Consider the following 461,373-nt stretch of genomic DNA (forward strand, 5'->3'; position numbering starts at 1 on the left):
GCGCAGGGCGAAGAGGCGGTGCGCAATCCCGAGCGCGAAGCGCAATGGTTGCTGCAGGCGGTGGCCGAGCGTCCGGACGATGCCGAGCTGGTCGATACCGCGGCGTCGGCATTGAGTGCCTGCGCGGCAGACGAGCAGGCGATCACGCTGTTGTGGGATTTCGTGCAGCGGCATGCCGACCGCGAAACCAGCCCCACTTTCCGCCTGATGAATCTGTTGCTTGGCCGCGGCGATGACGCTGGCGTGCGCCGACTGGCGTTGCTGTATCGCCCGCAGGTACCGGTGGCGGCGCTGTGGTGCGAGGCCCAGCTTGCGCAACGGTTGGGCGATTGGCCGGCGCTGGAACAGGCTTGTACCGCGCTACTGGAGCTCTCGCCGGGCTCGCACGGCGCGCGCGGGTTGCTGGCGCGCATGTATCTCAACACCGGCCGCTTTGCCGAAGCGGCCGACGTCTACCGCCAACTGATCGCGCTGATGGACGAGCCGCGTTCGGCGCATTGGGACCATATGACCGCTGCCAGTGCCGCGCAGGACTGGGATGCGGTGCGGGTGTCGGCAGCCGCGATCGGTATGGAGCTGAGCAGCACCAGCGGGGTTGTCGAAGAAGACTGGGGCTGGGTGATCGTGCGGTGTGTGGACGACGGCGAAGTGGGCGAGTACTACGCGCGTCGCACCGGTCCGGTGACCGCGCGCATCATCGAAAACGCACCGGCCCACCGCCGTCAGCATGTCGGCGACTGGGTCGTGTTCGATGCGGAGCTGCTGTATCCGGCGCCGGAGGACGAGGCCGAGCGTGCGCGGTTCGTACCGACCTATGCGCAGGTGCATGTGCTGCAGACAGGTGGCTATGGCAGCAGCTGGCTGGTGGACGGCGTCCACCCTGGCGACGAGGTGATTGAGGCGCTGCGTGCAGATATGGAAACGCGCGGCTGGAAGGCGTGGCTGCATAGTCGCGACGACTATCGCGTGGTCGACCCGGAGCACCCGGATGCATTCGACCCGGAGGATGCGACGTCCGGACTGCCAGGCGTGTTGTTCACCGTGGCGCTTCCGGAAAACGTCGCGCCGCAGGAACTGCATCGCGTGCTGCGGTGCACGACCTCGCGCTGGTCGCATCCGATGTGCTGGCTGCGGTTGGCCGAAGCCTGCGAGCAGGACACGCGCCCGCATCTGGAGGCGGTGGAGCGCTACGGGCTTTAGAGCGGCTGACGCCGCAGGGATTAGGAATTCGGGATTGGCGTGCTGTTCTGTGCGCCGTCCGTGCAGTCTGCGCGGACGTGCGAGGTAGCGTTCCCTCCCGTGCTTGCAACGATCGTGGCGGGGCGGGGTATGTCTTTGCTTGAGCAAGACGTTGCCGCGTTGGCGGCAACGTCGCAGTCCGCGTGTGATCAGCTGCGGTTGCCGTAGCGCTCCAGCCAATGCGCGTATGACGGCGGCAGCACCCAGGACGGACGCGCTTCGCCCAGTGCCAGTGCCGCCTGGTACGGCCAATGCGGGTTGGCCAGGTGCGCGCGTCCGACCATCACCAGCTCCATCTGCCCATCGGCGACAACGCGGTTGGCTTCGATGGGGTCGTCGATGTTCCAGGACGAGGCGACCGGCAATTGCGCCTCGCGGCTGACGCGTTCGGCGATCGGTGCCAGCAACGCCGGGCCCCATGGAATCTGCGCATTCGGCGTGCTGAAGCCCATGCTGACGTTCAACAGATCCAGGCCGCTGCGCTTGAACTCGCGGGTCAAGTCGATCGCTTCGGACAAGGTTTGTTCGTCGCGGCCGTCGAACTCGATGACACCGAAGCGTGCGGTGAGCGGCAGATGTTCCGGCCACACCGCGCGCACGGCCTGCAGCGTTTCCAGTAGAAAGCGCGCGCGGCCTTCGGCGCTGCCACCGTAGCGATCCTCACGGTGGTTGGCGTGCACCGAGAAGAAACTCTGCGCCAGATAGCCGTGGGCGAAGTGCAGTTCCAGCCACTTGAAGCCTGCATCGCGTGCACGTTGCGCGGCGGCGACAAAATCGCCACGCACGCGGGCGATGTCGTCCAGCGTCATCGCCCGCGGCAGTTTGGACAGGCCGCCACCGAAGGCGACTGCGGACGGCGACAACGTGTCCCAGCCGCGCGCATCGCCGTCGGCGATATGGTCGTCGCCTTCCCACGGTGCGTTGGCGCTGGCCTTGCGGCCGGCATGACCGATCTGAATGCCGGGCACCGCACCTGCTGCGGTGATCGAGGCGGCAATGCGTGCCAGTCCATCGGCCTGCGCGTCGTTCCACAAGCCGAGACAGCCTGGGGTAATGCGACCTTCTGGCGACACGCCGGTCGCCTCGACGATGACCAGCCCGGCGCCACCGCGCGCCATGCTGGCGTAGTGGACCTGATGCCAATCGTTGGTAAAGCCGTCGATGGCGGTGTATTGGCACATCGGCGGGATCGCGATGCGATTGCGCAGCGCGACATCCTTGAGCTGGTAAGGCGAAAAAAGCGACGACATTGCGGGGAGGGAACCTTGGAAAAAGCGGTTGGCGATCAGACCACGCCGACGGCCGGATCAAAACACTGCCAGTAGCACACCGCGTTGCAGCGGCTTGGGGGGGCACCGCTGAGGCCGGTAGCGGTTGCTTGAGTGCCAGGGCGTGGTGGGTGCAGAAGCAAAGGCAGATGCGTGGCGCAATGGCGCCACGTGCGCGCTCCCGGCGCGTGCGCGCACACGCAAGACCTGCGCGACAACGCGCAGCGACCGTAGCCGCGCGCGACATGCCGCTTGCAAGAGACCGGTACTCGCCGTTGCTCAGTCACGTGTCTCAGCAACCAATCACACACATGCAGTCCGCGCCTGCGCACTCCCGACCAACACCAAGCACCCTAATGCCGATTCCCAATTCCCAATTCCCAATTCCAACGACGTGTCCCGGTGCACGTTCGGGGCTTGCGCTGCAATGTCAAACTGCCGCCAGTAGCGTCCTCTGACTGCTACAGGTTTGGTCGCTGGTTGCCGAATCTGAATTGCTTTACTCTGCTGCGCATCGGCGTGGGGGCGCCGCGTCAGTCATGGCGCCGGCCAGCCCGCATGCCCAGTATCTCCTTCTTAACTTTGGCGGGTGATCTCATGGTGGCATTGCAGCAACGCTCAATCGACGCGATCCGTGACCAGGAAGCGGCGTTGTTGGCCACATGGCTGGACGCAGGCCTCGGCAACGATGCGCGCATCTCCCGGCAGGATCTGCAGGCCCAGGGCGCGGACTTTCTACGGCTGTTGGTCGGCTCGTTGAAGGACGACGGTAGTCGTCTGGACAGTGCCGAGTGGAGCGAAGTGCGTCGCTTCCTGGAAAATCTGTCGCGCGACCGCGCTACCCGCGGCTTCGATTCGCAGGAAACCGCCAACTTCATCTTTTCGCTCAAGCGCGTGCTGTTCGAGCTGGTGCAGCGCGAATACGCCAGCACGCCGGAAGACCTCGCCCAGCAGCTGTGGGCGCTGTCCGAGCTGCTGGACCGCCTGGGGCTGTACACCGTCAAGGCATTCCAGAAGACCCGCGAAGACATCATCGTGCGGCAGCAGGAAGAAATGCTGGAGCTGTCCACGCCGGTGGTGAAGTTGTGGGACGGCGTGCTGGCATTGCCGATGATCGGCACGCTGGATTCGCAGCGCACCCAGGTGGTGATGGAATCGCTGCTGCAGCGCATCGTCGACACCGGCTCGGAGATCGCCATCATCGACATCACCGGCGTGCCTACCGTGGACACGCTGGTGGCGCAGCATTTGCTCAAGACCGTCACCGCGATCCGGCTGATGGGCGCCGATGCCATCATCAGCGGCGTGCGCCCGCAGATTGCGCAGACCATCGTGCATCTCGGCCTGGATCTGCAGGGCATCGTGACCAAGGCCAACCTGTCCGATGCGCTGGCGCTGGCGCTCAAGCGCACCGGTGTGATCGTGAGCAAGGCGAGCTGACATGGAGCGCATCCCGATCCTGCGGATGGGCGATTTGTTGCTGGTCACCATCCAGGTGGACATGCACGACCAGCTCGCGCTGCAGCTGCAGGAAGACTTGTCGGAAAAGATCAGCGTCACCTCCGCGCGTGGGGTGCTGATCGACATCTCCGCACTGGACATCGTCGACTCGTTCATCGGCCGCATGATCAGCACCATCTCCGGGCTGGCGACGCTGATGGGGGCTCGCACCGTGGTGGTGGGCATGCAACCGGCGGTGGCGATCACCCTTGTGGAACTGGGACTGACCTTGCCAGCGGTGCGTACTGCGCTCAACGTCGAACGCGGCATGCGTCTGTTGCAGCAACCCGATCACGACTCGTGATGGCGACCACGGGCTCGCAAACGGTACGTACCGAACAGGATGTGGTGCTGGCCCGGCAGACCGTGCGCAAGTTGGCGGTGCAGTGCGGCCTGCGGCTGGTGGACCAGACCAAGCTGATCACCGCGGCCAGCGAATTGGCGCGCAACACCGTGATCTACGGTCGCGGCGGCGACATGGACTGGGCGCTGCTGGAAAGCGGCATCCGCAAGGGCGTGCAGCTGACCTTCCGCGACGAAGGCCCGGGCATCCCCAATCTGGATCTTGCGCTGACTGACGGCTGGACCTCCGGCAGCGGGCTGGGGCTCGGCCTGTCGGGCAGCCGTCGCCTGGTGGATGATTTTGTGTTGGACACTGCCGCTGGCAAGGGCACGCGCGTCACCATCACCAAATGGAAGTGACCCTCGCCGGTGAGCTGACCCGCGCGTTTCGCGTCGACGAAACCAGCCAGGTCGGACAAGCGCGTCGCGAAGCAGCGGCGCTGGCGCAGACGCTGGCCTTCGATGAAGCCGCATGCGGGCGCGTCGCCCTGGTGGCTACCGAACTTGCCACCAATATGGTCAAGCATGGGCGTGGCGGCTGCCTGCAGTTGTCGCGCGCTGCGCCACGCGCGAAGGCATGGGCGTGGAAATCTGCGCCATCGACGATGGCCCCGGGTTTGCGCTCGAAGACGGTCTGCGCGATGGCTATTCCACTGTCGGCACACCCGGCACAGGTCTGGGTGCGATCCAGCGTCAGGCGCAGGTGCTGGACGCGTATTCGGATTCAAAAGGCGCCATCGTGATGGCGCGGTTGTTTGCGCAACAACGCGCCGAACTGGATCTGCCGTATGGCGCGGTGCGTGTGCCGCTGCACAACGAAACGGTCTGCGGCGATGCCTGGCAGTTGGCGATCCGCGAACAGCGGGCGACGGTCGTGCTGATCGACGGCCTGGGCCACGGGCCGGATGCCGCTGATGCTGCCGATGTCGGCACGCGCGTTGCGGCGGCGGCCAGTGGCGAGCCTGGCGAACTGATCGCGCAGCTGCATGCTGGCATGTCAGGAACGCGCGGCGGTGCGGCGGCAGTGATGCAGTTCGACAGCCGTACCGGCCAGGTGCGCTTTGCCGGTGTGGGCAATATCGTTGCATCGCTCTGTGATGGCGATGGAATGCGCGGCATGCCTTCGCATCCAGGCATCGTCGGGGTGCAGTTTCGCAAGGCGCAGCCGTTCGACTTCCCGAATGCGGCCGGCAAACTGCTGGTGATGCATAGCGATGGCCTGCAAACGCGCTGGAATTTGCGCGATCACCCGGCGCTATTGGCGCGCCACCCGCGTATTGTTGCTGCGGTGCTGTTGCGCGATTACGCGCGCGGCCGCGACGATGCATGCGTGTTCGTCATGCGGTTGGGAGGCATGCAATGACTTCATCCGATGATGCATCGGCGATCGACCCGATGGCCGAACTGCACGCGTTGCGGCAGCAGAACCAGGCCTTGCGCGAAGAGTTGGAAGAAACCAACCAGGGTGTGTTGGCGTTGTACGCCGAGCTCGACCAGCAGGCCGAACAGCTGCGCGGCGTGTCCGAGCTCAAGAGCCGGTTTTTGTCGTACATGAGCCACGAGTTCCGCACGCCGCTCAGTTCGATCCTGAGTATCACCCGGTTGCTGGAAGACGGTATGGATGGGCCGCTCAATGCCGAACAGGTCAAGCAGGTGCGTTTTGTCAGCACTTCGGCGCGCGAGCTCACCGACATGGTCGACGACCTGCTGGACCTGGCCAAGATCGAAGCTGGCCGCATCACCATCTCGCCAGGCTGGTTCTGTCTGATGGATCTGTTTTCGACATTGCGCGGGATGTTCGGTCCGCTCACTGGCGCCAGCGGTACCGACCTGATCTTCGAAGATCCGCCGGTGTTGCCGATGCTCTACACCGACGACAAGAAGCTGGCGCAGATCCTGCGCAACTTCATTTCCAATGCGCTCAAATTCACCCCGCAAGGCCAGGTGCGGGTGCTGGCGCAGTTGGAAGGTGACAGCCACGTGCGCTTCAGCGTGCAGGACACCGGTATTGGTATCGCGCCCGAGCTTCACGATGCTTTGTTCGAAGATTTTGTACAGGTGGACTCGCCGCTGCAGAAGCGCCTGACCGGCACCGGGCTGGGGTTGGCGATCTGCAAGCGGTTTGCCGAATTGCTTGGCGGACGGGTAGGCATCAACAGCGTGGTCGGGCAAGGCTCGGAATTTTTTGTGGTCCTGCCGGTGACGCTGGCAGCGGAGAAGGCACTTGAGCAGTAAGCAGCACATTCTGGTCGTCGATGACAACGCGGTGACGCGCTATTCGGTGCGGCGCGTGCTCGAACATCACCGTTTTGTGGTCGACGAAGCCGGCACCGGTACCGAAGGCCTGAGCAAGCTGGCGACGCAGACATTTGCCGGTGTGGTGCTGGACGTCAACCTGCCGGACATGAGCGGCTTCGACATCGTGCGCAGCTTGCGCGCCGAGCCGCGCACCGCGTTGTTGCCGGTGGTACACGTGTCTGCCGCATCGATCGCCACCGGCGACATGATCACCGGCCTGGATGCCGGCGCCGATGCGTACCTGATCCATCCGGTCGACCCCAATGTGCTGGTCGCCACCTTGCGTACCCTGTTGCGCGCGCGCAATGCCGAAGAAGCGTTGCGGGTCAGCGAGGCCCGCTTCCGCGAGATCTTCGAGCACATCAGCGCGCCGATCGCGGTGGTCGATGCCGCCCTGCACACGCACGAACTCAACGCGGCGTTTCAGCGCCTGATCGGCGACGCCACGCCGGGCGATGCGATCCATGCCGCCGGGCTGGATCAAACGGCCACCGTGCAGGCGCTGACCAGCGCATTGGCGCAGCGCGAGCGCTGGAGCGGCACGCTGTCGATCCTGCGCGATGGCAAGCTGTGCGAAACCGAATGGCGGGTGTCGCCGTACCGCGAGCCGGATCTGGGCCTGCTGATGGTGGAAGACGTCACCGAGCGGCGCGAGCGCGAGCGCGAGCAGCGCCAGGAGCTGGATACCGCCACCACCGAACTGGCGCACCAGATCGCCGAACGCCAGCGCACCGAAATCCAGCTGCTGCAGGCGCAAAAAATGGAAGCGCTGGGCAAGCTCACCGGCGGTATCGCGCACGACTTCAACAATCTGTTGACCAGCATCATTTCCGGCCTGGACATGATCCAGCTGGCGGTGGAATCCAACCGTATCGAACGTGTGCCGCGCCTGGCCGAAATTGCCACCGGCTCTGCGCATCGTGCTGCAGCGCTGACCCAGCGCATGCTCGCCTTTGCACGCAAGCAATCGCTGGATGCGCAGCCGTTCGACGTCAATCTGCGCGTGCGTTCGCTCGAAGACATGCTGCAACGCTCGATCGGCGAGAACATCGCCTTGGAGCTGGAGCTTGCCGATACCTCGCTGGTGGCCATTGCCGATGCCAACCAGCTCGAGAACGTGGTGCTCAACCTGGTGATCAACGCCCGCGACGCCTTGCGCGGGCAGGGCACGATCTGTGTGCAGACCGCGGCCTACACCGCGCACAACGACCCGGAACTGGACGATGGCGAGTACGTGGCGGTCAACGTCATCGACAATGGCAGCGGCATCGAACCGGCGGTTCTCAATCAGGTGTTCGAGCCGTTTTTCACCACCAAACCCATCGGCGAAGGGACCGGCCTTGGGTTGTCGATGACTTATGGCTTTGCGCGCCAATCCGGCGGTACTGCGCGTATCACCAGTGCGATCGGCAAGGGCACCACGGTGGCGTTGTTGTTGCCGCGCGGGTTGTCGGCGAGCGCGTTGCCGCCGGCACCGGCGCCGACAACGCCACGGGCGCGCAACGCGCGCATCCTGCTGGTGGACGACACCGACGTGGTGCGCATGATGGTGAGCGAAGTGCTCAGCGACGCCGGCTATGAAGTGATCGAAGCTGAAGATGCCATCGGCGCACTGGAGCAGTTACGTACCGATGTGCAGATCGATCTGCTGGTGTCCGATGTCGGCCTGCCGGGCATGAACGGGCGCGACATGGCCGACGTGGCGCGTACGTTGCGCCCGGGGTTGCCGATTCTGTTCATCACCGGCTACGCCGAAAACGCGATCACCCGGCAGGAGTTCCTGGCCGACGGCATGGCCTTGCTGCCCAAGCCCTTCAGCCTCAACGATCTGCTCAATACGGTGGGGCAGATGCTCGACAGCAGCGTGCTTGCGCGCGCGTAAAGCGCAGTGATTTGTTTGCATGTTGGTGTGGGTGGATGCGACGTCGGATACGACGACGCTGCGGCATGACGCTGCTGTTGCGGCACTAGATGCGATAAGTCGCATCCGCAGTAGCGCGTTCGATCAGGCCTGCGCCAGGCGCAGACACCGCAAGGAATAGTGCGCGCTGGTTTTTCGCGTGCACTGCATGGAGCTGATTGCGCGGCAGTGCGGTGTACGCGTGCCGGCAGTCAACGCGAATACGCGTACGGCCCGAACGTGGCGCCCAGAAAGCCGCCGGCCGTCTCGGTGCTGAGCAGGGTGGCGTCGCCCTGTTCGAGCAGCGTCTGCCACTGGCCGCTGCCCACCGCGTAATCCACATGCACACGCGCGCCGTCCAGCGCAAAGCGCAGCTGCACCGGTTGCGTTGCATCGGGCAGCGGCGCACGCGCCAGCACGGTGCCGATGCTTGGGTCCTGCAGGCCGGCGCGGCGATACAGCACCACCGACGCGCCAGCCTCATCGCGTACCAGCATGGCCGCCAGAAAGTGGCTTTCCTTGGCCACGAGTGCAAGACCGGCCTGTTCGCCGGCCGCCAGCGCGCTGCCATCGACACTGGCCGCCAGCGTGGCGTGGTGATGCTGCAGGCGATGGCCCAGATACGCGGGTTGGCCGCGGCCGATGTCGCCCAGCGCGACCTGCGACGGGGTGATGCGCAACCCCTGCGGGCCGGGCAGGTACCACGGTTGGGTGGGCGGGTGGATGGTCATCCATTGCATCGGCACGCGCGCTTCCTGGAAGCGCTCGCTCCATTGCATCGGGCCGCTGGTGGGCAGGGTCTGGGTGCCGCTCGGCAATGCGGGACGCGTGGCCACCGGCGGCACAGCGCTGCCATGCGGCACTACCTGCGGCCAGCCGTCGCGCCATTGCACCGGCAACAAGAAGGTTTCGCGGCCAAGTGCGTAGTGGTTGCCCTGATACGGACGTGTGCCCAGGAACACCGCCCACCAGCTGCCGTCCTTGAGCTCGACGAACTGCGCGTGCCCGGTGGAGGTGATCGGTGCGCTGCGGCTCGGGTCCAGGTCGCGCTGGGTCAGCACCGGATTGCCGCTCCAGGGCTCGTAGGGGCCGGTGATCTGGCGGCTACGGTAGATCATCTGCGCATGCTGCTCGCCGGTGCCGCCTTCGGCCGCGGTGAGGTAGTAATAGCCATCGCGGCGGAACAGATGCGGGCCCTCGATGTGCTCGGGATTGGTGGCCGGTTGAAAGCCCGAATCCACGATCGCCTGACGCGTGCCGACCAGCTTCATGCGGGTCAGATCCAGCTGCTGCAGCCAGATGGCGCGGTGTCCGTCGTAGCGCAACTTGCCGGCGGGGACATCGTTGTTGACCAGCCAGGCGCTGCCGTCGTCATCGAAAAACAGCGACGGGTCGATGCCCTTGGCGTCGAGCCAGATCGGATCGGACCACGGCCCGGCCGGATCGGTGGCGGTAATCAGGAAGTTGCCGCCATCGCAGTAAAAACAGGTGTTGGCGATGTAGAAAGTGCCGTCGTGGTGGCTGATGCTGGCGGCGAACAGGCCACGGGTCAGTTCGTCGCGGCCGTAGTCGATCTGGTCGGCGCGATCGATCGCGTTGCCGATCTGGTTCCAGTGCACCAGGTCGCTGCTCTTGAACACCGGCAGGCCGGGAAAATAGCCGAACGTGGAATTGACCAGATAAAAGTCGTCGCCGACCCGGATCGCGGACGGGTCCGGATAAAACCCGGCCACCACCGGATTGCGGTACTGCGCCTCGGTCGGCAACGGGCCGCCGTCATCGCCCTGGTAATCCACCTGGGTGATCAGTGCGCTGCCGGCGTAGGCCAGCTGACAACTCACGGTGGCCATCAGGCCCAGCATCCATCCGATTGGTTTCACGACAGTTCCCCCGATGCGCGCTACTGGCGTAGCGCCAGCCTTGCGGCAGCATGACAGCTCGCCGCCGGGCAGGGCATGCCGTTTTGCCATGCCGCACGCGTGTGGTGGCATGGCTGTGCGCAACGTGGCCAATGGGCGCGGATCGGCACGCCTGCCACTTCGCTGCAACATTGCTGACATATCGTGCGCGCGGCGCCATGCGGCGCCCCCTTCTGGCAGACCCATGCCGAACGGACTCATCTTCGCGTCTTTACCCAAGGATCAACCCGCATGTCGTTGTACTCGTCTGTTTCTCCGTCGCTGAGGTCCGTTGTTGCGCATCTGGATGCGCGTGCACCGCAACGTACGCCGCTGGCACGCGCCTGCGCCGGTCTGCTGCTCGCCTCGATGGCCGCTGCCGCATCGGCCCAGCAGGCGCCGGCCAGCCAGGGCGAGGGCAGCCCCACTGCGCTGGATGCGGTGACCGTCACCGCCGAGCACCGCGAGCAGAACCTGCAGGAGGTGCCGGTGTCGGTGGGCGTGGTGCAGGGCGCGGCGATGCGCGAGTACACCGCCGGCGGCGACGACACCTTGCTGGCGCTGTCCGGCCGCGTGCCGGGCTTCTACGCCGAGACCACCACCGGGCGCATCTTCCCGCGCTTCTATATCCGTGGCCTGGGCAATATCGACTTCTATCTGGGTGCCTCGCAGCCGGTGTCCATCATCCAGGACGACGTGGTGCTGGAGCACGTGGTGCTCAAGTCCAACCCGGTCTACGACGTGGACCAGGTCGAAGTGCTGCGCGGCCCGCAGGGCACCTTGTTCGGCCGCAACACCACCGCCGGCATCGTCAAGTTCGACACCGTCAAGCCCGGCGATACCTATACCGGCCGCGTCGACGCCAGCTACGGCAGCTACAACACGGTGTCGCTGGATGGCGGCTTCGGCGGGCCGATCAACGACGTGCTGTCGTTCCGCGTGTCGGCGTTGTACCAGCACCGCGACGACTGGGTGGACAACACCTTTGCCGGCAGCAGCGCCGATGGCACGCGCACCCCGCGCAAGGATGCGATGGGCGGCTACAACGACCGCAATGCGCGCCTGCAGGTGCTGTTGAAGCCCAACGATGCGTTCTCGCTGCTGGGCTCGGTGCACACCCGCGATTACGACGGCACCTCCACGCTGTTTTTGCGCAATGCGGTGACGCGCGGCAGCGACAAGGTCGACGTGCCGCGCGATCGCGTGGCCTACGACGAAGCCAACGACAACCCGCAGGCCTACAAGACCGATGGCGGCTCGATCAAGGCGATCTACGATTTCGGCGGCGTCTCGCTGACTTCGATCACCGCTTACGAAACCACCTCCGGCTACAGCCGTGGCGACACCGATGGCGGTGCGGCGGCCAATTATCCGGTCAATGGCGTGCCGAACGGGTTCGGCCAATCGATGGGGCAGATTCGCGATCTGGATCAGTATACCCAGGAGCTGCGCCTGGCCAGCGAGGGCGACGACGCGCTGCAGTGGCAGGTGGGCGCGTTCTATTTCGATGGCCGCGACACCACCGATTTTTATCAGCGTGCGTATTTCCTGCGCACTGCCGCGCGCAATCCCAACAACTGGGTACGGCTGCGCAACACCAATACCTCGTGGGCCGGCTTCGGTCAGCTCAGCTACAAGGCCACCGATGCGCTGACGCTGACTGCCGGCATCCGCCAGACCAAGGACACCAAGGAAACCCGTCTGCTCAAGACCGCCGACACCGCGGCCGGTGCGGTGACCTACCGCGGCCGTCGCGATGTGCGCATGTCCGACACCCAGCCCAGCTGGGACCTGAGCGCGATGTATGAACTCAACCCGGACCTGAGCGTGTATGCACGCGTGGCACGCGGCTTCCGCGGCCCCACCATCCAGGGCCGCAGCGCGGTGTTCAATTCGGATTTCACCACCGCCGATTCGGAAACCATTCTGTCGTGGGAAGCCGGCATCAAGAGCAGCCTGTTCCAGAACCGGCTACGCCTGAATGTCAGCGGTTTCACCTACACCGTCGATGACATCCAGCTCAACGGCAACGATTCGGACGGCAACGGCGTGCTGTTCAATGCCGACAAGGCCAAGGCCTACGGTCTGGAAGCAGACCTGGATTGGCGCCCGATCTCCAACCTGTCGCTGACCGCGGGCCTGAGCCTGTTGCATAGCGAAATCAACGACAAGCGCGTGTTTGCGCAGGCCTGCGCGCTCAATGGCGTGGTGGTGTGCACCGTCAACGACCCCACCATCCGCGTTGGTGCCAACACCTTCGCGCAGATCGACGGCAACCCGCTGCCCAACGCGCCCAAGTACAACCTCAACCTGGCCGCACGCTACGACATTCCGATGGGCAACGACGGCGCGTTTTTCGTGTCCACCGACTGGAACAAGCAGGGCGAGACCAGCTTTGTGCTGTACGACTCCACCGAGTTCCGTGCCGACGGCAACTTCGAAGGTGGCCTCAAGCTGGGCTACACCGGCGGCTACGGTGCATGGGAAGTGGCGGCATTCGCGCGCAACATCACCAACGAAAAGAACGTCAAGGGCGTAATCGAAAACTACATGGCGGCGGTGTACAACGAGCCGCGCATCGTGGGCGTGTCGGTCAACGTCAACTGGCAGTGATCGCCAGCTGATCGGTGGGCTGCGGCGTACGCGTCGCAGCCGCGCCTGTATCGACGAAGGCCAGCTGCGTGCATGCGCAGCTGGCTTTTTTTATCAGCGACCGTCCAGCACCGAACGCACCCAGCTGACGATCTGCGCACTGCTCACCGCGCCGGAATGACGGCCGATCTCATGGCCGCCGCGGATGACCAGCAGGGTGGGGATGCTGCGGATGCCAAAACGCGTGCCCAGCGCAGGATGCAGATCGGTATCCACCTTGGCCAGCCGCACCTGCGGCTCCAGCGTCGCGGCGGCTGCTGCAAATTGCGGTGCCATGCTCAGGCACGGCGCGCACCACGGCGCCCAGAAATCCACCACCAGCGGCAGTTCGCTGCGCACGGCGTGCTTGTCGAAATCCGCTGCCGACAAGGTCATCGGCGCCCTCAGAAACAGCGGCCGATGGCAACTGCCGCAGTTGGGCGCATCGTGCAGGCGTGCGCGCGCAACGCGGTTCATGGCGGCGCAGTTCGGGCAGGCGATCAGGAGCGGTGCGTCGGTCATGCGGTGGTCTCCGGTGGACAGGCAATGCAGTCGCGACGCCCGGACATCACCGACGGCACATGCGGCTGCATGTGGTCAGTGTAGCGACCACGGCAGAAGGCCTTGTGTCGGGAGGCCGGCCGCCGCGCATGATGCCTGCGGCGGCCAGGCGACAGCGCGCGGCAATCGCGCGCTGCTTCGCTCAGGCCGATTGCCCAAGCGCCACGATCGGGACAAAGCCGCCGTAGATCATGCGTTTGCCATCGAACGGCATCGGGTTGACGGCCGGGTCCATGCGCGGGTCGTCCATCATCTTGCGCATGCCCGCATCGCGGGTGGCCTTGTCCGGCCATTCGATCCACGAAAACACCACGATCTCGTCGTCTGTGGCCGCTACCGCGCGCTGGAAGTCGGTCCATTGGCCCTGCTGGACATCGTCGCCCCAGCACTCCATCACGCGCAGTGCGCCGTACTCCATGATGATCGTATCGCCCATGCGGGCGTACTCCTGAAACGTGTCCTTGTTGGCCTTGGGCACTGCAAGGACAAACCCATCGACATACGACATAACCGCCTCCGCTGACATGACGCACGGCGTGCGCCTGATGATGACGAACAGATGTTGGTGCGATCGAAGAACTTAGGGAGCCGTGTTCAGGCGCGTGGCACCAGGGCATCGAGCGGAGCATACGGTGCATTTCGGCGACTGGCACTGCTCGCGCTCGCATGACCCCCCATCGGCTGCGGTTGAGTCCGGCGATGCGTTACAGGGCGCGCCGATGACGTGCGATCCACGTTGGATGCGCACGCCAGGTGCGGTTGCGATGCTGCAACGCCCAGATGGGCTGGTGTCGCGGGTGCTCCTGCGCCGGGCATTGCGCGGGCGTCCAGCCGCACAGCGCAGCGTGGCCGCATGCGTTGTTGCAGGCCGCCAGTGCGTTGCCTGGCCGCCGGCGCGTGCTGCGATCATGCAGCCAGGTTGTGCCGCCGTAGTCTGGCTTCGAACACCACATCGCCGGCTTCGTTGCGCGCCTGCAGCGTACCGCCGTGCGCCTTGACGAACTGATCGGCGATGAACAATCCCAGCCCCAGTCCCTGACTGGCATGGAAGCTGGCCTTGAATGGTTCGAACAAGCGCGGCATCAGGCTGTCGGGGATGTGCCCGGTGTTGCGGACCGACAGCCGCAGCACGTCGCGCTCGCGGCCGTCCAGATGCACCTGCACCGGATGACTGCCGCCATGCAGCACCGCATTGCCTACCAGGTTGGACACCACCTGCGCCAGCCGATCGCCGTCGCCGTCGCCGTCCAGGTCGCCTTCGGTGCGCAGGTCGATGGTGGTGAGCGGGTTGGCCTGCGCCACCTCGCCGACCACGCTGTGCGCCACCTCGCCCAGATTGCAGGGGCCGAACTGCATCGACAGCCCGTCGGTGCGCAGGCGCGAGAAATCCAGCAATTGTTCGACCATGCGCGCCATGCGCCGCGCGCTGGTTTCCAGATGTCCGAGCGTGCGTGCGGCCGAGCCGTCGCCATCCAAGTCCAGGCTCAGTTTGTCCGCACACAACAGGATCACCGAGAGCGGCGTGCGCAGATCGTGGGTGAGCACCGCCATCATGGTTTCGTTGAGCGTGAGCGCGCGTTCCAGCGAGGCATTGCGCGCCTTGAGCAGCCGGCGCTGTTGGTACAACTCGATGAACGCATTGACCTTGCTCAGGATCACGTGGGGCTCGATGGGCTTGTGCAAAAAATCCACTGCACCGCTTTCGTAGCCCTGGAACGCGCGCATCGGATCGTTCGGCGAGGCGGTCAGGAAGATGATCGGTACATGCCGGGTCCGCTGCGAGCCGCGCATCAGTTCTGCGAGCGAAAACCCGTCCATTTCCGGCATCTGCACGTCGAGCAGGGCCAGCGCCACATCGTGTTCGAGCAGCAGCTCCAGCGCTTGCGCGCCGGAGGATGCGCACAGCACCTGGATGCCGTCGCGCTGCAGCAGCGCTTCCATCGCCACCAGATTTTGCGGCACATCGTCCACGATCAGGAGCTTGGCGGGTTCGTCGCCGTGCGCAGCAAGGCCGGTCGTGGTGAGATTCATGGGTGAAAGACTTCCAGTCGGTTGCAGATCGCCTGCAGGGTCAGCACCGCATCGGCACCGGCGTGGGCAAGGGCAGAGGCGGGCATCAGCGGAGACGCGGCATCATCGGGCAGCTGGATCCAGGCGGTGCCGCCTGCTGCGCGCACTGCGGCCACGCCGGCACTGCCATCGCTGCTGGCGCCGGTGAGCAGGATCGCCAACAGACGCTCGGCAAACACGTCCGCAGCCGATTCGAACAAGGGGTCGATCGCCGGGCGCGAGAACAGCACCGGCGCATCCATCGACAGGGCCAGGCTGTCGCGGGTTTCCACCAGTAGGTGATAGTCGGGCGGGGCGATGGTCACGGTGCCGGGGCGCAATGGCTGCTTGTCGTCCGCCTCACGCACCGGCAACGCGCAACGCGCGTCCATCAGCTCGGCCAAATGGCTGGTGCGGTCGCGCGGCAGATGCAGCACCGCCAGCACTGGCATCGGCAGATCGGCGGGCAGGTGGGACAACAGCGCCTGCAGCGCCATCACGCCACCGGCGGAGGCGCCGATCACGATGGCGTCGAACTGCCGGTACGCAGGAGTGCTGCTCATGCGGCCTTCCGATACAGGCGTTGTTCGCGTGCGCAGGTTTCAAAGGCCTGCGCATGTGCGCCGAATTGCAGCGATTCCTTGCTGCCCAGACCCAGAAACCCGCGGTGCACCAGCGCGTCGAAGAATAGGCCCACGGCACGGTCCTGCAGGCCGCGGTTGAAATAGATCAACACATTGCGGCACGACACTAGATGCACTTCGGAGAACACCGTATCGGTGGCCAGGCTGTGATCGGCGAATACGATATTGCGCTTCAAGCGGCGGTCGAACACCGTACCGTCGTAGGCGGTGGTGTAGTAGTCCGACAACGACCCACGGCCGCCGGCATCCAGATAGTTGCGGCTGAACTGTGCGATGCGATCGATGCCGTACGCGCCGGCTTCGGCCATGTTCAACGCTTCGGGATTGATGTCGGTGGCGTAGATGACGGCCTTTTCCAGCAGGCCTTCTTCGTGCAGCAGGATCGCCAGCGACCAGACCTCTTCGCCGGTACTGCAGCCGGCCACCCACAACTTGATCGACGGATAGGTGCGCAACACCGGCACCGCATGCTCGCGCAGTACGCGAAAATACGCCGGGTCGCGAAACATCTCCGACACCTGCACGGTGAAGAACTGCATCGCCTGCGCAAACGTTTCCGGTTCGTGCAGCAGCCGATGCTGCAGATCGGCCACGCGGGCGCACTCGAAACGCGCCATGGCATGGCGCATGCGCCGCCGTAACGACGACACCGCGTAATCGCGAAAATCGTAGTGATAGCGCTGGTACACCGCTTCCAGCAGCACCCGCAACTCCAGATCGAACAGTTCAACCGGCGTCATTGCCGCGAACACCAGACCCGGCACAGCGACACCAGCTTGTCCACGTCGATGGGCTTGGCGATATAGTCGTTGGCACCGGCTTCCAGGCAGCGTTCGCGGTCGTCGGCCATGGCCTTGGCGGTCAGCGCGATGATGGGCAGATCCTGCCACTGGCGATTGGCGCGGATCTCGCGCATCGCAGTGATGCCATCCATCTCCGGCATCATGATGTCCATCAGTACCAGGTCCACCTCGCGCTCGGCCAGGCGTTCCAGCGCTTCGCGGCCATTGCGTGCGATCTCTAGGGTCACGCCCAGCGGTTCGAGCACGCTGGACAGCGCAAAGATGTTGCGCACGTCGTCTTCGGCCAGCAGCACGGTGGCGCCGTCGAGCACCGCATCGCGGCGCCGTGCTTCGCGCAGCAGGCGTTGCTGGTCGCTGGGCAGCGAGGCTTCCACGCTGTGCAGGAACAAGGTCACTTCGTCGAGCAGCCGTTCGGGCGAGCGCACGCCCTTGATGATGATGCTCTTGGAATACCGGCGCAGGCGCTGTTCTTCATCGCGCGTCAGTGCACGCCCGGTGTAGACGATCACTGGCGGGAACGCCACCGCGTCGTTGCCGGCCATGCGTTCGAGCAGGTCGTAGCCGCTGCCGTCGGGCAAGGTGAGATCGGTGACCATGCAGTCGAAGGTGGAGCCGGCCAACTGCGCCATCGCCTCGGCAATGCTGCCCACCGCAACGATGTCCAATTGGTCGCGCGCCAACAGCAACTGCAGGTTTTCGCGCAAGGCGCTGTCGTCTTCGACGATGAGCAGGCGACGCACCGCACGCGCGTTGGTGTCTTCCAGTTGACGGATCGCACCGGCCAGCAACTCGCGCGTTGCCGGCTTGATCAGATAGCCCACCGCACCCAATTCCAACGCGATCTGGCTGCGTTCCAGTGCAGACACCACGTGCACCGGGATGTGACGGGTGGCAGGGTCGCGCTTGAGGCGTTCGAGCACGCTCAGGCCGGAGGCATCCGGCAAGCCGATGTCGAGCAGGATGCCGCTGGGGCGCAACTCGGCGGCCAGTCTCAGCGCTTCTTCGGCGCTGGGGGCGACTACGCAATCGAAATCCAACTCGTGCGCCAGGTCCACCAGGGCCTGCGCAAAGCGGGTGTCGTCTTCCACTGCCAGGATCAGCCGACCGGGACGGGTGCGTTGATCGCGGTCGTCCTGCGCGCGTTGCTGTGGCGCCGCGCTGGGCGCAGGAATCGGCAGCGGCACTGCAGCGGAGACAGCGGCGGGGTGCTCGCCAGGCCGCGGTGTCATCGTCATGCCGGTGTGGTGACGCGATAGCGCGGGCGCGTTGATTGCAGTTGACGTCGATGTCGCTTCGGCGGCGCGCATCGCTTCTGCTGGTGCACCGTCGGTCGGCAATTCCAGGGTGAAGCAACTGCCGCGCCCGGGTTCGCTGTCCACGCTGATGCTGCCGCCCATGCGTTGTGCCAGGTCGCGCGAGATCGACAGGCCCAGGCCAGTGCCGCCATAGCGACGCCGTGTGCTGCCATCGGCCTGACGGAACGCTTCGAAGATCACATCGGTCTGTTCGCGTGCGATGCCGATGCCGGTGTCGTCGACCTTGAATAGCACGCGTCCCGGCGCGCTCGCCTGGATCGACAGACTCACCGTGCCGCGTTCGGTGAACTTGATCGCGTTGGCCAGCAGGTTCTTGAGGATCTGCTGCAGACGCTGGTTGTCGACCACCAGCTGCGCCGGTGCGTCGGCCTCGGTGCCGATTTCCAGGGTCAGGCCCTTCTGTCGCGCCAGCGGTTCAAAGGTGTCGCGCAGTCGTTGCAGCACCGAGCTGGTGGCCACGGTGTCGTCGGTCAGTTCCACGTGACCGGCTTCGATCTTGGACAGATCCAGGATGTCGTTGATCAGCGCCAGCAGATCGTTGTTGGACGACAGAATCGCCTGCGCGTACTTCACTTGGTCGGCGCTGAGCGTGCCGTCCTTGTTGTCGGCAAGCAGCTTGGCCAGGATCAGCGCGCTATTGAGCGGAGTGCGCAGCTCGTGCGACATGTTGGCCAGAAATTCCGACTTGTAGCGCGAAGCGGTGGCCAGTTCGTTGCCATTGCGCACCAGCTGGCCTTGCGCGACCAACAGCGCCTGCTTCTGCGCTTCCAGCGCCTGGGTACGTTCTTCCAGCTGGACGTTGGTCTGTTCCAGTTCGGCCTGCTGCTGTTCCAGATCGCTTTGCGATTGCTGCAGGCTGCGGCTTTGTTCTTCCAGTTCTTCGTTGGCCACGCGCAGTTCTTCCTGCTGCGTCTGCAGTTCCTCGCTCTGCCGCTGGGTTTCTTCCAGCAGGGCCATCAACTGCGCGCGCAGCAGCGCGGTGCGCAGCGCCAGGCCGATGTTCTCGCCGCAACGCGCCAGCAATTCTTGCTCGCGCGATCCGGATGTCTGCGCGTCGGTGACCCGACCGAGTTCCAGCAGACCGATTACCCGGCCATCGGCAGTCACCGGGGCCAGCAGTAATTCCTGGCAGGCGCTCTGGCCCAGCCCGGAGGCAATCTGCAGATGCCCGGCATCCACGCCACGCACGCGGCGCACCGTGCCACGCTGCAACACCTCACCCCATTGGCCGGCATTGCTGGGCAGCGTCTTGGGCATGTCGACCGGCAGCGCCGCGCCGCCGGTGAGCCGCAGGCGCTCGCCTTCGATGCGGTACAGCGCACCGACCTGTGCGCCCAAGGTGTCGCACAGCGCGCGCAGCGCGGCATCGGCCAAGTCTTCCGGGCTTTGATCGCCGCGCAGGCTGGCTTCAACCGTGTTTTCGGCCTGTTGCAGCCACAACGCCAATTCGGCCTGACGACGTGCGCGGATCGCCTGCGTCACCACCAACGCCATCGCCAGAAACGAGACGCCGCCAATGCTGCGGTTGATCGATGAGAAGCTCGAATTGGTGCTGGGCGGCGCCAGATGAAAACCGATCGCCAGCAGCACGCACGACAGCACGCCGACTACCAGCGGCGCCTGCGGGCGGTTCTGAAAGACCGTCACGCCGACCGCCACGAAGTAGGTCAGCCACACCGCATACCCCAGCGGCGTGACCAACTCCACGCTCAACGTGCCAGCCATCAAGGCCCCCGCGATGACCCAGATCCAGCGGTCGCGTGTGGTCGAGATGTTCTGCATGAGGCGCGCGCACCGAACTGAGAGGGCGGTCATGGTAGCCGATAACTTTCACGCGCCAATCGCCGGGTTTTTGACGCTTTTCCAGCCGGGTTGGCTTGCACGCAACCTTCACGGCAACGTCACTATGGTCGCGCGCTTTTCCGGGGGAACATCGCGCGATGGAGACGGAAAGGACCATCGACAACGCAGGGCCGCTGTCGCACGACAGCCGGCAGTGCCAGCTGTTGGTGCAAAGCGTCTCCGATTACGCGATCTATATGCTCGACACCGGCGGCTATGTGCGCAGCTGGAATCCCGGCGGTGAGCGCATCAAGGGCTATACCGCTGCTGACGTGCTTGGTTCGCATTTTTCGCGTTTTTATCTGCCCGAAGATGCGCAGCGCGACGAGCCCATGCAGAACCTGGACATTGCCAAGCGGCAGGGGCGTCTTGCTGCTGAAGGGTGGCGCGTACGCAAGGACGGCAGCCGCTTCTGGGCCAGCGTGGTAATCGAACCGGTGCTGGAGTTTGGCGTGCTGGTCGGGTTTGCCAAGATCACCCGCGATGTCACCGACCGCCATGACGCGCAACGTCTATTGCAGCAGGCGCAGGACGCGCTGTTGCATTCGCAGAAAGTCGAGGCGCTGGGTCGGTTGACGCTTGGCATGGCGCACGACTTCAACAACCTGCTGACGGTAATGGTGACCAGCCTGGATCTGATCGCGCTGCGTGCCGGCGACGATGCGCGCACGCGCATGCTGGTGGAAGCGGCGCAGACCGCGGTGGATCGCGGCACCTTGCTGACACGCCAGCTGCTCGCCTTCGCGCGCGGGCAGCGCCTGGTTCCGGAGCGGCACGCCGCCAACGCGGTGGTGACGCGCACGCTCGAATTATTGCGCCGCGCCTGCCCGACCGCGGTAACGCTCTCGCTGGACTTCGCCGATGCGTTGCCCGATGTATGCGTGGACCCCGGCCAACTGGAAGCGGCGCTGCTCAATCTGGTGTTCAATAGTTGCGATGCGATGTCGGCCGGTGGCGCCATCACCGTGATCACCGCCGCGCAGCAGCGCGTTGCACCGTCGGCGCCGCAGGGCGCTACGCGTCGTTACGTCAGCATCGCAGTGCGCGACAATGGCCCCGGCATGTCGGCACAGGTGGCGCAGTGCGCCAGCGAGCCTTTTTTCACCACCAAGGATGTCGGCAAAGGCTCCGGCCTGGGATTGAGCCAGGTGTATGGCTTTGCGTCCCAATCCGGTGGCTTTGTCGATCTGGAGACCGCACCTGGGTGCGGCACCACCGTCACCCTGTTTCTCCCGGCCATCGAGGAGGCCGAGCATGACTGAACCCCTGCGCCTGCTGATGGTGGAAGACCAAGAAGAGTTGCGCGAGTTGATCGGCGAGGCATTGCGCGATGCAGGCATCACCGTCGACACCGCCGATGATGCCCATGACGCCTTGCGCATGCTGCGCGACAGCGGCCCTTACGATGTTGTGTTCAGCGATATCCGCATGCCCAACGGCATGTCGGGGATCGAATTGAGCGAGCAGGTGGCGCAGCTGTTGCCGCAGGCGCGCGTCATCCTGGCCTCGGGGTTTGCGAAAGCGCAGCTGCCGCCGCTGCCGGCTGGGGTCGATTTTCTGCCCAAGCCCTATCGCCTACGTCAGCTCATCGACATGTTGAAGGGCGTTGCGGCCAACGCCTGAGCGCTGGCCGCAGATTTGCATCCGCTGCGGCGTCAACGGCTCTGGTAGTAGACCTTGTCGATGGCGATCTCCACCGGCGCGCCCGGCGGTTCGGCCACCAGCATGAAAGGCTGTTTGACCGCTTGCAGATCCAGGTCGTAGAAGGCACTGAACGGAATGCTCACTTCGTGCCAGGCGCCATCGCGCACCAGGCCGTACTGGTTGCCGCCGGCCGCAAAATCCACCCAGCTGTCGCCGAAGCTGGTGTTGATGCCGATCTTGAATGTCGATGCGGTGGTGGTCTTTACCTGCAGCTTCAGCGCGCCGCCGGCGTAGGTAGCCAGATTGCGGTAATCGCTCTGGATTCCCAGTCCATACCAAGCCCCCGCGTTGGCGCGATACGCCATGACATTGGCCCCTTCGAACGGCGCTTGCGCGATCGGGGTGAGGTTGTTCCAGAGATACAGTTCGGCATCCTGGCCGAAGGTCAATCGCGCGCTGGTATCGGCCTGGTCGGTGAACACACCGAAGCGTCCGGCCGGCATGGCGTGTTGGCTGCCCACATACAATTGCGAACCGGGATTTTGATACAGACGGATGTAATCGATCTCCATCTTGCCCGGCAGCGGTGCGGTCACCGCGGCCGGTGAGGTCACCCCGGTGTAGGTGCCACCCACCGCCAGATTGAGCAGCAGATACTGCTGCTGATGGAACTCGTGCAGCGAGGCACCTTCGATATTGGAAATCGCAAATTCGAAGTACTGCTGCCCGTCGATCGAGATGCGGATGAACTGCGGGTCCCAGGTCATGCGGTACACATGGAAATCGGTGTGCAGATTCACCGGGCTGGTGTAGCTGGTGTCGTAGTCGGCCTGCGCGCCGTTGTAGTCCCAATGCACGGCCGCACCGATACGGCGATTGGCGGTGCCGTTGGCGATCGCCGCAGCCATGCCGGCTTCCATCAGATCGATTTCGCCGCGCCCGGGCCACACGCCGATGGTGCCCAGCATCCAGTACGCCGGCCACAGTCCATTGCCGACCACCGGCGTCTTGATGCGCGCTTCGAGCGTGCCGTAGGTGAAATGCATGCGGCCTTCGGTCTTGAGCCGTGCCGAGGTGAAGGGCATGCCGCCAAACGCTTCGCGGCGCGCTTCGATCACCAGCCGGCCGTTTTCGATACGCGCGTTGTCGGGGCGACTGGTGTAGTACTGCATCTCGCCATTGCCCCAGCCGCACAAGCTGATCTGACACCCGTTGCCGACGTCGTACGTCCACTTGGTGCCGTCGATCGATGGACCGTTGAAGTTGTCTTCCCACACCAGGGTCTGCGCTTGCGCGCAGGTTGCCAGTGCGATGCCCAGCAAAACAGCGAACTGCATGGTGACGCTGCGTACGACGCTCATGCGCCTCTCCGATGATGGACCGGGGTCCGTGGAGAAACGACGCTGCGCAGCGCCTGGTTCAGAGTCAAAGCAATTGTTCGGCGTGTTTCCGTTCCGTGGTGTTCATTCCGGAATAATCAATCATTGGTATGACGACGGTCGCAAACGTCGGCTGCCGCATGTTGCGCGGCAGCAGCCTGATGCGATCGCGCATGCTCGGGGTGTTTCACTGCCGCGCAGCGGCTGGCATGCGCGAGGCGGTCAGACCTCAAACGTGTCGAGGATGCATGGAAGCGCTTGCAGCATGGCGGTGCCATCTACGCCATACGCGCGCAGGCACTGCCATGCAGATGCGCCTGTCGATCACCAGCGTTGCACTTGCCGGCGTTCGTCACTGCCCCGCATGCACGGTCCACGCAACCAGGCGGCTTACCAGCGGCCGCACCACCAGCACGCAGCAAAACGCGGTGGGCATCGCAATGCGGTAGGCATCCAGCACGCGCCATCCGAATCCCGGCGTCAGCCCGGTATTGGCGCCGGTGATCACGACGCACATCAGCAACGCCATGATCGCGGCCATGTAAAACGCAAACACGAACGGTGTGGCGCGTACGCCGAGCTTCCAACGTGAGCGCGCCAGTGCGGAGGAGGGTGGGGATGACGACATAGGGGGGCCTCGCTTGCCGCGAACCAGCGGCATGGCACAACTCTAGGGCGAGCGTCGCAGCTCGGGTAGATCGCGTAACCTTGCGGCTTACGTAAGAGAATCTTACGAATCGCTCGGGAATAGTTGCTCCACTAATGAATATTCTTCAGTCGATTCGCAGTTTCGTCTGCACCGTGGATGCCGGCAGCATCGCCGGTGGAGCCAAATTGCTGGGCGTCAGCGCCGCCGCGGTCAGCCAGAACATCGCGCGGCTCGAACAGCACCTGGGCGTGCGCTTGCTGCACCGGACCACCCGCAGCCTGGCGTTGACCGAACGCGGTGCGCTGTATTTCGAACAGGTGCGGCAACTGGAGCGCGACCTGGAGCGTGCGCGGCAACTGGTGGCCGGCCCGCAGCAGGCGCTGGCGGGACGATTGCGCGTGGCCAGCACCGCCGCGTTCGCACGCCATGTGCTCGCACCGATGCTGCCTGCGCTGCGTCAGCAATATCCGCAGTTGGAGATCGAACTGCTGTGCACCGACCGAGTGGTGCAGCACGCGCAGGAGAGCGTGGATGTCAGTTTGCGTATCGAAGCGCAGCTGGAAGATGGCCTGGTGGCACGGCCCATTGCGGATGTGCCGTTCGTGGTATGCGCCGCGCCCGAGTATCTGGCCCGCTGCGGCACCCCCAAGCACCCGGACGAGCTCAAATATCACGACTGTCTGTTGCTGCGCTACCCAGTGGACGGGCGCTTTTTGCGTTGGAACTTCGTGCGCGACGGCGTGCGGTTTCAGCCGCAACTCGGCCAGGCGATGGTCAGCGACGATGTCGACGCGCTGGCCACCATGGCTGCCGCTGGCGGCGGCATCACCCGCCTGGCCGCCTTCGTGGTGCAGCCCTACCTGCAGCGCGGTCAACTGCAAGCGTTGTTTGTGCCCGATGGCAGCGACGCGACGCAGGCCGCCGTCGAGCCATTGCGTCTGTTTCTTTGCGTGGCCGACCGCCGCGACTTCACTCCGAAAGTGCGCGCTTTCATGGCGCACTTGCTGGAACGCTTGCCGACAGAGTGGCGCGTTGCTGAGCCGGATTCGCTACCGATATAGGCGTCTACATCGGTTTAGATCGGCCAATCAAGCGCAGCGACCGGCCACGCGAGTGTGATTGGCGCACGCACCCTGACGTGCGCACGTGACATGCTGATTTCCAGCAACGGCCTGGCCTGTGTGGTGGTCGCGCAATCGTTTTGTTGCGCGCTCTTGAAGCGATAACCCCGCGATAGCTGGCTTACTGCAGCTCGAGCATCACCACCGAGTGCGCAGGCAGTGCCACCGTCAACACCTTCGCTTGCAAACGGGCGCCGTTGAATGGCTTCGGTTCGACGACGCGCGGCTGCGCAAAAGTGTTGTGGGCAGTGATCGCCGGAGCGGTCAGAATCTTCCCGTCGACACGGCGTGCAGACAGCCCTTGCACGTCTACGCTGACACTTGCCGCGGCAGTGGCATCCAGGTTGGTCAGCGCGACATACACATGCCCATCCTTCGCCTTGACTGCCGAGCCATGCACCGCCGGCACCTGCGCGTCGCCGTGGCGGTACTCCGGTGTCTGCAGCTGCAGCGGCAGGTGCGTGGCATCTTGGTAAGGCTTGTACAGCGCAAACACGTGATAAGTCGGCGTCAGTACCATCTTGTCGCCATCGGTGAGGATCATCGCCTGCAACACGTTGACCATCTGCGCGATGTTGGCCATGCGCACGCGCTCGGCATGCGTGCTGAAGATATCGATGTTCAGCGACGCAACCAGCGCATCGCGCAGGCTGTTTTGTTGATGCAGAAATCCCGGATTCGCATCGGGCAGGCCTGCGTACCAGGTGCCCCATTCGTCGACCACCAGCGCGACTTTCTTGCCCGGGTCGTACTTGTCCATGATCGCGCTGTGCTTGGTGATCAGCTCGTCCATCACCAGCGTGCGCGACAGCGTATCGATCCAGGCGCGCTCGTCGAAGTCGGTCGATGAGGCACGCGGCGGCCAGCCGCCGGGCACGGTGTAGTAATGCAGGCTCAGGCCGTCCATCAGCGTGCCGGCCTCGCGCATCATCACCTCGGTCCAGTGGTAGTCGTCGTTATTGGGGCCAGGCGCGATCTTGAGCAGCGGCTGATTTGCCGGCGCCTTGACGAAGGTCTGGTAGCGCCGATAGACGTCGGCCGCGTATTCCACCCGCATATTGCCGCCGCATCCCCACAGCTCGTTGCCCACACCGAAGTAGGGCACCTTCCATGGCGCATCGCGGCCGTTGGCGCGGCGCTCGTCGGCCAGGCTGGAGCGTGTGGGCGCGGTCATGTATTCGGTCCACTGCGCAATCTCGTCAGGCGCCGCATTGCCCACGTTGCCGGCGATATAGGCCTGGGTGCCGAGCAGTTCGGTGAAGTCCATGAACTCGTGGGTGCCGAACCGGTTCGACTCTTCCACGCCGCCCCAATGCGTATTGACGCGGATCGGGCGTTTGGCCGGATTACCCACGCCATCGCGCCAATGGTATTCGTCGGCAAAGCAGCCGCCCGGCCAGCGGATGTTCGGCACCGCAATGGCCTTCAACGCGGCGAGCACGTCGTTGCGGTATCCGCGCGTATTGGCAATCGGGGAGTCTTCGCCCACCCACACGCCGCCGTAGATGCCCGTACCCAGATGCTCTGCAAACTGACCAAAGAGCTGCCGCGAGACCTGCGCGCCCGGTTGGTCCGCACGCAGCGTCCCGGTCACCTTGACCTCGGCCGCCGACACGCTGCAGACGGCGGTCGCCAGGGCGGCCGCAACGACGCTATGCGCCAGCCGTTTGCATGAAGTCTGCAACGTGAGGGAAATCCACTGCATCGGCTGGGCGCTCCTGTGTTGGTTGTTGGGTTGGTCACGCGCTGCCGTAGGAGCGGCGCTGGCTTAGCGTAGTGCGTGGCGCGGCCGGTTGTCGTGCTGCAGCGCGACCGCCGCAGGCGAGCACGGCCGCGGACACCGATCTGCGGCTGCGCGTGCCGCACGTGGAGATGTGCGCAAGGGCATGGCCGTCAGATGCGCGACACCGCTATGCTCGCCAGCTTCCATTAATGGCGGGGCGATTCATGCAGCGAGTGTTCGGGCAGTTGCCAGACGGTGTCGAGGTCCACGCGCTTACCCTGCGCAGCGATGCCGGGCTGGAGGCCGAGGTGCTGACGTATGGCGGCATTCTGCACGCGCTGCGGCTGACCACCGCGCACGGCGTGGTGCCGCTGCTGCTGGCCTTGCCGGACCTGCCTGCCTACGCGGCCGATGGCGACAGCCTCAATATCCTGGTGGGCCGCTTCGGCAACCGCATCGCCGGTGCGCGCTACACCCTGGATGGGGTGACGCACCTGCTTGCGGCCAACGAAGGGCGCAACCAGCTGCATGGCGGCCTGCGTGGGTTCGGTCGGCGCGTGTGGAGCGTGCTGGAGCAGACCTCGGATCAGGTGCTGCTGGGTTACGACTCGCCCGATGGCGAAGAAGGCTACCCCGGCAATCTGCAGGTGCGTGCGCGTCTGGCGCTGCACGAGCGCAGCCTGCAGCTGGACTTCGAAGCGCATTGCGATGCCGCCACGCCGTTGAACCTGACCCATCACCCGTACTTCAATCTGTCGGGCGACCCGCAGACGCGTGCGGCCGCGCAGGTGTTGCGGGTGCCTGCCGACCGCTATCTGCCGGTGGATGCCGAGTCGATCCCGACCGGCGAGGTCGCCTCGGTCGCGGGTACGCCCTTCGATTTCCGCACGCCTACCGCGCTGGCCGACCGCATCGACTCTGCGCATCCGCAGGTGGTGCTCGGCAAGGGCTACGACCAGTGCCTTGTGTTGGCAGACGGCGCAGACCGCGTGGCCGAGCTGTACTCGCCGCACAGTGGCGTGGCGCTACGCATCAGTAGCGACGCGCCGGCAGTGCAGCTCTACGAAGGGCAGCATCTGGACGCCCATCATCCCGGCCTGGGCCGCGGTGTCTGCCTGGAGCCGCAGGACTACCCGGACGCGCCCAACCACGCCAACTTCCCTTCCACGATCCTGCGCCCTGGCGAGACCTACCGCCGCCGCATCGTCTATCGCTTCGCCAACCCGGGCCGGGACCAGCCGTGGGATGTGGTCAGTGCGGCGCTCGATGCATGAGCGGCGGCGTCAGGGCAAGGGAAGGCGATAGGCCTGCGCGGCCGCTGCTGGAAACAGGCGTTGCTGCGTCTGGTCACCGCGTAAGCATGGAGTGCGCTCGTGAGTTGGGCGCAATCGACACGGCGACATCGACAGGCGCGCACTGCACACCGATCCACACAGCAGTCAAGTCATCCTGACTGTTGATAAACGCCGCAGTAGCAAGCCAGTTCCAGGCCTGCGTTCCGAAGCGCATCGCTCGCGTTTTCGCGCAGACGACTGATCATTGTTTCGTTGGCACCAACGTGCAGTGACCCACGTCGTAACACTTCCGGCGTGCGTCCCGCCCTGATGACGTGCGAGACCGTTGCACGCCCACCGCCATCAACGCGGCCCCAGCACCAGCTCGATCACGAACTTGCTGCCGAAGAACGACAGCACCAGCAGCGCCATCGCAGTCAGCGTCCAATGCACCGCCTTGCTGCCGCGCCAGCCATTGCGCCAGCGGCCGATCAACAGCGCGCCGAACACGATCCACGACAGGATGCTGAGCACGGTCTTGTGCAACAGCCTCTGCGCCAGGAAGTCCTGCACGAACAGCAGCCCGGTCAGCAGGGTCAGGCTCAGCAACACGAAGCCGACCGTGATCGTGCGGAACAACAAGGTTTCCAGCTCGGTCAACGGCGGTAGCGCTCGCAGCCAGGTGTGGAAGTCGCGCCGCCGCAGCGCACGCTCCTGCAGCCACAGCATGATCGCCAGCAGCGCGGCGATGCCCAGGGTGGCGTAGGCCAGCAAGGCCATCCAGGCGTGCAACTCCAGCCGCCAGCCCAGGTCCGCGCTCGGTTCGTGGCCGTAGGCGTGATAACTGGCCAGCAGGATCGCCGACAGCGGAAACACCACCACGCCCACCGCCGCCATCCGCCCGCGGCCGCCGAACACCGCCGTTAGCGCGGCCATGCCCAGGCCACACAGCGACAGCGCCGCAAAGAAATGCATGTCCGGCCCGCCGGCGGTGCGGAACGCCACCAGCACGTGATATCCGGCGTGCAGCGCAACGGCGGCAAGTGCCGGTGCCAGCCAGCGCGCAGGGGCCTGGTTGCCATCGCGCAGCACCGCCTGGGTGAGCAGCGCCGCGGCCAGCAGATACAAGGCGAACGCGATGAGAACGATTGTCATCGTGGAAGTTTCGCATATTGGCGGCGGGGAGTCGGGATTGGGGAATCGGGAATCGGGAATCGGGAAAGCAGGGTTGCGAGCTGCGGGGCTGGAGGTGGGCTGCCAAGTGGGGCCGGCGCGCGAGCGGGTAAGGGAGACTTGCCCGTCGGCGCTGCAGCTGTCGTTCCTGGTGGGGCTGCGCTGTCGCGCGGGTTGGCTCTGCACATTGCCTAGTGTTGGGGTGGCTTCTTCCTGGTCTGGCTTCGCCGGGCGGGCGGCGGGGCCGGCGGTTGGCCTGTGCCGCTATAATCGGTGCCCGTTTCCCCTTACGCGGTCCTTTGCGCATGTTCGAGTCCCTAACCCAACGTCTCTCCGGCACCATGGAGCGCCTGCGCGGACGCGGCCGCCTGACCGAGGAAAACATCCGCGAAGCAACCCGTGAAGTGCGCATCGCACTGCTCGAAGCCGACGTCGCATTGCCGGTGGTACAGGCGCTGATCGAGCGCATCAAGGTGCGTGCGGTCGGCCAGGAAGTGCTCAAGTCGCTGACCCCGGGTCAGGCGCTGATCAAGATCGTGCGCGACGAGCTCACCGCCGTCATGGGCGCTGCCGCTGCCGACCTCAACCTCAACGTGCCGGCGCCGGCCATCATCCTGATGGCGGGCCTGCAGGGTGCGGGCAAGACCACCACGGTCGGCAAGCTCGCCAAGCACTTGAAGGAAAAGCGCAAGAAAAAGGTCATGGTGGTCTCGGCCGACGTTTATCGCCCGGCCGCGATCGAGCAGCTCAAGACCCTGGCCGAACAGGTCGGCGTGCTGTTCTTCCCCTCCGATGCCTCGCAGAAGCCGGTCGACATCGTGCGCGCGGCCATCAGCGACGCGCGCAAGTCCTTCGCCGACGTGCTGCTGGTCGATACCGCCGGCCGTCTGGCGATCGATCAAGCGATGATGGACGAGATCAAGGCCTTGCACGCCGCGATCAACCCCACCGAAACCCTGTTTGTGGTCGATGCCATGACCGGCCAGGACGCCGCCAACACCGCCAAGGCGTTCGGCGAGGCGCTGCCGCTGACCGGCGTGGTGCTGACCAAGACCGACGGCGACGCCCGCGGCGGTGCCGCACTGAGCGTGCGCTACATCACCGGCAAGCCGATCAAGTTTGTCGGTACCGGCGAAAAGACCGACGGCCTGGACGTGTTCCATCCGGACCGTGTGGCCAGCCGCATCCTGGACATGGGCGACGTGCTGTCGCTGGTGGAACAGGTCGAGCAGAGCGTCGATCAGGAAAAGGCCGCCAAGCTCGCCGCCAAGGTCGCAAAGGGCAAGAAGTTCGACCTCAACGACATGAAAGAACAGCTCGAGCAGATGCAGAACATGGGCGGTATCCATGGGCTGATGGACAAGCTGCCGGGCATGGGCCAGATCCCGGACAACGTCAAGCAGCAGGTCACCGGCAAGGAAGTGCCGCGCATGATCGCGATCATCAATTCGATGACCAAGAAAGAGCGCCGTAACCCGGCCCTGCTCAACGGCTCGCGCCGCGCCCGTATCGCGCGTGGCTCGGGCATGCTGCCGGCCGACGTCAACAAGCTGATGAAGCAGTACCAGCAGATGGAAAAGATGATGGGCAAGCTGGCCGGCGGCGGCATGAAGGGCCTGATGCGCAACATGAAGGGCATGATGGGCGCCATGGGCGGCCGCGGAGGCATGCCGTTCCGTTGAGTGCGTTAGTGTGTTGATGCGTCCGCTTGGTCGCATCACCCGCTGAGTATTGAAATCACTTCGGTGTTAGGATTTCGCGCCCGCGGACGGGCGCGATTGCTCGCGGACGAGCAACCTAATCATCGGAGGATTCATGCAAGGATTTAAAGGAATTTTTTGCAAGTTTGCAGTCGGTCTTGGCGGTATTGGACTGTCGGTCGCATGTAGTGCGGCATCAATCTTTTCTTATTCCAGCAACGCTGGGGACTATATTGGTCAGGGGAAGTCTGCTGTTCTGACTGATGCCAATGCAAAATTCGGCATGCAAGGAACAAGGGATAGGCTTACATTTACTGCCAATGGTGCGTCTGGTGAATATTGGTATATAAGAATTGCCGCTCCGGTTGGCGGTGTTCTGGCTCCAGGGACTTATGCGAACGCGGAGCGGTCAGTGTTCAAGACCGGACGTTCGCCTGGTCTTGACGTATCCAGCACCGGGCGGGGCTGCAACAGAATCTGGGGGAAGGTGACGGTCAGGCAGATTTCGTTCGATGCCGCTGGCAATGTGGATAAGCTGGAGGCGACGTTCCTGCAGCGATGCGAGCAGAGTAAAGCGCCAGCACTCGCTGGCGTCATCAGCTATAACGCGCCGCCGCTATCACTGAAGTTGACGAGCGGTAGTGATGATTACGTAGGTGGTGGTGTGGGGAAGATGTATTACAACGACACCAGCATCTTCGTGCTGAATGGAAAGGACTCATACCTGCGGTATTTCGCATCAGGCTTGCGTGACGATTGGTCCGCAACTATCGCTGCACCGACTGGGAAGGCGCTAGTGCCTGGACGTTACTCTACCCGGCGTTTTGCGGATCGCACTAATGCAGGATTGGACTTTAGTGGCAACGGAAGAGGGTGTAACGAAAATCGTGGCACTCTCAACGTACGTGCTATCGAGAAAGATGCGCAGGCCAATGTAGTCAAGTTTTACGCTGATTTTGAACAATATTGTGATAATCGAACAACGCCTTTGCGTGGAACGATTCACTTCGGCATCTAGTTGATTGGCGGGCCTGCAAGTAGCGGGCCCGCCTTGCCGAAGTTCCGGTAATTTGCTGCGGATCATTTTATATAGTGATATTTCTTATATAGTGATGTTGCGCGCTGTTTGGTTGGCATTTAATTGTCTTGCGATTCTTCAGGCAATCCTATGAGAATTTGATTTTTGATCTGCATGGTGCCCAATGCCGATTGTTTAGTTCTTCGGTGCATACTGAGTCTTAGGTTGTGACATTTTAAGGTCTGGATGAATCGCTCTCGCTCAGGTCGCGCTGCCTCTTTCTGTAGCCGCTTCGGGCTGCGTCTGCCGATCCTGCTCAGCCCCATGGCCGGCGCCTGCCCGGTGCCGTTGTCGGTCGCTGTCGCCAACGCGGGTGGCATGGGCGCGATGGGGGCAGTGTTATCGCAGCCGCAGGATATCGTTGCGTGGATGGCCGCATTTGGTGAAGCGAGTGCCGGGCCTGCGCAGGTCAATCTGTGGATTCCCGATCCGGCGCCTGTGCGCGATGCAGAGGCAGAAGCGCGCCTGCGCGGGTTTCTTGCGCAGTGGGGCCCGCCGGTGGCCGAGACCGCAGGTGATGCCACCCCAGCTGACTTCGATGCGCAGTTCGAGGCCCTGCTCGACGCGCGCCCGGCGGTGGCCTCCTCGATCATGGGGGTGTTCCGGCCCGACCAGGTCGCGCGGCTGAAGGCGGCCGACATCGCCTGGTTCGCCTGCGCCACCACCCTGGAGGAAGCACGTGCGGCGCAGGCTGCCGGTGCCGACGCGGTGGTGGCGCAAGGTGCTGAAGCCGGCGGCCATCGCGGCGCGTTCGATGCCAGTCAGGCAGCGCAGCAGATGACCGGTTTGTTCGCGTTGCTGCCGCGGCTCGTCGATGGGCTGGAGATTCCGGTCATCGCTGCTGGAGGTATCGCCGATGCGCGCGGCATTGCCGCGGCGCTGACGCTGGGCGCCAGCGCGGTGCAGATTGGCACCGGCCTGCTGCGCACGCCCGAAGCCGCACTGCCCAGCGCCTGGGCCGATGCGCTTGCGGCCGCCGAGCCGGAACACACCCAGCCAACCCGCGCATTTTCCGGGCGCCTGGGGCGGGTCTTGCTCACGCCTTATGTGCGTGCGGCGGCCGCTGCGGATGCAGCGCCGCCGGCGCCGTATCCGGTGCAGCGCGGCTTGACTGCACCAATGCGCCAGGCGGCAGCGCGCGACAACCGTCTGGCGTCGATGCAGGCCTGGGCGGGCCAATCGGCGTGGATGGCGCCAGTGCAGCCGGCCGGTGAGCTGGTTACGCACTGGTGGACGCAGGCGCAGGCACTGCTATGTCGCTGATCTTCTGCAATGGCGCGCCGGCGAGCGCGCAACAGCTCGGTGCTGCGGCGCTGATCAACTACGGCCACTTCACCACGCTGCAGGTGCGCAACGGAGCAGCGCTGGGGTTGGATCTGCATCTGCAGCGCCTGCAAGAGGGCAGCCGCGCGCTGTTCGGGCAGGAACTGGAAGCGGACCAGCTGCGGGCGCAGTTACACGCTGCGCTGGTGGCATCGGCCATGGCGGATGCCAGTCTGCGCGTCACCGTGTTCGCGCCCGACTACGATTTCCGCAATCCGTTGCGCGAGGTCGCACTGGATGTGCTGGTCGCCATCTCGCCGCCGGCGGACATGCCCGAGACCGGGCTCCGCGTGCAGGTCACCGATTACGTGCGCGAACGGCCGGAACTCAAGCATGTCGGTACCTTTCCACTGTTGCACCTGCGCCGGCTGGCCATGCAGGCCGACCATGACGATGTCGTGCTGCAGGACCGCCAGGGCAGGGTGCTGGAGGGGGCGTTCTGGAATCTGGGGCTGTGGGAGCGCGGCGGGTTGGTCTGGCCGCAAGGGGCGTCGCTGTTGGGTACCCGGCAGCAGTTGCTGCAGTCCGGCCTGAAAACGCTGGGCGTCACGCAGGTCAGCCGCCCGGTGGAGCTGAGCGAGCTGGACCGCTTCGATGGCGCATTCGCCTGCAACGCGCGTGGGCAGCAGGCCATCGTGGCGCTGGGGCCGGCGCGTTGGGGGCCGCATGCCGCGCAGTTGCCGCTGCTGGAGCGGGCCCTGCAAACCCATGCCTGGCAAGCGATCTGAGCGATCTGGGGTGCCGGCGCCGGCTGACTTGGCTTCGCCGCCGGAGCCCGCTATAATCGCCGGCTTACCGCGCCACTCTGGCGACTGGGCAACTCAGGAAAACAACACCATGGTCAAGATTCGACTGACCCGCGGCGGCGCCAAGAAGCGTCCGTTCTACCACATCATCGTGACCGACGTGCGCAGCGCGCGCGACGGCCGCAACATCGAGCGTCTGGGTTACTACAACCCGGTTGCACAGGGCGCAGAACCGCGCATCGTGCTGGACGTTGCACGCGTCGACCATTGGGTCGGCCAGGGCGCGCAGCTGACCGACAAGGTGCGTAACCTGTATCGCGAAGCATCCAAGTCCCAGGCCGCTGCGGCCTGATCTTGAGGGCCGGGCGTCGCCGCCTGGCCCAGAGTCGACGCAGATGAAGCCGACCGAGCGCCGCATCCTGTTAGGCAGGGTTGTCGGCGCTTTTGGTGTCAAGGGCGAGCTCAAGCTCGAATCCTGGACCGAGCCGCGCAGTGCGATCTTTCGGTATCAGCCGTGGATCGTGCGCACGCCATCGGGACAGGAAACGGTTGTGAGCGGCGTACGCGGGCGCGATCAGGGCAAGAACCTGATTGCGGTGTTCCCGGACGTGACCGACCGCGATACGGTCGAGGCCATGCACGGGACCGAAATCTATGTCTCCCGCAGCGTCTTGCCGCCACCAAAGCCCGACGAGTACTACTGGGTGGATCTGGAAGAGTTGCAGGTGGAAACCGTCGAGGGCGTCAAGCTCGGGACGGTCTCGCATCTGTTTTCCACCGGGTCCAACGATGTGGTCGTCGTGCGCGGCGATCGCGAGCGGCTGATCCCGTTTGTGCTGCCGGAGTTCGTCAAATCGGTGGACTTCGAGGCCAATCTGATCGTGGTCGACTGGGATCCGGATTTCTGATCGAAGCGGTGCCTCGACTTCGCTCTTGCTCTACCCATTCCCCAATCCCGATTCCCGATTCTTAAGTGCGCATCGACGTCATCAGCCTGTTCCCGGAGTTCATCGCGCAATGCGCGGCGTTCGGTGTGGTCGGGCGGGCGCAGGAGCGTGGCTTGCTTGAGCTGCAGGGCTGGAATCCGCGCGACCATGCGCAGGGCAATTACCGCCGGGTGGACGACCGCCCGTTCGGTGGCGGGCCCGGCATGGTGATGTTGATCGAGCCGTTGCGGGCTTGTCTGGATGCGGTGCAAGCCGCAGATGCACGGCCGGCACCGGTGATCTACCTCAGCCCGCAAGGGCGGCCGCTCACCCAGCCGCTCGCACGCGAGCTGGCGCAGTTGCCGCGCATGATCTTGTTGTGCGGGCGCTACGAGGGTGTGGACGAGCGCTTCCTGGCGCAGGCAGTGGATCTGGAAATCTCCATCGGCGACTACGTGTTGTCCGGTGGCGAGTTGGGCGCTGCAGTCCTTGTGGATGTGGTGACGCGGTTGCAGGACGGTGTGTTGAACGACGCCGAATCTGCCGCGCAGGACAGTTTCGAAGGCCCGCAAGGCCTGCTGGATTGCCCGCACTACAGCCATCCATCGACCCATGCCTGGGGCGATGTGCCGGACGTGTTGCGCTCCGGTAACCACGGCGCCATCGCGCGCTGGCGCCGCCAGCAGTCGCTGGGCCGGACCTGGCTGCGACGCCCGGACCTGTTGGACGAGGCTGGGTTGGACAAGAACGATCGCCGTCTGTTGGACGAGTTTCGCCGCGAACTCGCCCCAAGCGACGATAAACCCGGTAACGAGAAATAAGGGCTCACCCCTAGCTCTTGCAAGATTGATTGGGGTACAATATGCGGCTTGCTGGTCAGCCTTGCGTCTGGCCCTCTTTACGAACCTCGAGCAATCGCCGTGCGGCGACTGCCGGTCCAATATCACCAGACACGCGGTGCCCATCATGAGCAAACTCAACAAGACCATCCTGGCTGACTTCGAAGCCGCCCAGATTCAGCGCAAGCTGCCGGAATTCAACCAGGGCGACACCGTTGTGGTGAACGTCAAGGTGAAGGAAGGCAACCGCGAGCGCGTGCAGGCCTATGAGGGCGTCGTGATCGGTACCAAGAATGCCGGCCTGAACTCCGCCTTCACCGTGCGCAAGATCTCGCACGGCTTCGGCGTCGAGCGCGTGTTCCAGACCCACAGCGCCATCATCGACTCGGTCGAAGTGAAGCGCCGCGGTAAGGTCCGCGCCGGCAAGCTGTACTACCTGCGTGGTCTGGAAGGCAAGGCTGCCCGCATCAAGGAAGATCTGGCCGCCGCTGCACAGGCCAAGGCCGCTCGCCAGGCTGCTGCCAAGGCCGCCGAGTAAGCCACACTGGCAGGTCGTTAAGATCTGCCTTTGCCAGACGGCCGCCTTCGGGCGGCCGTTTGCGTTTGTGGGATGGAAAATGTCGACCACGCTCAGGGCGTGCTTTTTTAGGGTGCGCTCAGTGGGCGATGCGCTGATGCTGATGCCTTCGCAGTGGCGGATTGCGCGCTTTGCAGATCGCTAGCCGTCATCGACTCAGATGGAAGGCACTCGCTGCATCCGGTCCCTGGAGTGGATGCACGTCAGCAAACAATCGCATGTCGATCCACTCTACGTGTCTGGGACCTAGGGTCTGCGCGATGGATGCAGCAACCTACGGACCTGCTCACTCACGGCGCTGTAAAACCGCTGCACTGTTTCAGGCACGGCCAAGTGCAGCGCAGATGCTGCTTGGTCGTCAGGATGTCAGGCGTTGCTGGATGCCGATGGATGACGACATCCGGCGGACAGCATGAAGCCGCTTGGATTTATCACGTGTCAGTCATCGGGTCTGCGCGACATCTGGAAGCCAATCAACGCATCTGCGCACCGGCATTGATCGCACGGCTTGGCTGCGCTTGGCCTGCACGTTCCGCTTGGCGTGCACGTTCAGTGCGATCGTGTCTGCGTCTGCTCGGCGGTGGGTGCGGTATCGGCGACCGGCGAAGCGGGATGTGCGGGTACTTCAGCCGGGGCGGCCAGTGCTGACGGATGCGTCGGTGTGGCCAGCATGCGCGCCTTGCGCCAGCCGCCCCAGCGGTAATACGCCAGCGACAGCAGCATCGAGCAGGTCGAGCTGATCGGAAAGCTCCACCACACCGCATCAGCCCCAAGATGCGGCAGCAACACGTTGGCCAACGGCACGCGCACGCCCCATAGCGAAAACGCCAGGATCAATAGCGGCGGGATCACCGCGCCGGTGGAGCGCACCACGCCCGACACCACAAAGCTGACACCGAACAGCAGGAACGACCAGATCGCGATGTGGTTGAGATGCCGCGCAATCTCCAACGTGGCGCTGCCTGCGGGCAGAAACAGGGCAAGGGTCCAGCGATCGAACCCGATCAACAGCACAATCAGCAGGCCGGTCATCAGAAAGTTGGCGGCGATGCCGGTGCGAGCGATGGCATCCACGCGCGACCACAGGCCGGCACCCACGTTCTGGGCGGCCATCGACGAACAGGCGGCGCCGACGGCCATTGCCGGCATTTGCACGTAATTCCATAGCTGCAGCCCGGCACCGAACGCGGCCGCAGTGTCGGTGCCGAAGCCGTTGACCAGCGACAGCATTGCGATCATCGCCAGCGAGATCATCACCATCTGCAGGCCCATCGGCACACCTTTGACGATGAGCGCGCGCAAGATGGCCGGGTCGATGCGGAACAGATGCAGATCGCGCCGTCCCAGCCACAACACGTGGCGTTTCTTGCGCAGATAGAGCAGCAGGCCGGCCAGTGCCACGACCTGCGCGATCAGCGTGGCCCAGGCCGCGCCGGCAATGCCCAGCGCAGGAAATGGACCGATGCCAAACAGCAGTAACGGGTTGAACACGATATCCAGCAGCACCGACAACAATAGAAACCGGAATGGCGTGCGCGCATCACCGGTACCGCGCAACGCCGCCGACAGGAAGGCGAACAGATACAGCGTTGGCATCGCCAGGAAGATCACCCGCAGATAGTCTTCGGCCAGCGTCTGCGAGGCGGCCGGCGTGCCCATGGCAGTGAGCAGGTGCGGCGCCAGATACCAGCCGAGCACGGCAATCACCGCCGACAGCCCGCCGAAGAAACTCGCGCTGGTGCCCATTACCTTGCGTGCCTGCGCGATGTCGCGCGCGCCCATGGCCTGTCCGATCAGGATGGTGGAGGCCATGCCGATGCCGAACACCGAACCGATCAGGAAGAACATGATGCTGTTGGCGTTGGCTGCTGCGGTCAGCGCTTCTTCGCCGAGATAGCGGCCGATCCAGATCGCATTGACCGAGCCGTTGAGCGACTGGGCGATGTTGCCGGCCATGATCGGCAGGGCGAACAACAGCAGGTTCTTACCGATCGGGCCTTCGGTCAGGACAGCGGATTTGGGCATCGCAGGCGTATCGTCGCGCAGAAGCTGCGCACACTAGCATTGCGCGGGTGAGATCCGATGCAGTGCCATTTGGTTTGCGCTGCAGATGTCGGGCTGGGACACGCTCCACGTTCGATACCAGCGGTGACCGCCTTTGCAAGATGTTGCGCTTGCTGTTCGGGATGCGCTGCAGAGCAGGGGCGTGTCCCTCATCCGGCGCTGCGCGCCACCTTCTCCCGCGGGCGGGAGAAGGGCCGGGGTTTGCGAGCATTTGATGGATCGGTGTTGCACACGGACAACAGGTCGCTTCCCCCGCCTGCGGGGGAAGGTGCCCGCAGGGCGGATGGGGGGCCGCGCCGACCATCGACCTGGTAAGCGATCACCATCGCAGGGTTGACGGTCCAGCTTGAGTTCCCGAATGGCTGCCCAAACATTGCTTACCTGATAGAACGAGACAGCAAGACGCATGAATCTGGAGCTGGAACAGGGCAAGACGGTCCGGCTGGATGTGTGGCTGTGGGCCGCGCGCTTTTTCAAGACGCGCAGCCTGGCCAAGACGGCGGTGGAGACCGGCAAGGTGGATGTGGCCGGTCAGCGACCCAAGCCATCGCGCACGCTGCGCAGCGGCGAGCAATTGCGTATCGACCGTGGTGGCGAAATCTTCGAGGTCACGGTCGCCGCACTCAGCGACGTGCGCGGCCCCGCGCCGGTTGCGCAGGCGCTGTATGTGGAGGGCGACGCCTCACGCGAGGCGCGTGCGCAATGGCGGCTGCAGCGCGCTGCCGAACGCACCGGTTACCGCGCACCGGAAGGAAAACCAGACAAGCGTGCCCGCCGGTTGATCAACGCGTTGGGCGATATCGACGCGTTGTAAAAAATCAGTGGGTGCGGGGACGCATGCGCTGCACGGGGGCGGTCATGGCAGACCATTGCTGTGGCTATTAGGGCGTGCGATTCAGCTGAAAACCTGCGCTCCTGTCGAAGGAGGCTCGCTGTTGTTCGGGGTGATGGCGATGCTGAGCAGCAACGTATCTGATCAACAGCATCACGGCAGTCGGAACGCATAGCACTACGTCTGCAGTGCCGCAAAACAAAACGCCCCGGATATCCGGGGCGTTTGCGTTACTGCTGCGGCTTGGAGCGGCTGACAAATCATAGCGAGCAGTCGTCAGGTCGCTGTGGACAGCGCACTCGGAACCACCGTGGATTAGTCCGTGCCGGTTCCAAGCACCGACTGGGCTTGCCTCGCGGCGAACACAGTCGGTGTGTTAGCTGCGCTTAGGCCAGATCGAACCGATCCAACTGCATGACCTTGGTCCAGGCGGCGACGAAGTCGTGCACGAACTTCTCCTGTGCATCGGCGCTGGCGTAGACCTCGGCCACCGCACGCAGGATGGAGTTGGAGCCGAACACCAGATCCACGCGTGTGCCGGTCCATTTGTGTTCGCCGCTGCTGCGGTCGCGGCCTTCGTACAGCTCCTTCGCGTCCGAGGTCGCTTTCCATTCGGTGCGCATATCGAGCAGGTTGGCGAAGAAGTCGTTGCTCAGTACGCCGGGGCGGGTGGTGAACACACCATTCTTCGCGTCGCCTGCGTTGGCACCGAGCACGCGCAGGCCGCCGACCAGCACGGTCAACTCCGGTGCGGTCAGGGTCAACAGCTGTGCCTTGTCGATCAGCAATGCTTCGGCAGGCACCGCGTAGCGGCGCTTGGCGAAGTTGCGGAAGCCATCGGCCACCGGCTCTAGGACGGCGAACGATTCGACATCGGTCTGTTCCTGCGAGGCATCGGTGCGGCCCGGCGCGAACGGCACGGTGACGCTGTGGCCTGCGGCGTGCGCTGCATGTTCCACCGCAGCGTTACCGGCAAGCACGATCAGGTCGGCCAGCGAAATCTTCTTGCCACCCGATTGAGCGGCATTGAAGTCGGCCTGGATGCGCTCCAGCGTGCCGAGCACCTTGGCCAGCTGTTCGGGTTGATTGGCCTGCCAGTCCTTTTGCGGTGCCAGGCGGATGCGTGCACCGTTGGCGCCGCCGCGCTTGTCCGAGCCGCGGAAGGTGGACGCCGAGGCCCAGGCGGTGGTGACCAGCTGCGCCACGCTCAGGCCGGAAGCGAGGATGGTCTGCTTCAGCGCAGCGGCATCCTGCGCATCGACCAGTGCATGATCGACCGCCGGCACCGGGTCCTGCCACAGCAGTTCTTCGGCCGGCACGTCCGGGCCCAGGTAGCGGGCACGCGGACCCATGTCGCGGTGGGTGAGCTTGAACCAGGCGCGCGCAAACGCATCGGCGAACTGGTCCGGGTGGGCGTGGAAGCGGCGCGAGATGGCTTCGTACGCCGGGTCAAAGCGCAGCGCCAGATCGGTGGTCAGCATGGTGGGGCGATGCTTCTTCGCCGCGTCGTGCGCATCGGGAATGATGGCGTCGGCAGTCTTGGCCACCCACTGGTGCGCACCGGCCGGGCTCTTGCTGAGTTCCCACTCGAACTTGAACAGATGATCGAAGAAGTCGTTGCTCCACTGCGCGGGCGTAGTGGTCCAGGTGACTTCCAGGCCGCTGGTGATGGTGTCGGCGCCCTTGCCGCTGCCGTAACGGTTGTGCCAGCCCAGGCCCTGACTTTCCAGCTCACCGGCTTCCGGCTCGGCACCGACGTTATCGGCCGGGCCGGCACCGTGGGTCTTGCCGAAGGTGTGGCCGCCGGCGATCAGCGCCACGGTCTCTTCGTCGTTCATCGCCATGCGCGCGAAGGTGTCGCGGATGTCGTGTGCGGCGGCAACCGGGTCGGGCTTGCCGTCCGGGCCTTCCGGGTTGACGTAGATCAGGCCCATCTGCACGGCGGCCAGCGGATTTTCCAGATCGCGGGTGTGCTTGACCTGGCTGTCGTCGTCCTTGACCAGCACGCCGTGCGCTTCGTCCACGCCCGGCGAGCCGTGCGCATAGCGGTCGTCGCCCCCCAGCCACTTGGTTTCGCGGCCCCAGTACAGGTCCTGATCCGGCTCCCAGGTGTCTTCGCGGCCAGCGGCAAAACCAAAGGTCTTGAAGCCCATCGATTCAAGCGCGACGTTGCCGGTGAGAATCATCAGGTCGGCCCAGGAAATGGCCTGGCCGTACTTCTGCTTGATCGGCCACAGCAGGCGGCGCGCCTTGTCCAGGCTCACGTTGTCCGGCCAGCTGTTGAGCGGTGCGAAGCGCTGCTGGCCGCGACCGCCGCCGCCGCGGCCATCGCCGATGCGGTAAGTGCCGGCGCTATGCCAGGCCATGCGCACGAACAGCGGGCCGTAATGGCCGAAGTCGGCCGGCCACCAGTCCTGCGAGTCGGTCATCAGCGCACGCAGTTCCTGCTTGAGCGCGGGCAGGTCGATGCGCTTGAACGCCTCGGCGTAACTAAAGGTCTGGCCCAGCGGGTTGGACTTGGTCGAATGCTGGCTGAGCAGATCCACGCGCAATTGCTGCGGCCACCAATCGCGATTGGTGGTTCCGGCGCCGACGACGGCGTGGTTGATCGGGCACTTTGCTTCGGTGGTCATGGCAATACCTATGTGCGTGAGCACTTGGGGAGCTGCGTGCCGATGCGCGACACGTGCTGGTGGAATCGAAGTGGAGCAGTGCGTGAGGCGTGGTCATCGATGACGAAAACAATGCGGCAGCCGCTCCACGACGGCTGCCGGCCCTGCCGATGCTAGCGGCTGTCTGGCGCCGCAAGTGCGATCTGGCTGACGGGAGACGCAACAGACAGGCGGATGCTTCAGGCGGACTCATCATGGCGGTGTTGGCACACGATAAAGAGCATCGATCATTTGGTGAATTCGAATTATTCAACCATATCGATAGCGTCGCACTATGGATAGCACGGCGGTGCCCACTCGGTGCAGCGCCCCGTGGTCAGCGTTTGCCGAACAGGCTGCCGCCCAACTTCATGACATCGCCCAGACCCAACTGGCCATCGCCGTCCTGATCCAGCACGCTGGTCAGCAAACTGCCGGCACTGCCAGTGCTGCGGACCTGCTGATGTTCCTGCGCCAGGGCAGGGCCGAGTTGAGTGCTGGTTGCCGCACCGCCACCAAGAAACCGTTTGGCCAGGTACGCCATCACGATGGGCGCGAGCAGCTGCAGCAGTTGTCCGGCCTTGCTGGGTTCAAGCCCGGTGGCCTGGCCCAGGCCGGCCGCCGCCTGCGGTGCCTTGTCGCCGAACAGATGGCTCACGATGCCGGCACCGTTGGCTTGCTGCCCGCCAGCCGAACCGCCCAGCAACGCACCGAACAGGCTGCCGATGTCCGGACTGGCGGCGTGATCGCGCTGCAGGGCGCCCAGCAAGGCATCGGTGCCGCCGGCTTGCTGGCTGTTGCGTCCCAGCGCGCCCATCAACAGCGGTAGCGCGGTCTGCACCGCCGATTGGGCCTGCTCGGGCGCAATGCCCAGGCGGCTGGCGAGTTGTTGCAACTGCGGGCCTTGCAATTGCGCGGCCAGCTGATCGGTCAGCGAGGCAGAGGTGGTCATGCGTCGGGTTCCCTGTTGGACAAAGCGTTGCGGCAGGGTGCGCCTGTCGCAGCGTCAGAGCAATCCACCCGCGCACTCGCGCGCGCGAAGCGTGATCCAAGGCGGCTGCGTAGCGCTCACCGCCAAGCGGCGAAGCGAACGCATCTGGTCACGAGAGCAATGGGGTATTTGCACACCGTGCGTTGAAGAAAAACCACCTAACTGCGCTCTAACCAATCCCTAATCCCGACTCCCTAATCCCGCTCTCAGACTAACCAATCCCTAATCCCGACTCCCTAATCCCGCCCTCACAGCAATGCCTTCAACCGATACAGCGCTTCCAGCGCCTGCTTGGGGGTGAGCTCGTCCGGGTCCAGCGCCTGCAGTGCTTCCTGCGCCGCGGAGGAGGGTGCGGTGAACAGCCCGAACTGTTGCGGGGCGTCCAGGGCAGCGGGCGCCATGTGTGCGCTATGACTTTCGCCGCCGCGTTGCTCCAGCTCGGCCAGGCGACGCCGCGCCTGCGTCACCGCCGCCTTGGGCAGGCCGGCCAGTGCGGCCACCTGCAGACCGAAGCTGCGATTGGCCGGGCCGTCTTTGACCGCATGCATGAACACCAGACGCTCGCCGTGTTCCACCGCATCCAGGTGCACGTTCGCTATGCCGCTGGCGCCGCCTGCATGCGATTCGTCGGCCAGCGCGGTGAGCTCGAAGTAATGCGTGGCAAACAGCGTGTAGCAACGATTGGTGTGCGCCAGATGGCGCGCCACCGCATCGGCCAAGGCAAGACCGTCGTAGGTGGACGTGCCCCGGCCGATCTCGTCCATCAACACCAGCGAATGCGGCGTGGCGTGATGCAGGATGTAGCTGGTTTCGGCCATTTCCACCATGAAGGTGGATTGCCCGCGCGCCAGGTCGTCGCCAGCGCCGATACGGGTGAGGATGCGATCGATCGGCCCGATCACCGCGCGGCTGGCCGGCACGAAGCTGCCGATATGCGCCAACAACACGATCAACGCGTTCTGTCGCATATAGGTCGATTTACCGCCCATGTTCGGGCCGGTGATGACCAGCATGCGGCGGTCGGTGTGCAGGTCCAGATCGTTGGGTTCGAACGGTTGGTCGCGCACTGCTTCCACCACCGGGTGGCGGCCGCGTTCGATGCGCAGGCATGGCGCGCTGTCCAGTTCGGGCTGCGCCCAGTCCAGCGCCTGCGCGCGCTCGGCGAAGGCGGCCAGCACATCCAGCTCGCTCAGTGCGTTGGCGCAGCGCTTGAGGCCTTCCAGCTCGCTGCCCAGCGCATCGAGCAACCCCTCGTACAGCAGCTTTTCGCGCGACAGCGAGCGCTCGCGTGCCGACAGCACCTTGTCTTCGAAGCTCTTGAGTTCTTCGGTGATGTAGCGCTCGGCATTGGTCAGGGTCTGACGGCGGCTGTAATGCAGCGGCGCCTTGTCGGCCTGTCCCTTGCTGATCTCGATGTAATACCCATGCACGCGGTTGTAGCCGACCTTGAGCGTGGCGATGCCGCTGCTGGCGCGTTCGCGTTGTTCCAGATCAATCAAAAATTGATCGGCATTGGTGGACAGCCGTCGCAACTCATCCAGATCGGCGTCGTAGCCGGTGGCGATGACGCCGCCATCGCTGAGCTTGAGCGGCGGTTGTTCGGCTACCGCGCCGATCAGCAAATGTGCGGTGGCGTCGTGCTCGCCCAGTTCGGCGAACAAGGTTTGCAGGCGCGGCGAATCCAGCGGCGCGAGGATGGTGCGTACCTTCGGCAGCAGGGCCAAGCCATCGCGCAGGGTGGAAAAATCGCGCGGGCGTGCCGAGCGCAATGCCACGCGCGTTAGGATGCGTTCCAGATCGCCAAGCGCGCGGAAGGCCTCGCGCACGTCGGCATCGGCGCCGGAATCGATCAGGCTGCCGACCGCGTGGTGACGTTGCATCAGCACATCGCGCAAGCGCAACGGACGATGCAGCCAGCGTCGCAGCAACCGGCCGCCCATCGGCGTGACCGTGCTATCGAGTACACCGAGCAAGGTATTGCGGGTATCGCCATCGACGCGCGTGTCCAGCTCCAGATGCCGGCGCGTGGCAGCGTTCATCGAGATCGCTTCGCTGGCCACTTCCATGGCGATGGAAGTCAGATGCGGCAGGCGCTGCTTCTGGGTTTCTTCCACATAGCCGAGCAGCGCGCCGGCGGCAGCGGTGGCGCACGGCTTGTCGTCGATGCCGAAGCCGGACAGGTCGTGCAGCTTGAAGAACGCCAGCAGTTGCCGGCGCCCGCTGTCTGCATCGAACAACCATGGCGGCCGGCGACGTACGCCGATGCGCCCGCGCAAAAATTCCGGCCAGTTGTCTTCGTCGGGCACCAGCAGTTCGGCCGGCTCCAGGCGCGCGATCTCCGCTTCCAGCGCGTCGACGCTGTCTACTTCATTGACCAAAAAACGTCCGCCGGCCAGATCGGCCCAGGCCAGGCCATAACCTTGCTTGCTGCGCGAGATCGCCATCAACAAGGTGTCGCGTCGCTCGTCCAGCAGCGCTTCGTCGGTGACCGTGCCCGGCGTGACGATGCGCACCACCTTGCGCTCGACCAGACCCTTGGCCAGCGCCGGGTCGCCGATCTGCTCGCAGATCGCCACCGACTCGCCCAAAGCCACCAGCCGCGCCAGATAGCCTTCGTAGGCATGCACCGGCACGCCGGCCATCGGAATCGGCGCGCCACCGGAGCTGCCGCGCTGGGTCAGCGTGATATCGAGCAGCCGCGCCGCCTTGCGCGCATCGTCGTAGAACAGCTCGTAGAAGTCGCCCATGCGGAAGAACAGCAGCAGATCGGGGTAGTCCGACTTGGCGGCGAAGAATTGCTTCATCAGCGGGGTGTGCTCGGGGGCCCCGCTGCTGGGCTTGGATTTGTCTTTGGTGTCAGTGCTTTGCAAGAAACGTCTTCCGAAATCTGGGCGCGGTGAGGGGCGGGCAGGCGATGGCGTGCAGGGCGTGCGGCAATGGCCTGCGGTGCGCCGCGTGCGGCGGCTGCGGTGGTCGGGTCGACCGGGGGAAGACAAGTTTAAGCCGAGCGGGCCGGAACCGCGATCCAGGGTGCAGCGCTGCACGCCTGGGCAGACGCACAAGCGGAGCGTTGCCGATGGGGTCAGAGCGGCGGGTTGGGTGCCCGGGCTCCGTGTGGGACATCCGCCGCAAATCGGGCCAGCGCCGCTTGCGATGATCGTGCGCGGCGTCGTGGCCACGCGTAGTCGATTCTTGTGCGGAGGTCGTCTGGTGAAGTGGCCATGCATCCGCTTCCAAGGTGTCATCTCAGTGAAAGTCCACGCTTCTTTATGGCTGCCGCGAAAGCTGGGGTAGATAATGGTTCCGCTTAAGTAACCATGTGGTGATTATGCTGGAATGAGATCTGTCTCGAGAAATTGATCTAAATCTCGAAGTTTCTGCAGGTACCTCCGATGATCTTCGGAAGATCTGCAGAGGACCACTTTGTGATGCATGTCTCGACGGATCTGCGTGCTCACCTGCAACTCTCGTGAAAAGTTGAATTTTCCCATCGGTAGCGATCTACGGCGCCCCCGGAAAAACTCGCGATCGATTGCAAATGCCTTCGAAAAATCGTTGAGGTATTACTAAAAATCTCCCGCTATAAGTGTTAAGTTCCATCTCGTTGTGGATGAGAACGCTTGCAGCCAGTCGGCTCTTCGCCAGCATCGCCGGTGGATGGGCTGCAAGGGGTAACTGCGTCCGATAGCTGCAGTCGCTATATCAAGCTGTGCGCAAGCGTGGCTGCGTGTTGTCGCTGGCTAGAAAATATGCATTGAAGACCTTTCATTTAATTGAAAGTCGAATTTCTATGGGCGGAATATGGGAGTGCGGTATGTTGAGTAAACTTCATCATGTAGGTTATCGCTGCCGGGATGCGGCAGAAACAGTGGGTTTCTATGCAGACACCCTGGGTTTGAAGTTTGCGGCGGCATTGATTGACCACGTTCCTTCCAGTGGTCTGAAGGCCACCAACAATAATGTCTTCTTTGAAATGGAAGACGGCAGCTATATCTGTTTCTTCGAGGTGCTTGGCAGTGCGCTGCCGCTGGTGCCGGTCGAGGAGGACTGGGCGCAGCATCTTGCCCTTGAAGTACGCGACAGCGAGCGGGCCGACGCACTCTGCGCCCGCTTGCGCGACAGCGGCGTCGAGGTGGAGGGGCCGGTGATCCACGACGTGGCCGGGGATGGACGGCATGCCGAATTGGCCAAGTCGTGGTACTTCCGCGACCCGAATGGGCATCGCCTGGAGTTGATCGTCAAGCCGGAGGTGGCGCAAACGGCCATCTGGGACGATCTGGAGAAGATGGCTTACGCCAATCTCGCCGCGTGGACGCAACTGAAAAGGGAGCATTTGCTTGGATGATGCTGGCCGGTTGAGTGCAGAGCCCGACCTGGCATCGCAGCAGCAAAAAGGCGCGAGGGCGGTCACGGCGAACTACTGGGACTACATCAAGGTCGAGCAGCTGCTGGCCCTGCAGGGAGGACTTGACGACGATGAGTCGGCGGTCAGCAACGACGAGGCCTTGTTCATCAGCGTGCACCAAGTCCACGAGCTGTGGTTCAAGCTGGTGCTGCGCGAATTGACCTTGACCCGTGACCTGCTCAATGCACCGGACGTGGCCGGGCATCAGGTTGTTGCCGGGGTGCGTTCGCTCCGTCGTGCAATCACGGTATTCGAGCAGGCGAATCAGCATTTTCGACTGATGGAAACGATGACGGCGCGCGACTTTCTGGAGTTTCGCGAGCGGTTGACGCCAGCCAGCGGGTTTCAATCGGCGCAACTGCGCGAGATCGAGATCCTGTTGGGTCTTGAAGATGCACAACGTATTTCCATCGGCGCGGGCTCCTATCGCGATGCGCTCAAACTGCCGGATGGCAGTCCCTCGACTGCTGCGCAACGTGTCGAAGCACGCGCCAAGGCCGGCCCATCCCTCAAGCAGTCTTTGTATGCATGGCTGGCTCGGCTACCGATCGATGGCGCCACGACGCCGACAGCGAAGGAGCACTTCGCGCGGCGCTACATTCAGGCGATGCGCGCCGACAGCGAGCGTCGTTGGCGTCTGGCCGCCGAGCGTGGCAGCAGCATAGAAGAGCTGCAGCGGCTGCGTGCGCGGCATGCGGCGGAAGACGATAGCGCCCAGGCGTTCCTGCTGGCCGACGAGCACGCGCAGCTCGACGCGCCCGCCCACGACGCACACCGTGCGGTACGTGCGGCCTTGGTGTTTGTCGAAAGTCATCGTGAGTTGCCGCAGCTTGCGTGGCCGCGCGAACTGCTGGAAAGCGTGGTCGAGCTGGAACAGGCGATGTTGATCTGGCGGCAACGGCATGCGCGCATGGTGGAGCGCTTCATCGGCCGTCGCGTTGGCACCGGCGGTTCCGCCGGTGTGGACTACCTGGATCAGACCGCGCTGCGCTACCGAATTTTTGCCGAACTGTGGACGGCGCGCTCGTTGTTGCTGCGCACCGCCAGCGTGCCTGTGCTCGACAACCCGGATGGGTATGGATTCGCGATGGAGGGCGGCCGATGATGCCGGGGTTTGTCGTCGCCACCCGTTTGCTGTTTGCGTACGACCTGTCGCCATGCCTGATCGATATGGGCGCAGGGTGTGCGCCATGACCGATACGTCGCAGGTGCTGGTGGTCGGCGGCAGCATCGCCGGCTTGATGAGCGCACTGGCGTTTGCCAGATACGGCTACCAGGTGACCGTGCTTGAACGCGACGGGGTCGTCGGTGGGTCGTCGCTGGCGGGCGATGCCCATCTGCCCACGCCGCGCTGGTGGCGCAAAGGCGTGCCGCAAGCCCGTCATACGCATGCGCTGGCCGCGCTGGGGCGGCAGGTGTTGCGCGAACGCGCGCCGGATATCTGGCAGGCGTTGCTGGATGCCGGCGCGGTCGAGATGCCGTTCGGCGCAACGCTTGCGCCAGGTGTCGCTGTGCCTCGCAACGATGATCCGGAGTTGTTCGGTCTGTCGACGCGCCGCTCGTTGATCGAGGACGTCGTTCGTGCGGTGGTGCTGGCAGAGCCGAACATCACGCTGCACGACGCGACCAGCGTTCACGGGCTGCTGGTTCGCGCCGACGACAGTCCACTGGTGGAAGGGGTGTGCAGCTCGCGCGGTGAGCTGCGCGCGGCGCTGACCATCGATGCGCTGGGTCGCGGCTCGGCCTTCGGCAAATGGTTGCGACAGGCCGGTGTGCAGACGCCCGATACCTTGGTGGACAACTGCGGGCTCGCATATTTCACGCGGTGGTATCGCTGCCGGCAGCGGCCGAACGTGCAACTCACTGCGGGTTTTTCGGTGGGTGGCTATGCCGCGTCCAGTGGCTGCATCGTGTGTCCCGCCGATAACGGCTATGTCTCCATCACGCTGATGGCACCGCATGGCGATAGCGCATGGCATGCCATGGTTGAGCCAGCGGTGTTCACTGCAGCTGCATGCGCACACGCCGGCATCGCGCCCTGGCTCGACGCTGGCGTCTGCGAGCCGGTATCGGATGTGCTGCGCTGGCCAGTGTGCGAAAACCGCTATCGGTCCGCGGTGGCGAGCGGCATGCCGACCGTGGCTGGGACCATCGCGGTCGGCGATGCGTTGTGCACCACCAATCCTACCTATACGCGCGGTATGTCCTTGGCGATGCGCTACGCATATGCCGTCGCCGATCTTGCGCATCGCGAAGGACTGGATGACCCGCTGCGGTTTGCCATCGATGCCGACGCGCTTGCAGAGCGTCTTGTGCGGCCCTGGTACGTCGATAGCGTGGCGCAAGACCACACACGCAGCGCGCTGTGGGCCGGCGAACCGCCAGCATTTCAGCACCCAGATGCGATCGGTTTGCCGCACATCGCTGCCGCTGCGCGCCATGATGCAGTGGTCTGGCACGCATTGGCGCGGCGCACGGGAATGCTTGAAGACCCGTCTGCAATTTTCAATCGGTACGACGTCGTAACGCGGGTGCGCAGTCTTGCCGCGACACCTCCCGTGCCATCGCCGGCCGCACCTTCGCGAGAGGCGCTGCTGCAGCTGATCGCTCAGCACCGCGTCGCGGCCGAGCCCACCCTTGTTTCCTGATCTGCCGTTGCCGAGAGGACGTGTCTGATGCAATCACCGTGGGAATCCGACGCACCGGCTGTGCGGATGAAGCAGCGTTTTTCGCTCGATCCAGGCGTCGCTTGTCTCAATCACGGCATGCTGGGGGCATGCCCCAACGCTGTACTGGAACGCCAGACGGCGTTTCGTGCGCAGATCGAGCGGTTGCCATCTATGTTCATCCTGCGCGATTTACCGCGTTTACTGGATGCCTCGCGCGAGGCGCTGGCTGGGGTCATCGGCGCCGATCCAGTCGACCTGGTATTGCTGCCCAATGTGACCACCGCATTGAGCGCGGTGCTGCGCTCGCGTTCTTTTACGCGCGACGACGAGATTCTGACCACCAACCATGCGTATTTGTCTGCACGCAATCTACTCGACTTTGTCTCCGGCAACACCGGGGCCACCGTGGTGGTTGCGCAGGTCGGCGTGCCGGTGTCGGACCCGCAGCGTGTCGTGCAGGCCGTGCTGGAACGAGTCACCCCGCGCACGCGGCTTGCCGTGTTGGATCACATCACCAGCCCGACCGGGATCGTATTTCCGATCGAAGCCCTGGTCGCGGCGCTGGCCGAACGTGGCATCGATACAGTGGTCGATGGTGCGCATGCACCAGGCATGTTGCCGTTGGATGTGCAGGCGATCGGAGCGGCGTATTACGCGGGCGATTGCCATAAATGGCTGTGCAGCCCGCGCGGCGCGGGATTTTTGCATGTGCGTCGCGATCGTCAGGCGGGCGTGCATCCGCCGGTGATCAGTCGCGGCTACGGCGACAACAGCAGCGCTCGCCCGCGGCTGCATCTGGAATTCGATTGGCTGGGTACCTCCGACCCGACGCCGTTGCTGTGCATTCCCGAAGCGATCGTTTTCCTGCAGAACGTGCTGCCTGGCGGCCTGCCTGCAGTGTTCGCACATCACCATGCGTTGGCGCTGCGCTGTGCGCACTACCTGACGGCGCGATTGCCGCTGAAACGCCTGGCCGCCGATGAACACCTGGGAAGCATGGTGGCGTTCGCGTTGCCGCCTCGCCTCTGCGCGGCGTATCCCGATGCGGCTGCGCTGCAGGACTGGCTGTACGACACCCATGCCATCGACGTGGCAGTGAACGCCTGGCCAGACAACGCGAGCTACGTGCTGCGCGTTTCCATGCAGGTCTATGCCGCGATGGAGGATGTGGTTCGACTGGGCGATGCGTTGCAAGGCGCCTTTGCTGCGCTGGACGAACGAGATGCGCTGATGCAGGCCGTCACTGCGGGAGTTGCGCGATGAATGCAATCGAGATCGATCGTCAACATGTGCTGATTACCGGCGGTGCAGGAGGTATCGGCGTCGAGCTGGTGCACGTTTTTGCGCAGGCCGGTTACAGGGTGAGCTTTACCTACCGCCCGGGGGAGGAGAGCCGGCAACGGGCGCAGGCGCTGCTCGATGAGGTCGGCGATGAGTACGTGCACGCACTGGAGCTGGATGTGGGCGACCAGCAGAGCCACGCGCAACTGATGCAGGCACTGTCTCTGCCGCTGGACATCGTGATCCACAACGCTGGCGTCGGCACCAAGACCGTTGAACGTGCGGCGGCCAGCTACAAGGAACAGGACGAGGTATTTTTCCGGGTCAATACGCTGGGGCCGCTGTGGCTCAGCGAGGATGTGATCCCGAGCATGCTGGCGCGCGGACACGGCAAGATTGTGTTCATGAGCTCGGTGGACGGCGGGATCACGCACTTTCCGCGCTTTCGCGCTGCCGATGGCATGAGCAAGGCGGCGGTGGCGTTTCTGGGGCGGCAACTTGCGGCCACCTACGCCTGCACAGGTATCGATGTCTTCACTGTCTGTCCTGGCGCCACCGACACGCCGATGTTTCAGGCCAGTACCTTGAATGCCTTGTCGGCCGACCAACGCCAGGCGCTTGAAGCATCGCTGCCCGGCGGGCGGTTGATCGCGCCGCGGGAGATTGCCGACCTGTGCTTTTACCTGTGCCGCGATGAGGCACGCATTCTACGCGGCGCGGTGATCGATGCTTCGCTTGGGCTGGGCGTGTGCCCGGCCGTCATGGGATAAGGGAGTCTTACGCATGCCTGTGCCGTCGAACAGTTTTTGGGAGCAATGGCTCACCGCGCATCGTGCCAAGCCCGATGCCTGCGTCACCTATTCGTTGTCGCCTTCGCCGCCATTGCAGCGCTATCTGGCGCAGCTGGATCCTGCGCAGTCGCTGGATTGGACCGGCGAGGACTATCAAGGCTTGCCACTGCTACGCGAACGGGTGCTGGCGCAGTATGGGTATGCCAGCACATGCGGGTTGCAGGATGTGCTGATCACCGCCGGCGCGCAGGAGGCGAACTACTTGGTGCTGACGCAGTTGCTCGCTGCCGGCGATGAGTTCGTCATCGATGCACCGGGGTGGCAGCAACCGCTGGTGCTGGCACAGCAAATCGGTGCGGTGCCCAAGTTGGTGACGCGTTCGGAGGCATCCAACTGGGCACTGGATATCGACCAGCTCGAAGCATTGGTCACGCCCAAGACCAAGCTCATCTTCCTGTGCAATCCCAACAATCCGACTGGACGCGTGGAGAACCTGGCGACGTTGCAGCGCATTGTGGCTGCGGCAGAACGCGTGGGTGCCTACATCCTTTCCGACGAGGTCTATCGCGGCCTGGAGTGGGACCGGCAAGAGACCCCACGCATCGCAACCCTTTACGACCGCGGAGTGAGTACCGGCAGCGTGTCAAAGCTGCTCGGCCTGCAGGGCTTGCGGACCGGCTGGATGGTGACGCGCGACCAAGCCTTGCTCAATGCGGCGATGGTGCTGCGCGAAAACACCAGCGAGATCATGAACGTGCTGGGGGAGCGCATTGCCGAGGTCGCGTTGCGACCGGAGCATTTCGATGCGACGGTCGAGCACTCGCGTGCAATGGGGCGCGCGCGGATCGATCTACTGGATCGCTTTGTCGCCGAGCAGCCGGCACTGACATGGCAGCGGCCGCAGGCAGGCCTGCTCGGTCTTGCACATCTCGACTTGCCGATCGACGCCGATGCCTTCAGTCGCCGGTTGCTTGCGCCGCCGTTTAAGACATTTGTGATGTCCGGTGGTGCGTATGCATGCCCGCAGCACCTGCGGTTGGGGGCGGGCGGTGTGTCGCCTGCGGAACTGGAACTGGGTCTGGCGCGGATGGCGCAGTTGCTGGCCGAATGGAGCTGATCGCTGCCTCGTCATCATTGATCGGAGGGCAATCGGGTGCAGTACAGAAGGCCGGCTGCTCACGCAGCCGGCCTTCGTATTGCGCCATCTCTTGCTAAAAACGCCGGCTTAGAACTCTTGCCAATCCGCGCCATTGCTCGACGCGCTGGCGACCACCGCCGGTCTGGCTGGACGCTTGATCGATGTCGCGGCAACGCGTGGCTTCGCTGCGGCAACGCCGGCCGGCTTCTTGGGATGCAGCACCGTCGGTGCAGCTGCGCGCACACCTGACGGGCGTTCGGCTTCGATCTTGAAGATCGACACCGCCTGCCTGAGCTGCACGGCCTGCTCTTCCATCGAGCGAGCGGCGGCGGTGGCTTCTTCCACCAGCGCGGCATTCTGCTGCGTGGTTTCGTCCATCTGGGTGACGGTGAGGTTGACCTGTTCGATACCGGCCGACTGCTCCTGCGAAGCGGCGGAAATTTCGCCCATGATGTCGGTGACGCGCTGCACGCTGGCCACGATCTCGGCCATGGTGGTGCCGGCGCTGTGCACCAGTGCCGAGCCTTCTGCCACACGCTCGACCGAATCGTCGATCAGGCTCTTGATCTCCTTGGCCGCAGCGGTGGAGCGCTGGGCGAGGGTGCGCACTTCGCTGGCGACCACCGCAAAACCGCGGCCTTGTTCGCCGGCGCGTGCCGCTTCGACCGCTGCGTTGAGTGCCAGGATATTGGTCTGGAAGGAGATGCCGTCGATGACGCTGATGATGTCGGCGATCTTCTTGGACGAGGCTTCGATGCCGGTCATGGTGCCCACGACCTTGCTGACGATGTCGCCGCCCTGCGAGGCGACGCTAGCAGCACCGATCGCCAGCTGATTGGCCTGGCGCGCATGTTCGGCGTTCTGGCGCACGGTGGAGGTGAGTTCTTCCATCGATGCGGCGGTTTCTTCGAGGTTGGCGGCCTGCTGCTCGGTACGTTGCGACAGATCCTGATTGCCCGCGGCAATTTCGCTGGCGGCCGAATTGATCGACACCGCTGAGTGCTGGATGCGCCCGACAATTTCGGCCAGCTGTGTGGCAGTGGCATTGGCGTCGTCGCGCATCTGTGCGAACACCCCCTTGAAGTCGCCGCTCATGCGTGCGGTCAGATCGCCTGCGGCGATGGATTGCAGCAGCGACGACAGCGATTGCAGATTGCCATCGGCGGTAGCCATCAGCTGGTTGAGGCTGTCGACCATGATGTGGAAGTCGTACTGGAAGCGGTCGGCATCGCCGCGCGCGCTGAAATCGCCGTTGGCCGCCGACTGCGCCAGCTGCTTGATCTCGGTATTCATCGCCGACAGGTTGGCCTTGACCTCGTTCATGGTCTGGGTGAGCACGGCTTTTTCGCCGGGCAGCGCGTCCATGCTCTCGCTCAGGTCGCCAATGGCATAGCGGCCCATGATGCGCGCGAGCGTGGTCTGCACGGCCAGATGCGAGGCAACCAGGGTATTGGTGTCCTGCGCCATGCGGCCGTAGTCGCCGGGAAATGCGTTGGCATCGATACGGAAGCTGATCTGCCCATCGTTGTGGCGCTTGGCCATGTCGCCCTGGGCGCTGAGCAAGGCTTGCAGCTGTGTCTGCATACCGCTCATGGCGCGCAGCAGGCGGCCGGTTTCGTCCTTTGCATCGGTCTGGACGTTGTTATCCAACTGACCGTTGGCGATAGCCTCGGCTGCCTTGGTCGCACGCGCGAGCGGCTGGGTCAGGCTGCGGGTGATCAGCCAGGCCAGCAGGCTGCTGATCGCCACAACAGCGATGCCGCCCAGGCTGATCAGCAGCTTGCCGCGTTTCATCGACGCAACCGCTTCGGTATAGGCCTGATGGCTCTGATCTTCCTGGCGGGTGACCAGCTCGCGGATCTTGTCCTGCCACGCCATGGTGGCCGGGCGTGCCTTCGCACTCAGCAGCGCCTGCGCCGGTGCATTGTCGTCTGCAGCCGCCAGTTTCATGACCTCGTCGTTGATCTTGGCCGAGATCGTGCGCCGCTCGTCCAGCACTGCGCGAATCTTGCGGCCTTCCTCCGAGCTGGGCAGCGTGTCGAGCTTGGCGCGCAGGTCGCTGTAGCGCTGGCGTTGCTCCTTGATGGTCGCCAGCGCTTCGGCGTCGAGCTCGCGGCTGGTTGCCATAGAGTAGGTGCCCAGCGCGATCATGATCGTGGAGTTCGCGTCCAGCATGCCGTTGCCGATCTGGATCTTGGCCATGCGATCCAGAACGATAAAGTCCAATTGCTGCTTGGCGTTTGCCATGGTGACCAGGCCGATCGCCACGAGCAGGCTCGACAGCAAGATCAGGATTCCAAATGCAGCGCCTAGGCGGCGGCCGACGTTATAGCGTTGCAAGTAAGCAGTCATGTAGGTGGTCCTGGTGTCCATAAAGAAGGCACCGACCCGCGGGCGCGTGAAGTACGCGTGATGGCTCGGCAACGGGTTAGCGACCAACCACCACAGAACTGAAATCCTGCGGCCGAGCTCGCGTTTAGCCGGTATTTGCCCCGCGCTGTCAGGGAAAAACCGACTGACAATGCGCTGGATTTCTGGTGTTCATCGCCCATGCCATTGCGCGGCCGGTGACTGATCAGGCGCACTGCACATTGCCGTTGACGTACAGGCGCTACGCTGCGGCACTCTCAATGCTCGCGGTACGCTTGGAATGGACACTCGTAACGAGGAATGGATGCGCGCAGTGACCGATGCGCTCAGCGACCTGCTGGCCGCGCGTGTTGCGCAGGCCACGCTGCTGGAAGCCATGCTGGTGTCGCATCCCGATCCGGCGGCCTTGCGGAAGGCCTGGGACGAACTGTCGTCTCAGCGGATTGCGATCGTTGCACAGAACAAGGCAGTCGCCTCGGTGGAACGGCCAATGGATGAGTACACGCTGGAACAATTCCAGGCCTGGGAAGAAAAGTTTCGTCGCTATTTTCCGCGCGATGTGGATAGGCAATAGATCCGCGGTCGAGCATTCTCGCCGCCGTAGAAAACGCAAAGCAACAGACGGAGAGCGGTGTATCTCCGTGACGCCTGCTTGCTTGCTCCGACGATGAAAGCTCGGCACAACCTGCAGGATGCTTGAAGTTCAAATGCCACGGCCGAGATGACGCGCGTCGTGGGCTTGAGCTTGGCAAAATGCCGCGGGAGGGGCTCGTGCAGCGTTTTATCCATTGCCGGGTCGCTCAAGGCGTCCCAATGCTGCAGCAGATCAATCCACAGCATCCTCGTTAGTGCGTACGGCTGACGACCAGGGCGTCCCGGCATCGAAGCAGCCCAAGCAATTGCTATGACGCAAGGTCTCTGTGGCCCGCGCACTTCAGTGCAGCCAAAATAGGGCGCCTGCGGTCAATCGTGATGACTAAAAATGGCTGATGTTGGCCCGCCCAGGCTGTCGTGCGGTCTTTGTTGGGTGTCATCAGTCAGTCATTAGTTGTCGCTGTTCACGCAGCTCGCTTCGCGTGCGGAAGATGAGTCGCCATGCAAGTGCCAACAGCGCAGCGTGGAAAGACAATCGGCCGTCAAACCACACTTCCGCGCAGCATGCGTCGCACGCGGTTCAAGGCCAGCCGCACAGCGGCCTGTGCGCGGTGCCTTGCATCACCGCCTGTTGCTTTGGGGGTAGGACTCTTTCGCCTTTGGAAAAGCTAAGATCGAAACTTGTGCAAAGTCGGAGGCGCCAATGATCGATCGTCGTACTTTTCTTGCCACGGGTGTGGTGGCTGCTGCCGCCAGCTTCAGTTCCCCGGCGGCGCGGATCACGCAGACGCCGCGCACAAACGGGCCGGCACCGTGGGGTGCGCTGCCTAGCAAGCGACAGCTACGGTGGCATCGGTGGGAGCAATACGCCTTCGTGCATTTTGCGATGAATACTTTCACTGACAAGGAATGGGGCTACGGCGACGAGGATCCGCGCAAATTCGATCCCAGCGATTTTTCAGCCGATCAGATTGTTGCTGCTGCCAAGGCTGGCAATCTGAAAGGGCTCATTTTTACGGCCAAGCACCACGATGGGTTCTGTCTCTGGCCGACGCGTTTGACCGAGCATTGCATCCGGAACTCGCCGTACAAGAACGGCAAAGGCGACATCGTTGGTGAGATGGCCGCGGCGTGTCGACGCGCTGGCCTGGCATTCGGCCTCTATCTCTCGCCCTGGGATCGCAACCACGCCGAGTATGGGCGGCCCGGCTATCTCGACTATTTCCGCAAGCAGATCGTCGAGCTATGCACGGGCTATGGCGACCTGTTCGAGTTCTGGTTCGATGGCGCCAATGGTGGCGACGGCTATTACGGTGGAGCGCGCGAAGCGCGCAAGATCGATGCGCCCGCTTACTACAACTGGCCACGCATGATCGAGCTGGTGCATCGGCACCAGCCGATGGCCTGCACCTTCGACCCGCTCGGCGCCGATATCCGGTGGGGCGGCAACGAGGACGGTGTCGCCGGCGATCCGTCCTGGCCCACCATGCCCAACGCGCCCTACACACAGGAAAACGGCAATTCCGGGGTGCGCGGAGGGGCGCTGTGGTGGCCGGCCGAAACCAACACCTCGATCCGCCCGGGCTGGTTCTACCATGCCGATGAAGACGGCAAGGTGCGCAGCCCTGAGAATCTGGTGCGCTATTTCGACACCTCGGTGGCGCGCGGCACCAACATGAACCTCAATCTCCCGCCCGACCGACGTGGCCGCATCGCCGACCACGACGTGGCGGTGCTGCAGAGTTTCGGCGACGCAATCCGCGCCAGCTTCGCCATCGATCTGGCCAAGGGCGCCAAGGCCAGCGCCAGTGCGTCGCGCGGTGCTGGGTTCGAGCCGGCGCGCGTGCTGGATCGGCAGCCGGACAGCTACTGGTCCACACCGGATGAGATGAACACGCCCACGCTAACGTTGGAGCTGTCTGCGGTACACAGCTTTGACCTGATCCGGTTGCGCGAGTACCTGCCGCTGGGCGTGCGCGTCACCCGCTTTGCGGTCGAAGCCGAGGTCGATGGGCAATGGCGGCGGCTGGCCGAAGCGCAATGTATCGGTGCACAGCGGATCGTGCGGCTGGAGCGCCCGGTTGCCGCGCGCCGGGTGCGCCTGGTCGTGCTTGAGGCGCCGGTGTGCCCGGCGATCAGCGAATTCGCGCTGTTCCGTGCCGTGGCGCCGGTGCCGGTGGCACGCCCCACGGCAAACGCGCCGGACGTGCTGTCCACCGCCGGTTGGCGCATCGTCGAGGCGAGCGCGCCAGGGGCGGACACGTTGCTGGACGACAATGCCAGCACGATCTGGATCACGCCCGCTCCCACGCCGGGCCATCCCGCGCAGGTGACCATGGACCTCGGCGCGCTGCATCAGGTGGCCGGTTTCAGCCTCACGCCCTCGCGCACGGTGATGAACGGTGCGGCGCCACCGAAGGGCTATCGCGCCGAAACCAGCGAAGATGGTCAACGCTGGCAGCCGGCCGGCGCCGGCGAGCTATCCAATATCGCCTACGCGCTCTCGACCCAGCGCCTGAATTTCCCCGAGGTCCGCCAGATCCGCTACCTGCGGCTGTCGTTCGCTGAAACGGCGGTGCCCGCAGAGCGGCTGGCGATCGCGGGTATCGGTGCGTTTTCGCGCTTGCGATAAACGCTTGCCTCCCTCGCGGCCAAGCGCTGCGAGGGAGTGCATCGCTGGAGCGAGGCAGTTTCACAGGCGTGAGAATGCGCGAGCGGCGGTGAAGCTGTGCCTCCCGGACGACGCGCGATGGTGCGTGGCGCATTACGCAGGCAACCTGGTGGGTATGGAACAGAAACAGCATGAGCGGATGCAGGCCGCGACCGAAGCGCCTGGCGACTATTGCTGCTTTCGATAAACGTACATGTTCAAGTAGCGTTATCTATGTCAGTTATTGCCACGAATCGTCAGTTGCTGCGATAAAGTTTGTTACTATCTTTGGGCAATTTACTTCAAGCGAAAAACATGGGATTCACAGGTGTTAAAAGGTGTTCGTTAATCTCAAAAGATAACCAAATCTTTGCATTGAAAAATAATGCAAGCTTGCGAAGCTGGTTTTATTTAAGCGATGCAGTAGCTGATGGTTGATGCAATTTTTCTCGCTGCCATGATGAAAATGGATGGGTTTTGTATGGCTGTGGAATAGCGGCGGATGATCCGGCGTTGATAGGGCGGCGCGTCAAGCAAGTTGCAGCAGTCAAGAAAATAAATTTTTCTCGTCTTGCTTTCGGCCAAGCTAGGCCACCTCTCTGCCCGGCCTCTCTCCGTAACGTCAGTGCCACCGTACGCCGGGAGACAGACGCAATGACGACTGGATCGCCCCGTTCTCGAATGACTAGGTGACTTGGCTGGTTTGGCGGCGTTACGCGCGAGCTGGCCAACGCCATGTGCGCTGACGTCCAGAACGCGAAACGTGACCTTGTGCGAACTCAGCGAGAGAAACCCGGCGGTCGTCTGCTCGATTGGTTGTCAGAGCGAAGAGGCGTGCAAGAACGCCCTGATACCGCTTTGCGGCGGGGTTGTCTCTCGGCAGGTATGTCTGTCGGCGGTATTGCTTCGAGACTGGCCGTGGGGCATGGGCTGCTGCCGGCATGGAGCGATGACCGGTGGTGTGCCTGGAGAGGATTGCAGGCGACTCAGGCAGAAAATTTCATGCGCGATGGTCAGGCGCGGTTGCTGGATGTCGGGCGAGCGAATTTCCGTGCGGTACGGAAATCCATTCGGGTTGCAGGAAAGCCATACACAAGCCGTGCAGCGCTGTACTGCCGTGCCCTATCGTTTCCGTGGCGAGCTAGCACTCCAGTGCCCGCTCCGATTCGAGGCGCGGGCCTGTGCAGCTGCGAACTGCACTTGATGGCCGGGGTTTAGAGCAGCTAATAACAGGACTGTGCTCACCGCCAGGCGGGCGCGGCCGGTGCTCGGTGCGGCATGTACCACGCGTACACTCCGGTTCCTCCGCGCCGTCCACGCCCACCTGACGACTGCTCGCGACGTTTTGGTAGCCGCGCTTAGCCCACCGACGGCCGTAAGGGCGATTTGGCAGCCTGCAGGCGCAGCGTAGCCGGGCGTAATCCGGGTGTGCTGGCCTGCAGCACGATATCGCCGCTGCTTCTGGTGGTCTGCAACAGCGCCGCGCACAGTCCATTGAAGGCCTTGCGCTGCGGCGCCTTGTCGTCTTCTTGACTGCTGGGGTCGCCGTTGCCGACGCCGATCAGACGCGCGGGGCCGCTCAGGGCGAAGTGCACCTGGTTGTCGGCGTTGGGTACCAAGCGGCCTTGCGCATCGACGATCTCCACTTTCACGACTGCCACATCTTCTGCATCGGCACGTAGTGCGTTGCGGTCGCAACTCAGGCGGATCGCGGCGGGCTTGCCAACGGTCTCATGGCGTTCGCTGAGCACCAATTTGCCCCCACGATAGCCGCGCGCTTCGATGACGCCGGGGGCGTATTTCACCCGCCATTCGACATGGCCGTAGGCCGGCACCTGCTGCAGGCCCTGGCTGACGCCATTGACCAGCAACTCCACCGCGTCGAGATTGCTATGGCACCAGACGGCGAGGTGGCCGTTGTCTTCGGGTTGCAGCAGACCGTCCCAGTTCCAGTGCGGGAACAGATGCAGCACTGGCTCGCGCGTCCACTGCGCGCGGTAGTACCAGTAGTTGTCCTTGGGGAAGCCGCAGCTATCGAGCACGCCGAACTGGGAGGCGACATTCGGCCAGCGGTTGTAGGGTGTGGGTTCGCCGCGGTAGTCGAAGCCAGTCCAGATGAAACCGCCGGCGATATAGGGGCGTTGGGCGACGTAGCTCCACCACGCTTCGGCGGTGCTGGCCCACCAGGGGTGGTCCAGATCGTAGGCGCGGGTATAGCCGCGTGCGTCGTCGCGTTGGTAATTGCCGCGCACCGACACGGTGCTGCCGGTTTCGCTGCCGTAGATGGGAATGTCGGGGTATTGCGCGTGGAAGCTGTCCATCTGGCTGGTGCGGTAATTGAAACCGACCACGTCCACCACCTGGCCAACGCCGTCGCCGAAGCCTTTATCCATCGCAAAGGTGGTGGGGCGGGTGGGATCGAGCTGACGTACGCGTTGTTGCATGCGCGCGACGATGCGCGCACCGCGCTCGGTGACCTGCTGCGGTTCTTCGTTGCCGAGCGACCACAGGATCACGCTGGGATGATTGCGCCCGCGCCGCACCATCGTCTCCAGTTCGCCCATCGCTTCGGGGTCGGTGGACATGCGGCGGGTTTCTTCGATCACGAACATGCCCAGGCGGTCGCACAGTGCGAGCAACTCGGGGGTGGCCGGATTGTGCGAGCTGCGATAGGCGTTGCAGCCCATCGATTTGAGCTGGCGCAGGCGCCACTCGTGCAGGGCGTCGGGGATAGCGGTGCCGACGCCGGCATGGTCCTGATGGTTGTTGGTGCCGTGCAGTTTGAGTGGCGCGCCGTTCAACAGAAAACCGCGCTGCGCGTCGAAGGCGATGCTGCGTACGCCGAAGGCGGTGACCACGGCGTCGGTGGCCTTGCCGTCGCTGTGCACGCTGGTGGTCAGGGTATAGAGCTGTGGGATGTCGATCGACCACAACGCCGCCTGACCCAGCGGGAGGGTGTGTTCGAGCTGTTGCACCTGGCCTGGCGCCACCGTGATGGAAGCACTCACCGTCTGCGCGACCACGCGTCCATCCGGCGCGGTGATGCGGGCCTGTACGCTGCATTGGCGCGGGGCGGTGCCGTCGTTGCGCACTTCGGCAGAGACCTGCGCAGTGGCGCTGTCGCCCTGCAGGGTGCTGCGCACGAACACGCCGTGCTGCGGCAGATGCAAGGGGTCGGTCTTCTGCAGCCACAGATGGCGATAGATGCCGGCGCCTTCGTAAAACCAGCCTTCGCCCAGCGTGGCATCCACGCGGACGGTAATCAGGTTGGGCTTGCCGTAGTCGAGCACTTCGCTCAGGTCGACCTCGAAGCCGCAATAGCCGCTGGCATTGCGCCCGACGATGTGACCATTGCAGAACACCACGCAATCGCGGAACACGCCGTCGAACACCAGGCAGATGCGCTTGCCCAGATCGCTGGCTGGAATCTGCAGCATCCGCCGATACCAGCCCACGCTGTTTTCGGGAAAGCTCGTTCCCAACGCCTTATAGCCGTGTGCGGCCGCCGGGTCTTCCTCGGTCATCGAAGCGGAAATCGGCTCCGGGCGAAAAGGCAGGGTCACGGCCCAGTCGTGCGGCAGATCTACCTGTTGCCAGCTGCTGTCGTCGAAGCTCAGTTGCGCAGCGGTGGCGGTGTCCTTGCCGGCTTTGGCGAAGGTGCGCTGGAAGGTGCCGAATTCGAAATCGCGCGACGGGTCGCTGGCATGGCCTAGATGAAAGCGCCAGCCGAAGTCGAACAGCAGCCGCTCGCGTGGCGCCAGTGTTGCGTCACCTAATGGGCCAGCCGGTGGTGTGTTTTTGGCAGTCGCCGATGCGGCGCCGGCACTACCTGGCGCCAGCGCGGCAGCCGCGCCGACAGGAAGTGCGGCGCTCACACTGCTTGCAAGCATGCCGCGCAGCAACTCGCGACGATTGATGCCGGTCATGGCTGTGTCCTCGTGCTGGCGCCTGCCGGGTTTGCCGGTGCAGGCGTATGCGCTGCGGGCGTGTACGAGGGCGGCGCGCCGGTGTATGGATGGTGCATGAAATCGATCGCTGGCAGCACGTCATTGCCATGCTTGAAATCGAAGAAGCTGGCGTTTTCCCACGACGAACCGGTGCCCCAGCGCGTCTTGCAGCTGCTACTGGTCCATGCCGGTTCCCAGTACACGACGCCGGCACCGCCGGTATCGATCACCAGCTGGGTCAGATCGATCATGTACTTGGATTGGCCTTGCGGCGTAGCCGGATAGCCGGCAATCAGCGAGTCTTCGCCGAGCAGGTTCTGCGAAGTGTCGCCGGACTCCAGGGTCCACGGGTAGGCGGTTTCCACCACCACCACGTCGGCATCAAAGCGGCCACGCAAGCGCTGGATGGTCTTGCCCAACTGCGCCATCGACTGGGTGGACCACTTGCGGTAGTAGCTGATGCCGATCAGGTCGAAGTCGGTGACGCCGGCCTTGGTGGCGGCGGCGAACCACGGCTCCACATTTTCCGGCTGGGCGATATGCAGCATCACCCGCGGTTTGATCGTGGAGCGCGCGCTCATGTCGCGCACTGCCTTGATGCCGGCGTTGAACAGCTTGGCGTTGCGCTGCCAGTCGATGGGGCGCTTCTTGTCCCAGGGCTGGCTGTCCATCAGGTCGGAATTGCTTTCGTTGCCCACCTGCACCAGCTCCGGCATCAACCCGGCGCGGTCGAGTGCGCTGAGCGTGTCGTAGGTGAAGCCGTAGAGCGTGCGGGCCAGTTCATCGGTATCGGTGATGCTGGCCCAGCCCTTGGGAATCAGCTGTTTTTCGCCGTCGGCCCAATCGTCGGAATAGTGCAGGTCCAGCAGCACTTGCATGCCTTGTGCACGTGCGCGCGCAATGGTCTTTTTGACGTCGGTCAGGTCGCTGTACTTGGTCCAGCGTGCATCGTTCCACAGCCGCACACGCACCAGGTTGGCGCCATGCGCATGGAACAGTTCGAACGGATCGGTGACCACACCGTTCTCGCGATATTGCACGCCGCATTCCTCCATCTCGTTGACGTAGGACAGGTCCGCGCCGAGATACAACGTGGCGGGAGGCTGGGCGGCGTGTGCGGAAACGGATAATGCCAACGCCAGCAGCGTCGGCGTCCAGAAGCGGCGGGTAGAGCGCATGTAATTCCTCGACAAATCAACCATGGAGCGGCCAACAGCATGCTGCATGTGGCCATCGTGCAGCGCAGGCGGTGTGCGGAATCGCAACCAGAGTCGCAGTGCGTTCCCGCGTATCGATGTCACTCGCCTGCTGCCCGGCGCAGCAGGCGCCGGATGTGTCTGTGGGGTGGCGATCGAACACGACGGTGCAGGCGCCAGGCGCATAGCGGTCTGCATGAAACCGGCAGCTACAACGCGTATCTGCCGGTTCCTGCGTGCCGTCCATGCAGTGCCGGCGACTGCGCGTCATGCGTTCGCCACCATGCTTGGAGCGGCTAAAAAACGTAGCGGGCAGTCGTCAGGTGGGTATGGACGGCGCGCTCAGAAGCGGAGTGTACGAGTGGTACATGCCGCATCGAGCACCGGCCGCGCCTGCCTGGCGGTGAGCACAGTAGGTTTGTTAGCTGCTCTTAGAACCGGTACGTCGCTTCCAGCTGGTAGCGACGGCCGAACAGCTGGTAGCCGCCATCGTCCTGATTGGCCAGACGGTTGGGCTTGTTGTCGGTGTAGGCGCGCAGCGGCTCGTTGGTGAGATTGCCGGCCTGGAAGCGGAAGCCCAGCTGCTTGCTGTACTGCCAGTTCAAGCTCAGATCCACGGTGCCTTCGCTCTGCAGGCGTGCCAGACGCGCGGCATTCCAGCCGTACACCACCGTGTAGGGGCTGTGGTACTTGTAGCCCACGCGCGCTTCGAAGGTGCCGTTGCTGTACCACAGGTCGAAGGTGCCGGTCTTGCGGGCCAGGCCGCTCAGCGGCAGCGGGTTGTTTTCCGGCGAGAATTCCTTGAGGTTGGAATCGACCAACGAATAGTTGGAATAGACGCCGAAGTTTTCCATGTGCGGAATAAAGAAGAACGGCGTCTGGAAGGTGAGTTCCACACCATTGATGTAGCCGCCGCCGCCATTGAACGGCGCGCTGACCAGGTAATCCAGGCCGTTGATCACTTCGCGGTCGGTGCGGTAGCCGATGCTGGAATCCACTTCCTTGCGATACACCGCCAACGCCGCCAGCGCTTCCTTGTGGAAGTACCACTCATACGACACGTCGACCTGGGTGGCCTTGAACGGGTCCAGCTGCGGGTTGCCGCCGCTGCCGGTCAGCTGGCCGACGGTCACGGTGGGGTCGTCCAGGCGACGGCCGGTGCGCAGCTCGTCCAGCGGCGGGCGTGCGATGACCTTGGCCACCGCAAAGCGCAGGATGCGTTGATCGTCGATCAGGAAGTTGAGCGTCGCGCTGGGCAGCACGTCGGTGTACTCCTTACTGTCGCTGCTGGCCTGCACGGTGCCGCCGACCGAATCGAAGCCGTCGCTGGTGGTCTTGGTGTTGACCAGGCGCACGCCGATATTGCCGGTGACATCGGTACCGAACAGCTGCGAGCTGAAGACCGCCTTGGCGAAGGCTTCGCGCACGTCTTCCTTGACGTTCCAGTGGTCGAGCATCTGCTCATCGAGCGCGGCCGGATCGAAGCCGCCAAACCCAATGCGCGCGATCTCGGCCATGTTGCCGCCGGTGAGCGTGGGCACATTCAAGTCCGGCATGGTGACCGGGTAGATCAAGCCCTGATACGCCGAAATCGGCTGGTCGTAGCCGGACTGGTTGCCGATGAAATTGCGGTTCTGCTTTTCGCGGCGTGCGGCGCGTGCGCCGAATTCCAACGAGGTGAACGGGCCTGCGTCCACCGCACGGCTGGCATTGAGCGCCAGCGCGGCGATCTTGTCGCGCAGCGCCTGCGGTTGGGTCTGCCCGGCGATGCCGTATTCGGGCGTGTCCGAGCTGGTGCTGATGGTGGGCCTGACGCTGCGGCGGAAATCGAACGACACCGTGTCCGGGTTGCTGCCGAAGCGCACTGCCTGCCAAACGTTGTCGCGCTTGGCCTGCGAGAACGACAGGTCGCTGCCCAAGGTCCACACATCGCCGTTCCACTTGGCATTCAAACCACCGGCGGTGAGTGTCTTGACCTCGTTGTAGTGGCTGACCACGTGGTCGACCTGCAGGTTGGAATTGGCCAAGGTGCCGGCCACCACATCGCCATCGACGATGGTGTAGGACGAGCCCGGCGTGGTGTACGGATTGGTCGCGCCGGAGAACGTGCTGAAGGCCAGGCTGTTGAACCAGTTCTGCAATTGGTCTTCGTCGATCTCGATGCGCGAATACAGGCCGTCGAACTTCAGCTCGAAATTGCCCGAGCGCCACTGCACGGTGCCCATCGCGCCGGTGCGGGTCTGCTCGATCAGCTTGAGCTGGTCGGCCGCGCCCCACGGGGTTGGATCCACGGTGCCATCGCCATCGACGTCGCGCGAGGTGGTGGCATCGGTATAGCCCCAGCTGCCGATCGACGAGCTGGCGTTCTTCTGCTTCTGATAGGTGGCGCCGAAGGCCACGGCCAGATTGTCGTTGAACTTGTGCACCCAGCTGGCGCCGAAGCGGCTGCCCCACGGGGTGTAGCCGTCCACGTCCTTGGCGTGGTCGTAGAACACCGGCCCGGCGGTGCCGACAAAGCCGGGGCCGGTGTAGTCCAGCGGGCTGATGGTGGAGATGTCCACGGTCGCCGCCAGGCCGCCGGCGACCAGGTCGGCCGACTGGGTCTTGTAGACCTTGACGGTGGAGACGATCTCGGTGGGAAACACTTCCCAGCGCACTGCGCGATTGGGTTCGGACGAGGCGATCTCGCGCCCGTTGACGGTGCCCATGGTCATGCGCGGGCCCAGGCCGCGTACGGTGGCCAGGCTCTCGTTGCCGCGGTCGCGGGTGCCGTTGACGCCGGGCAGGCGCACCAGCGCTTCGGCCACGGTGACGTTGGGCATCTGGCCCATGTTGTCCGCGGAGATCACTTCCATGACGTAATCGGACATCTGCTTGGCCTGCACGGCCTGATTCAGGCTGGCGCGCTGGCCGATCACGGTGATGTTGTCCAGCGTCACCGGTGCCTGCGCGTTGGCGGCGCTGCTGCTGGTGGCGTTGGCCGGCGGCGCGGCGGGCGCGGTGTCCTGTGCCTGCGCACTGAACGCGGTGGTCAGCACGAAAGCGATGGTGGTGCAGAGGACGTCGCGGACCGGCGTGCGGCGCAGGCGCCGGCTGGCCGAGTGACCGGTGTGGTGAACAGGCATCGGTTGATCCCTCCCAGGACTAAGTGACCGAATAAGGTGATGGCGGCTGGTGCGGCCCGCCGGCGCCGATGTAGGTCTGGCGCGATCGAGCGGACATGGCGTGGTGCGGTGGTGCGGTTGCGGTAAGTGCGTTGCTGCGGCGCTGTCACGATCGACAATCGACAATCGCGCTGGCGTCCCCCTGTCCTGCATGTGTCCGCTTCAGGGTAGAAGCGCGAGTCATTCCATTCCAATGAAGCATTTTGCGTGAGCTATCTCGGCTTGGAATGCTGCAGTGCAGCGCTGGCGTTTGCTTCGTCACAGTCTGGCGTGGGTGCGTGCCAGGCGATCAAACGTTGCCCAGGTGACAATTGCGTGGTGTGGTCTCGCTAGCGCGTGCTGACCGGCAACCGGGGCAGGGCGGGGAATGCGCGCTGCACGCAGTCGCTGCGCTCGCAGGTCAGGCAGCCCGGCCCGATCGGCACGGCATCGTCCACCGCGCCCAGATCCCAGCCGCGCGCATAGACCAGCTGGTCGGCATGACGCAGGTCGCAGCCCATCGCCAGCGCAAAGGTCTTGCGCGGGCGGCCGTAGCCGGGGGCGCCGCTGCTGACCTGGCGGGCCAGCCAGAAATAGCGGCGGCCATCGGGCATGCGCGCGATCTGGGTCAAGATGCGGTCGGGTTGGTTGAACGCCTCGTACACGATCCAAAGCGGGCAGGCGCCGCCCACGTGCGAAAAGTGGAAGTCGGTAGACGAGTGGCGTTTGGAGACATTGCCGGCGCGATCCACCCGCATGAAGAAGATCGGCAACCCGGCGGCACCGCGTCGTTGCAGGGTGCTCAAACGATGGCAGACCGCCTCGAAGCCCACCCCGAAGCGGTCCGCCAGCCACTCGATGTCGTAGCGCGAGCGCTGTGCGCTGCGCAGAAAATCGCTGTACGGCATCACCAGCGCGCCGGCGAAGTAATTCGACAGCCCGATCCGCGACAGCGCGATGCGCTCGGCATCTTCGAACCCGGCATCGGCGATGCGCGCGTCCAGCAACGGTGCGCATTCCAGCAAGGCCAGGTGCGCGGCCATCTGGAACGCCTGCTGGCCGGGCCGCAGATGGGCGGGCAGCCACAACACGCGCGCCTGCGCATCCACGCTGCGTTTGTCGCTGTGCAGATCGGGCGCCTCCTGCACCAGCAGGCCGTGACGATCGGCCAGGCGCTGGCGTAGCCGCAGCGGCAGGTTTTCCGGGGTCAGGCCGAGTTCGGCATACAACGCCTCGGCGCGCTCATCCAGTTCGGGCAGGTAGTTATGCGCACGGTTGAAGTAATCGCGCACCTGCTCGCCCGGCGACAGCGACGGCATCGCCGCATGCTCAATACCGATCTGCATTTGCAGCGCGGCATTGCGCTCCAGCAGATGCTGATGGGCGCGGTGCAGATCCAGCAGCGCCTGCGCCACCTGCGGCAGGTTGCCGGTGAGCGCGCGCAGCTCGGCCGGCGACAGGGTGTGGCCCAGGCTGCGCAGCGATTCGTCCAGCGGGTCGGCCAGGGCGGCCGGGTCGTCCAGATCCAGCAGGCCGTCCAGATCGCCGAGGGTGGCCTTGAGCCGCTGCTGGATCGCCAGCGTCAGCGGGCGCTGGTTGCGCTCGATCTGGTTGAGGTAGCTCGGCGATAACGCCAGCCGGCGCGCCAGCTCGGCCTGGGTCAGGCCGTGGCGCTGCCGCAGCCGCTGCAGGCGCAGGCCGAGCTGATGGCGGAGGACGGGCGGCGAGGACTGGGGCATTCGCAAGATTCGCAAAATTGTGCGGTCAGCTTAGCGCGATTAAGCAGATGTGGGCTGGGAATGGCAGGTTGGGCTGCGAACAATGCGAAGTACTGGGCCAGCCGGCCCGATGTCTTCTGCGAGCGAACCCTGTGATGAGCGAATCCGTCCCCCGCGTGTCCCTGTTGATCGATGGACAAATGCTGGTCTCCGCCAGCGACCAGTGGCAGGACGTGGTCAACCCGGCCGACCAGTCGGTGCTGGCCCAGGTGCCGTTCGCCACCACGGCCGAAGTCGACGCCGCAGTGGCCGCCGCCAGCCGCGCCTTCGTCAGCTGGCGCAAGACGCCCATCGGCACCCGCGCGCGCGTCTTCCTCAAGTATCAACAGCTGATCCGCGAGCACATGCCCGAGCTGGCCGCGCTGCTCAGCGCCGAGCAGGGCAAGACCCTGGCCGATGCCGAAGGCGATGTGTTCCGCGGGCTGGAAGTGGTGGAGCACGCCGCGGCGATCGGCAATCTGCAGTTGGGCGAACTGGCCAACAACGTCGCCAACGGCGTGGACACCTACAGCCTGCTGCAACCGCTGGGCGTGTGCGCCGGCATCACCCCGTTCAACTTCCCGGCAATGATTCCGTTGTGGATGTTCCCGATGGCGATTGCCACCGGCAACACCTTCGTGCTCAAGCCGTCCGAGCAGGACCCGATGGTCACCATGCGGCTGGTCGAACTTGCCCTGGAAGCGGGCATTCCCAAGGGCGTGCTCAACGTGGTGCATGGCGGCGAAGACGTGGTCAACGCACTGTGCGATCACCCGGACATCAAGGCGCTGTCGTTCGTCGGCTCCACCAAGGTGGGCACGCACGTCTATCGCCGCGCATCGCTGGCCGGCAAGCGCGTGCAATGCATGATGGGCGCCAAAAATCACGCCGTGGTGTTGCCGGACGCCAATCAGGAACAGACCCTCAATGCGATGGTCGGCGCCGCATTCGGTGCGGCCGGCCAGCGCTGCATGGCTGCCTCCACGCTGGTGTTGGTGGGTGAAGCGCGGCAGTGGATCCCCGCCCTGGTCGCCAAGGCCAAGACCTTGAAGCTGGGTGCGGGCAACGCCCAGGGCACCGACGTCGGTCCGCTGATTTCCTGTGCGGCGCGCGAGCGTGTGGAGAGCTTGATCGCCTCCGGCGTGGAGCAGGGCGCCACGCTGGAACTGGATGGTCGCAGCCCCACCGTGACCGGGTTCGAACAGGGCAACTTCGTCGGCCCGACGATCTTCTCCGGCGTCACGCCGGCCATGCGCATCTACGACGAAGAAATCTTCGGGCCGGTGCTGGTGATCCTGGGCGCAGACACGCTGGACGATGCGATCGCGCTGGTCAACGCCAATCCCAACGGCAACGGCACCGCGTTGTTCACCCAGTCCGGCGCCGCCGCGCGGCGTTTTCAGGAAGACATCGACGTGGGCCAGGTCGGCATCAACGTGCCGATTCCGGTGCCGGTGCCGCTGTTTTCGTTCACCGGCTCGCGCGCCTCCAAGCTCGGCGACCTGGGCCCATACGGCAAGCAGGTGGTGATGTTCTACACCCAGACCAAGACCGTTACCGCGCGCTGGTTCGACGACCAGACGCTGGGCCATGGCGTCAACACCACCATCTCTCTCAAGTGACCCCAACGCCATGAATGCAGCCATCCAGCTACACGCCAACGCGGCCGATCTAAACGACGAGCAGGAAGCGTTCCGCGCCGCCGCGCGCGACTTCGCCGACAAGGAACTCGCCCCGTATGCCGCGCAGTGGGACGCAGAAAGCCACTTCCCGCGCGAGGCGATTGCCAAGGCCGCCGAACTCGGTTTCTGCGGCCTATACACCGACGAAGGCGTGGGCGGCCTGGGCATGCGTCGGCTCGATGCGGCGGTGGTGTTCGAAGAATTGGCGACCGTCGATCCGTCCACCTCGGCCTTCATCAGCATCCACAACATGGCGACATGGTTGATTGCCAGCTACGGCAACGACGGCGTGCGTGCGCAATGGGGCGAGGCGATGACCAGCGGTGCCAAGCTGGGCTCGTATTGCCTGACCGAGCCGGGTGCCGGCTCGGATGCGGCATCGTTGAAAACCCGCGCCCAGCGCGATGGCGATAGCTACGTGCTCAACGGCAGCAAGGCCTTTATTTCAGGCGCCGGCGCCACCGATGTGCTGGTGGTGATGGCACGCACCGGCGACGATGGCGCACGCGGCATCAGCGCTTTTGCGGTGCCGGCCGACGCGCCGGGCATCAGCTACGGCCGCAAGGAAGAAAAGATGGGCTGGAACAGTCAGCCCACGCGTGGGGTGACCTTCACCGATGTGCGCATCCCGGCCGGCAATCTGCTCGGTAAGGAAGGCGAGGGCTTCAAGATGGCGATGAAGGCGCTGGATGGCGGCCGCATCAATATTGCCGCCTGCTCGCTGGGTGCCGCGCAGGGCGCACTGGATGCCGCACGTCGCTACATGGGCGAGCGCCGCCAGTTCGGCAAAAAATTGGCCGATTTCCAGGCGCTGCAATTCAAGCTGGCCGATATGGCGACCCAACTGGTGGCCGCGCGGCAGATGGTGCACACCGCCGCACGCAAGCTCGATGCCGGCAGCCACGACGCCACCGTGTGGTGCGCAATGGCCAAACGCTTTGCCACCGATGCCGGGTTTGCCATCTGCGACGACGCACTGCAGATCCACGGCGGTTACGGCTATATCCGCGAGTACCCGATCGAACGCCTGCTGCGCGACAGTCGCGTGCATCGCATCCTTGAAGGCACCAACGAGGTGATGCGCATGATCATTGCCCGGCATCTGCTCAACGGCGAGGAGGAACTGCGATGAGCGCGTGGGAAGGGCGTGTGCATACCGGCTTGCAGATCGAGCGCGATGGGCATGTCGCCATCGTCACCTTGAGCAACCCGCCGGCCAACACCTGGACCGTGCAGAGCCTGGCCGCCTTGCGCGACCTGGTGCATGCATTGGACGCCGACCGCAGCGTGTATGCGCTGGTGATCACCGGCGAAGGCGAAAAGTTCTTCAGCGCCGGCGCCGACCTCAAGCAGTTTGCCGACGGCGACAAGGCTGCTGTACGCGAGGCCGCGCGTCGCTTCGGCGAAGCGTTCGAGGCATTGAGCGCCTTCCGCGGCGTGTCGATTGCCGCGATCAACGGCTATGCCATGGGCGGCGGTCTGGAATGCGCGTTGGCCTGCGACCTGCGCATTGCCGAGCAGCAGGCGCATCTGGCGCTGCCGGAAGCCAGCGTCGGGTTGCTGCCGTGCGCGGGCGGCACGCAGAACCTGCCGCGTTTGGTCGGCGAAGGCTGGGCCAAACGCATGATCCTGCTGGGCGAGCGTATCGATGCCGCCACCGCACACCGTATCGGCCTGGTCGAAGAGGTGGTCGGCAAGGGCGAGTCGCGTGCGCTGGCAATTGCGTGGGCGCAGCGTGCCGGCAAGCAGAGTCCGGTGAGCGTGGCCGCCTGCAAGCGGCTGGTGCAAGCCACCCGCCATGGCACGCATGCCGCAGCCTTGGTTGCCGAGCGCGAAGCCTTCGTCGACCTGTTCGAGCAGGCCGACCAGGCCGAAGGGGTTGCCGCATTTTTGGAAAAGCGCGCGCCGCAGTGGAGCAACCGCTGATGACGGACGTCAGCGCAACCGACGAGGCGCAGGTGCTGTTCGAGCAGCGCGATTGTGCCGACGGGCATCGCATCGGCATTGCAACCTTGAATGCGCCCAAGACGCTCAATGGCCTGTCGCTGCAGATGACCCGGCTGCTGGACGCGCAGCTAAGTGCATGGGCCGACGATGCGCAGATTGCCTGCGTAGTGCTGCGTGGTGCCGGCGATAAAGCCTTGTGCGCTGGCGGCGATCTGCATGGGCTGTACCAGAGCATGCGCGCGCATCGCGATGCGGTACCCGACGCGGCCCAGCGCCGTGCACGGCCACAAGACAATCCGCATGCCGCCGCATTTTTCGAAGAAGAATATCGGCTGGATTACCTCATCCATATCTATGCCAAGCCGCTGCTGTGCTGGGGCCATGGCATCGTGATGGGGGGCGGAATCGGCCTGATGTCCGGCGCCAGCCATCGCGTGGTCACTGAGCGTTCGCGCCTGGCCATGCCCGAGATCAGCGTCGGCTTGTTTCCCGATGTAGGCGGTAGTTGGCTGCTGCGTCGCGTGCCGCACGGCGCTGGTGTGTTTCTCGCCTTGACCGGCGCACCGCTCAATGCCAGCGATGCCATCTACGCCGGTCTGGCCGATGTGCGGTTGGAGCACGCGCAATACAGCGCCGTGCTAGATGCCTTGAGCGCGCATGCGTGGACCGGCGATGCCGGCGATGATCGTGAGCAACTCGGTGCGTTTTTGCATGGAATTGCGCAGCCGCTGGAACCGGGTCCGCTGCAGCTGCATGCGGCCTTGATCGAGCAACTGGTGTCCGGCGACACGCTGGAGCAGGTGGTGGATGCGATCCAGGCCCTGCAAAGCGAGGACAGTTGGCTGCAAGCCGCGCGCACGACCCTGGCCGCTGGCGCGCCCGGCTCGGCACGGCTGGCATGGGAGCTACAACGTCATCCCGGCACTGCGACGCTGGCCGATACCTTCCGCACCGAATATGTGGTGGCGCTGCACGCCGCCGCCCACGGCGATTTTGCCGAAGGCATCCGTGCGTTGCTGATCGACAAGGATCGCCAGCCGCAGTGGCAGCCAGCATCGCTGAGCAACGCCAATACGCCATGGGCGGCTGATTTTTTCAATGCGCCATGGCCGGCCGCGCAGCATCCGTTGGCAGATCTTGGCGCGCACCCGGCATGACAGCCGCGTGCTCTGCAGGTCTGGCGCAACCATGCAACCACCGCGCAGATTTCGTGCGTAATGCTGCGTGCGTAACGCTGTTTGCGGCGCTGCGCGGCATTGCGCGCTGAGCGCCTCCCGACCCTTTTGATACCTGCTCCACTCTGGAGATCGACACGATGAGCAAGATCGCTTTTATCGGCCTGGGCAACATGGGCGGCCCGATGGCCGCCAACCTGATCAAGGCCGGGCACCAGCTACGCGTTTTCGATCTGGTGCAGGGCGCACTGGATGCGGCATCGGCCGCCGGCGCGCACGCAGCAACCTCGGCGCACGACACCCTGGTTGATGCCGAGATCGTCATCTCGATGCTGCCGGCCAGCCGGCATGTGGAAGGGCTGTATCTGGGCGATGGCGGCATCCTGACGCAGATTCCCGACGGCGCGCTGGTGATCGACTGCAGCACCATCGCGCCGGTGTCCGCACGCAAGGTGGCCGATGTCGCGCGCGCGCGCGGGCTGGCGATGCTGGACGCGCCGGTGTCCGGTGGCACCGCGGGTGCCGCCGCCGGCACGCTGACCTTTATCGTCGGTGGTGACGCCAATGTGCTGGAGCGCGCCCGTCCGGTGCTGGAGGCCATGGGCAAGAACATTTTCCACGTCGGCGACAACGGCGCCGGCCAGGTCGCCAAGTTATGCAACAACATGGCGCTGGGCGTGATCATGGCCGCCACCGGCGAAGCGCTGGCGCTTGGCGTCGCGCAGGGGTTGGACCCGGCAGTGCTGTCGCAAATGATGGCGGTCAGTACCGGACGTAGCTGGGCCACCGAAGTCTGCAATCCATGGCCCGGCGTGCTGCCCAACGCACCGGCTTCGCGCGGCTACAGCGGCGGCTTCGGCAACGATCTGATGCTCAAGGACCTGGGCTTGGTGGCCGAATCTGCGGTGCAGGCCGGCGTGTCGATCCCGCTGGGCGAACTGGCACGCAACCTGTACGCCATGAACAGCACGGCCGGCAACGGCGCGCTGGATTTTTCGAGTGTGGTCAAGCTGGTGGCCAAAGTTTGAGAGCCGCTAACAAAGCGTCTACGTCCACCGTCAAGGAAGCGTAGCCGGAGTGGCAGTTAGCATCCGTCTGGAGAGTTGATCGAACGGGGGGGGGGCATCGGTTGTAGAGCGGATGATCTGCGGCTTGGCTGCGAGGCCCTTGCCCGCCCACCATCACGGGACACGCCGCAGGTACGTCCGTGTGGGACCTTACGCGGCATCCATGCCGCGTAAGGTTCCGCGACGCTGGGCGGGCAAGGACCAGTCGGCAGGGTCGGTACGTATGATTGCAAGCAGGGCAAGCAGGGCATGCAGCGCGGCCGTCTGATGAGGTACGGTCTGGTCGGCTTCGTTCCATCTGAGCAACGTCACTACCAAGACGACATCACTCCACCCGCCAACGAAGGCAGTGGGGTCAGCACATTGCCGCCATTGCTGCGGCGTTCGAGAGCGTTTGTTAGCCGCTCCGAGTCGCTACTCGGCCTGGACAACAAGGCGCCGCTTCGCGCTCACGTGATGTGATGTCATCACGCCCAGGTGTAATAGTCTCCGCCATCGCACGCGCCTAAGGTGCGCGCATCGCACAAGGCCACTGCACCCCATGGGACACGATCACAACCACGCACCCAGCGAAATCCGCCACGAAACACCGTTGTGGTGGGCGCTTGGCCTCACCGCCACCTTTCTGGTGGCCGAAGTCATCGGCGCGTTCGTGTCCAACAGCCTGGCGTTGTTGTCGGATGCGGCGCACATGGCCACCGACACGCTCGGTCTGATGATCGCGCTGCTCGCGGTACGTTTGAGCCGACGCCCGGCGGACGCGCGCCGCACCTACGGCTATGTCCGTCTCGAAGCCTTGGGCGCCCTGGTCAATGGCGCGCTGCTATTCGGTGTCGGTGCTTACATCCTCTGGGAAGCCGCACAACGCTTCCGCGCACCGCAGGACATTTCTTCCAACGGCATGCTGCTGATTGCCGGTTTCGGCCTGGTGATCAACCTGATCGCGATGAAACTGCTGCATGCCGGCAGCGGCGAAAGTCTCAACGTCAAGGGCGCCTATCTGGAAGTCTGGAGCGACATGCTCGGCTCGGTGGCGGTGATCATCGGCGCCTTGCTGATTCGTTGGACCGGCTGGCAATGGATCGACCCGGTGCTGGCGGTGCTGATCGGTCTGTGGGTATTACCACGCACCTGGGTGCTGCTGCGCGAAGCGATCAACGTCCTGCTCGAAGGCGTCCCCAAAGGCATCGACCTGGCGCAGGTGCGTCAGGCCTTGACCAGCTACTCCGGCGTCGATGACTTGCACGACCTGCACGTTTGGGCCCTGGCCTCCAGCACGCCCGCACTCACCGCGCACGTGGTGGTCGGCGACACCATCGACCGCGATCGCCTGCGCGACGCCCTCGGCACCTTGCTGCACGACCGCTTCGATATCGCCCACGTCACCTTGCAAGTAGAGAGCGGCGATTGCGGTACCGAACCCTGCGGTACGCCGTCCATGCAGGTTGCTGCCGACGATGGACATGATCATGCACACGGGCATTGCGCGCACAAGCACTCGCATTAGAACCACTGACGAAGCGATCGCGCAGCTGCTAGGCAAAGAAAAACGCCACCTTGCGGTGGCGTTGTCGTTGTACCGCAGCGGTGCTTAGGCCACCGCTTCCCGCAACACCGGCGAATCCCAGCCCGGACGCGGGGCAAAGCGTTCGCCATAACGCGCGTGCAGTGCCTGCAAACGTTCGAGCAAGGCATCCGCACCGACGCTGCGGATGTGCTGGATCGGGCCACCGCGGAACGGGGCGAAGCCGGTACCGAAGATCACGCCGGCATCGAGCAGGTCCGCATCGGCCACCACGCCGTCGTGCAGGCAGGCCACCGCTTCATTGAGCAGCGGCAGGATCAGGCGGTCTTCCAGATCTGCGGGCACGGCATAGCCGCTGGCCACTTCGGGTTTGACCGCGCGGCCGTTTTCCCATTTGTACAGGCCCTGGCCGTCCTTCTTGCCGCGCTTGCCGGCGTCCACGGTGGCAAGCGCGGCAGGAATAGGCAGGTGCAGGAACGGCGCCAGCTCGGCGCCGACGCCAGCAGCGACGTCCAGCCCCACCGTGTCGATCAACTCGATCGGCCCCATCGGCATGCCGAACTTCACCGCAGTCTTGTCCAGCACCGGTCCCGGAATGCCCTCGGCATACGCGGTGGCCGCTTCGAGCAGATACGGGAACAGCACGCGATTGACCAGGAATCCGGGCGTGCCCGCCACCGGCACCGGGAACTTGTCCAGCGCCTTGCAGAACGCCGCCAGGCGCGCCACGTTGGCCGGATCCAGGCCATCGTGCTGCACGATTTCCACCAGTGGCATCATCGCCACCGGGTTGAAATAGTGCAGGCCGGCAAATTGCGCGGGGCGCTGGATGTGACCACGCAGCTCGGTCAGCGGAATCGACGAAGTATTGGTGGTCAGCACTGCATCGGGCTTGAGTTGCGGCTCGACGGACTGATACAGGTCGCGCTTGGCCTGCGGATTTTCGATGATCGCCTCGATCACCAGATCCGCCTGCGCCACGCCTGCGCCAGCCAAATCGCCACGCAGGCGCGCTGCCACCGCCGGCCGCTTGGCCTCATCCTTCACCCGCTTGGTAAACAGCTCGCCGCCACGCGTCAGTGCCGTATCGATAAAGCGCTGCTCGCGGTCCTGCAGGGTGACCTCAAAGCCCTTGTACGCTGCCCACGCGGCGATATCGCCGCCCATCACGCCGGCACCGATCACGTGCACATGGCGAATCGGCGGCAACGCGGCCGCTCCTGCATCCTTGCCGCCCAGCGCCTTCAAGCGTTCGGTCAGGAAGAAGATGCGGATCAGGTTGCGCGCAGTCGGCGTGCTGGCGAGCTTGACTACCGCCTTGCGCTCGGCCGCAAGCCGCGCCTGGATGCCGCTGCCGCCCGCGCGCTCCCACACGTTGATCAAGGCATACGGCGCCGGGTAATGCTCCTTACGCGCCTTGCGTGCGACCTGCTTGCGCATCTGCGGCGCGAGCAGCTTGCGTGCCAGCAACGTGTTGGTAGCCCAGGCGGTCGCGCGTTGCTTGAACGGGCGCGTGGAGCCGCTCAAGGCCAATGCGGCGGCAACATCGACCAGCACCGCAGGCGCGGCGACCTTGTCGATCAGCCCCATCGCCCGCGCCGCCTTGGCCGACATGGTGCGCCCGGTCAGCATCAGATCCATCGCCGCCGGTGCGCCGATCAGGCGCGGCAAGCGGGCGCTGCCGCCCCATCCGGGGAAGATGCCGAGCTTGGTTTCCGGCAGGCCGATGCGTGTGCTGGCGTCGTCCGATGCCACTCGGTACCGGCATGCCAGCGCGATTTCGGTGCCGCCGCCCATGCAGAAGCCGTGGATCGCCGCTACCGTAGGGCAGGGCAGTTCGGCCAGTTTCTGGAACACCTGTTGGCCGCGATGGATCGCATCGTTGACCGTGCCCTTGCGGTCGAAGTCCTGGAACTCCTTCAGGTCGGCGCCGGCAATGAAGCCGTTGGCCTTGGCCGAGCGCAGCACCACGCCCTTGGGCGGGTCCAGGGCCAGCCGCTCGACCAGCGCGCCCAGTTCGAGCAGCACCTCCTGCGAAAACGCGTTGACCGGTGCGCCTTGTCGATCAAGGCTGAGGACGACCACGCCGTCCTCGCGCAGGTCGGCCTGCCAATGGCTGAATCGGAGCCCGTCGAAACCTGGAAGCATGCGTCTGGCCGTCCGGCGATATAAGGAAAGGCCGTTATCATCCAGAGGTTGTTTCCATCACGTCAAATACCCATACCAGTCGACAGGACGGCATGCGCTTCGCGGGAGGCGTCGCCAGCGGCGCAGTGGAGCCGCTACCCTGCTACGTGACGATCGAACCGATCGGTATGAACTTTCCTCTTCAACGGCGGTCTCATTGCCCGACTTCGGTGGGCTGACAGGAGTGCGGCCCAACATGGCCGAAGTCGATACACCTCAGGAGCTGGACCTGGAACTGGTCCGGCGTGTGCAGCGCGGCGAGAGCGCGGCGTTCGACGTGCTGGTGCGCAAATACCAGCACCGGATCGTTGCGTTGATCGGGCGCTACATCGCCGACTGGAGCGAATGTCAGGACGTGGCCCAGGATACGTTTGTGCGCGCGTACCGCGCGATCAACAGTTTCCGCGGCGACTCCCAGTTCTATACATGGCTACACCGCATTGCCGTCAACACTGCCAAGAACCATCTGGTTGCGCACAACCGCCGCCCGCCCACCGACGACATCGAGATCAGCGATGCCGAGCAGTTCGATGGAGCGACCCGGTTGCGCGACAACGACACACCGGAGCGCGAATTGATGCGACAGGAGCTGGAACAAACGGTGATGCGTGCGGTCCAAGCACTGCCGGAAGAACTTCGGTCGGCCATCACCCTGCGCGAGGTGGAGGGGCTGAGTTACGAGGACATCGCGCGAAAGATGGATTGCCCGATCGGAACGGTGCGCTCGCGCATCTTCCGGGCGCGCGAGGCCATCGACATCGAGCTACGGCCTCTGCTGGAGACCGAAAGCGCTACCCGTGAGCGACACCGTGTATGAGCGATAACCCTGCCATGTCCACCACCGACAAATTCGAACGTCACTACCGGCAGCAGTTGTCTGCGCTGGTCGACGGAGAGTTGAACGCCGACGAGTCGCGCTTCTTGCTGCGCCGTCTGGCGCACGATGAGGAGCTGGCTGGCTGCCACGAGCGCTGGCAGCTGTGCGGCGATGTGCTGCGCGGTGCGGCCAGCGCGCCGGCGCCGCTGGATTTTGCCGCGCGTGTGCGCAGCGCCATTGCCGATGAGCCAGCGCCGCAGGCGCAGCCGGCACCGCGCTCGGCCGCACGCTGGCGTTGGGGTGGCGGTGCAGCGATTGCTGCGTCGGTTGCCGCAATCGCCTTGTTCATGGCGCGCGAGCGCTTGCCGGAGACGGCACCGCCAGCCTCCGCTGTGCCGGTGTATGCGACTGCGGCGCAGCTGCCGCCCGCCGCCTCGCCGCCGGTTGCCCCGCAAGCACCGGCAACGCCCGCCCCGGCCAACCCCGGCGATGGCGGCGCGCTCGTCGCGGCGGTGCCTGCCGCTGCGCTGGCGTCCACGCGCCGCGGTGCCGCTACCCGCAATCAGCAGGTGGCGCGCAGTGCAGCGGCGCGGCAGCAACAGGCGCCTGCCCGGATGGTGGCGTCAGCTACCCCGGCTCCTGCGGCAGCGGTGAGTCCGGCAGCAACTTCCAATCCATTTACCCATCCGGACACGACACTGCAGGCGCGCCCGTGGCCACGCGCGGCGTTGTCCGGCGCCGGCGATAGCCCGCTCAATGCCAGTTTCAGCCAGAGCCGCCAGGGTCCGGCGTTCTATCCGTTCGAGCCTGCGCCCCAGGCGAGCGGCAACCCTGCGCAGAGCCGGCCGCTGCCGGTGCAGGTCCCGCAGAACTGATCCGGCCGCCGATCTTCATCCAGTCGGCGCGCTTCCTCCCGTTAACTTGCCGGGCCCGTGTCATCTCGCGGGTTCCGGCCCCTGTCGCCCTGCCATCGGAGGCAACTCGATGAATCACCGCATGCGTACCCAGATGTTTGGCCTGATCGCCATGACGTTGCCGCTGGCAGCCTGTGCTCAGCAAACGGCGCCAGCGCCGGCCGCCAAGGCCAGTGCGCCGATTGCCGCCAACCGCAGCACCACCCCGGCGCCGCAGTTGGTCGCCGGCCTGCCGGACTTCACCAATCTGGTCGAACAGGTCGGCCCGGGCGTGGTCAATATCGAAACCACCATCACCCGCAAGGATGCGATGGCGCGTTCGGCGCGTGGCGGGCGCGGCGGGCAAGGTGGGATGCCCGGTCAGGGCGGCATGCCGGACGACGAGCAGATGCCGGAGTTCTTCAAGCGCTTCTTCGGCCCGGATTTTCAGATGCCGGGCGGCCCGCGGCAGGGGCCGGGCCAGGGTGGTGGCGATGACGATGGCGGCATTGCCGGCAAGTCGATGGGCTCGGGCTTCATCATTTCCGCCGACGGCTATGTGCTGACCAATCACCACGTGGTCGATGGCGCCAGCGAAGTCACCGTCAAGCTCACCGACCGCCGCGAGTTCAAGGCCAAGGTGGTGGGCAGCGACGAACAGTTCGACGTGGCGCTGCTGAAGATCGAGGCCAAGGGGCTGCCGACCGTGCGTCTGGGCGATTCCAATACGCTCAAGCCGGGCCAGTGGGTGGTGGCGATCGGTTCGCCGTTCGGGCTGGATCACTCGGTCACCGCCGGCATCGTCAGCGCCACCGGCCGCAGCAATCCGTACGCCGACCAACGCTATGTGCCCTTCATCCAGACCGACGTGGCGATCAACCAGGGCAACTCCGGTGGTCCGCTGCTCAACACCCGCGGCGAAGTGGTCGGCATCAATTCGCAGATCTTCTCCGCGTCGGGCGGCTACATGGGGATCAGTTTTGCGATCCCGATCGACCTGGCCTTCAGTGCGGCCGAGCAGATCAAGGCCACTGGTCGGGTCAGTCGCGGCATGCTGGGCGTAGCGGTGGGAGCGATTGATACGCTCAAGGCGCAAGGGCTGGGCCTGCCGGATAGCCGCGGCGCCCTGGTCAACGACATTCCCGCTGGCAGCCCGGCCGCAAAGGCCGGTGTCGAGGTGGGCGATGTGATCCGTGCGGTCAATGGCAAGCCGATCGAGGTGGCCAGCGATCTGCCGCCGATGATCGGCCTGATGCCGCCTGGCGCCAAGGTCAACCTGGACATACTGCGCGACGGCAAGCCGCGTCAGGTGTCAGTCGTGCTGGCGCCATTGCAGGATGGCAGCGAAGACACCGCGCCACGCGCCGCAGCGGCCGACGCCAAGTCCGAAGCACCAGCCAGTGTGGCGTTGCTCGGCCTGCAGGTAGCCGACCTGACCGCCGCCGAGCGCAGTCGGCTGGGCCTGGAAGCGGGCGAGGGCGTGCGGATTGCCGCGGTCACCGGCGCAGCAGCGCGCAGCACCCAGCCGCCGCTGTCACCGGGCCTGCTCATTGCCCGCGTCGGCCGGACCAAGGTCGGCAGCGTCGCCGAACTCAACCGCGCGCTGTCCAGCTACAAGAAGGGCGACGTGGTCATGCTGCTGGTCACCGACGGCAAGGCCACCAGCTATGTGGCGCTGAAGGCCGGCGGGTGATCGAGGCCGGGAATCGGGAATCGGGAATCGTAAGAGCGCGGCCTGCCTTGGCTTTCACGATTCCCTACTCCCGATTCCCAATTCCCCCGGCCCCAATGGGGCCGGCCGTGCGATAATGCTGCGTTACCCTGACGACGGCCCCGCCGGCGCCCACCTCAATGTCCTCTGATTCAATGCGGTACATCCGCAACTTCTCCATCATTGCCCACGTCGATCACGGGAAATCCACCCTGGCCGACCGGATCATCCAGCTATGCGGCGGCCTTCAGGCGCGCGAGATGGAGGCCCAGGTTCTCGACTCCAACCCGATCGAACGCGAACGCGGCATCACGATCAAGGCACAGTCGGTGTCCTTGCCGTATACGGCCAAGGACGGGCAGGTCTATCAGCTGAACTTCATCGACACCCCCGGGCATGTCGACTTCTCCTATGAAGTCAGCCGCTCGCTGGCCGCCTGCGAAGGCGCGCTGCTGGTGGTCGATGCCGCCCAGGGCGTGGAAGCGCAATCGGTAGCCAACTGCTACACCGCGGTGGAGCAGGGGCTGGAAGTGGTGCCGGTGCTCAACAAGATCGACCTGCCGACTGCCGACATCGCCCGTGCCAAGGCCGAGATCGAAGCGGTGATTGGTATCGATGCCGAAGACGCGGTGGCGGTCAGTGCCAAGACCGGTCTCAACATCGACCTGGTGCTGGAAGCGATCGTGCATCGCATCCCGCCGCCCAAGCCGCGCGATACCGACAAGCTGCAGGCGCTGATCATCGATTCCTGGTTCGACAATTACCTGGGCGTGGTGTCGCTGGTGCGCGTGATGCAGGGCCAGATCAAGCCGGGCAGCAAGATTCTGGTGATGTCGACCGGGCGCACGCACCTGGTCGACAAGGTCGGCGTGTTCACCCCCAAGCGCAAGGATCTGCCTTCGCTGGGTGCTGGCGAAGTGGGCTGGATCAATGCTTCGATCAAGGACGTGCATGGCGCGCCGGTCGGCGACACCTTGACCCTGGCTGCCGATCCCGCGCCGTATGCGTTGCCGGGTTTTCAGGAAATGCAGCCGCGCGTGTTCGCCGGCCTGTTTCCGGTGGATGCCGAGGACTATCCGGATCTGCGCGAAGCCTTGGACAAGTTGCGTCTGAACGATGCCGCGCTGCGTTTCGAGCCGGAAAGCTCCGAAGCGATGGGCTTTGGTTTCCGTTGCGGCTTCCTGGGCATGCTGCACATGGAAATCGTGCAGGAGCGTCTGGAGCGCGAGTACAACCTGGACCTGATCAGCACCGCGCCGACCGTGGTGTACGAAGTCCTCAAGACCGACGGCTCCATCATCAACATGGACAACCCGGCCAAGCTGCCGCAGTTGAACCTGGTGGAGGAGATTCGCGAGCCGATCATTCGCGCCAACGTGCTGACGCCCGAAGAGTACATCGGCAACATCATCAAGTTATGCGAAGAAAAGCGCGGCACCCAGATCAGCATCAATTATCTGGGCAGCCAGGTGCAGATCAGCTATGAGCTGCCGATGGCCGAAGTGGTGCTGGATTTCTTCGACAAGCTCAAGTCTGTGAGCCGCGGCTACGCCTCGCTGGATTATCACTTCGTGCGTTTCGATGCCGGCCCGTTCGTGCGAGTGGACGTGCTGATCAACGGCGACAAGGTCGATGCGTTGTCGCTGATCGTGCACCGCAGCCATGCCGATCGGCGCGGCCGCGAGCTGTGCGAAAAGATGAAGGAACTGATCCCGCGGCAGATGTTCGACGTCGCAATTCAGGCCGCCGTCGGCTCGCAGATCATCTCGCGTTCCACGGTCAAGGCGATGCGCAAGAACGTGTTGGCCAAGTGCTATGGTGGCGACGTTTCGCGCAAGAAAAAGCTGCTGGAAAAGCAGAAAGAAGGCAAGAAGCGCATGAAGCAGGTCGGCCGCGTGGAGATTCCGCAGGAGGCCTTCCTGGCCGTGCTGCAGATGGATAAGTAGCAGGGAATGGTAAATCGGGAATCGGGAATCGTAAGGGCGCACGTGCTCCCGCCGTTCCAATTCCCCATTCTCGATTCTCGATTCCCTTTCCGAAAGGAACATCAATGAAATGGTTTGAAATCATCCTGGTTGTGCTGACGCTGGGCACCGGCTTTATCTGGCTGCTGGACAAGCTGTTCCTGGCCAAGCGCCGTGCCGCTCGTGCCGGGCTGCTGGACAGCGAGCCGGCGATCATCGATTACTCGCGCGCGTTCTTCCCGGTGCTGGCGGTGGTGCTGATCCTGCGCAGCTTCGTGGCCGAGCCGTACAAGATTCCATCCAGTTCGATGATGCCCAACCTGCTGATCGGCGATTTCATCCTGGTCAACAAGTTCGCCTACGGTTTCCGTCTGCCGATCACCAACACCAAATTCATTCCGACCAGCGAGCCCAAGCGCGGCGACGTGGTGGTATTCAAGCCGCCGCATGCGCCGGATCAGAACTGGATCAAGCGCGTGGTCGGCCTGCCGGGCGACAAGATCGGCTTCCACGGTGACACGCTGTATATCAACGACAAGCCGATGCGCTATACCGTCAAGGGCGAGTACATCGGCAAGGGCAAGGGCGCCGAGATGACCGGCACGACCTTGCTGGTCGAGGACCTGCCGGGCCGCACGCATACCGTGCTGGAGTGGGTGGACCGCAACATGCCGGCCGGCCAGGGCGACTGGACGGTGCCGGCAGACAGCTATTTCGTGATGGGGGACAATCGCGACAATAGTGAAGACAGTCGGTTCTGGACCCAGACGCATTTCTTGCCGGAAGCCAATCTGCGCGGCAAGGCGTTTCTGATCTGGCTCAATTGCGAAGGGTGGTTCTGTAAGGGGAGTTTCGATCCGTCGCGGATCGGGACTGGAATCCAGTAAATGCACGCACGGCGTGCCGGGGATAGCACAATGAAGCGCAAGCAAAGCGGTATGACGTTGACGTCGTTCGTGGTGGTGCTGGCGGTGGTCGGATTTGGCCTGTACATCGGGATGAAGCTGTTTCCGATGTATCAGGAGTATTACTCCGTCCGCACCGCAATGAAGGGCCTGGCCAATGAGCCCGGCAGTGCCAACATGGATCCGTCAAAGCTGCAGGATCTGTTCTTTCGTCGGCTGTACATCAATTACTCGGAGAACGTCAAAAAAGAAGACGTCAAGTTCGAGCGTGTTGAAGGCGGCTGGCGGATGAAGGTCAACTACGAAGTGCGTCGCGAGCTGATCGGCAATCTGGATATTGTCGGCAAGTTCGATACCTCGCAGGACATGACGAAACGCGGTGTCGAATAGAACCTTCCAACGTGGCGATCCGATCGGTCATGCATTCGCCGATCCGGGTCTGCTCGCCCAGGCGCTGCGGCATCGCAGCGCCGGGACGCCGCATAACGAGCGGCTGGAGTTTCTCGGCGACGGCATCGTCAATCTGCTGATTGCCGAGGCGTTGTATCAGCGCTGGCCCAAGGCCGACGAAGGCGCGCTGACGCGCGCGCGCGCCGAGCTGGTGCGCGAAGGCGCACTGGCGGTGATTGGACGCACGCTCAATCTGGGCGAGCGGTTGACGCTGGGCCCGGGCGAACTCAAGTCCGGTGGTCATCGGCGCGATTCGATCCTGGCCGATGCGGTCGAGGCGATCGTTGCGGCCATCTATCTGGACTGCGGATTCGAGCGCTGTCGCGCGGTGGTGCTGCCGTGGTTCGAGTCATCGCTTGCGGCGTTACCGGTCGGCAAGGCCGAAAAAGATCCCAAGACGCGGCTGCAGGAATGGCTGCAGGCACGGCAGCTGCCGTTGCCCAATTACGCTCTGATCAGCGAGAGCGGCGACGAACATGCCAAGCAGTTCCACGTCGCCTGCATTCTGGAGCAGCCCATCGCCCGCGCCGAGGGCCAGGGCACGTCGCGCCGTCTTGCCGAGCAACAGGCGGCGGCTACCGTCATCGCACAACTGGATGTAAACACGTGAGCGAAACCACTCCCCACCGTAGCGGCAGCGTTGCCATCATCGGCCGGCCGAATGTCGGCAAATCCACTCTGACCAATGCCCTGGTGGGCGCCAAGGTCAGCATCGTGTCCAATCGGCCGCAAACCACGCGGCATCGGCTGCTGGGCATCGCTACCTTCCCGGAAGGGCAGCTGGCGCTGGTCGACACGCCCGGGCTGCACCGCGAGCAAAAGCGTGCGATGAACCGGGTGATGAATCGCGCCGCGCGCGGTTCGCTCGAAGGCGTGGACGCCGCGGTGCTGGTGATCGAGGCCGGCCGTTGGGACGAAGAAGACACCCTGGCGTTTCGCGTGCTCAGCGACGCGGGGGTGCCGGTGGTGCTGGTCGTCAACAAGGTCGACCGGCTCAAGGACAAGACTGCGTTGTTCCCGTTTCTGGCGCAGGTCAGCGAGGGCCGTACGTTTGCCGCCGTGCACCCGGTGTCCGCGCTCAAGCGCAAGGGGCTGGAAGCTTTGGTGAGCGATCTGCTCAAGCTGGTGCCCGAAGCCGAGGCGATGTATGGCGAAGACGAAATCACCGACCGCAGCCAGCGCTTTCTGGCAGGCGAGCTGGTGCGCGAGCAGCTGATGCGCCAATTGGGCGAAGAACTGCCGTATGCCACCACCGTGGAAATCGAGCGCTTTGCCGAAGACGGCGCGCTGCTGCGGATCGGTGCGGTGATCTGGGTCGAGCGCGAAGGCCAGAAGGCGATCGTGATCGGCAAGGGCGGCACCCGTCTGAAGGAAATCGGCGGCAAGGCGCGTCTGCAGATGGAGCGGCTGTTCGGTGCAAAAGTGTTCCTGGAAACCTGGGTACGCGTGCGCGAAGGCTGGTCGGATGACGAAGCGGCATTGAAGGCGTTCGGTTACGAATGAAAGCGGGGCCGGGGACCCGGGACCCGGGACCCGGAAAGCGGACGCTGTCCGCCAGTGCGCCGGCAATGCTACGGACATGGCGCAGGGCGATGTCTCGGCATGCTGCGCCCCGTGTTGAGCGAGCGGCGCTCGCTCCATCCGCGGCGGAGCTTTCAGCTTTGCGGAACAATGCCGGGATAAGCGTTGTGCAAATGGTGCGCGTGTCTGTGGACCGCGCATGCAGCTCGGGCAGCGCTGCTGCGCACCGTCGCCATTCCGGAGGCGCTGCCCTTGCTGTCTACGTGTCCCGGGTCCCGGGGCCCCAGTCACGGCAACTGCTTCCATGCTGATCGAGCACGAACACGGCTTTGTCCTGCATGTGCGCGCCTGGCGCGAGACCAGCTTGCTGGTGGAAGTGCTGACCGAGCAGCACGGGCGGGTGGGGTTGCTGGCGCGTGGCGTGCAAGGCCCGCGCAAGCAGGCGCTGCGTGCGGCGCTGCAGCCGCTGCAACTGATTCAGTTCACCGCCGTGCAGCGCGGAGAACTTGCGCAACTGCGCCAGGCCGAAGCGCTGGATACCGCGCCGCGATTGGTCGGCGAACGCATGCTCGCCGGCTTCTACATCAGCGAGCTGTTGCTGCGTCTGGCCCCACGCAATGATGCGGTGCCCGAGCTTTATGCGTGCTACGCGCAGGCCCGTGCGCATCTGGCCTCGGAGTTGTCGCTGGCGTGGGGGTTGCGCCAGTTCGAGCGCGATGTGCTGGAGGGGCTGGGGTTTGCCTTCGATCTGCAGCACGACAGCGACGGGCAGCCGATCGACCCGGCAGCGCGCTATCGACTCGATCCGCAGGAAGGTGCCATGCGGGTACTGAGCGAACGTCTGGCGCAGGATCGGCGTGAGACCGTCACTGGTGCGGCGTTGCTGGCGCTGGGGGAGGACACAATGCCGGCTACCGATGACATGCCCGGCTTGCGCCGCAGCATGCGTAGCGTGCTGTTGCATCATCTGAACGGACGCGGGCTGAAATCCTGGGAAATGCTGGAGGATCTGGCGCGGCGGCGTTGATCTGCACGACGCGGCCAAGTGCAGTGCCGCGTGTCATTTGACGAATCGCGTATCCGATCCTGTCGACACCCAGCCAGCGCCTGATCCCACCGGCGGCGCCGCCGACGACGACACCCTCAGCTCAGTGCAATAACGCCGCCACCGCCGCATGAAACTGGGTCTGCGCGGTGTGCGATTGCGGGTCGCCACGCAGCAGGCGGACCGCGCCGGCCAGCCGGGCGGCGCCGACGAAACCGCAACTGGCCTGCAAGCGATGCAGATGATTGCGCAGCGCCTGCTCATCGCTGATGTTCAGTGCCGAGGTAACCGCGTCGCGCGTGCCCGGCAGCTCTGCCAGGAACAGTTCGCGCAGTGCGTTGAGGTGATGCTGCTGGCCGTTGAGTGCGCTCAGCGCTGCCGCCTCGTCCCAATCGCTGGCGGCGATGTCGACCACACCGACCGGCGCCACGCTGTAGCGGCCACGCGCCAGACCGCGACGCACCGCCTGCAGCAGGCGTTCGGTGGTCAGCGGCTTGACCAGCATTTCCAGAAAGCCATCGGACTGCAGACCACGCTGCATCGCCATGTCGCCATCGGCGGTATGCGCCAGCGCAGGCACGTCCGGGTGCAGCAGACGTAACGCACGCAGCAGGCCGCTGCCGGTGCCATCGGGGAGATTGACGTCGATCAGCCACAGGTCGTGGCGACGTTCGCGCGCGCGGTCCAGCGCCGAAGACAACGAATCTGCGCAATCCACCTGGGCCGGAAGGCTTTCCAGGGCAGCCTGCAGAAAGCCGCGGCTGATCGGGTCGTCTTCCACCAACAAGAGTCGTGGATGGGGTTCCTGACGTGTCGCCATGTTCATTGCTGCCTCCTTGTCAGCGGTGCCGCGTCCTGAGCTGCCGCGCGCAGGCGAAGTTTGCCTGTGTTTGCAGGGCACGACAATTGCCACGCCACGCAAGGCGGCCTCGGTCGATCGCATCTGCGACAATACGCACCCTTTTTGCCCGCAGCTTGTCGCCACGTGGCCAGAACCCGAAACCGTTTCGACCGTACCCCCTTCCAGACCGCCATCACCGACCTGAGCCATGACGGCCGCGGAGTGGCGCGCCGCGACGGTGAGGGCGGCAAGGTCACCTTCATCAGTGGCGCCTTGCCCGGTGAACTGGTGCGTGCCGAGCCCACCGCGCGCAGCCGCCATTTCGATGAAGCCAAGACGGTCGACGTGCTGGAGGCCTCGCCGCAGCGGGTCACCCCGCGCTGCCCGCATTTCGGCGTGTGCGCCGGGTGCGTGTTGCAGCATCTGGAGGAGTCGCAGCAGATCGTGGCCAAGCAGCGCGTGCTGATGGACAACCTGGAGCGCATCGGCCACGTCAGCCCGCAGACGGTGCTGCCGGCGCTGGTCGGCGACACCTGGGGCTACCGGCGTAAAGGTCGCTTCTCGGTGCGGCGGGTGGAGAAGAAGGACAAGACCCTGGTCGGTTTTCGCGAACTCGACCCGCGCTTCGTGGCCGACCTGTCGGTCTGCTACACGGTGATCCCGGAGATCGGCGAAAAGATCCCGCTGCTGGCGGCTTTGATCGAAAACATGGATGGCAAGCGCGACATCCCGCAGATCGAGTTCATCGCCGGCGACGATGCGGTGGCGTTGACCATCCGCCACATGCAGCCGCTCAGCGAGCGCGATCGGCAAGCCTGGGTGGAATTTGCGCAGACCCACGGGTTTGCGATCTTCTTGCAGCCCGGCGGCGTGGACAGCGTGCATCCGTTATGGCCACAGGACGTGCCGCTGTCGTTCCGCCTGCCGCAATGGGACGTCGAGCTGGCGTTCCGGCCGCTGGACTTCATCCAGGTCAATGCCTCGCTCAACCAGAAGATGATTGCGCACGCGCTGACGCTGCTCGATGCCAAACCCGATGACCGCGTGCTGGATCTGTTTTGCGGGTTGGGCAATTTCACCCTGCCGCTGGCAAGAACGGTGCGTGAGGTGGTCGGCGTGGAAGGCGATGCCGGATTAGTGGCGCGCGCCAAGGAAAACGCGCAACGCAATGGCCTGGACAATGCGCAGTTTTATGCGGCCGATCTGACCCAGGATCAGCGCAATACGCCCTGGATGCGTCAGGGCTTCGACAAGCTGCTGCTGGACCCGCCGCGTTCTGGCGCATTGGAAGTGCTGCAGCAACTACCGCTGAAGAAATTCGAGCGCATCGTGTATGTCAGCTGCCACCCGGGTTCGCTGGCGCGCGACGCCGGCTACCTGGTCAACGAGCAGCGCTTTACGCTGGTGTCGGCCGGTGCGATGGATATGTTCCCGCACACCGCGCATGTGGAAAGCATTGCGGTGTTTGAACGGCGGTGAATGGTGAATAGGGAGTCGGGAATGGTGAAGGCGGTTCGCCGTATGCTGTTGCGATTCCCGATTCCCGATTCCCGATTCCCATGCCCCTAGAAATCGAACGCAAGTTTCTTGTCACCGGCGACGGCTGGCGTAGCGCTGCGCATGCGGTGATCCCGATGGCGCAGGGGTACATCAACGATCAGGCGTCGTTGCGCAGTGGTGCGCAGAACGCGTCGGTGCGCGTGCGCATCCAGGGCGAGAGTGCGTTTCTCAATCTGAAGTCGCGCGAAGTCGGGCATACCCGCCAGGAATTCGAGTACCCGGTCCCCCTCGCCGATGCGCGCGCGCTGCTGGCGTTGTGCGTGGGCGGCTTGATCGACAAGCGCCGGCATCTGGTCGAGTACCAGGAGCATGTGTGGGAAGTAGATGAATTCCTGGGCGATAACGCAGGGTTGGTGGTGGCCGAGATCGAGCTTGGCAGTGCTGACGAGGCGTTCGCCAAGCCGGAATGGATCGGTGCGGAAGTCACCGACGACGTGCGCTATTACAACCTGGCACTGGCTTCGCATCCGTTCTCGCAATGGGTGGAGAGCCGGGAGTCGGGATTGGGCATTCGAGATTCGTAAAAGCAAGGGTGATGCGTCGGCTCTGGGCGATGCCTTGCGCATCACCAATCACGATTCCCCAATCCCTGTCTCGGTATTGGGCTTATGCTTTGCGAATCCTAAATCCCCACCGACGAATCCCCGCTCATGCGCATCGACATCTGGTCCGACGTGGTCTGCCCCTGGTGCTGGATCGGCAAGCGCCGTTTTGAACAGGCGGTCGCTGCGCTTGGGGCGCAGCTGCCGGCATTGGACATCCATTACCACGCGTTTGAGCTCGACCCGGATGCCGGTGCCGAGCCGGTGCCACTGCGCGATGCGTTGGCGCGCAAGTTCGGCGGTGCCGCGCGCGTGGATCAAATGCTTGCGCAGACCCAGGACACCGCACGCGCGGAAGGCCTGCCATTCGACTTCGGGCGTGGCCAGGTACAGGTCAGCACGTTGCGGGCGCATCGCTTGCTGTGGCTGGCCACGCACGAGGGCGATATCGGTGCGGTGATGGAAGCCTTGTTCCATGCGCATTTTGCGCAAGGCCAGAACGTGGCTGCCACCGACACGCTGCTGCGTGCAGGTGAGGCCGGCGGGCTTGCAGCCTCGCGCGTGCAGGCGATGCTCGACTCCGACGAAGGCATTGTGGAGGTGCAGGCTCAGTTGGCACAGGCCAGCGCGCTAGGCATCCGTGCAGTGCCCAGCTTCGTGATCGACGGGCGTAGCCTGATCCAGGGTGCGCAGCCACCGGAGACGTTTGCGCAGGCGCTGCTGCAGTTGGCCGCCGAATCGGTGCCGATTGGCGGCGCCGATGCATGCGGACCCGATGGATGTGCGGTGTGACAGATCGCCTGCGTCATGCCCGTGCCGGCGACTGACCGGGCGATGCAGCCACGCCGCCCGCGAACGGTTGCGGTGATCGGCGCCGGCCTAGCCGGGCTCGCGTGTGCCAAAACGCTGCAGGCGGCCGGCGCGGTAGTGACGGTGTACGAGCAGGGCGATGCGATGGGTGGGCGCATGCGTGCTCGCATGGGCGCCGGCTGGCAGTGCGATGTGGGCGCGCAGTATTTCACCGCACGCGATCCGGATTTTGCCGCAGTGGTGAACAGTTGGGTCGCCGCCGGCGTCGCGGCCCGTTGGCCCGCGCGCATCGCAAGCTGGGATGGACTTGCACTGCGCGCTTCGCACACCGCGCTGACGCGTTTTGTCGGAGTGCCGGAGATGGCCGCTCCCGCGCGTGCGCTGGCGGCAGGGCTGGATGTTCGGTTGCAGGCGTCTGTCCGCAGCTTGCAACGCAGTGGCCAGGGCTGGGCGTTGGGCGTGCACGGCGTGCCCGCGCTGCATATGGTCGATACGGTGTTGCTCGCGCTGGCTGCGCCGGATGCGGCCGCGCTGTTGGCAGAGAACGCGCCTGCGCTTGCGACCATCGCGCGCGATGCAAGCATGCAGCCCGCCTGGGCGGTGGTGTTGCGGTTCGATGCGCGCATCGATCCTGGCTATGACGCGTTGTTCGTCAATGCAGGACCAGTGCGCTGGGTGGCGCGCGACGCCAGCAAACCGGCACGGCACGGCGCCGAGACCTGGCTGCTGCATGCCACCGCCGCCTGGAGCCAGCTGCACTTCGATGCCAGGCCCGAGGATGTCATCGCCACGCTACTGCCAGAATTGGCCGCGCTCGGTCTGCCGCCGCCGCAGGCCTGCGACGCCTATCGGTGGGAGGTAGCCAGCACCGATCCGCCGTTGCAGATCGGCTGTGTCTGGGATGCGCCGCTTGGCCTTGGCCTGTGCGGCGATTGGCTGGCGGGCGGCAAGGTCGAGGGCGCGTGGCAAAGCGGAACCGCCTTGGCGCAGCGGGTGTGTGCCGACGGTGTAACGTGCCATGCAGATGCATAAGCCGGTGGTGCAGTCGTGGTGTTTGAGCCTTAATGTCGCCCAATGGCAGAGCGGTTTTTGCGTTGCAGAACGCGCAGATGCACAGATGTCGTGCGCAGCGCTGCCGAATGCCTGCCCGAGCGCGTGACTGATGCAAGCGCGCCCTGTCTGCATGCGTGAGCTCAGCACCAATGCGTGACTCCGATACGACCACCAGCGCTTCGCAAACGCCCGCACACACGCTGCGCCTGATCCTGGGCGATCAGCTCAACCCGCAGCACAGCTGGCTTGCGACGCACGACCCCGGCGTGGTCTACGTGCTGATGGAGGTGCGCGAGGAAACCGATTACGTGCTGCATCACGCGCAGAAGATCCTGGCGATCTTTGCGGCAATGCGCGCGTTTGCCGCGCGCTTGCGGCAGCACGGGCACCGCGTGCGCTATGTCGCGATCGATGCCCCAAGTAATCGGCAGTCCATTCCGGCCAATCTTGAAGCCTTGATGGCGCATTACCGCGCCGAGCATCTGCAGTATCAGGCGCCGGACGAATGGCGGCTGGATGAGGCGCTGCGCCACTGGAGCGCGGGCTGCGCATTTGCCACATCCATGGTCGGTAGCGAGCATTTCCTGACCGAACGCGATGAGGTTGAGGCGTGTTTCCGCCCCGGAAGCCAGTGGCGCATGGAGGTCTTTTATCGACGGATGCGCACGCGCCATCGCATCCTGCTCGATGCCTCCGGCCAACCGGAAGGTGGGCGTTGGAACTTCGATCACGACAATCGCGCGCCGTGGCCCGGCGATCCGCCAGCGCCGCAGGAGTGGCGTGCCGCGCACGACCATGGCGCGTTGTGGCGCAGCATCGAAGCTGCCGGCGTGCGCAGTTTTGGCACGCCGAATGCGCAGGCGCTGCCATGGCCGCTGGACCGCGACGAAGCCTTGCAGCATCTGGATGCCTTCATCGCCACTGCGTTGCCGGATTTCGGCCGCTACGAAGATGCGATGAGCACGCGTAGCCCGCGGCTATTCCATTCGCTGCTGTCGTTCGCGCTCAACGTCAAGATGTTGCACCCGGCCGAAGTCATTGCGCGTGCCGAAACGGCATGGCGGCAAGGACACGCACCGCTGGCCTCGGTGGAAGGCTTTATCCGGCAGATTCTGGGCTGGCGCGAATACGTGCGCGGCGTGTACTGGTCGCAGATGCCCGGCTATGCGCAGTCCAATCAGCTCGATCAGCATGCGCCACTGCCGCAGTGGTTCTGGGACGGGAAGATCGGCATGCGGTGCCTGGCCGATGCCGTCGGCAATTCGCTGGCCAATGCGCATGCGCACCACATCCAGCGGCTGATGGTGATCGGCAATTTTGCGCTGCTGGCGGGGCTGGACCCGCAGGCGCTGCATCGCTGGTATCTGGGTGTCTACATCGATGCGTTCGAGTGGGTGGAGTTGCCCAACACGGTGGGCATGAGTCAGTTTGCCGACGGTGGCCTGCTCGGCAGCAAGCCGTATATCAGTGGTGCAGCCTATATCGATCGCATGAGCGATTACTGCAGCGGCTGCCGCTATCAGCGCAAGGCGCGCACCGGTGCGCGGGCCTGCCCGTACAACGCGCTGTACTGGGATTTCCTCGCGCGGCAGCGTCCGCTGCTGGGCACGAACGAACGCCTGGCGATGCCGTATCGGCAGCTCGATGGCATGGCGCCCGAGGTGCTGGAAGGCATCCAGATCCAGGCCGCACACTGGCGGGCAAATCTGGACCGTCTCTGAGGCGGCGAAGACCGAAGTCGTCTGCTGGACGGCCAGCGAGGTCGTGAACCGGCCGCATGCGTCCTACTGCAGACCGCCGCACGCCGCACGCCGGTGGCGAGCCGGGCAGCACAGCCGTGGTGTCTGCCCCGGGACGCAGGCTGTTGCGTTCGCGGTGCGAATGACGGCACCGGCGCTGCCAGCGCAGGGACCCGAGCTCAGAGGCGATCACGTGGCTTGCAGTATCGGTGCGCGGGCGCCGCAACGCCTGACCGCAAGGCGCTTCGGTCAGTGGACGTCAGCCGCCGCCTGAATGCGCGATCTGACGCTGCAACGCGCATCTGCGACAATGCCGCGCTGCGCCCTCGTGGCGCCTGGCCCGGGAGTCCCCCAACATGCTTCTGATCGGCGTTGCCGGTACCGAACTCAGCGCACAGGAACGCGACTGGCTGCAGCACGATGCCGTTGCCGGCGTGGTGCTGTTCAAGCGCAACTTCGCCTCGCGCACCCAGGTGGCCGAGCTGTCGGCATCCATCCGCGCTGCCGCGCCGCGCCCGGTGTTGCTGTGCGTGGATCAGGAAGGCGGGCGCGTGCAGCGGTTTCGCGACGGCTTCAGCGCGCTGGCGCCGTTGCAAAGCTTCGGTACGCAGTATCTGCAGGATCCGCAAGGCGCGCTCGCCGCCGCCCGTGCGCACGCGCAGCTGATGGCCACCGAAGTACGCGCCAGCGGCGTGGACCTGAGCTTTGCACCGGTGGTGGACCTGGGCCGCGGCAACCGCGCGATCGGCGATCGCGCCTTCAGCGACGACCCGCAGATCGTGGCCACCTTTACCCGCGCCTATGTGCAGGCGTTGCACGGCGCCGGCATGGCCGCCACGCTCAAGCATTTCCCCGGCCACGGCACGGTGCTCGAAGACACCCATGTGGATCACGCCAGCGACCCGCGTTCGCTGGAGCAATTGCAGGCCGACGATCTGCTGCCATTCGTGGCCGGCATCGAGACCGGTGCCGACGCAGTGATGATGGCGCACGTGGTTTACCCGCAGGTCGCGCCGGAACCGGCTGGTTATTCGCGGCGCTGGATCGAGCAGATCCTGCGCGGCCAGATGGGCTTCCGCGGCGTGGTGTTTTCCGACGACATCGGCATGGCCGCTTCGTTCAGCGCCGGCGGCGTGGCGGGCCGGGTGCATGCGCACCTGGATGCCGGCTGCGACGTGGTGCTGGTCTGCCATCCGGAACTGGTCGACGAATCGCTGCAGGCCGTGCAAGGCCGCAGCCTCAATACCGCAGCGCTGATCGGCTTGATCGGTCGCGGCGCGCTCGGCTGGGACGGCCTGCTTGCCGGCACCGATGCCTCTTTCAACACTCCTTCCGCCCCTTTCGGATCAATTGCCTGATGTCCACGCTCACCATTTCCCAGGCCCTGGCCCAAGCCGATCTGCTGGTCGACCGCCCGGCCATCGATGCCGCCGTCGGCACCATTGCCGATGCCATCGCGCGCGACTACGCCGGCGAAGTGCCGGTGTATCTCACCATCATGCACGGCGCGCTGCCGTTCTCCGGCCAGTTGGCGCTGGAGTTGGGCGCACGTGGGCAGGATCTGCAGTTCGATTACCTGCATGCCACCCGCTACCGTGGCGAAACCGTCGGCGGCGAGCTGGTCTGGAAGCACCGCCCGGCCACCGCGCTGTTCGGCCGCCGGGTGATCCTGGTCGACGACATTCTGGATGAGGGCTACACGCTGCAGGGCGTGCGCCAGTGGTGCCTGGAGCAGGGCGCCACCGACGTGCGCGTGGCGGTGTTGACCGTCAAGCGCCACGACCGCTGCGTGCCGGGCGTCACCGCCGATTACGTGGGCGTCGAAGTGGCCGACCGCTATGTGTTCGGCTTCGGCATGGACGTCAACGAACAGCTGCGCGGTATTCCTGCCATTTATGCGATGAAGCAGTAAGACGCACGGCGATCATCGATGCGACGGCGTAGCCGCCAGGCGGACGCGGCCGCTGCGCGCAATCGGTGTGCACGGTTTGTGTCTCCCGATGTTGCCTTGGCGCCCATTGCCGCCTGACGATCGCTCGCTACGCTTTACTGGTCGCTTCTGAATCACTGGCCCGCCACTGCGCGGGCACTCGTGCGCGCTTGCGCGCTTCCACGTCCGTTACGTTGCAGAGGTCGGTTGTGTCTTCCCATTCCATCGCATTGGCCGTTATCGGCGGCACTGGTGTCTACAAGCTCGCGCAGCTCGATGACGTGCAGACCCACGAGCTGGACACGCCCTACGGTGCGCCGTCGGGGCCGATCCGCGTCGGCATGCTGCTCGGTCATCGGGTGGCGTTCCTGGCCCGGCATGGCGAAGGCCATTCGCTGCCGCCGCACAAGGTCAATTACCGCGCAAATATCGCTGCGTTGCAGCAAATTGGCGCCTCGCGCGTGCTTGCGCTCAACACGGTCGGCGGCATCACCGAACAGTTCGGCCCGCGCGTGCTGGCATGCCCCGATCAGCTGATCGATTACACCTGGGGGCGCGTGTCCACCTTCTGCGAGGAGCCGGGTAGCGAGGTGCAGCACGTGGATTTCGGTCATCCGTATTCGCCGATGTTTCGCAGCAAGGTCATCGCTGCGGCCAAGGTGACCGGGGTCACGATGGTGGCCGGCGGGTGCTACGGCGCGACGCAAGGGCCGCGTTTGGAAACGATTGCAGAGATCGCCCGCATGCGTCGCGACGGCTGCGATCTGGTTGGCATGACCGGCATGCCCGAAGCCGGGCTTGCGCGCGAAAAAGGCCTGGAATATGCGTGTTTGGCGATCGTGGCGAACTGGGCGGCCGGTTGCGGCGACGCGCAGGAAATCACCATGGCCGAGGTGTTGGCCAACGTGGATGCCGCCTCGTCCGGGTTGCCCGAACTGATTGGCGAACTTGCACGCGGGTGATTGTCATTGGGGAATAAGCTTTGCATACTCGGCGCGTACGCACCGCCGTACACCACCCATTAATTATTGCAAAGGTCTCGCATCACCATGCCGAACGGTACCGTCAAGTGGTTCAACGACGCCAAGGGATTTGGCTTCATCTCACCGGAGGACGGCAGCGCCGATGTCTTCGCGCACTTCTCCGCGATCAATTCCAAGGGCTTCCGCAGCCTGCAGGAAGGCCAGCGCGTCAGTTATGACGTGACCCAGGGTCCCAAGGGTGCCCAGGCTTCGAACATCACGCCGGTCGAGTAATCTGACTCGATTGTGCGGTTGAAGAACCCCGCCACGGCGGGGTTTTTTTTGCACCGGTCCACGCGGGGCCGGTGTTCGCGAACCAGAGCAGGGACGATGCAACAAGCATTACGGATTGCGGTAGTGGGCTGTGGAACGGCAGGGCAGGCGCTGGCGGTCTTGCTGGGCGCCGATGGCCATCGACTGGACGTCTTCGAGCGCGCCGCCAAGCCGGGGCCGGTCGGTGCCGGCTTCCTGCTGCAGCCCAGCGGCCTGCAGGTGTTGTGGAAGATGGGCATGTTGTCGCAGGCCCTGATGCATGGCGCGCCGGTGCGCCGCTTGTATGGCGAAACGCCATGCGGGCGCGCGGTGATGGACATGCAATACCGCGATCTGGATGCCCGCCTGATGGGTCTGGGCATGCAGCGCGGTGCGTTGTTCTCGCTGTTGTGCGATGCCTGGCCCGAGTACGCGCAGCTGCAGACCGATACCCAGATCACCGCCATCGATCACGAGGGCAGGCGCGTGCAGGACCAGCGCGGGCAATGGCATGGTCCTTACGATCTGATCATCGCCGCCGATGGCTCGGCTTCCACGCTGCGCGCGCAGGTGCAGGGCACCCGGCTGGATCGGGTGTATCCGTGGGGCGCGCTGTGGTGTCTGTTGCCGCGCGAAGATTGGCCGTTTGTCGACGAACTGCGCCAGCGTTACATCGGTGCGCGCAAGATGATCGGGCTGTTGCCGGTGGGCACGCGGCCTGGCGACGACACCCCGCGCCTGAGTTTTTTCTGGAGCCTGCCATGCAGCGATTTCGCTGCCTGGGAGCAGCGCGGCATCGGCGCGTGGCGCGATGAGGTGGCGCAGATGTGGCCGGACGCACATCTGCGTCTGGACAGCGTGCAGGTGCACACCGCGCTGGCACGCGCCAGCTACCGCGATGCGGTGATGACGCGCTGGCACCGTGGCCGTTTTGTCCTGGCCGGCGACGCCGCTCATGCGATGAGCCCGCAGCTGGGCCAGGGCGTCAACATGGCATTGCTGGATGCATTGGCCATGCGCGATGCCTTGCGCGCGGGCGAGGATATCGATGACGCCTTGCAGCGCTATCAGCGCGAGCGCCAGGCGCATGTGGCGATCTATCACCGCTGGAGCCGCTGGCTCACGCCGCTGTTTCAATCCGAACGCGATGTGTGGGCACGCGGGCGCGACCTGTTGCTGCAGCCGATGGGGCGCGTACCGGGCGGTCGTGGCCACATGCTGCGCGTGCTCAGCGGCACCCAGCATGGCTGGTTCGGCAAGTTGGCGCTGGCGCCGGAGTTCGTGGACGCGTTGTCGCAACCATTACCGCAAGCGCTGCCGCGGCCGCAGAGCGTTGCCAACAGCGGCTGAGCGGACGCAGGTGCTCGCCGCGCGTGGCGGGTAGTTGGAAGAGGCAGGTATCGTTGGATGCTTCGGTGTCGAGCGTATCGGCCACACCGCTCGACGATGGTTCGGGGCGGTGTGTGTGGTGCCATCACGCGTCGTAGAAACGCTGACGTAGCGGGTGTACGCACGGTTGCCAGGAGCAGCTAAAAAGCCTGGCGAGCAGGCGTCGGGTGTAGACGGCGCACTCAGAACCGGAGTGCGCGAGGAATCCATACCGCACAGAGCGCCGGCTGCGCCAGCCTGGCAGTGCGCAGTCCTTTGGTGGCCGCTCACGCCGGCGCAGCGGCTAACGCACCGGCAACGCCACCGCATCGCCTTCCACACAGGCCACCAGACGCTCACCTTCGAGCAGTGTCGGCACCACGCCCGCGGTGAAATGCGAGAACGCCGGCAGGATGGTGACGCGGTCGCGCAACCAGAATGCCGGCCAACGCCGCGACAGGCCCGGCAGTGCCGCCAATGGATGCAGGTGCCCGCACAGCACATGGCCGGTGGGATGCGGCAACGGGTCATGCCGCAGCACGAACGGCCCGTCTTCGACCTGTTCGCCGGCCGCGTCGATCTGCAGATCGGCACCGGCCACGGCGCGGTCGTGGTTGCCGCGGATGGCAATCACGCGCAGGTCGCAGTGCTGCTCGCGCCACGCGCTCCAACGGCGATGCCAGGCTGCGCGCGGCGCAGGACCATGCAACAGGTCGCCGAGTATCCACAGTGCCTCGACCTGGCGCTGCGCAAGCAGTGCATCGAGGCGCTCAAGATCGTGCGCGGTGCCGCCTGCGGGCAGGCCGATACCGGCACGTCGGAACACATCGGCCTTGCCCAGATGCAGGTCGGCGATCAGCAGGGCGCGCTGCGCTGGTCGATACAACGCACGTTCGCCGAGCAGTTCCACCGTTTCGCCGGCCAACTGCAGCTGCACGCTATCGCCCATGCTTGCGCTCCAGTTGCTCGGCGGCGCGCAACACACGCGCCTTCCAGTCCTCGGTACTCAGTTGACCACGCATGCGTTCGGCCCACAGCGGGAACGACAACGGGGTGAGGCTGCGTGGCGTGCACAGGCGCAGGTCGCGGCGTGCGCAGTCCTCCAATGCATGCGCCAGGCGTGCCAGTTCGAGCTGGCCTTCGAACACTTCGCGCTCGGCCTGGGCCAGCAACAGATGCTCCGGATCGAAGCGCTGCAACACGTCGTAGAGCAGTCCGCTGGAGGCCTGCAGCTGGCGCAGGCTACGCGGCGCACGGCCGGGCAGGGACGGCGACAGCAACCCGGCCACGCGCGCGATTTCGCGGAACTGCCGGCGTGCCAGCTCGCCCAGGTTGAGACTGTCACGCAGATCGTCCAACAACCCGGCCGGCGACAGCAAGGCGCGTAGCACGTCGGCGTCGATCTCCACATCCTGCGCGGGCGAGAGCACAAAGCCGTAGTCGTTGGCGGCGAAGCTGAAGGTATTGCGCTGACGTCGGCCCCAGCGCGCGGCCAGCAGTGCGGCCAGCCCTTCGTTGACCTGCCGTCCGGCGAATGGATACACAAACACGTGCCGGCCATCGCGCGCCTTGATGCTTTCCACCAGCAGATGATCCGGGCCGGGCAGCGCCGAGAGCGATGCCTGCAAGTGCAGCAGCGGGGCCAGCGCCTGCATTTCAGGCGCATCGCCGGGCGCGGCGAACAGCGCTTCCACTTCGCGGCCCAATGCCGACGACAACGGCATGCGCCCGCCCATCCATTTGGGCACCACACCGCTGCCACCCTTGGCCACGCGCACGTAGGCGGTCATGTCTTCCAGACGCACCAGTTCCAGCAATCGTCCGGCAAATTGAAAGCGATCGCCGCGGCGCAGGCGGCCGACGAATTGTTCTTCCACCGCACCGAGTCGGCCGCCGCGCAGGAACTGCACGCGCACGCTGCCATCGCTGGTGATGGTGCCGATGGACAAACGATGGCGCAGCGCAACGCGGCGGTCGGTGACGCGATACACGCCGTCCTCGTCGCGCACCACTTTGTGGAAATCCGGGTAATGCGCCAATGCGCTGCCACCCTGCACGATGAAGTCGAGCACCGCGTTCCAGGTGGGTGTGTCCAGCGCAGCGAAGGCATCGGTGCCGCGCACTTCCTCGAACAACGCAGCGGCATCGAAGCCGCCGCCCAATGCGAGGGTGACGCAGTGCTGGGCCAGCACATCCAGCGACAAACGCGGTGGCGGCCGTGCTTCGATATGGCCGTGGTTGATGGCGCGACGTGCCGCGGCGTATTCGACCAGTTCCAAGGCGTGCGAGGGCACGCACACCACATGCCCGGATTCGCCAGGGCGGTGCCGCGCGCGGCCGGCGCGTTGCAGCAGGCGCGCGATGCCCTTGGGGCTGCCGACTTGCAGCACCTGATCCACCGCCGGGAAATCTACGCCCAGATCCAGGCTGGAGGTGGCGACCACGCAACGCAGGCTGCCGTCGCGTAGCCCCTGTTCGGCGGCGGCGCGCAGGCTGGGGTCCAGCGAGCCATGATGCAGCGCAAGCGTGGCGAGATCGTCCGGCCATACCGCGCTCAACGCTTGGTGCCACAACTCGGCCTGTGCACGCGTATTGGTGAAGACCAGGCTGGTGCGCTGCTGCATGACTTTTTGCAGCACGCGCGCCAACTGCGCCAGACCCAGATGGCCGGCCCACGGAAAGCGTTCGCCGCTGTCGGGTAACAGCGTCTCCAGCGTCATGGCGCGCGGTTTGACCCCCGACACCAGCGCCGCATCGGGGCGATGCGGCAGCAGCACATCGCGCGCCTGCGCCAGATTGCCCAGCGTGGCCGACAGGCCCCAGATGCGCAGCGCAGGCGCCCAGCCGCGCAGGCGTGCCAGACACAGCTGCAGCAGCACACCGCGCTTGTTGCCGAGCAGTTCGTGCCACTCGTCGACGATCACGCAGCGCAGCGCGGATAGCTGCGGTGCAGTGTCCGGATACGACAGCAACAAGGCCAGCGATTCGGGGGTGGTGACCAGCACATCGAGCTTGCCGCTGCGTGCCAGCCGCTTGTCGCGCGCGCTGGCATCGCCGGTGCGCAAACCCACCTGCCAATCCAGTCCCAGCGCGTCCACCGGTTCGCGCAGTGCGCGTGCGGTGTCGGCGGCCAGCGCACGCAAGGGCGTGATCCACAGCACCTGCAAGTTGCGTTGTTGCTGTCGGCGTGCGGCAGCGGCAGGCTTGGCCGATGTAAACGGCAGCGTGCGGCCACGCGCGGCCAGGGCATCCAGTAATGGGCCGCCGAATGCTGCCAGCGTCTTGCCGCTCCCGGTCGGCGTATGCAGCAACCCGGATTCGCCGGCGAGATAGCGCTTCCATACATCGCGTTGAAACGGCAACGGTGCCCAGCCGCGCTGTGCGAACCAGTCGCGCCACTGCTGCAATGGCGTGCCGCGTGCCTGCTGCGTCGCCGTCACCGCGCCAATGCCTGCAGAGTGCTCAGGTGATCGGCCTCGGCAAACGGCTTGTCGTGCCGCCAACGCAGGATGCGCGGAAACCGCACTGCAATGCCGGATTTGTGCCGCGCGCTGCGGTTGACCGCTTCAAAACCCAGCTCGAATACATGCTGCGGGCTGACCGCGCGCACCGGACCGAAACGCTCGGTAGTGTTGGCGCGAATCCAGCGGTCCAGTTGCAAAATCTCCTTGTCGTCCAGCCCCGAATACGCCTTGGCGATCGGCACCAGTTGCCCCTCGTGCCACAGCCCGAAGGTGTAGTCGGTATACAGCGTGCTGCGGCGGCCATGGCCGGCCTGCGCATACAGCAGCACCGCATCGATGGTGAGCGGGTCGATCTTCCATTTCCACCAATCGCCCCGTCGGCGGCCGGCCTGATACACCGAGTTGGCGCGCTTGAGCATCAGCCCTTCCACGCCGCGTTCGCGCGCTTGCACGCGCAGCTGTGCGGCGGCGTGCCAATCGCTTGCCTGCACCCGTGGCGAGGCGACGATGCGCGGATCGTCGAGCGCGGTGAGCACGCCCTCCAGCAGCGCACGACGCTCGTGCAGGGGGCGCTCGCGCAGATCCACGCCGTCCAGTTCGAGCAGGTCGTAGGCCACCACGCGCGCAGGCGCGGCCGCCAATGTTTTGGGGCCGGGCTTGAGCCGCTGAATGCGCGTTTGCAGGGCGGTGAACGGCATCGGTAACGGTTGCTCGGGTTGCCAGGCCAGCAGCTCGCCGTCGATGACGGTGCCGTCGGGCAGCTGCAGCGCGGCGTGTTCGATTTCCGGGAAACGGCCATCCAGGCGTTCTTCGCCGCGCGACCACAGCGCCGCTTCGCCGGCGCGTCGAATCAACTGCAGGCGGATGCCGTCCCATTTCCATTCAAGCAGCCAGTCGTCGATGGCGCCCAGTGTGTCGACCTCGGCTTCGAGCGGTGAGGCGAGAAAGAACGGGTAGGGCTGCTGACGATCGCCCGGCAGTTCTTCGCTGGTCAGCAGATCGGCAAGATAGGTCGGATGCGGTCGCCAACTGCCGAGCATGCGCTGGGCGATGCGTGCGATGTCCACGCCCGATAGTTCGGCCAGCGCTTGTTGCACCAGCCGCTGCGAAACGCCCACGCGCAATGCGCCGGTCAACAGTTTGTTGAACACCAGCCTCTCATCGAAGGCCAGGCTGCGCCAGGCCTGCACGATGCATGCCTTGCGCAGCGCAACGTCCTGATTGGCGACCGGCAGCAAGCGCTGTTCGATCCATTCTGCCAGCGGCAGATCGGCCGCTTCGGTGATCGGGTCGTCGAGCAACAACGCCAGCGTTTCGGCCAGATCGCCGACATGGTCGTAGCTGTCGGCGACCAACCAATCGGCAATGCCGGCGGTGTCGGTGATCCACTCGCGCAGCTCGCCGCTGCTGGCGATGCGCATGCGTGTGCCGGCGACCTTGCCGCCGGCCAGCAGATACAGCGCCCATGCCGCGTCCAGCGCTGGCGCTTCACGAAAATACGCCACCAGCGCAGCGCGCTTGTCGAGCGTGCCGGTGCTGCGGTCGAGGGTGCGGTACAACGCGGCAAAACGCTTCACGGCAGCGCCTGTGGCGTTGTGTCGGGACCTGCAGAGCACAGCTCCAGCGCACGGCGAGTACATGCGCCTGACATGCGCACACGGCGCTGCAGGCGGAGTAGGCCGATTGACGTAGTCGGCGCGCCGCGATGCACGCGACAGACCAATGCGTGTCGGCTAAACGCCAACGCACCACTCAAGCGCAGACGCGCATGCGCGCGTGCATCGCTGCAGGCGGGGAGCGGGTTCATTCCTCGGCTCCAAAATCGGTACGGAAGGCTTCCGCCGCAACGCCGCGCTCGCGCAGGTGCTGGATCAACGCATCGGTATTGCCATGGGTGGCGATCACCCGGCGCGCACCGGTGTCTTCGATAGTGCGCAGCAGATCCGGCCAGTCGGCATGATCGGACACCACAAAGCCGCGGTCGTAATTGCGCCGACGCCGATTGCCGCGAATGCGCATCCAGCCCGATGCGAATCCCTGTTGCGCATGCCGGAAGCGGCGGATCCAGGGGCTGCCCGCCGCCGAAGGCGGTGCCAGCACCAGTTGGCCGGCATAGTCGGCGCCGCGCGCATGCTCGCTCACCGGTTGGGTGTCCAGCATCGCGATGCCGGCCTGGCGATACACCTCCACTCCGGCCGCAATCGCGCCGTGCAACAGCGCAGGCTGGGTGTCCCAGGCGCGCAATTCGGCCAGCACACGCTGCGCCTTGCCTAATGCGTAGCAATACAAGATGGCGGCCTCGCCGCGTTCGGCGCATTCGCGCCGCCAGGCGACGATATCGGCCGCTACTTCGGATGTTTCCGGCCAGCGATACACCGGCAGCCCAAAGGTCGCTTCGGTGATGAAGGTGTCGCACGGCACCACTTCGAACGGCGTGCAGGTGGGGTCGTGCTGGCGCTTGTAATCGCCGGACGCCACCCAGACCTCGCCATCCACTTCGATACGCACCTGCGCCGAGCCCAGTACATGTCCGGCCGGATGCAGCGAGACGCGCGCGCGTCCCAACGTAAACGCTTCGCCATCGGCATGCGTGTGATAGACCTGCTCGCCCAGCCGCCATTGCAGGATCGGCAGACTGTCGCGCGTGCAGTGGTATTCGCCCATGCCGCCACGCGCGTGATCGCCGTGGCCGTGCGTGATCACCGCACGCGGCACCGGCCGCCAAGGGTCGATATGAAAGTCGCCCTGCGGGCAATACAGCCCCTCGGGGCCAAGCACCACCAGATCGCCGCGTGTGTTCGTGTCGTTGCCGTTGCGCATGCCCGCAACTCTGGCCAAGCCGGTGTGCAGATCCTGAGAATGGGAATGGAGCGTATCGGCGCGAGCATGCGGGCGCGGCGGTTGCGCCGAGTCGCCATGTAGCGCGCGTACGCTCCGGTGCTGAGCGCGCCGTCTGCACTCGCCTGACGATTGCTCGCCAGGTGTTGTTAGCCGCTCCAAGCTTTGGAGTGCGATGCCGATAGTCGGCCTGCGTCGGCGCGCAGCGGCAAAGCGATACGCGGTTTTGCGATGGACGCCGTTGTGCTCAGCGTCACTGCTGTTGCGAAAGCTGCACCGCCACTGCGCCAGTCTGATTCCACAGCGGCGATGCCGCATCCAGCGCGCTAATGGCGCGTTCGCCGCCCCGATCCACGCACCGCGCTGGCTTCCACCGCCAGGGTAAATCCGCGTTCTTCGCCGCCGTGCATCGCGCCCACATCGACCACATGGCGGCGGATCTCCTCACCTTTGCCGTTACGCACCACCACGACCACGGTGTATTCCCACGGATCGCCGTCGGCGGGATGACGGATGGTGCCGTCGACCTTCAACGGCACGATCGGCGCCGGCTGCGCGTGTTGCGCAGCCGCCGAGTCGAAGCGCAGATGATGCTTGCAGGCAGGGCAAATGATGGCGCTTTCCAGAATCGTCGCCTTGCAATGCGGGCAGCTGCGCGTGGCTCCGGGCGTGCCCGGGCGGGGTGCACTCATGTGGCGTCGCTGTCTCCGCTCACCACCGGCTTGGGCGTGGCGGTCGGTTTGCCGGTGTCCTCGCCCCAGCCGAAGTCGGCCTGGCCGCGCATGCGGGCGCCCGAAGCCACGGTGAGGCTGCCGGCCTTGACGTCGCCGACCAGCACGCCGGAGGTCTGCAGCTCCACCTGCGCCGCCGATTCGATATTGCCTTCCAGCTCGCCGGCGATGATGACCTTGTTGGCGCGCACGCCGCCATTGAGCTTGGCGCCGCGTTCGATGGTCAGATCGCCCTTGACGTTGACATCACCCTTGAAGCGGCCGGCCAGGCGTACGTGGCCGGCGCCTTCGATCTTGCCTTCGATGCTGATGTCGGCGGCGATCAGCGATTCCTTGGCCTCGCTCTGGCGTTGCGGCGGCGCGGCGGTGGGGACGACGCTGGGCGTGGCGGCTGCGGCCGGCACCGGCGGGGCAGGGCTGGCGTCGGCGTTGAACAGCCGCCCATCGGCGGCAGGAGCGTCCGGCGCTGCGGGAACGCCGTCTTTCTTGTTGGGACCTTGATCGCGCCACATCGACATCGGATTGCCTCGCTTCGGGGGTCAAGGCCGACTATCGCTGCGTCAATCGATCTTTTGTGTGACAGAGCGCGCAATCCGACATCGACGCCGTGCCTGCTCACGCCTCCGCATCAGTCCCGCGCGGCTGTGCGGCACCATGACGCTCGACCCGGTTGCGCCCGCGATGCTTGGCTGCGTACAGCGCTGCGTCGGCTTTCTGGATCAGACCTGCGCCGAGTTCGCCATCGACCGGAAAGCTGGCCACGCCGATCGAGGCGGTCACGCGCGGCAATGCGCGCTGGCCATCGCTGACCGCCAGCGCCGCGATATGGCCGCGGATCTGCTCGGCCACGCGCATGGCTTCCTCGCTATCGGCCTCGGGCAGGATCACGGTGAATTCTTCTCCGCCATAGCGGCAGGCCACGTCTTCGGCACGCAACCGGGTCAGCAACAGCTCGCCGACCGCTGCCAGCAGCAGATCGCCGCCGGCATGCCCCTGGCTATCGTTGAATTGCTTGAAGTGGTCCACGTCCAACATCAGCACCGACAACGGCAGGCCGCGCCGCGCGCAGCGTGCCAGTTCGTGACTCAGCGATTCTTCCAGATAGCGGCGGTTGTACAGCCCGGTCAGCGCGTCGCGGATCGATTGGCGGCGCAGCGACTCGCGCAGGCGCAGATTGCTCAACGCCAGCGACAACTGCTCGGCGGCCGCCTCGGCGATTTCCAGGCGCGGCATCGGCCCCGGACCGGGCGACGACAAGAACAGAAAGCCGAGCTGCGTGCCTTGCGCCGACATCGGCAGGCATGCGGTGGTGATCGGTGTCTGGGTGTCCGGCACGTCGATATGCGCGCACAGCGCATCGCGCGCGAGGTCCTCGATGATATGCGGCTGGCCGCGGCGTAATGCCCAGCATTCTTCCGGCAAGAGATGCGGCGCGCTCTGCACCAGCGGCTCGCCCCAGTGGCTGATCGCCTCGGCGCGATCCTGCGAGGCGCGCAGCAGGTACACGCTTCCGGCAATGCCCGGCAGCAGGCTGGCCAGGGTGCGGCTGGTCACCACCAATGCTTCTTCGGCACTGATGCAGCTTTGCAGCAGGCCGGTATAGCGGCTGAGCAGATTGAGATCGGCAGTACTGCGCTGCAACGCGCCGACACTGTCGCCCAGCTCGCGATTGGCATTTGCGGCACGGCGTTCGGCCTGCGCGCGATTGCGCAGTTCGCGCATCAGCAGCGCATAGACGCCGCCGACCACCAGCAGCCCGAACGGGATGCCGGCCAGGGCCAGCGTCAGCAACAAGGTGGCGCTTTGCCGGCTGCTTTCCGCGCGCTGTGCCAGCAGCTCCTGCTCGCGTTGCACCATCGTCAGCGCCTGCTCGCGGATGGCACTGGTGGTGCGGAACGCGCTTTGCCGGATGCTGGCGCGTGCCGGCTCCAGGCCGCCTTGCGCGTACACATCCAGCACCTGCTGGATCTGCCGCAGCCGCGTCTCCACCAGTTTTTGCAGCTGATCCAGATGCTGCTCCTGCGCAGGATTGTCGACAATCAGCCTGCGCAGATTCGACAGCAAAATCGGCAGGCGCTCCACGCTGGTCTGGTAATCCAGTAAGTAGGCCTCGTTGCCGGTGAGCAGGAAACCGCGCTGCGCCGATTCGGCATCCAGCAAGCGCGCCTGGATCTCGTCGACCCGCCCGATCACTTCATGCGTATGCGAGACCAACGCTGCATCGGCCAGCGAGCGGCGCGCGCCGACAAAGATGCCGATGCCGATGACGATAAAGATCAGCGCAGAGAAGGCCAGCGCCAGCTGATTGCGGCGCCGCGATGTAAAAGAAGTGGGCATGCCGAATGCTAGCCTGCCAAGCTCGACAACACGAGATCAATCTCGACGCAAGACGTGTGCATCGGCACGAAATCGTCTGCACATAGACGCAGCAGTGTGAGCGGTTCACAGCAGCTGACACAGGCTGCAGTCGGCTGGCTGGGGCTGCGCTGGCACTTGTGTGCATGAGGAAACGCTAATTCTTGCGGCAGGCTGCGCCCACCTGCCGGTGAGCGCAGCGTGGTTTTCGGTGTGCTTAGTGCTGCGGATGCTCGGCGTCGTGCTTGTCAGCGTTCTGCTCGGCCTTGTTGGCCATCTCGCGAGTCTTGTCGGCGGTGGCGTCGGCAGCGTTTGCGGTCGCGCGGCTAGCGTCTGCAGCCAGGTCGCGTGCGGCCACGCGCGCATCGGCCGTGGCAGCCTTGGCCTGTACCGCCGCGCGGTCGGCGGCCTGCTCGGTGGCAGCGGCAGCGTGTTTGGCAGCGGACGCGGCATCGCGACGCGCTTGCTCGGCATCAGGGCCCTGGCAGGCGGCGAGAGTGAGTGCAGCGATGGCACTCAGCGACAGCATGCGGATCGTCTTCATGGGTGGTCCTGTTCCTGTTCCGGTGTTGGAACGCGGAGCTTATGCAGGGGCCGATGCAGTCCGCGTCAATACGCGTTTGCGCATTCAGCTCACGGGCAGCATACGGACTGGAGTGGCCAATGGAGCCGCCGTGCCACCGTGCAAACCGGCGGTCGCGCCCGCCGTGCAGGCAAAGAAAAAGCCGCTGGAGACCAGCGGCTTTTTCCGAACTCGCTTGGAGCTAAGAAGTGATTACTTCTTGGCTTCTTCGGCGGTGTCCTTAGCAGCTTCGGCGGTGTTTTCAGCCGTCTTGGCAGCGTCAGCAGCCTGGTCGGCAGCAGCGTCGGTCGCGGCGCCGGAAGCAGCCTGGGCAGCGTCAGCAGCGGTGTCGGCCGAAGCAGCGGCGGTGTTGGCAGCAGCCTGAGCGGCGTCAGCCGACTGCGAGCCCGAGGCAGCAGCCTGGTCAGCAGCGGTCTGAGCGTCGGTTGCAGCTTCGTTAGCCGAAGCAGCAGCGTCCTGAGCCTGTTCCGGCTTCGAGCAAGCGGTCAGGGCCAGGCCCAGAGCCATTGCGATCAGCAGCTTGTTGATGGTCATTGTTTCAATCCTCGTCGATTAGATTAGGCAACGCGCTATTGCGCGCCCCAGACATGATGACGGCCCGAAGACGAGTGTCAAGCGCGCGCCCATTCAGCTTTGCAAAATCGCTGTTAATGGCAATTAAATCAATTCGATAGCAATGGCGGTCGCTTCGCCGCCGCCGATGCACAGCGTTGCGATTCCGCGCTTGCCGCCGCGCGTGCGCAACGCATTCACCAATGTCACTACCAGCCTTGCGCCAGACGCGCCGATCGGATGACCCAACGCGCAGGCACCGCCATGCACGTTGACCTTGGTATGCGCGATGCCCAGTTCCTTGATCGGTGTCATCGCCACGACGGCGAAGGCTTCGTTGATTTCGAACAGGTCTACCGCGTCCAGCGTCCAGCCGATCTTGTCGACCAGCGACTGGATCGCCGCCACCGGCGCGGTGGTGAACCATTCCGGGTCCTGCGAATGGGTGACGTGGCCGACAATGCGCGCCAGCGGCGTCACGCCACGGCGCTGCGCATCGTCGGCGCTCATCAGGATGGTGATTGCCGCGCCATCGGAAATGCTCGACGAACTGGCCGCTGTCACGGTGCCGTCTTTCTTGAAGGCCGGCTTCAGGGTCGGGATCTTGGCAACGTCGGATTTGCCCGGCTGCTCATCGCTGTCAACAACAATCTCGCCCTTGCGCGTGGCCACGGTCACCGGAACGATTTCATCGGCGAACGCGCCACTGCGCTGCGCGGCCTGCGCGCGCTCGACCGAGGCGATGGCGAAAGCATCCTGATCGGCGCGGCTGAAACCGAACTTTTCTGCGGTGGCTTCGCCGAACACGCCCATCGCCTGACCATCGTAGGGATTGGTCAAGCCATCCCATGCCATGTGATCCACCGCCTGGAAATTGCCATAGCGATTGCCGGTGCGCGAGTTCGGCAGCAGGTGCGGGGCATTGCTCATCGACTCCATGCCGCCAGCCACCACGATGCTGGCCGAACCGGCCTTGATCAGGTCGTGTCCGAACATGATCGCCTTCATGCCCGAGCCGCACACCTTGTTGATGGTGGTGGCGCCGGTGGATGTCGGGATGCCTGCAGCGATGGCCGCCTGACGCGCCGGGGCCTGGCCGAGGTTGGCCGGCAACACGCAGCCAACGATGACCTCGGACACGTCCGCCGGTGCGATTCCCGACTGCGCTAGCGCGCCTTCGATGGCGGCAGCGGCGAGCGTCGGCGCCGGCACCCCGTTGAATTGACCGAGAAACGAGCCGATGGCAGTGCGTTTGGCAGCAACGATGACGATGTCGGACATAAGGGGATACCGTTTAAAGTGAAACGATTATCTGCCTCATGGCCGATTCGCGCCAGCAAGCTGACGTGCGGCTGCAGACCCGAAGCGATGCCGTATATGATGAGACTAGGGCCCGGGATGGGGCCCAATCCATGGAATGGGTTCGGGGAGAACACTTGAATGAAGAAGAGAAACGTCGCCAGGACTGTCCTGGCCTCGGCGTTGGCTGTGGCGTTGACCGCGTGTGGTGGAGGCGGTGGTGGAGGCGGTATTCGTCCGACCACGCCGACTGCACCGCCACCGACCTCGCCACCACCGCCGCCGCCGCCCACCTCACCGCCGCCGCCGCCACCGCCGGTAACTGCACCGCAACCGGCAATCGACGCACATCTGGCGTTGACCAATGCACGTGCAGCGCAGGCGCTGGGGTTCACGGGCGCGGGCTATCGCATCGGCATCATCGATAGCGGTATCAATACCAATCATCCGGCCCTGCAGGGGCGGGTGAGCGACAGCTTCCTCTATGTCGACCCGCGCACCAGCAATGTCGCAGTGGGCGATGTGCTCGGGCATGGCACGGCTGTCGCCGAACTGGCGGCCGGGCGTGCGGTGGGGCAATGGCCGGGCGGCATTGCGCCCGGTGCAGGCCTGGTGTCTGCGCGGATCATCAGCGACCGCGCGCCGGTGGACGATGGCAGTGGCCAAGGCAATGAAGTCGACGGGCCGCTCGGTCTGGGCCCAGTGCATGCCGATCTGATCAGCGCCGGCGTGCGCATCATGAATAACTCATGGGGCGGCCTGTATTGGAACGACCCGACGGTCACCAATCAGATCGCGCAGGAATATCGATCCTTCATCATCGGCAACGATGGGTTGGTGGTATTTGCCTCGGGTAATGAGTCGCTGGCGCAACCGTCCGATACTGCGGCGCTTCCCAGTCAGTTGGGTCCGAACGGTACGCTTCCGGCCGCAGACCTGGAGCGTGGCTGGCTGGTGGTTGGCGCGCTGGATACCGCCAATCCCACGCAGCTGGCGTCGTACTCCAATGCATGCGGCGTGGCGATGCGTTATTGCCTGGTGGCACCGGGCACGGCGCTGTTTATCGATCCCGATGCAACCGCCAGCAACATCCGCTATTTCTATGGCAGCGGCACCTCCTTCGCCGCGCCGCTGGTCTCGGGTGCGGCGGCATTGGTATGGCAGGCGTTTCCGTATTTCAACAACGATCTGGTCCGACAGACGTTGTTGGGCACCGCCACCGATCTGGGCGCGGCTGGCGTCGATCCGACGTTCGGTTACGGCCTGCTCAACGTGGGCAAGGCGGTGCTGGGGCCGGCGCGGTTCGATTGGGGGACGGTGGATGTCGAGGTCACGACCTTGCGTTCGACCTGGGCCAACGACATTACTGGCAGCGGCGGATTAACCAAGCGCGGATCCGGCACGCTGATCCTCAGCAGTAGCAACAATACGTTTGCCGGCGATACCCAAGTGCTGGATGGCACGTTGCAAACGGCCAGTCTGCAGAGCGCGCGGGTTGACGTCCTCAATGGTGCAACGTTGATCGGAGCAGGACGCATTGCCGGCACGGTCTCCAATCGCGGAAGTACGCTGCAGGTCGGTGGCGCGGTTTTGGCAATCGGAGGTAACTACACTCAAGATGACTTCGGGCGCTTGGCATTAAACGTGGGCGACCGCTTGAACGTAAGCGGTACAGCGACGATCGACGGCGACCTGCAGTTGCTCGGGCGGCGGGATTATGTGGTCAACAACACTACCTATCCTGTGCTGCAAGCAACCAACGGTCTGCAGGGAACGTTTGCCAGTCTCAGTAGCGGGCCTGCAGTCACCTTTCTCAATGCCACGTTGAGCTACGACGCCAACAACGCGTACGTGTCGCTTCAGCGCATGGATGTCACGGCGGTCGCCGCATCGCTGGGCGCAATCGGCACGGCATCGATGGAGTCGGCAATTCGCGTCGAACAGGCGTTCCAAAAGGTGGACGCGCAGCAGCTGCAGGGCAACGGCGGCATCAGTGGCGACTTCATTCGTGCCGCGGCGGCGTTGCAGCAATCACCCGATGCCAAGACCGCAGCGGATTCGCTGCGCAGTCTGTCCGGACGTGCGCATGCGGCGTCTGCGGCGATGACCTTCGACACCATCGATCTGGGCCGGCGCGCGTTGGCCGCGCATTTCGATGGTCTGTCGCAACAGCCGCGCCTGCTGGGTACCTGGCAGCGTGCACTGGGCGGGCCGGGCGAGGGTGGGGTAACCACTGCAGGATTCGCTACCTCCGGCTGGATGATGGGCAACGATCTGCGCTTGGCGTCTGGTGCAGTCACCGGCTTTGCTTTCGGCGAAACGCGTTCCAACAGCCTGGGCGATCTGGATGGCGCACGCGGCCGCGATCGGCAGGTGCAGGCGCAGTTGTACTGGGGCACCACGTTGGGATCGGCGTACACGCTGGGCCAGCTGGGCTTCGGTAACGTCAACCGGCAGATCGAGCGCACTCTGCAATTGGGCGAAGACCGCAGTAGTGCCTTCAGCGATTACAGCGGCAGCTATCTCAGCGGCAACCTGGAAACCGGGTATCGCTGGGGCCATGCAGCTGCGTCGCTGACGCCGTACATGGGCCTGGATTACGTGCGTCTGCGGAGCGAAGGGTTCCGCGAAAGCGGTGGCGATGGTTTCGGTCTGCGTGCCGATGCAAGCACGTCCTCGCGTACGCAAGTGCTGGCCGGCATGCGTTCGGCCTATCGCTGGCGCGGCCTGCAGTTGGGCGGTTATGCCGAATGGCAGCAGGCGTTGAGCAGCCAGGGATTGATGCTGGATGCCAGCTTCATCGGTGTGGAGGCATGGGCACCGCTGCGCGGCATGCAGCCGGCGCGCTCGGGCGGCGTGTTCGGCATTGCGGCTTCGGCGCCGTTGGGCCAGCAGAGCCAGCTACGCTTCGGCTACGACCAGCGGGTGGGCGAGCGCGGCGACGACCGTGCGGTGAGCCTGAAGTACAGCGCCGATTTCTGATCGGTGTGCATGACGCCCGGGCGCAATGCCCGGGCGTCGTGTGTGCGGCCGCGGTTGCGTCATCGCACGTGTCGTCAAATGCGGCCCGCCTGCTGGCGTGCTTATTCGCCGCGCAATTTATGCAAAAAACGCGGTGCAGTGCGGCCCAGCGGCAGTTTGAGTTTGCTGATGGCCTCGATGCGCGTTTCGGCAATTTGATCGGCTGCCTGCTGCGGCGACACGTTCAACTGCGTGGACAGGTCGAAGACCTTTTCCAGATTGTGATAAATGCTGCGGATCAGGCGCATGGCGCGTTCGCGGTTGTAGCCGTCGATCTCCAGCGACACATTCATCACCCCGCCGGCATTCACCACGTAATCGGGCGCATACAGAATGCCGCGCTTGTGCAGCTCGTCGCCGATCGCAGCGCTGGCGAGCTGATTGTTGGCGGTGCCGCAGATGATCTTGGCCTTGAGCTGCGGCAGTGTGTTTTCGTTGATCGCACCTTCCAGCGCGCACGGTGCAAATACGTCGGCCGGCACCTGATGGATTTCTTCCGGGCGCACGGCTTCGGCGCCGTACTCGGCCACTGCACGATCCACCAGCGCCTGATTCAGATCGGCCACATAGAGCTTTGCGCCGCGTTCCTTCAGCAATTTCACCAGTTCCATGCCGATATGGCCCAGGCCCTGGATCGCGATGCTCGCCTTGCCCACCTCTTCGTGGCCGAGCTTGCGATTGAGCGAGGCCATCAGCGCCTGCAACGCACCGTAGGCGGTGAAGGGCGCCGGGTCGCCGGAGCCGCGATGCACCTGATGCACGCCGGTGACGTACTCACTCTCCAGGTAGATCTGTTCCATGTCGTTGACGTCGGTGCCGACATCTTCGGAGGTGATGTAGCGCCCGCCCAGGGTGTCGACAAAACGGCCGAATGCGCGAAACAGCACTTCGCTCTTGTCGGTTTTGGGGTCGCCGATGATCACCGCTTTGCCGCCGCCGACATTCAGCCCCGCCAACGCGTTCTTGTAGGTCATGGTGCGGCTGAGCCGCAGCGCATCCGTAAGCGCCGCTTCGCTATCGGGGTAGGGGCGCATGCGCACGCCGCCCAGGGCCGGCCCGAGCCGCGTGCTATGTAGGGCGATGATGGCTTTGAGGCCGGCGTCGCGGTTGTGGCAGAAGATCACCTGCTCGTGACCGGTGGTATCGAGGGTTTCGAAAAGCATCGAAGGCTCCGCGGGGCTGCGTGATGTGCCTCCCCTGACACCGGTCATGCACCCGTGCAATGGGGAAACAAAAAAACGACGTCTGCAGACCCTGTCCGATCACGTCGCGCTGCAACATTTTAAACCACGTCAGTGGGGCGCAGTGTATGAACCTGTTCACCAATCCCGATAGCATCGCTGCCGGAACCACAGCGTCGCCAGCCACTTGTTCCCGGCCGCGACCGGCAGGCCGGCATGCAGCGAATCAGGATCGGGTCGGCCATCGGCGTGCAGGTTGTCGAAACACACCACCGACCCTGCGCAGGGCGGCACGCAGACACCTGCAACCGGGAAATCGGTCTGTCCACCTGCCTCGACCGCATTGAGATACACACAGACCGTGCGCAGGCGATTACCGGCAGCGGGACGATCAGCGGCAATTCTGCTGGCCGGCAGGTAGTCGCGATGCGCGCGATAGTGCTCCCCTGGTGCGTAGCACAGCACCGACAATGGCTCGGCGTGCGTCAGCGGTAGCCGCGCACAAGCGGCCAGCCTCGCCTGCGCAGCGCGGGCGGCGAAGTCTTCAAGAATCGGGTCCAGCGTCGCACCGCGGCTGGTGCGGATCGGCGTGCGCTGGCTGCTTGCATCATTCGGATCGAACACCTGGGAGGCGCGCAGATGTGGGCGTGCCAGCAGGATCAATAGCCGGCACTCGTCGGCGGACAGCACGGCGGAGTGGCTTTCGATCGTTGGACGCTGGTGGAGCCGCGTCGGCGCGCCGCGAGGGGTGAAGTGCATGTGCGCGGGCGCGCTGTCATCGACCGGATCGGGAGGCGCGATCTGGACCTCGGGGAGGGCCGTGATTCCCAGCGGCTGCAGTTGCCGCAGCAGGTGCTCTGCTGCGTCGGGCTGGGCGGCAATGCCTTCGCCGCGCAGCAGGCGCTCGGCGAGCAGCACCGCGGCTGGCACATCGCCAGCCGATGCAGCCTGCTCCAGCAGGCGCACACAGTGTTGTTGCTGATGCGGGTGATCGATTCGACCGTATTGAATGGCTAGCGCGCGCAGCGCCGGCGGGTAGTGTGCGTCTGCTGCAGCGTGCAACCGCGCATGCGCTTGTGTTCCCAACTGCCCAGGGTCCTCGCCCATAGCCAGCGTCGCCAGCAGATACGACGCTGCAGCCACGCCGTTGTGCTCTGCGTGTTGCCAGTGCGCGATGGCCTGAGCGACATCCACCGGACCGCCGATGCCGTAGGCCAGCATGCGGCCGGCTTCGATCTGGGCGGTGGCATCGCCTGCGGCTGCGCCACGGATGTACCAGGCGAGAGCTTGCTCCGTCTCACCGGCGCGCACCAGCGCCTGCGCCAACGCATTGATGGCCGCGGGCTGTTGGCCTTGTGCGGCGAGGGTGAGTTGCGCGAGGGACGAGGCGTGCATGGCTGCATCCTAATCGGTGACCCGGCACAACGCGATCAGCTGTCTGCTGCGAGTGCCAGGTGGGTCAGATACAGGCGCAGGTCGAATTCGAGCTGGTGGTAGTCCGGGGTCATGTGGTTGCACAGCTGATAAAAGGCCTTGTTGTGATCGGCTTCTTTCAAGTGCGCCAGCTCGTGGGCCACGATCATCTGCAGGAAGGGCTCCGGTGCATCGCGAAACACCGAGGCAATCCGGATTTCGCGACTGGCCTTGAGCCGGCCGCCGTGCACGCGCGAGATGGCCGTGTGCGTGCCCAGCGCATGCTTCACCACCTGCAGGTGGTTGTCGTAAATCGCCTTGTGCAAGGTGGGCGAGGAGCGCATGTAGCGCTCCTTCATCGCCTTGACGTAATCGTACAGATGGCGATCGGTGCGAATGCTGTGCCGCTCCGGATAGCGCCGCGCCAGGACCGTGGCGAGCTTGTCCTGTGCGATCAGCTCGCGCACCTGATCCAGGACGGCGGGCGGGTAACCGGTGAGATAGCGAAGAGTGTCCATGGCGATCGACTGCTGCAAGAGCTGCATGATCGCCGATGCTGGCGAATCTGTCTTAGCCGTGAAGAGCAGGCGCGCTGCAGAGCGTTCGAATGGTTCCCGACGATTGCGGTCAATGACATCAGTTTCATGCAGGCAAGCGCGACCAGCTCGCCTGCTGCGTGGTCGCTATCGACTCGATCAGTGTTGAAAACAGCATCGATCGAAAGTTGCCTGGTGACGTCGACGAACCGTCAACGTGCAGTGTCTTCGCAGAGAACCTACGCGCCGTTAGCGCTGAACGCCGCCTGCGTGTGGCAGCGTGTGTCAGGTGTATTCACGAATGCGGCACATGTGGATGGGTAGCGTGCAGCGCATGTTTTGCGGCGCTGTGTCGCAAGCACACGATCGAACAACGGCAGCGTGCCGGATTAGGAGACAACTACATGATCAAGTGGGCCATTATCTTCGCCATCATCGGACTGATTGCCGGTGCGCTCGGATTCGGCGGGATGGCAGGCGCTGCGATGGGAATTGCCAAGTTCCTGTTCTGGGCCGGCATCATCATCGCCATCGTGCTGTTTGTGCTGGGCATGACGATCGCCAAGAAGGTGACCTGACGCGCAGTGTGCAGCTGGACAGTGTTGCGCTGTCAGCTGCACTGCTGCAAAAAAGAGCGGCCATTGGCCGCTCTTTTTTATCAGCGCGTTGTACAGCGCGATCGCTGAAGGCGATCTCTACCGTAAGCATCGAGCGGGCCTGAGTCAGACGCCGGTATCGTCAGCGGTCGTATGCAGGGCGATATTGAGCTGGTCGATGGTCACGATCCAGTCGGCATCGTCGAGACGTTCTTCACGCAGCAACTGCGCCTGTGCGGGCGTCCAGAACGGCGCTTCTTCCAGGCGTATATCGCCAGGCAAGGGCGAATGTTCGGCGATGAAGGTGCGAATGCTGGCCTCATCGGAGGCCAAGCCAAGTTGGGCGAACAATTCGGAGAACGGGTGGACAGGGTGTTCCATTGCAAATCCCTCGTGGGTGCGGATGACTGAATGTTAGAGCACCCAGTTTGAGGGCACTGTGCACGGCCGGCTTGGATTTGCCTGCGCCAATGACCATCTATCCAGCCTGACCAGATAAGGGTGAGACGATCATGGCGACCGGATGGGCGGGTGATGGGGCAGTGCAGGACCAGATCGATGCCACCATCGAAGACGCGATCAAGCGTGCGCGCAGTCAGCTGCACCAGGGGGCGAGCCTGACCCATTGCGAAGCTTGCGATGCGCCGATTCCCGAAGCGCGACGCAAGGCCGTGCCTGGCGTGCAGTTGTGCGTGAACTGTCAGGAGGCGCACGACCTGGAACAGGGCGCGCAAGGCGGATTCAACCGTCGCGGCAGCAAAGACAGCCAACTGCGTTGAGTGCGTTGGTGCGCTCGCGAATGGCGGGTGTCTTGTTGACCTCAAACATGCGTTGCCGAGAGCACATTGTTCCGGCAGCGCTGCTGACGTTCGGGAGCTTTGCGGTCGGCAAGAGCGGTGGTCGCATGCCCTCCACGTCACTGCGTGCTCAGTTCGTGTTGAAACCGCTGCTTTCGCGCCACCGGCGCGTGGTGCGCTGGAAAAACAGGCTGTTGGGGACCTGCAGCACGCTGCCCGCATGGTCGCCGGTTTCTTCCAATGTCGTGTAGATCACGTTGATATCGATCACGCGTCCCTTCAGGCCGGGCTTGTCGCCACCTTCGAGCAGCTCGATGTGATCGTGCAGGCGAAACGGACGTGTGGTGATGATCAGGAAGGTGCAGAAGATATTGGACAGCACGCTCCATGCGGCGAAAAACGCCACCGCGCCAACCGCAGCAAAGCCGGTGAATGCCGTCCATAGCGTTTCGCTAGAGACACCGGCAACGTGCAAGACCATCAGCAACGCGCTGGTCGAAATGATGAAACTGCCAACGCGACGAATACCGATCATCATCTCGGCGGGCACGTTGTAGCGCGTGCATACGCGCCGCAGCAATTGCCGCAACAACAGGCGTAGCAAGCCCGCCAAGGCAAGTATCAGCACGATCTTGATCGTTGGCACTGCGACTGCCAACCACTCAGGGTTCCAGTGAGGCAACAGGCTGCGGATCATGGCGGGCAAGGGGTCGGACGCGGACATCAGATCAGGCAAAAAGCGGGGTGGACCGCCATTGTAACGGCGCAACCTGCACGCGACAGGTGCAGGGGATGAACGTGCGCGCGCGTCTGAGTCATCCGGCTGTAGCAGGCGCTGTTGCTACACCTCGTGCTTGTCCTGTTTTTTGAGGGGAGTGAGGTGGATGCGGACTGGCGAAACCGACGGTATTCCTGCGACGCAGCGCTGCTCAAGGCCGCGGCGACGCCAGACGCGCCTAACCAAGTGCCTGGCATTACAGCGCCGTACAACGCTTGCCGAGCGGCTCTATAGATGCGCTGGTGATCGGACCTTGAGGCAGTCGCGTCCTGCCGATGGCGGAGGCGCGCTGGCTGGGAGCCAACTCGTCTTCGCTGTATCCGATCTTGGCCATTCAGTGCCGATACGCACGTCATGCGCGACCAAGACCGCCAAGCGCCGCCAGGTCTGCGCGATCGCGTGGACCGGTGCCCACTGATCCGGTCTACTGGCACCGATGCAGGAGGCCTGCACCAAGGGGGCATGCAGTAGGCAGACATCGATTCGGGCAGGTGTCACCCTGAGCTGCACTGTGTCCAGTCGCTGCACTTGGGGGCAGTGGGACGTGCATTAGGCCAGGGCCAGTCCGAGCAGGTGTGGCATGACGATCTCCAACGTAAACCAGGCGCTACGCCGCGGTAGCGTCGGCAGGCGGCGATGCGGCGCGGGAGTGCGCCATTGCAGACTTGGATGCGGCGGCCGGCCAAAAGCTTTAGAGCTGCGAACATGCGTACTGCGCTTACCGGCAGGCGGCCGTGGCCGGGAATCGGCAGGGACTACCCGTAAGCCCGGTTCTGAGTGCGTTATCCGCGCACCACCTGACGACTGCTCGCTACGCTTTATCGGCCGCTCTCGCAGTGGTGATCGGCTGCTGCGCTGAGGATTAGCGAGCACTGCAGCGATTGCAGTGGTGAGACGGCTGTTCGCCACGGATCCAGCCATGCGGCACCGCCAGCACACCAGCCAGGGCTCGCGCCGTTCTGCGGGCTTCCAAAAAAGTTTGCGCGGGTTTAAACCATTGCGCTGTTCGGTGCATCCAACTGGCTATGCTCGACACCTCCGTGCCCATCGATGCCCTGCCGTGTGCCACCCCCGCCGACCGCGACGATGCGGCGTTGGCGCGTGCGGCAGCGGCTGGCGAACGCGCTGCGTATGAGGCGATTTATCGCCGCCATTCGCCGCGGCTGTATTCGCTGGTCTGGCGCTTGTGTGGCGGCAATGCCGCGCGCGCCGATGACGTATTGCAGGACACCTTCATCGCCGCGTGGAAGGCATTGCCGCAGTTTCGCTTCCAGAGTGCGTTGGGCACCTGGTTGCATCGGCTTGCCGTCAATACCGCGTTGATGGAGCTGCGCGCACGTGCGGCGTTTGGCGATCAGGCCAGTGACGATACCGATGCGATGCTTGCGGCAGTTCCCGACGCAGCAGGTTGTCACTCGATCCGGATGGATCTGGAGCGCGCCCTGGAAACGTTGCCGCCGCGCGCCAGGGCGGTGCTGGTGCTGCACGATATCGAAGGCTGGAAACACCAGGAAATTGCCGATCAACTGCAGATGGCAGTCGGCAGTTCGAAGGCACAACTGCATCGCGCGCGCGGTCTGCTGCGCGCGCGGCTTGGAGAACACGCATGACCCCTGATCACCCTGATCACCCTGATCGCATCGAAGCCGAGTCCCGGGCCGAAGACGCTGCGCTGGTCGCGCGCTTGCAGGTGTTGCCGCAGCAGCGCTTGCCGCCTGCGCAGCTGTGGGAGCGCATCGCGCCGGCGCTGGTGCCGCATGCCACTGCGGTGGCACGTCGGCCGGGTCGTCGTCGCTGGGCGCTGCCGGTGCTTGGCGTTGCGTTGGCAGCGGTCGTGGCCTTGGTCGCTGTCGTGCCCGGCATCAGGCAGCACACACCGCCGCCGCGTGCTGTGCAGCCGGCGCTCGTGGCGCAGGCGCAGGCGATGGCCGGGCAATACCAGCAGGCCATCGCCCAGGTTCCGCTGCAGCAGGTGCCGGCCGATCTGCGGCCTGCGCTGGATGAGCTGGATCAAAGCGCGCGGGCCATCCACGCGGCCATCGCGCAGAGCCCGCAGTCCGCCTTTTTGTTGTCGCAACTGCAGCGCACCTACGCCAAACGGCTGCAATTGACCCGTCTTGCCTCCCAGGGCGAGGCATCCTTCCCAAGTTGAGGAGCATGCTCATGCGCTACGCACATCTTTCCCTGTTGCTGTTGGCTGCGGTTTGCGCTGCGCCTGCGGCGGCCCAAACGGCGGTCAATCAGAGTCATCCGTTGGCACGTGGGGGGCGCGTGGAGCTGGAAAACATCGCCGGTCAGATCCGTGTGCGTGGGTGGGACCGCGACGAGGTGGCGCTGACCGGCACCTTGGGCGAGGGCCAGCGGCTGGAGGTCGATGCGAGTTCGAATCGGCTGCAATTGGAAGTGATCTATCCGCATACCAGCCGCAGTAGCAAGGGGGCGCAGCTGGAGTTGCGCGTGCCGCGCGGCGCCATGCTGCAGGTGGCTGCGGTCAGCGCGTCGGTCGATGTGGACCAGGTCGATCTTGCGCAGCTGCGGCTCAAATCCGTCAGTGGCGACGTAGTGGCGCGCGGTCGTGCCAAGGAAGCGCAGCTGGAGACGGTTAGCGGGACGTTGCGCAGCACGGTGAGCAGCGGGCGGGTGACGCTGGGCACGGTCAGTGGGCAAATCGACGCGCAAGCCGGTGCCAGCGGCGTGGTGTCGGCCGAGTCCGTTTCCGGTGATGTCCGGATCGGCGCGGGACAGGTCTCGCAGTTGCGTTCGCAAAGCGTGTCTGGCTCGGCCTCGGTTACGGTGGCCGGGCTGGCGCCGGGCGGCAGCATCTCTGCAGAGAGTGTCAGCGGCACGATCACGCTGGGCGTGCCGCGCAACGTCTCGGCGGCGCTGAATGTGGAGGTCTTCAGTGGCGACATCCACTCGGTGGCCGGGCGGGTGGAGCGGCCTGAGTACGGCCCTGGCAAGAGCCTGCGCGCGACGCTGGGGGCCGGCAACGGCGATATCAAACTGGAGTCGCACTCGGGTTCGGTGCGTATCGACTACAGCAACTGACGCCGAAAACAGACGTGCCACCTTGCGGTGGCACGTCGGTAACACTTCAAGGCAACCCTTGGCGGCAATTGTCGCAAGCGCGCGCTGCGATGCGGGCGCAAGTGACAGCGTGCTCGCTGCTTACGCGATCTTGTCGCCGTCGTTGCGGGCGGGGCCGAAGTTGGTGGTGAGCACTTCGATCCGGCCGCCGGTCTTGCGGAACGCGGCGATGTCGGCAGCGATACGCTCACGACTGAGCGGCTGCGACTTGCCTTCGCTGCGAGCGATGCTGGGCTGGGATTTCTGCTTGGTCGCGGGACGTGCCATGTGGCCTCCTGTAGCGGGGAAGTGCAATGACACCGCGTGCGGCGAGGGTGGTGCGCGCGAAAGCGGTGTCGAGAAGTGCGATCGCGTTCGGTGCGCAATCGCGGCGGCACGACGGGCGTGCCTTGCAGGCGAGACGGCTGAGCGTCAGGCAGCAACCGCGCATTATAGGCGCTGAGCGCCGATTTGTGTTAACCGTCCGACGGGCGGGCGCCCTGTGCCGCCGCCCAAGCCAGGCCCTGCACCACGCCGAACGAGGGATCGCCATGCACCATGCGCGATTCCGGAAAGGCCGCCGCCACGGTGTCGCGGATATAGCCGGCGCGCGACATGCCGCCCGTCAGGAACAGGGTGGCCGGCGGTGCGGCCATGTCGGCCCGCACCTGCGCAAGCAAACCTTCCAGCTCGCGCAAATAGCTGGAAGCGGACGCCACCAGTGCGCTGGCCTGCACGTCTACGCCCAGCCCGCGTTCGATGAATTCCAGCGATGCCTGGTGCTTGTCGAGCTCGCTGAGCGCGATCTTGCAGGCTTCCACGCCGCGATACAGGCGCGCGGTATTGCCGGTGTCCTGCAATGCCTGCAGGCGCTTGTCGAACGGGGCAGGCACGTCCTGGTATTTGTGCAGGCGGAATTCGCGTTGACGGGTCATGTCCTGCACCATCGCCGCTTCCACATAGTGGTGCGCCGGCACGCGGGTGATGCCGCGGCCGAACAGCGGCATGTAGGCGGCGAGACTGAGCGCCAGATCGATATCGGTACCGCCGCGCGGAATGCCCCAGGCACGGTGCACCTGCGGCGGGGCACTGCCGCCGACGCTGGCATGCGCGATGTCGGTGGTGCCGCCGCCGATGTCCACCACCACCGTGTCGTGCCGGGTGTCGTGGCTGACGTGATAGTGCATCGCTGCGGCTGCGGGTTCTTCGAGAAACTCAACGCTGTCGAAACCGGCGGCGATGGCGGCGGTCTGCAAAATCTCCAGTGCCTGTGCATTGCCGGCTTCGCCGATCGAACTGCGAAATTGCACCGGGCGGCCGAGCACGGCGTTGCGGATGTTGAGATCGAACTGGCGCGAGGCGGTGAGACGGATATGTTCCAGCACGTGCGTGGCGATGCCGGTGATGGTCTGGCGCGCGCGCGGGTGCAGGTTGTAGCCCAGCATCGACTTGGGGCTTTGCACCAGATTGCCTTCGCCTTCGAGGAAGTAGGCATCCAGCGCGTCGTCGCCGTACACCGCGTTCTGCAGCAGCGCCGCCGAGCTGCGCGGCTCGCGCACCTGCTCTTCCATCCATTGCCGGCGCACGATGCGCAACGCCTCGCGGCGCAGGCTGTCCTGATTGGGGGTACGGCCGGCGGCAGTCGCATCGCGGCGGGCGGAGTCGATCAGGCGCTCCATCTCGTATTCCAGCGCGGGCGTGAGGCTGAAATTCTCCGGATCGCGCATGGTGTCGGGGAAATACACCGTGGTGCGGAACTGCAAGGCCTCACCGAAGCGCACCGGTTGCACCTGCCCGTCGACGATCGCCGCGGCGGCGGAGTTGCTAGTACCGAAGTCGATGCCGAGTTTCATGCAGAGTGCCTGAGAGCGGGCCGCGCACTTTACTACGGCTGCCGCGTCCACCGTCCAGACCGGCACGCAGGCATTGCGCCCAAGCCGATGTGCCGCGTGCCGGGCGGCACGCGGCATCTTGCATCAGGCCGCGATGTCGTCGACGTGGCCCTGGTTCAATTCATCGGTAGTGGCTTCGCGCACTTCAACCACTTCGACTGCGAAGTGCAGGGTCTGCCCGGCCAGCGGGTGATTGCCGTCCACGGTCACCTGCTCCGGGCCGACGTCGGTCACGGTCACCAGGACCGGGCCCTGTTGGGTGCGGGCTTCGAACTGCACGCCGGGCACGACGTCGACATCGGTGGGGAAGGCATCGCGCGGCACGTGCTGGATCAGCTGCTCATGACGTGGGCCATAGCCTTGTTCGGGCGCAACGTCGGCAGTGAGCGTGTCGCCGATGCGCTTGCCGTCCAGTGCCTGCTCCAGGCCGGGAACGATGTTGCCGGCACCGTGCAGATAGCTCAGCGGGGTGTCCGGGGTGGAGCGGTCCAGTACCAGGCCGCTGTCATCGGACAGCGTGTAGTGAATGGTCGCAACGCGACCTTGGCTGATTTCCATTGGAAACCTCCATGACGGGTGATCGAGGGGAGTGCATCGGCTGATTCACGATGCGAAGAGATGCTGCCTGCACACCGTAGGCAATCGCAGTGGATCATGCAACCGCAGCAAGCGCTGCGGTTTGGGCGAGGATCAGCTTGGTGCACTGCCTGGCACGACGCTGCTGCAAGCCAATGTGGTACCACGCAGGCTTGTGTGTGACGGTCGTGCGGTTCGGCTCGCTACACGGCCCGTGTAGCAAGAGCGGCTAGCAACACATAGCGAGCAGTGGTCAGGTGGGTGTGGACGGCGTGCTCAACACCGGAGTGCACGCGTTGTCCATGTCGCACCGCGCACCGGCCGCGCTCGTCTGGCGGTGAGTACAGTGGTTTTGTTAACTGCTGTTATGCGTTTGCTGCCGTTTCGCTGCGTCACGGTACAGCACGCATAGCGCTAAAACGCCGCACATCGAGCGCGCGGCGCAGCTGCATCAGCCAGCTGTGTGCGCATTCACTCCGGTTGCGCGCCACGCTCGATCTGTGCGCGGCGCGCGCGCCAGGTTTCCGGTGTCTGCGGTTTGATGAACAACGCGGTGAGCTCGGGATGCTGGCGCTTGGCTGCTGCTTCGATGCGCCCGACGCAGGCTTCGATCTGCGGCGTGGTGCGGCTGTCTTCGAACTCGGCGCTGAGCGCGGCAACCACCTGGTTCGGGCCCATCTGCATGGTCAGCACGCCGTTGGCGGCGCGCACATCCGGGTCGCTGGCGGCAATGCGGAGCAGCGACTCGGTGACATGCGCATGCGCGGGTTCGCCGATCAGCAAGCCCTTGGTTTCGCGCGCCAGCAGGAACGCGGTGAAAGCGAGCACACCGGCAATGCCGATCGATGCGATGCCGTCGAGCTCGGGCATGTCGAACAGCTGCGCGCCGGCCAGGCCAAGCAGTGCCATGAACAGGCCGATCAACGCCGCGCTGTCTTCCAGCAAGACAGTAAAGGTGCTGGGGTCCTTGCTCTGGCGAAACGCCTCGAAATAGCCCATGCGGCCCTTTTTGGCGCGGAATTCGCGCAGTGCCACCACCCAGGAGATGCCTTCGAACACGATCGAGACACCGAGCACGCAGTAGGCGACAAGATGGCTCTTGGCCGGCTCTGGATGACGCAGATGCACGATGCCTTCGTAGAGCGAGACGCCGGCGCCCATCGCAAACACCAACAGCGCGACGATGAAACTCCAGAAGTACAGCTCGCGCCCGTAACCGAAGGGGTGTGTCGGCGTGGGTGCTTGCGCGGCACGACGCAAGCCGTACAGCAACAGCACCTCGTTAACGGTGTCCACCAGCGAATGCACACCTTCGCTGAGCATGGCCGAGCTGCCGGAAATGCCTGCAGCAATGAATTTGGCCACTGCGATGGCCAGATTGCCGGCCAGCGCGACGTAAACCACCAGGTGCGAGCCCTTGGGTTTTGCAGGGCCGCCGGATCCGGCATCGCTGGGTCCGCCGCCGGCGTTGCCAGCGTGTGCGGCGCTCGATGTGGGGGACACTGGCGGGTTGGACACGTGCGACCTGCGGGGTATTCGATAAGCGCTGCACTATCGCGCCGTGGCCGTGCCGGGTGCGTGATCGCAGCGCCGGGGAGCTACAATCCACGCCCGTTTCGACCAAGGAATCGCATGTCTACCGTTCCCGCCTGCCCGCAATGCGGCCAGGACAACACCTATGCCGACGGCGCGTTGTCGATCTGCGCGGAGTGCGGTTTCGAATGGACTGCAGGCGAGGCCACCGCGAACGCGACGGTCGTGCGCGACAGCAACGGCAACGTGTTGCAGGCCGGCGACACGGTGACGGTGATCAAGGATCTCAAGGTCAAGGGCGCGTCGATTCCACTCAAGCAGGGCACGGTGATCCGCAATATCCGCCTGGTCGAAGACGATGCCGAACATATCGAAGGCAACTCGGAAAAGATCAAGGGGCTGGTGCTGAAGACCTGCTTCTTGCGCAAAGCGTGAGCGTCACTCGCGGGTAAGTCGCTCGCGCAGGAATGCGCCTGTGCGCGATGGCTCTAGTGGAACTTCATCGCGCTCCCGCGGTGCAGTGCATTGCCTGTCTTGCAGGTGCCATCAATCGTGCGGATAGACCGCGGCCACCATGCAGCTCTGGCGCATCCGCGCAAACTGCCCGCCGCGCGTGGTGCTCAGGTCGCCTTGCTGGCCCGTCCCGACGCCTGCGCCGGCAAGGCCGATTTCGTCGAGGACATCGACCTTGTCGCCGGGATTGCCGCAGATCGCATTCAAGCCCATGCCGGACACGAAGCGGATCGGCGGTGCGCCGCTGAGTTCGCGGCAGCTGTCCATCAACTCGACGCGATAATGGCGATGCGTGCCGGGATGGCGCGGCGACACTTCCACCACCAGGCCCTGCGCGTCTTCCGACCATGCGCGCAGCATGCTGGGATTGAAGCAGTAGCTGGACGAGCCGGCGAAGTTGCGACGACGTGCTTCGCGCACGCTGACGCCTTCCAGTGTGGGCACACCGTCGCGGTCGCGCTGCCGGGCAATGCCGGCGTAGTCGCGCGCGCTGAGCGTGGTGACCTGGCTGATGGCGCACCGTTGCTGCCCGGCGCTGACATACGCCTGTGCGCCATTGCAGACCCAACCGTGCGGCGCGAGCAGATTGGCATCTGCCTGCGCGGCGAGCTGTGTGCAGTCCTGCGCCAACTGCAGGCGGAACAGGCGTCCGTCGTGTTGTGCTACAGCGAGCGTGCGCGCATCGGCCTGATGCAATTCCGTCACCTGGCGTGCATCCAGGCAGTCCGCGCTTGGCGGCGCAGGACGCGTGGTTTGTGCCGATGCATCGGCCATGGTGCATGCCATCACGTTGATGCCGAACAGAACCGCAGCGAGCAGGCGCATCACGCACATCCTTGGCAATGAGGTAACCGCATCATGTGCCAGCAGCGCTGTGCTGACAATCGCGCATCCGCAGCGAAGGAGCACTCCCGTCGAAACAACACGCCGCGCGCTGGGGATGGCGACATGCAGTACGCAGCGAACGCCGCAGTGGCCGGCCTGTCCAGGCAGCGCGCTGATAGCGCGCTCATGGCGTTTCAGGCGGGTCCGAATCCAGCACTTGCAGCTTGGCGCCGGTGGTCTCGGGCAGGATGCGCTGGTCGGTGGCGACCAACACCACGCCAGGGGTCAGCAGCGGCAGCAGCCCGGCCAGAAATGCGGGCGGCACCTGCAGGCGCGCGACGGTGCTGGCATCCAGTGCCTGCCCTGCGGCGGCGGTACTGCCGGGAATGCCGATCCGCATCCAGTTGGGCATGCGCTGACCGGGCAGCCCGGGGAGGTCGCCCGGCAAAAAGCCCTGGCCGACGATGAAAGCCTGCGTGCCCAGCGGCGCCGCGCCAGGCTCTGCGTGCAAGGCGACCTGGGCGCGCCCGATTTCCACACCGTTGCGGTAGACCACCAGTTGCTGGTCGGCACTGCTGATCAGCATCGAGATCGGGCCGGCCGGCGCCAGGTCCGGCTGCCAGGCAAATGCCTGGCCGTTGGGTAGCGGCAGCAAGGCGCGTTCGGCGCCGGTGGTGGGATCGATCGGGCTGAGCGCGCGTGGATGCACCACATCGTCGGCGCTGATGCCGGCCTGCGCGACCACCACCACCATGCCCATGTTGGAATTGTCGAACAGCAATCGCGCAAATTCCGACGGCAGATGCACGCAACCGTGCGACTCCGGATAGCCGGGCAGGCCGCCGGCGTGCAAGGCGACGCCGTCCCAGGTCAGCCGCTGCTGATACGGCATGGGGGCCGCGTTGTAGATGTTGGAGCGGTGGTCCTTGTCCTTCTGCAGGATGGTGAACACACCGGTCGGCGTTTCGTGCCCGGGCTTGCCGGAGCTGATGGTGGACACGCCGATCAGGATGCCGTTGCGATATGCATAGGCGCGTTGTTCGGTCAGGCTGACAATCACCGCCATCGGCCCCCAGCCTTTGCTGACGCCACCCCAGATCCATTCGCCCGGCTTGAGTTGCGTGGGCAGGGTATCGGCAGGGCTGGATTGGCGCGCGCCCCAGAACGGCACGGCAAGCGCTTGCCCGCCGATCAGCAGCGTGCAGCACAGGGCAAACGAGAAAAAGCGGCGCATTGGAATTCCAGCAGCAAGGGCCGCCTGGATGCTATCCGGATGCAACGGGCGCGTCATGTAGCGACGCTGTGGTGTCGGCGCAACACGCGAAGGGTGGCCTTGCACGCAGGCCGATCAACCGGGCTGGTCTGCGGTCGCCGCGCTGCACGGCGTCGCGCGTTGTACGCGCGATGCATTCGCTGCCCGATCACCGCCGCTTCGTTGCAGCGGTGATCGGGCGAGCTGTGGTCGGAATCAGTCCGCCAGTGCGGGGTAATCCGTATAACCCTTGGCACCGCCACCGTACAGGGTGGCCTGGTCGACGGCTGCCAGCGGTGCTTTCTCGTGTAGGCGACGCACCAGATCCGGATTGGCAATGAAGGGGCGGCCGTAAGCTATCGCATCGGCGTAGCCGCTGCTGATGGCGTGTTCGGACATGCCACGGTCGTACCCGTTGTTGGCAATCCATGCACCATCGAACTTGGTACGCAATGCAGCGTAGTCGAAGGCGATGTTGTCGCGCGCGCCACCGGTGGCGCCTTCGATCACGTGCACGAAGGCCAGCCCGCCGATCAGGTTGAGCCGCTCGACCGCACGTTCGAACAACGGCTGCGGATCGGAGTCGTGTGCGCCGTACACCGGGGTCACCGGCGACAACCGCACCCCGGTACGCTCGGCACCGATCTCGTCGGCGATGGCCTGCACCACTTCGCTCAGCAGGCGTGTGCGGTTTTCGATGTCGCCGCCGTAGGCATCGGTGCGCTTGTTGGAGCCATCGCGCAGGAACTGATCGAGCAGATAGCCGTTGGCGGCATGCACTTCCACGCCATCGAAACCGGCATCGATCGCGTTGCGCGCAGCGAGACGGTAATCCTCGATCAGTGCGGGAATTTCATCCAGTTCCAGGGCGCGCGGCTCGGATACATCTTCAAATCCGCTCTTGGTGTAGGTCTTGCCTTCGGCGCGAATGGCGCTGGGCGCAACCGGCACTTCGCCCGGAGGCAGAACGCTGATGTGCGAGACGCGGCCGACATGCCATAGCTGCAGCACGATCTTGCCGCCACGGCGATGCACTTCGTCGGTGACTACGCGCCAGCCTTCGACCTGCGCCTGGGTGTAGATGCCGGGGGTGTCCAGATACCCCTGGCCGAGCGGACTGATCTGCGTGCCTTCTGCAACGATCAGGCCGGCGGTGGCGCGCTGGCCGTAATACTCGGCGGCGAGCGGCGAGGGCACCTGGCCGGCGCCGGCGCGGTTGCGCGTCAGCGGCGCCATGATCACGCGGTTGGCAAGATCCAATGCGCCCAGGCGCACCGGGGAGAACAACGGAGATTCAGTGGATTTGGACATCAGCAACCAGTTCGAGTTGGATCGCGCGCCAGGCGCGGCACCACGCCGATCGCGGTGCTCCACAGCGATGGTGGCGGACCCAAGCAGATTCGAGCGATGCCAGTAGGACACTGCGTCTCCAGTGCGCCAACGCGCGGCGAACTGTGATGTGCTGAGGGTTGGCGCTGAATCGCTTCGAGCAGAAGCCTTTCGCTGATTGCTGCATTGCACAATAATAAGCCGCCCCGTCATCCTGGAGTCGGGCATGTCCGATATCGATCTCTCAACGCCGCGCGTGCCACGGCGCGATTACGTGCTGATCCTGCTTGCGCTGGCGATGGGCGGTTTTGCGATCGGCATCAGCGAGTTTTCCACAATGGGCCTGATGACGCAGATCGCGCAGGGCCTGCAGATCAGCGAGCCGCAGGTGGGCCATGTCATCAGCGCCTATGCGCTGGGTGTGGTGGTCGGCGCGCCGTTGCTGGCGATCCTGGGCGCGCGCTGGCCGCGTCGCACCTTGTTGTTGCTGCTGATGGTGTTCTACGCGGTTGGCAACCTTGCCAGTGCGTTGGCGCCGAGCTACCACACGATGTTGTTGTGTCGCTTCATCGCCGGGCTGCCGCATGGCGCGTATTTCGGCGTTGCCTCTCTGGTTGCCGCCTCGATCAGCCCGCCCAATCAACGCGCCACTGCGGTGGGGCGCGTGCTGCTGGGCTTGAGCGTTGCCTTGCTGGTGGGCAACCCGCTGGCGACCTGGCTGGGGCAGATCGTGAGCTGGCGCTGGGCGTATGCGTCGGTGTCGGTGATTGCGCTGGGCACGGTCGCGGCGGTGGCTGCGTTGTTGCCGCCTGCGCCGGACGAGCCACGTCAGCAGCCATTGCGCGAGCTGCGTGCGTTCAACCAGCCGCAGGTGTGGTTGGCGTTGGCGATCGGCGCGGTGGGGTTTTCCGGAATGTTCTGCGTTTTCAGTTATCTGGCGCCGACCCTGACCGCGGTCACTGGCGTAGCGCCTGCGCGCATTCCGTTAGCGATGGCCGCATTCGGCGTCGGTGGCGTGCTCGGCAGCATCCTGGGCGGGTGGTTGTTCGACCGCATGCAATTCCGCGCGGTGCCGGTGCTGCTGGTGTGGTCGATCGTGGTGATGCTGACCTTCCCGCTGGCTGCGCATTCGGGCCTGTGGGTGTTCGTTTCCATTGTGGCGGTCGGCACGATGGGCTCTCTGGCGCCGGCGTTGCAGACCCGCCTGATGGACGTGGCAGCCGAAGCGCAGACGCTGGCCGCAGCGTCCAACCACGCCGCCTTCAATACCGCAAATGCCTTGGGCCCCTGGCTGGGCGGCATGGCGATCACCGCAGGCTGGGGCTGGACCTCTACCGGGTATGTGGGTGCAGCCACCGCACTCGGCGGGTTGCTGGTCTACGCGCTGGCGGTGTGGCAGGAGCAACGTCAGCGTAGTGTGGCGACCAACGACTGAGTGGCTGACCGTCGTAGCTGCGTGCGCTGATGGGCGTGCGCTGCGCCGCCGATCGCGGCGCTTTGTAGACCCTGGTGATCTACGTGCCATCTCTCCATCTGTGACGTGCACGGCGCGTGCTCGCTGACAGCACGATTGGTTGAGCAGCGACCCATTGCGCTCGCGTTCGCTGCAGATGCAAGTGGCGATTGCGTGCGAGCATTGCATCCACAAACAACTCACGGCCGCGCGTCGAGACTGCCCGCATTGCAACCGGACCGAACAGCGCCATGACCGACTTCACTCCACCGCCGTGGAAGCGTCCCAATCCCAAGCGAAAGGCCGCCTCCACACCGTTGACCGACGCACAGAAGGCCGCCGCGAAGCAGCGTGCAGAAGAGGCCGGGCGCCCCTATCCGAATCTGGTCGACAACATGTGGGCGAGTCGCCAGCCGAAGGGATCTTGATGCGTCGTTGCCAACGATGAATCGCAATTCATCGGCCGCACGATGGCGTGAGGACGATACCCGTATCGCTCACATGCCGATTATGGTCGCGCCGCCAGGATGCAGCCGTACACAAGGTCACGGCATCGCAATCAAGTCATCGATTGCGCTTCTCCCCGAAAGCCAGCGCATTGCATCCCTCGCGACGCTGGTGCATCCAACAAGGAGCGACACATGAGCATTCAGAGCAAGACCGAGCATAGCCTCAACGACCTCATCGCCATTTCCCGCGACGGCAAGGACTTCTACGACGAAGCCGCTGCCAAAGTGGGCGATGTAGAGCTGGCGACGTTGTTCCGCCGCATTGCCGGGGTCAAGTCCGACATCGTCAGCAGCCTGAGCAGCGTGGTCGCATCGGCCGGCGGCACGCCGGAAAAGCACGGCACCATGGTTGGCAGCATGCAGCAGTTCTACGGCAAGGTGCGCGCAACGTTGGGCGATACCAAGTACGGCTACGTGGCCGAGTTGGAAGAATCCGAAGATCGCCTGCTGAAGGCCTTCGATGAAACCATCGCCGATGCAGACACACCTGTCGCCGCACGCGATGCTGCACTGCGTTTGTTGCCGGAAGTGCGTGCATGTCACGACGTGATGCGCAACCGCAAGCATGCGATGAAGAACGCCGCATAAAGCGTTGCAAGACCGAAGTGCATCTGCACTGATGCAGCTCCGGAGTAAATCGATACAGGCGGGAAACGGGTAGCGCAAGCTGCCCGTTTCTTTTTGTGCGTGCGGCTTGCCGCCAGTCAGCTGGCGAGCAAATCACCACGGCGGCAGTCCCGTTCCACGCTGACGAAGTGTTCCACGTGAGCGCGGGATTGCGCGGCGTATTCGCACACGCATCAGGTCTGCTAGTATCCGCCGCCCTTCTTCAGCCAGGCCCGCGCAGGCGGTCGTGGAATTACCCATGAAGCAGCAGTTTCTATATCTGTCATCGGCCGAGGCGCAGTTGTCGCTGGGCCTGGGGGAAGAGAAGACCACCGAGCGGCTGTTTTTTGCGGTGATGGCCGATGCGGCCACTGCCGGGCTTGCGGCCGGCATCGCCGAGGGGTTGCTGCAGAGCGGGCAGGTGGATGGCAAACCGCTGGGGCGCGAGCGGCTGCATGTGACCTTGCACCATCTGGGCGATTACGCCGGTGGGCTGCCGCCTTCGTTGGTGAGCCGTGCCAGTCAAGCGGCCGAGCGGGTGGCGATGGAAGCCTTCGAGGTCGAGTTCGATCGCGTCGGCACCTTCGGCGGGCGACGCTCGCAACTGCCGTGCGTGCTGCGTGGCGAAGAGCGCGTGCGCGGGCTGTATGCGTTGCAAGGGGCGCTTGGCCGTCAGCTCGCGCATGTGGGCATCGCTGGCGATGCGCAGTACACGCCGCATATGACGCTGCTGTACTGCAACCAGACGTTGCCGCAACGGCGCTGCGATGCGCTTGCCTGGACGGTGCGCGACTTTGCGTTGGTGCGCAGCTTTCTTGGCCAGTCGCGTTACCAGATCGAAGGCCGCTGGCCGCTCCGTTGAGCCGCAGCGGTGTGTGCAGACGCGCACGCACGCGGTAGCCTGCGCGCATGGATGTCACCACACCCCTGCCGTTGCATGCCGACCATCTGGCCGCGTTGGAGCAGGCCTATGCCACGCCGCCGCGCGCTTACCATCACTTCGGCCATGTGCGCGCACTGCTGCAGCACTATGCCGAGGTAGCTGCCGGGCCGGGGTGGCAGCAGCCGGTAGAGGTCTGGCTGGCGGTACTGTTCCACGATGCGATCTATCAGCCCGGGCGTAGCGATAACGAAGCCGAATCTGCGCAGTGGGCCATGGACTGCATCCCACGCTGGTGGCCGCAGGCCGAGGTGGATCTGCAACGCGTGCAGGCGCTGATCCTGCTCACCGCGCGCCATGGGCAACTGCAACCCCAGGATGTGGACGAGGAGGCGGCGCTGTTTCTGGATTGCGACATGGCAATTCTGGCCGCGCCCGCCGCCATTTTCGATGCCTACGACCGTGCGATCGCCGAGGAATACCGCGGGCATGTCCCCGCGTTGCTGTTCCGGCTCAATCGCCGCCGCTTCCTGGCCGGGCTGCTCAAGCGGCCGCGCATCTTTCTCAGCGCGTATTTTCACGCACGCATCGATTCGGCAGCACGCGACAACCTGCGTCGCCGGCTGGGCCGCTGAGCCGGCGCTTCGCCGCGCGCCGCGTCATCCAGGAGCAGCGGATGCGCACGCTACAATGGCCGCATGCACGACAGCGCCAGTTCCGCCTCCGATCCACGTCCGCAAGCGCCGCAGGCACCTGCGCCCAACGAGTGTTGCGAGAGCGGCTGCCCGTTGTGCGTGCACGATCTGTATGCCGAGGAACTGACACGTTACCGCCAGGCCCTGGCCGCCTGGGAAGAACGTCAGGCGGCACAGGCGCGATGAGCGAAACGTCGCGCTTCGCGGCGACTGCCGGAACGATTATCTTTGGATCACTTTTCCCGATGGTGCGACATGCGACGACTTGAACGATGGAGTGCGCTCTGCGGCGCGGCGGTGTTGACGCTGTCGGGAGTGGCGGCCGCACAGGCTCCGGAACCGGTCAGCCACGGGCGTTTTGAACAGATCCCGGTGTTGATGCCCAAGGGCGAGCCGCAGCGTGTGGTGATCTGGCTGGCGGGCGCGGGCAATGCCGGCACGCGTCAGGCTCAGGCGCAAGCCCTGCGCGACGATGGCGCGATGGTGGCGGTGGTCGATACCGCGCATCTGTACGCGGTCCTGCGCAAGGCCGGCGGCACGTGCACGTTTTCGGTAGGCGATGTGGAAAACTTCTCGCGCTATCTGCAGGCCTTCTATCACATCCCCACGTATCGGCTGCCGTTGCTGGTGGGCGATGGCGAAGGTGCGGCGCTGGCGTACGCCATCGGTGCGCAGGCCAAGCCGCATGTGCTGGCTGGCGTGCTCACTGACGGCCTGTGCCCGGCCACGGTGTCCGATCAGGCGATCTGTCAGCCGGGTGTGCGTCCGGGCAGCAATAGCCTGGTTCCGGTGACGCTGCAGATTCCCTGGGTGCTGGCCGGCAGCCAGGACAAGCGCTGCCCTGCGGCAGCCGAAGACGCCTTTCTCAAACAGATCCCGCAGGCCCGCACCTTCAAGCGATCTGCGCAAGGCGACATCGTGCCTGGCTTGCGCGCCGCCGCCCGTTCGCTGGGCGAACAGAAGGGGGTCGCCCTGCCGCCGCCACCGGGCGGTCTGACCGACCTGCCGGTGGTCGAGTTGCCGGCCAAGCCGGACGGCGACAGCGACGACGATACCTTCGTGATCTTCGTGTCCGGCGATGGCGGTTGGGCCGGGCTGGACGAAGAAGTGGCCGACGCGCTTGCCGCGCAGGGCATCCCGGTGGTCGGGTTGGATTCGCTGCGCTACTTCTGGACCGAGCGCACGCCGCAAGGCTTCGCCACCGACCTGGACCGCATTGCGCGCGTCTATGCGCAGCGCTGGCAGCGTAAGCGCGTGGTGCTGATCGGCTTCTCGCAAGGCGCGGATGTGTTGCCGGCGGCGATCAATAAATTGCCGGCGGAGACCAAGCAGAACATCCGCATGACCGCGCTGTTGTCGGTGGGCAAGCTGGCCGACTACGAATTCCATGTCAGCAACTGGCTGGGCTCGGACGACGAAGGCCTGCCGATCGCGCCGGAAGTACAGCGTCTGCCGGCCGGCACCACGGTGTGCATCTACGGCCAGGACGACGAGGATGCGTTGTGCCCGAGCCTGCCTGCGCAGGCCGCCAAGCGCGTGGCGCTGCCGGGCGATCACCACTTCAAGGGCGACTACGCGACCCTGGCCAAGGTGATCATGGAGCAGATGCACGGCCTGTCCAAACCCTGAAAGTGCGGGGCGTCGCGATGATGCCCCTGCTGATCCGTCGCTGCGGCAAGCACGCAATCAAGAGCGGCTGACAGCACGCCTGCGCTCACCGCCAGGCGGGCGGGGCCGGTCTTCGGTATGACCGGTGCCAGCCGCACGCGCTGGTTCTGCGTGCGCCAACCCGACGGCGGCTCGCTACGTGCTGCCAGCCGCTCCAAGCCTTCCAACCACATCGTGCCGAAGAGGGCACAGGTGCGTCAGCGGCCTTACTCCTGCCGGCCGGGGTCCACCGAGATCAGCCGGGTCACGTCCAGCAGCGCGGCCGGCAGATGCATGCCGCCGGGTGCGACCAGATAGCGCGGGCGCCAGGTTGGGGCGAACTTCGACTTGAACCGACGCAGCCCGCTGAAGCCGTAAAAGCGCTCGCCATGGCGTGCGACCAGGCTGGCGAAGCGGTTCCAGCGGCCAGCCAGGCGGTGTTCGGCCAGCCCCGACAACGGCGCCATGCCCAGCGAGAACCGCGTATAGCCATTGGCCTGGCCCCACAGGAACAGCTCGATGAAAAGGAAATCCATCGTGCCCTTGGGCGCCTCGGCGCTATGCCGCATCAGGTCCACCGACAGCTCGCCGCCGGCCGGTGCCCACCACACATTGGCAAAGGCCACGATCTGCCCTTCTGCCTCGGCCACTGCCACCGGGAAACGGCGCAGATACTCCGCATCGAAGCTGCCGAGCGAGAAGCCTTTTTCTTCGCCGGATTTTTCTTCCAGCCACTGTTCGGACACCTCGGCCAGGCGCGGCAACACCGCGTCCACCTGCTCGGGTTGCAGCATGCGGAAGGTCAGGCCGCCACGCTTGCCGCGGTTCCAGGCCTGGCGCAGATCGGCGCGGTCGCGGCCTTCCAGGGTGAAGCCCTCCAGCGGCACGATCGCTTCTTCGCCGAGCTTGACCAGGGTCAGGCCCATGTCCAGATAGGTCTGCCAGTATTTTTCGCCGACCTGGTAGAACACCGGGCGCAGGCCCATGTGGTCGGCCTCCTCGCGGAAGCGCCAGATCAGCGCACGCGCCACCTCCGGCGGGCCGACCGGGTCGCCCATCGAAATCAGCGAGCCGCCGTAGCGCTGCATCATCACAAAGCCACGGCCCTGCGCATCGAACAGAAACGCCTTATCGCCGGTCAACGCCAGGCAGGCCTGGGTGTCGGTACTGATCTCCAGAATCGGGGCCAGCGTCTGCAGGGTTTGCGCATCGGCAGCCGGCATCGGTCGGCGCCCGCCACGCAGCAGCCGCGCCATGCCGAACACGATCACGCCCACGCATAGAATCAACGCCGCGCGCAGCGCACGCGGTGCGTTGGCCGAGGTGGCGAATTGCCACCACAGGTCGTTGCTGTATTCGACATGGCTGTAGACGAAGAACAGCAGCCAGAAGGTAGCCACCAGCACCAGGCCGAGGTTGCTCAGCCAGCGCCATGACCAGGCTTCGTCCAGCAGCGCCCCCTGGCGGTAGAACTCGCGCCGCGCGGCCCACAGCGCGACCGCTGCCAGGGCCGCCGACAACGACACCGAGATATGGCTGCCGCGCAGCAGCGACAGTGGCGGCAGCAGCACGCACACGCCCAGCGCCAGCATCCAGGCCGCATGACTGCGGCGCTGCAGGCCCTGGCCGATCAACAGCAGCAGCATGCCGCCCAGGCTGACCAGCAGATGCGAGGTTTCGATCAGTGGCAGCGGCGCGACCTGCTGCCGCGCGCGGGGTGTTGGCAGGGTGCCGTCGATGACCAACGCCGCGCCCACCGCAAACACTGCCAACGCCAGAATCTGCGGCAGCCACGGGCGCAGCGCCTTCCACACCGTGCGTGCGGTGCTGGCGCTGGCGCGGACCGGTGCCCCCAGCCCGGAGGCGGCCGCCATCGCTACTGAAATCAGCAACGGCACGATGTAATAGGTGACGCGATACGCCAGCGCCGCGGCCAGCACGGCGGCAGGCGTTACATGCGGCAGCAGCTTGAGCAGGCTCCACTCGAACACGCCCAGCCCGGCCGGTACGGTGGAGATCAGGCCGGCCACTACCGCTACCAGCCAGATGCCGATAAAACCGAAGTAGCCGGTGCCCGGGTCCGGCGGCAACAGCACGTAGAACGCCGCCGCGGCCAGGCCCAGCTCGACCAGGCTGAGGGCGGTGACGCCGAGCACGGTGGTGCGGTCGGGTAGCCAGAAGCGATGGCTGCGGATGCCGAATTCGCGGCCCTGTTTGCCGACCAATACCAGCATCGCCACATAGCCGACCAGTAAGGCGATGCCGGCAATGCGGATGCCTTCGGCGGTGATCGGCAGGGCGCGTGCGGCCGCTTCCGGTTCCAGCATCAGGGCAAGCCCGAGCAGCACCCAGGCACCGAAGATGAAGCCAAGCGTGCTCATCAGCACCACCTGGCCGATCTCGGCCAGGGTCAGCCCGACGCTGCCATAGCCGCGCAAGCGCACCGCGCCCCCGGTCAGAGCGGCAAAGCCCAGGGTCTGGCCGACCGCATGCGCCATGAAGGCGGTGATGCCCACCCGCGCCGGATGCAGCCGCTTGCCGGTGCGCTTGAGCCCGACCCAGTCGAAGCCCACCAGGCAGGCGTAGCTGCTTAACCCGAGCAGCAAGGTCAGTGCGATCTGCCCCGCACCCAACGCCCGGAACGCCTGGCGGATCTGGCGGTACCCATGGTCGGTGAACTGCGAGGACAGCGCGTGCAGCGCCATCGCCAGGATCGCCAGGCTGATGATGACCGGCAGGGCGCGACGCCAACCGCTGGCAGACGCTTCGGAAGACACGGGGGTATCCGTCATGAGGGCAACGGGATCTGCATAAGAGGGAAGAAGGACGCATGCACGATACGTGCCGCGTGCGCAAAGATCTGCATGTGCCAGGCGGGTTGAAGAAGCATGCAGCGTGATCGCGATGTGCCGAAACGGGGGTGAACGCAGGCTCGTAAGAGCCGACACCTGTCGGTCCGGGACGGCCGCGCGCATCATAGGGCAAAGACGCATATGCGTGCCGCAGGCGAACCCGATGGACGGCGTCACCGTTGCAAGGCAGACAGGCTGCTGATGCCCACGACCGACTTTCGCGCGCATGTTGCGCAGACCCTGCCGGGACGCGCGCCACGCTGGAGTGGGCATGCCGGTGGGGTGGCGGCAGTTGCCGGCATGGCGTTCATCGGCCTGGTGCTCGCGCTGCAATGGCTGCGTGGCGATCTGTGGTGGATCGATGCGCAACTCAGCGCCTATCTGCATGGCGCCTACGGTCTGCTGCTGCGCACCGCTTACTGCCTGTTGGCTGCGGCGATGGCATGGCTGGCCGCTGGTCTGTATGCGGCACTGGCACCGACGGCGCGCAGCCGTACGGTGCTGGGATTGTTCTGGCTGGCAGCGCTGGGCTTGTGCGCGGTCTCCATCGGCGACAGCTGGATGCCGGTGCTGGCGCCGAACGCGGCAAAGCTGGTGCATGTGCTGTCGGCCGATGCCACGTTTCTGTGCGTGATCGCAGCGGTGTTGCTGCAGTCGTGGTATTTCCGCCGTGATCGCGCGTGGCGTGCGCATGCTTTCAGCGCATGCGTGCTCGGTTGGGCAGCATTTGCGGCCTTGCTGTTCCACGTCACGGTTACCAGCGCACCGCTGGGGATCAGCCAGAAGATCGCCATCGTGCTGATCGTGGTCTGGATGGTGCGGGTGGGGCTGTGGCTAACGCGCACCGTACGGGGCGGGGCTGCACGCATCGCGCATTCGCGTGACAATGTCCGGGTCAATCAACCGTAGGAAGTCTGAAATGCTGCAGCGATTCGATGCGGGTCCGCGTATGTCCGAGATGACCGTCCATGGCGGCGTGTGCTACCTGGCCGGCCAGATTGCCGATGACACCAGCGAAGACATCACCGGGCAGACCCGCCAGGTGCTGGCCGAGATCGACAAACTGCTGTCGCTGGCGGCCAGCGACAAGACCAAGATCCTGCGCGCCGAAATCTACCTGGCCGACATCGCCGACTTCGACGGCATGAATGCCGCATGGGACGAATGGGTGCCGCACGGCTTCACGCCCGCACGCGCCACGGTCGAAGCCAAACTGGCGCGGCCGGAATGGAAGGTGGAGATCGTGATCACCGCAGCAGCGGGCTGATCGCACACTCCATGCGGTAACCAACACCGCCGCGCATCCGCCAGGGTGTGCGGCGGTGTCCAGCATCGGTTTGTCATCCCCGCGCACTGCGTTTTCGTAAACGCCGTAAGCGCCTGGCACCAATGACGCTGCATGGCATTGGGTCAGCCGCGGTGTGCAGGTGCAGGGCGTGCTTCCCCGTCGGCGGTTGAAGCGCGTTGACCGCTGACCTGGCTTGCGACGCGTTGCGCCCGTCGCGCGTTCGGTGTGCCTCGCGGGTTGCGCCTACGCTGCATTGCCAAACCGTGCGACGGCTCGCGTGATGCGTATACGCGATGCGTATCGAGGCGGAGCCCCTGCCTGCCAGTCATCGCCACGCAGGCGTTTGAACGCGCCGTGCGCTCAGCGTTTGACGAAGCGGTAGTGCGCCACACCCCATTCGCGGCCGTGGTCGTAGCCGAACAGTTCTGCGCAGGCCAGCCAGAACATGCGCCAACGCTGCCACCAGCGCTGCGCGTCGTCGCCGTAGGTCTGCTTCAACAGCGGCATGATCTGCGCGCGGTGGCGGTCCTGATTTTCCAACCAGGCATTGGCGGTTTTTTCGTAATGCTCGCCCGACAAGACCCAGCGCTGTTCGATCACCACGTCCTGCTGGAAATGCAGCAGCGTATCGGCCGCCGGCATCAGCCCGCCGGTGAAGAAATGCCGCCCCATCCAGTTGTCTTCGCCAGCCACCTCGAACGGATAGGCCAGATCGCGGTGACAGAAGATGTGCACGAACAACTTGCCGCCGGGCGCCAGCCAGCTGCCTACGCGTGCAAGCAGATCGCGGTAGTTGCGCATGTGCTCGAACATCTCCACCGACACCACGCGGTCGAAATTGCCCGGCGGCAGTGCCAGCGCATTGACGTCGGCGGTGATGACCTGCACGTTGCCCAGGCCGCGCACGCGGCACTGCTCCAGGATATGCGCGCGCTGCGGACGCGAGTTGGACACCGCAGTGATGGTGGCGTTGGGGTAGCGCTCGGCCATCCACAAGGTCAGCGAGCCCCAGCCGCAGCCCAGCTCCAGAATGCGTTGGCCGTCGGCCAGCTCGGCGCGTTCGCCATATAGCCCCAGCATGCGTTCTTCGGCCGCGTCCAGGTTCGGCGTGCTCGCGTCCCAATAGCAGCTGCTGTATTTCAGCCGCTTGCCCAGGCACAGGGTGAAGAACTGCGGCGGCAATTCGTAATGCTGGCGATTGGCGGCATCGGTTTCGATCGCGATCGCGCTGGCGCGCAGGCTGTCGATGAAGGCGCGCTGCCGCTCGCCGTTGGCATCGGCATCGCCGCCGCGCTCATCGCGCAGGCGCTGCGCGCACAGACGCCGGATGCCGTGACGCAACGCGGCGTCGGGCAGCACGCCGGATTCGGCCAGACGGGTGGCAAAAGCTTCTTCGGGCAGCGCGGAGGGCGGGGCGGTGACGGTGGACATGCAACTCTCCAGGCAACTCAGGACGAAGGGGGAAGCGGGAAAAACGCACTGGTGGTGCGCTGGTACTGCGCGTAATCCTCACCACGCGAGCGCAGGGCCTGCTGCTCGGTGTAGGGAATACCGGTGAAGCGATACAAAAACACGAACATCACCACCGGCCCGAGCGCGCACAGCGCCACCGGCCAGGGCCCGGCGCCGACCGCCAAAGCCAGATAGGCGAACCAGTGCACGAACTCGAAGAAATAATTGGGGTGGCGCGAATACCGCCACAGCCCGGTGCGACAGGTCTTGCCGCGATTGGCCGGGTCGGCCTTGTGTGCAGACAACTGCCGGTCGGCCAGTGCCTCGCCGCCGACCGCAATCAACCACACCACGATCGCCAAGGTGCTCCACACGTTCCATGCCGGGTTCGGGTTGCTGGCCGCAGCCAGGAACGGCACCGCAAACAGCACCACCACCACCGCCTGGGCCAGGAAGAAGCCGAGGAACTTGCGCTGGTCGCCGTTCCAATGCTCACGCAGCGCGCGATAACGGCCGTCTTCGTGCGGGTCGCCGAACACGCGCACGCCCAGATGCCAGGCCAGACGCGCGCCCCATAGACCGCCAAGCACTGCCACCAACACGCGTGGTAGCAGCGCACCGTCGGACATCCACGCGCAATACGGCGCAGCTACCGCCAGGCAGGCGGCCCACAACACGTCGACCGGGCCGGCATTGCCACTGCGGCGCTGCCATAGCCAGCCCAGCACCATTACCCCACTTGCGAATACGCCCACATGCAGCAGCGGCCACACAGTCATTGCAGTTCTCCGGTCTTATGGTGCGGCAATGGTCGCGCCAGACGCCGTGCATACAGCGACAACACGCCGCAGGCCACGCCCCAGCCGACGCCGACCGCGAGGACCGCATGCAGCAACGGTGGCGCCAGTTCCACCGCATGCCAGCTGCGTTGCGCCAGCCAGTACGAAAACGGCCCGAAGATGGCGCCCAGCAACACCGCCAACCAGGGGCGTTGCATCACGCTGCGCAGCGAATGATTGAGCGTGAGCGCAAAGCCCAGCCACAGCGCCAGAATCCACGGTGGAGCCAGCACGCTGCCAGGCCAGGGCGCGGCATAACGCACCCAGCTCCCAGCCGCCAACGTGGTGTCCAGCAGCAAGCCCAGTGCCAATGCCGCGATCAGTAACGGCACGTCGCCCACCGCGCGTCGCGAAGGCCACAGTTGATACAGCGCAAACAGCGCCAGTACCAGCAGCGTCGGCCACACGCGCGCATGCGCGGCGGCGGCCACTGCCACCACCCAGAGCACCTGCAAGCCGAGGTAGTTGCCGAGCTGCTTCATGTCTCACGCAAGACCGGGCACGAACTGCGGCGGGCGCGCACCGGGCTTGCTCAGCCACAGGTGCACGTCGCCGATCGAACGCTCCAGAAAGCCGGCTTCGCAATACGCCAGATAAAACTCCCACATGCGGATAAAGCGTTCGTCGTAGCCCAGTGCGCGCACCTGCGGCAGCTGCGCCATGAAGCGCTGCCGCCAGGCGCGCAGCGTCAACGCATAGCTCGGACCGATATCTTCAAGGTTGAACAGGCGCAGATCGCTGGCACGCGCCACCGCGCCGGTCATCGCCGCGACCGACGGAATGAAGCTGCCGGGAAAGATATGCCGCTTGATGAAATCCACCGAATGCAGCGCCTGCTTGTAACGGTGATCTTCGATGGTGATGGCCTGGATCAGCGCCTCGCCATCGTCGGCAAGCAGGCTGCCCACCTTGGCGAAGTAGGTGTCCAGATACTGGTGGCCAATCGCCTCGATCATCTCGATCGAGACCACGCGATCGAAGCGGCCCTGCAGGTCGCGGTAGTCGCTCAGCAACACGGTGACCCGGTCGCTCAAGCCGGCATCGGCGATACGCTGCGTCGCCAGATCGAACTGCTCGCGCGAGATGGTGGTGGTGGTGACCCGGCAACCGTGTTCGCGCGCCGCATGCAGTGCAAAACCGCCCCAGCCGGTGCCGATTTCGACCACATGGTGTTGCGGACCCAGGCGCAATTTCTGACAGATGCGTTCGAGCTTGCGCGTAGCCGCACGTTCCAGCGCCGCTTCGCCCTGCGCTTCTTCGCCATCGACGAAGATCGCCGACGAGTACATCAGGTTGTCATCCAGAAACAGCTTGAACAGCGGGTTGCCCAGGTCGTAATGCGCGGCGATGTTGCGTCGGCTGCCATTGCGGGTATTGCGAGCGAATGCATGCAGGCTGCGCATCGCCCAGCCACCCAGGCGCGCGGTGCCGGTTTCCATTGCATCCAGTCGGTCGCGATTGCGCAGCAGCAGGCGCATCAGCCCGACCAGATCGTCGCACTGCCACTGCCCATCCATATACGACTCGCCCGCGCCAACGCTGCCGTTGAGTGCGGCCTGTCGATAAAAATCCGGGTCGATGACGCGCAACTGCATCTGCAGCGCGTGCGCACCGCTGGCGTTGCCCAGCGTGGTCACCGCATCGCCTTCGTGCAGCTGCAGCTGCCCGTCGCGCAGTTCGCCCAAGGTGGCCAGCAGGCGCTTGCGCAGCAGGCGGTCCGTCCAGGAAGCTGCGCGTGGCGCAGCAGTATCGGGCAGGGACGTGGCGTTCATCGGGGATCTCGCACAGGCGGATGGGGGTGATCGTGGACAGGATTGCCGCGCAGCCACAAGCGCAAGGCCTGCCAGTGGATGGCGAGCACCACCTGCACGGTCATCAAGGGATAGGCGAGCAAGGTGCGCGCCAAGGTGCGCGCGGTCAGCGGCTGACGTTGCAGGACCAGCGTGGCATCGAAGCGGCGCGTGCCGCTGTTGTCGATTGCGCCGGCAGCGTCGTCGTCATTGGCGTCCAGCACATCCATGTGCACGCGCAGCTGCGCATCCGGCACGCTGAAGCGCCAATCGTAACGGTGCTGCATGCCCATGAACGGCGACACGTGGAAGCGTTTGTCGAACCGCCATGCATGCACATCGCGATGCGTGCGTGCATGCGCAACCGGTAGCACATAGGTGTGCCGTTGCTGCCAGGGTGTATTGGTGATTTCCGCCACGATCCAGCGCAAACCGTCGTACCGATCGAAACAGTAATAAAAGCTCACCGGATTGAACACATGGCCGAAGTAGCGCAGATGCGTCAGCAGCCGTATGGCGCCGTCCGGGCGCTCGCCGGTCTGCGCCTGCACGCAATCGCGCACTGCCTGATCCAGCGGAACACTGGGGTCGCCCAGATAATCGCTGCGACGGAACTGCGCCAGATTGGCGCGACCTACCGACCACAGCCAGCGATGGGCGAACACCTGATCCAGTTCGGACAGGTCCAGATACATCAAAAACAGGCGGTAACGGAAATCCAGCGGTTTGGGCGCGAAGCGGCGATGCCGTACCCATCCGGTGTAGATCGCGCTGCGCAAGCCGCCGGCCACGCTGCCGGTGCCGCTGTCCTCACCGGGAGGCAGCGGCACGGCGTCGGTGCTGGCTTCGCGCAGCAGCTGCATCACCAATTCACTCCCAGGCCGTGGGCCACGTTCACACCGCTGCGCAGGCCGTCTTCGTGGAAGCCGAAGCCCCATGCGGCACCGGCAAACCAGGTGTGGTGGCGGCCCTGGATCTCCGCCTTGCGCTCCTGCGCCGCCAGCGCGGCAGCGTTCTGCACCGGGTGGCGATAGCGCATGCGCCGCAGCACCTTGGCCGGGTCGATGTCATGGTCGCGATTGAGGCTGACGATGAAGGGCTGCGGCGCATCGATCGACTGCAGCGCGTTCATCCAGTAACTCACCGTGCAGGGCGCCTGCGGGTCGGCCGGCACATGTGCATTCCACGCTGCCCAGGCGCGCTTGTCGCGCGGCAACACGCGGGCATCGGTGTGCAGCACGGTGTCGTTGTCCTGGTAGGTGATGCCGCCCAGGATCTCTCGCTCGGCCGGGGTGGCATCGCTCAGCAATCCCAGTGCATCGTCGGCATGGCAGGCCAGCACGACTTCGTCGAAGTACTCTTCGCCGCGCAGCGAGGCGAGCATGACGCCATCGGGCGTGCGCCGGATCGCATGCACCGGCGTGGACAGGCGCTCCAGCACCTGCCAACGCCGACGCAATGCACGGATATAGCTGTTGGACCCGCCGCGCACCACCTGCCACTGCGGCCGGCCGCTGATCTGCAGCATGTGGTGGTTGGCCATGAAGCCGATCAGCTGGCCCATCGGAAATTCAAGAATGGTCTGCGACGGCGAGGACCACAGCGCCGACGCCATCGGCACCAGGTGCTGGTCGCGAAACGCTGCCGAGTAACCATGCCGTTGCAGATACGCGCCCAGCGTGCTGAAACGCTCGTCGCTGTGCAGCACGGCTGGCGCCTGCCGATAAAAACGCCGCAGGTCCGCCAGCATGCGCCAAAAGCGCGGGCTGAGCAGATTGCGCCGCTGGCAAAACAATCCATCCAGACTGCCGGCGTTGTATTCCAGCCCGCTGCCTGCATCGTGCACCGAAAAACTCATCGTGGTCGGCTGCGATGCCACGTCCAGCTCGGCAAACATGCGGGTCAGCAACGGATAGTGCTGCGGGTTGAACACGATGAAACCGCTGTCCACCGCATAGCGCTGGCCGTCCAGCTGGATGTCGTGCGTGTGGGTGTGGCCACCGAGATAATCGGCCGCCTCGAACAGGGAAACCTCATAGCGACGCGACAACAGCCACGCTGCGCCCAGGCCGGCGATTCCACTGCCGACCACGGCAATCCTGCCCTCGCTCATCGCGCCACCCGTTGCGCGCGGCGGGTGAGCATTGCCGGCATCGGCTTGAGATCCCACACCAGCCCCACCCACGACATCGCCTTGAGGCCGTACCAGGTGACGTCATACTCCCACCAGCGCATACCTTGCCGCGCCGAACCGGGGAAGAAATGGTGGTTGTTGTGCCAGCCTTCGCCGAAGGTGATCAGCGCCAGCAGCCAGTTGTTGCGGCTGTCGTCGCGCGTCTCGAACCGCCGGCTACCGAAGCGGTGCGCCAGCGAATTGATGGTGAAGGTGGCATGGAACAGCGCCACGGTGGACAGCACGAATCCCCATACCAGCAGCTGCGGGCCGTTGGTGTGCAACGCTGGCGCAGCGTCGGCCAGCCAGTCGCCAAGCAGATACAGGCCAAGCGCGAGCAGCACCGGCATCACGATGTCGAAGCGGTCGATAAAACGCAGCTCGCCGAAACGGCGCAGGTCCGGGATCACCTCCCAATCGGTGCGGAAGTTACGCGGGGTCAGGAACCAACCGGTGTGGCTCCACCAGAACCCGTGCTGGGCCGGCGAATGCGGGTCGCGGCCAGTGTCGGTGTGCCGGTGGTGGTTGCGGTGATGCGCCGCCCACCACAGCGGCCCGCGCTGCACGCAGGTCGCACCGATGGCGGCAAACACGAACTGCAACACGCGCGAGGTCTTGAACGCGCGATGAGAAAAATAGCGGTGATAGAAGCCGGTGAGCGCGAACATGCGCAGCGCGTACAGCGCCAGGGCGAGGGCGACCGCAAACCACGACGCGCCCACCCAGATCACCGACAGGCAGGCCACATGCAGCGCGATGAAGGGCAGGGCGCGCAACCAGTCGATACGATCGGCGCGCGCCTCATCCAATGGCTCATCGGTTTGCGAATCTACCCAGCGACGCAGGCTACCGATGCGCGATGCAACCCAGCCACGACGTGTGGGCGAGGGTTGAGGCGTTGCGGCGCGGGGGTCGAGTCCAGTGCTCGGCACGCGTGGTTCTCCGTAGGTTATCGACACCCTTTACGCAAGCTGCCGGCAAACAGATGCACCAGGTCGCTTGATCGTCGCATGCAAGGACAGGATTGGCGCGTTTGCGCAGCGCAATGACGCAACCGCGCACCCGGATGTGTGCGCTCAGTATCACTGACGCTGATGAGGTAGCTTGTGAAGTTGCCTGCGTGGGCGGCGCAGGCGAGCGTGCAGGAGGAGCAGCGCTACGCAGGCGTGCTCATCCCGCACGGATGGCACGCATTGGCAGTGAGGAGAGGTGGCCCTCTCAGGCACCTGCTGCGCCGCGTCTTGCGGCCGCGCAGCAGGTGCTCATGCGCCCGATCAGGGCGCCATTGCCAGCGTGCTGATGCCGCCCTTGGCAACCACGGTGCCGGTGGCCACGCCACCCGGTGCACCGCCCGGCGGTTCCAGCGTCACCGCCAGAATCGCCTCGTTGCTGAGCATGGGCATCAGCTGATCCGGGATCTGCGCGCGACGCGCACGCTGATCGTCGAAGATGCCCATCGAATGCGCCTTGCCGTCCGGCGTGATCAGCCACAGCTCGGGTACCTTGTCGGCCGTTGCGGTGCGATCCAGCGGCGTCACCGTGATGGTGTGCTTGTCGGCATCCATCAGCGCCACATAGCCCGGACGCCCGTCTTCGGTGGCCAGCGTGGAGGTCATTGCAATGCCGGTGGCCGGCGGTGTGGTGGCCGCAGGCGGAGTGACCGGGGTCTGTACCACCGGCGTATCGCCAACAGGCGGTACCGGTGCAGGCGGCGTGCGCAGGTTCAACAACGCGAGCACGCACACTGCAGCGGTCGCCAGGCCGCCAGCGCTGGCCCAACGCCACACGCGCACGTTGTTCCACAATGGCGCGGCCGGCTTGCCGGTGGTGGCTGCAGGCGCGGCCGATGTCACCGCACGGAGCGGCGTGTCGAAGCCAAGCGTCTGGCGCACCTGCGCCCACACCTGATCGGGCGGGGTCACGGCGGAGATTTCTTCCAGCAACGGGGCCAGAAGATCCTGCCACTGCAGCACCGCCTGGGCGAACTGGCCGTCGGTCGCAATGCGTTGTTCTGCCGCCAGACGTTCTTCTGCGCTCAGCAGGCCGAGCACGTACTCGCCGGCCAACACGTCGCGCGGCGGTTCCTGGTCGATGGGAAAGGGCGTGCTCATCGTTCCAGACATGCCTTGAGTTTGGCCAGGCCGCGACGGATCCAGCTTTTAATCGTGCCGATCGGTGTGTCGGTGCGCGCGGCGAGCTCTTCGTAGGTGATGCCTTCGAAGAACGCGGTGCGAATCAGTTCGCTGCGCGGCGGTTCGAGTTCGGCCAGGCAGTGGTCGATGCGACGACGCGTGCTGGCGCGCTCGGTGCGTTCCAGCGGAGACGCATCGCCATCGCGCAGTTCGCCGGCATCGTCCAGCGCCACGTTGCGGCGCTGCGGCGCGTTGGCACGCAGATGATCGATCGCCTTGTTGCGCGCGATCATCGCCAGCCAGGTCAGCCCGCGGGCACGGCTGGGATCGAACTGACCGGCCTTGTGCCAGATCAGGGTGAACACGTCCTGCAGCACCTCTTCGGCCTCGGCACGTTGCGGGATCATGCGCAGGCAGACCCCGAACAGCTTGGGCGAGGTCTGCCGGTACAGCGCTTCGAAGGCATGCCGGTCGCCGCCCGCAGTTGCGGTCAGCAGGCGTCCGGTTTCATCGTCGTCCTGGCCAGGAATGGCACTCATGCGATCGGGCGTTGGGTAAGGTGGGGGCGATGCTACCGGACTGTGCAGGCGCTGTCTGTCACTTGCGCAGCCACAGCAGCACGGCGGCGAGCAGCAACAGGATCTCGACACCGGCAAGCGCGACGGTTGGTGCGGAAACCGGCCACAAGCGCGACAGCGAGACGCTGCGGAACAGCACGATGGGGACGTAGAACGCCAGCGCGACCAGCAGCCCGGTGCGCGGTTGATTGATCCAGGCGAAGTAACCGAACAGGAACGCCATGCCCAACTGCAGGCCGCCATAGATGACCAGATACTCCGATTGCCCGGCCGGCGACAGCTGGGTGTAGCCGACTGCGTTTGCGGTCTTGGCCGGCGACAGCGTGCACCAGATCGCCAGGGCGACGTAGAGCACTGCGTTGAGCCAGAGATAAGCTTTTGCCATGGAGGTGCTCCTGTACGGGGAATGGGTGCCCGGGCCGTTGTACGCAACGGCGCGTGGTCGAACGTGAAGATGGCGCGGGCCTGGCTCACGACGCGTTGCAGCTCTTGGTCAGCGGCTGCTCGCGTGCCTGGCGCAGGTCGTCCGCGCTGGCAGCACGCGCAGCGGTGTCCGCAAACACGATGCGCACGCGCGGGTAGCGCCCTTGCGCATCGCGCAGATTGCCCACGCCGCGGAACTCGAGCAGGCGTTTGTTGGCGATGGAGTAACGCACCTCCAGCGATGGCACTGCTGCGCCATACCAGGCATCGAGCGAAATGCGGAAGCGACGTTGGCCGGCGCTGTCGTCGAGACGTTCGACCCGGAACGCCAACTGCCGTTGCAGGCTGGGCAGCACGAAGTCCACCCGTTGCGATGCGCTGGCCAGTGCCTCCCAGTGGGTGCGCAGATAGGCATCGAAACCGGCATCGATCACACGCTCGTCCTTGCCGGCCGGCAATGCCGTGCTGCGTTCGGGTTTACCGGGCTGTTGCTGGAACATCTCGCGCACGCCGCCGCGCGTGCGCACGCCTTCGCGGTAGCCATCGCGCCCATCGATCAGGCTGAAGTCTGGCGAGCTGCTGCCGCCATCGACCTGTTTGCGTGCGAACGGTTGCCCATTCGGGCAGCGGTACAGCACCAGCCGCCGGCCACCGTCGAGCAGCCAGTGCGATTCGCGGTAGCGCAGAGCGCCCTTGTCGGCATCGAAGACCTCGCCATCCACCCGCGTGACCGCCACCGCGTTGAGCGGCACGCTGCCCAGCACCAGCAGCAACAATGGCGGAATCGGCCGGCAGCGGAGTGCCAGCGCAGCAACGACAGCAGCAAGTGGGCGCATCGGCCGATTCCTCGATGGGAGTGCCTACTCATACGGGCGCCGCCGCAGCATGGATGCGCCGGCGGCGTCAGGACGTTCCTGACGAAATGTAGGACGCGGTCGCGCGGGCTGGTGGTTTGGGCGGTGCCGCGATGCCGGGCGTTGCGCGTGGAACCTGCCTGCGATCACGCCGCAAGACCGCGCCATTCTTGCGGCGTGCATTCGGGTGCCTGGTACACATAAGCACGCGTGTCATCGGTTGAGCGCTTGCGCGCGGCAGCTGCAGAGCCACCTGCGACAGTTGTGGCATCCAGCGCCGGCCGTGCTGGGCTGGCGGTGCAGCGGCTTTGGCTTGCGGTGCCTAGCCGATGACGTGCAGCTCGATGCAATCCACCGGGCACGCCGGCAGGCACAGCTCGCAGCCGGTGCACAACGGCGCGATCACCGTATGCATGTGTTTGGCCCCGCCAACGATCGCATCCACCGGACAGGCCTGGATGCATTTGGTGCAGCCGATGCAATCGGCCTCCACGATCCAGGCGACTTGTTGTGGTTTGTGCGCGCCGCGGCTGCGATCGAACGGGCGTGCCGGTACCTCCAACACCTGCGCCAGGGCCCGCGCGCCGGCATCGCCGCCGGGCGGGCAGTGGTCGACGTCGGCCAGCCCGTCGGCCATGGCCTGCGCATAGGGGCGGCAGCCGTCGTAGCCGCATTGACCGCATTGGGTCTGTGGCAGCAGGCGGTCGAGCCGTTCGACCAACGTGGGCGCGGGGTCGGGCATACGCGCTCAGTGCACCGGATTGCCGCGATACCAGCGCTGGTGCGCCAGTGCCAGCATCGGCGTGTCTTCGCGGCTGTCGCCGTAGGCATGCACGCATGCGTACTGCGACAGATCGTAGCGTGCGCGAATCTGCGCGGCCTTGTGCGGGCCGCAATCGCCGTCGGCATAGCGCCCGCTCAGGCGGCCGTCGCTGTGCTCTAGCCGATTGCAGATCAGCGACAGCCCGTGCTGGGTACACCACGGCTGCAGATACAGATCCACCGACGCCGACACCAGTACCACCTCGTGCCCTTGCGCCTGATGCCAGTCGATGCGCTGCATCATCTCGGCACGCAGGACGCCCGGCAGTGCGCTGCGCGCGTAGTCCACGCCGTGTGCGGTCATCTCATCCAACATGCGGCCGCTGAAGACAATGCGGGTCACACGTGCACGCAACGCCGCAGCGGACACCAGACCCAGCCGATAACCCAGCACCCACAGACCGACCTGCCACTTTGCCGACGCCAACTGCGCGGGCGTCGCGACCTTGCGCAGAAAGCGCGCATAGGTATCGCAGGTGGTGATGGTGTGGTCGAAGTCGAACAGGGCCAGGTGCATGGGGGGCTGGGATTGGGGAGTTGGGATGCGGGATGGGGTGAGGGCGCGGTGACTGGTTGTCCTCCTCTCCCGCATGCGGGGGAGGTACTGCTACATCGCTGATCTAACTCCTTCTCCCGCTTGCGGGAGAAGGTGCCCCGCAGGGGCGGATGAGGGTGCCGGGCGCAGCCACGCGTAGCTGGAAGGATGTGAGGGCTTCGCCTTCGTACCCTCACCCCAACCCCTCTCCCGAAAGGAGAGGGGCTTAGCGTCGGGAACTGCGGAGATGGCTTGGCGTTGCATTTTCAGAGACCAGCATCATGCGCGCTCGCTCACTGATCAGGCTCGGCTTTTACCAATCCCAAGCCAGACTCCCCACTCCCGCTTCACCTGACAGGCATGCCCGGCTGGGCGCCGCTATCGGCATCCAGCAGCGCCAGGGCGCCGCCGTCGAAGCCGGCCGACAGGATCATGCCTTCGCTGATGCCGAAACGCATCTTGCGCGGGGCCAGGTTGGCGATGAACACCACGCTGCGGCCGACCAGTGTTTCGGGTTCGCCGTAGCTGCCGCGAATGCCCGAAAAGATCTGCCGCTTGCCCAACTCGCCGGCATCCAGCTCGAAGCGCAGCAGCTTGTCGGAGCCTTCCACGAACTCGCACACCAGCACCTTGCCGATGCGCAGATCGAGCTTGGCGAAATCGTCGATGCCAATAAGACCTGTATTCGAGACGGAGGCAGGGGAATTGGCCGGCGTAGCCGCTTTTGCATCGGTTTTGGCCACTTTTGCAGCGCTGACGGTGGTCGCAGCCGGAGCCGCAGGTGCGGCCATGGTGTCTTTTGAAGCGTCGGTCATGGCGTCGATCTGTTTGGGGTCGATACGGGTGAACAGGGCGGTGTAGGGTTGGATCGTGTGCGCCGTGAGCGGGCGCTGCACATCGTCCCAACTGGTCATGGGCGCCGACAAAAACGCCTCGGCTTCGGCGCAGGTGCGCGGCAGGATCGGCTTGAGGCCGGCAACCAGGATGCGGAACAGGTTCAGGCCCTGGGTGCAGACCGATTGCAGCTGCGCATCGGCACCATCTTGCTTGGCGATCACCCACGGCTTGGTGTCGTCGATGTACTTGTTGGCCTCGTCGGCCAGTGCCATGGTCTGGCGGATCGCGCTGGCTGCATCGTTGCGCTCATACGCCTCGCGGATCGGCGCCAACGCGGCGACGAAGCGGTCGTACTGCGCCGGATCGGGCAGCGCGTCGGCCAGCTTGCCGTCGAAGCGCTTACCGATGAAGCCGGCACAGCGGCTGGCCAGGTTGACGAATTTGCCGACCAGATCGGCATTCACCCGTGCGATGAAATCGCCCAGGTTGAGGTCCAGATCGTCCACGCCGCCCGAGGATTTGGCGGCGAAGTAATAGCGCAGCGCCTCCGGCTCCAGGCCGACATCCAGGAAGGTCCGCGCCATCACGAAAGTGCCGCGCGACTTGGACATCTTGGCGCCGTCCACGGTCAGATAGCCGTTGACGTGCAGGCGCGTGGGCGAGCGATGGCCGGTGCCGTGCAGCACCGCCGGCCAGAACAGGCCGTGGAAATTGACGATGTCCTTGCCGATGAAGTGATGCAGCTCGGTCTGCGTGCCGGCGACCAGATGCGCGTCGAAGTCTTCGCCCATCTGTGCGCACAGCGTCTTGAAGCTGCACAGGTAGCCGATCGGCGCATCCAGCCACACGTAGAAATACTTGCCCGGCTGGCCGGGAATCTGGAAGCCGAAATACGGCGCATCGCGCGAGATGTCCCACGCGCGCAGGCCGCCTTCGGTATCCAGCCATTCCTTGAGCTTGGCCTTGACGCCCGGCAACGCCACATCGCCGGCCAGCCACTCACGCAGGAAGCCATCGAAATGGCCGACCTCGAAGAAGAAGTGCTCCGAATCGCGTAGCTCCGGCGTGGCCCCGGAAATTACCGATTTGGGCTCCTTCAGCTCGGTCGGCGCATAGGTCGCGCCGCACACTTCGCAGTTGTCGCCGTACTGATCGGCGCCGCCGCAGTTGGGGCAGATCCCCTTGATGTAGCGGTCCGGCAGGAACATGCCCTTGGCCGGGTCGTAGAACTGCGCCACCGAGCGCCGGCTGATATGGCCGGCTGCTTCCAGCTTGTTGTAGAAGGCTTCGGTGAGCTCGCGATTGACCGGCGAATTGGTCGAATCGTAATGATCGAAGGTCACCCCGAACGCGGCGAAATCGCGCTCATGGCTGGCCTGGATGTTGGCGATGAAGGCTTCCGGGGTGACGCCGGCCTTCTCGGCCGCGAGCATGATCGGCGTGCCGTGGGTGTCGTCGGCGCAGACGAACCAGGTCTTGTCGCCGCGCAACCGGCGCGCGCGCACCCAGATATCGGCCTGGATGTAACCGACCAGGTGGCCAAGATGCAGCGGACCGTTGGCATACGGGAGAGCGGTGGTGACAAGTGCGGTGCGGGTCATGGCAGGCGTGATGCGGGGGACACGCGATTATCGCACTAGTCGGGAAAGGGGCGGGAATGGGGAATTGGGAATGGGGAATCGGTTGAAGCAGGCCAGGTTTGTCGCGCTGTTGATGTGCGCAGGCTAGTCGCCGGCTGTGGGAGCGCAATGACGGTCACCTTTGCGTGTCAGGTCTTCTCGCCTGCCGGTACTCCGGGTCCGCAAAAAAAAGGCGCCCCGAAGGACGCCCGCTCTTGCGATTCCCGATTCCCGAATCCCTATTCCCGGCTACTCACGCACCCAGGTCTGCGTACGGCCCAGCGCTTCGATGCCGACGTAGCCGCGCATCTGCAGCTTCTTGCCGCCTTCGGTCAGGGTGATCTTGGCCTTGTAGGTCTTGCCCTTGGCCGGGTCCAGCACCGAGCCGCCACCCCACACGGCGGTGCCGTCGGCCTTGAGGCCCCACAGGATGGTCATGCCCTTGATCGGCTTGCCTTTCAGTGCACCGTCGCACTTGTCGCACATCGGATTGGGGCCATTGTTGGACTGCAGGATCTCGACCACCTTGCCGCTCAACGTGCCGTTGGCGGCCTGTTCGATCTGCACCACCGACTTGGGCTTGCCGGTCTCGTCGTCGATGGTCTTCCAGCGACCCACCGGCGAATCGGACGCCTGGGCCAGCAGCGATGCGGCCGCCAGCGGCAGGGCCACCATCAGGGTCTTGAAGGTCTTGCGCATGATTCCCCTCCCAGGGATTGCTGTGGCCGCCGTCGGCGGCCTGATGGCGAATGTATACCGTGGGGTATGGTGGCGGAAAGCCGCACTGCGGGATGCGTTCATGCCGCGCGGCTGCGGTGTCGTCGCCGAGCCGCTCCACTGAGAACGCCGGCTGCGCAGGCTGACTGCTTGCGGTCCGGCGCCGAGTCGGCAAATCCCGTCACGCGACGCGCGTGGTCCGACATCCGGGAGCACGGGCGAACGCAGTTCGTTCGATGCGACAGCCGACGTGACGACGCGCGCAGGGCGCGTCGTCACGTCGGCCGTCGCGGAATCATTCGGCTCGCTTGCAGTCGTTGGCTGTACTCGTCGCCGGTCCTGGCCGAGCAGCGATCATCGGCCAGTGACCGCGATTGCCGCTATTGCAGCGTCACCCGCTTGCGATTGTCGTCCGGCACCCGGTCGATCAGCTTGTTGTCGGGATCGAAGCCGGCTTCGATGGGCAGGGCGTCGACGGTCAGGGTGAAGCTGGGCGTGGCGCTGGTGACGTGCTGCCGCTGCAGCGCCAGTACCGGCGCCTGCGCGTTCTTGCCCGCGGGCAGACCGTAGATCCCGACTTCGATCCAGTCGTCCATCGGCACCGCATGCTCCTTGCCGCGGCCATCGGCCTGCAACTTGGCCGCCTGCGTCTGCACGGTCACATCGAAGCGTCCATCCGGGCGCTTGCGGGCCTGTGCGCTAACCACACGGTTGTCGTAGAAGGTGATCTTTTCGAACAAGTCGGTGATCATTCCCTGCTGGTCCGGGCGTGCCTCGGCACGAATCGCCTGCAGCAGCTCGGCCGAGGTGGTGTACGGCGGTTGCTGAAACGCCTTGGCCTGCAGGAAACGCTGCAACGCGCGATTGAGCGCCTGCTCGCCGAGTTCTTCGCGCAGGCGGTAGAACGCCAGCGACCCCTTGCGGTAGTGGATGTACTGCTGGTTCTCCACCCGGTACAACGGAAGTTCTTCGACGATCTCGCCGCCACGGCCCTCCAGATAGCGGTCCAGTTCGTACTTGAGGAAGCGGCGCATGTGCGCACGCCCGTACTCGCGCTCCATCACCATCAGCGCCGAGTACTGCGCCAGCGATTCGGACAGCATCGTGGCGCCCTGCACATTCGCACCGATCACCTGATGCGCCCACCACTGGTGCGCCACTTCATGCGCGGTGACGTAGAACACATAGTCGATGTCGTCCTTGTCGCGCAGGTCGGCGATGAAACCGACCGATTCGGAATAAGGAATGGTATTGGCGAACGACTGCGCAAACCCCGCATAGCCCGGAAACTCGATGATGCGCACCTGGTGATGCTGGTACGGGGTGAAATTGGCCTCGTCATAGGCCAGCGATTTCTGCACGCTCTCGATCATGCGTTGCACGTTGTACGGGTGCTTGGGGTCGTAATAGACCTCGATCGGAATCTTTTTGTAGTAGGCCTTGCTTACCTGCCAGCGCGCCGACAGGTAGGCATAGAAGTTCAGCATCGGGCGATCCATTACATAGCGGAAGCAGCGCCTGCCAGCCTGCTGGAACTCTTTCTGCAGATAGCCCGGCGCCAGCGCAATCTGGTCCGGTGCGGTGCAGATGGTGCTGGCGAAGCTGAGCCAGTCGGCATCGTTGCTGACGTAGGTGTTGGCGCGTGCGGCCTGGTCTTCCAGTTTAGGCATGCGCGTGGGCTCACCCAGACCACGCTTGCGGCGATCGTTGCGGTCGGTGATCTCGTTTTGGCTGTTGTAGCCGAACCAGGGCAATACCTGACTATTGAAGAAGCTGCCGTTGGCGACCAGATCGGTCTGTGCCTGCCCGGCGGTAATGCCATGCGAGTGCTGGTCCACGCGGAAGCGGAATACGCGCTCTTGGCCTGGTTGCAGCGGGCGCTGCAACCGGTAGATGCGGTAGCCGGCCGCACGATCGTGGGTGATCAGCGTCTGCCCGCCCAGATCCACGTTGACCAGGCTGCGGTCGCCAGTGCGTCCCTGCATGCCGATATGCACTTCGCTGATCGGCGCGCGATGGGAATTGCGCACGGTCCAGGTGGCATCGATCACCACCGATTGCGTTTCCGGATGCAGGTCGACATGGTTATCCACGGCAATGATGCGCGGCTGCGGCAGGTCCCTGTACTTGCTGTAATCACGCTCGTAGCGCGCTTGCAGGTCTAGCTGCTGCTCCGGCGACAGGAAACTGTTGTAGACGTTGGTGTTCCAGTACAGCCAGCCGCCGATCGCCGCAAAGCCAAGCAGGCTGACCGCCAATGCCACGCCGGTCGCGCCGCGCAAGCGCTGCAATGCCAGGCGCACCCGCTGACGCAGTCCGTGGCCGACGCCGCGTGGCCACAACGCCGAAGACAGAAGCAACAAGGCCAGCAGGAACACGCCCCAATAGCCTTGAAACCACAACTGCCCGGGCAGGAAATGGCCGAAGCCATTCATGTCCGAATACGGAGCGTTGGGCCAGCCTCCGAAGTTGTACAGATTCTGGGTGTAATCGAGCAGCGACAACGCCGATTGCCCGATCAGTACCAGCATCAGCAATGCGTAGCCGACGAACTTGTTGTTGCTCAGTACCTGCAGCACCAGGGCCATGCCGCCCATCAGCACATACAGCACCGAGCCAAGCGCCAGGGTCTTGAGATACAGCAGCGGCTCGATCGTGGTGTAGCCGCGGCCAAGTTGCAGCGCGATCGAGGTCAACGCGCCGGCGAGCTGGAAGCTGGCGATCACTGCCAGCAAGGCCACAAACTTGCCAAGCAGGGGAACCCAGTCCGGCACCGGCATGGCATCGGTGATGCCGTCGATGTGGTTGCTGCGTTCTTTCCACACCAGTTCGCCGGCATAGAACAGCACCACGATGATCAGCAGAAAGCTGTAGCTGTTCTGCAGTGCTTGCAGCATCAACGAGGTGACCGGCAGCACGGCGGTACCGTACATGCGCGCATTGAACAGGGCGGTCGGGATGAAGTTGGCCAGGCCCAGGATCAGCAGCACCACGAACGGCGCGCTGCGCAGCACGCCGAGCGTATCGAAACGGATCTGGCGCAGTAGTTGCTGAAAAGCGGTGCTAGCCGCGAAGGCAGGTGTCACGGTGAGGCGGGTGGTGGTGACGCGCACGCTGGCTGCCTGTGCGCTGGTGGATGCAGCAGGCGCCGCGCCGCGTCGACGACGCGTGCCGCTGCGTTCGGTACGGAACAGTGCGAAGGTCGCGGTGAACAACAGCCCGCTCATACCCAGCCATAGGGCGCGATTGGCGAGCAGGTAACCGGTTAGCGGAGGAAGCTGCAGGTTGCGTTGTTCGGCCGACCAATAGCGCAACGTCTGCGACAGTGCGCGGATGCCGAGTGGATCGGCCAGGGTGGCGATCCAGACGTTGTCCAGATCGGCCAGCAGCGCACGGCTCACGCCATACAACACAAAAAACACGATGACGCCGATGTAGACCCACAGGATGCTGCGTGTGGTCACCGCCAGCACCGACAGCAGCGCGGTGGTGAATAGCAGGTTGGGCAGTACCAGCACCAGCAGCGACCACAGGTATGGCAGCAGTGCGACTGGCCCCAGCCGCGCCTGGTCGATCCACGGCATGAACTGCGCCACGAACATGCCCAGCGCGATCACCAGATACATCACCGTGCCGGCGATCAGTGCCGCACCGATGCGGCCGACCAGGTAATCGCGGCGGCGCACCGGTGTGGAAAACACCAGCTCCGCAGTGCCCAGCTCGAAATCGCGCAACAACGCGTTGCTGACGAACAAGGCAGCCACCAGCAGACCGAGCAGACTGAAGATCGCCAGTACGCTGGCAATGACGGTCGGCGCGTTGCGCAGCACATTGCCGATGCCGCCACCAATTTGCACGGCATCGCTGGAGAGTGCGGCGAAGGCCAGCAATGCGTAGAGCGCGGCCAGCAACCACAAAAAGGGCGAGCGCAGTTGTTCGCGCAGCTCGAAGCGCAGGAACGCCAGGATCATCGCGGCGCTCCGTCAGGCAGCCAACGCTTGCTTGCGCAGGCGCTGGAAATAGACATCCTCAAGATCGGGTGCGACCTGTTCGAAACCCGGCTCCGGGCAGTCGGCGCTGAACACGTGGATCACCGGATGGCCGGCAATCAGGCGCGTGGACAGTACGGTAAAGCGGGCTTCGTAATCGGGCAGGCTGGGCTTGCTGACCTGTTTGCGCCAGACCTGCTGGTTGAGCATGTCGATCGCATCGGCTGGCTTCCCGGTCAGCAACACCTGCCCCTTGTTCATGATGGCCATCGTCGGGCACAGGTCGGTGACGTCTTCGACGATGTGGGTGGACAGGATCACCACCACGTTCTCACCGATTTCGGCCAGCAGGTTCAAAAAACGGTTGCGCTCTTCCGGGTCCAGCCCGGCGGTGGGTTCGTCGACGATCACCAGTTGCGGGTTGCCCAATAGCGCCTGCGCGATACCGAAGCGCTGGCGCATGCCGCCGGAGTAGGTGCCGAGCTTGCGCTTGCGCGCGTCCCACAGGTTGACCTGCTGCAGCAAACGTTCGACCACCTCCTTGCGCTGTGCACGGTTGGTCAGCCCTTTGAGCACCGCAAAGTGATCGAGCATGTCCAGCGCACTGACCTTCGGGTACACGCCGAAATCCTGCGGCAGATAGCCCAGCCGGCGGCGCAACGCGTCCTTGTCCCTGAGCACGTCGATGCTGCTGCCGTCGGCGCAGCCGAGGCTGACGCTGCCGGCATCGGGTTCCTGCAACGTGGCTAGCGTGCGCATCAAGGAAGACTTGCCGGCCCCGTTGGGGCCAAGCAATCCGAACATGCCGCGAGGAATATCCAGCGTGACGCCTTGCAACGCATGCACGCCGTTGGCGTAGGTCTTGGACAACGCACGAATCTGCAGCATGGACGTTCCTGTGTCCTGGGATGCTTAGATCTTCATTGCGTTGCTGCGGCGCCGCATCGGCCGGAAGTCATGTGGAGGATCGATTAGCGAAGCGCCGCTTAGTGGATGTCGAACCGGTGCCCGTCGAGCCGATGCCCGGCGTGGTGGTTCCTCAGCCGATCTCGTACAGCTCCAGCGGCAGATCGTCCGGATCGGCGAAGAAGGTGAACCGCCGGCCGGTGTATTCGTCGATGCGGATGTCTTCGGTGATGACGCCATGGGCGTTGAGATGCGCCACCGCGCTATCCAGGTCTTCTACGCGAAAGGCCAGGTGACGCAGCCCGCGTGCTTCCGGGCGGCTGGGGCGCAGCGGTGCGTTGGGGAACGAAAATAGCTCGATCTGGCTGCCGTCGGGCAGCGCCAGATCTAGCTTCCAGGAATCGCGTGCCTGGCGGTAATGCTCGTCGAGCACGCGCAAGCCCAGGATCTGGCAATAAAACTGCTTGGAACGCGCGTAGTCGCCCGCGATGATCGCCACATGGTGGATGCCGGCCAATTTCATGCTGCGCTCCGCTGCCATACCGACAGATCGTGTTGCTGGCTGCGATCAACCGCCGTCACCGCTTCGCGCAGATCCAGCGCGCGGCGGTGTGGCGCATGCGCAGGCAGCAAGCAGCGTGCGCGGGGCGGCAACGCTGCAGGCAGGCGCGGGTAACGTGTGTCAGACATGACGGTGCTCCGCAGGATCGGCACGCGAGCATACCCGCGTCTGCCTGAAGTGCTTGTACAGCGTCACAGCTCGCCACCGCATGGCTGTGCTCGCCTGCATGCGCATGGCAGGATGGTGCGCCGCCCATCAGACCGACGCATGCCAGACTCTTCTTCCAGCGCCGCACCGCAGTTCCAGCGCAGCATGCAGGTGCGCCATCTGGTGATGTTGTCGCTGGGCGGGGTAATCGGCACCGGGCTGTTCTTCAACACCGGCTACATCATCGCCAGCACCGGTGCGCTGGGCACGGTGACCGCGTATCTGATCGGTGCGCTGGTGGTGTATCTGGTGATGCAATGCCTGGGCGAACTGGCGGTGGCGATGCCGCAGACCGGGGCATTTCATGTGTATGCGGCGCGCTATCTGGGGCCGGCCACCGGGTATGTGGTGGCGTGGTTGTATTGGCTGACCTGGACGGTGGCGCTGGGGTCGAGCCTGACTGCCGCTGCGTTCTGCATGCAGTACTGGTTTCCGCATAGCCCGGCGTGGCCTTGGTGTCTGTTGTTCTGCGCGCTGATCTTCGGCTTGAACACGGTGTCGGCCCGTTGGTTTGCCGAGGGCGAATTCTGGTTTTCGTTGATCAAGGTGATCACGATTTTGGTCTTCATCGTGCTGGGTGGCGCGGCGGTGATCGGCCTGCTGCCGTTGGCCGATGGTGCGCCTGCGCCCGGCTTGCGCCATCTGCGCGCCGATGGCTGGTTTGCGCACGGCACGTTGCCGATTTTGATGACGATGGTGGCGGTGAACTTCGCGTTTTCCGGCACCGAATTGATCGGCGTGGCTGCGGGCGAAACCGCGCAGCCGGCACGCGCCATTCCGCTGGCGATCCGCACGACGCTGGTGCGGCTGGTGGTGCTGTTCGTGGGTACCGTGCTGGTGCTTGCTGCCTTGCTGCCCGCCCGCCAGGCGGCCGTCGAGACCAGCCCGTTCGTGCGCGCGTTCGAGTTGCTGGGCATTCCGTACGCGGCGGACATCTTGAATGCGGTGATCCTGACCGCGATCCTGTCGGCGGCCAATTCCGGTCTGTATGCGGCGGCGCGCATGCTGTGGTCGTTGGCCAACGAAGGCACGCTCCCGGCGCGCCTTGCGCGCCTGACTCGTCGCGGCATTCCGTTGCCGGCCTTGCTGCTGAGCATGCTGGGCGGTCTGCTGGCCCTGCTCACCGGCGTGTACGCGGCCGAGACGGTATTCGTTGCGATTTCCGCAGTGTCCGGCTTTGCGGTGGTGGTGGTGTGGCTAAGCATCTGCGCATCGCATTACCGCTTTCGTCAGCAGCTGGTCCGCGACGGGATTGCCGTGGAGACGCTGGCCTATCGCGCGCCGTGGTATCCGTGGACGCCGATTCTTGGATTCTCGCTGTGTCTGCTGGCCTGCATCGGGTTGGCATTCGATCCGCAACAGCGCATCGCGCTGTGGTGCGGCATTCCATTTGTGGCGCTGTGTTACGGCGCCTATGCACTGACCCAATGGCTCGCGGCCAGGAGACTGCACACATGACGATCCTTCCCCGCCAGCCGCGCGCAACTGCGCCGTTCAGTGCGGCGCTCCAGCACGATGGCTATGTGCTGCTTGATGGCGCGCTTGCCACCGAACTGGAACAACGCGGCTGCGATCTCAACGACGCGCTGTGGTCGGCGCGCGTGCTGATGGAGCAGCCTGAGCTGATCTATCAGGTGCATCGCGACTACTTCGCTGCCGGCGCGCAATGCGCGATCACTGCCAGTTACCAGGCCACGCCGCTAGGGTTCGCGGCGCGCGGGCTGGATCTGGCGCAATCGCAGGCCTTGATCGCCCGTAGCGTGGCCCTGGCCGCACAGGCGCGTGCCGATCATCTGCAGGCGCAGCCGGACGCTGCGCCGTTGTGGGTGGCAGGCTCAGTCGGGCCATATGGCGCGTATCTGGCCGATGGCTCCGAATACCGTGGCGACTACACGTTGCCGCTGGCGCAACTGATGGAGTTCCATCGCCCACGCATCGCCGCGTTGGCAGCGGCGGGTGTGGATGTACTGGCCTGCGAGACGCTGCCCTCGGCGAACGAGATCGTGGCGTTACGTCTGCTGCTGGAAGAATTTCCGCAGCTGCATGCGTGGTTCTCTTTCACCTTGCGCGATGCCGACCATTTGAGCGATGGCACGCCGCTGGCGCAGGTGATGCCGGCACTGGATGCCTGCGCACAGGTGATCGCGGTAGGGATCAACTGTATTGCGCTGGATCAGGTCACCGCCGCATTGCAGCGCCTATCGGCGCTGACCGCGTTGCCGCTGGTGGTGTATCCCAACTCGGGCGAGCACTACGACGCTGGCGACAAACGCTGGCATGCCGGCGATGCGCCCGCGTGCAGTCTGGCGGATCAGCACACGCAGTGGCTGGCCGCAGGCGCGCGGTTGATCGGTGGCTGCTGCCGCACCACGCCGCGCGATATCGCCGCATTGGCCGCGGCGCGGGCGGTGGGTTGAGGGCACCACCGTCGTCGGTGGCGCGCCTTGAGGACGCGCCTCACAATCGGCGAGCGTGGCCGCTGCGGCACCGGCACCGGCACCGGCACCGGCACCCGCACCGGCACCCGCAACCGCAACCGCAACCGCAACCGCAACCGCAACCGGCAACCGGCAACCGGCACCCGGCAACCAGCACTTCATGCCGGTGTTGCGCGACGCATGCCAAGCGCAGATCCGCACCCAGGCCTAACACCGGCCTGACCGCGACCGCCGATAACCCTTGCATCGGCCGCAAGCGTTGCCCTCAGCCTTTCTGCGCTGCGATCCAGCGCTGGATCTTGTCCTGCAGGATCTCCAGCGGCACCGAGCCATCCTTGAGCACTTCGGTGTGGAAGGCGCGGATGTCGAAGCGCGGCCCCAGCTCGCGCTGCGCCTGCTCGCGGAGCTGCGCGATCTTCATCTCGCCGACCTTGTAGGCCAGTGCTTGACCTGGGATGGCCATGTAGCGGTCGACTTCGGCTTCGGCGTCGATGCGGCTCATCGCCGAGTTGTCCAGCATGTAGTCGATGGCCTGGGTGCGGGTCCAGCCCTTGCTGTGCAGGCCGGTATCGGCGACCAGCCGGATCGAGCGCCACAGCGCATTCTGCAGATAGCCGTAGGTGTTGTACGGGTCCTGATACAGCCCCAATTCCCGGCCCAGCGATTCGGCATACAGGCCCCATCCTTCGATGTAGGCGGTCTCGCCCCCGAGCCGACGGAACTTGGGCAGGTCGGTCAGCTGCTGCTGCAGCCCGAGCTGGTAATGGTGGCCGGGAATCGCCTCGTGCAGGTACAGGCTCTCCGCTTCCCAGGTCTTGCGCGAGGGCAGGTCGGAGGTATTGACGTAGAAGATGCCCGGCGTGGCGCCAGTGCTGCCACCGACGCTGGGACGCATGTACGAGCCGCTGGCCGCCGCTTGCGCGCGCTGCGGTTCCACCGCGCGCACTTCCAGCGGCGGCATGTCCTGGCTGGCGAACAGGCGCGGCACCGCGCCTTGCACGCGTCCCTGCAGGCCACGGTAATAGCCCAGCAGCTCGGTATCGCTGCGGAAGCTGAAGCGCTTGTCGGTCTGCATGAACCTGTAGAACTTGGGCAGGTTGCCGCGGAACTTGACCTGCTTGGCCAGCGCGGCGATCTCGCCCTGCAGGCGCGCGACCTCGTCCAGCCCGATCTGATGGATCTGCTCCGGGCTCAGGTCGGAGGTGGTGCTCTGACGCACGTCGTAGGCGTACCACGCCGCGCCGTTGGGTAGCGCCGCCAAGCCATCGGTGTCGCGGCAGGCGGGCAGGTATTCGGTGGCGATAAAGCCGCGCAGCGCGCGATACGCCGGCAGGATGCGCACCTCGATCATCCGCTTGTACTCGGCGGTGAGGCGCTGCTTGTCGGCCTCGGGCATATCGGCCGGCAGGTTGCGGATCGGCCCCCAGAACAGGCTGTCTTCGGCGCTGCGCGCAATGATCGCATCCAGCTGCGGCAGCACTTTCTGCATCAGCACCTTGGGCTGCACCACGCCGGCCTGCATGCCGGCGCGCATGTTGGTGATGGCCTGGTCGAACAGGTCGGGAATGCCCAGCGCACGCCGCGACCAGTTGTCGTAATCCTTGACCGTCTTGAACGGCTGCGCGCCGGTGCCGGAACCGAGCACCACCGCAATGCTGGCGATGTTGTAGAACTGGTTGATCGGCAGCATCCAGCTGGGGAACTGCTCGGCGGCCAGCGCACTGCGCGCATCGCGCACGAAGATCTGGTAGCTGAGCAGGTCCTGACCGCTCAGGCCGTCCGGCCCCAGCGCTTCGGCCTTGCCCAGCCACAGCACGGTGAAATCATGCGATTGCTGGCGGAACGCCGGCGACAGGAAGTTGGGCAGCTGGTCGTTGTAGCGGCTCTCGCCCTGGAAGGTGGCCTGCAGCGGATTGAGCTTGAGCGAGGCGTCCCAGTACTGGTCGTAGAGCAGGTTGAGCTGCTGGGCCTTGGTCAGCACCACCGGCGCGGCGACTGCGCGTGGCCTGGCCTTGGCGGCCTTGCTGCCCTTGGCCGTCTTCGAGGCCTTGGCCGCCGGCTTGGTGGTCTTCTTGCCTTTGCTCGCCTTCGCGCGCGTTTGCGAGGTCTGTGCCTTGGCGGTCTTCTTCTTGGCCGCATCGGCGGGCGCTGCCACTGACAGGCTCAACACAGCGGCGAGGACCAGCGACAGCAGGCGGGAAAAGCTGAGGGGCATTACCGGCTCCGGAAACAAGCGAGCGGGGAGCTTGCCCGATCCGCACCGTTACGGCCAGCTATCCGGGGCATGCGGCGCACATGCAATTCAGATGCGGCACGGGCAGGTGCAGTGCACCGCTGGAATGGTGCGCTGCGATAACGCACCGCGCAGCGTGCTGCAACGGGCACTGCCGGCCACGGGCAGGCAGTGGGTGGGCGAGTTGCCGCCTTAAGAACGGCTCACAAATCGTAGCGAGCAGTCGTCAGGTGGGTGTGGACGGCACGCTCAGAGCCAGCATGTACGCGTGGTCCATGCCGCACCGAGCACCGGCCGCGCCCGCCTGGTGGTGAGCACAATCCTTTTGCCAGCTGCGCTTAGTCGGCAGCGGCTTCTTCGCGCAGCTGCTCGGCGCGATCGGCGCCCAGATACGCGCTGATGGCGCGACGAGCGACGTACAGCAGTGGAATCAGGGCGATCGCAAAGCCCATCTTGTAGATGTAGTTGAGCGTACTCACCGCCAGGAACTGGTCGATAGACCAATGCTGCGGGCCAAGCACGAAGGCGATGTAGATCACCACGAAGCTGTCCACCAACTGCGACACCGCGGTAGAGCCGGTGGCACGCAGCCACACGTGTTTTTCGCCGGTGACCTTGCGGATGCGATGGAACACCGACACGTCGATCAACTGGCCGAACAAAAACGCCACCAGCGAGCCGCCGATCGTCCACAAGCCCTGCCCGAACACCGCGGCGAATGCAGCCTGATAGTCCGGCACACCCTGGCTCTGCGCTGCGGTCACCCACCAGCCGGCCGGCGCCAGGGCAATCGCCGCGAACGCAAACACGAAGCCGTAGCCGATCAGCGCCACCGCCACCCACGAGATGAAACGCACCCCGCGGCTGCCGAAGAACTCGTTGATGGTGTCGGTCATGATGAACACCACCGGCCACAACAAGGTGCCGGCGGTGAAGCTGAGCGAGCCGGTCTGGCCGAACAGGTTCCAGTTCAGCGGCGCGATGCCGAGCGTGTCTTCCAGCGCGAAGATCTTGACGCCGATGAACTCGGCCAGCGCCGCGTTGACGCAGAAGAACGCCGCCAAGGCAATGAACAGGCGGACCGCACGATCGTCGAGGGTACGCGTGTGTGTCATGGCGTCAGCGATCCGCAGTACGGGTGAAGGGAACCGACTCTGGCGAAACCGCGCCGCCGGAGATGATGAAACTCATTGCCTGATCCACAGTCCAGTCGGTGGGCGTGAGCAGCTCGACTGGCACGATTTCCAGATAGCCGGAGGTGGGGTTGGGCGTGGTTGGCACGTACACCGCCGCCAGCTCGCGGCCGGTGCCTTGCTCCTTGATCACGCGCGTGACCAGGCCGACCGACTTCATATCGCGATGCGGGAAGTCGATCAGCACCACGCGCTGTGTGCTGCCGGGCTGGGTCTGCAGAATGTCGAGCAACTTGCGCGCGCTGTCGTAGACCACGCTGGCCAGCGGAATGCGCCGCATGATCGCCTCGAACCAGCGCAGCAGACGCTGGCCGATCACCCGCCGGCTCAGGATGCCGACGAACAGGATCGCCGCCACCGTGGCGACCAAGGCGATGGTGTTCTGCACCCACAGCGCCTTGATCCAGCCCAGGTAATCCGGAAACGAGGCGGCGATGCGCCCGGACAGCGGCACCACCCACGGGCTGCTGATGCCAGAGAGCAGCGAGAAGACGAACTTCACCACCACCCAGGTCAGCCAGACTGGCAGCAGGGTGAGCAACCCGGTCAGAAACACGCGTTGCAGGGAAGGGCGGGTGTGCGGAGTGGGGGATTCAGACATCTGCGTAGTGTAGGCATTCGGCCGCGTCCGGTGCAGGTGGGGCCGGGATTTGGGATTGGGCAGTGGGGATTGGTAAAAGATGCAGTGCTGCGTGGTGTAACGTTGCCATTGAGCAGTGAGATGTCGAGTGGCCACGGCTGCAGTAGGTCACTTCTTACTTCCGCCAGGAGAAGGGACGCGCGTCGCTGGATGCGCGTATGGCAGCCGCGACTGCCTGGGTGACCGGCGCTGGTGCCGCTTTGCTCAAGCGAAACAAGGGCTTTCGGCGGGTGGTCAGTGGTGCTGTCTTTGCCTAGCCCGTCGCGTTTGTCAGTCGAACGGCTGTTGATGTTTTTGCATCCTGAAATACCTCGCTCTCGTTGTGTCGATGTGCCTTCGCTCAGTTGTCGCCTGCGCGCGCTATCGCTACTAAGATGGCTCCCTCTCCAGGGAAGGTTGAACACGCATGCTTGTCAGGTTTCTCAAGTCGGCGTTGCTGGGTGTTTGCATCCTGCTGGCAGCACTGGTGGCGCTGTATGCGGTCTCCAAACGCTGGCCGATTCCTGAGGCGCAACGCCAGGCGCTGGCGCAGCTGCGTCAACCGCCGCCGCCGTTGCGCGGAACCAATATGTTCGTCGCACTCTGGTCGCTGTCGTACGCCATGCCCGAGGCGCAGCGGGAGCACTTGCTGGCCGAGGATGTGGAACGGTTCAACCGGTTGCCGGCAGGTAGCCCCTTTCAGAGCGCTGCGCCGCGCCTTCCAGGCTCGCCGCGCTGGCCATCGTCTGCGCCCGCGCTGTGCAGTGCCAGCGCCGGCGGCTGCCTGGAGCGCGTGCGCCAGCACCCGCAGGCCTATGCCGATGCGCTGGCCGCGCAGGCGCCGTTCTTGGCCAGGCTGCGTGCGCTGGCCGAGTACGCCGACTACCGCAGCCCGTTCCGCGCAGACATCAACGCACCGCTGCCGCAGCCACCACGGTTGCCGTTATCGATGACCGGCAACGCAGTGGATTTCGTGCAGGGACATACCTTGCAGGCGTTAGCGGGTGTCTGCGCCGATGCGCAGACTGCGCGAGTGTTGCTGCGCAGTGGCGACAATCTGGTGATGCCGTTGATCGGCGCGGCGATGTTGCGTGGCAATGCGCATCTGTTCGCCGACATGCTGGCCGAACTGCCTGCGCAGCACCCGTTGCCGGCGCAGTGCGCCACTGCCTTTGCGCCGCTGGCGGTGGAAGACATTACGCTGTGCAACGCCTTGCATGGCGAGTCGCGCATGGCGTTTTCGCTTCTGCAGGAAAAGGTGCTCAGGCAAGGTGAAAACCTGTCCTGGGAAGAGCGCATGTCGCTGCGCGCGTTTGATCAGGAACGCACCCAGGCGTTGCTCGCACCCACCTATACCTGGGCCTGCAGCGCACCGGTACGCACCTTGCTGGCGCAGGATCAGCCGGTGCCGCAGGCATGGATTCCTGCTCCTCAAACGGCATCGGTGGCTTGCGTCGCCAATGCGATGGGCTGCTTGCTGGCAAGTGCAGGGCAGCCGGACTACGCCAATTACCAGCACAAGATGCAGGACACCGCCGCTGCACTGCGCGCGCTGTCGGCGCTGCAGTGGCTGCGCGATCACCCAACTGACGCAAGGCCGCTCGCGCAGCGGCTTGCCGACCTGCCACCTGCGCTACGCGGGCAGGCACGTGCGCTGCAGCCTGGCCCTGACGGCAATAGCCTGCTGCTGCGGCAGTACGCACGGCCAGAAGGAAACGCGGCTGACGACCGCTGGCCGTTGGCGGGCAGTGCGCTTGCGGCAGAGCGCCGGGCGACGTCGATTCAGTAAGAAAAGCGCTTTTCGACGTGACTGGCATGGGCAGGCCGATTGCGGATGTGTACCGCGGTTGCATGTGCAAAACAGCTAGTTGCGGTATCGGTCGACCGTCGGAGCCGCGCGACAATCAGTCGCCACAAGTGACCGAACGCAGCGATTCTCTGTTGCGTGCACGGTGCACCGTGCACCGTGGAAAAAGTGCATGGTCATCAGACACGCCAGCGCTGAAAACCAACATGCCGCGTCCTTGCGGGACGCGGCATGTGATCGAGCAACGACTCGTTAAAGCAAAACGCCTGCACATCGAGTCAGCGCAGTGCAGCGCGCTGACCAAACACCGCGTTTAGAAGCGGAAGTTCAACCACCCCATCACGAAGGTCGAATCGCCGTAGCCGGCTTTTTCCAGCGCGGGACCGGCCATCAGGTGCTCGGCGCGGAAGGTCACCGACCAGTTCGGATCGATGTTCCAGGTGGCGTTGATACGCGGCATGGTGCCGATGCGACGCTCGCCGGTGCTCTGGGTGCGTGCGTAGGCGCGTGCCTGGTTGTTGTAGATCGCATCGCTGGTAGTCTGGCGCCACAGGGTTTCCCATTCCAAATTCACGGTGAGCTTGGAGGTGGGCGAGAACGTGAATGTCGGCGCGGCAGTGACCAGGTTCACCGGGCCGAAGAACGTGGCCCAGCTGAAGTAGATCGTGTTGCCATAGAGGAAATTGTTGTTGCGTAGCGTGCCGGTGCCGGACGTGCCGCCGCCGCCGGAGGCGATTTCGCTATGGAAGCCCAGGCGCGGCTTCCAGCCGCTGTCGCTCAGCGTCCACGCATTGGAGGTGCTGGCCATGTAGGCGCGCAGGTCGCGTCCGCCGAAACTGCCGCGCTGCACGGTCACGAACGAATCGGTGCGCAGCTTGCCCACGTTGCCCCACAACCGCAGGCCGTAATAGTTGCGATTTTCTTCGGCGGTCTGGCGGCCCCAGAGCTGATTGTCGTTGCGGAACTGGTAGAAGAACGGCTCCAGATACATCGGCTTGGCGGTTGGAAGCCGATAGCCACCCACCACGCCGCGGAAATGCCGCGAGCGGTCGATGCGGTCGTCGCCCAATCCTTCGGTGCCATCCAGGTTGAAGTTGAAATCGAACACATCCACGCGGGTCTTTTCGCCGATGGCCCAGGCGCGCACACCGTTGAAGGTCACGAAGATATCGGTGTTGTCGCGCAGCGCCATCAATGTGGTCGGGCCGTCGACGAACACCTGACGGCCAACACGCAGGCCGGTGTCGGCGCCGCCGATGTTGCCCTTCACGTCGAAGAACACCTGTTGCAGGATCGCGTTGTTTTCCTGGGTGCCGGTCTTGGCGCCTTCGTTGCGTCCATCCAGGCTGCCGTGCGCCAGTTCCGTATACAGACGGAAGTGCTCGCCCACATGCAGGTCCGCACCGAAGAACGCGCGGAACAGGTACTGCTGTTGCGAATGGCTGCCGGGAATCAGACCGGGATTGGTGATGGTATTGCTGCGCACGCGCAGCTCGTTGCTGAGCGAGACGTAGACATCGCCCGATGCATTGAGCGGGATGTACTTGAGCGGGTCGAACGGGCTCTTGCGCTTGGACGGATCCTTCAGATACGACCAGTCTTCGGCCCAGCGCACCTGCCACATGTTACCGCCCTGCTTGGCGCCCCAGCCCTGCGCTTCGAGCGGATAGCCCTTGGCGGTGGCGGGCGCGGCGGTGACCGGCGGCTTGGCGGGTTCCGGCTGGGTCTGTTCGGCATTGGCCGGCGCCGGTTGTGTCTGCGCAAAACCCAGTACCGGCAGCGCCAACCCGATTGCAAGGCACAGGCGCCGGGTGGCTCCAAAAGAAGTTTCAGCCATGGCCGGCTGCGCCAAGCGTGTCAATTGCATCGTGTTGCCCCATCGAAAAGTGAAAAACCCCTGAGCGAAACTTATCGGCACGGGGGACGTCGACTGTAGTAAAGCCGCGCCAGAAAGGCAGTAACCCAAAGGTTCTAAGCTCATGAACGCACTAGGGTTTGCGCAGGCGAGCGCTAGTGGAGCTGGGATTGGGGATTGGGCAGTGGGGATTCGCAACGGCGCCGATGCGGGATGCGGTGACTTCATTGCGATACCAACAATTGCTCAAGCGTGACCGGCCGACCAAGCCTCGGCCTTGGCCTTTGCGACTCCCCACTCCCCGCCCATGACTACCGGCACATTCGCTATAGCTAGGTTCTACATAGCATCACCTTCGACCTAGCGGAGATGACCGATGACCGAGCCGGATGTCCACCTACGCAAATTTCAGAAGGAGCTGAGCGCCGGCACCGTGTCGCTGGCTTTGCTGGCGGTGCTGGCCCAGGCCGACGAACCGCTGTACGGCTATCTGATTGCCAAGCGGCTCGAGCATCTGGAAGGCGTGCTGAGCGGCAAGCAGAGCGCCTTGTATCCGGTGTTGCGCAATCTGGAAGGGGCAGGACTGTTGCACAGCCATATCGAGCCGTCCGCATCGGGGCCGCCACGCCGCTACTACCGCATTACCGACAGCGGGCGTGACTGCCTGCGCCAATGGACCGCCGCCTGGCGCGCCACCCGTGATTCCGTTGATTCAGTGCTGCAGGGGACACACCCATGATGACGACCTTACCGACACGTCCGTTGCCGACCACCATTGCCGACTACCTGCTGCAGCTGCGGCAGGCGCTGGTTGGTGCCGACCCGGCGATGATCCAGGATGCGCTTTACGACGCCGAAGAATATCTGCGCGCCGAGCTTGCCGAACAAAGCGGCAAGAGCGAAGCCGACGTCATTGCAGGGGTTGCCGCCAGCTACGGTGCGCCCGATGAAGTGGCCGAGATCTATCGCGAAACCGAGGTCACGGTCAGCCGCGCGTTGCGCCCGCCACTGCCGCCCAAGCGTCCGTCATTGATCGGCAAGTTCTTTGGCGTGGCCGCCGACCCGCGCACCTATGGCGCACTGTTCTACATGTTGCTGTCGCTACTCACCGGCGTGTTCTATTTCACCTGGGTGGTCACCGGGGTCAGCCTGTCGCTGGGCCTGTTGATCCTGATCATCGGCGTTCCGCTGCTGGTGCTGTTCTTCGGCTCGGTGCGCGTGTTGTCGCTGGTGGAAGGACGCATGGTGGAAACCTTGCTCGGGGTGCGCATGCCACGTCGCCCGCAACATCCGGGCGTGCAAGGCGGCTGGCTACAGCGCATCGCTGCGATGTTTACCGACCTGCGTACCTGGAGCACGCTGCTGTACTTCGTGTTGATGCTGCCGCTGGGCAGTGTCTACTTCACGCTGTTTACTACTTTGCTAAGCGTGTCGTTGACGCTCACTGCTGCACCGCTGGCGCTGTTCTTCGATCAAGGAATGTCTATCACCTGGGACGGACAGGTGATCGTGATGCCGCTGATGGTGGTGCCGTTGTCTGTACTGGGGGTGCTGTTGCTGTTCGTCACCCTGCATGCGGCACGCGGGATAGGCACGTTGCACGGCATGCTGGCCAAGCATCTGCTGGTCAAAAGCGGTGATGCGGAGGCGTGATGATCGAGGGTGGCGTGCAACACGCGCGTGGCCTTAGCGCAGCGCACTTTGCATGACACGGTTTAAATTGCCTCTCGATTTTTCAGCATAAAAAAATCCCCGGACATGCCGGGGATTTTTGTTGTGCAGATCAGGCGCGCTTGCCGCGTTTGCGGATCGGCGTGACGGTGGCCGGGTCGCGGCTGCCGACCGGGTCTGCGTCATAGCGCGCAATGAACTCGCGCACCTGTGGGTAGACCACTTCGCGCCAACGACGGCCGCTGAAGATGCCGTAATGGCCGGCACCTTCCACCACCAGATGGCGGCGGTGCGCCGCATCGATACCGGTGCACAGATCGTGCACCGCTTCGGTCTGGCCGAGGCCGGCGATGTCGTCCAGTTCGCCCTCGATGCTCAACAAGGCGGTATTGCGGATCGCCGACGGCTTGACCAGCTGGCCGTCCACTTTCCACTTGCCCTGCGGCAGCAGGAAGTCCTGAAACACCACGCGAATCGTGTCCAGATAGTATTCGGCCGGCATGTCGAGCACGGCGTTGTACTCGTCGTAGAACTGCCGATGCGCCTGCGCATCCTGCAAATCGCCCTTGACCAGATCGGTGTAGAAATCCCAGTGCGACATCACGTGCCGATTGGGGTTCATCGACAGGAAACCGGCGTGCTGCAAAAAGCCTGGATACACCTGGCGGCCATGTCCCGGATACGGGAACGGCACGGTGTGGATCAGGTTGTTCTGGAACCACTCGATGCCGTTTTCCGTCGCCAGGTTATTGACCTGGGTGGGGCTGCGGCGTGCATCGATCGGACCGCCCATCATCACCAACGAGCGCGGCGTGGGCTCATCGTTGGTCGCCATCAACGACACCGCCGCCAACACCGGCACGGTGGGCTGACACACGCTCACCACATGCAGGCGCTCGGCGCCGATATGGCGGATGAAGTCCTGGATATAGGTGATGTAGTCCTCGAGCCGGAACGCACCGGCTTCCAGCGGCACCATGCGCGCGTCCACCCAATCGGTCACATAGACCTTGTGGTTGCGCAGCAGGGTCCGCACGGTGTCGCGCAGCAGCGTGGCGTGATGGCCGGACAAAGGCGCCACCACCAGCACGGCCGGTTGCTCCTTCATCTTGCCGATCAGCTCGACGTGGTCGCTGAAACGCTTGAAGCGCAGCAGGCGACAGAACGGCTTGCTCAGGACCTCACGTTCGATGATCGGCAGCGAGTGGCCGTCGACCTCGACATCGTCCAGCGCCCAGGCAGGCTTTTCGTATTCCTTGCCCAGCCGATGGAACAGCTCATTGCTGGCCGCCATGCGTTCGGCGCCGGGAAGCGAGGCCCACAGACTGTCGGGGTCGGAAAACATCTTGGCGTTCGCCTGGGCCTGATGCACCCAGGGGGCTAGCAGATTGCGGGTCAGCTCATGCAGTTGATAAAGCATTCCACCCATCCGTGCGGTTTTGCTGCCGCGCAGCATACCGGGTTTGGCGCATTTGCACCTTAATGGGGCTCCGGACGGTAGAGGCTGTCACAAAAGCTAGGGCAGGCGTAAGCAGCTTTAGCTGCCGCTGGTCGTGGTCTTTCGAGCGGCTTCGCACGGCTTCAAGGTCGCGTTCGCCGGCGGGGTAAGCCTCTGTCTCCCCGCCGGAGAGGGGGGTGAGGGTACGGGCGAAGCCACGTGTGCATCCAACTTTCTGTGGCTGCGTCCGTACCCTCATCCGCCCCTGCGGGGCACCTTCTCCCGGTGGGAGAAGGAGCAGCTCGCTGGGCTGGAAGATCGCGCTCGTCCGCAGGGTAACGGCGGGTCTGACAGGAGTAAGCCCTTCTCCTGCGGGAGATTGGTCAGGGTACGGAGCGACGCTACACACGATAACTGCCTCAAACAGCCAACGCTGCGTCAACCATGCTCCAGCGCCGACGCCTCGCTGACCAGGTGCGGCGACAACCAGCAATGCGAACCCAGCGCGGCGAAGCCGACGCTGGCAAAGCGTTTGCGATACCAGCGCGCCGGGCGTGGCTGAAAGCCGTCGTGGTCGCCTTCGAATGCATCTTCCTGCGCAAACGTCTCCAGAAACGCCACGCCTGCGCACATGTCGGCCAGCCCCGGCAGGCCCTGGTTGAATTCGCGCGTGGGCACGTAATGCAGCACGTCCGAGCAGATCAGCAGGTCCACCGGTGCGCAGGGACGTAGCCAGGCAAAATCGCCGAAGCGGGCAGGGTGGATCTGACGGCTGCGTCCGTAGCGCTGCAAGGCGTATGCGCTGCTGTCGAAGCCCAGGTAGCTGAGCTTGGGCCGCAGCGCCAGCAAGGGGGCGCGCCAGGCAGCTTCGCCGCAGCCGATATCCAGCACGCTGCGGATCGGCCGCTCCAGGTAGTACTCGGCCTGCGCGACGGCGAGTGCGACCTTGCGTCGCAGTCGGGCCGGGTCGGCCAGCCCGGCATCGCGGTACCAGCGGCGGAAATACTGGGCGTCGTACTGTTTTTCGTCTGACTGCTGCATGGGGCTCAGCTGCTTTCGCGTGCGCGGATAGGTGAAAATGCGGGTCATCCTACGCGAGCCAGCGGAGCCAGCGCATGACCCTGTATTTGTGGATCAAGACCTTCCATCTGTTGTTCGTGATCGCCTGGATGGCAGCGGTGTTCTACCTGCCGCGCATTCTGGTCAACATCGCCGAAGCCGGCAGCGAACCCTCCGTGCGTGCACGGCTGGTGCTGATGGGCCGCCGCCTCTACAGGTTCGGACACAGCATGCTCGGTCTGGCGCTGCTGCTGGGCGCGGTGCTGTGGCAAGGCTACCGGGTAATACCGGATTTCCCCACGATGGTGACCGGCGGCTGGCTGCACGCCAAGCTGTTCGCGGTGGCGTTGATCCTGGCGCACTACATCGTGGCCGGACGCTGGTTGAAGGGCGTGGATCAGGGCCGTGCGGTCCCGAGCGGTCGGGCGTTGCGCTTGTTCAACGAGGTGCCGGTGATTCTGCTGGTCGGCGTGATCTGGCTGGTGCTGGCCAAGCCTTTTTAAGCGGTGATGCGCGCAAGGCGGCGTGGAGCGGCTACCAAGACATGGCGAGCAGTGGTCCGGTAGGCGTGGACGGCGCGCCATGAGCAGGATTATCCGTGTGGTACAGCCCTATCGCGCAGCAGCGGTGCCTGCCTGCCTGGCTGGTAAGCGCAGTAGGGTTGCTAGCTGCTCTTGGCGTCGCCTCGGCGGCAGGCACATCGACCGATGCCGATGCGTTCGCTGGAAAAAACACTGCGGGCTGGCGGAGCACGGCCTGCAGTGCAGCCGTGCGCTGCACGCTCTGCAGCGATCGCGCAGCACATCCGGACCAGCAACACGATGCTCGTCATTGGCGATATCCCGCAGCGGAGTGCGATTGGCTTGCGTTCCATCTACGCAGCGAATGCGCCAGCATCGCGACGGATAGGCGCACGCAAAACGCAGGCCTGACTCAGGCGATCGAACTCAACTCGCTCAGACCCTTGCGTGCCTGATCGATCCAGCTGCGCTGCTCGCGCTGGTAATGTTTGGGCGAGGCCGCAGCGCGACGCACCACCTGGTCGAATACGGCCTTGGCTTCCTCCGGGCGCGCGGCGCGTTTTAGTAGCTGCGCATAGCGCACGCGTGCTTCTTCGCCTGGGTAGCCCTGCACCAGCGTCTCGTATTCGTGCAGCGCTTCTTCGATGGTGCCGCTGCTTTCCACCGCGCGTGCGTACAGCAGATGCCCGTCATGCGAGCGGAAGTTGGGGTTCGCGGCGATCAAGGCATCCAGGGTCTGGCGTGCCTGCGCGGCATTGCCAAGACCGAACTGCGCCTGCGCCAGCCCCAGCATCAGGTCCGGATCGTCGCGATACAGGCCGCGCAAGGCGCCTTCGTACACCTCGGCGGCCTGCGCATAGTTGCCCTGTTCGAGCAGCGTGCGTGCTAGCTGGCGGCGGTTTTCCGGGGTGTCGGAGACATCCAGTTTGCGTGCGGCATCGCGCTGGTCGCGCTGCGGGTCCAGCTTCCGGCGCACGCGCTGCAGACCACGCCGTGCGGTCGGGTCGTTACGCATGTCCGGGATGACCGCGACAAACGCGTAGATCAACACGGCCAGATACGAGAACGTCAGCAGGATCAAGATCCAGTACAGCGGCCGACCGCTGCGCACGACATGCACGCAGCAGGCGATTTGCAACACGATCGACAGAAGAATGAGTGGGCTCATGCCGGTAGGAGTCCTTGTCCTTCGTGCAAGTTCCTTGAGGCTCCGCCACGCGGAGCCGCAGGATTCAGTTTCCTTCGTAGGCGCCGTAGCTGCGCAGACGCTCGTAGCGTTGTTGCAGCAGTGCTTCGACCGGGATTTTCTCCAGCGCGTCCATCTCGTTGAGCAGCACGGCCTTCAGGCGCTTGCCCATCTGCTCGGGATTGCGGTGTGCGCCGCCGGTAGGCTCGCGGATCACCTTGTCGACCAGACCCAGGCCCTTGAGGCGCTTGGCGGTGAGGCCGAGCTGTTCGGCGGCGTCCTTGGCCTTGCCCGCATCCTTCCACAGGATCGAGGCGCAGCCTTCGGGCGAAATCACCGAGTAGGTGCCGTATTCCAGCATCAGGGTGCGGTCGCCGACACCGATGGCCAGCGCGCCACCGGAGCCGCCTTCGCCGATCACGGTGCAGATCACCGGGACTTTCAGCTCGGCCATTTCCAGCAGGTTGCGTGCAATCGCTTCGGACTGGCCGCGTTCTTCGGCACCAATGCCGGGGTAGGCGCCGGGGGTGTCGATGAAGGTCAGCAACGGCAGACGAAAGCGCTCGGCCAGCTTCATCAGGCGCAGCGCCTTGCGGTAACCCTCCGGACGCGGCATGCCGAAGTTACGCGCCACCTTGGTCTTGGTGTCGCGGCCCTTCTGGTGCCCGATGATGACCACCGGGCGGCCGTCGATGCGGCCCAGGCCACCGACAATGGCCTTGTCGTCGGCATAGGCGCGGTCGCCGGCCAGTTCCTGGAATTCGTCGCAGATGGTGTTGATGTAGTCCAGCGTGTAGGGGCGCTGCGGGTGGCGCGCCAGCTGCGAGATCTGCCACGACGACAGGTCGCGGAAGATCTGTGCGGTGCGCACGCGAGCCTTGTCGCGCAGCGCCCGTACCTCGGTCTCCACATTGACTGCAGGCCCGGTACTGGCGTTGCGCAGTTCCTGGATCTTGGCTTCCAGATCGGCGATGGGTTGCTCGAAGTCGAGGTAGTTAGGATTCATGCAATGGCGTCGTCAACGTAAGGCGGGGAGTGTAGCCGAATGCGTCCGATGGACCCGTACGGTGGGGTTGGGAGAGGAATCGGGAATGGGGAATCAGAGCAAGACATCGGGGGTTCGCTCTTGCGATTCCCCATTCCCCATTCCCCATTCCCCATTCTCACGCCCACGGTGGGCTGTACTTGATCTTCAACGTGCGCACCGCCGGATCGGCGCGCAGACTGTCCATCAGGTGCTGGTCGATGCGCACCGAGTTGCTGCCATTGAGGTCGAGCATGCCGGCGACGCCGCCGCCGGGGGCGCGCAGCAGCAGGTCCAGACGTAGCGGCGTCTTGCCGGGGCGGTGCTTGGCCAGCAGGGCATCGATGCGCTTGAAGGCCTGCTTTTCACGCAGATCCAGGCGCAGCGACAGCCGTTGCGCATGCTCGGCGCAGATCTGCTCGTAGTCCCAGCATTGGCGAATACGCAGGCTGTAGCCGCCGTTGAATTCGTCCTCGCGCAGGCCGCCCTTGACGATCAGGATGCGGTCGCGGGTGAGCAGGTGGCCGAACTCGGCCATCGCATCGGAGAACGCGCTGCATTCCACCCGCCCGCGGCCGTCTTCCAGCTGCACGAAGACCTGGCTGTCGCCCTTGCGGCGCACGCCGATCACCTGGCCGGCCAGAATGGCGCTGACTTCCGGGCGCCAGGCGCGTTTTTCGCCATCGCCGCCACCCCCGCCGCCGCGTTGCTGCGAGGCCAGGATCTTTTCCAGCGACCCAAGATCGCAGCCGACCAGCTCGCGGACTTCGTCGCGGTGCGGGTCGAACGGGTGCGCCAGCTGAGATAGAAACCCAGCGTTTCGCGCTCGCCGGTGAGCAATTGGCCCAGCGGCCATTCCTTGCTTTCGGGCAGGTCCAGACGCAGCGCCGGCGCACTCGTATCTGCGCCGCCGAACAGCGAATTCTGGCCGGAGGCGCGTTCGCGCGCCATCTGCTCGGTCGCCTTCATCACTTCCGGCAATTGCAGCATCAGCGAGGCGCGGTTGGTGCCCAGGCCATCCATCGCGCCTGCATTGATCATCGCTTCCAGCGTGCGGCGGTTGAGCTTTGCGGTGCCTACGCGCGTGCAGAAATCCAGCAACGTGGTGTACGCGCCGCCGCGTTGGCGCTCTTCGACAATCGCCTCGCATGCGCCGTGGCCAACGCCCTTGATCGCGCCCAGACCATATTGAATGGTGTCCGGGGTGGCGGCCTCGAACATGTAGGCCGATTCGTTGACGCGCGGCGGCTTGACGGTGAGGCCGAGGTTGCGCACCTCATCGAGAAAGCCGACCACCTTGTCGGTGTTGTCCATGTCCGAGGACAGCGTCGCGGCCATGAATTCGGCCGGGTAATGGCGTTTCAGCCACGCGGTCTGGTAGCTGACCAGTGCGTAGGCGGCGGCGTGCGACTTGTTGAAGCCGTAGCCGGCGAACTTCTCCATCAGGTCGAAGATTTCATCGGCCTTGGCCGCGCTCACGCCGCCCTTGGCCGCACCTTCGCGGAAGATCTCGCGGTGCTTGGCCATTTCGGCCGGCACCTTCTTGCCCATCGCACGACGCAGCAGGTCGGCGCCGCCCAGCGAATAATCGCCGACGATCTGCGCCATCTGCATCACCTGTTCCTGATACACCATGATGCCGTAGGTGTCTTTCAGGATCGCTTCGGTGCGCGGATCCGGGTAGATGATCTCCTGCTGGCCGTGCTTACGCGCGTTGAAGTCCGGGATCAGGTCCATCGGGCCGGGGCGGTACAGCGACACCAGCGCGATCAGGTCTTCGAAACGGTCCGGGCGCGCGTCCTTGAGCAGGCGGCGCATGCCCGAGGATTCGAACTGGAATACCGCACCGGTATTGCCCGAAGCGAACACGCCCTTGTAGGTGGGCACGTCGTCGAGCGGAATGGTGGTGATGTCGACCGGGTCGATGCCGGCGCGCGCGTGGCGCACGTTGATCGCCTTGACCGCCCAGTCGATGATGGTCAGCGTGCGCAGGCCGAGGAAGTCGAACTTCACCAGCCCCACCGCTTCGACGTCGTCCTTGTCGAACTGGGTGACCGGATTCTTGCCGCGGCCGTCTTCGTCGTGTTCGGCGAACAGCGGGCAGAACTCGCTCAGCGGTTCGGGCGCGATCACCACGCCGCCGGCGTGCTTGCCGGCGTTGCGGGTGAGGTCTTCGAGCTGGCGCGCCAGGTCCATCAGGTCGCGCACGTCGTCTTCGACCTGATAGCGCTGGATCAGATCCGGCGAGGCCATCTCCGAATCCTTGCCTTCGCCCATCGCATCCTTGAGCGTGATGCCCAGGATGTTGGGGATCAGCTTGGCGACGCTGTCGACCAACCCGTACGTAAAGCCGAGCACGCGCCCGGCGTCGCGCACCACCGCCTTGGCGGCCATGGTGCCGTAGGTGATGATCTGGCTGACCCGCTCGCGGCCGTACTTGCGCGCCACGTAGTCGATGACTTCGTCGCGGCGATCCATGCAGAAGTCGATGTCGAAGTCGGGCATCGACACGCGCTCTGGATTCAAGAAGCGCTCGAACAGCAGGTTGTACGGCAGCGGGTCCAGATCGGTGATCTGCAGTGCCCAGGCCACCAGCGAACCGGCACCGGAACCGCGGCCCGGGCCGATCGGGATGCCCTGATTTTTGCCCCACTGAATGAAGTCGGCAACGATCAGAAAGTAGCCGGGGAAGCCCATCTTGATGATGGTGTCCAGCTCGAATTCGAGCCGGTCGACATAGTCCTGGCGGGTCTTGCCGGGCGCGATCGGGCTTTTTTCCAGGCGCGCGGCCAGACCGTCGCGCGACTGGCTGCGGATCCAGCTGTCCAGCGTCTCGTCTTCGGGCACCGGGTAGGCGGGCAGGAAGTAGGTGCCCAGGCGCATCTCGATGTTGCAGCGCTGCGCCAGCGCATGGGTGTTGTCGATCGCATCGGGCACATCGGCGAACAGCGCGGCCATTTCATCGCCGGACTTCAGGTACTGCTGGTCGCTGTAGTCGCGCGGGCGCTTGGGGTCGTCCAGCACGCGGCCGGAGGAAATGCACACACGCGCTTCGTGCGCATTGAAGTCGCTGGCATACAGAAAGCGCACATCGTTGCTGGCCACCACCGGCAGCCCGCGCACGCCGGCGGCATGCAGGGCGAACTGGTTGAAGCGTTCTTCGCCCTCGCGCCCGGTGCGGGTCAGTTCCAGGTGCAGGCCATCGCCGAACACGCGTTGCCAGTCGGCGAGCTGTTGCTCGGCCAGATCGGCGCGGCCCTCGGAAAACAGGCGGCCGGCCATGCTGTCGCGGCCGGCCAGGGCGAACAGGTTGGCGTGCCCGGCCTGCAGCCATTCCGGGTGGATCGCCACGCCGCCTTCGGGGCGGTGGCCTTCCATCCAGGCGCGCGTCAGCAGCCGCGACAGGCTCAGGTAGCCCTCGCGATCGCGGCACAGCAGGGTCATGCGCCAGGGCGTCATGTCCGGGGTGGCGATCATCACGTCGGCGCCGGCAATCGGCTTGATGCCGACGCCTTCGGCGGCCTTGTAGAACTTGACCAGCGCGAACAGGTTATTAAGGTCGGTGACCGCCAGGGATGGCATGTCGAGCTCGACCGCGCGGCTCAGCAGGTTGGCCTGCTTGGCCTTTTTCGGGTCAGCCTGATCCGGTTTCTCGGGCACGCGGATAGTGGAATCCGCCAACGAGAACTCGGTGTGGACGTGCAGATGGACGAAACGGGAAGTGGACATGCGAGACCGGAATAATGCGCGGTCAGGGTACCGGCGAGGGCGGGGACGAACAAGGCTTGACAGGTGGGTGCGGGACCCAGGATCGGCCAGCAGGGACCCGGGAAAGCGCTGAATCGCCAGCTGCCGGGGCCTTGGGGAGGCATTTGGCTGATGAGGAATTCAGGTTATGTGCGGGTAGAACGATCCATGCCTGCAACCCCATCGACGGATTGCACAATGTGCAGATGTTCCGATCACAGGTCCCGAGGAAAAACCAACCAACGGTGCCAGAACGCCCGCCGCCTATGGCCGGACAACCAGCTCCACGACCTGCAGCTGTTGCGGGTCCCCGGTCCCCGGTCCCGGGTCCCGGCTTTCACGGCCTTCCAGCGCCAGCCGCACCGGCGCAAAGCTGCGGCGATGCTGCGGACACGGCCCATGGGTGCGCAGCGCGGTCAGATGCACCGGCGTGGCATAGCCCTTGTGCTGGTCGAAGCGGTATTCGGGATGCTGCGCGTGCAGTTCGTGCATCAGCCGATCGCGGGTGACCTTGGCCACGATCGAGGCGGCCATGATGGCGCGGTCCAGCGCATCGCCGCCGATCAGCGCCTCGGCCGGGCAGGGCAGTCCCTTGGGCACACGGTTGCCGTCGATGCGCGCAAACCCGGCCACGTGCGCCACGCCTTCCACCGCCCGCCGCATGCCCAGCATGGTGGCCTGGTAGATGTTGATGCGGTCGATTTCTTCGCTGTCGATCAACACCACCGACCACGCCAGCGCCCGGTCGACGATGCGCGCATACAACTGCTCGCGGCGCTCGGCGCTGAGCTGCTTGGAATCGTCCAGCCCGTTGATGCGCGGCTTGCTCGGGTCGAACACCACCGCCGCCACCGCTACCGGCCCGGCGAGCGGCCCCCGGCCGGCTTCGTCGACGCCGGCATAGAGCCGGGACTCGGGACCCGGGACCGGGGACCCGGGAAACAGCGACAGTTCGGTGCGGGAAGCTTTCATCCAGAGTCGCTCGCCCCGGTCCCCGGTCCCCGGTCCCCGGTCCCGACCAGCTCTGCCACCGCATCGGCTGCGCGTGCGGAGGCGTCGCGGCGGAGTTCGGCGTGCAGGGCCAGATAACGCGGTTGCAGGGCGGCGACCTTGTCGGGGTGCTTGAACCAATCCAGCAGCGCGACACACAACCGTTCCGGGGTGCAGTCGTCCTGCATCAGCTCGGGGGCGAGGTCGGCGTTGGCCAGGATGTTGGGCAGCGCGTAGCGGTTGACCTTGAGCAAGCCCAGCGTCTTGACGATGCGATAGGTCAGCGGCGCGACCTTGTAGCCGACCACCATCGGCCGCTTGACCAGCATCGCCTCCAGCGTGGCGGTGCCCGAGGCCAGCAGCACCACATCGGCGGCCAGCATCGCGGTGCGCGCCTGGCCGTCGAGCAGGTGCGAGCGCATCACCGGCAACGAACTGCGCGACAGCTGTTCGGCCAGCAACTGCTTGCAGCCCGGGTTGGCGGCGGGGACCAGCACATGCAGATTGGGCAGGTGCTCGGAGACCAGCCAGGCGGCCTGGAAGAAGGTGTCGCCCAGCTTGCTGATCTCGCCATGCCGGCTGCCCGGCAGCACCGCCAGCACGGTGCTGGAGGCGGAAATTCCCAATTGAGCGCGGGCCGCCTCGCGGTCGGCCTTGTAAGCGATGTCGTCGGCCATGGGGTGACCGACAAAGCGCGCATCCACGCCGTGCTTGGCGTAGATCGGCGGCTCCATCGGGAACAGGCACAGCACCAGGTCGGCGCTGGCGCCGATCTTCTCGGCACGTTTCTCGCGCCATGCCCACACCGACGGGCTGACGTAGTGCACGGTGCGAATGCCGCGCTGCTTGAGCCAGCGTTCGACCGGCAGATTGAAATCCGGCGCATCGATGCCGATGAACACGTCCGGCTTCCACGCCAGCACGCGTTCGCGGAAGGCGCGGCGCAGCTTGAGCAGGCGCGGCAGATGGCGCAGCACTTCAGTCAGCCCCATCACCGCCAGCTCGCTGGCATCGAACCAGGTCTGGCAACCGGCACCGCGCATCGCATCGCCACCGATGCCCACGAATTCCGCATCGGGATACCGCAGCCGCAACTGCGCAATCAGCCCGGCGCCCAGAATGTCGCCGGAGGCTTCGCCGGCGATCAGGGCAATGCGGGGCGCGCGCTTGCGCGCGCCGGGAATCGGGAGTGGGGAATGGGGAATCGGTCGTGCAGTCGGAACGCTGCCGACCGACGGGCCGTTGCGCTGGCCGTCCACGATTCCCGATTCCCGATTCCCGATTCCCGTCATCGCAGCAACGGCCTTTCTGCCGCTTCGATGAACTCGAGCATGCCGCGGACGTCTTCGCTGTCCTTGGCTTGTTCGGCCAGTTGCAACTTGGCGTCGGCCAGCGGCAGGCCGGCGACGTACAGCGTGCGGTAGGCGCGCTTGATGGCGGTGATGCGCTCGGCATCGAAGCCGCGGCGCTTGAGGCCTTCGCTGTTGATGCCGCGCGGGCGGCCCAGCGACTCGCTGCCGACCATGGTGAACGGCGGCACGTCGCCATTGGTCAGCGCGCCCATGCCCAGGAAGGCGTGCGCGCCGATGCGGCAGAATTGATGCGCGCCGGCAAAGCCGCTGATGATCACGTAATCGCCCACGGTGACATGGCCGGCCAGCGTGGTGTTGTTGGAGAACACGCAGTGGTTGCCGACATGGCAGTCGTGCGCCACATGCGTGTAGGCCAGCAGCCAGTTGTCGTTGCCGACCACGGTGATGCCGCCGCCGCCGCCGGTTCCGCGATTGATGGTGACGAATTCGCGGATCACGTTGCCGTCGCCGATCGTAAGTTCGGTGCGCTCGCCGGCGTACTTCTTGTCCTGCGGTTCGCCGCCGATCGCCGCATGCCCGATGAAGCGGTTGTTGCGGCCGATCCGGGTCGGGCCGTGGATCGAGCAATGCGGCCCCACCTCGGTCCCGGCACCGATGTGGACATCGGCGCCGATCAGGCAGAACGCGCCAACGCGCACATCGTCGGCCAGTTGCGCCGACGGGTCGATGACGGCGGTGGGATGAATCAAAGGTGTCGAATCACGCATCGTGTCTCACTCCGGGAGCGGGTCATTACCTGGCGCCGGCGCACATCACCTCGGCACTGGCCACAATTTCGCCGTTGACCTTGGCCTCGCCATAGAAGCATCCCACATTGCGGATCAGGCGCTTCATCTGCACCTCCATGATCAGCACATCGCCGGGGACCACCTGCTTGTTGAAGCGCGCATTGTCCACCTTGACCATGTAGAACAGCTGGGACAACGCATCGCGGCCCAGGCCGAGCTGGGTCATCACGCCACCGACCTGCGCCAGCGCTTCGATGATCAACACGCCCGGCATCACCGGACGGTTCGGGAAGTGGCCCTGGAAGAACGGCTCGTTGATGCTGACGTTCTTCTGCCCGACGATGCGCTTGGCTTCCAGGTCCAGTTCGATGACCCGGTCGACCAGCAGAAACGGGTAGCGGTGCGGGATCAGCGTCTGGATCTGATTGACGTCGATCGGCAGCTCGTAAACGGGGTAACTCATGCGTTCTCCTTGCCCACAGCCAGGATGCGCCTTGCCAGCGCATCGAGTTGTTTGAAGCGCGCGGCATTCTTGCGCCACGTGCGATTGTCGGTGAGAGGGGTGCCAGACGAATATTCGCCCGGCTCATGGATGGAATTGCGCACCACCGACTTGCCGGTGATCACGACCTTGTCGCAGATCTCCAGGTGGCCGACCACGCCGACATGCCCGCCGAGCAGGCAATAGCGGCCGATCTTGGCGCTGCCGGCAATGCCGGTGCAGCCGGCGATCGCGCTGTGCGCGCCGATCCGGCAGTTGTGGGCAATCTGCACCAGGTTATCCACGCGCACGTCTTCTTCCAGCACGGTGTCTTCCAGCGCGCCGCGGTCGATGCAGGTGTTGGCGCCAATCTCGCAGTCGTCGCCGATCACCACGCCGCCCAGCTGCGGCACCTTGATCCAGTGGCCGGCATCCATCGCCAGGCCGAACCCATCGGCGCCGATCACCGCGCCGGGATGAATCCGCACGCGCTTGCCCAGCCGCACCCGGGTCACCAAAGTGACGCGGGCGATCAGTTCGCTGCCATCGTCCACCACGCAGTCTTCGCCGATGATGCTGCCGGTGCCGATGATGCAGCCATCGCCCACGCGGCTGCGCGCACCGATGCTGACGAACGGGCCAACATGCGCGCCAGGCGACACCTGTGCGCTGGGGTCGATCACCGCCAAGGGATGAATGCCGGGCTCGCGCACCGGCGGCACATCGAACAACGCGGCGATCTTGGCGAATGCGGTGTACGGGTCCTTGGCAACCAGCACGGTGCTGTGCGCCGCCTCGGCGTCCTCGGCGCGCACCACCACCACGGCAGCCTGCGTGTCAGCCAACTGCGGCCGATAGCGCGGGTTGGACAGGAAGCTCAGCTGGCCTGCTCCGGCGTGCGCCAGCGTCGCCACCCCGGTGACCTCGGTCGCGCCGTCGCCCACGACGGTCAGACCAAATTGTTCGGCAATCGCACTGGCAGTCAGGGGCATCAGGTGAACCTCGCGTAAACAGTAAGTGGCTGTTTTTACGGAAAAAAAACATCGCCAAAAATTCGCTAAACAGTCAGGCGTATCTGTTGCCTGGCCGCAACCGAGCGGCTAACCCAGGAAGAAGCATATGAAAACTCTCCTCTCCATGTTCGCAGGCGTGGTCCTGTTGGGCGCAGTCAGCAGCGCCTCGGCCGATGATTTCGCGCAGGAGCGTGCCGACGCTCATAACTTCTGGGACCAGCAGGTCCAGTGTGTGGATACATCCGATTGGAGCGGGACGGCGACCTGTCTGAGCACGTTGTTCCAGAGCTACTTCTGAGCCTGTAACACCTCAGGCATGACAGACAAACAATGGCGGCCCGATCAGTCGGGCCGCCATTGTTTTGCGTGCGTCTTAGAACTGGCCGCCGAAGGTGAACTGCAGGCGCTCGATCTCGTCGTTGTCTTCCTTCTTCAGCGGGAACGCGTAGCTGATCGAGATGGGGCCGACCGGGGCGCGCCACAACAGCGCTACACCGGTGGAGGCGCGCAACTCGTTGGCCTTGAAGTTGTCCACGCCGTCGTACACGTTACCGAAGTCGAAGAACGCCGAGATGCGCGCCGACGGGCTGTCGAACAGCTTCGGGAAGTACATTTCCACCGAGCCGACGGTCTTGAACGACCCACCCAGCGGCTGGCCGCGGTTGAAGCCGTTGATCGGCTCCGAGCGCGGACCCAGGGTGTTGTCTTCGAAGCCGCGCACCGAGTTGGTACCGCCGGCGTAGAAGTTCTCGTAGAACGGCAGGCCGGTCGCAGTGATGGTGCGCGAAGTGCCATTGGGACCGGCCACTACGCGTGTGCTGTCGTTGCCATAGCTATCGCCGTAACCCAGCTCGAAGCGCGTGTTCAACACCAGCGCCGGGATGATCGGCCAATAGTTGGAGATCTGGTAGTTGAGCTTGTAGTACTCGACCGTGGAGCCGGGCAGGGTGGTTTCCAGACCGACGCGCTGGTACATGCCGCGGGTCGGCATGAAGAAGTCGTTGCGGGTGTCGCGCGCCCAGCCCAGCTCGCTGCGCCAGGCATGGAAGGTGCGCGTGCCGATCGCATCGATGTAATCGACGATCGCCTGCGGCGTGGTGCCCGGGAACGTGGTGATCTGGTTGCTGTCGATGCCGATCATTGCCGAGACGGTATCGTTCTCGGTGATCGGCACGCCGAACACCACCTGCGCCGAGCCGTTCTTGCTGTTGAACTGCGCGGTGTTGAAGTCCGAGTAATCCAGCGAGCGCCACGACAGGTTGTAGCCCAGCGACACGCCATCGTCGGTGAAGAACGGGTTGGTATAGGAGAACGCGTAACGCTGCTGGAAGGTGCTGCGCGAGGCTTCCACCGCCACCCGGTTACCGCCGCCCAGGAAGTTGTTCTGCGACAACTGCACCGAGGTGGTCACGCCGAAGCTTTGCGAGTAACCCAGGCCGAACACGAAGCTGCCGGAAGTGGTTTCCTTGACGTCGTAGATCACGTCCACCTGGTCGTTGCTGCCAGGCACCGCCGGGGTCTCCACGTTCACCGACTCGAAGTAGCCCAGGCGCTGCAGACGGATCTTGGAACGGTCGATCGCGGCCTGCGAGTACCAGGTGTTCTCGAACTGGCGCATTTCGCGGCGCAACACTTCGTCGGAGGTGCGGCTGTTGCCCTTGTACAGGATTCGGCGCACGGTCACGCGTGGGCCCGGCACCACCTGCAGGTTCACCGCAACGGTGCGGTCCTCGCGGTTCGGCGTCGGAAGCGGGTTGACCTTGGCGAACGCGTAACCGACGTTGCTCAGCGTGTTGGTGATCGCATCGGAGGTGTATTCCAGCAGCGCGCGCGAGAAGATGTCGCCGGCCTTGGGAATCACTAGCCGCTCGATATCGGCCTGCGGCAGCACCGTGTCGCCGGTGACCTTGATGTCGGAAATCTTGTACTGCTCGCCCTCGGTGACGCCGGCGCTGACGAACATGTCGCGCTTGTCGGGGCTGATGGCCACCTGGGTGGAGTCGATGCTGAAGTCGACATAGCCACGGTCCAGGTACCAGGAGTTGAGCTTCTCCAGGTCGCCGGACATCTTTTCCTTGGAGTACTGGTCGTCGCGGCGATACCACGAGGCCCAGTTGTGCTCCTTGGATTCCCAGTTTTCCAGGATGTCTTCGTTGGCGAACTTTTCGGTACCGATCAGGTTGACGTGACGGATCTTGGCCGCCTTGCCCTCCTTGATCGCGATGGCCACATCGACGCGATTACGGTCCAGCGGGCTGACGGTCGGAGTGATCTCGACGTTGTACTTGCCGCGGTTGTTGTACTGACGGGTCAGTTCCTGGGTCACGCGGTCCAGGCTCAGGCGATCGAAGGTGCCGCCTTCGGTCAGGCCGATATCGCCCAGGCCCTTGAGCAGCTCTTCGGACTTGATGTCCTTGTTGCCGGTCACGGTGAGCTTGTTGATCGCCGGGCGTTCCTTGACCGTGATCACCAGGATGTTGCCCTGGCGGTCCAGCTGCACGTCTTCGAAGAAGCCGGTGCGGTACAGCGCCCGGATCGAGTCGGCCACCTTGGTGTCGTCCACGGTGTCGCCGCGGTTCACCGGCAGATAGGTGAACACGGTGCCGGAAGCGATGCGCTGCAGGCCGTCGACGCGGATGTCGCTGGCAACGAACGGCTCTGCGGCCAGGGCAACGGCTGGCAGGCTGAGGCCGGCGGCAAGAGCGAGGGCAAGCAGGCGGCGAGTGGGAAGACGCGTCATGTCACATCCGGTTGGAGTCGATTTCGGGTGTTGCTGGATGCCGACGTATGACGACGACAACAGGCGGAAAGAGTGGAGCAATTTCATCGTGGAACCAGGCCGAGGATGTCGTTGTAGAACGCCAGTCCCATCAACCCGGCCAGGACCGCCAGGCCGACATATTGCCCGGCAATCATGGCCCGTTCGCTGATCGGGCTGCCCTTGACCAACTCAATAAGGTAATACAGCAGATGCCCACCGTCCAAGATCGGGATGGGCATCAGGTTGATGATCGCCAGGCTGAGCGACAGCAAGCCCAGAAAATACAGGAACCAGTCGAGCCCGCGTTCGGCCGAGGCGTTGGCGGCGCGGGCAATCGTGACCGGGCCGGAAATGTTCTTGACCGAGGCCTGGCCGGTCAGCATGCGCTTCATCATGCCCAGCGAATCGGCGGTCATCTTGCCGGTTTCGCGGATAGCTGCCGGCACCGCAGCGAAGATGCCGTACTGCTGGCGACTATCGTATTCCGGCGCCGGCGCGGCGGCGGGGCGGACCCCGATCATCCACTGGCCTTGCGGCGATTTGCGCGGTGCGATTTCCAGCGCCAGGCGGTCTTCGCCGCGCGCCACTTCGATCATGCCTGGCCCGCCGTTCGCACCCAGCGCCTGCACCTGCGAAATGATGTCCTGGGCCGAGCGGATCGGCTGGCCATCGATGGCCACGATGCGATCGCCCGGCTTGAGCAGGCCGTCGGCCACCGAACCTGGCACCACTTCGGCAATCACCGGCGGCTGCAACATGAACTGCCAGCCGATGCCGGCCAGCGATGCCACCCGGCGCTCGTCGAAACCGACCGGCAACTGCGAAAGACGCAAGGTGTGCTCACTGTTGCCGCCACCCTCGACGGCGGTGCGCAGCTGGATATCGCGCCGATCCATGGCCGCAGTGGTGAGCTGCATGCTGGCATCGCTCCAGCTGCTCACGCTGCGTCCGTCGATGCGCACGATGCGCTCGCCCGGTGTCAGCCCCGCTTCGGCGGCCAGACCATCGGCGCGGCCCACAGTGGCCGAATAATCCTGCTTGCCGACCACGAACATCGCCCACAGCATCGCCATGCACAGCAGCAGATTTGCGATGGGGCCGGCAGCAACAATCGCAATACGCTGCCACACCGTCTTGCGATTGAACGCCTGGTCCAGTTCGGCCGGGTGCACGTCGCCTTCGCGCTCGTCGAGCATCTTGACGTAGCCACCCAGCGGGATCGCGGCCACCACGAACTCGGTGCCGTGGCGGTCGCGGCGCATCCACAGCGGCTTGCCAAAGCCCACCGAAAACCGCAGCACCTTGACGCCGCAGCGGCGCGCGACCCAGAAGTGTCCGAATTCGTGGAACGTCACCAATAGACCCAGGCTGACGATCATCCACCAGACCGAACCGATGAAATCACCCATGGATGCAACTCGGCTGCGTGGATCGATCAAGCATGATGGGCGTAGTTGGCGAGGGCGCGTTCAGTGATTTGCCGGGCTTGCGCATCGGCAAAAAGCAGGGTGTCGAGGGAGTCGGCATTGTGCCGTGGGAGCGTTGTCAGCGTGTGTTCGACCAACGCAGGGATCGCTAGGAAACCTATTTGGCCCTGAAGAAACGCTGAAACGGCCACTTCGTTGGCCGCGTTCAGGATCGCCGGCGCGGTTCCGCCGGCGCGCAAAGCCTCCCAGGCCAGGTGCAGGCAAGGGAATGCATCGGTGTCGGGCGCCTCGAAATCCAGTCGGCCCTGTTGCAGCAGATCCAGTCCCGCCACGCCCGATTCCACCCGCTCCGGCCACGCCAGACCGACCGCCAGCGTGGTGCGCATGTCCGGCAGACCAAGCTGGGCCAGGGTGGAGCCGTCGACGAATTCCACCAGCGAATGCACCAGGCTTTGCGGGTGCACCAGCACATCGATCTGCTCGCCGGGCAGGCCAAACAGATGATGCGCCTCGATGACTTCCAGGCCCTTGTTCATCAGGGTGGCCGAGTCCACCGAAATCTTCGGGCCCATCGACCACTTCGGGTGCGCAACCGCCTGCGCGGGCGTCACTGCCGCCAGCGCGGTGCGATCCCAGCCACGGAACGGGCCACCGGACGCGGTCAGGACCACCCGACGCACGCCGCGGCTGGCGTCGCACGAGCGCAGGCATTGGAAAATGGCGCTGTGTTCGCTATCGATCGGAATGATTTCCGCGCCCGCCGCAGCAGCGGTGCGGGTCAGCAGCTCGCCGGCCAGCACCAGCGATTCCTTGTTGGCCAGCAGCAGGCGCTTGCCGGCGCGGGCGGCGGCCAGGGTCGACGGCAGGCCGGCGGCGCCCACGATGGCAGCCACCACGGTGTCGCAAGCATCGCTGCCGGCCAGCGCATCCAGCGCCGCGGTGCCGGCGTGCGCCTGGGTGGCGAGGCCTGCGGCACGCAAGCCGTCACGCAGGGCCGGGTACAGCGCCTCGTCGGCAATCACCGCATGCGCAGGCCGATGCGTGGCGCACAGCGCCAGCAAGGCGTCGACCTGGCGGCCCGCAGACAGCACGCTGGCGCGCAGCCGCTCGGGATGGCGGGCGATCACGTCCAGTGCCGACGTACCGATCGAGCCGGTCGCGCCGAAGATGGCGACCTGGCGGGGAGAAGAGCCAGCCATGCTTAGAATCCGAGAATTTCCTTGCCGAGTGCGAACACCGGCAGGGCGGCGAGCACGCCATCGATGCGATCCAGTACGCCGCCGTGGCCGGGAATCACCGTGCCCGAGTCCTTGGCGCCGGCGTGGCGCTTGAGCAGGCTCTCGAACAGATCGCCGAGCACCGACGCCAGCACCGCCACCGCCGCGACCAGGACCAACTGCGGCACATGCGCCAGGGTCAGCCCGGCCAGCCAGCCGAAGGCGCAGGCCACCGCGATGCCGGCAACCATCCCGCCGAGCAGGCCTTCGATGGTCTTGTTCGGACTGATGCGCGGTGCCAGCTTGTGCTTGCCGAACGCACGTCCGGCGAAATACGCACCCGAGTCGGCCGCCCAGACCATGGTCAGGGCGGTCAGCAGCCACAGGTTGCCCTTGTCCGGGTTGGCGTGCAGCAACACCAGCGCGGCCCAGGCGGGAAGCACCGCCAGGGTGCCGGCCGCCAGCTTGAGCGCGCGCGCCTGGCCGTTGCCATGATCGGCGCCGAAGGTGAAAAAGCGCAGCCACAGCAGCGCCAGCCCCCACCAGGCCACACCCACCAGGGCGGCGATCTGGAACAGCACCATCGAGCCGGCCGACGCCCACACCATCAGCACCATCAGCAGCAGATTGAGCATCAGCAGCACAGTGCGCGGCAGGCTGTCGTCGATGCCGGAGAGCTTGAGCCACTCCCACAGGCCGGTCAGAAACAGGACCGCCGCCAGCGCCGCCAGCCATTGGGTGGGCAGTAGCACGATCGCGCAGATGGCGAGCGGCGCCATGATCAGCGCAGCAATCACGCGGGTCTTGGTCATGCGGAGGAGATCTCCGTCGCCTTGTCGGCGATCTGGGCACTGGTCAGGCCAAAGCGGCGTTCGCGCCCGGCATAGTCGTCCAGCGCCTGCTGCAGCACGCCGGCATCGAACTCCGGCCACAGGGTTTCGGTGAACCAGAGCTCGGTGTAGGCCAGCTGCCAGAGCAGGAAATTGCTGATGCGGGTATCGCCACCGGTACGGATGAACAGATCCGGCGCCGGCAGGTCGGACAGTGCGACGCGGCTGGACAGCAGGGCCTCGTCGATCTGATGCGGTTGCAAGCGGCCGGCTGCCACCTCTTCGGCCAGCGCACGTGCCGCCAGCGCGATGTCCTGGCGGCCGCCATAACTGGCCGCGATGCTGAGCACCAGTCGCGCATTGCCCGCGGTGCTGCGTTCGGCAGCGGCCATGCGGTCGCGCAACGGTGCAGCGAAGCGATTGCGCTCGCCGATGAAACGCACCTGCACGCCACGCCGTTGCAGTTCTTCGACCTCGCGGTCAAGCGCATGCAGGAACAGCTTCATCAGCGAATCGACTTCCTCTTGCGGGCGGCCCCAGTTTTCGCTGGAGAACGCAAACAGGGTCAGCGCCGACACTCCCTTTTCCAGGCAGAAATCGATGGTGCGGTTGACCGCCCGCGCACCGGCGCGATGGCCGATCATGCGCGGACGTCGCCGACGCTGCGCCCAACGCCCGTTGCCATCCATGATGATGGCAATGTGGCGCGGGACTGCGTCGGTAGAAGGGACTGGATGCATGGCAGGCGATGCCACGATCAGACCGTCATCAATTCCTGTTCCTTGCCCTTGACGACCTCATCCACATCCTTGATGGCCTTGTCGGTCAACTTCTGGATGTCGTCTTCGGCGGCACGGGCTTCGTCTTCGGTGACCTTCTTGTCTTTCAGCAGATCCTTGACCTGCTGATTGGCATCGCGACGGATGTTGCGGATGGCGACCTTGCTGTCTTCGCCTTCGCCATGCACGGACTTGCTGAGCTCCTTGCGGCGCTCCTCGGTCAGCGGCGGCAGGTTGAGACGGATCACGGTGCCTACCACAGTCGGGGTCAGGCCCAGATCCGAGGCATACAGGGCTTTTTCCACATCCTTGATCATGCCCTTGTCGAACAGGCTGATCACCAGCGAGCGGCCTTCGGACACGCTGATGCTGGCAACCTGATTGAGGGGAGTGTCGGTGCCGTAGGCCTTGACCTTGATGCCGTCCAGCAGCGCCGGCGAAGCGCGGCCGGTACGCACGGTGGTCAGTGAATGGCGCAGAGCATCGATGCTCTTGGTCATGCGCGCCTGCGCGTCTTGTTTGATCTGGTTGAGCATCGCCGGAATCCGTGTGGAGCTGAATCCGGGGATTATAGCCGGGACTGGGGTTTCACGACTCGCCGGCCTACATGAGCCGGCGCAGCCGGTTCACCTGCCTGGCGCGTTCACGCCAGGCGCTGCGGTGGATCGGGCACGAGCGGAGCGCCCGATCCACGCTGTGAGGAATCACAAATCCCGATTCTCTAATCCGAAAAACTCAGCTACGGCCCTGCACCAAGGTGCCGATCTGCTCGCCGCGCAGGATGCGCAGCAGCACGCCGGGCTCGCTCATGCCGAAGATGCGCAGCGGCAGATCGCTGTCGCGTGCCAGCGCGAAGGCGGCGGTGTCCATCACTTCCAGGCCCTGCATGATGACTTCGTCGTAGGTCAGGCTGTCGTAGCGCACCGCATCGGTGTGCTTCTTCGGGTCCTTGTCGTACACGCCATCGACCTTGGTTGCCTTGAGCAGCAGGTCGGCACCGATTTCGATCGCACGCAGCGCCGCGCCCGAATCGGTGGTGAAGAACGGGTTGCCGGTGCCGGCGGCGAAAATCGCGATACGGCCCTTTTCCAGGTGACGCATGGCACGGCGACGGATGAAATCTTCGCAGACGTCGTTGATCTTGATCGCGCTCATCACGCGCACCTTGGCGCCGAACTTTTCCAGCGCGTCCTGCATGGCCAGCGCGTTGATCACGGTGGCGAGCATGCCCATGTGGTCGCCGGTGACGCGGTCCATGCCGCTGGCGGCCAGGCCGGCGCCGCGGAAGATGTTGCCGCCGCCGATCACCAGCGCGACCTGTGCGCCGGCCTGCTGCGCTTCGATCACTTCATGGGCGAGGCGGTTGATTACCTTGGGATCGATACCGTAATCCCCGTCCCCCATCAGCGCCTCCCCGGAAAGTTTGAGAAGAATGCGGCGATAGGAAAGTTCGGACATGGGGGAGACCTCGGGGGTGGGGGACGACAAACGCCGGCAATTCTAGCGGAAGCGTGCCACCGGGCGTGGTAAAAATTCCTTTGTCGTCATCGAGGTGACGTGCCGCTCAGTGCGCCCGCGGGTTCGGTGGCGTCGGAACATCGGTCGCATCGTAGGCGGTGACGCGGTTGCGGCCGCGATGCTTGGAGCGGTACAGCGTGCTGTCTGCGGCCTGCAACAGGTGTTCGATACTTTCGAACTGGCGCTCGATGCCGCCATGCGTGGCCAGGCCCGCAGAGAAGGTGATGTGCAGTGGGCCGCCCTGCAGTTGCGCCATCGGCGTGCGCGCGGTTTCGGCAAGGATGCGCTCGATCACCATCAACGCCGCATCGGCAGGCGTGTTGGGCAGGATCACCAGAAATTCTTCGCCGCCATAGCGTGCCACCAGGTCGCTGGTGCGCACCATGCGTTGCAGCGTCTGCGCAAAGTTGCGCAACACCTCGTCGCCGACCAGATGGCCGTGCGCATCGTTGACGCGCTTGAAATCGTCCAGATCGATGAAGGCGATCGACAGCGGCCAGGCCTGCCGCGATGCCAGTTCGAACTCATGCGCCAGCGCGGTGCCGAGCTGATGCCGATTGAACACGCCGGTCAGCGCATCGCGGCTGGCCTGCTCGGCCAGATGACGCATGCGGTTTTCCGATTCGTCGGCATGGCGGCGCGCTTCGGCCACATCCTGCAATTCGCGCAGGCTGCGCAGCAGGGCCAGCTCGCGCGCCTGCTCGAAGATCAGCTGGATGTGCTCGGGTTGCGGTACGCGGATGTCGAATAAGGCTTCGAGCTCGGGCAAGGATTCGGCGATGCGTTCGATCACTTTTTCGAAGCGTTCGGCATCCAGTTCCAGCACGTCCTGTGCCTGGCGCTGCGCATGCTCGGTGGCGGTAGCCGCGCTGGCGGAGAGCCAGATGTCGGCCAGACGTCCGGACAGCGCGACGCAGGCCATGAAGGGCTCCAGGCCTGACGGTTCTTCCTCGCTTTTCGCGATCGCGTTCTGCAGGTAGTGCGGTAACTGCCACTGGTGCGCAAGCCAGGCGCCGATTTCGGCGTGGGTGGCACCCAGGTGTTCGCGTTCGGCATCCAGCAGCGATGCATTGTCGGGCGCCTGTTCCAGCAGCGGCGCATACAGCTCGGGCGCGCCTTGCAGCAGTGCCAGCTTGCCGATGTCCTGCAGCAGGCCGGCCAGCATCAATTCTTCGGGTTTGCGTATGCCATAGGCCTGACCCAGGATGCGACTGGCCAGCGCGCATAGCCCGGCACGACGCCAGATGCGCTCATGCAACGGGTGCGCGATGAAGGTACTGCGCACGCCGTGCACCATCGAAAACCCCAGCGCCAGGCTCAGGGTCGCGTTGAGGCCGAGCATGGTCAGCGCCTGGCCGAGGTTGTCGACACGGCGGCGGCTGGCGTACAGCGGTGAGTTGGCTACGCGCAGCATGCGTGCGCTCAGGGCGATGTCCATGCCGATGACTTTCGCGGTGGTGGTCATGTCCACATCCGGGTCCTGCGCCAGCTCGATGATGCGCAGCGCGACGCCGGGTGGCGATGGCAGGTTACGGCAGTAGTGCAGGGCGGCCTGGAGATCTGGTTGCATGAGTCATCGCCAACAGTGAACGCAAGCATACAGCTGCGTTCGGTGAGTTTGAGCACGCCACGGCTCGCAGTCGCTGCGCTGGAACGCATGCGTGAGGGGTGCTGAGAGTCTGGTTGGCATCTAGGCTTAGCGGCACGGCCGATGACATCTATAGCGTCGAGGCCGGTTGCGGGCACCACGGATGTGTGTGCTTCAGTTTCGCGCGCTTCGATGTAGCGCGGATTGGCAGGCAAAAAAAAGCCGCGGCATGGCCGCGGCTTTTTTTCACGCTGTGGCGAAGATCAGGCCAGACCGGCCTGCTTCATCACTTCGGCGGCGTAGTCTTCCACCACCTTCTCGATGCCTTCGCCAACGGCCAGGCGCTGGAAGCCGATCACGTCGGCACCAGCGGCCTTGACGGCCTGCTCGACGGTCTGATCGGTGTTCAGCACATACGGCTGGCCGTACAGCGTAACTTCGTTGACGATCTTGCTGATCTTGCCGCTGATGATCTTTTCCAGGATCTCGGCCGGCTTGGACTTGTCCTTTTCGGACATCTTGGCCAGTTCGATTTCCTTTTCCTTGGCGACAAACTCGGCCGGGACGTCGGATGCCTTGACGTGCGGCGGGTTCATTGCGGCGATGTGCATGGCAATGCCGCGTGCCAGCTCGATGTCGCCACCCTTCAGCTCGACCAGCACGCCGATACGGCCGCCGTGCACGTAGGCCGCGACGTTGTTGGCGCTGTCGATACGGGCCAGGCGACGCACCTGCAGGTTCTCGCCAACCTTGGCGATGACCGCAGCGCGACGCTCTTCGATGGTCTCGCCACTGTCCAGCTTGACGCTCTTCAGCGCTTCGGCATCGGCGACGTCGGAGTTCAGTGCGGCGTTGGCCACGACCTCGGTGAAGGCCAGGAAGTTCTCATCCTTGGCGACGAAGTCGGTCTCGGAATTGACTTCGACCAGCACGGCCTTGCCGCCGGCCTGTGCAGTGGCGATGCGGCCTTCGGCAGCAACGCGGTCGGCCTTCTTGTCGGCCTTGGCCAGACCCGACTTGCGCAGCCACTCGGCAGCGGCATCGATGTCGCCAGCGTTTTCGACGAGTGCTTTCTTGCACTCCATCATGCCGGCGCCGGTGCGCTCGCGCAGTTCCTTGACCAGGGAAGCAGTGATTTCCATGGAATTACCTCGTATGGACGAATGCGTACGGCGGAAGTGTTCCGCCAGTGAGGAGACGGTGCAGCGTGCGGGCCGCCCCCGTAAAAATCTTTGGTGGCCTCAGCGACGGGTCGCGATGGACCCGTCGGGGCTGCGGCCGCCCAGCATGGAGCGGCCGCATTGCATGCCGATTACTCGGCAGCCGGTGCTGCAGGTGCTTCAGCTGCTGCCGGTGCCGCAGCAGCGGCCGGTGCGTCGGCCTTCTTCTCGGCGGACTTCTTGGCCGGGGCGCGACGGCCCTTGCCTTCGTCGCCGGCGTCAGCCGAGAACTCTTCTTCGCGCACCGACGCCGAGTTCGGCGCAGCAGCCTTGCCTTCCAGCACGGCATCGGCAGCGGCACGTGCGTACAGCTGCACGGCGCGGATGGCGTCGTCGTTACCCGGGATGGCGTAGTCGACCAGGGCCGGATCGTAGTTGGTGTCGACCACGGCGATCACCGGGATGCCGAGCTTCTTGGCTTCCTTGATGGCGATGTCTTCATGGCCGATGTCGATCACGAAGATCGCGTCGGGCAGACGGTTCATTTCCTTGATGCCACCCAGCGATGCATCCAGCTTTTCGCGCTCGCGACGCAGGCCCAGCACTTCGTGCTTGACCAGCTTTTCGAAGGTGCCATCGGTTTCAGCGGCTTCCAGTTCCTTCAGGCGGGCAACCGACTGCTTGACGGTGCGGAAGTTGGTCAGCGTGCCGCCCAACCACCGCTGGGTCATGAACGGCATGTTGCAACGCTCGGCTTCTTCCTTGATCGACTCGCGTGCGCTGCGCTTGGTGCCCAGGAACAGCACGGTGCCGCGCTTCTGCGCGATCGAGGAGAGGAAGTTCATCGCGTCGTTGAAGAGCGGGACGGTCTTCTCGAGGTTGATGATGTGGATCTTGCCGCGCGCGCCGAAGATGTACGGCGCCATCTTGGGGTTCCAGTAGCGGGTCTGGTGGCCGAAATGGACGCCGGCTTCCAGCATCTGACGCATGGTGACCTGAGGCATTGAAAAAACTCCTGGTAGCGGAATCGCCGTGCGCAGCTGTTGTTTGAAGTCAGCGCAGGGAGTGCGGGCGCTGCGAGAACACTCGCATCAAACGCACAAGATTCCGGGGTTGGGCTTCCCTGTTGCCTCCGCGACGAACCCTTGTGAGGGCACCCCGGCACGGATGGCGGCAGCAGGTGTGGATTCGTCGATGACGTCCGACGTGGACGGCGCAATGCGGCAAAGACGCAAAACAGCCGGCGGAGTATAGCCGGCCGGGCCGGTCGTATGCAATGTGCACTGCCGGCATCGCCCGGACTGGCGGGCGAGGGAACTCAGGGCTGCAGTGCGAGCGTGGTTTCGGTATCGCTGTTGACGCGGGCCACGAAGCGTCCCAGATCGGCGGACAGGGTTGCCGGCAGCGCCCATTGCCGGGTCTGGCCGGGCAGCACATAGCCGGCCAGATCGTTGCCGATGCTGTGCCGGGTACCGCCGGCATCGATAAAGGCCAGGTCGGCCAGACGGGCGTGGTGCACGCCGGCATTGTGGATGCGCAAGCTGCGGCCGCTGCCCTGGCCGGACAGCGTCGCCTGCAGCTGCGGGTGCAACTCGCCCGGCTCGCTGGGCATCGCAAACACCGGAGTGGAATACCGCAACAGCTCGGCTTCATCGCCCACGGCATGTTGGGTCACCACCAACCGATAGCTGTCTTCGGTCCGGGCCGGGCTAGGGCCGAGGCGGATGACCCGTAACAGCTGGCGGCCTTGCGCCGGGATTTCGAACTGGCTGGGGCTGACGGTGGCGCCGACGGCCGGTTCCAGTACTTCGCGCCCGCCGTCCTGGCTCCAGCGGTAAAGCTTGGCATCGGCGCGCCACGGTTGCGCCGCCTGGTTGTATAGCCAGACCGCCGCCTGGTCGCTATTGGCCGGGATGTGTGCGGTGGTCGGGGCGATGGCGATTTCGGCAGCGACAGCGCTGCCGCTAGCGGCCATGCATAGCAGGCCCAGGATCAGCCAACTGCAGCGCGGGCGGGCGGCGGCCATGCTCAGAACGCGATGGTGGTGATGCGCGTCGCACCGCTGGGCGCAGGCCCTGCAAGTGCGCTGGCGTCCTGGCCAGTGCTGGTGGTCGAGGGGGTGTTGACGTTGCGCGACGGCTGCGCAACCGCGACCGGCGTGCCACGCGAGCAGCTGGCGCGCGGCGGGGTCGTACGCAGCTCGCAACCGCTGAGCAGGCGCAGGCCGATGTGCAGGCTGGAGTTGTCCGGGCCGCGGTTAGTGGACGCAGTTGCGGCAGCGGCGCTGCAAGCGAGGGCGACCAGCGTGAAGCACTTCAGGAAGGTGACCGGCGTCATGAAGGCAATCGTTTGCATTGGAGTCGTTACAAATAGCGACGCCCCCGAAGCGAACTTAATTAACGGTCAGTAAGTGATCGAGACAGTCACCGTGTCGGTATAGGCCCCGGCGATGGGTAGCTGCGGCGCCGGCGCGCGGCCATAGACCGTCACCGTCTGCGCGACCCCGTTGCCGGTGCCGGCCAGGGTATCGACCCCGACCGTGGTGCCCCAGCGGTTGCTGCGCCCCGAGTCCTTGTAGAGCTCGTAGGTGATGAAGTTGGCGCTGCTGGCGTGGCGCATCCGTCGGGTGCCGCCGCTAGCGTTGACGCCGACGTCCAGGCCGATGTTCCAGGCGGTGCGGTTGGTGCAGGCCAGGCTGATGGTCGAACTGCGGTCGATCTGGGTGTCGATGCTGCCGGCGATGCTGCCGAAATCCAGATCGGTGGTGACATAGGTATTGCAGCGCGCCGGCACATCGGCCGAGGCAGTGAACGGGAACGCGTTGCTGGCGGTCTTGGCGCCGCTGCCGCCCGTATTGCAGTTGGCCGGCGACTGGATGCCGCCGATGATGCTTTCGTTGTAGGCGTAGCGCATCACCGTATCGGCGCCGCCGAAGCTGCTGGTGTGATTGCCCACCGACAGCGTCTGGCTGCCGGGAATGCGTCCGTAGAAGGTGACCGTGGTGGTCTGCGAGCCGCCGACCAGGATCGGTACCGAATAGGCGAAACTCAACACCAGCGGGGACGGCGTGCTCGATCCGGTGGCGCCCCAGACCTGCGTGCGTGCCGCGTCGCTGTAGATCTGATAACTCAACGCATCGCTGGTGGCGTTGAGCATGCGGCGCGGCGTGTACACGCCTGCGCTGGCACTGCCGGGCCCCAGGTCCAGGCACAGCGTCACCCGCGCCTGGCCCAGCACGCTGAGCGCGGTGGTGGCGCAGGACACGTTGAAGCTCGCGACCGCATCGGTGGCGCCATTGGCGGCCACGTTGCCGAAGGCCAAGGGCGTCCCCAACGTCACCGTGCAGGTGGTATCGGCATGCGCCGACTGGCTGGGCGTCAGCCACAGCAGTGCAAGGCTCAGTGCAAGCAAGACCCGCCAGAGCGCCTGCACGCTCATGGCGTCGGTTCCGCGATACAGCGCAACGGGCCGACCCGCGGAATGCGGCCAGCGTCGGCCGGATACGCGAACTGCGCGATGCAGCGGCCCTCCGGCAATTCCACCAGGATGCGGTTGTCGTTTTGCAGATTGTCCAGATAGGTTTCGCCGTCGTAGCCGACCACCACGCGTTCGGCATCGCCTTCGCGTTGCGCCACGCTGCCCACCGGCACCGGCGCGCCGTTTGCGTCGTGCAAGACAATCACCGCAGCCCGCACCCGGGTAATGCCGAAGCGCACCGCCACACCGGATTGCTGGCGCGGCGTCACCGTGGTGTCGACCCGATCCACGCGCAGGTCCGCCGGCAGGCTCAGCGTGTCGATCGATAGCTGATTGCGTTGCCATGATTGCAGCGGGGTCACCAACAAGGTGCCGCGTGCATCGGTGACCCCGATCAAGCGGTTCTCCAGCCGTACCGGAATGCCGGCCTGGCCGTCGGTGGACACCACCGCAAACGCGTCCTGGACGTCGCGCGCCGCAAAGCTGCGGCCGTCCATCCACACCAGGCTGCCGCTGGCGCTGGCATAGCCGAACTGGTCGCCGTCCTGGGTGGCGGCGCCGAAGTTGTAGCGGCCGACGCGGTTCAACCAGCCCAGCTCGGCCAGCCCGCCGCTGGCATCGTCGCCCGCGCGTGCCTGGACGCGCCAGCCGATGCCGCCCAGATCGCCGTCGCCGGGTAGCGGCTGGCTGACATCGGCCACAAACCCGGTGCGATTGCCGTTGCGCTGCATCGACGCGCTGGCCTGGCGTAACTCGCCGAAGGTGGTGGACAGCGACAGATACAGGCTGCGGTCGCTGCGGATATCCAGGTTCTGATTGCCCGATAGATTGGCGGCCCAATTGCGCCCGAAGCTGCGCGACCAGAACACGCTGGCATAACGCGAGGTGTCGCCTTGCGGGTAGCTCAGGCGCACATAGCTGGTGCCCAGCGAGCCGATCGGGTCGGCATTGACGCCGAATGCGGCGCGGTCGCTGACACGCGCCGGCAGGCTGCCCTGCAACGCGCCGAGGTCGCGGTAATCGCCGTGGGTGCGCTGGGTGCCTAGATTCACGTTGAAACGCCGGTTATTCCAGGCATAGCCCAGCACAGACTGGCCGCCACGCAGCGCATGCATGCTGCTGTGTGCGTAGGCCGCATTGAACACGCCGCCAGCGCCGAGCAACCACACCCCGCCAGCGCCGGCATTGACTACACCGCCGCCGGCTTCGGTGTGCGCCTCGATGGTGAAATCGTCGCGCAGGCCCTTGCGCAAGCTGGCGCTTGCGACCGGCTGCGAGGCATAGGAAAACGAACGCACGCCATAGTCGCTGCGCAGATGGCCGATGCCTGCCGACCACTCGGAAATGCCGCGCGCCAGCAGTTGCGGCGTGCCGTAAAACGCGAAGTCCAGTCGACGCACCCGGCCGAAGGCATCGGTCACCACGATCTGCGCCTGCCCGGTGCCGCTGATGCCCGGTTGCGCGGCCAGTTGAAACGGCCCGGCCGGTACCTGGCCGCTGTATTGACGCAGGCCATCGACATACAGCTCCACCGTGGAGGGCACCGTCGCTTCGCCCAGAAAGCTGGGCGTAGGGGTCAGCACGCGATAGGGCTGCAGCGCGTAATTGCGGCCGATCTGCACGCCGCCCAACCGCAGCGAACGGCTCCAATCGACGAACCCGCTATAGAAATCGCCCACCCGCAGGCTGGTGGCGCTGTCGGGGAAATCCATCTGCCAGGCGCTGTCCAGGCGCACCGCCTCGCTGCGCCAGCGTTGGTCCTGCGGGCGGTCGTAGGCCAGAAAAATGGCGGTGGTATCGACCATGCCTCGGCCCAGGCCGAAGCCGCGCAGTTCGGTGGCCAGCGACATGCTGCTGGAACCGGCATTGCGCGTGGCATAGAAATCGTAATTGAGCAGCATGCCCGGCGATGCGGTGGCGCTGGGCGGGGCGGCTTCTTCGGCCTTGAGTACGGTGGTGGACAGCGACAGCTGCGCCAGCGGTACCTGCAACGCGAGCCGCTGCAACGCGGCGTCGTAGCGCACTTCCACATCGGGTAGCCGATCCAGATCGACCAATTCGCCGGGCAGGCGATCGGCCAGGATGAAGCCGAGTTTGCGCAGCGTTTCCACCGAGCCACGCAAATGACCGTCGACCAGTTCGAACGGCGCCAGGCCGCGATCGGCCTGATTCAAGGTGACGTCCAGATACAGCGACTGCGGTTGTGTGGCGGCGCTTTGCGCAATCTGGTCGGGCAACGATGCGACATCGGCGAGATCGCCGGCCATGGCGTTCGCAAACCCGGTGGCGGTCGCAAGCAGGGTCATCGCCAGCCGGGCCGCATCACGGCGCCGTGGGCGCTGCCAACAAGGTGCGTTCGTCAGCCTCACCATTGATCCTTGCGACGATGGAGCCGCGGCCGAACTGCGCCGGCGGTGCGCCCAGCGACCAGCGCATGGTCTGGCCCGGTAACACGTAGCCGACCAAGCCGTTCAAGGTGGTCTTGGTTGCGCCATCGACCCGGTGCTGCAGATCGGCGACCTGCGCATGCCCGGAGCCGCTGTTGCTGATCTGGATCTGCGCATTGCCATCGGTGCCGGCGATCACCTGCGCGCTCAGGGTGGGCGTGGGCTCGGCCTTGCCGGGTGGCAGGACGAAGATCGGCACCGAGTAGCGCAGCACGAACTGCATGCCCTTGCGGTCGGCATCGGCGCTGGGCAGTTCGTCCACGATGATGCGGTAGCAGAGCTCCTGGCGACTGGGCGCAGGCCCGGCGCGGATCACGCGAATCAGTTGGCGTTCGCCTGCAGCCAGGGTGCGCATCGGTGGGCTGATCAGGATTTCCTGGGTCGGATCGAGCTGGTCCTGCCCATCGCGCTGGGTCCAGCGATAGGCGCGGGTCTGCACCTGCACCGGCGCGCCGCCACTGTTGCTCAGCCATAGGCCGTCGGCGGTCTGTTCTGCGCTCAGGGTCAGCGAAGTCGGTGCCAGCTGCAGGCTGGCCGCCTGCGCAGACGGCAACAGCCAGGCGCAGCTCAGCGACAGGCTCAGGGCGAGTCCAACCGGGACCAGCCACGCACGGAGGCGCGACGGCAGCTGTTGCGATGGCATGCGTGAGCTCAATAGACGATGGTCGCGGTGATCGTGTCCTGGTAGCTACCGGTCGCGGCGTTGTTGACCGACGGATTGGTCACACGACCGTAGACCGGGTAGACCTGGTTGATGCCGGTGGCGGTGCGGCTCAGGGTGTTGGTGCCGGTGGTGCTGCCCCACACCGTGCTGCGGCCCAGGTCCTGATAGAGCTGATAGGCGATGAAGTTGTTGGTGGTGACCAGTGGGTCGGCGTTCTTCATGCGGCGGGTGGTCACATCGTTGGAGGTGCCCGCGTTGCTGCCGGCGCTCAGCGCGATGTTGTAGGGGGTCAATGCGGTGCATTGGGCGGTCACGCTGCCGTTGGCATCGGCGTTGGCGGTCGAGGTGGAGAGCACCGAACCGAAGTCGACGTCCGTGGCGGAGGCGGCAGTGATGGTGCAGGCCTTGGTGACGGCGATCTTGACGTTGAAGGTGGTTGTATCTGCTGCAGTCGCCATGCCGATGGTCGAGAGCAGGCCGATGGAGAGCAGGACAGGGCGGACAGTGCGCATGGACATTTCCTTGACCGGTCAGGTCTTTGATGACGCGACAAGGTGTCGCCCTCCATGCAATGCATCAACTGTGCCAAACATAACTGCGAATTCATCTTGTATCTAGCTGTTTCGCTTGCATCTTTTGCGAAATTTGCGATGTCCTATTGATGACTCCGCTTACGGGATTCTTGACGCGAGAGGAACTGCGTCACACATGAATAGGCGCTCGCGACGGTTTGTTGTTGCCCGGTCCGCTTGTGCTGCCGACACTGTGTCCTGCAAAAAACGCTGTCGCGGGTCGTTCAGATTCAGCCCGGATCGGCGATAATCGGAGTCATGAGCGTCAATCTAAAAACCAAAGAAGAAATCGAACTGATGCGCATCGCCGGCCGACTGGCCGCCGAGGTGCTCGACATCGTTGGCCCGCACGTCAAGCCGGGCGTGACCACTGCCGAGCTCGACCGCATCTGCCACGACCACATCGTCAACGTGCAGGGCACCATTCCTGCAAACGTCGGCTATCGCGGCTTTCCCAAGAGCGTGTGCACCTCGGTCAATAACGTGATCTGTCACGGCATTCCGAGCGCGGCCAAGGTGTTGAAGGAAGGCGATATCGTCAATATCGATGTCACCGTAATCAAGGACGGCTGGCACGGCGACACCAGCCGCATGTATTACGTGGGCACGCCGTCGGTGATGGCCAAACGCCTCGTGGACACCACCTATGAAGCGATGTGGCGCGGCATCCGCGCGGTCAAGCCGGGCGCCACGCTGGGCGATGTGGGCCATGCGATCCAGAAGTTTGCCGAGGCCGAACGTTTCAGCGTGGTGCGCGACTACTGCGGCCATGGCATCGGCAAGGTCTATCACGACGAACCGCAGGTGATGCATTACGGCCGGCCGGGCGAAGGCCTGGTGCTCAAGCCGGGCATGACCTTCACCATCGAGCCGATGATCAACGAAGGCACCTATCACCATAAGACACTGCCCGATGGCTGGACCGTGGTCACCAAGGACCGCAAGTTGTCCGCGCAGTGGGAGCACATGGTCGCAGTGACCGAAGACGGCGTGGATGTGCTGACGCTGTCTGCCAATTCGCCCGCGCCGGTATGACGGCCACGCCGGCGGATCGACCCGACCCGGGCGTCGCCGGCGATGCGGAATGGGCCGCGCAGGCCCGTCCGCTGCTGGTGCACGCGGACATGCGGCTGTGCAAACGCTTCGATCAGGGCGAACCGATCGAACGGTTGGTTGCGCTACGCGCACGCGCGGTCGACCAATTGATGCGCAACGCCTGGACCCGCTGTATTCCAGCCGATAGCGGCCTGTCGCTGCATGCGGTCGGTGGGTATGGCCGCGGCGAGCTGTTTCCGCGTTCGGACGTGGACGTGCTGGTGTTGGGCGACACCGCCGTGCAGCAGCGCCACGAGCAGGCGCTGGCACGGTTGTTCGCATTGTTGTGGGATGTGGGCCTGCCGATCAGTCACGCAGTGCGCTCGCCTGCGCAATGCACTGCCGCTGCGATCGATCAGACCGTGCTCACCGCGTTGATCGAGTCGCGGCCGTTAGCGGCCGATGGCGACGCGCGCGCGGCACTGGCTGCGGCGATCGCGCCGCAATGGGTGTGGCCGCCGCGCGATTTCTTCCAGGCCAAGCGCGAAGAATTGCTGGCGCGGCATCAGCGGTTTGGTGATACCGCCGACAATCTCGAACCCGACATCAAGGACGGCCCGGGTGGCCTGCGCGATTTGCAGACCCTGGGCTGGATGGCGTTGCGCGCGTTCGGGGTCAAGGATCTGGAAGCGTTGGTCGGGCTGGGCCATGTCGGCTTCGACGAGGCCGCAGCGTTGCGGCGCGAGCGCGAAGAATTGGCGCGGCTGCGCTTCGGGCTGCACATCGTGGCCAACCGGCCGGAAGAACGCCTGCGTTTCGATTACCAAAAGACCCTGGCGCAGCGGCTGGGCTTTGCCGACGACCCGGAAAGCCTGGGCGTCGAAAAAATGATGCAGCGCTTTTACCGCAGCGCTGCGTTGATCCGCCGGATCAGCGACCGGCTGCTGCAGCGCTTCGAAGAACAGTTCGATGGCGAGGCGGTACCGGAGCCGTTGGACGACGGCTTCAGCCTGCGTCGTGGTTACCTGGCCGCCGATGCCGACAGCTGGCCGGATGGCGATGTGCTGCGGGTATTCGCGCTGTTTGCGCAGTGGGCCGCGCATCGCGATGTGCGCGGGTTGCATTCGTTGACCGCACGCGCGCTGGCCGAAGTGCTGCAGCAACTGCCGGCCTACGACGTGGCCGATGCCGCCACGCGCGACCGTTTCATGGCGCTGCTGCGCGGCCCGCGTGCGGTGGAAACGCTCAATCGCATGGCGCGGCTGGGTGTGCTGGGGCAGTGGATTCCGGCGTTTGCCAGTGTGTCCGGTCGCATGCAGTTCGACCTGTTTCACGTCTACACGGTGGACCAGCACACCTTGATGGTGCTGCGGAACATCGCGCTGTTCGCCGCAGGCCGCGCCGACGAGCGTTTTTCGATCACCCACGAAGTCTGGCCACGTCTGCGCAAGCCGGAATTGCTGCTGCTGGCCGGGTTGTTTCACGACATCGCCAAAGGCCGCGGTGGAGATCACTCCGAACTGGGCGCAGTCGATGCGCGCGCGTTCTGTCTTGCGCATCGGCTCAGCGAAGGCGATACCGAACTGGTGACCTGGCTGGTGGAGCAGCACCTGCGCATGTCGGTGACCGCGCAAAAGCAGGACATCTCCGACCCGGAGGTGATCCATCGCTTCGCCACCCTGGTCGGCACCCGCGAGCGTCTGGATTATCTGTATCTGTTGACCTGCGCCGACATCGCCGGCACCAGCCCCAAGCTGTGGAATGCATGGAAGGACCGGTTGCTGGCGGATCTGTATTTCGCCGCGCGTCGCGCGCTGCGCGAAGGCCTGGAACATCCGCCGCCGCGCGAGGAACGCTTGCGCGAAGCGCGCGACTCCGCACGCGCGCTGATGCAGGCGCAAGGCCATGACGATGCCACCATCGACCGCCAGTTCGCCGGCATGCCGGACGAAAACTTCCTGCGCTTCCGTCCCGAGCAGCTTGCCTGGCAGGCCGTCTCGCTGATCGAAGTGCAGATCGGCCAGACCCTGGTCAAAGCGCGTCGTGCGGTGCCGGACAACGATGCGTTGGAACTGTTCGTGTATTCGCCAGACCGTGATGGCCTGTTTTCGGCGATCGTGGCCACGCTGGATCGCAAGGGCTACGGCATCCATCGCGCGCGCGTGCTGGACGCGCCGCACGATGCGATCTTCGACGTGTTCGAAGTGCTGCCGCAGGAAGGCTATGCCGATGGCGATCCGCAGCGTCTTGCCGCCGCGCTACGCCAGGTGCTGGCCGGCGACCTGCAAAAAGTACGGCCATCGCGGCGTGCCGTGCCGCGCCAGTTGCGGCATTTCCGTTTTGCGCCGCGCGTGGAATTCAGCGAAAGCGCCGGCGGCCGCCGCACCCGCATCAGTCTGGTCGCCCCCGATCGCCCCGGCCTGCTCGCCGATGTGGCGTATGTCCTGCGCATGCAACACCTGCGCGTGCACGACGCGCGCATCGCCACCTTTGGCGAGCGTGCGGAAGATCAGTTCCAGATCACCGACGAGCACGATCGCCCGTTGTCCGAATCCGCCCGGCAGGCCCTGCGCGATGCGTTGTGCGCCTGTCTCGACCCCGCCTAGTACGTCTGGAGACCCCCATGGCCACCATCAAAAAAACCGCGCGTAAGCCCGGCGCGACCACCGCCAGCGCCGCACCCAAGCGCGCAGCCACCTCCACCGCCAAGGCCGGCAAGACGCCCGCAGCAGACACGACCAAGCCGGTCGCGAGCGTCGGCAAGAAGGGCGCCGTCAAGACGGCGGCGATCAAGACCGCGCCGGTCAAGAGCACCGCTGTAAACAAGGCTGCCGTAAAGAAAATCGCTGCAAAGAAGACGGCCGGCGCAGCGCGCGTGGCCAAGCAGGCGACCGGCGTGGTGTCGGCGCCAGCTGCAAAGAAAGCGGCCGCTGCGAAGAAACTGCCGATTGCCGTGCAGAGCGCGGCAACCCATGTGGGCAGCGATGAACTGAAGTTCGGCATCGAAAGCGCCTTCGAGCGCCGTGCCACCTTGACCATGGATGAGATCGACGGCTCCACCCGTGCGATCGTCACCCGCGTGATCGATGGCCTGGAGAGCGGCGAATTCCGCGTGGCCGAGCCGGACGGGCAGGGCGGCTGGACCGTCAACGAGTGGTTGAAGAAAGCTGTGCTGCTGTATTTCCGCGTCAACGAGATGGCGGTAATCGACGCCCAGCCGGCGCCGTTCTGGGACAAGGTGGAATCGCGCTTTGCCGGCTTCCATGAAGCCGACTTCCGCAAGGCCGGCGTGCGCGTGGTGCCCGGTGCGGTCGCGCGTCGCGGCACCTATTTCGGCAAGGACGTGGTGCTGATGCCGAGCTTCACCAATATCGGCGCCTATGTCGGCGAAGGCACCATGGTCGACACTTGGGCAACGGTGGGCTCGTGCGCGCAGATCGGCAAGCACTGCCATCTGTCCGGCGGTGCCGGCATCGGTGGCGTGCTCGAACCGCTGCAGGCCAGCCCGACCATCATCGAAGACCATTGCTTCATCGGCGCGCGGTCGGAAGTGGTCGAAGGCGTGGTCATCGGCCATCACAGCGTGATCGGCATGGGCGTGTTCATTTCGCAGAGCACGCGTATTTACAACCGCGCTACCGGCGAGATTTCCTACGGCTATGTGCCGCCGTACAGCGTGGTGGTGTCTGGTCAGCTGCCGTCCAAGGACGGCTCGCATTCGCTGTATTGCGCAGTGATCGTCAAGCAAGTGGATGCCAGGACACGCAGCAAGACCAGCGTTAACGAGCTGCTGCGCGGTCTGGCCGATTGAGTACGACACAGCCTGTGTTAGGCGCCATGCTGTCACGTTCGCCCAGTGGCTGGATCCGTTGGGGCATCCCGGCCCTATGGTTGGGATGGGGGGCTGTCTACGTTGCCGGCTCGCTGATGCGCGATGGCGTTCCGCAGCAGCTGGACATTCTGCGTTGGCTGGCGCCTGCCCTCATGGTGGTCCTGAGCTTGCGTCTGACGTGGGCGTCTACCCGATGGGCGCAGGTCTGCGATGCGGGCAATGCGCTGGAGATCGTCCAACAAGGACGGTCGCAGCGCGTGGATCTTGCCGAGCTGCGCTGCGTCGATGTCGCAGGGCTGATTCCGCCGCTGCGGATGGCACTGAAATTCCATGGACAACGCGCCGATGTGGTGTTTCTCCCGGCACGTGGCCTTGAACACCATCAATTGGCAAACACACTGTCGGCACGCGCAAGCGCGCGCCGCGCAGTCGAGAAGGGCACACCATGACCACGCTCTACGGATTGAAGAATTGCGACACCTGCAAGAAGGCGACCAAGTGGCTGGACCGCTTCGGCTTGGCCCATACGTTCGTCGATTACCGCGAGCACAAGCCGGAGCCGGAGACGCTGGTCGCCTGGGCCGAACAGGCGGGCGGCTTCGATGCCTTGATCAACAAGTCCTCGACCACCTGGCGGCAGCTGCCCGACAACAAAAAAACGCCTGGCTCGCAGGCCGAATGGAAGCTGCTGCTGCGCGAGTATCCGCAGCTGATCCGACGGCCCGTGGTCGTGACCGACGATGGCGCGTTGAGCCAGGGATTCTCCGATAACGGCTTCAAGAAGCGGTTCGGCATCGAGTGAACGTGCGGCCCTACCAGGGCGAGGACTGGCTCCAGCTGTGTGCCGTGCACGATGCGGCGCGGCAGCAAGAGCTGCGAGCGGCCGGCTTGCCCGAAGCATTCCTGCCCCTGCCGATCGCCGCCGAGCGTGAGTCACTGTTTGACTACACGCTGCGCGTGGCCGAGCTCAATGGACGCGTGATGGGTTTCGTTGCCTACGATGCGCAGGAACTCGCCTGGCTGTACGTGGCGCCGGGCGCGCGACGGCGCGGCGTTGGCGCAGCGCTTGTTGCAGCGGTCCCGCGGGATCGTCCGAACGGCCTGTCGTTGGAATTGCTGGAAGGAAATGACGCAGCACTGGCCTTCTACCAACGCTGCGGCTTCGTCGTCACCGGCAGCCACGGCGGCCGCATGCCGGGAAACGAGCGTTTTGCAGTGCGCGTGCAGACGATGCAATGGCATGGCCCGGATGCCGCCCCAGCGATGCATGCATCAACCGTGTGATCACATAAGGCCTGACGACATGAACGATGTGCTGGAGCTGACCTGCGATCTGATCGCACGCCCCTCGGTGACCCCTGACGATGCTGGCTGCCAAGCACTGCTTGCAGGGCGCTTGACTGCCGCGGGCTTCGCCTGCGAGCACCTGCGCTTGGGCGAGGTCGACAATCTGTGGGCAACCCATGGCAGCGGTGCGCCAGTGCTGGTGCTGCTCGGGCATACCGATGTGGTGCCGCCTGGCCCGCGCGAGGCGTGGACCAGCGATCCGTTCGATCCGCAGATCCGCGATGGCGTGCTGTACGGGCGTGGTGCCGCCGATATGAAAGGCAGCGTGGCTGCCTTCGTGATTGCCGCCGAGCAGTTTGTTGCGGCCCATGCGGAGCACCCCGGCACCTTGGCGGTGTTGTTGACCTCCGACGAGGAAGGCGATGCCATCGATGGCGTGCGGCGTGTGGCCGATCTGTTTCGCGAACGTGGGCAAGCGATCGATTGGTGCATCACCGGCGAGCCATCGTCCACCGAGCGACTGGGCGACCTGCTGCGGGTTGGACGCCGCGGCAGCTTGTCCGGCACGCTGACCGTCAATGGCGTGCAGGGCCATGTGGCGTATCCGCACAAGGCGCGCAATCCGATCCATCTGGCGGCGCCCGCGTTGGCCGAATTGGTCGCACGGCGCTGGGACGACGGTTTCGAAAGTTTCCCGCCCACCAGTCTGCAGATTTCCAACATCCATGCCGGCACCGGTGCCAACAACGTGATCCCCGGCGAACTCCAGGTCGCCTTCAATCTGCGTTACACCCCGCAGTGGGATGCGCCGCGACTGGAAGCAGAAATCACCGCAGTGCTGGATCGCCATGCGCTGGATTACAGCATGCGCTGGCACCGCAGCGGCGAGCCGTTCTACACCCCGGAGGGCCGACTGCGCAGCGTCGCGCGCGAAGTGTTGGGCCAGTTCGCTGGCGCGCCGCCGGAGGAGAGCACTGGCGGTGGCACTTCCGATGCGCGCTTCATCGCGCCGCTGGGCGCGCAATGCATCGAGGTCGGCCCGGTCAACGCGTCGATCCACCAAGTGGACGAGCATGTGCGCGTGGCCGATCTGGAGGCTTTGCCGTCGCTGTACCGCACGCTTGTCGAACGCTTGTTGATCGGTTGAGCAAGCGCTGCGCCGCCGTCGTTGCCGCTGAAACAGTTGCGCCAGCGAAAACGAACGGTTAGCGTCGGTTACATGGTCATCCGCCTCGCCAAGCTTAATAACGCCAACCGCAACACGCTGCGCGCGAATAATCGTGCGCGGCCGATGCGGGTCTGCGACTAGGCGAAGTACATCCAAACGCCCAGGAATCAGAAAACCCGCATCGGCCGATGCGGGTTTTTTTTTGGGCGTCACTTCCAAGCAGCATGCTCGTCCACCGGCCATCCATCCCCGCAGTTTCATCAGGAGTGTTTCCATGTGTTCCATCTTCGGCATTTTCGGCCTGCAACCCGGCGACGATCTGCAGGCCCTGCGCCGGCAGGCGCTGGAATGTTCGCAGCGGCAGCGGCATCGCGGTCCGGACTGGAGCGGCGTGTATGTCGACACCGGCGCGATCCTGGTGCACGAGCGGCTGGCCATCGTCGACCCGGCCGGCGGCTCGCAGCCCTTGCTCTCGGAAGATGGGCAGCTGGCCTTGGCGGTGAATGGCGAAATCTATAACCATCGCGAACTCAAGCAGGAGCTGCAGCAGCCGTACGCCTTCCAGACCGGCTCCGATTGCGAGGTGATCAACGCGTTGTATCGCGAAGATGCGCCGGCCTCGTATCTCAACCGCCTCAACGGCATCTTTGCGTTCGCACTGTGGGACAAGGCGGCCGGGCGCGTGATCATTGCGCGCGACCCGATCGGCGTGGTGCCGCTGTATTGGGGTCACGATCGTGAAGGCCGCCTGCGCGTGGCCTCCGAGCTGAAATCGCTGGTGGACGATTGCGCCGATGCCGCACAGTTTCCGCCGGGCCATTGGTACGACAGCGCCACCGGCGCATTGAGCCGCTACTACGAACGCGCCTGGCGCGAATACGGCGAAGTGGAAGGCGTGCAGGTGCAATTGCAGGAATTGCGCGAAGCCTTCGAGCGGGCGGTGCATCGTCAGTTGATGACCGACGTGCCGTACGGCGTGTTGCTCTCGGGCGGTCTGGATTCGTCGTTGGTCGCAGCCGTCGCCGCGCGTTATGCACGGCATCGCATCGAAGAAAACGACACCACCGAAGCGTGGTGGCCGCGGCTGCATTCGTTCGCGATCGGCCTGAAAGGCTCGCCCGATCTTGCCGCTGCAGAAGTGGCCGCCGCAGCACTGGGCACCGTGCACCACGGGTTCGAATACACCTTCGAAGAAGGCCTGGACGCGTTGCCGGAAGTGATCCGCCACATCGAGACCTACGACGTCACCACCATTCGCGCGTCCACGCCGATGTTTTTGCTGGCACGGCGCATCAAGGCCATGGGCGTCAAGATGGTGCTGTCGGGCGAAGGCAGCGACGAAATCTTTGGTGGCTATCTGTACTTCCACAAGGCACCGAACGCGCGCGAATTCCATGAGGAATTGGTACGCAAGCTGGATGCACTCAACAACTTCGATTGCCTGCGCGCCAACAAGTCGATGATGGCTTGGGGCGTGGAGCCGCGCGTGCCGTTCCTGGACCGCGAGTTCCTGGATGTGGCCATGCGCATGGATGCCAGCTTCAAGATGATCGACAAGACCAGCACCGGCGCCACGCGCATGGAAAAGGGCGTGCTGCGCGAAGCGTTCGCCGGCTACCTGCCCGAATCGATCCTGTGGCGGCAGAAAGAGCAGTTCAGCGATGGCGTGGGCTACGGCTGGATCGATGGGCTCAAGGCGCATGCCGCCGCGCATGTGAGCGACCGCGAGCTGGCTGCGGCCGACCGGCGTTTTCCGGTCAACCCGCCGCAGACCAAGGAAGCGTATTTCTATCGCAGCCTGTTCGAGCAGTTTTTCCCGAGCCAGGCGGCGGCAGAAACGGTGCCGGGCGGAAAGTCGATTGCGTGCTCGTCGCCGACCGCGATTGCCTGGGATGCGAGTTTTGCCGCAATGGCCGACCCGTCGGGCCGTGCGATCGCCGGCGTGCACGAACAGGCACTGGCCTCGTAACGCGCGTTGCAACTGCAGCGGCCGGCATGCGCCAACGCGCTGCCGGCCGCTCTGTAGTGCACGTGTTTATTGCTCGTGGCGCACGCAATAGCCATAGCGCTGCGGCTCAATATCCACACCGGCCACATCGGCCTGGTTGTTACGCCACAGGTTGGGCTTGAAGTCGGCCGCGGTGCAGTTGGCTGCACGGTCCACACCGATGGTGTAGGTGAACGGCGTATTGGAGAAGCGGTTGTTCTCGAACACGTTGTCCTGACTCATGCTGTTGTCCCAGCACAGGATTTCCGGCGTGCGATAGCGGATGGCGCAGGCCAGGAACACGCCGGCCACCTTGTTGCCATCGAACACGTTGTTGCTGAAGCGGTTGCGCCGCGCATCGGACAGATAGATGCCCTGGCTGCCGTTACGCTCGAAGCGGTTGTTGCGGATCTCGCTGTCTTCCAGATGTTCGGTGGTCAACCCGGCCGCCACGTTGTCGTGGATGTAGTTGTTGACCATGGTGACCTTGGCGGTGCGGTTGAACGACACACCGTCCCAGATCGCGCCAGACACATCGTTGTTTTCGATGGTGATCTCGCGCGTGTCGTATTCGCTCAACAGGCAGGCGCTACGGCACTTGTTGACCTGCAACCCCGCCAGGCGAATGCCTTGGCCGGAGCGCACCACCACTGCGCTGTTGCTCAGGTACGGGCGCTCGGGCATGAATTCCTTGTCGCCGGTGCTGGCAACGATCTGCATGTCTTCGATGCTGACATTGCGGATCACGCCGGTCGGCTGCTGATTTTCGTAGTCGCCCACCACCAGTGCCGGTTGCTGCACGCCATCGGCCATACGCAACACCGTGCTTGGGCCTTTGCCGCGCAAGGTCAGGTTGCCGCGGTGGATCGAGACCAGCCCACGCAGCGGAAATTCGCCTTTTTCCAGGCATAACACCGACGGCGTATCGCCTTGCGGCAGTTTATCGATGGCCTTTTGCAGATCCTGCCCCGGCTTCACCTTGGCGGTGCAGCTGGCGACAGGCGCGTCGGGTGGGCCGGGTTTAGCCGGTGGTGCGGCCGAGCAGGCGGCTGCAAACACCAGGGGCAACAGGGCGGAAACGGAGCGGGCAAGCTGAGGCATGCGGATTCCGGTCAGTGAGGGGAGGGGGGCGATCGGTGTGGAGAGATCTCCAGATCGCGACGGCCTCTAGTGTGTCCCACCGAACGTTAAGTTCCAGCCCATGACGGCCTGCGCGATTCGGCGCAGGTTCATTGCGTGGCAATCGTGCGCAGTGCAACTGTGCTTCAACGCGCAGTTGCGGTGGTGGCGAGTGCGTGTTGCATGGACGCAAGCGTGATCGTGATGGCGATGCTTGCCGGAGGGCGCGCCGGCGTTGCAAGCGTCCGTGCTGCAGATGTTTGAGCGACGAGTCGCCGTGCTCAGAAGGTATAGGCCAACTGCGCATAGATGCGTCGCGGCTCGCCCGGAAAGTGCCCGCCACGCGCGTTGAAGCCGCTCATCGCGTACACCTTGTCGAATAGATTCTTGACGTTGATCTGCAGCTTCCATGCGTCCCATTGCGTCTGCCAGCTGATGTCGTAGATGGCGTACGGCTTCACGCGCTGGCCGTCCAGGCTGACGCGCTCGCCCACATAGTCGGCGCCGAAGGCCACCGCCGAGCGCCAGGCCGGCAAGTCGTAGCGGGTCCACAGCCCGAGCGTGTTGCGCGGTGCATTGGCGAAGCGATCGCCCGATGCATTGGTGATGCCGTCGCTACCGGCATCGAGCACGCGCGCATCGTTGTAGGCGTAGGTCAGGTTGAGCACCCAGCGCTGGGTCAGATCGGCCAGCAGGTCAACCTCCAGCCCTTCGCTGCGCACCAGGCCCAGCGCAGATAGTTGGTTGACGCCATCGACGACGCTGCCGTTGGCCTGCACGATGTTGCTGCGCTCGATGCGATACAGCGCGGTATTGAGCGTCAGCCCGCCATCGTTGAGCGCGGTCTTCAGGCCAAGCTCCCATTGTTTGCTGCGCTCCGGGTCGAACGGGCCGCCGACGCTCGCATCCTGATTTGCCGCGTCCTGCGGCACAAACCCGCTGGCGTAACTCGCATAGGCATTGACGCCATCGCGCAGCACGAAGGTGCTGCCCACGCGCCAGCTGAGGTCGTTGCCGGTGATGCGCGAGCCATCCAGCAGGTTGTCGTCCTTGAAGCCATCCCAGCGCAGTCCGGCCATCGCATACCAGCGTGGCGTCAGCGTCAGTTCGTCTTGTAGATACGCGCCGTAGCGCAGGCTACGCGTGCTGGTGGCACGCCAGGGCAGCGTGTCCAGGCCGTAATCGTAAAAGCCGCTACGCCCGTAGACCGGGTTGAACAGGTCGATGCCCGGCACCTGCCCGCGCACGCGTCCGCTATCTGCGGTGTTTGCCGTTTGCGCGCGGAAATCGGCATCCAGGCGATAGTAATCGGCGCCCATCAGCAGCTTGTGTGCGATGGCGCCGGTGCTGGTGCGGAACACCGCATTGACGTTGCTGGAAATGGCATCGTTGTCGCGGTACTGGTTGCGCAACTGCCGCGTCATCCACTCGGCGGTGCCGTCGCGATCGCGGTCGATCAAGCCCATCGGCTCGTGATAGATCTGGTGCTCATCGTTTTTGAACCAGCGCAGCGCCATGTCCACATCCCACGCACTGGAGGGCGCAAACCGATACTGCGCGAACGCGACCTTGGCGCGCATGTCGAGAAAATCGGTGGGCTCGTTGTGGTTCCAGCGACGGTCGGTGAGGAAATTGCCGTCGTCATTGACCGGCACGCCGCGCAGACGATTGCCGCCAAGGTTCTGGGTGATATCGGTGTATTGCAGGGTGAGCTCGCCGGTGTCGCCGACATCGAAGGCCACCGAGGCATCGCCGATCTGGCTTTGGCTATCGGTGTTCCAGCGAAAGCCATCCTCGCCATCGGCATAGGCGCCGATGCGATAGCGGATGCGGCCGTCTTCGCGCGCCGGGCCGGTGGCTTCGAACGACGCTGCGCCGAACGATTGATTGCCCAGCTGCAGCTCCACCCGCCGCTGCGCCTGGTGCGCAGGCTTGCGGGTGACGTAGTTGATGACGCCGCCGGGTTCGCCGCCGCCATACAACGCACCGGCCGGACCCTTGAGCACTTCCACGCGTTCGATGTTGAATAGCTGCGGCACCGAGAAGCCTGCATACGGATCGCCACGTAGACCGTCGTAGAGCACGTTTTCCTGTCGGAACCCGCGCAAGGTGACGCCCGCGTAGCTGAAGAAACTGATGCCGCTGATGCTGCGATACAGATCGGTGATCTGGCGCGCGGCCTGGTCGTCGATCAACTCGCGCGGCAGCACCTGCACCGATTGCGGCACCAGCGCCAGCGGCGTGTCGGTACGCGTGGCGACCGCTGCATCGTCGGATTTGTACAGCGTCTGCGCACGGCCGACCACATTGATGCCATCGAGTTCGGTGACCGCAGGCGAGGTGCTGGTGTGCTGAGCGAAAGCGGATGGCGAGGGCAGGGCGAGCGCAGCGGTCAGCGCGGTGACAAGAAGCGTGGGGCGCATTGGTCGTTAATGATAATGGTTATCAAATGCATCTTATCATGCTGTGCTCGCTTGACGACACGCCCCGCCAGCCGTGCGGATGCCTAGACGCTTAAACGTGCAGATGTGCGAGGTGCAGCATCCAAAACGCCAAACGCCAAACGCCAAACGCCAAACGCCAAACGCCAAACGCCAAACGCAACTCATAAGCGTGGCTAACAAAAGGTAGCGAGCAGTCGTCAGGCGGGGGCGCGGAGTAACCGGAGCGTACGCGTGGTCCATACCGCATCGAACACCGGCCGCGCCCGCCTGGTGGCTGCACAGTCATTTTGTTAGTTGCTTTAAATGCAGACGTCAGAAGTGCAGCGCTCTCCTTCATCCGATGGGAGAAGGTGCCCGAAGGGCGGATGAGGGGACACACGAAGCCTCGTGGTGTTTGTCATGCACAAGCCGCTTGAAACAAGCCGAGGATGCGTCGCATCGCATGCTATCGGTCGCATGGCGTGCGCACGTATCCTCACCCCAACCCCTCTCTCGCAGGAGAGGGGCTACTGCGGCTCAACCATTTCTTCGCTTGCATCGAGACCGGTATCCGACAGATCGGACAACGCCAGCGCGCCTACTGCGGCTGCAAACGCAGCGTGTGCGTTGTGGTGGTCGGCAGGTCTCCCGCAGGAGAGGGGCTACTGCGGCTCAATCATTTCTTCGCTTGCATCGAGACCGTATCCGACAGATCGGACAACGCCAGTGCGCTTACTGCGGCTGCAAACGCAGCGTGTGGGTGGTGGTTGTCGGCAGGAATGGCGTGGGGCGGCCGTGGACCCAGTCGTCGTGGCCGGCGCCCCAGAACGGCGACAGTGGGTGGCCGCTCTGGCCGCCGGGCATGTGCACGATGCCGTCTTGCTCGTGGCCGGGCGACACCACCATGCGTTCGGAGGCGCCAAAGGCCGGGCCCTGGACGCGCGGCATGTCGCGATCGCCTGGGAGTTGGTCGGCCGGCATGCACAGCCAGCGCGCGGCCAACGCCGGCAGCGCGCGTGCGATCGGGTGGCAGATGGCGGCGGTGTTGCGCTCGCCCCAGGTGCGCTCATCGAGTGGCTGGCCTGGGTCGGCCTGTGCCACCAACTCCGCCTGCGCGCTGCGTGCAGCATCGCTCAGCAATTGGTCCCAGCTTGCAAAGGCAGGCGGCAGCAGGTTATCCGGGCGCTGCTGCAAGATCGGCCAGACGATGCCTTCCAGCTGTGCGCGACGCGGCGTCAGGAACTGCTCGCCCAATGCAGATTGGGCGGGCGCCAGCAGACCGGCTTCTACCGCATCGATGGTCTTGCTGCGGAAATCGCGCACGATGCGGTAGCTGGCCGACGTGGTGGATGCATGGCCGTCCCACTGCTGCGTCGCTTGTTCGATCTGCTGCAACGCCGGGTCCTTGCTGTGCTCGACCACGCTGCGCAACAGCTGCCACCAACGCGTCAGCAACAGCGCACGGTCGTCCAGCTGGATCGCCAGCAGATCGCGCTCGCTAAAGCGCTGCTTTGCGAACAAGTCGTCGCGGATCTGCTGCGCACGCGCGCCGAGGTCGTAGCCGGCATTGCCAAGCGTGGCCAGTTGTTGCGTATCGACCACGCGGCTATTGGCGGTCCATAGCCGATGCGAGGGCGGGTCGACCAATGCCGGCGCCGCATCGCTGCGCACCGGCCATGGCATGCAGGTGGCCGGTGGTGTGCCGGCCGGCGCAGGAGGTGTGGGCAAGGTCGGCTGCGCTGCAGAGGTCGCAAGCTCGGCAATGCCGGTCGGGCCGCATCCGGCGTTGCGTGCAGGACGTGCGCCGATCAGGCGCCAGGCGATGCGCCCGCTGCGGTCGGCCAGCAACAGGTTCTGTGCCGGAATGCCCGAGCGGTCGGCCACTTCAAATGCGCTCTGCAGGTCGCGTGCGCTGCTCATCTGTGCGAAGTCCAGACGGATCGCGCCGGGTAGCTGCGCGGCCCAGCGCAGCGCCAGCAGGCTGCCATCGGGGTTTTCATGCAGGATCGGTCCCCACGCCGCTTCGCGCACGTCCAGGCGCACCGGCGCAGCGCCCGCCACACGAATCGTTTCCACATGCGTGGTCAGCGCTTGCGGATGCTCGGGCGTGGCGGCGGGAATCCGCGCAAAGTCGGCGGTGTCGATATAGCTGTTGGTGAACGCCCAGGCCACATGGCCATTGCTGCCGACCACCACCGCAGGCAGGCCGGGCAGGGTGAAGCCGGTGACGTCCACCTTGCCGTCCGGCGCCGCGGCGTCGGGATAGCGCAGCCGCGCGCGGAACCAGATATTGGGCGCGCGCAGGCCCAGATGCATGTCGTCGGCGACGATGGCGCGGCCGTCGGCCGTGAGGCTGCCATCCACTGCAAAATTATTGCTGCCCGGGGTGGGTTGCTCGGCAGGCGGTGTAGCGGGCGGATGCGGCAAGCGACGCAGATCCAGCGCAGCCGCATCGGGTAACACGGCATCGCCGTGCGCCGCGCCGAACAGCGGCGCGTCCCAGCTGGACCCTTGATGATCGAGCAGCGCCGCCAGGGCGGGCGGCACCACGGCGCGGATGCGCGCGGCAGCCAGTTCGGTCTGATTGTCGCTGTCCTGCAGGTCGGCATACATCGCCAGGCCGGTGAGGATGGAGTCGTCCAACGTCCAGGCGCGCGGGGTCTGGCGCAGCAGCAGATATGGCCACGGCCGCACCGGCAGCGCGGCCAGACCTGCATTCACGCCGTCGGTGTAGGCCTGCAGAGCCGCGCGCTGGCTGCCGGCGGCGATGTCCAGGTTGGCATGCACGCGTGCGCGCAGCCGATGCACGCGGTTGCGCTTGTCCAGATCCACCGCCTTGGGGCCGAACAGTTCGGACAATTCACCGGCAGGCGCGCGGCGCATCAGGTCCATTTCGAAATAGCGCTCCTGCGCATGCACGTAGCCGAGTGCGCGCATCGCATCGGCCTGGCTGGCCGCGTCGATGGTGACCACGCCGTTGTGGTCGCGCTGCACGCCGACTGGGGCGGTCAGGCCGGTCAAGGGCGTCTCGCCGTCCAACTGCGCCAGGCTGCCGCGCAGCAGCAGATACAGCGTCAGGCCCGCGGCGAGCACCAGTACCACAGTTGCCAACATCAGCCGGGTCAGCCATTTGCGCATCGTCTATTCCTTGGAGCGTGGTTCGTGGGTAGCCGACAGACCTTGGCGGGCAGTAGGGCGGGAGCGGCCGCACAGGCGCATCAAATGCAGCGCCGGCCGATACCGCCCGTTTGCCGCTGCGCCGGGGTGATGTGGGGCGTCTCAGTGTGGCCGCAGATCATGACTGCGAGTGGTCTTGCCGCAAGCGCAACTGAAAGTGATTCCGATTAGATCATTGCCCGCCGGCTTAGTGCACCATGCGCGCATTGCGTTGCTGGAGCACACCATGAAAGGCCATCCCGAAGTCGTCGATTACCTCAAGCAGCTGCTACGCGGCGAACTGGCGGCACGCGACCAGTATTTTCTGCATTCGCGCCGCTACGAGGATCAGGGCCTGATGGCGCTGTACGAGCGCATCAATCATGAGATGCAGGAAGAGACCGAGCACGCCGACGCGTTGCTACGTCGCATCCTGTTCCTGGAAGGCGATCCGGATATGCGTCCGGCAGAGTTTGCGCCAGGCAAGACCGTGGTCGAGATGCTCGAGCGCGATTTGGTGGTGGAATACGAAGTACGCGCGGCGCTCGCTGCCGGCATGAGGCTGTGCGAAGAGCACGGCGATTACGTCAGCCGCGACATGCTGCTCAAGCAGCTGCAGGACACCGAAGAAGATCATGCCTGGTGGCTGGAGCAGCAGCTCGGCCTGATCAAGCGGATCGGCCTGGAGCTGTACCAGACCTCGAAGATCGACAAGGGCCACGTGGCCGGTTGATTGCGGGATCGCTGCTGACCGCTGTGCGGTGCAAGGCCGCGCGGCGGTGGCGGCCTCGGCGTATGGGCCAGCGCGATAGACGGCCCACGCATCGATTGCGCCCCGATCGGATGTGCTGATCTCATCGCTCTACCGCTGATCGAGCTGAGCTAGATCGCCGGCTTGGTGCCGGCGTTTTTCGTCAAGGCCGTCCAGGCGTCGAGAGTGGCGTTGCAGACTTTGTCTCGACGTTGCCTGCGGTCAGCCGCGGTGTAGCCGACACTGGCGGTGAGGCCGGGCGTCAGCTGCGTTGCAGGCGATACACCGCGGTGGAGAGCGCGGTGACGCCATCGGCACGGAAGCGCGGTTCCTGATCAAGGATGTCGCGCTGTTCCAACTGCTGCACCTGCCATTGCGCCTGAAACAGCGCCTGCACCTCGGCGGCATCCACCGCGAAGGGTGGGCCGGCCTTTTCGGCTTGCGGATAATCCAGCGTAATCAGTAGCCCGCGACACATTGCAGGCAAGCGCGCGTAGGTGGTTTCCAAGTACCGCCGGCGCAGATCCGCCGGCAAGGCCACCAGCGCGGCGCGGTCGTAGACCGCCGTGCAATCGGCTAATACGCTTGCGTCCAGCGCAAAGGCGTCGCCGCAGATGATCTCGATGGGGCCGGCGACGAAATGTTCGCCAGCGCTACTGATGTGGCGCTGCGGTTGCAGGTTGGCCTCATCGAAGAACTGCGTCACGGCCAGCGGCGAGAGCTCCACGCCCAGGACACGATGGCCTTGCGCAGCCAGCCAATGCAGATCCAGCGTCTTGCCGCAGAGCGGCACCAACACGCGTGCAGCGTGTGGCAACTGCAGTGCGGGCCAGTGCTTTTGCAGCAGCGGCATCACCTCATCCTGATGAAAGCCGGTCTGTCCGTCCTGCCAGCGCTGTAGCCAGAAGTTTGTGTCCATGGTCTCGTCGTGTTGGTGCAACGCAGTGCGGCATCGCGCTTACGAAAAAAATCGCGCCTGTGCGCGCAGCGCGGCAGGTTTGCTCAGTGTTGCGGGTGATGGAGTGCGTTTTGCTGCCAAGTGCATCGATCAAATCGCTGCCTGCGTGGTTGCATGCCACGAGGATGGCTCACCGAAACATGTCCGGTGCTTTAGAGCGGCTAACAAAACGTAGCGAGCAGTTGTCAGGTGGGTGTGGACGGCGCGCAGGGACCGGAGCGTACGCATGGTCCCTGCCGCACCGAGCACCGGCCGCGCCCGCCTGGCGGTGAGCGCAGTCATCTTGTTCGCTGCTCTTGGCAGAGACGCTACAGCAATTGCTTAAATCAGGTCGCGTGCCATGGACGGACGTGACTGCATGATTCAACTGGCTTGCAGACGCGCAATGAGTAGCAGTCCTTCTGCATCCGCAGAGGCCTGATCGTAATGAACCAGGCCACCAAAATCCGTATCGACCATGATGCCGTTGCCAAGATAGCTCCAGCTCTCGTGTCCCGGAAGATAATCGGCCATGTCCATGCAGGCAACGACTTTCCCGCGATATTGCGAGTCGATCTCGATGAGATCACCGGCGTTTGATTCTTGGCCATCCGCGTACAGCATTGAACCTCCCAGCCAATGCGCCGCAACGCGGTGCGTTGGTGATTCATTGCAATGGAAAATCCCGTCCTTCCACCTTCTGCCGCCGCCTCGGTAAACCGAGGTGGCGGAGATGCCAACCGCGCCGCCGCGCACCGATTGGATGGCAGACCGTTACTGCACTTCCAGTCCGTCGACCTTTTGCCGCGCCTCAGTGAAACGCGGCGGCGGCAATGCAACCGCGCCGCGGCGCATCACCGCGATAACAGGCCGTTACTGCACTTCCAGTCCATCCACCTTCTGCCACCCTCGCGGCAACAATGAGCCACGACTCGCACGTGTGCCCACATACGTGTCCAGATCCTTGAACGACAGGCTCATGGTGCGTGCGCCGCTGCGGACCAGCAGGGTGTTGCCCGGTGCCACCGCGACCACCGCCACCACGCGCTCGGTGCCGAGTTTGGCCTTGGGGATCTCGATGATCTTGTTGCCTTTGCCCTTGTCCAGCTCAGGCACGTCGGTGGCCGGCACCGCAAGCAGGTTGCCGGCGCTGGTGACGGCAACGATGCGGTCGGTCTGCGGGTTGCTCACCTGCGCGGGGCTCAGCACATGCGAGCCGGCGGTCAGGTTGAGCATCGCTTTGCCGGCCTTGTTGCGGCCAGTGAGGTTTTCGAAACGGGTCACGAAGCCATAGCCGTGCGAGGACGCCAGCACGAAGCGGGTGGCGTTGTCGGCACTGGCCATGACCTGGAACGACGCGCCCGAGGCCGGCGAAAAACGCCCGGTCAATGGTTCGCCGTTACCACGTGCAGAGGGCAGGGTGTGCACGGCAGTGGAGTAGGCGCGGCCGTCCGAATCCAGAAACGCCACCTGATGCGTGCTGCGGCTACGCACCGCGGTCAGCAGGCTGTCGCCATCGCGATACGACATGCCGGCCGGATCGACCTCGTGGCCCTTGGCTGCGCGCACCCAGCCCTTTTCCGACAGCACCACCGTCATCGGTTCGCTGGCGACCATCTCGGTTTCGTCGATCGCCTGCGCGGCGCCGCGCTGCACCAGCGGCGAGCGACGTGCGTCGCCGAACTTCTTGGCGTCGGCGGTGAGCTCGTCCTTGATCAGCTTCTTCAGCTTGGTCTTGCTTTCCAGGATGGCCATCAACTGCGCGCGTTCCTTGGCCAGCGCTTCCTGCTCGCCACGGATCTTCATTTCTTCCAGGCGCGCCAACTGACGCAGCTTGGTTTCCAGGATGTATTCGGCCTGTTCCTCGCTGAGCGCGAAACGGGCGATCAACACCGGCTTGGGTTCGTCTTCGCTGCGGACGATGCGGATCACTTCGTCCAGATTGAGGAAAGCGATCAACAAGCCTTCCAACAGGTGCAGGCGACGCTCGACCTTCTGCAGGCGATGGTTGAGGCGGCGGGTGACGGTGTCGCTGCGGAAGGTCAGCCACTCCGTCAGCAGCTGCCGCAGATTTTTGACCTTGGGGCGGCCATCCAGACCGATCACATTGAGATTGACGCGGTAGCTGCGTTCCAGATCGGTAGTGACGAACAGGTGGCCCATCAACTGCTCGGCATCCACGCGATTGGAGCGCGGCACCAGGACGACACGCACCGGGCTGGTGTGGTCGGATTCGTCGCGAATGTCTTCCAGCCACGGCAGCTTCTTGGCGCGCATCTGCTGGGCGATCTGTTCGATCACCTTAGACGGCGACACCTGATACGGCAGGGCATCGATGACGATGTTGGCGTGTTCTCGTTTATAGGTGGAACGTGCGCGCACGCTGCCATGGCCGGTCTCGTAGATGGCGCGCAGGTCGGCGGCCGGGGTAATGATTTCCGCGGTGGTCGGGTAGTCCGGGCCCAGTACGTGTTCGCACAGGTCGGCGACCGTGGCATCGGGGTCGTCGAGCAGGCGCAGTAGCGCGCTGACGATCTCGTTGAGGTTGTGCGGCGGTACGTCGGTGGCCATGCCGACGGCAATGCCGGTGGTGCCGTTGAGCAGCAGGTGCGGCAGGCGCGCCGGCAACCAGGTTGGCTCTTCCAGGGTGCCGTCGAAGTTGGCCGCCCAGTCGGTGGTGCCCTGGCTGATCTCGCCCAGCAGCACTTCAGCGATCGGGGTCAGCTTGGATTCGGTGTAGCGCATCGCCGCGAACGACTTGGGATCGTCGGTGGAGCCGAAGTTGCCCTGGCCTTCGATCAGCGGGTAGCGGTACGAGAATGGCTGCGCCATCAGCACCAGCGCTTCGTAGCACGCGCTGTCGCCGTGCGGATGGTACTTACCGATGACATCGCCCACGGTGCGCGCGGACTTCTTCGGCTTGGCGGCCGCGTTCAGGCCGAGCTCGCTCATCGCGAAGATGATGCGGCGCTGCACCGGCTTCAGGCCGTCGCCCAGGAACGGCAGGGCGCGGTCGAGCACCACGTACATCGAATAATCGAGATAGGCGCGTTCGGCGTACTCGCGCAGCGGCAGCTGTTCGAAGCCGTGGAAGGTGGGGCGGGTCAGATCGGTCATGTAAAGCCAGGTCCTGCGAAAGAAGAACCCGCACCAGAGCGCGGACTCGAAGAGCGCCGATTATCCGGATGCGGCGGGGGATGCCAAGCCGCGCGCGTGGCCGGCAGCCAGATAACGGGTGGGCGGGGCGCCGAAATGGCGGTGAAACACACTGACGAAGGCACTGGGGCTGCTGTAGCCGAGCTGGTCGGCGACCTGCGCCACGGCGCTGCCCTGGCTGAGCCGGCGCAGACCTTCGGCCAGCCGGGCCTGCTGGCGCCACTGCGCAAAACTCAACCCGGTCTCGTCGCGAAAATGTCGGCTCAGGCTGCGCGGCGACAGCCCGCCCCAATCGGCCCAGGCATCGAGCGGGCGCGGGTCGGCGGGGGTGGCGAGCAATTGCCGGGCAATCCGCAGCAGGCGGCGGTCGGCCGGCATCGGCAGGTGCAGGTGGTCGATCTGGACCTGGCATAGCTCGTCCAGCAGCACCGCGGCCAGCCGTTGCTGGGCGGTATCCAGCGGCTGATCCAGCGGCCAGCTGGCGGCGCGCATGATCGCTTCGCGCGCCAACCCGGTCAGCCGGATCACGCCGCCTTGCGCGGGCAGGGCGGCGCAGGCATCCGGCCGCACCACCACGCCCCAGCCGCGCATCGGACCGGCCAGTTCCACGGTGTGCTGCTGGCCGGGCGGCATCCAGCCGGCGCAGCCCGGAGGCAGCGACAGCGCGCCTTGCTCGGTGTGCACGGTCAGCACGCCTTGCTCGATAAACATCAGCTGCCCGCGCACATGCGTATGCCACGCGGTCTCCGGCGCCCACACCGCGCGCAGGTCGGCCAGGAAAGCGATCAGCACCGGCCCGTCGGCCCATTCGAAGCTGGCACGTACGCCAGGGGGAAGGGCGTCCACGGTCGTTGGCGGGTTTTCGATAGTCATTGGCCTGATTGTATTACCGGGCCAGGCAGAGTGGCGCGTAAGGTGACGATCCTTGCTGACGGTTTAATCCCGGTTGAGATATTTGCGTTGACAAATATATTTTTCGGAACAAAATGTGTCGCATGAATTTAACCCCCACCGCTCCGCCGTCGTTCGGGTTGCTGTTGCGCCAGGTGCGCGACGCACTGATGCGTCAGCTCGATGCCGAGATGAAGGGCGAGCTGCCCGACTTCGGTTTCAGTCACTACGTTGGTCTGAAGATCCTGGCAGTGCGTTCGCCCTGCACGGCCAACGAACTGGCGCAGGCGCTGGACCAGACGCCGAGCGCGGTGACCCGCCTGCTCGACAAGCTCGAGGCCTTGGGCGCAGTGCGGCGCGAGCCGCATGCCCAGGACCGGCGCGCGCTGCAGATCGTCATGACCGAGCAGGGCGTGGCGCTGTGGGAACGGCTGCGCTTGCGCGGTGAACGTGCGATCGAGCATGGCCTGCGCGACCTGGATGCCCCTGAGCGCGAGCAACTCACCTCCCTTCTTATCCGTGTCCGCGATGCACTCAACTCATGAACGCTGCTAGTTCCTTCATCCAGACGCTGCGCCCGCGCTCGATGCGCCTGGCGCGGCCGCTTGTTCTCACCGCGTTGACGCTGGCGCTGGCGGCCTGCGCCAGCAGCCGTGGCCTGGCGCCGCAGGGCACCGTGCTCGACGCCAGCCAGTTGCATGCCGAGCGCACCCTGGCGCAAGCCGGGCTGAGCCCGGCCGCATGGCCTGCTAGCGATTGGTGGCGCGCGCTGGGCGATGCGCAATTGAATGCGCTGATCGGCGAAGGCCTGCAGCACAGCCCCAGCCTTGACGCCGCCGACGCGCGCCTGCGCCAGGCACAGGCCCGTATCGGCACCGCGCAGGCCGATCGCGGCCCCAGCCTGTCGGTCTCCGGCGGCTATGCAGGCGTGCAGTTGCCGGAATCGGTGGCCGGCGAGGAACGCGGCGGACGCTTTGGCGGTAACGGTCAGCTGGTGGTGGATTTCCGCTACGGCGTGGACCTGTGGGGCGGCAAGCGCGCCGCCTGGGAAGCGGCGGTGGACACCGCGCACGCGGCCGAGGTGGATGCGCAGGCAGTGCGCCTGAACCTGTCGGCGGCGATCGCCGAAGCCTATGCGCAGCTCGACTACGCCTGGCGTCTGCACGATGTGGCCGACGAGGAACTGGCGCGCTCGCGCAAGACCGTGGAGCTCACCCAGCAGCGCCGCAGTGCCGGCATCGACAGCGATCTGCAGTTGCGTCAGGCGCAGGCCCGTGTGCCGGCCGCGCAGCAGCAGGTGCAGTCGGCGCAGCAGCAGATCGACGAGGCGCGCAACGCGCTGGCGGCGTTGCTTGGCCAGGGCCCGGACCGCGGGCTGGACATCGCACGCCCGGTGCTGGGCGCGACCATCGCCGCGCAGCTGCCGAGCAACCTGCCGGCCGATCTGCTCGGCCGTCGCCCGGACGTGGTGGCTGCGCGTTGGCGCGTGGAGGCGGCCGACAAGGACATCACTACGGCCAAGACGCGCTTCTATCCCAGCTTCAACATCATCGCCCTGGGCGGCGTAGTGAACCGCGATGTCGGCCAGTTGCTGGAAAGCGCGTCGGTGTTCGGCGTGGTTGCGCCGGCATTGAGCCTGCCGATTTTCGACGGCGGCAAGCTGCGCGCCAGTCTGGCCGGCAGCGACGCGCAGTACGACCTGGCGGTGGCCGACTACAACCAGAAAGTGATCGCGGCGCTGCGCGAAGTGGCCGACCAGGCCAACGCAGTACGTTCGCTGGAGCAACGCGCACGTGCGCAGGACGACGCCGTGCAGACCGCTGCTGCGGCATTCGATCTGGCGCAGCAGCGCTACCGCGCCGGTATCGGCGGCTATCTGGACGTGCTCAGCGTGCAGGAGCAATTGCTCGTCGCACGCCAGCGCATGGCCGGGCTGCAGTCGCAACAACTTTTGGCCTCGGTGAGGTTGCAGCGTGCGCTGGGCGGCGGATTCACGCCGGAGCCCGCACGCGACACCGCACACACCGCGCCCACTTCCGCACAACCGAATTCCTGAGACATCGACGATGAGCCAGACGACTCCAACTTCTTCCCAACCCGCGCCCGCCGCACCGAGCAAGCGCCGCGCGGCGCTGCGCATCGTGGCCATTGTGGTGATCCTGGCGATCATCGGCATCGTGACCTGGTACGTCCTGGTCGGCCGCTGGTACGAGGACACCGACGACGCCTACGTGCAGGGTAACCAGGTGCAGATCACCCCGATGGTGGGCGGCACGGTGGTCAGCATCGGTGCCGAAGACGGCATGCGTGTCGAACGCGGCCAGCTGCTGGTGCAACTGGACCCGGCCGATACCGCAGTGGCGCTGCAGCAGGCCGAAGCCAACCTGGCCAAGACCGTGCGCCAGGTGCGCGGTCTGTACCGCAGCGTGGAAGGTGCGCAGGCCGAATTGTCGGCACGCGAAGTCACCTTGCGCAGTGCCCGTGCTGACTTTGCGCGTCGCAAGAATCTGGCTGCCAGTGGCGCCATTTCCAATGAAGAACTGGCGCATGTCCGCGAAGAACTGGCTGCCGCCGAAGCGGCAGTGAGCGGCTCGCGCGAGAGCTTCGAGCGCAACCGTGCGCTGATCGACGACAGCGCGTTGTCCAATCAGCCGGATGTGCAGACGGCTGCAGCGCAGGTGCGTCAGGCCTATCTCAACCACGCGCGTACTGGTGTGGTGGCGCCGGTGTCCGGTTATGTCGCACGCCGTTCGGCGCAGGTTGGCCAGCGCGTGCAGCCAGGCAGCGTGCTGATGGCGGTGGTGCCGCTGGAGCAGGTGTGGGTGGAAGCCAACTTCAAGGAAACCCAGCTCAAGCACATGCGCCTGGGCCAGGAAGTGGAACTGCATTCGGATCTGTACGGCGGTGGCGTCGACTACACCGGTCGCATCGAGAGTCTGGGCCTGGGCACCGGCAGCGCGTTCTCGCTGTTGCCGGCGCAAAACGCCAGCGGCAACTGGATCAAGATCGTGCAGCGCGTGCCGGTGCGCATTGCGGTGGACAGCAAGCAACTGGCCGACAACCCGCTGCGCATTGGCTTGTCGATGAAGGTCGACGTCAATCTGCATGACCAGCAGGGCAGCGTGCTGCCGACCAAGCTGGCGACCGGCTCGGTGTTCTCCACCGATGTGTATGCGCAGCAGTTGCAGGCTGCCGACGCCGACATCCATCGCATCATCCAGGACAACCTGCCGTCGCAGGCTGCCAGCAAGGCGGGCTAAGCCACCATGTCTTCGCAAGCTCCCACCGCGTCCGGCGGCCCGGCGGCGCCGGCGCCCGCTGCCGGCTTTCGTCCGGCCAGCGTGGCGTTGTGCACCATGGGTCTGGCCATGGCCTCGTTCATGCAGGTGCTGGACACCACCATCGCCAACGTCTCGCTGCCGACCATCGCCGGTAATCTCGGCGCCAGTTCGCAGCAGGCCACCTGGGTCATCACCTCGTTCGCGGTGAGCACGGCGATCGCGTTGCCGCTGACCGGCTGGTTGAGCCGGCGCTTTGGCGAAACCAAGTTATTCGTGTGGTCGACGCTGGCGTTCACCGTGGCATCGCTGTTGTGCGGCCTTGCGCAGAGCATGGGCATGCTGGTGGTCGCACGCGCGCTGCAGGGGTTTGTCGCCGGGCCGATGTATCCCATCACCCAGAGCTTGCTGGTGTCGATCTACCCGCGCGAAAAACGTGGGCAGGCGCTGGCGTTGCTCGCAATGATCACCGTGGTCGCGCCGATTGCCGGCCCGATCCTGGGCGGCTGGATTACCGACAACTACAGCTGGGAATGGATCTTTCTGATCAACGTGCCGCTGGGCATCATCGCCAGCAGTATTGTGGGGTCACAGTTGCGGCATCGCCCCGAACAGCTCGAAAAACCGCGCATGGATTACATCGGCCTGATCCTGCTGGTGGTCGGCGTGGGCGCGCTGCAGCTGGTGCTGGACCTGGGCAATGACGAAGACTGGTTCTCGTCCGACAAGATCGTGGTGCTGGCCTGTGTCGCCGCCGTGGCGCTGGTGGTGTTCGTGATCTGGGAACTCACCGACAAGGACCCGATCGTCGATCTCAAACTGTTTCGGCACCGCAACTTCCGCGCCGGCACCTTGGCGATGGTGGTGGCGTATGCGGCGTTCTTCAGCGTGAGCCTGTTGATCCCGCAGTGGCTGCAACGCGACATGGGCTATACCGCGATCTGGGCGGGCCTGGCCACCGCGCCAATCGGCATCCTGCCGGTGTTGATGACGCCGTTCGTGGGCAAGTACGCATTGCGGTTCGATCTGCGCATGCTCGCCACCGTCGCCTTTATCTTTTTGTCGTTCACCAGCTTCTTGCGCTCCAACTTCAACCTGCAGGTGGACTTCAGCCACGTGGCCACCGTGCAATTGGTGATGGGTGTCGGCGTGGCGTTGTTCTTCATGCCGGTACTGCAGATTCTGCTATCGGATCTGGACGGGCGCGAGATCGCAGCCGGCTCCGGCCTGGCCACGTTCCTGCGGACGTTGGGCGGCAGTTTTGCTGCATCGCTGACCACGTATCTATGGGCGCGCCGCACGCAAGTGCACCACGCGCACATCACCGAACACATCTCGGTCTACACGCCCGGCATGCAGGAACAGGTCACTGCGATGGGCCAGGGCGACCTGCAACGCGGCGCGGCCTCGCTCAACAACATGATCAACCACCAGGCCTCGCAGATGGGCTTCAACGACATTTTCTATCTGCTCGGCTGGACCTTCCTGGCGATCATCTTCTTCCTGTGGCTGGCGAAGCCGCCGTTCGGCGCGGGCGCCGGTGGTGCCGCGGCGGCGGGTGGGCACTGAGCGCACGGCGTTCCCCGACTTTGTGTGGTCCCCAGTTTGGAGTCCAATTCCCTATCTCAAGTAGATTGGACGTGAAGAAATCTTTTTTGATGCGCAGATTGTCGGCTTTCTATGCGAGGCCGAAGCGGGCGTGGTAATCAAAGATCTGCGCCGACGATATGGCTCCAGCGAGGCCTCATGCTATCTGTTGCTCAGCAAGTTCGGCAGAGTGAGATTGCTCGATGGCAGGCGGCTCAAAGATCTTGAGCCGGAGAGCGCCAGGCTGAAGAAGTTGCTTGCCGAGCAGCTGTTCAAGAACGACCTGATCGAGGATGTGCCGCGAAAATGTTTGGTGTGTCTGTGCGCGAGTAGATCGGGAGTAGTGTCAGCGAGCGTCGTGCCTTGGCAGCAATTGCCATAAGCGCCATTGGTTGCGCTAATGTCAGAGAAAAAAATCGCAACATGGAGCTACGCGAGCGCGCTCTTGCGCCGGCCCATCGCCATCGCCATCGCAGCCATGCCGTGGGGATCATTTACCTCAAGCTGCGACAGTAAGGGCGTATCCTGGAATACAATCATGTGGAGCGGTTGTAACGCGAGCAGCAGCTGCAGGTCCGTTGCCGTAGGCGCACAAAGGTGCCACCGACGGTCAGGTGGTCAAATATCTGGGAATTTTGGATGACGTGGGACACGAAGCGGTCGCCATTGGGGTGGAGCGCGTGATCTCGGGACACAGCGTTGCGCGCTTGCTGGGTCGGTTGGCGCACAGTAGCGCCTTGCCGCATGTAATCTGCATTGACAACGGTAAGGAGCGTTGCGGCAAAGCAGCGGGGTCGCTTGGGCGCATGCCAGTTACCGGTAGCTACGGCTCATACAACCAGCCAAACCAAGCAGAACGCCTACGTCGAATCGTGCAATGGCCGACTACGTGACGAACGCCTCAACAAGCACTGGTTCCCAGCGTTTCTGTATTCGCACGCCGAGATCGAGCGCTGGCGACGCGAATGTAACGAGGACCGACCCAAAAAGGCTATAGTTGGTATGACATCTGCTGCTTATGTGCAATGTCTCGTAAACAACAATATCATCAATGGTTGTCTTTAGACGTCAAACCCCGGCAAGAGTCGCCTGTATTTTGACTTATGAATGCTCAAGAGTGCGTCCGATCAATCGGAAGACACGGATGCTCACTGGCTCTCGTGCCGAGGCGGAGGCGAAGATCCCGAGCGGGGCTGGGACGTCAGCCACGAGTGGCGGCTCAATAACACGTTCGATCGTGGTCGGCATCCATTGTGTGTTGATGGTTTGACCGTTGGGAACACGGAGGCTGCGCGGTTCCAAGTTAAAGCCCTGCCCGAGCTGTTTCATTACGGCCTCCTTGCGCGTCCAAGTACGATAGAAGGATTCAATGCAGGTGATGTTCTCGTGCTGGTGCGAGATGAGCGGGACAAGTGCTCGCACGTCGAAGTTGTCGCGAACCTGTTCGCAATCGATACCAATTTCAGACATTGAAACGGCGATAGTAGCCCACCCATACGAGTGCGACATGCTGAAGTGGATAGGCAAATCTTTAAGATATGGCTTTCCATGGTTGCCAAGTGAAAATTGCAAGGAATTGGCCTCTGCGCGGAGATAAGCTGCCAGAATAGCCCGCTTTGCAAGATGACTTTGCTTATAGCGATGTCGAAGCTGTTCGGTTAGGAAACGCGCGCATTTGTTGCGCTCGTACACGTCCTCAAGCTCTCCGCTGAGCAGTCCAGCATCAAGGTCAAAATGGAAGACGTCCATGTTGGTTGACATGGTAGGCAGATCAACGATTTCGGTGAGGTGTATCTGGATCATCGATGCAGTGTGGGCTAATTTGCTTGTATTGGTCAAAAATCAGAAAGGCGTCTAGTTGACTAGATTTTTCTGCTGTCGTGTTCGATCGTTCCTGTCACTCACTTGCGGTCGAACAAATCTGAGCGAGACGAGTTCAATTAGCTTCCGAATCTGCCTAGCCGTTCGAGGATTAGCTTAGATTTGACTCATCTAGCCAAAGGTTTCTATCAAGCTGTTGTCGTGGAGTCTGTTCATCAAATGCGGCTATAAGGCTTGTACGTCAACCATCGAGGCCGAGCGGGCTACATCTGGTAAGGCCAACATGCATGCAAGACGTTTAGCGCCCACAAGCCTTTCGACCATGCCCACCGAAGATTTATCTGCTTTGGGTGAAGGGTTGTAGCTTTTTGCAGGTGAAGCGTCCTCGATTCTTCGAGTCACTCAGAAGTAGAGGTGGTTGTTGATTGTGCCATTGCGAAGCGGATGGGCGGCAAGCCGCCGAGTGATCGATGTGGCCGTTGGTGGTTGTATCGATGACGCCAGTCCTCTGCCATGCGCCGAACCTCGTCGAGCGTGGTGAACACGAAGCGGTCCAGCACTTCGGTGCGGAAGGTGCGGTTGAAGTGTTCGATGTGGGCGTTCTGGGTAGGTTTGCCGGGCTGGATGTGGATCAGGGTGACGCCGTGCTGCTGTGCCCACTGCCTGAGCGCAGCGCTGATGAACTCGGGGCCGTTGTCCAGGCGCAGTCGCCTTGGAGCACCACGCAGCTCGACCAATTCGTCCAGTGCGCGGATGACCCGTGCCGAGGGCAGGCTGGTGTCGATTTCGATCTTCATCGATTCGCGATTGAAGTCATCGTTGATGTTGAAGGTGCGGAAGCGGCGTCCAGACCACAAGGCATCGGACATGAAGTCCGCCGACCAAGTGTGGTTTGCCGCTTGCGGGATCTCCAGCGGCGCGCGGATGCGGTCAGGTAATCGGCGCTTGCCGCGACGTGGAAGGTTGAGCTTCAGCGCGGTGTAGACCCGCCAGGCGCGGGTCTTGCCCCAGCCCTGCGGTCGCAATGCCCAATCCATCAGCAGGCCAAAACCGTGGCCGGGGTTGTCCTTCAAGTGTGCCTCGATTGCGGCAATGAGCGGGCCATCGTCGCGCTGGCGCGGACGGTAATGCCGTGCAGATCGGGACAGCTGCAGCACCCGATCAGCTCGACGGGCACTGAGGCCGTGAGTAGTTTGCATGGCCAGACTCAATTCAAGTCGACGAGCCTGGCTCAACCTTTTCGCGACAGCACGTCCTTGAGCGCGTGGTGATCCAATGCCAACTCGGCATACATGCGCTTCATCCGGGCCAACTCGGCTTCCACATCCTTTAGATGCCGCAACTGCGACACCTCCATGCCGGCGTACTTGGACTTCCAGACGTAATAGGTCGGCTCGCTGATCCCGTGCTTGCGGCAAGTCTCGCCAACCCTTGCACCGGCCTCGACTTCTTTGAGGATCCGAACCATCTGTTCTTCGGTGAACTTCGACTTCTTCATACAGAGCTCCTTGGGATGGAACTCTACTTCCAAGTGGATCGAGTTAACGAGGACGCTTCAATCTGAAAGAGCTTTCCGAATCCACGCTCGGGAAAGCGCTCGGCCAATTCGGACAACAGCGCAATGACTTCCTCGTCGCGATCGGGGCGACACCGATAACGCGTTGTCGAGCGAGCCACGCCAACGACTGAACAGGCCCGCCGCTCGGTCCAGCCATGCTGGTCGAGGAGCCAGGCAAGAAGCGGGCGCTTGTGCGCCGGGTCTACAGCTTTTTTGCGATCAGATCTTTCAACGCATGGTTCTCCATCGCCAACTCGGCATACATCCGCTTGAGCTTGACATGCTAAGCTTCAACATCACGCAGCCGCTGCACGTCGGAAGCTTCCATGCCGCCGTACTTGGACTTCCAGACGTAGTACGTCGCATCGGAAATGCCCAGCTCACGGCACACATCCTTGACCTGGCGGCCGCCCTCGACCTACCTCAGTATGGCGACGATCTGGCTTTCGGTGAACTTGCTTTTGCGCATCGTTGGTCTCCTAGAGGGCTAGTTTGCCCGGAGACCTTTAGCTATGGGCGGATCAATTTTACAGGAGGCTGACGATTTCTTGAACAACCCGGCTCTCTGCTCCGCGTGGCCGTCAGCCATTTGCTGCATTTGTCGGCAGCTCCGATACGCTAGTGATGCGTCACCGAAGATCCCGGCGTGTCATCGATGTCTACTTTAATTTTCACGGGTTGCGGCGACGCAAGCGCTCCATCGCTGGCGATGTCTTTTTCAACCACAGTGCGTGTGCGCGCCGCTGCGGTGATAGTGTTGCGATCGCTCTCCGGCACTGCATCGAGCAGCTGCAATGCGTGGCGCTGGGCGCAGCTCCAGTGCATCCTGCACGGCGCTTAGCGTGCGCACCTCGCTGCATGACGCGGCTGTCCTCGCTTCGATTGAGCGTGCCCGCGCATCCAGTCTGGCGTCGAGTTGGCCATCCATCGCCTTAGCGCGTGCATCGATCGCATCCGAGCGGCCGGTCATGATCTGCCACAGCATGTGACGCGCGATGCTGCCTTTGAAGGCTTCGGCTTCGTGTTCGACATAGCGCTCGAAGTTCCCATCAAAGGCCTGTTGGTCCCAGCGTCCCTTGCCAAGCGTGCCATCGACATAGTCGTTGGCACGCTTGCGCAGGCGCGTGATCTTGCGGGCGTTGAGCGAACTGCCGGTCAGCACCTCGATCACGCCGCCCAGCGCGTCGTAGCTCAGGTCGACCGCCGCGTGTGCCAGCTCGGCGACCTGCGGCATCAGCGCGCGGGTATGTTGTTCCATCTCGCGCAATCGCTCGCTGTCGGCAGCGCTGATCTGTTGCACCTGGTGATCGATGCTCAGCTCGCCAGCGTGGAAGAACACCTCGCGCCGCACGCCAGTGTCGCGGTAAAGCCAGATGCCGCCGCTGTCGGCGAGCACATTGAACGCCGTGCCGATGCCGCATTGGTGCGATGACACCTGGGCTCGATGCGTCTGCGACGCGCCGGTATGGGCCTGCTGTGGCCACGCGGGCGTGCTGAACGTGGCAATCAGCAGCAAGGCAAGTGGCAGCGAGCGGCGCATCGGGGATTGCCATGATGGTGACGAGGCATCCTCATGCGTTTGGATCGCGTGCGGCGCGTGTCGAAAGTCATTGCTATGGCGCTTGGGTGTTTGTTGGACGCGGCGGCGCGCTGTGATGTGTTGCTGGCAACACATCACAGGGGTCCACCACGCATGCGCTTGCTGCCCGGCGTGAGCTTGGCCGGTGCCTTGGCCGCGCGATGGCGGAATCGTTCGCCGGACCTGCCGCCGGAGACTGCCTGCTACAGCCACGGCTCAGCGGCCAGTAGTGCGCTAAAGCAAACGCCCAAACGCAAAAAACCCCGCCGAAGCGAGGTTTTTTACGATCTACCGTGAGTCGTGGTGCCCAGGAGAGGACTCGAACCTCCACGAAGTTGCCCCCGCTAGCACCTGAAGCTAGTGCGTCTACCAATTCCGCCACCTGGGCGACTCAGGGGGCGAATTGTGCAAGCTGCGCGGGCGGCTGTCAACGCACTTTCCTACATTTTTTGTGTGCGGCATGCAGCGCTCGGCAGCCGGACGCGGCGTGCGCATGGATCGCGCGCGCCGCGCCGCTGTTTAAGGCAGTTGCGTCGCCTGCAAGCGGACCTCCGCACTCTGCACCGGCTCATTCGCCGAGCGCGCCAGTTGCACGCGGTAGGTGCCGGCAGCGATCTTCCAATGACGTGCCTTGGCATCGAAATCGGCCAGCGTCTTCGGTTCTGCAATCACCTGCACGCTGCGCTTTTCGCCGGGCTTGAGGGTGAGCTTCTGCCAGCCGATCAGGCGCAGCGGTGTGGCATGGCCGTCGGGCAAGGTGACGTAGAGCTGCGGCACTGCGGCGCCTTCGTGCTGGCCGGTGTTCTCCACCTCGAAGCGTGCGGTGAGGGTGCTGCCTTGCGCGTCCACCTGCAGGCCGCCCATGCGGAATTGCGTGTACGACAGACCGTGCCCGAACGGATAACGCGGGGTGAGCTTGCGCGCGGCAAACCATTTGTAGCCGACGTTGGCGCCTTCGATGGCGTAATCGATGCTGTCTTCGCCCGGCTTGGCCGGCTTGAAGCCCAGACCCGGAATCGACGGGCGCGGCAGCTGCGATTCGTCCACCGGCCAGGTCACCGGCAAATGGCCGGACGGATTCACCGCGCCGGTGAGCAGGTTGGCGATCGCCTCACCACCGCCGATACCCGGATACCACGCCTGCAGCACCGCCGGTACGCGCTCTGCCCAGGGCATGCGCACGGGGCCGTTGGTTTCCAGCACCACGGTGGTCTTGGGGTTGGCCTTGGCCACTGCGTCGATCAACGCATCCTGGTTGTCGGGCAACTGCATGTCCGGCAGGTCCACCGATTCGGCCGCCCATTGGGTGGCGAACACGATGGCGACATCGGCCGCTTTTGCCGCACGTGCGGCCGCATTGCGGTCATTGCCGTCGACGTAATCGATCTGCACGTTCGGCAATGCCGCGCGCAGTGCCTGCAACGGCGAGGACGGATGGATGATCACCGGGCCCGGCCAGGTGGTCGGGGTGAGCCCGGGCACCGCGTTGCCGCCATTGATGGTGTAGTCCACGCGCGAGGAGCCGCCGCCGGACATCACGCCCTTGTCGGCGTAGCCGCCAATCACCGCGATGCGGCGCACGTCCCTGGAGAGCGGCAACAGGGCCTGCTCATTACGCAGCAACACGCTGCCTTCTTCGGCCACATGCTGCGCGGCCAGTTGCCCGGCCTTGCCATCGATGGGTTGGCGCTGGGTCGGGTGATCGAACGCGCCATGCGCAAACAGGCTGCGCAATACGCGCTTGACCATGTCGTCGAAGCGCGCGCGGGGCACCACGCCGGCGCCCACCGCCATGCGCAACGGTGCATCGAAGAACACCGCCGCATCGAACACTTCGCCGGCCGATTGCTGATCCAGTCCAGCCAGCGCGGCCTTGGAGCCGCTGTGCACGCCGCCCCAATCGGACATCACATAGCCGGGGTATTTCCATTCCTGTTTGAGCACTTGGTTGAGCAGGTAATCGTGCTCGCAGCCGTAAATGCCGTTGATCTTGTTGTACGAACACATCACCGACGCCGGGTCGCCGATCTTCAACGCAATCTCGAAGGCCAGCAGGTCCGACTCGTGCATCGCTTGCTCGCCAATCTCGGCGCTATGGAAGTTGCGCCGGGTTTCCATGTCGTTGAGCGCGAAGTGCTTCATCGTCGACAGCACGTGTTCGCTCTGCACGCCGCGGATCGATTCGCCGACCATGGTGCCGGCCAGCAGCGGGTCTTCGCCGGCGTATTCGAAGTTGCGCCCGTTGCGCGGATCGCGCTGCAGGTTGACGCTGCCGGCCAGCAGCACGTTGAAGCCCTGCTGCCAGGATTCGCGGCCCATGGTCTTGCCGCCGGCAAAAGCCAGCTGCGGGTTCCAGCTGGATGCCGTGGACGGGCCGGACGGCATCGCGGTGGCGAAGTCGCCCTTGCGGATGCCGCCTGGATTGGTCACGCCCACGCCGGCATCGGCCAGCTGCTGCGCGGGGATACCCAAGCGTTGAATGCCGGGCACATAGCCTGCCGACCCCAGCGCGCCTTCCGGCTTGGGAATCTTGTCGGTGCCCAGGCCGAAATAGCTGCGCAGCATCTGGAATTTTTCGTCTTCGGTCATCTGCGCCAGCAGCCGGTCCGCACGTTGGTCGGCGGTCAACGCGGTGTCCATCCATGGCTGCGCTGCCGCTGCGGATTGTGCGAGTGCCAACGGCGAAGACAGCGCGATGCCCAGGCCCATGATCACCGCCAAGACGAGCGGGCGAGGGCGGAGAGTGGTCGTTGTAAACGGTTTCATAGCGGGATGTGGCACGGGGTGTCCTTGTCGTACTGGGTCATTACGAAATTGGGGGCAGCGAGATGCCCGGATGGGAGCCGCGCACAGGCGCGGTTCGGTCGCTCGCCTGGAGAGGCGGCGCGGTTAGAAGTCGGTCTGCGCGGTACGCAGCACCGGATAGAGCTGGTAGCGCTCGTCCCAGGAAGAGTGACGCTTGGCGAAGAACTCCAGACGCGCTTGCGGGCTGTTGGCAAACTCCGGATCGCTGGCGATGCGCTGGTCGAACTGGGCCTTCAACGCGGCGTCGTTGGCCAGCATGTCCCGCGCCACGTCTTCGGCCACGTAGGCCTCCATGTATTCCTTGCGCTCGAAGGCCGTGTTGAAAAAGCCCCACTGCAGCAACGAGTCCGGTGCCTGCGGCTCCAGCATCGCCATCAACAGGCGTGCCTTGGGTTGCGCAATCGGCACGAACAACGCACCGGCCGGCACGTTGCGGGTTTCATCGCGCCATTGCCCACCGACCTCCAAGGTCTGGTGACCTTCGTTCGAGCGCGCAGCAAAGTTGGCGGTGTCGGCACGAAAGGTTTGCACCGGATGTTCTGCCGCACTGGCGACGATGCGGAAATCGATGCCATGCAGGCGTAATTTTTCAGCGACAAAGGCCGCTTGCGCTGCCGGCACCAGATAGCCGCCACGCGGTGCGTCGACCACCAGGTCGGGTTTGATCTGATCGCGCAGCGGTACCTTCCAGATCTGCGGTTTGCTCTCGTCGTAACGCGTCATCAACGCGCCGGAAATCGGCGACGGCGTGCGCGTATACGCATAGCCGCGAAACGCCACGGTGCGCGCGGCCGGGCCGGCGGCAAAGCGCAGCGGCTCGGGCATGCCGGCCAGCTGGCTGGCGCGCTGATCGGCCGCCAGCGCATCGGCGCGCCAGGCGTTGCCATGTTTTGCGGCCTGCTGCAGCACCGACACGATGGCATTGCGGGTGACCCGCACGCGCGTCGGGTAGTCCTTCCACGAATGGGTTTCCACCAACATGCCGAAGCGGTTGCGCAGCAGGAAATAGCCATGCGAAAACCGCGGCGGCGACACGTCGTCGGCGAAGCCGGAGCTGGGGTCGTCTTCGTGCACGAAAGAGGGGTAATACGGCAGCGGCAGCGAACCCTGCTTGGCCAGATCGCCCAGCACCGCATCGCGCCAACGCGTGCCGTCGCGCTGCAGCGTGGTGTCGCCGGCATGCACCGGCTCCACCTGCACCGAGACGTCGTGCTCGAACTTGGCGCCGTCGGTGACATGCAGGTCCACGTACATCAGCGGGTCCCACTGCTGCACCAGCCGCAGCATGGCCTGCATCTCCGGCGCGTCGGCCTTGACGTAGTCGCGGTTGAGATTGAGGTTCTGCGCGGTGGTGCGCCAGCCCATCTGCTCGGGGCCGCGCTGGTTGGGGCGGTTCCAGGCGCCGAAGCGCTCATGGCCATCCACGTTGAACACCGGCACGAATACCCACACCAACGTGTCGAGCACGCCCTTGCCAGCCTTGCCATCGAGCAGCTGGCGCAAGGCCAGAAAGCCCGCGTCCTTGCCATCGATTTCGCCAGCGTGGATACCGCCCTGGATCAATACCACCGGCAGCTTGCGCTGCGCAGCGCTGGCCGCATCCAGTGCGCCGCTGGTGGAGGCGATCAAGGCCTTCATTGGCCGACCTTCCGGCGTGGTTCCGAACTCGACGCAGCGCACCGCCTGCGGGTAACGCTGCGCAAACGCATCGCACAGCGCGATGACTTCGTCATAGCGGCCGGTCTGCACAAAGCCGCTGCGCTCGGCCTGGGTGGTCAACGGTTCGGCGGCCAGCGCGGCAGGGGCACAGGTCAACAACAACAGGCTCAGGGCCAGGCGGGTGAAGCGGGGCATCCAGCGGTCCAGTGTTCCAGGAAAACGTTTGCAATGTAGCCGAGCCGAGCTGGCAGGCCAATCTGCACTGCGGCATGGCCGCCGGCTTCAAGCGGGCGCGAGCGAATCGAAAACGCCGGTTTTTGCGGGTTATCGACGCGGTCTGCGCACGCATGCACTCGGCGTCGACTGCGCGCGGTGCGATGTCCTTAGCGCGCAGCGCCAGCAGCAGACCTGCGCGCGCATGGCGGCCGGCAGCTCGGCGCCGGTACGATAGGGCCTGTTTTCAGCTCGTCGGACCGCCTTTGACCACCTCGACCTTGCCGGGCCCCATGGCCGGCGCGCGCCTGCCGCGCCAGATTCCTTTCATCATTGGCAACGAAGCCTGCGAGCGTTTCAGCTTCTACGGGATGCGCAACATCCTGGTGCAGTTTCTGATCACCTCGCTGCTGCTGCAGGAGGTTGCCGGGCCAGGCCGCGAGACCGAAGCCAAGCACATCCTGCACAGCTTCATGATCGGGGTGTATTTCTTTCCGCTGCTGGGCGGCTGGTTGGCAGATCGGCTGTTCGGCAAATACAACACGATTCTGTGGTTCAGCCTGATCTATTGCGCGGGCCACGCGTGTCTGGCGATGTTCGAGGGCAGCCGTCAAGGCTTCTTCGTGGGGTTGAGCCTGATCGCGCTGGGCGCGGGCGGCATCAAGCCACTGGTGGCCTCGTTCATGGGCGACCAGTTCGACCAGTCCAACAAGCACATGGCCAAGGTGGTGTTCGATGCCTTTTACTGGATCATCAACTTCGGCTCGTTGTTCGCCTCGTTGCTGATCCCGCTCGCACTGAAGAATCTGGGCCCGTCGTGGGCGTTCGGCATTCCCGGCATCTTGATGTTCGTGGCCACGCTGGTGTTCTGGCTGGGCCGCAAGCGCTATGTGCTGGTGCCGTTGCCGCCGAAAGACCCGCACGGGTTCGGCGCGGTGCTGCGCACGGCATTGCTGGCACGCGCGCCAGGGCAAGGGCGGCCTGGTCTGGCGCTGGCAGTCATCGCCGTGGTCGCTGCACTGGCCTGCATGACGCTGATCGAGCCGCTGGGCATCGTCATCTGCCTGTGCATGGCGCTGGTGCTGCTGCTGGCCGGGATTGGCGGCGGTACCTGGTGGCAGCTGGAGCGCGCGCGCGGTACGCATCCGGATGCCGCGGTCGAAGGCGTGCGCGCCTTGCTGCGGGTGCTGGTGATCTTCGCGCTGGTGACGCCGTTCTTTTCGTTGTTCGATCAGAAGGCCTCGACCTGGGTGTTGCAGGGACGCGAGATGACCATGCCGGCGTGGTTCACCGCCTCGCAGATGCAGGCGCTCAATCCGCTGCTGGTGATGTTGCTGATCCCCTTCAACAATCTGGTGCTGTATCCACTGTTGCGCCGTGGTGGCTGGGAGCCGACGCCGTTGCGTCGCATGACCAGCGGTATCGCCTTCAGTGGCGTGGCGTGGATTGCGGTCGGCGCGATCCAGGTCGTCATGGACGGCGGCGAGCCGATGCACATCGCCTGGCAGATGCTGCCCTATGCCTTGCTTACCTTCGGCGAGGTGCTGGTGTCGGCCACTGGCATCGAGTTCGCTTATAGCCAGGCGCCGCCGTCGATGAAGGGCGTGGTGATGAGCTTCTGGTATCTGACCACCACGGTCGGCAATCTGTGGGTGCTGCTATCGAACGTGGCGGTGCGCAATGCGACGGTGACCTCGCATATCGCCGATACTGGGCTCAGCGAAGCGGCATTTTTGATGTTCTTCTTCGCGGCCTTCGCATTCCTGGCAGCACTGGCCTTTGGCTTGTACGCGCGCCGTTATCGCATGGTCGACAATTACCGTTCTGCCTGAGGTCCCCATGATTACCCTGATCCTGATCGCCATTACCGGCATCGTCTCGTGGCTGGCGTTCAACAACCGCAAGCTGGCCGACCGGCTCATCCTGTGGCCGCCGGCGCTGGACAAGAACCGGCAGTACGACCGCCTGGTGACCTACGGCTTCATCCACGCCGACCTGGGGCATCTGGTCTTCAACATGATCACGCTGTTCTTTTTCGGACGGGTGATCGAAAAGGTGATGACGCAGCTGACCGGCAGCGTGCTGACCTATCCGTTGTTCTATCTGGCCGCGCTGGTGGTGTCGATCCTGCCCAGCTATCTGAAGAACCAGAAGAACCCCAATTATCTGAGCCTGGGTGCCTCCGGTGCGGTGTCGGCGGTGCTGTTCGCCTTCATCCTGCTGCAGCCGTTGACCATCATCCTGGTGCTGTTCATTCCGGCACCGGCGATCATCTATGCGGTGTTCTACGTCGGCTACAGCCTATGGATGGACCGCCGCGGCGGCGATCGCATCAACCACAGCGCGCATCTGGCCGGCGCGGCATTCGGGGTGATGTTCATGCTGATCATGGAGCCGCGGGTGTGGCAGATCTTTCTGGAGCAGCTGTCCAATCCGCGCTTCGGCTGAGGGCGCTGGCGGGTCCGGCTGCTCGGGTACCGGGCTGGCCGGCGTTGCGGTAATGCGTCAGTGCAGCGGTTGCGTGCGGCAACCGGGCCAGGACCGACGCCATGGCGTCACAGGTCCTGGCAGGTGGAGCGACGCAGGCATCAGGCTGCGCTGCGTTCCCGGTCAGTACTGAGCGCCGAGCCCGACACCGCGCCGTAGGCCTGCTGCAGACGCTCGTAGACGGTATCGTTGAGTTGCGCGAAGTCGGGATTGTGGGTGTCGCCGTTGATGGCGAACTGGAACAAGCCTTCCAGCAGCGAGCTGTCGCTGTCTGTGCCGTTTCCTACCGAATCGTTTTGCATGCGTGACTCCTCGTTGGTAAGGCGAGGGCGCTGGCCAGGCCGGAGACCGGTTGCAGGCAGCGCCTTCGAGTCAGCTATCGGCGCTGCCTGCGCGAACTTAAGGATGTCGTTGCCGAGCCGGGCTAACGGTCACAGCTTGGATTCATTTTCACGCAGGCGCGGCGTCGCGCTGGTCACACTTGCCGCACATTCACTGCCGGGCGCATACCACGATGGAGGCAGCGACAGTGCGCGCCGAACACGACCCGACACAGCAGCGCTTCGTTATTGACACCGAGGGACATCGCGCCGAGCTGGTGTATCAGCTCGAGGGTGCGCGCATGACCATCACGCACACGCTGGTGCCGGATGCGATTGCAGGGCGCGGTATTGCCGCCGTGTTGGTCGAGTCTGCTTTGCAGCATGCGCGCGAGGCCGGCCTGAAGGTCGTGCCAGCGTGCAGCTACGCCGCCGCCTACGTGCGCCGGCATCAACAGTTTCAGGATCTGCTGGCCTGACGGACAGCAGTGGGTGGTTTGATCAGGGGAGCAGGTGGGAATGGTGCGGTTGCTTGGATTCAAAAGTGTGCGGGGTCTGCTGATGCTGGCCCTGTTGGCGGGCTGTACGCAGCGCGAACCGGCAGTAGTCGAGCCGACCGAGCCGGCAGCCGATGCGGCCGCAGCGACAACGCCGCCTCCGGAACCGCTGATGGTGCAGAGTGGCCCGCTGGAAGATGTGATCGAACACGCGCCGGCTTATATGGTCGGGATCAGCTATCCGCCTGGGCTGGATGCGTATCCGGAACTGGCCGCGTTGATTCGTACCTATGCGCAGGATGCCCGCAGCGAACTGATGGAAGCGGTAACCGGTCTGGGCAACGACAAGCCGGCAGCGCCTTACGAGTTGTCGTTGGCATTCGAAAAACTATTGCAGACCGCCGACCTGATCGTCGTCTCCGCCGATGGCAGCCGCTATACCGGTGGGGCGCATGGCGATCCGCTGGTGGCGCGCTTCGTCTGGCTGATCAAGGAGCGCAAGCAACTGACCGCGCAAGCGATGATTCCCGATCCGGCCGGCTGGGAAAAGATCGGTCGCGATGTCGCGGCGCAATTGCATGCCGCTGCCACCCAGCGCGTGGAAGCCGATCGTGTGCCGGTCGAAGAACAGGCCGAACAGGTCGCATCGGCCGACCGCATGATTGCCGAAGGAACCGCAGCGCAGGTGGACAACTTCGCGCAGTTCGTACCGGTGTTGAATGCGGCCGGACAGATCACCGCAGTGCGCTTCGTGTTTCCGCCTTATCAGGTCGGGCCGTATTCGGATGGCACGCAAACGGCCGAGGTCGCTGCATCCACGTTGATGCCGTGGGTCGCGCCGGAATATGTACATCTTTTCGCTCGCTGAGATGTCGCCCCCCAAGTGATGTGATTGAATGCTCAGGCCATTCAGTAATGTAACCAAACGGGTGATATGAGCAGTTTCGATCCAACCGCAAATCGCGTAGACCATACCTGCGCGCGCTATCCAGCCTTTCCGCGGGAGCCGGCTGTCCTGGTGAGGTTGATCAAGCATCTCTACAAGCGGCTGCACACCATCAGTTGTGTGCGACTCAGGCCGTACGGGATCAGTCCGCCGGAATACGAGATCCTGATGATGTTGTACGGCACGCCCGAGCAGGCCATTACGCCGACCGAGGCGGCAGAGGCGGCCAGCGAGAAGCCGGCCAACATCACCCGGCTCACCGATCAGTTGTGCGAAAAGGGCTTGATCGCACGGGGCAGCAGTCCCGACGACCGGCGCAAGATCGTGCTGTCCCTGCAACCGGCCGGGCTGGCGTTGATCGAAAGCCTGTTGCCGGAAGCATGCACGCTGTTGCACGAGCAGGCGGGCGACATCAGCGAGGCCGAACAGGCGCGTCTGGAAAAACTGCTCAAGAAATTACTCAATGGCGTGGACGCCGTAGAGTCCTGAGCGATACGCGATGGCTGCCACGCACGCCACCGCAAAAACGACAACGCCGCCCGGATCTCTCCGGGCGGCGTTGTCGTTACGCAGCTCCGATCACGGCTTGGACTGCGGCGCTTCCGGGGTGGCGCCATCGCCGCCCTGCGCGCTCAGACCGCGCTTTTCAAGCAAGGGCTCGATCTGCGGCGCATGCCCGGCAAAGTTCTGGAACAGCTCCATCGCATCCACGCTGCCACCGCGCGACAGCAGCGTCTCGCGGAACCGATCGCCATTGGCGCGGCTCAATCCACCATTCTGCTTGAACCATTGCTGGGTGTTGGCATCCAGCACTTCGGACCAGATGTAGGCGTAATAGCCCGCCGCATAGCCGCCCATGATGTGGCTGAAATATGGGGTCTTGTAGCGCGGCGGTACCGGTGCGTAGGCAATGCCGTCCTGCTGCAAGGCCTTGGCTTCGAAGGCCATGACGCCGGCCGCATCGGGCACCTGGTTGGCGCTGATCTGATGCCAGTTCTGATCCAGCATCGCCGCACCCAGATATTCGGTGGTGGCAAAGCCCTGGTTGAACTTGGACGCGGCAATCACCTTGTCCAGCAAGGCCTGCGGCATCGGGGTGCCGTTTTGATAATGCTTGGCGTAGTTCTTCAGGATGGACGGCTCGTCGGCCCACATCTCGTTGACCTGCGAGGGGAACTCCACAAAGTCGCGCGGCACGCTGGTGCCGGAGAAATACGGGTATTTGACGTCGGAGAACATGCCGTGCAGCGCATGCCCGAACTCATGGAACATGGTGGTCACTTCGTCCCAGGTCAGCAGCGTGGGCTGGCCGGCAGGCGGCTTGGGAATGTTGAGGTGATTGGCCACCACCGGCTTGAAACCGGTCAGGTCCGACTGCGACACGTACGAGTTCATCCATGCGCCACCGCGCTTGGATTCGCGTGCATACATGTCGGCGATGAAGATCGCCAGCTGCTTGCCGTCGGCATCGAATACGTCATAGACGGTGATGTCGTCGCGGTAGGTCGGCAGGTCGGTGCGCTGCTTGAAGGTCAGGCCGTATTCTTGGTTGGCTGCATAAAACACGCCGTTTTCCAGCACGTTCTTGAGCTCGAAGTACGGCTTGAGCTGCGACTCGTCGAAGTTGTACTTGGCCTGGCGCACCTTCTCGCTGTAGTAGGCCCAATCCCAGGCTTCGAGTTTGAAGGTCGGTTTGCGTGCGGCTTTTTGTTCCTTGTCGATCATCGCCTGCAGATCGGCAGCCTCGCGCTTGGCGTTGGCCACCGCGGCCGGTGCCAGCTTGCCCAGCATGGCGTTGACCGCTTCCGGGGTCTTGGCGGTCTGGTTTTCCAGCGAGTACGCGGCGTAGGTCGGGAAGCCGAGCAGCTTGGCCTTGTCGGCGCGCAGCTTCATGATGCGCGACACCAACGCGGTGTTGTCGTACTGACCACCATGGCTGCCGCGCGAGACCGACGCGTCATAGATTTTCTTGCGCAGGTCGCGATTCTTCAGCTGGGTCAGCGGCGGCTGGCCGGTGGTGTTGAGCAGCGCAATCACGTACTTGCCATCGAGCTTGCGTGCCTTGGCCGCTTCGGCAGCAGACGCGATCTGCTCCTCGGACAGACCATCGAGCTGCTTGACGTCATCGACCACGACTGCCGCCGCATTGACCTCGGCCAGCACGTTCTGGCTGAAGGTGGTGCCCAGGTTGGCCAGTTCGGCATTCATCGCCTTGAGCGTGGTCTTGTCGGCATCGGAAAGCTTGGCGCCATCGCGGACGAAGTCGCTGTAGTACTTCTCGACCAGACGCAGGCCTTGTGCATCCAGGCCCAGCTTGGCGCGTTGGTCGTACAAGCTCTGGATGCGCGCGAACAGCTTGCCGTTGAGCGAAATCGCATCGCGATGCGCAGCGAACTTGGCCGAGTAGTCGGCCTGCAGTTTCTTGCGTGCATCGTTGGTGTCGGCACCCACCAGATTGAAGAACACCGTGGTGGCACGATCGAGCGTGGCGCCGCTCTTTTCGAGTGCGACGATGGTGTTGTCGAAGCTTGGTTTGGCTTTCTGGGTGGCGATCTTGTCCACTTCCTTCAACTGCTCGGCCATGCCGGCGTCGAAGGCGGGTGCGAAGTCGCTGTCTTTGATCTTGTCGAACTGCGGGTAATGCAGTGGCAGCGTGCTATCGGCAAAGAAGGGGTTGGCTTGGGTGGCAGCCTGCGTGGTGGCGGGTGCGGCGATGCTGTAGGACGGCATGGCAAGTCCCAGGGAAGCGGCCAGGGCAAAAGCGAGACGGGTGGTCAAGAGGGTGGCTCCAAAGTGCGAGCCGCCGAGGCTAACCCAGCCCGCCGGGACAGGCGTGTGACAAAAGGCATGGCTGGCTGGCGAACGCGACCATGCGCCGGGTCACGCCAGGACCCAAGGCCGCCAAGACGCCGGGACTTGGCCAGGACAGCCGCCAGCGGCTCGGCGACACATCGGGACATGCTGCAAGGCCTGCTCCAGCGAATGCGCTGCCGGAGGTCCTGCATACAGACCTGCGAACAGCCAACGATACGCGGCTGGATCGTGGTGCGCGGATGTCACATGGGCGAGAGGTAGCGATGTGCGGAGAGGGTGTGGCGGGCCGAGAGGTCTGGGTTAGGCTAGCGCTTTCCCTATAGAGAGTTGTCGATGACCGCGCTATCCACCTTTGAGTTCACCGACCTGGACGGTCGCACGCAATCGATGCGCGACTACGCCGGCAGTGTGGTGCTGGTGGTGAATGTGGCTTCGAAATGCGGCTTTACCCCGCAGTACGCAGGGTTGCAGGCCTTATGGCAGCGCTACCGTGAGCGTGGCCTGGTAGTGATCGGTTTCCCGTGCGATCAGTTCGGTCACCAGGAGCCCGGCGATGCTGCACAGATCCGGCAGTTCTGCTCGCTCGACTATGCGGTGGATTTTCCGCTGGCGTCCAAAGTCGAGGTCAACGGCAGCAGCGCGCATCCGCTGTGGCAATGGCTCAAGCACGAACAGCGTGGCGTGCTTGGATCGGAGGCGATCAAATGGAACTTCACCAAGTTCCTGATCGGCCGCGATGGCACCGTGTTGGAGCGCTACGCACCGACCACCAAGCCGGAGGCCCTGGCGGCCGATATCGAGCGTGCGCTGGGCGCGTGACATCGCAGGCGCACGCCCGATCTTAGATGCGCCTGGATCGTAGGAGCGCACCCGGGCGCGACGAGGCGTTACCGAAAATGCGAGGCGTTACCCGGGATGAGGCTGTGCCGGGAACGCTTCATCGCGCCCAGGTGCGCTCCTACGACAGTGCAGTAGCGGCATGCCCGCGCGTTGCTTCACTTCTCGACGAAGGCGCGCTCGAACACATTACGCACCACCACCAAGCCGGAGGCCCTGGCGGCCGATATCGAGCGTGCGCTGGGCGCGTGACATCGCAGGCGCACTCCAACCTTTTAAACACCGCGGGCTCGTAGGAGCGCACCCTGGCGCGACGAGGCGTTACCGAAAATGCGAGGCGTTACCGAGGACGAGGCCGTACCGGGAACGCTTCGTCGCGCACAGGTGCGCTCCTACGACGGTGCAGTAGCGATATGCCCGCGCGTTGCTTCACTTCTCGACGAAGGCGTGCTCGAACACCTTACGCACCACCACCAAGCCGGAGGCTCTGGCCGCCCACATCGAGCGTGCGCTGGGCGCGTGACATCGCAGTCGCCCGCCCAATCTTAGATGCGGCTGGATCGTAGGAGCGCACCCGGGCGCGACGAGGCGTTACCGAAAATGCAAGGCGTTACCGGGGATGAGGCTGTACCGGGAACGCTTCGTCGCGCCCAGGTGCGCTCCTACGACGGTGCAGTAGCGATATGCCCGCGCGTTGCCTCACTTCTCGACGAAGGCGCGCTCGAACACGTAATGCCCCGGGGTGCCGATGCGTGGCGAGGTCTGGAAACCGCGTGCGTCCAGCAACGTGCGCAGGTCGGCCAGCATCTGCGGGCTGCCGCAGATCATGAAGCGGTCGTTGGCCGGGTCCAGGGTCGGCAGGCCCAGCGTCTGCTGCATGCGGCCATCGGCCATCAGCTCGGTCAGGCGGCCCTGATTGGCAAACGCTTCACGGGTGACTGCCGGGTAATACAGCAGTTTTTCGCGCAGCAGATCGCCGAGGAATTCGTGCTGCGGCAGCTCGCGCTCGAAGTAGTCGCGATAGGCCAGATCCTGCACGAAGCGCACGCCCTGGGTGAGGATCACCTTGTCGAAGCGCTCGTAGGTTTCCGGGTCCTTGATGATCGACAGCCACGGCGCCAGGCCGGTGCCGGTGCCCAGCAAATACAGATTGCGACCCGGATGCAGGTCGCTGATCAGCAGCGTGCCGGTGGGTTTCTTGCCGACCAGCACCTTGTCGCCCGGTTGGATGTGCTGCAGCCGCGAGGTCAGCGGGCCATCCGGCACCTTGATGCTGAAGAACTCCAGATGCTCTTCCCAGTTGGCGCTGGCGATCGAATACGCGCGCAGCAACGGCCGGGTTTCGGTTTCCAGCCCGATCATCACGAACTGGCCGTTTTCGAAGCGGAAACCAGCATCGCGGGTCGTGGTGAAGCTGAAGTAGGCATCGGTCCAATGACGGACCTCAAGCACCGTTTCGGCGCCGAAAGCGGAAGACATACCGGTTTAGTGTCGTGGGAGGAATACCCGGCAATTCTACCTCAAGCTGGCCAAATGAGATGAACTCTCATTTGGCGGGAATGGAGAATCGGGAATCGGGAATGGGATGCAGGGCCGCGAGATCTGGGGCCTCTGCAGGATCGGGAGGCTCAGTACCTGTCAGCCGCCGCGACGCCGCTTCTAACGATTCCCCATTCCCGATTCCCCATTCCCGGCCTCACCGATACCCCGCCGCCTGCAGCTCGAACAGCTCCGCATAGCGCCCGCCCTGCGCCATCAGTTCCGCATGGGTGCCGTTGGCTTCGATGCGCCCGTCGGCCAGCACCAGAATGCGGTCGGCCATGCGCACGCTGGAGAAGCGGTGCGAGATCAGCACCGCGGTGCGGTTGTCGGAGAGCTCCTTGAAGCGCTGGAACACCTCGAACTCGCTGCGCGCATCCAGCGCGGCGGTGGGTTCGTCCAGGATCATCAGCTGCGCATCGCGCATGTAGGCGCGTGCGATGGCGATTTTCTGCCATTGCCCGCCGGACAGATCCACGCTGTTCTTGAAGCGGCGGCCGATCAATTGATCGTAGCCATCGGGCAGGTTGTCGATGAGCTCGCCAGCCATTGCACGCTGCGCAGCGGCCTGGATGCGCGGCGCATCGTCCATCGCATCGACCTGGCCCACGCCGATGTTCTCGCCCACGCTCAGGTGGTAGCGCACAAAGTCCTGAAAGATCACGCCCAAGTTGGCGCGCAGATCGTCCAGATCGTAGTCGCGCAGGTCCTGCCCATCGAGCAGGATGCGGCCTTCGTCGGGGTCGTACAGCCGCGCCAGCAGCTTGACCAGGGTGGTCTTGCCGGCGCCGTTTTCGCCAACCAGGGCCAGCACTTCGCCGGCGCGCAGTTCGAAATCCAGATGCCGCACCGTCCACGTCTCGGCGTCCGGATAACGGAAGCCCACATCCTGGAACACAAAACCCTGGCGAATCGGCCGCGGCACCGGCAAGGCGTTGGGGCGCGAGCGGATTTCCGGCACGATGTTGAAGAACGAATACAGATCGTCCAGATACAAGGCCTGGCCGGCAACCTGCGAAAACCCGATCAACAGGCCTTCCAGCAACTGACGCAGACGCAGGAAACTGCCGGCCAGAAAGGTCAGGTCGCCGATGCTGAAATCACCGCGCACCGTGCGCCAGGCGATATAGCCGTAGGCCATGTAGTAGCCCAGCGTACCCAGCGCCGCCAGCAACGCACCCCACGACGCACGCTTGCGCGCCAGTGCGCGATTGGCCTGGAAGAACTTGTCGGCCAGGCGGCGATAACGCGCGATCAAGAAGCGGTGCAGGTTGAGGATTTTGACTTCTTTTGCAGTCTCCACGCTGGCGCCGACCTGGCGCAGGTAGTCGAGCTGGCGGCGCTCCGGCGTCCACTGGAAGTTGAGCGAATAGCCCAGCGCATTGAAGTGCGCCTCGCCGATGAAGGCCGGGATCAGCGCCACCGCCAGCAACACGATCAACCACGGCGCATACACCACCAGGCCCACCGCCAGGCTGATCACGGTGATCGCATCCTGCACCTGGCCGAACAACTGGCTCATCAGGTTCATGCGGTTCATGGTCTGACGCCGCGCGCGATCCAGCTTGTCCTGGCGGTCGGGGTCTTCGAAATCCTCCAGATCCAGTTGCGCGGCATGCTCCATCAGCCGCACGCTGGCAGCGTTGTTGAACAGCTCAGACAACAGCGCATCGGCGTAACCGACCATGCGCCCGAGCAGGTCCGAGCCGATCGCCAGCGCCAGTTCCAGCGCCAGCAATTCCAGCAAGCGGTTCAAGCGCCCGCTGCTCAGCGCCTGCGTAAAGGACTCGAATGCCGGCGGCTGGCCGACCAGGTGAATCGCCTCGTCGATGATCAACTTGCCGATGTAGAGCGTGGCCACCGGCATCAACGCGCGCAGCACACGCAGGCCAATGCTGCTGGCGCTCAACCAGCGGCTGGTCTGCCAGATCTGGCGCAGGAACGGGGGCAGATTACGCAGCGCATCCAGGCGCTCGCGCAGGGTAGGGCCGGTACGAGGGGCGGCAGGCGCAGTGGCGCTGGTACGGGAAGCTGACATCGCACTAGTGTGCCGCGCGCGGCGTCGGTGCGGAGTGTTGGGCCGCTCGCCGGGGAGGACGTGCACGCATCGCAGCGGCCCGGGATACCTGCCGCTCGACGCAATGCCTCGGCCATCCGCGACAACAGCACCACCGCCTGTGCGGTTCGAGTTGGGCGGCACAGGCCTGCAGGCGTTCGTCTAGCCTGGTGGCAATACCGGAGGCTTATCCAGGCGGCACGGCCGTTGGAGGTCCATTCGGTCTTCTGCACGTTCCCGTGTTCCGGGTGCGGCATGCGTGCGATGTCGCAGCGTTCCCTGCGCCCTCGCACGTCAGCCGCCATCGTTGCCGGCGAGCGTGGCGCACTCATCCCGCCGCGCCTGGGCGGCGCGCGGCGCAGGCCCCAGTCAATCGCTTCAATAGATGCCACATCCGGCCGCGGCCGCGGTTTGCTCTAAAATGTGCCGATTGCCCCCGCCAGCCGTAGAGCCAGCCGTGACCTCGATCAAGCAGGAAGACCTCATCCAGTCCGTCGCCGATGCGCTGCAGTACATCAGCTACTACCACCCGGTGGACTACATCAAGAACCTGTCCGCCGCCTACGAGCGCGAAGAATCGCCGGCCGCCAAGGACGCCATCGCGCAGATCCTGATCAACTCGCGCATGTGCGCCGAGGGCCACCGCCCGATCTGCCAGGACACCGGCATCGTCACCGTGTTCCTGGAAATCGGCATGAACGTGCGTTGGGACGACGCGACCATGGGCGTGGAAGACATGGTCAACGAAGGCGTGCGCCGCGCCTACAACCATCCGGACAACAAGTTGCGCGCCAGCGTGCTGGCCGATCCGGCCGGCAAGCGCGCCAATACCAAAGACAATACGCCGGCAGTGGTCAACACCAAGATCGTTCCGGGCGACCATCTGGACGTGATCGTCGCGGCCAAGGGCGGCGGCTCGGAGGCCAAGAGCAAGTTCGCCATGCTCAACCCGTCCGATTCCATCGTCGATTGGGTGCTCAAGACCGTGCCGACCATGGGCGCCGGCTGGTGCCCGCCGGGCATGCTCGGCATCGGCATCGGCGGCACTGCCGAAAAGGCGATGCTGCTGGCGAAAGAAGCGCTGATGGAGCCGATCGACATCGTCGACCTGCAGGCGCGTGGCGCCTCCAATCGTGCCGAAGAACTGCGTCTGGAGCTGTACGAAAAGGTCAATGCGCTCGGAATCGGCGCGCAGGGCCTGGGCGGCCTGACCACGGTGCTCGACATCAAGGTCAAGGACTATCCCACCCACGCCGCGAACTTGCCGGTGGCGTTGATTCCCAACTGCGCCGCCACCCGCCACGCGCATTTCACCCTGGACGGCAGCGGCCCGGTGATGCTGGACCCGCCGTCGCTGGAAGACTGGCCCAAGCTCACTTACAACCCGACCAACGCGCGCCGGGTGAATCTGGACACCATCACCCGCGAAGAAGTCGCCAGCTTCAAGCCGGGCGAAGTGGTTCTGCTCAACGGCAAGCTGCTGACCGGCCGCGACGCCGCGCACAAGCGCATGATCGACATGCTCAATCGCGGCGAAACGCTGCCGGTCGACTTCACCAACCGCTTTATCTATTACGTCGGCCCGGTCGACCCGGTGCGCGATGAAGTGGTCGGTCCGGCCGGCCCGACCACTGCCACCCGCATGGACAAGTTCACTCGCCAGATGCTGGAACAAACCGGCCTGCTCGGCATGGTCGGCAAGTCCGAGCGCGGCGATGCGGCCATCGATGCGATCCGCGACAACAAGGCCGTGTACCTGATGGCGGTCGGCGGCTCGGCGTATCTGGTGTCCAAGGCGATCAAGGCCGCGCGCGTGCTGGCGTTCGAAGACCTCGGCATGGAAGCGATCTACGAGTTCGAGGTCAAGGACATGCCGGTCACCGTGGCGGTGGATTCCACCGGCGAATCGGTGCACAAGACCGGCCCGCGGTTGTGGCAGTCGCGCATCGGCAAGATTCCGGTGGTGGTGGAATAACCGCATTAGAGCAGCTGACAAAACTACTGTGCAGCCGCCAGGCGGGCGCGGCCGGTGCTCGGAATCCTCATGTACCACTCGTACACTCAGGTTCTGAGCGCGCCGTCCACACCCACCTGACGACTGCTCGCTACGTTTTGTTAGCCACTCTTAGTACCGACTGCGCAGCCCGTCAGCAAGGCGGGCTGCCAGTTGGTGCAAGACGTACGCGGACACGCGGGTGTGTTTTCTCCGCACTGTCTGCATCCGGCTGACGACCGTGCACGCCAGTGCGGTCGTCAGGCTTGATGTGGAATGGCGAGGCGATGACACGTCTTGCTGTTTGCTGCAGATAACCGGGCAGATGGAGGCGGTTGTCGGCAGAGGGTCTGGTGCTGTCGGGAGGCGGAGCATCTGCGACCTCTCGACAGAGGAAGACCGGTGCTGCCCCACGCGAACCGGCTATGCTCGCTGCACTGGCCGGTACCCCAAGGAGAACAGGAATGCTCCGACTCGTCTGTATCGCGTTGTTGTTGTGCCTGAGCGTGAGTTCGGCGGCGCAGCAGCAAAAGGCACCCACGGTGTTGTTTCCCTCGCGCAACTACGCGCCGCCACCTGCCGCCCCGGTGCCGTTCGCAGAGCGCAAGTCGCTCAGGACAAACGACACCGCGACTCGGTTCAACGGACCCTCGGCTGCGGATCGCTGCATCGCACAGTGCAACAGCAGCGCCCGACAATGCCGCGCCGACCGACCCAGCGAGTCCAGTTGCAGCAGCAGGGCAGCACCGCGTGGAAAGCGCTGCGACGACGTACAGAATCCGGCGCAACGGGCCAACTGCATGGCGCAAGTCTTCGACTGCACCCAGCAGAGCGACGACAATCGCTGCGAACCGCGCAAGCTCGCCTGCCTGCGCGCCTGTACCAACTGACCCGAGAACCCGCATGGCCGCTACGCTTTATCACACCCCCAGTACCGCCGCCCTGGTCGTCCACTGGTTGCTGATCGAACTGGACGTTGCCCACGTGCTGCATCCGCTGGATTTCGAGCGCGGCGAGCAAAAGGCGCCGGACTATCTGGCGCTCAACCCGGCCGGCGTGGTGCCGACGCTGGTGCTGGACGGTCAGGTGTTGACCGAAGCGGCCGCGATCGCCATGCACCTGGCCGATCTCTACCCGCAGGCCGGGCTGGCGCCGCCGGTCGGCACGCCCGAGCGTGCGGCGTACTACAAGTGGATGTTTTTCTGCGCCAATACCTTGCAGCCGGCCTATCGCGCCTGGTTCTACCCGCACGAGCCGGCCGGCGCTGCGCACGCCGATGCGGCGCAGGCCCAGGCACGCAACAGACTGGAAGCGGCCTGGACCCAGGTCGATGCGCATCTGCAGGAACACGGGCCCTATCTGCTCGGCCAGACGGTGTCGGCCGCCGATTTCATGCTGACCATGTTGATGCGTTGGTCGCGCAACATGCCGCGTGCGACCGATACCTGGCCGGCACTGAAGGCGCATGCGCAGCGGATGAAGGCCCGGCCGGCGTTCCAGGAAACCTACCGGCGCGAAGGCCTGACCGACTGGACCTGACCACGGCGCGCACGCTAAAGCGAAGTGGTGCGTCGATAGCGCCGCTAGAGTCCGTTTGGTTATGCCCGCTGGGGTGTACGATCGCGCGACACACCAGAGAACAGGGGCTCTACCATGTTGCAGTCCGTATCCCGTCGCAAGCTGTTGCAATGCGCATGTTGCGCACCGGTGGCCGCGGCCGCCGCGTCGTTGCCATTTTCGTTGCGCGCCGCGCCCAGCAAGAAAACCGATTTGAATGCCGAGCAGGCGTTGCAGACCCTGCGTGACGGCAACGCTGCGTTTGTCCAGAACCGTCCCAAGAAGGTGATCTCCGACGGCAAGCGCCGCTTGGAACTGGCGCTGGGCCAAACCCCGTTCGTCATCCTGGTGTCGTGCTCGGATTCGCGCGTGCCGCCGGAGTTGCTGTTCGGTCGCGGCCTGGGCGAGATGTTCATCGTTCGCAACGCCGGCAACACCGTCGACACCACGGCGCTGGGTTCGATCGAATATGCGGTGAGCCAGCTCGGCGTGCCGTTGGTGGTGGTGATGGGCCACGAAAGCTGCGGCGCGGTTGCCGCCGCGGTGTCGGTGGTGGAGCAGGGCGCGTTCTTCCCCGGCGCGATCGGCGCCATGATCGAACCGATCGTCCCGGCCGTGCTGACCGCCAAGAAGAATGGCGGCGACGACCTGCTCGCAGCGTCGGTCAAGGCCAACGTCAAGCGCACGGTCGACCGCCTGCGCGGTGCTTCCGAACCCGCCTTGCTCGAACCGCTGAGCGCAGGCGCATGCCGCGTCGTGGGGGCTTACTACACCCTCAAGGACGGCAAGGTGGATTTCTTCGACGTCTGAGTCGGCGCATGAAAAGCGGCAGTAGCGATCTTCCACACGCCTGCCGACCGCCATCGTCATCGCCATAAAAAAAGCCGGCAGCAATGCCGGCTTTTTTGTGGCGATCTTCTGTGGACGCGGCGCCGATGCAGCACCAGCGCGGCAACGTTCGCAGGAGGCGACGGGTGCGTGTCTACACCCGTGCCGCCCGACATCGACGCGTCAGAACCACTCCAGCAACGACACGCCCAGGCCGATATAGGTGGCCTTGTGGTTGTAGTCGATCAAGCTTTCGCCGTAGCCGTCGAACACCTGCACATGGCCACGCAGCAGGTTGGTGATGGGGAAGCCGTAATCCAGCTGCACCGAGCCATGCGAGCGGTCGCCGCCACGCAGCGAATGCCGCGCGATCAACGCAAATTCATGCCCATCCTTGTTGTAGACCAGGGTGGCATCGCCGCGCCCCATGTAATCCTCGATGTCGGGATTATTGTCGTCGGCACGGTCTTCCTTGATGCGGAACCACGGGCGTAATGTCAGCGCCCAGTTTTCGCGATCCAGACCGATGTTGAGGATCACCCGGTTCCAGGAACGCGACAGCGGATCTTCGCGGCCGTTGGACATGTGGTTGAGGCTGATGCCGCTCATGCGGCCCTTCCAGCCGAACAGGCTGTAGTTGTTGCGAAACACCAGCATCGCTTCCGGCTCGTAATTGGTCTCGCGGAACGGGCGCGATGCATCGGAGTTGTAGGCCTGCCACCGCGAACTCTGGGTGTAGCCCATCCAGATGTCGCCGTTGTCGCCGAACAGGTCTTCGACCACCTTGGTCTTGAAGCTCAGCTGGAACTTCAGCTCGGCGCTGTCCAGCTGCTGCGGCGTGCTGACCGAGTTGGCCGGATTCGGCGATTGCGGGGTGCGGTTGGTGTCGCTGGTCCAGAACGCCGGCAGCAGATAGACCGGCTTATAGCCACGCAGCTGAAACGTGCCCAGTTTGGAGTCCTTGGCCAGTTCCCAGCGGCGATCCAGCAGCGAGCCGCGGCCGGCATTGGCGACCGCTTCTTCCTTCGGCTGCTCCTGGACGTCGGCGCGAAAGAAATCGCCCATACGGCTGCTCTTGGGGCTGTCTTCCGCCTTGGCGGCCTGCTTGGCCAATTGCGCTGCGGCATCTGCCTCCTGCACCGCCTGCGGGGTGTAGCCCAGCGCCTGGTCGTAACACGCCAGACGCGCCGCATCCGAGGTCACGGACGTGCAGGCCTGCGGCGATGCGGGTTGCGGAGCGATTTCCTGCCCATGCGCCAGCGGCGCGGCGGCCAGGGCGATCAGCATCAGGGGACGGGTGCGGTGCTTGGACATGGGCAGTCTGGCCGAGTGTAGGCGCCAGGCAGGCGCGTCAGGCGCGTAGCTTAACGGTCGCGTCTGCATACGCGATGTGTACACGGCGGCATAACATCTGCGGCGGGTCGACTAAACAGGTGTCGCGACGCTAGCCAGGTCGCTGCTGCTGCGCGTTCTGCACGCTTGGAGCGACGGTGGCCGCGACGGCTTGGGAGCTTTAACTGCTGCGTTAGAAGAACCAGGCGATCGCAAACACGCCCAGCATGCACAGGCCCAGCGCCAGCTTGGTGGCCGTGCCCAGCATGATCCCAACCCAGGTGCCAAAGCCCACCTTGGTGGCCTGGCCGGTCTTGCGGGTCTGGTAGTACTCGCCCAGCCACGCGCCGGCAAACGGGCCGACGAACAAGCCGATCGGCATGAAGAAAATACCGGCGATGGCGCCGATCACCGAGCCCCACATCGCCATCTTGCTGGCCCCCACGCGCTGCGCGCCGTACAGGGTGGCCAGGAAGTCGATGACAAAAGACAGCGCGGTGATCAACCCGAGGATCACCAGCGCGACCCAACCGACATGGGTGAACCCGTCGGCCCAGGCGGCCACCAGCAGCCCGGCAAAGACCAGTGGCAAGCCCGGCAGCGCGGGCAGGATGACGCCGGCAAGGCCCACCAGCACCAGCACGCCAGCCAGCACGTAATAAACGACAGTCGTGTCCATGATGGTTTAGAAATGTCCTATTTCAGGCTTTGCAAGAATACGCAAGGGATGCTTGAAAATTGGTTTTGTGCGGGTTAAGTTGCAGCCGCTGCTGTTTGCAAAGGTCACCGTGAATCGTGGCCTGATGCGGTAGATCGCCCGATCCGCTACATCCTTGTACCTCGCTTCCTCCTTGCAATCACAGCCGCCACCGCCAGTCCATCACAGTGTCGTAGGGAGTCAGTCGAGATGTCCAATATCGAACGCGAGAATGGTGTCGTGAAGTGGTTCAACGATGCCAAGGGCTTTGGATTCATCAGTCGCGAAAACGGCGAAGACGTCTTCGTCCATTTCCGCGCCATCCAGATCCAGGGCTTCAAGAGTCTCAAGGAAGGGCAGAAGGTCAGTTTTACCGTCGTGCAAGGTCAAAAAGGCCTGCAGGCCGATGCGGTGCAGCTGGTCTGAGCCACGACACCGGGGGGTAACACATCACGCGCCCAGCAAAAAGGCCCGTTACCGGGCCTTTTTGTTGTCTGCACGTTGGCGGCAGCCGCTGCTTAGCGCAGCACCACCTTGCCGTTGACCACCCGCACGTAGGCGTTTTCGCGCACGCCGGCCAGGTCGCGCTGGTTCACCACGACCACGCGGCCATCGTCCATGCGCACCTGCACGTCGAAGCTGTCGCTGGTGACGTTGTTCTGGATGGCGTTGCCCGCCAGTGCGCCGGCGGCGGCACCGGCCACGGCCGACACATTCTTGTTGCCCTTGCTGCCGCCGGTTTCCTTGGAGATCTGACGGCCGGCCACTGCGCCGACGATGCCGCCGAGCACTGCGCCAGTGCCAGTGGGGGCGGAGCGGGTGGGGCCGACTTCATCGATACGGGTCACGATGCCGCAATCCACGCAACGCGGCGCCGGCTGGGAATAGCCCTGGTCGTAGCCGCGGTCGCCGCGATAGCTGCCGTACTGGGGCTGGGACGTGGCGCAGCCGACCAGTGTCGCGGTTGCAGCCAGGCCAATAACAAGCAGTCGGGTCTTCATGAGATATCTCCGGAGGGTTCTGAAGGCGGTCAGGGCCGCGGCGACGTCATCCTGTGTTGGTCCAGGTGAACGGTCTGCCAACTGGATCACTCCAGGCTTAACGAAGCCCGAGCGCCGCCTTCATCCAACCTCATCGAAAGTCGCGGTGACACGCCTCGCAGGCCTCTGAAATCTGCTGTTTGATCGGCACGAACGCGGCGCAGCTGGACGGCGCGCTGCGCTGCGCCTGCTCCAGCGCGACACGCAGTGCCTGGGCATGTTCGCCGAAGCGGCGGTCTTCGCCGATCTGTGGAAATGCCGGTTCCAGTTCGTTGGCAAGCAAGCGCAGCGATTGCAGCCGCGCCAGTTGCTGCGCGGGTGTGCAGACGGCGCCCGGCGGCGGCTGCAACGCGCGCAATTGGTAGTCCAGCACGTGCATCAGGCTGTCGGGTACCGGGTCGCGCCGCGCCTGCAGCACGCGCGCCACCATCACGGTTGTGATCAGCCCGATCAACACACCCAGCACCAGCATGAAGGCGTAACGGGCTGCGCGGGATTGGTTGGGAGGTGTGGCGGACATGGCGAGCTGCTCCGGCAGGAAGGCGTGCGATGGGGCGGACGCGCGGGAGGTGGCGCGCGTAAAATAGGCCGATGAAAGCACAATGGCGTGAACGCTTTGCCGGTATCGACCGGCTGTATGGAGTCGGCACGGTGGAGCGGCTGTCCGCCTGCCGCGTGGCAGTGGTCGGCATGGGCGGGGTGGGCTCGTGGGTGGTGGAGGCGTTGGCACGGACCGGCGTCGGGCATCTGCGCCTGATCGATGCCGACGACCTGTGCGTGTCCAACACCAATCGGCAATTGCCGGCGCTGGCCGGGCAGTACGGGCGCAACAAGGCGCGGGCCATGGCCGAGCGCTGCGTCGCGATCAACCCGGAGATCGAGGTCGATGCGGTGGAGGCGTTTCTTACCACCGGCAATATCGAAACGCTGCTGGGCGATGGCCTGGATCTGGTGATCGATGCCTGCGACAGTTTCCGGGTCAAGGTGGAGACCATCGCCTGGTGCCGCCGTCGCAAGCTGCCGCTGCTGACCGTGGGCGCCGCCGGCGGGCGCACCGATCCCACCCTGGTGCGCGTGCGCGATGTCTCGCGCACCGAACACGATGCGATGCTGGCGCTGATCCGCAAGAAGCTGCGTAGCGATTTCAATTTCCCCAAGAATGCGCAGCGCTATTTCGGCGTGCCGGCGGTGTACTCGCTGGAAAACGTCAAATACCCGCAGGCCGACGGCAGCGTGTGCGGCATTCGCCCACAGCTCGATGCCGATGCCACGCTCAAGCTGGATTGCGGTGCCGGGCTGGGCGCGGCCACGCATATCACCGGCACGTTCGCGTTTGTGGCGGTGGGCAAGGCGCTGGAGATGTTGCTCAAGCCCAAGGCCGCTGCGTCCAAGCCGCTAGCCGAGGTTGCTGCCGCGTCGCCATAACTGCACGCGCGCGCTGCGGCGGCAGCTGGCCTGTCAGCCCGGCAAGCCGAACAGGGCGCGCGCGTTGGCCGTGGTTTGTGTGGCGATGTGGTCGGCGTCTTCGCCGCGCAGCTGCGCGATGCACGCCAACACCGTGCGCAGAGCGGCCGGCTCGTTGCGCTCACCACGGATGCTGGCATCGGGTTGATCGGGTGCGTCGGTTTCCAGCAGCAGGTGCTGCAATGGCATGGTTGCAGCCAGGCCGCGCAGGCGATTGGCGCGTGGGTAGGTGACCGGGCCGCCCAGGCCGATCATGAAATCCAGCTTCCACAACTGCTGCGCCTGCTCGGGGCTGCCGGCAAAGCTGTGCACCACGCCGCGCAGGCCGCCAATGGCCTTGATGCGCGCGATGACTTCTTCGGTGGCGCGGCGCGCGTGCACGATCAGCGGCAGGTCGAAGCGTTTGGCCAGGCGCAATTGCCCATCGAAGTAGTCGCGCTGGGCTTGCGCGTCCAGGCCCTCCAGATAGAAATCCAGCCCGCATTCGCCGATCGCGCAGGGGCGCTCGCGTTCGATCCACTCGGCCAGCAGTTCCAGGTGCTCGGGGCGGTGCTGATCGAGAAAGATCGGATGCAGGCCATAGGCCGGATGCAGGCCCGGAGCCTGCGTGCACACTGCGCGCAGGTTCGGCCAGCTGGCCGCGGTGATCGCCGGCACTACTTGTTGCACGACGCCGGCCGCGCGCGCGCGGGCAACCACCGCAGCGCGGTCGTGGTCGAATTCGCTGGCGTCCAGATGGCAATGGCTGTCGATCAACTCCATCAGTCGCGGCGCACCGGTGCCGGCAGCGGCGCCTTGCGGGTTTTCCAGTTCGCCAGCAGCAGCGTGCTCAGGCCGAACAGCAGTTCGTCCAACAACGGGACTGGGTCGGGCATCGCTACATCGACCAAAAACAACGCAGCAGCTAGCTTGAACAGCGTGGGGTAGCGCAGCTTGGCCGCCCAGTCCAGGGCACGTGCGGTCAGAGGATTTCGCATGCGGGAGCTCCGGCTGTTAGAAGTGCATGAAGTAACCGCTAGCTGAACTTAATCGCGGCGTTCATGAGCGAGGGCGTTTTCGTTCAGGGTTCACGTGCTGGAATCACGCCGTCAACAACGCGGCACGTCCGCAGGGAGCTGGTCATGAAGAGCAACACGACAACTATACTGGTCGCTGCCGGTGCCTTGCTGGTAGGAGGCGTGGCCACTGCCGCCTTCATGAATAACCGTCCGTCATCGGGCGACTTCGTCGCCAACGGCCAGCCGGCGCCGCGCGGTCTGGAATACGCCGACGTGGTCAAGGTCGCACCGATCACCCAGCGTGAGCCGCAGTACGCGCAGGTCGTCAACAGCGCCGCAATCCGCGAAACCACCACCAGTTCCTCGCCGCGCGAAGTATGCCGCGACGTGGTGGTGCAGGAACGTCTGCCCGAGCGCGATGGCAACGTCGGCGGCACCGTCGCAGGCGCCGTCATCGGTGGCCTGCTGGGCAACCAGGTGGGTGGCGGCAATGGCCGCAAGCTGGCGACCGTTGCCGGCGCTGTCGGTGGTGGCATGGTCGGCAATCGTGTGGACCGCAACCATGTCGGTGGCCGCGTGGTGGATCGCACCGAGCGCCAGTGCCACACCGAAAACGCCAATTCGAGCTCGTCGCGTGTGGTGGGCTACGACGTGACCTACCGCAATGCCGACGGCACCACTGGCACCATGCGTATGGACAGCAAGCCGGGCGAGCGCATTTCGCTGGGCGATGCCGACAACGTGGTGGCCTACGACGTGACCTACCGCTACGACGGTTTCGAAAAGACCGTGCGGATGAACGACAAGCCGGCGAGCGATCGTCTGGCCGTGGTCGATGGTCAGCTGGTGACTCAGACCGCCTCGACGGCGGGCGATCCCGGCGTCCGTCAGGACGCGGTGAGCAGCCGTCAGTAATCCGCAAGGATCGACATCACTGCAACGAGAGAGCCGGCATTGCCGGCTCTTTTCGTTTCAGCCCAGCGAGCTACCGCACGCACACCACGGTGCTGAGCCGGGAACTGGCAGATAATCGCCGCCTCTCCTGTGGTGGAAACCAGCATGCCGGTGCGTCCCGATGATCTGTTCGATGTACGAGCGCTGCTGACCGACGAGGAGCGGGCGGTGCAGGATGCCGTCGCGCGTTTTACCGATGCCCGGGTACTGCCGGCGATCGGCGATGCCTTCGATGCGGGGCGGTTCCCACGCGAATGGGTGCCGGAACTGGCGCAGTTGGGATTGCTCGGCGCCAGCCTGCCGGTCGGCGATGGCGGTGCGGGTCTGGGGGCGGTGTCCTACGGGTTGATTTGCCAGGAACTGGAGCGTGGCGACAGCGGTTTGCGTAGCTTCGTCAGCGTGCAGTCCTCGCTGTGCATGTATCCCATCCATGCCTATGGCAGCGACGCGCAACGCCAACGCTGGTTGCCGGAGATGGCCGCCGGCTGGGTGATCGGCTGCTTCGGCCTGAGCGAGGCGCAGGGCGGCTCGGACCCGGCGGCGATGACCACCCGTGCGGTGCGCGATGGCGACGGCTGGCGCTTGAACGGCGCCAAGATGTGGATCACCAACGGCAGCATCGCCAGCCTGGCCATCATCTGGGCGCACACCGACGATGGCGTGTGCGGCTTTCTGGTCGACACCGACAGCCCCGGGTTCAGTGCGCAGGACATCACCCACAAGATGAGCCTGCGCGCATCGGTCACTTCGGCGCTGTTCCTGGACAACGTGTTCGTGCCCGAGCAGATGCGCCTGCCGAACGCGGCCGGGTTGAAGGCGCCGTTGAGCTGCCTCAACCAGGCGCGTTACGGCATTGCCTGGGGCGCCATCGGTGCAGCGGTGGCCTGCCTGCGCGAGGCGCTGGCCTACGCGGGCGAGCGCATCCTGTTCGGCCGGCCGCTGGCGGCCACCCAGAGCGCGCAGATCAAGCTGGCCGACATGGCGCGACGGATCTCCACCGCACAGCTGCTGGCGCTGCAGCTTGGCCGTTTGAAGGAGGCCGGGACGTTGCGGCCGGAACAGATCTCGCTGGCAAAGTGGAATAATTGCCGCATGGCGCTGGACGTGGCACGCGAATGTCGCGACCTGCTGGGGGCGGCCGGCATCACCACCGAACATGTGGCGATCCGGCATGCGCTCAACCTGGAATCGGTGATTACTTACGAGGGCACCGAAACCGTGCATCAGCTGGTGGTGGGACGTGCGCTGACGGGACTCAACGCGTTTTAACGAGGAGTAGGTGTTGATCGGCAAGGATGTGATGCGGCGCCTACGCGGCGTCTTCTGGACGGTGTGCGGGATCTGCGCGATTGCCGCAATCGCGATCGCACCGGTGCAGGCGAACGAGGCGCCGAGCATGGCGCCGGCACCGGCATGGGTAGTCGCCGATGCGGTGCCCGACAGCGTGCCGGGCGCGAGCGGATTGCGCTATGAACTGGTCTCCGATCAGGTCGATCTGACCGGCCCTGCGGCGCGCGCGTATCGGCGGCTGAGTTACACGGTGCAGCGGGCCAAGAGTCTGGACGAGGCCGGGCAGATCTCCATCGACTACCAGCCGCAGTATCAGACGTTGCAGCTCAACAGCCTGGATGTCTGGCGCGCGGGCCAGCGCATCGACATGCGTAGCCGCGCGCATTACGCCAAGCTACGCCGCGAAAGCGGCCTGGAAGAAGGCTTGATCGATGGCGCGCTGACGCTGTCGATCACCTTGCCGGACCTGCGCGTCGGCGACCGGGTGGATTACGGGGTGACCATCACCGGCAGCAACCCGGTGTTCGGCAAGGGCTATTACGACATCTTCGATGCGCGCTACGGCGTGCCGCTGGGCGAACGCCGGATTCGTGTGCGTTATCCCGCCGACATGGCTTTGCAGTGGCGCATCAGCGCGCCAGGCTTCAGCCGCAATGTCAGCAGTGCCGATGGGGTCACGCTGTTGAACATCGGGGCAAGCAATATCGCCGCGGTGCAGGAGGAAAAAGGCGCTCCCGACGATGTGGACCCGTATGGCGTGATCGAAGTGTCCACTGCCGGCAACTGGGCGAATGTGGCCGCATGGGCCGCGCAGTTGTATCCGGATGCGTTCAAGGATGCGCAGGTGGCCGCCAGCATGAGGCAGAGCCTGCGGCTGCACAGCGACGATGCACAGGGCGCGTTGTTGCGCGCGGTGGCCTTCGTGCAGGGCGAGATCCGCTACGTGGGCCTGGACATGGGCGAAAACTCGCACGCGCCGCATGCGCCGGAAGTGACGTTGCGCAACCGCTACGGCGACTGCAAGGACAAGGCGACCTTGTTGATTGCGTTGTTGCAGCTAGCCGGCATCCGCGCCGAACCGGTGCTGGTCAGCAGCGACAAGGGCGCCGCACTGGACAAGCGCCTGCCCAGCCCCTACGCCTTCGACCATGTGGTGGTGCGCGCACATCTGCCGCAGGGCGATGTGTGGGTGGATGCCACGCGCGACCGCGAAGACGGCCCGCTTGCGCAGCGTCGGCCGCTGCCGTTCGTACGTGGATTGCCGGTCCTGGCCGGGCAGGACGCCCTGGTCGACGTGCCGGCACCGATGCCGACCTTGCCGCAGGTCGAGGTCATCGAAGACATCGTGATTTCGCTGCGCAAACCGCAGCGCGTCGCCACTTTCAGCGTGGACACCACGTATCGGCAGGGACGCGGTGAACGGGTGACGTCGAGCTTCGAAAACGATGGCGCGCAAGCGATGGGCGAGCGCTATCTGGAGTTCATGCAGCAGTACTACACCGCGCTGACACAGGTCGATGCGCCGACCATCGACGATAGCGATGCATTGAATGTGCGCACGCACGAAACCTATCGGCTGGAATGGCCGGTGGCAGAAGGCGATGAAGTGGGTTTTCCGCTGTTTCAGCTCGGCGACTGGATGGATAGCTTGCCCAAGGAGGCGCGCAAGAGCCCGTTGGTGCTACGCGGGCCGCAGCTGGCGCGGCAGACCGTGCGCGTGCAGAGCGACCCGGTGACGAAAGTGGATGCAGACACGCAGAGCGTGAGCAACCCCTGGTTCCGCTTCTCGCGCACGATTGCGATGCGCGATGGGCGCATTGAAATTGTCGGCGAATGGCAGCGCTTCGCCGACCGCATTCCCGCTAACGGGGTGGCGCGTGCGGCGGCCGATATGGAGCGTGCGCGCGACCTGCTGTACTTCAATCACGACCTCAAGCCGCAGCGGCGCAAGCAACCGACCGATTGGCGGGCGCTGAGCTATCCGCTGGTCGGGTTGCTGGCCTTGATCGTGCTGGTGCTGGGTTGCCTGGCCTGGTGGCGTGGCGGTGGGCTGGGCGGGCTGCTGTTCGACCCGCACGGCACGGCGCAGTGCATGCCGCAGCAGGTAGGGCTGCAGCGCAGTGCCTGGGCGGTGTTTGCCGTGACCACGCTGGTGTCGGCGTGGATGTGGCTGCATGCGCTGCCATGGTGGATGCAGCTGGCCGGTGCTCTGGCCGTGGGCGCGGTGCTGGTGCTGGGCTGCGTGCTGCTCAAACAATTGTTGCGCTGGATGGGCAGCGCGGCGCAGGTCGCGCGGCTGCTGCCGGCAATGGCGGGCAGCGTCTTGCCATGGCTGGTGTGCGTGCTCGCCGGGCTGGTGTCGCTCAAGGGCAAGCCGGCCCTGCTGCAGAGCGGTGCCAGCGATCCGGCCGGCATGGCGCAGTTGTCGATGTGCGTGCTGCTGTTGATGCTCGGCGGCCTGTGGTGGTCGGTGTGCTCGGTGCAGGCTGTTGCCGGTGCCACCGGGTGCGGACGCGCGCGCGCCTTGGGTGCCTGGGCGTTGACGCTGTCGCTGCTGGGTGTGGTGGTCGCTGTGCTGGGCGTGCCGGTGGCGATCGTGGCGACGGGGTGAGATGGGCCATCGCTGCTGCAGTCCGATTGGCGATTGCAGTGCCCGCACCGGTGGCGGCAGGCGGCTGCCGATGCGTGCAAAGGGCTTTGCAAAGGCGCACGGGGCTGTGACACTGCCAGCCCCCTCGTCGTTGTCGCGGAGCCAGCTTGATGTCGACCGTGCGTCCCCCGTTGACCGTGCATGGCATGTCCAGTTCCGGCAACTGCTACAAGGTGCGTCTGCTGCTGGAGCAGCTGGGTAGCCGTTATCACTGGGTCGAAGTAGACAGCGTGGCTGGGCAGACCCGCACGCCCGAGTACCTGGCCAAGAATCCCAACGGCAAGGTGCCGATGGTGGAACGCGACGACGGCCGCGTGCTGACCGAATCCAACGCGATCCTGTTCTGGCTGGCCGAAGGCACGCCGTACCTGCCCACCGATGCGTGGCAACGTGCGCAGGCGCTGAGCTGGATGTTCTTCGAGCAATACAGTCACGAACCGTATCTGGCGGTGGCACGTTTCATCAGCGTGTGGACCCCGCGCGATGCCGCGCGCCGCGCCGAATTGCCGCAGCTGCGCGCGCGCGGCGACCAGGCGCTGGCGGTGATGGAGCAGCATCTGCAGCAGCACGCCTGGTTTACCGGGAGCGACTACGGCATTGCCGACATCGCGCTGTTTGCGTATACGCATTGCGCCGAGGACGGCGGTTTCGATCTGGAGCGCTGGCCGGCGATCGGTGCCTGGCTGCAACGCGTGCGGGCGCTGTCGGGCTTCGTGCCGATGCCCGCACCTGCGGCGGTGGCGGCATGAGTCGGCAGGAGCGCTGAGCATGTGCGGATTGGCAGGAATGCTGCTGGCGTCGCCGCGTCTGCATGGCGAGCAGCTCGACGCGCTGGTGCGACCGATGGGTGCGGCCTTGCGTCATCGCGGCCCGGACGATGCAGGTACCTGGTGCGATGCGCAGGCCGGCGTGGCACTGGCGCACCAGCGGCTGAGCATTCTGGATCTGTCGCCGCTGGGCCATCAGCCGATGCGTTCGGCCGACGGCCGCTATGTGCTGGCCTACAACGGCGAGGTCTACAACTTTGCGCAACTGCGTGCCGCACTGGCTGCGCTCGGGCATCGCTTCCGCGGGCATTCCGATACCGAAGTGTTGCTGGCAGCGGTGGTGGAATGGGGGCTGGACGACACCTTGACCCGCTGCAATGGCATGTTCGCCATCGCACTGTGGGACGAGCGCGACAACTGCCTGTTCCTGGCGCGCGACCGCGTCGGCAAGAAGCCGCTGTACTACGGCTGGGCCGGTGACACGCTGGTGTTCGGTTCCGAACTCAAGGCGCTGTGGCAGCACCCGGATTTCGACAACGGGGTCGATCGCGACGCGCTGACCTTGCTGCTGCGCCTGGGCTACATCCCGGCGCCTGCCTGCATCCACGAGCGCACCTTCAAGCTGATGCCCGGCCGCGTGTTGCGGATGGATGCGCAGACCGTGGCGGCAGGTGCGGCCGCGCACCGCCCCGACCAGGCGCAACAGCCGTTCTGGAACGCGCGCGAAGCGATGCAGCGCGCTCTGGCAGCGCCATTTACCGGCACCGATACGCAGGCCGAAGAACAGCTCGATAGTGTGCTGCGCGATGCGGTGGCGCTACGCATGGTGGCCGACGTGCCGGTGGGCGTGTTCCTGTCCGGCGGCACCGACTCGTCCATCGTCACCGCGATGATGCAGGCGCAAAGCAGCCAGCCGGTGCACACCTTCAGCATCGGCTTTGAAGGCTCGCATCACGATGAAGCGCCGTTGGCGCGCGAAGTGGCCACGCATCTGCATACCGACCACACCGAGCTGTACGTCAGCGGTGCCGATGCACTGGCGGTGGTGCCGACCTTGCCGGACATGTTCGACGAACCCTTCGCCGATGCATCGCAGGTGCCGACCGCGCTGGTGGCACGCCTGGCACGCGGCGGCGTGACCGTGGCGCTGTCCGGCGATGGCGGCGATGAATTGTTCTTCGGCTATGGCCGCTACCAGCGCGCGTTGCGCAACTGGCGCATGCACGGCCTGGTGCCTGGCCCGTTGCGCCGCCTGATGGCGGTGGCGGCGCGCAGCAACGGCGAATCCTCGCGTACCGGCGGGCTGGCCGCGCTGGTGGCCGAGGCCGGCGCGCGTGGCATCGGCGACATCTACCGCAATCGCATTTCGCGCTGGCGCGACCCGGCGGCGGTGGTACTGGGCGCCACCGAGCCGGACAGTTTCTACAGCCTGGCCGACCCGCTGCACGGCTCCGGCACGCCGGCCGACGCGATGATGCTGGCCGATTTTGCCGCGTATCTGCCCGACGACCTGTTGTGCAAGGTCGACCGCACCACCATGGCGGTGGGGCTGGAAGCGCGTGCACCGCTGCTGGACTGGCGCGTGGCCGAATTCGCCTGGTCGCTGCCGCTCTCGCTCAAGTACCGCGACGGCGTCAGCAAATACCTGCTCAAGCGCGTGCTGTGCCGCTATTTGCCCGACCCGATGGTCTACCGCGGCAAGCGCGGCTTCGGCGCGCCGGTCAGTGCCTGGCTGCGTGGCGATTTGAACGGCTGGGCAGACGATCTGCTGGCGCACGGCACGCTGGAGCGCGAGGGCGTGTTTGCCGCCGACACCGTGGCCGGGCTATGGCGCGACTTCAACGGTGGCGAACGCAAATGGCATACGCACCTGTGGACGGTGCTGATGTTCCAGGCCTGGCAGGCGCACTGGCGCGAACAACGCGCGGCGATGACGCGCTGATCGTGACCGTGATCGTGGCGATCAACCGTCCCTAGGTGCGGGAGATGGCGTCGCTGCGCCCGCGTGGAGTGTGACGCTGGGCGCCGCGGCTCGAACATCCGGCCGGGTAGGAGCGGTGCGTCAGCGCCTTGCAGGCGAAATCCTCGTGATCCGCGTGCCGTCGATGCATGCGCCGCCGGTTGAGCCGCCGGTGCCGGGCGGCGTTTCACCAGCTCTGAGCATGGGGCTGGGTAGGGTGGGGCCCTGATTCCACGGAGCGTCCCCCATGAGCAAGATCACTATTGCCGTCCTGGTCGGCAGCCTACGCGCAGAGTCGTACAACCGTCAGCTGGCGCGCGCGCTGGAGCATCTGGCTGGCGACAAGGCCGTGTTCGAGTATGTGGAAATCGGCGATATCCCGCTGTACAACCAGGACCACGACGGCGACTACCCGGCCGAGGGCACGCGCCTGAAGCAGCAGATCCGCGCGGCCGATGCGGTGTTGTTCGTCACACCCGAGTACAACCGTTCGATTCCCGGCGTGCTCAAGAACGCCATCGACACCGGCTCGCGTCCTTACGGCGACAGCGCGTTTAGCGGCAAGCCGGCAGCGGTGGTCGGTATCTCGGTCGGCGCGATCGGTACTGCGACTGCACAGCAGCATCTGCGCAATGTGCTGGCCTATCTGAACATGCATGTGCTGGGCCAGCCGGAGGTCTTCCTGCAGTACAAGGACGGTCTGTTTGGCCCGGGCGATCAGATCGCCAACGCCGACAGCCGCAAGTTCCTGCAAAGCTTTGTCGATGCGTTTCTGGGCCTGGTCGCGCACCTCAAGCATTGAGTTGATCACAGCGTTGTCGCGGCGCGTGCGCGCTTGCCGGGCAGCCTGGTCAGGATGCTGAAAGCCAGGCAGGGCAAGGGTCGCGGCTGCTGCGACAGCGCTCGCGTACAAGGGTGATGCACTGGCTGTCCACCAGTTATCCACAGAGTTGTGCATGGTCGTCGGCGCCGTCGATGACTATGCTTCCTGCCCTCGTCTCCCCCGCGTCAGGTTTGTTCGTCCATGTCCGCTCGTCCTGGTTTCCGTTCCAAGCGCAATCGTGATCGTGACGACGACGATTACGATCGTCCCGAGCCGCGTCTGGACCAGTTGCGCGTGCCGCCGCATTCGGTCGAAGCCGAACAGGCTGTGCTTGGCGGGCTGATGCTGGCACCGGAAGCGTTTGATCGGGTCAACGACCAGCTCACCGACAACGATTTTTACCGGCGCGACCACCGGCTGATCTACCGCGCGATTCGCGAGTTGAACGAGAAAGACCGTCCGTTCGACGCGGTGACGCTGGGCGAGTGGTTCGAGTCGCAGGGCAAGCTGGAGCAGGTGGGCGATGGCGCGTATCTGATCGAGCTGGCCAGCACCACGCCGTCGGCTGCCAATATCGCCGCGTACGCGGAAATCGTGCGCGACAAGGCCGTGCTGCGGCAGCTCATCGAAGTGGGCACCACCATCGTCAACGATGGCTTTCAGCCGGAAGGGCGCGAGAGCGTGGAGCTGCTGGCATCGGCGGAAAAAGCGGTGTTCAAGATCGCGGAAGCAGGCGCGCGTGGACGCACCGATTTCGTGGCGATGCCGGGCGCATTGAAGGACGCGTTCGAAGAGCTGCGCAACCGGTTCGAAAACGGCGGCAACATCACCGGCCTGCCGACCGGCTACACCGACTTCGATGCGATGACCGCCGGCCTGCAGCCGACCGATCTGATCATCCTGGCCGCGCGTCCGGCCATGGGCAAGACCACGCTGGCGCTGAACATCGCCGAATACGCTGCGATCAAGTCCAAGAAGGGCGTGGCGGTATTTTCGATGGAAATGTCGGCCTCGCAGCTGGCGATGCGTCTGATCTCCTCCAACGGCCGCATCAATGCGCAGCGTCTGCGTACCGGTGCGCTGGAAGACGAGGATTGGGCGCGCGTGACCGGCGCGATCAAGATGCTGAAAGAAACCAAAATCTTCATCGATGACACGCCAGGCGTGTCACCGGAAGTGCTGCGTTCCAAGTGCCGCCGGCTCAAGCGCGAACACGACCTTGGCCTGATCGTCATCGACTACCTGCAGCTGATGTCGGTGCCGGGCAACAGTGAAAACCGCGCGACCGAAATTTCGGAAATCTCGCGTGGTCTCAAGGGCCTGGCCAAGGAACTCAACGTACCGGTGATTGCGCTGTCGCAGCTCAACCGCTCGCTGGAAACCCGTACCGACAAGCGCCCGGTGATGGCCGACTTGCGCGAATCCGGCGCAATCGAGCAGGACGCCGACATGATCGTCTTCATCTACCGCGACGATTACTACAACAAGGAAAATTCGCCGGACAAGGGCCTGGCCGAGATCATCATCGGCAAGCACCGTGGCGGACCGACCGGCTCGTGCAAGCTCAAGTTCTTCGGCGAATACACCCGTTTCGACAATCTGTCGCACGACTCGGTGGGCAGCTTCGAGTAAGGACCTTGCCAGCGCTGCCTGCGGTCGTGGGCGGTGGTTGAACGGCAATGGCGCGGCAACGCTTGCGCCTCCTTCCATAAGCGCGCGCGTGCGGCGATATCGATGTCGCTGCGGTAGCGCGTGAGCGATCCACTGCCGCGCAACGTGTGCTGCCGGCGGACGACCCGCATGTCGGAGTGGGCCGGGCATCGCGCCATCATTGCGTGCGCTGGCTTATGCTGCGCAGCCTCACCGCCGCTGCCGAGTTCGCATGTCATACGCCATCGTCTGGTTCCGTCGCGATCTGCGTCTGCAGGACAACCCGGCCCTGCGCGCTGCGCTGGATGCCGGGCATGACCCCATTCCGCTCTACATCGACGCACCGCACGAAGAAGGCGAGTGGGCGCCTGGCGCGGCTTCGCGCAGCTGGCGACATCGCTCGCTTGCGGCGCTGGACAACGTGCTGTGTGCACTGGGGAGCGGCCTGGTCATTCGTGCCGGTAACAGTGCGCAGGTGCTGGATGAGGTGATCGCGCAGAGCGGCGCAGTAGCGGTGTATTGGAACCGCAAATACGAGCCGGCCACCCAGCCGCGCGATGCGCAGATCAAGCGCAGCCTGCGTGAGCGCGGCATCGAGGTGCAAAGCTGCAATTCCGCGTTGCTGTTGGAGCCCTGGCAGTTGTCGACGCAACAGGGGGGGCCTTACAAGGTCTTTACCCCGTTCTGGCGCAACGCGCTGACCCAGTTGCAGCTGCCCACTGCCGTGCCGGCGCCGCGCAGTTTGCCGCCGTTGCCGGCGAAGTTGAAAACCGTTGCGCTGGAGTCGCTGCAGTTGCTGCCGCGCTTGAACTGGGACCAAGGATTCTGGGAGCACTGGCAGCCCGGCGAGGCCGGTGCACATGAAATGCTGGAGATCTTCATTGACGGTGCGCTCAACGGGTATCGCGAAAACCGCGACCGTCCCGATCGCGTCGGTACCTCGCAACTGTCGCCGCATCTGCATTTCGGCGAGATCGCCCCGTGGCGGATTGCCAGCACACTGGAAGCGCATCGCAATGCGCGCAATGGTGCCGAGATCGATGGCTACATCCGCCAGCTAGGTTGGCGCGATTTTGCCTATCACCTGCTGCATCACTTCCCGGACACCACCAATCAGAATCTCAACCCGCGCTTCGAAGGGTTTGACTGGGCCAAGGTCGATCCGGTCGCATTGCAGGCCTGGCAACGCGGTCGCACCGGCATTCCAATCGTCGATGCAGGCATGCGTCAGCTCTGGCACACCGGCTGGATGCACAACCGTGTGCGCATGATCGTGGCCAGTCTGCTGTGCAAGCATCTGCGCGTGCACTGGATCGAAGGCGCGCGCTGGTTCTGGGACACGCTGGTGGATGCGGACTTGGCCAACAACACCATGGGCTGGCAATGGGTGGCCGGCACCGGTGCCGATGCCGCGCCGTACTTCCGCGTGTTCAACCCGGTCACGCAGGCAGAAAAATTCGATCCGCAGGCCACCTACATCACGCGCTGGGTGCCCGAACTCGGCAAGCTCGCGGTGAAGGAACGCTTCGCCCCGTGGCTGCATCCGTTGTCGCTCGCGCGCTTCGCACCGGAGTATCCGCGTACACCCATCATCGGCCTTGCAGAAGGGCGCGATGCGGCGTTGGCCGCCTATGCAAAGACGCGAGGCTGACTGCGGCGCGTGTGCTGCGGCATGTGCGTGTGCGCCTGCAGTGCAGGCACGTCGCAACGCCTAACGCGCCCTCGATGCGGTCGCGTTGCATCGCAGGCAGCTGCCGTTTTCGTCTTGTTTTCGCGTGTGGCCACCGAAAACGTTTTCCTGAATGGACGGCTATCCGCACGTCATCCATGGCCATTTTCATCATGCGCCAGTCGCGTTGGCCTGTTTATCCTCGCCACCACGATTGAGTGCCGGATGTTCCGGCCACAGGAGAACACCATGTCCCCAGCAGCCACCAAGAGTCTCGCCGTTGCCCTGGTCAGCGCCATCGCGCTGTCCGCCTGCGCTACCGGCGGCTCGTATGTGCAGCGCGATCAATATGGCGACCAGACCCAACAGCAGAACCGCACCGGCCGCAATGCGCTGATCGGCACCGCGATCGGTGTGGCTGCGGGCCTGCTCACCGGCGACAGCGCCACCGAGCGTCGTCAGCACGCCATGGTCGGTGCTGGTATCGGTGCACTGAGCGGCGCGGCGGTTGGTCAGTACCAGGATCGGCAGGAACGCGCGCTGCGTGAGCGCACCGCCAATACCGGTATCGACGTGCAGCGCCAGGGCGACAACATCACCTTGAACCTGCCCGACGGCATCACCTTCGACTTCGGCAAGTCTGCGTTGAAGCCGCAGTTCTACAGCGCGCTCAATGGGGTTGCCTCCACGCTGCGCGAGTACAACCAGACCATGGTGGAAGTGGTGGGCCATACCGATAGCGTCGGCAGCGATGCGGTGAATCAGCGCCTGTCCGAAGAGCGTGCCGGCGCCGTGGCGCAGTATCTGACCGCACAGGGCGTGCAGCGCGAACGCATGGAAACCATGGGTGCCGGCAAGCGCTACCCGATCGCCGACAACAGCACCGACGCCGGTCGCGCGCAGAACCGTCGCGTGGAAATTCGCTTGATTCCGCTGCGTGCGGAAGGCGCTGCCAGCAACACCGGCATGCGTTGAGTACGTCGTACCTGTGAAGTGTGCGCTGGTGATTCCTCGCCAGCGCAGAAGTCCTGAAGCAGGCCGCGAGAGCGGCCTGCTTTTTTATGTCGAACGAAAAATTTCAAGCGAAAGCGCGGCGTGATGTTGCCAGTTCGACCTGCGCACATACCCGCATCCGCCCGTCGGGCAGCTTCTCCCGACGGGAGAAGGATCCATCTAAGCCCACTCGACTAACGCGCGCGACTCAAGCACGCAGTCACGCAGTCACGTGTTCCAGAATGCGCTTGCCTTCCGCACGTTCGGCTTTTACTTCGACTTCCACTTCCGCCTCGCTGTTGGCCTTTTGCGCAGCCAACCGTGCCGGGCACTGGGCCATCATGTAATCCGCGTCGAAGTTCATCCGCGTCACCAGAAAGTCCACGAACGCGCGCACTTTTGGCGACACCAGACGGCCGCCGGCAAACACTGCGTTGAAATCCACTTCCGGCCCGGTCCAGCCAGCGAGTACGCGGCGCACCAGGCCCGATTGCACGAACGGTTTGGCCATCACATCGCCGGTCAGCAGCAACCCTTCGCCGCATAACACCGCACCGTTGAGCGCCGCCGGGTCGTTGGCCACCATCAATGGATTGACCGGAAAATCGCGCACATCGCTGCCATCGCTAAGCGACCAGAAAAAGCGGTTGTTGTGCACGTTGCGGTTCTTGCGCAATGCCAGCGTGCGATGGAATTGCAGCTCGTCCGGATGCAGCGGCTCGCCATAGCGTTCGATATACGACGGGCTGGCAAACACCTGCGTGCGCAGGCTGCCGAGCTTGCGTGCGACCAGGTTCGAATCGGGCAGGGCACCGACGCGCAATGCCAGATCGGCTTCGCCGCCGATCAGGTCCAGCTTCTCGTTGCCCAGATGCATATCCAGCTGGATTTCCGGGTATTGCGCATGGAACTCGCCCAGCAATGGCGCGATCCAGGTAATGCCCAGCGAATACGGCACGGTAAACCGCAGCCAGCCGCGTGGGCCGGACTGCAATTGCCCCACTGCGCTTTCGGCTTCTTCCAGTTCGCGGGCGATGCGCTGGCAATGTTCGTGATACACCGAGCCGGCTTCGGTCAGGCCGATGCGCCGCGTGGTCCGGTGCAGCAGGCGCGCACCCAGGCGCGTTTCCAGTTCCTGCACCTTGCGGCTGACGGTGGTCTTGGGCAGGCCAAGCGCGTTGGCAGCAGCAATGAAGCTGCCTTGTTCGACCACCTTGACGAAGATCAGGGTGTCGTTGAGATCGTGTGTCATGGGACTGCCTTCCGGGGGTCAGGAGGGATTGGACCGCTTGCGGGACGATTATTCCCCTAAATCCGGACTAATCAAGTGCTACTTTCAGGCCTAGCTTATGCGGCATCCCCTCCATGCAGGAGCACGGCCATGTGGTTGTGCGATGTCTTCGGCTTGTCCTCTAACGCGCGCAGCGCCATCGAAAGCGCTTTCGATCCGGTGGTTTCCTCGGCAAGAAGCCCGCGTGCCAGCGTTTCACGTGGCTTTTCTGCTTCGCCCAAGCGGCAGGCTGGCGGTGCGCCCATGCAGCGGACTGGACTGCAGGCGCGCTGGGCACAGCGCGGAATTGTCCCGATGTCGGGAGTGAAAGTCCCATGACCGGGATGGTCCAATCCGAAACCGTCGTAATCGGCGGTGCGGGCAACGTTGGCGCCGGGATCGTCACCGCGTTGCTCGACGCCGGCATGCCGGTGCTGGTGATTGGACGCGATGCCGCCAAGCTCGACGCGCTACGCGCGCAGCATGGCAATGCCCCGCTGCTGGAGACCCTGCAAGGCTCGGTGGCCGATGATGCCTCGGCACAGGCGCTGGCCACCGAGCTGGCGCAGCGGCCGCGCCCCTTGGGCGCAGTGATCGCCAGCCTGGGCAGCCCGCGGAAGGCCGGGCGCTTGCTGGATCGGCCGGTGACGGCGCTGCGTCGGCGCCTGGAGCGCGACGTGCTGCCGCATCTGGCGGCGGCACGTCACCTGCTGCCGCTGCTGGCCGAAGCCGACGGCGGCGGCCGCTATCTGTTGCTGGGCAGCCCGTGCGCGCTGCGCGCCTGGGCTGCACACGGCGACAGTTCGGTGGCCGCCGCCGCCATCCGCATGCTCGCCCAGGTGCTGCATGAAGAAGCCAAACCGCTGGGCGTGCGCGTGCATCTGCTCTCGGTCGAACAACCGGTGTGCACGCCGGGCCGCGCCAAGGACGCGTGCCCGGAATGGATTCGCGCCGTGGATGTCGGCCGCGCCGCCGTCTCGCTCATCGCCGGGCCTGGCCAGCCCGGACAACCCATCGTGACCGTCAGTCGTCGTCTTTCTACCGCGCCGTCGGTAGACCGGCTGGCCGGTCTGCATTTGCCCATCCCCACTCGAGAGATCTCTCCATGACCCCGAACGCCACCCCGTTCCGTTTTCCAATGCGTACTGTTCTGACGGGCGCCGTGCTCGCGGTCGTGCTTGCCGCCTGCGGCGGCGGTGCCGCGCAGACCGGCGCGCCGCCGCCGCCCAGCGTCAGCGTCGCGCCGGTGCTGATGAAAGAGATCAGCCAGTGGGACGAATTCAGCGGCCGCATCGAGGCGGTGCAAAGCGTCGAATTGCGCCCGCGCGTGTCCGGTTACATCGACAAGGTGAATTACACCGAAGGCGCCGAAGTGAAGAAGGGCGATGTGCTCTTCAGCATCGACGACCGTAGCTACCGCGCCGATTTCGCCCGCGCCAACGCAGCGATGGTGCGGGCCCGCACCCAGGCCACGCTGGCGCGCAGCGAAGCGGCACGTGCGCGCAAACTCTCCGACCAGCAGGCCATTTCCACCGAAATCTGGGAGCAGCGTCGCGCCGCCGCCGATCAGGCCGATGCCGATCTGCTGGCCGCACAAGCGGCAGTGGACACCGCCAAGCTCAATCTGGACTGGAGCCGCGTGCGCGCGCCGATCGACGGCCGCGCCGGGCGTGCGATGGTCACCGCCGGCAACCTGGTCACCGCCGGCGACAGCGCCAGCGTGCTGACCACGCTGGTGTCGCTGGACAAGGTGTTCGTCTACTTCGATGCCGACGAAGGCACCTTCCTGCGCTACTCGCAGATGGCCCGCAACGGTGAGCGTCCGGACGAACGCGGCGGCGAGTTGCCGGTGCGCATCGGCCTGGTCGGCGAGCAGGGCTTCCCGCACGCCGGGCGCGTGGATTTCCTGGATAACCAGGTGACCCGCAGCACCGGCACCATCCGAGTGCGCGCCGTGCTCGACAACGCGCAGCGGCAGTTCACGCCGGGCCTGTATGCGCACGTGCAGTTGCTGGGCAGCGGCCAGTTCAAGGCCATGCTGGTCGACGAAAAAGCCGTGTTGACCGACCAGGACCGCAAGTACGTGTACGTGGTCGACAAGGACGGCAAGGCGCAGCGCCGCGACGTGGAGCTCGGTCGCAGTGCCGATGGGCTGCGCATCGTGCGCAAGGGTCTGGCCGCGAGCGACCGCGTCGTGGTCGATGGCGTGCAGAAGATCTTCATGCCCGGCATGCCGGTCGATGCCAAGGCCGTGGCCATGGCCGCCGCATCGGACAAACGCACCGCGTCGAACTGATTCATCGCTGCATCGCGCTTCGACCACCGGCCTGACACCCAGACCGGATCGGGGCCGCTGTGCCGCGCCGCCACCTGGCGGCAACCTCTTTCAGGACCACCCCAATGGACTTTTCCCGTTTTTTCATCGACCGGCCGATCTTTGCCGCGGTGCTGTCGATCATCATCTTCGCGGCTGGCCTGATCGCCATGCCGCTGCTGCCCATCAGCGAATACCCCGAAGTGGTACCGCCGAGCGTGCAGGTGCGTGCGGTGTATCCGGGCGCCAACCCCAAGGTCATTGCCGAGACCGTCGCCACGCCGCTTGAAGAAGCGATCAACGGCGTCGAAAACATGATGTACATGAAGTCGGTGGCTGGCTCGGACGGCGTGCTGGTGGTCACCGTGACCTTCAAGCCCGGCACCGATCCGGACCAGGCACAGGTGCAGGTGCAGAACCGCGTCAGCCAGGCGCAGGCGCGTCTGCCCGAAGACGTGCGCCGGCAGGGTGTGACCACCCAGAAGCAGTCGCCGACGCTGACCATGGTGGTGCATCTGACCTCGCCCAAGGGCAAGTACAACTCGCTGTACCTGAGCAACTACGCCACCTTGAAGGTCAAGGACGAGCTGTCGCGTCTGCCTGGCGTGGGCCAGATCCAGATCTTCGGTTCGGGCGACTACGCCATGCGTATCTGGCTGAATCCGGACAAGGTGGCCGCGCGCGGGCTCACCGCCAGCGACGTGGTCGCTGCGATCCGCGAGCAGAACGTGCAGGTCTCCGCCGGCCAGCTCGGCGCCGAGCCGATGCCGAACAAGAGCGACTTCCTGCTGTCGATCAATGCGCAGGGCCGCCTGACCACTGAAGAAGAGTTCGGCAACATCGTGATCCGCAGCGGCAACAGCGGCGAGATCGTGCGCTTGAGCGATGTGGCGCGTTTGGAGCTGGGCGCCGGCAACTACACCTTGCGCTCGCAGCTGGACAACCAGAACGCGGTGGGCATGGGCGTGTTCCAGTCGCCCGGTGCCAACGCGATCGAATTGTCCGATGCCGTGCGCGCCAAGATGGCCGAGCTGGAAAAGCAGTTCCCGCAGGACATGGCCTGGTCGGCAGCGTATGACCCCACCGTGTTCGTGCGCGACTCGATCAGCGCAGTGGTGCACACGCTGCTGGAAGCGGTGCTGCTGGTGGTGCTGGTGGTGATCCTGTTCCTGCAGACCTGGCGCGCTTCGATCATTCCGTTGCTGGCGGTGCCGGTGTCGGTGGTGGGTACGTTCGCGGCGCTGTATCTGCTGGGGTTCTCGATCAATACCTTGAGCCTGTTCGGCCTGGTGCTGGCGATCGGCATCGTGGTCGACGATGCGATCGTGGTGGTGGAAAACGTCGAGCGTAATATCGAAGAAGGTCTTACCCCGCTGGCAGCTGCGCATCAGGCGATGCGCGAAGTGTCCGGGCCCATCATCGCCATCGCGCTGGTGCTGTGCGCAGTGTTCGTGCCGATGGCGTTCCTGTCGGGCGTGACCGGCCAGTTCTACAAGCAGTTCGCGGTGACCATCGCCATTTCCACGGTGATTTCGGCGATCAACTCGCTGACCTTGTCGCCGGCGCTGGCAGCCATGCTACTCAAGGCGCACGACGCGCCGAAGGACGGCCCGTCGCGGTTGATCGATCGTTTGTTCGGTTGGCTGTTCCGCCCGTTCAACCGCTTCTTCAACAGCAGCTCGCATAAGTATCAGGGCGCGGTGTCGCGTGCGCTGGGCAAGCGTGGCGCGGTGTTCATGGTGTATCTGCTGCTGCTGGTCGGCACCGGTTTCATGTTCAAGATCGTGCCGGGCGGCTTCATTCCGACCCAGGACAAGCTGTACCTGATCGCCGGTACCAAGCTGCCGGAAGGCGCCTCGCTGGAGCGCACCAATGAGGTGATCCGTCAGATCACCCAGATCGCGCTGCAGACCGAAGGCGTGGACCACGCGATTGCGTTCCCGGGTTTGAATCCGCTGCAGTTCACCAACACGCCCAACACCGGCACGGTGTTTCTGACGCTCAAGCCGTTCAGTCAGCGCACCCGTACCGCCGCGCAGATCAATGCGGAGATCAACGCACGTATCAGCCAGATCCAGCAGGGCTTTGCGTTCGCCTTCATGCCGCCGCCGATTCTGGGCCTGGGCCAGGGCTCGGGTTACTCGCTGTATATCCAGGACCGTGCCGGTCTGGGCTATGGCCAGTTGCAGAGTGCGGTGAATGCGATGTCCGGTGCGATCGCACAAACGCCGGGCATGCAGTTCCCGATCGGTACCTACCAGGCCAACGTGCCGCAGCTCGATGCCAAGGTCGACCGCGACAAGGCCAAGGCGCAGGGCGTGCCGCTGACCAATCTGTTCGACACGCTGCAGACCTATCTGGGCTCGTCGTACATTAACGACTTCAATCGCTTCGGTCGCACCTATCAGGTGATCGCACAGGCCGATGGACAGTTCCGCGACAGCGTCGAAGACATCGCCAACCTGCGCACCCGCAATGCCAACGGCCAAATGGTGCCGATCGGCAGCATGGTCACGCTGGGCCAGACCTACGGCCCGGATCCGGTGATCCGCTACAACGGCTACCCGGCTGCCGATCTGATCGGTGAAGCGGACCCGCGCGTGCTGTCGTCCACCGAGGCGATGCACACGCTGGCCGGCATGGCACCGAAGGTATTGCCCAACGGCATGAACATCGAATGGACCGACCTGAGTTATCAGCAGTCCACGCAGGGCAACTCGGCGTTGATCGTGTTCCCGATGGCGGTGTTGCTGGCGTTCCTGGTGCTGGCCGCGTTGTACGAAAGCTGGACCCTGCCGCTGGCGGTGATCCTGATCGTGCCGATGACCTTGCTGTCTGCGTTGTTCGGTGTGTGGCTCACCGGCGGCGACAACAACGTGTTCGTGCAGGTGGGCCTGGTGGTGTTGATGGGCCTGGCGTGCAAGAACGCGATCCTGATCGTGGAATTCGCCCGCGAGCTGGAGATGCATGGCAAGGGCATTGTCGAGGCCGCGCTGGAAGCCTGCCGCCTGCGTCTGCGCCCGATCGTGATGACCTCCATCGCCTTCATCGCCGGCACCGTGCCGCTGGTGTTCGGCCATGGCGCCGGCGCCGAAGTGCGCTCGGTCACCGGTATCACCGTGTTCGCCGGCATGCTGGGCGTGACCTTGTTCGGCCTGTTCCTGACCCCCGTGTTCTACGTGGCGCTGCGCAAGTGGGTGACCCGTCGCGGGCCCGCTGCACCGGCCGCCGTTTCGCATGACACGGTCAAGGCGTAAGCCAATCACTTCCCCCAATTGAAGAGGATTCACCACATGAGCAACACCAAGATCGCACTGGTCACCGGCGCCACCCGCGGCATCGGCCTGGAAACCGTTCGTCAACTCGCACAAGCCGGCGTGCACACGCTGCTGGCCGGTCGCAAGCGCGACGACGCAGTGGCCGCTGCACTCAAGCTGCAGGCCGAAGGCCTGCCGGTGGAAGCGATTCAACTGGACGTCAACGACGACATCAGCATCGCTGCAGCAGTCGGCACGGTGAAGGAGCGTCACGGCCATCTGGACATCCTGGTCAACAACGCCGGCATCATGATCGACGACATCCAGCGCAAGCCGTCCGAGCAAAGCCTGGACACCTGGAAGCGCACCTTCGACACCAATCTGTTTGCAGTAGTCGGCGTGACCAAGGCGTTCCTGCCGCTGCTGCAGCGTTCGCTGGCCGGCCGTATCGTCAACGTGTCCAGCGTTCTCGGCTCGCTGACCCTGCATAGCGAGCCCAGCTCGCCGATCTACACTTTCAAGGTGCCTGCCTACAACGCCTCCAAGAGCGCCTTGAATAGCTGGACCGTGCATCTGGCCTACGAGCTGCGCGACACCTCGATCAAGGTCAACGCCATCCATCCGGGCTACGTCAAAACCGACATGAACGGTGGTGAGGGCGAGATCGACATCGAGCAGGGCGCACACAGCAGCGTGCAGATGGCATTGATCGATGCGCACGGCCCCACCGGCAGCTACACCCACTTGGGAGACACCTTGCCATGGTAAGGACATTGCTCGGCGCGGCGCTGGCCGCGCTGGTGCTCAGCGGTTGCGCGGTGGGGCCGGATTACCGGCCCGACCCGCCCGCCTCGGTCACGCTGCAGGGCGCGCAGGATGCGTCTTTCAGCGCTGAATCCCCGGTCGGCAACTGGTGGTCGCAGTTCGACGACCCGGTGCTGGAGCAACTGGTGCGCGATGCGTTGTTCGCCAATCACGATCTGCGCATCGCGGTGTCGCGGGTGAAGCAGGCACGTGCGGTGTTTGTGGAGCGTCGTCTCGATCAGGCCCCGCATATCACTGCGCAGAGCAGCTTCGATCGACGCGAGCAGCAGCAGGTGATCGCCGGCAATCAGCGCTTCCTCACCGAACAGACCACCCTGGGCCTGGATGCGGCCTGGGAGCTGGATCTGTTCGGCCGTCAGCGCCGCGCCTCGGAAGCGGCGCGCGCCGATCTCGACGCCGAGCAGGCCAACCTGCTGGACGTGCAGGTCACGGTCGCGGCCGAAGTGGCGCGCAATTACTTTGAATTGCGCGGTACCCAGAAGCAGCTCGATGTCTCCAAGCGCACCCTGACCAATCTGCGCGATACCCAGAAGCTGACGCAGACGCGTTGGGATCTGGGCGCCGGCAGCGAGCTGGATGTGCAGAGCAGCCTGGCGCGTTTGAAGGCCATCGAAGCGGATATTCCGTTGCTGGAAACCGCCGAGGCGCAATACCGGCACCGTCTTGCCGTGTTGCTCGGCCAGCAGCCGAATGCGCTGGATGCCACCCTGGTCGCACGCAGCATGCCGGCGTTTGCGCGCCCGTTGCCGCTGGGCGATACGGCCGGATTGCTGCGTCAACGCCCGGACGTGCGTAGCGCCGAGCGCCGTCTGGCCGCGGCCACCGCGCAGGTCGGCGTGGCCACCGCCGATCTGTTCCCGCGCATCAGCGTGAGCGGCTTTGTCGGCTTTCTGTCCGGCGATGCAGCCAGGTTGACCCAGGGCAACGCAAAGGCCTGGTCGATCACCCCGTCGATCAGCTGGGCTGCATTCGACTTCGGTACCGTGCGTGCACGCCTGCGTGCCAGCAAGGCCCAGGCCGACGGCGCATTGGCGCAGTACCAGCAAACGGTGTTGCTGGCGTTGGAAGACACTGAAAACGCCTTGATCGGCTACGGCCGTCAGCAGGCGCGTCTGGCCATCGTGGTGGACCAGGCCAATGCCGCGCGACGTGCCGAACAGCTCGCACAGATCCGGTACCGCGAGGGGTCGGAAGACTTCCTGACCTTGCTGGATGCACAGCGCACCCAGCTGGCGGCAGACGATGCGTTGGCGCAGGCCGAGGCGGCAGTCAATGTCGGCGTGGTCGGTGTGTACAAGGCGCTGGGCGGCTGGAAGCAGGGTGAAGCACCCGCCGCACCGGTGGCGGTGGTCGATCGTTGAACGATGGACGGGGCGGCCGTTGGGTCGCCCCGTCTAGCAGAAGGTCGTAATCGTCGTGTTCGATGTCGCGATCTAGCCAGCCGGCAGCGCGGTGCTCAGTCGGCAACCCGTACGCTGTCGCGGCCACTGTTTTTGGCCAGATACAGTGCCGCATCGGCACGCGAAAACCAGTCTTGCCAGTGCGTTTCGCCATCGTGGCGCGCAGCTCCCAGCGAGACCGTGATGCGTCCTCCCGGGCCACGCAACCCATTACGGATCACCTTGCGCAAGCGCTCGGTGGCCGCTTCCAGTTCCGCCGATGAGCCGGCGCGCAGCAACACCACGAATTCTTCGCCGCCAAACCGGAACACCTGATGCGGCTCGCGGACTTCGTAGCGCAAGATGGTCGCCAGATCCGATAGCGCGGCATCGCCTGCGGCATGCCCATACAGATCGTTGACCTCTTTGAAATGGTCCAGGTCCAGGATGATCAGACTGTTGAGCCGCTCCTGCGGTTGGCGCTGATCGATCTGATGGGTCAGTGCGCGTTCGAGCATGCGTCGGTTGGGCAAGCCGGTCAGTGCATCCAGCGACGCCAGCTCTTCCAGATGCACGCGATCGTCCTGCATGCGCAGCGAGAACGAATACCCCACCGCCAACGTCACCAGCGTCACCACCACGGTCGACACGCCCTGGCCGGGGCTGACGATCAAGCCGGGCAAGAACAACAATGCCACCATCAACGGTAGGCTCAGCAACACCGCGCGTTGCGGCCCGCACAGAAAATAATTGGTTGCCAGCACCGGAAACAGCCAGGGCAGGGCGCCGTCGCCCCCGGTCCAGCAGGCCACCAGGCAGCCGGCGACATTGATCGATGCCAACCAGACACCGCCAGCGCCCGTGCGTTCTGCCGCGCGCATCTGCCAGCCGCGCCAGATCGCCAACACACCCAGCGCTGCAGTGATGAGGCACGCAATCGCCTGGCCGGTCATGGCCAGGTACACCGCATAGAGGCAAAGCAACAGCGCGGTGATTGGCCCAAGCATCTTGACGATGCCGAGGCGGAAATCCCGCCGCAGGTGAAGGATCACAGGCAAGGTTCTGTCGGAGTCGGCATCATTATCGGCCGGGTTGCGCGAAAGTTGAGCATGCAATCACCGCTGTAGCGGGTAGGAAAATGAAGCGTTGCATGGCAAGGCTTGGTGCGTTGTTGACGGCCTTGTGGCAACCGTATCGGCTGTGAGTCGGAGCCTGTTATGCCTAAACGCGAAGAGCTAGCGACGCGCCTCGATGCGTTGCAGAACGGACTGCCGCAGCTGCCTGCAGATGAAGATGCGGATTTCGACTATCGGATTTCCAGGCGCGCACCGAAGCGGTACGGCGTAGCGCCGAGCCCGACGATGCGGCCTACGTGCGCGCCCGCGTCGACGGAATGCTGGCTGGAACAGGGATGATCCCCACCGACGCGGATGAGCGGGCCGGTCAGTGATGCAGCGCTACTGAAGAATCGGCCGACACGTATGGCAGGCACGGCGAGTGCTTGTGTCGGCATGGTGCGTCAGGCCGCAGCTTCGGCGACGCCGCCTTACCCAGCGAACCGCCTCTCATGATCTGTGGCTTGCCTCTCATGATCTGTGGCTTGCGGATATAAGTGTATATGCATAGTCGCGCTGGGGTGGCCTGGCGACGGACCGACGCCTGGCGACCGGCTGACGATCAGATATCGCGTATCCAATCATCGCGCCGGGATCGACGGGATCGACGGGATCGGCCTGTCGGCTGTCAGGACTCCTGCGCCAACTCTGTGCCGGCCGCTTCCGGCGCGCTGATGACCTGATTGCGCCCGGCTTGCTTGGCACGGTACAGCGCTTCGTCGGCGCGCCGCAGCAGTTGCGCCGCATTGCCCGCGTGCTCGGGAAAGCTCGCCGCGCCGAACGATGCGGTGATCTTCGGCAGCGACACGCCATCGGCCATCACCTGCAACCCCTCGATCCCGACGCGCAACTTTTCCGCCATCCTGCGCGCAGTGGCCAGATCCACCTCGGGCAGGATGATCGTCAATTCTTCGCCACCGTAGCGGCAGCAGATATCTTCGCCACGGGTCTGCGCCAGCAACAGTTCGCCGATTGCCGCCAGCACCCGGTCGCCGCCGCTGTGCCCATGCAGATCGTTGAACCGCTTGAAGTGGTCGACGTCCAGCATCAGCACCGACAACGGCTGCACCCGGCGCGTACAGCGCGCCAGTTCGTGATTGAGCGCTTCTTCCAGATAGCGGCGGTTGTACAGGCCGGTGAGCGGGTCACGGATCGATTGCTGACGCAGTGTTTCGCGCAGACGCAGGCTATGCAGTACCAGCGAGAGTTGTTCCGCCGCCGCTTCGGCCACGGTCAGTGAACTCAGACCGCCCGGTTGGTCGCTGCGCAGCGCCAGCATGCCCAGCTGTGTGCCTTGTGCCGACAATGGAATGCACACCGTGCTGGCGTGCGTCGGAAGATTGGCGCCGGTATGGCGACACAGCATGCCCTGGCTGGCATCTTCCACCACGTGCGTGCGATCGCGGCGCAGCGCCCAGCATGTCTCCGGCGCGATGCTTGCGCTGTCGTCGTCGGCCATCGCGCCCCAGGCCACTACCTGCTCGGCGCGATCGCGCGATGCGCGCAGCAAATACACCGCACCGGCCGCGCCGGGAATCAGCGGCGCAATCGTGCGTGCGGTAATTTCCAGCGCTTCTTCGGCATCGCGGCAGTTTTGCAGCAATCCCGAGTAGCGTGACAAGGCTTCCAGTCCCGCAGAGGTGCGCTCCAGCGTCGCAAACGACTCGACCAACTGCTCGCTGGTACGGCTGGCCTCGTCCTCGGCGCGCTCGCGGCGTTGCAGCTCGCGCGCCAGCAAGCGGTAAGCCAGCAGCATCACCAGCAGCCCGCTGACGATGCCGGTCACGGTCATCCGCAGCACCCACTGCGCACTGAGTGCATTGGTCTCTGTCCGCTTCACCAGCTGCTGACGTTCCAGCTCGGTCATGGTTTGCACCTGGCGCCGCAATGCCGAGGAGGTCTGGAACACGCCGCGCGCAATCGACCCGCGCGCGCCATCCAGGCCATGGGTGCGATAGCTGTGCAGCAGATTGTTGATCTGCACCAGTCGCGTGTCCACTAATCGGCTGAGCACACGTACATTGCGTCCCTGTACCGGGTTGTCCTGCACCAGCGCCTCCAGCCGCACGATGCGCTCGGGCAGGCGCCCGATCGCATCGGCATACACGCCTAAGAACGCCTCGTTGTCGGTCAGCACGTAGCCACGCACCGACGACTCCGCCGACAGCAGCCCAGCCTGGATTTCGTCGATGCCCGCAAGGACTTCCTGCGTATGCGTCACCCAGCCCGCATCGGCCAGCGAGCGCTGCGTGGTGAAGTAGCCGCCGATACCGATCAGGACGAAGATGGCGCCCCCGAGCAATAAAGCCCCAGCGGCATGGCGTTTTGCTTTCTTGGTCAACACCGTGTTCCCCAACACCGATTGTCTGGTTGAGGCCGATGCAAGCGCCGTGCCTCAATCTGACAGTCAGCCAATCAGTCAGCCAATCAGCCATCTGGCAGGCAGGCAGGCAGGCAGGACTCGGTGCCATGCCCTGGCAGCAGTGCGCTCATGCCGCACTGCAGAACCAAGCGCGCCTTGGGTATTTTTCTTCTAACCGGTCGGCTGATCTGTCGCGCCGCCCCAAGCCGTGGCATCGGCGAGTCTTGGGGCGCGGTTGGGTACATCGGAACAGCGGCACGGGCAGAGAAGCGCAAGCTCGCAGGCGCCGCGCTCGCGCCTACGTTCCCGATCAACGCAGCGCCGTGTTGGCTGAGCGAAGTGCCGGCAGGGTGTCCCATGTCATGGAGGCCATGCATGCCGAAGCGCAACGGCAGCTCGACTCCGCCTGAGCCGAACGCGTTGTTCGCCAGCGGTGCAGAGCCGACATGTAGCCAGGGGGAGGGCGTCAACCTGGCATTGCCATAGCCGGGCTTCAGAGCGCCATGCATTGCAGGCACTGAGTCGCGCTAGTTGGTCCAGCCAGTGCCGGAGCAGCAACCAGCACCGTCACGCTGGCATGCGGTTTGCTTCGAGTGCATCAGGAGCGCTGGCGAGCGCCGTCGGAGTAGATGCAATGGATGAGCCCAACAAGAGCGCACTGGTCCTGCTGCAGCAGGAAGCGACCGAGCTGCTCGCCCTGTTCGACCAACTCCGCGGCGACGTTGCGTTAGCCCACGCGTGTGACCGCCCTCTCGCAGGGTCGATCGCCCCTACATCCGAACCGACAGCCTGCGTCACTAATTGACGCGGCGGGCAGTGGCGCGCGCTGGCGCTGGCGGCATCGCTGCCGCAGCGCCCATGAAAAAGGCCGAGAACCCTCCTGCGGGGATTCCCGGCCTTAGTCGGTCTGAAGCGTCCTCGATTCTTCGAGTCACTCAGAAGTAGAGGTGGTTGTTGATTGTGCCATTGCGAAGCGGATGGGCGGCAAGCCGCCGAGTGGTCGATGTGGCCGTTGGTGGTTGTATCGATGACGCCAGTCCTCTGCCATGCGCCGAACCTCGTCGAGCGTGGTGAACACGAAGCGGTCCAGCACTTCGGTGCGGAAGGTGCGGTTGAAGCGTTCGATCTAGGCGTTCTGGGTAGGTTTGCCCGGCTGGATGTGAATCAGGGTGACGCCGTGCTGCTGTGCCCACTGCCTGAGCGCAGCGCTGATGAACTCCGGGCCGTTGTCCAGGCGCAGTCGCCTTGGAGCACCACGCAGCTCGACCAATTCGTCCAGTGCGCGGATGACCCGTGCCGAGGGCAGGCTGGTGTCGATTTCGATCTTTATCGATTCGCGATTGAAGTCATCGTTGATGTTGAAGGTGCGGAAGCGGCGCCCAGACCACAAGGCATCGGACATGAAGTCCGCCGACCAAGTGTGGTTTGCCGCTTGCGGGATCTCCAGCGGCGCGCGGATGCGGTCAGGTAATCGGCGCTTGCCGCGACGTGGAAGGTTGAGCTTCAGCGCGGTATAGACCCGCCAGGCGCGGGTCTTGCCCCAGCCCTGCGGTCGCAATGCCCAATCCATCAGCAGGCCAAAACCGTGGCCGGGGTTGTCCTTCAAGTGTGCCTCGATTGCGGCAATGAGCGGGCCATCGTCGCGCTGGCGCGGACGGTAATGCCGTGCAGATCGGGACAGCTGCAGCACCCGATCAGCTCGACGGGCACTGAGGCCGTGAGTAGTTTGCATGGCCAGACTCAATTCAAGTCGACGAGCCTGGCTCAACCTTTTCGCGACAGCACGTCCTTGAGCGCGTGGTGATCCAATGCCAACTCGGCATACATGCGCTTCATCCGGGCCAACTCGGCTTCCACATCCTTTAGATGCCGCAACTGCGACACCTCCATGCCGGCGTACTTGGACTTCCAGACGTAATAGGTCGGCTCGCTGATCCCGTGCTTGCGGCAAGTCTCGCCAACCCTTGCACCGGCCTCGACTTCTTTGAGGATCCGAACCATCTGTTCTTCGGTGAACTTCGACTTCTTCATACAGAGCTCCTTGGGATGGAACTCTACTTCCAAGTGGATCGAGTTAACGAGGACGCTTCAGGTCTTCTTAGGACCGTTGTGTGGTGGAGGTGGGTTCTACCGCCGATCCGCTGTAAGGTTTTGATCAGTAAGGGGCGCAGTCGCACGGGTACCACCAGGTGCCCTACAGATACCCCAACTTATGCAGCCTTGTCGCGCTGGGCGATTTGCTGGTTGACGCAGGCCTGCTGCAGGTCGAGCGCGAATCGCGTGATGAGGCGGTCGTGCTGCTCAAAGACGTATGGGGCCTGACGCAGCATCCGCGCCGCGACGGCCGCAACGTAATGCGTCTCGGCTACGGGCGAGCGATCGAACTCCGCGACCAGAGTGAGCAGGTGGCGACAATGGAGCTGACCGAGGATCTGATGGTCGCCCAGCACATGCTACGCGGTCGCTTTTTCGAGCTGCTGACGGTCCACCCGGAAATGCGCCCATCACTGCTTTACATCATCGCAATCGCCGATATCATCGGCGCCGAGGCGGTGCGCGGTAGCAGCGAGCTGTGGGCTGCGGCCCGCAAAGGCGACTGGGTGGAATTCGGCTCAATCATCCAGGAATTCAGATGGGACTACTTCAGCCTGTCCACGGACCGCGACAAGCGCAGTGAGCCGGCTGGTCATGAAACTGGTGATGGGAGCATTCGAGTGGAACACCAACGAGGCCATTCGCCAGCCCGACCAGCGTGAAGGCGATTACTTTAAGATCAACTGTCTACTCTGCGGTTTCACCGTGACCAAGGCGGTACCGGAGTCGGGGGCGTGAACCGCACAGCGATCGCCATTATCGTCGCGCTCGTTTGGTCGGGTGCCATGTTCGGGGCCGGCTAGGCCTGGCGCGGCGACCGGGTAAACGGCGCGGCAAGCGAGCAGAAGGCAGGAGCCGTCCTTGGCGCCCTGGCTGGGGAGCAGGCAACCCGGACCATCGAACACAAACAGACTGAAGTTCTGGCCGACATTGGAGCCAAGCATGAAGAAGACTGGCAGGCGGCCCAGGCCATCCCCAATACTGTTGTTGCTGACCTGCGTAGTGGTGCTATCCGCTTGCGCGACGGGTGGGCCAGCTGCGAAACATGCAGGAGGCTAATCATTGCGCTTCAGCTACAGGCCCCGGGAAATGTAGTTAGAGAACCCGGCCGGTGGTGCAACGTTTACGTCTGAGCAGGGGCTTGTTCGAGTTAGGGGCCATTGCAGCGTGAAATACACGGGGCGCCCCATTCCTGGGATGGCAGCAGCAATTTCGGACGCAGAGCTAGCATCGTTGTAGTACGACTCTCCAATGACGATGCCCTGCGGATATCTGATTCGAGCCAGTCCAGCATCAATCGCTCGCAGTTGCTGAGCCTCCGCCCCATAGAGGTGGAAATCCAGCACGTAGGGAGGATTCGCTCCATAGATTTCGGGCAGTACTGCGATGCGGTCTGCACTATTGGTCGGGATTGAAAAGCCGACAGTCTCTGACTGTCCGAAGACGTGACTGAAGTTCCACCAAAGCTTCGAGGCGTATTGCTTCCAGAGCGTTGATGAGCCCTGAGCTGGGACGCCTTCGTTGCCGAGGTCTACTAGGAACTTGACGTTGGCAGCACGCATGATTGGCATCAAGTTGAATATGAGGTTCCAGTTCTCTTGGAAGTACTCCTCATGCCAAGCAGTCCAAGTTGACCCTGTCCAGGTGTTAGGAGCGTTGTCGAGCAAGGGAAAAAACCCAACGATGATCTCGACGAAGCCGGCTTCCTTTGCTGCCTTCATTAGATTCAACAAGTTTTGACGCTGCTGCTCCGGAAGATTGCCGCCAGCTGATGGGATTATGGTGCCGGTATTCGCATTGCGTGCGTGAAATATTCCAATACGAAGGCGCTGCTGCCCATTGGCCGCCATCTCGGCCAGTTGTGCCTTAACCACGTCTTCTGCGACGTGATAATTCGCGACAACTCCATACGGCTCGCGGCTACAGCCTTCGATTCCGAACCAACCGTAATTCGAACCTCCTCGATATGGGGCGGCATCGGCTGCCGACGCAAGGCCAGCGATCAAAAGAGCAATGGCACATTTTCTAAACATGGTGTTCCTCCTTGAATGGAGGTGCGTTTTTAGCACGTGGAGTAGCGTTCCAGTGCGCCCCCATCATCAGACAGCCGCACTTTCGTGACCCATGGCCAAGACCAAGCCTCGGCGCCGTGGGGTGCTCACACCAGAGAAGCAGCGTTTTTTTGCTGAGTATCTGAAAGACCAGAACGCTAAGCAGGCCGCGATACGCGCCGGGTACAGCGAGAAGACCGCCAAGCAGCAAGGCTCGCTCCTACCGGCAGAACCTGCCGTGGCGGCAGCAGTACGCGCTGGGCAGAAGCGTGTGGTCACCAAAGCAGAAGTGACCGTCGACAGCCTGATGCTTGAGCAGGCGCGCCGCATGGCGCTGAAGGAGAACAGCCCAGCGCCGCGGTCACCGCCACGATGGGGAAGGGAAAGCTCGCCGGCCTTCTGGTGGAGAAGCGGCACCACACCGGGGCGATCGGCACCTACGACCTGAGCAAGATCACTGACGATGAACTCGACCGCCTTGAGCAGATCCTCGGTCCGCTTGCCGACGCTGGCGGAGATACGAGCGGAGAGGGCGCGGCGGGCGGCTGATCGTGAGCGGCATCGCATTGCCGAGGACGTCGAAGGCATCAGGGCGCGCTCGCAGTCGCTGGAAGGCGCCGCGCTTCTCGATGCGTCTGGTCACCGCCAGGAATTCGGGCGCTTCCAGTTCCGCCGCCAGCCGCGCGCCGATGTAGGGGAACACGTCGTTCGTGAACCATCCGACGACCTTAACGCGGTACCCATCCGCCCAGTTGCGCTTCTCCAGCCACTCGTTTGCGATCACCTCTAAGGTGTTGGCGCCAAGCACTGCGCGAGCAGCGGCTGCAGCTTTCTTGTGCTCGCCCGGGTCGATGCCCTGGGCCAGTAATTGGCGAGCCTCATCGCAGCGCTGGCGGGCGAGGGCCAGCGGCACGTCTGGGTAGACGCCGATAGCCAGCCGCTTCTCCTTACCCCCGAACCGATACTTCAAGCGCCACCAGCGCCCGCCCTTAGGCGAAAGCTCCAGATACAACCCGTCGCTGTCGTACATGCGTTGGGTCTTCGCGGCAGGTTTGGCGCGGCGTATCGCGAGATCTGTCAGTGGGGGCATCTTGTCGGCATGTGGGGGCAGGTGCCCCAAAATATGCCGCCAACGTCTCACAGGTTGATACGTTCACTAGCGCACCGTGGCGCACATAAAAAAGGCCGAGAACCCTTGTTTTACGGGGGTTCCCGGCCTTCTCCGGATCTTCAAGATCCGCTCATTGGTGGAGGTGGGCTCTACCGCCTATTAGCCGTAAGGCATTGAAGGGAAAGGCGTTGGCCTATCCCATTGGTGCAAGATGCCCCCACAGATACCCCCAGCTCAGGCGGTCTTGTCCCGCTGGGCGATTTGCTGGTTGATCCAGTCGGAAACCTCGGACTCGACCCAGACCGAGGATCTGCCGAGGTGAAGGGGCTGTGGGAAGGTCTTATCCCGGATGCGTGCTCTAATTCTGGATGTGACCGGCTATTAAGGGCTACCAAATTGCGAGGCGGAACCAGTTAGTTCCGCCTCGCGCCAAGAAAAGTTAAATGCCGGAGCCGATTACGAACTGCCAGTCATTAACTTTACCTAATGTCTCCGCAGTTGTAGGTACAGCCAGGAGTAGAGACTTGAACCCGTCGCGACGGTCGTAAACTAATACCTCCGCATGCGCATTGCTAGTGCGTACTGCATAGAGGTCAAGTCTTCCATCATGGTTGTAGTCGCCCATGCTGAAACTATAAGAGTTGTCGTTTCCTGTCACGCCTAGGCCGGTGCTAGCGTGAAGTTTGTATGTTGTGAATCCAGAGGTGCCACTAAGGATGTGCACTTCCGTAGTGTTCGATTGCCCCATCTTAGAAATAACATAGAGGTCCGGGCTAACGTCATCCTCCCACCCACCCATTGCGAAATCAAAAGAGTTATCGCTTCCTGTGGAGGCTAGGGCTGTCTCGAATTGGCCGTTAAAGCGAGTGTATTTTTCTTTGCCGTCAAGTATGTGAACTTCAGTCTTCCCCGCGCCCCCATTTTTTTTGATGACATAGATGTCGGGTATGTTGTCACGATCGCGATCAGCAAGCAGAAACTTGTAATCAGATCCTGTTCCCGTTTCGTGAAGTGGCGTAGGTATTTGGAGAAGGAAATTTTTCGGGTTTTTTCCGTCTATTACGTGGACTTCAGTTTTTCCTGACCCAGTGTTCGCTCTGCTAATAACGAAATAGTCTTCAGTGCCGTCTCCATTAAAGTCGGCAGTTCCAAATGTGTTCTTGCCGTCTGTTCCGCCTAAGTACATCGGCAGAGTTACTTCTGTTTTCTGTGAATAGTCGGCATCCCACCACAACTTGCTTACAGTCGTTGGGGCTGCTTTTTTGTCGAAGCCATAAATGAAGGGCGGTTCTAGTCTTTCGTAAAAGCATTCGCCGAACGCTATTGCGCTGAATCCAAGGCCAACTTGTCCGCTATTACTGTAGACGTTGTAGTTGTAGGCCACGCCATTGCCGTTGTAGCTTACCTTGCAATTCCGCTTCAAATTTGCTTCCGCAGCAGCCCTTGCCTGAACCGGTTGTTTTCCTGATCCTTCTCCACTCATGCCAGTGCTAAAACCCAATTTTGCGTGGCAGATCGGAGTGATAAGAAAAAGTGGCAGCAGCCAAGCCTTCCGTATGAGATCCATTTTATCCATGTCCTTGATGTGGCGTCGTCGCCGGGCGGCATGATAGCCGAACTTGCATGTTATGAGTCGTAGCACCCGCTAATAAAAAGGGGTGCGATCAATTCGATAGAGTGGCATCCGACTTTGTCCGGGCCTTCGATCTAGAGAGGTTGTATGAGTAAAGTTATCGAAAACATCACGTTCGGCACGCAGGCCAAGATTGTGTCGCCCCGCATCGAGATCCGATGGGGCCCGGTCACCAACGACGGGCCGGTCGAATTCCACCTCGAGCAAATGACGACAAAGCCGCATCCCGATGGCTGGACGCAGACACTGGAGCGTTTCTTCTTGCGTGTGCTAACAGTGCAGATCAGCGACTTGATCGGGCGCAGCTATGAAATCACCCCACCGGTCGCGACTGGGGTCGACCGGCGACTGGCAGTGCTGTGGAGGTGCCGGGCGAGACGGTCACCGAGCCTGGCGTGCATCTGCTTCTGGGCATCAAAGCGGCTACACGCGCTGCCTACGATGCAAACATCGCTGTACCAGATCCGGGAGCGGACCCAATCGCGCGCCACATCACGATCATCTGGAGCCCAATCACCGACAGCGGCACCGTCACGTTTCAAGTCGAAGACCGCGGCACGACTCTGGGTGTGTTAGCGGCGCCGATAGCTGACCTCGTCGCAATGGCATATACCATCCGCTATCCCGGATCTAACATGACCCTCGAGATGGACGGGTGGAAGCTGCACGCTTTGGTCAAGGCGTCAACCAACGCTGCAATTTACGCAGATTCGTTGGTGGCTAACTAATAACTTCAAGAAGCTGAAAATGCGGCACTGGGAGCATGAAGGCAACTACGCTCTCAGTGCCGCAACATTGGCGTTTGCTACTTGTTTTTCGAGGTGCCTACTTGAGGCTGCTGCCCTACGAGCTTAGTTACGATAGACCGTGCAGACACGTGTTTGACCAGCAGTCACGCATGCAATTCGCGTTACGCCACCGGCACCAACATTATTCATCTGTGCGCCGAGTGAACCCATGTAGCTTGCCATCCCTTCGAGGCTGTCGCCACCGGAACTTGTCCACTCGCCTTGGACTTGGTTAATGCTGTCCGGAATCAGCTGGCCGCCTGGAGTCCTCGCACTTCCGTTGAGGTATTCCCCGTTTGTCGCATCAAGAGAAATCTTGAAGTCGATGGAACTGCCGTCAGCCATTATCAGGCGAAAGGTAACACCTGCTTGCTGCTTAAGACCTAGCGGGGAAGCAGCGACGGCAAGGAGATCGGCCAGTGCAGTTGCCAGATTGGTTCCAACAACAGTGCTGTACACGCTATTGCTCGCGACGCCGGATGCCAGCATCGTCCGTAGATTGAAATCGCTCAGTACATCAATAGCAGTCTTAGTCTGTGCCGAAGGGACGTTCACGATTCCGACGGGAACATTGATGATTGGACGAAGCGTGTATCCGCCACTGACAAATACACGGTGAGCTCTATCTAACTCTGTGACAGCTTGGGGACTCGTTGCGACTCTAACTGGCGGCTGGGAAGCCGAACGTGTTGCCTTGGGTTTCTCACCGACTCTCCATGGATCAGTGCCCGCGTCTTGCTTTGGTACTTGCCAGGTTTGGACAGTGTTGTTGTATAAGTTGTACACGTTATGAGTGCCCTGTCCCTGGACGAGCGCTTGTTGCCGGATTTCGAGGTCAGTTGTGCACGTGTCACAGCGAAGGTTTGCGGCACTAACAGGCGCCGCATAAATGCCGCCTAAGACAAGAGCCAGCCCCAAGAATTGCTTAATCATTTGCACTTCTCCTTGTGATTGAGGCGGCAATATGGCCTATGCAAACCTTCTAGATTTGATGCTCGTCACATAAAGGGCTCCTTAGGAATTCACCTACAAGCCATTGCGGGTGAATCTGATTCAGCGCAGTCCATTGCTTGCCGATTTGGAAGTGAGCGTTTGTCACCAGCTTATGGTTTGCATTTCAAGCTCTGCAAAACCACTCTCGCAGTTGGTGTTAGATGCCTACGACCTTCCGCACGCCGGTGCGGTCCTGAAACTTGATGCTCCATGGAGTGATCAGATAGCCAGGACGGCGGTAGTAGATAGCCGGGACGTGGTCCTCGCGCGCGTCCTTTGCGATGCCGTTGACGAGCACATAGGGCGCGGTCGTCTTCGGTACCTCGCACCAATCCCGCCGCCCATCGGTCTTGAACGCGAGGCTGTAAGGGCCGAGAACCAGGTCCTGACCACATACAACGGTCCGTGACTGCAGAGAGGCAGCGCGGGCATGCGGCGAGATGCGCGCCACGAAAGCATCCAGCGTTTCGCCTGCAGCAGATGTCTCGCTGTATAGCTCGGTGGACTGGCCAAGCTTTACGGTCGGCATATCGGCTGCAAGGGCGGGAAGGGTGGCACCGAACAGCGCCAGTGCGGCAGTTGCCAGTACTGGATGCATTACGTTCTCCGGATCATGTGCACCGGCCTCTGCCAGCGGCGCGAGTTCATCTCGTCGCACCATCAATAGGCAGCGGAACAACTCCGGGGAAAACGTTCATTTGAGCTATGCCTGCACGCCTACCCAATTCGGATAAATCCGATACGGCACTGCGGCGCTGCCCTGTATGTGAAATCCCATATCGCTGCCAAGCTACTCATGCCTGTCGCGGAGCCAAGAAGGCTGCTCAACTAGATGAAGCCGTCCATGATCGCTGTCGCTTCGGCATGGAACGCATACAGCAGTTCGGCTTCGAACTGATCGAGCAGCTCCAGCGGCTCAGTGGCGCAGGCCAGCCGATGCTGTAGTTGTTCGAACAGGGTGGGCGTGCTGGTGTCCATGAGAGCCAGTCTAAGGGGCCTCATCTCAAGGGGTGAGACGGCCCGGCCGATACTGGCCACATGGACAGAGCCCAACTGCGAACCCATCTGGAACATCTCGACGCCGCGGTGCCCGCGCTGCTAAAAAGCAGCCCTGACCATTGCCAGTTTTGGCAGGCCTTCGCCGGCATAGCTGACGCGATCGAAGCGGGTGCCGTCACCGAAAGCGATGCCCAATTTGTTATCCGGCGACTCGATGAGATCCGGGCTTGGCACCGTCTCGAAGATGCCCGCTGCGAATAGGAGGATCACCCGTGCCATCACGATCTGCATACCGCGCAGCGCTCCGACGATCTCAGGATCTGGACGTCATTGCTCCCGAAGGCGTGATGCTGCCGGACCTGCCTCTCGTTATAAACTGGCACAACACCGTCGTCGGCGAGAACATCAACCGGGACGAATAGGATCTGTTGCGTGTCGGTCCAGGGGGTGCCGATGTCCTCCAAGGGTCCGGCGTAATCAGACGGGGGGCGCTGATGTGTGGCTGACGATCGCGGGAAGCCCAGTGATACCGCCGCCGGTAACTCTCCCGATCGCTCAGGTTCTCGATGTGGCGACCAAGTTCGCGCGCAGTTTGGCCCGTTAGTTCAGAGACTCCGCCTTGGTCCGTCCAGGCCCGTCCCACGCCGTCCCACGCCGTCCCAATTTGCGCATTTTGCCCTAAAGTTCAGGGCAGCCAGGCCGAAGCTGAAAGGAAGAAGGGAAACGTGAAGGCTCATTCGCGCATCTAAGTGTTTGACCAAAAACGTTAATTTGAGTCTATTGATGTTGTGAGACTGAGTCGTTGCTATTTTTTTCTAAGCGAGCTAGCAGATGAGAGTCTTTTTCAGCAACATGCGCCGCAAGCGTTTTGCTTTCCTAATCAGCAATAGACCACACACGTGGCTCGGCTTGATCTCGGAATGATCGGAGACTGTATGAATTGTTTGAGCGCACTACATCTTGGGAGTGAGAAGGACCTTCTCGCGATCAGCAAGTATGCGCAGGCTCAGGTCCGTGATCTGCAGCTGCTTCGCGACATTGATGAAACTTGCCTTGCACTTCAGGAAGATAGGTATGCCTTCAACAGGCTCCTGCTGCTGGTGAATTCGATGATCGAATCCGCTGGCAAGGCCAAGAGGGTGATTCCGGCAGAGACCATTAGCGTCATTGACTCGCTCGGTGATTCTCTTATGGCTCATGCAGTTTTGCTTAAGAAGGGCTTGTTTGGAGCGAAAGCTGACCGTCAGTTGCGTCCCGATGACGGAGTCCACGATGCTTTTTTTGAGGCCATTGCTTCATTGAGTGACCTACATGAAGCCGTTGAGGACTTCAGGCTAGTGGTGCTTCATCACAATGCGTTGCTTGACGAAAGCGACCCGGGTCCAGTGCTCGCCGATGCGGACAGCATCAGGGCATATCTTGCTGCCCTGTGACGCTTCGGATCACGGATGTTCAGTTAGGTAAGCAGACCTTTCGGAACGATTTTCGAGCCTTGCCTGAGGATGCTAAAACGGCGTTCAGTGAGCGCATCCCGACCTTGCTTACACATCCAAGTGCAAGCAAGCTCCGCTTACACGATCTCTCTGGCATTAAGCCGAAGATTTACAAGATTGACGTAACGTCGAGTGGCAAGATGTATCAGGCAACGTTCCACCTGGTCGGGTCAACCGCCGTCTTCTTGCGAGTGGCAATTCACAAAGAGATTGACCGTCGTCCAGGCTGAGCAGTGCTAGTAGATGTTGTTAAAGGCCGAGAACGCCTAGAGGGCCGGTACAGCCTTACTGATGGAAGTGAGTGCCCTCAGTTCTTCCAGATAGTCGGCCCATCTCTGCATCATGCGCACTCGCTCGGCGAGGTGGGTCGTGCGGTTGTAGGCCCGGCCGTTGGGATCCTTCACCGCACGCGCCAGCTGGTGCTCGATGATGTCCGGTCGAAAGCCCAGGATCTCGTCCAGGATGGTACGCGCCGTCGCGCTGAAGCCGTGCCCCGTCACTGCGCCGACCCCGTAGCCCATGCGATGCAATGCGGCGTTCACCGCGTTATCCGACATCGGCCGTAGCTTCGTCCTTGTGTTGGGAAATAGGTAGCGACCGTCTCCGGTGAGCCGCTGCAGATCGGCCATGACCGCCAGCGCCTGGCGCGGGAGCGGCACGACGTGGGGCTGCCGCATCTTCATCTTGTCAGCGGGGATGTTCCGCCGCGCGCCCTCGATGTCGAACTCCGCCCATTCGGCCTGCCGCAGCTCGCCGGGCCGCACGAACAGCAGCGGAGCCAATACGAGAGCGCAGCGCGTGACGTGGCTGCCCTTATAGCCGTCCATGGCGCGCAGGAGAGGCCTCAGCTCGTCCGGATCGGTCACTGCCGGCAGGTGGCGCTCAGGTGTCGGCTTCAACGCGCCGCGCAGGTCAGCTACTGGGTTGCGGCTGGCGCGCCCGGTTGCGATGGCGTACCGCATGACCTGGCCGCAGTTCTGCATGATCCGATGCGCCGACTCGAAGGCGCCGCGCTTCTCGATGCGTCTGGCTACTGCCAGGAATTCGGGCGCATCCAGTTCCGCCGCCGGCCGCGCGCCGATGTAGGGGAACACCTCGTTCGTGAACCATCCGACGAACTTAACGCGGTACCCATCCACCCAGTTGCGCTTCTCCAGCCACTCGTTGGCGATCACCTCGAAGGTGTTGGCGCCAAGCACTGCGCGAGCAGCGGCTGCAGCCTTCTTGTGCTCTCCCGGGTCGATGCCCTGGGCCAGAAGTTGATGAGCTTCATCGCGGCGCTGGCGGGCGAGGGCCAGAGGAACCTCGGGATAGATGCCGACGGCCAGCAGCTTCTCTTTGCCTGCGAAGCGGTACTTCCAGCGTCAGTAGCGCCCACCGTTCACGGCGACCATCAGATACAAGCCTCCGCCATCTGAAAGCTTCTGCGGTCGGTCGGCGGGCTTGGCACGGCGTATTGCGAGGTCGGTGAGGGGCATTGGGGGTATCTGGGACGGCCGGTGAGCGAGGTACCCCAAGATACCCCCAACGTCCCACAGATTGATACGTTCACTAGCGCACCATGGCGCACATAAAAAAAGCCGAGAACCCTTGTTTTACGGGGGTTCCCGGCCTTCTCCGGATCTTCAAGATCCGCTCATTGGTGGAGGTGGGCGGAATCGAACCGCCGTCCGGAAGCACTCCATCCCCGGCACTACATGCTTATCCCTCCGTTAGATCTCATCCCCAGGCAGCACGGCGGGCAAAGCGCACCTGGAAACCAGCCTGCTTGATTTAGCCGGTAGCTGACAGGCAGCCACCACCGGCGGTTCCGTGATAATGACCCTACATCTACGAGCACGGGCACAAGTAGTTTCGGGGGTTCGCCTTAGGCGGCTGTAGAACTACAACTAAAGCCAATTAAGCGGCGATAGCGAAGTCCGAACCGTAGTTGTCGTCGTTGGCAACTAAAAGTTTGCTGCTGGATTAACGAGGAAAGCTGCCCCCTCGGCATGCGCCAAGCGACTTCGCGACCCCCGTCGAAACCAGTGCACCCCCGGGGAAAGCATCAAACGCTGACGTGGTCAGTGTAGGGATCGGCGCGCCCTGTCACAAGTGGTGAGATGGACAGCGCTTACAGTGGCTTCAGTCCTACCGGACCGAACAGTCTGTAAACGAAGGAGCGAAGCGATGGCGACAGGTAAGCCCCCACGTCCACGTTCGACACGTGCAGCACCGCGCCCGGCCACTGCAATTGCCAAGCAGCCGGCACGGCCGCAACAGAAGCGCGCGCCTAGGTCAGGCGCACAAGCCGCCGCGGCAGCCCGCGTGCAGGGGAAGGCGCGCACCGTGATCTACATCCACGGCATCGGCAACAAGCCGCCGGCCGAAGTATTGCGTTGTCAGTGGGACAAGGCGTTGTTCGGGCGTCCGATGGGCGAGCGCACCCGGCTGGCGTACTGGGTCAATCGCGAGCGCTATCCGGTGGCAGAGCCCGGCAATTGCGATGGTCGCGATGTGGGGCCGGCGCTCAACCAGAGCGTGCAGCGTGCATTGAGTACGCTCGGCCTGGTGCCGGGCGGGCAGGATCTGCACGTGCTCGCCGATGCGTTGGCACAGAGTGATCAGGAGCGGGCCGACCTGCATCGTTTGCTCGACGAACTGGAGACGGCGAGCGCACCCGGCAGCGTGCAGGCAAAGGGCCCGATCGATGCGATCAACCGCGTGCTGCTGCGGCTAATCTCTGCGGCGTTGCTGCAGGACGTGCATGACCTGTTCTTCGTGCCCGAGCGTGCGGCAGCGATGCGCGACAGCCTGACCCAGCGGCTGCGTGCAGGCGGCGGGCCGTTCGTGGTGGTCGCGCATAGTCAGGGCTCGATGATCGCCTACGACGTGCTGCGGCAGCTTGAGGCGGCCGACTGCGAGGTGACGCTGTTCCTGACCGTGGGGTCGCCGCTCGGGTTACCGCAGGTGCGCAGCATGTTCAAGCGCTGGACCGGCACCCGCAAGCTGCCGTTCCCGGCGTGCGTGCAGCAGTGGATCAACGTCGCCGAGACGCGCGACCCGATCGCGCTGGACCCGGATCTCACCGATGACATCGCCAATGCGAAGGGGCGTTTCGAAAACATTGCCGGGGCGCGGATCAATCCCGACTGGCAGCACAACCCGCATTCGGGCTCGGGCTATCTGTCGATCCCGCAGGTACGCGCAGCGGTGCGTCAGGCGGTGGGTATGGGCTTCGATCAGCCGGTGTCCAATGCGGTGTTGATCAAGGACCTCAGCGAGCAGCTCGAAGCGCACGGCCCAGAGCATCGGCATGAAGTCCTGATCGAACTGGACCGGCGGCTCGCCGGCAACGATCCGGCCGGGGTGCGCGCGGTGCTAGTGCGCCATCTGCGCGAAGTCGCTGCGCGCAGCACCGGCCTGGAGGGCGACGCATTGGATGAGGCGATCGAACTGGAGGACGGGTTGCAGCGCTTCGTGTCCGCGCGCCTGACCCGCTTCGAAATCGAATCGCTGCAGAATCGCTACCGCGCGCTGGGATTTCGCAGGGTGTGGCGCGATGCCGGCAAGCGCGCGCTGATTCACATCTCAGGCAACGTGCTGCATGCCGATGCAGCACGCAATGCCTATCGTGCGCGCGGGCAGCAGATCGGATGGGCGGTGCTGGACACCGGTATCGCCGCCAGCCACCCGCATTTCTTCGTCAAAGGCCAGCGCGACAATGTGGTGGCGCAATGGGATTGCACCCGGCGCGGTGCGCCCAAGCGTTTGACGCGCGCCGATGGCGATGCGTTTGCCCGGCTCGATCGGCACGGCCACGGCACCCACATCGCCGGGATCATTGCCGGCCACTGCCAGGCGACGCTGCCGGATGCGCAGGGCAAGCCCGGCCCGCTGCTGGAATTTGCCGGCATGGCGCCGGACGCGCAGCTGTATGGCTTCAAGGTGCTGGACGACGCCGGCGATGGGCGCGATTCGTGGATGATCAAGGCCGTGCAGCAGGTGGCTGCCATCAACGAGCGCGCAGGCGAGCTGGTGATCCATGGGGTGAATCTGAGCCTGGGCGGCTATTTCGACCCGGAAAGCTATGGCTGCGGCTTTACGCCACTCTGCAACGAGTTGCGGCGGCTATGGCGGCAGGGTGTGCTGGTGGTGGTGGCTGCCGGCAACGAAGGGCTGGCCTGGTTGATGGGCAAGGATGGCGATGCCTATCCGGCCAACATGGATCTGTCGATCAGCGACCCGGGCAATCTGGAAGAGGCCATCGTGGTCGGCTCGGTGCACAAGAGCAGCCCGCACAATTACGGCGTGTCGTATTTTTCTTCGCGCGGCCCCACCGCCGACGGCCGCGGCAAGCCCGACGTGGTGGCGCCCGGCGAAAAAATCGTCTCGGCGTATTACGACTTCGACCCCAAAAATCCGGCCAGCCTGATGGTGGAAATGAGCGGCACCAGCATGGCCGCGCCGCACGTCTCTGGCGTGCTGGCCGGCTTTCTGTCGGCACGCCGCGAGTTCATCGGCTTCCCGGACCGGGTCAAGCAATTGATGCTCGACACCTGCACCGATCTGGAACGCGATCGCTACGTGCAGGGCAGGGGAGTGCCGAATTTGATGCGGATGCTTGGCGCGACCTGAGGAATCGGGAGTGGGGAATCGGGAATCGTCAAAGCTGAGATGCCGCGCACTGAGCCAGTTTGTGCTCTGGCAGAAGCTAAATTAAGCCCGAAGCAGGCAGCAGACCCGCTCTTGCGATTCCCCACTCCCGATTCCCGATTCACGCATCTCGGTTGTGCCGCCGCATCACGCGCTGCTTGTCGCGCTGCCAGTCGCGGTCCTTGGCGGCATCGCGCTTGTCGTGATTCTGCTTGCCCTTGGCGAGCGCGATTTCCAGCTTGACCTTGTTGCTGCTCCAGTACAGCGCGGTTGGCACCAGGGTGTAGCCCTCGCGCTCCACGCGGGTGAGCACCTTGTCGATTTCGCTCCGGTGCAGCAGCAACTTGCGGTCGCGACGTTCCACCGGCACGGTGTGGGTGGAGGCCTGGATCAGCGGGGTGATTTGCGCGCCGATCAGGTAAATCTCGCCGGAGCGTACATACGCGTAACCGTCGACGATGTTGGCGCGGCCGGCGCGGATCGCCTTGATTTCCCAGCCCTGCAGCGCCAGACCGGCTTCATAGCGCTCTTCCAGGTGGTATTCGTGGCGCGCACGCTTGTTCAGCGCGATGGTTTTCGTGGCCTTCGCGCCGTTTGCTTTATCCTTGGATGGTTGCTTGCTCATGACGCCATTGTCGCCGATTCGGCGTCGTCAAACGATCTTCCGTCTTTCACAAGTTAGCGAATGCCTACCATCCGTCGCAGCGCACTGGTCGAACACAGCACCTCCCGCATGTTCGATCTGGTCAATGATGTCGCCGCCTATCCGCGCCGCTTCGGCTGGTGCGACGCTGCCCATGTGCTGGAGCAGGACGATGCGCATATCGTGGCGCGCCTGGATCTGGGCCTGGGCTCGTTCCGCACCTGGTTCACCACCGAGAACATGCTCGAGCGGCCCGAACGCATCGTGATGCATCTGCGCGATGGCCCGTTCAAGCGCCTGGAAGGCTTGTGGGAGTTTCAATCGCTGGGCGACAACGCGTGCAAGGTGAGTCTGACCCTGGAAGTGGAAACCAGCTCGCGCTTGCTGGGGCCGGCACTGGCGCTGGGATTTCAGGGTCTGGCCGATCGTATGGTTAACGATTTCGTGCGGGTCGCCGATCGCGGCGACGTGTGACCGTGCAGGTTGAAGTCGTCCTGGCCTGGCCGGATCGCTACAGCGCGGTGTTGCTGGATCTGCCGGAGGGCGCAACGGTCGCCGAGGCAGCGGCGGCATCTGGCCTCATGCAACAGAACGCATCCGCAGCGATCGCCATCCATGGTGTCGTGGCGCGCCCGGATCAGGTGTTGCGCGCGGGCGACCGGGTCGAGCTGCTCAGGCCGCTGCTGCTGGACCCGAAAGAAGCGCGTCGCCGCCGGGCTGCGTCTGCTGCGAAGGCCGATCCCGCTAGCTAATGACCGGATCTGGCCGCATCAGCCGGGCAGAAGCCATTGAGCGAACTCTTCCGGCAAGGGCGCCATCGCAGTTTTTGCGTTGCGGTGTTCGACGTCGTGCTGTGCTGGCTGCAATCGGCTTCGATGCGGAAGTGAACGCGCAAAAACGGGCTTCGAGCGAATTTCGCTCTGCTCTGCTCTGCACGGCGCCAGACGGACGCGGCGCCTGCTTGAGGCCATACAGTATCGAACGCTGCCATCCGCGCACTGCGCCAAGCATGCGCGTTGCCGGCGTAGGCAAGTGCGCGGCAGTTGGCAGGCCGAGTGCAATGGTCCGAGCGGACAATCCAAGCGGATAAAGGGAAGAGCAAAAAGCCGGCATCGATGGCCGGCTTTCAGGCGTTGCGGGTGGTCAGACGATCGCGCGATCGCCGACCGAACGCATCAACGGCCGCGCTGCTTCTTCTTGTCGCGCGCCAGGTTGCGGCCGAACTGCTTGGGTGCCGACTTGGCCAGCTGCTCGTCCTGCGAGGGGAAGTAGTCGCCTTCCCAGCGCGCCACCTGATCGTTCTCGAAGAACACGGTGAAATTCTTGACATCGGTACGCGCCAGGCGATCGACGCGCTGGGTGGACGTGTAGTCCCAACGCTGCGCATGGAACGGGTCGGGAATCGACGGAGTACCCAGCAACGCGCTGACCTGCTGCTTGCTCTGGCCGACCTGCAGTTGCTCCACGGCATTCTGTTTGATCAGATTGCCCTGGTAGATCGGCTGCTTGTAAATGATGCCGCAGCCAGCGGTGGAAAGAGCAACGGCGGCGACCAGCAGGAGATTGCGCATCGGGGAATAAGTGCTGAGGAAATCACGCCGATGATACACTCCCGCCGGTCGCCGCGACCCGTTTGATGGCAGCTGGCGCTAAATCGCCAATGAACGGAGAACATATGGAAACCCACGACCTGCGCAAAGTTGGGCTCAAGGTGACCCATCCGCGCATGCGGATCCTGGAATTGCTCGAGCAGAAGAGCAGTCATCATCACCTCAGCGCAGAAGACATTTATCGGCAGCTGCTCGATCACGGCGACGAGATCGGGCTGGCAACGGTGTATCGCGTGCTGACCCAGTTCGAGGCCGCCGGTCTGGTGCTCAAGCACAATTTCGAAGGCGGCCAGGCCGTGTACGAGCTGGATCGCGGCGGCCACCACGACCATATGGTCGATGTGGACACCGGCCACGTCATCGAATTCGAAAGCGAAGAGATCGAGGCACTGCAGCGTCAGATTGCCGCCAAGCACGGCTATGAGCTGGAAGAGCATTCGCTGGTGCTGTACGTGCGTAAAAAGCGGCCGCGCTAAGCGCGCGTCATCGCGTACGGCAACGACAAGGCGGCTTCGGCCGCTTTGTGCGTTTTTAGGTGCAGTTCGTGATGATTCGCTGGCGTCTGTGTGCTCCCATCCGCCCTTCTGGCACATGCGGGTGAAGCGCGCTGGCGGAGCGCTTTCCTGGGCGGACTCGCTGCCAGTCCTGCAGAGCAAAGTCCGCGTCTGGGAGCCGGTGACAAAAGGGAGCGAGCAGTGATCAGGCGGGTGTGGGCGGCGCGCTCAGAACCGGAGTGGGCATGTGTCAATGCCACACCGAGCACCAAGCACCAAGCACCAAGCACCAACACCAAGCACTGGCAGCGCCTGCCTGGCGGTGAGCGCAGTCAAGGTTGCCAGCCGCTCCAAGCCGGAGGATGGGCGGACGTTGCGTCGGTTGATTGCTGCAATGCCCGGAACCGCCAGCAGAGGCTGCGATAACGCATTGACACCGCAGCCTCCGCAATAGACCTCGATCAGGCGCTCTGCAACAGCTTGCGGGCTGCCGCGCGCGCTTCCTTGCTCACTTCCACACCGCCGAGCATGCGGGCCAGCTCTTCCTGGCGCGCCTGCGGGCCGAGCAGCTCGACCGCGCTCTGGGTCATGCCGTCTACCGGCGCCTTGCTGACCCGGTAATGCGCGTGGCCCTTGGCCGCGACCTGCGGCAAGTGGGTGACGCACAGCACCTGGCGCTCTTCGCCCAAGGCGCGCAGCTTCTGGCCGACGATATCGGCCACCGCGCCGCCAATGCCGGAATCGACTTCGTCGAAGACCATGGTCGGCACACTGTCCAGGCCGAGTGCGGCCACTTCGATCGCCAACGAAATCCGCGACAGCTCACCACCCGAGGCCACCTTGCGCAGCGCGCGTGGCGGCTGGCCGGCATTGGCGGCGACCAGGAATTCCACCCGCTCGGCGCCGTTGGGATCCGGGCGCTGTGTCTCCTGCGGCTGCAGCTGAATCAGGAATTGCCCGCCGCCCATGCCCAATTCGCCGATCAGTGTGGTGGTGGCCGCGGACAAGGCTTCGGCGGCGGTCTTGCGACTGTCGCTGAGCACGCCGGCGGCGCTGCGCCAGGCGCCGGTGGCGGACTCGATGTGCTTGTCCAGCTGCTGCAGGCGCTCGTCGGCACCACGCAGGCTTTCCACTTCCAGACTCATGCGCTCGCGGTGGGCGGCCAGCTCGTCCGGGGCGACACGGTGTTTGCGCGCCAGGTCGTGCAGGCGGCCGAGACTGCGTTCCATCGCTTCGAACTGGGCCGGGTCGGCGTCCAGGTCGTCGCGCACGCGGTCGAGCAGGGCCAGTGCTTCTTCGATCTGGATCACGGCGCTGTCCAGCAGCGCGTCCACCTCGCCCAGGCGCGGCTCGTGCTCGGCGACGCGGGCCAGGTCGTGGCGGCTGTCCTGCAACAAGCCCAGTGCCGACGCGCCGTCATCGCCGTTGAGCTGCTGGGCCACGCTGTCGCAGGCGCCGATCAGCGCGGTGGCATGCGCCTGACGGCGGTGATTGACGTCCAGGGCCGCGATCGCGGCCGGGTCCAGGTCCTCGCGTTCCAGCTCGCCCAATTGATGTTCGAGAAAACCGATGCGGTCGGAGACATCGCCCTGCGCAGACAGCGCGTCGCGCTCGTCCAGCAGCGCCTGCCAGCGCTGGCTGGCCTGACGTACCTGCTCGCGCTGGGCGCTGTTGCGGGCGTAGGCGTCGAGCAGGGCGAGCTGGCTGTGGCGGGCCATCAGGGCCTGGTGCTCGTGCTGGCCGTGGATTTCCACCAGCCGTGACGCCAGTTCGGCCAATTGCGAAGAGGTCACCGGGCGGCCGTTGATCCAGGCACGCGAGCCGCCGTCGGCGCGAATGATGCGGCGCAGCTGGCATTGGGCCTCGTCGTCCAGCTCGTTGTCGGCCAGCCAGGTCAGGCCCGGGTGCGCGGCCGGCAGCTGAAACTCCGCCGACAGCTCGGCGCGGTCGGCGCCATGGCGCACGACGCCGCTGTCGGCGCGCAAGCCGGACAGGAAGCCCAGCGCGTCCACCATCAGCGACTTGCCGGCGCCGGTTTCGCCCGACACCACGGTCATACCCGGCCCGAACTCCAGTTCGGTGGCGCGGACAACGGCGAAATCCTTGATCGAGAGGTGTCTGAGCATGAGAGCCGAGTGTGAATGCGTTGGGGAAGCTTAGGGCAGGAAGGTGCGGTCGGGGAGTCGGACGCTTGCCATCCCCGGGGCCAGACATTATCTATGCCCAGTCTCACCGGATGATCCCATGCGCGCGTCCCAGTCCCCAATGCTCGACCCCCGCGCCCGCCAGTTGCTGCGCACCTTGATCGCACGCTACATCCGCGATGGCGAGCCGGTGGGCTCGAAAACCCTGGCCCAGCATGCCGGGCTGGATGTGAGCCCGGCGACCATCCGCAATATTCTGGCCGATCTGGAGGACGTGGGGCTGCTCAGCTCTCCGCACACCTCGGCCGGGCGCATTCCCACCGCGCATGGCTACCGGGTGTTCGTCGACAGCCTGGTGCAGATGCAGCCGCCCGGCGAAGAAGAGGTGCGGCGCCTGCGCGCGGAGCTGGCCAGCGGCAATGGCACCCAGTCGCTGCTGGGCAGCGCCTCGCAGATGCTGTCGGCGATGAGTCACTTCGTGGGGGTGGTCAGCGCCCCGCGCCGGGAGCAGTTCGCGTTCCGGCATATCGATTTCGTGCCCCTGGATGCGCGGCGGGTGCTGGCGATCCTGGTGTTTGCCGACAACGAAGTGCAGAACCGGGTGATCGAGCCGCGCCGCGCCTACGAGCCGGCCGAGCTGGAGCGGGTGGCCAACTACCTCAATGCGCAGTTCGCCGGGCGCGCGCTGTCGGACATCCGCGCCTCGCTGCTGCGCGAACTGCGCGTGGCCAAGAACGAAATGGAGCAGTTGCTGGCGCACAGCGTGGACCTGGCCAGCGAGGCGCTGGTGCCGGCCGAGGCGGATGACATGGTGATGGCCGGGCAGACCCGGCTGATGGGCGTGCAGGACCTGTCGGACCTGGACCGGCTGCGCGAGCTGTTCGAAGCCTTCGCCAGCAAGCGCGAGATCCTGCAGCTGCTCGAACGCACCATCCAGGCACCGGGCGTACGGATCTTCATCGGTGAGGAGACCGGCATGGTGTCGCTGGAAGACGTCTCGCTGGTCACCGCACCGTATGCCGCCAATGGCCAGGTGCTGGGCGTGCTGGGGGTGATCGGGCCCAAACGCATGGCCTACGACCGCCTGATTCCGCTGGTGCAGACCGCCGCCCAGGTGCTGGGCGCGGCCATGGAGCCGCCCGGCACGCGATAACCAGCGGCAATCGAAGTCATCGTTTTGCTTGAAACGCGGCCGAGCGCCCACATACGGGGTGACGTTGGGGCGGGCGTTCCGCTTGCCCGGGAACTGCATATGAACCAAGACCACCCCGAATTCGACTCCGAAGACCTGTCCCAGAATCCACCCGAGACCGATCCGCTCAAGGCCGAGATCGAGTCGCTGCGCAGCGAGATCGCGCTGGTCAAGGCCGACGCCCTGCGCGAGCGCGCCGACCTGGAAAACCAGCGCAAGCGCATCGCGCGCGACGTCGAGAACGCGCGCAAGTTCGCCAACGAGAAGCTGCTGGGCGAGCTGCTGCCGGTGTTCGACAGCCTGGACGCCGGGCTCACCGCCGCCGGTACCCAGCCCAGCCCGCTGCGCGATGGCCTGGACATGACCTACAAGCAATTGCTCAAGGTCGCTGCCGACAACGGCCTGACCCTGTTGGACCCGGTTGGCCAGCCGTTCAACCCCGACCAGCACCAGGCGATCAGCCAGGGCGAGGCCGAAGGCATTGCGCCGGGCCACATCGTGCAGGTGTTCCAGAAGGGCTACCTGCTCAACGATCGCCTGCTGCGCCCGGCCCTGGTGGTCGTGGCCAAGCACGACTGATTGCCAGCGCCCGGCTGAACTGCCGGGCGCGCCGTTAGAACACAGATGCGCACAGATGGCTTGAACACCTGCGCGCCACCCCCACATCTCAGCCAGACCCGGCGTCGCCGGACACAGCTACAGAATCATCAGGAGCGTATCCATGGGCAAGATCATTGGTATTGACCTCGGCACCACGAACTCGTGCGTGGCGATCATGGACGGCGGCAAGGCCCGCGTCATCGAAAATTCCGAGGGCGATCGCACCACGCCCTCGATCGTCGCCTACACCAAGGACGGCGAAGTGCTGGTCGGTGCCTCGGCCAAGCGCCAGGCGGTGACCAACCCGAAGAACACCTTCTACGCGGTGAAGCGCCTGATCGGCCGCAAGTTCACCGACGCCGAAGTGCAGAAGGACATCTCGCACGTGCCGTACGGCATCCTGGCGCACGACAACGGCGACGCCTGGGTGCAGACCAGCGATTCCAAGCGCATGGCGCCGCAGGAAATCTCCGCGCGCGTGCTGGAAAAGATGAAGAAGACCGCCGAAGACTTCCTCGGCGAGAAAGTCACCGAAGCGGTAATCACCGTGCCGGCGTACTTCAACGACAGCCAGCGTCAGGCCACCAAGGACGCCGGCCGCATCGCCGGTCTGGACGTCAAACGCATCATCAACGAGCCGACCGCCGCAGCCCTGGCCTATGGCCTGGACAAGAACGGCGGCGATCGCAAGATTGCGGTGTACGACCTGGGCGGCGGTACCTTCGACGTGTCGATCATCGAAATCGCCGAAGTCGATGGCGAAAAGCAGTTCGAAGTGCTGGCCACCAACGGCGACACCTTCCTGGGCGGCGAAGACTTCGACAACCGCGTCATCGAATACCTGGTGGACGAGTTCAACAAGGATCAGGGCATCGATCTGCGCAAGGACCCGTTGGCGCTGCAGCGCCTGAAAGATGCCGCAGAGCGCGCCAAGATCGAGCTGTCGACCAGCCAGCAAACCGAAGTGAATCTGCCGTACGTCACCGCCGATGCGTCGGGCCCGAAGCACCTCAACATCAAGTTGACCCGTGCCAAGCTCGAAGCGCTGGTGGAAGACTTGGTCAAGAAGTCGATCGAGCCGTGCCGCACCGCGTTGAACGACGCCGGCCTGCGCGCCAGCGACATCAATGAAGTGATCCTGGTCGGCGGTCAGACCCGCATGCCGAAGGTGCAGCAGGCGGTTGCCGATTTCTTCGGCAAGGAACCGCGCAAGGACGTCAACCCGGACGAAGCCGTGGCCGTGGGCGCTGCGATCCAGGGCGGCGTGCTGGCTGGCGACGTCAAGGACGTGCTGCTGCTGGACGTGACCCCGCTGTCGCTGGGTATCGAAACCATGGGCGGCGTGTTCACCAAGATCATCGAAAAGAACACCACCATCCCGACCAAGGCTTCGCAGACCTTCTCCACCGCCGAAGACAACCAGTCGGCCGTGACCGTGCACGTGTTGCAGGGTGAGCGCGAGCAGGCCCGCTTCAACAAGTCGCTGGCCAAGTTCGACCTGTCCGGCATCGAGCCGTCGCCGCGCGGCATGCCGCAGGTGGAGGTGTCTTTCGACATCGACGCCAACGGCATCCTGCACGTGTCGGCCAAGGACAAAAAGACCAACAAGGAACAGAAGGTCGAGATCAAGGCCGGTTCGGGCTTGTCGGACGAAGAGATCCAGCGCATGGTCGCCGACGCGGAAGCCAACCGCGAAGAAGACAAGAAGTTCCAGGAGCTGGTGCAGACCCGCAACCAGGCCGATGGTCTGATCCACGCCACCCGCACCGCGATCACCGAGCATGGCAGCAAGGTCGGTGGCGATGTGATCGGCAAGGTGGAAGCGGCGCTGTCGGATCTTGAGACCGCCATGAAGGGCGACGACAAGGCGCAGATCGACGCGCGCAGCAAGACGCTGGAAGAAGCCGGCCAGTCGCTGTACGCAGCGGCCGCCGCGGCAGAGCAGGGCGGCAACGCCGATGCGGCCAGCGGCAATGCGCAGGCCTCCAAGGCTGCCGATGACGTGGTGGACGCCGAGTTCACCGAGGTCAAGGACGACAAGAAGTAAGCCGTGATTTGGGAGTCGGGCGTGGGGAGGGGCAGGCGCTAAAGCGCATGCCCCTCCCGCCCGATATCCTCTACGCGTCGCGTCGCCAAGGCGGACCAGCAGCATGCTGTCCGCCTTCGCGTTTCAAACGAATCACGAATCACGAACCACGAATCCCCGCTTATGAGCAAACGCGATTACTACGAAGTGCTGGGCGTTGCCCGCGGTGCCAGCGACGAAGAGCTGAAGAAGGCCTATCGCCGTTGCGCCATGAAGCACCACCCGGATCGTAATCCGGGCGACGCCGCGTCCGAGGCGCTGTTCAAGGAGTGCAAGGAAGCCTATGAAGTGTTGTCGGACGGCAACAAGCGCCGCGCCTACGATGCGCATGGCCACGCGGCCTTCGAGCACGGCATGGGCGGTGGTGGCGGTGGCGGGCCTGGCGGCCCCGACATGGGAGATATCTTTGGCGATATCTTCGGCAATATTTTTGGCGGTGGCGCCGCCGGTCCGCGCGCTGCGCGACGTGGCGCCGACGTCGGTTACGTACTGGAACTGGATCTGGAAGAAGCCGTCGCCGGCATCGAGCGACGCATCGAGATTCCGACCCTGATCGAATGCGAACCCTGCCACGGCAGTGGCTCGGAAGACGGCAAGGTCGAGACCTGCGCCACCTGTCATGGGCGCGGCCAGGTGCGCATCCAGCGCGGCATCTTTGCCATGCAGCAGAGTTGCCCGCACTGCGATGGCCGCGGCACGCTGATCCAGAACCCGTGCAAGACCTGCCACGGCGCCGGTCGCGTGGAAGAAGACAAAGTGCTGTCGATCAAGGTGCCGGCCGGCGTGGATACCGGCGACCGCATCCGGCTGGCAGGCGAAGGCGAGGCCGGTCCGGCCGGCACACCGCCGGGCGATCTGTATGTGGAAGTGCGCGTGCGCGAGCATGCGATTTTCCAGCGCGACGGCGACGACCTGCATTGCGAGGTGCCGATCCGCATTTCGCAGGCGGCGCTCGGCGACACCGTACGCGTTGCGACCCTGGGCGGCGAAGCGGAAATCCGCATCCCGGCCGAGACGCAGACGGGCAAGTTGTTCCGCCTGCGCGGCAAGGGCGTGCGTTCGGTGCGCAGCCGCAGCGAAGGCGATCTGTATTGCCGCGTCGTGGTCGAAACGCCGGTCAACCTCACGGCCGATCAGCGTGAGTTGCTGCAGCAGTTCGAGGCAACCTTCACCGGTGAGGATGCGCGCAAGCATTCGCCCAAGTCGGCCACCTTCATCGATGGCGTCAAGGGCTTCTGGGATCGCATGACGTCGTAAGTGACGTCATTGGCAGTGGGGAAGCTGCCGAACAAAAGTACGCCTACGCCTGCAGGGAGCAGGCGTGGACGTTGAGCGAGGCGAATGAGGAAAAGACAGCTTTCCTTCGCACGATCGAAAGCGCTCCTGCAGCGATATCCTTTTCCTGTGGCGAGAAGCACTACACAAACGACATCCTTCTCGCTCGGAAGAACTGCCACAAGAGCGTTCGAAACAAACTGCCAGAACGAAACAAACTGCCAGAAGCTTGCTCGCAGGAAAGTACCAAACTCTCCCTCGCAAGAAAGTGCCAGAAGAACAACATCCTTCTCCTCTCGGGAGAAGGTGCCCGAAGGGCGGATGAGGGTGCGGCGTACCGATCGCCAACGCCACCTGCAATCAGTAACTTGGCCTTGCTCCGGTGCAGTCGTGCATCAACAGAGATACCCACCTGACAACACGTCGTGTTGCCCTCCGTGCAGGCCTGCGCTTCACTCACCTCACGCGCGCAGTGCCCAGCACTCTTGATCGAATCATTGCGCGATGCCGCAAACTGCATCTGAGCCACTGACACCATCCCGACGCTGAGCCGATACCCGCTCACTCAGCGCTGTCGCGCCTCGTTAGATCGCAACGTCTGCAAAACCTGCAGAGAATGCGCAGCGCCGAAGCGTTCGGCTCCGACGTCTGCGTCACCAAACGGCATGAATGTCAGCGCCATCCAGCTCGCATCCAGTCAACGCGCGTCGCACTGAACATGGCGCGACTCCAAACACGCTACGCGCTCACGCATTGCGGCAGATAATGGGGCTCTCCTCTCACGACGGCGCCTCCCATGAGCGATGCAACCGACAGTCATCTCGTCCACGGTCGCCGCCAGCGCCCGGATGGTCCTTCGCCGATCGATGTGATCTCGGTGCAGTCGCAGCTGGTCTACGGCCATGCCGGCAACAGCGCTGCCGTGCCGCCGCTGCGCGCGCTCGGATTACGTGTGGCCGAAGTGCCGACCACCTTGCTCAGTAACGCGCCGTTCTACGCGACCTTGCGCGGCCGTATCTTGCCGGCCGACTGGCTGGCCGATCTGTTGCTCGGCGCCACCGAACGCGGCCTGCCGCAGCGGGCGCGCATGCTGGTCTCCGGCTATTTCGGCAGCCTGGCCAACGGCGAAGCATTCGCCGATTGGCTGGAGCAGACACTGCCGCAGGCGCCGCAGCTGCGCTATTGCCTGGATCCGGTGATCGGCGATACGCATACCGGCCCCTACGTCGAGCCGGGCCTGGAGCGCGTGTTCGCCGAACGGCTGCTACCGCATGCCTGGCTGGTCACGCCCAATGCGTTCGAGCTGGGACGCTTGACCGGTATGCCCAGCCTGGAGCAGGACGACGCCATCGCTGCGGCACGCGTCCTGCTCGCACGCGGCCCGCAATGGGTGCTCGCGCATAGCGTGGCCGGCGCGACAGGCGAATTGGTGACCTTGGCGGTCAGCACTGATGCGGTGTATCGCTGGGCCAGCCCGCATCTGCCGGTCGATGTGGCTGGCACCGGCGATGTGTTGATGGCGCTGCTGATCGGCTTTCTGCTGCGCGATATGCCGTTTGAGCAGGCGGTGGGACACGCGCTCACCGGTGTGCACAGCGCGCTGGAGGCCACGCTGGCGGCAGGTTACGAAGAGTTCGATGTGCTGGCCGCCGCCCCGGCCGCGCTTTGCCGCTGAGCGCTTGGCATGAGTGCGCAGCCGGTGGTTGGCATCGTCGGCATTGCCGGCGCCTACGGGCGCTGGCTGGCGCAGTTTTTGCGCACCCGCATGCAGCTGGAGGTGATCGGCTTCGATCCTGCAGTCAGCGGCGACATCGACGAAGCCACCCTGGCGCAGCGTGCGGATGTGCTGATTTTTTCTGCACCGATTCGCCACACCGCCGCGTTGATCCAACGCTATGTGGAACTGGCCGGCGCGCGCGCTGCATCGCAGCTGTGGATGGATGTCACCTCGATCAAGCAGGCGCCGGTTGCTGCGATGCTGGCGTCGCAGGCAGACGTGGTCGGTCTGCATCCGATGACCGCGCCGCCAAAATCGCCAACCTTGAAGGGGCGGGTGATGGTGGTCTGCGAAGCGCGCCTGCAGCATTGGTCGGGTTGGGTGCAGACCTTGTACGCGGCACTCCAGGCAGAGTGCGTTTATGCCACGCCCGAGCACCACGACCGGGTGATGGCCTTGGTGCAGGCGATGGTGCACGCCACCCATCTGGCTCAGGCCGGCACCTTGCGCGACTACGCACCGCTATTAGGCGAATTGCAGGCATTGATGCCGTATCGCTCCGCGTCGTTCGAACTCGACACGGCAGTGATCGCGCGCATCCTCTCGCTCAATCCATCGATCTATGAAGACATCCAGTTCGGTAACCCGTACGTCGGCGAAATGCTCGACCGCCTGCTGTCGCAGCTGCAGCAGTTACGCGCGCTGGTGGCGCAAGGCGACGACGCGGCGCGCGCGCAGTTCCGCAGCCAGTTCCTGCACGCTAACGTGCAGGCCCTGCAACACACCGCATTGGCCGCGGGCAACTACACCTACGAGCGCGTTGGCTATTTGCTTGCCGATCTCACCGAACCGCTGACCTTGAGCGTGTATCTGCCCGAAGATCAGCCCGGTTCGCTACGCGCGCTGTTACATGTCTTCGAACGGCACGGGGTAAATCTGTCCTCGATCCATTCTTCGCGCACACCGGTGGGCGAGCTGCATTTCCGGATCGGGTTCGAACCCGATAGTGATCGTGCAGCATTGGCGCGTGCTGCAAACGAGATCGACCTTAGTGGAATCGGGCGGGTGCTGGAGCGGTCGGATCGCGTCGCAGGCTGACGCACCGGTTGACCTGCAAGCTGCGCCAACAAAACAGCGTGGTCTGCATGTTGCTCTGCAGAGCAGCAATGGCGCACCGTCGCGCTTTGTAATGTGAGCCGCCCGCGTGATGCACTCCAAGCCTGGCGTCGGAATGGGCTCAGGATTTCATCCACACGGGGTGTGGATGAAAGTTGCACAAGCATGTGGATAACCGGGCGCAGCCCTTGCAAGGCAAGGGCTGGTGCCTGGGTGATCAAAAAATGACCAGGTGCGGCTCAGGGCGTGGAAAGTCGCAGATCGCCGCCTTCGGTGACGAAGCGCTGGCCCTGTCGTTGCAGGTGACGGCCATCCGGGAGTTCATAACGCGGCGCAGGTTGCGTGCCCGGGCCAGTTGACTGCTCGTCGCGGAATTCGATGACGACGTATGGCTCGCCATCTGCGCCGATCGCGGGAAATTGCCGAAAAGACATATGCACCTCCGAAGGATTCCAAGGTTGCCTTGCGGGTCATCATGCCCGCACCGCCAGCGGTTGGCTGACATGCCGAGCATGCGCACGCATATGTTACTCAGGCGTCATCGTGCGATGAGGGGCCAGGGCGCAGGTCGAGTTCGCCATAAGGCGTCGTCCATCCGATTTTAGTGATCGCTCGCAATGCAGCGCTGTCGTTCTCAAGGTCACGGCCGCTCGATGCCCGAAAGCGACGCAGCATCACATTCGGCAGCGCAGCAGCACGCTGAAAGTCATGCACGTTTCTGCCGATGTCGGTCTGAATACCCGCAACAAGTAGTCAGCAACGGCCCCGGCACAGCTTGTGGCATCGCCAAGGATGCGGGGTGAAACCTCCTCGTCCTGCACGCGACGTACTCGCTGCGGCGCAGGATCCGACATGTGCAGGCGTGGACTAGCGCAGACGCAACGCGTCAACGACTTAACGACTTAACTGCAACGCATCCCGGTCAGCGGTGGCCGCTGCCAACTCTGCGCGCGCCGACGCAATCCGCGCTTGCGCATCGATCAAACGCACGCGTGCATCGTTGGCGGTTTCTTCGCGCTGGTTGACCAGGAAGAAATCACCCGATCCCAGCTCGAAGCGTCGCCGTTCGGCGACGGCCAGGCGGTCGGCGAGGCCGCGTTCTTCGTCGGCCATCTTGGCCAGCCGCTCGGCAGCGTTGAGCGAGATCACGATGGACTCCACCTCCACCGAGATCTGGTCGCGCAGAAAGCGGCTGCGCTGATCCAGCGCTTCGATCTCCGCGCGCGCCTCGGCAACACGGCCTTTGGCGGAACGATTCTCCAGTGGCACGCTGAAACGAAAGCCGATGATCGCATCGGTCGGCGAGCGGTTTGGCCCACCCACGCCGGGGTCGCCCAGGTCTTTGCTGACTTCGAAACTCACATCCAGCCGCGGCTTCATGTCGTTCTGCGCCAGCATTAGCCGCGCAGTGGCTTGATCGATACGGGTCAGCACGGCGCGGTAATCGGGCCGCTCCACCGGCGCAGTGATCTTGTTGGCACCGGCCAGTCCTTCCAGCGCCGAGGTGTCGGGCGGCAAACGTTCGGTGGAGACGATCAGCGGCATGCCGGCGTCGTCGCGCAGATACAGCGACAAGGCATTGGCGGCGTTGGCGAAGTCCTGCTCCGAGCGCACCACCAGCGCGCGCCGGCGCACCAGGTTCTGGTCGTTTTCGGTCAGCAGAATGGTGGGGCGCGCACCAAGCGTCACCTGCCGCGAAATCGCGTTGCGGCGCTGCTCGGCCAACGCCAGCAGGTCGTTGTATGCACGCAGCTTCAAACCGGCCGCCACCCAGTTTTGATAGGCGTCTACGGCGCGCCGCTGCACGCCGATCGCCACCATCTCCGCTTCATACTGCGCCACGTTGATGTCGGCGCTGGCAACGTTGCGACGGGTACGGCGCTCGTCGACCACGCGGTCGCGCAACAGCGCGTACAGCGCGCCGATCTTCACTTCGCCACCGCGGTCGGTATACGACTTGTCTTCGTAGACCGGGAACGACCCTCGCGAGGATCGGTAGCCGCCGTAGTAATAGCCGCCGTTGTTCTCGAACGGCCGCTTGACACCACTTTCGATGCTGCTGCCGTCGTAGTAGCCGGCCTCGCGCGAGCGGCCTTCGATATCGAACACGGTGTCGAACGCGCCGTCGGCCGAGATTCCCTTGCCTTCGGCCTGACGGACTTTCGCCAGCGCTTCGACGATCTGCGGCGCAGAGCGGGCCGAGGACTGCAGCACTTCGTCCAAGCTCAGTGGCGCGGCTTGGGCGAAGGCCGCACCGGGGCACAGTGCGATCAGCAGGACAACCAGACCGCGCATCATTTCTTGCCCGTCGCGTCGTCTTCGGACTTGTCGCCGGCCGGCTTGGCCTTGCCATCGCCCTGCGTGGTCGCGGCGGGGCGCCGGCCGAATTCCAGCGGGAAGTTGTTGAGCTGGCGCCACAGTTCGTAGCCCACCCGCACCGTCTCGCCCAGCACCCAGCCGCGCACCTTGCCGCCCTGGCGGGCGAATTCCTGTGCCGGCCACGCCGGTTTGCCCGGCGCAGGTTCGACCAGAATGCGGAACAGCCCATCCGGCGCGGCGTTGGGGTCGATCGCGCGCACGCGGCCATCGAACATGCCGTGCGCCACCGACGGCCAGCCGCTGAATTGGATCGCCGGCCAGCCTTCGAACTCCAGCCGCACCGGGCGGCCGGGACGAATCAACGGCACGTCGCGGCCATCGATGTACAGCTCCACGGCACGCTCCACGCGTTCCGGCGCGATCACTGCCAACACCGTGCCCGGCGAGACCATGGCGCTGCCGCTGGCGGCGTTGAGTTGCTGCACACGGCCATCGCGCGGCGCGCGCACCAGCTGCGCGGACTGACGGTTCAACTGGATGTCGATGCGGGTCAACTTGGCGCGCGATTCGGCCAACTTGGCGTCGGCTTCGGCCACCTTGATCTGGGTCAGCTCGTAATCGCGGCGGCCGGCCAGTCCTTCGGCAAGCAATTGCCGGCTGCGCTCCACGTCGATGCTGGCGACCGCGCGCGATTGCTGGATGGCGGTAATTTCCGCCGCGACCTGCGCGCGCTCGCTGGCCAGTCGGGTCAGCAGATCCGGGTCGAGGTCACCGACACGCGCGATCGGGTCGCCCTTGGACACGTGCTGGCCGTCGTGCACATACCAGCGCTCGACGCGGCCGGGCACGAAGGCGGTGACCTGCTGCTGGCGATCGCCTGGGTCGAGCGAGACCACCTGGCCCTTGCCGCTGGCAGTCTGCACCCACGGCGCGAACGCCAGGATGGCGCCTGCGATGGCGACGCTGAGCAACAGCATCCACGCCAGCACCTTGGCGATGCTCGGTGGCCGCATCGAGGCCAGGGTGGGGAAGTGCGCGATCCGATCAGGGGCGTGCTGCATTGGTTGCCTCCTGGGTGGATGCGATGAGTTCGGCGCGGGTGGCGTAGCGTTGCTGGCGCTCGGGTTCCAGACGGAACCAACCATCCAGGGCGATGTCTTCGGGCCTGCCGGTGCACAGCAGCACCGTGGTGCCGGCCTCCTTCAAGCGCCCCAGCACGCGGGTCAGGCGTTCTGCGGGCAGCAGATCGTAGAGCTGCGACAACATCAGCACGCGGGGGCGCACCAGCAAGGCGTTAGCCAGCTTCAAGGCCATCACGTCGCCGATCCACAGCGGGTAGCCGGACGCGGCAAGTCGCGTGTCCAGGCCCTGCGGCAGCGCGGCGATGCGCGCGCGCAGCCCCACCGTGTCGATGGCTTCCAGCATCGCTTCGGAGCTCACGTCGGCCGAGGCCATGGACAGATACTCGCGGATGGTGACTTCGACAATCGTCGGTCGGTCGAGCACGGTGACTTCCGAGCGCAACAGGTACATGTCGAAGGTGGCCAGGTCCGCGCCACCCACCATCACCAGGCCACGATCCGGCACCACGTGGCGCTTGAGCACCATCGCCAGCAGCCGCTCGGCGCCGCCATCGGCCAGCGTCACCAGCTGCTCGCCGGCTTCCAGGGCGAAATCGAAACGCGCACCTTCGATCATCACCCCATCCAGCCGCACCGCGCTGTTGCCGGGGATCTTGCCGGCCGCCACCACGGCGCGTTCCTGCGGAATGGCGTACAGCAGCGACAATTCTTCCGCGCTGGCAACCAGATCGTAGAAGGTGTCCAGATAGGCGCCGAGCTGCGCGATGCCATAGAACACCGCGCTCAGGATCAGCTCGGCGGCCACCAGTTGGCCAATCGACAACTCGCCGCGCAGGATCAGGCTGCCGCCCAGGGCCAACAACGCCGCGCTGGCGACCGCGTACACCAGCAGGAAGGCCACGGTCTGGGTGAAGCTGTAGCGGAAATGGCGCCGGTGCCGGTCGACGTAGGCGGCAGTCACGGCCTCGGAGCGATCCATCGCAAAGTTGAGATGGCGGCTGGATTTGTAGAAGCCGTTGGAGCCGCCGACGCTTTCCAGCCAGTGCGCGGCATTGTGCTTGGCGTGGCTGAGTTCGACCGCGGTGCGGATCGAGCCGCGCGACCAGATCATCCAGATCGCAAAGATGATCAACAGCAGCAAGGCGTTGAAGGCCAGGAAAAACGGGTGGTAGAAGCTGGTGAGGATCAAGCCGACCGCCGATTGCAGCACGATGGTGAAGGCGCCGATCGCCAGGCTGGGCACCGCTTTTTGCACCACCACCAGATCGAAGTAGCGATTGAACACATCGCCACGGTTCTGGTCGGCGAAGAAGGGGTTCTGCGCATGCACCGCGCGCACCGTGATCTCGGCCACCACGCGCGCGAACAGGCGGCGCTCGAACAGCGCCATCACCCACACCCGCATTGCGCTCAGGCACGCCACCAGCAGCAGGAGCCCCAGCAGCAGGCCCGACAACGTCCACAGCGGCGCAGGCAGCGCGGTATTGGCGACGCTGTTGATCAGCAGCTGCACCGAGATGGGCGTGGCCAGCGACAGCAGGCTGATCGCCACACCGTACACCAGGGCCAAACGCACATACGGCATGTCCGGCCCGACGATTTCCGCCAGCCAGCCCACCGCTTCCCGCCATCCGATCCGCTTTGCCGCCATTGAACTTCCATTGATGAGTTCAGTGAAGCATTGACGAGTTGCCGCTATAGGACAAGGCCGGAGCGCTTATCCGTTGTATAGGATTTTCCTATGCGGCTGCCGCGCGCAGCAGATCTGCGATCAAACCGAACGCTGGCGCGCGTCCTGCACCTTGCCGCCACAGCAGCCCGATCTCGCGGTAATAGCGGCCGCCCTTGATCGGGCGCACCACTACATCGTCGCCTTCGCGGATTTCCTGACGCACGTAAAGCTCCGGCAGCAGGGCCAGACCCATACCCATGCCGGCCATCTGTCGGATCGCATCCAGACTCGTTCCTTCGTAGTCGCGCAACACATGTGCGCCGACTTCCATCGCGATTGCGGCCACCTGTTCGGCCAATCGGTATTCCGGCATCAAGGTCAGCAGGTTGGCACCGCGTAGATCGGCAGGGGTGATGTAGCGTTTGCTGCGCAGCGGGTGATCGGCGGCCATGGTCACGTGCAGGGGTTCGCGGAACAGCCGCTCGCTGTGCAGGCTGTTCCCGGCCACCGGCAATTGCGCCAGGATCAGATCGTGCACGCCGTTGGCCAGGTCGCGGGCGAGCACGGTCGGCAGGCCCTCGCGCACGTGCACGCGCAGCGCCGGATGCTCGCGGTGCAGCCGTGCGACCAGGCTGGGCATCAGGTAGGCGCCCAGCGTGGGCGAGACACCGAGCCGGATGGTGCCGATCAGCGTGTCGGTCGAGGTCGTGCGTACTTCTTCCAGATCGGTCACGTCGAGCAGGATGCTGCGCGCGCGGTCGAGCAGGTCGCGCCCAAGAGGGGTCAGGATGGCCGGGACGCCGCGCTCGAACAACGGCGCACCGATGATGGTTTCCAGTGCGCGGATCTGTTGCGACAGCGAGGGCTGCGACACGCCCATCTGCTCGGCAGCACGGGTGAAGCTGCCGGTATCTGCCAGCGCGACGAAGTAACTGAGTTGGCGAAGAGTGGTCTTGGGGCGGGGCATGGTCGCATCGGTACGTCGGGTCGCTCGGAGTCGCACTGCCGGCGAGGCCGGTGAGCGAGCGTGTGGCCCGGAGTAGGCATCAACCGGGCGTCATTGATCGATGAATTGCAGCCGCGCCAGCTCGGCGTACAGGCCACCTTCGGCGATCAACTGCGCATGCGTGCCCTGCGCCACGATACGGCCGGCATCCATGACCACGATGCGGTCGGCCTTGAGCACGGTTGCCAGGCGGTGCGCGATGACCAGGGTGGTGCGGCCCTGCATCAGTCGGTCCAGTGCCTGCTGCACGGCGCGCTCGCTCTGTGCATCCAGTGCGCTGGTGGCTTCGTCCAGCAGCAGGATGGGCGCGTCCTTGAGCAAGGCACGTGCGATTGCCACACGTTGCTGCTGGCCGCCGGACAGACGCGTACCACGCTCGCCCAGCTCGCTGGCGTAGCCTTGGGGCAGGGCGCGGATAAACACATCGGCCTCTGCTGCGGCCGCTGCCGCTTCCACCTCGGCATCGCTGGCTTCCAGGCGGCCGTAGCGGATGTTGTCGGCGGCACTGGCGGCGAACAGGGTCGGTTGTTGCGGGACCAGTGCGATGTTCTCGCGCAGGCGCACTGGGTCGGTCTGGCGCAGGTCCACCTCGTCGATGCGCACGCTGCCGCTGGCGGGGTCGTGGAAGCGCAGCAGCATCGCCAGCACCGTGCTCTTGCCGGCGCCGGACGGGCCGACCAGGGCAACGGTTTCGCCGGGGCTGACATGCAAGTCGAATCCATCCAGCGCCGGTGCGTCGGGGCGCTGCGGATAATGAAACATCACCTGGTCGAAATGAATCGCCCCGCGCAGCGGCTGCGGCAAGCGCATGGGCGTGGCCGGCGCCACGATCGCCGACTGTTCGTCGAGCAGTTCGCCAACCCGGCCCATGCCGCCGGCGGCGCGCTGCAACTCGTTCCACACCTCGGCCAGCGCGCCGACCGAACCGCCGCCGATCAACGCGTACAGCACGAACTGGCCCAGCGTGCCGGGCGTCATGCGCCCGGACACCACGTCGTGCGCGCCCAACCACAGCACGCCAACAATGGCACCGAAGATCAGCATGATCGCAATGGCGGTGACGCCGGCCTGGGTGCGGATGCGCAGCCGCGCAGTATCGATCGCCGCAAACAACGCCTGGCTGAAACGCTGACTCTCGTAGCGCTCGCGCGCATGCGCCTGCACGGTGCGGACCGCGCCGAGCGTTTCGGCCGCCAGCGTATTGGCGTCGGCCACGCGGTCCTGGCTGGCGCGCGAAATCTTTTGCAGCCGGCGCGCGCCCAGCACGATTGGCAGCACCGCCAACGGAATGCCGATCAGCGTGAATCCGGCCAGGCGCGGGCTGGTGACGAACAACATCACCATGCTGCCGATCACCGTCACCGAGCTGCGCAACGCCACCGACATGGTGTTGGCGATCAGCCCGCGCAACAGCTCGCTGTCGGCCGACAGCCGCGACACCAGCTCGCCGCTGCGGCTGCGATCATGAAAACCGGCGTCCAGGCTGATCAGGTGCGCATACAGGCGGCCGCGCAGATCGGCGACGACTTTTTCGCCCAGCAACGCCACGAAGTAAAAACGCGCTGCGGTCGCCAGGGCCAGCACCACGGCCACCACAAACAACAATGCGAAGGCCTGGTTGATCTGCGTGCCGCCGGAGAAGCCGTGGTCGATCATGCGCTTGACCGCTGCCGGCAGGCTCAACGTGGCCGCGGAGGACACCGCGAGTGCGATCAGCCAGGCGGCGAACAGGCCGCGCTGGCGTTGCACGAACGGCCACAAGGTGCGCAGGCTGCCAAGCTTCCGCAATGGGTTGGGCCTGGCGGCGGCTGGCTGAGTCATGCGGCTTCCGGTGTTGAGAGATGGACACGATTGCGAGTGGCGTCGCACAGGCGGGTTTTCAAGCCAGCCAGCTGATCTGCAGGCAGCTGCACGCGTAACGCTGCGCCTTGGGCGTCGAAGTGTTCATCCAGTTTGTCGACATGGAACGCGACAAGCGCCGCGTGCACCAGCCCCAGATCGTCGAACTGGCATTGCAGGTCGAGCAGGGTCAGCGCAACCAGCGGCCGCCGCGTGGCCAGGCGCAGGCATTCGGCTGCCGTGCCGCCATAAGCGCGCACCAGCCCACCGGCACCGAGCTTGATCCCGCCATACCAGCGCGTCACCATCACCACCACGCGATCGAAGCCTTGGCCATCGATGGCTGCCAGAATCGGCCGCCCCGCCGTGCCGCTGGGCTCGCCATCGTCGCTGGAACGGTACTCCTGCCCGAACCGGTAGGCCCAGCAGTTGTGCGTGGCATCCGGCACCGACACGCGCTGCACGATCTCCAGCGCCTGCGCGGAAGATTCGAGTGCAGCAGCATGGGCCAGAAAGCGACTGTGCTTGATGTCCAGGCTGTGGTGCGCGTCAGCGGCGAGGGTATCGAGCATCGTCGCCATTCTATGCGAGGCGGCGATGTCGGTTGCTGCAGTCAGCGTGACTGCCGTTGCAAGCTGACAGACCGGGGCGACTGGGACGAGGTGGTGTCTTAGCGATGCACCGTTGCTGTGCGTCGGACGTTGGCGACCGACGTCGCGCCTGGCAGATGTTCGGGCGCACGCGTTTGCCCGGTATTAGCGTGAGCATGCGTTCGCTGAGTCGATGCGCGTTACTGCCGCGCGCGCTTGCAGAAAGCGACGCGCGTTGCGGCCGCGTGGGCCAAGGGGTGTCTTCGATTACACCAGCGTGGAGCGGCGCTTCTCGTCGATCCACTTGGACGCCTGCGCCGGGGTGTAGTGCTGCATCCACTCCAGCATCTGCTCCATATCGTCGCCGTACCAAAGGTCGGCGCGCTGATCCGGATGCAGGAAACGTTCTTCCACCATGCGATCGATCATGCCGATCAGCGGTGCATAGAAGCCCGCGCTATCCAGAAACGCGCACGGCTTGTTGCCGATGCCGAGCTGGCGCCAGGTGAGCATCTCGAAAATCTCTTCCATGGTGCCGAAGCCGCCGGGCAGGGCGACGAAGGCATCGGACAGCTCGAACATGCGCATCTTGCGCTCATGCATCGAGCCGACCACTTCCAGCGTGGTCAGCCCGCGATGCGCCACTTCCCAATCGGCCAGCTGCTGCGGAATCACGCCGGTGACTTCGCCGCCGGCGGCGAGCACCGCGTTGGCCACCGTGCCCATCAAGCCGACATTGCCGCCGCCATAGACCAGACGCAGGCCCTGTTTGGCGATGCGATCGCCCAGCGCCATGGCGCGCTCGACATAGACGGGCTTGTTGCCGGCATTGGAGCCGCAGTAGACGCAGATTGATTTCATCGGGGATTCGGGAGTCGGGAATCGAGAGTTGGGAATAGGGAATGGGTCAAAGCAAATATAGAAGCCAGAACGCATGACGCCGGACCTAGGTCCGGCGTCAGCATGAGGAGTGAGGTGATGGGACCGCTTTTACGATTCCCGATTCCCCACTCCCGATTCCCGGCTTAATTGGCCTTATGGATGGCGCGCTTGCTCACCGCCATCGCGGCGTCGTGGATCGCTTCGGACAGGGTCGGATGCGCGTGGCAGATACGTGCCAGGTCATCGGCCGAGCCGTTGAATTCCATCGTCAGCACACCTTCGTGCACCAGCTCGGAGACGCCCACGCCCACCAGGTGCATGCCCAGCACGCGGTCGGTTTCGGCATCGGCGATCACCTTGACGAAGCCAGCCGGCTCGCCCATGGTCACCGCACGGCCGATCGCCGCGAACGGGAAGCTACCGGCCTTGTAGGCTACGCCTTCGGCCTTGAGCTGCTGCTCGGTCTTGCCGACCCAGGCAATCTCCGGCTCGGTGTAGATCACCCACGGAATGGTGTCGAAGTTGACGTGACCCGGCAGGCCGGCGATCAGTTCAGCCACCGCGATGCCTTCTTCGAAGCCCTTGTGCGCCAGCATCGGCCCGCGCACGCAGTCGCCGATGGCCCACACGCCGTCGACGCCGGTATGGCAATGACCATCGACCTCGATCTGGCCGCGGTCGGTCATCTTGACGCCGGTGCCGTCGGCCAGCAGGTTCTTGGTCGCGGCCTTGCGGCCCACGGCCACCAGCAGCTTGTCCACGGTGAGGGTCTGCTCGCCTGCGGCGTCGGTGTAGCTGAGCACCACCTGCTTGGCATCGCCGCTGCCGGTGATCTCGGTCTTGCCGACCTTGGCACCCAGCTTGATGTCCAGGCCCTGCTTCTTGAATTCCTTCAGCGCGGTCTTGGCCACTTCGGCATCGGCCAGTGCCAGGAAGTCCGGCAGCGCTTCGAGGATGGTGACTTCGGCGCCCAGACGCTTCCACACGCTGCCCAGTTCCAGGCCGATCACGCCGGCACCGATCACTGCCATGCGCTTGGGCACAGAGGTGAAATCCAGGCCGCCGACGTTATCGACGATGGTGTCGCCGTCGAACTTGGCAAACGGCAGTTCGATCGATTCCGAACCGGCCGCGAGGATGACGTTGGTGCCCTTGAGCTCGATCTCGCCGCCTTCGTGCTGGGCGACCTTGACGATATTGCCCGGCAGCAACTGGCCGAAGCCGTAGTACGGGGTGATCTTGTTGGCCTTGAACAGCATCGCGATGCCGCCGGTGAACTGCTTCACGATCTTGTCTTTGCGACCGATCATGGTGGGCACGTCCATCTTGGCATCGTTGAAGCTGATGCCGTGGTCGCCGAACAGGTGACCCATGTTCCAGAACTGGCGCGAGGAATCCAGCAGCGCCTTGGACGGAATGCAGCCCACGCGCAGGCAGGTACCGCCCAGGGCGGGCTTGCCGTCCTTGCCGAGTGCCGCGTCGATGCAGGCGACCTTCATGCCCAGCTGGGCCGCGCGAATCGCCGCGTGATAGCCGGCCGGGCCGGCACCGATGACGACGACGTCGAATTGTTCGCTCATTTCATTTGCTCACGGGAATGGGGAATAGGGAATGGGGAATGGCAAAAGCGCATGCGCCTGCTGCGTCCCATCCAGGTCCAGGCGGGAATGGAGCGGTCGATGGGCGCTGGTCCCATTCCCGAATCTCCATTCCCGATTCCCGGCTCTTAAAGGCCGAACAGCATCCGGCCCGGGTTTTCCAGCTGATTCTTGATGTCGACCAGGAACTGCACCGAATCCTTGCCGTCGATGATGCGGTGGTCGTAAGACAGCGCCAGGTACATCATCGGCGCGATCACGACCTGGCCGTTCTCGGCGATCGGACGTTCCTTGATCGCGTGCATGCCCAGGATGGCGCTCTGCGGCGGGTTGATGATCGGGGTGGACAGCAGCGAGCCGAAGGTGCCGCCGTTGGTGATGGTGAACGTACCGCCTTGTAGATCGTCCAGGCCCAGCTTGCCGGCGCGCGCCTTGGCGGCGTAGTCGGCGATGCCCTGTTCGACTTCAGCGAACGACTGGCGCTCGACGTTACGCAGCACCGGCGTGACCAGGCCCTTTTCGGTGGAGACGGCGATCGAGATATCGCTGTAGCCGTGATAGATGATGTCGTCGCCGTCGATCGATGCGTTGACCAGCGGGAAGCGCTGCAGCGCGTTGGCGGCGGCCTTGACGAAGAAGCTCATGAAACCGAGCTTGATGCCGTGCGCCTTCTGGAATTCGTCCTGCAGTTCCTTGCGCGCGGCCGACACCTTGGCCAGGTTCACTTCGTTGAAGGTGGTCAGCATCGCGGTGGAGTTCTTGGACTCCATCAGACGCTTGGCGATGGTCTTGCGCACGCGGGTCATCGCCACGCGCTCTTCCGGACGGGCGCCAGAGGCCTTGCCCACGCCGCCGGCTTTGGCGAAGTTGACGATGTCTTCCTTGGTCACTGCGCCGCGGCGGCCGGTACCGTCGACCTGCGACGGATCCACGCCCTGGGTGATCGCGGAAAAACGCGCACCCGGGGGGAGCGAATCGGCAGCGGACTTCGACGCGCTCGGCGCAGCGGCAGCAGCCGGTGCCGGGGCGGCAGCGGGAGCTGCTGCAGCGGCGGCCGGTGCGTCGGCCTTCTTCTCTTCGGCCGGAGCCGCGGCAGCCACGGCGCCTTCTTCGATGATCGCCAGAAGCTGGTTACTGGTGACCGTGCTGCCGGCTTCGAACTTGATTTCCTTCAACACGCCATCGACAGGCGAAGGAACTTCCAACACGACCTTGTCGGTTTCCAGGTCGACCAGATTCTCGTCGCGCTTGACCGCTTCACCGGCCTTCTTGTGCCAGCTGGCGATGGTGGCGTCGGAAACGGATTCGGGCAGTACCGGAACTTTGACTTCGGTGGCCATTCGGGGAGCGTCCTAGGGTTTTCGTTCTTTGGGGAAGAGGAGTTATTCAGCGACTTGGTCGTTGAACGGATTGAGGAGCGCATCGGCAACCAGCGTTTGCTGTTCGACGATGTGGTCGGCCATGTGGCCGGCGGCAGGCGAGGGCGAACGGACACGGCCGGCGTAATGCAGGCTTTGACCGCCGGCCAGGCAGAAATTGAGGTGATGGCGGATCTGGTACCACGCACCCTGGTTCTGCGGCTCTTCCTGACACCACACCACGTCGGTGGCGTTGGCATAGGCCTTGAGTTCGGCGGCCAGCTGCGCACGCGGGAACGGATACAGCTGCTCCACACGCAGGATCGCGACATCGTCCTGGCCGCGCTTGGTCTGGTCTTCGAGCAGGTCGTAATAGACCTTGCCCGAGCACAGCACCACGCGCTTGACCTTGCCGGCATCGGCCTTGGCATCGGGAATCAGATGCTGGAACTCGCCATCAGCCAGTTCTTCCAGGCTCGACACCGCCAGCTTGTGACGCAGCAGCGACTTGGGTGTCATCACCACCAGCGGCTTGCGGGTGGTCATGCGCATCTGGCGACGGATCATGTGGAAGCACTGCGCCGGTGTGGTCGGTACACAGACCAGCATGTTCTCCAGCGCGCACAGCTGCAGGAAACGCTCCAGACGCGCGGAGCTGTGCTCCGGGCCCTGGCCTTCGTAACCATGCGGCAGGAACAGCGACAGGCCCGCGATGCGGCCCCACTTGGCTTCACCGGCAGCGATGAACTGGTCGATCACCACCTGCGCGCCGTTGGCGAAGTCGCCGAACTGCGCTTCCCACACGCACAGCGCGTTCGGGTCGGTGGTGGAATAGCCGTATTCGAAGCCCATCACCGCTTCTTCGCTGAGCAGCGAATCGATGATGGTGGCGTCTTCCGGGTTCTCGACCAGCTGACGCAGCGGCAGGTAGTAGTTGTCGTTCTTCTGGTCATGCAGGATCGCGTGACGGTGGAAGAACGTACCGCGACCGGCATCCTGGCCGACCAGACGCAGCTTGTGGCCTTCGGCCAGCAGCGTGGCGTACGCCAGGTTTTCGGCAAAGCCCCAGTCGCCCAACTGATTGCCGGCGGCCATCTTGACGCGGTCGTCGTAGATCTTGGCGACGCGGGCATGCAGCTCCACGCCTTCGGGAATGGTGGTGATCAACTTGGCCAGACGATCCAGCTGGTCGCGCTTGACGCGCGTATCCACCGGATCGGCAGCGGTGCCGACCAGATACTTGGACCAATCGATGGCGAATTCGTCCGGCTTGCGCGTGGCCAGTTCGGTGGTGTATTCGCCCGAATCCAGCTTGTTGCGGTAGCCGTCCACCAGCGCCTTGGCCTCGTCGGCGCTCAGCACACCATCGCTTTCCAGCTTGGTCGCATACAGCTCGCGGGTGGTCTTGTGCTTGCGGATGGTCTGGTACATCACCGGCTGGGTCGCTGCCGGTTCGTCGGCTTCGTTATGGCCCCAACGGCGATAGCAGACCAGGTCGATGACCACGTCTTTCTTGAACTGCTGACGGAATTCGTAGGCCAGCTTGGACACGAACATCACCGCGTCCGGGTCGTCGCCGTTCACGTGGAAGACCGGCGCGCCGATCATCTTGGCCACGTCCGTGCAGTACAGCGTGGAACGGGCATCGTCACGCGTACTGGTGGTGAAGCCGATCTGGTTGTTGATGACGATGTGCACCGTGCCGCCGACCGCGAAACCGCGCGCCTGCGACATCTGGAACAGCTCCATCACCACGCCCTGGCCGGCGAATGCGGCATCGCCATGGATCAGGATCGGCAGCACGGTCTTGCGTTCGGCATCGCCGAAGCGTTCCTGACGCGAACGCACGCTGCCGACCACGACCGGGTCGACGATTTCCAGGTGCGAGGGGTTGAACGCCAGCGCCAGATGCACCTGGTTGCTGTCGCCTACCGCGATATCGGCCGAGAAGCCCATGTGGTACTTGACGTCGCCGGTGTGTGCGCGGTCGTCGTGGGCGTGCTCGAACTTGCCTTCGAATTCGTCGAACAGCTTGCGCGGGTTCTTGCCCAACGTATTGACCAACACGTTGAGGCGGCCGCGGTGAGCCATGCCGATCACGATGTCCTTGACCTGGTCCTTGCCGGACTGGTGGATGATCGCGTCCATCATCGGAATCAGCGCATCGCCGCCTTCCAGCGAGAAGCGCTTCTGGCCGACGTACTTGGTGTGCAGGTAGCGCTCCAGGCCTTCGGCGGCGGTGAGCCGCTCCAGCGTGCGCTTACGGCTGGCCGCATCGCCTGCGATCTTGCCGCCGGCATCTTCCAGGCGCTTGTAGATCCACTGGCGCTGGTCGAATTCCTGGATGTGCATGAATTCTGCGCCGATGCTGCTGGCGTAGGTCGCCTTCAGGCGGGCCAGCAGATCTTTCAGCTTCATCCGCGGCTGACCACCGACACCGCCGGTGCTGAACTCGCTGTCCATGTCAGCCTGCGACAGGCTGTGGAAGGGCAGGTCCAGATCGGGCGGGTTGACCGGCGGGGTAAGCCCCAGCGGGTCGAGCTGCGCACCGAGGTGGCCGCGTGCACGGTAGGCGGTGATCAGACGGCCGACATTGCGCTCGCGCTCGTCGCTGGCGCCCGCGCCGGTACCGGCATTGGCGGCCTGTTTGGACGCGCTGAGAATGTGGGCAATGGCCGCCGAATGCGGTACATCACCGGCATCGCGACCTTGGAAGCCGTCGAAATAACTCTTCCACTTCGGATCGACACTGTCCGGGGCGACGAGGTACTGCTCGTACAGATCCTCGATATAGGCGGCGTTGCCGCCGGCGAGCTGCGATGACTGCGCGAACTGCTTTAGGAGATTATCCACGATGGTAAGTCGGGTCTGCTGTGGGGATGATTGTGCGGAAGCGGCAGGGCGAGTTGCCCTATCGGTCGGTCTCAAATCTCGAAAAATTATACCCCCTTGCGCTTGTGAGGGGGCGTCTGCGAGCTGACCGGCGGGGTAGACCAATTGGTCGGGCGCCTACGTGCGAGGGGCGCTGCGGTGTCAGATGCCAAGCGCGCGCGGTTCGTTCCAGAGCGCGCTGCGCTCCCATATCTGCGCGAATTCGCGCGATAGCTGGCGGCTGCGCGCCGCACCGGACAGCCAGGTTTCGCCTTCGTCGAAGCGGTGACCCGTTGGACGAAAGTAGTAGGCGTCGTCGCCGATCACATAGGCCGACGCATAGCTGGTATCGACCGGATCGCTGACCGCGCGGAACCGGAACACACTGGGCAGACGCTGGGCCAGGCGCAACATCGCACTGCTGCTGGCGGCGGCGCTGGCAGTGTCCTGCACCAGCACCTGCACGCGTTTGTCGTGGCGTGCGGTGGCGAAGCGGCGCAGTGCCTCGAGCACGGCAGCGTTGTCGAACAATTGCGGATCCAGCGCGCGGGTGTAGATCAGCACCTGCCGCCGTGCGCTGCACAGCAGGCTGGTGGTGGCAGCCAGGGCCGCGGCGAGGTCGTCCACTGCCATCGGGCCGTCGAGCCGGCGATGCAGGGGCGTACCGGGCGCAGCACCGGCATCGGTGGTGCGCTCGTGAGGAGAATGCGGGGGGAGTTCGGGTAAAAAGCCGAGCCGTGCGAACACGGCCTCGGCGTTTGCGGTGACGCGGGCGTGCAGACTGGGCCAGCCACGTTGAGTTGCGGCATCCACCGCTGCGGCGAGCAGCTGGTCCGACAGCCCGCGACGCCGCCAGTCCTGCAGCAGGCCGAGCCGGTCGATGCGGCGATCCGGCGTCACGCGCACCGAGCCGACCAGTTGGCCGTCATCGGTGCGCGCGGCCAAGTGCAGGCTGAGCGGGTCCAGCGCATCCCACTCGGCATCGTGGGCGTTGCCCGCGATGTCGGTCGTGCAGGCCTGCCGCAGCGCACGCAGGGCCGCGGCATCGGATGCCGGGTCCAGCGACACGATTTGCGGCCTGCCGTGCGGGCTCATGCGCGCTCCGGGGTCTCGTCGTCGTTACCGTCTTCGCCGATGTCCGAGGCGTCTGCGCTGCCATCTCCGTTCTGCGCGGTGTCGGCGATGTCGGCGATATGTGCCGGGCTGTCTGCGTCGTCCGCCACCGCTTCGACATCGGCATCGGTATCGATGGCGTCGTCTGCGTGCGCGCTGTCGGCGTCGTCCTGAGTGTCGTCGTTGTCTGCCGACACGGTGAGCACATGCGCCTGATCGTCGTCGATGTCTTCGTGCGCGTCGTCATGGGCGCGCTGGTAATGGCCCTGCGCCAGCAGCTCCAGCACCACCTCGCGGCCGCGTGCGCTCAGCTGCGCGTAAAGCCCGCCATCGATTTCTTCGGCCGCCGCCAGACGCGCCGCGTCCTTGGCCGACAACGCAAATTCCAGACCGCTGCAGAACAGCGTGGCGCCGCGCTTGGCACGCCGCCAGGCCAGCCGCGACCAGGGGTGGCGATACAGCACCACGCCTTCTTCCAGCGCCTGTTCGACCGCTTCGCGCGGGATCGGCTCGGGCGCCGGCACCACGTCGCCGGAGGCGCGATAGGTGGTCATGAAACGGCCGAACCAGTCGCCCAGGCGATCCGGGTCGTTCATGCGCAGCGCATTGAGCGCTTCGACCACGCGGTTCATTGCGGTGACGTCGATCTCGTACGGGTCGGCCGGCACCTTGAGGTCTTCGTCGTGATAGCGCACCGACTCGTCGGCATCGGCGATCAGGGTATCCAGGTAATCGCCGATCAATTCGGCCGAGGACGGTGCGCGGGTGCCGATCGAGAAGGTCAGGCAGGCGTCTTCGGCCACGCCGTGATGCGGCACCAGCGGCGGCAGATACAACATGTCGCCCGGACCCAGCACCCAGTCGTGGGTCGGCTTGAACTCGCGCAGCAACTTGATGTCGACGTCGTCACGGAACGCCAGCGGCGTGGGCTTGCGGCCTTGCGAGGTGCGTGCGTCGATCTGCCAGCGGCGGTGGCCCTGGCCCTGCAGCAGGAACACGTCGTAATGGTCGACATGCGCGCCGACCGAGCCGCCGGTGGCAGCGAAGCTGATCATGATGTCGTCGATGCGCCAGCGCGGCAGAAAGCGGAACTGCTCCAGCAGTGCGCGCACATCGGCGTCCCACTTGTCCACGTCCTGCACCAGCAGCGTCCAATCGTGATCGGGCAGGCCGGGGAAGTCGGTTTCCTGGAACGGGCCGGTACGCACGCTCCAGCCGTCGGTGGCGCGGTCGTGGCTGATCAGGCGTGCCAGCACGCCGTCTTCGCAGGCCAGGCCGGCCAGGTCTTCCGGCTGCAGCGGCGAGGCGAAATCTGCGAAGGCATTGCGGATCAGCAGCGGATGCTTGTGCCAGTAAGTGCGCAGAAAGCGCTCCACCGGCATGCCCAGCGGCTGGCCTGGACGGGCCTGGACTTCGATGACGGGAGGGTTTGCCTTGCGTGCAGCCATGGGGAGTCCTTGCAGGTGTCGATGGAATACTGGGGCGCTGGCAGGGCCGGCGCAGATGTCCCATTGTCCGATGCCTGCGCCGGATCTGCACCTGCGCGCGGGGCTGGCAACAGGCAATGCTTCAGGGACGTGGTGGTTCGGTCTGCGCGCTGCCGGCGACTGCGCCTGGCTGGCGATCACGTCAAGACGTGCTGCAGCGGTGTTCGGGCGGTACAGCGTGCTTTCCGTGAAGCCTGATGGGGTGCGTGGACGGCTTCGCGGCCAGGGCCGCTCCTACAAAAGCAGGGCGCGCTGACAAGAGCAGGGCGCCCTGAGCCATTGGTGGTGAAAGCTACACGCTGCGGGTCTCGCCACGTTCATAGCTGCTTGCTGTGCGCGGCCCCACAGGCCGCTGTTGCTGGCGATACTGTCATCGAAGTGCGCTCGGGCTGTGCGGCCCGCATCACGTTTGCGCGGGCGACGCGCTGCATTTTGTGATCGTACTTGGCACCGTCAAGCCACGCGACGTAGTGCTAGTGGCGGCGTGGCGGCCGTAAGTGCTGCAGTCCAGGGCCGCGAATGGCATCCGGGGTGGGAGCATTCGCGGCCCCCGCTGGCTGGCAAGAAAGCCGAGTGCTCGGCACGCACGGCGCAGCATGCGTACGTCATTTGCAATCTTGCTGCCTTGCTGGGCGACGGCTGCGCTAGCGCGCCGTCGCGGCCACCGAGTTACATCACCTTGTTGCCGCTCCCGCGGTCGTCCAGCGTGGGCTTGCTGGACGGGTTGACCGTGTTGTCGTTGCCGGAAAAACGGACCTGCTTGACCTCGCGCGCCAGCACCAGATTCTTGTTGCCCTGGATATCCACGCTGTCGACATTGGTCAGATTGAGCGTGTTGTCGTGGCCGGAGACGCTGAGCTGGCCGAGCTGTTTGTTGAGCACGGTGAAGTTGCTGCCTTCCACGCGGATGCTGCGTGCGTTGTCCAGATTCATCGCGCCGCGTGAGGCGGTGATGGTCACCGTGCCGCAGTTGCCATGCAGGATCCACTCGCTGTCGTCGCGGGTCAGGCGCACATCCTTGCCGTCGCAATCGGCGCCGCTGGCCGGGTCGGTAACTGTGGACGAGACGGCCGATAGCGCCTGGGCCGCAGGGCCGTCGGCGCCGCAGCCACTCAGTGCGGCGATGCTGGACAGGGCGAACAGCGACGCGATAGTCCGGACTGCATGCATGGGTGATCCCTCGCTTGGATGAGGCCGGCACCATAGCAGCCGCATCGGGGAGCGCCGTTGACGCCGGCTCGACGCTTGGGCGTTGTCGACACACCCGGCGAAGCAGCCGTTCCGTCACGTCGGTCGACACGCCGGGACCTGCCGCACCCTCCAGGACCTACCGCACCCGGCAATGGCCGCGCCCGCTTGGCGCGGCGCGGCCGATGGTGTTCCCGCCTAGGCAAGCGTTGAACGCCTTTTCCACGTGCTGTCGATCAACAACCGAAGCACTCTTCACTACGCGCACATGCTTGATCTTCAGCGTGGGAGGCCGCCGCATGTGGGCGAAATCCCGGGTTCACTCGTCACGCCTGGCGTTGTTGAGCGCTTTCTTAAATCGCGCGCGCCAGCTGCTCGGCCAGGCCGGTGTAGCTGCCCGGGGTGAGCGTACGCAGGCGCTGCTTGTCTTCTTCGGGCAGCTCCAGGCTTTCCACGAAGGCCTGCATCGAGGCGGCGGTGATGCCGTGGCCGCGCGTCAGTGCCTTCAGTTGTTCGTAGGGGTTGGGCAGGCCGTGGCGGCGCATCACGGTCTGCACGGCTTCGGCCAGTACTTCCCAGGCGGCGTCCAGATCGGCATCCAGGCGCTGCGGATTGACGGTCAGCTTGCCCAGGCCCTTTGCCAGCGAATCCAGCGCCACCTGGGTGTGACCGAACGCGGTGCCCAGCGCACGCAGGACGGTGGAATCGGTGAGGTCGCGCTGCCAGCGGCTGATCGGCAGCTTGGCGGAAAAGTGCTCGAACAACGCATTGGCCACGCCGAAATTGCCTTCGGCATTTTCAAAGTCGATCGGGTTGACCTTGTGCGGCATCGTGGACGAGCCGACTTCGCCTTCTTTCAACTTTTGCTTGAAATACCCCAGCGAGATGTAACCCCAGATATCGCGCGACAGGTCGATCAGGATGGTATTGGCGCGACGCGTGGCGTCGCCGATTTCGGCCACGTTGTCGTGCGGCTCGATCTGGGTGGTGTAGGGGTTGAACACCAGGCCCAGGCTCTCCACAAAGCGCTGCGCAAACGCGGCCCAGTCCAGCTGCGGGTACGACACCAGATGCGCGTTGTAGTTGCCCACCGCGCCGTTGATCTTTCCGGTGAGTTCCACCGCGGCGATCTGCTTGCGCTGGCGCTCCAGGCGCGCGACCACGTTGGCGATTTCCTTGCCCAGCGTGGTGGGCGAGGCGGTCTGGCCGTGCGTGCGCGACAGCATCGGTTGTGCGGCCTGCGCATGCGCCAGTGCGCGCAGCGAGGCGGTGATGCCGTCCAGCGTGGGCAGCAGCACGTCGCGGCGCGCCTGCTCCAGCATCAAGCCGTAGCTGAGGTTGTTGATGTCTTCGCTGGTGCAGGCGAAGTGCACGAACTCCAGTGCCGGGCCCAGCTCGGCATCGTCCTTGAGCTGTTCCTTGATGAAGTACTCCACCGCCTTGACGTCATGGTTGGTGGTGCGTTCGATCTCCTTGACCCGCCCGGCATGGGTCACGCTGAAGTCGTCGGCCAGCGCACGCAGACGCTGGCTGGCAGCGGCCGAAAACGGCGCCAGTTCGGCAATGCCCGGCTCGGCGGCCAGGGCCAGCAGCCATTCGATCTCGACCTTGACCCGTGCCCGGATCAGGCCGTATTCGGAAAAGATCGGGCGCAGCGCATCCACCTTGGAGGCGTAGCGGCCGTCGAGCGGGGACAGGGCGAGCAGGGCGGAATCCGACATGGGGAGGGCACTGGGAAGCTGGCGGGGCCGGTATTCTACGCCGCCCCGACGCTCGCTTCGCCCACCGGCCGCACCGTCACCGCCTGGATGCGGTGGCCGGCCATGCGCCGAACGGTCAGCGCGTGGCCGTCCAGTTCCAGGGTTTCGCCTTCTTCGGGCAGTCGCTGCAGCTGATGCACGATCAGCCCGCCGACCGAATTGACATGGTCGGGGGCGCTCAGATCCTGGCCCAGCAAGCGTTCCAGGCGGAAGATCGAGGTGCTGCCGGCCACCAGCAGCGAGCCGTCCTGGCTGCGTACCGGGGCGTCGCGCACCACGTGACGGTGCTCGTCCTCGATCTCGCCGACCACCACTTCCAGCAGGTCCTCCAGGGTGAAGAAGCCCAGGATGCGGCCTTCATCCTCCACGCACAGCGCCAGATGGGTGGTGCCGCTGCGGAACTGCTCCAGCGCGCTGGGAATGGGGGTTTCCAGGGACAGCAGAGTGGGTGGGCGCAGCAACGGACGCAGGTCGTCCAGGTCCTGGCCGCGCGCCATCGCCACCAGCAGATCCTTGGTATGCAGGATGCCCAGCACCTGTTCGCCATCGACGTCGAACCAGGGGTAGCGGCTGTAGCGCGACTCGCTGAACTCGGCCAGCACTGCTTCCAGGTTCATGCCCTCGCGCAGGCTGCGCATGTGCTCGCGGGGGCGCATCAGGTCGCCGGCCACCAGATCCGGCAGTTCCAGCGCATGGCTCATCAGCGCCAGCCCATGATCGGCGGTAGGCGCGTTGGGGTCCTGGCGGCCGACGATCAGCTTGAGTTCTTCGCGCGAATAGCGGTGCGATTGGTGCTCCACATCGCCCCAGCCAAGCACGCGCAGTAGTCGGTTGGCGCTGGTATTGAGCACCCAGATTGCCGGGTACATCGCCCAGTAAAAAACGTACAACGGCGCGGCGGTCCACAACGACATGCGCTCCGGGCGCCGGATCGCCATGGTTTTCGGGGCCAGTTCGCCCAGCACGATGTGCAGGAACGAAATCAGGCTGAAGGCAATTGCCAAGGCGGTGAACTGCGCAGCGTCTTCGGACATGCCCAGCACATCGAACAACGGCTGCAGCAGATGCGCGAATGCAGGTTCGCCGACCCAGCCCAATCCCAGCGATGCCAGGGTGATGCCTAGCTGGCATGCCGACAGATACGCATCCAGATGCGCGTGCACCCCCAGCAGCAGACGCCCGCGCCAGCCATGGGTCTGGGCCAGCCCCACCGCCTGGGTGTGCCGCAGTTTGACCAGGGCGAATTCGGCAGCAACGAAAAAGCCGTTCAACAGCACCAGAAACAGCGCGACGATCAACAGCATCACATTACCGAGCATGTTCGCCTCCGCGCGGTGCAGGGGCGGCGGATGGATGCATCAACGCAGGCGTGTGCGTAGTGGTGCGGGGTGCATCGAAGCAGAACGCGGGCAGTGCGTTTCTACAGTCAGGGTCGTCGCCCATGGCGGCGTGGTACCTCGTATGGATCAATGCTGAGTCTAGTTCACGCGCTGCGATGACATCGTTGCAACGCCGCCAGCGAGTATCGTAATGACCCTCGCCAGCGTGGGTGCGCCCGCTGCCAGCCATTGCGTCACCACAATCCAACACTGTGCGGAGAAGGCAGATGAGCGAACGTTTCAGGACCGAACACGACAGCATGGGCGAATTGCAGGTGCCCGCCGATGCATTGTGGGGCGCGCAGACCCAGCGTGCCGTGCAGAATTTTCCGATATCCGGCCAGCCGATGCCACGCGGCTTCATTCGCGCGCTGGGCTTGATCAAGGCCGCTGCCGCCGGTGTCAATGCCGAGCTCGGGCTGCTGCCGAAGTCGATCAGCAAGACCGTGCAGGCCGCGGCATTGCAGGTGGCCGACGGCACCCATGACGCGCAGTTTCCGATCGATGTGTACCAGACCGGCTCGGGCACCTCGTCCAACATGAATGCCAACGAGGTGATTGCCACGCTGGCCACGCGCGCCGGCAAGGACGCGGTGCATCCCAACGATCACGTCAATCTCGGCCAGAGTTCCAACGATGTGGTGCCCACCGCAATCCGTGTGTCGGCGTTGCTTGCGGTGCAGGAACACTTGCAGCCGGCGCTCAAGCATCTGCGCAAGACCATCGACAAGCGCGCCAGGTCGCTGGACAAGATCGTCAAGACCGGCCGGACGCATTTGATGGATGCGATGCCGCTGACGTTCGGGCAGGAATTCGGGGCTTGGTCTGCGCAATTGAGTTCGGCACAGGACCGGCTCGACGATGCGCTCAAGCGGCTGCGCCGTTTGCCGCTAGGCGGCACCGCGATCGGGACCGGCATCAACGCCGACCCACGCTTCGGCGGCAAGGTGGCCAAGGCTTTGTCGAGCCTGAGCGGCGCCAAGTTCGAGAGCGCGGAAAACAAGTTCGAAGGCCTGGCTGCGCAGGACGATGCGGTGGAGTTGTCCGGCCAGCTCAACGCGCTGGCGGTGGCGCTGATCAAGATCGCCAATGATCTGCGCTGGATGAATGCCGGCCCGTTGGCGGGCCTGGGCGAGATCGAATTGCCGGCGCTGCAACCGGGCAGCTCGATCATGCCGGGCAAGGTCAACCCGGTGATTCCCGAGGCGACCGTGATGGCCTGCGCGCAGGTCATCGGCCACCACACTGCGATCACCGTGGCGGGGCAGACCGGCAACTTCCAATTGAACGTGACGCTGCCGTTGATCGCCTACAACCTGCTGGATTCGATCACCTTGCTGGGCAATGTGTCGCGTCTGTTGGCCGATACCGCCATTGCCGGATTGAAGGTGCGCCAGGACCGCGTGCGCGAGGCGCTGGACCGCAATCCGATTCTGGTGACTGCACTCAACCCGATCATCGGTTACGAAAAAGCCGCAGCGATCGCCAAGCGCGCCTACAAGGAGCAGCGCCCGGTGCTGGAGGTAGCCCTGGAAGACAGTGGGCTCAGCGAAGCGGACCTGCGCCGTTTGCTGGATCCTGCTGCACTGACGCGTGGTGGCATCCAGGCCGGCAGCAGTGGCGGCGGTGGCTGATCACCGCAATGTGCGTGTGTGCGTAGGAGCGCACCTGGGCGCGATGGGGCGTTGTCGATAAAGCCCCATCGCGCTCGGGCGCGCTCCTATCCTGGGTTCTAGCCTTCCGTTCTCGCGAATCAGTGTTTTCGCGCGGCTTCGCTAATACTCAATGCCGCTCGGCTTGCACATTGCCGAAACTTTCGCGATACGGCTGCAACGACGGGATTTCATCCAGCAATTCGCCGCTGAGCGTTTGGATCTCCGGCGTGGCGGTCAGCTTGATCGACTTGTACTCCGCGTCCGCGCCAGCGGCGTTGACGGCCTGCTGGCGCAGCATCTGCAGATGCCCGAACAGCAACTGCAACTTGGCGCGGGTCGGCTCCTTCTGCGGTAGCGCGATGTCATCGATCTTGAGCGTGCCATCGGGCGTGATTTCCGCATTGGCAGCCGGTGGGCGGCGGATCATCACCGATTGGGTGGTGATGGCGACGCGCGGCTTGCCGCGTTCGGCGCGACGGGACGACTGGTCGCCACAGGCGGCAAGGGTGCACAGCAGCAGCGCCATGTAGAGCATCACGAACTTGTTCATGGGGTCAATCTGTCGTGGGAAGCGTCTAGTGTAATCCGCGCCCACGCTGTCGATCAGCGCGGCGGCCAGCCGGACCGGCTGACAAAATGTCGCAGGTCCCGCCTCCGCGCCATGGCGTGCGCCCAAAAACCGCATGGTCCCGCGCGCCTTTGGGTTGCTGACAGCCGCTGCGCTTGTCGGCGACGACGCAGCTGCTGTGGCCCCCGTCATTCCTTACGGCAATCGTCGACGTCGTGCTGGGTGAGGGTGGAGTAAGGCGCAAACGCCGGCACCAGCTGCACGGCGGCGTCCTGGGCGGTGCGTAGCTTGCCCAACTGGTCGCAGATGCGCAGGGCGTTTTGCTTGAAGGCTTCGCCGTCGGCCTGGATTTTGTCGCCCATCTTCTCCACGTTGCCGCTGAGCACGCCCTTGAGCGCTTCGCCGGCCGCATGGGCGCCGAATGCCGCGCCTTGGGTGCCGATATCGATACCCTTCGCGGCAACGCCCTGGATCTGCGTGTAATAGCTGCGCATCGCCAGCTGCTGCGCAGCGTCCAAGGTGACTGGCTTGCCGTCGATGCTGAGCGCGCCGTCTGCGCCGATGCTTGCCGCAGGCAAACCACTGCGCTTGAGGGTCACCGTCTTGCCGCTGAAGGTCACGCCGCTGCTGTCGTTCTGGCCCGTTACCATCACCTTCGGCTCGGACTTGCCGCAGCCGACCAATAACGCGCTCACCAACACCGCTGAAATAAGCAGTTTCATCAACAGTCCCCCAGGTCGAAAGTGGTTACTTGTCCGCAGGCACGCTGGTGGTGCCGGCGACGTCCTTGACATTGATATCGCCGCTGCCCTTGCGCGCAACGCTCACATCGCCGCTTACCTTGCGCACGTTGAGCGCGCCGGAATTGATCGCCTCGACGGTGATGCTTCCCTGCACGCCGTCGAGCTCCATATCGCCAGAACCGATCGTGCCGACCTTGATGCTGCCGGCCACGTCGCGCAGCGTGACATCGCCCGAGCCCACTTTGCCGATCTCCGCGGCCCCGTGGATCTGCTTGGCCTTCAGATCACCCGAGCCCACGGCCAGGACACGGAGCGCACCGATGTCTTCCAGTTCGACATCGCCGGAGCCCACCTTGACGGTGACACGTCCCTTGCTCTTGCGAATTGCCACATCGCCGGAACCGACATCGGCACTCACCGCAGCGGCGCCGGTGATGTCGGCATCGCCGGAGCCCACATCCAACTGCACCAGTAAGTTACTCGGCACGCTGCCGCGCAGGTCCAGATACGAATAGTTTTCGCCGACGGACATGCGCAGCAGGCGGTCGTCCGTCAGCGTCACCACCAGCCGGTCGCCCACCCGCTTCTGGGTGACCGTCAGGCCCTTGAGTACGTCGGCCTTGGCTGCACAAGCGCGGCCGTGCAGACGACCGCCATTGCCGGGCAATGCTTCCAGATGCAGGTCGCTGGAACCGACCTCGAACAACACCGATTTCACTCCCGCCAGCTGCAGTTCCAGGCTGCGTGGCTCGGAGAATTTGCACTGCTCCTCGGCCACTGCGGCGCCGGGCAATGCGAACAGGATGGCCAGGGTCAAAGGCAGACGCATGGGGTGTCCTCAGGCTTCGGAGCGCCGACGGCGCAGGTAGATGGAGGCGGCGATCAGCGCGATGCCGATGGCGGCACCGATCCAGATGTCCGGGTCGCCGTAGACACGCGAACTGTCGGTGTGCTGCAAGGCCCATTGCACCAGGTCGCTGGGGTTTTGCAGCGCACTGCTGTCCAGGTTGCCGCTGACGGCAAGCGGCGACCACGTACCAGGCAAGGCGCTGAGCAGGCCGCGATAGCCGACCACGTACCAGACACCGCCGATCGGCAGCGACACGCCCGGCATCGCCGACAGGATGCTCAACATCACGCAGGCCAGCAGTGGGAACAGCACCGCCCACAGGAACGGCTTGCTGCCGGCCCACGCCGAGCAGAACATCAGCCAGCCGACGGTCGGCAGCGACCACAACAGGCTCATCGGCACGGTCTTCAACAGCAGCCACAACAATGCGAACGGGTGCGAGTGAGTAGCCAACGCCCAGGGGCTGGGCACGCCTGCGATCGAGGCGCCAACGATGGCGATCAACCATAACGCCAGGCCGACCACCGTACCGATCACGATGGAAATCAGCGGCGCCAGCAGCAAGGCCCAGGCGGCCTTGGACAATACGGTCTGTACGTCGGAGACCGGCAACGACTTCCAGAACAGCACGCTGCGGTCGCGGCGATCGTCGTAGAGGCTGCCAAGCGCATAGAAGAACACCACGAACGCCAGGACCACCGAGGCGATGCCGACGCCGCCGAGCAGCAGCCCGTCGCCGACCTGACCCAGCGTGCGCGTGTATTCGGCCAGATCGTCCATCCGGATGCTGTCGCCGGTCATGTTGCGGCGCGCACTGATCGCGCCGATCACCGCGCCCAGCAGCGCAAAGAACACCGCGATGCCGCCGGTGATCACCTGCGCCCAGACGAAGCCGCCACGGTGTTCCCAGTATTCGCGTTTGAGTAGCCAGCCGAAGGTACGGGCAGGCGATGCGTGGTTGGTCATGGCATTCATGCGTAGGTCCCCTTCATGACGGCAACAAACAGGTCGGCCAGGCCGGGATTGCGGGTTTCGCCGAAGCGGGCGAGCTGATCCTTGGGCACGCCATCGAACAGCATCACGGTCTTGCCGAAGGGCAGGGCGCGTTCGTCGATCGGGGTCAGGGCGCGCGCAGTCTCCAGGTGTTCGGCACCGACCAGCACTTCGGTGTAGCGCTGCGCCACGTCTTCCATGTCGGCGGTGAGCACGATGCGGCCGTCGCGGATGAACATCACATCGGTGAGGATGTGTTCGATCTCTTCGACCTGGTGGGTGGTGACGATGATGGTCTTCTGCTCGTCGAAGTAATCCTCCAGCAAACGCTGGTAGAACTGCTTGCGATACAGGATGTCCAGGCCCAGCGTGGGCTCGTCCAGCACCAGAATGCGCGCGTCGATGGCCATCACCAGCGCCAGATGCAGCTGCACGATCATGCCCTTGGACAATTCGCGGACCCGCGATTTGCGATTGAGCTGGGTGTTGGCCAAAAAACGCTCGCACTTGGCGCGATCGAAGCGCGGATGCACCCCCGCCACGAAGTCGATCGCTTCGCCCACCCGTAGCCAGCGCGGCAACACCGCCACGTCGGCGATAAAGCAGACTTCGTTCATCAGCGCGTTGCGCTCGGTGCGCGGGTCCATGCCCAGCACCTTCAAGTCGCCGTCGAAGTCGGTCAGCCCCAGCACGGCCTTGAGCGCGGTAGTCTTGCCGGCGCCGTTGGGGCCGATCAATCCGACGATGCGGCCGGCGGCGATGGTGAAGCTGGTGTTGTCCAGCGCCAGCCGATGTTTGTAGGTCTTGCGTAGCCCACGTGCGTCGACGACATGGTCGGTGGAGACGGCGGTCATGGTGTTTTCCCCTGTGGCAACAGATCGTCGATGGACAGGCCCAGGCGCTGGATGCGTTCCAGCACCGCCGGCCATTCTTCATTCAAGAAGCGGTCGCGTTCGCTTCCGCGCAGCTTCTGTGCAGCTTCCGGGGTCATGAACATGCCCAGGCCGCGGCGTTTTTCCACCAGGTTCTCGTCGGCCAACTCCTGGTAGGCGCGCGAGACGGTGATGGGATTGAGTTGATAGTCCGCCGCGACCTGGCGCACCGAAGGCAGTGCGTCGCCAGGTTTGAGGATTCCATCGAGCATCATGGCAATGACCCGTTCCTTGAGTTGGCGGTAGATGGGAGCGCCGTCGCTCCATTGAATGTCGTTCATGATCAGCTCCGTGGGCGCAGAACCTGCGCGAAGGAGAAATAGGGCATCGACAGCGAAGCGCGCAGGTGCCGGCCAGGCCGGGTGCGCTCCTCGGGGGGAGTTGTCGCGTTTTCCGTAACCGCCTCCGACACGCCATAATCGGCGCCGGACTCCGTAACCTGACTGGAAGCGGCTCCCAGCCAACCAATGGCAAACAGGGTGCTGCCGAACAGCAACAGCGGAACTGGTCGCGTGACACGTGTGCTGTTCATGCTTTCCCCCTGCGTTGGATGACTGGTGTTGTATTCAACTATAACACCGACACGCAGGCAGTCAACTGTCTGTCATACCCAACTGATGGCACCCCACGCAGACCGGGGTGCCGAATCATCTTCGAGGAACTTCCAATGCTGCTGAAACGTCTATTGGTCGTTGTATTCGCTGGCTTTTTTGCAAGCTCGGCCATGGCCGCCGGGGCGCCGCTGCTGGATCTGGACTACCGCCCGTTGGCTGGCAAAGCGCCAATCAACCTGAACCGGAGTTACGGCGGCAAGGTAGTGATGGTGGTCAATACCGCCAGCAAATGCGGCTACACACCGCAGTACGAAGGTCTGGAAGCGCTCAACCAGCGCTTCGCCAGCCGCGGGTTTGCGGTGCTGGGCTTTCCATCCAACGATTTCCAGGGACAGGAACCCGGATCTGAGAAGCAGATCCAGGAATTCTGCACGCTGACCTATGGCGTCAAGTTCCCGATGTTTGAGAAGGTGCACGTGCTGGGCAAAGAAGCGACGCCGCTGTATCAGCGCTTGACGCAGGCAACCGGCGTGGCGCCGGGTTGGAACTTCCACAAGTATTTGATTGCACGCGACGGGCGCGTGGTAGCGCAGTTCCCCAGCAAGATCAAACCGGACGATCCGAGCGTGCTCGCAGCGATCGAACGCGAGCTCACTGCGCCGTCGCGCTGAGCGCGGCTCTCGCAACGCCGCGTGCGCATGCGACAATGCGTGTTCAGCGCCGTCAGTGGCGTGTCTTTTCACTTTCGGGAAGTGCATCGAATGAAGATGGGAAAGCGCGGCGCGGCGGCGTCGCTACTGATGGTGGCAATGACGGCTTCGATGCCGGCGATGTCGCAGCAACCGGCCGCAGCGGCCACCAAGGAGAAGCCAGTTTTGAATGCATCGTCTGAGAAAAGCACGCGCGACAACGTCAGCTACGCCATCGGTATGGATGTAGCGCGCTCGTTCGAGCCGATTGCCCAGGACATCGATCTGAGCGCGATGCAACGCGCCATCGAAAATGCATTTAAGGGTGGCAAGCCGCTGTTGTCCGATGAGCAGACTCAGGCGACCGATACCGCATTGCGCACCGCGCTGGCTGCCCGCAATGGTCAGCAGGTGCCGGGCATGGCGCCAGGCTCCGCGCCGGCCACCCCGTCCAAGGAAAATGTCGGCTTGATGCTGGGCGACCGTGCGGTCGGTCCGTCGCTGGCCGGCATCAAGGACGAGATCGATCTGTCGACCCTGATGGAAGCGGTGCGTACCGTGTTCGCCAAGGGCACCACGCGTCTGACCCAGCAGGAAGCGGCCGCCACCATGCAGGCCTTTGCCTCTGCCAAGCAGGGCGCTGCCGGCGCCAAGAATCGCGAAGACGGCAATGCCTTCCTCGCCAAGAACAAAACCGAGAAAGGCGTGATCACCACCGCGTCCGGCCTGCAGTACATGGTGCTGCGCCAGGGCAGCGGCGAGCGCCCGATGCGGACCAACAAGGTCCGTGTGAACTACGAAGGCAAGCTGCTCGACGGGCAGGTCTTCGACAGTTCGTACCAGCGCGGCCAGCCGGCCGAGTTCGGTCTGGATCAAGTCATTCCCGGTTGGACCGAGGGCGTCGCATTGATGCCGGTCGGTTCGAAATATCGTTTCTGGATTCCATCCAACTTGGCCTATGGCCCGAACGGCACGCAAGGGGGGCCGATCGGACCGGACGCAACGTTGACGTTCGATGTCGAACTGATGGGTATCCTTCCCTGATCCCCCACAGGAGTACCCCCACCCATGCGAGTTGCGATCTTTGGTACCGGCTATGTTGGTCTTGTCACCGGTACCTGTCTGGCGGAAGTAGGTCATCACGTTATCTGCGTGGATATCGACCAGGCGAAAGTTGATGGTCTCAATCGTGGGGTGATTCCCATCTACGAACCCGGCTTGGAGCCGATGGTGAAAGCCAACCATGCCTCTGGCCGGTTGCGCTTCACCAGCGACGCCGCCGAGGCGATTGCGCACGGCGAAATCACCTTTATCGCTGTGGGCACGCCGCCGGACGAAGATGGCAGTGCCGACCTGCAGTACGTGCTGGCGGTTGCACGCACTGTCGGTCGCCATATCGATGGCCCGTCGGTCGTGGTCAACAAGTCAACGGTGCCGGTCGGGACCGCCGACAAAGTGCGCGCGGCGATCCAGGAAGAGCTGGACGCACGTGGCGTGGACCATGAGTTCGATGTGGTTTCCAACCCCGAGTTCCTGAAGGAAGGCGATGCAGTGGCCGACTGCATGCGTCCGGACCGGATCGTGATCGGCGCCAAGAAGCCGGCTGCGATCGCACGCATGCGTCGTCTGTATGCCCCGTTCAATCGCAACCGCGATCGCATCGTGGAAATGGACGTGCGCTCGGCCGAGCTCACCAAGTACGCGGCCAACGCGATGCTGGCGACCAAGATCAGTTTCATGAACGAGATCGCCAATATCGCCGAGCGTGTCGGTGCGGACGTCGAGCATGTGCGTAACGGGATCGGCTCTGATCCGCGCATTGGCTGGCACTTCATCTATCCCGGTGCCGGTTACGGCGGCTCGTGCTTCCCCAAGGACGTGCAGGCGCTTGCCAAGACGGCAGAGCAGTACGGCATGCAGCCGACCCTGCTCAACGCGGTGGAAAGCGTCAACAACGCGCAGAAGGGTCATCTGTTCGAACTGGTGCAGCGTCATTACGGTGGCGAAGGCGGCAGCATCGCCGGCAAGACCTTCGCGGTGTGGGGCCTGGCGTTCAAGCCCAATACCGACGACATGCGTGCGGCTTCCAGCCGTCGTCTGATGGCGCAGTTGTGGGAAGCCGGTGCCACCGTGCGTGCCTACGACCCGGAAGCCACGCACGAGGCCAAGCGCATCTTCGGCGAGCGCGACGACCTGACCTTCTGCGACGAAGCCTTTGCTGCACTGGAAGGCGCCGATGCACTGGTTGTTGTCACCGAGTGGAAGCAGTTCCGTAGCCCGGATTTCGGCAAGATCAAGCAGGCATTGAAGGACGACGTCGTGTTCGACGGCCGCAACCTGTATGACCCGCAGGAAATCGAAGCCGCCGGTCTTGCTTACTACGCCATCGGACGAGGCCGTTCGTTGCATGCATGAGCAACTCTCGCCGCGCGACCAGGAACTGGACGCGCGGTTGGTGGAACTGGAAACGCGCCTCTCCTTCCAGGAGCAGGCGCTCAATGAACTGAGTGAAGCACTTGCGGACGCCCGTTTGACGGGTGCCCGCAATGCCGAGCTGATCCGCCACCTGCTCGAGGATCTGGGCAAGGTGCGCTCCACGTTGTTTGCCGATGCAGCGGACGAACCGCCGCCTCCGCACTATTGATTGCAGATTGCCACCGCCATGAGCGATACCTTACGTGACCAGTTGCTTGGCCTGGGCTTCAAGTCCGCCCCCAAGCCCGAACGCAAACCCGACGCACGGCCTGCCGCGCGTCACCATGGCAACGGTGGCAAGCCCGCACCCGGCGGCAACAGGCCGGGTGGCCAGGGCAGGGGACCGCAGCGGCCACACGCCGCTGCGGCGACCGATGCAACCAGCGAACGCAAAAGCGATGGCAGGCCCGACCGGCGCCACGATGGCAAGCCGGCAGCGTCGCCACGCCCCCAACATTCCAATGCCGACCGGCGTGGCCCCAGGCCGGCGCGTACGCGCGAGGACATCGACCTGGCCAAGGCCTATGCGATCCGTGCGCAACGCGAAAAGGATGAGCGCATCGAAGCCGAGCGGCTGAAGCAGGAAGAAGCACGCCTGCGTCGCGAAGCCAAGGCCAAGCTCGAGGAGCTGCTCAAGGACAAGGGCTTGAACCATCCCGATGCCGACATCGCGCGGCATTTCCCGTATGGCGGCAAGATCAAGCGCATCTATGTCACCGCCGATCAGCTCAAGGCACTCAATGCTGGCGAGCTGGGCGTGCTGCAACTCAATGGGCGCTATCTGCTGGTGACGGCCGAGGTGCTCGCCGAGGCCGAATCCGTATTCGCACCGTCGCTCGCCCTGAAGGTGGACCCGAATGCGCCGGCAGGCGACGACCCGTACGCCGATCCCCAATATCAGGTGCCCGACGATCTGGTCTGGTAACACCGCAATCCACTTGTGGTGGGACGCGTGGGCACCTGTTGGGTGCCCTTGTGTTGAGTGCAACCAAGCCGCTGCAGTGTGGCGAAATGAGCACGGCTGATATCTGATCGTATGTACGACATCGTCGTCGCGACGCATGGCGCGGTCACCGATCTGCCTACTGCTGCGTTTCCACGGAGCTTCGCTCATAAATTTGCCCGGCAAGATGGCCTGGCACCGCTTTTCAGGAATCAGGATGATGCGCGCGCAGATAGGGAACGGTTATTTCGCACATATCGACGGCTTGCGTGCGCTAGCCGTGCTGTCGGTCATCGCCTATCACCTGGACGCGAGCTGGTTGCCCGGTGGCTTCACCGGTGTCGATATCTTCTTCGTCATCTCCGGGTTTGTGGTCAGCGCCTCGGTCGATCGGCTACCTCGCGTATCGGTTGCGGCAGAACTTGCCCGCTTCTATGCGCGTCGCTTGCGGCGCATTGCGCCCGCGCTGCTGGCATGTCTGGTGGCCACTGCGCTGTTCTCGATGGTGTTCATCCCCGAGTCGTGGCTAAGCGAATCCAGCACCAAGACCGGGCGCATGGCCCTGTTCGGTTTGAGCAACTGGGTGCTTGCCAGCGTGGGGCAGGATTATTTTTCGCCACGCGCAGAGTTCAATCCGTACACGCAAACATGGTCGCTCGGCGTCGAAGAGCAGTTTTATTTGCTGTTTCCGTGGATGTTTCTGGCGTGGATGCGCGGCGGTGCCGGGCGCGCATGGTCGCTGGGCGTGTTCGCGCTCGCTAGTGCGGCTTCGCTCGCGTACGCGTGGCAGCGCACGCATGTGCCGGGGCATGAAGTCACGTCGTTTTATCTGACGACCGCGCGTTTCTGGCAACTGGGTGGGGGCGTGCTGTTGTATCAAGGCATGACACTGCTCGGGCGCCGCGAAGGACGCCATCTGTTTGCCATCGGCATCGCGATGCCGGCTGCACTGCGCGCGCTGCTATTGGTGCTGGCGTTGGCCAGCATCGGAAATGGCTTGTGGAATGCGCGCCCCGGCCATTCGCCGTGGAGCGACGGACTTTGGCCGGTGTTGGGCACGCTGGCCTTGCTGGCGTTGTTGCATCGACACGCCGACGGCTGGGCGGGGCGCGTCCTGTCCGCCAGGCCAATGGTGGCGATCGGCCGCATCTCGTATTCGCTGTATCTGTGGCACTGGCCGGTTCTGGTGCTGTTGCGGTGGACCGTCGGGTTGGAATCGGCCGGTGCCAAACTTGCGGCGGTAGCGTTGACGTTCGCGTGTGCGGTGGCTTCGTATCGTTGGGTGGAGTTGCCCTGGCGCACGCGTCGTCTGAGCGGTCGCTCGAACATGCGCGTTGTGGCGATCGGCATCGGCGCGCTGGTGCTGGCTGCGGGCGTGCAGTCGTTACTGATCAAGTCCGCGCCGTATGTGTCGTTGAGCGTGGTCAGCAGGCATCCACTGGATTGGTATGCCTATGCCCGTAGCCTGCGCAAGGAATTTCCGGACTGCCGCCTGCTGGCGAGCAATGCATCAGTCAACGGGCAGCCGGTGCGGATTTTCGCGCGCGGGCAGTGCACGCGACCGGCTAAGACGCAGCGGCAGGTCTTTGTGATAGGCGATTCGCACGCGCTGGCCTACAACGAAATGCTGCGACGCTTTCCCGTTGTCGAAGGTGGCAGCGTCCGCATGTACGGGGTCGCCGGTTGTTCGGTCGCTTCGATGCAACCTGGCGCGCAAGTGCCCGGGTGCGAGGCGTTCGTGCGCCCCGCGCTGGAAGATGTGATCGCCAACGCACATCCTGGTGATGTGCTGTTTCTGCCAGGGTTGCGTGTGCCGCGACTGGCCGAGCAGGACGCGCTGTTCGATCTGGATGCCAATGTCGCTACGTTGCAGAGCGAACAGGCGCAACGCGAACGTGATGCGAGTGTTGCCGCAACCATCGCTCTGCTGGCGCCGGCACAGGCGCGGGGCGTGCGGATCGTGTTCGAAGCGCCCAAGCCTGTGCTCAGGGCACCGCCGTACCGATGCTCAGATTGGTTCAATCGCCACAACGCGGTATGCGTCAACGGCATGCAGATCGAGCGAGCCGTCATTGAGCGGTACCGCGCACCGGCACTGGACGGTGTGCATCGCATTACCGCAGCGCTGGGCGGCGCCAGTGTCTGGGACCCGCTGCCACTGCTGTGCGATGCGCAGACGTGCGCGCCGACCCGGCATGGCCGACCGCTGTTCTTCGATGCCGACCATCTGAGCGGCTACGGCAATCGTGTGCTGCTGCCCAGCTTCGCTGCGCATCTGCGTGGCTTACCGGCGCAGGCGCCAACGCACTAACCGGATCAGGCAGCGATAGACATGCCGGTCACGGCAGGCACGGCACCATGCACGCCGTTGCCGGTCGACGCAGTCGGGCATAAGGTCAGCTGCGTTGTCGCTCACTTCCTGCCGATGGTGCCGCATATGTCCATGCCTTCAAACTCCACGCAAGCTCGTGCCATTTTGCAGGCGTCGTTGATGCCCGCTGCTGCGTTCAACGTTCTGCGGCTGCAGGCAGGTCGACACCTGGAATGGGCCGGAGCGGTGTTGGCGCTATGCCTGGCCAGTCCGCAGGCATTTGCGCAATCGGAAGACGCCCCGGCGTTCGACCGTCCTGGTATCCCGTTCGCTGCCGAGGTGCTGCAGCCTGGCGCGTTCGCCTGGGAGCAGGGCTTGCCGGATGCCAGTACCGATCGTGCCGATGGTCAGCGCACGACGCTGTACACCGCCGACACGGTGCTGCGTCTTGGGGTATCCGAGCATATGGAGCTGCAACTGGGCAGCGACAGTTACAACTGGCAGCACGGTGGTGGTGCGCGCACGTACGGCGGTGGCGACAGCCAGGTCGGGTTGAAGGTCGCCTTGCCGTCGCGTTCGGAGAGTTTCCATTGGGCGGCACTGGGCACCTATCACGTGCCTACCGGCAGCCCTGCCTTCAGCGATGGCTATTCGCGCGAGCTCGGGGTGACTGCATCGTGGGATCTTTCGCAGCAGCGCGCGCTGGCGTTGTACGTCAATTACGCACGCGATAACGACGGGCACACCTGGACGTTTTCGCCCAACTACACGTTCTTTTCGGGCGAGCATTTCAGCAGTTATGTGGAAGCTGGCCTGGACACCGGCAGCGAGCATTCGCGTGTGGCGGGCGCTGGCGGTGCCTGGCAACTGCCGCATGCAATGCAGCTGGATGTTTCGGTGCTGCGCGGGCTGACCTCGGAAAGCCCGGATTGGCAGGGTGGGATCGGCTTGTCGATCGCGTTTCAGTAACGGGTCAATAGCAGCCCAGGCACGCGTGCGACAGCGAGGCGCGAGTCCTGGCGTTGCGGCGGCCCCCTACGTGCCTTGCTGGAGCAACGGCACGGCCGCTTGGATTTCAGACGCTTGCGTGACCGCAGCAGATCGCTCGACTGCACGTCACGGCGGTCGGTTAGACGTGCGGGTGATCAATCGACGCGCGTGGAGCGGGGTGGGGCGCACGGCGCAACGCGCGTTCCATCCACACATCGCAACGGAACGCCGCGGTTGCCAGAAGCTGCAGTAAGCTGTTTATCTCGACCGATGCGGCCCGGTGCCATCGACCGCCACAGTTGAGCCGCTGGCATCTGTGCGGCCAATGCTGCACTGCCGCATGCATTGAATGGCGGGAAAAGGCTTAATTGGATCGATCCAATTCCAGTCCATTACATGCGCGTTTTTCACTCAGCGGGTCTCAGCGCTTGACGCGTCCCAAGCAGGCCTCGGCTGCGCCGGCGGCTGGCGAAGTACGTCTGGCGCGGCGCGGCGCGGTGACGCTGCGCGACATCGCAGGCGCAATCGGCGTCTCGCGCGCAACCGTGTCGCTGGTGCTGCGCGGCAGCCCGCTGGTGCATGCCAGCACGCGCGCGCGGGTGGAAGCCGAGCTGGATCGGCAAAACTACGTCTACAACCGGGCCGCGGCCAATCTGCGCCAGCGCACCTCGTCCAGCATCGCGCTGGTCATCAATGATCTGTCCAACCCGTTCTTCGCGGAATTTGCAGCAGGGGTCGACGAAGCGTTGGGTGCGGCCGGCTATGTGACGCTGCTGGGCAGTACCGGCGAGTCCACGCAGCGGCAGCAGGCGGTGCTGACCTCGTTGATGGAGCACACGCCGGCCGGGATCATCCTCTCGCCCGCCGAGGGCAGCCAGGCGCAGGCCTTGGCGCAGGTGCTCGGCCGCCAGCGCAACGTGGTGCTGTTCAATCGCGAAGTGGAAGGCGCCGGCTGGGACCTGTTGGCGCTGGACAACGAACAGGGCGCGTTTCTGGCCTGCACGCATCTGATTGAACAAGGTCATCGGCACATCGTGTTTTTCGGCGGGCATGCCGAATCCAGCTCATGCCGGCAGCGCCGCTCCGGTTATACGCGCGCGATGTCCGGCGCGGGTCTGGCGGTGCAGTACGTCGAGTCGGCACCCAATCGTCAGGACGCCGCACTGTGTGGCACGCGCATGCTCGACAACGCCGACCAGGCCGTGACCGCGGCGGTTTGCTACAACGACAGCGTTGCGCTTGGCCTGATGGCCGCGCTGGCGATGCATGGGATCGTTCCGGGCCGCGACTTCGCGGTGACTGGCTTCGACGATATTGCCGAAGCCGCGTTGTTTACCCCGGCGTTGACCACGCTGGCGGCCGATCCGCGTGCGCGCGGCCGGCAAGCTGCGCAGCTGGTGCTGCAGCGCATCGGCAGCCCGGACCTGGCGTCGCAGCGGCTGACCGCTGCAGTGGCGCTGAAGGTCCGCGCGAGTAGCGCCTGCGCGCCCTCACTCCTCTCTGTGTCTTCGCAACATCCCGTAAGCGATTTTCCCGCCCATTCCCCCACCAAGGCCTCAGGCCGCTGACCAGGCAACTCCTATGGTTTCCCTTTCCACGCAATCCACTGTGCCAAGCGGCAACAAGGCGCCCGTCAACAACGGCGTCGCGTTGTCGGTGGTCACCACGATCTTTTTCATGTGGGGCTTTCTCACCTGCCTCAACGACATCCTGATTCCGCATCTGAAGGCGGTGTTCGAGCTGAACTTTGCGCAGGCGATGCTGGTGCAGTTCACCTTCTTCGGTGCGTACTTCCTGATGTCGTTGCCGGCCGGTTGGCTGGTGAATCGCCTTGGCTACAAGCAGGGCATTGTCGCTGGGCTGGCGGTGGCGGCGGTCGGTGCGCTGGGTTTCTGGCCTGCGGCGGAACTGCGCGTGTATGGCGCATTTCTGGGGGCGTTGTTCGTGCTTGCCACCGGCATCACCATCCTGCAGGTGGCGGCAAACCCGTATGTCGCGTTGCTGGGTCCGGAGCGCAGTGCCTCCAGCCGGCTGACCCTGGCGCAGGCACTCAATTCGCTGGGTACCGCGATTGCGCCGCTGCTGGGCGGCTGGTTGATCCTCTCCAACACGGTGATGAGTGGCGACCAGCTCAAGGCGTTGCCGGAGGCCGAGCAGCTGGCGTATCGAGTGCAGGAAGCGCAGGCCGTGCAAGGCCCTTACATCGGGCTGGGCGTGGTGCTGTTTTTGCTGGCGATCTTCGTGTTTCTGTTCCGTCTGCCCGCGTTGACCGATGCCAGCGCGCAGAAGGAAGAGAGCAAGCATTCGCTATTGGATGCGCTGCGTCACCCGCATGTGCGCTTCGGTGTGCTGGCGATCTTCTTCTATGTCGGCGCAGAAGTGGCGATCGGCAGCCTGATGGTCAATTACTTCTCGTTGCCTGAGATCGGCGGGTTCACCGAGCGCGAGGCGACCACCTATGTGTCGGCGTACTGGACCTTGGCGATGATCGGCCGCTTCATCGGTTCGGCGTTGTTGGCCAAGCTGTCGCCACGCGTGCTGCTGTCGGTATTTGCGGGGATCAACGCCTTGCTGCTGGGCCTGACCATGGCCAGTGGCGGCATGCTGGCGGTGTATGCGCTGGTGGCGATCGGGCTGTTCAACTCGATCATGTTCCCGACTATCTTTACCCTGGGCATCGAGCGGCTCGGTCCGCTGACCGGGCGCGCATCCAGCCTGTTGATCATGGCCATTGTGGGTGGCGCGATCGTGCCGTATCTGCAGGGCTTGCTGGCGGATCGTATCGGCCTGCATGAGTCGTTCGTGCTGCCGCTGGTGTGCTACCTGTACATCGTGTTTTACGGCATCTGGGGTTCGCGTTTGCGCGGCGCACTGGCGGAGGCGCGCGCATGAGTGCTGCCAAGAACCAGGTGGTCTGTTTCGGTGAAGCCTTGATCGACATGCTGGCCTTGCCGCAGGCCAGCACCGATGACGCGCGCACCTTCGCGCAATATGCCGGCGGTGCGCCGGCCAACGTGGCGGTTGCGGTGGCAAAGCTCGGCGGCGCTGCGCATTTTGTGGGCATGCTCGGGCGCGACATGTTTGGCGATTTCCTGTTGCAGAGTCTGCAGCAGGCCGGTGTTGTCACCGATGGCATCGTGCGCACCGATGAAGCCAAGACCGCGCTGGCGTTTGTGGCGCTGGACGACGCCGGCGAGCGCAGTTTCAGCTTCTACCGGCCACCGGCAGCGGACCTGCTGTTCCGTCCGGAGCACTTTGCCGCCGATGGGTTTGCGCAGGCAGCGGTGCTGCACGTGTGCTCCAACAGCATGACCGAGGATGCGATCGCGCAATGCACGCTGGACGGCATGCGCCGCGCGCGTGCCGACGGCGCCATCGTCAGCCTGGACCTCAATCTGCGCCCGATGCTGTGGCCGCAGGATGTGGATCCGGCTGCGTTGCTGTGGGAAGCGTTGGCGCTGGCCGATGTGGTCAAGCTCTCGCGCGAAGAACTGGAGTATCTGGCCGGCACCTTGCACAGCGACGCCAGCGCGGTGACGCAGAAGCTGTGGCAGGGAAACGCGCGCTGGCTGTTGGTCACCGACGGCGGTGGCCCGGTGCATTGGCAGACACGGGTGGATTCCGGCCAGGTGCCGGCGTTCACTGTGCAGGTGCGCGACAGCACCGCGGCTGGCGATGCGTTCGTCGGTGGTCTGCTGTATCAGCTGGCCGCACGTGCGAGCACGCTTGAACACCTGTGCGGCGATGCTGCGGCGATGACGCAGGTGATTCGTTTCGCCGCCGCTGTCGGTGCACTGGCCGTGACGCGCAAAGGCGCGTTCGCCGCGATGCCCAGCATCGATGAAGTCCATTCTCTGATCCAGGAACAAGCATGAGCCCGTTGCCCGCATCTCCCGCTCCCGATTTCCGCTCGGCCGATGTGTTGCGCCAGCATATTGCCGACACCATGGCGTTCTATCACCCGCGCGCGATCGACCCGGCCGGTGGCTTCTTCCAGTATTTCAAGGATGACGGCAGCATCTACGATGCCGGCCACCGGCATCTGGTGAGCAGCACGCGCTTCGTCTTCAACTACGCGATGGCGTATCGCGAATTCGGCAATGCCGAGTACCTGCAAGCGGTGCGTCACGGCCTGGAGTATCTGCGCAACGTGCACCGCAATGCTGCCACTGGCGGGTATGCGTGGACGCTGCGCGATGGCGTGGTCGAAGACGACATGAACCACTGCTACGGCGTGGCGTTCGTGCTGCTGGCGTATTCGTGCGGCCTGAAAGCCGGTGTTGCCGAAGCGCGCGAATGGATGGACGAAACCTGGCAGCTGCTGGAAAAGTATTTCTGGGAAGCGGAATTCGGCCTGTATCGCGATGAGGCCGATGCGCAGTTCAACTTCACCCGCTATCGCGGCCAGAACGCCAACATGCACATGTGCGAGGCGATGATCGCCGCCTACGAGGCCAGCGGCGAGCAGCGCTATCTCGATCGTGCGTTGCAGCTGGCCGACACCATGACCCGGCGCCAGGCGGCCAAGGCCGATGGGTTGGTGTGGGAGCACTATGACCCGCAATGGAACATCGACTGGGACTACAACCGCGATAACCCCAAGCATTTGTTCCGCCCCTGGGGCTTCCAGCCGGGTCACCAGACCGAGTGGGCCAAGCTGCTGATGCTGCTGGATCGCTACGCGCCGACAGACTGGTTGTTGCCGACTGCGCAGCATCTGTTCGATGTTGCGGTGGATCGCTCCTGGGATGCGCAGCGCGGCGGGCTGTATTACGGCTTCGCACCTGACGGGCAGGTGTGCGATGACGACAAGTATTTCTGGGTGCAGGCCGAGTCGTTGGCTGCAGCTGCCTTGTTGGCGCAGCGCAGTGGCGATGCGCGCTACTGGCAGTGGTACGACAAGCTGTGGGAGTACTCCTGGGCCCACATGGTCGACCACCGCTACGGCGCGTGGTATCGCATTCTGGATGCGGATAACCGCAAGTACAGCGACGAGAAGAGCCCGGCCGGCAAGACCGATTACCACACCATGGGCGCGTGCTACGAAGTGTTGAACGTGTTGCGTCCAGCAGTTTGATGCGGGTGTGAAAGGGCGCGGCCGTCTATGTGCGGCCGCGCCGTGATGTAGGAGCGCACCCGGGCGCGATGGGGCTTTATCTGTAAGGCCCCGTCGCGCCCGGGTGCGCTCCTACGTTGGTTGGTCGCTGCTTGCGGTGATGCTGGCCCGGTGTTATTCGGGTGCCGCACCATGTGTGCGTCCTACAACGTGTTTTATGTGTTTCGCCCAGCAGTTTGATGCGGGTGCAATAGGGCGCGGCCGTCTATGTGCGGCCGCGCCGTGATGTAGCAGCGCACCTGGGCGCGATGGGGCTTTATCGGTAAGGCCTTGTCGCGTCCGGGTGCGCTCCTACGTTGTTGGGTTGGCTGCTGATGGCGATGCCGGCCCGGTGTTATTCCGGGTCGTAATCCAGATTCGATGCCAGCCAGCGCTCGGCCAATGCCAGCGTGATGCCCTTGCGCTTGGCGTAGTCGGCGACCTGTTCCTTGCCCAGCCGCCCGACCACGAAATACTGGCTTTTGGGATGGCTGAAGTAATACCCGGACACCGCTGCAGTGGGCAGCATCGCAAAGCTCTCGGTGAGCGACATGTCCGTGTTGCGTTCGGCATTGAGGAGATCGAACAGCGTGCGTTTTTCGCTGTGTTCCGGGCATGCGGGATAACCAGGTGCCGGGCGAATGCCGCGATAGCGTTCGGCAATCAAGGCCTCGTTGTCGAGCTCTTCGTTGTCGATGTAGCCCCAGAACTCGGTACGTACGCGCTGATGCAGGCGCTCGGCCAAAGCTTCGGCCAGGCGATCGGCCAATGCCTTGAGTAGGATCGAGTTGTAGTCGTCGTGCGCCGCTTCAAAACGCGCAACATGCGGGTCGATACCGATGCCGGCAGTGACCGCAAACCCGCCGATCCAGTCCTGCTTGCCGCTGCTCTTGGGCGCGATGAAATCGGCCAGGCAGAAGTCGGGACGGTCGACGGGTTTGTCGACTTGCTGGCGCAGGAAATGCAAGAGCTGCCGGGACTGGGGCGTCGGTATTGTGGATTGGCCGGGCTGCTGCGAATCCCCAATCCCGATTGCCGAATCCCGGTGGTCCGTCAGGATCACCTCGACATCGTCGCCCACGCTATTGGCCGGCCACAGCCCAAACACCGCCTTGGCGGTGAGCCATTTTTCGTCGACGATCTGCTTGAGCATGCGTCGCGCGTCGCGATACAGCTCGCTGGCCTGGGTGCCGACGATCTCGTCGCTGAGGATGGCCGGAAATTTGCCGGCCAGCTCCCAGGCCTGGAAGAACGGCGTCCAGTCGATCAGCTCGATCAACTCTTGCAGCGGGTAATCGTCGAATACGTGCAGGCCAGGCTGACGCGGAGTGGGCGGTGTGTAGTTAGCCCAATCGCCATCGAAACGCTGGGCGCGTGCCTTTTCCAACGACACCAGCCGTTTTGCATCGCCACGGTTGCGATGGCGTGCGCGGATCTCGGCGTAGTCCGCCTCGTTGGCAGCGACGAAGGCCTGACGCAGGTCGCGCGAGATCAGCGATTGCGCAACGCCTACCGCACGCGAGGCATCCTTCACCCAGACCGTGGGTGCGGCGTAATGCGGGTCGATCTTCAGCGCGGTATGCGCGCGCGAGGTGGTGGCGCCACCGATCAACAACGGAATCTCAAAACCCTGTCGCTGCATTTCGCGCGCCACATGCGACATTTCTTCCAGCGAGGGCGTAATCAAGCCGGACAACCCGATCAGATCCGCATTTTCTTCGCGCGCACGGTCCAGGATCACCTGCGCAGACACCATCACGCCCAGGTCCACCACGTCGAAGTTGTTGCACGCCAACACTACGCCGACGATGTTCTTGCCGATGTCGTGCACATCGCCCTTGACCGTGGCCATGATGATCTTGCCGTTGGACTTACCAACGTCGCCGGTGCGCAGTTTTTCCGCTTCGATATACGGCAGCAGATAGGCCACGGCCTTTTTCATCACGCGCGCGGATTTGACTACCTGCGGCAGGAACATCTTGCCGGCGCCGAACAGGTCGCCGACCACGTTCATGCCATCCATCAGCGGGCCTTCGATCACATCCAGCGGGCGTGTCGATTGCTGGCGCGCTTCTTCGGTGTCGGTTTCCACATAGGCATCGATGCCGTGCACCAGCGCATGCGCCAGGCGTGCACGCACCGGTTTTTCGCGCCACGCCAGGTCTTCGACCTTGGCCGCACCCTTGCTGCCTTTGTAGCGTTCGGCGATTTCTAGCAGCCGCTCGGTACCATCCTTGCGGCGATTGAGGATGACGTCTTCCACGCGCTCGCGCAGGTCCGGGTCCAGCTCGTCGTAGATCGGCATGCCACCGGCATTGACGATGCCCATGTCCATGCCGGCCTTGATCGCATGGAACAGAAACACCGAGTGAATCGCCTGACGCACCATCTCGTTGCCGCGGAAGGAGAACGACACATTCGATACGCCGCCGGAGATGTGGCAATGCGGCAGCGTGCGTTTGATTTCGCGGGTCGCCTCGATGAAGTCCACTGCGTAGTTGTCGTGCTCCTCGATGCCGGTGGCCACGGCAAAGATGTTCGGGTCGAAGATGATGTCTTCCGGTGGGAAGCCCACTTGCTCGGTCAGCACTTTGTAGGCGCGCGTGCAGATTTCTACTTTGCGTGCGCAGGTGTCGGCCTGGCCTACTTCATCGAAGGCCATGACCACGGCGGCGGCACCATAACGCAGCACCTTGCGTGCTTGTTCGATAAAGAGCGCTTCGCCTTCTTTCAGCGAAATCGAGTTGACCACGCTCTTGCCTTGCAGGCACTTCAAGCCAGCTTCGATCACCGTCCATTTGGACGAATCCACCATCACCGGAATACGCGCGATATCCGGCTCGGACATAATCAGATTGAGAAAGCGCGTCATCGCTTTTTCGGAATCGATCAGGCCCTCGTCCATGTTGACGTCGAGGATCTGCGCGCCATTGGCAACCTGCTGGCGCGCCACGTCCACGGCTTCTTCGTAACGCTCTTCCTTGATCAGCTTGCGGAATTGCGCGCTGCCGGTGACGTTGGTGCGCTCGCCGACGTTGACGAACAACAGGTCCGGCGTGATGACCAACGGTTCCAGGCCCGACAAGCGGGTGTAGCGGGGAGTGCTCATGCGATGCTCAGGCGGGCGTCGGACGTGGCGAATGTCCAGGCGAGGCGATGATGGTTGGCGGTCGGCAGGGCGCGGACCGAGAGGCCCCTCATCCGCCCTTCGGGCACCTTCTCCCGCGCGCGGGAGAAGGGAGCTTTCGTACATGTGCCGAGCAATGTGCCGTGTTTCTCCCGCGTGCGGGAGAAGGGAGCTTTCATCCACGTGCGGAGCAATGTGTCGTGCTTCTCCGGCGTGCGGGAGAAGGGAGCTTTCGTCCACGTGCGGAGCAATGTGCTGTCCTTCTCCCGCGTGCGGGAGAAGGTGGCGCGCAGCGCCGGATGAGGGCTAACGTACTGCATCACGCCGCCAGCTCCTGCGCACCCGGCAACTGTCGCGGCGGCAGATCCGCTACCGCTTCGGCAATTGCGCGGATGTGGTCCGGCGATGTACCGCAGCAACCGCCAACCAGATTCAGCAAGCCGGACTGGGCAAATTCGCGCAGCGTCTCGGCCATTTCCTCGGGCGTTTCGTCGTATTCGCCAAATGCATTCGGCAACCCGGCGTTCGGATGTGCGCTGACATAGGCGTCGGCAATCTGCGCCAGCGTTTCCACATGCGGGCGCAGATCCTTGGCGCCCAGCGCGCAATTCAGCCCCACCGACAGCGGCCGCCCGTGCGCAACCGAGGCGTAGAACGCTTCGGCAGTCTGCCCGGATAGCGTGCGACCGGACGCATCGGTAATGGTGCCGGAGACCATCACCGGCAGGCGTCCGCCGCGTGCTTCGAAGACTTCTTCGATCGCGTACAGCGCGGCCTTGGCATTGAGCGTGTCGAAGATGGTTTCCACCATCAGCGTGTCGGCGCCGCCGTCGATCAAACCTTCGACAGCCTCGCGGTAGGTTTCGCGCAATGCATCGAAACTGGTGTTGCGGTAGCCGGGATCGTTGACGTCCGGGCTGATCGACGCCGTGCGGCTGGTAGGGCCGAGCACGCCGATCACAAAGCGCGGTTTGTGCGGCGTCAGCGCCTCGACGGCATCGCAGCATTCGCGCGCCACTTGCGCGCCGGCCTTGTTCAATTCGTACACCACGTGCTCAAGGTGATAGTCGGCCTGGCTGACCGAGGTGGCGTTGAACGTGTTGGTTTCCAGTAGGTCGGCACCGGCATCCAGATAGGCGCGGTGGATGCCGGCGATGATCTCGGGGCGGGCCAGCAACAGTAGATCGTTGTTGCCCTTCAGATCGTGGCTTTCCTGCGTGTGGGCGTGATCGCAGCCCGGGCCATGCACATGCGCGCTGTCGTAGCCCTCGGCAAACCGTGTGCCGCGATAGTCGGTTTCCTGCAGATCGTGGCGCTGGATCATGGTGCCCATCGCGCCATCGATGATGAGGATGCGTTCGCGCAGCGCGGCAGTGAGCTTGGCTGCACGGTCCGGGCGCAGCCATGGCAGCGAGAACGGGATTAGGGGTTCGGAATTTGCGATTGGCAGGGATGTCATCAGCCAGTTCTCCGCGCACTCGTGCTGTTGTTTTCAACCAATCCCGATTCCCGACTTCCGACTCCCGGTTTCATCGCAATCAACGAGATCACTTCGAAATGGGGCGGGCGTTTTTCGCGCGTCACCGTCTCCAGGCTGGACACATCCAGCCCGGCTTTTCGACGAACTTGCGCAGTTCCTTGGCGGCAAACCCGAGATTGACGTGGCCATAGGCGTGCACGGCCGCGCGGTGTTCGTGTTTGGCCAGGCTGCAAAGCAGCAAGCGCCCGCCGGGGCGTAACACGCGTGCGGATTCGGCCACCGCCTGCGCCGGTTTTGCGGCATACGTCAGCGCGTGCATCAGGACCACCAGGTCGAAGCTGGCATCGGGGAAGGGCAGCGCATGCATGTCGCCTTCGCGCACTTCCACGTTGCGCAGTTTGCGCAGGCGCTCGCTGGCGGCGGCGACCACGCGTGCGCTGGTGTCGATACAGATGTAGCGGGTGGCGTGCGGGGCGACCAGTTCGGCCAGCACGCCGTCGCCGGAGGCGATGTCGAGCACGTCGCCGGTTTCCAGCAAGGGCAGTGCGGTACGCGCCAGCGCTTCCCAGGTGCGGCCGGGCGAGTAGTGCCGCTCCATGTCGCCGGCCACCGAATCGGCCCAGTTCTGGTCGGCGGCGCGGTTGGCCAACACGGCCGCCACGCGCTCGGCATCCTGGCGCAGCAGCGGGTCGTCGCTGCCGGTGCTCAGCGCCAGCCACAGCGCACGCTGGGCCGGGTCCAGCGACACTTCGTCGAAGCGGTAATACGCCGACACGCCAGCGCGGCGGTCGCGCACCAGCCCGGCTTCCTTGAGCTTGGCCAGATGGGTGGACACGCGCGGCTGGGCCAGACGGGTGATGGCCGACAGCTCGGCCACGGTGAGTTCTTCCTGTTCCAGCAGCGCCAGCAGGCGTACCCGGGTGGCGTCGGCAAACACTTTCAGGCGCGCCGACCAGTCTTCCAGATCCATGAATATCTCTATATCGCGATATGGAGATATTTTCGGCCCGGCGGGGTGTGGGGTCAACTACATACGCATGCGAATGGTTGTGGCTACAATGGCCGCTCAGTCAATAACCGGAAGGGGTCGAACGTGGATTTCAGCTTTACCGAAGAGCAACTGATGATCCAGGACGTGGCCCGCCGGATCGCCCAGGAAAAGATCGCCCCCAGCGCCGAACAGTTCGATCGCAGTGGCGAGTTCCCGCTGGAAAACATCCGGCTGCTGGGCGAAAACGGCCTGATGGGCATCGAAGTGCCGGCCGAGTACGGCGGTGCCGACATGGACCCGATCAGCTACGCGCTGGCGATGATCGAGATCGCGGCCGGCGACGGCGCGCACTCCACCATCATGTCGGTCAACAACTCGCTGTTCTGCACCGGCATCCTGAAAAACGGCAGCGAGGCGCAGAAGCAGCTGTACGTGCGCGCGATTGCCGAAGGCACGCATATCGGCGCATTTGCGCTGACCGAACCGCAGTCCGGCTCGGATGCATCGGCGATGCGCTGCCGCGCGGTCAAGCAGAGCGATGGCAGCTTTGTCATCAACGGCAAGAAGAGCTGGATCACCTCCGGCCCGGTGGCCAAGTACATCGTGTTGTTTGCGGTGACCGAGCCTGACAAGGGCTCGCGCGGCATTACTGCTTTTATGGTCGATACCGACAAGCCGGGCTTTCATCGCGGCAAGACCGAGCCCAAGCTGGGCATTCGCGCCTCGGCCACTTGCGAGATCGAGTTCGCCGACTATGTGGCGCAGCCGGACGAGGTGCTGGGCGTGGAAGGCGAAGGCTTCAAGACCGCGATGAGCGTGCTCGATGCCGGGCGCATCGGGATTGCCTCGCAAGCGGTCGGCATTGCGCGCGCCGCGTATGAAGCCACGCTTGCATATGTAAAGGAGCGTAAGGCCTTCGGCGCGGCCATCGGCACCTTCCAGATGACCCAGGCCAAGATCGCCGACATGAAGTGCAAGCTGGATGCGGCGTTGCTGTTGACGCTGCGTGCGGCCTGGCTCAAGGGGCAGGGCAAGAAGTTCGGCACCGAAGCGGCGGTCGCCAAGCTCACCGCCTCGGAGGCGGCAATGTGGATCACCCACCAGGCAGTGCAGATCCACGGCGGCATGGGTTACTCGAAAGAGATGCCGCTGGAGCGCTACTTTCGCGATGCCAAGATCACGGAAATCTACGAAGGAACGTCTGAAATTCAACGCCTGGTGATCGCGCGCGGGGAAACCGGGCTGCGCTGAGGTCGTCCGCACTCCAGCGCTGCCGCAGCTGCGGCAACGCTGGAGCGCTCTCCGCGATGCGGCTTTGCGCGCTATCGAGAGCAGCAAGATCTATCCAGGCGACAGGCAGATCCATCTGCCTTCACTTGCTTGCGGGGAGACATGCCTCGTAGGCGGATGGGCCCGCATAGGGCCCTCATCCGGCGCTGCGCGCCACCTTCTCCCGCAGGCGGGAGAAGGGAGTGTCGCGTCGGTGCATCGTTAGTCCTACCTCGACAGTGGGGCGGAAAGGGCGCGCGCTTGTCTGATTAGCTTGTGAGGTGCCAACGGCGCAGCCCACAATCGGAATTCCTCCGATCCTTCCTGTCACGCATGCTCACGTTTCCCTCCCTGTTTCGCGGTCGTATCCGGCCGCTTGCTGCGATTGGCCTTGGCATGTCGTGGTGCCTGCTGATGCTGACTGCGCTTGCGCAAACGCCATCTCCCTCGATTGTGCCGACCGACCGCCTGCAGGAGCCGTGGTGGGCCCAGCGCCACGCGCAGGTGCTGGAGCAGGTCAAACAGCATCCTGAGACGAAGCTGCTGTTGATTGGCGATTCCATCACGCAAAACTACGAAAAATCCAAGGTACCCGACGAAGACTTTCAGCACACCTGGCAGACCTTCTACGGCAGCCGCGGCGCGCTCAATTTGGGCTTCAGTGGTGATGGCACCGAAAACGTGCTGTGGCGGCTGGCCAATGGCGAAGTGGATGGCCTGCAGCCCAAGGTTGCGCTGGTGCTGATTGGCGCCAATAACACCGGCCACCTCGGCCAGAGTGCAGAGCAGACCCAGCTCGGCATCGACGCGGTAATCGCGGCGATCGAACAAAAGCTGCCGCGCACGCACATCCTGCTGTTGAGTGTGCTACCCAGCGCGATTTCCGGCGAAAAATCGCGTCGCGATGCGCAGATCAACCAGGGTCTGGCAGTGCGCTACGGCGACAACCCGCGTGTGACCTATCTGGATGTGAGCTCGGTGTTCCAGCGCGACGGCAAGCTGCGCACCGAGTTGTTCTACGACACGCGCTTTCGTCCAGCGGCCGGTGCATTGCATCCGGATACGCAGGGCCAGCGCATGCTGGCCGAGGCGATCGAGCCGACCCTGGCGCGCCTGCTGGGTGAAGCGCCGGTCAAGCCGGTGGCCGAACTCGGCCGCGATGCCGCCACCGCGTTGATGCCGGTCGATTGGCTGGAGCAGGATTCCTACGATTGGTACGCACGCCATCATGCCGCGCTTGCTGCCGCGCGCAGTTTGAAGCCGGAGGTGGTGATGATTGGCGATTCGATCACCCACTTCTGGTCTGGCCCGCCGCATGCCACGCGCGTCAGTGGGTCGCGGTCCTGGCAGTGGCTGTACGGCAAGCGGCCGGTGTTGAATCTGGGTTTTGGTTGGGACCGCACGCAGAACGTGTTGTGGCGCATCCGCCAGGGCGAGCTCGACGGCCTCGAGCCGCGTTGGGTGGTGCTGCACATCGGCACCAACAATCTCACCGGCACCGCGCAATCGCGTGCGAGCACGCCGGCCGAAACCGCGCAGGGCGTCGATGCCATCGTGCGCGAAGTACGCACACGCATGCCAAACAGCAAGTTGATTTTGATGGCGATCATGCCGCGCGGCCGCACTGCTAGCGATCCGCAACGCGGCCCGATTGCCGAAACCAACCGCCTGCTGCGCGCACGCTACGCGGCCGACCCATCGGTACGCTTGGTCGATATCGGCAAGCAGCTGCTGCAGCCCGATGGCAGCCTGCCGGAGGCGCTGATGCCCGACGGCACGCATCCCAGCGAAGCCGGTTACAGGATCTGGGCGCAGGCCCTGCGCGATGCTGGAATAACGGCCGCTCCGTAGGACGGCCACCACGGCGGCGCCCGCCAGGCAGGTGGGGGCTGTCGTGTCGTTTCGAAGTCTTGGTATTCGACCGTGGTGCACCGTGCGCCGTAGGTATGGGCAGCGACGAGTTGGTCGTCGCGCTGATCGGCGGTCGTGATGGAGTGGAGCGCAAGGCCGCGTAGGCGTCGCGATCATCCGATCACGTCGACGGATCAATCGGCGGAGCACAGCTAATCAAATGTCTGCACTCACCACCCGGCGGGCGCGGCCGGTGCCCGGAGCTGGCACTTAGCAATCGTCCATTGCGATTTTGAGTGCGCCATCGACACCCGGCGGACGACTGCTCGCTAAGTTTTCTTAGCGGCCTGAATCACCTCATCGACCCTCAACCGCAGCGCCCGCATTTTCAAACCCCAGAAACCAGAAGACCCCCGATTGCTCGGAGGTCTTTTTAAACTGGTGCCCAGAAGAGGACTCGAACCTCCACGAAGTTGCCCCCGCTAGCACCTGAAGCTAGTGCGTCTACCAATTCCGCCACCTGGGCAGGTGAGCCGCGAATTTTGCAGACTCCTGGCGAGGTTGTCAACGGGTGATGTGTAGCAATCGCCAACGGCCTGGCTGGCCTTGCCGCCCATGTCAGGACCGCAGGGGTTACCATTAGGGTAATGACAAAGAAAAATACCCCCGATTCCGACCGGCCCAGCCGCCGCAAATCCGCCAGCCCGGGCGAGTCCACCACCGCCGAGCAACAGAAACTGCCAGGCTGGATGCCGGACTTCCTGGTCCGCGCTGCGGCAGGTGCGTCCACCAAATCCGCCAACAAGCGCGCTGCGGCAAAGGCGTCGTCCGATCAGCCGGCACCTCCGGTCGAGCCTGCTGCGCCCCGCGCGCCGCATCCACGCAAGAGCGGTCCGCCCGCGCCGCCACCGGAACGTTTCCAGAAAGACACCGTCCTGGCTATCGCCAACACCGTTGCCGTCGCCGACACCGGATTCAAGGACCCGCATGCCGACCGCGAGGCATTGCGTTACGCCGAGCCGATCGCCAGCCGCGAGGCCATCCTGCAGCTGCTGGAAGCCTGCGACGGCCCGCAGACCGCCGAAGAGATCGCCGAGCAGCTCGGCCTGAGCGACCGCATCGACGCGCTGGGCAAGCGCCTGGCGGCAATGGTGCGCGAAGCGCAGTTGGTGCAGAACCGCCGTGGCGGCTACGCGCCGGTACAGCAGACCAGCCTGATCGCCGGCGTGGTGATCGCCAATCCGGAAGGCTTCGGTTTCCTCAAGCCGGACGAGGGCGGTGACGACCTGTTCCTGCCGCCGTTCGAAATGCGCAAGGTGATGCACGGCGACCGTGCATTGGCCAACGTCACCGGCATCGACCGCCGTGGCCGCCGCGAAGGCGCCATCGCACGCGTGCTGGAACGGCGCATGTCGCGCATGATCGGGCGCTTTTTCTACGAGCACGGCGTGGCCTACGTCGACCCGGACGACAAGCGCGTGCAACGCAACGTGCAGATTGCGCCGGACGGCATTGGCGAGGCACGCGAGGGGCAGTTGGTGGTGTGCGAACTGATCGCCCCGCCGGACGCCCGCCGCCCGGCCATCGGCAAGATCATCGCGGTGCTGGGCGACAAGCTGACGCCGTCGCTGGTGGTGGAAATGGCCATCCATGGTCATGAGCTGCCGCACGAATTCCCGCAGGAAGTGCTGGACCAAGCGGCCGCCGTGCCGTTGGTGGTCGAGCCGCAGATGATCGGTGGGCGTGTGGATCTGCGGCAGATGCCGCTGGTCACCATCGACGGCGAAGACGCCAAGGATTTCGACGACGCGGTGTATTGCGAACCCAATGCCGACGGTTTCCGTCTGGTGGTGGCGATCGCCGACGTGTCCAACTATGTGCGTCCCGGCACGCCGCTGGATGACGAAGCGCAAAAGCGCGCCACCTCGGTGTATTTCCCGGGATTTGTGGTGCCGATGTTGCCGGAAACCCTGTCCAACGGCATCTGCTCGCTGATGCCCAAGGTCGACCGCATGTGCTTTGTCTGCGACATGCAGGTGGGCCGCGATGGCGAAGTGACCGGCTCGCGTTTTTACGAAGCGGTGATGAACTCGCATGCGCGACTGACCTATAACCAGGTCTGGAAGGCGGTTGGCGAAGACGATGCCGATACCAAGGCGTTTATCGGCCCGTTGTTGCCGCAGGTGCAGCGTCTGCATCAGCTGTACAACGTGTTGTCGAAGGCGCGGACGCATCGCGGTGCAATCGAGTTCGAAACCTCCGAAGTGCGCTTTGTGCTCGACAACACCGGTGAGGTCACCCAGGCCGGCATGCTGGTGCGTAACGACGCACACAAGCTGATCGAAGAATGCATGATCGCCGCCAACGTGGAAGCCGCGCGCTATCTGCTGGGCGTGCATGTGCCTGCGCCGTATCGCGTGCACGAGCGGCCGCCGGAGAGCAAGTACGAAGACCTGCTGGAGTTCCTCAAGGAGTTCCAGCTCAGCCTGCCGGCGTGGAGCAAGGTGCGCCCGGGCGATTACACCAAGCTGCTGAAGAAGGTGCGTGTGCGCCCGGATGCCGCGCTGCTGGAATCGGTGCTGCTGCGCAGCCAGAGCCTGGCGGTGTATTCGCCCGACAACAACGGTCACTTCGGTTTGGCGTTGGAGGCGTATGCGCACTTCACCTCGCCGATCCGCCGCTACCCGGATCTGCTGGTGCATCGCGCGATCAAGCACGCCCTGACCGGCGCCAGCCCGGAGAAATTCATCTACACGCCGCGGCAGATGTCGGCCTTGTCGCTGCAATGCTCCGAGCGTGGACGCCGTGCTGATGAGGCCGAGCGCGAAGTGGACGAGCGTTATCGCGCCGCCTGGATGGAAAAGCATGTCGGCGGCCAGTTCGATGGCGTGATCAGCGGCGTGACCGGCTTCGGCCTGTTCGTGGAGCTGACCCAGTCCAAGGTCAATGGCCTGGTGCATGTCACCCAGTTGCCGCAGGACTATTACCAGTTCGATCCGATCCGCAAAACGCTCAGCGGCGAGCGCCGTGGTCGTGAGTTCCGTCTGGGCGACCCGGTACGCGTGCTCGTGCTCAAGGCCAGCATGGAAGAACGCAAGATCGATTTCCGTTTGGCAGAGGATGGTGCGCCTGCCGAAGCACCGCTGCCGCCGCGCGAGAAGCCGGCCAAGCGCAAGAAAAAGTCGTATTGATACTGGATGCATGGTGTTGCGGGCGGCCGGAATGGCTGCCCGCAGTACATTGCGTCGGCAAGTGCGTCGTGAGTGCCGCCGCATACCGTGATGACGCGGTGGCTTGCATAACACGCTGATCTGCGAGGCAAACGATGCGCACATCCTCCGAATACAGCGGTGGCTGCCAATGCGGCGCCGTGCGCTTTCATGTGCGCGGCGTGCTGGACGACGCATCGATCTGTCATTGCCGCATGTGTCAGAAAGCCTTCGGGGCGTATTACGCGCCACTGGTGTCGGTGCGTGGCACCGAGTTCCGCTGGACCCGTGGCGAGCCCAAGCGCTTTGCCTCCTCGTCAGTGGTACAGCGCGGCTTTTGCGCCGAGTGCGGGACGCCATTGACCTATGAAGCGCCTGACGGCGTGGCAATTGCGGCAGGTGCATTCGATACACCGGAGCGGTTGCCTCCGCACATTCAGTACGCGGTGGAGTGCAAGTTGCCGTTCGTCGATACCCTGGCGCAGCTGCCGACACGCCCGAGTGAGAATGACGCTGCTGCATTGGCGTTTCAGGCCGCGCTCGTCTCGCATCAGCATCCGGATCACGACACCGATCGGTGGCCGGCGTAAGTAGCGATGTTGCTTCGCAATGCAGGTCATTGCTGTCTTCAATCATGTTGATGTCGGTGCGTTGCGGCGTGTTGCCGAGGTCGGCGCGATACGCGGTCAAGGACCTGTCCATAGCGGTTCACGCGACGCGAAGATATCCGGCGTACCGATACATTTGCGGCATGTCCACTGCAGCCAGCGGCGCATGACTCCGCCAGCTGCCCGTGGCATTGCGGCACGACCTTGGCCCGATTTCTCAGGCGATCCTTGCCCCGGCCGTGACGTAGCAGGCCGCAGGCCCTACCATTCCCCCTCATTTCTTCGTATGCCCGCGCAATGAGCAAGCAAAACCAGTGGATCGTCGGCGTCAACGCTGTCGCCTCGTCCGTCGAGAACGACGCCGACAACGTGCGCGAGGTCTTGATCGAGGCCGGTAGCAAGAACCCGCGTCTGACCGAGATCGAAGAACAGGCGCGCCGCAAGGGGATCGACGTGCGCCGGGTCAACACCCAGGCACTGGACGGTGTGGGCGGGCAGGTACGCCACCAAGGTGTTGCCGCACGCTACGCCGCCGCACGACTGTGGGCGGAGAACGAACTGGAAGGTCTGGTCGAGGCTGCGCAAGGTCGCGCGCTGGTGCTGGTGCTCGACGGCGTGCAGGACCCGCACAACCTCGGTGCGTGTCTGCGCAGCGCCGCGGCCGCAGGCGCCACTGCGGTGGTCATCCCCAAGGACAAGTCGGCCACGGTGAATGCGACCGTGCGCAAGACCTCGGCCGGCGCCGCCGACCGCATCCCGGTGGTGGCGGTGACCAATCTGGCACGCTGCCTGCGCGACCTGCAGAAGCAGGGTGTGTGGCTGTACGGCCTGGCCGGCGAGGCCGAGGCGTCGTTGTACAGCGTCGACCTGCGCGGCAATGTCGGGCTGGTGCTGGGCGGTGAGGCCGACGGTCTGCGCCGTCTGACCCGCGAGCATTGCGATGGTCTGGTCAAGATTCCAATGCCGGGCGATATCGAAAGCCTCAATGTGTCGGTCGCAACCGGCGTGACCCTGTTCGAGGTCGTGCGCCAGCGCCTGGGTGCCTGAGCGATGCGGGACGGAGGCGCGCGATCACGCGCTGCCTTCAGCATGCAATAGGAACGCAGCGCACATGCAGGCATAGCGCAATCTGCGCAGATTGCGACGCTGCGCTTGGCAACGAAGTGCTGTCGATGGCGCGTACGACGCCGCAGCTGCAAGGCTTTCGGCGTCAGCCAGCGCGAACGATCAGCGCCCGCGTCACTTTTTCCCTACCATATCGTCAGCAAACGGCGTGTTGTGTCTGATGAAACTTGGGGTGGGCGCCTGCGGTACGGGCGAGAACAGAGACGCCGGCAAGGCGTCGGCACGATGGCATGGGCAGTGGCGGCGCTGGCTCGGCGCTGGCGTCTGCATGCTGTTGGCGTTGTGTTCGCTGACGGCGATCGCCGCACCTATCGGGACCGCGCGACTACGCGACTACGCCATCGACAGCTGGAGTTCGCGCAGCGGCCTGCCGCACAACTCGCTGCGCGATATCGCCCAGACCCGCGACGGCTACCTGTGGTTCGCCACCTGGGAAGGCCTGGTGCGCTACAACGGCCTGGAATTCAACGTCATCGATCGCAGCACGCGACCGGGTCTGCCCGATAACGGCGTCGGCGCCTTGTACGTGGATCGCGATGGCGCGCTGTGGCTGAGCGATACGCGCGGCAATCTGGTGCGTCACGGCGCCGATGGGCAGTGGCGGCAGTGGCAGCGCAAGGGCCAGTGGCCGCAGGCGTTGATCCACGCGATGACCATGGATGCGGACGGCCGGATGTGGCTGCTGTTCGAAGGCCACGGGCTGGGGTGCCTGTGGCCGGATGGACGTTTCGACTATTTTCCGCCGCGCGATGGCGTGCCGCTGCAGAGTAGCTTCCCGCGCATGGTGTTCGACGGGCAGGGCCGCTTGCTGATCGGTACGCTGGACGGGCTGATCTATCGCGAACCGGACGGGCGCATGCATCGTGCGCCAGCGTCATTCGGCCTGCCGCCGGGCCTAGCGTGGCCGTATCGCGCGCCGGACGGCACGGTGTGGATGGTCGCAGGTGAGCAGCTGTATCGCTTGCACGACGAGCGCGCCGAGTTGGTGCATCGGCTGCCCGGGCAGGGCCACTTCACTGCGATGCTGCAGGATCGCAATGGCGATCTGTGGCTGGGTAGCGAAAACCAGGGCCTGTTACGGATCGGCAGCCACGGGGTAGAGCATTTGCCGGCAGGCCGCAGCCTGCCCACCGGGCGCATCGTCAGCCTGCGCGAGGATGCGGAAGGCAGCATCTGGGTCGGCGCCAACGGTGGCCTGTTCCGATTACGCGAGACCTTGTTCAGCAGCTACAGCCAGCGCGACGGGTTGAGCGGCGACTATGCCCGCGCAGTACTCGAAGATCGCGACGGCAGTCTGTGGATCGCCAGCACCGCCGGTCTGGACCGCATGCTGCCGGACGGCAGGATCATGCCGGTTCCTGTGGCGACCCCGTCGGGACGCCGGCTGTCGGTGCTCAGTCTGGCGCTCGATCGGCATGGCGACCTGTGGGTGGGCACCTATGCCGACGGTGTGTTCGTGCTGCGCGATGGTCGCGTGCTGCAGCACTACGGCGAGGCGGACGGCATCCCCAGTGGCCATATCCGCGCCATCGTGATCGATGCGCACGCTGCGGTGTGGCTGGCCACTCAGCGCGGCGTGGTGCAGCTGGTGGACGGCAAGCGCGTGCCGGTGGCGATCGATGGGCTGCCCGGTGGCGTGGTGACTGCCTTGGCCAGCATCGACGGCGCGCTGTGGATCGGCTCGGTCGATGGTGCGGCGGTGTTGCGCGACGGCACGCTGCAGCAACTGGACCTGGAACGCCTGGGTGGTGCGCGCAGCGTGTTCGGCTTCCAGCCGATTGGCGATGCGGTGTGGATCTCCACCGATCGCGGTCTGTATCGCGTGCGCGGCGGCACGCTTGCGCGCGTGGGTCTGGAGCAGGGCATGCCGGTGGATACGGTGTTCCAGCTCGTCGACGATCGGCGGGGCAACGCATGGATCAGCAGCAATCGCGGCGTGCTGCGCACCGCGTTCGCTGCGCTTGATGCGGTGGCCGATGGACGCGGCACGCTGGACATCGAGCGCTACGGCGAGATCGACGGCATGGGCAACGCGCAGGCCAATGGCAGCTCCGGCCCCAGCATGATCGCGCGTGCCGATGGCTCGGTTTGGGTGGTCACCGCCGGTGGTGTGAGCACGGTGGACCCGGCACGCTTGCAGCGGTTTCGCGAGCGACGCCCACCGCCGCCGCTGATCGAAAGCGTGCAACAGGACGGCCGCCCGCTGGCCTGGCGCCAACAAGCGCAGCTACCCGGCGGCGACCGGCTCAATGTCTCGTATGTGGGCATGAGTTTTCTGCTGTCCGAGCGTATCGAATACCGCACCCGTCTGGACGGCCTGGACAACGTGTGGATTGCGCGTGGCCGGCAGCGCAGCGTGGAGTTCATCGGCCTGCCGCCGGGGCACTACACCCTGCGGGTGGCGGCCCGTCATCCGGGCGGTGCCTGGAGCCCGCGGGAGGCGCGCTGGACCTTCGACGTGCTGCCGCTGTGGTGGCAACGCCACGATGTGCGGTTTGCTGCGGTGCTGGCCGCGATTCTTGCCCTGGCCTTGCTGTATCGGGCGCTGCTGCATCGCTACAGAACTCACAGCGCCCGCCTGGCCGAACTGGTGCGCAAGCGTACGCAGGATCTGCAGCTGCAGGCGCAGCGCCTGCTGCAGGCCAATCAGGAAAAGAGCGAGTTGTTGACGCGGCTGCGTATCAAGTCCGATGTGTTCGAGCGCCAGGCGCACGAGGACGCACTGACCGGTTTGCCCAACCGTCGCCACTTCGACGAAGCGCTGGCGCGCGACATCAGCCGCGCACGTCGCAGTGGCCGGCCGTTGGTGCTGGCGATCCTGGATATCGATCATTTCAAGCGCATCAACGACCGTTACTCGCACGCCATTGGCGACGCGGTACTGCACGATGTCGGCGAGCTGCTGACCGCAGCCGCACGTGCCTCGGATCTGCCCGCGCGTCTGGGCGGCGAAGAGTTCGCCCTGCTGTTGGCCGACACCACACTGGACGATGCACAGGCGCTCTGCGAGCGCATTCGCATGCTGTTCCATGCGCGCAGCGATTGGGGCGGCGTGGACGGGCTGCAGGTGACCTTCAGCGCCGGCGTGTCGGAGTTGCGCGACGACGACACCGGCTCATCGTTGATGCAGCGCGCCGATCACGCGTTGTACGAAGCCAAGAGCGCAGGGCGCGACCGGATCTGTGCTGGTTAGAGCTGGGATTGGGGAATCGGGAATCGGGAATCGGGAATCGTAAAAGCACGGTGGCTGGTGCTTTTCTGCTCCTGCAGGGCGGCTGGGAAATACGAAGGCCCTAACCGTACGCCCCGGCAAGGCTGCATGCGGTTATGCGGTGCGCAGTAGTTGCTCTGTTGCTGCCGCACCCGGCTGATCTTTCGGCCGCGCAAACGCCCCGCTTTTGCCAATCCCGAATCCCAAATCCCCAATCCCAGCCCTAAACAGGCCCGGGCCAGGCATTGAGGATGGTGCAGAACAGCCGTGCGGTCTGTTCGGTGTCGTAGACCGCGCTGTGCGCATCGGCGGTGTTCCAGTCCAGACCGGCCGCCTGCGCGGCACGCGCCAACACGGTCTGCCCGTACGCCACGCCAGCCAGGGTCACCGTGTCGAACACGCTGAAGGGATGAAATGGATTGCGCTTGTGCTCCACGCGCGCAACAGCGGCGTTGAGGAAGTTCAAATCGAAATGCGCGTTGTGGCCAACCAGGATGGCGCGCTGGCACCCATATTTCTTCACCGCGGCGCGCACCGGTGCGAACACATGGTCCAGCGCGTCCTTTTCCTGTTTGGCAAAACGGAACGGGTGATCGAGCACGATGCCGGTAATCTCCAGCGACTTGGGGTCGATCTCCAGTCCTGGGGCCGGGACCAGATGCGCGCTGGCGGTTTCGCCGGGGAAAAAGCGCCCGTCGGCACCCATTTCGATCGGCACGCAGGCGATTTCCAGCAATGCGTGTTTGTTCCAGTCGAACCCTCCGGTTTCTACATCCACCACCACAGGCAGATAGCCGCGGAAACGCCGCGACATGGGCAGAAAGGAGGTGGCAGGCTGCGGGTCGACCGGTTCGTTCATCCGCATAGCCTAGCAGGTCGCACCCTGGGCCCGACCGGTGCACCCGCCCTCGGTGTATCCGTCTGCGGTCTGGCGCATCTGGTCGGCAGGCAAAGCGCTACTTGTCACCGCCACGGCGCTGCCGAGACGGCGTGCTTGGGCGTGCGAATGGACCGCAAAGCAGCGGGCCGGTGACGTCCAGCGGTCTAGCTCAGAACGGCGAACAAGACCGGGTGAGCAGTCGTCAGCAGGGGGGGGCCGCACAGGCCCGGAGTGCACACGTGGCCTGCGCCTCACTGAGTACATGCCGCGCTTATCCGGCGGAGCGGAGTTGCTTCAAGAGCAAGTCGCGCCCTCACCAGAGAGTCGCCTGTGAGAAACTCATCCGCGCGCGTTCCCGCCAATAAATCAGCATCGATCAAGCGGAACGCACAGAGCTTTCGTGCGGGGCGCCATGGGCCGCTCCGGCTGCACTCCGCTGTCTACCGGCCACGACGTCACGCAAAAGAAGGCCCGATCCGCGTTGCCACGGATCGGGCCTGCCTAGTGACACGGATGTCTCGGGATCAACCCCCGCCGACGACGCTGGCGATCAGGCCGGTCGCGATGGCAATCAGCACGTATTGGTTATCCACGCGACGCCACTCATGTCCGCGCGGCGGTTGCTTCAAGTGATGCTTGCGGTAATCGGCGACGCGGTTACCGCGATGGTCTGGTGCCAGGCGCTCGCCGCGACGGAAGGGCGGGCCATGGCGATCGTTGCGGTGATCGTCGTGATGTGCGCTGCGCCGATCATCGTGCTTGTCGTTGCGATGCTCGTCATGCCGGTCCGGGCCGTGATCGTCGTGACGCTGCTGTGCAATGCGGTCGCGATCGCGATCGTCGTGCTGCTGGGGCGCGGCTAACGCGGCTCCCGAGGTCAGCAGCGATACAACCATGAAAGATCCGATGAGACGTTTCATCTGCGTACTCCTGCGTCACAGGAACGGCCTGTGTGCAATCCCACCGTAGGAAATTTTAGCTGAATACGTAATGAAATAAAGCTTTCCGCTGTTTGTCGGCAGCGCGTGCCGACACCCAACGACGATCAGATCACGCCGGTGGTGCTGGTGTCGTCTCGCTTCAGGCGCGGCGGCAGCGGCTGTTCGCCATGCACCAGGAACCACACGTTCTCGGCGATGTTGGTCGCATGGTCGCCGATGCGTTCCAGGTTCTTGGCCATGAACAGCAAGTGCGTGCACGGCGTAATGTTGCGCGGGTCTTCCATCATGTAGGTCAGCAGCTCGCGGAATAGCGCGGTGTACTGCGCATCCAGGCGTGCATCTTCGTCGCGCACGCGGATCGCCGCATCTGCATCCTTGTCGCGGTACGCCTGCACCGCCTCGCGGACCGCATCGGCGGCCATCTGACCCAGCGCACGCAGGCCCACCGTCTGCGGCAGCGGCGGCGCGGAGTTGAGTGCGATCGAGCGCTTGGCCACGTTCGCTGCGTAATCGCCGATGCGTTCGATATCCGCAGGAATCCGCAGGCCGGCCAGAATCTCGCGCAGATCGCGCGCCATCGGGCCGCGCAACGCCAGACGCATCACGTCGTGGCTGATCGCGTGTTCCAGTGCGTCGATCGCTTCGTCGTTGACCACGATGCGATGCGCGGCGTTGTCGTCGCGACGCTCCACCACATCCAGCGCCGCTTCCAGCTGCGCCACTGCCGTGTCGCCCATGCGCACGATCTCGGCGACAAGACGGTGCTGCTCCTCGTCGTAGCTTTTGACGATATGGTCGTTGAGGTGCTGGTTCATCGTGATCTCGATTCGTGGCAGTGGTAGATGTCCGTCAGCCGCGCCGAATGACGTGCAGGGCAGGGCGACGGAGCTGCTTCAGTGCGGGCGTTGCGGTGCGTCGCCTTACATCAACCGAAACGGCCGGTGATGTAGTCCTCGGTCTGCTGCTTGGACGGCTGGGAAAAAATCGTTTCAGTGCGGTCGTGCTCGATCAGATCGCCCAGATACATGAAGGCGGTGTAATCGGAGACGCGCGCGGCCTGCTGCATGTTGTGGGTCACGATCACGATGGTGTAATCGCGCTTGAGTTCTTCCACCAACTGTTCGATACGGCTGGTGGAAATCGGATCCAGCGCCGAGGTGGGTTCGTCCAGCAGCAATACGTCCGGCCGCAGCGCCACTGCGCGCGCAATGCACAGGCGTTGCTGCTGACCGCCAGACAGGCCCAGCGCACTTTGCCCCAGCTTGTCCTTGACCTCGTCCCACAATGCGCCCTGGCGCAAGGCCTGTTCCACGCGGTTCTGCATGTCGGGCTTGGACAGTTTTTCGTGGTGGCGGATGCCGTAGGCAACGTTTTCGAAGATGGTCATCGGAAACGGCACCGGCTTCTGAAACACCATGCCCACCTTGCTGCGCAGGCGATTCATCGGGTATTTCGGCGACAGGATGTTTTCGCCATCCAGCAGAACTTCGCCGCGCGCTTCCATCTTCGGGTATAGCGCGTAGATGCGGTTGAAGATGCGCAGCAGGGTCGATTTGCCGCAGCCGGAGGGGCCGATCAGCGCGGTGACGCGCTTTTCCGGAATCTCGATGTCGATGCTTTTGAGCGCGTGGTACTTGTCGTAATAGAAATCCAGATTGCGTGCGGCCACCTTCACCGGCGCCTGCGCCGTCGGCGCCCCCTTGGCGGCCGGAACAGCGATGCGATGCATCGGCTTGGCGTTTTGGAGATCGTTCATGTCGGGTGTCCGGAAAGAAAGGTCAGTCATTGGAAATCTTGTTACGCAACAGCAGCGCACGTGCGCCCAGGCTCACCAACAACACGAACACGGTCAGCACCAGTGCGCCGGACCAGGCCAGGGTCTGCCAGGATTCGTACGGGCTGCCCGCAAACTGGTTCATGATCACCGGCACGCTGGCCATCGGTTGGAAAATGTTGCTGTTCCAGTATTGATTGCCGAATGCAGTGAACAGCAGCGGTGCGGTTTCGCCGCTGATGCGCGCCAGCGCCAGCAACACGCCAGTGAGAATGCCGGCCGAAGCCGCGCGGTACAGCACCTGCACGGTGACCTTCCACTGCGGAATGCCCAGCGACAAGGCTGCTTCGCGCATCTGCGCCGGCACCAGCCGCAGCATCTCGTCGGTAGTACGCACCACCACCGGCAGCACGATGAAGGCCAGCGACAGTGCGCCGGCAAACGCAGAGAACCGCCCGCCGGTCTGCATCACGTACAAGGTGTAGACGAACAGGCCGAGCACGATCGACGGCGCAGACAACAGGATGTCGTTGACGAAGCGCACCACGATGCCGGCCTTGCGCGCATTGCCATACTCGGCCAGCCAGGTGCCGGCCGCCACGCCCAACGGCGTGCCGATCGCCAGCGCCAGCCCGCACATCACCGCACTGCCGAAGAAGGCGTTGAGCAGGCCGCCTTCCTGCATCGGCGGCGGTGTCATCTTGGTAAACAGATTGAGGTCGATGCCGGGCACGCCCTTGGACAGCAGCGTCCACAGAATCCAGGCCAGGAAGAACAACCCGAACAATGCAGTGACGCACGACAACAACAGTGCCACCACATTGGTGACGCGACGCCGGTTGTACAGCGATTGCGAGACAGAGGAAGCGGACATCAGTTGCCCTCCCGACGCGACAGCTGCATCAGCATGAAGCGCGCGATCGCCAGCACGATGAAGGTCACGATGAACAACACAAAGCCCAGCAGCAGCAAAGCCGAGCGATAGGTTTCGGTGGCCTCGCCGAAGTCATTGGCGATCAATGCGGCGATGGTGGTGCCGGGCTCCAGCAGCGACGGCGACAGGCGCACCGTGTTGCCGACCACAAAGGCCACCGCCATGGTTTCGCCCAACGCGCGTCCCAGCCCCAGAAACACGCCGCCGATCACCGCAGAGCGCGTGTACGGCAGCACGATGTCCCAGCTGACTTCCCACTTGGTGGAGCCCAGCGCGTACGCCGACTCCTTCAGGCGCGTCGGCACGGTCAGAAACACTTCGCGCATCACCGAGGAGATAAACGGGATCACCATGATCGCCAGCACGAATCCTGCGGTGAGCAGGCCGATGCCCAGCGGCGGACCCTGAAACAACGGGCCGATCACCGGCAATGTGCCCAGGTGATCGTTGAGCCACGGCGTCACGTGTTCGGTCATCACCGGCACCAGCACGAACAGGCCCCACATGCCGTAGATGATCGACGGAATGCCGGCCAGCAATTCGATTGCGGTGCCTACCGGCCCACGCAACCAGCGCGGCGCCACCTCGGTGAGAAAGAACGCGATGCCGAAACTCACCGGCACCGCAATCACCATCGCGATCAAGGCGGTGACCAAGGTGCCGTAGATCGGCGCCAGTGCACCGTACTTGTTTTCGACCGGATTCCAGTCGGCGGAATAGAAAAAGCTCAGGCCCTGCATCTGCAGTGCGTGGCGTCCGCCCCACAACATCGACAGCGCTGCGCTGCCGAGCGCCAACAGCACAAACACCACGGTGGCGGCGAGCGCAAGCTTGAACAGGCGGTCGGCGCGCGCATCGCGCAGGTCGCGGCCGCGGGGGGCGGTCATCGCTTCGGGAAGGGCGGTGGCATTCATTCGATTGAACTCGTCACCCGCACATCGGCGGGAGCGTGAGACATCAGGAACGGTGAGGCGCCCGCAGGCACCTCACCGCCGCGCAGCCCGCCATGCAGGCGGGATGCAGGCATTACTTGAACTCGCTGCCCCAATAGGCTTGGATCTGCTTCACCAGCTCCGGCGGCAGCGGCACGTAATGCAGCTCGCTGGCCTGGGCCTGGCCGTTTTCCAATGCCCACTTGAAGAAGTCCAGCGTCGCCTTGCTGCGCTCGGCATCCTTGGCCTGCTTGTGCATCAGCATGAAGTTGGTGGCCGTGATCGGCCAAGCCTTCTCGCCCGGCGCATTGGTGATCACCAGATTGAAGTCCTTGGCATTGGCCCAGTCGGCGCTGGCAGCAGCGGCGGCAAAGCTGTCTGCATTCGGCTCGACCCACTGGCCGGCGGCGTTCTGTAGCGAGGTGTACGGCATCTTGTTCTGCAGCGCGTAGGCCAGTTCGACGTAGCCGATCGACCCCTTGATCTGCTGCACATACGAGGCCACGCCTTCGTTGCCCTTGCCGCCGACGCCACCGGGCCACTGCACCGAGGTGCCTTCGCCGACCTTGCTCTTCCACTCCGGGCTGACCTTGGACAGGTAGTTGGAGAAGTTGAAGGTGGTACCCGAGCCATCGGAGCGGTGCACCAGATTGATCTTGGTCGCCGGCAGGGTCACGCCCGGGTTGGCCGCGACAATCGCCGCGTCGTTCCACATGCTGACCTTGCCCAGGAAGATATCGCCCAGCAGCGCGCCGGTCAGGCGCAGCTTGCCCGGGGCGATGCCTTCCAGATTGACCACCGGCACCACGCCGCCGATGGCGGACGGGAACTGGCCCAGGCCGGCCTGTTGCAGCTCGGTACTATCGAGCGGCTTGTCGGTCGAGCCGAAATCCACCGTGCCGGCCTTGATCTGGGCAATGCCGCCGCCGGAACCGATCGACTGGTAGTTGACCTTGTTGCCGGTGGCGGCGTTGTAGTCGGCCGACCACTTGGACACCAGCGGGTAGATGAAGGACGCACCGGCACCGGAGATTTCCGCAACCTTGCTGTCGCTTGCGGTGGCGCCTGCGCTGGGAGCGCCCTTGGCGGCATCGCCGGACTGCACGTCCTTGCCGGGCGAACACGCAGCCAGGGCAAGGGCGATGGTGAGGGACAGGGCGGTCAGACTGGCCGACTGCAATTTCATGGAAGCTCCGAGGCTGGATTGGCCGGGTGTCCGGCAGACCACGCTATGAAATGATGTTTTTGTTACACGCTCATGACAGTGCCTTCGGGAGAGGCATCACAAAAAAAGACGCGGACCGCGGAGGGCATCGCACCCCCCGGGATCCGCGTCCCGGTCCCGACGCCGGGGAGAGAGACGGCGTCGTTCCTGTTCTGTTGAGAGTGACCAGTCAACGTGACATGCAGGTGTCAGGCAGGCCCGGCCAGTGCGCGCCAAGCCCGTGCTCGCACGTCACCGCTGTCGTCAACGGCAGTTGCGCACACCTGACGATGTGCGCAACTGCGTCGATGCACGCGTTTAGCGCGGCAGGTTCTTGGCCCAATACGCTTCGATCTGCGTCACCAGGCTGTCCGGCAGCGGCACATAGTCCAGCTGCTTGGCCTGGGCATCGCCCTTGCTGTAGACCCAGCGGAAGAACTCCAGCGTGTTCTTGAGGCCAGCGGCGTTCTTGGGCTTCTTCTGCACCAGGATGAAGTTGGTGGCAGTGATCGGCCAGGCGTTGTCGCCCGCGGCATTGGTCATCACCAGGTAGAAGTCCTTGCTATTGCCCCAGTCGGCGCTGTTGGCCGCGGCGGCAAAGGTTTCATCGGACGGTTGCACGAACTTGCCGGCAGCGTTCTTCATCGCGGTGTAGGACATCTTGTTCTGCAGCGCATACGACAGCTCGACATAGCCGATGCCGCCCTTGATCTGCTTCACATAGGCAGCCACGCCTTCGTTGCCCTTGCCGCCTATGCCGCTCGGCCACTGCACGGCGGTGCCTTCGCCCACCTTGCTCTTCCAGTCCGGGTTGACCTTGGACAGATAGTTGGTGAAGTTGAAGCTGGTGCCCGAGCCATCGGAGCGATGCACCACGGTGATCTTGCCTTCGGGGAGCTTCACGCCCGGGTTGAGCGCGGCAATGGCCGGATCGTTCCAGGTGCTGATCTTGCCCAGGAAGATGTCGCCCAGGGTCTTGCCGTCGAGCTTGAGCGCGCCCGGTGCGATACCGGCCACGTTGACCACCGGCACCACGCCGCCGATCACCGACGGAAACTGCGCCAGGCCGGCAGCGGCCAGTTCTTCCGGCTTCAACGGGGCGTCGGAGGAACCGAAGTCCACACTGGCCGCCTTGATCTGGGCAATGCCGCCGCCCGAGCCGATCGATTGATAGTTGACCTGCTTCTTGGTGGCGGCGTTGTAGTCGGCCGACCATTTGGACATCACCGGGTAAATAAAGGACGCACCGGCGCCGGTGACATCGGCAGCCTGGGCACACAGTGCCAGCGAGGCGGCGAGCACGCCGACGGCCAGACGGGTCTTGAAGGAGTGGGTCACGGAACAGCTCCAGAGAGGGTAGGGATCACGACGTCCCGCAGTCGCGCCATTGCAGGGCAGCGGCATGACCGTGAGGTGTCGAAGAGATGACAGGAAGAAGATGGCGTTATCCAACGCACGCCGGGGAATGCCGGGTCGCGTTGAGGTGCACTTGGCCGCCGCATCCGCTCAAGCGCGTGCACGGTGGCCAACGGTGCGGACACTTACCAATAGAACTGCGCGCGTGCTTCGATGATCGACGGGTTGTCGTCGACCAGACCACGCGTGGCGCTGCTGTAACGTGTGCTTTCCACCTTCGCGTAGTCGAGTGCGAACTTGAAGTTGGAGCGCCAATACCAGTTGGCACCGATCGTCCACACGTTCATTTTGCCGCCCAGCACGCCGTCCACGAACGGAGTGTTGCCGTTGGCGATCAGGTGGCCATCGTTGAGGTCCAGCGTGTCGTAGCGCGCGGCCAGCTGCCACAGGCCCGATGCCGGCTCGTTCGGCAGCGGGGTGGTCGGCACGCCGGCCTTGTAGCCCCATGTTTCGCCAGTGATGTTCCACACGCCGCTGACGTACCAACCGTCGCTCTTGTAATCCTGCGCGTTGTTGCCGATGCGCTTGGCGGTCTCCTGGAAATATTCGCTCTGCAGCTTGAACGGCCCGGTGACCCACATCGCTTCGGCACCAGCCACGCCCACGCGATCCACATTGGTGATGGCGCCGCTGTCGATCAGACGGATGGTGGTGAGGTCGGCGTCCGGACGTGCGCGCAGACGCAGGGTGTCGTCGTCGGTGTCGTAACCCAGGTAGCTCAGGCCGAAGTGCAGCACGTTGCCGCTTTCGTTGATCGGCGCCCAGGTGCCGCGCGCGCCGTAGCCGCTGCCATGGGCCTGGTTGCGGGTCAGTTCGCGGCCGAATGCGCTGGCAGTCACGCTCCAGTTGTTGTCACCCATGCCGTACGCCACGCCCAGCCGGCGCGAGATGCCGTAGGTATTGGTCACCGACGCCTTGGAGACGAAGTCGTTATTCTTGGTGCTGGATAGTTCTTCCAGGCTGTTGGGCTGCTTGAACTGACCGATCTGCAGGTAGTTGTTGGCGTTGCCGCCAAACTTGTACTTGACGTTGTTGTCCAGAAAACGGCCGGTGCTGCGGATGGTGGTACCGCGGATGGTCACTTCCTTCAGCACGCTCGGGTCGTACCCGGCCACCCATTCGATGTTGCCCGGGCCTTTGCCTTTGAGCACCAATTCAGCGCGACGGATGCTGAACTCGGAATTGTCGCCATTGGCGCCGATCGGACCGTTGAGGTCCTGCACATCGTTATGGAACCAGTTGCCGTCGGCCTGGACCAGGCCTTCCAGCGAGACCTCGGAACCGCCGATCACATCGATGGCGATTTCGGCATGCGCGGCCGGTGCGGCAAGTGCCAGGAGTAGTGCTGCGCCAAGCAGGGTGGGAGCGAGTTTCATAGATGCCTTGCGACCTGAGAAAGTGGGCGCAGGCTATGGCGTGAAAGTTGCGTTAATGTGACAAAAACACGGAAACGTAATAAATGATTTTTGCCAATAAAGACAAGGATTTACGATGGTTTGTACTGTGTCATCGTGTGTCAAAAATCTGAACGTGCTCGCCATGTGACAGTGCACTGCATCACGCTGGGCCGGCAGCACTAGAGGCTGCCTGATCAGGCGACCTGAACCGGAACCCTTACCAACTGAACATATATGTCAGGTTGTGCAACGCACCACTTGCGCAGGCAGGTTCTAAATTGTTAGTTTCGAGGCCATGTTTCCTCGATTCCTCCAACTGCTGTTGGTCTGCCTGCTCGCGCTCACCGCGTGGTCGGCAGCCAATGCACACACGCGCATCTACGATGCGTTGGTGGGCGACGGCGTTGCGGTGATGGTGGAAGCTGGCGAAGAACGCGATGCAGCAGAAGATCCGCAGGACGATGGCGATACACAAAGCCAAGTCGACACACAGCCTGCAGACGATATCCCCTTGCTCTCCCAAGCTTGGCCGATGCTGGCGCGGTATTCCCCTTCTTGGCACGCGCATCATGCGCCGGCAAATCAAAAACGCGACCTGATCCCGCAACTGCGTCCTCCAAACGCGCTGCTTGGCTGATCCCCGCTGTCGCTGTACCCGGTGCACTGCGCGCCGGATTTCTTATTGATTTGTTTGTCTTTGCAATTCGCGGTTTGCGCCGCGGACGGCTATTCGTTGCCTAGAGGAATCTCCCATGGAAAGTTTGCTAGAAGGTTTTCGTCATTTCCGTAAAGAAGTGTATCCGCGCCAGAGTGCGCGCTTTCAGGAACTGGCCGGCGGCCAAAGCCCGCATACGCTGTTCATCACTTGCGCCGACTCGCGCGTTATGCCGGAGCTGATCTTCTCCGCGCAGCCCGGTGAATTGTTCGTCTATCGCAATATCGGCAACGTGGTGCCGCCTTACTCCCAGCACGTCAGCGGCGTGGTTGCGGCGATCGAGTACGCCATCGCCGTTCTGGGCGTGCGTCACATCGTGATCTGCGGTCATACCGACTGCGGCGCGATGAAGGCAGTGCTCAAGCCGGAATCGCTGGAAGATGTTCCGTCCGTGGCGGCGTGGCTCAAGCACACCGATGCGGCACGTCACGTCACCGCGCATCACGGCCACGATCCGCACAGCCAGGACGCGTTGACCTGCATGACCGAAGAAAACGTGGTCTCGCAGCTCGACCACCTGCGCACGCAGCCGGTGGTTGCAGCCCGTCTGGCGGCAGGCACCTTGCGGATCCATGGCTGGATCTACGATATCGCCCACGGGGAGATCCGCGCCTTCGATGCCGAGAAGGGCGGCTTCCGCCCGTTGCTGGCCGAAAGCACTCCAGAAGCCACTCCGCGTCCGCGACTGCAGCAAGTCGTCCGCGCTGAACTCGTCTGACGGAGTCGATCATGAACACATCAGGTATCGGCGGATATTTCCGTCAGGGACTGTTCGGGCGTGATTTGTTGTCGTCTGTCGTGGTCTTTCTTGTTGCGCTGCCGTTGTGCATGGGTATTGCGATCGCGTCCGGAATGCCTCCGGCCACAGGTCTGATCACCGGCATCATCGGCGGGCTGGTCGTTGGCTTTCTGGCAGGCTCTCCTTTGCAGGTGAGCGGTCCGGCCGCCGGCCTGGCTGTGTTGGTGTTCGAACTGGTGCGTGAGCACGGCGTTGCCGCGCTTGGGCCGGTGATCCTGGTGGCCGGTGCGATTCAGCTGGTTGCCGGTCTGTGCCGCGCGGGTGTGTGGTTCCGCATGACATCGCCGGCCGTGGTGGCCGGCATGTTGTCGGGCATCGGCATCTTGATCGTGGCATCGCAGGCGCATGTGTTGATGGATGCCGCGCCCAAGGCGCGTGGTCTGGAAAACTTCGCTGCATTGCCTGCCGTGTTGTGGCAGGCGATCAGTGCAGGCACCGGCCGCACCGCATTGTTCGTGGGTCTGGCGACGATCGGCATCATCCTGGCCTGGGACAAGCTGCGTCCGACGCGTCTGCGCTTCCTGCCGGGTGCGTTGATCGCGGTGGTGGCGGTGACCGCGACGGCGCAGCTGCAGGGGCTGGACGTCAATCGTGTCGACGTTCCGACCAACCTGTTCTCGGCGATCACCATCCCCAGCTTCTCCGACATCTTTGGGGTGTTCAACCACACCTTGCTGGTATCGGCGGTGACCTTTGCCTTTATCGCCAGCGCCGAAACGTTGCTGTCGGCGGCGGCGGTAGATCGCATGCACCAAGGCGCACGGACGCAGTACGACCGTGAGCTGGCGGCGCAGGGCGTTGGCAATATGCTGTGCGGCTTCCTGGGCGCATTGCCGATGACTGGCGTGATCGTGCGTAGTGCGGCCAATGTCCAGGCAGGTGCAGCCACGCGGACCTCGACCATCCTGCATGGCGGTTGGTTGCTGGTCTTCGCAATGCTGCTGCCGTGGTTGTTGCGGATGACGCCGGTGGCATGTCTGGCCGGCATCCTGGTCTATACGGGCGTGAAGATGATCAAGATCGGGCAGGTCAAGGAGTTGGCGACCTATGGTCGTGGAACTGCGGCCATCTACCTGGCGACCACCTTCGCGATCGTGGCGACCGACCTGCTGACCGGCGTGTTGATCGGCTTCGGCCTGTCGCTGTTCCGTCTGGCCCTGCATTCGTCGCGTCTGAAGGTCGAGGTGCGCGAGCACGCCGACAAGAAGGACGAAATGCATCTGACCCTGCAGGGGTCGGCAACGTTCCTGAAAGTGCCGGCAATGGCGCGGACGCTGGAAAGCGTGCCGCCGAACACCGCGCTGCATCTGGACGTGGCCAAGCTGCATCACGTCGACCATGCCTGCATCGAGTTGCTGCGTGATTGGAGCCGGAATGCGGCTTCGCGCGGATGCGAGCTGGTAGTGGATTGGAAGGAGCTGGACCGCCGCGTCGAAGGTCAGCCGACCGTGGAAAGAACGTTGGTGGGCGAACCGCGCAAAGCGGCATAAGTCAGTGACAAACGCCCGGCGTTCGCGCCGGGTGACATCTGTCGTGACCGGATGATGCATGGCGCCGAAAGACGCATCATCCGGTCGCGATTTTTTTTGACGGTGAATCGGCAATCGGCAATTGGCAATTGGCAATGGCAAGCGCAACGGCTTGCGTGCTGACGGCACCAGGGGGCGAACGCGGATCTGCGTGTCCCTGTTTTGGATGTGATGGCTGTGCTAAAGCATGTCAGCCATGGTGTCTTGAAGCGGCTCACCAGACGTGGCGAGAGTCTCGGGGATGTGGGCGGCGCGCTCAGGACCGGAATGTATGAGTCGTACAGCTGCAGCCGCACCGAGCGCTGGCAGCGCCCGCTGGTGGTGAGCGCAGTCGTTCTTCAGCTGCGCTTGGACCGGGTCAGCGCGTCGAAGCTGGCGGCCGTTCGGCTGCCGCCGGGGTCTTGTCGCGGTAGCGGCACAGGTCATGGATCACGCAGCCCGGGCAATCGGGTTTGCGCGCCTTGCAGACGTAGCGTCCGTGCAGGATCAGCCAGTGGTGTGCGTCGTGAAGGAATTCTGCAGGGATGACCTTGACCAGTTTGTCTTCGACCGCGCGCACGTCCTTGCCCGGTGCAAGGCCGGTGCGGTTGGAGACGCGAAAGATATGCGTGTCCACGGCCATCGTCGGTTCGCCGAATGCGGTGTTGAGCACCACATTGGCGGTCTTGCGGCCGACGCCGGGTAGGGCTTCCAGTGCTGCACGATCGTGCGGCACCTCGCCGCCGTATTGCTCGAGCAGGATGCGGCAGGTAGCGATGACGTTCTTGGCCTTGGCGTTGAACAGGCCGATGGTGGCGATGTAGCGCTTCAGTCCTTCTTCGCCAAGATCGAGAATGTCGCGCGGGGTATTGGCGACCGGATACAACTTGCGGGTGGCCTTGTTGACGCCGACATCGGTGGCCTGCGCGGACAGCAACACTGCGATCAACAGCTCGAATGGCGTGGTGTATTCCAGCTCGGTGGTCGGGTGTGGATTGAGTTCGCGCAGACGCTCGAACATTTCCTGTATTTCAGGCTTGCGCATGCCGCTGCTGCGGCGCGCTGGCGGTGCAGGGCGTGCAGCGTTCAAGACGGCGTTCCTCCCGCTGCCTTGGCTTTGGCACGCGCCAGGATCGCCGCGGCCAACGGCGGCAACGCGGCCGCTGCCGGCTGGCTGGGTGCTGGTGCGGGCGTGCGCCGCGCGTCGCGTTCGGCGGCGCGGCGTTGCAGCCTAGCGGCACGTGCGCGATAGCGTTCGCGCGCGGCCCAGGCAGCGCGCAGGCGCTGTTGTGCGGCGAGCAGTGCCGCCACGACCGGTGCATTCGCTGCATCGAGGTGCGGGGCCGGCCGGTAGTCCATCAGGCCAAGTTGCAGTGCACGATCGAGATCGTCCGCTTGCACGCAGTCGAACAAGCGCATGGCCAGTGCGCGCGGTGCCGGTAGGGTGGCGTGCGGCATCACGGTGCTCAGCGGTTGTGGAACTGTGCGGGGCGCTTGTCGAGGAAAGCGCGGGTGCCTTCGCGCATGTCCTCGCTGGCGAACAGCAGCGCAAATTGTGCGGTTTCCAGCTGCAGGCCTTCTTCGATGCCGCATTCGCCGCCGAACACGACCGCATCCAGAATGCCGCGCAATGCCAGCGGCGCGGCGCTCGCCAGGCGTTGGGCCAGGGTCTGGGTTTCTTCCTGCAAGGCGTCGGGCTCGACCACGCGATTGACCAAGCCCAGTTGCAGTGCGCGCGCTGCATCGATCGGCATGCCGAGCAGGCACAGTTCCAGTGCTGCGGCACGGCCGGTCAGGCGCAACAGGCGCTGGGTGCCACCGAAGCCGGGAATCAGGCCGAGATTGATTTCCGGCTGCCCCAGCCGTGCGGTGGATGCGGCGATGCGCAGATGGCAGGCCATTGCCAGCTCCAGTCCGCCGCCGAGCGCAAATCCGTTGATCATGCCGATCACCGGTTTGGGCATGCGTTCGATCCGGCGCATCAAGCGCTGCCCGACCAGCGAAAATTCCCGGCCGTCCATCGCCGACAACGCGCTCATTTCGGCGATGTCCGCGCCGGCCACGAAGGATCTGGGCCCGGCGCCGGTGAGGACCACCACGCGCACGTCGTCGGCGCTTGCCGCGTCCACGAACGCCTGGTCCAGCGCCAGCATGGTGTCGCGGTTCAATGCGTTCAGTTTGTCCGGCCGATTGACCGTAATGGTCCGGACACTGGCGTGATCGGCGATCAGAATGACGTCATTGGACATGGCAAACCCTTGCGAACGTAAAAAAATAGTAAATACGGAACTTCCGAAAGCCTTGCTGGTCATAGCTTTCGTGATAAGTAGCGGTTCGGTATCGCGGCCGCTATCCTAGCGCGTCATCTCAGGCGGCAGACCCGTCCTGTGCCACCACCCTGGAGAATTGTTTGATGAAGTTGCGTTCTATCGCGGTCGCTGTGGCGGCCCTGGCCCTGACGGGCAATGCACTGGCCCAGGACACAACGTCCGAAAAGGGCAAGTTGAGCTATTACTTCGGTTACGACTACGGCAACAACCTTGCCGAGCTCACCGGTCGTGGCGAGCAGCTCGACATCAATGCGGTGGTAAAGGGTCTGCAGGACGCCTATGCCAAGAAGCAGCCGGCGATCACCGCCGACCAGCTGAAGCCGGCGGTCGAAGCGTTCCAGAAGCGTGAGCAGGGCCGTGCCCAGCAGGCCAAGGCCGAGTACGACAAGGCCGCTGCTGCCAACAAGACCAAAAGCGAAGCGTTCCTGGCCAAGAACAAGGGCACCGCTGGCGTGCAGACGCTGCCAAGCGGCGTGCAGTACCGCGTGATCGAAGCGGGCAAGGGCGCGAAGCCGACCCAGGCCAGCACCGTGCAGCTGGAAGTGGCCGGTCCGTTCCCCTTCGGCGACCGTGAGAAGGCGCGTCCGGCGCAGCAGATCCCGGCCATCAAGGTCAGCGAAGTCGAAATGAAGGCCATGCGCGAGACCCTGCTGCAGATGCCGGCCGGCTCCAAGTGGGAAGTGACGTTGCCGTCGGATCAGGCCTATGGCGCCGACCCGCGTACGCCGTTCCCGCCGAACGTGGCCGTGCAGTTCGAGATCAAGCTGGTCAGCGTCAAGTAATTGCGTTTGCTGTTGCACTGACAACGCCGGCCACCAGGCCGGCGTTGTCGTTTTGGCGTCCCAACCTTGCTGAAGAGACCGATGAAACACCCACGCCGCGGCTGCGGAAACGCGCGATGAGCGACACCGATTCCAATTGCGGGGATCTGCCCAGCCCGTGTATCGGTGTATGTTCGTTGGACGCGCAGTCGCACTGTGTCGGCTGCCTGCGCAGCCTGGATGAAATTGCACGCTGGATGAGCATGAGTGACGCCGAACGCCAGGAGTTGTTGCATACCGTGTTGCCTGCACGTGGGCTTATGGCGGCGCTGCCCGAATACGCGCAGTTGCGCCGGGCGCTGTATTCGCTGGACACCGCACCCGACGGGCCGGGCTGGAACCATGCCGAACTGATCGATCTGAGCGAGGGCGGTGCGTCTGCCGAAGCGGCGGTGCTATGCGGCCTGGTGCCGCGCGAGCAGGGCACCATGGTGCTGCTGACCCGGCGCACCGACAGCCTGCGCCACCATGCCGGGCAGGTCAGCTTCCCGGGCGGGCGGATGGAGCCTGCCGATGCCGATGCGGCAGCGGCGGCCTTGCGCGAGAGCTGCGAGGAGATCGCGCTGGGTGCGCGGCAAGTGCACGCGTTGGGATATCTGGATCCGTTTTTGACCGTGAGCGGGTTTCGGGTCACGCCGGTGGTGGCGGTGATCGACCCCGCGTTCGTGGCGGTGCCGCAGCCGGAAGAGGTGGCCGAGGTCTTCGAAGTGCCGCTGGCCTATCTGATGGACCCGGACAATTTGCGCAGCGTGGAGCTGGAATTTCGCGGCCGCCAGCGGCGCGTGCTCGAATACGATTGGCCAGGGCAGCGCATCTGGGGCGCCACTGCGGCCATTCTCCTCAATCTTCGTCGTCGCCTGGAGCAGGTTGCATGAGTGCCGATCCGAACTGGACCACGCTGGTCGATAGCGCCACCCTGGCGGCGGCATTGCCGCACCCACTGCTGCGGCTGCTGGATGCGCGCGCCGCACCACCAACCGCAGCTGATCCGCAGGCGGCACGCAAGGCATACGCGCAGGGACATCTGCCCGGCGCGCATTACGTCGATCTTGATCATGACCTGGCCGACCTGTCGCGTGCCGATCAAGGGCGGCATCCGTTGCCGCAGAGCGCCGACTTTGCCAGGCGCCTGGGCGCGTGGGGCATCGATCCGCAGACCCAGGTGGTGGTCTACGACGCGGGCGATGGCAGCATGGCCGCCGCACGCGCGTGGTGGATGCTGCGGTTGATGGGGCATCGCCGCGTGGCGGTGCTGGATGGCGGGCTGGCCGCGTGGCGCGCCGCCGGCTTGGCCGAGACCACCGAGCTGCCGGCAGCGCACGATGGCGCCGCGTATCCCGGCAGTTTCGACGCCAATGCCGTGGTGGACGCCGAACAGATCCTGGCGCGGCTGGAGCAGGCCCCGGGCTGGCTGCTGGATGCGCGCGCAGGCGAGCGGTTTCGCGGTGAAGTGGAGCCGATCGATCCAATCGCCGGGCATGTGCCGGGTGCGGTGAGTCGTCCGCTGGGTCTGAGCCTCCGCGATGGCCGCTTCAAGCCGGCCGATGAATTGCGTGCCGAGCTGTCTGCATTGCTGGGCGCGTACCAGCCCGAGCAGGCCGTGGTGATGTGCGGATCGGGCGTGACGGCCTGCCATCTGCTGTTGGCGTTGGAAGTGGCCGGACTGTCCGGCGCGCGCGTCTATGCCGGTTCCTGGAGCGGCTGGTTGCAGGATCCGTCGCGTCCGGTCGCGACTGCTGCCTGATGCATGCACAATAGCCGCAGGAAGGGTGGTCTGTGGGGACGCAGGCTCACTGCGCGGAGCGCAGTTTCTTGCAGTGGTGGGTGGATGCATGCGGTTGCAGTTGCAGGTGGGCGCCTTGTGCGTCGCGGTGATGGCGATGGTTGCGTGTTCGGCTGAGTCTGGCGGTGCCGGCGCTGTGCGCGCCGCCAATCGTTCGAATGCCGATGAGCAGCAGGTGTATCAGGTCGCGCTGGAACGTGTTCGCGCGCAACGGCTGGCACAGGTGCGTGCGCCCGATGGCTGGCTGAGCTATACCGCCTCCGGTCGCGTGCGTGCAGGTCGGTATCAGGTCGGCAGCGATCCGCACAGCGATGTCGTGTTGCCTGCCGGCCCTGCACAGCTGGGCCAGCTCAGCCTGGATGCCGAGGGCCACGTGCGCTTCAAGGCGGCTGCCGGTGCGGTGGTGAGGTTGAACGGACAGGCTGTCGATGACGTCAGCCTGGAGCCGGAGCGGGCTGAGCGGCGTGGCGACCGGCTGGACGTGGACAACCGGCAGTTCTATCTGGTGCAGACCGGCACATTGTTTGGCTGGCGTTTTCGCGACCCGGCAGCGCCGGCGTTGACCGCATTTCAGGGCTTTGAGTATTTTCCGATCGACCCGCAGTGGCGGGTCGATGCGCGCTGGCAGCCGTATGCCACGCCACGGTCGGTGACCTTGCTGACCTCGATCGGCACGCCATTGACGGCGGAGGTTCCGGGCGAGGCGGTGTTTACGCGCGGCGGGCATGAATACCATCTGCAGCCGCTCGCACAGGACGATGGCAGCGGTCTGTTTTTTCTGTTCACCGATCGCACCAGTGGCAAGGAAAGTTATGGCGGCGCGCGCTATCTATTCACCGCGATGCCGCGCGATGGCCGTGTGCTGCTCGATTTCAATCTCGCCGAAAATCCGCCCTGCGCGTTCACCCCGCATGTGGTCTGCCCGATCGCGCCGCCGGAAAACCGGCTGGCGGTGGCGGTGAATGCGGGCGAAAAAACCTATCGCGCCGTGGACCCCTGATTGCGCGGGTTTTGCGGTCGCTGACGACGCGTGCCCGGTGCGCTCAACGCAATGCGTGGGCCCAGCCGACCGCCGCTTCGATACGGGGCCATGGAAACAACGGGCCGGGATCGAGTTTGCGCTGGATCTTGCGTGCCGGATCGTCGCTGGCCGCTTCCTGGGTGGTGTCTAGTTCCTGATGACCGGCGATGCGGCGCACCGATGGCAGCTGCTGCTGCAGCCATTGCAGCAAGGTGATTAGCGTGGCGATCTGCACGTCCGGATACGCTTCGCGCATCGCTTGATGGCGCGAGTCGAGCCAGTGCGGATAGCGGCCGCTGTTGACCAGCTCGATGCCCAAGGTATGCGGATTGTGGCCGCGCACGTGATGCGCGACGCGGTCCAGCGCTACGTACTGCTGGATGCTGCCGTTGCGATCGATGTAGTAATGCCCGCTGTTGCCGGTGCCGCTGTCGTAGAGCACGCGCTCGCCGTAGTCGCGCGCCATGGCCATGTCGGGCAATTCGGTGCAGTGGATGACCACCATGTCGATGTGCTCGAGCCGGCGGCGTGCCAGTCGCGATTCGTAAGACAACGGCGCGTAGGTGATCGGTGGCGACGGCAGGACGGCATCGGACATGAAGCGAATGCTAGCATTGCCCGATGGCTTTGAATCCCGACAGCCCTTTGGGCAAATTGATGGCGACGCTGCCGCAGACCGGTCAGGTGACCTGGATCGGCGTGCGTCCGGCGCGTGATGTGGAGATGCTGGAGGTGGACGCCGCGCAGGCCACCACCGGCATCGGGCTGGTGGGCGATCGCTACAAGGGTGGCAGCGGCAAGCGTGGGATCACCTTGATCCAGGCCGAGCATCTGCCGGTGATCGCGGCGCTGGCAGGGCATGCGACGATCGCGCCGGCCACGCTGCGCCGCAATTTGGTGATCGCCGGCATTCCGCTGATCGCGTTGAAAGGGCGACGCTTCCGCATTGGCGATGTCGAGCTGGAAGGCACCGACCCGTGCGACCCATGCTCGCGCATGGAAGACGCGCTGGGCGCGGGCGGCTATAACGCGATGCGTGGACACGGTGGGCTGTGCGCGCGTGTCCTGCGCGGCGGCGTGCTGCGTATTGGCGATACGGTGCAGGCGCTATGAGCCGCGGCCATTGCATTCTGGCGCATGGGTTCGAAAGTGGCCCTGCGGCGCGCAAGGTCAGCGCCTTGGCCGAGGTTGCCGACCGCCTGGGGTGGACCCATGAACGCCCGGATTTCACCGATCTTGATGCGCAGCGCGATGTCAGCCCGCTCGGTGACGTGCGCGGACGCCTGCAGCGATTGCTGCAGATCGCACGCGACGCTGCAGGCAAGGGGCCGATAGTGCTGGTGGGTTCCAGTCTGGGCGCCTATATCGCGGCGCAAGTGTCGCTGCAGGTGCCGACGCGCGGGCTGTTTTTGATGGTGCCGCCAACCACGATGGGCCCGCTGCCGGCGCTGGATGCTGCGCCGGTGCCGATCTCGGTGGTGCATGCCTGGCGCGATGCGCTGATCCCTGCCGCCGATGTGATCGCCTGGGCGCAGGCACGTCGGGCGCGGCTGTTGCTGGTCGACGATGAGCACGATCTTGCCGCGCATGTGGACACGGCAGCGAACGCGTTCGCCGAACTGTTGCAGCGTCTGTGATGCACGAGGCTGATGACATGTTGCCCACACCGGCCGAGCCGGCGACGGCGGTGCTGATTCGCGAGGCCAGCGATGGCGACGCCGCCGCCATCGAGATATTGACCATGGTAGCGTTCATGCGCGCCGAGCACAGCCGTCATGACGAACAGCATGTGATCGCCGCGCTGCGTCATGACGATGCGCTGGCACTGTCATTGGTCGCCGACCACGACGGCTACGTGGTCGGCCATCTGGCAGTGTCGCCGGTGAGCTTGTCCGACGGGTCGTCCGGCTGGTTTGCGCTGGGACCGTTGGCGGTGGGCCCGGGCCACCAACGCCAGGGCCTGGGCAGCCGTCTGGTGCACTCAGCCCTGGCCACCTTGCGCGAGCGCGGCGCGGCGGGATGCGTTGCCTTTGGCGAACCCGGTTTTTTCCGGCGGTTTGGGTTCGCCGTCGAGCCGGGGCTGAGCGTGCCCGATGCACCCGTATCGGAATTGCAGGCGCTGGCGTTCGGCGACCGGCTGTTGCCACTGGCCGATGTGGCCTATCACCCGGCATTCGGTCTGGGCTGAATCGCGCGCAGCGCTGCACACGCGTGAACGGATGCAGTCGTGATCCTGCGCACAGGTGGCGCCCGTTCGCTCACCGGCACCCTGCATCGCGCTTTCGGCCGCAGCGCATTGCCGCGTTCGTCACCATGGTTGGCAACAGCGATTGACGCTTGCCAAGGTGAAAAAAGATGCAACGTGACGTGCGACCGATGCCGCCCAGTGAACCGCGTGCCGGCCTGATTTCGCATGCGGGCGATACCTTGCAGGATGATGCGACCTTGCTTGCATCGATCCGGTCGCGACTGCGGCAGGACGCCAGCCGTTCTGCTGCCGAAGTGGAGCGTTTGCTGCAACTGGTCGATGCGCTGTGGGCGATGGAGCTGGGGCGGTTCCTGCTGCGCAATCGCGGGCTCAATGCGGAGTGGACGCATCGGCTGGTGAGCTATGAGGCGGGGACCCTGCCGCAGGACACCACGCCGGCACTGGAGTACGAAATTTTCGAGAAGACGCCGGCCGTGCTCGCAACCCGCGAGCGGTTCGGCATCTTCCGTGCGCAATTGCAGGCCTTGTTGCGGCCCGGCATGACGATCGCGTCGGTGCCGTGCGGATGGATGGGCGATGTGTTGAGCCTGGATTACCGGCAGTGCCCGGATGTGCGCTTGATCGGGATCGATCTGGACCCGCAAGCGCTGGACGGTGCGCTGCAGCTGGCACGTCGCTACGGGCTGGAGCAGCAGCTGTCGCTGCGGCTGGAAGATGCCTGGGCGCAGGGCGATGCAGACAGTGCGGACGTGGTGACCAGCAATGGCCTCAATCTCTACGAGCCGGACGATGCGCGGGTGGTCGCGCTCTATCGCGCGTTCTTCAACAGACTGCGGCCGGGCGGCACGCTGGTGGCGAGTTTCCTGACGCCACCGCCCAGCCTGTGCGCGGAATCCACGTGGAAACTGGCGCTGATCGACCAAGCATCGCTGGTGCTGCAGAGCCAGGTCTTCATCGATATCGTCCAGGCGCGCTGGGCATCGTTTCGTACCCATGCGCAAACGCGCGCACAGCTGGAGAGTGCCGGCTTTGCAAGCGTGCGTTTCATCGACGATCGTGCCAGCATTTTTCCCACTGTGATCGCGCAAAAGCCGATGCATGTCTGAGGGTAACGACGACGCAGCGACTCTCTCGCGGCATGGAGTGTTGGTGCGTTGCCGGGCGATTGCGTATACCGATAACGCCAGGCGCGCGCGTCGGCGAAGAGCAGCTAACAAAACGACTGCACTCACCGCCAGGCGGACACGGCCGGTGCTCGGTGCGGCATGTGCCATGCGTGCACTGTGGTTCTGAGCGCGCCGTCCGTACCCACCTGACGACTGCACGCTATGTCTTGTTAGCCGCTCCAAGCGGTAGGGCGCGCTACAAGCGTGCAGGCGTGCGTTTTCCTGCGGATATCTCGTTGTAGTTGAGCGGATTTGTTCGGTGCAGTGATGTCCAGGGGTTTCGGTGCAGCCGCACACCGGCCTACACTTGTGCTGCACCCACTGTTCGAGGATTGGTCCAATGCGCCATTGATGCCGCCGTCGTGATGACGGCCATACCCGTTGCCGTTCCGTTTGGAACGCGGCGTGTCCTGGCATGCAATGGAGGCACTGATGACCTGTCCGTCGTTGACGCTGGAAAGCGTCGCGTTCGTGCTGCCCGATGGCAGCACGCTGTTTTCCGATCTCACCCTGCACATCGATCAGCGCCGCACCGGCCTGGTCGGTCGTAATGGGGTGGGCAAGAGTGTGCTCGGCCGTCTGCTGGCCGGGCAGCTGGCCCCCAGCAGCGGCCGCTGCGTACGCCGTGGCAGCGTGCATTACCTGCCGCAGCGCGTGAGCGCGATGGCGGGGCAGCGCATCGCCGATCTGGCAGGTGTGGCGCCGTTGCTGGACGCGCTGGACCGGATTGCCGCCGGGAGCGTGGCGCCCGCCGATTTCGAGCGGGTGGGCGAGCGCTGGAATGCCCGCGCCGAGTTCGCTGCAGCGCTCGAACAGCAAGGGCTGGGGGGCCGCGATCCGTCTGCTCCTGCCGCGCATCTGAGTGGCGGCGAAGCCATGCGGGTGGCGCTTGCCGGCGCCTGGCTGACGCAACCGGACCTGCTGATCCTGGATGAGCCCAGCAACCATCTGGACGGCGCGCAGCGACAGCGGCTGCTGGCGCAGTTGCAGGCTTGGAAGGGTGGATTGCTGATCATCAGCCATGACCGGCTGCTGCTGGATGGCATGCAACGCATCCTGGCGTTGTCTGCGCACGGAGTGCGCAGTTATGGCGGCAACTACACCCACTACGCGCAGCAACACGCACGCGAGCAGCAGGCGGCCGGCGAGCTGCTTGCGCAGCGCAAACAGGCACGTGCGCACGGCGAACAGGCATTGCGCGAGCAGCACATGCGCCAGCAGCAACGCCAGGCGCGTGGCGCGCGCGCGGCAGCACAGGCCAATCAGGCGCCGATCCTGCTCGGCGGGCAGCGGCAGCGCAGCGAGGTCAGTGCCGGCCGGCTGCAGCAGCACCGTCATGCCGAACAAACGCGCTTGTCGGAGGCGGTGACGCAGGCCGCAGCCCAGGTGGAGGCCCCACCGGCCATTACGTTGCTGGCACCAGCGACGGCGGCAGGCGCGTCGCAACGCCTGGCGACCCTGCAGCAGGTGCAGCTGGCGGATGGGCGGCTGGGTGGGCGACGCGTAGATCTGCTGCTGCACGGCCAGCCCCGCATCGGGCTGGTCGGCCCGAACGGCAGCGGTAAATCCTCGCTGCTGCAGCTGTTGGGCGGGCGCCTGGCGGCACAGGCGGGCAAGTGCGAGGTGCATGTGCCGGTGGCCTATCTGGATCAGGATCTGGGCATGCTCGACCCGGCACGCTCGGCCGCTGCGCAACTGTGCGATGCCGACCCCGCAGCAGCCGAGCACGCCCAGCGGCTGCGCCTGGCGTTGCTGGGGCTGGACCGGCAGCGTGCCGACCTGCCCACCGGCCAGCTCAGCGGCGGCCAGCGGCTCAAGGCAGCGCTGGCCTGCGCGCTGTATCGGGCCCAGCCGGCGCAGCTGCTGTTGCTGGACGAACCCACCAATCATCTGGATCTGGCCTCCGTCGAGGCGATCGAGACGCTGCTGCGCAGCTACACCGGCGCGCTGCTGGTGGCCTCGCACGATGCCGCCTTCCTGGACCGCTTGGGCCTGCAGCAGCGGCTGGATACCGGGCAGGCGCAGTGGCGGCTGGCGCCCTGGTGAACCGTGCGGCGGGCGGTGCAGCCGGCGGGGGTGGTAATGCCGGCCGCGATGGCCGACCATTTGCGGCCCATCCACGGCGTCCACGGCACTGCCCACCCGGGCGCCGGCCCGCTGTCCTGCTCCCACGCTCGCCGCCGCGCCAGCGTCCTATCGATACCTGCCTACGTGAAATTCTTCGCATCCTGTGCCAAAGGCCTGGAATACCTGCTTGCCGACGAGCTGCTTGCGCTCGGTGCCAGCAAGGCCACCGCCACCATCTCCGGCGTCAATGTCGAGGGTGAACCGCGCGACGCGCTGCGCGCCGTCATGTGGTCGCGCCTGGCCAGCCGGGTGCTGTGGCCGCTCACCGAGTTCGACTGCCCGGACGAGGACGCGCTGTATGCCGGTGTGTCCGAGTTGCCGTGGGACGAGCACCTGTCGGTGGGCCACACCTTGTCGGTGGATGCGCACGTCTCCGGCACCGCGATCACGCACGCGCGCTATGCCGCACAGCGCATCAAGGATGCGGTGGTCGACACCATGCGCCGGCAGGGGCTGGAACGCCCGTCGGTGGATGTGGAAAGCCCCGACCTGCGGTTGAACCTGTCGCTGCGCAAGGGCCGCGCCACCATCTCGATCGACCTGGGCGGCGGCCCGTTGCACCGGCGCGGTTGGCGCATGGCGCAGAACGAAGCGCCGCTGAAGGAAAACCTGGCTGCCGCCGTCCTGCTGCGCGCCGGTTGGCCGCGCGCATATGCCGATGGCGGCGGCTTGCTGGACCCGATGTGCGGCAGCGGCACGCTGTTGATCGAAGGCGCCTTGATGGCCGCCGACGTCGCGCCCGGCCTGCAGCGCTACGGCAGCGATGTGCCCAGCCGTTGGCGCGGGTTCGACCGTGCGGTCTGGCAGCAGCTGGTCGACGAAGCACGCGAACGCGACAGCGCAGGCCGTGCCGCGCTGAAGCAGGTGATCCACGGCAGCGACATGGATCCGCATGCGATCCGCGCCGCCAAGGAGAACGCGCAGGTGGCCGGTGTGGCCGAGGCGATCTGGTTCGGCGTGCGCGAGGTCGGCGACCTGCAGACCCCGCCGCAGGCCACCGGCGTGGTGGTGTGCAATCCGCCGTACGACGAGCGCCTGGCTGCCGATGCGGCCTTGTATCGCAAGCTTGGCGATACCTTGCAGCGCGTGGTGCCGCAGTGGCGCGCGAGCCTGCTGTGCGGCAGTGCCGAGCTGGCCTACGCCACCGGCTTGCGCGCGGGCAAGAAATACCAGTTGTTCAATGGCGCGATCGAGTGCGCGTTGATCGTCTGCGACCCGATTGCAGTGCCGCGGCGCACCCCGTTGGCAGCGCCCACCGCGCTCAGCGAAGGCGCGCAGATGGTGGCCAACCGCCTGCGCAAGAACCTGCAGAAGTTCAAGAAGTGGCGCGCCCGCGAAGGCATCGAGTGCTTCCGCGTCTACGATGCCGACCTGCCGGAATATTCCGCTGCCATCGACGTGTATCAGCAAGCCGATGGCGACCGACGCAGCTTCCTGCATGTGCAGGAATATGCCGCGCCGGCGACCATTCCCGAGGCGGATGTGCGCCGGCGTCTGGGCGAGTTGTTAGCGGCTGCGCGCGAGGTGTTCGAGGTGCCGGCCGAGCGCGTTGCACTGAAGTCGCGCGAACGTGGCAAGGGTGGCAGCAAGTACGGCCGCTTCGAGCAGCGCAACGAAATCGTCAACGTGCGCGAGCACGGCGCGCTGCTGCGGGTGAACCTGTTCGATTACCTCGATACCGGCCTGTTCCTGGATCACCGCCCGTTGCGCGGCACCATGGCGCAGCAGTCCAAGGGGCGGCGCTTCCTCAACCTGTTCTGCTACACCGGCGTGGCCAGTGTGCAGGCGGCGGTGGCCGGCGCCAGCGCCACGACCAGCGTGGATCTGTCCGGCACCTATCTGCAGTGGTGCGCCGACAACCTGGCCTTGAACGGCCAGGCCGGCAGCAAGCACAAGCTGGTGCAGGCCGATGCGCTGGCCTGGCTGGAAGCCGAGCGCGCGCACTTCGACGTGATCTTCTGCGACCCGCCGACCTTCTCCAACTCCGCGCGCGCCGAGGATTTCGATATCCAGCGCGAGCATGTGCGCTTGCTGCGCGCGGCGGTGGCGCGCCTGGCGCCGGGTGGCGTGCTGTATTTCTCCAACAACTTCCGCCGTTTCAAGCTGGATGAAGAAGCGGTGGCCGAGTTCGCGCAATGCGAGGAAATCAGCCCGCGCACCATCGACCCGGATTTCGAACGCCATGCGCGCATCCATCGCGCCTGGCGGTTGACGGCCTGAGCCGAGGCAGGCCGATGTGGCGGTGTGCCGCGTGGCGCCCGCTGCGCACGTCTCGGCGGCCATTGCGCAGCGGCGGCCGCGCGTGCGAGGGCCGGGCGCGCCGCCAACAAGCCCACCACAGCGCTGCGGTATGCTGATTCGCATGCTTTGGAGTCAACGATGACCGCATCACCCCGCATTGCCTTTGTGGCCAGTCACACCGAGCCCGCCGTGAACGCGCGGGCGCGTCTGGTGCAGCGTTACGGCGATCATCCGCTGGAGACCGCCGAGATCGTCTGCGCCCTGGGTGGGGATGGCTTCATGCTGCAGACCCTGCATCGCCACGGTGCCGCCGACAAGCCGGTGTTCGGCATGAAGCTGGGCTCGGTCGGGTTTTTGATGAACCAGTACCGCGACGACGAAGACGACCTGCTGGTGCGCCTGCAACGTGCCGAACCTGCGCATCTGCGGCCGCTGGAAATGCTGGTGCAGACCGAATCCGGCACCAGTGCCGGATCGTTGGCATACAACGAAGTCTCGCTGTTGCGGCAGACCCGCCAGGCCGCGCATCTGAGCGTGGATCTCAATGGCCAGACCCGCATCGCCGAACTGATCGGCGACGGTGTGATGGTCGCAACGCCGGCCGGCAGCACCGCGTACAACTATTCCGCGCACGGGCCGATTCTGCCGCTGGGCTCGCATACGCTGGCACTGACGCCGATTGCGCCGTACCGCCCGCGTCGTTGGCGTGGCGCCATCCTCAAGGCCGATACCGAAGTGCGCTTTCGCGTGCTCGACCCGTACAAGCGCCCGGTCAGCGTCACCGCCGACTCGCACGAGATTCGCGACGTGGTGGAAGTCACCATCCGCGAATCCACCGAGCGCCGCGTCACGTTGCTGTTCGATCCGGAACACAATCTGGAAGAACGCATCTTCAGCGAACAGTTTGCGGTGTGAGGGGCATTCGGGATTGGCAACGGCAAGGGCGCCGCATGTGCGCTTTAAACGTGTCCGCACACGCTACGATGCTGCACGGATGCCCGATGCAATTCCGCTCTCCCGTTCCTGCTTCTACCGATTCCCCATTCCCCACTCCCCATTCCCGGCACCCAAATGGCTGACAACTCCCCCAGGTTATTGACCATCGCGGTGACCTCGCGCGCGCTGTTCGATCTTGAAGAAGGCCATGCGCTGTTCGAGGCGAACGGGGTGGAGGCGTATTCGGCGTTTCAGCGTGAGCACGAAGACGACATCCTGCAGCCGGGCGTCGCGTTTCCGGTGGTGCGCAAGCTGTTGGCGCTCAACCACGATGTGCCCGAAGAAACCCCGCGCGTGGAGGTGATTCTGCTGTCGCGCAATTCTGCCGATACCGGGTTGCGCATCTTCAATTCGATCCAGCACTACAACCTGGGCATCGTGCGCGCGACTTTCACGTCTGGTCAGCCGACCTGGCCGTACGTAAAACCGTTTGGTACCGATCTGTTTCTGTCGGCCAATCCGGAGTCGGTACGGCGTGCGCTCACTCACGGCATTGCCGCGGCCACCATCATGCCGCGCGCGCCGGGCGAGCGTGCCGAAGCGGCCGCAGCGATCGTGGACAACGACGAGAGCCGCCTGCCCACGCAGCTGCGCATCGCCTTCGACGGGGACGCGGTGATCTTCGGCGACGAGAGCGAACGCATCTCGCGCGAGCAGGGTGTGGAAGCGTTCGGGCGGCACGAGCGCGAGCGCGCACGCGAACCGCTGTCGGTTGGGCCGTTCCGCAATTTCCTGTCGGCGTTGCATGCGCTGCAGGCGGCGTTTCCGCCTGGCGAAGCGTCGCCGATCCGCACGGCGCTGGTCACCGCGCGTTCGGCGCCTGCGCATGAGCGGGTAATCCGGACCTTGCGCGAGTGGGGCGTGCGCCTGGACGAAGCGCTGTTTCTCGGCGGCCGGCACAAGGGGCCGTTTCTGGAAGCGTTTGGCGCAGATATCTTCTTCGACGACTCGCAGCACAACATCGACAGCGCACGCCAGCATCAGCATGTGGCGGCCGGCCACGTGCCGCACGGCGTGGCCAACGATCCGCCGAGCCGATGAGCGAGTCGCCGCAGTCGCCAGCGCGTGCTGGGCTACTGCGGACCTGGCGCACGCTGGAACTGACCTTCACCGACGACACGGTGCAGACCCGCATGTCGCGCTGGGCGCCGCATCGGCTGATGCTGCCGTATACGCGCAGCATGCTGGCTGCGCTGTGGCTGCAACCGCGCCCGGAGTGCATTGGGCTGATCGGCGTGGGTGGCGGTGCGCAGGTGAAGTTCTGCCATCGCTACCTGCGCAACACGCGTCTGGAAGCGGTGGAAGCCGACCCGCAGGTGCTGGCGTTGCGCGATGCATTCGCCATTCCGCGCGACGACGCGCGGCTGGAGATCACGCTGGGGGATGGCGCCGACTGGATCGGCAACCGCGCCGGACGCTACGACCTGTTGTTGCTGGATGCCTACGACGCCGATGGCATTCCGCCGGCCTTGTGCACGCCTCAGTTCTACGCCGATTGTCGCGCGGCCTTGCGCGAGGGCGGGGTGTTGGCGCTGAATCTGTTTCAGGTGCCGATGGCCGAGCATCTGGCGCAGCTGCGAGAGCTGTTCGATGGGTTGGTGCTGCTGCTGCCCGAACCGGATCTGCGCAACCAGGTGGTGTTCGCCTGGAACAACCGACGCACACCGGGGACGCCGGACGCCGCGCTGGCCGGGTTGGCATGGTCGGCACGCCGGCAATTGCGGCCGTCGATGCTGCGCTTGCAGGCGGCGTGGCAGGAACGGGCCTGGCGGTTTTCATGAGGTATTGCGTCCTGCAGGTCCGGCCAACAGCGGCTAGCGCAACGTCGCGAGCAGCCGTCAGCTGGATGTGGACGGCGCGCTCAGAACCGGAGTGCAGCACCAAGGGGACATGCCGATGTCGCGCATCGGCCGCGTCGGCCTGCGGCGGCGCAGGCGTTTGATTGGCCGCGTCAGGGATGCGCACGTGCGCATCGCCGCATCTGGGCCTTCACGCTACGCGATTACGGCGTTTGCTCGCTCGGTGCGGTCGGCAACGGCAGCTGGATATCAGTCAGTCGCCAGCGCAGGCCCTGGCGGGTCAGCACAAAGGTCACCGGTGCACCGTTGGCGGTCTGCGTGGTGGCGGTGAAGCGGCGGGTGGATTCGAAGCGCTGCGTCGCGCTTTGCAGCGGGCGCGCCGGTGCCGGTGCCGCATAGGTATCGGCGCTGACGGTGTCGCCGATGACGCGGTTCCATACGCTGTGGCCTTGCAGCAGGGCACCGATGCCCAGCGGGGTGACCAAGGTATCCACGCCGGCGCCGCTGATGCCGCTGGCCAGTTGCAACGCAAAGCCGCCGAGCAGGCTCGATTGCATGCTGCTGCCGGCCTGACGGATCAGATAATCGTCCAGTTGCGCCTTGAGGTTGACGCGCAGGCTGGGGAAATCCACGTAGCTTTCCAGCTGCGCGGCATCGCGATCGGCAACGGCCTGACTGATGCCGCGGATGGCCAGATACGGCCCCGCCACCACATAACTCGCCAGCAGTACCACGGCCAGCAGCGGCACGATCCACCAGCGCTTTTTCATCGTTCGCACTCCGTTGCCATGCGCGGTGAGGGGAGATGGTTCGACTGCATCCAGACGGTAGCACCAGGCCGCCGATGGCGCGGCAACGCCGTGGCGCGATATACCTGCGCCGCAGCTCGCCTCAAAATTCCAGGTCCAGGGCGGCGCACAGATAATCCACAAACGGCGCCAGCGTCACCAGGTCTGCCTCGATGGTCTGGCGCAGACGCGGCCCGGTCATGATGGCGTCGTCCAGATGACGCAGGTACGCCCAGTTGCGGTGCTTGAGATCGTCGATGAACTCGAAATCGTTGGGAAACCCGCGCGGTGCGCGTACCAGTTTTTCGCTGTCGTCCAGGGCGAACTTGCGCCGCAATTTGGGATCGTATGCGGCCTTCTTCCAGCTGCCCGGATTTTCGAAGATGAACTGCCGCAGCTTGCGTTGGGTGTCCGGCTCCGGGTGCCACAGGCCTGCACCGACAAAGCTCTCGCCCGGTTGCAGATGGATGTAGAACGACGGTGCCGGCATCTGCCGGCGGCGCTCATGGAACAGGCGCGCGCCCTGCCAGTTTTTGTAGGGCGATTTGTCGTTGGAAAAGCGCGCATCGCGATAGATGCGAAACAGTGAGCCGCCCTGGGTCTTGGGGTCGGCACGATAGTGTTCGCTGACCTCGGCAAGCGCCGGCTGCAGATCGGTGATCAGTTGCAGAAACGGCTGACGCACATGCGCCTCGTACTGGTGGCGATGATCGGCGAACCAGGTCTTGTCGTTGTGGCGGGCCAGGGCGCGCAGGAACTTGAAGCTGGCGTCTGAAAAATAGGTGGTCATAGCGTGCGTTGGAGGTCCGAACCCCAGGCGGCGAGCTGGTCGAGCAGGTCTTGCTTGGTAGCATCGTCGGGGTGAGCGAGCCGTAAATCCGCAATCTGCGCGTTGTACTGGTCCAGGGTGACTTCGCCCAGCCCATGGTCTTCGAGCAGGCGCTTGCGACGGTACTGGTTCCAGCGTTCCTGCTCGTCGAACGACAGCGTCTGCGGCCAGTTACGTGCGCGATAGCGAAACAGCAGCTCGATCAGGCGTGGGTCGCGAAACCGCGTTTCCAGCGCGCCCAGTTCGTCCGGCGCGCTGGCGCGCACCTGGGTAAGCATGCGCTTGTCGCCTTCGGCCAGAAAACCGTCGTAGAGAGAGGCATCTGCATCGTTGACCGCGGCGGCCGCGGCACGTTCGTTGCCGTAGACCTGGCGCACCTTCTCTGCCAGCTGCGGGCCCAGTTCGCGCAGCCGTGCGGCCTTGGCAAGCACCGCATCGGGGTCCAGGCCCAGGCGCTGGAAATCCGGCGCGCGCAGATGCTGCCAGGCCACCAGCGCCGGCGACTTGTTCAGATGTACTTCCTTGAGCGGGATGCGCTGCTCACCTTCGGGTAGATCGGCGGCGCGGATATACAGCCGGTCGGCGATCTCGTCCGGGCTCAGCCGCAACAGCACTTCCGGGTCGCCGTCCAGATCGAACACGATCACGCGGCTGTCGATGCGCGGATGTCGCGTCAGCGGCAGCACGGCCGCGGCGCACATGCGCGAGGCCGGGTAGCGCTGCGAAATGTGCAGCACCGGTTCCATCGCAATCACATCGAGCAAGGTGGCGGCAAAGCGCTTGTCGCGCAGGCGCAACGCGTACTCCCACAGCTTGGGTTGATGCTGCTGAAATTTGCGCGCCATGCCGATGGTGGCGTACACGTCGGACAAAGCCTCATGCGCATCGCCTTCGCGGACTGCGTTGGCATCGGCCAGATGTTCGAGCTTGAACGAGGTGGCGCCGTCTTCGCGCTGCGGCCAGGTGATGCCGTCCGGGCGCAATGCGTGCACCAGTCGCAGCACATCGAGCAGATCCCAGCGCGAATTGCCGCCGCGCCACTCGCGCTCGTAGGGATCGTAGAAATTGCGGAACAGCCCGCAGCGCACGAACTCGTCGTCGAAGCGGATCGAGTTGTAGCCCAGCGTGCAGGTCTGCGGGCGACTCATCTGCTCGGCGATGCGCGCAAACGCTTCGGCTTCGGTCACGCCTTCGCGCAGCGCGTGCTGCGGGGTGATGCCGGTGACCATGGTGGCGTACGGCGAGGGCAGCAGGTCGTCGGCCGGTTGCACGAAGAAACTGATCGGCTCGTCGATCACGCGCAGTTGCGCGTCGGTGCGCACGGCGGCGAACTGCGCGATGCGGGTGCGGCGCGGGTCCTGGCCGAAGGTTTCCAGGTCGTAGAAGAGAAAGCTGTCAGGCATGCGGGTGCGAGATCCAGATCCGCGGCGCACGGCGTATGCGCCGCCAGTGGCCGCTAGTATCTCTCATCGCAGCGCCGGCGCGCTGAGGCGCAGCTGTGCGCTGGGTCAGGCGCTGCTGTATGGGGCCCGCGTTTGGCGTGCGTTGCGAGCGCGGCGTGAGCGTCTGCGCACAGTGCGCAAACGTGAGCATGATCTTGGTGCGGCCAACACCACAGGGCGAGCAGTCGTCAGGTGGATGTGGACGTCGGGCTCAGGACCAGCGGGTACGAATGGTCCATACCGCACCGAGCACTGGCCGCGCCCGCCTGGCGGTGAGCGCAGCCGTTGTCTTCGTCGCTCTCAGTGCGCGCCTTCCAGCGGCTCCAGACGTGCGTGCACCACCGCTTCCAGCGCCGCCCAATCGATACGCGACAGATCGCTGTGACCGCGCGTGGCCTCGACCAGAATCTCGCGCTGGATGTCGCTGCGCGCCAACGCAATCGAATAGCGCGTGCGCAGGAAGGTCACCATCGTGTAGTGCGGCACGAAACGGGTAGGCCAGCGCGCCTGCAATTGCTGCTCGAGTTCGCGCTGCAGCAGGAAGTCGGCATCGCCGACGCGGTCGCGCATTTCCAGATAGTTTTCCAGCGCCATCTGTTGGATCGCGGCGGCATCGTCGCGGCGTGCGGCTTCGAACGCCGCGAACGCGCTGCCGATATCGTCGTGCGCGTCCATCTGCTCGGCCAATGCCACGCAATCTTCGAAGGCGCAATTCATGCCCTGACCGTGGAACGGCACCATCGCGTGTGCGGCATCACCGATCAGCAAGGCGCGGTTATCCAGGTGCCAGCGCTCCAGGGTGAGGGTGCCGAGCAGGCCGGGCGGATGTTCTTCCCAGTGTTCTTCGAGCTGCGGAATCAGCGGCAGCGCATCCGGAAAATCGCGTGCAAACAGCGCATGCGCTTCTTCGCCGGTGCGGGTGGTGGCAAAGCTCGGGTTGCCTGCGTTGGGCAGGAACAGGGTGACGGTGAAGGTGCCGCCGTCGTTGGGCAGCGCGATGCACATGTAGCGCCCACGCGGCCAGATATGCAGCGCATTGCGCTCGATACGGAAGCCACCGCCGGGCAATGGCGGGATTTCCAGTTCCTTGTACGAGTGATCCAGGAACTCGATGCGCTCGCCCAACGGCGATTTGCGCTGCATGGCCGCGCGCAGTGCCGAGCCGGCACCGTCGCTGCCGATCAAACTCTGGAAGTGGATCTCGTGCGGCTGATCGTCGCGGTCATCGATAAACCGCGCGTAGCCGGCGTCGAAATCGACCGTGTGCAGCCGGCGATAGAAATGCACCGATGCGCCGGCCTGTTCGGCCAGATCCAGCAAGGCGATATTCAACGCGGCACGGTGGATCGACCAGATCACTTCGCTGTCGTCGCGGCCGTAGCGCTGCAGCTGCGGTTCGCCCTCGATCGGGTGCACCATGCGGCCGCGCATCATTACCGCCTTGGCCATCACCGCCTCTTCGGCACCGGCCTGACGCAATGCGTGGCGTCCGCGTTCGGCCAGCGCCAGGTTGATCGAGCGGCCGGATTCATAGCCCTTGATGCGCGGGTCGCCGCGCCGTTCGTACACGGTGACCTGCCAGCCGCGACGCGACAGCAGGATGGCAAGCAGGCAACCGGCCAGGCCGGCGCCGATCAGGGTCAGGGAGCGAGGGGAGACGGGGCTCAATGCAATGTCCGGCAGCGGCCGGACGCGGGAGCCGGCAAAAGTGAGGAAAGAAGCAGTTGGCTATAGCGCGCCTGCGTTGCCGAAGGCGCGCTCGGAGTGTACGTGGGCGTCTGCGGGTTTCGCGTGTGCCTGCTACGTGACCGGTAGCGATGCAGTCAGTGTGCGGCGCTCAACCGGCGGCCCAGGCTTCCACCTGCTCCACAAAGGTGTGCAGATCGCTGAAACGGTTGTACAGCGGCACCGGCGCGATGCGGATCACGTCCGGTTCGCGCCAGTCGCCAAGAACGCCGGCCGCATGCAGATGCTCGAACAACGCGCGCCCTTGCGTGCGTCCGCCAGCCACCCGCAACGACAGTTGGCAGCCGCGCTGCGCCGGCTCGGCCGGGGTGACGATCTGCAGCACCTGCGGCACGCGTGCTTGGATCAGCTGTTCCAGATGTCCGGTGAGCTGTTCGGACTTGGCGCGCAGCGCAGCCATGCCGGCCTGGTCGAATAGCTCCAGCGATGCACGCAGCGGTGCCAATGCCAGTACCGGCGGGTTGCTCAGCTGCCAGCCTTCGGCGCCGGGCGAGGGCACGAACTGCGGATCCATGCGGAAGCGGGTCTGCTGCTCGTGTCCCCACCAGCCGGCCATGCGCGGCAGATCGCTGGTGGCATGGCGCGCGTGCACGAAACAGCCGCCCACCGCGCCGGGTCCGGCATTGAGATATTTGTAATGGCACCACACTGCGAAGTCGACGCCATCGTCGTGCAGGGTCAGCGGGATGTTGCCCACCGCATGCGCCAGATCGAAGCCCACCGCAGCGCCTTGCGCGCGTGCCAGTCGCGCAATTTCGCCTAGATCGAAGGCCTGGCCGGTGCGGTACTGGATGCCGGGCCACAGTACCAATGCCAGACGCGAACCGTGCGTGGCGATGGCATCGGCAATGGCGGCCATCGACAACGTGCCGTTGGGCTCATCGGCGTCCACTTCGATCAACTGCGTGGCCGGATCCAGCCCGTGCAGGCGCAACTGCGATTCCACCGCATGGCGGTCGGACGGAAATGCGCCGGCTTCGATCAGGATCGCGCCGCGCTCAGGCGTAGGGCGATAAAAGCTCGCCATCATCAGATGCAGATTGACGCTGAGGGTGTTCATCGCCACCACTTCGCCAGGTTGCGCGCCCACCACGCGCGCCAGAGCGTCGCGCACCAGTTGGTGATAGGTCAGCCATTGGGTGGGGCCGGTGAAGTGGCCTTCCACCGCAAGCGCGCCCCAGTGATCGAGCACTTCGCTCACCATCGCGCGTGCCTGACGCGGTTGCAGGCCCAACGAATTGCCGACGAAATAGGTCTGATCCCGGCCATCGTGCTGCGGGAACACAAAAGCGTCGCGCAGGCTGCGCAGCGGGTCGGCGGCATCCAGCGCCACGGCGTGGGAACGGGACAGCGGGTCGGTGGTCATCGGGCTCGCGTGCTTTGGATCGATGCCGCAGTTTACCTTCCGGCACCTTGCGCGCCGTCATGCACCGCAGGCGTCTCGGTCGAGGCCGGTCGGGCAGGGCGTAGTAGATGAGTGAGCGTGCCGATGCTGTCGGTGACGCGGTCGATGGTGTCGGCAAGCGCGGCGGTGGTCGGCGAACCATCCGGCAGCGCGGCCAACGCGTCGGAGAGTTTGCGCTCGGCGCTGCGTAGCGTGGCTGCAGCCGGCGTGCCGCCGTTGCTCAGGCACGCGATCAGCTCGGCCAACGCCTGGTCGGCGTCATCGGCGAAGGCGGGCAGTGCGTCCAGCGACGGCAGCGGGTGACCATCGCGCAGCACCGCCTCCAACAGCAGCGTGGCGCGGATCAGCCGGTTGCCATTGGCCAGCAGCGATTCGGCTAGCTTGAGTTCGTGCAGATTGCGGCGGCTGCGTGGCTCGCCGCGCAGGCGTTCGATCGATGCCTGCGCATTGGTGCGGGCCACGCGTGCGGCGGCGCGGCTGTCGCTCAGCCGATCCATCTGGCCCAGCAACAGGTTGTGCAGATGCTCGCGATAGGCCGTGAGCAACTGCGCCAGCGAGGCGCGGATATGCCGGCGCTCGCGCGTCGGCCATAGCGCGTAGGCGATCAGTGCCAGTGCGCTGCCGGCCACGGTGGCCTGCAGCCGCGCACCGACCGCCTCGCCGGGCGTCATGCCTTCGAAGGACAGCAGCAGCACCAGCATGCCGGTGAGAAACGCCACGCCGATGCCGTAGTTCACTTGAGTCAACAAGCGAAAACCCAGGCAGAACAGCGCCAGCAAGGCCATGCGGATACCGGCGCCATCCATCGCAAAATGGGCCAGCAGTGTGGCCACCAATAAACCGATGAAGGTGCCGGCCACGCGCAAGGCGCCAAAGCTGAACGTGCCGCCGAAATCCGGTTTGAGCACGATGGCGGTGGTCATCGGGATCCAGAAACCGTGCGGAATCTGCTGCCAGCGTTGGACGGCGATGGCCAGTGCCAGACACACGCCGCAGCGCAGCGCATGCCGGAACGCCACCGACGACAGATCCAGGTTTGCCCGCAACGTCGCCCAGGTCGCGGCCGGGCGCAGCGCTGCCGGTAGCCGCGCTTCGGCCAATTGCGCCTGGATTTCGCCGCGGCTGCTGGCCCAGTGCGCGTTGCGGATCAACGCGCGCAACTGCCCGCCCAATCCCTGCGCGCGGGCCACCGCCACACGCACCAGCCGGCGCTCGCGGGTATCGGCGTTATCGTGCTGAAACTGTGCCAGCGTGCCGACCAGATCGTCGAAGCCGGTCATCGACGCGTTGGCCGCGACCGGATCCTCGCCCACCGTCATGGTGTGGGCCAGCTGCTCCAGCACAATGGCGCTGCGTTCGAGCACGCGCTCGATCGCCGGGCGTGCCTGCGAGTCGGTCAGGCGGGTGTCCGCATCGGCCAACGACAGCAGCTCCAGCCGCACGCGGTCGCAGAGCTCGGCAATGATGCGAAAGCTCTGCACCGCGATCGCGCGTGAGCGGTGTTCGCCGTGCAGCATCACCATGGCATCCAGCACTTCCTGGGTTGCCGGCGGTGCTGCGCTGGCTTCCGGGCGTTGCCGTGCGATTGCTGCCAGCTGGCGCATCAGGTCGGCGAGCGCAAAGCGTTCCGGGCGATACCGTTGCAAGGGCCAGGCCGCCAGGGCCAGCAACACCTGCAGCAGGCCACCGGCAAAAATCAGCGCAGCCACGCCGGGCGCCTGTTCCACTGGCAGCCGCATGTCTGCACTCACCACCAGCAGGATCATGCTGGTCAGGCCAACCCGCGCCGCAACCGGGCCCAGCGCCACCAGCAGGCCACCACCCAGGCCGAGCAGCAGCCCGGCGATCACCAGGGCAGGCGTGTCGTGGCCAACCCATACGCCCAACAAGGCCGCCAGGCCAGCGGCCAGGGCCGCCATCAGCATGCGTTGCAAGCGCGCACGGTAGGGCCCGGGTTGATCGGAAAACATCGTGTTCAGCGCGCCGCTGCACACCGCCAGGCCTGCGGCGACATGCCCGGTGGCCACGCCGATCGCCAGCGGCAGTACGACCGCTGCGGTGTTACGCAAGGCCACGCGCAGCGGCACATCGCGCGGCTTGAGGTCGATCAGTGCGCGCAGCATGCTGCGTGCTTGTGTGGGTGCGGCCGGCGTGTGCATTGCATGCGCTGGCGCCAGCGCAACTCAGGCATCGACTGCAACATAGCGCTCCGGCGCAGGATGCAGATGCCCGCACTGCGTGCAGGTCCGCAGTGCCAGCGAGCGATAGAAGTGATCGAACACCGGCGGGAAGTCGGTTTCGATATTGCCTAGCGGAAACATCGCCTCATATAGCTTGTGATTGCACTGCGGGCAGTACCACTGCAGCCCGTCCTGTTCGTGCGGCAAGCGTTCGCGCTCAATGACCAGGCCGATCGAACCGGCGGTGCGCTGCGGCGAATGCGGCACCTTCGGCGGCAGCAGAAAGATCTCGCCAGCGCGGATCGGGATGTCGCGTTGAACGCCTTCATCCTGCACCTTCAGCACCATCTCGCCTTCGAGCTGAAAGAACCACTCCGGGCCTTCGTCGTAGTGATAGTCGGTGCGCGCGTTGGGCCCGCCGACAATCATGATGATGAAGCCATCCTGCTGGATGCACTTGTTGCCGACCGGCGGTTTGAGCAGGTGGCGGTATTGCTCGATCCAGGCATGCAGGTTGATCGGCGGGACCAGCATCGACATTCCTCGGCGAAGAAGGCCTCCAGCATAGCCAACCGCGACGCCGATGGGCGCCGCGGTCGGTCAAACATGCAGCGCCGACTCAGCGTTCGGCGTGATCGGCCTGAATTTTCGTCAGTGCCGCGTCGTAACGCTCCTGCAGCAGGTCGGCGCGGTCGATGGACATGCCCAGATCGTGCGCATGGCCGTCGCGCAGGCTGTAGACCCACCCATGCACGCACAACTCCTGCCCACGCTCCCACGCATCGCGCACGATGGTGGTGCGGCAGACGTTGACCACTTGTTCCAGCACGTTGAGCTCGCACAGGCGCGCATGCTGCACCGGCAGATCGCCGGCATCGTGCAGGCAGGCTTCGTGCTTGTCGGCCACATCGGTGACGTGGCGGATCCAGTTGTCGACCAGGCCCATGCGCTTCTGGGTCAGGCTGGCGAACACGCCGCCACAACCGTAATGGCCCACCACCAGAATGTGCTTGACCTTGAGCACGTCGACGGCGAACTGGATCACCGACAGGCAGTTCAGATCGCTATGCACCACCACATTGGCGATATTGCGGTGCACGAACACTTCGCCCGGTGCCATGTCGATGATCTGATTGGCCGGCACGCGCGAGTCGGAGCAGCCGATCCACAGATATTCCGGGGTCTGCTGCGTCGACAGTTTGGAGAAGAATTCCGGGTCTTCGCGACGGATACGCTCGGACCAGGCACGGTTGTTTTCAAGTAAATGGTTGAGCTCGTTCATGCGCGCAGTATTCCAGATGACGACGGGGAGGAAACAAGACAGAGGCGGGTCATAAAGCGGTGGTGCAGCAACGCGAACGCAATGACAAGGCGATCAGCTCTGGCGCGCACGCAACGCATTGCGCATCAGTGCGGCCACGTCCTGCGCATCGCTTGAACGTTGCTGCTCCAGCGCATCGGCCACCGCTGCAACATTGCCGGCCGGATGGTTCTGGCTGAGCTTGAAGGTGAGTTCGATGCGGCTTGGCACGAAGCGGAAGCCGATCAGCCCACGCAATTGCCGACGATGGCTGTCGCGCTCCATCTCGAATTGCCAGTCGCTGCCGACGCGTTGCTCGAAGTGCGTGCTCATCCGGCCGATCAACTCGCCCACCGCGTCTTCATCGGCAAGCTCGGTGCATTGCCCATGCAGATGCGCGATGGCGTAATTCCATGTCGGCACGCGCGCGGCCGCTTCCTTGTCCAGATACCAGCCCGGCGACACATAGGCGTGCGGCCCCTGCACGACGATCACTGCATCGCCCACATGGTGCGCTTGCGGATTGGGGCGTGCCCAGTGGCCCTCGATGAGCACCTGCTGGTCGTCGCGCCGATACAGCACCGGTAGGTGCGAGATGGCTGGTTGTCCGTCGTCGCTCTGACTGATCAGGGTGACGAACGGGTCACGCGCCAGCAGCCAGTCCAGCAGCGCCAGATCAGTCTGTGCAAACGCGCGCGGTGCGTACATCTCAGGCGCGGCCGCCCATGCTCACCACCATGCGCTCGCGCAGGTCGGCATCGTTATCGCCGTGCGGTGGCGACACCTCATGCAGCGAAAACCCGCGGATCAGCGCATCTTCTTCGTCCAGCCCGTCCAATGCCACGAATTCGGCATCGAACAAAGCCGCACGTGCGGTGTCTTCGCTGTCGTAGGCCAACGTCTTGCCATCGCTGTCCAGCACTTCGGCAGTGCCGGCTTCTTTGATGCGCAGGCGCGCCCAGATCAGCGTACGGCCGATGGTGGCCAGCCACCACTGATCGCGGCCGTCGGAGCTGTGTGCTGCGTCGATGTCGATGATATTCATGCCAGTACCTTGGAAAGCAGCCCGAGCAGGGCCGCCATGCCCAGGCCGAAAAAAATGGTCAGCAGCGACAGCCAGGCGGGTGTGGCCAGACCGGACAGCGCACTGTCGCGGTAGCTGCGGTAGCGGCGCGCCAACAACCAGCGCCACGCGGTCGGGCTGATGAAGGCCGGGTCGCCGAAGCTGGCCAACACATCAGAGTGTCGGTCGCGCAGGTGCACCAGGGTCAGCGGCCAGAAGATCAGCAACGCGGTCAGCCCGGCAACGGCGACACCGACAAAACACAGCGCGAAGAACAGGGTCATGTGCGGGACTCGGCAGGCGGAGCATCGAAGCGGGCAATGATCGTGATGAGGCCGACGATCGCCTCGTTGAATGTGTCCAGGTCTTCGGCCGGAATCCACCACTCGGTGTGATGGGCGCCGCCGACTTTTTGAATGGCGTACTGGTCGACGACCGCGGCGAGCACATCGAACTGCGCCACATAGCCGACGCCGCTGTCCTTGACGTTCCAGCGTGATGCAATTTCTTCGGCATAGCGCTGATTGGTGACCGGATAGAAGATCGGCTGCTCCGGCAATCGCGGTGGCCAGCGTCGGAAGCCGGAGTCACGCACCAGGGCGTATTCCTCCGGCCCCAACGGGCGATACATCGTGACGGTGGCCGCCTCCGTGCTCACTCAGAACTCCGCGCTGCCCGGCGCGCGCGGGTAGGGGATGGCGTCGCGGATGTTGCTCAGCCCGCACACGTACACCACCAGGCGCTCGAACCCGAGGCCAAAACCGGCATGCGGCACCGAACCGTAGCGACGGAAATCGCGGTACCAGCTGTAGTGCTCCTTATCCAGACCGAACTGCGCCATGCGCGCATCCAGCACATCCAGGCGTTCTTCGCGCTGGCTGCCGCCAATGATTTCGCCGATGCCCGGCGCCAGCACATCCATTGCCGCCACGGTCTTGCCGTCGTCGTTCAGGCGCATGTAGAACGCCTTGATGTGCTCGGGATAATTGGTCACCACCACCGGGCGGCCGATGTGTTCTTCGGTGAGCCAGCGTTCGTGTTCGGTCTGCAGGTCCAGGCCCCATTCGACCGGGAAGTCGAACTTCTTGCCGGAGTTCTGCAACAGCTTCACCGCCTCGGTGTAATCGATCTGCTCGAACGGTGCATTGATGAAGGCTTCCAACTTGCTGATCGCGTTCTTGTCCACGCGCTCGGCCAGGAAGGCCAGATCGTCGCCGCGCTCGTCCAGCACCGCGCGGAACAGGTACTTCAGGAACTGCTCGGCCAGCCGCGCATCTTCGGCCAGGTCGGCAAAGGCGATTTCCGGCTCGATCATCCAGAACTCGGCCAGGTGGCGCGTGGTGTGGCTGTTTTCTGCGCGGAACGTCGGCCCGAAGGTGTAGACCTTGCTCAGGGCAAGGCAATACGCCTCCACGTTGAGCTGGCCGGACACGGTGAGGAAGGTTTCCTTGCCGAAGAAGTCGCGGCTGAAATCCACGTTGCCCGTGGCATCGCGCGGCAGGTTGACCATGTCCAGCGTGGAGACGCGGAACATCTGCCCGGCGCCTTCGGCGTCGGAGGTGGTGATGATCGGCGTGCTGATCCAGTTGAAGCCGTTCTGGTGGAAGAAACGGTGCACCGCCTGCGCCAGGCAGTTGCGGATGCGTGTCACCGCGCCGAACAGATTGGTGCGCGGGCGCAGATGCGCCACTTCACGCAGGAATTCCGGCGTCATCGGCTTGGGCTGGATCGGGTAGGTGAGCGGGTCTTCGACCCAGCCCACGATTTCGACAGCGCTGGCCTGGATCTCGAACGACTGGCCCTTGCCCTGCGACTTCACCAGCACACCCTTGGCGATCAGCGAGCAGCCGCTGGTCAGACGCTTGATCTCGTCGAAATTGGGCAGCGTGTCGTTGGCCACCACCTGGATCGGAGCGAAGCACGAGCCATCGGTCACGTTGATGAAGGCCAGTCCGGCAGATCCGCGCAGCGTGCGCACCCACCCCCGTACCGTGACTTCGCCGCCGTCGGGGAGCTTGCCCGCAAGCGCATGTTCAACGCTGACCACCGTCATGACTGTTCCTCGCCGTAGCGACCTTGAATGGTCTGCGAGTTTACTGGCTGCGACCGCGCTGGCGCGAGCCATCTGAACCGCTTGCGGGTTGAGGTGCTTGTCGCAGGCCTGCTGTGCTCCCATTTGAGGGAGGTGCCGCAGCTGAGGACGCCGCCGCAGTCGTTGCTGCCTCGCTATACTAGCCACCATCGTTTTCGGAGCACCTCCCATGGCCATCAGCCTCACCCCCGCCGCGCTGGAGCGCGTGCAGCGTTTCGTGCAGCAGACCCCGGGGACGCTGGGCCTGCGCTTCGGCGTGACCAAGACCGGTTGCTCCGGCTGGGGCCACATCACCGACCTGGCGCGCGACCAGCGCGCCGACGATGCGGTGTTCGAGCAGGACGGCGTGCGCATCTTCGTCGACCCCACTAGTCTGCCGCTGGTCGATGGCACCTGCATCGACTTCGGCAAGCACGGTCTCAGCGAGACCTTCACCTTCAGCAACCCAAATGCCACCGCCGAGTGCGGCTGCGGCGAGAGCTTTACCGTGGACGATTCGTATCGCCCCCTGGAAATTTAGCTGCTTTAATTGATTGAAATTTAAGTTGTTTTGCTTGGCGGCGTCGTAGAGGGCCGTTGGGTGTCTCCGAATATGAGGTGGATATCCGGGGACATATGCTAATGCACGAGCATAGATATCCCAGCAAAGTGGGTGTGAGTATTCCTCCCTCCTGAGGACGGCTTGGTCATGTCTCGGGTGCGGACGGCTTGCCGGTCAAGTACTTTGATAGTGGCACCTTTTACTTAGACGTCAAGACGAACGCAAAGCGTACGGATGAGTGCTACCAAGAGGGCGAAGCGCTTGATAGCGTTTTGGGTATATCTTGATTCGCCTTTGGTTATGCGCAGTCGAGAGTTCTAGTTGGTCACGTAACCGGGATGTACTTGGAAAAATATCCATGTTAAGTTCAGCGCGGCGTGAATATAGGCCTATCTAAGGCCTGCTGCGACTGATTGCGAATACACACCAGGAGAAATGTATGTCTCTGGAAGAAGAAATCGATGCAGTTCGCTATGTAAAGCGACTAAAAGAATTCTGGTCGCACGTTTTCATGTACCTGATCTTCGTTATCGCATTGGGACTATACGTAGTTCCGGACCGTCCAGGAGTTCTTTGGGTGCTGCTGGGGTGGGGAGTTGGCGTTGCCGTGCATGGGGTGTTCGCCTATCGCGGATTCAGCTTTTTCGGTCCTGACTGGGAACGAAAGATGATCGAGAAGCGGCTCAACAAGAAGCCGTAAGTCCTCGCTCGGATGTCTTTATGCCGTGCGTCGAAGACTGCACTTAAGTCTTGGTGCGATCGGTCTTGGCATGATCCTGCGATCAGCATCGCGACGTCGGCTATGGACCTCCCTTGGGATGCGTGTATGTCATGGAGGGCAAGGTGTGAAGAAAACTACCGTTATGTTGGTCGCCCTGGTTGGGTTGACAATTGGCCTCCCGGTGCTTGCCGGCATGATGCGGGCAAGACAGGGCATTCCGGTCGATACGTTGCCGGTCTCCGAAGAAGTTGTACGAAGCTCGGTGCTCGCCTCAGGCAAGGTGGGCTTTCGTGAACAGGTACGGCTCAGCTCCGAACTCAGCGGTAAAGTGCTGAGCGTTGAGGTGCGCGAGGGCGATACCGTACGCAACGGCCAGTTGCTAATTGCGCTGGAAGCCGAACAGTACCAAGCGATGCTGGAGCAGCAGCAAGCTGATGCACGCCTGCAGCAAGTGGCGATTTTGCAGGAGCAGACGCAGTTGCAGAACCTGGAACGCCAAGTCGCGCGGCTGCGCGCGCTGCAGCAGGATCGCCTGGTTGACCGCAGCACGTTCGAGGCCGAAGAGAACAAGATGAAAGTGGCGCGGCTGAACGTGCAGTCGCGTCGCGAATCGCTTGTGCAGTCGAGCGCTTCGCTGGCGCAGGCGCGCGATACGCTCAGGCGCACGCAGATCCGCTCCCCGCTCGATGGCGTGGTGACGCGGCTGGACGTGAAAGCGGGCGAATCGGTGATTCCAGGCACCACTAATATTCCCGGCACCGTGCTGGCGGAAGTCTCGGATACGTCCTCGGTAATTGCCGAGCTCAAGGTCGACGAAACCGACATTGCCCGTATCGCCATCGGCCAGCGTGCCGCCATTTACGCAGCGGCCTATCCCGACCAGGTAGTAAATGGCGTGGTTGAGCGCATTGCTGCATCGGCGGTGAAGGCAGAGGGTCAGCAGAATCTCTCTTTCGCGGTCGATATCCGTCTAGACGCCGCCGAAGCGAACCGGATCAAGCCAGGCACGAGCTGTCGAGCGGAGGTCTACACCCAGTCCAGTGGCAAGGAGCTGGCAGTTCCGCTTCAGGCCGTGCTGTACGAAGACGCGGCTCGCGCCGGCAAGGAGAAGGCGTATGTGTTTGTGGACGAAGCCGGCACCGCTGTGCGTCGCGACCTGACTCTTGGCTTGTCTTCGGACAGCCATGTTGTGGCAAAGTCGGGTCTGAAATTCTCCGAGCGCGTGGTGGTTGGGCCCTTTCGGACTCTACGCCTGCTCAAGGATGGCGATGCGATCGGCGATGCCGACAATAAGGACGGTGCTCGTGTCCGTCGTTGAGCCTGCGGGAAGCGCGGCGCCTGTCGCCGCGGTGAAGCTCGTAGATGCCGCCGCGGTAATCACGCTGCGTGGCGTGCGCCGCGATTATGTGATGGGTGGGCAGGTGTTGCCGGCTCTGCGCGGCATCAATCTGGACATCCAGCGAAACGACTATGTCGCGATCATCGGCGCCTCCGGCTCCGGAAAATCCACGCTGATGAACATCATCGGCTGCCTGGACAAGCCGACGCACGGCCACTATCTGCTCAACGGTCAGGCCGTCGCCGAAATGGGCGACAACGAGCTGGCCGGTATACGCAACACGGAGATCGGCTTCATTTTCCAGAGTTTCAATCTGCTGCCGCGAGTGGACGCCCTGCACAATGTGATGCAGCCACTGGTGTATCGCCGGATGCCGTATGCCGAGCGACGCGAGTGGGCCATCGAAGCGCTGCGCAAGGTTGGCCTGGCCCAGCGCATGTCGCATCTTCCAAATGAATTGTCCGGCGGCCAGCGGCAGCGCGTGGCGGTTGCACGCGCCCTGGTCGGCAATCCCAGCATCCTGCTGGCCGACGAGCCCACCGGAAATCTGGACTCCACCACCACCGAAGAGATCATGACGCTGTTCGATCAGCTGCAGGCGGATGGCCAGACCGTAGTGGTGGTGACGCACGAACCGGACATCGCGCAGCGCTGCCACCGCGTGATCACCCTGCACGATGGCTTGGTCAAGCTCGATCAACAGCAGAGGCCGCAAGCTTGCTGATGGATTGCGCCCGCTCCGCGTTGACGTCGCTGCGGGCGCACGCATTCCGGTCTTTCCTGACCGCGCTTGGTATCGCCATTGGCGTGGCGGCCGTGATCTTGATCGTGTCGATTGTGCAGGGACTATCGCACACGATCAGTATGCAGTTCGAAAGTCTGGGCTCGAACTCCATCACCATCCGCTCCTTCACGCCGCTCCGCGAACAGATGCTGGGACGCAACGCGAAGTTGACCGAAGCCGATCTGCAGGCGATCCGGCACAAGGTCGATGGTGTCTCGCACATCACGCCGGTACTGTTCGATGCAGGCGACACTACCAGCCGGGTCGGCTATCGTTCGCGTAATGCGATGACTCGCGTGTTCGGCGTTGGTGCCAGCTACATCGAAGTCAATCGGATCTATCCGCAGCAGGGGCGCTTCTTCAGTCATGATGACGACGCCCGGCGTCGTCTGGTCTGCATCGTTGGCACCGAGGTGATCGAGAACTTGGAGCTGCCCAAGCCTGCGCTCGGCGAGTTCATCCGGGTCGGAGAAGAATGGTGCAAGGTCGTCGGAGTGATGGAGAAGCGGGGCGAGCTGTTCGGCTTCTCCCAGGACGACTACATCCTCCTGCCGTTCTCGACCATGCAGCGTTTGCTCGGTGGTTCGCGCGAGTACGACATCCAGGTGCAGCTGCAGCTGGAAGATCCCGAACGTTCCGACGCGGTCATTGATCGGATCAGACGTGTGCTGCGTGAACAGCACAAGCTGCAGGGAGCGCAGGCAGACGACTTCCGCGTGCAGACCTCCGAGCAGCTGAGCGCCTCGTTCAATACGATCCTGGATTCGGTGACGGCGGTAGCGGCGGGTATTGTTGGCATCTCGCTGCTGGTGGGGGGCATCGGCATCATGAACATCATGCTCGTCTCGGTAACCGAGCGTACCCGGGAGATCGGCATCCTCAAGGCGCTGGGCGCACGGCGAGCGGATATTTTGTTGCAGTTTCTGATCGAAGCCATCGTGATCTGCTTGGTCGGCGGCGTCATCGGTGTGGCCATCGGCTACGGCGTCGGCAGCCTGATCGCAGCGATCATTCCCGGCATGCCGTCGGTGTACATGCCGGCGTGGGTGGTCTGCATTTCTGTGGGGTTCTCCGTGGCGGTGGGCGTGCTGTTCGGCATTCTTCCGGCCACTAAGGCCGCGCGTCTGGATCCAATCGAGGCGTTGCGTTACGAGTAGTCGGGCGAGTTCATCAACAACAACTGGAGGCGTACGTGACGGAAAACAGCAGCAACCTCAAGCTTGCCGAGCGGATATTCACGGCACCCGCGGAGGCTTTTCGCACGTTGCCTCCCGGCTATTCCTGGGCCGTGCCATTCCTTGCGGTGCTGGGCCTCAGCCTGGCGGCGTGGGTGTTCTATTACCTGCGTGTGGATATTGCTTGGTTGGCCGATCATCAGGTGAACCTGCTGGGCAAGGATCTGACCGAGGAAGAGGCCGAGAGCGCACGTAGCATGTTGGGACGCGGCTTCCAGCTAACCATGGCGATCGGGACCGTGCTGGTGCTGGTGCCGGGCGCTTACGTGTTGCAGGCGTTGTACTTCAATGCCGTGGGCGCGCTGCAGGGCGACAGCAAGGGCTTCCGTCAGTGGTTCTCCTTCGTGTCCTGGACCTCGCTGCCGACGGTGCTGGTGCTGCTGGCGATGATTGCATACGTGGCCGCCAGCGGCGATCGCCTGGCTACGGAAGAGTTGAATCTGCTGTCTGTAGATGGCCTGTTGTTGCGCCTGCCGGCGGAGTCGCCGTGGAAGGTGATGCTCTCTAATATTTCGATTGCCACTATATGGTCGATTGCCTTGATGATCGTGGGATACAGGCTGTGGGTGGGGGCATCGCTGCTCAAGTCAGCCGTGATCGTGCTTGCGCCGTATCTGCTTGTGTACGGCGTCTGGGCGTTCTTCATCGTGCGTTGATATCGCCGCAACCGCAACCGCTGCCGCTCGTACGGGCGGCGGTATTTTGAATGTATGTCATGGCGCATGCATTATTGCGGCATTGTTAAGAGATAAGACTGGTGGATGCGATTGTGAGACGAATCTTCTGTGCTAATCTCGATTATCAAGCGTCGTGTTCTATCGATGCGCAACTGAAGCAGTAGCAGTATCGGCAGTTTGATTTGTTTCCATTCCGGGGATCATGGCCGCAGAGGATACAGCGGTCCAGGCGATGATCCGGTGCAGTGAATTCACAGTCTTGGAAGGCTAATGATTTCTGCGATCGATACCAGCAACAGCTGTTCAAGTACCCTGCGTCTGGTTGCATTCTGCAGCCTGAATCCGCACGTTTCCGTTTCGTCACGATCGGTGATCGCCGTTGTTTGCGACCGTCGCGCTGGGGCTCCGGCTCTGTGCTGTTTGCAAAGATTTCAGCGCGAGCGGTAGTGGTTTTGGCTTGCGCTTTCGATTGGGTGTTCTAAGTTGCCGTGGTGTCCCTGAGCTCACGTTGATGGGTTAAGGGAGCGTGTGCCTACCCGGTGCAAGATCCGCATGAAAGGGGAATGCATGGAGCAGTCTGTAATGGATGACAGCAGGTGGATGCATGCGCTCGAGCCTGTGGCGGTGGGTACCGTGCGTCTGTTCTGTCTGCCGTATGCCGGTGGCGGCGTGTCCATCTATCGGCAGTGGTCCAGGCTGCTTTCCCATCGGTTGAGTGCCGTGCCGTTGCGCCTACCGGGACGTGAGATGCGCATCCTCGATGCACCGATCGATACTCTCGACCGTATGCTGGATGCGCTCGTTGCGGTGCTCCGGCCGCACGTGCACCAGCCGTATGCATTGTTCGGGCACAGCATGGGCGCATTGATTGCTCATGAGCTGGCCCAGCGACTGCGTTCGGAAGGCACCGCGCTGCCGATCCTGTTGGGCGTCTCTGGCCGGCAGGCGCCGCATATTCCAAATCCTGCAGGTTGGGAAACGGTGCGCGGGGTGAGCGATGCGCGTTTCATCGAGATCCTTGCACGTATCAATGCCTCTACCGAAACCGTACTAGCCAATCCCGCCTTGTACGAGCTGCTGATGCCGACGCTACGTGCGGACTTCAATCTGTGCGAGGACTACCGGGCGCGTCCGCCGCGTCCCTTGCCGATGCCGATCATCGCCTTCGGTGGAACGCACGATCCCTCCGTTTCACTGCAGGCGGTCGGCGAATGGTCGCAGCACACCACGGCGGGATTCAGCATGAATGCCATTGATGGCGACCACTTCTTCATTAACAGCCACGCCACACAGGTTTGTCGTGCCATCGAACAGTACCTGTTCAAGGGCGCGGCGGCGTACGCGGGGTTGAGTCAGGAAGCAGAAGCAGCTTCATCTAATGCGTGATTTTCATCCCTAGTCCATCCGTGGAGGCAACATGAACGCTGAAGTTGAATATTTCGTAGTGATCAACGATGAAGAGCAGTACTCGATCTGGCCATCGTTCCGCGAGGTGCCGCTGGGTTGGTACAAGGAGGGCAAGGCCGGTACGAAGCAGGAGTGTCTGGACCACATCGAGCAGGTCTGGAAGGACATCACGCCTAAGAGCGTGCGTGAAGCCATTGCCGCCGCGCGTGAGTCCACGCCGGCGCTCTGAAACTCTCCTCTCGTCGCAGCCGAGGTCTTTCGATGTCGAACCAGCACGCGAGCTCGAACGCTACATCCCTTTCCACCGCCTTCATTCGTTCAGCCACTCAATGGGCTGACGCGGTGGCCGTGCAGGACGCAGAGGGGGCGTTGAGCTATGCGCAGCTGGAAGCGGCGAGCTCGGCGATTGCCGCGGCGCTGCACCGCAGCGGTGTGCGGCCGGGCATGCGCGTGGGTGTGAGCCTGGCCCGTTCGCGTTGGCTGGTGGCGACCCTGCTGGGCATCGTGCGGGCGGGTGCCAGCTACGTGCCGCTGGATGCCAGCTACCCGGGCGAGCGCCTGCGCGCGATGCAGGTTGATGCCCAAGTGGCCTGGCTGGTGAGCGATCACGACCCGGAGTGGGCGCAGGCGCCGGTACTGCCGTGGTCCAGTTTGGAAACGGCCATTGCCGTGGGCGAGCGTTACGAGTGGGCCGGGCGCAGCGGCCGCAGCGCGGCCTATGTGATGTTCACCTCCGGCTCGACCGGTCGGCCGAAGGGCGTGTTGGTCAGTGATGGCGGCATCGTCGATCTGGTCAGCGGCCAGGACTACGTGACGCTGGGTCAGGACGACGTGCTGCTGCAGCTGGCACCGGTGTCGTTCGATGCCTCCACGTTCGAGATCTGGGGCGCGCTACTCAATGGTGGTCGGCTGGTGATGGCGCCGGAAGGGCGGGTCTCGCTGAGCGAGCTGGGCGGGCTGATCGAGGCCAACGGCGTGACTGTGCTGTGGCTGACGGCGGCCCTGTTCCAGCTGATGGTCGACGAGCACCCGCAGGGCCTGAAGGGGTTGCGCTATCTGCTGGCCGGCGGCGATGCGCTGTCGCCGGCGCATGTGCAGCGCTATCTGGCGCTGCCGGGCTGCGCGACGCTGGTGAACGGCTACGGCCCAACCGAGGCGACCACCTTCAGCTGCTGCCTGGCCTTGAACGGCTGGAGCGGGCAGGGCAGTGTCCCGATCGGGCGTGGCGTGGCCGGGCGCACTGCGTACGTGCTGGATCACCACGGCCAACTGGTGCCGCCGGGCACGGTAGGCGAGTTGTTCGTGGGCGGCAGCGGCGTGGGCATCGGCTATGTGGGCCATGCAGCGCTCACCGCGCAGCGTTTCGTACCGGATGCCTTCGGCGGCAAGGCGGGCGCCCGGCTGTACGCCACGGGCGACCGGGTGCGCTACCGCACCGACGGCACGCTGGAGTACCTGGGCCGCGACGATGCGCAGGTGAAGGTACGTGGCTACCGCATCGAGCTGGGCGAGGTGGAGCGGGCGCTGGCCAGCCATCCGCAGCTGGGCGCGGTGAGCGTGCAGGTGCACAGCGCCGGCGACGGCAAGCGGCTGGTGGCGTATGTCGTTGCACGACCGGGCAATACCGTGCCGGCTGCAGGAGAGCTGCAACGCTATCTCAGCGACTGGTTGCCCGAGTACATGGTGCCGGCGCTGTACGTGGGGCTGGACCAGCTGCCGCTGACGGCCAACGGCAAGATCGACAAGGCGGCGCTGCCGGTACCCGGCGCTGCGGCTTCGGATACCCAGCACGAAGCGCCACAGGGTGAGGTCGAACAGGCGCTGGCGCAGATCTGGGCACAGGTGCTGGACGTCGATCAGGTCGGCCGGCACGACAACTTCTTCGAACTGGGCGGCGACTCGATCCTGAGCATCCAGATCAAGGGATTGGCCGATCAGCGCGGCTTGGTACTGGAGTTGGCGGATTTATTCGACTACGACACCCTCGCCGAGCTGGCCACGCAGGTCCACGTGGCCGAGCTTGCCGATGCGCAGGAGGCGCTCGCCCCGTTCGAGCTGCTGGCTCCGGCGCAGCGCGAGGCGCTGCCCGACGGCGTCGTGGATGCCTATCCGCTGAGCGCGATGCAGGCCGGCATGCTGTTCCACTCCGACCTCGGCGGCGGCGCCACCACCGTCTACCACGACATCTACCATCTCGACCTGGATGGCGAGCACCGCACGGAGCTGCTGCACAAGGCGCTGGCGGGTGTGGTGGAGCGGCATCCGATTCTGCGTACCTCGTTCGACATGCTGCGCAAGCCGGAACCGCTGCAGTTCGTCTGGGGCCACGCACAGATCGCACTGCTGGAGCAGGACGGGACCGGGTTGCCGCCGCAGGCCTGGGAGCAGGACTACCAGACTTGGCTGGAACAGGAGCGACGCACGCCATTCGACTGGCAGCAGGCGCCGTTGATGCGCGCATTCGTTCACCTCCAAAGCGGACGTCAGTGGCGGCTTACCCTCAGTTTCCATCACGCCATCCTGGATGGCTGGAGCCTGGCCCAGTTCCTGGCGGAACTGCTGGTGGACTACCGGGCGCTGCTGGATGGACAGCCGATCGCCTCGCAGCCTCCGCGCAGCCGGTATGCGGAGTTCATCGCCGCCGAGCGGCGCTCTACGGCCGACGCCGACGCCGAGCGTTTCTGGGCCGACTATCTGCGCGATTCGGACGTGCTGCAGATCGAGCGCGTCCAGCCATTGGCCGAGCCCGTGGCCGCGGATGTGCGCAGCCTTCACATTCCGCTGTCTCCGCAGATCCAGGCGGGATTGAAGCAGCGGGTCGAAGACTGCCAGGCACCGATGAAGAGTGTGCTGCTGGCCGGACACCTGCAGACCCTGTCGCTGTACTTCGGCAAGCAGCAGCCATTCTCCGGCATCCTGGTGCATGGGCGACCGGATCGGCAGGATGGCGAGAGAACGCTGGGCTTGTTCCTCAACAACGTGCCGCTGCGCCTGCCGGCAATCGGTCTGTGCTGGCGTGAGCTGGTCAGCGCTGTACAGGCGGAGGAGCGCCGGCTGTTTCCCCACCGGCTGTACCCGCATGCGCGCATCAGCCGTGCTCTGGGCGGGCCGGATATGGTCCAGACCGCGTTCAATTTCACCAAGTTCCATGCCTACAAGGGACTGCGCGACGATGCGCTGCTGAGCGCTGCCAATGCCCAGGTCAAGGAGCACTCCACCTTCCCGTTGGTGCTGCAGACTGCGGAGGATCCGGACAGCGGCGAGCTGACCCTGCGGCTGGAGTTCGATCCGGCACGGTTGGACGAGGCCCGTGCGGAGGCCCTGGCAGCGCTTTACGCGGCGGTCTTCGCCGCGCTCGCGCTGGCGCCGCAGCAGCGGCCCGATGAGGCGGTGCTGGTTCCAGCGGCACAGTGGTGCGTTCGCCAGGAGCAGGCGGCGGCCGGTGCGCAGGCCTTCCGTGCACTGTTCGACGCGGTGTGCGCCGAAGCGGGTGCTGCGACCGCGGTTCACGATGGCAGTGGCCACTGGTCCTACGCGCGCCTGCGTCGCGGCGTCCACGCCCTGGCAGACCGTCTGCGCTCGCACGGCGTGCTCCACGGGACCCGGGTCGGGGTCTGCCTTGAGCGTTCGATTCCTCTGCCGGTGGCGATGTTGGCCATCTGGAGCGTGGGCGCCACGTATGTGCCGCTGGCGGCCGACCATCCCGCGGAGCGGCTGGAGGCGATGCTTCGCGCCTGCGACATCGCACACCTGCTGGTGTCGCCGGTGACCGTGGCCTGCCTGCCTGCCGAGGTACGTGGTGGACGTGTCCTGATCGCGGGCGAACTGAGTGGCGATGAAATCACCGCGCCTCCGCCGGGCCCCGGCCTTCGCGACGACGATGCGGCCTACATCATCTTCACCTCCGGCTCGACCGGCACGCCCAAGGCGGTGGTCGTGCCGTGGCGCGGCGTGTGCAATCTGGTGGCGCAGCAGCGCCGGGTGTTGGGCGCCGGGCCGGGGCATGGCGTATCGCAGTTCGCCTCGCTGACCTTCGACGCGTCCGTGTACGAGATGGTGATGGCGCTGCTTACCGGCGGCACCCTGCATATCGTAGAGGAACATCGCAAGCGCGACCCCGACTACCTGCACGCATTGATTGGCGAGCGCGCGATCGATCTGCTCACGCTGCCGCCTTCCTACCTGGCGGTAATGGACCCAGAGGCCCTGCCGCACCCGGTGACAGTGGTGGCAGCCGGCGAGGCGTTGCCGACGGCATCGGCACGACGTTGGGCCCAGCGTCATCGCCTGCTCAATGCGTACGGGCCAACCGAGGCCACCGTCTGGTCCACGTGGTATGCATGCGACGGCAGCGATGCCGCCCGGGTGCCGATCGGACGTCCATTGTCCGGGGTCGGGATTCGGCTGCTTGATGCGGGATTGCGCCCGGTTCCGGCCGGGATGCGCGGCCACCTGTACCTGACCGGACCCGCGCTGGCACACGGGTACACCGGCGATGCGGCACGTACCGCCAGCCGCTTCCTGCCCGATCCGTATGCCGAGGTCGCGGGCGCCCGAATGTATGACACTGGCGACGTGGTCTGCATGTTGCCCAGCGGGGACCTCGACTTCATCGGCCGCGACGACCGCCAGGTGAAGCTGCGCGGCTACCGGATAGAACTGGACGAGGTGGAGCTGGCGTTGAACGCAGTGTCCGGGGTGGAGCAGGCCGTCGTGGAGCTGGTGGAGCGGGCCGACGGGCGACGCGAGCTGGTGGGTCTGGTCCAGACGGCGGCGGGCTTCGGTGCGCCCGAGCGTGTCGCGGACGCGCTCGCGGGGCGCTTGCCGGACTATTGCATTCCGCAACGTTTCATCGCATTGGAGCGGATGCCACAGACGCGGCACGAGAAGCTTGACCGCTCCGCGCTGCGGGCACTGGCGCTCGGTGCGGAGGCAACCCCGTCAGCGGCGGCCGGCGCCCCGCTGAATGGTCTGGAGCAGACCTTGGCCGGGATCTGGAGGGAGGTGCTTGAGCTTGAGGCGATCGACCCGGGCGACTCGTTCTTCACCCTGGGTGGCGACTCCATCCTCAGTATCCAGCTGCGTGCACTGACCCATGCGTACGGCTACGACTTCGAACTGGAGGATCTGTTCAAACAGCAGAGCATCCGCAATCTCGCTCCGCTGGTGAAGCCGCTTGCGGCAAAGGGGCCGGCGGCGGTCGTGCCGTTTAGCCTGGTCCGCGCCGACATCGCCGACGCGCTGCGCGACACCGCGGGCGATGCGTACCCGCTCAGCCGGATGCAGGCGGGCATGCTGTTCCACCAGGACTTCAGCGGGGATGATGCGGTCTACCACGACATCATGAACTACACGATTGGTGGCGAGATCGACCCGCAGGCGCTCGAACAGGCCCTGCTCCGGCTGACCGCCCGTCACGACATCCTGCGTACCGGCTTTGATCTGTCCCGGTTCGACACCCCCCTGCAGGTGGTGCACCGGGAGGCCAACAGCCATTTCGGCTTCCATGATCTGTCTGGTTTGGGTGCCGATGAGCAGCGCGTGCTGCTGCAGCAGGCCAATGCGCAGGAGAAGACCCGTTCGTTCGATCTCAAAGCTCCCTCGTTGCTGCGTGTGGACCTGTTCCGGTTGGGACCCGCGCGGCATCAGCTCAACCTGAGCTGCCCCCACGCGATTCTCGACGGCTGGAGCGCGGCGTCGCTGATGACCGAGCTGCTGCGCGATCACCGCCGTGGCAGCAACCACCCCGGCGCAGAGGCCCCGACATTGCGCTATGCCGACTTCGTGGCGCTGGAACAGGCCGCTCTGCAGTCGCAGCAGAACCGGGCGTTCTGGCTGGACAGGCTGCAGGACGAGGGACGTGTGCCATTGCCGGCGCGGTCGGACGCAGCGGTGGGCGAGCCGCTGCGTCTGGAGGTGCCGCTCGCGTCACAGCATAAACAGGCGTTGGCGGCGGTGGCGGTCGAGCTGGGCGTACGGCTGCGCGATGTGATGCTGACCATCCACCTTAAAGCCATGAGTGTGATCACCGGAAGTGCGCAGGTGTGCAGTGGCGTGGTCGTCAATGGCCGGCCGGAGTCGGCTGGAGGCGAGCGCATCCTGGGCATGTTCCTAAATACGCTTCCGGCGTCGCTGAAGGTGATGCCGGGGACGTGGCGCACCCTGATAGGGCACGTGCGCGACATGAACGAGCAGTACTGGAGCCACCGGCGCTTCCCGATGACGGAGATGAAGCGTATCGCAGGCGGCAAGTCACTTTTCGACGTGGTGTTTAATTTCACCCACTTCCACGTGTACGACAAGTTGGGCGAATCCGGAATGCGGCTGGAAGGCACGGATGGTTTCGAGTACTCCAACTATCCGCTGACCTTCCAGGCCGGGTACCAGCCGTGGCGCAATGAACTGCACATGATGCTGGATCTGGATTCGGCAGCGATCGATGCCCCCCAGGCACAGCAGATCGCCCGCCTCTACGCGGCCGTCGCGCAATGCCTAGCCAGCGATGTGGAGGCCTCGCATGCGCGCGATTTCCTTGCGCCTGACCAGCGGGCGGGCGTGCTGGCCTGGGCCGGCACGCCGGGCGACGGCGACGACAGTCTGGGCGGCCGCTTTGCACGGACCGCGCAGGCGGTGCCGGACGCGGTGGCCGTGCAGGACGCAGAGGGGGCGCTGAGCTATGCGCAGCTGGAAGCGGCGAGCTCGGCGATTGCCGCGGCGCTGCACCGCAGCGGTGTGCGGCCGGGCATGCGCGTGGGTGTGAGCCTGGCCCGTTCGCGTTGGCTGGTGGCGACCCTGCTGGGCATCGTGCGGGCGGGTGCCAGCTACGTGCCGCTGGATGCCAGCTACCCGGGCGAGCGCCTGCGCGCGATGCAGGTTGATGCCCAAGTGGCCTGGCTGGTGAGCGATCACGACCCGGAGTGGGCGCAGGCGCCGGTACTGCCGTGGTCCAGTTTGGAAACGGCCATTGCCGTGGGCGAGCGTTACGAGTGGGCCGGGCGCAGCGGCCGCAGCGCGGCCTATGTGATGTTCACCTCCGGTTCGACCGGTCGGCCGAAGGGCGTGTTGGTCAGTGATGGCGGCATCGTCGATCTGGTCAGCGGCCAGGACTACGTGACGCTGGGGCAGGACGACGTGCTGCTGCAGCTGGCACCGGTGTCGTTCGATGCCTCCACGTTCGAGATCTGGGGCGCGCTACTCAATGGTGGTCGGCTGGTGATGGCGCCGGAAGGGCGGGTCTCGCTGAGCGAGCTGGGCGGGCTGATCGAGGCCAACGGCGTGACTGTGCTGTGGCTGACGGCGGCCCTGTTCCAGCTGATGGTCGACGAGCACCCGCAGGGCCTGAAGGGGTTGCGCTATCTGCTGGCCGGCGGCGATGCGCTGTCGCCGGCGCATGTGCAGCGCTATCTGGCGCTGCCGGGCTGCGCGACGCTGGTGAACGGCTACGGCCCAACCGAGGCGACCACCTTCAGCTGCTGCCTGGCCTTGAACGGCTGGAACGGGCAGGGCAGTGTCCCGATCGGGCGTGGCGTGGCCGGGCGCACTGCGTACGTGCTAGATCACTACGGCCAACTGGTGCCGCCGGGCACGGTAGGCGAGTTGTTCGTGGGCGGCAGCGGCGTGGGCATCGGCTATGTGGGCCATGCAGCGCTCACCGCGCAGCGTTTCGTACCGGATGCCTTCGGCGGCAAGGCGGGCGCCCGGCTGTACGCCACGGGCGACCGGGTGCGCTACCGCACCGACGGCACGCTGGAGTACCTGGGCCGCGACGATGCGCAGGTGAAGGTACGTGGCTACCGCATCGAGCTGGGCGAGGTGGAGCGGGCGCTGGCCAGCCATCCGCAGCTGGGCGCGGTGAGCGTGCAGGTGCACAGCGCCGGCGACGGCAAGCGGCTGGTGGCGTATGTCGTTGCACGACCGGGCAATACCGTGCCGGCTGCAGGAGAGCTGCAACGCTATCTCAGCGACTGGTTGCCCGAGTACATGGTGCCGGCGCTGTACGTGGGGCTGGACCAGCTGCCGCTGACGGCCAACGGCAAGATCGACAAGGCGGCGCTGCCGGTACCCGGCGCTGCGGCTTCGGATACCCAGCACGAAGCGCCACAGGGTGAGGTCGAACAGGCGCTGGCGCAGATCTGGGCACAGGTGCTGGACGTCGATCAGGTCGGCCGGCACGACAACTTCTTCGAACTGGGCGGCGACTCGATCCTGAGCATCCAGATCAAGGCGCAGGCACAGCAGCAGGGTCTCCAGTTCGCGCTGGAGGCACTGTTCGAACGGCAGACGGTGGCTAGGCTGGCCGAGGTGGTCACCCAGTGCGGTACGGTGGTTGCCGCGCCCAAGGTGGAAGCCTTCGACATGTTGTCGGTGCAGGAACTGGCTGCACTTGACCAGGAGAGCGTGTGATGACCGAAACGCAGAGCGTTGCCGATCGCCTCCGGATCGAAGATGCCTATCCGCTGGGCCATGCACAGGCCGGAATGCTCTTCCACAACGAGATGCATGCCGAAAGCGCGGTCTACCACGACATCGTGACGTTCCAGCTTCGCCTGGGATTCGACCTCGCCGCGCTCACTGCGGCCTTCGATGATCTGGTGACGGCCCATCCCATCCTGCGCACACGCTTTCGCCTGAAGAACGCATCACGCCCATTGCAGCTCGTGATGTCCGGCGGGCGGATGTCGATCACGCACCGCGACTTGACCCGCTTCTCCGAGGCCGCCCAGGACGCGTATCGCGAAGAGTGGCTGGACACGGAGAAGCGGCACGGCTTCGATCTGGAAGCGGTCACACCGATGCGCGTGCATGCGCACGTACTGGGAGAACAGCGCTGGGAGCTGGTCTTCAGTTTCCACCATGCGCTGCTCGATGGCTGGAGTCTCGGGCTGCTGCTCTCCGCTTTCATCGGCGCCTACACCGCGCGGCTGCACGGCGTTGCCGCGCCCTGCAACGTCCCCGCATCTCGGTATCGGGACTACATCAAGCTGGAGCAGGATGCCCTGCAACAGCCAGCGGCGGCGGGCTACTGGCGCAGCGTGCTGGAAGGCGCGACAGCCGCTGACCCGCCGCGCACTGCCGGCACCGGCCATCTCGGCGTGGAGCGCCGTGCATTGCCCCTGGACGGGCCACGGTCGGCGGCGATCCGTGCACTGGCTAAGCGACTTCGGGTCTCAGTGAAACACGTGCTGCTGGCGCTGCACCTCAAGGCGCTGGGGGCGATCTGCGGGCAGGACGAGGTGATGAGCGGCGTGGTCACCAACGGCCGGCCGGAACAGGCGGGCGGCGATACCGTGCTGGGGTTGTTTCTCAACAGCGTGCCGTTGACGCTGCGCACGCGCGGATTGAGCTGGGAGGCCCTGATCGGAGCGACCTTCGCGCAGGAGCAGGCAATGTGGCCGCATCGTCGGCTGCCGCTGTCGGAAATCATGCGCCTCCAGGGCGGACGCACCCTGTTCGAGACGCTGTTCAACTACACCCATTTCCACAACTACGGTGGGCTGGTCGGTGATGAGGGGGGCGTCATCCTCGAGCGCGGTGGCTTCGAACATTCCAATTATCCGTTGGTGGTGCAGGCAGGCCAGGAGGCCGACGGTTCTGCCGTGTATCTGTATGTGGAAGCCGATCGCGCCGTGTTTTCGCCGACGCAGATCGAGCGCATGGTGGCCATCCATGCCGATGCTTTGGCCCGCCTGCTGGCCGATCCATCGGCCTGCAGCGATGGTACGGACTTCGTACCGGCCGCGGACCGCCAGCAGCTGCTGGCCTGGGCCGGCACGCCGGGCGACGGCGACGACAGTCTGGGCGGCCGCTTTGCACGGACCGCGCAGGCGGTGCCGGACGCGGTGGCCGTGCAGGACGCAGAGGGGGCGCTGAGCTATGCGCAGCTGGAAGCGGCGAGCTCGGCGATTGCCGCGGCGCTGCACCGCAGCGGTGTGCGGCCGGGCATGCGCGTGGGTGTGAGCCTGGCCCGTTCGCGTTGGCTGGTGGCGACCCTGCTGGGCATCGTGCGGGCGGGTGCCAGCTACGTGCCGCTGGATGCCAGCTACCCGGGCGAGCGCCTGCGCGCGATGCAGGTTGATGCCCAAGTGGCCTGGCTAGTGAGCGATCACGACCCGGAGTGGGCGCAGGCGCCGGTACTGCCGTGGTCCAGTTTGGAAACGGCCATTGCCGTGGGCGAGCGTTACGAGTGGGCCGGGCGCAGCGGCCGCAGCGCGGCCTATGTGATGTTCACCTCCGGTTCGACCGGTCGGCCGAAGGGCGTGTTGGTCAGTGATGGCGGCATCGTCGATCTGGTCAGCGGCCAGGACTACGTGACGCTGGGGCAGGACGACGTGCTGCTGCAGCTGGCACCGGTGTCGTTCGATGCCTCCACGTTCGAGATCTGGGGCGCGCTACTCAATGGTGGTCGGCTGGTGATGGCGCCGGAAGGGCGGGTCTCGCTGAGCGAGCTGGGCGGGCTGATCGAGGCCAACGGCGTGACTGTGCTGTGGCTGACGGCGGCCCTGTTCCAGCTGATGGTCGACGAGCACCCGCAGGGCCTGAAGGGGTTGCGCTATCTGCTGGCCGGCGGCGATGCGCTGTCGCCGGCGCATGTGCAGCGCTATCTGGCGCTGCCGGGCTGCGCGACGCTGGTGAACGGCTACGGCCCAACCGAGGCGACCACCTTCAGCTGCTGCCTGGCCTTGAACGGCTGGAGCGGGCAGGGCAGTGTCCCGATCGGGCGTGGCGTGGCCGGGCGCACTGCGTACGTGCTGGATCACCACGGCCAACTGGTGCCGCCGGGCACGGTAGGCGAGTTGTTCGTGGGCGGCAGCGGCGTGGGCATCGGCTATGTGGGCCATGCAGCGCTCACCGCGCAGCGTTTCGTACCGGATGCCTTCGGCGGCAAGGCGGGCGCCCGGCTGTACGCCACGGGCGACCGGGTGCGCTACCGCACCGACGGCACGCTGGAGTACCTGGGCCGCGACGATGCGCAGGTGAAGGTACGTGGCTACCGCATCGAGCTGGGCGAGGTGGAGCGGGCGCTGGCCAGCCATCCGCAGCTGGGCGCGGTGAGCGTGCAGGTGCACAGCGCCGGCGACGGCAAGCGGCTGGTGGCGTATGTCGTTGCACGACCGGGCAATACCGTGCCGGCTGCAGGAGAGCTGCAACGCTATCTCAGCGACTGGTTGCCCGAGTACATGGTGCCGGCGCTGTACGTGGGGCTGGACCAGCTGCCGCTGACGGCCAACGGCAAGATCGACAAGGCGGCGCTGCCGGTACCCGGCGCTGCGGCTTCGGATACCCAGCACGAAGCGCCACAGGGTGAGGTCGAACAGGCGCTGGCGCAGATCTGGGCACAGGTGCTGGACGTCGATCAGGTCGGCCGGCACGACAACTTCTTCGAACTGGGCGGCGACTCGATCCTGAGCATCCAGATCAAGGCGCAGGCACAGCAGCAGGGTCTCCAGTTCGCGCTGGAGGCACTGTTCGAACGGCAGACGGTGGCTAGGCTGGCCGAGGTGGTGACCCGCGGCGATACGGCGTCACAGGCCGACCCGCAGCGCACCGTTGCGTTCGGACTGATCGATGCGGAGGTACGTGCGCGGCTGCCGGCAACCGCCGAGGATGCCTATCCGCTCAGCCACATGCAGGCGGGCATGCTGTTCCACAGCGATCTGGATCGGGCGAACTCGGCCTATCACGATATTTTCCACTTCCGCATTCGCGCCGACGTGGACCCGCCCCGCATCGCTGCGGTGCTTCGCCAGCTGGCACGCCGCCACGCCGTGCTGCGCACCGCGTTCGATCTCAGCTTCGCACCGCCGTTGCAGGTGGTGCATGCGCAGGCCGAGATCCCGCTGGTGTTTCACGATCTGGCGCACCTGGAAGCGTGGCAGCAGGATGCCGAGCTGCAACGCTGGATGGAGCGGGAGAAGCACACGGGTATCTATGTGCGGCATGCGCCGGTGGTCCGTGTGGATGTCTTCACGCTTGGACCACGTACGTTCGACGTCGGCCTGAGCTTCCACCACGCAATCCTGGACGGCTGGAGCCTGGCGACACTCACCACCCAGTTCGTCGAGGACTATGCCGCGCTGGGCAAGGCACGTTCGATCGAGTGGGACGTCACCGGGGCGTACCGCGACTACGTCGCGCTGGAGATGCAGGCGGTCGAGAGCGATGCGCATCGTGGCTGGTGGGAGGCGCAGCTACGCGACTTCAGTCCCTCGTTGCTGCCTGCGGGACCGGGAAGCGCATCCGGTGCCACCCAGCGTACCCCGGTGCGGATCGACCAGGCACAAAGCAGGCAGCTGCAGGATCTTGCCAAGCGCTGGCAGGTACCGTTCAAGAGCATGCTACTGGCGATCCATCTCAAGGCCTTGTCGGTCATCACCGGGCTGCGCGATGTGACCACCGGCCTGGTCACCAATGGCCGGCCGGAGTACGCGGACGCCGAGCGCCTGGCCGGGCTGTTCCTCAACACGGTGCCGTTCCGCCTGCACGCTGGCAGCGAAAGCTGGCGCGATCGTGTGGGCCGGATCGCGGCCCACGAGCAGGGGCTGTGGGCGCATCGTCGTTACCCGATGCCGCTGATGAAGCGCTGGGTGGAGGGCGGCCAGTTGTTCAATACCGCGCTCAACTACACCCATTTTCATGTGCTGGAAAGCGCGATCGACAGCACTGAGGACGTGACCCTGATCGGCGGTGGTGGCTTCGAACATGCCCACTTCGATCTGATCGCGCAATGCGGTTGGCGTGCCGACAGCCATACGCCCCAGTTCACGCTGGAGACCAATGGCGCGCGGACGCCGCCGGAGATCGCGGCTCTGTACGCGCGGATCTACCAGCAGGCGCTGTGCAACCTGCTGACCGATCCGCTGGCGTCCTGCGATGCGCTGGACGGTGTCTCCGCGCAGGACCGCCAGCAGCTGCTGGCCTGGGCCGGCACGCCGGGCGACGGCGACGACAGTCTGGGCGGCCGCTTTGCACGGACCGCGCAGGCGGTGCCGGACGCGGTGGCCGTGCAGGACGCAGAGGGGGCGTTGAGCTATGCGCAGCTGGAAGCGGCGAGCTCGGCGATTGCCGCGGCGCTGCACCGCAGCGGTGTGCGGCCGGGCATGCGCGTGGGTGTGAGCCTGGCCCGTTCGCGTTGGCTGGTGGCGACCCTGCTGGGCATCGTGCGGGCGGGTGCCAGCTACGTGCCGCTGGATGCCAGCTACCCGGGCGAGCGCCTGCGCGCGATGCAGGTTGATGCCCAAGTGGCCTGGCTGGTGAGCGATCACGACCCGGAGTGGGCGCAGGCGCCGGTACTGCCGTGGTCCAGTTTGGAAACGGCCATTGCCGTGGGCGAGCGTTACGAGTGGGCCGGGCGCAGCGGCCGCAGCGCGGCCTATGTGATGTTCACCTCCGGCTCGACCGGTCGGCCGAAGGGCGTGTTGGTCAGTGATGGCGGCATCGTCGATCTGGTCAGCGGCCAGGACTACGTGACGCTGGGTCAGGACGACGTGCTGCTGCAGCTGGCACCGGTGTCGTTCGATGCCTCCACGTTCGAGATCTGGGGCGCGCTACTCAATGGTGGTCGGCTGGTGATGGCGCCGGAAGGGCGGGTCTCGCTGAGCGAGCTGGGCGGGCTGATCGAGGCCAACGGCGTGACTGTGCTGTGGCTGACGGCGGCCCTGTTCCAGCTGATGGTCGACGAGCACCCGCAGGGCCTGAAGGGGTTGCGCTATCTGCTGGCCGGCGGCGATGCGCTGTCGCCGGCGCATGTGCAGCGCTATCTGGCGCTGCCGGGCTGCGCGACGCTGGTGAACGGCTACGGCCCAACCGAGGCGACCACCTTCAGCTGCTGCCTGGCCTTGAACGGCTGGAACGGGCAGGGCAGTGTCCCGATCGGGCGTGGCGTGGCCGGGCGCACTGCGTACGTGCTAGATCACTACGGCCAACTGGTGCCGCCGGGCACGGTAGGCGAGTTGTTCGTGGGCGGCAGCGGCGTGGGCATCGGCTATGTGGGCCATGCAGCGCTCACCGCGCAGCGTTTCGTACCGGATGCCTTCGGCGGCAAGGCGGGCGCCCGGCTGTACGCCACGGGCGACCGGGTGCGCTACCGCACCGACGGCACGCTGGAGTACCTGGGCCGCGACGATGCGCAGGTGAAGGTACGTGGCTACCGCATCGAGCTGGGCGAGGTGGAGCGGGCGCTGGCCAGCCATCCGCAGCTGGGCGCGGTGAGCGTGCAGGTGCACAGCGCCGGCGACGGCAAGCGGCTGGTGGCGTATGTCGTTGCACGACCGGGCAATACCGTGCCGGCTGCAGGAGAGCTGCAACGCTATCTCAGCGACTGGTTGCCCGAGTACATGGTGCCGGCGCTGTACGTGGGGCTGGACCAGCTGCCGCTGACGGCCAACGGCAAGATCGACAAGGCGGCGCTGCCGGTACCCGGCGCTGCGGCTTCGGATACCCAGCACGAAGCGCCACAGGGTGAGGTCGAACAGGCGCTGGCGCAGATCTGGGCACAGGTGCTGGACGTCGATCAGGTCGGCCGGCACGACAACTTCTTCGAACTGGGCGGCGACTCGATCCTGAGCATCCAGATCAAGGCGCAGGCACAGCAGCAGGGTCTCCAGTTCGCGCTGGAGGCACTGTTCGAACGGCAGACGGTGGCTAGGCTGGCCGAGGTGGTCGCGCACGCTACGGGCGAGGTGCAGGCTCCGTCGTCGCGCATCGCACCGTTCGCATTGATCGACACGCGCGTGCGCGAGCGGCTGCCTGCCGACGTGGAAGATGCCTATCCCGCCTCGCGCATGCAGATGGCGCTGCTGTACCACAGCGACGCCAGCGGGGACGCCATCGTCTACCAGGATGTCGTTTGCTATGAGGTGGCCCTTGCCTGGAATGCGGCTGCCATGCAGCAGGTGGTCGACGAACTGGCCGTGCAGCATCCGGTCCTGCGCACGTCGTTCTCGATGTCGCATGGCGCCGATCCGCTGCAGCTGGTGTGGAAGGGCGCGCGCATTCCGCTGACGGTGCTGCCTGCCGCCACAGGGGCCAGGACAGCCGGCAGCGAGCTGGATGCGTTGATCACCCGCGAAACGCTGACCGCGTTCGACTGGGGCACGGCCCCACTCTGCCGCATCCATGTCATACCGCTGCCGAGCGTGTCGCGCTTCCACCTGTGCGTGACCTTCCACCATGCGATTCTGGACGGGTGGAGCGAAACGCTGCTGGTCAAGCAGCTGCTCACCGGCTACCGGCACGCGCTGGCTGGGCAGGCGGCACGTTCCGACGGCCCGCTCTTGGCGTACCGCGAGTTCATCGCGCTGGAAACCGCAGCCCTTGCCAGCGACGACAGCCGGCGCTACTGGCAGGCGCTGCTGGCCGGGTACACCGACGCATCCCTGCAGCCGGCGGATGGCGGCCCGCGCAGCCACGTGGCCACTTCGCGTATCGAACGTGAGATCGCGGTGGACGACGATTTGGAAACGCGGCTCAACGCCCTGGCCGTGGCGCTGGGGGTGCCGCTGAAGTCGGTGCTGTTGGCCGCGCACCTCAAGGTGCTGGGTGCGGTTCTGGGACGCAGCGATGTGATCTCCGGCGTCACGGTCAATGGGCGTCCCGAGCAGGAGGGAGGTGAGCGCACGCTGGGGCTGTTCATCAACACCGTGCCGATGCGCGCGCGCCTGGGGGGCGGGTGCTGGCGCGATCTGATCCGTGACGTGTTCCAGCGCGAGCGCGAGACGCTGCCGCACCGCCGGTTCCCGCTAGGCGAGATCGTCAAGGAGTGCGGGGGCATGCCGTTCGATACGGCCTTCAACTTCACCCGGTTCCACGTGGGTGAGCAGATGTACAGCGGTGAGGAGGCCACGATCCGTGACCGGCGCGGCTTCGCCGCCACCCATTTCTCCTGCGTGGCCGAATTTATGATGCGTCCTGGTGAGAACCGCCTGCGATGCGTCCTGATCTTCGATGGTGCAAAGGTTCCTTCAACACGCCAGGACACGCTTGCAGCGCTGTACGCACAGGCACTGGCGGCCATCGCCACGGATCCGGATGCGCAACACGCGGGGTGGGGGGGGCGGTGGAGGGAACCGCAGGCGTACCGCTGGATCCGGCGACGCTGCCGGAGTGCTTCAGGAAACGTCGCCGCGGCACCACGCCGCAACCGTCGGTCATGGACAACAGCACGGAACTATCCCAGTGAGACTCGAACGACTGTTTGAAGAGCAGGTACGGTTGCGTCCCGATGCCATCGCGATTGTCGACGGCAGCGAACGGATCAGCTACGCGCAGCTGGACGCGCAGGCCAACGCGATCGCTGCCGCGCTGCGCGCGCGCGGGGTCCAGGCGGATGAGGCGGTGGGCCTGTGCATGCAGCGGTCGGCGGCGTTAATCGCCACGATGGTCGGTGTGATGAAAGCAGGTGCCGGCTATGTGGCGCTCGATCCGATCTATCCCGGCGACCGCCTGCAACGCATGCAGGACGACAGCCAGGTGCGCTTCGTGATCGTCGATGCCGACAGCGCGGATACGCAGGCGTCGGCACCCGCCACGGTACTGGACGTTGGGGCGCTGTGCACGGAGGCGGCCACCGGCGGCACCGAAGCCGGCAGCGGACGCATGGGCGATCACGGTCTGGCATATGTGCTGTACACCTCCGGTTCCACCGGCACGCCCAAGGGAACTCCGGTCTCGCACGCGAATGTGACAACGCTGCTGGCCGCCGCCAACGCATGGTTCGAGTTTGGTCCGGACGACGTCTGGAGCCAATTCCACTCCTATGCGTTCGACTTCTCAGTCTGGGAGATATGGGGAGCACTTGCGTTTGGCGGCACCCTGGTGATGGTGTCCAATGCAGTGGCACGTTCGCCGCAGGACTTCCTGCATCTGCTGCGCACCGAGGCTGTCACAGTGCTCAACCAGACGCCGTCGGCGTTTGCCGAGCTGCACCGCTGCATCGTGTCCGCCGCGGCGTCGCCGTTGCCTGCCTTGAGCGTGGTCGTATTTGGCGGTGAAGCGGTGGATCTGCACGACCTCGACCGCTGGTTCGCGCGCTTTGGCGACGAGCAGCCGTTGCTGGTCAACATGTACGGCATCACCGAAACCACGGTGCACGTCACCTATCGCCCCCTGACGCGGGCGGATACCGCTGCAGGCGGTGCGCGCGGTACGCCGATCGGCGTGGCGCTGGCGCACTTGAGGACGTACGTGCTTGATGAGATGCTCCATCCCGTCCCTGCAGGCACCGTGGGCGAAATCCATGTCGCCGGCGGCGGGGTTGCGCGCGGCTACCTGCGGCGCCCGGCGCTGACGGCCGAGCGCTTCGTACCCGATCCATTCTCCGCCACACCAGGCGAGCGTCTCTATCGCAGCGGCGACCTGGGCTACATCGACGCACGCGGTGAGCTGCGCAACCTGGGTCGGGGCGACAACCAGGTCAAGGTGCGCGGTTACCGCATCGAGATCGGTGAGATCGAGGTCGCTCTGGCGCGGCATCCATTACTCGCTGAAGCAATGGTGGTGCCATGCCAGGAAGACGGTGGTACCCAGTTGATGGCGTTCGTGCGCCCTGCAGGCAATGCGCTGCCCGAGCTTGAGGCGCTGCGCGAGCATCTCGCAAGCCTGTTGCCGGCATATATGGTGCCGGCGCGCTACGCCGCCGTGGCGGCGCTGCCGCTCGACGTCAACGGCAAGCGCGACCGCCGTGCGCTGCTGGCGGTGGAGACCACGGCGCTGCCTCGCCGTTTCGGCACGGCGGCTGCGCAGAACGAGATGGAGCGGAGCTTGTTGGCGGTGTGGGCGGACGTCCTCGACGTGGATGAAGTCGGTATCAATGACAACTACTACGCGCTTGGCGGCGATTCGATCCGCAGCATCCAGATCAAGTCCAAGGCGCAGGACGTGGGCATCGTGTTCAGCCTGGCCGACCTGCTGCGTACGCAGACGGTGCGCCTGCTCGCCCAGCTTGCCCGCCGGGAGGCGGCGGACGGCAGCGCACCGCGACGTGCGCCGTTTGCCCTGGTCGACCCTGCGCTGGCCGACAGCCTGCGCGACCGCTACCAGGATGCCTACCCGGTCAGTGGAACTCAGATGGGTATGCTCTATCACAGCAGCCTCTGCGCCGACGATGCGGTGTACCACAACATCGAGGTGCATACGCTGCGGTTGCCGTTCGATGCCCAGCACCTGGCGGCAGTGTGGGAGATACTTGGCCAGCAGCATGAGATCCTGCGGACCGGCTTCGACCTGTCGCGCCCGCAGCAGCCGTTGCAGGTGGTCCGCCGGCAGGGCTGGGTACCGCTGGACGTCCGCAATTCCCGCCACCGTGATGCCGGGCAGGTCGCAGGTGCCCTGCAGGCGTGGGTGGAGGAGGAGCAGGCGCGCGGCTTTGGCGACTGGATGGAGGAGCCTCTGTTCCGGGTCTGTGTGCAGCAGCTGGATGATGCGGTCTTCAACCTCATCTACAGCTGCCACCATGCTGTCCTGGATGGTTGGAGCGCGGCGCGGCTGACCCGCGACTTCATCGATCTTTACCGGCAGGCACTGGACGGTGGCGTTGGCCAGGCGGTAACGCAGGCGTGCAGTTACGCCGATTTCATCGCGCTGGAACAGCAGGCGCGCGCCGACTGCTCACCGGCCCGGGTGTTCTGGTCACAGGCGTTGACCGATGCACGGCCGGTGCTGTTCGAGCGGACGCGGACGCGGACGCGGCTACCGGCGTCGCGTTCGGGCGCCGAAGCGGTTACCCGTGTCGATGTGCCGGTGGACGCCACTGCGTCGGCGCGGTTGAAGGCCGTGGCGCGTGAGCTGGAAGTGCCCCTGAAGAGCGTGCTGCTGGCTGTCCACCTCAAGGCCGTGGCCGTTCTCATCGGCGAGCACGAGGTGGTCAGCGGTCTGGTCACCAATGGCCGTCCCGAAGAGGACGGTGGCGACGCCGTCCTGGGCCTGTTCCTCAACAGCGTGCCGCTGCGGCTGTCGACCGCCGGCCGGGACTGGACGCAGCTGATCCGGTCGGCGTTTGACCAGGAGCAGGCGCTGTGGCCGCACCGGCGTCTGCCGCTGTCGGAGATCATGCGCCTGCATGATGGCCGCACGCTGTTTGATACTCTGTTCAACTTCACCCATTTCCATGTCTATGGCGACGAGTACGGCAGCGATACCTCTGCAATCTTGGATCGTGGTGGCGGTTTCGAGCATTCCAGCTACCCGCTGATCCTGCAGGCCATGCAGTTGCCCGGCACGGACACCGTGCGGCTGGTGCTGGAGGCCGATCGCGCGGTGTTCTCGCCTGCGCAGATCGAACGCATCGCAGCCATCCATGCCGATGCTTTGGCCCGCCTGCTGGCCGATCCATCGGCCTGCAGCGATGGTACGGACTTCGTACCGGCCGCGGACCGCCAGCAGCTGCTGGCCTGGGCCGGCACGCCGGGCGACGGCGACGACAGTCTGGGCGGCCGCTTTGCACGGACCGCGCAGGCGGTGCCGGACGCGGTGGCCGTGCAGGACGCAGAGGGGGCGCTGAGCTATGCGCAGCTGGAAGCGGCGAGCTCGGCGATTGCCGCGGCGCTGCACCGCAGCGGTGTGCGGCCGGGCATGCGCGTGGGTGTGAGCCTGGCCCGTTCGCGTTGGCTGGTGGCGACCCTGCTGGGCATCGTGCGGGCGGGTGCCAGCTACGTGCCGCTGGATGCCAGCTACCCGGGCGAGCGCCTGCGCGCGATGCAGGTTGATGCCCAAGTGGCCTGGCTAGTGAGCGATCACGACCCGGAGTGGGCGCAGGCGCCGGTACTGCCGTGGTCCAGTTTGGAAACGGCCATTGCCGTGGGCGAGCGTTACGAGTGGGCCGGGCGCAGCGGCCGCAGCGCGGCCTATGTGATGTTCACCTCCGGTTCGACCGGTCGGCCGAAGGGCGTGTTGGTCAGTGATGGCGGCATCGTCGATCTGGTCAGCGGCCAGGACTACGTGACGCTGGGGCAGGACGACGTGCTGCTGCAGCTGGCACCGGTGTCGTTCGATGCCTCCACGTTCGAGATCTGGGGCGCGCTACTCAATGGTGGTCGGCTGGTGATGGCGCCGGAAGGGCGGGTCTCGCTGAGCGAGCTGGGCGGGCTGATCGAGGCCAACGGCGTGACTGTGCTGTGGCTGACGGCGGCCCTGTTCCAGCTGATGGTCGACGAGCACCCGCAGGGCCTGAAGGGGTTGCGCTATCTGCTGGCCGGCGGCGATGCGCTGTCGCCGGCGCATGTGCAGCGCTATCTGGCGCTGCCGGGCTGCGCGACGCTGGTGAACGGCTACGGCCCAACCGAGGCGACCACCTTCAGCTGCTGCCTGGCCTTGAACGGCTGGAGCGGGCAGGGCAGTGTCCCGATCGGGCGTGGCGTGGCCGGGCGCACTGCGTACGTGCTGGATCACCACGGCCAACTGGTGCCGCCGGGCACGGTAGGCGAGTTGTTCGTGGGCGGCAGCGGCGTGGGCATCGGCTATGTGGGCCATGCAGCGCTCACCGCGCAGCGTTTCGTACCGGATGCCTTCGGCGGCAAGGCGGGCGCCCGGCTGTACGCCACGGGCGACCGGGTGCGCTACCGCACCGACGGCACGCTGGAGTACCTGGGCCGCGACGATGCGCAGGTGAAGGTACGTGGCTACCGCATCGAGCTGGGCGAGGTGGAGCGGGCGCTGGCCAGCCATCCGCAGCTGGGCGCGGTGAGCGTGCAGGTGCACAGCGCCGGCGACGGCAAGCGGCTGGTGGCGTATGTCGTTGCACGACCGGGCAATACCGTGCCGGCTGCAGGAGAGCTGCAACGCTATCTCAGCGACTGGTTGCCCGAGTACATGGTGCCGGCGCTGTACGTGGGGCTGGACCAGCTGCCGCTGACGGCCAACGGCAAGATCGACAAGGCGGCGCTGCCGGTACCCGGCGCTGCGGCTTCGGATACCCAGCACGAAGCGCCACAGGGTGAGGTCGAACAGGCGCTGGCGCAGATCTGGGCACAGGTGCTGGACGTCGATCAGGTCGGCCGGCACGACAACTTCTTCGAACTGGGCGGCGACTCGATCCTGAGCATCCAGATCAAGGCGCAGGCACAGCAGCAGGGTCTCCAGTTCGCGCTGGAGGCACTGTTCGAACGGCAGACGGTGGCTAGGCTGGCCGAGGTGACGACACAGCGTGATAGCTCAATCCACGCGGCCGCCCGGCTCACCGCGCCGTTCGCACTGGTGGATGCCGGTGTGCGTGCACGGTTGCCCGACGGGGTTGAGGATGCGTATCCGCTCAGCCACATGCAGGCGGGCATGCTGTTTCACAATGCCTACGCCGTGCAGTCCCCCACTTATCACGATGTGATCCGGTACACGATTGGGGAGCCTTTCGACCGCCCACGTTTCGTGGCGGCCCTGCGTGCGGTGGTCGCGCGTCATCCGGCCCTGCGCACGCGCTTCAGCGTTGCCGACTACGAACTGCCGCTGCAGTGCGTCCATCACGACGTCGAACCGGAGCTGGAGATCGAGGATGCCCGCGATCTTGCGCCCGGCGCGCAGGTGGCCTTAATCGACGCATGGGTCGATCAGGAGCATGTGCGGGGCTTCCGCGAGAATCAACAGTGGATCCGTTACCACGTCTGCGTGCTGGGCGAGCATGCATTCGCGCTGGGATTGAGTTTTCATCATGCGTTGCTGGATGGCTGGAGCGAGGCCAGCCTGGTCACGGAGCTGTTGGGCCGCTATCACGGCGAGCCGCGCACCACCGCGGCTGCGCCGTTGAGGAGCGTCTACCGCGATTACATCGACGCCGAACTTCAGGCCCTAGCCGACGAGGACGCACGCGTGTTCTGGCAGGCTGAACTGGCGCGCAGTGCACCGGCCGTGATCGCGCCTCACCTGCACCTGGCACGGGCCGGGGATCACAACGGACTGTTTGCGGGAAAAACCATCCTGCACGCGCAAATCGCGATTCCCACGCATACCGCCATGCGCTTGTTCGGGTTGGCTGCGCGGCTGCAGGTGCCGCTACGCACCGTGCTGCTGGCGGTGCATGCCACCGCGATGGGGATCGCCACCGGGCAGGACACGGTGACCTCCGGACTAATCGCGCACGGCCGCCTCGATCACCCTGATGGCGATGCTGTGCTGGGCGTGTTCCTCAATGCACTGCCGTTCACCCAGCACGTGGCCGGCGAGCGCTGGGCCGACGCGATCCGGACGACGTTCGCGCATGAGCAGGCGGTGGAACGCCATCGCCGCTTCCCGGTTGCATCGCTGACCCAGTCGGCAAGCGCGCGGCTGCCGTTCGATGTGCTGTTCAACTTCACCAAGTTCCATGTCTATGAGCGGATCGAGGCTGGGCAACCCCGGCTGGACCTGAATCAGCGAGGTGGCATCGCCGAAACCAGTCTGCCACTGTGCGTGAACTTCCAGGTCGACCCGCAAGGGCAATCGGTCGGGGGGGCGCTGTCGTTCCTCGCCGAGCGCTACACCGCACGCGCGGCGCAAAGCGTGGCGCGAATCTACACCCAGGTGCTGGACACCCTTGATGCGGACGGCGAGGCCGCACGGCCGACGTCCTGGGGCGACCTAGACGGGGTGGCGGTACAGCCGCTGCGCCTTTCCACCGCGCTGGCCGCTGCTGCGGATCTGATCGGGGCGGTACCTGCGCTGCGGGTCGGCAGCGAACGCATGTGCCACCGCGATCTGGGGGGGCGGATCGCCACGGTGGCGGCTGCACTGTGCCAACGTGGGGTTGGCGCGGGCACCCGGGTCGCTCTGGACATCCATGATCCTGACCAGCGCCTCCTGGCCCTGCTGGGTATTCTCGCGACCGGTGCACAAGCGGTACTGCAGGCGGCGGGAGCGGCGGGAGCCGTGGTGCGTATCACGCTGGATGCCGGGACGACCACGGCGATACCTATCGTGACCCTACAGACCCTGCTTGCCCTGCCGGATGCCGGGGACGCCGGACGCGTGGCGATGGAAACGGAACTGCAGATCGTTGATTCACATGGCCAAGCGGTCCCGCCCGGTGTGATCGGCGAGCTGTGCTTCTACGACGGGCGCATCGTCACCGGCGATGACCGCAGTGGGTATCGCAGCGATGTGCTGGCGCGTGTGCTCCCCGACGGCTCTCTGGAATGGATGGGGTCGCGCGCCCAGTGCATTAGGCACCGGAACTTCGCCATCGTGCCGGCCGAGATCGAACACCGGCTCGCCGCGCACGCACAGGTGGGCGATGTGGTGGTGCGCAGGGTGACCGGCCCGGACCACGAGCACCTGGTCGCTTTCGTCGTGCCGGCAGCGGCGGGGAGAAAACCCGATTGGCAGGAGCTGCGTCGCCACGCTGCGCAGAGCCTGCCGCCGCAGCAGTTGCCGGACCACTACCAGGCCCTGGATCGCCTGCCTCTCGATGCCACGGGGCACCTCGATGAAACCGCGTTGCTAGTGATGGGCGGTGGTCGGCCCGCACGCGACCACGAGGCCCCCGACGGCGACTTGGAGGCGGTGCTGGCCTCGTTGTGGTCGGACGTGCTGGGCATCGCCGCGATCGGCCGCCACACCGACTTCTTCCAGGTCAGCGGCGATTCGATCCAAGCGATGCAGATTGCCGCGCGGGTGGAAAGAACCTTGGCGGTATCCGCGCCGGTGGGCCTGATCTACGCCAACCCCACCATCGCCGAGTTCGCGGCGGCGCTGCGCGATGATCCGGCGAGTGGACGCCGCGCGACGCGTGCGGCCGAGCTGCTCGTGCGGCTGTCCAACGAGCGGCATGCAGCGCCGCCGGCAGACACTCCCTCGCGCGACGGAGCGGGGCAGAACCTGGTGGAGGCGAAGGAATGATCCGCATTACCAGCGAAGACCAGGATGCCGTTGCGCGGCTGCTGGCCAAAGAAGGCCTGTTGGCGTCGGCTTCGCCCATTGCGCGGGTAGCCGATGCGGATCGCGCGCCGCTGTCGGACTATCAGCACAGCCTGTGGCTGGCCCTCAACGGGGGCGGCGCCCGCCATGCCAACGTACCGCTGGTGCTGAAGGTATCCGGAGGCACGGTGGACGTCGCCATGCTGGAGCAGGCATTGGTGTCCATCGCTGAGCGGCATGAAGCGCTGCGCTGCCGGGTCATCGTCGAGGACGACATTGCCTGGCAGGTGCCGCAGCCGCTGGATGGCGTGCGTCTTCAGGTGGAGCGGGTAGCGGCCGGCGCACTGGACGCGCGTATCGATGCACTGGTCAATTCACCGTTGGATATCCGCACCGAGCTGCCGTACCGGCTGCACCTGCTACAAGTGGATGTCGCATCGAGCTATTTGATTGTGCTCACCCATCACATGGTGTTCGATGGCTGGTCGATCGGGCTGTTGCAGGATGCGTTGCAGACGGGCTATGCGCACTTGTTGCGCGGCGCCACGCCAGCGCAGCCATCGTTGGCGCCGCGGCACCTGGATTTCGCACTGTGGCAGGCCAGTGCGGCCGGCCGGGCAAGCCGAGAGAAAGGGCTGGACCATTGGCAGAGGCTTCTGCAGGGTGCATGTTCGCGCCTGCATTGGACGGGGACGCCGCGTCGGCAGAGCGCCGCCGCGCATGCCGGTGGCAACCACCAGTGCGAGTTGCCCGAGGCCCTGTCGGCCAAGGTGCACGCCTTCGCCGCCGCGCACCGCACCACCGTGTTCGTCGTGATGGTCTCCGCCTATGTGGAAGTACTGTCGCGCTTCTGCCTGCAGGACGACCTGTGCGTGGGTACGCCGACCTCGGCACGCGACCAGCTCGATCTGGAAAAAGTGATCGGTTACTTCGTCAATACGGTGCTGCTGCGCCACCAGCGCGAGCCCGGGCAGAGTTTCGACGGTCTGATGCGCCGCATGGACGCGCAGTTCCGGCTGGCCCGCGAGCACCAGGCAGTCCCGTTCCATGCTGTTACTCGCGTACTCGACGGAGCGCGCGGCAGCCAGCAGCCCTTTACCCAGGCGATGTTCGCGTATCAGACCGAGAGCAGCGGTACCGGGCTGGGTTTCCAGTCCGGCGGGCTGGTCTTCGAGCCCTACCATTGCGAGCTGCATGAGGCGCGGTACGACCTGCTGCTGACTGTGTTGTCCAGGCGCCGCCAACTGGCAATCAACATCGAATACCGTACGCAGGCGTTCAGCGCCGAAACCGTGGCGCAGTTCGCCGATGCGTACGTGCGGCTGCTGGAGGCCGCGATCACTGCCCCGCTGGCGCGTCTTGCCGACCTGGGTCTGCAGGCGCCCCCCGAGCTGCAGGCAGCCGTCTCTGCGCCAATGGAACCGGTGGGACAGCCGGCGAGCGCGGAAGGACAACAGCGGTTGGCGTCGCTGGTACGGATTCTGGCGGCAGCCGGCATCGGCTGCCACTCGCGGGTCGGGCTGGCAGGGCAGCCCTGCGAGGCCCAGGCCCTGTTGTTGCTGGCGCTGCTGCACCGGGGCGCGTGCTGCGTGGTGCTGGACCCGGCCGCCCTGCTGGATGGCGGCGCTGCCCATGCCGAACAGGTGGGCGTGCAGATCATCGCGACCGATGGCGCCTGGCATGCCGCGCTGCAGGGCGTGGTGCCCACGGTGCTTGATGTGGAGCGCCTGATCGATGCCGGCGGCAACGCGCCCGTATCGAACCTGGCGCTGTCGCGGCTGGTCCGGGTCGACCGGGCGGCCGAAGCCGCCGCGCCGGTGCAGATCGTGTTCCCCGCCGAGGCAGTTCTGGCCGGTCTGTCGGCGACCGGGCGGCTGGCCAACATCGCCGGGTGGGGGTCGGACCCCGATGTGCCGGTCTTCGACCGTGTCATGGTCCAGCTGGCGCAGTGCATGAGCGCCGATATGGGCACGCCGCAGGTGCAGGTGGAGGGCATTCCCCTGCGCAGCGACGAAGGCGCAGGCCAGGTGCTGCATCGCCTGGGGTTGGGAGACTTGGACGCGCCACGCCACCTGCATGCCGAAGGCAATGTCGACTACCGGTATCTTCTGCGCATGCCCGAACGCGTCGTCGATGGCAGTGTCTGCCATGTGCGCGAGGGAGTATCCAGCCGGTTCGACATCGCATCTGCCGTGGTACTGGACCGCCACGCCGGTCCGGTCGACGCCGGTATGCCGGGCGAGGTGCTGCTGGGTGGGGCGGACCTGGCATGGGGCTATGCGGGTGACGCACGGCGCACAGCCGAGCGGTTCATCCCTGATCCGACCTCCAGCCGCGCGGGCGCACGCCTCCTGCGCACCGGTGCCTGGGCGAGCCATGATCCGGACGGTGGCCTGCGTCTACTGGGGCAGGAGCAGCTGCGTGTGGACCATCAGGGCGTGGTCTTCGATCTGGCCGAGATCGAGCATGAGCTGCTCGCGCTGGATGGCATCGTGGCCACGCGTGCGCAGCGCGAGGAGGCGCCCGGGCGCAGCGTCATCGCCGTTTCGCTGGTGCTGGACGGCAGCCATACCTACAGCGCCATGTCGCTGCGCGAGCATCTTGCGCCGCGCCTGCACGGCAGGATGCTGCCGTCGCGCTTCCTGGTAACCGCCGCCCCGGTGCGGGGCGGGGACATGGGCATCGAGCCGGCCGCTTTCCAGGTACTGCTGGCGCAGGACGGAACCGATCCAGCGCTGCAACGCATCGAGGCGATCCTGCAGGAGGTGTGGCAGGAGGCACTGGGATGCGAGGTCCATCGCGACGACAACTTCTTCGAACGCGGTGGCGATTCCATGCTCTGCCTGGTGGCGCAGTCGCGTGCGGCCAAGCGGGACGTGCAGTTCGCCGTGGAGGATCTGTTCGCGTACCAGACCCTGGCGGAGCTGGCTGCCCATTGCCACCACGGGGTGACGCGAAACGAGGACGTCGGGCCTTTCGACCTGGTCTCCGCCGCCGACCGTGCGCGACTGCCGGCCGACGCCGAAGCCGCTTACCCGATGAGCCGGCTTCAGGCCGGTATGTTCTACCACTCGCGTGACGCGTCGCAGCGCCTGTACTTCGATGTGATCCATGTGTGGCTGGAAGGCAACGCGAACGCGCCCCTGCTGCGCGACTGCCTGCAGAGCGTGTTGGCCCAGGCAGATACCTGCCGGTCCACATTCCACGTCACCGGCTACAGCGAGCCGCTGCAGGTTGTCCGCCGCGAACGATGGGTGCCGATCGAACTGGTTGACGCCGCCACGGGCGATGATGCGCAGATGCAGGCCTGCATCGAGGCATGGGCGCGGGACGACCTGGCCCGCGGTTTCGACATGGAGCGCCACGCGCCGATCCGCTGTGCGATCCATCGCTTCTCCGAGACCTGCTCGGTGATGTCCTATAGCTTCCACCACGCGTTGCTGGATGGCTGGAGTGAAGCCCAGATCACGGTCGATACCCTCTCCCTGTATGCGCAGTGCCGTGCGGGGCAGGAGCGCCCGGCGGCAGCCCCACGCCTGCGGTACCGCGAATTCATCGCGCTGGAGCGTGCGGCCGAAGCCAGTGTGGCGCAGCGCGGCTTCTGGCAGGCCTACCTGCAGGATGTGCACTGCCGCGACATTCCGGTTCTGCCGGGCGCGGTGGCGGAGGACGATGCAGGCGCGATCGAGCTGCCTATAGGCGCCGAGCGCTCCGGCCAGCTGCAGGCGCTCGCTGCGGCGCTCAAGGTATCGGTGAAGGCGGTGCTGCTGGCAGTGCACTGCCATGTGATGGCGCTGGTAACCGGTTCGCCGGACGTGATCACCGGGGTTCCGTTCAATGGTCGGCCGGAACTGGCCGGGGGGACCCAGGCGCTGGGACTGTTCCTGAATACCCTGCCGCTGCGCGTGCGCACCGATCGGCACCGCCATTGGCGGTCGCTGGTCGCAACCAGTGCACGCAGCGAGGCGGAACTGGCCCCGTACCGGCGCTTCCCGCTGAGTGCGGTGATCGCGGCGACTGGTGAGGTCGCGCGGCCGAAAGTGCTGTTCAACTACCTGCACTTCCACAATTACGACGCGCTCGGCGAGACGCTTCCCCTGCAGATGAAGGCGCGCACCGGCGTGGCGGTCAACAGCCTGAGCTACGTGGTCAACTTCTGGACCGAGCCAAGTGACAAGTGCATCTATGGCATTCTGAGCGTGCCGGCGCAGGAACGGGAGCACGGGCGTTGGATCGCCGCATTGTTCGAGCACTGCATCGGGTCCATCGCCGACAATCCGCAGGGCGCCCTACCACCGCTGCCGCCCGGCTACGTTGGCTACCGTGGCACCGCGCGGGTTGCGGGCGGCTCCAACGTCGACGGCGGTCATCCTGGTGGCCCGACCGCATCCGCCGATCGTGGCGGCGCGCCGCAATCGCCAACCGAGCATGTCGTTGCCTCGGTCTGGAAGCGAGTGCTGGGCGTGGACGACGTGCAGCGCAACGATGAGTTCAATGCCGTCGGAGGCGATTCCATCGCCGCCATGCGGGTAGTGGCGGAGCTGGAACGCATCTACGAATGCGACATCGACATGGCCACGCTTCTGCTGTTCCCGAAGCTGGCGACCTTCTGCGCGGCGCTGGACCGCGACGAGACTTACGGCGAGGACATCATGACCGGCTCGCGGCTGCTGCTGGAGGCGTACCGGGCACGTATGCGTCGCGACGCCGCATCCGTCAGCGGGGAGGGCGTATGAGGATCAGTGCCGAGAGTATCGCCACGCTGCACGGTTCCCCGGCACGGATCGCGGCTGCGGGAACCGGTCCGACCGATGAGGTGGTGCGCCTGGGCGGCGGAGACCAGGGCGTACCGCTGTTTCTGGTGCACCCGGTGGGAGGCGGGGTGGGCTGCTATCTGCCGCTAGTGCAGGCACTCGACCCGGCGTATCCGGTGTATGCCTTTCGCCACCCTGGCTTGAACGGCGAATCGCCGCGGCAGGCGCTGGACGCCCTGGCGCAGCGCTATCTGGATACCATCCGCAGGATGCAGCGCGGTCGGCCGTACCGGCTGGGAGGCTGGTCCCTTGGGGGAGTGGTCGCCACGTTGATGGCGGCCCGCGCGGAAGCACTGGCCGAGCCGCCGTCGCTGCTGCTTGTGATCGACAGCCCTGCGTGCATGGCGGACGGTGGCTTTGTGCCTACCGGACACACTGCAGCCCCCGACGAGGACGAAGACCGCAGGGCAGCGCTTCAGGACATGGAGCGCAACGCTGCTGCGCTGCACGGCGACCCCGACGCACTGGCCCTCCTGCATGCAGTGCTCGCCGCCAATGCCGAAGCGCTGTCGGTCCATCGGATGACGATAACAGTACACAGCCTGCACTACATCGGTGCCGGGCCGGACCTGTCTGACCGCGGCTGGCGGACGCTAGCCCGCGAGCGGTTCGAACGGCGTCAGTGCACGGGCAACCACTACTCGATGATGGACGCGCCGCACGTGGCGTTGCTGGCCCGTCACTGCGCCGAATGGCTGGCACGGGGCACGTTCGCAACTCCTGGAGATGCCTGAGCTGCATGGATATCACCGATCTCGACCTTGAGCTGCTCAACGCCCACCGACGCGGCCGCCGCAGTGAAGAACGCGCGCGGATTCCGCTGGAACCCAGTGATCAGGGACCGCTGTCGTTCGCGCAGTCGCGGCTGGCCTATCTACAGCTGCTCGATCCGGCCTCCAGTCAGTACAACATGCCGTTTGCCTTCCGGGTCGAGGAGGCGCTTGACCACGCAGCGCTGCGCCAAGCAGTGGCCTGGCTTCTGGACCGCCATCCGGCGCTGCGCAGCGGTGTTCATCTGGTCGATGGGGAGCCGGTTCAGCGCATCCATCCGACCGGCGAGGTAGAGATCGACGTCTGCGACCTTCGCGACGTGCCAGTGCCAGCGGTCGAGGGCGCCTTGCGCACTTGGATGGCCGAGCGCGCCAGTGCGCCGTTCGCGCTGGTTGCAGGCCGCATGCTGCGCGTCGAGCTGGCGCTTCTCCCGGGTGAACAGACGCTGGTGCTGCTCACCATGCACCATATCGCTAGCGACGGTTGGTCGCTGGGCATCATCAAGTCCGAATTGTCGGCCGCCTATGCGGCGTTCGCGCAGGGCAAGGTGCCGGCCTTGCCGGCTCTCCCGATCCGCTACCTGGACTTTGCCGCGTGGGAGCAGCGCAGTGCGGAGCTCGATGCCGAACGGCATTTTGCTTACTGGCAGCAACAGCTGGTGGACGTGGACACCACGGCTACGCTGGCCTACGACCAACCACGAGGCAGGGCAGCAGGGTCGCCGGGCAGTACGGTCGCGCTGGCGTTGAGCGGCTGCAGTTCGGCTGCGCTGCGCGAGCTGGCGCGGCAGGAGGGGGCGACAGGTTATGCGGTGGCAGCGGCCGCTTTTGCGGTCGTCCTCTCGCGGCTGGGCAACGCTTCCACGGTACAGTTCGGTACGCCGACAGCCAATCGGACCCGCGCCGAAACCCAGGGCCTGGTCGGCTTCTTCGTCAACATGCTGGTGATCCGGCTGCAGGTGGACGGCCACGCCAGCTTCCGTGGTCTGGTGCGTGCGGCCCGGCAGATCGTGGCCGAAGCGCAGTCGCACCAGAGCGTGCCGTACGAGCACCTGGTGGAACGGCTGCAGGGGCAGTCGCGCCCGCAGCGAAGTGGTCTGTTCCAGGTCGTGTTTTCCTACGATGCTATGGCCACGGCGACCGAACCGATGCGGTTTGGTCCCCATATCGCAGTGGCCGACGCCATGCCGCACCAGACGGCCAAGTTCGACCTCACGGTCAACGTGGTCGAGAGGGGTGATGCGTTGCTGCTCGTGGCCGAGTATGCATCGGACGTGTTCGAGCACGAGCGCATCGAAGCGATCTGCGCGCAGTACCGCGACACGCTTGAGGCGTTGCTGGCGGCACCGGATGTGCCGCTGGCGGCGCTGTCTGCGCCCGTGCCGTTGCAGGAGGTGCTGCCGGAGACGCCCCACCGCACCGCCGATCTGTTCGCGCGGCTGCAGGCGCATCCGCCGCAGGCGATCGCGTTGCAGGGCGAGACCGTGGTGGACTACGCCATGCTGCTGGCCCGGGTGGAGCGGCTGGCCGTTCGCCTGCGGCTGCGCGGGTTGGGGCCGGGCGATGTGGTGGGGCTGCTGATCGAGGACCGCGCCACGCTGATCGTGGCGATGCTGGCCTGCCTGCGCGCCGGTGCGGCATTCCTGGTGCTGGACACCGGCTACCCAGCCGCGCGGCTGCGCAACATGCTCGACAGCGCCCGCAGCGGCGTCCTGATACAGCAGGGGGCGGTGCCGCCGCTGACCGCGTCGCAGGTACTGGACCTTGATGCATCGGACACCGACGCCCTCGCCGAGGCGGGTCCGGTAGTCGACGGGGCGGTGTCCTCGGTGTTGCATACTTCTGGCTCCACCGGCAAGCCCAAGGCGGTGGCGTTGCCGGTCAGCGGTCTGATCCAGCACGCGTTGCGCATGCAGCAACTGTGGACGCTGAGCCCGGACGACCGCGTGCTGCAGTTCAATGCACCGGTCTTCGATGCCTTCCTGGAAGAGGTGTTCACCACGTTGGTCAGCGGCGCGCGCCTGCTGCTGCCGGCGCAGCGTCTGCTCGACCCGCAGCAGTTCTGTGCGTACGTGCAGGCGCACGCGGCGACCATCCTCGACCTGCCCACCGCGTACTGGCACGCGCTGACCTTCCAGTTGGACGAGGCTGGCGCTGATGCGCTGCGCAGCGTGCGTTCGGTGGTGGTCGGCGGTGAAGCGGCTTCGGCCGATGCGGTACGGCAGTGGCTGCGTCTGTGTCCGCAGGCCGCTTGGACCAATACCTACGGCCCGACCGAGGCAAGCATCTGCGTGTTGGCCGACACCCAGCGCACCGCGCCGGCCGAGGACGCGCTGCCGTTCGGCCCAGCGCTCGGCACGGCGCTGGCCGGCAACCGGGTGCATCTGCTCGATGACGCATTGCGGCCGGTGCCGGACGGCGCACCGGGCGAGCTGTACATCGAGGGTAGCGGTCTGGCCTACGGCTACGTCGGGCGCGCGGCCGCCACCGCCGAGCGCTTCGTGCCCAATCCATTTGGGGCAACAGGCAGCCGCCTGTATGCCACCGGCGATCTATGCCGGCGCGATCTCGGCGGCCACCTGCTATTCCTGGGCCGCAGCGACCGGCAGATCAAGCTCAATGGCCACCGCATCGAATTGGGGGAGATCGAGAAGACCCTGATGGGCTGTGCGGGGGGCCGCCTTGCCGCCGTTGGTATGCAGCGCGGTGAAGATGGCGAGGACGCGTTGTATGCCTGCGTGGCCGCAGACGATACGCTGACTGTCGCGTCGCTGCAGAACGCGATGTATGGCCGGCTGCCGGCGTACATGGTGCCCAACCGCATCTGGGTGACCGACCGCGTTCCGCTGACAGCGTCGGGCAAGATCGATCACGCGACGATCCTCGCTGCGCTCTCCGGTCCGGGGCCGGCCCACGCCCACCGTCCGCCGGAAACCGCGCTGCAGCAGGCGGTCGCCACGCTCTGGGAAGAACAGCTCCAGCAGACACAGATCAGCCTGGACGACGACTTCTTCTCGATCGGCGGGCACTCGATCGCGGCGATCCGCTTCATCGCCCGCTTCAACGCGCGGTTCAACGCCGACATGTCGCTGGTGGTGCTGCTTGATCGCCCGCGACTGGAAGACTTCTGCGTCGCTGCAGCGAACCATTTGGAGGCGCGGGCCGAACACGGCGCCGCGACCGTCCGCGCCATTCCGCTGCATGCCGGTGACGAAGGCCCCTTGTCCTTCTCGCAGTCGCGGCTGGTGTTCCTGCAGATGCTTGACCCAGCCTCCAGTCAGTACAACCTGCCCTATGCGTTCCGGGTCGACGGCGAGCTGGCCGTACCCGCGCTGCGCCAGACGCTGGCGTGGCTGCTCGAACGCCATGCGGTATTGCGCACGGGCATCCATCTGGTCGATGGCGAGCCGATCCAGCGTATCCACGCGGTGGCACCGCCCGACCTAACCGTTCACGATCTTCGAGCCCTGTCGGCGCAGGCGGCCGAAGCTGCGGTGCAGGCATCGCTGCCTGCGCGCATCGGGATGCCGTTCCGTCTGGTCAGCGGCAGGATGCTGCGCGCTGATGTGTTCCAGTTACCGGCGCAGCGCACGCTGGTGCTGCTCAACACGCATCATGTGGTCAACGATGGATGGTCGCTGGGTATCCTGATGAAGGAGCTGTCCACGGCGTATGCGGCTTTTGCACAGGGCCAGGTCCCCTCGATGCCGGTCCCGGCGATTCGCTACCTCGATTTCGCTGCCTGGGAACGAGGTAGGCCCGCCGATGCGGACAACCCGCAACCCGCAGAGAGCCACGCCGCGCCGTTGGTTGAACTGCCGCCGGACCGTCCATCCCCGGCGGTGCCGACAGGGCAGGGAGGCACGGTGGTGCTGCCGTTGCCGGTCGGGCTCGCACAGGCGCTGCGCGGCCTGTCGCGCGATGAGGGCGCCAGCCGCTATGCAGTAGGCCTGGCCGCGTTCGCTGCCTGCCTGGCCAGGCTGACCGGCGCACGCGAGGTGAGCGTGGGTACGCCGACAGCCAATCGTGAGCATCCCGATGTCCACGCGCTGGTCGGCTTTTTCGTCAACATGCTGGTACTACGCCTGCAGGTGGACACGACGACCAGCTTCCGCCAGTTGGTCGGCATGGCCAAGCGTGTGTCGTTGGCCGCCCAGACCGGGCAGGGCATTCCCTACGAGCGGCAGGTGGAGCAGTTGTCGCCCAGCCAGCGCATGCAGCGTTCGGCGTTGTTCCAGGTGGTGTATGCCTATGAAACCGGCGAAGATGTTGCCGCCGCCATTCCTTTCGGCCCCCATGCGGCCGAGGTGGAGGCACTCCCGCACCAGACCGCCAAGTTCGACCTCACCGTCAATCTGGTCGACACCGGCGACACGCTGACGCTGGTGGCCGAGTACGCCTCGGACGTATTTGATCACGCGCGCATCGAAGCAATCTGTGCGTATTACCGTGACACTTTGGACGCGTTGCTGGCGGCACCGGATGTGCCGCTGGCGGCGCTATCCGCGCCCGTGCCGTTGCAGGAGGTGCTGCCGGAGACGCCCCACCGCACCGCCGATCTGTTCGCACGGCTGCAGGCGCATCCGCCGCAGGCGATCGCGTTGCAGGGCGAGACCGTGATGGACTACGCCATGCTGCTGGCCCGGGTGGAGCGGCTGGCCGTTCGCCTGCGGCTGCGCGGGTTGGGGCCGGGCGATGTGGTGGGGCTGCTGATCGAGGACCGCGCCACGCTGATCGTGGCGATGCTGGCCTGCCTGCGCGCCGGTGCGGCATTCCTGGTGCTGGATGCGGACTATCCGCCGGCGCGGTTGCGCTACATGCTCGACAACGGACGCAGCGGTTGCCTGCTGCGGCAGGGGGCGGTGCCGGCGCTGCAGGCGTCGCAGGTACTGGATCTGGATGCCCCGGACACCGATGCCTTGGCCGAGGCGGGTCCGGTAGTCGACGGGGCGGTGTCCTCGGTGTTGCATACTTCTGGCTCCACCGGCAAGCCCAAGGCGGTGGCGTTGCCGGTCAGCGGTCTGATCCAGCACGCGTTGCGCATGCAGCAACTGTGGACGCTGAGCCCGGACGACCGCGTGCTGCAGTTCAATGCACCGGTCTTCGATGCCTTCCTGGAAGAGGTGTTCACCACGTTGGTCAGCGGCGCGCGCCTGCTGCTGCCGGCGCAGCGTCTGCTCGACCCGCAGCAGTTCTGTGCGTACGTGCAGGCGCACGCGGCGACCATCCTCGACCTGCCCACCGCGTACTGGCACGCGCTGACCTTCCAGTTGGACGAGGCTGGCGCTGATGCGCTGCGCAGCGTGCGTTCGGTGGTGGTCGGCGGTGAAGCGGCTTCGGCCGATGCGGTACGGCAGTGGCTGCGTCTGTGTCCGCAGGCCGCTTGGACCAATACCTACGGCCCGACCGAGGCAAGCATCTGCGTGTTGGCCGACACCCAGCGCACCGCGCCGGCCGAGGACGCGCTGCCGTTCGGCCCAGCGCTCGGCACGGCGCTGGCCGGCAACCGGGTGCATCTGCTCGATGACGCATTGCGGCCGGTGCCGGACGGCGCACCGGGCGAGCTGTACATCGAGGGTAGCGGTCTGGCCTACGGCTACGTCGGGCGCGCGGCCGCCACCGCCGAGCGCTTCGTGCCCAATCCATTTGGGGCAACAGGCAGCCGCCTGTATGCCACCGGCGATCTATGCCGGCGCGATCTCGGCGGCCACCTGCTATTCCTGGGCCGCAGCGACCGGCAGATCAAGCTCAATGGCCACCGCATCGAATTGGGGGAGATCGAGAAGGCACTGCTGGCGCTCGAAGGCGTGATCAATGCGGTTGCCGGCGTGCAGCGCCAGCCGGGAGCAGGCGATATGGCCTATGCCTGTGTCTCCGTCGACGCCGACGCCGACGCCGACGTTGATGTGGCCACATTGCTGGCTGCACTGCGTCAGCGGTTGCCCCCCTACATGGTACCCAGCCGCCTGCTGGTGACCAAGGCTGTGCCATTGACGGTGTCGGGCAAGGTCGATCATGCGGCCATCCTGGCCGGATTGTCCGACCAAGCACAAACAGCTGCCCATCACCCACCCCGGACGGCGCTCGAACAGGTGGTTGCAGCGCTATGGGAAGAGCAGTTCGGGCACGCGCAGTTGGGGCTGGACGACGCGTTCTTCGCGATCGGCGGCCATTCGATCGCGGCGATCCGCTTCATCTCCCGCTTCAACGCGATCTTCCGTACGGAGCTGGGCCTTGTCGTGGTGCTGGACGCCCCGCGGCTGCAGGACTTCTGCGCGGCTGCCCAGGCCCTTGTACACGACCCGGAGGCGCTGGAGCGGGACGCGCAGTTGCTGGTGAAACTCAATACGGAGTAGCGCCGCACTCTGATGCCGGTCATCGAAGCGGATGCAGCAGGTAAAACACTGTCAACCATCGAAGTCAACGAGGCAATCGCAATGGAACGAACGCTTTATCTGAAGGACAACGTGATGATGGAACCGCTGTTCAACGGCTGGTACGTGTGGCCGCTGCTGATTCAGCCGATCACCGCCTCGATGATCGTCACCAACCTGCATATGCGCATCATGGATTCCTACCTGAAGGCGCCGGAGCTCCATGCGGCGGCGGCAAAGAACCCGGCCATGCGCGGCGGGCCTTTCATGGACTACGAGGGGCCGCTGCAGGTCGTGCACGACCTCATTGCCGATACCTGCCGCCGCATGTCTTTCGCTAGCGAGATCGCCGACGCGGTCAAGGCGCTCGACGAGATGCTGCAGTCCGAGGCCCAGGGTTCGTCGCTGGAGGAGCTATATCCGCGGGTTCCCGATGTGCTCAAGGGCTATGTCGAACTGGGCTACGACCTTCACCACAATCCCTCCTTCCGCATGCTTGAAGGCGTGGTGTATCGCAGCAAGTACTACCGCGAGGAACTGCAAGGAATGTCTCTGTCGCTGTTGGAGGGCGATCACCGCCCGTTCGTGCTGAGCACGCCGCGGCTGAGCACGGACGAGAATATCATGGTCGATCTTCCGTATCGCTCCAGGGACATCGACCGCCTGTTCGCGATGCGCGACCACGGAGATACCGAGGCGTTCGTTCGCCAGTTCGCCGAGTCGTATATTGCCGATCCGGCCAAGCGCGAGATGTTCCATGGCTACTTCACCGACACTGCTCCGGTGCGCAATGCCGACCGCAACCTCAACGGCCCGGGTGTGCGCATCCGCTACTTCGGGCACGCCACCGTGCTGGTGGAAAGCGCCGATGTGACCATCATGACCGACCCGGTCATCAGCTATGCACTCGACGGCGGCGTGCGGCGCTTCTCCTATGCCGACCTGCCGGATCGCATCGATTACGTGCTGCTGACGCATGCGCATCAGGACCATGTGATGTTCGAGACGCTGCTGCAGATCCGCCACCGCATCGGCACCATCGTGGTGCCGAAGAACGGCGGCGGCACTTTGCAGGACCCGTCCTTGAAGCTGATGCTCAAGACGGTGGGGTTCGAGAACGTGCTCGAGATCGACGAACTGGAATCGGTGCCGGTCACCGGTGGCGAGATCGTGGGGCTGCCGTTTTTCGGCGAGCATGGCGATCTACACATCCGCAGCAAGCAGGCGTTCTACGTCAACCTGGAGGGGAGCAGCATGCTGTTCGCCGCCGATTCCAATAACCTGGAGCCGCGGCTGTACGAACACCTACGCGACATCGTAGGCAACATCCAGCACATCTTCATCGGCATGGAGTGTGAGGGCGCGCCGATGTCGTGGCTATATGGACCGTTGTTCACCCGCAAGGTCGACCGCAAGCTCGACCAGGCCCGCCGCTTGAACGGGTCCAACTACGAACGGGCGCTGGATATCGTGCAGAGCTTCTCGCCGGAGTCGGTGTACATCTACGCGATGGGCAAGGAGCCTTGGCTGACCTATATCTCCAGCATCAGCTACACCGAAGACTCGCTGCCCATCGTCGAGTCCAACAAGCTGCTTGCCGCCTGCGCCGAACGTGCCATCCAGCACGAGCGTCTGTTCGGCGAAAAAACCATCCAGCTCGCCTGATACCCGCCTTACTCCGGGAGATATGCCTTGAAGGCTCTTGTCGTGGACAACCTTAGAAAATCCTACTCCAGCGAGGCGGGAACCAAGCACGCGCTGGACGACTTCTCGTTTCACATCGACCGGGGCGAGGTACTGGCATTGCTCGGCCGCAACGGTGCAGGCAAGACTACCGCGATCAAGGTGGTCGCCGGGCTGATCGTGCCCGACAGCGGAACGGTCCGCTTCGGCGAGGACGACAGCGCCCGGCACGGCACCCGTCTGGGTGCCGTGCTGGAAGGCGGCAAGAACCTGTACCAGCGCCTCAATGCCCTGGACAACCTGGAGTACTTCGGGGCGCTGCGCGGGCTGGGCCTGCGTGAAGCGCGACGCAAGGGAGCGGCGCTGGTGGAGCGGTTCGGATTGGGCGAGGTGGCCCGCACCCCGGTCCGCATGCTGTCGCGCGGCATGCAGCAGAAAATCGCCATCGCGGTCGCGCTCGTGCATGGCCCGAGCCTGCTGATCCTGGACGAACCCACCTTGGGCGTGGACTACGAAGGCACCCAGGTCCTGCTGCAGCTGATCCGTGATCTGCGTGCCGACGGTGTGGCCGTGCTGCTCACCACACATCAACTGGAGGTGGCCGAGCAAATCTCAGATCGCATCGCGATCATCCATGACGGCCGCAAGGTGGCCGACGCGCTTACCGATGCGATCAAGGCCGAGTTCGCTGGCGAATCCTACCGGATCGAGTTCCAGGGTTCGCTGGAGGCCGAAACGCTCGCCGCCCTGCAGGCGCTGAACGTGGACGTCCTCGACCAGACGGTGTCCTTTGCCGGTGAGCCCGCCCATGTGTACGAAGTGCTGGCTGCGTTGAGCCCGACGCCGATCCTGCGCATGGTCCGCGGCGACTTCGGCCTGGATGCGGCCTACCGGATTTACACCCAGCAACTTCCTTCCCCCAGCCCGTCAGGGAGACCTTGCAATGATGACGCTGCTGATGGCCGAAACGCGCCGGTCCTGGAAGCTGTTCCTGCGCTACCCCGCCGAGGCGATCGCGGTGTTCGCGATCCTCGCGCTGATGTTCGCCGGCCTGTACCTGGGTGCACGCTTCCTGGCCGGTGGACAGGACTTCGGTACCCGAATTGATTCGATCGTCGCCGGCTACATCGCCTGGATGCTGGTGCTGGGTATCTTCAGCGGCGTGGCCGGTGAGATCGAGCAGGAGGCCAAGATCGGCACGCTGGAACAGGTTGTGCTGTCTGATCGCTCCTTCCTCGCAGTGACGGTGGTGCGTGTGCTAGCCAACCTGTCGATCAACGTGCTGATCACCTTGTCGGTGCTGGTCTGCATCCTGCTTCTGACTCGTTCCAGCTTCCACATCACCCCGGCGGTACTACCGTCGGTGGGGCTGCTGGTGCTCGGCACGACTGGGCTCGGCCTGATGATGGGCGCGCTGGCCCTGCTGATGAAGAAGGCCACGGCACTGATCGGACTCAGCCAGTTCATGCTGCTGTTCCTGGTCTTCTTCCAGAAGCGCGACGGCAGCCAGCAGGCGCTGCAGTGGCTGGACTTCGCGCCGCTGTCCTCGGCGGCCTCGCTGATGCGCCAGATCCTGGCCACCGGCTACCAGCCCACGGCAGCCGACCATCTGCTTCCCGCAGTGAACGCGGTGGTGTATCTGGCGATCGGCTGCGTGCTGTTCCAGATGGCCCTCCGCAAGGCTAAGCGTAACGGAACCCTCGGACACTATTGATGATCAAGGAC

General features: G+C 64.6%; 367 protein-coding genes, 2 tRNA genes, 15 other RNA genes and 11 pseudogenes (2 of these 395 running past the window's edge). 191 read left to right on the top strand and 204 right to left on the bottom strand.

Annotated elements, in window-relative coordinates:
• Positions 1-1,200 carry the 3' portion of a tetratricopeptide repeat protein gene (locus ACZZ0O_RS12630; protein ID WP_115561607.1) on the top strand. It extends 1,125 nt beyond the left edge of the window, so 1,200 of the gene's 2,325 nt are visible here — the last part of the coding sequence; its start codon lies beyond the left edge, outside the window; the stop codon is at positions 1,198-1,200.
• A gap of 188 nt (positions 1,201-1,388) precedes the next feature.
• Here ACZZ0O_RS12630 and ACZZ0O_RS12635 read toward each other — a convergent pair whose 3' ends face one another.
• On the bottom strand, positions 1,389-2,489 hold the full coding sequence (locus ACZZ0O_RS12635) for an NADH:flavin oxidoreductase/NADH oxidase (RefSeq protein ID WP_463590919.1): 1,101 nt from the start codon (positions 2,487-2,489) through the stop codon (positions 1,389-1,391).
• A 615-nt stretch (positions 2,490-3,104) separates the two neighbouring features.
• On the opposite strand from ACZZ0O_RS12635, the gene ACZZ0O_RS12640 reads away from it, so the two are divergent.
• From ACZZ0O_RS12640 to ACZZ0O_RS12665, 6 genes and pseudogenes are all read left to right on the top strand, one after another.
• Entirely contained in the window at positions 3,105-3,947 is an 843-nt protein-coding gene (locus ACZZ0O_RS12640) for an STAS domain-containing protein (RefSeq protein ID WP_463590920.1), read from the top strand.
• A 1-nt stretch (position 3,948) separates the two neighbouring features.
• Positions 3,949-4,311 (top strand): STAS domain-containing protein, encoded by a 363-nt coding sequence (locus ACZZ0O_RS12645; protein ID WP_463590921.1) that lies wholly within the window; start codon positions 3,949-3,951, stop codon positions 4,309-4,311.
• Complete coding sequence (locus tag ACZZ0O_RS12650) at positions 4,311-4,709, top strand: ATP-binding protein (RefSeq protein WP_115527336.1); 399 nt, start codon at positions 4,311-4,313, stop codon at positions 4,707-4,709. The genes ACZZ0O_RS12645 and ACZZ0O_RS12650 overlap by 1 nt, the downstream gene beginning before the upstream one ends.
• A pseudogene (locus tag ACZZ0O_RS12655) lies at positions 4,700-5,712 on the top strand (ATP-binding protein). The gene ACZZ0O_RS12650 and the pseudogene ACZZ0O_RS12655 overlap by 10 nt, the downstream one beginning before the upstream one ends.
• The gene (locus ACZZ0O_RS12660) at positions 5,709-6,584 is read left to right on the top strand and encodes a sensor histidine kinase (protein ID WP_115553280.1); all 876 of its coding nucleotides are present in this window, start codon (positions 5,709-5,711) and stop codon (positions 6,582-6,584) included. Before ACZZ0O_RS12655 ends, ACZZ0O_RS12660 begins: the two are co-directional and overlap by 4 nt.
• On the top strand, positions 6,574-8,529 hold the full coding sequence (locus ACZZ0O_RS12665; protein ID WP_463590922.1) for a response regulator: 1,956 nt from the start codon (positions 6,574-6,576) through the stop codon (positions 8,527-8,529). The genes ACZZ0O_RS12660 and ACZZ0O_RS12665 overlap by 11 nt, the downstream gene beginning before the upstream one ends.
• 230 nt (positions 8,530-8,759) lie before the next feature.
• On the opposite strand, the gene ACZZ0O_RS12670 is transcribed toward ACZZ0O_RS12665, so the two are convergent.
• The gene (locus ACZZ0O_RS12670) at positions 8,760-10,409 is read right to left on the bottom strand and encodes a glycoside hydrolase family 43 protein (RefSeq protein ID WP_463592446.1); all 1,650 of its coding nucleotides are present in this window, start codon (positions 10,407-10,409) and stop codon (positions 8,760-8,762) included.
• A gap of 288 nt (positions 10,410-10,697) precedes the next feature.
• On the opposite strand from ACZZ0O_RS12670, the gene ACZZ0O_RS12675 reads away from it, so the two are divergent.
• The gene (locus ACZZ0O_RS12675) at positions 10,698-13,058 is read left to right on the top strand and encodes a TonB-dependent receptor (protein ID WP_115512246.1); all 2,361 of its coding nucleotides are present in this window, start codon (positions 10,698-10,700) and stop codon (positions 13,056-13,058) included.
• 93 nt (positions 13,059-13,151) lie between these two features.
• Here ACZZ0O_RS12675 and trxC read toward each other — a convergent pair whose 3' ends face one another.
• From trxC to ACZZ0O_RS12705, 6 genes are all read right to left on the bottom strand, one after another.
• Positions 13,152-13,598: a thioredoxin TrxC gene (trxC, locus tag ACZZ0O_RS12680; protein ID WP_463590923.1), complete on the bottom strand. Its 447-nt coding sequence runs from the start codon at positions 13,596-13,598 to the stop codon at positions 13,152-13,154.
• A gap of 181 nt (positions 13,599-13,779) precedes the next feature.
• Positions 13,780-14,145, bottom strand: coding sequence for a DUF1428 domain-containing protein (locus tag ACZZ0O_RS12685; protein ID WP_055845481.1), 366 nt, complete (start codon positions 14,143-14,145; stop codon positions 13,780-13,782).
• Between the two features lie 398 nt (positions 14,146-14,543).
• On the bottom strand, positions 14,544-15,668 hold the full coding sequence (locus ACZZ0O_RS12690) for a hybrid sensor histidine kinase/response regulator (protein ID WP_463590924.1): 1,125 nt from the start codon (positions 15,666-15,668) through the stop codon (positions 14,544-14,546).
• Positions 15,665-16,249 carry a chemotaxis protein CheB gene (locus ACZZ0O_RS12695; RefSeq protein ID WP_323514227.1) on the bottom strand — a complete coding sequence of 195 codons (585 nt, stop codon included), beginning with the start codon at positions 16,247-16,249 and terminating at the stop codon, positions 15,665-15,667. The genes ACZZ0O_RS12690 and ACZZ0O_RS12695 overlap by 4 nt, the downstream gene beginning before the upstream one ends.
• A complete protein-coding gene (locus ACZZ0O_RS12700) occupies positions 16,246-17,094 on the bottom strand; it encodes a CheR family methyltransferase (RefSeq protein WP_463590925.1) in 849 nt (282 codons plus the stop codon). The genes ACZZ0O_RS12695 and ACZZ0O_RS12700 overlap by 4 nt, the downstream gene beginning before the upstream one ends.
• On the bottom strand, positions 17,067-20,231 hold the full coding sequence (locus ACZZ0O_RS12705) for a response regulator (RefSeq protein ID WP_463590926.1): 3,165 nt from the start codon (positions 20,229-20,231) through the stop codon (positions 17,067-17,069). Before ACZZ0O_RS12705 ends, ACZZ0O_RS12700 begins: the two co-directional genes overlap by 28 nt.
• Positions 20,232-20,389: 158 nt before the next feature.
• On the opposite strand from ACZZ0O_RS12705, the gene ACZZ0O_RS12710 reads away from it, so the two are divergent.
• Complete coding sequence (locus ACZZ0O_RS12710; protein ID WP_463590927.1) at positions 20,390-21,553, top strand: PAS domain S-box protein; 1,164 nt, start codon at positions 20,390-20,392, stop codon at positions 21,551-21,553.
• Complete coding sequence (locus tag ACZZ0O_RS12715; RefSeq protein ID WP_055845468.1) at positions 21,546-21,914, top strand: response regulator; 369 nt, start codon at positions 21,546-21,548, stop codon at positions 21,912-21,914. The genes ACZZ0O_RS12710 and ACZZ0O_RS12715 overlap by 8 nt, the downstream gene beginning before the upstream one ends.
• A 32-nt stretch (positions 21,915-21,946) precedes the next feature.
• Here ACZZ0O_RS12715 and ACZZ0O_RS12720 read toward each other — a convergent pair whose 3' ends face one another.
• The 3 genes from ACZZ0O_RS12720 to ACZZ0O_RS12730 all read right to left on the bottom strand — a co-directional run bounded on the left by ACZZ0O_RS12720 (position 21,947) and on the right by ACZZ0O_RS12730 (position 23,942).
• A complete protein-coding gene (locus tag ACZZ0O_RS12720) occupies positions 21,947-23,296 on the bottom strand; it encodes a glycoside hydrolase family 16 protein (protein WP_463590928.1) in 1,350 nt (449 codons plus the stop codon).
• 64 nt (positions 23,297-23,360) lie between these two features.
• On the bottom strand, positions 23,361-23,489 hold the full coding sequence (locus tag ACZZ0O_RS12725; RefSeq protein ID WP_463590929.1) for a hypothetical protein: 129 nt from the start codon (positions 23,487-23,489) through the stop codon (positions 23,361-23,363).
• A gap of 177 nt (positions 23,490-23,666) precedes the next feature.
• On the bottom strand, positions 23,667-23,942 hold the full coding sequence (locus ACZZ0O_RS12730; protein WP_055845463.1) for a DUF2798 domain-containing protein: 276 nt from the start codon (positions 23,940-23,942) through the stop codon (positions 23,667-23,669).
• 134 nt (positions 23,943-24,076) lie between these two features.
• Between ACZZ0O_RS12730 and ACZZ0O_RS12735 the strand changes: the two genes are divergently transcribed.
• A complete protein-coding gene (locus ACZZ0O_RS12735) occupies positions 24,077-25,024 on the top strand; it encodes a LysR family transcriptional regulator (protein ID WP_463602837.1) in 948 nt (315 codons plus the stop codon).
• Between the two features lie 181 nt (positions 25,025-25,205).
• On the opposite strand, the gene ACZZ0O_RS12740 is transcribed toward ACZZ0O_RS12735, so the two are convergent.
• On the bottom strand, positions 25,206-26,789 hold the full coding sequence (locus ACZZ0O_RS12740) for an alpha-N-arabinofuranosidase (protein ID WP_463590930.1): 1,584 nt from the start codon (positions 26,787-26,789) through the stop codon (positions 25,206-25,208).
• Positions 26,790-27,031: 242 nt separating this feature from the next.
• Between ACZZ0O_RS12740 and ACZZ0O_RS12745 the strand changes: the two genes are divergently transcribed.
• Positions 27,032-28,081: an aldose epimerase family protein gene (locus ACZZ0O_RS12745; protein ID WP_463590931.1), complete on the top strand. Its 1,050-nt coding sequence runs from the start codon at positions 27,032-27,034 to the stop codon at positions 28,079-28,081.
• A 363-nt stretch (positions 28,082-28,444) separates the two neighbouring features.
• Here the strand turns inward: ACZZ0O_RS12745 and ACZZ0O_RS12750 are convergent, their stop codons facing one another.
• A complete protein-coding gene (locus ACZZ0O_RS12750) occupies positions 28,445-29,236 on the bottom strand; it encodes a cytochrome C assembly family protein (RefSeq protein WP_055845453.1) in 792 nt (263 codons plus the stop codon).
• 323 nt (positions 29,237-29,559) lie between these two features.
• Here ACZZ0O_RS12750 and ffh point away from each other — a divergent pair, with 323 nt between their 5' ends.
• The 8 genes from ffh (at position 29,560) to rplS (ending at position 36,404) form a co-directional block, all read left to right on the top strand.
• Entirely contained in the window at positions 29,560-30,936 is a 1,377-nt protein-coding gene (ffh, locus tag ACZZ0O_RS12755) for a signal recognition particle protein (protein WP_055845447.1), read from the top strand.
• 133 nt (positions 30,937-31,069) lie between these two features.
• Positions 31,070-31,972 (top strand): hypothetical protein, encoded by a 903-nt coding sequence (locus ACZZ0O_RS12760; protein WP_323538032.1) that lies wholly within the window; start codon positions 31,070-31,072, stop codon positions 31,970-31,972.
• A 246-nt stretch (positions 31,973-32,218) separates the two neighbouring features.
• Entirely contained in the window at positions 32,219-33,295 is a 1,077-nt protein-coding gene (locus tag ACZZ0O_RS12765; protein WP_463590932.1) for an NAD(P)H-dependent flavin oxidoreductase, read from the top strand.
• Complete coding sequence (locus ACZZ0O_RS12770; RefSeq protein WP_463590933.1) at positions 33,286-34,083, top strand: aminotransferase class IV family protein; 798 nt, start codon at positions 33,286-33,288, stop codon at positions 34,081-34,083. The genes ACZZ0O_RS12765 and ACZZ0O_RS12770 overlap by 10 nt, the downstream gene beginning before the upstream one ends.
• Before the next feature lie 109 nt (positions 34,084-34,192).
• Positions 34,193-34,453, top strand: a complete 261-nt coding sequence (rpsP, locus tag ACZZ0O_RS12775) for a 30S ribosomal protein S16 (protein ID WP_005989876.1) — start codon at positions 34,193-34,195, stop codon at positions 34,451-34,453.
• A gap of 43 nt (positions 34,454-34,496) precedes the next feature.
• Positions 34,497-35,009 carry a ribosome maturation factor RimM gene (gene rimM / locus ACZZ0O_RS12780; RefSeq protein WP_115512231.1) on the top strand — a complete coding sequence of 171 codons (513 nt, stop codon included), beginning with the start codon at positions 34,497-34,499 and terminating at the stop codon, positions 35,007-35,009.
• A 65-nt stretch (positions 35,010-35,074) separates the two neighbouring features.
• Positions 35,075-35,848, top strand: coding sequence for a tRNA (guanosine(37)-N1)-methyltransferase TrmD (trmD, locus tag ACZZ0O_RS12785; RefSeq protein ID WP_055845432.1), 774 nt, complete (start codon positions 35,075-35,077; stop codon positions 35,846-35,848).
• 145 nt (positions 35,849-35,993) lie between these two features.
• A complete protein-coding gene (gene rplS, locus ACZZ0O_RS12790; protein ID WP_055845430.1) occupies positions 35,994-36,404 on the top strand; it encodes a 50S ribosomal protein L19 in 411 nt (136 codons plus the stop codon).
• A gap of 588 nt (positions 36,405-36,992) precedes the next feature.
• Here the strand turns inward: rplS and ACZZ0O_RS12795 are convergent.
• Positions 36,993-38,468, bottom strand: a complete 1,476-nt coding sequence (locus ACZZ0O_RS12795; protein ID WP_463590934.1) for an MATE family efflux transporter — start codon at positions 38,466-38,468, stop codon at positions 36,993-36,995.
• A 445-nt stretch (positions 38,469-38,913) separates the two neighbouring features.
• Here ACZZ0O_RS12795 and ACZZ0O_RS12800 point away from each other — a divergent pair, with 445 nt between their 5' ends.
• Complete coding sequence (locus ACZZ0O_RS12800; protein ID WP_104614103.1) at positions 38,914-39,321, top strand: RNA-binding S4 domain-containing protein; 408 nt, start codon at positions 38,914-38,916, stop codon at positions 39,319-39,321.
• 268 nt (positions 39,322-39,589) lie between these two features.
• Here ACZZ0O_RS12800 and ACZZ0O_RS12805 read toward each other — a convergent pair.
• From ACZZ0O_RS12805 to mutS, 4 genes are all read right to left on the bottom strand, one after another.
• Positions 39,590-39,663, bottom strand: a non-coding RNA gene (locus ACZZ0O_RS12805) — sX9 sRNA.
• Positions 39,664-39,725: 62 nt separating this feature from the next.
• Positions 39,726-41,972 (bottom strand): catalase/peroxidase HPI, encoded by a 2,247-nt coding sequence (katG, locus tag ACZZ0O_RS12810; RefSeq protein WP_463590935.1) that lies wholly within the window; start codon positions 41,970-41,972, stop codon positions 39,726-39,728.
• 355 nt (positions 41,973-42,327) lie between these two features.
• Positions 42,328-42,942 (bottom strand): DUF937 domain-containing protein, encoded by a 615-nt coding sequence (locus tag ACZZ0O_RS12815; RefSeq protein WP_463590936.1) that lies wholly within the window; start codon positions 42,940-42,942, stop codon positions 42,328-42,330.
• A 287-nt stretch (positions 42,943-43,229) separates the two neighbouring features.
• Positions 43,230-45,851 (bottom strand): DNA mismatch repair protein MutS, encoded by a 2,622-nt coding sequence (gene mutS / locus ACZZ0O_RS12820; protein WP_463590937.1) that lies wholly within the window; start codon positions 45,849-45,851, stop codon positions 43,230-43,232.
• A gap of 944 nt (positions 45,852-46,795) precedes the next feature.
• Here mutS and ACZZ0O_RS12825 point away from each other — a divergent pair.
• The 6 genes from ACZZ0O_RS12825 (at position 46,796) to ACZZ0O_RS12850 (ending at position 53,244) form a co-directional block, all read left to right on the top strand.
• Entirely contained in the window at positions 46,796-47,326 is a 531-nt protein-coding gene (locus ACZZ0O_RS12825; protein WP_115561629.1) for a VOC family protein, read from the top strand.
• The gene (locus tag ACZZ0O_RS12830) at positions 47,319-48,491 is read left to right on the top strand and encodes a tryptophan 2,3-dioxygenase family protein (protein ID WP_463590938.1); all 1,173 of its coding nucleotides are present in this window, start codon (positions 47,319-47,321) and stop codon (positions 48,489-48,491) included. Before ACZZ0O_RS12825 ends, ACZZ0O_RS12830 begins: the two co-directional genes overlap by 8 nt.
• An 85-nt stretch (positions 48,492-48,576) precedes the next feature.
• Entirely contained in the window at positions 48,577-50,034 is a 1,458-nt protein-coding gene (locus tag ACZZ0O_RS12835) for an FAD-dependent oxidoreductase (protein WP_463590939.1), read from the top strand.
• A gap of 27 nt (positions 50,035-50,061) precedes the next feature.
• The gene (locus tag ACZZ0O_RS12840) at positions 50,062-51,318 is read left to right on the top strand and encodes an aminotransferase class V-fold PLP-dependent enzyme (protein WP_463590940.1); all 1,257 of its coding nucleotides are present in this window, start codon (positions 50,062-50,064) and stop codon (positions 51,316-51,318) included.
• Positions 51,315-52,106 (top strand): SDR family oxidoreductase, encoded by a 792-nt coding sequence (locus ACZZ0O_RS12845; RefSeq protein WP_463590941.1) that lies wholly within the window; start codon positions 51,315-51,317, stop codon positions 52,104-52,106. Before ACZZ0O_RS12840 ends, ACZZ0O_RS12845 begins: the two co-directional genes overlap by 4 nt.
• A 13-nt stretch (positions 52,107-52,119) precedes the next feature.
• Positions 52,120-53,244 carry an aminotransferase class I/II-fold pyridoxal phosphate-dependent enzyme gene (locus ACZZ0O_RS12850; RefSeq protein WP_463590942.1) on the top strand — a complete coding sequence of 375 codons (1,125 nt, stop codon included), beginning with the start codon at positions 52,120-52,122 and terminating at the stop codon, positions 53,242-53,244.
• Positions 53,245-53,352: 108 nt separating this feature from the next.
• Here ACZZ0O_RS12850 and ACZZ0O_RS12855 read toward each other — a convergent pair whose 3' ends face one another.
• Positions 53,353-55,617: a methyl-accepting chemotaxis protein gene (locus ACZZ0O_RS12855; protein WP_463590943.1), complete on the bottom strand. Its 2,265-nt coding sequence runs from the start codon at positions 55,615-55,617 to the stop codon at positions 53,353-53,355.
• Positions 55,618-55,915: 298 nt separating this feature from the next.
• On the opposite strand from ACZZ0O_RS12855, the gene ACZZ0O_RS12860 reads away from it, so the two are divergent.
• Positions 55,916-56,209 carry a hypothetical protein gene (locus ACZZ0O_RS12860; protein ID WP_055845404.1) on the top strand — a complete coding sequence of 98 codons (294 nt, stop codon included), beginning with the start codon at positions 55,916-55,918 and terminating at the stop codon, positions 56,207-56,209.
• Positions 56,210-56,376: 167 nt separating this feature from the next.
• Here the strand turns inward: ACZZ0O_RS12860 and ACZZ0O_RS12865 are convergent.
• Positions 56,377-56,511: pseudogene (locus ACZZ0O_RS12865) on the bottom strand (IS5/IS1182 family transposase); the annotation flags it as partial.
• 421 nt (positions 56,512-56,932) lie between these two features.
• On the opposite strand from ACZZ0O_RS12865, the gene ACZZ0O_RS12870 reads away from it, so the two are divergent.
• A complete protein-coding gene (locus ACZZ0O_RS12870; RefSeq protein ID WP_463590944.1) occupies positions 56,933-58,861 on the top strand; it encodes an alpha-L-fucosidase in 1,929 nt (642 codons plus the stop codon).
• A 1,296-nt stretch (positions 58,862-60,157) separates the two neighbouring features.
• A non-coding RNA gene (locus ACZZ0O_RS12875) (sX9 sRNA) lies at positions 60,158-60,233 on the top strand.
• A gap of 4 nt (positions 60,234-60,237) precedes the next feature.
• Here the strand turns inward: ACZZ0O_RS12875 and galA are convergent.
• The 5 genes from galA to ACZZ0O_RS12900 form a co-directional block, all read right to left on the bottom strand.
• Entirely contained in the window at positions 60,238-62,805 is a 2,568-nt protein-coding gene (gene galA, locus ACZZ0O_RS12880) for a beta-galactosidase GalA (RefSeq protein ID WP_463590945.1), read from the bottom strand.
• On the bottom strand, positions 62,802-64,004 hold the full coding sequence (locus ACZZ0O_RS12885) for a glycoside hydrolase family 53 protein (RefSeq protein WP_463590946.1): 1,203 nt from the start codon (positions 64,002-64,004) through the stop codon (positions 62,802-62,804). The genes galA and ACZZ0O_RS12885 overlap by 4 nt, the downstream gene beginning before the upstream one ends.
• Positions 64,005-64,316: 312 nt before the next feature.
• Positions 64,317-64,392, bottom strand: a non-coding RNA gene (locus ACZZ0O_RS12890) — sX9 sRNA.
• 61 nt (positions 64,393-64,453) lie between these two features.
• Complete coding sequence (locus ACZZ0O_RS12895; protein ID WP_463590947.1) at positions 64,454-67,147, bottom strand: TonB-dependent receptor; 2,694 nt, start codon at positions 67,145-67,147, stop codon at positions 64,454-64,456.
• A 368-nt stretch (positions 67,148-67,515) separates the two neighbouring features.
• On the bottom strand, positions 67,516-68,904 hold the full coding sequence (locus ACZZ0O_RS12900) for a helix-turn-helix domain-containing protein (RefSeq protein ID WP_463590948.1): 1,389 nt from the start codon (positions 68,902-68,904) through the stop codon (positions 67,516-67,518).
• Positions 68,905-69,038: 134 nt separating this feature from the next.
• Between ACZZ0O_RS12900 and ACZZ0O_RS12905 the strand changes: the two genes are divergently transcribed.
• The 6 genes from ACZZ0O_RS12905 (at position 69,039) to ACZZ0O_RS12930 (ending at position 76,300) form a co-directional block, all read left to right on the top strand.
• The gene (locus ACZZ0O_RS12905; RefSeq protein ID WP_463590949.1) at positions 69,039-70,544 is read left to right on the top strand and encodes a CoA-acylating methylmalonate-semialdehyde dehydrogenase; all 1,506 of its coding nucleotides are present in this window, start codon (positions 69,039-69,041) and stop codon (positions 70,542-70,544) included.
• Positions 70,545-70,554: 10 nt separating this feature from the next.
• Positions 70,555-71,736, top strand: a complete 1,182-nt coding sequence (locus ACZZ0O_RS12910; RefSeq protein WP_115512215.1) for an acyl-CoA dehydrogenase family protein — start codon at positions 70,555-70,557, stop codon at positions 71,734-71,736.
• Positions 71,733-72,530: an enoyl-CoA hydratase gene (locus tag ACZZ0O_RS12915; protein WP_463590950.1), complete on the top strand. Its 798-nt coding sequence runs from the start codon at positions 71,733-71,735 to the stop codon at positions 72,528-72,530. The genes ACZZ0O_RS12910 and ACZZ0O_RS12915 overlap by 4 nt, the downstream gene beginning before the upstream one ends.
• The gene (locus ACZZ0O_RS12920; RefSeq protein ID WP_463590951.1) at positions 72,530-73,708 is read left to right on the top strand and encodes an enoyl-CoA hydratase/isomerase family protein; all 1,179 of its coding nucleotides are present in this window, start codon (positions 72,530-72,532) and stop codon (positions 73,706-73,708) included. The genes ACZZ0O_RS12915 and ACZZ0O_RS12920 overlap by 1 nt, the downstream gene beginning before the upstream one ends.
• Before the next feature lie 143 nt (positions 73,709-73,851).
• Complete coding sequence (gene mmsB / locus ACZZ0O_RS12925) at positions 73,852-74,754, top strand: 3-hydroxyisobutyrate dehydrogenase (RefSeq protein ID WP_463592447.1); 903 nt, start codon at positions 73,852-73,854, stop codon at positions 74,752-74,754.
• A gap of 580 nt (positions 74,755-75,334) precedes the next feature.
• Entirely contained in the window at positions 75,335-76,300 is a 966-nt protein-coding gene (locus tag ACZZ0O_RS12930) for a cation diffusion facilitator family transporter (RefSeq protein WP_463590952.1), read from the top strand.
• Positions 76,301-76,384: 84 nt separating this feature from the next.
• On the opposite strand, the gene ACZZ0O_RS12935 is transcribed toward ACZZ0O_RS12930, so the two are convergent.
• On the bottom strand, positions 76,385-78,466 hold the full coding sequence (locus ACZZ0O_RS12935; RefSeq protein ID WP_463590953.1) for a 3-hydroxyacyl-CoA dehydrogenase NAD-binding domain-containing protein: 2,082 nt from the start codon (positions 78,464-78,466) through the stop codon (positions 76,385-76,387).
• A 235-nt stretch (positions 78,467-78,701) separates the two neighbouring features.
• Here ACZZ0O_RS12935 and rpoE point away from each other — a divergent pair, with 235 nt between their 5' ends.
• From rpoE to recO, 9 genes are all read left to right on the top strand, one after another.
• Positions 78,702-79,322: an RNA polymerase sigma factor RpoE gene (gene rpoE, locus ACZZ0O_RS12940; protein ID WP_005991949.1), complete on the top strand. Its 621-nt coding sequence runs from the start codon at positions 78,702-78,704 to the stop codon at positions 79,320-79,322.
• Entirely contained in the window at positions 79,319-80,197 is an 879-nt protein-coding gene (locus tag ACZZ0O_RS12945) for a sigma-E factor negative regulatory protein (RefSeq protein ID WP_463590954.1), read from the top strand. The genes rpoE and ACZZ0O_RS12945 overlap by 4 nt, the downstream gene beginning before the upstream one ends.
• A 109-nt stretch (positions 80,198-80,306) precedes the next feature.
• Positions 80,307-81,908 carry a DegQ family serine endoprotease gene (locus ACZZ0O_RS12950; RefSeq protein ID WP_463590955.1) on the top strand — a complete coding sequence of 534 codons (1,602 nt, stop codon included), beginning with the start codon at positions 80,307-80,309 and terminating at the stop codon, positions 81,906-81,908.
• 173 nt (positions 81,909-82,081) lie between these two features.
• Entirely contained in the window at positions 82,082-83,872 is a 1,791-nt protein-coding gene (gene lepA / locus ACZZ0O_RS12955; RefSeq protein WP_055845361.1) for a translation elongation factor 4, read from the top strand.
• 104 nt (positions 83,873-83,976) lie between these two features.
• A complete protein-coding gene (lepB, locus tag ACZZ0O_RS12960; protein WP_055845359.1) occupies positions 83,977-84,777 on the top strand; it encodes a signal peptidase I in 801 nt (266 codons plus the stop codon).
• A complete protein-coding gene (locus ACZZ0O_RS12965) occupies positions 84,778-85,185 on the top strand; it encodes a DUF4845 domain-containing protein (RefSeq protein WP_115527380.1) in 408 nt (135 codons plus the stop codon).
• Positions 85,175-85,855 (top strand): ribonuclease III, encoded by a 681-nt coding sequence (gene rnc, locus ACZZ0O_RS12970; protein ID WP_055845353.1) that lies wholly within the window; start codon positions 85,175-85,177, stop codon positions 85,853-85,855. Before ACZZ0O_RS12965 ends, rnc begins: the two co-directional genes overlap by 11 nt.
• Entirely contained in the window at positions 85,852-86,748 is an 897-nt protein-coding gene (gene era, locus ACZZ0O_RS12975; protein ID WP_055845351.1) for a GTPase Era, read from the top strand. The genes rnc and era overlap by 4 nt, the downstream gene beginning before the upstream one ends.
• Positions 86,749-87,070: 322 nt before the next feature.
• Positions 87,071-87,793 (top strand): DNA repair protein RecO, encoded by a 723-nt coding sequence (gene recO, locus ACZZ0O_RS12980; RefSeq protein ID WP_323514188.1) that lies wholly within the window; start codon positions 87,071-87,073, stop codon positions 87,791-87,793.
• Positions 87,794-87,914: 121 nt separating this feature from the next.
• Here the strand turns inward: recO and ACZZ0O_RS12985 are convergent, their stop codons facing one another.
• The gene (locus tag ACZZ0O_RS12985) at positions 87,915-88,637 is read right to left on the bottom strand and encodes a response regulator (protein ID WP_115512204.1); all 723 of its coding nucleotides are present in this window, start codon (positions 88,635-88,637) and stop codon (positions 87,915-87,917) included.
• A 159-nt stretch (positions 88,638-88,796) separates the two neighbouring features.
• On the opposite strand from ACZZ0O_RS12985, the gene rlmD reads away from it, so the two are divergent.
• The 10 genes from rlmD (at position 88,797) to ACZZ0O_RS13035 (ending at position 98,910) form a co-directional block, all read left to right on the top strand.
• Entirely contained in the window at positions 88,797-90,131 is a 1,335-nt protein-coding gene (gene rlmD / locus ACZZ0O_RS12990) for a 23S rRNA (uracil(1939)-C(5))-methyltransferase RlmD (protein WP_323538119.1), read from the top strand.
• Between the two features lie 80 nt (positions 90,132-90,211).
• Entirely contained in the window at positions 90,212-90,736 is a 525-nt protein-coding gene (locus ACZZ0O_RS12995; protein WP_463590956.1) for a CYTH domain-containing protein, read from the top strand.
• A gap of 126 nt (positions 90,737-90,862) precedes the next feature.
• Complete coding sequence (locus ACZZ0O_RS13000) at positions 90,863-91,546, top strand: DsbA family oxidoreductase (protein WP_463590957.1); 684 nt, start codon at positions 90,863-90,865, stop codon at positions 91,544-91,546.
• A 15-nt stretch (positions 91,547-91,561) separates the two neighbouring features.
• A complete protein-coding gene (locus ACZZ0O_RS13005) occupies positions 91,562-92,596 on the top strand; it encodes an NAD(P)/FAD-dependent oxidoreductase (protein ID WP_463590958.1) in 1,035 nt (344 codons plus the stop codon).
• A gap of 170 nt (positions 92,597-92,766) precedes the next feature.
• Positions 92,767-94,338, top strand: coding sequence for a cryptochrome/photolyase family protein (locus ACZZ0O_RS13010; RefSeq protein WP_463590959.1), 1,572 nt, complete (start codon positions 92,767-92,769; stop codon positions 94,336-94,338).
• A gap of 374 nt (positions 94,339-94,712) precedes the next feature.
• Positions 94,713-95,714: a beta-N-acetylhexosaminidase gene (nagZ, locus tag ACZZ0O_RS13015; protein WP_463590960.1), complete on the top strand. Its 1,002-nt coding sequence runs from the start codon at positions 94,713-94,715 to the stop codon at positions 95,712-95,714.
• Positions 95,714-96,268: a hypoxanthine-guanine phosphoribosyltransferase gene (locus ACZZ0O_RS13020; RefSeq protein WP_055845328.1), complete on the top strand. Its 555-nt coding sequence runs from the start codon at positions 95,714-95,716 to the stop codon at positions 96,266-96,268. The genes nagZ and ACZZ0O_RS13020 overlap by 1 nt, the downstream gene beginning before the upstream one ends.
• A gap of 227 nt (positions 96,269-96,495) precedes the next feature.
• Positions 96,496-97,248, top strand: a complete 753-nt coding sequence (locus tag ACZZ0O_RS13025; protein ID WP_104614238.1) for an S-methyl-5'-thioinosine phosphorylase — start codon at positions 96,496-96,498, stop codon at positions 97,246-97,248.
• 87 nt (positions 97,249-97,335) lie between these two features.
• A complete protein-coding gene (gene cspE, locus ACZZ0O_RS13030; RefSeq protein ID WP_003488188.1) occupies positions 97,336-97,542 on the top strand; it encodes a transcription antiterminator/RNA stability regulator CspE in 207 nt (68 codons plus the stop codon).
• Between the two features lie 96 nt (positions 97,543-97,638).
• The gene (locus ACZZ0O_RS13035; protein ID WP_463590961.1) at positions 97,639-98,910 is read left to right on the top strand and encodes an FAD-dependent oxidoreductase; all 1,272 of its coding nucleotides are present in this window, start codon (positions 97,639-97,641) and stop codon (positions 98,908-98,910) included.
• Between the two features lie 322 nt (positions 98,911-99,232).
• Here the strand turns inward: ACZZ0O_RS13035 and pdeM are convergent, their stop codons facing one another.
• The 5 genes from pdeM to ACZZ0O_RS13060 are packed head-to-tail and all read right to left on the bottom strand — an operon-like array spanning position 99,233 to position 105,212.
• Entirely contained in the window at positions 99,233-99,877 is a 645-nt protein-coding gene (pdeM, locus tag ACZZ0O_RS13040; protein ID WP_463590962.1) for a ligase-associated DNA damage response endonuclease PdeM, read from the bottom strand.
• The gene (locus ACZZ0O_RS13045; RefSeq protein ID WP_463590963.1) at positions 99,867-102,368 is read right to left on the bottom strand and encodes a ligase-associated DNA damage response DEXH box helicase; all 2,502 of its coding nucleotides are present in this window, start codon (positions 102,366-102,368) and stop codon (positions 99,867-99,869) included. Before ACZZ0O_RS13045 ends, pdeM begins: the two co-directional genes overlap by 11 nt.
• Positions 102,365-103,969 carry an ATP-dependent DNA ligase gene (locus ACZZ0O_RS13050; RefSeq protein ID WP_463590964.1) on the bottom strand — a complete coding sequence of 535 codons (1,605 nt, stop codon included), beginning with the start codon at positions 103,967-103,969 and terminating at the stop codon, positions 102,365-102,367. The genes ACZZ0O_RS13045 and ACZZ0O_RS13050 overlap by 4 nt, the downstream gene beginning before the upstream one ends.
• Complete coding sequence (locus ACZZ0O_RS13055; RefSeq protein ID WP_463590965.1) at positions 103,966-104,199, bottom strand: hypothetical protein; 234 nt, start codon at positions 104,197-104,199, stop codon at positions 103,966-103,968. Before ACZZ0O_RS13055 ends, ACZZ0O_RS13050 begins: the two co-directional genes overlap by 4 nt.
• Complete coding sequence (locus tag ACZZ0O_RS13060) at positions 104,196-105,212, bottom strand: ligase-associated DNA damage response exonuclease (protein WP_055845311.1); 1,017 nt, start codon at positions 105,210-105,212, stop codon at positions 104,196-104,198. The genes ACZZ0O_RS13055 and ACZZ0O_RS13060 overlap by 4 nt, the downstream gene beginning before the upstream one ends.
• 96 nt (positions 105,213-105,308) lie before the next feature.
• Between ACZZ0O_RS13060 and ACZZ0O_RS13065 the strand changes: the two genes are divergently transcribed.
• Positions 105,309-105,385: non-coding RNA, sX9 sRNA (locus ACZZ0O_RS13065), on the top strand.
• Positions 105,386-105,556: 171 nt separating this feature from the next.
• On the opposite strand, the gene ACZZ0O_RS13070 is transcribed toward ACZZ0O_RS13065, so the two are convergent.
• The 6 genes from ACZZ0O_RS13070 to ACZZ0O_RS13095 form a co-directional block, all read right to left on the bottom strand.
• Entirely contained in the window at positions 105,557-105,922 is a 366-nt protein-coding gene (locus tag ACZZ0O_RS13070; protein ID WP_055845308.1) for a hypothetical protein, read from the bottom strand.
• Positions 105,919-106,479, bottom strand: coding sequence for a bactofilin family protein (locus ACZZ0O_RS13075; RefSeq protein ID WP_323521946.1), 561 nt, complete (start codon positions 106,477-106,479; stop codon positions 105,919-105,921). Before ACZZ0O_RS13075 ends, ACZZ0O_RS13070 begins: the two co-directional genes overlap by 4 nt.
• 97 nt (positions 106,480-106,576) lie before the next feature.
• Positions 106,577-108,298, bottom strand: a complete 1,722-nt coding sequence (locus tag ACZZ0O_RS13080; protein WP_463590966.1) for a diguanylate cyclase — start codon at positions 108,296-108,298, stop codon at positions 106,577-106,579.
• 235 nt (positions 108,299-108,533) lie between these two features.
• Positions 108,534-108,860, bottom strand: a complete 327-nt coding sequence (locus ACZZ0O_RS13085; RefSeq protein WP_039406588.1) for an XAC1346 family secretion chaperone — start codon at positions 108,858-108,860, stop codon at positions 108,534-108,536.
• A 231-nt stretch (positions 108,861-109,091) separates the two neighbouring features.
• Positions 109,092-109,433, bottom strand: a complete 342-nt coding sequence (locus tag ACZZ0O_RS13090) for a hypothetical protein (RefSeq protein WP_104614059.1) — start codon at positions 109,431-109,433, stop codon at positions 109,092-109,094.
• Between the two features lie 123 nt (positions 109,434-109,556).
• Positions 109,557-110,732 carry a thiolase family protein gene (locus ACZZ0O_RS13095; RefSeq protein ID WP_463590967.1) on the bottom strand — a complete coding sequence of 392 codons (1,176 nt, stop codon included), beginning with the start codon at positions 110,730-110,732 and terminating at the stop codon, positions 109,557-109,559.
• Positions 110,733-110,891: 159 nt separating this feature from the next.
• On the opposite strand from ACZZ0O_RS13095, the gene ACZZ0O_RS13100 reads away from it, so the two are divergent.
• On the top strand, positions 110,892-113,732 hold the full coding sequence (locus ACZZ0O_RS13100; RefSeq protein WP_463590968.1) for a S8 family serine peptidase: 2,841 nt from the start codon (positions 110,892-110,894) through the stop codon (positions 113,730-113,732).
• A gap of 101 nt (positions 113,733-113,833) precedes the next feature.
• Here ACZZ0O_RS13100 and ACZZ0O_RS13105 read toward each other — a convergent pair whose 3' ends face one another.
• The 3 genes from ACZZ0O_RS13105 to ACZZ0O_RS13115 all read right to left on the bottom strand — a co-directional run bounded on the left by ACZZ0O_RS13105 (position 113,834) and on the right by ACZZ0O_RS13115 (position 116,910).
• Positions 113,834-114,934: a Glu/Leu/Phe/Val dehydrogenase dimerization domain-containing protein gene (locus tag ACZZ0O_RS13105; RefSeq protein ID WP_463590969.1), complete on the bottom strand. Its 1,101-nt coding sequence runs from the start codon at positions 114,932-114,934 to the stop codon at positions 113,834-113,836.
• Between the two features lie 156 nt (positions 114,935-115,090).
• Positions 115,091-116,347 carry a 2OG-Fe(II) oxygenase gene (locus ACZZ0O_RS13110; RefSeq protein WP_463590970.1) on the bottom strand — a complete coding sequence of 419 codons (1,257 nt, stop codon included), beginning with the start codon at positions 116,345-116,347 and terminating at the stop codon, positions 115,091-115,093.
• Between the two features lie 35 nt (positions 116,348-116,382).
• Positions 116,383-116,910, bottom strand: a complete 528-nt coding sequence (locus ACZZ0O_RS13115) for a M48 family metallopeptidase (RefSeq protein WP_323538137.1) — start codon at positions 116,908-116,910, stop codon at positions 116,383-116,385.
• A 395-nt stretch (positions 116,911-117,305) separates the two neighbouring features.
• On the opposite strand from ACZZ0O_RS13115, the gene ACZZ0O_RS13120 reads away from it, so the two are divergent.
• Positions 117,306-117,479 (top strand): DUF1328 domain-containing protein, encoded by a 174-nt coding sequence (locus ACZZ0O_RS13120; RefSeq protein ID WP_003489471.1) that lies wholly within the window; start codon positions 117,306-117,308, stop codon positions 117,477-117,479.
• A gap of 144 nt (positions 117,480-117,623) precedes the next feature.
• Here the strand turns inward: ACZZ0O_RS13120 and ACZZ0O_RS13125 are convergent, their stop codons facing one another.
• A complete protein-coding gene (locus tag ACZZ0O_RS13125; protein WP_463590971.1) occupies positions 117,624-117,878 on the bottom strand; it encodes a DUF2789 domain-containing protein in 255 nt (84 codons plus the stop codon).
• A 131-nt stretch (positions 117,879-118,009) separates the two neighbouring features.
• Between ACZZ0O_RS13125 and ACZZ0O_RS13130 the strand changes: the two genes are divergently transcribed.
• Positions 118,010-118,276: a DksA/TraR family C4-type zinc finger protein gene (locus tag ACZZ0O_RS13130; protein ID WP_463590972.1), complete on the top strand. Its 267-nt coding sequence runs from the start codon at positions 118,010-118,012 to the stop codon at positions 118,274-118,276.
• 148 nt (positions 118,277-118,424) lie between these two features.
• On the opposite strand, the gene ACZZ0O_RS13135 is transcribed toward ACZZ0O_RS13130, so the two are convergent.
• Positions 118,425-119,018 (bottom strand): mechanosensitive ion channel domain-containing protein, encoded by a 594-nt coding sequence (locus ACZZ0O_RS13135; RefSeq protein WP_463590973.1) that lies wholly within the window; start codon positions 119,016-119,018, stop codon positions 118,425-118,427.
• Positions 119,019-120,097: 1,079 nt separating this feature from the next.
• On the opposite strand from ACZZ0O_RS13135, the gene ACZZ0O_RS13140 reads away from it, so the two are divergent.
• The 3 genes from ACZZ0O_RS13140 to ACZZ0O_RS13150 are packed head-to-tail and all read left to right on the top strand — an operon-like array spanning position 120,098 to position 122,120.
• Positions 120,098-120,682, top strand: coding sequence for an RNA polymerase sigma factor (locus ACZZ0O_RS13140; protein WP_463590974.1), 585 nt, complete (start codon positions 120,098-120,100; stop codon positions 120,680-120,682).
• On the top strand, positions 120,679-121,224 hold the full coding sequence (locus ACZZ0O_RS13145) for a hypothetical protein (protein WP_463590975.1): 546 nt from the start codon (positions 120,679-120,681) through the stop codon (positions 121,222-121,224). The genes ACZZ0O_RS13140 and ACZZ0O_RS13145 overlap by 4 nt, the downstream gene beginning before the upstream one ends.
• Before the next feature lie 11 nt (positions 121,225-121,235).
• A complete protein-coding gene (locus tag ACZZ0O_RS13150; protein WP_463590976.1) occupies positions 121,236-122,120 on the top strand; it encodes a DUF4097 family beta strand repeat-containing protein in 885 nt (294 codons plus the stop codon).
• Between the two features lie 120 nt (positions 122,121-122,240).
• Here the strand turns inward: ACZZ0O_RS13150 and ACZZ0O_RS13155 are convergent, their stop codons facing one another.
• From ACZZ0O_RS13155 to ACZZ0O_RS13175, 5 genes are all read right to left on the bottom strand, one after another.
• Complete coding sequence (locus ACZZ0O_RS13155) at positions 122,241-122,426, bottom strand: hypothetical protein (protein WP_010366034.1); 186 nt, start codon at positions 122,424-122,426, stop codon at positions 122,241-122,243.
• A 188-nt stretch (positions 122,427-122,614) separates the two neighbouring features.
• A complete protein-coding gene (locus ACZZ0O_RS13160) occupies positions 122,615-123,991 on the bottom strand; it encodes an Hsp70 family protein (RefSeq protein ID WP_463590977.1) in 1,377 nt (458 codons plus the stop codon).
• Positions 123,992-124,114: 123 nt separating this feature from the next.
• Positions 124,115-124,588 (bottom strand): FKBP-type peptidyl-prolyl cis-trans isomerase, encoded by a 474-nt coding sequence (locus tag ACZZ0O_RS13165; RefSeq protein WP_055845266.1) that lies wholly within the window; start codon positions 124,586-124,588, stop codon positions 124,115-124,117.
• Positions 124,589-124,833: 245 nt separating this feature from the next.
• Positions 124,834-124,910: non-coding RNA, sX9 sRNA (locus ACZZ0O_RS13170), on the bottom strand.
• Between the two features lie 167 nt (positions 124,911-125,077).
• Entirely contained in the window at positions 125,078-126,124 is a 1,047-nt protein-coding gene (locus ACZZ0O_RS13175; RefSeq protein WP_463590978.1) for a cation diffusion facilitator family transporter, read from the bottom strand.
• A gap of 114 nt (positions 126,125-126,238) precedes the next feature.
• Here ACZZ0O_RS13175 and ACZZ0O_RS13180 point away from each other — a divergent pair, with 114 nt between their 5' ends.
• Positions 126,239-126,574 (top strand): zinc ribbon domain-containing protein YjdM, encoded by a 336-nt coding sequence (locus tag ACZZ0O_RS13180; RefSeq protein WP_463590979.1) that lies wholly within the window; start codon positions 126,239-126,241, stop codon positions 126,572-126,574.
• A 111-nt stretch (positions 126,575-126,685) separates the two neighbouring features.
• Here the strand turns inward: ACZZ0O_RS13180 and ACZZ0O_RS13185 are convergent, their stop codons facing one another.
• The 3 genes from ACZZ0O_RS13185 to ACZZ0O_RS13195 all read right to left on the bottom strand — a co-directional run bounded on the left by ACZZ0O_RS13185 (position 126,686) and on the right by ACZZ0O_RS13195 (position 130,040).
• Entirely contained in the window at positions 126,686-127,486 is an 801-nt protein-coding gene (locus ACZZ0O_RS13185) for a hypothetical protein (protein WP_463592448.1), read from the bottom strand.
• Between the two features lie 175 nt (positions 127,487-127,661).
• Positions 127,662-128,717 (bottom strand): L,D-transpeptidase, encoded by a 1,056-nt coding sequence (locus tag ACZZ0O_RS13190; protein WP_463592449.1) that lies wholly within the window; start codon positions 128,715-128,717, stop codon positions 127,662-127,664.
• Positions 128,718-128,945: 228 nt separating this feature from the next.
• Positions 128,946-130,040, bottom strand: a complete 1,095-nt coding sequence (locus tag ACZZ0O_RS13195; RefSeq protein ID WP_115528235.1) for an alkene reductase — start codon at positions 130,038-130,040, stop codon at positions 128,946-128,948.
• A 244-nt stretch (positions 130,041-130,284) separates the two neighbouring features.
• Between ACZZ0O_RS13195 and ACZZ0O_RS13200 the strand changes: the two genes are divergently transcribed.
• The 7 genes from ACZZ0O_RS13200 to ACZZ0O_RS13230 all read left to right on the top strand — a co-directional run bounded on the left by ACZZ0O_RS13200 (position 130,285) and on the right by ACZZ0O_RS13230 (position 135,830).
• Positions 130,285-131,493: an MFS transporter gene (locus ACZZ0O_RS13200; RefSeq protein ID WP_463590980.1), complete on the top strand. Its 1,209-nt coding sequence runs from the start codon at positions 130,285-130,287 to the stop codon at positions 131,491-131,493.
• A gap of 269 nt (positions 131,494-131,762) precedes the next feature.
• On the top strand, positions 131,763-131,939 hold the full coding sequence (locus tag ACZZ0O_RS13205) for a hypothetical protein (protein WP_115514409.1): 177 nt from the start codon (positions 131,763-131,765) through the stop codon (positions 131,937-131,939).
• Positions 131,940-132,152: 213 nt separating this feature from the next.
• Positions 132,153-132,608 (top strand): PA2169 family four-helix-bundle protein, encoded by a 456-nt coding sequence (locus ACZZ0O_RS13210; RefSeq protein ID WP_463590981.1) that lies wholly within the window; start codon positions 132,153-132,155, stop codon positions 132,606-132,608.
• 277 nt (positions 132,609-132,885) lie between these two features.
• The gene (locus ACZZ0O_RS13215; RefSeq protein ID WP_311239365.1) at positions 132,886-133,488 is read left to right on the top strand and encodes a 2'-5' RNA ligase family protein; all 603 of its coding nucleotides are present in this window, start codon (positions 132,886-132,888) and stop codon (positions 133,486-133,488) included.
• A 47-nt stretch (positions 133,489-133,535) separates the two neighbouring features.
• Positions 133,536-134,141, top strand: a complete 606-nt coding sequence (locus ACZZ0O_RS13220; RefSeq protein WP_463590982.1) for an HD domain-containing protein — start codon at positions 133,536-133,538, stop codon at positions 134,139-134,141.
• Between the two features lie 63 nt (positions 134,142-134,204).
• A complete protein-coding gene (locus ACZZ0O_RS13225) occupies positions 134,205-134,387 on the top strand; it encodes an oxidoreductase-like domain-containing protein (protein WP_115512170.1) in 183 nt (60 codons plus the stop codon).
• 69 nt (positions 134,388-134,456) lie between these two features.
• Positions 134,457-135,830 carry a virulence factor gene (locus ACZZ0O_RS13230; protein WP_463590983.1) on the top strand — a complete coding sequence of 458 codons (1,374 nt, stop codon included), beginning with the start codon at positions 134,457-134,459 and terminating at the stop codon, positions 135,828-135,830.
• A gap of 245 nt (positions 135,831-136,075) precedes the next feature.
• Here ACZZ0O_RS13230 and mprF read toward each other — a convergent pair whose 3' ends face one another.
• A complete protein-coding gene (mprF, locus tag ACZZ0O_RS13235) occupies positions 136,076-138,640 on the bottom strand; it encodes a bifunctional lysylphosphatidylglycerol flippase/synthetase MprF (protein ID WP_463590984.1) in 2,565 nt (854 codons plus the stop codon).
• A gap of 261 nt (positions 138,641-138,901) precedes the next feature.
• Between mprF and ACZZ0O_RS13240 the strand changes: the two genes are divergently transcribed.
• Both ACZZ0O_RS13240 and ACZZ0O_RS13245 read left to right on the top strand, forming a co-directional pair.
• Positions 138,902-139,609, top strand: coding sequence for a DUF998 domain-containing protein (locus ACZZ0O_RS13240; RefSeq protein ID WP_463590985.1), 708 nt, complete (start codon positions 138,902-138,904; stop codon positions 139,607-139,609).
• 10 nt (positions 139,610-139,619) lie between these two features.
• On the top strand, positions 139,620-139,967 hold the full coding sequence (locus ACZZ0O_RS13245) for a RidA family protein (protein WP_055845242.1): 348 nt from the start codon (positions 139,620-139,622) through the stop codon (positions 139,965-139,967).
• Positions 139,968-140,348: 381 nt separating this feature from the next.
• Here the strand turns inward: ACZZ0O_RS13245 and ACZZ0O_RS13250 are convergent, their stop codons facing one another.
• The 19 genes from ACZZ0O_RS13250 to ACZZ0O_RS13340 all read right to left on the bottom strand — a co-directional run bounded on the left by ACZZ0O_RS13250 (position 140,349) and on the right by ACZZ0O_RS13340 (position 160,344).
• Entirely contained in the window at positions 140,349-141,419 is a 1,071-nt protein-coding gene (locus ACZZ0O_RS13250) for an SAM-dependent methyltransferase (protein WP_115553347.1), read from the bottom strand.
• A 17-nt stretch (positions 141,420-141,436) separates the two neighbouring features.
• Positions 141,437-142,219: a DUF1295 domain-containing protein gene (locus tag ACZZ0O_RS13255; RefSeq protein ID WP_463590986.1), complete on the bottom strand. Its 783-nt coding sequence runs from the start codon at positions 142,217-142,219 to the stop codon at positions 141,437-141,439.
• On the bottom strand, positions 142,216-142,761 hold the full coding sequence (locus tag ACZZ0O_RS13260; protein WP_463590987.1) for a DUF2878 domain-containing protein: 546 nt from the start codon (positions 142,759-142,761) through the stop codon (positions 142,216-142,218). Before ACZZ0O_RS13260 ends, ACZZ0O_RS13255 begins: the two co-directional genes overlap by 4 nt.
• A gap of 3 nt (positions 142,762-142,764) precedes the next feature.
• Entirely contained in the window at positions 142,765-144,051 is a 1,287-nt protein-coding gene (locus ACZZ0O_RS13265; protein WP_323538148.1) for a cyclopropane-fatty-acyl-phospholipid synthase family protein, read from the bottom strand.
• Positions 144,048-144,932 (bottom strand): DUF1365 domain-containing protein, encoded by an 885-nt coding sequence (locus tag ACZZ0O_RS13270; protein WP_463592450.1) that lies wholly within the window; start codon positions 144,930-144,932, stop codon positions 144,048-144,050. The genes ACZZ0O_RS13265 and ACZZ0O_RS13270 overlap by 4 nt, the downstream gene beginning before the upstream one ends.
• Positions 144,932-146,182 carry an NAD(P)/FAD-dependent oxidoreductase gene (locus ACZZ0O_RS13275; protein WP_463590988.1) on the bottom strand — a complete coding sequence of 417 codons (1,251 nt, stop codon included), beginning with the start codon at positions 146,180-146,182 and terminating at the stop codon, positions 144,932-144,934. The genes ACZZ0O_RS13270 and ACZZ0O_RS13275 overlap by 1 nt, the downstream gene beginning before the upstream one ends.
• The gene (locus ACZZ0O_RS13280) at positions 146,179-147,174 is read right to left on the bottom strand and encodes an acyl-CoA desaturase (protein WP_082473372.1); all 996 of its coding nucleotides are present in this window, start codon (positions 147,172-147,174) and stop codon (positions 146,179-146,181) included. Before ACZZ0O_RS13280 ends, ACZZ0O_RS13275 begins: the two co-directional genes overlap by 4 nt.
• A 342-nt stretch (positions 147,175-147,516) precedes the next feature.
• The gene (locus ACZZ0O_RS13285) at positions 147,517-148,353 is read right to left on the bottom strand and encodes an anti-sigma factor (protein WP_463590989.1); all 837 of its coding nucleotides are present in this window, start codon (positions 148,351-148,353) and stop codon (positions 147,517-147,519) included.
• Complete coding sequence (locus ACZZ0O_RS13290; protein WP_055845222.1) at positions 148,350-148,913, bottom strand: sigma-70 family RNA polymerase sigma factor; 564 nt, start codon at positions 148,911-148,913, stop codon at positions 148,350-148,352. Before ACZZ0O_RS13290 ends, ACZZ0O_RS13285 begins: the two co-directional genes overlap by 4 nt.
• Before the next feature lie 58 nt (positions 148,914-148,971).
• Positions 148,972-149,337, bottom strand: coding sequence for a DUF4345 domain-containing protein (locus ACZZ0O_RS13295; protein WP_323538152.1), 366 nt, complete (start codon positions 149,335-149,337; stop codon positions 148,972-148,974).
• An 85-nt stretch (positions 149,338-149,422) separates the two neighbouring features.
• Positions 149,423-150,211, bottom strand: coding sequence for a hypothetical protein (locus ACZZ0O_RS13300; RefSeq protein WP_463590990.1), 789 nt, complete (start codon positions 150,209-150,211; stop codon positions 149,423-149,425).
• Positions 150,212-150,551: 340 nt separating this feature from the next.
• Complete coding sequence (gene rnfB, locus ACZZ0O_RS13305; RefSeq protein ID WP_115561685.1) at positions 150,552-150,971, bottom strand: Rnf electron transport complex subunit RnfB; 420 nt, start codon at positions 150,969-150,971, stop codon at positions 150,552-150,554.
• A 6-nt stretch (positions 150,972-150,977) separates the two neighbouring features.
• On the bottom strand, positions 150,978-151,568 hold the full coding sequence (locus ACZZ0O_RS13310; RefSeq protein ID WP_463590991.1) for an HAD family hydrolase: 591 nt from the start codon (positions 151,566-151,568) through the stop codon (positions 150,978-150,980).
• Positions 151,569-151,933: 365 nt separating this feature from the next.
• Positions 151,934-154,024, bottom strand: coding sequence for a methionine--tRNA ligase (metG, locus tag ACZZ0O_RS13315; protein ID WP_463590992.1), 2,091 nt, complete (start codon positions 154,022-154,024; stop codon positions 151,934-151,936).
• Positions 154,025-154,291: 267 nt separating this feature from the next.
• Positions 154,292-154,741, bottom strand: coding sequence for a DUF2147 domain-containing protein (locus ACZZ0O_RS13320; RefSeq protein ID WP_055845208.1), 450 nt, complete (start codon positions 154,739-154,741; stop codon positions 154,292-154,294).
• Positions 154,742-155,139: 398 nt separating this feature from the next.
• Positions 155,140-158,730 (bottom strand): ABC transporter permease/M1 family aminopeptidase, encoded by a 3,591-nt coding sequence (locus ACZZ0O_RS13325; protein WP_463590993.1) that lies wholly within the window; start codon positions 158,728-158,730, stop codon positions 155,140-155,142.
• Positions 158,731-158,742: 12 nt separating this feature from the next.
• Complete coding sequence (locus ACZZ0O_RS13330; RefSeq protein WP_323521995.1) at positions 158,743-159,636, bottom strand: ABC transporter ATP-binding protein; 894 nt, start codon at positions 159,634-159,636, stop codon at positions 158,743-158,745.
• Positions 159,637-159,787: 151 nt separating this feature from the next.
• Positions 159,788-160,177 (bottom strand): SMU1112c/YaeR family gloxylase I-like metalloprotein, encoded by a 390-nt coding sequence (gene gloA2 / locus ACZZ0O_RS13335; protein ID WP_463590994.1) that lies wholly within the window; start codon positions 160,175-160,177, stop codon positions 159,788-159,790.
• On the bottom strand, positions 160,174-160,344 hold the full coding sequence (locus ACZZ0O_RS13340; protein ID WP_161961798.1) for a hypothetical protein: 171 nt from the start codon (positions 160,342-160,344) through the stop codon (positions 160,174-160,176). The genes gloA2 and ACZZ0O_RS13340 overlap by 4 nt, the downstream gene beginning before the upstream one ends.
• Before the next feature lie 139 nt (positions 160,345-160,483).
• Here ACZZ0O_RS13340 and mmuP point away from each other — a divergent pair, with 139 nt between their 5' ends.
• Both mmuP and mmuM read left to right on the top strand, forming a co-directional pair.
• Positions 160,484-161,881, top strand: a complete 1,398-nt coding sequence (gene mmuP, locus ACZZ0O_RS13345) for an S-methylmethionine permease (RefSeq protein ID WP_463590995.1) — start codon at positions 160,484-160,486, stop codon at positions 161,879-161,881.
• The gene (gene mmuM, locus ACZZ0O_RS13350; protein ID WP_463590996.1) at positions 161,878-162,840 is read left to right on the top strand and encodes a homocysteine S-methyltransferase; all 963 of its coding nucleotides are present in this window, start codon (positions 161,878-161,880) and stop codon (positions 162,838-162,840) included. Before mmuP ends, mmuM begins: the two co-directional genes overlap by 4 nt.
• Positions 162,841-163,126: 286 nt before the next feature.
• On the opposite strand, the gene ACZZ0O_RS13355 is transcribed toward mmuM, so the two are convergent.
• The 4 genes from ACZZ0O_RS13355 to ACZZ0O_RS13370 all read right to left on the bottom strand — a co-directional run bounded on the left by ACZZ0O_RS13355 (position 163,127) and on the right by ACZZ0O_RS13370 (position 166,888).
• A complete protein-coding gene (locus ACZZ0O_RS13355) occupies positions 163,127-165,076 on the bottom strand; it encodes a DUF885 domain-containing protein (protein WP_463590997.1) in 1,950 nt (649 codons plus the stop codon).
• A 218-nt stretch (positions 165,077-165,294) separates the two neighbouring features.
• Positions 165,295-165,371, bottom strand: a non-coding RNA gene (locus tag ACZZ0O_RS13360) — sX9 sRNA.
• A 61-nt stretch (positions 165,372-165,432) separates the two neighbouring features.
• On the bottom strand, positions 165,433-166,209 hold the full coding sequence (locus ACZZ0O_RS13365) for a queuosine precursor transporter (RefSeq protein ID WP_055845187.1): 777 nt from the start codon (positions 166,207-166,209) through the stop codon (positions 165,433-165,435).
• A gap of 4 nt (positions 166,210-166,213) precedes the next feature.
• Complete coding sequence (locus tag ACZZ0O_RS13370; protein ID WP_055845184.1) at positions 166,214-166,888, bottom strand: DUF502 domain-containing protein; 675 nt, start codon at positions 166,886-166,888, stop codon at positions 166,214-166,216.
• 445 nt (positions 166,889-167,333) lie between these two features.
• On the opposite strand from ACZZ0O_RS13370, the gene ACZZ0O_RS13375 reads away from it, so the two are divergent.
• On the top strand, positions 167,334-168,695 hold the full coding sequence (locus tag ACZZ0O_RS13375) for a hypothetical protein (protein ID WP_463590998.1): 1,362 nt from the start codon (positions 167,334-167,336) through the stop codon (positions 168,693-168,695).
• Positions 168,696-169,026: 331 nt separating this feature from the next.
• Here ACZZ0O_RS13375 and ACZZ0O_RS13380 read toward each other — a convergent pair whose 3' ends face one another.
• Entirely contained in the window at positions 169,027-170,580 is a 1,554-nt protein-coding gene (locus tag ACZZ0O_RS13380) for an alginate export family protein (RefSeq protein WP_055845180.1), read from the bottom strand.
• A 364-nt stretch (positions 170,581-170,944) separates the two neighbouring features.
• Here ACZZ0O_RS13380 and ACZZ0O_RS13385 point away from each other — a divergent pair, with 364 nt between their 5' ends.
• Together ACZZ0O_RS13385 and ACZZ0O_RS13390 are read left to right on the top strand one after the other, a co-directional pair.
• Positions 170,945-171,307 (top strand): PadR family transcriptional regulator, encoded by a 363-nt coding sequence (locus tag ACZZ0O_RS13385; protein ID WP_055845177.1) that lies wholly within the window; start codon positions 170,945-170,947, stop codon positions 171,305-171,307.
• On the top strand, positions 171,304-172,221 hold the full coding sequence (locus ACZZ0O_RS13390; RefSeq protein WP_463590999.1) for a sensor domain-containing protein: 918 nt from the start codon (positions 171,304-171,306) through the stop codon (positions 172,219-172,221). Before ACZZ0O_RS13385 ends, ACZZ0O_RS13390 begins: the two co-directional genes overlap by 4 nt.
• A 130-nt stretch (positions 172,222-172,351) precedes the next feature.
• Here the strand turns inward: ACZZ0O_RS13390 and ACZZ0O_RS13395 are convergent, their stop codons facing one another.
• Entirely contained in the window at positions 172,352-173,695 is a 1,344-nt protein-coding gene (locus tag ACZZ0O_RS13395) for a polyhydroxyalkanoate depolymerase (RefSeq protein WP_005993627.1), read from the bottom strand.
• Between the two features lie 420 nt (positions 173,696-174,115).
• The gene (locus ACZZ0O_RS13400; RefSeq protein WP_323538162.1) at positions 174,116-174,718 is read right to left on the bottom strand and encodes a class I SAM-dependent methyltransferase; all 603 of its coding nucleotides are present in this window, start codon (positions 174,716-174,718) and stop codon (positions 174,116-174,118) included.
• A gap of 74 nt (positions 174,719-174,792) precedes the next feature.
• Between ACZZ0O_RS13400 and ACZZ0O_RS13405 the strand changes: the two genes are divergently transcribed.
• A complete protein-coding gene (locus ACZZ0O_RS13405; RefSeq protein ID WP_115512148.1) occupies positions 174,793-175,239 on the top strand; it encodes a CopD family protein in 447 nt (148 codons plus the stop codon).
• Between the two features lie 29 nt (positions 175,240-175,268).
• Here ACZZ0O_RS13405 and ACZZ0O_RS13410 read toward each other — a convergent pair.
• The 9 genes and pseudogenes from ACZZ0O_RS13410 to lpxD all read right to left on the bottom strand — a co-directional run bounded on the left by ACZZ0O_RS13410 (position 175,269) and on the right by lpxD (position 185,778).
• A non-coding RNA gene (locus ACZZ0O_RS13410) (sX9 sRNA) lies at positions 175,269-175,345 on the bottom strand.
• A 324-nt stretch (positions 175,346-175,669) separates the two neighbouring features.
• Positions 175,670-176,425 carry a tetratricopeptide repeat protein gene (locus ACZZ0O_RS13415; protein ID WP_055845166.1) on the bottom strand — a complete coding sequence of 252 codons (756 nt, stop codon included), beginning with the start codon at positions 176,423-176,425 and terminating at the stop codon, positions 175,670-175,672.
• Positions 176,426-176,489: 64 nt separating this feature from the next.
• Positions 176,490-177,449 carry an acetyl-CoA carboxylase carboxyltransferase subunit alpha gene (locus ACZZ0O_RS13420; RefSeq protein WP_055845163.1) on the bottom strand — a complete coding sequence of 320 codons (960 nt, stop codon included), beginning with the start codon at positions 177,447-177,449 and terminating at the stop codon, positions 176,490-176,492.
• 157 nt (positions 177,450-177,606) lie between these two features.
• Positions 177,607-181,196: pseudogene (gene dnaE / locus ACZZ0O_RS13425) on the bottom strand (DNA polymerase III subunit alpha).
• A gap of 282 nt (positions 181,197-181,478) precedes the next feature.
• Entirely contained in the window at positions 181,479-182,186 is a 708-nt protein-coding gene (locus ACZZ0O_RS13430; RefSeq protein ID WP_463591000.1) for a ribonuclease HII, read from the bottom strand.
• Positions 182,183-183,463, bottom strand: a complete 1,281-nt coding sequence (gene lpxB, locus ACZZ0O_RS13435; protein ID WP_463591001.1) for a lipid-A-disaccharide synthase — start codon at positions 183,461-183,463, stop codon at positions 182,183-182,185. Before lpxB ends, ACZZ0O_RS13430 begins: the two co-directional genes overlap by 4 nt.
• Before the next feature lie 29 nt (positions 183,464-183,492).
• Entirely contained in the window at positions 183,493-184,284 is a 792-nt protein-coding gene (gene lpxA / locus ACZZ0O_RS13440; protein WP_463591002.1) for an acyl-ACP--UDP-N-acetylglucosamine O-acyltransferase, read from the bottom strand.
• Between the two features lie 25 nt (positions 184,285-184,309).
• Positions 184,310-184,768 carry a 3-hydroxyacyl-ACP dehydratase FabZ gene (fabZ, locus tag ACZZ0O_RS13445; RefSeq protein WP_055845149.1) on the bottom strand — a complete coding sequence of 153 codons (459 nt, stop codon included), beginning with the start codon at positions 184,766-184,768 and terminating at the stop codon, positions 184,310-184,312.
• Positions 184,765-185,778 (bottom strand): UDP-3-O-(3-hydroxymyristoyl)glucosamine N-acyltransferase, encoded by a 1,014-nt coding sequence (lpxD, locus tag ACZZ0O_RS13450; RefSeq protein WP_323517279.1) that lies wholly within the window; start codon positions 185,776-185,778, stop codon positions 184,765-184,767. The genes fabZ and lpxD overlap by 4 nt, the downstream gene beginning before the upstream one ends.
• Before the next feature lie 127 nt (positions 185,779-185,905).
• Here lpxD and ACZZ0O_RS13455 point away from each other — a divergent pair, with 127 nt between their 5' ends.
• Positions 185,906-186,097, top strand: coding sequence for a hypothetical protein (locus ACZZ0O_RS13455; RefSeq protein ID WP_115512141.1), 192 nt, complete (start codon positions 185,906-185,908; stop codon positions 186,095-186,097).
• Between the two features lie 75 nt (positions 186,098-186,172).
• Here ACZZ0O_RS13455 and bamA read toward each other — a convergent pair whose 3' ends face one another.
• From bamA to ACZZ0O_RS13535, 16 genes are all read right to left on the bottom strand, one after another.
• Positions 186,173-188,539, bottom strand: coding sequence for an outer membrane protein assembly factor BamA (gene bamA / locus ACZZ0O_RS13460; RefSeq protein WP_055845140.1), 2,367 nt, complete (start codon positions 188,537-188,539; stop codon positions 186,173-186,175).
• 83 nt (positions 188,540-188,622) lie between these two features.
• Positions 188,623-189,969, bottom strand: a complete 1,347-nt coding sequence (gene rseP, locus ACZZ0O_RS13465) for an RIP metalloprotease RseP (RefSeq protein ID WP_463591003.1) — start codon at positions 189,967-189,969, stop codon at positions 188,623-188,625.
• 26 nt (positions 189,970-189,995) lie between these two features.
• A complete protein-coding gene (locus ACZZ0O_RS13470) occupies positions 189,996-191,186 on the bottom strand; it encodes a 1-deoxy-D-xylulose-5-phosphate reductoisomerase (RefSeq protein ID WP_323517277.1) in 1,191 nt (396 codons plus the stop codon).
• 2 nt (positions 191,187-191,188) lie between these two features.
• Positions 191,189-192,016 carry a phosphatidate cytidylyltransferase gene (locus tag ACZZ0O_RS13475; protein ID WP_311240306.1) on the bottom strand — a complete coding sequence of 276 codons (828 nt, stop codon included), beginning with the start codon at positions 192,014-192,016 and terminating at the stop codon, positions 191,189-191,191.
• The gene (gene uppS / locus ACZZ0O_RS13480; protein WP_055845128.1) at positions 192,013-192,774 is read right to left on the bottom strand and encodes a polyprenyl diphosphate synthase; all 762 of its coding nucleotides are present in this window, start codon (positions 192,772-192,774) and stop codon (positions 192,013-192,015) included. Before uppS ends, ACZZ0O_RS13475 begins: the two co-directional genes overlap by 4 nt.
• 17 nt (positions 192,775-192,791) lie before the next feature.
• Positions 192,792-193,349 (bottom strand): ribosome recycling factor, encoded by a 558-nt coding sequence (gene frr, locus ACZZ0O_RS13485; protein WP_055845126.1) that lies wholly within the window; start codon positions 193,347-193,349, stop codon positions 192,792-192,794.
• A gap of 199 nt (positions 193,350-193,548) precedes the next feature.
• Positions 193,549-194,271 (bottom strand): UMP kinase, encoded by a 723-nt coding sequence (gene pyrH, locus ACZZ0O_RS13490; protein WP_463591004.1) that lies wholly within the window; start codon positions 194,269-194,271, stop codon positions 193,549-193,551.
• Between the two features lie 106 nt (positions 194,272-194,377).
• Positions 194,378-195,901, bottom strand: coding sequence for a sensor domain-containing diguanylate cyclase (locus ACZZ0O_RS13495; protein WP_055845123.1), 1,524 nt, complete (start codon positions 195,899-195,901; stop codon positions 194,378-194,380).
• 281 nt (positions 195,902-196,182) lie between these two features.
• On the bottom strand, positions 196,183-197,061 hold the full coding sequence (tsf, locus tag ACZZ0O_RS13500; RefSeq protein ID WP_115553380.1) for a translation elongation factor Ts: 879 nt from the start codon (positions 197,059-197,061) through the stop codon (positions 196,183-196,185).
• Positions 197,062-197,231: 170 nt separating this feature from the next.
• The gene (gene rpsB, locus ACZZ0O_RS13505) at positions 197,232-198,083 is read right to left on the bottom strand and encodes a 30S ribosomal protein S2 (protein WP_115512133.1); all 852 of its coding nucleotides are present in this window, start codon (positions 198,081-198,083) and stop codon (positions 197,232-197,234) included.
• A 314-nt stretch (positions 198,084-198,397) separates the two neighbouring features.
• Positions 198,398-199,105, bottom strand: a complete 708-nt coding sequence (locus ACZZ0O_RS13510; protein WP_463591005.1) for a fimbrial biogenesis chaperone — start codon at positions 199,103-199,105, stop codon at positions 198,398-198,400.
• A gap of 2 nt (positions 199,106-199,107) precedes the next feature.
• Entirely contained in the window at positions 199,108-199,434 is a 327-nt protein-coding gene (locus ACZZ0O_RS13515; RefSeq protein ID WP_055845111.1) for a hypothetical protein, read from the bottom strand.
• Between the two features lie 48 nt (positions 199,435-199,482).
• Positions 199,483-200,517 carry a Csu type fimbrial protein gene (locus tag ACZZ0O_RS13520; protein WP_463591006.1) on the bottom strand — a complete coding sequence of 345 codons (1,035 nt, stop codon included), beginning with the start codon at positions 200,515-200,517 and terminating at the stop codon, positions 199,483-199,485.
• Positions 200,514-202,862 carry a fimbria/pilus outer membrane usher protein gene (locus tag ACZZ0O_RS13525; protein WP_463591007.1) on the bottom strand — a complete coding sequence of 783 codons (2,349 nt, stop codon included), beginning with the start codon at positions 202,860-202,862 and terminating at the stop codon, positions 200,514-200,516. The genes ACZZ0O_RS13520 and ACZZ0O_RS13525 overlap by 4 nt, the downstream gene beginning before the upstream one ends.
• 16 nt (positions 202,863-202,878) lie before the next feature.
• A complete protein-coding gene (locus ACZZ0O_RS13530) occupies positions 202,879-203,646 on the bottom strand; it encodes a fimbrial biogenesis chaperone (RefSeq protein ID WP_463591008.1) in 768 nt (255 codons plus the stop codon).
• Positions 203,647-203,654: 8 nt separating this feature from the next.
• Positions 203,655-204,179 (bottom strand): Csu type fimbrial protein, encoded by a 525-nt coding sequence (locus ACZZ0O_RS13535; protein WP_161556490.1) that lies wholly within the window; start codon positions 204,177-204,179, stop codon positions 203,655-203,657.
• 318 nt (positions 204,180-204,497) lie between these two features.
• Between ACZZ0O_RS13535 and map the strand changes: the two genes are divergently transcribed.
• The 8 genes from map (at position 204,498) to asnB (ACZZ0O_RS13575) (ending at position 213,530) form a co-directional block, all read left to right on the top strand.
• Positions 204,498-205,274 (top strand): type I methionyl aminopeptidase, encoded by a 777-nt coding sequence (gene map, locus ACZZ0O_RS13540; RefSeq protein ID WP_055845099.1) that lies wholly within the window; start codon positions 204,498-204,500, stop codon positions 205,272-205,274.
• Positions 205,271-207,880, top strand: coding sequence for a [protein-PII] uridylyltransferase (locus ACZZ0O_RS13545; protein ID WP_463591009.1), 2,610 nt, complete (start codon positions 205,271-205,273; stop codon positions 207,878-207,880). Before map ends, ACZZ0O_RS13545 begins: the two co-directional genes overlap by 4 nt.
• 17 nt (positions 207,881-207,897) lie before the next feature.
• Positions 207,898-209,085, top strand: a complete 1,188-nt coding sequence (dapD, locus tag ACZZ0O_RS13550; RefSeq protein WP_463591010.1) for a 2,3,4,5-tetrahydropyridine-2,6-dicarboxylate N-succinyltransferase — start codon at positions 207,898-207,900, stop codon at positions 209,083-209,085.
• Positions 209,082-209,555: a hypothetical protein gene (locus ACZZ0O_RS13555; protein ID WP_115553388.1), complete on the top strand. Its 474-nt coding sequence runs from the start codon at positions 209,082-209,084 to the stop codon at positions 209,553-209,555. Before dapD ends, ACZZ0O_RS13555 begins: the two co-directional genes overlap by 4 nt.
• Positions 209,552-209,908 (top strand): arsenate reductase, encoded by a 357-nt coding sequence (locus ACZZ0O_RS13560; RefSeq protein ID WP_115553389.1) that lies wholly within the window; start codon positions 209,552-209,554, stop codon positions 209,906-209,908. Before ACZZ0O_RS13555 ends, ACZZ0O_RS13560 begins: the two co-directional genes overlap by 4 nt.
• A complete protein-coding gene (locus tag ACZZ0O_RS13565; RefSeq protein WP_463591011.1) occupies positions 209,905-210,390 on the top strand; it encodes a GNAT family N-acetyltransferase in 486 nt (161 codons plus the stop codon). The genes ACZZ0O_RS13560 and ACZZ0O_RS13565 overlap by 4 nt, the downstream gene beginning before the upstream one ends.
• Before the next feature lie 19 nt (positions 210,391-210,409).
• Positions 210,410-211,540, top strand: a complete 1,131-nt coding sequence (gene dapE / locus ACZZ0O_RS13570; protein ID WP_463591012.1) for a succinyl-diaminopimelate desuccinylase — start codon at positions 210,410-210,412, stop codon at positions 211,538-211,540.
• 295 nt (positions 211,541-211,835) lie between these two features.
• Complete coding sequence (gene asnB, locus ACZZ0O_RS13575) at positions 211,836-213,530, top strand: asparagine synthase B (protein ID WP_055845080.1); 1,695 nt, start codon at positions 211,836-211,838, stop codon at positions 213,528-213,530.
• Between the two features lie 66 nt (positions 213,531-213,596).
• Here the strand turns inward: asnB (ACZZ0O_RS13575) and hpaM are convergent, their stop codons facing one another.
• From hpaM to ACZZ0O_RS13595, 4 genes are all read right to left on the bottom strand, one after another.
• Positions 213,597-214,649: a type III secretion-associated outer membrane-bound protein HpaM gene (hpaM, locus tag ACZZ0O_RS13580; protein ID WP_463591013.1), complete on the bottom strand. Its 1,053-nt coding sequence runs from the start codon at positions 214,647-214,649 to the stop codon at positions 213,597-213,599.
• Positions 214,650-214,948: 299 nt separating this feature from the next.
• Positions 214,949-217,090, bottom strand: coding sequence for a TonB-dependent siderophore receptor (locus ACZZ0O_RS13585; RefSeq protein ID WP_463591014.1), 2,142 nt, complete (start codon positions 217,088-217,090; stop codon positions 214,949-214,951).
• A gap of 192 nt (positions 217,091-217,282) precedes the next feature.
• Positions 217,283-217,351, bottom strand: a non-coding RNA gene (locus tag ACZZ0O_RS13590) — sX9 sRNA.
• A 471-nt stretch (positions 217,352-217,822) separates the two neighbouring features.
• Complete coding sequence (locus ACZZ0O_RS13595) at positions 217,823-220,228, bottom strand: penicillin acylase family protein (RefSeq protein ID WP_463591015.1); 2,406 nt, start codon at positions 220,226-220,228, stop codon at positions 217,823-217,825.
• A 265-nt stretch (positions 220,229-220,493) separates the two neighbouring features.
• On the opposite strand from ACZZ0O_RS13595, the gene bfr reads away from it, so the two are divergent.
• Positions 220,494-220,979, top strand: coding sequence for a bacterioferritin (bfr, locus tag ACZZ0O_RS13600; RefSeq protein ID WP_463591016.1), 486 nt, complete (start codon positions 220,494-220,496; stop codon positions 220,977-220,979).
• A gap of 280 nt (positions 220,980-221,259) precedes the next feature.
• Here bfr and ACZZ0O_RS13605 read toward each other — a convergent pair whose 3' ends face one another.
• The 5 genes from ACZZ0O_RS13605 to ACZZ0O_RS13625 all read right to left on the bottom strand — a co-directional run bounded on the left by ACZZ0O_RS13605 (position 221,260) and on the right by ACZZ0O_RS13625 (position 225,963).
• The gene (locus tag ACZZ0O_RS13605) at positions 221,260-221,916 is read right to left on the bottom strand and encodes a thiopurine S-methyltransferase (RefSeq protein ID WP_463591017.1); all 657 of its coding nucleotides are present in this window, start codon (positions 221,914-221,916) and stop codon (positions 221,260-221,262) included.
• Between the two features lie 198 nt (positions 221,917-222,114).
• A non-coding RNA gene (locus ACZZ0O_RS13610) (sX9 sRNA) lies at positions 222,115-222,190 on the bottom strand.
• 128 nt (positions 222,191-222,318) lie between these two features.
• Positions 222,319-222,558 carry a hypothetical protein gene (locus tag ACZZ0O_RS13615; RefSeq protein WP_463591018.1) on the bottom strand — a complete coding sequence of 80 codons (240 nt, stop codon included), beginning with the start codon at positions 222,556-222,558 and terminating at the stop codon, positions 222,319-222,321.
• 249 nt (positions 222,559-222,807) lie between these two features.
• Positions 222,808-225,051, bottom strand: coding sequence for a DNA topoisomerase IV subunit A (parC, locus tag ACZZ0O_RS13620; protein WP_055845059.1), 2,244 nt, complete (start codon positions 225,049-225,051; stop codon positions 222,808-222,810).
• 60 nt (positions 225,052-225,111) lie between these two features.
• The gene (locus ACZZ0O_RS13625; protein WP_115559466.1) at positions 225,112-225,963 is read right to left on the bottom strand and encodes an AraC family transcriptional regulator; all 852 of its coding nucleotides are present in this window, start codon (positions 225,961-225,963) and stop codon (positions 225,112-225,114) included.
• Positions 225,964-226,085: 122 nt separating this feature from the next.
• Here ACZZ0O_RS13625 and ACZZ0O_RS13630 point away from each other — a divergent pair, with 122 nt between their 5' ends.
• The 5 genes and pseudogenes from ACZZ0O_RS13630 to ACZZ0O_RS13650 all read left to right on the top strand — a co-directional run bounded on the left by ACZZ0O_RS13630 (position 226,086) and on the right by ACZZ0O_RS13650 (position 231,911).
• Positions 226,086-226,526 (top strand): MarR family winged helix-turn-helix transcriptional regulator, encoded by a 441-nt coding sequence (locus ACZZ0O_RS13630; RefSeq protein WP_115561715.1) that lies wholly within the window; start codon positions 226,086-226,088, stop codon positions 226,524-226,526.
• Positions 226,523-228,037 carry an efflux transporter outer membrane subunit gene (locus tag ACZZ0O_RS13635; RefSeq protein WP_463591019.1) on the top strand — a complete coding sequence of 505 codons (1,515 nt, stop codon included), beginning with the start codon at positions 226,523-226,525 and terminating at the stop codon, positions 228,035-228,037. The genes ACZZ0O_RS13630 and ACZZ0O_RS13635 overlap by 4 nt, the downstream gene beginning before the upstream one ends.
• Before the next feature lie 10 nt (positions 228,038-228,047).
• Entirely contained in the window at positions 228,048-229,241 is a 1,194-nt protein-coding gene (locus ACZZ0O_RS13640) for an HlyD family secretion protein (RefSeq protein ID WP_055845048.1), read from the top strand.
• 6 nt (positions 229,242-229,247) lie between these two features.
• Positions 229,248-230,828 carry a DHA2 family efflux MFS transporter permease subunit gene (locus ACZZ0O_RS13645; RefSeq protein WP_115512116.1) on the top strand — a complete coding sequence of 527 codons (1,581 nt, stop codon included), beginning with the start codon at positions 229,248-229,250 and terminating at the stop codon, positions 230,826-230,828.
• A 64-nt stretch (positions 230,829-230,892) separates the two neighbouring features.
• Positions 230,893-231,911, top strand: a pseudogene (locus ACZZ0O_RS13650) (integrase core domain-containing protein).
• Between the two features lie 36 nt (positions 231,912-231,947).
• Here the strand turns inward: ACZZ0O_RS13650 and ACZZ0O_RS13655 are convergent.
• The 7 genes and pseudogenes from ACZZ0O_RS13655 to ACZZ0O_RS13685 form a co-directional block, all read right to left on the bottom strand.
• Complete coding sequence (locus ACZZ0O_RS13655; protein WP_463591020.1) at positions 231,948-232,607, bottom strand: 4'-phosphopantetheinyl transferase family protein; 660 nt, start codon at positions 232,605-232,607, stop codon at positions 231,948-231,950.
• Positions 232,608-233,065: 458 nt separating this feature from the next.
• Positions 233,066-234,165, bottom strand: a protein-coding gene (locus ACZZ0O_RS13660; protein ID WP_463591021.1) for an IS3 family transposase whose coding sequence is annotated in 2 segments (ribosomal slippage) — positions 233,066-233,904 and positions 233,904-234,165 — 1,101 coding nt in all. Because the reading frame shifts where the segments join, the coding sequence is not laid out codon by codon here.
• Positions 234,166-234,224: 59 nt separating this feature from the next.
• Positions 234,225-234,694, bottom strand: a pseudogene (locus ACZZ0O_RS13665) (transposase); the annotation flags it as partial.
• 249 nt (positions 234,695-234,943) lie between these two features.
• Positions 234,944-235,660, bottom strand: coding sequence for a DUF2884 family protein (locus ACZZ0O_RS13670; RefSeq protein WP_463591022.1), 717 nt, complete (start codon positions 235,658-235,660; stop codon positions 234,944-234,946).
• 445 nt (positions 235,661-236,105) lie between these two features.
• Positions 236,106-236,192: transfer RNA gene (locus tag ACZZ0O_RS13675), tRNA-Leu, on the bottom strand.
• Between the two features lie 131 nt (positions 236,193-236,323).
• Complete coding sequence (locus tag ACZZ0O_RS13680) at positions 236,324-238,513, bottom strand: beta-glucosidase (protein ID WP_463591023.1); 2,190 nt, start codon at positions 238,511-238,513, stop codon at positions 236,324-236,326.
• 180 nt (positions 238,514-238,693) lie between these two features.
• Complete coding sequence (locus ACZZ0O_RS13685; RefSeq protein ID WP_463591024.1) at positions 238,694-240,463, bottom strand: M14 family metallopeptidase; 1,770 nt, start codon at positions 240,461-240,463, stop codon at positions 238,694-238,696.
• A 284-nt stretch (positions 240,464-240,747) separates the two neighbouring features.
• On the opposite strand from ACZZ0O_RS13685, the gene ACZZ0O_RS13690 reads away from it, so the two are divergent.
• Positions 240,748-242,313: a POT-type proton-dependent oligopeptide transporter gene (locus ACZZ0O_RS13690; protein ID WP_463591025.1), complete on the top strand. Its 1,566-nt coding sequence runs from the start codon at positions 240,748-240,750 to the stop codon at positions 242,311-242,313.
• Between the two features lie 7 nt (positions 242,314-242,320).
• On the top strand, positions 242,321-242,929 hold the full coding sequence (locus ACZZ0O_RS13695) for a rhomboid family intramembrane serine protease (RefSeq protein WP_463591026.1): 609 nt from the start codon (positions 242,321-242,323) through the stop codon (positions 242,927-242,929).
• A 140-nt stretch (positions 242,930-243,069) separates the two neighbouring features.
• On the opposite strand, the gene ACZZ0O_RS13700 is transcribed toward ACZZ0O_RS13695, so the two are convergent.
• Complete coding sequence (locus ACZZ0O_RS13700; RefSeq protein WP_463591027.1) at positions 243,070-243,270, bottom strand: hypothetical protein; 201 nt, start codon at positions 243,268-243,270, stop codon at positions 243,070-243,072.
• A gap of 212 nt (positions 243,271-243,482) precedes the next feature.
• On the opposite strand from ACZZ0O_RS13700, the gene ACZZ0O_RS13705 reads away from it, so the two are divergent.
• The 3 genes from ACZZ0O_RS13705 (at position 243,483) to ACZZ0O_RS13715 (ending at position 245,220) form a co-directional block, all read left to right on the top strand.
• A complete protein-coding gene (locus tag ACZZ0O_RS13705) occupies positions 243,483-243,767 on the top strand; it encodes a GNAT family N-acetyltransferase (protein WP_463591028.1) in 285 nt (94 codons plus the stop codon).
• A gap of 40 nt (positions 243,768-243,807) precedes the next feature.
• The gene (locus ACZZ0O_RS13710; RefSeq protein WP_055845022.1) at positions 243,808-244,653 is read left to right on the top strand and encodes a DUF3298 and DUF4163 domain-containing protein; all 846 of its coding nucleotides are present in this window, start codon (positions 243,808-243,810) and stop codon (positions 244,651-244,653) included.
• Between the two features lie 66 nt (positions 244,654-244,719).
• Positions 244,720-245,220: a MarR family winged helix-turn-helix transcriptional regulator gene (locus ACZZ0O_RS13715; protein ID WP_055845019.1), complete on the top strand. Its 501-nt coding sequence runs from the start codon at positions 244,720-244,722 to the stop codon at positions 245,218-245,220.
• A 90-nt stretch (positions 245,221-245,310) separates the two neighbouring features.
• Here ACZZ0O_RS13715 and ACZZ0O_RS13720 read toward each other — a convergent pair whose 3' ends face one another.
• Positions 245,311-247,509, bottom strand: a complete 2,199-nt coding sequence (locus tag ACZZ0O_RS13720) for a M3 family metallopeptidase (protein ID WP_463591029.1) — start codon at positions 247,507-247,509, stop codon at positions 245,311-245,313.
• Between the two features lie 369 nt (positions 247,510-247,878).
• On the opposite strand from ACZZ0O_RS13720, the gene ACZZ0O_RS13725 reads away from it, so the two are divergent.
• Positions 247,879-248,364: a glutathione peroxidase gene (locus ACZZ0O_RS13725; protein ID WP_055845013.1), complete on the top strand. Its 486-nt coding sequence runs from the start codon at positions 247,879-247,881 to the stop codon at positions 248,362-248,364.
• A 717-nt stretch (positions 248,365-249,081) separates the two neighbouring features.
• Here the strand turns inward: ACZZ0O_RS13725 and ACZZ0O_RS13730 are convergent.
• Together ACZZ0O_RS13730 and ACZZ0O_RS13735 are read right to left on the bottom strand one after the other, a co-directional pair.
• Entirely contained in the window at positions 249,082-249,861 is a 780-nt protein-coding gene (locus ACZZ0O_RS13730; protein WP_005988314.1) for a ferredoxin--NADP reductase, read from the bottom strand.
• 217 nt (positions 249,862-250,078) lie between these two features.
• Positions 250,079-251,959 carry an ABC transporter ATP-binding protein gene (locus ACZZ0O_RS13735; protein ID WP_463591030.1) on the bottom strand — a complete coding sequence of 627 codons (1,881 nt, stop codon included), beginning with the start codon at positions 251,957-251,959 and terminating at the stop codon, positions 250,079-250,081.
• A 475-nt stretch (positions 251,960-252,434) separates the two neighbouring features.
• On the opposite strand from ACZZ0O_RS13735, the gene ACZZ0O_RS13740 reads away from it, so the two are divergent.
• The 5 genes from ACZZ0O_RS13740 (at position 252,435) to ACZZ0O_RS13760 (ending at position 256,337) form a co-directional block, all read left to right on the top strand.
• Entirely contained in the window at positions 252,435-253,952 is a 1,518-nt protein-coding gene (locus tag ACZZ0O_RS13740; RefSeq protein ID WP_055845008.1) for a fumarate hydratase, read from the top strand.
• A 69-nt stretch (positions 253,953-254,021) separates the two neighbouring features.
• A non-coding RNA gene (locus ACZZ0O_RS13745) (sX9 sRNA) lies at positions 254,022-254,098 on the top strand.
• 297 nt (positions 254,099-254,395) lie between these two features.
• Positions 254,396-254,860, top strand: a complete 465-nt coding sequence (locus ACZZ0O_RS13750) for a hypothetical protein (RefSeq protein WP_463591031.1) — start codon at positions 254,396-254,398, stop codon at positions 254,858-254,860.
• A gap of 13 nt (positions 254,861-254,873) precedes the next feature.
• Positions 254,874-255,509 (top strand): glutathione S-transferase family protein, encoded by a 636-nt coding sequence (locus ACZZ0O_RS13755; protein WP_463591032.1) that lies wholly within the window; start codon positions 254,874-254,876, stop codon positions 255,507-255,509.
• A gap of 189 nt (positions 255,510-255,698) precedes the next feature.
• Positions 255,699-256,337: a carbonic anhydrase gene (locus ACZZ0O_RS13760; protein WP_193552545.1), complete on the top strand. Its 639-nt coding sequence runs from the start codon at positions 255,699-255,701 to the stop codon at positions 256,335-256,337.
• A 201-nt stretch (positions 256,338-256,538) separates the two neighbouring features.
• On the opposite strand, the gene ACZZ0O_RS13765 is transcribed toward ACZZ0O_RS13760, so the two are convergent.
• A complete protein-coding gene (locus ACZZ0O_RS13765; protein WP_463591033.1) occupies positions 256,539-257,669 on the bottom strand; it encodes a phospholipase A in 1,131 nt (376 codons plus the stop codon).
• Positions 257,670-257,880: 211 nt separating this feature from the next.
• Positions 257,881-258,366 carry a DUF456 domain-containing protein gene (locus ACZZ0O_RS13770; protein ID WP_115512103.1) on the bottom strand — a complete coding sequence of 162 codons (486 nt, stop codon included), beginning with the start codon at positions 258,364-258,366 and terminating at the stop codon, positions 257,881-257,883.
• A 228-nt stretch (positions 258,367-258,594) separates the two neighbouring features.
• Here ACZZ0O_RS13770 and ACZZ0O_RS13775 point away from each other — a divergent pair, with 228 nt between their 5' ends.
• Positions 258,595-258,810 carry a cold-shock protein gene (locus ACZZ0O_RS13775; RefSeq protein WP_055844995.1) on the top strand — a complete coding sequence of 72 codons (216 nt, stop codon included), beginning with the start codon at positions 258,595-258,597 and terminating at the stop codon, positions 258,808-258,810.
• A gap of 92 nt (positions 258,811-258,902) precedes the next feature.
• On the opposite strand, the gene ACZZ0O_RS13780 is transcribed toward ACZZ0O_RS13775, so the two are convergent.
• Both ACZZ0O_RS13780 and ACZZ0O_RS13785 read right to left on the bottom strand, forming a co-directional pair.
• The gene (locus tag ACZZ0O_RS13780) at positions 258,903-259,385 is read right to left on the bottom strand and encodes a glycine zipper 2TM domain-containing protein (protein ID WP_055844992.1); all 483 of its coding nucleotides are present in this window, start codon (positions 259,383-259,385) and stop codon (positions 258,903-258,905) included.
• 130 nt (positions 259,386-259,515) lie between these two features.
• Entirely contained in the window at positions 259,516-259,944 is a 429-nt protein-coding gene (locus tag ACZZ0O_RS13785; RefSeq protein ID WP_463591034.1) for a hypothetical protein, read from the bottom strand.
• A 71-nt stretch (positions 259,945-260,015) separates the two neighbouring features.
• Here ACZZ0O_RS13785 and ACZZ0O_RS13790 point away from each other — a divergent pair, with 71 nt between their 5' ends.
• The gene (locus ACZZ0O_RS13790; RefSeq protein ID WP_323517241.1) at positions 260,016-260,849 is read left to right on the top strand and encodes a tRNA threonylcarbamoyladenosine dehydratase; all 834 of its coding nucleotides are present in this window, start codon (positions 260,016-260,018) and stop codon (positions 260,847-260,849) included.
• A gap of 33 nt (positions 260,850-260,882) precedes the next feature.
• Here the strand turns inward: ACZZ0O_RS13790 and ACZZ0O_RS13795 are convergent, their stop codons facing one another.
• Together ACZZ0O_RS13795 and ACZZ0O_RS13800 are read right to left on the bottom strand one after the other, a co-directional pair.
• Positions 260,883-261,650: a TatD family hydrolase gene (locus ACZZ0O_RS13795; protein WP_463591035.1), complete on the bottom strand. Its 768-nt coding sequence runs from the start codon at positions 261,648-261,650 to the stop codon at positions 260,883-260,885.
• Positions 261,650-261,865 carry a DUF6116 family protein gene (locus ACZZ0O_RS13800; RefSeq protein WP_463591036.1) on the bottom strand — a complete coding sequence of 72 codons (216 nt, stop codon included), beginning with the start codon at positions 261,863-261,865 and terminating at the stop codon, positions 261,650-261,652. Before ACZZ0O_RS13800 ends, ACZZ0O_RS13795 begins: the two co-directional genes overlap by 1 nt.
• A gap of 144 nt (positions 261,866-262,009) precedes the next feature.
• Here ACZZ0O_RS13800 and ACZZ0O_RS13805 point away from each other — a divergent pair, with 144 nt between their 5' ends.
• A complete protein-coding gene (locus ACZZ0O_RS13805) occupies positions 262,010-262,801 on the top strand; it encodes a glycine zipper 2TM domain-containing protein (protein ID WP_463591037.1) in 792 nt (263 codons plus the stop codon).
• Here ACZZ0O_RS13805 and ACZZ0O_RS13810 read toward each other — a convergent pair.
• Positions 262,795-262,947, bottom strand: coding sequence for a hypothetical protein (locus tag ACZZ0O_RS13810; RefSeq protein ID WP_463592557.1), 153 nt, complete (start codon positions 262,945-262,947; stop codon positions 262,795-262,797). The two genes, ACZZ0O_RS13805 and ACZZ0O_RS13810, sit on opposite strands and share 7 nt — an antisense overlap.
• Between ACZZ0O_RS13810 and ACZZ0O_RS13815 the strand changes: the two genes are divergently transcribed.
• From ACZZ0O_RS13815 to ACZZ0O_RS13850, 8 genes are all read left to right on the top strand, one after another.
• Positions 262,934-264,109 carry an acyl-CoA dehydrogenase family protein gene (locus ACZZ0O_RS13815; RefSeq protein WP_463591038.1) on the top strand — a complete coding sequence of 392 codons (1,176 nt, stop codon included), beginning with the start codon at positions 262,934-262,936 and terminating at the stop codon, positions 264,107-264,109. The two genes, ACZZ0O_RS13810 and ACZZ0O_RS13815, sit on opposite strands and share 14 nt — an antisense overlap.
• Before the next feature lie 88 nt (positions 264,110-264,197).
• Positions 264,198-266,741 (top strand): DUF3857 domain-containing transglutaminase family protein, encoded by a 2,544-nt coding sequence (locus ACZZ0O_RS13820; protein WP_463592451.1) that lies wholly within the window; start codon positions 264,198-264,200, stop codon positions 266,739-266,741.
• 149 nt (positions 266,742-266,890) lie between these two features.
• Positions 266,891-267,529 (top strand): glutathione S-transferase family protein, encoded by a 639-nt coding sequence (locus ACZZ0O_RS13825; protein WP_161963848.1) that lies wholly within the window; start codon positions 266,891-266,893, stop codon positions 267,527-267,529.
• A gap of 19 nt (positions 267,530-267,548) precedes the next feature.
• The gene (asnB, locus tag ACZZ0O_RS13830; protein WP_115527474.1) at positions 267,549-269,489 is read left to right on the top strand and encodes an asparagine synthase (glutamine-hydrolyzing); all 1,941 of its coding nucleotides are present in this window, start codon (positions 267,549-267,551) and stop codon (positions 269,487-269,489) included.
• Between the two features lie 265 nt (positions 269,490-269,754).
• On the top strand, positions 269,755-270,309 hold the full coding sequence (locus ACZZ0O_RS13835; protein ID WP_463591039.1) for an NADPH-dependent FMN reductase: 555 nt from the start codon (positions 269,755-269,757) through the stop codon (positions 270,307-270,309).
• A 222-nt stretch (positions 270,310-270,531) separates the two neighbouring features.
• Positions 270,532-271,962: a replicative DNA helicase gene (locus ACZZ0O_RS13840; protein ID WP_055844967.1), complete on the top strand. Its 1,431-nt coding sequence runs from the start codon at positions 270,532-270,534 to the stop codon at positions 271,960-271,962.
• A 250-nt stretch (positions 271,963-272,212) separates the two neighbouring features.
• On the top strand, positions 272,213-273,631 hold the full coding sequence (locus ACZZ0O_RS13845) for a cryptochrome/photolyase family protein (protein ID WP_463591040.1): 1,419 nt from the start codon (positions 272,213-272,215) through the stop codon (positions 273,629-273,631).
• 267 nt (positions 273,632-273,898) lie between these two features.
• Positions 273,899-274,624, top strand: coding sequence for a YiaD family glycine zipper/OmpA-like lipoprotein (locus ACZZ0O_RS13850; protein WP_055844961.1), 726 nt, complete (start codon positions 273,899-273,901; stop codon positions 274,622-274,624).
• A 238-nt stretch (positions 274,625-274,862) separates the two neighbouring features.
• On the opposite strand, the gene ACZZ0O_RS13855 is transcribed toward ACZZ0O_RS13850, so the two are convergent.
• Complete coding sequence (locus tag ACZZ0O_RS13855) at positions 274,863-275,894, bottom strand: LysR family transcriptional regulator (protein WP_463591041.1); 1,032 nt, start codon at positions 275,892-275,894, stop codon at positions 274,863-274,865.
• 129 nt (positions 275,895-276,023) lie between these two features.
• On the opposite strand from ACZZ0O_RS13855, the gene ACZZ0O_RS13860 reads away from it, so the two are divergent.
• The 6 genes from ACZZ0O_RS13860 (at position 276,024) to ACZZ0O_RS13885 (ending at position 283,669) form a co-directional block, all read left to right on the top strand.
• Entirely contained in the window at positions 276,024-276,251 is a 228-nt protein-coding gene (locus ACZZ0O_RS13860) for a hypothetical protein (protein ID WP_115512094.1), read from the top strand.
• On the top strand, positions 276,248-277,021 hold the full coding sequence (locus ACZZ0O_RS13865) for an SDR family NAD(P)-dependent oxidoreductase (RefSeq protein ID WP_161961792.1): 774 nt from the start codon (positions 276,248-276,250) through the stop codon (positions 277,019-277,021). Before ACZZ0O_RS13860 ends, ACZZ0O_RS13865 begins: the two co-directional genes overlap by 4 nt.
• A complete protein-coding gene (locus ACZZ0O_RS13870; protein WP_115512092.1) occupies positions 277,018-278,208 on the top strand; it encodes an efflux RND transporter periplasmic adaptor subunit in 1,191 nt (396 codons plus the stop codon). The genes ACZZ0O_RS13865 and ACZZ0O_RS13870 overlap by 4 nt, the downstream gene beginning before the upstream one ends.
• Before the next feature lie 104 nt (positions 278,209-278,312).
• Complete coding sequence (locus ACZZ0O_RS13875) at positions 278,313-281,483, top strand: efflux RND transporter permease subunit (protein ID WP_055844944.1); 3,171 nt, start codon at positions 278,313-278,315, stop codon at positions 281,481-281,483.
• A gap of 36 nt (positions 281,484-281,519) precedes the next feature.
• Positions 281,520-282,251, top strand: coding sequence for an SDR family oxidoreductase (locus ACZZ0O_RS13880; protein ID WP_115553423.1), 732 nt, complete (start codon positions 281,520-281,522; stop codon positions 282,249-282,251).
• The gene (locus ACZZ0O_RS13885; RefSeq protein ID WP_055844938.1) at positions 282,245-283,669 is read left to right on the top strand and encodes an efflux transporter outer membrane subunit; all 1,425 of its coding nucleotides are present in this window, start codon (positions 282,245-282,247) and stop codon (positions 283,667-283,669) included. Before ACZZ0O_RS13880 ends, ACZZ0O_RS13885 begins: the two co-directional genes overlap by 7 nt.
• A 95-nt stretch (positions 283,670-283,764) precedes the next feature.
• Here ACZZ0O_RS13885 and ACZZ0O_RS13890 read toward each other — a convergent pair whose 3' ends face one another.
• Positions 283,765-284,739 (bottom strand): GGDEF domain-containing protein, encoded by a 975-nt coding sequence (locus tag ACZZ0O_RS13890; protein WP_055846208.1) that lies wholly within the window; start codon positions 284,737-284,739, stop codon positions 283,765-283,767.
• A 165-nt stretch (positions 284,740-284,904) separates the two neighbouring features.
• Between ACZZ0O_RS13890 and ACZZ0O_RS13895 the strand changes: the two are divergent.
• Positions 284,905-285,137 (top strand): annotated as a pseudogene (locus ACZZ0O_RS13895) (hypothetical protein).
• Positions 285,138-285,430: 293 nt separating this feature from the next.
• On the opposite strand, the gene ACZZ0O_RS13900 reads toward ACZZ0O_RS13895, so the two are convergent.
• On the bottom strand, positions 285,431-287,146 hold the full coding sequence (locus tag ACZZ0O_RS13900) for a sensor domain-containing diguanylate cyclase (protein WP_463591042.1): 1,716 nt from the start codon (positions 287,144-287,146) through the stop codon (positions 285,431-285,433).
• Between the two features lie 949 nt (positions 287,147-288,095).
• Positions 288,096-289,195 (bottom strand): annotated as a pseudogene (locus ACZZ0O_RS13905) (IS3 family transposase).
• Between the two features lie 158 nt (positions 289,196-289,353).
• Between ACZZ0O_RS13905 and ACZZ0O_RS13910 the strand changes: the two are divergent.
• Positions 289,354-289,920, top strand: a complete 567-nt coding sequence (locus ACZZ0O_RS13910; protein ID WP_463591043.1) for a hypothetical protein — start codon at positions 289,354-289,356, stop codon at positions 289,918-289,920.
• 411 nt (positions 289,921-290,331) lie between these two features.
• Here the strand turns inward: ACZZ0O_RS13910 and ACZZ0O_RS13915 are convergent, their stop codons facing one another.
• The gene (locus ACZZ0O_RS13915) at positions 290,332-291,291 is read right to left on the bottom strand and encodes a hypothetical protein (protein WP_463591044.1); all 960 of its coding nucleotides are present in this window, start codon (positions 291,289-291,291) and stop codon (positions 290,332-290,334) included.
• 91 nt (positions 291,292-291,382) lie between these two features.
• Here ACZZ0O_RS13915 and ACZZ0O_RS13920 point away from each other — a divergent pair, with 91 nt between their 5' ends.
• The gene (locus ACZZ0O_RS13920; RefSeq protein WP_463591045.1) at positions 291,383-291,757 is read left to right on the top strand and encodes a terminase small subunit; all 375 of its coding nucleotides are present in this window, start codon (positions 291,383-291,385) and stop codon (positions 291,755-291,757) included.
• Positions 291,758-291,763: 6 nt separating this feature from the next.
• On the opposite strand, the gene ACZZ0O_RS13925 is transcribed toward ACZZ0O_RS13920, so the two are convergent.
• From ACZZ0O_RS13925 to ACZZ0O_RS13935, 3 genes are all read right to left on the bottom strand, one after another.
• A complete protein-coding gene (locus tag ACZZ0O_RS13925; protein WP_463591046.1) occupies positions 291,764-292,399 on the bottom strand; it encodes a tyrosine-type recombinase/integrase in 636 nt (211 codons plus the stop codon).
• A 255-nt stretch (positions 292,400-292,654) separates the two neighbouring features.
• Positions 292,655-292,783 (bottom strand): helix-turn-helix transcriptional regulator, encoded by a 129-nt coding sequence (locus tag ACZZ0O_RS13930; RefSeq protein ID WP_463592452.1) that lies wholly within the window; start codon positions 292,781-292,783, stop codon positions 292,655-292,657.
• A gap of 76 nt (positions 292,784-292,859) precedes the next feature.
• Positions 292,860-293,903 (bottom strand): FG-GAP repeat domain-containing protein, encoded by a 1,044-nt coding sequence (locus ACZZ0O_RS13935; RefSeq protein ID WP_463591047.1) that lies wholly within the window; start codon positions 293,901-293,903, stop codon positions 292,860-292,862.
• 545 nt (positions 293,904-294,448) lie between these two features.
• Between ACZZ0O_RS13935 and ACZZ0O_RS13940 the strand changes: the two genes are divergently transcribed.
• Positions 294,449-294,781, top strand: coding sequence for a hypothetical protein (locus ACZZ0O_RS13940; RefSeq protein WP_463591048.1), 333 nt, complete (start codon positions 294,449-294,451; stop codon positions 294,779-294,781).
• Positions 294,782-294,904: 123 nt separating this feature from the next.
• On the opposite strand, the gene ACZZ0O_RS13945 is transcribed toward ACZZ0O_RS13940, so the two are convergent.
• The 3 genes from ACZZ0O_RS13945 to ACZZ0O_RS13955 all read right to left on the bottom strand — a co-directional run bounded on the left by ACZZ0O_RS13945 (position 294,905) and on the right by ACZZ0O_RS13955 (position 296,812).
• Positions 294,905-295,774 carry a hypothetical protein gene (locus ACZZ0O_RS13945; RefSeq protein ID WP_463591049.1) on the bottom strand — a complete coding sequence of 290 codons (870 nt, stop codon included), beginning with the start codon at positions 295,772-295,774 and terminating at the stop codon, positions 294,905-294,907.
• Positions 295,775-295,991: 217 nt separating this feature from the next.
• Entirely contained in the window at positions 295,992-296,432 is a 441-nt protein-coding gene (locus ACZZ0O_RS13950; RefSeq protein ID WP_463591050.1) for a hypothetical protein, read from the bottom strand.
• Positions 296,433-296,662: 230 nt separating this feature from the next.
• The gene (locus ACZZ0O_RS13955) at positions 296,663-296,812 is read right to left on the bottom strand and encodes a hypothetical protein (RefSeq protein WP_463591051.1); all 150 of its coding nucleotides are present in this window, start codon (positions 296,810-296,812) and stop codon (positions 296,663-296,665) included.
• A gap of 60 nt (positions 296,813-296,872) precedes the next feature.
• Between ACZZ0O_RS13955 and ACZZ0O_RS13960 the strand changes: the two genes are divergently transcribed.
• Both ACZZ0O_RS13960 and ACZZ0O_RS13965 read left to right on the top strand, forming a co-directional pair.
• The gene (locus ACZZ0O_RS13960) at positions 296,873-297,094 is read left to right on the top strand and encodes a hypothetical protein (RefSeq protein ID WP_463591052.1); all 222 of its coding nucleotides are present in this window, start codon (positions 296,873-296,875) and stop codon (positions 297,092-297,094) included.
• A gap of 674 nt (positions 297,095-297,768) precedes the next feature.
• On the top strand, positions 297,769-298,266 hold the full coding sequence (locus ACZZ0O_RS13965) for a hypothetical protein (protein WP_463591053.1): 498 nt from the start codon (positions 297,769-297,771) through the stop codon (positions 298,264-298,266).
• 326 nt (positions 298,267-298,592) lie between these two features.
• Here the strand turns inward: ACZZ0O_RS13965 and ACZZ0O_RS13970 are convergent, their stop codons facing one another.
• From ACZZ0O_RS13970 to ssrA, 3 genes and pseudogenes are all read right to left on the bottom strand, one after another.
• A complete protein-coding gene (locus ACZZ0O_RS13970) occupies positions 298,593-299,525 on the bottom strand; it encodes a tyrosine-type recombinase/integrase (protein WP_463591054.1) in 933 nt (310 codons plus the stop codon).
• Between the two features lie 75 nt (positions 299,526-299,600).
• Positions 299,601-299,657 (bottom strand): annotated as a pseudogene (locus ACZZ0O_RS13975) (hypothetical protein); the annotation flags it as partial.
• Between the two features lie 309 nt (positions 299,658-299,966).
• Positions 299,967-300,363, bottom strand: a transfer-messenger RNA (tmRNA) gene (ssrA, locus tag ACZZ0O_RS13980).
• Positions 300,364-300,495: 132 nt separating this feature from the next.
• Between ssrA and ACZZ0O_RS13985 the strand changes: the two genes are divergently transcribed.
• Positions 300,496-302,943, top strand: coding sequence for a S8 family peptidase (locus tag ACZZ0O_RS13985; RefSeq protein ID WP_463591055.1), 2,448 nt, complete (start codon positions 300,496-300,498; stop codon positions 302,941-302,943).
• Positions 302,944-303,082: 139 nt separating this feature from the next.
• Here ACZZ0O_RS13985 and smpB read toward each other — a convergent pair whose 3' ends face one another.
• Positions 303,083-303,586: an SsrA-binding protein SmpB gene (smpB, locus tag ACZZ0O_RS13990; RefSeq protein WP_055844930.1), complete on the bottom strand. Its 504-nt coding sequence runs from the start codon at positions 303,584-303,586 to the stop codon at positions 303,083-303,085.
• A 60-nt stretch (positions 303,587-303,646) separates the two neighbouring features.
• Between smpB and ACZZ0O_RS13995 the strand changes: the two genes are divergently transcribed.
• Both ACZZ0O_RS13995 and ACZZ0O_RS14000 read left to right on the top strand, forming a co-directional pair.
• Positions 303,647-304,078, top strand: coding sequence for a type II toxin-antitoxin system RatA family toxin (locus tag ACZZ0O_RS13995; RefSeq protein WP_055844927.1), 432 nt, complete (start codon positions 303,647-303,649; stop codon positions 304,076-304,078).
• A 2-nt stretch (positions 304,079-304,080) separates the two neighbouring features.
• On the top strand, positions 304,081-304,356 hold the full coding sequence (locus tag ACZZ0O_RS14000; RefSeq protein ID WP_115553425.1) for an RnfH family protein: 276 nt from the start codon (positions 304,081-304,083) through the stop codon (positions 304,354-304,356).
• Positions 304,357-304,779: 423 nt separating this feature from the next.
• Here ACZZ0O_RS14000 and ACZZ0O_RS14005 read toward each other — a convergent pair whose 3' ends face one another.
• The gene (locus ACZZ0O_RS14005) at positions 304,780-305,175 is read right to left on the bottom strand and encodes an outer membrane protein assembly factor BamE (protein ID WP_055844921.1); all 396 of its coding nucleotides are present in this window, start codon (positions 305,173-305,175) and stop codon (positions 304,780-304,782) included.
• A 104-nt stretch (positions 305,176-305,279) separates the two neighbouring features.
• On the opposite strand from ACZZ0O_RS14005, the gene fur reads away from it, so the two are divergent.
• Entirely contained in the window at positions 305,280-305,690 is a 411-nt protein-coding gene (gene fur, locus ACZZ0O_RS14010; RefSeq protein WP_055844918.1) for a ferric iron uptake transcriptional regulator, read from the top strand.
• 197 nt (positions 305,691-305,887) lie between these two features.
• Here fur and ACZZ0O_RS14015 read toward each other — a convergent pair.
• Both ACZZ0O_RS14015 and recN read right to left on the bottom strand, forming a co-directional pair.
• A non-coding RNA gene (locus ACZZ0O_RS14015) (sX9 sRNA) lies at positions 305,888-305,955 on the bottom strand.
• Positions 305,956-306,169: 214 nt separating this feature from the next.
• Positions 306,170-307,834, bottom strand: a complete 1,665-nt coding sequence (gene recN / locus ACZZ0O_RS14020) for a DNA repair protein RecN (RefSeq protein WP_463591056.1) — start codon at positions 307,832-307,834, stop codon at positions 306,170-306,172.
• A gap of 139 nt (positions 307,835-307,973) precedes the next feature.
• On the opposite strand from recN, the gene hrcA reads away from it, so the two are divergent.
• From hrcA to ACZZ0O_RS14050, 6 genes are all read left to right on the top strand, one after another.
• Positions 307,974-309,005 (top strand): heat-inducible transcriptional repressor HrcA, encoded by a 1,032-nt coding sequence (gene hrcA / locus ACZZ0O_RS14025; RefSeq protein ID WP_161961808.1) that lies wholly within the window; start codon positions 307,974-307,976, stop codon positions 309,003-309,005.
• A 99-nt stretch (positions 309,006-309,104) separates the two neighbouring features.
• Positions 309,105-309,623 carry a nucleotide exchange factor GrpE gene (gene grpE, locus ACZZ0O_RS14030; protein ID WP_055844911.1) on the top strand — a complete coding sequence of 173 codons (519 nt, stop codon included), beginning with the start codon at positions 309,105-309,107 and terminating at the stop codon, positions 309,621-309,623.
• Positions 309,624-309,765: 142 nt separating this feature from the next.
• Positions 309,766-311,691 (top strand): molecular chaperone DnaK, encoded by a 1,926-nt coding sequence (gene dnaK, locus ACZZ0O_RS14035; RefSeq protein WP_055844909.1) that lies wholly within the window; start codon positions 309,766-309,768, stop codon positions 311,689-311,691.
• Positions 311,692-311,853: 162 nt separating this feature from the next.
• Entirely contained in the window at positions 311,854-312,987 is a 1,134-nt protein-coding gene (dnaJ, locus tag ACZZ0O_RS14040; protein ID WP_055844906.1) for a molecular chaperone DnaJ, read from the top strand.
• 814 nt (positions 312,988-313,801) lie between these two features.
• The gene (pdxY, locus tag ACZZ0O_RS14045) at positions 313,802-314,680 is read left to right on the top strand and encodes a pyridoxal kinase (RefSeq protein ID WP_463591057.1); all 879 of its coding nucleotides are present in this window, start codon (positions 313,802-313,804) and stop codon (positions 314,678-314,680) included.
• A gap of 9 nt (positions 314,681-314,689) precedes the next feature.
• Positions 314,690-315,820, top strand: a complete 1,131-nt coding sequence (locus tag ACZZ0O_RS14050; RefSeq protein ID WP_463591058.1) for a prephenate dehydrogenase — start codon at positions 314,690-314,692, stop codon at positions 315,818-315,820.
• A gap of 257 nt (positions 315,821-316,077) precedes the next feature.
• Here ACZZ0O_RS14050 and ACZZ0O_RS14055 read toward each other — a convergent pair whose 3' ends face one another.
• From ACZZ0O_RS14055 to ACZZ0O_RS14130, 16 genes are all read right to left on the bottom strand, one after another.
• Positions 316,078-316,272 carry a hypothetical protein gene (locus ACZZ0O_RS14055; RefSeq protein WP_115512082.1) on the bottom strand — a complete coding sequence of 65 codons (195 nt, stop codon included), beginning with the start codon at positions 316,270-316,272 and terminating at the stop codon, positions 316,078-316,080.
• A 460-nt stretch (positions 316,273-316,732) separates the two neighbouring features.
• The gene (locus ACZZ0O_RS14060; RefSeq protein WP_463591059.1) at positions 316,733-318,136 is read right to left on the bottom strand and encodes a TolC family protein; all 1,404 of its coding nucleotides are present in this window, start codon (positions 318,134-318,136) and stop codon (positions 316,733-316,735) included.
• Positions 318,133-319,218, bottom strand: coding sequence for an HlyD family secretion protein (locus ACZZ0O_RS14065; protein ID WP_055844882.1), 1,086 nt, complete (start codon positions 319,216-319,218; stop codon positions 318,133-318,135). The genes ACZZ0O_RS14060 and ACZZ0O_RS14065 overlap by 4 nt, the downstream gene beginning before the upstream one ends.
• Entirely contained in the window at positions 319,202-320,890 is a 1,689-nt protein-coding gene (locus ACZZ0O_RS14070; protein ID WP_115512079.1) for an ABC transporter transmembrane domain-containing protein, read from the bottom strand. Before ACZZ0O_RS14070 ends, ACZZ0O_RS14065 begins: the two co-directional genes overlap by 17 nt.
• 88 nt (positions 320,891-320,978) lie before the next feature.
• Positions 320,979-321,878 carry a hydrogen peroxide-inducible genes activator gene (locus ACZZ0O_RS14075; RefSeq protein ID WP_463591060.1) on the bottom strand — a complete coding sequence of 300 codons (900 nt, stop codon included), beginning with the start codon at positions 321,876-321,878 and terminating at the stop codon, positions 320,979-320,981.
• A gap of 90 nt (positions 321,879-321,968) precedes the next feature.
• Positions 321,969-323,738 carry an ABC transporter transmembrane domain-containing protein gene (locus ACZZ0O_RS14080; RefSeq protein WP_055844875.1) on the bottom strand — a complete coding sequence of 590 codons (1,770 nt, stop codon included), beginning with the start codon at positions 323,736-323,738 and terminating at the stop codon, positions 321,969-321,971.
• On the bottom strand, positions 323,735-324,337 hold the full coding sequence (locus tag ACZZ0O_RS14085; protein ID WP_463591061.1) for an IMPACT family protein: 603 nt from the start codon (positions 324,335-324,337) through the stop codon (positions 323,735-323,737). The genes ACZZ0O_RS14080 and ACZZ0O_RS14085 overlap by 4 nt, the downstream gene beginning before the upstream one ends.
• A 276-nt stretch (positions 324,338-324,613) precedes the next feature.
• Positions 324,614-325,207 carry an LOG family protein gene (locus tag ACZZ0O_RS14090; RefSeq protein ID WP_115559460.1) on the bottom strand — a complete coding sequence of 198 codons (594 nt, stop codon included), beginning with the start codon at positions 325,205-325,207 and terminating at the stop codon, positions 324,614-324,616.
• A 164-nt stretch (positions 325,208-325,371) separates the two neighbouring features.
• On the bottom strand, positions 325,372-326,808 hold the full coding sequence (gene lpdA / locus ACZZ0O_RS14095; RefSeq protein ID WP_463591062.1) for a dihydrolipoyl dehydrogenase: 1,437 nt from the start codon (positions 326,806-326,808) through the stop codon (positions 325,372-325,374).
• A gap of 146 nt (positions 326,809-326,954) precedes the next feature.
• Positions 326,955-328,166 carry a dihydrolipoyllysine-residue succinyltransferase gene (gene sucB / locus ACZZ0O_RS14100; protein WP_055844863.1) on the bottom strand — a complete coding sequence of 404 codons (1,212 nt, stop codon included), beginning with the start codon at positions 328,164-328,166 and terminating at the stop codon, positions 326,955-326,957.
• Between the two features lie 42 nt (positions 328,167-328,208).
• Positions 328,209-331,037 (bottom strand): 2-oxoglutarate dehydrogenase E1 component, encoded by a 2,829-nt coding sequence (locus ACZZ0O_RS14105; protein WP_055844860.1) that lies wholly within the window; start codon positions 331,035-331,037, stop codon positions 328,209-328,211.
• A gap of 180 nt (positions 331,038-331,217) precedes the next feature.
• On the bottom strand, positions 331,218-332,150 hold the full coding sequence (locus ACZZ0O_RS14110) for a GNAT family N-acetyltransferase (protein ID WP_463591063.1): 933 nt from the start codon (positions 332,148-332,150) through the stop codon (positions 331,218-331,220).
• Complete coding sequence (locus ACZZ0O_RS14115; protein WP_463591064.1) at positions 332,147-333,616, bottom strand: ribosomal protein uL16 3-hydroxylase; 1,470 nt, start codon at positions 333,614-333,616, stop codon at positions 332,147-332,149. Before ACZZ0O_RS14115 ends, ACZZ0O_RS14110 begins: the two co-directional genes overlap by 4 nt.
• A gap of 708 nt (positions 333,617-334,324) precedes the next feature.
• Positions 334,325-334,825 carry a DUF3060 domain-containing protein gene (locus ACZZ0O_RS14120; RefSeq protein WP_115561753.1) on the bottom strand — a complete coding sequence of 167 codons (501 nt, stop codon included), beginning with the start codon at positions 334,823-334,825 and terminating at the stop codon, positions 334,325-334,327.
• Between the two features lie 371 nt (positions 334,826-335,196).
• Positions 335,197-336,564, bottom strand: a complete 1,368-nt coding sequence (gene purB, locus ACZZ0O_RS14125) for an adenylosuccinate lyase (RefSeq protein ID WP_463591065.1) — start codon at positions 336,562-336,564, stop codon at positions 335,197-335,199.
• A 35-nt stretch (positions 336,565-336,599) separates the two neighbouring features.
• On the bottom strand, positions 336,600-337,922 hold the full coding sequence (locus ACZZ0O_RS14130) for a hemolysin family protein (RefSeq protein WP_463591066.1): 1,323 nt from the start codon (positions 337,920-337,922) through the stop codon (positions 336,600-336,602).
• A gap of 287 nt (positions 337,923-338,209) precedes the next feature.
• Between ACZZ0O_RS14130 and ACZZ0O_RS14135 the strand changes: the two genes are divergently transcribed.
• On the top strand, positions 338,210-339,616 hold the full coding sequence (locus tag ACZZ0O_RS14135) for a class II fumarate hydratase (RefSeq protein ID WP_055844840.1): 1,407 nt from the start codon (positions 338,210-338,212) through the stop codon (positions 339,614-339,616).
• Between the two features lie 148 nt (positions 339,617-339,764).
• Here ACZZ0O_RS14135 and ACZZ0O_RS14140 read toward each other — a convergent pair whose 3' ends face one another.
• The 7 genes from ACZZ0O_RS14140 to ACZZ0O_RS14170 all read right to left on the bottom strand — a co-directional run bounded on the left by ACZZ0O_RS14140 (position 339,765) and on the right by ACZZ0O_RS14170 (position 344,255).
• Complete coding sequence (locus tag ACZZ0O_RS14140) at positions 339,765-340,187, bottom strand: hypothetical protein (protein WP_463591067.1); 423 nt, start codon at positions 340,185-340,187, stop codon at positions 339,765-339,767.
• A 206-nt stretch (positions 340,188-340,393) separates the two neighbouring features.
• Positions 340,394-340,927, bottom strand: a complete 534-nt coding sequence (locus ACZZ0O_RS14145) for a DUF2884 family protein (RefSeq protein ID WP_115527499.1) — start codon at positions 340,925-340,927, stop codon at positions 340,394-340,396.
• A gap of 25 nt (positions 340,928-340,952) precedes the next feature.
• Positions 340,953-341,777 (bottom strand): DUF4097 family beta strand repeat-containing protein, encoded by an 825-nt coding sequence (locus ACZZ0O_RS14150; protein ID WP_463591068.1) that lies wholly within the window; start codon positions 341,775-341,777, stop codon positions 340,953-340,955.
• Between the two features lie 9 nt (positions 341,778-341,786).
• Positions 341,787-342,773, bottom strand: coding sequence for an ABC transporter permease (locus tag ACZZ0O_RS14155; protein WP_311238725.1), 987 nt, complete (start codon positions 342,771-342,773; stop codon positions 341,787-341,789).
• Positions 342,770-343,645 carry an ABC transporter ATP-binding protein gene (locus ACZZ0O_RS14160; protein ID WP_115527501.1) on the bottom strand — a complete coding sequence of 292 codons (876 nt, stop codon included), beginning with the start codon at positions 343,643-343,645 and terminating at the stop codon, positions 342,770-342,772. Before ACZZ0O_RS14160 ends, ACZZ0O_RS14155 begins: the two co-directional genes overlap by 4 nt.
• On the bottom strand, positions 343,642-344,004 hold the full coding sequence (locus ACZZ0O_RS14165) for a GntR family transcriptional regulator (protein WP_005988451.1): 363 nt from the start codon (positions 344,002-344,004) through the stop codon (positions 343,642-343,644). Before ACZZ0O_RS14165 ends, ACZZ0O_RS14160 begins: the two co-directional genes overlap by 4 nt.
• Before the next feature lie 2 nt (positions 344,005-344,006).
• A complete protein-coding gene (locus ACZZ0O_RS14170) occupies positions 344,007-344,255 on the bottom strand; it encodes a hypothetical protein (protein ID WP_055844822.1) in 249 nt (82 codons plus the stop codon).
• A 135-nt stretch (positions 344,256-344,390) separates the two neighbouring features.
• On the opposite strand from ACZZ0O_RS14170, the gene ACZZ0O_RS14175 reads away from it, so the two are divergent.
• The 12 genes and pseudogenes from ACZZ0O_RS14175 (at position 344,391) to ACZZ0O_RS14230 (ending at position 356,762) form a co-directional block, all read left to right on the top strand.
• Entirely contained in the window at positions 344,391-344,948 is a 558-nt protein-coding gene (locus tag ACZZ0O_RS14175) for a glutathione peroxidase (protein ID WP_115512068.1), read from the top strand.
• Positions 344,949-344,983: 35 nt separating this feature from the next.
• Complete coding sequence (locus tag ACZZ0O_RS14180) at positions 344,984-345,169, top strand: hypothetical protein (protein WP_463592558.1); 186 nt, start codon at positions 344,984-344,986, stop codon at positions 345,167-345,169.
• Positions 345,087-346,010, top strand: coding sequence for an FKBP-type peptidyl-prolyl cis-trans isomerase (locus tag ACZZ0O_RS14185; protein ID WP_463592453.1), 924 nt, complete (start codon positions 345,087-345,089; stop codon positions 346,008-346,010). Before ACZZ0O_RS14180 ends, ACZZ0O_RS14185 begins: the two co-directional genes overlap by 83 nt.
• A 24-nt stretch (positions 346,011-346,034) precedes the next feature.
• Entirely contained in the window at positions 346,035-347,381 is a 1,347-nt protein-coding gene (locus tag ACZZ0O_RS14190; RefSeq protein ID WP_055844814.1) for a UDP-glucose dehydrogenase family protein, read from the top strand.
• A complete protein-coding gene (locus ACZZ0O_RS14195) occupies positions 347,374-347,610 on the top strand; it encodes a SlyX family protein (protein WP_024939344.1) in 237 nt (78 codons plus the stop codon). The genes ACZZ0O_RS14190 and ACZZ0O_RS14195 overlap by 8 nt, the downstream gene beginning before the upstream one ends.
• An 18-nt stretch (positions 347,611-347,628) precedes the next feature.
• Entirely contained in the window at positions 347,629-348,366 is a 738-nt protein-coding gene (locus ACZZ0O_RS14200) for a DUF2058 domain-containing protein (protein WP_463591069.1), read from the top strand.
• Between the two features lie 238 nt (positions 348,367-348,604).
• Positions 348,605-350,695, top strand: coding sequence for an acyltransferase family protein (locus tag ACZZ0O_RS14205; RefSeq protein ID WP_463591070.1), 2,091 nt, complete (start codon positions 348,605-348,607; stop codon positions 350,693-350,695).
• Positions 350,696-350,821: 126 nt separating this feature from the next.
• A complete protein-coding gene (locus ACZZ0O_RS14210; RefSeq protein WP_463591071.1) occupies positions 350,822-351,664 on the top strand; it encodes a transporter in 843 nt (280 codons plus the stop codon).
• 497 nt (positions 351,665-352,161) lie between these two features.
• Positions 352,162-353,253, top strand: a pseudogene (locus tag ACZZ0O_RS14215) (LacI family DNA-binding transcriptional regulator); the annotation flags it as partial.
• 13 nt (positions 353,254-353,266) lie between these two features.
• A complete protein-coding gene (gene fucP, locus ACZZ0O_RS14220; protein ID WP_463591072.1) occupies positions 353,267-354,577 on the top strand; it encodes an L-fucose:H+ symporter permease in 1,311 nt (436 codons plus the stop codon).
• Positions 354,574-355,560 carry a carbohydrate kinase family protein gene (locus ACZZ0O_RS14225; RefSeq protein ID WP_055846199.1) on the top strand — a complete coding sequence of 329 codons (987 nt, stop codon included), beginning with the start codon at positions 354,574-354,576 and terminating at the stop codon, positions 355,558-355,560. The genes fucP and ACZZ0O_RS14225 overlap by 4 nt, the downstream gene beginning before the upstream one ends.
• On the top strand, positions 355,557-356,762 hold the full coding sequence (locus ACZZ0O_RS14230) for an AGE family epimerase/isomerase (RefSeq protein ID WP_463591073.1): 1,206 nt from the start codon (positions 355,557-355,559) through the stop codon (positions 356,760-356,762). Before ACZZ0O_RS14225 ends, ACZZ0O_RS14230 begins: the two co-directional genes overlap by 4 nt.
• A gap of 373 nt (positions 356,763-357,135) precedes the next feature.
• Here ACZZ0O_RS14230 and metH read toward each other — a convergent pair whose 3' ends face one another.
• The 4 genes and pseudogenes from metH to ACZZ0O_RS14250 form a co-directional block, all read right to left on the bottom strand.
• Entirely contained in the window at positions 357,136-359,889 is a 2,754-nt protein-coding gene (gene metH / locus ACZZ0O_RS14235; protein WP_323517167.1) for a methionine synthase, read from the bottom strand.
• The gene (locus tag ACZZ0O_RS14240) at positions 359,886-360,230 is read right to left on the bottom strand and encodes a hypothetical protein (protein ID WP_463591074.1); all 345 of its coding nucleotides are present in this window, start codon (positions 360,228-360,230) and stop codon (positions 359,886-359,888) included. Before ACZZ0O_RS14240 ends, metH begins: the two co-directional genes overlap by 4 nt.
• Positions 360,227-361,366 (bottom strand): homocysteine S-methyltransferase family protein, encoded by a 1,140-nt coding sequence (locus ACZZ0O_RS14245; RefSeq protein WP_463591075.1) that lies wholly within the window; start codon positions 361,364-361,366, stop codon positions 360,227-360,229. The genes ACZZ0O_RS14240 and ACZZ0O_RS14245 overlap by 4 nt, the downstream gene beginning before the upstream one ends.
• Positions 361,366-362,357 (bottom strand): annotated as a pseudogene (locus tag ACZZ0O_RS14250) (ArsR/SmtB family transcription factor). The gene ACZZ0O_RS14245 and the pseudogene ACZZ0O_RS14250 overlap by 1 nt, the downstream one beginning before the upstream one ends.
• 153 nt (positions 362,358-362,510) lie before the next feature.
• Here ACZZ0O_RS14250 and ACZZ0O_RS14255 point away from each other — a divergent pair.
• The gene (locus ACZZ0O_RS14255) at positions 362,511-363,629 is read left to right on the top strand and encodes an acyl-CoA dehydrogenase family protein (RefSeq protein ID WP_463592454.1); all 1,119 of its coding nucleotides are present in this window, start codon (positions 362,511-362,513) and stop codon (positions 363,627-363,629) included.
• Positions 363,630-364,043: 414 nt separating this feature from the next.
• Positions 364,044-365,498: a platelet-activating factor acetylhydrolase IB subunit gene (locus ACZZ0O_RS14260; protein WP_463591076.1), complete on the top strand. Its 1,455-nt coding sequence runs from the start codon at positions 364,044-364,046 to the stop codon at positions 365,496-365,498.
• Between the two features lie 439 nt (positions 365,499-365,937).
• Here ACZZ0O_RS14260 and ACZZ0O_RS14265 read toward each other — a convergent pair.
• A tRNA-Leu gene (locus ACZZ0O_RS14265) sits at positions 365,938-366,024 on the bottom strand.
• A 121-nt stretch (positions 366,025-366,145) separates the two neighbouring features.
• Between ACZZ0O_RS14265 and rnr the strand changes: the two genes are divergently transcribed.
• The 4 genes from rnr (at position 366,146) to ACZZ0O_RS14285 (ending at position 373,633) form a co-directional block, all read left to right on the top strand.
• A complete protein-coding gene (gene rnr / locus ACZZ0O_RS14270; RefSeq protein ID WP_463591077.1) occupies positions 366,146-368,689 on the top strand; it encodes a ribonuclease R in 2,544 nt (847 codons plus the stop codon).
• A 134-nt stretch (positions 368,690-368,823) separates the two neighbouring features.
• Positions 368,824-369,297, top strand: coding sequence for a GFA family protein (locus ACZZ0O_RS14275; protein ID WP_463591078.1), 474 nt, complete (start codon positions 368,824-368,826; stop codon positions 369,295-369,297).
• 315 nt (positions 369,298-369,612) lie between these two features.
• Positions 369,613-370,362 (top strand): 23S rRNA (guanosine(2251)-2'-O)-methyltransferase RlmB, encoded by a 750-nt coding sequence (gene rlmB / locus ACZZ0O_RS14280; RefSeq protein ID WP_055844774.1) that lies wholly within the window; start codon positions 369,613-369,615, stop codon positions 370,360-370,362.
• Positions 370,363-370,600: 238 nt separating this feature from the next.
• Complete coding sequence (locus ACZZ0O_RS14285; RefSeq protein ID WP_463592455.1) at positions 370,601-373,633, top strand: diguanylate cyclase domain-containing protein; 3,033 nt, start codon at positions 370,601-370,603, stop codon at positions 373,631-373,633.
• Between the two features lie 241 nt (positions 373,634-373,874).
• Here ACZZ0O_RS14285 and rnt read toward each other — a convergent pair whose 3' ends face one another.
• The 9 genes from rnt to ACZZ0O_RS14330 form a co-directional block, all read right to left on the bottom strand.
• Positions 373,875-374,516: a ribonuclease T gene (gene rnt, locus ACZZ0O_RS14290; RefSeq protein WP_463591079.1), complete on the bottom strand. Its 642-nt coding sequence runs from the start codon at positions 374,514-374,516 to the stop codon at positions 373,875-373,877.
• A 539-nt stretch (positions 374,517-375,055) separates the two neighbouring features.
• Positions 375,056-375,451 carry an RcnB family protein gene (locus tag ACZZ0O_RS14295; protein WP_463591080.1) on the bottom strand — a complete coding sequence of 132 codons (396 nt, stop codon included), beginning with the start codon at positions 375,449-375,451 and terminating at the stop codon, positions 375,056-375,058.
• Positions 375,452-375,576: 125 nt separating this feature from the next.
• The gene (gene phoU / locus ACZZ0O_RS14300; protein ID WP_055844762.1) at positions 375,577-376,287 is read right to left on the bottom strand and encodes a phosphate signaling complex protein PhoU; all 711 of its coding nucleotides are present in this window, start codon (positions 376,285-376,287) and stop codon (positions 375,577-375,579) included.
• 110 nt (positions 376,288-376,397) lie between these two features.
• On the bottom strand, positions 376,398-377,228 hold the full coding sequence (pstB, locus tag ACZZ0O_RS14305) for a phosphate ABC transporter ATP-binding protein PstB (protein ID WP_039420807.1): 831 nt from the start codon (positions 377,226-377,228) through the stop codon (positions 376,398-376,400).
• Positions 377,229-377,250: 22 nt separating this feature from the next.
• Positions 377,251-378,120: a phosphate ABC transporter permease PstA gene (gene pstA, locus ACZZ0O_RS14310; RefSeq protein WP_115512051.1), complete on the bottom strand. Its 870-nt coding sequence runs from the start codon at positions 378,118-378,120 to the stop codon at positions 377,251-377,253.
• Positions 378,120-379,094 (bottom strand): phosphate ABC transporter permease subunit PstC, encoded by a 975-nt coding sequence (gene pstC / locus ACZZ0O_RS14315; RefSeq protein WP_039420811.1) that lies wholly within the window; start codon positions 379,092-379,094, stop codon positions 378,120-378,122. The genes pstA and pstC overlap by 1 nt, the downstream gene beginning before the upstream one ends.
• 112 nt (positions 379,095-379,206) lie before the next feature.
• Entirely contained in the window at positions 379,207-380,298 is a 1,092-nt protein-coding gene (gene pstS / locus ACZZ0O_RS14320) for a phosphate ABC transporter substrate-binding protein PstS (protein ID WP_463591081.1), read from the bottom strand.
• A 336-nt stretch (positions 380,299-380,634) separates the two neighbouring features.
• A complete protein-coding gene (gene pstS, locus ACZZ0O_RS14325) occupies positions 380,635-381,654 on the bottom strand; it encodes a phosphate ABC transporter substrate-binding protein PstS (RefSeq protein WP_161963033.1) in 1,020 nt (339 codons plus the stop codon).
• Positions 381,655-381,857: 203 nt separating this feature from the next.
• Positions 381,858-383,108 carry an OprO/OprP family phosphate-selective porin gene (locus ACZZ0O_RS14330; RefSeq protein WP_115527518.1) on the bottom strand — a complete coding sequence of 417 codons (1,251 nt, stop codon included), beginning with the start codon at positions 383,106-383,108 and terminating at the stop codon, positions 381,858-381,860.
• Between the two features lie 337 nt (positions 383,109-383,445).
• Here ACZZ0O_RS14330 and ACZZ0O_RS14335 point away from each other — a divergent pair, with 337 nt between their 5' ends.
• From ACZZ0O_RS14335 to ACZZ0O_RS14345, 3 genes are all read left to right on the top strand, one after another.
• Positions 383,446-383,766 (top strand): hypothetical protein, encoded by a 321-nt coding sequence (locus ACZZ0O_RS14335; protein WP_193552544.1) that lies wholly within the window; start codon positions 383,446-383,448, stop codon positions 383,764-383,766.
• 115 nt (positions 383,767-383,881) lie between these two features.
• Positions 383,882-384,562, top strand: coding sequence for a carbonic anhydrase (locus ACZZ0O_RS14340; RefSeq protein WP_055844743.1), 681 nt, complete (start codon positions 383,882-383,884; stop codon positions 384,560-384,562).
• Between the two features lie 11 nt (positions 384,563-384,573).
• The gene (locus ACZZ0O_RS14345) at positions 384,574-386,133 is read left to right on the top strand and encodes a SulP family inorganic anion transporter (protein WP_055844740.1); all 1,560 of its coding nucleotides are present in this window, start codon (positions 384,574-384,576) and stop codon (positions 386,131-386,133) included.
• 397 nt (positions 386,134-386,530) lie between these two features.
• Here ACZZ0O_RS14345 and nth read toward each other — a convergent pair whose 3' ends face one another.
• From nth to ACZZ0O_RS14360, 3 genes are read right to left on the bottom strand one after another with little or no spacing between them, the layout of a single operon-like run.
• Positions 386,531-387,196 carry an endonuclease III gene (nth, locus tag ACZZ0O_RS14350; protein WP_463592456.1) on the bottom strand — a complete coding sequence of 222 codons (666 nt, stop codon included), beginning with the start codon at positions 387,194-387,196 and terminating at the stop codon, positions 386,531-386,533.
• Between the two features lie 41 nt (positions 387,197-387,237).
• Positions 387,238-387,609 carry a hypothetical protein gene (locus tag ACZZ0O_RS14355; protein WP_463591082.1) on the bottom strand — a complete coding sequence of 124 codons (372 nt, stop codon included), beginning with the start codon at positions 387,607-387,609 and terminating at the stop codon, positions 387,238-387,240.
• Between the two features lie 8 nt (positions 387,610-387,617).
• Entirely contained in the window at positions 387,618-388,400 is a 783-nt protein-coding gene (locus ACZZ0O_RS14360; RefSeq protein WP_463591083.1) for an enoyl-CoA hydratase/isomerase family protein, read from the bottom strand.
• A 164-nt stretch (positions 388,401-388,564) separates the two neighbouring features.
• Here ACZZ0O_RS14360 and ACZZ0O_RS14365 point away from each other — a divergent pair, with 164 nt between their 5' ends.
• The 4 genes from ACZZ0O_RS14365 to ACZZ0O_RS14380 all read left to right on the top strand — a co-directional run bounded on the left by ACZZ0O_RS14365 (position 388,565) and on the right by ACZZ0O_RS14380 (position 392,085).
• On the top strand, positions 388,565-389,263 hold the full coding sequence (locus ACZZ0O_RS14365; protein WP_104613852.1) for an FKBP-type peptidyl-prolyl cis-trans isomerase N-terminal domain-containing protein: 699 nt from the start codon (positions 388,565-388,567) through the stop codon (positions 389,261-389,263).
• A gap of 116 nt (positions 389,264-389,379) precedes the next feature.
• Positions 389,380-390,177, top strand: coding sequence for a CoA pyrophosphatase (locus tag ACZZ0O_RS14370; protein WP_463591084.1), 798 nt, complete (start codon positions 389,380-389,382; stop codon positions 390,175-390,177).
• On the top strand, positions 390,174-391,046 hold the full coding sequence (locus tag ACZZ0O_RS14375; RefSeq protein ID WP_463591085.1) for a sulfurtransferase: 873 nt from the start codon (positions 390,174-390,176) through the stop codon (positions 391,044-391,046). The genes ACZZ0O_RS14370 and ACZZ0O_RS14375 overlap by 4 nt, the downstream gene beginning before the upstream one ends.
• A gap of 88 nt (positions 391,047-391,134) precedes the next feature.
• Entirely contained in the window at positions 391,135-392,085 is a 951-nt protein-coding gene (locus ACZZ0O_RS14380) for a DUF1684 domain-containing protein (RefSeq protein WP_463591086.1), read from the top strand.
• A gap of 43 nt (positions 392,086-392,128) precedes the next feature.
• Here the strand turns inward: ACZZ0O_RS14380 and ACZZ0O_RS14385 are convergent, their stop codons facing one another.
• A complete protein-coding gene (locus ACZZ0O_RS14385) occupies positions 392,129-392,704 on the bottom strand; it encodes an N-acetylmuramoyl-L-alanine amidase (protein WP_055844723.1) in 576 nt (191 codons plus the stop codon).
• A gap of 23 nt (positions 392,705-392,727) precedes the next feature.
• On the opposite strand from ACZZ0O_RS14385, the gene ACZZ0O_RS14390 reads away from it, so the two are divergent.
• From ACZZ0O_RS14390 to ACZZ0O_RS14435, 10 genes are all read left to right on the top strand, one after another.
• Positions 392,728-393,219, top strand: a complete 492-nt coding sequence (locus ACZZ0O_RS14390; protein WP_055844720.1) for an MOSC domain-containing protein — start codon at positions 392,728-392,730, stop codon at positions 393,217-393,219.
• Positions 393,216-393,743 carry an alpha/beta fold hydrolase gene (locus ACZZ0O_RS14395; RefSeq protein ID WP_463591087.1) on the top strand — a complete coding sequence of 176 codons (528 nt, stop codon included), beginning with the start codon at positions 393,216-393,218 and terminating at the stop codon, positions 393,741-393,743. Before ACZZ0O_RS14390 ends, ACZZ0O_RS14395 begins: the two co-directional genes overlap by 4 nt.
• Complete coding sequence (locus ACZZ0O_RS14400; protein ID WP_463591088.1) at positions 393,743-394,294, top strand: GNAT family N-acetyltransferase; 552 nt, start codon at positions 393,743-393,745, stop codon at positions 394,292-394,294. Before ACZZ0O_RS14395 ends, ACZZ0O_RS14400 begins: the two co-directional genes overlap by 1 nt.
• A 167-nt stretch (positions 394,295-394,461) precedes the next feature.
• On the top strand, positions 394,462-395,421 hold the full coding sequence (locus ACZZ0O_RS14405) for an SAM-dependent methyltransferase (protein WP_463591089.1): 960 nt from the start codon (positions 394,462-394,464) through the stop codon (positions 395,419-395,421).
• Between the two features lie 159 nt (positions 395,422-395,580).
• Positions 395,581-395,657: non-coding RNA, sX9 sRNA (locus ACZZ0O_RS14410), on the top strand.
• A 256-nt stretch (positions 395,658-395,913) separates the two neighbouring features.
• Positions 395,914-397,527 carry an ABC-F family ATP-binding cassette domain-containing protein gene (locus tag ACZZ0O_RS14415; RefSeq protein ID WP_463591090.1) on the top strand — a complete coding sequence of 538 codons (1,614 nt, stop codon included), beginning with the start codon at positions 395,914-395,916 and terminating at the stop codon, positions 397,525-397,527.
• A 165-nt stretch (positions 397,528-397,692) separates the two neighbouring features.
• Positions 397,693-399,828, top strand: a complete 2,136-nt coding sequence (rlmKL, locus tag ACZZ0O_RS14420) for a bifunctional 23S rRNA (guanine(2069)-N(7))-methyltransferase RlmK/23S rRNA (guanine(2445)-N(2))-methyltransferase RlmL (RefSeq protein ID WP_115559455.1) — start codon at positions 397,693-397,695, stop codon at positions 399,826-399,828.
• 159 nt (positions 399,829-399,987) lie between these two features.
• The gene (locus tag ACZZ0O_RS14425; protein WP_115527524.1) at positions 399,988-400,764 is read left to right on the top strand and encodes an NAD kinase; all 777 of its coding nucleotides are present in this window, start codon (positions 399,988-399,990) and stop codon (positions 400,762-400,764) included.
• 156 nt (positions 400,765-400,920) lie between these two features.
• On the top strand, positions 400,921-401,886 hold the full coding sequence (locus ACZZ0O_RS14430) for a 5'-nucleotidase (RefSeq protein ID WP_115512039.1): 966 nt from the start codon (positions 400,921-400,923) through the stop codon (positions 401,884-401,886).
• Positions 401,883-402,626: a spermine/spermidine synthase domain-containing protein gene (locus tag ACZZ0O_RS14435; protein WP_115561780.1), complete on the top strand. Its 744-nt coding sequence runs from the start codon at positions 401,883-401,885 to the stop codon at positions 402,624-402,626. The genes ACZZ0O_RS14430 and ACZZ0O_RS14435 overlap by 4 nt, the downstream gene beginning before the upstream one ends.
• A 31-nt stretch (positions 402,627-402,657) precedes the next feature.
• Here the strand turns inward: ACZZ0O_RS14435 and ACZZ0O_RS14440 are convergent.
• The 15 genes and pseudogenes from ACZZ0O_RS14440 to asnS all read right to left on the bottom strand — a co-directional run bounded on the left by ACZZ0O_RS14440 (position 402,658) and on the right by asnS (position 415,450).
• Positions 402,658-402,737: non-coding RNA, sX9 sRNA (locus ACZZ0O_RS14440), on the bottom strand.
• Positions 402,738-402,847: 110 nt separating this feature from the next.
• Positions 402,848-403,414 carry a DUF2939 domain-containing protein gene (locus tag ACZZ0O_RS14445; protein ID WP_463591091.1) on the bottom strand — a complete coding sequence of 189 codons (567 nt, stop codon included), beginning with the start codon at positions 403,412-403,414 and terminating at the stop codon, positions 402,848-402,850.
• A gap of 121 nt (positions 403,415-403,535) precedes the next feature.
• A complete protein-coding gene (locus ACZZ0O_RS14450; protein WP_115561783.1) occupies positions 403,536-404,222 on the bottom strand; it encodes a DUF2461 domain-containing protein in 687 nt (228 codons plus the stop codon).
• On the bottom strand, positions 404,219-405,664 hold the full coding sequence (gene sbcB / locus ACZZ0O_RS14455) for an exodeoxyribonuclease I (protein WP_463591092.1): 1,446 nt from the start codon (positions 405,662-405,664) through the stop codon (positions 404,219-404,221). The genes ACZZ0O_RS14450 and sbcB overlap by 4 nt, the downstream gene beginning before the upstream one ends.
• Before the next feature lie 201 nt (positions 405,665-405,865).
• A non-coding RNA gene (locus ACZZ0O_RS14460) (sX9 sRNA) lies at positions 405,866-405,942 on the bottom strand.
• 61 nt (positions 405,943-406,003) lie between these two features.
• Positions 406,004-407,371, bottom strand: a complete 1,368-nt coding sequence (locus ACZZ0O_RS14465) for an FAD-dependent oxidoreductase (protein WP_115553474.1) — start codon at positions 407,369-407,371, stop codon at positions 406,004-406,006.
• 169 nt (positions 407,372-407,540) lie between these two features.
• Positions 407,541-408,815 carry a kynureninase gene (gene kynU, locus ACZZ0O_RS14470; protein ID WP_463591093.1) on the bottom strand — a complete coding sequence of 425 codons (1,275 nt, stop codon included), beginning with the start codon at positions 408,813-408,815 and terminating at the stop codon, positions 407,541-407,543.
• Positions 408,816-408,847: 32 nt separating this feature from the next.
• Positions 408,848-410,977: an FUSC family protein gene (locus ACZZ0O_RS14475; protein ID WP_463602841.1), complete on the bottom strand. Its 2,130-nt coding sequence runs from the start codon at positions 410,975-410,977 to the stop codon at positions 408,848-408,850.
• Positions 410,978-411,037: 60 nt separating this feature from the next.
• A complete protein-coding gene (locus ACZZ0O_RS14480; protein WP_463591095.1) occupies positions 411,038-411,568 on the bottom strand; it encodes a 3-hydroxyanthranilate 3,4-dioxygenase in 531 nt (176 codons plus the stop codon).
• Positions 411,569-411,653: 85 nt separating this feature from the next.
• A complete protein-coding gene (gene can, locus ACZZ0O_RS14485) occupies positions 411,654-412,316 on the bottom strand; it encodes a carbonate dehydratase (protein WP_055844683.1) in 663 nt (220 codons plus the stop codon).
• Positions 412,317-412,409: 93 nt separating this feature from the next.
• The gene (locus tag ACZZ0O_RS14490; protein ID WP_463591096.1) at positions 412,410-413,042 is read right to left on the bottom strand and encodes an FMN-binding negative transcriptional regulator; all 633 of its coding nucleotides are present in this window, start codon (positions 413,040-413,042) and stop codon (positions 412,410-412,412) included.
• A gap of 1 nt (position 413,043) precedes the next feature.
• Positions 413,044-413,379 (bottom strand): hypothetical protein, encoded by a 336-nt coding sequence (locus ACZZ0O_RS14495; RefSeq protein WP_463591097.1) that lies wholly within the window; start codon positions 413,377-413,379, stop codon positions 413,044-413,046.
• Complete coding sequence (locus ACZZ0O_RS14500; protein WP_115527530.1) at positions 413,376-413,681, bottom strand: hypothetical protein; 306 nt, start codon at positions 413,679-413,681, stop codon at positions 413,376-413,378. The genes ACZZ0O_RS14495 and ACZZ0O_RS14500 overlap by 4 nt, the downstream gene beginning before the upstream one ends.
• Positions 413,678-414,078 (bottom strand): annotated as a pseudogene (locus ACZZ0O_RS14505) (ADP-ribosylation/crystallin J1); the annotation flags it as partial. The gene ACZZ0O_RS14500 and the pseudogene ACZZ0O_RS14505, both read right to left, overlap by 4 nt.
• Positions 414,056-415,450 carry an asparagine--tRNA ligase gene (gene asnS, locus ACZZ0O_RS14510; protein ID WP_323514048.1) on the bottom strand — a complete coding sequence of 465 codons (1,395 nt, stop codon included), beginning with the start codon at positions 415,448-415,450 and terminating at the stop codon, positions 414,056-414,058. The gene asnS and the pseudogene ACZZ0O_RS14505, both read right to left, overlap by 23 nt.
• 208 nt (positions 415,451-415,658) lie before the next feature.
• Between asnS and ACZZ0O_RS14515 the strand changes: the two genes are divergently transcribed.
• The 18 genes from ACZZ0O_RS14515 to ACZZ0O_RS14600 form a co-directional block, all read left to right on the top strand.
• Positions 415,659-416,009, top strand: a complete 351-nt coding sequence (locus tag ACZZ0O_RS14515; protein WP_463591098.1) for a HesB/IscA family protein — start codon at positions 415,659-415,661, stop codon at positions 416,007-416,009.
• A 460-nt stretch (positions 416,010-416,469) separates the two neighbouring features.
• The gene (locus tag ACZZ0O_RS14520; RefSeq protein WP_115038150.1) at positions 416,470-416,730 is read left to right on the top strand and encodes a 2TM domain-containing protein; all 261 of its coding nucleotides are present in this window, start codon (positions 416,470-416,472) and stop codon (positions 416,728-416,730) included.
• A gap of 163 nt (positions 416,731-416,893) precedes the next feature.
• Positions 416,894-418,069 carry an efflux RND transporter periplasmic adaptor subunit gene (locus ACZZ0O_RS14525; RefSeq protein ID WP_463591099.1) on the top strand — a complete coding sequence of 392 codons (1,176 nt, stop codon included), beginning with the start codon at positions 416,894-416,896 and terminating at the stop codon, positions 418,067-418,069.
• Entirely contained in the window at positions 418,056-418,814 is a 759-nt protein-coding gene (locus ACZZ0O_RS14530) for an ABC transporter ATP-binding protein (protein WP_463591100.1), read from the top strand. Before ACZZ0O_RS14525 ends, ACZZ0O_RS14530 begins: the two co-directional genes overlap by 14 nt.
• Positions 418,814-420,031: an ABC transporter permease gene (locus ACZZ0O_RS14535; RefSeq protein ID WP_463591101.1), complete on the top strand. Its 1,218-nt coding sequence runs from the start codon at positions 418,814-418,816 to the stop codon at positions 420,029-420,031. Before ACZZ0O_RS14530 ends, ACZZ0O_RS14535 begins: the two co-directional genes overlap by 1 nt.
• A gap of 35 nt (positions 420,032-420,066) precedes the next feature.
• A complete protein-coding gene (locus ACZZ0O_RS14540; RefSeq protein WP_161556243.1) occupies positions 420,067-420,765 on the top strand; it encodes a YIP1 family protein in 699 nt (232 codons plus the stop codon).
• Between the two features lie 603 nt (positions 420,766-421,368).
• Positions 421,369-422,172 carry a thioesterase II family protein gene (locus tag ACZZ0O_RS14545; protein ID WP_463591102.1) on the top strand — a complete coding sequence of 268 codons (804 nt, stop codon included), beginning with the start codon at positions 421,369-421,371 and terminating at the stop codon, positions 422,170-422,172.
• 31 nt (positions 422,173-422,203) lie between these two features.
• The gene (locus ACZZ0O_RS14550) at positions 422,204-422,422 is read left to right on the top strand and encodes an MbtH family protein (RefSeq protein WP_463591103.1); all 219 of its coding nucleotides are present in this window, start codon (positions 422,204-422,206) and stop codon (positions 422,420-422,422) included.
• Positions 422,423-422,454: 32 nt separating this feature from the next.
• Complete coding sequence (locus tag ACZZ0O_RS14555) at positions 422,455-430,596, top strand: amino acid adenylation domain-containing protein (protein ID WP_463591104.1); 8,142 nt, start codon at positions 422,455-422,457, stop codon at positions 430,594-430,596.
• Positions 430,596-438,389: an amino acid adenylation domain-containing protein gene (locus tag ACZZ0O_RS14560; protein WP_463602941.1), complete on the top strand. Its 7,794-nt coding sequence runs from the start codon at positions 430,596-430,598 to the stop codon at positions 438,387-438,389. The genes ACZZ0O_RS14555 and ACZZ0O_RS14560 overlap by 1 nt, the downstream gene beginning before the upstream one ends.
• A complete protein-coding gene (locus ACZZ0O_RS14565) occupies positions 438,367-445,989 on the top strand; it encodes an amino acid adenylation domain-containing protein (protein ID WP_463591106.1) in 7,623 nt (2,540 codons plus the stop codon). Before ACZZ0O_RS14560 ends, ACZZ0O_RS14565 begins: the two co-directional genes overlap by 23 nt.
• Positions 445,986-450,743 (top strand): condensation domain-containing protein, encoded by a 4,758-nt coding sequence (locus ACZZ0O_RS14570; protein ID WP_463602842.1) that lies wholly within the window; start codon positions 445,986-445,988, stop codon positions 450,741-450,743. The genes ACZZ0O_RS14565 and ACZZ0O_RS14570 overlap by 4 nt, the downstream gene beginning before the upstream one ends.
• Positions 450,740-451,555, top strand: coding sequence for a thioesterase domain-containing protein (locus ACZZ0O_RS14575; protein WP_463591108.1), 816 nt, complete (start codon positions 450,740-450,742; stop codon positions 451,553-451,555). The genes ACZZ0O_RS14570 and ACZZ0O_RS14575 overlap by 4 nt, the downstream gene beginning before the upstream one ends.
• Before the next feature lie 5 nt (positions 451,556-451,560).
• A complete protein-coding gene (locus ACZZ0O_RS14580; protein WP_463591109.1) occupies positions 451,561-457,947 on the top strand; it encodes an amino acid adenylation domain-containing protein in 6,387 nt (2,128 codons plus the stop codon).
• Positions 457,948-457,959: 12 nt separating this feature from the next.
• Positions 457,960-459,630 carry an MBL fold metallo-hydrolase gene (locus tag ACZZ0O_RS14585; protein ID WP_463591110.1) on the top strand — a complete coding sequence of 557 codons (1,671 nt, stop codon included), beginning with the start codon at positions 457,960-457,962 and terminating at the stop codon, positions 459,628-459,630.
• A gap of 27 nt (positions 459,631-459,657) precedes the next feature.
• A complete protein-coding gene (locus ACZZ0O_RS14590; RefSeq protein WP_463591111.1) occupies positions 459,658-460,755 on the top strand; it encodes an ABC transporter ATP-binding protein in 1,098 nt (365 codons plus the stop codon).
• Positions 460,661-461,362, top strand: coding sequence for an ABC transporter permease (locus tag ACZZ0O_RS14595; RefSeq protein WP_463592459.1), 702 nt, complete (start codon positions 460,661-460,663; stop codon positions 461,360-461,362). Before ACZZ0O_RS14590 ends, ACZZ0O_RS14595 begins: the two co-directional genes overlap by 95 nt.
• A protein-coding gene (locus ACZZ0O_RS14600; protein WP_463591112.1) for an FkbM family methyltransferase crosses the window boundary here: on the top strand, positions 461,362-461,373 show its start. The gene runs 5,052 nt beyond the window's last position; only the first 12 of its 5,064 coding nucleotides appear in the window; its start codon is at positions 461,362-461,364; its stop codon lies beyond the right edge, outside the window. The genes ACZZ0O_RS14595 and ACZZ0O_RS14600 overlap by 1 nt, the downstream gene beginning before the upstream one ends.

The sequence above is a fragment of the Xanthomonas sp. AC360 genome, from assembly GCF_979258225.1.

Coding starts and splice junctions, on each gene's coding strand:
- ACZZ0O_RS13885 (WP_055844938.1), top strand. CDS start 282,245: ATGGTAAGGACATTGCTCGGCGCGGCGCTGGCCGCGCTGGTGCTCAGC.
- ACZZ0O_RS13860 (WP_115512094.1), top strand. CDS start 276,024: ATGTGGTTGTGCGATGTCTTCGGCTTGTCCTCTAACGCGCGCAGCGCC.
- ACZZ0O_RS13135 (WP_463590973.1), bottom strand. CDS start 119,018: ATGTCCGCGTCCGACCCCTTGCCCGCCATGATCCGCAGCCTGTTGCCT.
- ACZZ0O_RS13870 (WP_115512092.1), top strand. CDS start 277,018: ATGACCCCGAACGCCACCCCGTTCCGTTTTCCAATGCGTACTGTTCTG.
- ACZZ0O_RS14170 (WP_055844822.1), bottom strand. CDS start 344,255: ATGAACAGCACACGTGTCACGCGACCAGTTCCGCTGTTGCTGTTCGGC.
- asnS (WP_323514048.1), bottom strand. CDS start 415,450: ATGACGGTGGTCAGCGTTGAACATGCGCTTGCGGGCAAGCTCCCCGAC.
- ACZZ0O_RS14275 (WP_463591078.1), top strand. CDS start 368,824: ATGCGCACATCCTCCGAATACAGCGGTGGCTGCCAATGCGGCGCCGTG.
- ACZZ0O_RS14080 (WP_055844875.1), bottom strand. CDS start 323,738: ATGACTCAGCCAGCCGCCGCCAGGCCCAACCCATTGCGGAAGCTTGGC.
- pstA (WP_115512051.1), bottom strand. CDS start 378,120: ATGTCCGCTTCCTCTGTCTCGCAATCGCTGTACAACCGGCGTCGCGTC.
- ACZZ0O_RS13780 (WP_055844992.1), bottom strand. CDS start 259,385: ATGAAGACCCGACTGCTTGTTATTGGCCTGGCTGCAACCGCGACACTG.
- ACZZ0O_RS12720 (WP_463590928.1), bottom strand. CDS start 23,296: ATGAGCGTCGTACGCAGCGTCACCATGCAGTTCGCTGTTTTGCTGGGC.
- ACZZ0O_RS14345 (WP_055844740.1), top strand. CDS start 384,574: ATGAACACATCAGGTATCGGCGGATATTTCCGTCAGGGACTGTTCGGG.
- ACZZ0O_RS13475 (WP_311240306.1), bottom strand. CDS start 192,016: ATGACCAAGACCCGCGTGATTGCTGCGCTGATCATGGCGCCGCTCGCC.
- ACZZ0O_RS13380 (WP_055845180.1), bottom strand. CDS start 170,580: ATGCAATTGACACGCTTGGCGCAGCCGGCCATGGCTGAAACTTCTTTT.
- ACZZ0O_RS13755 (WP_463591032.1), top strand. CDS start 254,874: ATGGCCGCTACGCTTTATCACACCCCCAGTACCGCCGCCCTGGTCGTC.
- ACZZ0O_RS14550 (WP_463591103.1), top strand. CDS start 422,204: ATGAACGCTGAAGTTGAATATTTCGTAGTGATCAACGATGAAGAGCAG.
- ACZZ0O_RS12895 (WP_463590947.1), bottom strand. CDS start 67,147: ATGCCTGTTCACCACACCGGTCACTCGGCCAGCCGGCGCCTGCGCCGC.
- ACZZ0O_RS12885 (WP_463590946.1), bottom strand. CDS start 64,004: ATGCGCTCTACCCGCCGCTTCTGGACGCCGACGCTGCTGGCGTTGGCA.
- lpxA (WP_463591002.1), bottom strand. CDS start 184,284: ATGCGTGATTCGACACCTTTGATTCATCCCACCGCCGTCATCGACCCG.
- ACZZ0O_RS14385 (WP_055844723.1), bottom strand. CDS start 392,704: ATGTCCGATGCCGTCCTGCCGTCGCCACCGATCACCTACGCGCCGTTG.
- phoU (WP_055844762.1), bottom strand. CDS start 376,287: ATGAACCAGCACCTCAACGACCATATCGTCAAAAGCTACGACGAGGAG.
- ACZZ0O_RS13695 (WP_463591026.1), top strand. CDS start 242,321: ATGATTACCCTGATCCTGATCGCCATTACCGGCATCGTCTCGTGGCTG.
- ACZZ0O_RS13865 (WP_161961792.1), top strand. CDS start 276,248: ATGACCGGGATGGTCCAATCCGAAACCGTCGTAATCGGCGGTGCGGGC.
- ACZZ0O_RS13285 (WP_463590989.1), bottom strand. CDS start 148,353: ATGAGCACGCCCTTTCCCATCGACCAGGAACCGCCGCGCGACGTGTTG.
- ACZZ0O_RS12640 (WP_463590920.1), top strand. CDS start 3,105: ATGGTGGCATTGCAGCAACGCTCAATCGACGCGATCCGTGACCAGGAA.
- ACZZ0O_RS13075 (WP_323521946.1), bottom strand. CDS start 106,479: ATGTCGATGTGGCGCGATCAAGGTCCCAACAAGAAAGACGGCGTTCCC.
- ACZZ0O_RS14005 (WP_055844921.1), bottom strand. CDS start 305,175: ATGCGCAATCTCCTGCTGGTCGCCGCCGTTGCTCTTTCCACCGCTGGC.
- ACZZ0O_RS12995 (WP_463590956.1), top strand. CDS start 90,212: ATGCCCCTAGAAATCGAACGCAAGTTTCTTGTCACCGGCGACGGCTGG.
- ACZZ0O_RS12800 (WP_104614103.1), top strand. CDS start 38,914: ATGAATCTGGAGCTGGAACAGGGCAAGACGGTCCGGCTGGATGTGTGG.
- smpB (WP_055844930.1), bottom strand. CDS start 303,586: ATGAGCAAGCAACCATCCAAGGATAAAGCAAACGGCGCGAAGGCCACG.
- ACZZ0O_RS14415 (WP_463591090.1), top strand. CDS start 395,914: ATGACCTGTCCGTCGTTGACGCTGGAAAGCGTCGCGTTCGTGCTGCCC.
- ACZZ0O_RS12745 (WP_463590931.1), top strand. CDS start 27,032: ATGCAGCGAGTGTTCGGGCAGTTGCCAGACGGTGTCGAGGTCCACGCG.
- ACZZ0O_RS13515 (WP_055845111.1), bottom strand. CDS start 199,434: ATGCAAACGATTGCCTTCATGACGCCGGTCACCTTCCTGAAGTGCTTC.
- ACZZ0O_RS13730 (WP_005988314.1), bottom strand. CDS start 249,861: ATGTCTTCCGCTTTCGGCGCCGAAACGGTGCTTGAGGTCCGTCATTGG.
- ACZZ0O_RS13005 (WP_463590958.1), top strand. CDS start 91,562: ATGCCCGTGCCGGCGACTGACCGGGCGATGCAGCCACGCCGCCCGCGA.
- ACZZ0O_RS12930 (WP_463590952.1), top strand. CDS start 75,335: ATGGGACACGATCACAACCACGCACCCAGCGAAATCCGCCACGAAACA.
- ACZZ0O_RS14225 (WP_055846199.1), top strand. CDS start 354,574: ATGAGTGCTGCCAAGAACCAGGTGGTCTGTTTCGGTGAAGCCTTGATC.
- ACZZ0O_RS13810 (WP_463592557.1), bottom strand. CDS start 262,947: ATGCTGGTTTCCACCACAGGAGAGGCGGCGATTATCTGCCAGTTCCCG.
- parC (WP_055845059.1), bottom strand. CDS start 225,051: ATGACCGATCTGACCCGCCCCACCTTCCACGGCTTCGAACAGCTGCCG.
- ACZZ0O_RS13115 (WP_323538137.1), bottom strand. CDS start 116,910: ATGCAGCTCTTGCAGCAGTCGATCGCCATGGACACTCTTCGCTATCTC.
- ACZZ0O_RS14120 (WP_115561753.1), bottom strand. CDS start 334,825: ATGCATGCAGTCCGGACTATCGCGTCGCTGTTCGCCCTGTCCAGCATC.
- ACZZ0O_RS13355 (WP_463590997.1), bottom strand. CDS start 165,076: ATGCCCCTCAGCTTTTCCCGCCTGCTGTCGCTGGTCCTCGCCGCTGTG.
- grpE (WP_055844911.1), top strand. CDS start 309,105: ATGAACCAAGACCACCCCGAATTCGACTCCGAAGACCTGTCCCAGAAT.
- ACZZ0O_RS13325 (WP_463590993.1), bottom strand. CDS start 158,730: ATGATCCTGGCGTTCCTGCGCTTCGAGCTGCGCGAACAACTGCGCTCG.
- rnr (WP_463591077.1), top strand. CDS start 366,146: ATGACAAAGAAAAATACCCCCGATTCCGACCGGCCCAGCCGCCGCAAA.
- dapD (WP_463591010.1), top strand. CDS start 207,898: ATGGCCACCATCAAAAAAACCGCGCGTAAGCCCGGCGCGACCACCGCC.
- cspE (WP_003488188.1), top strand. CDS start 97,336: ATGCCGAACGGTACCGTCAAGTGGTTCAACGACGCCAAGGGATTTGGC.
- ACZZ0O_RS12705 (WP_463590926.1), bottom strand. CDS start 20,231: ATGCAGAACATCTCGACCACACGCGACCGCTGGATCTGGGTCATCGCG.
- ACZZ0O_RS12730 (WP_055845463.1), bottom strand. CDS start 23,942: ATGTCGTCATCCCCACCCTCCTCCGCACTGGCGCGCTCACGTTGGAAG.
- ACZZ0O_RS13625 (WP_115559466.1), bottom strand. CDS start 225,963: ATGACTATCGAAAACCCGCCAACGACCGTGGACGCCCTTCCCCCTGGC.
- ACZZ0O_RS12715 (WP_055845468.1), top strand. CDS start 21,546: ATGACTGAACCCCTGCGCCTGCTGATGGTGGAAGACCAAGAAGAGTTG.
- ACZZ0O_RS14285 (WP_463592455.1), top strand. CDS start 370,601: ATGAAACTTGGGGTGGGCGCCTGCGGTACGGGCGAGAACAGAGACGCC.
- ACZZ0O_RS14515 (WP_463591098.1), top strand. CDS start 415,659: ATGGCCATCAGCCTCACCCCCGCCGCGCTGGAGCGCGTGCAGCGTTTC.
- ACZZ0O_RS14545 (WP_463591102.1), top strand. CDS start 421,369: ATGGATGACAGCAGGTGGATGCATGCGCTCGAGCCTGTGGCGGTGGGT.
- ACZZ0O_RS13125 (WP_463590971.1), bottom strand. CDS start 117,878: ATGGAACACCCTGTCCACCCGTTCTCCGAATTGTTCGCCCAACTTGGC.
- ACZZ0O_RS14445 (WP_463591091.1), bottom strand. CDS start 403,414: ATGAAAAAGCGCTGGTGGATCGTGCCGCTGCTGGCCGTGGTACTGCTG.
- asnB (WP_115527474.1), top strand. CDS start 267,549: ATGTGCGGATTGGCAGGAATGCTGCTGGCGTCGCCGCGTCTGCATGGC.
- ACZZ0O_RS14390 (WP_055844720.1), top strand. CDS start 392,728: ATGGCTTTGAATCCCGACAGCCCTTTGGGCAAATTGATGGCGACGCTG.
- ACZZ0O_RS14180 (WP_463592558.1), top strand. CDS start 344,984: ATGCGTGTTCAGCGCCGTCAGTGGCGTGTCTTTTCACTTTCGGGAAGT.
- ACZZ0O_RS13925 (WP_463591046.1), bottom strand. CDS start 292,399: ATGCCCCCACTGACAGATCTCGCGATACGCCGCGCCAAACCTGCCGCG.
- ACZZ0O_RS13595 (WP_463591015.1), bottom strand. CDS start 220,228: ATGCGCAAATGGCTGACCCGGCTGATGTTGGCAACTGTGGTACTGGTG.
- ACZZ0O_RS13535 (WP_161556490.1), bottom strand. CDS start 204,179: ATGCGCACTGTCCGCCCTGTCCTGCTCTCCATCGGCCTGCTCTCGACC.
- ACZZ0O_RS13010 (WP_463590959.1), top strand. CDS start 92,767: ATGCGTGACTCCGATACGACCACCAGCGCTTCGCAAACGCCCGCACAC.
- ACZZ0O_RS13805 (WP_463591037.1), top strand. CDS start 262,010: ATGAAGAGCAACACGACAACTATACTGGTCGCTGCCGGTGCCTTGCTG.
- ACZZ0O_RS13035 (WP_463590961.1), top strand. CDS start 97,639: ATGCAACAAGCATTACGGATTGCGGTAGTGGGCTGTGGAACGGCAGGG.
- ACZZ0O_RS13470 (WP_323517277.1), bottom strand. CDS start 191,186: ATGGCTGGCTCTTCTCCCCGCCAGGTCGCCATCTTCGGCGCGACCGGC.
- ACZZ0O_RS12685 (WP_055845481.1), bottom strand. CDS start 14,145: ATGTCGTATGTCGATGGGTTTGTCCTTGCAGTGCCCAAGGCCAACAAG.
- ACZZ0O_RS14165 (WP_005988451.1), bottom strand. CDS start 344,004: ATGAACGACATTCAATGGAGCGACGGCGCTCCCATCTACCGCCAACTC.
- ACZZ0O_RS14400 (WP_463591088.1), top strand. CDS start 393,743: ATGCACGAGGCTGATGACATGTTGCCCACACCGGCCGAGCCGGCGACG.
- ACZZ0O_RS13390 (WP_463590999.1), top strand. CDS start 171,304: ATGATGACGACCTTACCGACACGTCCGTTGCCGACCACCATTGCCGAC.
- fabZ (WP_055845149.1), bottom strand. CDS start 184,768: ATGAGTTACCCCGTTTACGAGCTGCCGATCGACGTCAATCAGATCCAG.
- ACZZ0O_RS14495 (WP_463591097.1), bottom strand. CDS start 413,379: ATGAATATCATCGACATCGACGCAGCACACAGCTCCGACGGCCGCGAT.
- ACZZ0O_RS12750 (WP_055845453.1), bottom strand. CDS start 29,236: ATGACAATCGTTCTCATCGCGTTCGCCTTGTATCTGCTGGCCGCGGCG.
- ACZZ0O_RS12985 (WP_115512204.1), bottom strand. CDS start 88,637: ATGAACATGGCGACACGTCAGGAACCCCATCCACGACTCTTGTTGGTG.
- ACZZ0O_RS13615 (WP_463591018.1), bottom strand. CDS start 222,558: ATGCTGTACGCGGATGGCCAAGAATCAAACGCCGGTGATCTCATCGAG.
- tsf (WP_115553380.1), bottom strand. CDS start 197,061: ATGGAAATCACTGCTTCCCTGGTCAAGGAACTGCGCGAGCGCACCGGC.
- ACZZ0O_RS13705 (WP_463591028.1), top strand. CDS start 243,483: ATGGAGGCAGCGACAGTGCGCGCCGAACACGACCCGACACAGCAGCGC.
- ACZZ0O_RS14560 (WP_463602941.1), top strand. CDS start 430,596: ATGACCGAAACGCAGAGCGTTGCCGATCGCCTCCGGATCGAAGATGCC.
- rimM (WP_115512231.1), top strand. CDS start 34,497: ATGAAGCCGACCGAGCGCCGCATCCTGTTAGGCAGGGTTGTCGGCGCT.
- pdxY (WP_463591057.1), top strand. CDS start 313,802: ATGAGCGATGCAACCGACAGTCATCTCGTCCACGGTCGCCGCCAGCGC.
- ACZZ0O_RS13735 (WP_463591030.1), bottom strand. CDS start 251,959: ATGTCAGCTTCCCGTACCAGCGCCACTGCGCCTGCCGCCCCTCGTACC.
- ACZZ0O_RS14255 (WP_463592454.1), top strand. CDS start 362,511: ATGATCCAGGACGTGGCCCGCCGGATCGCCCAGGAAAAGATCGCCCCC.
- ACZZ0O_RS13855 (WP_463591041.1), bottom strand. CDS start 275,894: ATGACACACGATCTCAACGACACCCTGATCTTCGTCAAGGTGGTCGAA.
- ACZZ0O_RS13365 (WP_055845187.1), bottom strand. CDS start 166,209: ATGACACACACGCGTACCCTCGACGATCGTGCGGTCCGCCTGTTCATT.
- ACZZ0O_RS12660 (WP_115553280.1), top strand. CDS start 5,709: ATGACTTCATCCGATGATGCATCGGCGATCGACCCGATGGCCGAACTG.
- ACZZ0O_RS14085 (WP_463591061.1), bottom strand. CDS start 324,337: ATGGCGACGATGCTCGATACCCTCGCCGCTGACGCGCACCACAGCCTG.
- ACZZ0O_RS14155 (WP_311238725.1), bottom strand. CDS start 342,773: ATGAATGCCATGACCAACCACGCATCGCCTGCCCGTACCTTCGGCTGG.
- ACZZ0O_RS14115 (WP_463591064.1), bottom strand. CDS start 333,616: ATGGCTGCACGCAAGGCAAACCCTCCCGTCATCGAAGTCCAGGCCCGT.
- ACZZ0O_RS13765 (WP_463591033.1), bottom strand. CDS start 257,669: ATGTCCAAGCACCGCACCCGTCCCCTGATGCTGATCGCCCTGGCCGCC.
- ACZZ0O_RS13395 (WP_005993627.1), bottom strand. CDS start 173,695: ATGCTGCGCGGCAGCAAAACCGCACGGATGGGTGGAATGCTTTATCAA.
- ACZZ0O_RS12650 (WP_115527336.1), top strand. CDS start 4,311: ATGGCGACCACGGGCTCGCAAACGGTACGTACCGAACAGGATGTGGTG.
- ACZZ0O_RS13875 (WP_055844944.1), top strand. CDS start 278,313: ATGGACTTTTCCCGTTTTTTCATCGACCGGCCGATCTTTGCCGCGGTG.
- mmuM (WP_463590996.1), top strand. CDS start 161,878: ATGACGATCCTTCCCCGCCAGCCGCGCGCAACTGCGCCGTTCAGTGCG.
- ACZZ0O_RS13605 (WP_463591017.1), bottom strand. CDS start 221,916: ATGGACACAAACTTCTGGCTACAGCGCTGGCAGGACGGACAGACCGGC.
- ACZZ0O_RS13920 (WP_463591045.1), top strand. CDS start 291,383: ATGGCCAAGACCAAGCCTCGGCGCCGTGGGGTGCTCACACCAGAGAAG.
- ACZZ0O_RS12670 (WP_463592446.1), bottom strand. CDS start 10,409: ATGCTGGGCCTGATGGCCACCGTGAGTTGTCAGCTGGCCTACGCCGGC.
- ACZZ0O_RS13275 (WP_463590988.1), bottom strand. CDS start 146,182: ATGAGCGAGGGCAGGATTGCCGTGGTCGGCAGTGGAATCGCCGGCCTG.
- ACZZ0O_RS13955 (WP_463591051.1), bottom strand. CDS start 296,812: ATGGACACCAGCACGCCCACCCTGTTCGAACAACTACAGCATCGGCTG.
- ACZZ0O_RS13710 (WP_055845022.1), top strand. CDS start 243,808: ATGGTGCGGTTGCTTGGATTCAAAAGTGTGCGGGGTCTGCTGATGCTG.
- lpdA (WP_463591062.1), bottom strand. CDS start 326,808: ATGAGCGAACAATTCGACGTCGTCGTCATCGGTGCCGGCCCGGCCGGC.
- ACZZ0O_RS14490 (WP_463591096.1), bottom strand. CDS start 413,042: ATGTACGCACCGCGCGCGTTTGCACAGACTGATCTGGCGCTGCTGGAC.
- rnt (WP_463591079.1), bottom strand. CDS start 374,516: ATGCGGATGAACGAACCGGTCGACCCGCAGCCTGCCACCTCCTTTCTG.
- ACZZ0O_RS13880 (WP_115553423.1), top strand. CDS start 281,520: ATGAGCAACACCAAGATCGCACTGGTCACCGGCGCCACCCGCGGCATC.
- ACZZ0O_RS13520 (WP_463591006.1), bottom strand. CDS start 200,517: ATGAGCGTGCAGGCGCTCTGGCGGGTCTTGCTTGCACTGAGCCTTGCA.
- pstS (WP_463591081.1), bottom strand. CDS start 380,298: ATGAAATTGCAGTCGGCCAGTCTGACCGCCCTGTCCCTCACCATCGCC.
- ACZZ0O_RS13210 (WP_463590981.1), top strand. CDS start 132,153: ATGAGCATTCAGAGCAAGACCGAGCATAGCCTCAACGACCTCATCGCC.
- ACZZ0O_RS14435 (WP_115561780.1), top strand. CDS start 401,883: ATGAGCGAGTCGCCGCAGTCGCCAGCGCGTGCTGGGCTACTGCGGACC.
- ACZZ0O_RS13180 (WP_463590979.1), top strand. CDS start 126,239: ATGTCTACCGTTCCCGCCTGCCCGCAATGCGGCCAGGACAACACCTAT.
- ACZZ0O_RS13320 (WP_055845208.1), bottom strand. CDS start 154,741: ATGCGCAAGACCTTCAAGACCCTGATGGTGGCCCTGCCGCTGGCGGCC.
- hpaM (WP_463591013.1), bottom strand. CDS start 214,649: ATGCCTCAGCTTGCCCGCTCCGTTTCCGCCCTGTTGCCCCTGGTGTTT.
- ACZZ0O_RS13635 (WP_463591019.1), top strand. CDS start 226,523: ATGAACGCTGCTAGTTCCTTCATCCAGACGCTGCGCCCGCGCTCGATG.
- uppS (WP_055845128.1), bottom strand. CDS start 192,774: ATGCATCCAGTCCCTTCTACCGACGCAGTCCCGCGCCACATTGCCATC.
- ACZZ0O_RS13790 (WP_323517241.1), top strand. CDS start 260,016: ATGAAAGCACAATGGCGTGAACGCTTTGCCGGTATCGACCGGCTGTAT.
- ACZZ0O_RS13255 (WP_463590986.1), bottom strand. CDS start 142,219: ATGACTGTGTGGCCGCTGCTGCATGTGGGCGTATTCGCAAGTGGGGTA.
- ACZZ0O_RS13785 (WP_463591034.1), bottom strand. CDS start 259,944: ATGTCCGCCACACCTCCCAACCAATCCCGCGCAGCCCGTTACGCCTTC.
- ACZZ0O_RS13200 (WP_463590980.1), top strand. CDS start 130,285: ATGTCCGATATCGATCTCTCAACGCCGCGCGTGCCACGGCGCGATTAC.
- pyrH (WP_463591004.1), bottom strand. CDS start 194,271: ATGTCCGAACTTTCCTATCGCCGCATTCTTCTCAAACTTTCCGGGGAG.
- ACZZ0O_RS13750 (WP_463591031.1), top strand. CDS start 254,396: ATGCTCGCTGCACTGGCCGGTACCCCAAGGAGAACAGGAATGCTCCGA.
- sucB (WP_055844863.1), bottom strand. CDS start 328,166: ATGGCCACCGAAGTCAAAGTTCCGGTACTGCCCGAATCCGTTTCCGAC.
- ACZZ0O_RS13250 (WP_115553347.1), bottom strand. CDS start 141,419: ATGTCCACCGTCACCGCCCCGCCCTCCGCGCTGCCCGAAGAAGCTTTT.
- pdeM (WP_463590962.1), bottom strand. CDS start 99,877: ATGGGCGATAGCGTGCAGCTGCAGTTGGCCGGCGAAACGGTGGAACTG.
- ACZZ0O_RS12910 (WP_115512215.1), top strand. CDS start 70,555: ATGAATGCAGCCATCCAGCTACACGCCAACGCGGCCGATCTAAACGAC.
- ACZZ0O_RS14175 (WP_115512068.1), top strand. CDS start 344,391: ATGCTGCTGAAACGTCTATTGGTCGTTGTATTCGCTGGCTTTTTTGCA.
- ACZZ0O_RS12965 (WP_115527380.1), top strand. CDS start 84,778: ATGCACGCACGGCGTGCCGGGGATAGCACAATGAAGCGCAAGCAAAGC.
- ACZZ0O_RS13085 (WP_039406588.1), bottom strand. CDS start 108,860: ATGAAGACGATCCGCATGCTGTCGCTGAGTGCCATCGCTGCACTCACT.
- ACZZ0O_RS14570 (WP_463602842.1), top strand. CDS start 445,986: ATGATCCGCATTACCAGCGAAGACCAGGATGCCGTTGCGCGGCTGCTG.
- ACZZ0O_RS13960 (WP_463591052.1), top strand. CDS start 296,873: ATGGACAGAGCCCAACTGCGAACCCATCTGGAACATCTCGACGCCGCG.
- ACZZ0O_RS13630 (WP_115561715.1), top strand. CDS start 226,086: ATGAATTTAACCCCCACCGCTCCGCCGTCGTTCGGGTTGCTGTTGCGC.
- ACZZ0O_RS13640 (WP_055845048.1), top strand. CDS start 228,048: ATGAGCCAGACGACTCCAACTTCTTCCCAACCCGCGCCCGCCGCACCG.
- ACZZ0O_RS13195 (WP_115528235.1), bottom strand. CDS start 130,040: ATGTCCAAATCCACTGAATCTCCGTTGTTCTCCCCGGTGCGCCTGGGC.
- ACZZ0O_RS14525 (WP_463591099.1), top strand. CDS start 416,894: ATGTTGGTCGCCCTGGTTGGGTTGACAATTGGCCTCCCGGTGCTTGCC.
- ACZZ0O_RS12770 (WP_463590933.1), top strand. CDS start 33,286: ATGTCGCTGATCTTCTGCAATGGCGCGCCGGCGAGCGCGCAACAGCTC.
- ACZZ0O_RS13495 (WP_055845123.1), bottom strand. CDS start 195,901: ATGCAACCAGATCTCCAGGCCGCCCTGCACTACTGCCGTAACCTGCCA.
- ACZZ0O_RS13000 (WP_463590957.1), top strand. CDS start 90,863: ATGCGCATCGACATCTGGTCCGACGTGGTCTGCCCCTGGTGCTGGATC.
- ACZZ0O_RS13715 (WP_055845019.1), top strand. CDS start 244,720: ATGAGCAGTTTCGATCCAACCGCAAATCGCGTAGACCATACCTGCGCG.
- ACZZ0O_RS13850 (WP_055844961.1), top strand. CDS start 273,899: ATGTCCCCAGCAGCCACCAAGAGTCTCGCCGTTGCCCTGGTCAGCGCC.
- ACZZ0O_RS13220 (WP_463590982.1), top strand. CDS start 133,536: ATGGATGTCACCACACCCCTGCCGTTGCATGCCGACCATCTGGCCGCG.
- rpsP (WP_005989876.1), top strand. CDS start 34,193: ATGGTCAAGATTCGACTGACCCGCGGCGGCGCCAAGAAGCGTCCGTTC.
- ACZZ0O_RS12850 (WP_463590942.1), top strand. CDS start 52,120: ATGCCTGTGCCGTCGAACAGTTTTTGGGAGCAATGGCTCACCGCGCAT.
- ACZZ0O_RS12920 (WP_463590951.1), top strand. CDS start 72,530: ATGACGGACGTCAGCGCAACCGACGAGGCGCAGGTGCTGTTCGAGCAG.
- ACZZ0O_RS13645 (WP_115512116.1), top strand. CDS start 229,248: ATGTCTTCGCAAGCTCCCACCGCGTCCGGCGGCCCGGCGGCGCCGGCG.
- fur (WP_055844918.1), top strand. CDS start 305,280: ATGGAAACCCACGACCTGCGCAAAGTTGGGCTCAAGGTGACCCATCCG.
- ACZZ0O_RS13400 (WP_323538162.1), bottom strand. CDS start 174,718: ATGCAGCAGTCAGACGAAAAACAGTACGACGCCCAGTATTTCCGCCGC.
- ACZZ0O_RS12905 (WP_463590949.1), top strand. CDS start 69,039: ATGAGCGAATCCGTCCCCCGCGTGTCCCTGTTGATCGATGGACAAATG.
- ACZZ0O_RS13290 (WP_055845222.1), bottom strand. CDS start 148,913: ATGAGTGCCATTCCTGGCCAGGACGACGATGAAACCGGACGCCTGCTG.
- ACZZ0O_RS14075 (WP_463591060.1), bottom strand. CDS start 321,878: ATGCCCCGCCCCAAGACCACTCTTCGCCAACTCAGTTACTTCGTCGCG.
- ACZZ0O_RS13795 (WP_463591035.1), bottom strand. CDS start 261,650: ATGGAGTTGATCGACAGCCATTGCCATCTGGACGCCAGCGAATTCGAC.
- ACZZ0O_RS13375 (WP_463590998.1), top strand. CDS start 167,334: ATGCTTGTCAGGTTTCTCAAGTCGGCGTTGCTGGGTGTTTGCATCCTG.
- ACZZ0O_RS13310 (WP_463590991.1), bottom strand. CDS start 151,568: ATGCACCTGGCCCTGTTCGACTTCGACCACACCATCACCACCTGCGAT.
- ACZZ0O_RS13415 (WP_055845166.1), bottom strand. CDS start 176,425: ATGAGCCCACTCATTCTTCTGTCGATCGTGTTGCAAATCGCCTGCTGC.
- lepB (WP_055845359.1), top strand. CDS start 83,977: ATGAAATGGTTTGAAATCATCCTGGTTGTGCTGACGCTGGGCACCGGC.
- ACZZ0O_RS13260 (WP_463590987.1), bottom strand. CDS start 142,761: ATGAAGCAGCTCGGCAACTACCTCGGCTTGCAGGTGCTCTGGGTGGTG.
- ACZZ0O_RS14160 (WP_115527501.1), bottom strand. CDS start 343,645: ATGACCGCCGTCTCCACCGACCATGTCGTCGACGCACGTGGGCTACGC.
- ACZZ0O_RS13995 (WP_055844927.1), top strand. CDS start 303,647: ATGCCTACCATCCGTCGCAGCGCACTGGTCGAACACAGCACCTCCCGC.
- nagZ (WP_463590960.1), top strand. CDS start 94,713: ATGCTTCTGATCGGCGTTGCCGGTACCGAACTCAGCGCACAGGAACGC.
- ACZZ0O_RS14450 (WP_115561783.1), bottom strand. CDS start 404,222: ATGACCACCTATTTTTCAGACGCCAGCTTCAAGTTCCTGCGCGCCCTG.
- ACZZ0O_RS14330 (WP_115527518.1), bottom strand. CDS start 383,108: ATGAAACTCGCTCCCACCCTGCTTGGCGCAGCACTACTCCTGGCACTT.
- ACZZ0O_RS13225 (WP_115512170.1), top strand. CDS start 134,205: ATGCACGACAGCGCCAGTTCCGCCTCCGATCCACGTCCGCAAGCGCCG.
- ACZZ0O_RS14190 (WP_055844814.1), top strand. CDS start 346,035: ATGCGAGTTGCGATCTTTGGTACCGGCTATGTTGGTCTTGTCACCGGT.
- ACZZ0O_RS14150 (WP_463591068.1), bottom strand. CDS start 341,777: ATGCGTCTGCCTTTGACCCTGGCCATCCTGTTCGCATTGCCCGGCGCC.
- pstB (WP_039420807.1), bottom strand. CDS start 377,228: ATGAACGATCTCCAAAACGCCAAGCCGATGCATCGCATCGCTGTTCCG.
- ACZZ0O_RS14475 (WP_463602841.1), bottom strand. CDS start 410,977: ATGCTGCGCGCACTGATCGACCTCAAGCCGCGCGATGTGCCGCTGCGC.
- ACZZ0O_RS13100 (WP_463590968.1), top strand. CDS start 110,892: ATGAAGAAGAGAAACGTCGCCAGGACTGTCCTGGCCTCGGCGTTGGCT.
- ACZZ0O_RS13295 (WP_323538152.1), bottom strand. CDS start 149,337: ATGGCAAAAGCTTATCTCTGGCTCAACGCAGTGCTCTACGTCGCCCTG.
- bfr (WP_463591016.1), top strand. CDS start 220,494: ATGAAAGGCCATCCCGAAGTCGTCGATTACCTCAAGCAGCTGCTACGC.
- ACZZ0O_RS14135 (WP_055844840.1), top strand. CDS start 338,210: ATGAGCGAACGTTTCAGGACCGAACACGACAGCATGGGCGAATTGCAG.
- galA (WP_463590945.1), bottom strand. CDS start 62,805: ATGACCGGCATCAATCGTCGCGAGTTGCTGCGCGGCATGCTTGCAAGC.
- ACZZ0O_RS13835 (WP_463591039.1), top strand. CDS start 269,755: ATGAGCAAGATCACTATTGCCGTCCTGGTCGGCAGCCTACGCGCAGAG.
- ACZZ0O_RS13680 (WP_463591023.1), bottom strand. CDS start 238,513: ATGGGCCTGGGCATCGCGCTGTCTTCGCCGTTGGCACTCGCACAATCC.
- ACZZ0O_RS13330 (WP_323521995.1), bottom strand. CDS start 159,636: ATGCTGCAGATTCGTGCGTTGTCCAAGACCTACGCCAACGGCGTGCAT.
- ACZZ0O_RS13775 (WP_055844995.1), top strand. CDS start 258,595: ATGTCCAATATCGAACGCGAGAATGGTGTCGTGAAGTGGTTCAACGAT.
- lepA (WP_055845361.1), top strand. CDS start 82,082: ATGCGGTACATCCGCAACTTCTCCATCATTGCCCACGTCGATCACGGG.
- ACZZ0O_RS12765 (WP_463590932.1), top strand. CDS start 32,219: ATGAATCGCTCTCGCTCAGGTCGCGCTGCCTCTTTCTGTAGCCGCTTC.
- ffh (WP_055845447.1), top strand. CDS start 29,560: ATGTTCGAGTCCCTAACCCAACGTCTCTCCGGCACCATGGAGCGCCTG.
- ACZZ0O_RS13655 (WP_463591020.1), bottom strand. CDS start 232,607: ATGTCAACCAACATGGACGTCTTCCATTTTGACCTTGATGCTGGACTG.
- ACZZ0O_RS12825 (WP_115561629.1), top strand. CDS start 46,796: ATGTTGAGTAAACTTCATCATGTAGGTTATCGCTGCCGGGATGCGGCA.
- ACZZ0O_RS12760 (WP_323538032.1), top strand. CDS start 31,070: ATGCAAGGATTTAAAGGAATTTTTTGCAAGTTTGCAGTCGGTCTTGGC.
- rpsB (WP_115512133.1), bottom strand. CDS start 198,083: ATGCCTCAGGTCACCATGCGTCAGATGCTGGAAGCCGGCGTCCATTTC.
- ACZZ0O_RS13165 (WP_055845266.1), bottom strand. CDS start 124,588: ATGGAAATCAGCCAAGGTCGCGTTGCGACCATTCACTACACGCTGTCC.
- ACZZ0O_RS13060 (WP_055845311.1), bottom strand. CDS start 105,212: ATGCGCAACGGCAACGACACGAACACACGCGGCGATCTGGTGGTGCTT.
- ACZZ0O_RS13090 (WP_104614059.1), bottom strand. CDS start 109,433: ATGACCATCAACAAGCTGCTGATCGCAATGGCTCTGGGCCTGGCCCTG.
- ACZZ0O_RS13935 (WP_463591047.1), bottom strand. CDS start 293,903: ATGAGTGGAGAAGGATCAGGAAAACAACCGGTTCAGGCAAGGGCTGCT.
- ACZZ0O_RS13160 (WP_463590977.1), bottom strand. CDS start 123,991: ATGAAACTCGGCATCGACTTCGGTACTAGCAACTCCGCCGCCGCGGCG.
- ACZZ0O_RS14585 (WP_463591110.1), top strand. CDS start 457,960: ATGCCGGTCATCGAAGCGGATGCAGCAGGTAAAACACTGTCAACCATC.
- ACZZ0O_RS12835 (WP_463590939.1), top strand. CDS start 48,577: ATGACCGATACGTCGCAGGTGCTGGTGGTCGGCGGCAGCATCGCCGGC.
- sbcB (WP_463591092.1), bottom strand. CDS start 405,664: ATGCCTGACAGCTTTCTCTTCTACGACCTGGAAACCTTCGGCCAGGAC.
- ACZZ0O_RS13155 (WP_010366034.1), bottom strand. CDS start 122,426: ATGGCACGTCCCGCGACCAAGCAGAAATCCCAGCCCAGCATCGCTCGC.
- ACZZ0O_RS14145 (WP_115527499.1), bottom strand. CDS start 340,927: ATGAAACTGCTTATTTCAGCGGTGTTGGTGAGCGCGTTATTGGTCGGC.
- asnB (WP_055845080.1), top strand. CDS start 211,836: ATGTGTTCCATCTTCGGCATTTTCGGCCTGCAACCCGGCGACGATCTG.
- dnaK (WP_055844909.1), top strand. CDS start 309,766: ATGGGCAAGATCATTGGTATTGACCTCGGCACCACGAACTCGTGCGTG.
- ACZZ0O_RS12635 (WP_463590919.1), bottom strand. CDS start 2,489: ATGTCGTCGCTTTTTTCGCCTTACCAGCTCAAGGATGTCGCGCTGCGC.
- recO (WP_323514188.1), top strand. CDS start 87,071: ATGCTGATCGAGCACGAACACGGCTTTGTCCTGCATGTGCGCGCCTGG.
- ACZZ0O_RS14230 (WP_463591073.1), top strand. CDS start 355,557: ATGAGCCCGTTGCCCGCATCTCCCGCTCCCGATTTCCGCTCGGCCGAT.
- kynU (WP_463591093.1), bottom strand. CDS start 408,815: ATGACCACCGACCCGCTGTCCCGTTCCCACGCCGTGGCGCTGGATGCC.
- ACZZ0O_RS14575 (WP_463591108.1), top strand. CDS start 450,740: ATGAGGATCAGTGCCGAGAGTATCGCCACGCTGCACGGTTCCCCGGCA.
- ACZZ0O_RS14555 (WP_463591104.1), top strand. CDS start 422,455: ATGTCGAACCAGCACGCGAGCTCGAACGCTACATCCCTTTCCACCGCC.
- ACZZ0O_RS13770 (WP_115512103.1), bottom strand. CDS start 258,366: ATGGACACGACTGTCGTTTATTACGTGCTGGCTGGCGTGCTGGTGCTG.
- ACZZ0O_RS13080 (WP_463590966.1), bottom strand. CDS start 108,298: ATGCCCACTTCTTTTACATCGCGGCGCCGCAATCAGCTGGCGCTGGCC.
- ACZZ0O_RS14065 (WP_055844882.1), bottom strand. CDS start 319,218: ATGCAGCACGCCCCTGATCGGATCGCGCACTTCCCCACCCTGGCCTCG.
- ACZZ0O_RS13950 (WP_463591050.1), bottom strand. CDS start 296,432: ATGCATCCAGTACTGGCAACTGCCGCACTGGCGCTGTTCGGTGCCACC.
- ACZZ0O_RS13800 (WP_463591036.1), bottom strand. CDS start 261,865: ATGCGAAATCCTCTGACCGCACGTGCCCTGGACTGGGCGGCCAAGCTG.
- ACZZ0O_RS13020 (WP_055845328.1), top strand. CDS start 95,714: ATGTCCACGCTCACCATTTCCCAGGCCCTGGCCCAAGCCGATCTGCTG.
- ACZZ0O_RS14050 (WP_463591058.1), top strand. CDS start 314,690: ATGAGTGCGCAGCCGGTGGTTGGCATCGTCGGCATTGCCGGCGCCTAC.
- mmuP (WP_463590995.1), top strand. CDS start 160,484: ATGCCAGACTCTTCTTCCAGCGCCGCACCGCAGTTCCAGCGCAGCATG.
- ACZZ0O_RS13230 (WP_463590983.1), top strand. CDS start 134,457: ATGCGACGACTTGAACGATGGAGTGCGCTCTGCGGCGCGGCGGTGTTG.
- rlmB (WP_055844774.1), top strand. CDS start 369,613: ATGAGCAAGCAAAACCAGTGGATCGTCGGCGTCAACGCTGTCGCCTCG.
- ACZZ0O_RS13340 (WP_161961798.1), bottom strand. CDS start 160,344: ATGTCTGACACACGTTACCCGCGCCTGCCTGCAGCGTTGCCGCCCCGC.
- mprF (WP_463590984.1), bottom strand. CDS start 138,640: ATGACGGATACCCCCGTGTCTTCCGAAGCGTCTGCCAGCGGTTGGCGT.
- ACZZ0O_RS13240 (WP_463590985.1), top strand. CDS start 138,902: ATGCCCACGACCGACTTTCGCGCGCATGTTGCGCAGACCCTGCCGGGA.
- ACZZ0O_RS14140 (WP_463591067.1), bottom strand. CDS start 340,187: ATGAACAAGTTCGTGATGCTCTACATGGCGCTGCTGCTGTGCACCCTT.
- ACZZ0O_RS13585 (WP_463591014.1), bottom strand. CDS start 217,090: ATGCGCCCCACGCTTCTTGTCACCGCGCTGACCGCTGCGCTCGCCCTG.
- ACZZ0O_RS13965 (WP_463591053.1), top strand. CDS start 297,769: ATGAATTGTTTGAGCGCACTACATCTTGGGAGTGAGAAGGACCTTCTC.
- ACZZ0O_RS12950 (WP_463590955.1), top strand. CDS start 80,307: ATGAATCACCGCATGCGTACCCAGATGTTTGGCCTGATCGCCATGACG.
- trxC (WP_463590923.1), bottom strand. CDS start 13,598: ATGACCGACGCACCGCTCCTGATCGCCTGCCCGAACTGCGCCGCCATG.
- ACZZ0O_RS13405 (WP_115512148.1), top strand. CDS start 174,793: ATGACCCTGTATTTGTGGATCAAGACCTTCCATCTGTTGTTCGTGATC.
- ACZZ0O_RS12945 (WP_463590954.1), top strand. CDS start 79,319: ATGAGCGATAACCCTGCCATGTCCACCACCGACAAATTCGAACGTCAC.
- ACZZ0O_RS14070 (WP_115512079.1), bottom strand. CDS start 320,890: ATGGCGGCAAAGCGGATCGGATGGCGGGAAGCGGTGGGCTGGCTGGCG.
- hrcA (WP_161961808.1), top strand. CDS start 307,974: ATGCTCGACCCCCGCGCCCGCCAGTTGCTGCGCACCTTGATCGCACGC.
- ACZZ0O_RS14205 (WP_463591070.1), top strand. CDS start 348,605: ATGCGCGCGCAGATAGGGAACGGTTATTTCGCACATATCGACGGCTTG.
- ACZZ0O_RS14405 (WP_463591089.1), top strand. CDS start 394,462: ATGCAACGTGACGTGCGACCGATGCCGCCCAGTGAACCGCGTGCCGGC.
- ACZZ0O_RS12900 (WP_463590948.1), bottom strand. CDS start 68,904: ATGCCCCAGTCCTCGCCGCCCGTCCTCCGCCATCAGCTCGGCCTGCGC.
- ACZZ0O_RS13530 (WP_463591008.1), bottom strand. CDS start 203,646: ATGCCATCGCAACAGCTGCCGTCGCGCCTCCGTGCGTGGCTGGTCCCG.
- ACZZ0O_RS14295 (WP_463591080.1), bottom strand. CDS start 375,451: ATGAAACGTCTCATCGGATCTTTCATGGTTGTATCGCTGCTGACCTCG.
- ACZZ0O_RS12935 (WP_463590953.1), bottom strand. CDS start 78,466: ATGCTTCCAGGTTTCGACGGGCTCCGATTCAGCCATTGGCAGGCCGAC.
- ACZZ0O_RS14520 (WP_115038150.1), top strand. CDS start 416,470: ATGTCTCTGGAAGAAGAAATCGATGCAGTTCGCTATGTAAAGCGACTA.
- rnfB (WP_115561685.1), bottom strand. CDS start 150,971: ATGCCCGACCCCGCGCCCACGTTGGTCGAACGGCTCGACCGCCTGCTG.
- ACZZ0O_RS14430 (WP_115512039.1), top strand. CDS start 400,921: ATGGCTGACAACTCCCCCAGGTTATTGACCATCGCGGTGACCTCGCGC.
- ACZZ0O_RS13915 (WP_463591044.1), bottom strand. CDS start 291,291: ATGTTTAGAAAATGTGCCATTGCTCTTTTGATCGCTGGCCTTGCGTCG.
- ACZZ0O_RS14260 (WP_463591076.1), top strand. CDS start 364,044: ATGTCGTGGTGCCTGCTGATGCTGACTGCGCTTGCGCAAACGCCATCT.
- ACZZ0O_RS13245 (WP_055845242.1), top strand. CDS start 139,620: ATGCTGCAGCGATTCGATGCGGGTCCGCGTATGTCCGAGATGACCGTC.
- ACZZ0O_RS13385 (WP_055845177.1), top strand. CDS start 170,945: ATGACCGAGCCGGATGTCCACCTACGCAAATTTCAGAAGGAGCTGAGC.
- ACZZ0O_RS14395 (WP_463591087.1), top strand. CDS start 393,216: ATGAGCCGCGGCCATTGCATTCTGGCGCATGGGTTCGAAAGTGGCCCT.
- ACZZ0O_RS13105 (WP_463590969.1), bottom strand. CDS start 114,934: ATGCTTTTCGAAACCCTCGATACCACCGGTCACGAGCAGGTGATCTTC.
- rseP (WP_463591003.1), bottom strand. CDS start 189,969: ATGGGTGATTTCATCGGTTCGGTCTGGTGGATGATCGTCAGCCTGGGT.
- ACZZ0O_RS14210 (WP_463591071.1), top strand. CDS start 350,822: ATGTCCATGCCTTCAAACTCCACGCAAGCTCGTGCCATTTTGCAGGCG.
- ACZZ0O_RS13145 (WP_463590975.1), top strand. CDS start 120,679: ATGACCCCTGATCACCCTGATCACCCTGATCGCATCGAAGCCGAGTCC.
- ACZZ0O_RS14535 (WP_463591101.1), top strand. CDS start 418,814: ATGGATTGCGCCCGCTCCGCGTTGACGTCGCTGCGGGCGCACGCATTC.
- pstC (WP_039420811.1), bottom strand. CDS start 379,094: ATGAATGCCACCGCCCTTCCCGAAGCGATGACCGCCCCCCGCGGCCGC.
- ACZZ0O_RS13110 (WP_463590970.1), bottom strand. CDS start 116,347: ATGCACGCCTCGTCCCTCGCGCAACTCACCCTCGCCGCACAAGGCCAA.
- ACZZ0O_RS13055 (WP_463590965.1), bottom strand. CDS start 104,199: ATGAACCCGCTCCCCGCCTGCAGCGATGCACGCGCGCATGCGCGTCTG.
- ACZZ0O_RS13510 (WP_463591005.1), bottom strand. CDS start 199,105: ATGGCCGCCGCCCGCCCGCGCTGCAGTTGGCTGATCCTGGGCCTGCTA.
- ACZZ0O_RS13185 (WP_463592448.1), bottom strand. CDS start 127,486: ATGTGCGTGATGCGCCTGCTCGCTGCGGTTCTGTTCGGCATCAACGTG.
- ACZZ0O_RS13840 (WP_055844967.1), top strand. CDS start 270,532: ATGTCCGCTCGTCCTGGTTTCCGTTCCAAGCGCAATCGTGATCGTGAC.
- ACZZ0O_RS14110 (WP_463591063.1), bottom strand. CDS start 332,150: ATGAGCCCGCACGGCAGGCCGCAAATCGTGTCGCTGGACCCGGCATCC.
- ACZZ0O_RS12840 (WP_463590940.1), top strand. CDS start 50,062: ATGCAATCACCGTGGGAATCCGACGCACCGGCTGTGCGGATGAAGCAG.
- ACZZ0O_RS14480 (WP_463591095.1), bottom strand. CDS start 411,568: ATGCTGGTCCCGCCGATCAACCTGCATGCCTGGATCGAGCAATACCGC.
- ACZZ0O_RS12735 (WP_463602837.1), top strand. CDS start 24,077: ATGAATATTCTTCAGTCGATTCGCAGTTTCGTCTGCACCGTGGATGCC.
- ACZZ0O_RS14055 (WP_115512082.1), bottom strand. CDS start 316,272: ATGTCTTTTCGGCAATTTCCCGCGATCGGCGCAGATGGCGAGCCATAC.
- ACZZ0O_RS12815 (WP_463590936.1), bottom strand. CDS start 42,942: ATGACCACCTCTGCCTCGCTGACCGATCAGCTGGCCGCGCAATTGCAA.
- ACZZ0O_RS13120 (WP_003489471.1), top strand. CDS start 117,306: ATGATCAAGTGGGCCATTATCTTCGCCATCATCGGACTGATTGCCGGT.
- ACZZ0O_RS13150 (WP_463590976.1), top strand. CDS start 121,236: ATGCGCTACGCACATCTTTCCCTGTTGCTGTTGGCTGCGGTTTGCGCT.
- ACZZ0O_RS12725 (WP_463590929.1), bottom strand. CDS start 23,489: ATGCGCGATCGCATCAGGCTGCTGCCGCGCAACATGCGGCAGCCGACG.
- ACZZ0O_RS14425 (WP_115527524.1), top strand. CDS start 399,988: ATGACCGCATCACCCCGCATTGCCTTTGTGGCCAGTCACACCGAGCCC.
- map (WP_055845099.1), top strand. CDS start 204,498: ATGAGCGTCAATCTAAAAACCAAAGAAGAAATCGAACTGATGCGCATC.
- ACZZ0O_RS13270 (WP_463592450.1), bottom strand. CDS start 144,932: ATGCAGCTGCTGCGCGAAGCCAGCACCGACGCCGTGCCGCTGCCTCCC.
- ACZZ0O_RS14370 (WP_463591084.1), top strand. CDS start 389,380: ATGAGCGACACCGATTCCAATTGCGGGGATCTGCCCAGCCCGTGTATC.
- fucP (WP_463591072.1), top strand. CDS start 353,267: ATGGTTTCCCTTTCCACGCAATCCACTGTGCCAAGCGGCAACAAGGCG.
- ACZZ0O_RS14365 (WP_104613852.1), top strand. CDS start 388,565: ATGAAGTTGCGTTCTATCGCGGTCGCTGTGGCGGCCCTGGCCCTGACG.
- nth (WP_463592456.1), bottom strand. CDS start 387,196: ATGCGCAAGCCTGAAATACAGGAAATGTTCGAGCGTCTGCGCGAACTC.
- ACZZ0O_RS14500 (WP_115527530.1), bottom strand. CDS start 413,681: ATGACCCTGTTCTTCGCGCTGTGTTTTGTCGGTGTCGCCGTTGCCGGG.
- ACZZ0O_RS12845 (WP_463590941.1), top strand. CDS start 51,315: ATGAATGCAATCGAGATCGATCGTCAACATGTGCTGATTACCGGCGGT.
- ACZZ0O_RS12695 (WP_323514227.1), bottom strand. CDS start 16,249: ATGAGCAGCACTCCTGCGTACCGGCAGTTCGACGCCATCGTGATCGGC.
- rplS (WP_055845430.1), top strand. CDS start 35,994: ATGAGCAAACTCAACAAGACCATCCTGGCTGACTTCGAAGCCGCCCAG.
- ACZZ0O_RS12690 (WP_463590924.1), bottom strand. CDS start 15,668: ATGAATCTCACCACGACCGGCCTTGCTGCGCACGGCGACGAACCCGCC.
- ACZZ0O_RS13370 (WP_055845184.1), bottom strand. CDS start 166,888: ATGTCTGAATCCCCCACTCCGCACACCCGCCCTTCCCTGCAACGCGTG.
- ACZZ0O_RS13525 (WP_463591007.1), bottom strand. CDS start 202,862: ATGACCCTGCTTGCGACCGCCACCGGGTTTGCGAACGCCATGGCCGGC.
- ACZZ0O_RS13700 (WP_463591027.1), bottom strand. CDS start 243,270: ATGCAAAACGATTCGGTAGGAAACGGCACAGACAGCGACAGCTCGCTG.
- ACZZ0O_RS13070 (WP_055845308.1), bottom strand. CDS start 105,922: ATGAGTGCACCCCGCCCGGGCACGCCCGGAGCCACGCGCAGCTGCCCG.
- ACZZ0O_RS13420 (WP_055845163.1), bottom strand. CDS start 177,449: ATGAATCCTAACTACCTCGACTTCGAGCAACCCATCGCCGATCTGGAA.
- ACZZ0O_RS13300 (WP_463590990.1), bottom strand. CDS start 150,211: ATGCGCCCACTTGCTGCTGTCGTTGCTGCGCTGGCACTCCGCTGCCGG.
- ACZZ0O_RS13095 (WP_463590967.1), bottom strand. CDS start 110,732: ATGTCCGACATCGTCATCGTTGCTGCCAAACGCACTGCCATCGGCTCG.
- ACZZ0O_RS13560 (WP_115553389.1), top strand. CDS start 209,552: ATGACCACGCTCTACGGATTGAAGAATTGCGACACCTGCAAGAAGGCG.
- ACZZ0O_RS13205 (WP_115514409.1), top strand. CDS start 131,763: ATGACCGACTTCACTCCACCGCCGTGGAAGCGTCCCAATCCCAAGCGA.
- ACZZ0O_RS12740 (WP_463590930.1), bottom strand. CDS start 26,789: ATGCAGTGGATTTCCCTCACGTTGCAGACTTCATGCAAACGGCTGGCG.
- ACZZ0O_RS13130 (WP_463590972.1), top strand. CDS start 118,010: ATGGCGACCGGATGGGCGGGTGATGGGGCAGTGCAGGACCAGATCGAT.
- ACZZ0O_RS13945 (WP_463591049.1), bottom strand. CDS start 295,774: ATGATTAAGCAATTCTTGGGGCTGGCTCTTGTCTTAGGCGGCATTTAT.
- ACZZ0O_RS14355 (WP_463591082.1), bottom strand. CDS start 387,609: ATGCCGCACGCCACCCTACCGGCACCGCGCGCACTGGCCATGCGCTTG.
- metH (WP_323517167.1), bottom strand. CDS start 359,889: ATGAGCACTCCCCGCTACACCCGCTTGTCGGGCCTGGAACCGTTGGTC.
- frr (WP_055845126.1), bottom strand. CDS start 193,349: ATGCTCAACCAGATCAAACAAGACGCGCAGGCGCGCATGACCAAGAGC.
- ACZZ0O_RS12870 (WP_463590944.1), top strand. CDS start 56,933: ATGATCGATCGTCGTACTTTTCTTGCCACGGGTGTGGTGGCTGCTGCC.
- ACZZ0O_RS14090 (WP_115559460.1), bottom strand. CDS start 325,207: ATGAAATCAATCTGCGTCTACTGCGGCTCCAATGCCGGCAACAAGCCC.
- ACZZ0O_RS14380 (WP_463591086.1), top strand. CDS start 391,135: ATGCGGTTGCAGTTGCAGGTGGGCGCCTTGTGCGTCGCGGTGATGGCG.
- lpxD (WP_323517279.1), bottom strand. CDS start 185,778: ATGCCCCTGACTGCCAGTGCGATTGCCGAACAATTTGGTCTGACCGTC.
- recN (WP_463591056.1), bottom strand. CDS start 307,834: ATGCTCAGACACCTCTCGATCAAGGATTTCGCCGTTGTCCGCGCCACC.
- ACZZ0O_RS13845 (WP_463591040.1), top strand. CDS start 272,213: ATGTCATACGCCATCGTCTGGTTCCGTCGCGATCTGCGTCTGCAGGAC.
- ACZZ0O_RS12710 (WP_463590927.1), top strand. CDS start 20,390: ATGGAGACGGAAAGGACCATCGACAACGCAGGGCCGCTGTCGCACGAC.
- ACZZ0O_RS13985 (WP_463591055.1), top strand. CDS start 300,496: ATGGCGACAGGTAAGCCCCCACGTCCACGTTCGACACGTGCAGCACCG.
- ACZZ0O_RS12675 (WP_115512246.1), top strand. CDS start 10,698: ATGTCGTTGTACTCGTCTGTTTCTCCGTCGCTGAGGTCCGTTGTTGCG.
- ACZZ0O_RS14340 (WP_055844743.1), top strand. CDS start 383,882: ATGGAAAGTTTGCTAGAAGGTTTTCGTCATTTCCGTAAAGAAGTGTAT.
- ACZZ0O_RS14245 (WP_463591075.1), bottom strand. CDS start 361,366: ATGACATCCCTGCCAATCGCAAATTCCGAACCCCTAATCCCGTTCTCG.
- metG (WP_463590992.1), bottom strand. CDS start 154,024: ATGACCCGCACCGCACTTGTCACCACCGCTCTCCCGTATGCCAACGGT.
- ACZZ0O_RS14195 (WP_024939344.1), top strand. CDS start 347,374: ATGCATGAGCAACTCTCGCCGCGCGACCAGGAACTGGACGCGCGGTTG.
- ACZZ0O_RS13685 (WP_463591024.1), bottom strand. CDS start 240,463: ATGCCCCGCTTCACCCGCCTGGCCCTGAGCCTGTTGTTGTTGACCTGT.
- ACZZ0O_RS13455 (WP_115512141.1), top strand. CDS start 185,906: ATGAAAACTCTCCTCTCCATGTTCGCAGGCGTGGTCCTGTTGGGCGCA.
- ACZZ0O_RS12915 (WP_463590950.1), top strand. CDS start 71,733: ATGAGCGCGTGGGAAGGGCGTGTGCATACCGGCTTGCAGATCGAGCGC.
- ACZZ0O_RS13265 (WP_323538148.1), bottom strand. CDS start 144,051: ATGAACGCCACGTCCCTGCCCGATACTGCTGCGCCACGCGCAGCTTCC.
- ACZZ0O_RS14060 (WP_463591059.1), bottom strand. CDS start 318,136: ATGATGCGCGGTCTGGTTGTCCTGCTGATCGCACTGTGCCCCGGTGCG.
- ACZZ0O_RS12795 (WP_463590934.1), bottom strand. CDS start 38,468: ATGCCCAAATCCGCTGTCCTGACCGAAGGCCCGATCGGTAAGAACCTG.
- dnaJ (WP_055844906.1), top strand. CDS start 311,854: ATGAGCAAACGCGATTACTACGAAGTGCTGGGCGTTGCCCGCGGTGCC.
- ACZZ0O_RS14200 (WP_463591069.1), top strand. CDS start 347,629: ATGAGCGATACCTTACGTGACCAGTTGCTTGGCCTGGGCTTCAAGTCC.
- ACZZ0O_RS13215 (WP_311239365.1), top strand. CDS start 132,886: ATGAAGCAGCAGTTTCTATATCTGTCATCGGCCGAGGCGCAGTTGTCG.
- katG (WP_463590935.1), bottom strand. CDS start 41,972: ATGACCACCGAAGCAAAGTGCCCGATCAACCACGCCGTCGTCGGCGCC.
- ACZZ0O_RS13140 (WP_463590974.1), top strand. CDS start 120,098: ATGCTCGACACCTCCGTGCCCATCGATGCCCTGCCGTGTGCCACCCCC.
- rpoE (WP_005991949.1), top strand. CDS start 78,702: ATGGCCGAAGTCGATACACCTCAGGAGCTGGACCTGGAACTGGTCCGG.
- can (WP_055844683.1), bottom strand. CDS start 412,316: ATGAACGAGCTCAACCATTTACTTGAAAACAACCGTGCCTGGTCCGAG.
- ACZZ0O_RS13430 (WP_463591000.1), bottom strand. CDS start 182,186: ATGAAAGCTTCCCGCACCGAACTGTCGCTGTTTCCCGGGTCCCCGGTC.
- ACZZ0O_RS12855 (WP_463590943.1), bottom strand. CDS start 55,617: ATGACTGCTTACTTGCAACGCTATAACGTCGGCCGCCGCCTAGGCGCT.
- purB (WP_463591065.1), bottom strand. CDS start 336,564: ATGTCGGATTCCGCCCTGCTCGCCCTGTCCCCGCTCGACGGCCGCTAC.
- dapE (WP_463591012.1), top strand. CDS start 210,410: ATGAACGATGTGCTGGAGCTGACCTGCGATCTGATCGCACGCCCCTCG.
- bamA (WP_055845140.1), bottom strand. CDS start 188,539: ATGACGCGTCTTCCCACTCGCCGCCTGCTTGCCCTCGCTCTTGCCGCC.
- ACZZ0O_RS12645 (WP_463590921.1), top strand. CDS start 3,949: ATGGAGCGCATCCCGATCCTGCGGATGGGCGATTTGTTGCTGGTCACC.
- ACZZ0O_RS13825 (WP_161963848.1), top strand. CDS start 266,891: ATGTCGACCGTGCGTCCCCCGTTGACCGTGCATGGCATGTCCAGTTCC.
- ACZZ0O_RS14580 (WP_463591109.1), top strand. CDS start 451,561: ATGGATATCACCGATCTCGACCTTGAGCTGCTCAACGCCCACCGACGC.
- ACZZ0O_RS14185 (WP_463592453.1), top strand. CDS start 345,087: ATGACGGCTTCGATGCCGGCGATGTCGCAGCAACCGGCCGCAGCGGCC.
- ACZZ0O_RS14130 (WP_463591066.1), bottom strand. CDS start 337,922: ATGCTCGGTAATGTGATGCTGTTGATCGTCGCGCTGTTTCTGGTGCTG.
- gloA2 (WP_463590994.1), bottom strand. CDS start 160,177: ATGAAATTGGCCGGCATCCACCATGTGGCGATCATCGCGGGCGACTAC.
- ACZZ0O_RS12860 (WP_055845404.1), top strand. CDS start 55,916: ATGGACACTCGTAACGAGGAATGGATGCGCGCAGTGACCGATGCGCTC.
- ACZZ0O_RS13545 (WP_463591009.1), top strand. CDS start 205,271: ATGACGGCCACGCCGGCGGATCGACCCGACCCGGGCGTCGCCGGCGAT.
- ACZZ0O_RS14360 (WP_463591083.1), bottom strand. CDS start 388,400: ATGTCCAATGACGTCATTCTGATCGCCGATCACGCCAGTGTCCGGACC.
- ACZZ0O_RS14375 (WP_463591085.1), top strand. CDS start 390,174: ATGAGTGCCGATCCGAACTGGACCACGCTGGTCGATAGCGCCACCCTG.
- ACZZ0O_RS13725 (WP_055845013.1), top strand. CDS start 247,879: ATGACCGCGCTATCCACCTTTGAGTTCACCGACCTGGACGGTCGCACG.